409 protein-coding genes, 6 tRNA genes, 1 other RNA gene and 2 riboswitches (2 of these 418 running past the window's edge) are annotated in these 452866 nt (G+C 67.1%); of the genes, 196 read left to right on the forward strand and 220 right to left on the reverse strand.

Annotation, left to right across the window (positions count from 1 at the left end):
* A protein-coding gene (locus ACWPKK_RS05830; protein ID WP_452001690.1) for a hypothetical protein crosses the window boundary here: on the reverse strand, positions 1–465 show its 5' portion. It extends 222 nt beyond the left edge of the window; the window shows 465 of its 687 coding nt (coding positions 1–465); the start codon lies at positions 463–465; its stop codon lies beyond the left edge, outside the window.
* Positions 466–665: 200 nt separating this feature from the next.
* Here ACWPKK_RS05830 and ACWPKK_RS05835 point away from each other — a divergent pair, with 200 nt between their 5' ends.
* From ACWPKK_RS05835 to ACWPKK_RS05860, 6 genes are all read left to right on the forward strand, one after another.
* Positions 666–1403 carry an HAD family hydrolase gene (locus ACWPKK_RS05835; protein ID WP_452001693.1) on the forward strand — a complete coding sequence of 246 codons (738 nt, stop codon included), beginning with the start codon at positions 666–668 and terminating at the stop codon, positions 1401–1403.
* Positions 1404–1466: 63 nt separating this feature from the next.
* Positions 1467–1715 (forward strand): RNA chaperone Hfq, encoded by a 249-nt coding sequence (hfq, locus tag ACWPKK_RS05840; RefSeq protein WP_012974114.1) that lies wholly within the window; start codon positions 1467–1469, stop codon positions 1713–1715.
* Between the two features lie 52 nt (positions 1716–1767).
* The gene (hflX, locus tag ACWPKK_RS05845; RefSeq protein ID WP_452004724.1) at positions 1768–3036 is read left to right on the forward strand and encodes a GTPase HflX; all 1269 of its coding nucleotides are present in this window, start codon (positions 1768–1770) and stop codon (positions 3034–3036) included.
* Between the two features lie 197 nt (positions 3037–3233).
* Positions 3234–3539: a hypothetical protein gene (locus tag ACWPKK_RS05850; RefSeq protein WP_194914752.1), complete on the forward strand. Its 306-nt coding sequence runs from the start codon at positions 3234–3236 to the stop codon at positions 3537–3539.
* 84 nt (positions 3540–3623) lie between these two features.
* The gene (locus tag ACWPKK_RS05855) at positions 3624–4238 is read left to right on the forward strand and encodes a hypothetical protein (RefSeq protein WP_452001697.1); all 615 of its coding nucleotides are present in this window, start codon (positions 3624–3626) and stop codon (positions 4236–4238) included.
* A 37-nt stretch (positions 4239–4275) separates the two neighbouring features.
* Entirely contained in the window at positions 4276–5088 is an 813-nt protein-coding gene (locus tag ACWPKK_RS05860) for an inositol monophosphatase family protein (RefSeq protein ID WP_452001700.1), read from the forward strand.
* 36 nt (positions 5089–5124) lie between these two features.
* On the opposite strand, the gene ACWPKK_RS05865 is transcribed toward ACWPKK_RS05860, so the two are convergent.
* The 4 genes from ACWPKK_RS05865 to ACWPKK_RS05880 form a co-directional block, all read right to left on the reverse strand.
* On the reverse strand, positions 5125–5952 hold the full coding sequence (locus ACWPKK_RS05865; RefSeq protein ID WP_452001703.1) for a universal stress protein: 828 nt from the start codon (positions 5950–5952) through the stop codon (positions 5125–5127).
* 107 nt (positions 5953–6059) lie between these two features.
* Complete coding sequence (locus ACWPKK_RS05870; protein ID WP_452001706.1) at positions 6060–7001, reverse strand: ABC transporter substrate-binding protein; 942 nt, start codon at positions 6999–7001, stop codon at positions 6060–6062.
* Between the two features lie 15 nt (positions 7002–7016).
* Positions 7017–7784, reverse strand: coding sequence for an ABC transporter permease (locus ACWPKK_RS05875; RefSeq protein WP_452001709.1), 768 nt, complete (start codon positions 7782–7784; stop codon positions 7017–7019).
* Complete coding sequence (locus ACWPKK_RS05880; protein WP_452001712.1) at positions 7781–8521, reverse strand: ABC transporter ATP-binding protein; 741 nt, start codon at positions 8519–8521, stop codon at positions 7781–7783. Before ACWPKK_RS05880 ends, ACWPKK_RS05875 begins: the two co-directional genes overlap by 4 nt.
* Before the next feature lie 50 nt (positions 8522–8571).
* Positions 8572–8678, reverse strand: a riboswitch (TPP riboswitch).
* 80 nt (positions 8679–8758) lie between these two features.
* Between ACWPKK_RS05880 and ACWPKK_RS05885 the strand changes: the two genes are divergently transcribed.
* A complete protein-coding gene (locus ACWPKK_RS05885; RefSeq protein WP_452001715.1) occupies positions 8759–9931 on the forward strand; it encodes an acetoin utilization protein AcuC in 1173 nt (390 codons plus the stop codon).
* A gap of 149 nt (positions 9932–10080) precedes the next feature.
* Positions 10081–10728 carry a hypothetical protein gene (locus ACWPKK_RS05890; RefSeq protein WP_324871992.1) on the forward strand — a complete coding sequence of 216 codons (648 nt, stop codon included), beginning with the start codon at positions 10081–10083 and terminating at the stop codon, positions 10726–10728.
* Between the two features lie 629 nt (positions 10729–11357).
* Here the strand turns inward: ACWPKK_RS05890 and ACWPKK_RS05895 are convergent.
* Positions 11358–12950, reverse strand: a complete 1593-nt coding sequence (locus ACWPKK_RS05895) for a hypothetical protein (RefSeq protein WP_452001718.1) — start codon at positions 12948–12950, stop codon at positions 11358–11360.
* Between the two features lie 331 nt (positions 12951–13281).
* Between ACWPKK_RS05895 and ACWPKK_RS05900 the strand changes: the two genes are divergently transcribed.
* From ACWPKK_RS05900 to ACWPKK_RS05910, 3 genes are all read left to right on the forward strand, one after another.
* Positions 13282–14094 carry a hypothetical protein gene (locus tag ACWPKK_RS05900; RefSeq protein WP_452001720.1) on the forward strand — a complete coding sequence of 271 codons (813 nt, stop codon included), beginning with the start codon at positions 13282–13284 and terminating at the stop codon, positions 14092–14094.
* Between the two features lie 205 nt (positions 14095–14299).
* Positions 14300–14728 (forward strand): response regulator, encoded by a 429-nt coding sequence (locus ACWPKK_RS05905; RefSeq protein WP_452001723.1) that lies wholly within the window; start codon positions 14300–14302, stop codon positions 14726–14728.
* A gap of 304 nt (positions 14729–15032) precedes the next feature.
* Positions 15033–15536: a single-stranded DNA-binding protein gene (locus tag ACWPKK_RS05910; RefSeq protein ID WP_452001726.1), complete on the forward strand. Its 504-nt coding sequence runs from the start codon at positions 15033–15035 to the stop codon at positions 15534–15536.
* Between the two features lie 86 nt (positions 15537–15622).
* Here ACWPKK_RS05910 and ACWPKK_RS05915 read toward each other — a convergent pair whose 3' ends face one another.
* Positions 15623–16525, reverse strand: coding sequence for a LysR family transcriptional regulator (locus tag ACWPKK_RS05915; protein ID WP_452001729.1), 903 nt, complete (start codon positions 16523–16525; stop codon positions 15623–15625).
* Between the two features lie 141 nt (positions 16526–16666).
* Between ACWPKK_RS05915 and ACWPKK_RS05920 the strand changes: the two genes are divergently transcribed.
* Positions 16667–17848 carry an MFS transporter gene (locus tag ACWPKK_RS05920; protein WP_452001731.1) on the forward strand — a complete coding sequence of 394 codons (1182 nt, stop codon included), beginning with the start codon at positions 16667–16669 and terminating at the stop codon, positions 17846–17848.
* Between the two features lie 45 nt (positions 17849–17893).
* Here the strand turns inward: ACWPKK_RS05920 and ACWPKK_RS05925 are convergent.
* The 5 genes from ACWPKK_RS05925 to ACWPKK_RS05945 form a co-directional block, all read right to left on the reverse strand.
* Positions 17894–17968, reverse strand: a tRNA-Gln gene (locus ACWPKK_RS05925).
* Between the two features lie 117 nt (positions 17969–18085).
* Positions 18086–20191 (reverse strand): hypothetical protein, encoded by a 2106-nt coding sequence (locus ACWPKK_RS05930; RefSeq protein WP_452001734.1) that lies wholly within the window; start codon positions 20189–20191, stop codon positions 18086–18088.
* Positions 20191–22914, reverse strand: coding sequence for a DUF4159 domain-containing protein (locus ACWPKK_RS05935; RefSeq protein WP_452001737.1), 2724 nt, complete (start codon positions 22912–22914; stop codon positions 20191–20193). The genes ACWPKK_RS05930 and ACWPKK_RS05935 overlap by 1 nt, the downstream gene beginning before the upstream one ends.
* A gap of 95 nt (positions 22915–23009) precedes the next feature.
* On the reverse strand, positions 23010–23939 hold the full coding sequence (locus ACWPKK_RS05940; RefSeq protein WP_452001740.1) for a DUF58 domain-containing protein: 930 nt from the start codon (positions 23937–23939) through the stop codon (positions 23010–23012).
* A gap of 20 nt (positions 23940–23959) precedes the next feature.
* Complete coding sequence (locus tag ACWPKK_RS05945) at positions 23960–24925, reverse strand: AAA family ATPase (RefSeq protein ID WP_452004726.1); 966 nt, start codon at positions 24923–24925, stop codon at positions 23960–23962.
* 301 nt (positions 24926–25226) lie between these two features.
* On the opposite strand from ACWPKK_RS05945, the gene ACWPKK_RS05950 reads away from it, so the two are divergent.
* From ACWPKK_RS05950 to ACWPKK_RS05965, 4 genes are all read left to right on the forward strand, one after another.
* Positions 25227–25811 (forward strand): DUF1285 domain-containing protein, encoded by a 585-nt coding sequence (locus ACWPKK_RS05950; protein WP_452001743.1) that lies wholly within the window; start codon positions 25227–25229, stop codon positions 25809–25811.
* A gap of 32 nt (positions 25812–25843) precedes the next feature.
* Complete coding sequence (locus tag ACWPKK_RS05955; RefSeq protein WP_452001746.1) at positions 25844–26521, forward strand: CoA pyrophosphatase; 678 nt, start codon at positions 25844–25846, stop codon at positions 26519–26521.
* Between the two features lie 43 nt (positions 26522–26564).
* Positions 26565–27815: a CCA tRNA nucleotidyltransferase gene (locus tag ACWPKK_RS05960; protein WP_452001749.1), complete on the forward strand. Its 1251-nt coding sequence runs from the start codon at positions 26565–26567 to the stop codon at positions 27813–27815.
* A gap of 171 nt (positions 27816–27986) precedes the next feature.
* Positions 27987–28751 carry an SDR family oxidoreductase gene (locus tag ACWPKK_RS05965; protein WP_452001752.1) on the forward strand — a complete coding sequence of 255 codons (765 nt, stop codon included), beginning with the start codon at positions 27987–27989 and terminating at the stop codon, positions 28749–28751.
* 58 nt (positions 28752–28809) lie between these two features.
* Here ACWPKK_RS05965 and ACWPKK_RS05970 read toward each other — a convergent pair whose 3' ends face one another.
* Together ACWPKK_RS05970 and ACWPKK_RS05975 are read right to left on the reverse strand one after the other, a co-directional pair.
* On the reverse strand, positions 28810–30360 hold the full coding sequence (locus ACWPKK_RS05970) for a Ppx/GppA family phosphatase (RefSeq protein WP_452001754.1): 1551 nt from the start codon (positions 30358–30360) through the stop codon (positions 28810–28812).
* Between the two features lie 23 nt (positions 30361–30383).
* Positions 30384–32531: an RNA degradosome polyphosphate kinase gene (locus ACWPKK_RS05975; RefSeq protein WP_452001757.1), complete on the reverse strand. Its 2148-nt coding sequence runs from the start codon at positions 32529–32531 to the stop codon at positions 30384–30386.
* 190 nt (positions 32532–32721) lie between these two features.
* Between ACWPKK_RS05975 and ACWPKK_RS05980 the strand changes: the two genes are divergently transcribed.
* The 5 genes from ACWPKK_RS05980 to trmFO all read left to right on the forward strand — a co-directional run bounded on the left by ACWPKK_RS05980 (position 32722) and on the right by trmFO (position 39771).
* On the forward strand, positions 32722–33240 hold the full coding sequence (locus ACWPKK_RS05980) for a SixA phosphatase family protein (protein WP_452001760.1): 519 nt from the start codon (positions 32722–32724) through the stop codon (positions 33238–33240).
* 99 nt (positions 33241–33339) lie between these two features.
* Positions 33340–34944 (forward strand): CYTH and CHAD domain-containing protein, encoded by a 1605-nt coding sequence (locus ACWPKK_RS05985; RefSeq protein WP_452001762.1) that lies wholly within the window; start codon positions 33340–33342, stop codon positions 34942–34944.
* 169 nt (positions 34945–35113) lie between these two features.
* Positions 35114–37981 carry an excinuclease ABC subunit UvrA gene (gene uvrA / locus ACWPKK_RS05990; RefSeq protein WP_452001765.1) on the forward strand — a complete coding sequence of 956 codons (2868 nt, stop codon included), beginning with the start codon at positions 35114–35116 and terminating at the stop codon, positions 37979–37981.
* 62 nt (positions 37982–38043) lie between these two features.
* Positions 38044–38238, forward strand: coding sequence for a hypothetical protein (locus ACWPKK_RS05995; protein WP_063634422.1), 195 nt, complete (start codon positions 38044–38046; stop codon positions 38236–38238).
* 189 nt (positions 38239–38427) lie between these two features.
* On the forward strand, positions 38428–39771 hold the full coding sequence (trmFO, locus tag ACWPKK_RS06000) for a methylenetetrahydrofolate--tRNA-(uracil(54)-C(5))-methyltransferase (FADH(2)-oxidizing) TrmFO (RefSeq protein ID WP_452001768.1): 1344 nt from the start codon (positions 38428–38430) through the stop codon (positions 39769–39771).
* A gap of 22 nt (positions 39772–39793) precedes the next feature.
* Here the strand turns inward: trmFO and ACWPKK_RS06005 are convergent, their stop codons facing one another.
* Positions 39794–40648, reverse strand: coding sequence for a phytoene/squalene synthase family protein (locus ACWPKK_RS06005; protein WP_452001771.1), 855 nt, complete (start codon positions 40646–40648; stop codon positions 39794–39796).
* A 123-nt stretch (positions 40649–40771) separates the two neighbouring features.
* Between ACWPKK_RS06005 and ACWPKK_RS06010 the strand changes: the two genes are divergently transcribed.
* The 4 genes from ACWPKK_RS06010 (at position 40772) to ACWPKK_RS06025 (ending at position 44660) form a co-directional block, all read left to right on the forward strand.
* The gene (locus ACWPKK_RS06010; RefSeq protein ID WP_149223584.1) at positions 40772–41644 is read left to right on the forward strand and encodes a squalene/phytoene synthase family protein; all 873 of its coding nucleotides are present in this window, start codon (positions 40772–40774) and stop codon (positions 41642–41644) included.
* Positions 41645–41714: 70 nt separating this feature from the next.
* Positions 41715–42638 (forward strand): presqualene diphosphate synthase HpnD, encoded by a 924-nt coding sequence (gene hpnD / locus ACWPKK_RS06015; protein WP_452001775.1) that lies wholly within the window; start codon positions 41715–41717, stop codon positions 42636–42638.
* Complete coding sequence (gene hpnE, locus ACWPKK_RS06020; RefSeq protein WP_452001778.1) at positions 42639–44060, forward strand: hydroxysqualene dehydroxylase HpnE; 1422 nt, start codon at positions 42639–42641, stop codon at positions 44058–44060. It begins immediately after the preceding gene.
* A 6-nt stretch (positions 44061–44066) separates the two neighbouring features.
* Positions 44067–44660: a superoxide dismutase gene (locus tag ACWPKK_RS06025; RefSeq protein ID WP_014247715.1), complete on the forward strand. Its 594-nt coding sequence runs from the start codon at positions 44067–44069 to the stop codon at positions 44658–44660.
* Between the two features lie 75 nt (positions 44661–44735).
* On the opposite strand, the gene ACWPKK_RS06030 is transcribed toward ACWPKK_RS06025, so the two are convergent.
* The 4 genes from ACWPKK_RS06030 to yajC form a co-directional block, all read right to left on the reverse strand.
* A complete protein-coding gene (locus tag ACWPKK_RS06030; protein ID WP_452001781.1) occupies positions 44736–45113 on the reverse strand; it encodes an Mth938-like domain-containing protein in 378 nt (125 codons plus the stop codon).
* Positions 45114–45144: 31 nt separating this feature from the next.
* Positions 45145–46101, reverse strand: a complete 957-nt coding sequence (secF, locus tag ACWPKK_RS06035; RefSeq protein ID WP_452001784.1) for a protein translocase subunit SecF — start codon at positions 46099–46101, stop codon at positions 45145–45147.
* Positions 46102–46112: 11 nt separating this feature from the next.
* Positions 46113–47711, reverse strand: coding sequence for a protein translocase subunit SecD (secD, locus tag ACWPKK_RS06040; RefSeq protein WP_452001787.1), 1599 nt, complete (start codon positions 47709–47711; stop codon positions 46113–46115).
* Positions 47712–47837: 126 nt separating this feature from the next.
* On the reverse strand, positions 47838–48269 hold the full coding sequence (gene yajC, locus ACWPKK_RS06045; RefSeq protein WP_324870448.1) for a preprotein translocase subunit YajC: 432 nt from the start codon (positions 48267–48269) through the stop codon (positions 47838–47840).
* 225 nt (positions 48270–48494) lie between these two features.
* Between yajC and ACWPKK_RS06050 the strand changes: the two genes are divergently transcribed.
* On the forward strand, positions 48495–49391 hold the full coding sequence (locus ACWPKK_RS06050; protein ID WP_452001791.1) for an ATP-binding protein: 897 nt from the start codon (positions 48495–48497) through the stop codon (positions 49389–49391).
* Here the strand turns inward: ACWPKK_RS06050 and ACWPKK_RS06055 are convergent.
* From ACWPKK_RS06055 to serS, 4 genes are read right to left on the reverse strand one after another with little or no spacing between them, the layout of a single operon-like run.
* The gene (locus ACWPKK_RS06055) at positions 49348–50598 is read right to left on the reverse strand and encodes a peptidoglycan DD-metalloendopeptidase family protein (protein WP_452001794.1); all 1251 of its coding nucleotides are present in this window, start codon (positions 50596–50598) and stop codon (positions 49348–49350) included. The two genes, ACWPKK_RS06050 and ACWPKK_RS06055, sit on opposite strands and share 44 nt — an antisense overlap.
* Positions 50599–50606: 8 nt before the next feature.
* On the reverse strand, positions 50607–51260 hold the full coding sequence (locus ACWPKK_RS06060) for a protein-L-isoaspartate(D-aspartate) O-methyltransferase (protein ID WP_452001797.1): 654 nt from the start codon (positions 51258–51260) through the stop codon (positions 50607–50609).
* Entirely contained in the window at positions 51257–52039 is a 783-nt protein-coding gene (gene surE, locus ACWPKK_RS06065) for a 5'/3'-nucleotidase SurE (protein ID WP_452001800.1), read from the reverse strand. The genes ACWPKK_RS06060 and surE overlap by 4 nt, the downstream gene beginning before the upstream one ends.
* Positions 52039–53310 carry a serine--tRNA ligase gene (gene serS, locus ACWPKK_RS06070; RefSeq protein ID WP_452001803.1) on the reverse strand — a complete coding sequence of 424 codons (1272 nt, stop codon included), beginning with the start codon at positions 53308–53310 and terminating at the stop codon, positions 52039–52041. The genes surE and serS overlap by 1 nt, the downstream gene beginning before the upstream one ends.
* Before the next feature lie 218 nt (positions 53311–53528).
* Between serS and ACWPKK_RS06075 the strand changes: the two genes are divergently transcribed.
* The 6 genes from ACWPKK_RS06075 (at position 53529) to ACWPKK_RS06100 (ending at position 62102) form a co-directional block, all read left to right on the forward strand.
* Positions 53529–54749, forward strand: a complete 1221-nt coding sequence (locus ACWPKK_RS06075) for an MFS transporter (RefSeq protein WP_452001805.1) — start codon at positions 53529–53531, stop codon at positions 54747–54749.
* Between the two features lie 86 nt (positions 54750–54835).
* Positions 54836–55408: a 1,2-dihydroxy-3-keto-5-methylthiopentene dioxygenase gene (locus ACWPKK_RS06080; RefSeq protein WP_452001808.1), complete on the forward strand. Its 573-nt coding sequence runs from the start codon at positions 54836–54838 to the stop codon at positions 55406–55408.
* A 436-nt stretch (positions 55409–55844) separates the two neighbouring features.
* Positions 55845–57128: a type III PLP-dependent enzyme gene (locus ACWPKK_RS06085; protein WP_452001811.1), complete on the forward strand. Its 1284-nt coding sequence runs from the start codon at positions 55845–55847 to the stop codon at positions 57126–57128.
* 143 nt (positions 57129–57271) lie between these two features.
* Positions 57272–58693: a homospermidine synthase gene (locus tag ACWPKK_RS06090; RefSeq protein ID WP_452001814.1), complete on the forward strand. Its 1422-nt coding sequence runs from the start codon at positions 57272–57274 to the stop codon at positions 58691–58693.
* Between the two features lie 155 nt (positions 58694–58848).
* Entirely contained in the window at positions 58849–61251 is a 2403-nt protein-coding gene (locus ACWPKK_RS06095) for an LPS-assembly protein LptD (protein WP_452001817.1), read from the forward strand.
* 125 nt (positions 61252–61376) lie between these two features.
* The gene (locus tag ACWPKK_RS06100; RefSeq protein ID WP_452001819.1) at positions 61377–62102 is read left to right on the forward strand and encodes a hypothetical protein; all 726 of its coding nucleotides are present in this window, start codon (positions 61377–61379) and stop codon (positions 62100–62102) included.
* On the opposite strand, the gene ACWPKK_RS06105 is transcribed toward ACWPKK_RS06100, so the two are convergent.
* Genes ACWPKK_RS06105 through ACWPKK_RS06120 form a run of 4 tightly spaced genes read right to left on the reverse strand, consistent with a single transcriptional unit; the run spans position 62093 to position 66436 of the window.
* A complete protein-coding gene (locus tag ACWPKK_RS06105; RefSeq protein WP_452001822.1) occupies positions 62093–64114 on the reverse strand; it encodes an O-linked N-acetylglucosamine transferase, SPINDLY family protein in 2022 nt (673 codons plus the stop codon). The two genes, ACWPKK_RS06100 and ACWPKK_RS06105, sit on opposite strands and share 10 nt — an antisense overlap.
* Complete coding sequence (locus ACWPKK_RS06110; protein ID WP_452001825.1) at positions 64111–64479, reverse strand: YdbL family protein; 369 nt, start codon at positions 64477–64479, stop codon at positions 64111–64113. Before ACWPKK_RS06110 ends, ACWPKK_RS06105 begins: the two co-directional genes overlap by 4 nt.
* On the reverse strand, positions 64479–64712 hold the full coding sequence (locus ACWPKK_RS06115; protein ID WP_452001828.1) for a YnbE family lipoprotein: 234 nt from the start codon (positions 64710–64712) through the stop codon (positions 64479–64481). The genes ACWPKK_RS06110 and ACWPKK_RS06115 overlap by 1 nt, the downstream gene beginning before the upstream one ends.
* 53 nt (positions 64713–64765) lie before the next feature.
* Complete coding sequence (locus ACWPKK_RS06120; protein ID WP_452001830.1) at positions 64766–66436, reverse strand: YdbH domain-containing protein; 1671 nt, start codon at positions 66434–66436, stop codon at positions 64766–64768.
* 187 nt (positions 66437–66623) lie between these two features.
* Here ACWPKK_RS06120 and ACWPKK_RS06125 point away from each other — a divergent pair, with 187 nt between their 5' ends.
* Complete coding sequence (locus ACWPKK_RS06125) at positions 66624–67193, forward strand: peptidylprolyl isomerase (RefSeq protein ID WP_063634395.1); 570 nt, start codon at positions 66624–66626, stop codon at positions 67191–67193.
* Positions 67194–67298: 105 nt separating this feature from the next.
* Here the strand turns inward: ACWPKK_RS06125 and ACWPKK_RS06130 are convergent, their stop codons facing one another.
* Positions 67299–69968: a serine/threonine-protein kinase gene (locus ACWPKK_RS06130; RefSeq protein WP_452001833.1), complete on the reverse strand. Its 2670-nt coding sequence runs from the start codon at positions 69966–69968 to the stop codon at positions 67299–67301.
* 269 nt (positions 69969–70237) lie between these two features.
* On the opposite strand from ACWPKK_RS06130, the gene ACWPKK_RS06135 reads away from it, so the two are divergent.
* Positions 70238–71134: an aldose 1-epimerase gene (locus ACWPKK_RS06135; RefSeq protein WP_452001836.1), complete on the forward strand. Its 897-nt coding sequence runs from the start codon at positions 70238–70240 to the stop codon at positions 71132–71134.
* Here ACWPKK_RS06135 and ACWPKK_RS06140 read toward each other — a convergent pair.
* Positions 71123–72037 carry a LysR substrate-binding domain-containing protein gene (locus ACWPKK_RS06140; RefSeq protein ID WP_452001839.1) on the reverse strand — a complete coding sequence of 305 codons (915 nt, stop codon included), beginning with the start codon at positions 72035–72037 and terminating at the stop codon, positions 71123–71125. The genes ACWPKK_RS06135 and ACWPKK_RS06140 overlap by 12 nt on opposite strands.
* 106 nt (positions 72038–72143) lie before the next feature.
* Between ACWPKK_RS06140 and ACWPKK_RS06145 the strand changes: the two genes are divergently transcribed.
* On the forward strand, positions 72144–72923 hold the full coding sequence (locus ACWPKK_RS06145; protein ID WP_452001842.1) for an SDR family oxidoreductase: 780 nt from the start codon (positions 72144–72146) through the stop codon (positions 72921–72923).
* 55 nt (positions 72924–72978) lie between these two features.
* Here ACWPKK_RS06145 and ACWPKK_RS06150 read toward each other — a convergent pair whose 3' ends face one another.
* Both ACWPKK_RS06150 and ACWPKK_RS06155 read right to left on the reverse strand, forming a co-directional pair.
* Positions 72979–73830, reverse strand: coding sequence for a lysozyme inhibitor LprI family protein (locus ACWPKK_RS06150; protein ID WP_452001845.1), 852 nt, complete (start codon positions 73828–73830; stop codon positions 72979–72981).
* A gap of 34 nt (positions 73831–73864) precedes the next feature.
* Positions 73865–74752, reverse strand: a complete 888-nt coding sequence (locus ACWPKK_RS06155; RefSeq protein ID WP_452001848.1) for a hypothetical protein — start codon at positions 74750–74752, stop codon at positions 73865–73867.
* 291 nt (positions 74753–75043) lie between these two features.
* Here ACWPKK_RS06155 and ACWPKK_RS06160 point away from each other — a divergent pair, with 291 nt between their 5' ends.
* The 4 genes from ACWPKK_RS06160 (at position 75044) to ACWPKK_RS06175 (ending at position 84398) form a co-directional block, all read left to right on the forward strand.
* The gene (locus tag ACWPKK_RS06160) at positions 75044–78397 is read left to right on the forward strand and encodes a transglutaminase family protein (protein ID WP_452001851.1); all 3354 of its coding nucleotides are present in this window, start codon (positions 75044–75046) and stop codon (positions 78395–78397) included.
* Between the two features lie 184 nt (positions 78398–78581).
* The gene (locus ACWPKK_RS06165) at positions 78582–80633 is read left to right on the forward strand and encodes a di-heme-cytochrome C peroxidase (protein ID WP_452001854.1); all 2052 of its coding nucleotides are present in this window, start codon (positions 78582–78584) and stop codon (positions 80631–80633) included.
* Between the two features lie 224 nt (positions 80634–80857).
* The gene (locus tag ACWPKK_RS06170) at positions 80858–83467 is read left to right on the forward strand and encodes a circularly permuted type 2 ATP-grasp protein (protein WP_452001856.1); all 2610 of its coding nucleotides are present in this window, start codon (positions 80858–80860) and stop codon (positions 83465–83467) included.
* 4 nt (positions 83468–83471) lie between these two features.
* Positions 83472–84398 (forward strand): transglutaminase family protein, encoded by a 927-nt coding sequence (locus ACWPKK_RS06175; RefSeq protein ID WP_452001859.1) that lies wholly within the window; start codon positions 83472–83474, stop codon positions 84396–84398.
* Between the two features lie 39 nt (positions 84399–84437).
* On the opposite strand, the gene ACWPKK_RS06180 is transcribed toward ACWPKK_RS06175, so the two are convergent.
* The 5 genes from ACWPKK_RS06180 to ACWPKK_RS06200 all read right to left on the reverse strand — a co-directional run bounded on the left by ACWPKK_RS06180 (position 84438) and on the right by ACWPKK_RS06200 (position 92293).
* Complete coding sequence (locus tag ACWPKK_RS06180) at positions 84438–84818, reverse strand: response regulator (protein ID WP_149223555.1); 381 nt, start codon at positions 84816–84818, stop codon at positions 84438–84440.
* Positions 84811–86382, reverse strand: a complete 1572-nt coding sequence (locus tag ACWPKK_RS06185; protein ID WP_452001861.1) for an ATP-binding protein — start codon at positions 86380–86382, stop codon at positions 84811–84813. Before ACWPKK_RS06185 ends, ACWPKK_RS06180 begins: the two co-directional genes overlap by 8 nt.
* A 208-nt stretch (positions 86383–86590) precedes the next feature.
* On the reverse strand, positions 86591–88198 hold the full coding sequence (locus tag ACWPKK_RS06190) for a peptide chain release factor 3 (protein WP_452001864.1): 1608 nt from the start codon (positions 88196–88198) through the stop codon (positions 86591–86593).
* A 143-nt stretch (positions 88199–88341) separates the two neighbouring features.
* A complete protein-coding gene (locus tag ACWPKK_RS06195; protein ID WP_452001867.1) occupies positions 88342–89382 on the reverse strand; it encodes an aspartate-semialdehyde dehydrogenase in 1041 nt (346 codons plus the stop codon).
* 412 nt (positions 89383–89794) lie between these two features.
* The gene (locus ACWPKK_RS06200) at positions 89795–92293 is read right to left on the reverse strand and encodes a glycogen/starch/alpha-glucan phosphorylase (protein WP_452001870.1); all 2499 of its coding nucleotides are present in this window, start codon (positions 92291–92293) and stop codon (positions 89795–89797) included.
* Between the two features lie 190 nt (positions 92294–92483).
* On the opposite strand from ACWPKK_RS06200, the gene ACWPKK_RS06205 reads away from it, so the two are divergent.
* From ACWPKK_RS06205 to ACWPKK_RS06215, 3 genes are all read left to right on the forward strand, one after another.
* Positions 92484–93029, forward strand: a complete 546-nt coding sequence (locus ACWPKK_RS06205; RefSeq protein WP_452001873.1) for a GNAT family N-acetyltransferase — start codon at positions 92484–92486, stop codon at positions 93027–93029.
* Positions 93030–93507: 478 nt separating this feature from the next.
* Positions 93508–93981, forward strand: coding sequence for a sigma-70 family RNA polymerase sigma factor (locus ACWPKK_RS06210; protein WP_085089358.1), 474 nt, complete (start codon positions 93508–93510; stop codon positions 93979–93981).
* Between the two features lie 451 nt (positions 93982–94432).
* Positions 94433–96034, forward strand: coding sequence for a methyl-accepting chemotaxis protein (locus ACWPKK_RS06215; RefSeq protein WP_452001876.1), 1602 nt, complete (start codon positions 94433–94435; stop codon positions 96032–96034).
* A gap of 72 nt (positions 96035–96106) precedes the next feature.
* Here the strand turns inward: ACWPKK_RS06215 and ACWPKK_RS06220 are convergent, their stop codons facing one another.
* A complete protein-coding gene (locus ACWPKK_RS06220) occupies positions 96107–96973 on the reverse strand; it encodes an SDR family oxidoreductase (protein WP_324870419.1) in 867 nt (288 codons plus the stop codon).
* Between the two features lie 347 nt (positions 96974–97320).
* Here ACWPKK_RS06220 and ACWPKK_RS06225 point away from each other — a divergent pair, with 347 nt between their 5' ends.
* From ACWPKK_RS06225 to ACWPKK_RS06235, 3 genes are all read left to right on the forward strand, one after another.
* Positions 97321–97545: an anti-sigma factor family protein gene (locus ACWPKK_RS06225; RefSeq protein WP_149223549.1), complete on the forward strand. Its 225-nt coding sequence runs from the start codon at positions 97321–97323 to the stop codon at positions 97543–97545.
* A 95-nt stretch (positions 97546–97640) separates the two neighbouring features.
* Positions 97641–99155: a hypothetical protein gene (locus ACWPKK_RS06230; RefSeq protein ID WP_452001880.1), complete on the forward strand. Its 1515-nt coding sequence runs from the start codon at positions 97641–97643 to the stop codon at positions 99153–99155.
* A 129-nt stretch (positions 99156–99284) separates the two neighbouring features.
* Positions 99285–100460, forward strand: coding sequence for a glycosyltransferase family 4 protein (locus tag ACWPKK_RS06235; protein WP_452001882.1), 1176 nt, complete (start codon positions 99285–99287; stop codon positions 100458–100460).
* A gap of 40 nt (positions 100461–100500) precedes the next feature.
* Here the strand turns inward: ACWPKK_RS06235 and ACWPKK_RS06240 are convergent, their stop codons facing one another.
* On the reverse strand, positions 100501–101844 hold the full coding sequence (locus ACWPKK_RS06240; RefSeq protein ID WP_452001885.1) for a tetratricopeptide repeat protein: 1344 nt from the start codon (positions 101842–101844) through the stop codon (positions 100501–100503).
* A gap of 591 nt (positions 101845–102435) precedes the next feature.
* Here ACWPKK_RS06240 and ACWPKK_RS06245 point away from each other — a divergent pair.
* Together ACWPKK_RS06245 and ACWPKK_RS06250 are read left to right on the forward strand one after the other, a co-directional pair.
* Complete coding sequence (locus tag ACWPKK_RS06245; RefSeq protein WP_310113810.1) at positions 102436–103131, forward strand: transglycosylase SLT domain-containing protein; 696 nt, start codon at positions 102436–102438, stop codon at positions 103129–103131.
* Positions 103132–103200: 69 nt separating this feature from the next.
* Positions 103201–104043 (forward strand): 23S rRNA (adenine(2030)-N(6))-methyltransferase RlmJ, encoded by an 843-nt coding sequence (locus ACWPKK_RS06250; RefSeq protein ID WP_452001889.1) that lies wholly within the window; start codon positions 103201–103203, stop codon positions 104041–104043.
* Positions 104044–104159: 116 nt separating this feature from the next.
* Here ACWPKK_RS06250 and ACWPKK_RS06255 read toward each other — a convergent pair whose 3' ends face one another.
* From ACWPKK_RS06255 to ACWPKK_RS06285, 7 genes are all read right to left on the reverse strand, one after another.
* Complete coding sequence (locus tag ACWPKK_RS06255; protein WP_452001892.1) at positions 104160–104822, reverse strand: phasin family protein; 663 nt, start codon at positions 104820–104822, stop codon at positions 104160–104162.
* Between the two features lie 244 nt (positions 104823–105066).
* A complete protein-coding gene (locus tag ACWPKK_RS06260; RefSeq protein ID WP_452001895.1) occupies positions 105067–106071 on the reverse strand; it encodes a branched-chain amino acid ABC transporter permease in 1005 nt (334 codons plus the stop codon).
* A 4-nt stretch (positions 106072–106075) separates the two neighbouring features.
* The gene (locus ACWPKK_RS06265; protein WP_194914446.1) at positions 106076–106963 is read right to left on the reverse strand and encodes a branched-chain amino acid ABC transporter permease; all 888 of its coding nucleotides are present in this window, start codon (positions 106961–106963) and stop codon (positions 106076–106078) included.
* Between the two features lie 108 nt (positions 106964–107071).
* Positions 107072–108301 (reverse strand): ABC transporter substrate-binding protein, encoded by a 1230-nt coding sequence (locus tag ACWPKK_RS06270; RefSeq protein ID WP_452001898.1) that lies wholly within the window; start codon positions 108299–108301, stop codon positions 107072–107074.
* 211 nt (positions 108302–108512) lie between these two features.
* Positions 108513–109805 carry a cation:proton antiporter gene (locus ACWPKK_RS06275; protein ID WP_452001901.1) on the reverse strand — a complete coding sequence of 431 codons (1293 nt, stop codon included), beginning with the start codon at positions 109803–109805 and terminating at the stop codon, positions 108513–108515.
* A gap of 299 nt (positions 109806–110104) precedes the next feature.
* On the reverse strand, positions 110105–110578 hold the full coding sequence (locus tag ACWPKK_RS06280) for a MarR family winged helix-turn-helix transcriptional regulator (protein WP_012974024.1): 474 nt from the start codon (positions 110576–110578) through the stop codon (positions 110105–110107).
* Between the two features lie 251 nt (positions 110579–110829).
* On the reverse strand, positions 110830–111891 hold the full coding sequence (locus tag ACWPKK_RS06285; RefSeq protein ID WP_452001905.1) for an enoyl-CoA hydratase/isomerase family protein: 1062 nt from the start codon (positions 111889–111891) through the stop codon (positions 110830–110832).
* 308 nt (positions 111892–112199) lie between these two features.
* On the opposite strand from ACWPKK_RS06285, the gene ACWPKK_RS06290 reads away from it, so the two are divergent.
* The 5 genes from ACWPKK_RS06290 to ACWPKK_RS06310 all read left to right on the forward strand — a co-directional run bounded on the left by ACWPKK_RS06290 (position 112200) and on the right by ACWPKK_RS06310 (position 116686).
* Positions 112200–113093 (forward strand): diacylglycerol/lipid kinase family protein, encoded by an 894-nt coding sequence (locus ACWPKK_RS06290; protein ID WP_452001908.1) that lies wholly within the window; start codon positions 112200–112202, stop codon positions 113091–113093.
* Between the two features lie 19 nt (positions 113094–113112).
* Positions 113113–114021 carry a metallophosphoesterase family protein gene (locus tag ACWPKK_RS06295; RefSeq protein ID WP_452001911.1) on the forward strand — a complete coding sequence of 303 codons (909 nt, stop codon included), beginning with the start codon at positions 113113–113115 and terminating at the stop codon, positions 114019–114021.
* Between the two features lie 116 nt (positions 114022–114137).
* Positions 114138–115142 (forward strand): porphobilinogen synthase, encoded by a 1005-nt coding sequence (gene hemB / locus ACWPKK_RS06300; protein WP_452001914.1) that lies wholly within the window; start codon positions 114138–114140, stop codon positions 115140–115142.
* A gap of 92 nt (positions 115143–115234) precedes the next feature.
* Positions 115235–115792: a YbhB/YbcL family Raf kinase inhibitor-like protein gene (locus tag ACWPKK_RS06305; RefSeq protein WP_452001917.1), complete on the forward strand. Its 558-nt coding sequence runs from the start codon at positions 115235–115237 to the stop codon at positions 115790–115792.
* Between the two features lie 33 nt (positions 115793–115825).
* Positions 115826–116686 carry a helix-turn-helix domain-containing protein gene (locus tag ACWPKK_RS06310; RefSeq protein WP_452001920.1) on the forward strand — a complete coding sequence of 287 codons (861 nt, stop codon included), beginning with the start codon at positions 115826–115828 and terminating at the stop codon, positions 116684–116686.
* On the opposite strand, the gene ACWPKK_RS06315 is transcribed toward ACWPKK_RS06310, so the two are convergent.
* Complete coding sequence (locus ACWPKK_RS06315) at positions 116658–117278, reverse strand: TetR/AcrR family transcriptional regulator (RefSeq protein WP_247883705.1); 621 nt, start codon at positions 117276–117278, stop codon at positions 116658–116660. The two genes, ACWPKK_RS06310 and ACWPKK_RS06315, sit on opposite strands and share 29 nt — an antisense overlap.
* A 122-nt stretch (positions 117279–117400) precedes the next feature.
* Here ACWPKK_RS06315 and ACWPKK_RS06320 point away from each other — a divergent pair, with 122 nt between their 5' ends.
* The gene (locus ACWPKK_RS06320; RefSeq protein ID WP_452001924.1) at positions 117401–118384 is read left to right on the forward strand and encodes an aldo/keto reductase; all 984 of its coding nucleotides are present in this window, start codon (positions 117401–117403) and stop codon (positions 118382–118384) included.
* A gap of 144 nt (positions 118385–118528) precedes the next feature.
* On the opposite strand, the gene ACWPKK_RS06325 is transcribed toward ACWPKK_RS06320, so the two are convergent.
* The 3 genes from ACWPKK_RS06325 to dapA are packed head-to-tail and all read right to left on the reverse strand — an operon-like array spanning position 118529 to position 120935.
* Positions 118529–119551 carry a methyltransferase gene (locus ACWPKK_RS06325; protein ID WP_452001927.1) on the reverse strand — a complete coding sequence of 341 codons (1023 nt, stop codon included), beginning with the start codon at positions 119549–119551 and terminating at the stop codon, positions 118529–118531.
* 4 nt (positions 119552–119555) lie between these two features.
* The gene (gene smpB / locus ACWPKK_RS06330; RefSeq protein ID WP_295828811.1) at positions 119556–120029 is read right to left on the reverse strand and encodes an SsrA-binding protein SmpB; all 474 of its coding nucleotides are present in this window, start codon (positions 120027–120029) and stop codon (positions 119556–119558) included.
* A gap of 30 nt (positions 120030–120059) precedes the next feature.
* Positions 120060–120935 (reverse strand): 4-hydroxy-tetrahydrodipicolinate synthase, encoded by an 876-nt coding sequence (gene dapA, locus ACWPKK_RS06335; protein WP_452001931.1) that lies wholly within the window; start codon positions 120933–120935, stop codon positions 120060–120062.
* Between the two features lie 36 nt (positions 120936–120971).
* Here dapA and ACWPKK_RS06340 point away from each other — a divergent pair, with 36 nt between their 5' ends.
* The gene (locus ACWPKK_RS06340) at positions 120972–122957 is read left to right on the forward strand and encodes a lytic transglycosylase domain-containing protein (RefSeq protein ID WP_452001934.1); all 1986 of its coding nucleotides are present in this window, start codon (positions 120972–120974) and stop codon (positions 122955–122957) included.
* A 102-nt stretch (positions 122958–123059) separates the two neighbouring features.
* Here the strand turns inward: ACWPKK_RS06340 and recA are convergent, their stop codons facing one another.
* The 8 genes from recA to flgB form a co-directional block, all read right to left on the reverse strand.
* Positions 123060–124139 carry a recombinase RecA gene (gene recA / locus ACWPKK_RS06345; protein ID WP_194914146.1) on the reverse strand — a complete coding sequence of 360 codons (1080 nt, stop codon included), beginning with the start codon at positions 124137–124139 and terminating at the stop codon, positions 123060–123062.
* Positions 124140–124303: 164 nt separating this feature from the next.
* Positions 124304–126856 (reverse strand): ATP-binding protein, encoded by a 2553-nt coding sequence (locus ACWPKK_RS06350; RefSeq protein WP_452001939.1) that lies wholly within the window; start codon positions 126854–126856, stop codon positions 124304–124306.
* A 94-nt stretch (positions 126857–126950) separates the two neighbouring features.
* Positions 126951–128027: a flagellar biosynthesis protein FlhB gene (gene flhB, locus ACWPKK_RS06355; RefSeq protein ID WP_452001942.1), complete on the reverse strand. Its 1077-nt coding sequence runs from the start codon at positions 128025–128027 to the stop codon at positions 126951–126953.
* 13 nt (positions 128028–128040) lie between these two features.
* Complete coding sequence (gene fliR, locus ACWPKK_RS06360) at positions 128041–128811, reverse strand: flagellar biosynthetic protein FliR (protein WP_452001945.1); 771 nt, start codon at positions 128809–128811, stop codon at positions 128041–128043.
* Positions 128808–129167, reverse strand: a complete 360-nt coding sequence (locus ACWPKK_RS06365; RefSeq protein WP_324870396.1) for a flagellar biosynthetic protein FliQ — start codon at positions 129165–129167, stop codon at positions 128808–128810. The genes fliR and ACWPKK_RS06365 overlap by 4 nt, the downstream gene beginning before the upstream one ends.
* A 57-nt stretch (positions 129168–129224) precedes the next feature.
* Entirely contained in the window at positions 129225–129524 is a 300-nt protein-coding gene (gene fliE / locus ACWPKK_RS06370) for a flagellar hook-basal body complex protein FliE (protein WP_324870395.1), read from the reverse strand.
* A 50-nt stretch (positions 129525–129574) separates the two neighbouring features.
* The gene (gene flgC, locus ACWPKK_RS06375; RefSeq protein WP_324870394.1) at positions 129575–129985 is read right to left on the reverse strand and encodes a flagellar basal body rod protein FlgC; all 411 of its coding nucleotides are present in this window, start codon (positions 129983–129985) and stop codon (positions 129575–129577) included.
* Between the two features lie 87 nt (positions 129986–130072).
* Positions 130073–130477 (reverse strand): flagellar basal body rod protein FlgB, encoded by a 405-nt coding sequence (gene flgB, locus ACWPKK_RS06380; protein WP_324870393.1) that lies wholly within the window; start codon positions 130475–130477, stop codon positions 130073–130075.
* A gap of 298 nt (positions 130478–130775) precedes the next feature.
* On the opposite strand from flgB, the gene ACWPKK_RS06385 reads away from it, so the two are divergent.
* The 6 genes from ACWPKK_RS06385 to ACWPKK_RS06410 all read left to right on the forward strand — a co-directional run bounded on the left by ACWPKK_RS06385 (position 130776) and on the right by ACWPKK_RS06410 (position 135581).
* The gene (locus ACWPKK_RS06385; protein ID WP_452001950.1) at positions 130776–131105 is read left to right on the forward strand and encodes an EscU/YscU/HrcU family type III secretion system export apparatus switch protein; all 330 of its coding nucleotides are present in this window, start codon (positions 130776–130778) and stop codon (positions 131103–131105) included.
* A gap of 44 nt (positions 131106–131149) precedes the next feature.
* Positions 131150–131503 carry a hypothetical protein gene (locus tag ACWPKK_RS06390; protein ID WP_452001953.1) on the forward strand — a complete coding sequence of 118 codons (354 nt, stop codon included), beginning with the start codon at positions 131150–131152 and terminating at the stop codon, positions 131501–131503.
* Positions 131504–131525: 22 nt separating this feature from the next.
* A complete protein-coding gene (locus ACWPKK_RS06395; protein ID WP_324870391.1) occupies positions 131526–131879 on the forward strand; it encodes a FliO/MopB family protein in 354 nt (117 codons plus the stop codon).
* Positions 131876–132664, forward strand: coding sequence for a flagellar type III secretion system pore protein FliP (gene fliP / locus ACWPKK_RS06400; RefSeq protein ID WP_452001957.1), 789 nt, complete (start codon positions 131876–131878; stop codon positions 132662–132664). The genes ACWPKK_RS06395 and fliP overlap by 4 nt, the downstream gene beginning before the upstream one ends.
* A gap of 283 nt (positions 132665–132947) precedes the next feature.
* Positions 132948–134846, forward strand: a complete 1899-nt coding sequence (locus ACWPKK_RS06405) for a potassium transporter Kup (protein ID WP_324871930.1) — start codon at positions 132948–132950, stop codon at positions 134844–134846.
* A 189-nt stretch (positions 134847–135035) separates the two neighbouring features.
* Positions 135036–135581: a fasciclin domain-containing protein gene (locus tag ACWPKK_RS06410; RefSeq protein ID WP_452001961.1), complete on the forward strand. Its 546-nt coding sequence runs from the start codon at positions 135036–135038 to the stop codon at positions 135579–135581.
* 81 nt (positions 135582–135662) lie between these two features.
* Here the strand turns inward: ACWPKK_RS06410 and ACWPKK_RS06415 are convergent, their stop codons facing one another.
* The 5 genes from ACWPKK_RS06415 to ACWPKK_RS06435 all read right to left on the reverse strand — a co-directional run bounded on the left by ACWPKK_RS06415 (position 135663) and on the right by ACWPKK_RS06435 (position 141827).
* Positions 135663–139214 carry a tetratricopeptide repeat protein gene (locus ACWPKK_RS06415; RefSeq protein ID WP_452001964.1) on the reverse strand — a complete coding sequence of 1184 codons (3552 nt, stop codon included), beginning with the start codon at positions 139212–139214 and terminating at the stop codon, positions 135663–135665.
* 1 nt (position 139215) lies between these two features.
* Positions 139216–139923: an OmpA/MotB family protein gene (locus ACWPKK_RS06420; protein WP_452001967.1), complete on the reverse strand. Its 708-nt coding sequence runs from the start codon at positions 139921–139923 to the stop codon at positions 139216–139218.
* Positions 139920–140696: a hypothetical protein gene (locus ACWPKK_RS06425; RefSeq protein WP_452001970.1), complete on the reverse strand. Its 777-nt coding sequence runs from the start codon at positions 140694–140696 to the stop codon at positions 139920–139922. The genes ACWPKK_RS06420 and ACWPKK_RS06425 overlap by 4 nt, the downstream gene beginning before the upstream one ends.
* Positions 140697–140700: 4 nt before the next feature.
* Complete coding sequence (locus ACWPKK_RS06430; protein WP_452001972.1) at positions 140701–141408, reverse strand: protein phosphatase CheZ; 708 nt, start codon at positions 141406–141408, stop codon at positions 140701–140703.
* Between the two features lie 290 nt (positions 141409–141698).
* On the reverse strand, positions 141699–141827 hold the full coding sequence (locus ACWPKK_RS06435; RefSeq protein WP_255542855.1) for a hypothetical protein: 129 nt from the start codon (positions 141825–141827) through the stop codon (positions 141699–141701).
* 320 nt (positions 141828–142147) lie between these two features.
* On the opposite strand from ACWPKK_RS06435, the gene ACWPKK_RS06440 reads away from it, so the two are divergent.
* Both ACWPKK_RS06440 and ACWPKK_RS06445 read left to right on the forward strand, forming a co-directional pair.
* Positions 142148–143161: a patatin-like phospholipase family protein gene (locus tag ACWPKK_RS06440; RefSeq protein ID WP_452001976.1), complete on the forward strand. Its 1014-nt coding sequence runs from the start codon at positions 142148–142150 to the stop codon at positions 143159–143161.
* Between the two features lie 85 nt (positions 143162–143246).
* Positions 143247–144827 (forward strand): M10 family metallopeptidase C-terminal domain-containing protein, encoded by a 1581-nt coding sequence (locus ACWPKK_RS06445; RefSeq protein WP_452001979.1) that lies wholly within the window; start codon positions 143247–143249, stop codon positions 144825–144827.
* 10 nt (positions 144828–144837) lie between these two features.
* On the opposite strand, the gene ACWPKK_RS06450 is transcribed toward ACWPKK_RS06445, so the two are convergent.
* A complete protein-coding gene (locus tag ACWPKK_RS06450) occupies positions 144838–145824 on the reverse strand; it encodes an SAM-dependent methyltransferase (RefSeq protein ID WP_452001982.1) in 987 nt (328 codons plus the stop codon).
* Positions 145825–146032: 208 nt separating this feature from the next.
* Here ACWPKK_RS06450 and ACWPKK_RS06455 point away from each other — a divergent pair, with 208 nt between their 5' ends.
* A complete protein-coding gene (locus ACWPKK_RS06455) occupies positions 146033–146317 on the forward strand; it encodes a (2Fe-2S)-binding protein (RefSeq protein ID WP_452001985.1) in 285 nt (94 codons plus the stop codon).
* A 500-nt stretch (positions 146318–146817) separates the two neighbouring features.
* Positions 146818–147123: a hypothetical protein gene (locus ACWPKK_RS06460; protein WP_149221741.1), complete on the forward strand. Its 306-nt coding sequence runs from the start codon at positions 146818–146820 to the stop codon at positions 147121–147123.
* 76 nt (positions 147124–147199) lie between these two features.
* Here the strand turns inward: ACWPKK_RS06460 and era are convergent, their stop codons facing one another.
* From era to rpoZ, 7 genes are all read right to left on the reverse strand, one after another.
* On the reverse strand, positions 147200–148105 hold the full coding sequence (gene era, locus ACWPKK_RS06465) for a GTPase Era (RefSeq protein WP_044550586.1): 906 nt from the start codon (positions 148103–148105) through the stop codon (positions 147200–147202).
* A gap of 262 nt (positions 148106–148367) precedes the next feature.
* Complete coding sequence (gene rnc, locus ACWPKK_RS06470; RefSeq protein WP_452001988.1) at positions 148368–149153, reverse strand: ribonuclease III; 786 nt, start codon at positions 149151–149153, stop codon at positions 148368–148370.
* Positions 149154–149921: a signal peptidase I gene (gene lepB, locus ACWPKK_RS06475; RefSeq protein ID WP_310113467.1), complete on the reverse strand. Its 768-nt coding sequence runs from the start codon at positions 149919–149921 to the stop codon at positions 149154–149156. It lies immediately after the preceding gene.
* Complete coding sequence (gene acpS / locus ACWPKK_RS06480) at positions 149918–150403, reverse strand: holo-ACP synthase (protein WP_324871942.1); 486 nt, start codon at positions 150401–150403, stop codon at positions 149918–149920. The genes lepB and acpS overlap by 4 nt, the downstream gene beginning before the upstream one ends.
* Positions 150400–151149 (reverse strand): pyridoxine 5'-phosphate synthase, encoded by a 750-nt coding sequence (locus ACWPKK_RS06485; protein WP_452001991.1) that lies wholly within the window; start codon positions 151147–151149, stop codon positions 150400–150402. Before ACWPKK_RS06485 ends, acpS begins: the two co-directional genes overlap by 4 nt.
* A 141-nt stretch (positions 151150–151290) precedes the next feature.
* Entirely contained in the window at positions 151291–153450 is a 2160-nt protein-coding gene (locus ACWPKK_RS06490) for a RelA/SpoT family protein (protein WP_452001994.1), read from the reverse strand.
* Positions 153451–153592: 142 nt separating this feature from the next.
* Positions 153593–154027 (reverse strand): DNA-directed RNA polymerase subunit omega, encoded by a 435-nt coding sequence (gene rpoZ / locus ACWPKK_RS06495; protein ID WP_149221747.1) that lies wholly within the window; start codon positions 154025–154027, stop codon positions 153593–153595.
* A 262-nt stretch (positions 154028–154289) separates the two neighbouring features.
* On the opposite strand from rpoZ, the gene ACWPKK_RS06500 reads away from it, so the two are divergent.
* Positions 154290–154937 (forward strand): LabA-like NYN domain-containing protein, encoded by a 648-nt coding sequence (locus ACWPKK_RS06500; RefSeq protein ID WP_452004729.1) that lies wholly within the window; start codon positions 154290–154292, stop codon positions 154935–154937.
* Between the two features lie 87 nt (positions 154938–155024).
* Here ACWPKK_RS06500 and pdxA read toward each other — a convergent pair whose 3' ends face one another.
* From pdxA to lptG, 3 genes are all read right to left on the reverse strand, one after another.
* Entirely contained in the window at positions 155025–156053 is a 1029-nt protein-coding gene (gene pdxA / locus ACWPKK_RS06505; protein ID WP_452001997.1) for a 4-hydroxythreonine-4-phosphate dehydrogenase PdxA, read from the reverse strand.
* The gene (locus tag ACWPKK_RS06510) at positions 156050–157510 is read right to left on the reverse strand and encodes a peptidylprolyl isomerase (RefSeq protein ID WP_452002000.1); all 1461 of its coding nucleotides are present in this window, start codon (positions 157508–157510) and stop codon (positions 156050–156052) included. The genes pdxA and ACWPKK_RS06510 overlap by 4 nt, the downstream gene beginning before the upstream one ends.
* 185 nt (positions 157511–157695) lie before the next feature.
* Positions 157696–158790: an LPS export ABC transporter permease LptG gene (gene lptG, locus ACWPKK_RS06515; protein ID WP_452002002.1), complete on the reverse strand. Its 1095-nt coding sequence runs from the start codon at positions 158788–158790 to the stop codon at positions 157696–157698.
* Positions 158791–159062: 272 nt separating this feature from the next.
* Here lptG and ACWPKK_RS06520 point away from each other — a divergent pair, with 272 nt between their 5' ends.
* From ACWPKK_RS06520 to ACWPKK_RS06535, 4 genes are all read left to right on the forward strand, one after another.
* Positions 159063–159641 (forward strand): N-acetyltransferase family protein, encoded by a 579-nt coding sequence (locus tag ACWPKK_RS06520; protein WP_452002005.1) that lies wholly within the window; start codon positions 159063–159065, stop codon positions 159639–159641.
* Positions 159642–159678: 37 nt separating this feature from the next.
* The gene (gene guaA / locus ACWPKK_RS06525; RefSeq protein ID WP_452002007.1) at positions 159679–161247 is read left to right on the forward strand and encodes a glutamine-hydrolyzing GMP synthase; all 1569 of its coding nucleotides are present in this window, start codon (positions 159679–159681) and stop codon (positions 161245–161247) included.
* A gap of 137 nt (positions 161248–161384) precedes the next feature.
* Entirely contained in the window at positions 161385–162944 is a 1560-nt protein-coding gene (locus ACWPKK_RS06530) for a glycosyltransferase (protein ID WP_452002010.1), read from the forward strand.
* A 4-nt stretch (positions 162945–162948) separates the two neighbouring features.
* Positions 162949–164175 (forward strand): glycosyltransferase family protein, encoded by a 1227-nt coding sequence (locus ACWPKK_RS06535; RefSeq protein ID WP_452002013.1) that lies wholly within the window; start codon positions 162949–162951, stop codon positions 164173–164175.
* A gap of 428 nt (positions 164176–164603) precedes the next feature.
* Here the strand turns inward: ACWPKK_RS06535 and ACWPKK_RS06540 are convergent, their stop codons facing one another.
* Entirely contained in the window at positions 164604–165674 is a 1071-nt protein-coding gene (locus ACWPKK_RS06540) for a lytic transglycosylase domain-containing protein (protein ID WP_452002016.1), read from the reverse strand.
* 361 nt (positions 165675–166035) lie between these two features.
* Between ACWPKK_RS06540 and ACWPKK_RS06545 the strand changes: the two genes are divergently transcribed.
* Positions 166036–167262, forward strand: coding sequence for an efflux RND transporter periplasmic adaptor subunit (locus ACWPKK_RS06545; RefSeq protein ID WP_452002019.1), 1227 nt, complete (start codon positions 166036–166038; stop codon positions 167260–167262).
* A gap of 15 nt (positions 167263–167277) precedes the next feature.
* On the forward strand, positions 167278–170403 hold the full coding sequence (locus tag ACWPKK_RS06550; protein ID WP_452002022.1) for an efflux RND transporter permease subunit: 3126 nt from the start codon (positions 167278–167280) through the stop codon (positions 170401–170403).
* Positions 170404–170406: 3 nt separating this feature from the next.
* Here ACWPKK_RS06550 and ACWPKK_RS06555 read toward each other — a convergent pair whose 3' ends face one another.
* A complete protein-coding gene (locus tag ACWPKK_RS06555) occupies positions 170407–171489 on the reverse strand; it encodes a patatin-like phospholipase family protein (protein WP_452002024.1) in 1083 nt (360 codons plus the stop codon).
* 176 nt (positions 171490–171665) lie between these two features.
* On the opposite strand from ACWPKK_RS06555, the gene ACWPKK_RS06560 reads away from it, so the two are divergent.
* The 4 genes from ACWPKK_RS06560 to ACWPKK_RS06575 all read left to right on the forward strand — a co-directional run bounded on the left by ACWPKK_RS06560 (position 171666) and on the right by ACWPKK_RS06575 (position 176499).
* Positions 171666–172487 (forward strand): TrmH family RNA methyltransferase, encoded by an 822-nt coding sequence (locus ACWPKK_RS06560; RefSeq protein ID WP_452002027.1) that lies wholly within the window; start codon positions 171666–171668, stop codon positions 172485–172487.
* Positions 172484–174685 carry a helicase-related protein gene (locus ACWPKK_RS06565; RefSeq protein ID WP_452002029.1) on the forward strand — a complete coding sequence of 734 codons (2202 nt, stop codon included), beginning with the start codon at positions 172484–172486 and terminating at the stop codon, positions 174683–174685. The genes ACWPKK_RS06560 and ACWPKK_RS06565 overlap by 4 nt, the downstream gene beginning before the upstream one ends.
* Before the next feature lie 230 nt (positions 174686–174915).
* On the forward strand, positions 174916–176205 hold the full coding sequence (locus ACWPKK_RS06570) for an Nramp family divalent metal transporter (protein ID WP_452002032.1): 1290 nt from the start codon (positions 174916–174918) through the stop codon (positions 176203–176205).
* A gap of 81 nt (positions 176206–176286) precedes the next feature.
* Positions 176287–176499 (forward strand): SlyX family protein, encoded by a 213-nt coding sequence (locus ACWPKK_RS06575; protein WP_085089623.1) that lies wholly within the window; start codon positions 176287–176289, stop codon positions 176497–176499.
* Positions 176500–176707: 208 nt separating this feature from the next.
* On the opposite strand, the gene ACWPKK_RS06580 is transcribed toward ACWPKK_RS06575, so the two are convergent.
* Together ACWPKK_RS06580 and ACWPKK_RS06585 are read right to left on the reverse strand one after the other, a co-directional pair.
* A complete protein-coding gene (locus ACWPKK_RS06580) occupies positions 176708–178270 on the reverse strand; it encodes a multicopper oxidase family protein (protein ID WP_452002036.1) in 1563 nt (520 codons plus the stop codon).
* 81 nt (positions 178271–178351) lie between these two features.
* A complete protein-coding gene (locus ACWPKK_RS06585) occupies positions 178352–178771 on the reverse strand; it encodes a hypothetical protein (protein WP_452002039.1) in 420 nt (139 codons plus the stop codon).
* A gap of 183 nt (positions 178772–178954) precedes the next feature.
* On the opposite strand from ACWPKK_RS06585, the gene ACWPKK_RS06590 reads away from it, so the two are divergent.
* Positions 178955–179164 carry a hypothetical protein gene (locus ACWPKK_RS06590; protein ID WP_324871978.1) on the forward strand — a complete coding sequence of 70 codons (210 nt, stop codon included), beginning with the start codon at positions 178955–178957 and terminating at the stop codon, positions 179162–179164.
* A 3-nt stretch (positions 179165–179167) separates the two neighbouring features.
* On the opposite strand, the gene pbpC is transcribed toward ACWPKK_RS06590, so the two are convergent.
* From pbpC to cutA, 5 genes are all read right to left on the reverse strand, one after another.
* Entirely contained in the window at positions 179168–181222 is a 2055-nt protein-coding gene (gene pbpC / locus ACWPKK_RS06595; protein WP_452002042.1) for a penicillin-binding protein 1C, read from the reverse strand.
* Between the two features lie 213 nt (positions 181223–181435).
* Positions 181436–186652, reverse strand: a complete 5217-nt coding sequence (locus ACWPKK_RS06600; protein WP_452002045.1) for an MG2 domain-containing protein — start codon at positions 186650–186652, stop codon at positions 181436–181438.
* 192 nt (positions 186653–186844) lie between these two features.
* Complete coding sequence (locus ACWPKK_RS06605; RefSeq protein ID WP_452002047.1) at positions 186845–187756, reverse strand: LysR substrate-binding domain-containing protein; 912 nt, start codon at positions 187754–187756, stop codon at positions 186845–186847.
* Positions 187753–188991: a molybdopterin molybdotransferase MoeA gene (locus ACWPKK_RS06610; protein WP_452002050.1), complete on the reverse strand. Its 1239-nt coding sequence runs from the start codon at positions 188989–188991 to the stop codon at positions 187753–187755. The genes ACWPKK_RS06605 and ACWPKK_RS06610 overlap by 4 nt, the downstream gene beginning before the upstream one ends.
* A gap of 181 nt (positions 188992–189172) precedes the next feature.
* Positions 189173–189505 (reverse strand): divalent-cation tolerance protein CutA, encoded by a 333-nt coding sequence (gene cutA / locus ACWPKK_RS06615; RefSeq protein WP_452002053.1) that lies wholly within the window; start codon positions 189503–189505, stop codon positions 189173–189175.
* A gap of 126 nt (positions 189506–189631) precedes the next feature.
* Between cutA and ACWPKK_RS06620 the strand changes: the two genes are divergently transcribed.
* Positions 189632–189949, forward strand: coding sequence for a hypothetical protein (locus ACWPKK_RS06620; protein WP_452002056.1), 318 nt, complete (start codon positions 189632–189634; stop codon positions 189947–189949).
* Between the two features lie 70 nt (positions 189950–190019).
* Here the strand turns inward: ACWPKK_RS06620 and ACWPKK_RS06625 are convergent, their stop codons facing one another.
* The 5 genes from ACWPKK_RS06625 to ACWPKK_RS06645 form a co-directional block, all read right to left on the reverse strand.
* Positions 190020–191219 (reverse strand): ATP-binding protein, encoded by a 1200-nt coding sequence (locus ACWPKK_RS06625; RefSeq protein ID WP_452002059.1) that lies wholly within the window; start codon positions 191217–191219, stop codon positions 190020–190022.
* Positions 191220–191498: 279 nt separating this feature from the next.
* A complete protein-coding gene (locus ACWPKK_RS06630; protein WP_452002062.1) occupies positions 191499–191711 on the reverse strand; it encodes a DUF1127 domain-containing protein in 213 nt (70 codons plus the stop codon).
* 218 nt (positions 191712–191929) lie between these two features.
* Entirely contained in the window at positions 191930–192931 is a 1002-nt protein-coding gene (gene glpX / locus ACWPKK_RS06635; protein WP_310113416.1) for a class II fructose-bisphosphatase, read from the reverse strand.
* Positions 192932–192997: 66 nt separating this feature from the next.
* Positions 192998–194302: a homoserine dehydrogenase gene (locus tag ACWPKK_RS06640; protein WP_324871969.1), complete on the reverse strand. Its 1305-nt coding sequence runs from the start codon at positions 194300–194302 to the stop codon at positions 192998–193000.
* Entirely contained in the window at positions 194302–195576 is a 1275-nt protein-coding gene (locus tag ACWPKK_RS06645; protein WP_452002065.1) for an LL-diaminopimelate aminotransferase, read from the reverse strand. The genes ACWPKK_RS06640 and ACWPKK_RS06645 overlap by 1 nt, the downstream gene beginning before the upstream one ends.
* A gap of 324 nt (positions 195577–195900) precedes the next feature.
* Here ACWPKK_RS06645 and ACWPKK_RS06650 point away from each other — a divergent pair, with 324 nt between their 5' ends.
* Positions 195901–197973, forward strand: a complete 2073-nt coding sequence (locus ACWPKK_RS06650; protein ID WP_452002068.1) for a methyl-accepting chemotaxis protein — start codon at positions 195901–195903, stop codon at positions 197971–197973.
* Positions 197974–198027: 54 nt separating this feature from the next.
* Here the strand turns inward: ACWPKK_RS06650 and ACWPKK_RS06655 are convergent, their stop codons facing one another.
* Positions 198028–199101 carry a response regulator gene (locus tag ACWPKK_RS06655; RefSeq protein WP_452002070.1) on the reverse strand — a complete coding sequence of 358 codons (1074 nt, stop codon included), beginning with the start codon at positions 199099–199101 and terminating at the stop codon, positions 198028–198030.
* A gap of 209 nt (positions 199102–199310) precedes the next feature.
* On the opposite strand from ACWPKK_RS06655, the gene ACWPKK_RS06660 reads away from it, so the two are divergent.
* The 5 genes from ACWPKK_RS06660 (at position 199311) to ACWPKK_RS06680 (ending at position 204998) form a co-directional block, all read left to right on the forward strand.
* On the forward strand, positions 199311–199883 hold the full coding sequence (locus ACWPKK_RS06660; protein WP_452002072.1) for a peroxidase-related enzyme: 573 nt from the start codon (positions 199311–199313) through the stop codon (positions 199881–199883).
* A gap of 57 nt (positions 199884–199940) precedes the next feature.
* Complete coding sequence (sppA, locus tag ACWPKK_RS06665; protein ID WP_452002074.1) at positions 199941–201692, forward strand: signal peptide peptidase SppA; 1752 nt, start codon at positions 199941–199943, stop codon at positions 201690–201692.
* A 69-nt stretch (positions 201693–201761) separates the two neighbouring features.
* Positions 201762–203657 carry an ABC-F family ATP-binding cassette domain-containing protein gene (locus tag ACWPKK_RS06670; protein WP_452002076.1) on the forward strand — a complete coding sequence of 632 codons (1896 nt, stop codon included), beginning with the start codon at positions 201762–201764 and terminating at the stop codon, positions 203655–203657.
* The gene (locus ACWPKK_RS06675) at positions 203654–204373 is read left to right on the forward strand and encodes an exopolysaccharide biosynthesis protein (protein ID WP_452002078.1); all 720 of its coding nucleotides are present in this window, start codon (positions 203654–203656) and stop codon (positions 204371–204373) included. The genes ACWPKK_RS06670 and ACWPKK_RS06675 overlap by 4 nt, the downstream gene beginning before the upstream one ends.
* A 43-nt stretch (positions 204374–204416) precedes the next feature.
* Positions 204417–204998 (forward strand): class I SAM-dependent methyltransferase, encoded by a 582-nt coding sequence (locus ACWPKK_RS06680; protein ID WP_452002081.1) that lies wholly within the window; start codon positions 204417–204419, stop codon positions 204996–204998.
* A 13-nt stretch (positions 204999–205011) separates the two neighbouring features.
* Here ACWPKK_RS06680 and ACWPKK_RS06685 read toward each other — a convergent pair whose 3' ends face one another.
* Positions 205012–205518 (reverse strand): hypothetical protein, encoded by a 507-nt coding sequence (locus tag ACWPKK_RS06685; RefSeq protein WP_452002083.1) that lies wholly within the window; start codon positions 205516–205518, stop codon positions 205012–205014.
* A gap of 242 nt (positions 205519–205760) precedes the next feature.
* Between ACWPKK_RS06685 and mutS the strand changes: the two genes are divergently transcribed.
* A complete protein-coding gene (gene mutS / locus ACWPKK_RS06690; RefSeq protein ID WP_452002086.1) occupies positions 205761–208454 on the forward strand; it encodes a DNA mismatch repair protein MutS in 2694 nt (897 codons plus the stop codon).
* A gap of 102 nt (positions 208455–208556) precedes the next feature.
* On the opposite strand, the gene ACWPKK_RS06695 is transcribed toward mutS, so the two are convergent.
* From ACWPKK_RS06695 to ACWPKK_RS06715, 5 genes are all read right to left on the reverse strand, one after another.
* Entirely contained in the window at positions 208557–211205 is a 2649-nt protein-coding gene (locus ACWPKK_RS06695) for a valine--tRNA ligase (protein WP_452002089.1), read from the reverse strand.
* A 67-nt stretch (positions 211206–211272) separates the two neighbouring features.
* Positions 211273–211959, reverse strand: a complete 687-nt coding sequence (locus ACWPKK_RS06700; protein ID WP_452002092.1) for a DUF2497 domain-containing protein — start codon at positions 211957–211959, stop codon at positions 211273–211275.
* Positions 211960–212055: 96 nt separating this feature from the next.
* Positions 212056–213459 (reverse strand): TolC family outer membrane protein, encoded by a 1404-nt coding sequence (locus tag ACWPKK_RS06705; protein WP_324871542.1) that lies wholly within the window; start codon positions 213457–213459, stop codon positions 212056–212058.
* Between the two features lie 2 nt (positions 213460–213461).
* Positions 213462–213788: a rhodanese-like domain-containing protein gene (locus ACWPKK_RS06710; protein WP_149221780.1), complete on the reverse strand. Its 327-nt coding sequence runs from the start codon at positions 213786–213788 to the stop codon at positions 213462–213464.
* Between the two features lie 102 nt (positions 213789–213890).
* Entirely contained in the window at positions 213891–214547 is a 657-nt protein-coding gene (locus ACWPKK_RS06715) for a protein-L-isoaspartate O-methyltransferase family protein (RefSeq protein ID WP_452002096.1), read from the reverse strand.
* Positions 214548–214874: 327 nt separating this feature from the next.
* On the opposite strand from ACWPKK_RS06715, the gene ACWPKK_RS06720 reads away from it, so the two are divergent.
* A tRNA-Cys gene (locus ACWPKK_RS06720) sits at positions 214875–214948 on the forward strand.
* A gap of 557 nt (positions 214949–215505) precedes the next feature.
* On the opposite strand, the gene ACWPKK_RS06725 is transcribed toward ACWPKK_RS06720, so the two are convergent.
* On the reverse strand, positions 215506–216054 hold the full coding sequence (locus tag ACWPKK_RS06725) for a recombinase family protein (RefSeq protein WP_452002098.1): 549 nt from the start codon (positions 216052–216054) through the stop codon (positions 215506–215508).
* A gap of 372 nt (positions 216055–216426) precedes the next feature.
* Here ACWPKK_RS06725 and ACWPKK_RS06730 point away from each other — a divergent pair, with 372 nt between their 5' ends.
* The gene (locus ACWPKK_RS06730) at positions 216427–216975 is read left to right on the forward strand and encodes a hypothetical protein (RefSeq protein ID WP_452002101.1); all 549 of its coding nucleotides are present in this window, start codon (positions 216427–216429) and stop codon (positions 216973–216975) included.
* A 394-nt stretch (positions 216976–217369) separates the two neighbouring features.
* Positions 217370–217879, forward strand: a complete 510-nt coding sequence (locus tag ACWPKK_RS06735) for a hypothetical protein (protein ID WP_452002104.1) — start codon at positions 217370–217372, stop codon at positions 217877–217879.
* 124 nt (positions 217880–218003) lie between these two features.
* Here the strand turns inward: ACWPKK_RS06735 and ACWPKK_RS06740 are convergent, their stop codons facing one another.
* The 4 genes from ACWPKK_RS06740 to ACWPKK_RS06755 all read right to left on the reverse strand — a co-directional run bounded on the left by ACWPKK_RS06740 (position 218004) and on the right by ACWPKK_RS06755 (position 221594).
* On the reverse strand, positions 218004–218321 hold the full coding sequence (locus tag ACWPKK_RS06740; RefSeq protein ID WP_452002106.1) for a hypothetical protein: 318 nt from the start codon (positions 218319–218321) through the stop codon (positions 218004–218006).
* A 292-nt stretch (positions 218322–218613) separates the two neighbouring features.
* Entirely contained in the window at positions 218614–219102 is a 489-nt protein-coding gene (locus tag ACWPKK_RS06745) for a hypothetical protein (protein WP_452002109.1), read from the reverse strand.
* A 102-nt stretch (positions 219103–219204) separates the two neighbouring features.
* Entirely contained in the window at positions 219205–220278 is a 1074-nt protein-coding gene (locus tag ACWPKK_RS06750; protein ID WP_452002112.1) for a hypothetical protein, read from the reverse strand.
* 191 nt (positions 220279–220469) lie between these two features.
* Positions 220470–221594 (reverse strand): tyrosine-type recombinase/integrase, encoded by a 1125-nt coding sequence (locus ACWPKK_RS06755; protein WP_452002114.1) that lies wholly within the window; start codon positions 221592–221594, stop codon positions 220470–220472.
* 385 nt (positions 221595–221979) lie between these two features.
* Between ACWPKK_RS06755 and ACWPKK_RS06760 the strand changes: the two genes are divergently transcribed.
* Together ACWPKK_RS06760 and ACWPKK_RS06765 are read left to right on the forward strand one after the other, a co-directional pair.
* A tRNA-Asn gene (locus ACWPKK_RS06760) sits at positions 221980–222055 on the forward strand.
* Positions 222056–222319: 264 nt separating this feature from the next.
* A complete protein-coding gene (locus ACWPKK_RS06765) occupies positions 222320–222574 on the forward strand; it encodes a hypothetical protein (RefSeq protein WP_310113378.1) in 255 nt (84 codons plus the stop codon).
* 8 nt (positions 222575–222582) lie between these two features.
* Here ACWPKK_RS06765 and ACWPKK_RS06770 read toward each other — a convergent pair whose 3' ends face one another.
* Positions 222583–222822, reverse strand: a complete 240-nt coding sequence (locus tag ACWPKK_RS06770; protein ID WP_310113376.1) for a hypothetical protein — start codon at positions 222820–222822, stop codon at positions 222583–222585.
* A gap of 81 nt (positions 222823–222903) precedes the next feature.
* Positions 222904–223083 (reverse strand): hypothetical protein, encoded by a 180-nt coding sequence (locus ACWPKK_RS06775; RefSeq protein ID WP_324868051.1) that lies wholly within the window; start codon positions 223081–223083, stop codon positions 222904–222906.
* A gap of 216 nt (positions 223084–223299) precedes the next feature.
* On the opposite strand from ACWPKK_RS06775, the gene ACWPKK_RS06780 reads away from it, so the two are divergent.
* The 8 genes from ACWPKK_RS06780 (at position 223300) to ACWPKK_RS06815 (ending at position 229247) form a co-directional block, all read left to right on the forward strand.
* Positions 223300–224316: a S1C family serine protease gene (locus ACWPKK_RS06780; protein WP_324868049.1), complete on the forward strand. Its 1017-nt coding sequence runs from the start codon at positions 223300–223302 to the stop codon at positions 224314–224316.
* An 85-nt stretch (positions 224317–224401) separates the two neighbouring features.
* Positions 224402–225010, forward strand: a complete 609-nt coding sequence (locus tag ACWPKK_RS06785) for an NUDIX domain-containing protein (RefSeq protein WP_324868047.1) — start codon at positions 224402–224404, stop codon at positions 225008–225010.
* Positions 225011–225135: 125 nt separating this feature from the next.
* On the forward strand, positions 225136–226137 hold the full coding sequence (locus ACWPKK_RS06790) for a cysteine synthase A (protein ID WP_452002118.1): 1002 nt from the start codon (positions 225136–225138) through the stop codon (positions 226135–226137).
* Positions 226138–226165: 28 nt separating this feature from the next.
* A complete protein-coding gene (locus tag ACWPKK_RS06795; RefSeq protein ID WP_452002121.1) occupies positions 226166–226873 on the forward strand; it encodes an alanyl-tRNA editing protein in 708 nt (235 codons plus the stop codon).
* 52 nt (positions 226874–226925) lie between these two features.
* Complete coding sequence (locus tag ACWPKK_RS06800) at positions 226926–227828, forward strand: sulfurtransferase (RefSeq protein ID WP_452002124.1); 903 nt, start codon at positions 226926–226928, stop codon at positions 227826–227828.
* Positions 227825–228259, forward strand: a complete 435-nt coding sequence (locus tag ACWPKK_RS06805) for a GNAT family acetyltransferase (RefSeq protein WP_452002126.1) — start codon at positions 227825–227827, stop codon at positions 228257–228259. The genes ACWPKK_RS06800 and ACWPKK_RS06805 overlap by 4 nt, the downstream gene beginning before the upstream one ends.
* The gene (locus tag ACWPKK_RS06810) at positions 228235–228852 is read left to right on the forward strand and encodes a GNAT family N-acetyltransferase (RefSeq protein WP_452002129.1); all 618 of its coding nucleotides are present in this window, start codon (positions 228235–228237) and stop codon (positions 228850–228852) included. The genes ACWPKK_RS06805 and ACWPKK_RS06810 overlap by 25 nt, the downstream gene beginning before the upstream one ends.
* Before the next feature lie 149 nt (positions 228853–229001).
* Complete coding sequence (locus ACWPKK_RS06815; RefSeq protein WP_324868035.1) at positions 229002–229247, forward strand: hypothetical protein; 246 nt, start codon at positions 229002–229004, stop codon at positions 229245–229247.
* Positions 229248–229566: 319 nt separating this feature from the next.
* Here ACWPKK_RS06815 and ACWPKK_RS06820 read toward each other — a convergent pair whose 3' ends face one another.
* From ACWPKK_RS06820 to ACWPKK_RS06840, 5 genes are all read right to left on the reverse strand, one after another.
* Positions 229567–230652: a pyridoxal phosphate-dependent aminotransferase gene (locus ACWPKK_RS06820; protein WP_452002132.1), complete on the reverse strand. Its 1086-nt coding sequence runs from the start codon at positions 230650–230652 to the stop codon at positions 229567–229569.
* A 162-nt stretch (positions 230653–230814) separates the two neighbouring features.
* The gene (locus tag ACWPKK_RS06825) at positions 230815–231603 is read right to left on the reverse strand and encodes an amino acid ABC transporter ATP-binding protein (protein WP_324868031.1); all 789 of its coding nucleotides are present in this window, start codon (positions 231601–231603) and stop codon (positions 230815–230817) included.
* Positions 231604–231632: 29 nt separating this feature from the next.
* The gene (locus tag ACWPKK_RS06830; protein ID WP_452002136.1) at positions 231633–232739 is read right to left on the reverse strand and encodes an amino acid ABC transporter permease; all 1107 of its coding nucleotides are present in this window, start codon (positions 232737–232739) and stop codon (positions 231633–231635) included.
* Positions 232740–232744: 5 nt separating this feature from the next.
* A complete protein-coding gene (locus ACWPKK_RS06835; protein ID WP_324868027.1) occupies positions 232745–233944 on the reverse strand; it encodes an amino acid ABC transporter permease in 1200 nt (399 codons plus the stop codon).
* A 216-nt stretch (positions 233945–234160) separates the two neighbouring features.
* Positions 234161–235180, reverse strand: coding sequence for an amino acid ABC transporter substrate-binding protein (locus ACWPKK_RS06840; RefSeq protein WP_324868025.1), 1020 nt, complete (start codon positions 235178–235180; stop codon positions 234161–234163).
* 362 nt (positions 235181–235542) lie between these two features.
* Between ACWPKK_RS06840 and metC the strand changes: the two genes are divergently transcribed.
* The 4 genes from metC to ACWPKK_RS06860 all read left to right on the forward strand — a co-directional run bounded on the left by metC (position 235543) and on the right by ACWPKK_RS06860 (position 239083).
* Positions 235543–236721, forward strand: coding sequence for a cystathionine beta-lyase (metC, locus tag ACWPKK_RS06845; RefSeq protein WP_452002141.1), 1179 nt, complete (start codon positions 235543–235545; stop codon positions 236719–236721).
* A gap of 28 nt (positions 236722–236749) precedes the next feature.
* Positions 236750–237184 (forward strand): phosphoribosyl-AMP cyclohydrolase, encoded by a 435-nt coding sequence (gene hisI / locus ACWPKK_RS06850; RefSeq protein ID WP_324868022.1) that lies wholly within the window; start codon positions 236750–236752, stop codon positions 237182–237184.
* A 572-nt stretch (positions 237185–237756) separates the two neighbouring features.
* Complete coding sequence (locus tag ACWPKK_RS06855) at positions 237757–238437, forward strand: calcium-binding protein (protein ID WP_452002144.1); 681 nt, start codon at positions 237757–237759, stop codon at positions 238435–238437.
* A 247-nt stretch (positions 238438–238684) separates the two neighbouring features.
* On the forward strand, positions 238685–239083 hold the full coding sequence (locus ACWPKK_RS06860; protein ID WP_452002147.1) for a PRC-barrel domain-containing protein: 399 nt from the start codon (positions 238685–238687) through the stop codon (positions 239081–239083).
* A 102-nt stretch (positions 239084–239185) separates the two neighbouring features.
* Here ACWPKK_RS06860 and ACWPKK_RS06865 read toward each other — a convergent pair whose 3' ends face one another.
* The 6 genes from ACWPKK_RS06865 to ACWPKK_RS06890 all read right to left on the reverse strand — a co-directional run bounded on the left by ACWPKK_RS06865 (position 239186) and on the right by ACWPKK_RS06890 (position 246119).
* Positions 239186–240697: a TRAP transporter large permease gene (locus ACWPKK_RS06865; protein ID WP_452002149.1), complete on the reverse strand. Its 1512-nt coding sequence runs from the start codon at positions 240695–240697 to the stop codon at positions 239186–239188.
* Between the two features lie 18 nt (positions 240698–240715).
* Positions 240716–241255 carry a TRAP transporter small permease subunit gene (locus ACWPKK_RS06870; protein WP_324868014.1) on the reverse strand — a complete coding sequence of 180 codons (540 nt, stop codon included), beginning with the start codon at positions 241253–241255 and terminating at the stop codon, positions 240716–240718.
* 236 nt (positions 241256–241491) lie between these two features.
* Positions 241492–242232: an arginyltransferase gene (locus ACWPKK_RS06875; RefSeq protein ID WP_452002152.1), complete on the reverse strand. Its 741-nt coding sequence runs from the start codon at positions 242230–242232 to the stop codon at positions 241492–241494.
* A 72-nt stretch (positions 242233–242304) separates the two neighbouring features.
* Positions 242305–243282 (reverse strand): alpha-E domain-containing protein, encoded by a 978-nt coding sequence (locus tag ACWPKK_RS06880; RefSeq protein WP_452002154.1) that lies wholly within the window; start codon positions 243280–243282, stop codon positions 242305–242307.
* Positions 243279–244661 carry a circularly permuted type 2 ATP-grasp protein gene (locus ACWPKK_RS06885; RefSeq protein ID WP_452004732.1) on the reverse strand — a complete coding sequence of 461 codons (1383 nt, stop codon included), beginning with the start codon at positions 244659–244661 and terminating at the stop codon, positions 243279–243281. The genes ACWPKK_RS06880 and ACWPKK_RS06885 overlap by 4 nt, the downstream gene beginning before the upstream one ends.
* 288 nt (positions 244662–244949) lie before the next feature.
* Entirely contained in the window at positions 244950–246119 is a 1170-nt protein-coding gene (locus ACWPKK_RS06890; protein WP_310113331.1) for a flagellar motor protein MotB, read from the reverse strand.
* A gap of 280 nt (positions 246120–246399) precedes the next feature.
* Here ACWPKK_RS06890 and ACWPKK_RS06895 point away from each other — a divergent pair, with 280 nt between their 5' ends.
* Positions 246400–246891 (forward strand): flavin reductase family protein, encoded by a 492-nt coding sequence (locus ACWPKK_RS06895; protein ID WP_324868004.1) that lies wholly within the window; start codon positions 246400–246402, stop codon positions 246889–246891.
* 11 nt (positions 246892–246902) lie between these two features.
* On the opposite strand, the gene ACWPKK_RS06900 is transcribed toward ACWPKK_RS06895, so the two are convergent.
* From ACWPKK_RS06900 to ACWPKK_RS06910, 3 genes are read right to left on the reverse strand one after another with little or no spacing between them, the layout of a single operon-like run.
* Positions 246903–247187 carry a DUF1488 domain-containing protein gene (locus ACWPKK_RS06900; protein WP_452002157.1) on the reverse strand — a complete coding sequence of 95 codons (285 nt, stop codon included), beginning with the start codon at positions 247185–247187 and terminating at the stop codon, positions 246903–246905.
* A gap of 21 nt (positions 247188–247208) precedes the next feature.
* Positions 247209–247880, reverse strand: coding sequence for a DUF6134 family protein (locus ACWPKK_RS06905; RefSeq protein WP_452002160.1), 672 nt, complete (start codon positions 247878–247880; stop codon positions 247209–247211).
* Positions 247881–247926: 46 nt separating this feature from the next.
* On the reverse strand, positions 247927–248229 hold the full coding sequence (locus tag ACWPKK_RS06910; RefSeq protein ID WP_200198226.1) for an SCP2 sterol-binding domain-containing protein: 303 nt from the start codon (positions 248227–248229) through the stop codon (positions 247927–247929).
* 158 nt (positions 248230–248387) lie between these two features.
* Here ACWPKK_RS06910 and ACWPKK_RS06915 point away from each other — a divergent pair, with 158 nt between their 5' ends.
* The 7 genes from ACWPKK_RS06915 to ACWPKK_RS06945 all read left to right on the forward strand — a co-directional run bounded on the left by ACWPKK_RS06915 (position 248388) and on the right by ACWPKK_RS06945 (position 256267).
* Complete coding sequence (locus ACWPKK_RS06915) at positions 248388–250136, forward strand: long-chain-fatty-acid--CoA ligase (protein ID WP_452002163.1); 1749 nt, start codon at positions 248388–248390, stop codon at positions 250134–250136.
* Positions 250137–250250: 114 nt separating this feature from the next.
* Positions 250251–250643, forward strand: a complete 393-nt coding sequence (locus tag ACWPKK_RS06920) for a MerR family transcriptional regulator (protein ID WP_111066436.1) — start codon at positions 250251–250253, stop codon at positions 250641–250643.
* Positions 250644–250758: 115 nt separating this feature from the next.
* Positions 250759–251286 (forward strand): thioesterase family protein, encoded by a 528-nt coding sequence (locus ACWPKK_RS06925; protein WP_452002167.1) that lies wholly within the window; start codon positions 250759–250761, stop codon positions 251284–251286.
* A 39-nt stretch (positions 251287–251325) separates the two neighbouring features.
* Positions 251326–252075 carry an electron transfer flavoprotein subunit beta/FixA family protein gene (locus ACWPKK_RS06930; RefSeq protein WP_452002169.1) on the forward strand — a complete coding sequence of 250 codons (750 nt, stop codon included), beginning with the start codon at positions 251326–251328 and terminating at the stop codon, positions 252073–252075.
* A 189-nt stretch (positions 252076–252264) separates the two neighbouring features.
* Positions 252265–253191 carry an electron transfer flavoprotein subunit alpha/FixB family protein gene (locus tag ACWPKK_RS06935; protein ID WP_452002171.1) on the forward strand — a complete coding sequence of 309 codons (927 nt, stop codon included), beginning with the start codon at positions 252265–252267 and terminating at the stop codon, positions 253189–253191.
* Between the two features lie 107 nt (positions 253192–253298).
* Positions 253299–254186, forward strand: a complete 888-nt coding sequence (locus tag ACWPKK_RS06940) for a VOC family protein (RefSeq protein ID WP_452002174.1) — start codon at positions 253299–253301, stop codon at positions 254184–254186.
* Between the two features lie 215 nt (positions 254187–254401).
* Entirely contained in the window at positions 254402–256267 is a 1866-nt protein-coding gene (locus ACWPKK_RS06945) for a PAS domain-containing sensor histidine kinase (RefSeq protein ID WP_452002175.1), read from the forward strand.
* Between the two features lie 15 nt (positions 256268–256282).
* On the opposite strand, the gene ACWPKK_RS06950 is transcribed toward ACWPKK_RS06945, so the two are convergent.
* A complete protein-coding gene (locus tag ACWPKK_RS06950) occupies positions 256283–258757 on the reverse strand; it encodes a hybrid sensor histidine kinase/response regulator (protein ID WP_452002178.1) in 2475 nt (824 codons plus the stop codon).
* Between the two features lie 277 nt (positions 258758–259034).
* Between ACWPKK_RS06950 and murJ the strand changes: the two genes are divergently transcribed.
* Positions 259035–260609, forward strand: coding sequence for a murein biosynthesis integral membrane protein MurJ (murJ, locus tag ACWPKK_RS06955; RefSeq protein ID WP_452002181.1), 1575 nt, complete (start codon positions 259035–259037; stop codon positions 260607–260609).
* 64 nt (positions 260610–260673) lie between these two features.
* Here murJ and ACWPKK_RS06960 read toward each other — a convergent pair whose 3' ends face one another.
* A complete protein-coding gene (locus ACWPKK_RS06960) occupies positions 260674–261495 on the reverse strand; it encodes an AraC family transcriptional regulator (RefSeq protein WP_452002184.1) in 822 nt (273 codons plus the stop codon).
* 209 nt (positions 261496–261704) lie between these two features.
* Positions 261705–261784: riboswitch (SAM riboswitch) on the forward strand.
* A gap of 79 nt (positions 261785–261863) precedes the next feature.
* Between ACWPKK_RS06960 and metZ the strand changes: the two genes are divergently transcribed.
* On the forward strand, positions 261864–263072 hold the full coding sequence (metZ, locus tag ACWPKK_RS06965) for an O-succinylhomoserine sulfhydrylase (RefSeq protein ID WP_452002187.1): 1209 nt from the start codon (positions 261864–261866) through the stop codon (positions 263070–263072).
* Between the two features lie 85 nt (positions 263073–263157).
* Positions 263158–263673 (forward strand): phasin family protein, encoded by a 516-nt coding sequence (locus tag ACWPKK_RS06970; protein ID WP_452002189.1) that lies wholly within the window; start codon positions 263158–263160, stop codon positions 263671–263673.
* An 18-nt stretch (positions 263674–263691) separates the two neighbouring features.
* Here the strand turns inward: ACWPKK_RS06970 and ACWPKK_RS06975 are convergent, their stop codons facing one another.
* Positions 263692–264648 carry a cation diffusion facilitator family transporter gene (locus ACWPKK_RS06975; RefSeq protein WP_452002191.1) on the reverse strand — a complete coding sequence of 319 codons (957 nt, stop codon included), beginning with the start codon at positions 264646–264648 and terminating at the stop codon, positions 263692–263694.
* Positions 264649–264815: 167 nt separating this feature from the next.
* Here ACWPKK_RS06975 and ACWPKK_RS06980 point away from each other — a divergent pair, with 167 nt between their 5' ends.
* Entirely contained in the window at positions 264816–265235 is a 420-nt protein-coding gene (locus ACWPKK_RS06980) for an OsmC family protein (protein ID WP_014247921.1), read from the forward strand.
* Positions 265236–265333: 98 nt separating this feature from the next.
* Positions 265334–267412 carry a YjbH domain-containing protein gene (locus ACWPKK_RS06985; RefSeq protein WP_452002193.1) on the forward strand — a complete coding sequence of 693 codons (2079 nt, stop codon included), beginning with the start codon at positions 265334–265336 and terminating at the stop codon, positions 267410–267412.
* Positions 267413–267414: 2 nt separating this feature from the next.
* Here ACWPKK_RS06985 and ACWPKK_RS06990 read toward each other — a convergent pair whose 3' ends face one another.
* Complete coding sequence (locus ACWPKK_RS06990) at positions 267415–267792, reverse strand: hypothetical protein (RefSeq protein WP_452002196.1); 378 nt, start codon at positions 267790–267792, stop codon at positions 267415–267417.
* 363 nt (positions 267793–268155) lie between these two features.
* On the opposite strand from ACWPKK_RS06990, the gene ACWPKK_RS06995 reads away from it, so the two are divergent.
* Positions 268156–268320, forward strand: a complete 165-nt coding sequence (locus ACWPKK_RS06995) for a DUF1328 domain-containing protein (RefSeq protein ID WP_014247924.1) — start codon at positions 268156–268158, stop codon at positions 268318–268320.
* Between the two features lie 299 nt (positions 268321–268619).
* On the opposite strand, the gene ACWPKK_RS07000 is transcribed toward ACWPKK_RS06995, so the two are convergent.
* Positions 268620–269474, reverse strand: coding sequence for an RNA polymerase sigma factor (locus ACWPKK_RS07000; protein WP_324868698.1), 855 nt, complete (start codon positions 269472–269474; stop codon positions 268620–268622).
* Between the two features lie 572 nt (positions 269475–270046).
* Between ACWPKK_RS07000 and ACWPKK_RS07005 the strand changes: the two genes are divergently transcribed.
* The 4 genes from ACWPKK_RS07005 (at position 270047) to ACWPKK_RS07020 (ending at position 272902) form a co-directional block, all read left to right on the forward strand.
* The gene (locus tag ACWPKK_RS07005; RefSeq protein WP_452002200.1) at positions 270047–271069 is read left to right on the forward strand and encodes a lytic transglycosylase domain-containing protein; all 1023 of its coding nucleotides are present in this window, start codon (positions 270047–270049) and stop codon (positions 271067–271069) included.
* 204 nt (positions 271070–271273) lie between these two features.
* Positions 271274–271609 carry a hypothetical protein gene (locus ACWPKK_RS07010; protein ID WP_452002203.1) on the forward strand — a complete coding sequence of 112 codons (336 nt, stop codon included), beginning with the start codon at positions 271274–271276 and terminating at the stop codon, positions 271607–271609.
* Positions 271610–271748: 139 nt separating this feature from the next.
* Entirely contained in the window at positions 271749–272060 is a 312-nt protein-coding gene (locus ACWPKK_RS07015) for a hypothetical protein (protein ID WP_014247928.1), read from the forward strand.
* A complete protein-coding gene (locus ACWPKK_RS07020) occupies positions 272057–272902 on the forward strand; it encodes a class I SAM-dependent methyltransferase (protein ID WP_452002206.1) in 846 nt (281 codons plus the stop codon). Before ACWPKK_RS07015 ends, ACWPKK_RS07020 begins: the two co-directional genes overlap by 4 nt.
* Before the next feature lie 80 nt (positions 272903–272982).
* Here the strand turns inward: ACWPKK_RS07020 and ACWPKK_RS07025 are convergent, their stop codons facing one another.
* Together ACWPKK_RS07025 and ACWPKK_RS07030 are read right to left on the reverse strand one after the other, a co-directional pair.
* Complete coding sequence (locus ACWPKK_RS07025) at positions 272983–273225, reverse strand: Lrp/AsnC ligand binding domain-containing protein (protein WP_045580201.1); 243 nt, start codon at positions 273223–273225, stop codon at positions 272983–272985.
* A 4-nt stretch (positions 273226–273229) separates the two neighbouring features.
* Positions 273230–274816 carry a DEAD/DEAH box helicase gene (locus ACWPKK_RS07030; protein ID WP_452002209.1) on the reverse strand — a complete coding sequence of 529 codons (1587 nt, stop codon included), beginning with the start codon at positions 274814–274816 and terminating at the stop codon, positions 273230–273232.
* 257 nt (positions 274817–275073) lie between these two features.
* Here ACWPKK_RS07030 and ACWPKK_RS07035 point away from each other — a divergent pair, with 257 nt between their 5' ends.
* Both ACWPKK_RS07035 and ACWPKK_RS07040 read left to right on the forward strand, forming a co-directional pair.
* The gene (locus tag ACWPKK_RS07035) at positions 275074–275619 is read left to right on the forward strand and encodes a hydrolase (RefSeq protein WP_452002212.1); all 546 of its coding nucleotides are present in this window, start codon (positions 275074–275076) and stop codon (positions 275617–275619) included.
* Between the two features lie 16 nt (positions 275620–275635).
* Positions 275636–276355: an alpha/beta fold hydrolase gene (locus tag ACWPKK_RS07040; protein WP_452002215.1), complete on the forward strand. Its 720-nt coding sequence runs from the start codon at positions 275636–275638 to the stop codon at positions 276353–276355.
* Positions 276356–276385: 30 nt separating this feature from the next.
* Here the strand turns inward: ACWPKK_RS07040 and ACWPKK_RS07045 are convergent, their stop codons facing one another.
* From ACWPKK_RS07045 to parE, 5 genes are all read right to left on the reverse strand, one after another.
* Positions 276386–276940, reverse strand: a complete 555-nt coding sequence (locus tag ACWPKK_RS07045) for a hypothetical protein (RefSeq protein ID WP_324868715.1) — start codon at positions 276938–276940, stop codon at positions 276386–276388.
* Positions 276941–277029: 89 nt separating this feature from the next.
* Positions 277030–277836 carry a hypothetical protein gene (locus tag ACWPKK_RS07050; RefSeq protein WP_452002217.1) on the reverse strand — a complete coding sequence of 269 codons (807 nt, stop codon included), beginning with the start codon at positions 277834–277836 and terminating at the stop codon, positions 277030–277032.
* Between the two features lie 124 nt (positions 277837–277960).
* Positions 277961–278449 carry a hypothetical protein gene (locus tag ACWPKK_RS07055; protein ID WP_452002220.1) on the reverse strand — a complete coding sequence of 163 codons (489 nt, stop codon included), beginning with the start codon at positions 278447–278449 and terminating at the stop codon, positions 277961–277963.
* A complete protein-coding gene (locus ACWPKK_RS07060; protein WP_452002223.1) occupies positions 278391–279029 on the reverse strand; it encodes a hypothetical protein in 639 nt (212 codons plus the stop codon). The genes ACWPKK_RS07055 and ACWPKK_RS07060 overlap by 59 nt, the downstream gene beginning before the upstream one ends.
* 49 nt (positions 279030–279078) lie before the next feature.
* Entirely contained in the window at positions 279079–281067 is a 1989-nt protein-coding gene (parE, locus tag ACWPKK_RS07065) for a DNA topoisomerase IV subunit B (RefSeq protein ID WP_324868723.1), read from the reverse strand.
* Positions 281068–281175: 108 nt separating this feature from the next.
* Here parE and ACWPKK_RS07070 point away from each other — a divergent pair, with 108 nt between their 5' ends.
* Positions 281176–281571 carry an acyl-CoA thioesterase gene (locus ACWPKK_RS07070; RefSeq protein WP_149221828.1) on the forward strand — a complete coding sequence of 132 codons (396 nt, stop codon included), beginning with the start codon at positions 281176–281178 and terminating at the stop codon, positions 281569–281571.
* Between the two features lie 6 nt (positions 281572–281577).
* Here ACWPKK_RS07070 and ACWPKK_RS07075 read toward each other — a convergent pair whose 3' ends face one another.
* The 4 genes from ACWPKK_RS07075 to ACWPKK_RS07090 form a co-directional block, all read right to left on the reverse strand.
* A complete protein-coding gene (locus ACWPKK_RS07075; RefSeq protein WP_452002226.1) occupies positions 281578–282012 on the reverse strand; it encodes an ArsC/Spx/MgsR family protein in 435 nt (144 codons plus the stop codon).
* A 151-nt stretch (positions 282013–282163) separates the two neighbouring features.
* A complete protein-coding gene (locus tag ACWPKK_RS07080) occupies positions 282164–283192 on the reverse strand; it encodes an ABC transporter substrate-binding protein (protein ID WP_452002229.1) in 1029 nt (342 codons plus the stop codon).
* Positions 283193–283228: 36 nt separating this feature from the next.
* On the reverse strand, positions 283229–284029 hold the full coding sequence (locus ACWPKK_RS07085; protein WP_452002232.1) for an ABC transporter permease: 801 nt from the start codon (positions 284027–284029) through the stop codon (positions 283229–283231).
* Between the two features lie 7 nt (positions 284030–284036).
* On the reverse strand, positions 284037–284858 hold the full coding sequence (locus ACWPKK_RS07090; RefSeq protein ID WP_452002235.1) for an ABC transporter ATP-binding protein: 822 nt from the start codon (positions 284856–284858) through the stop codon (positions 284037–284039).
* 239 nt (positions 284859–285097) lie between these two features.
* Between ACWPKK_RS07090 and ftsH the strand changes: the two genes are divergently transcribed.
* The 4 genes from ftsH (at position 285098) to ACWPKK_RS07110 (ending at position 290365) form a co-directional block, all read left to right on the forward strand.
* Complete coding sequence (gene ftsH / locus ACWPKK_RS07095; RefSeq protein WP_452002238.1) at positions 285098–286879, forward strand: ATP-dependent zinc metalloprotease FtsH; 1782 nt, start codon at positions 285098–285100, stop codon at positions 286877–286879.
* Between the two features lie 153 nt (positions 286880–287032).
* Positions 287033–287833, forward strand: coding sequence for a substrate-binding periplasmic protein (locus ACWPKK_RS07100; protein WP_452002241.1), 801 nt, complete (start codon positions 287033–287035; stop codon positions 287831–287833).
* Positions 287830–289401 carry a SpoIIE family protein phosphatase gene (locus tag ACWPKK_RS07105; protein ID WP_452002244.1) on the forward strand — a complete coding sequence of 524 codons (1572 nt, stop codon included), beginning with the start codon at positions 287830–287832 and terminating at the stop codon, positions 289399–289401. Before ACWPKK_RS07100 ends, ACWPKK_RS07105 begins: the two co-directional genes overlap by 4 nt.
* A 202-nt stretch (positions 289402–289603) precedes the next feature.
* Complete coding sequence (locus ACWPKK_RS07110) at positions 289604–290365, forward strand: response regulator transcription factor (RefSeq protein WP_324865769.1); 762 nt, start codon at positions 289604–289606, stop codon at positions 290363–290365.
* Position 290366: 1 nt separating this feature from the next.
* Here the strand turns inward: ACWPKK_RS07110 and ACWPKK_RS07115 are convergent, their stop codons facing one another.
* From ACWPKK_RS07115 to ACWPKK_RS07130, 4 genes are read right to left on the reverse strand one after another with little or no spacing between them, the layout of a single operon-like run.
* Complete coding sequence (locus tag ACWPKK_RS07115; protein WP_452002247.1) at positions 290367–291392, reverse strand: sensor histidine kinase; 1026 nt, start codon at positions 291390–291392, stop codon at positions 290367–290369.
* Positions 291389–291787, reverse strand: a complete 399-nt coding sequence (locus ACWPKK_RS07120) for a DUF1987 domain-containing protein (protein WP_324865765.1) — start codon at positions 291785–291787, stop codon at positions 291389–291391. Before ACWPKK_RS07120 ends, ACWPKK_RS07115 begins: the two co-directional genes overlap by 4 nt.
* 23 nt (positions 291788–291810) lie before the next feature.
* A complete protein-coding gene (locus ACWPKK_RS07125; RefSeq protein WP_452002251.1) occupies positions 291811–292455 on the reverse strand; it encodes a SiaB family protein kinase in 645 nt (214 codons plus the stop codon).
* A gap of 9 nt (positions 292456–292464) precedes the next feature.
* Positions 292465–294234, reverse strand: a complete 1770-nt coding sequence (locus tag ACWPKK_RS07130; protein ID WP_452002253.1) for an ATP-binding response regulator — start codon at positions 294232–294234, stop codon at positions 292465–292467.
* A gap of 572 nt (positions 294235–294806) precedes the next feature.
* On the opposite strand from ACWPKK_RS07130, the gene ACWPKK_RS07135 reads away from it, so the two are divergent.
* A complete protein-coding gene (locus ACWPKK_RS07135) occupies positions 294807–296441 on the forward strand; it encodes a sensor histidine kinase (RefSeq protein WP_452002256.1) in 1635 nt (544 codons plus the stop codon).
* A 9-nt stretch (positions 296442–296450) separates the two neighbouring features.
* Here ACWPKK_RS07135 and hisE read toward each other — a convergent pair whose 3' ends face one another.
* A complete protein-coding gene (gene hisE / locus ACWPKK_RS07140) occupies positions 296451–296840 on the reverse strand; it encodes a phosphoribosyl-ATP diphosphatase (RefSeq protein ID WP_452002258.1) in 390 nt (129 codons plus the stop codon).
* 262 nt (positions 296841–297102) lie between these two features.
* Between hisE and ACWPKK_RS07145 the strand changes: the two genes are divergently transcribed.
* A complete protein-coding gene (locus tag ACWPKK_RS07145) occupies positions 297103–297297 on the forward strand; it encodes a hypothetical protein (RefSeq protein ID WP_149221842.1) in 195 nt (64 codons plus the stop codon).
* Positions 297298–297338: 41 nt separating this feature from the next.
* Entirely contained in the window at positions 297339–297536 is a 198-nt protein-coding gene (locus tag ACWPKK_RS07150; protein WP_324865754.1) for a hypothetical protein, read from the forward strand.
* Positions 297537–297675: 139 nt separating this feature from the next.
* On the opposite strand, the gene ACWPKK_RS07155 is transcribed toward ACWPKK_RS07150, so the two are convergent.
* Positions 297676–298380, reverse strand: a complete 705-nt coding sequence (locus ACWPKK_RS07155; RefSeq protein WP_452002261.1) for a Crp/Fnr family transcriptional regulator — start codon at positions 298378–298380, stop codon at positions 297676–297678.
* A 221-nt stretch (positions 298381–298601) separates the two neighbouring features.
* Between ACWPKK_RS07155 and ACWPKK_RS07160 the strand changes: the two genes are divergently transcribed.
* A complete protein-coding gene (locus ACWPKK_RS07160) occupies positions 298602–299003 on the forward strand; it encodes a hypothetical protein (protein WP_014247954.1) in 402 nt (133 codons plus the stop codon).
* Between the two features lie 82 nt (positions 299004–299085).
* On the forward strand, positions 299086–299901 hold the full coding sequence (locus tag ACWPKK_RS07165; RefSeq protein WP_452002263.1) for a DUF502 domain-containing protein: 816 nt from the start codon (positions 299086–299088) through the stop codon (positions 299899–299901).
* Here the strand turns inward: ACWPKK_RS07165 and recG are convergent.
* The 8 genes from recG to ACWPKK_RS07205 all read right to left on the reverse strand — a co-directional run bounded on the left by recG (position 299853) and on the right by ACWPKK_RS07205 (position 310458).
* Positions 299853–301934: an ATP-dependent DNA helicase RecG gene (recG, locus tag ACWPKK_RS07170; RefSeq protein ID WP_452002266.1), complete on the reverse strand. Its 2082-nt coding sequence runs from the start codon at positions 301932–301934 to the stop codon at positions 299853–299855. The two genes, ACWPKK_RS07165 and recG, sit on opposite strands and share 49 nt — an antisense overlap.
* 401 nt (positions 301935–302335) lie before the next feature.
* On the reverse strand, positions 302336–305320 hold the full coding sequence (locus ACWPKK_RS07175; RefSeq protein ID WP_452002269.1) for an ATP-binding protein: 2985 nt from the start codon (positions 305318–305320) through the stop codon (positions 302336–302338).
* 63 nt (positions 305321–305383) lie between these two features.
* Positions 305384–305803, reverse strand: a complete 420-nt coding sequence (locus tag ACWPKK_RS07180) for a response regulator (protein ID WP_452002272.1) — start codon at positions 305801–305803, stop codon at positions 305384–305386.
* 56 nt (positions 305804–305859) lie between these two features.
* Positions 305860–306939 (reverse strand): chemotaxis-specific protein-glutamate methyltransferase CheB, encoded by a 1080-nt coding sequence (cheB, locus tag ACWPKK_RS07185; RefSeq protein WP_452002274.1) that lies wholly within the window; start codon positions 306937–306939, stop codon positions 305860–305862.
* Complete coding sequence (locus ACWPKK_RS07190; protein ID WP_452002276.1) at positions 306936–308354, reverse strand: chemotaxis protein CheW; 1419 nt, start codon at positions 308352–308354, stop codon at positions 306936–306938. The genes cheB and ACWPKK_RS07190 overlap by 4 nt, the downstream gene beginning before the upstream one ends.
* Positions 308351–309091 carry a CheR family methyltransferase gene (locus ACWPKK_RS07195; protein WP_452002279.1) on the reverse strand — a complete coding sequence of 247 codons (741 nt, stop codon included), beginning with the start codon at positions 309089–309091 and terminating at the stop codon, positions 308351–308353. The genes ACWPKK_RS07190 and ACWPKK_RS07195 overlap by 4 nt, the downstream gene beginning before the upstream one ends.
* Positions 309092–309094: 3 nt before the next feature.
* Positions 309095–309250, reverse strand: a complete 156-nt coding sequence (locus ACWPKK_RS07200) for a hypothetical protein (RefSeq protein ID WP_452002282.1) — start codon at positions 309248–309250, stop codon at positions 309095–309097.
* On the reverse strand, positions 309247–310458 hold the full coding sequence (locus tag ACWPKK_RS07205) for a methyl-accepting chemotaxis protein (RefSeq protein WP_452002285.1): 1212 nt from the start codon (positions 310456–310458) through the stop codon (positions 309247–309249). The genes ACWPKK_RS07200 and ACWPKK_RS07205 overlap by 4 nt, the downstream gene beginning before the upstream one ends.
* Positions 310459–310673: 215 nt before the next feature.
* Here ACWPKK_RS07205 and ACWPKK_RS07210 point away from each other — a divergent pair, with 215 nt between their 5' ends.
* Both ACWPKK_RS07210 and ACWPKK_RS07215 read left to right on the forward strand, forming a co-directional pair.
* Positions 310674–312668 carry a methyl-accepting chemotaxis protein gene (locus ACWPKK_RS07210; protein WP_452002288.1) on the forward strand — a complete coding sequence of 665 codons (1995 nt, stop codon included), beginning with the start codon at positions 310674–310676 and terminating at the stop codon, positions 312666–312668.
* Positions 312669–312912: 244 nt separating this feature from the next.
* Positions 312913–313152 (forward strand): hypothetical protein, encoded by a 240-nt coding sequence (locus tag ACWPKK_RS07215; RefSeq protein ID WP_324865732.1) that lies wholly within the window; start codon positions 312913–312915, stop codon positions 313150–313152.
* 23 nt (positions 313153–313175) lie between these two features.
* Here ACWPKK_RS07215 and ACWPKK_RS07220 read toward each other — a convergent pair whose 3' ends face one another.
* From ACWPKK_RS07220 to ACWPKK_RS07250, 7 genes are all read right to left on the reverse strand, one after another.
* Positions 313176–313478 carry a DUF2934 domain-containing protein gene (locus ACWPKK_RS07220; protein WP_452002292.1) on the reverse strand — a complete coding sequence of 101 codons (303 nt, stop codon included), beginning with the start codon at positions 313476–313478 and terminating at the stop codon, positions 313176–313178.
* A gap of 114 nt (positions 313479–313592) precedes the next feature.
* Complete coding sequence (mltG, locus tag ACWPKK_RS07225; RefSeq protein WP_452002295.1) at positions 313593–314600, reverse strand: endolytic transglycosylase MltG; 1008 nt, start codon at positions 314598–314600, stop codon at positions 313593–313595.
* A 48-nt stretch (positions 314601–314648) separates the two neighbouring features.
* Positions 314649–315911 carry a beta-ketoacyl-ACP synthase II gene (gene fabF / locus ACWPKK_RS07230; protein ID WP_324865726.1) on the reverse strand — a complete coding sequence of 421 codons (1263 nt, stop codon included), beginning with the start codon at positions 315909–315911 and terminating at the stop codon, positions 314649–314651.
* Between the two features lie 127 nt (positions 315912–316038).
* On the reverse strand, positions 316039–316278 hold the full coding sequence (locus ACWPKK_RS07235; protein ID WP_014247969.1) for an acyl carrier protein: 240 nt from the start codon (positions 316276–316278) through the stop codon (positions 316039–316041).
* Positions 316279–316466: 188 nt separating this feature from the next.
* Complete coding sequence (fabG, locus tag ACWPKK_RS07240) at positions 316467–317204, reverse strand: 3-oxoacyl-[acyl-carrier-protein] reductase (protein ID WP_324865724.1); 738 nt, start codon at positions 317202–317204, stop codon at positions 316467–316469.
* Positions 317205–317243: 39 nt separating this feature from the next.
* Complete coding sequence (gene fabD, locus ACWPKK_RS07245; RefSeq protein ID WP_014247972.1) at positions 317244–318185, reverse strand: ACP S-malonyltransferase; 942 nt, start codon at positions 318183–318185, stop codon at positions 317244–317246.
* A gap of 291 nt (positions 318186–318476) precedes the next feature.
* Entirely contained in the window at positions 318477–319463 is a 987-nt protein-coding gene (locus ACWPKK_RS07250) for an acyltransferase family protein (RefSeq protein ID WP_452002300.1), read from the reverse strand.
* A 416-nt stretch (positions 319464–319879) separates the two neighbouring features.
* Between ACWPKK_RS07250 and rpsF the strand changes: the two genes are divergently transcribed.
* The 9 genes from rpsF to ACWPKK_RS07295 all read left to right on the forward strand — a co-directional run bounded on the left by rpsF (position 319880) and on the right by ACWPKK_RS07295 (position 327290).
* Positions 319880–320320 carry a 30S ribosomal protein S6 gene (gene rpsF / locus ACWPKK_RS07255; RefSeq protein ID WP_085089177.1) on the forward strand — a complete coding sequence of 147 codons (441 nt, stop codon included), beginning with the start codon at positions 319880–319882 and terminating at the stop codon, positions 320318–320320.
* Positions 320321–320590, forward strand: coding sequence for a 30S ribosomal protein S18 (gene rpsR / locus ACWPKK_RS07260; protein WP_012974291.1), 270 nt, complete (start codon positions 320321–320323; stop codon positions 320588–320590).
* 49 nt (positions 320591–320639) lie between these two features.
* Positions 320640–321599: a DUF2232 domain-containing protein gene (locus tag ACWPKK_RS07265; protein WP_452002303.1), complete on the forward strand. Its 960-nt coding sequence runs from the start codon at positions 320640–320642 to the stop codon at positions 321597–321599.
* Positions 321599–322162 carry a 50S ribosomal protein L9 gene (gene rplI, locus ACWPKK_RS07270; RefSeq protein ID WP_174469753.1) on the forward strand — a complete coding sequence of 188 codons (564 nt, stop codon included), beginning with the start codon at positions 321599–321601 and terminating at the stop codon, positions 322160–322162. The genes ACWPKK_RS07265 and rplI overlap by 1 nt, the downstream gene beginning before the upstream one ends.
* A gap of 261 nt (positions 322163–322423) precedes the next feature.
* Entirely contained in the window at positions 322424–323710 is a 1287-nt protein-coding gene (locus ACWPKK_RS07275) for a class I SAM-dependent methyltransferase (protein ID WP_452002306.1), read from the forward strand.
* A gap of 325 nt (positions 323711–324035) precedes the next feature.
* On the forward strand, positions 324036–325259 hold the full coding sequence (locus ACWPKK_RS07280; protein ID WP_310113161.1) for an NADP-dependent isocitrate dehydrogenase: 1224 nt from the start codon (positions 324036–324038) through the stop codon (positions 325257–325259).
* 131 nt (positions 325260–325390) lie between these two features.
* Positions 325391–325771 (forward strand): oxidoreductase, encoded by a 381-nt coding sequence (locus ACWPKK_RS07285; RefSeq protein WP_452002309.1) that lies wholly within the window; start codon positions 325391–325393, stop codon positions 325769–325771.
* A 102-nt stretch (positions 325772–325873) separates the two neighbouring features.
* Positions 325874–326830 carry an SPFH domain-containing protein gene (locus ACWPKK_RS07290; RefSeq protein ID WP_452002311.1) on the forward strand — a complete coding sequence of 319 codons (957 nt, stop codon included), beginning with the start codon at positions 325874–325876 and terminating at the stop codon, positions 326828–326830.
* 4 nt (positions 326831–326834) lie between these two features.
* Entirely contained in the window at positions 326835–327290 is a 456-nt protein-coding gene (locus ACWPKK_RS07295; RefSeq protein WP_452002314.1) for an NfeD family protein, read from the forward strand.
* A gap of 66 nt (positions 327291–327356) precedes the next feature.
* Here the strand turns inward: ACWPKK_RS07295 and ACWPKK_RS07300 are convergent, their stop codons facing one another.
* From ACWPKK_RS07300 to ACWPKK_RS07320, 5 genes are all read right to left on the reverse strand, one after another.
* Complete coding sequence (locus ACWPKK_RS07300; RefSeq protein WP_324865698.1) at positions 327357–327725, reverse strand: GcrA family cell cycle regulator; 369 nt, start codon at positions 327723–327725, stop codon at positions 327357–327359.
* A gap of 174 nt (positions 327726–327899) precedes the next feature.
* Complete coding sequence (locus ACWPKK_RS07305) at positions 327900–328715, reverse strand: anti-sigma factor family protein (protein WP_452002317.1); 816 nt, start codon at positions 328713–328715, stop codon at positions 327900–327902.
* Positions 328715–329233: an RNA polymerase sigma factor gene (locus ACWPKK_RS07310; protein WP_324865693.1), complete on the reverse strand. Its 519-nt coding sequence runs from the start codon at positions 329231–329233 to the stop codon at positions 328715–328717. Before ACWPKK_RS07310 ends, ACWPKK_RS07305 begins: the two co-directional genes overlap by 1 nt.
* Before the next feature lie 75 nt (positions 329234–329308).
* Entirely contained in the window at positions 329309–330754 is a 1446-nt protein-coding gene (locus ACWPKK_RS07315) for an NADP-dependent isocitrate dehydrogenase (protein ID WP_452002320.1), read from the reverse strand.
* 144 nt (positions 330755–330898) lie between these two features.
* On the reverse strand, positions 330899–333025 hold the full coding sequence (locus ACWPKK_RS07320) for a multicopper oxidase family protein (protein ID WP_452002323.1): 2127 nt from the start codon (positions 333023–333025) through the stop codon (positions 330899–330901).
* A 273-nt stretch (positions 333026–333298) separates the two neighbouring features.
* Between ACWPKK_RS07320 and ACWPKK_RS07325 the strand changes: the two genes are divergently transcribed.
* Positions 333299–335512, forward strand: a complete 2214-nt coding sequence (locus ACWPKK_RS07325) for an SLC26A/SulP transporter family protein (RefSeq protein ID WP_452002326.1) — start codon at positions 333299–333301, stop codon at positions 335510–335512.
* A 92-nt stretch (positions 335513–335604) separates the two neighbouring features.
* On the opposite strand, the gene ACWPKK_RS07330 is transcribed toward ACWPKK_RS07325, so the two are convergent.
* The gene (locus tag ACWPKK_RS07330; RefSeq protein WP_452002329.1) at positions 335605–336333 is read right to left on the reverse strand and encodes a hypothetical protein; all 729 of its coding nucleotides are present in this window, start codon (positions 336331–336333) and stop codon (positions 335605–335607) included.
* 272 nt (positions 336334–336605) lie between these two features.
* Here ACWPKK_RS07330 and ACWPKK_RS07335 point away from each other — a divergent pair, with 272 nt between their 5' ends.
* Together ACWPKK_RS07335 and ACWPKK_RS07340 are read left to right on the forward strand one after the other, a co-directional pair.
* Positions 336606–337187 carry a hypothetical protein gene (locus tag ACWPKK_RS07335; RefSeq protein WP_452002332.1) on the forward strand — a complete coding sequence of 194 codons (582 nt, stop codon included), beginning with the start codon at positions 336606–336608 and terminating at the stop codon, positions 337185–337187.
* 523 nt (positions 337188–337710) lie between these two features.
* Positions 337711–338709 carry a reverse transcriptase family protein gene (locus tag ACWPKK_RS07340; RefSeq protein ID WP_452002334.1) on the forward strand — a complete coding sequence of 333 codons (999 nt, stop codon included), beginning with the start codon at positions 337711–337713 and terminating at the stop codon, positions 338707–338709.
* A gap of 29 nt (positions 338710–338738) precedes the next feature.
* Here ACWPKK_RS07340 and ACWPKK_RS07345 read toward each other — a convergent pair whose 3' ends face one another.
* Positions 338739–339929 (reverse strand): vWA domain-containing protein, encoded by a 1191-nt coding sequence (locus ACWPKK_RS07345; protein WP_452002337.1) that lies wholly within the window; start codon positions 339927–339929, stop codon positions 338739–338741.
* A gap of 61 nt (positions 339930–339990) precedes the next feature.
* Between ACWPKK_RS07345 and ACWPKK_RS07350 the strand changes: the two genes are divergently transcribed.
* From ACWPKK_RS07350 to ACWPKK_RS07360, 3 genes are all read left to right on the forward strand, one after another.
* Positions 339991–340569, forward strand: coding sequence for an HD domain-containing protein (locus ACWPKK_RS07350; protein WP_324867423.1), 579 nt, complete (start codon positions 339991–339993; stop codon positions 340567–340569).
* Positions 340570–340706: 137 nt separating this feature from the next.
* A complete protein-coding gene (gene ccoG, locus ACWPKK_RS07355) occupies positions 340707–342224 on the forward strand; it encodes a cytochrome c oxidase accessory protein CcoG (RefSeq protein ID WP_452002340.1) in 1518 nt (505 codons plus the stop codon).
* 165 nt (positions 342225–342389) lie between these two features.
* The gene (locus ACWPKK_RS07360) at positions 342390–343091 is read left to right on the forward strand and encodes a hypothetical protein (RefSeq protein ID WP_310113132.1); all 702 of its coding nucleotides are present in this window, start codon (positions 342390–342392) and stop codon (positions 343089–343091) included.
* Between the two features lie 24 nt (positions 343092–343115).
* Here the strand turns inward: ACWPKK_RS07360 and ACWPKK_RS07365 are convergent, their stop codons facing one another.
* On the reverse strand, positions 343116–345962 hold the full coding sequence (locus ACWPKK_RS07365) for a [protein-PII] uridylyltransferase (protein ID WP_452002343.1): 2847 nt from the start codon (positions 345960–345962) through the stop codon (positions 343116–343118).
* Between the two features lie 205 nt (positions 345963–346167).
* Here ACWPKK_RS07365 and ACWPKK_RS07370 point away from each other — a divergent pair, with 205 nt between their 5' ends.
* The 9 genes from ACWPKK_RS07370 to ACWPKK_RS07410 all read left to right on the forward strand — a co-directional run bounded on the left by ACWPKK_RS07370 (position 346168) and on the right by ACWPKK_RS07410 (position 355062).
* Complete coding sequence (locus ACWPKK_RS07370; RefSeq protein WP_452002346.1) at positions 346168–346515, forward strand: hypothetical protein; 348 nt, start codon at positions 346168–346170, stop codon at positions 346513–346515.
* 364 nt (positions 346516–346879) lie between these two features.
* On the forward strand, positions 346880–347674 hold the full coding sequence (locus ACWPKK_RS07375) for a YdcF family protein (protein ID WP_452002349.1): 795 nt from the start codon (positions 346880–346882) through the stop codon (positions 347672–347674).
* Positions 347675–347806: 132 nt separating this feature from the next.
* On the forward strand, positions 347807–348769 hold the full coding sequence (locus ACWPKK_RS07380) for a septal ring lytic transglycosylase RlpA family protein (protein ID WP_452002352.1): 963 nt from the start codon (positions 347807–347809) through the stop codon (positions 348767–348769).
* Positions 348770–348852: 83 nt separating this feature from the next.
* Positions 348853–350055, forward strand: coding sequence for a D-alanyl-D-alanine carboxypeptidase family protein (locus tag ACWPKK_RS07385; protein ID WP_452002355.1), 1203 nt, complete (start codon positions 348853–348855; stop codon positions 350053–350055).
* 11 nt (positions 350056–350066) lie between these two features.
* A complete protein-coding gene (gene tmk / locus ACWPKK_RS07390) occupies positions 350067–350738 on the forward strand; it encodes a dTMP kinase (protein ID WP_452004735.1) in 672 nt (223 codons plus the stop codon).
* Entirely contained in the window at positions 350735–351853 is a 1119-nt protein-coding gene (locus ACWPKK_RS07395; RefSeq protein WP_452002358.1) for a DNA polymerase III subunit delta', read from the forward strand. Before tmk ends, ACWPKK_RS07395 begins: the two co-directional genes overlap by 4 nt.
* A gap of 51 nt (positions 351854–351904) precedes the next feature.
* Positions 351905–353455, forward strand: coding sequence for a methionine--tRNA ligase (metG, locus tag ACWPKK_RS07400; protein WP_452002360.1), 1551 nt, complete (start codon positions 351905–351907; stop codon positions 353453–353455).
* Between the two features lie 9 nt (positions 353456–353464).
* A complete protein-coding gene (locus ACWPKK_RS07405; protein WP_452002363.1) occupies positions 353465–354244 on the forward strand; it encodes a TatD family hydrolase in 780 nt (259 codons plus the stop codon).
* On the forward strand, positions 354241–355062 hold the full coding sequence (locus tag ACWPKK_RS07410) for an MBL fold metallo-hydrolase (RefSeq protein WP_452002366.1): 822 nt from the start codon (positions 354241–354243) through the stop codon (positions 355060–355062). Before ACWPKK_RS07405 ends, ACWPKK_RS07410 begins: the two co-directional genes overlap by 4 nt.
* Positions 355063–355211: 149 nt before the next feature.
* On the opposite strand, the gene ACWPKK_RS07415 is transcribed toward ACWPKK_RS07410, so the two are convergent.
* The gene (locus ACWPKK_RS07415; protein WP_149221889.1) at positions 355212–356309 is read right to left on the reverse strand and encodes a TRAP transporter substrate-binding protein; all 1098 of its coding nucleotides are present in this window, start codon (positions 356307–356309) and stop codon (positions 355212–355214) included.
* A gap of 626 nt (positions 356310–356935) precedes the next feature.
* Here ACWPKK_RS07415 and ACWPKK_RS07420 point away from each other — a divergent pair.
* From ACWPKK_RS07420 to ACWPKK_RS07430, 3 genes are read left to right on the forward strand one after another with little or no spacing between them, the layout of a single operon-like run.
* On the forward strand, positions 356936–358111 hold the full coding sequence (locus ACWPKK_RS07420; RefSeq protein ID WP_452002369.1) for an OpgC family protein: 1176 nt from the start codon (positions 356936–356938) through the stop codon (positions 358109–358111).
* Between the two features lie 20 nt (positions 358112–358131).
* On the forward strand, positions 358132–358926 hold the full coding sequence (locus ACWPKK_RS07425) for a hypothetical protein (protein WP_452002372.1): 795 nt from the start codon (positions 358132–358134) through the stop codon (positions 358924–358926).
* A complete protein-coding gene (locus ACWPKK_RS07430; RefSeq protein ID WP_452002374.1) occupies positions 358923–359711 on the forward strand; it encodes an SGNH/GDSL hydrolase family protein in 789 nt (262 codons plus the stop codon). The genes ACWPKK_RS07425 and ACWPKK_RS07430 overlap by 4 nt, the downstream gene beginning before the upstream one ends.
* A gap of 427 nt (positions 359712–360138) precedes the next feature.
* Here the strand turns inward: ACWPKK_RS07430 and ACWPKK_RS07435 are convergent, their stop codons facing one another.
* Together ACWPKK_RS07435 and ACWPKK_RS07440 are read right to left on the reverse strand one after the other, a co-directional pair.
* Positions 360139–360522 carry a hypothetical protein gene (locus tag ACWPKK_RS07435; protein WP_109096859.1) on the reverse strand — a complete coding sequence of 128 codons (384 nt, stop codon included), beginning with the start codon at positions 360520–360522 and terminating at the stop codon, positions 360139–360141.
* Between the two features lie 34 nt (positions 360523–360556).
* Entirely contained in the window at positions 360557–362710 is a 2154-nt protein-coding gene (locus ACWPKK_RS07440; RefSeq protein ID WP_452002378.1) for a sensor domain-containing protein, read from the reverse strand.
* Positions 362711–362917: 207 nt separating this feature from the next.
* Between ACWPKK_RS07440 and recO the strand changes: the two genes are divergently transcribed.
* Together recO and parC are read left to right on the forward strand one after the other, a co-directional pair.
* Positions 362918–363640, forward strand: coding sequence for a DNA repair protein RecO (gene recO / locus ACWPKK_RS07445; protein WP_324867390.1), 723 nt, complete (start codon positions 362918–362920; stop codon positions 363638–363640).
* Positions 363641–363660: 20 nt separating this feature from the next.
* A complete protein-coding gene (gene parC / locus ACWPKK_RS07450) occupies positions 363661–365886 on the forward strand; it encodes a DNA topoisomerase IV subunit A (protein ID WP_452002382.1) in 2226 nt (741 codons plus the stop codon).
* Between the two features lie 159 nt (positions 365887–366045).
* Here the strand turns inward: parC and ACWPKK_RS07455 are convergent, their stop codons facing one another.
* From ACWPKK_RS07455 to ACWPKK_RS07470, 4 genes are read right to left on the reverse strand one after another with little or no spacing between them, the layout of a single operon-like run.
* Positions 366046–367059 (reverse strand): MotE family protein, encoded by a 1014-nt coding sequence (locus ACWPKK_RS07455; RefSeq protein WP_452002385.1) that lies wholly within the window; start codon positions 367057–367059, stop codon positions 366046–366048.
* On the reverse strand, positions 367056–367742 hold the full coding sequence (locus tag ACWPKK_RS07460; RefSeq protein WP_452002388.1) for a DUF6468 domain-containing protein: 687 nt from the start codon (positions 367740–367742) through the stop codon (positions 367056–367058). The genes ACWPKK_RS07455 and ACWPKK_RS07460 overlap by 4 nt, the downstream gene beginning before the upstream one ends.
* Positions 367739–368812 (reverse strand): flagellar motor switch protein FliM, encoded by a 1074-nt coding sequence (gene fliM, locus ACWPKK_RS07465; RefSeq protein WP_085089732.1) that lies wholly within the window; start codon positions 368810–368812, stop codon positions 367739–367741. Before fliM ends, ACWPKK_RS07460 begins: the two co-directional genes overlap by 4 nt.
* Positions 368813–368840: 28 nt before the next feature.
* Positions 368841–369392, reverse strand: a complete 552-nt coding sequence (locus tag ACWPKK_RS07470; protein WP_452002391.1) for a flagellar basal body-associated FliL family protein — start codon at positions 369390–369392, stop codon at positions 368841–368843.
* A 529-nt stretch (positions 369393–369921) separates the two neighbouring features.
* Here ACWPKK_RS07470 and flgF point away from each other — a divergent pair.
* From flgF to flgH, 4 genes are read left to right on the forward strand one after another with little or no spacing between them, the layout of a single operon-like run.
* A complete protein-coding gene (flgF, locus tag ACWPKK_RS07475) occupies positions 369922–370644 on the forward strand; it encodes a flagellar basal-body rod protein FlgF (protein WP_324866391.1) in 723 nt (240 codons plus the stop codon).
* Positions 370645–370675: 31 nt separating this feature from the next.
* Positions 370676–371461, forward strand: a complete 786-nt coding sequence (flgG, locus tag ACWPKK_RS07480) for a flagellar basal-body rod protein FlgG (protein WP_452002394.1) — start codon at positions 370676–370678, stop codon at positions 371459–371461.
* A 51-nt stretch (positions 371462–371512) separates the two neighbouring features.
* The gene (flgA, locus tag ACWPKK_RS07485) at positions 371513–372280 is read left to right on the forward strand and encodes a flagellar basal body P-ring formation chaperone FlgA (protein WP_452002397.1); all 768 of its coding nucleotides are present in this window, start codon (positions 371513–371515) and stop codon (positions 372278–372280) included.
* A 13-nt stretch (positions 372281–372293) separates the two neighbouring features.
* A complete protein-coding gene (gene flgH, locus ACWPKK_RS07490; protein ID WP_452002400.1) occupies positions 372294–373058 on the forward strand; it encodes a flagellar basal body L-ring protein FlgH in 765 nt (254 codons plus the stop codon).
* Positions 373059–373227: 169 nt separating this feature from the next.
* Here the strand turns inward: flgH and ACWPKK_RS07495 are convergent, their stop codons facing one another.
* From ACWPKK_RS07495 to ACWPKK_RS07505, 3 genes are all read right to left on the reverse strand, one after another.
* Positions 373228–373428 (reverse strand): hypothetical protein, encoded by a 201-nt coding sequence (locus ACWPKK_RS07495; RefSeq protein ID WP_452002403.1) that lies wholly within the window; start codon positions 373426–373428, stop codon positions 373228–373230.
* A 265-nt stretch (positions 373429–373693) separates the two neighbouring features.
* Positions 373694–373873 carry a hypothetical protein gene (locus tag ACWPKK_RS07500; protein WP_452002406.1) on the reverse strand — a complete coding sequence of 60 codons (180 nt, stop codon included), beginning with the start codon at positions 373871–373873 and terminating at the stop codon, positions 373694–373696.
* A gap of 109 nt (positions 373874–373982) precedes the next feature.
* Positions 373983–374123, reverse strand: a complete 141-nt coding sequence (locus ACWPKK_RS07505) for a DUF1289 domain-containing protein (RefSeq protein WP_324866380.1) — start codon at positions 374121–374123, stop codon at positions 373983–373985.
* Positions 374124–374327: 204 nt separating this feature from the next.
* On the opposite strand from ACWPKK_RS07505, the gene ACWPKK_RS07510 reads away from it, so the two are divergent.
* Positions 374328–375473, forward strand: a complete 1146-nt coding sequence (locus ACWPKK_RS07510; RefSeq protein WP_452002409.1) for an ATP-grasp domain-containing protein — start codon at positions 374328–374330, stop codon at positions 375471–375473.
* 4 nt (positions 375474–375477) lie between these two features.
* Here ACWPKK_RS07510 and ACWPKK_RS07515 read toward each other — a convergent pair whose 3' ends face one another.
* The 3 genes from ACWPKK_RS07515 to ACWPKK_RS07525 all read right to left on the reverse strand — a co-directional run bounded on the left by ACWPKK_RS07515 (position 375478) and on the right by ACWPKK_RS07525 (position 376958).
* A complete protein-coding gene (locus ACWPKK_RS07515; protein ID WP_452002412.1) occupies positions 375478–375696 on the reverse strand; it encodes a DUF6494 family protein in 219 nt (72 codons plus the stop codon).
* 227 nt (positions 375697–375923) lie between these two features.
* Positions 375924–376343, reverse strand: a complete 420-nt coding sequence (gene dksA, locus ACWPKK_RS07520) for an RNA polymerase-binding protein DksA (protein WP_012974451.1) — start codon at positions 376341–376343, stop codon at positions 375924–375926.
* Positions 376344–376532: 189 nt separating this feature from the next.
* Positions 376533–376958 carry a flagellar assembly protein FliX gene (locus ACWPKK_RS07525; protein WP_452002415.1) on the reverse strand — a complete coding sequence of 142 codons (426 nt, stop codon included), beginning with the start codon at positions 376956–376958 and terminating at the stop codon, positions 376533–376535.
* A gap of 230 nt (positions 376959–377188) precedes the next feature.
* Between ACWPKK_RS07525 and ACWPKK_RS07530 the strand changes: the two genes are divergently transcribed.
* The 6 genes from ACWPKK_RS07530 to sciP all read left to right on the forward strand — a co-directional run bounded on the left by ACWPKK_RS07530 (position 377189) and on the right by sciP (position 382722).
* Complete coding sequence (locus ACWPKK_RS07530) at positions 377189–378331, forward strand: flagellar basal body P-ring protein FlgI (RefSeq protein WP_324866371.1); 1143 nt, start codon at positions 377189–377191, stop codon at positions 378329–378331.
* 5 nt (positions 378332–378336) lie between these two features.
* Positions 378337–378660 (forward strand): rod-binding protein, encoded by a 324-nt coding sequence (locus ACWPKK_RS07535; protein WP_149221908.1) that lies wholly within the window; start codon positions 378337–378339, stop codon positions 378658–378660.
* A complete protein-coding gene (locus ACWPKK_RS07540; protein ID WP_452002420.1) occupies positions 378653–379162 on the forward strand; it encodes a flagellar basal-body protein in 510 nt (169 codons plus the stop codon). The genes ACWPKK_RS07535 and ACWPKK_RS07540 overlap by 8 nt, the downstream gene beginning before the upstream one ends.
* Before the next feature lie 297 nt (positions 379163–379459).
* Positions 379460–381382: a flagellar hook-length control protein FliK gene (locus tag ACWPKK_RS07545; protein WP_452002422.1), complete on the forward strand. Its 1923-nt coding sequence runs from the start codon at positions 379460–379462 to the stop codon at positions 381380–381382.
* Positions 381383–381444: 62 nt separating this feature from the next.
* Complete coding sequence (locus tag ACWPKK_RS07550) at positions 381445–382194, forward strand: flagellar hook assembly protein FlgD (RefSeq protein ID WP_324866364.1); 750 nt, start codon at positions 381445–381447, stop codon at positions 382192–382194.
* Positions 382195–382395: 201 nt separating this feature from the next.
* Entirely contained in the window at positions 382396–382722 is a 327-nt protein-coding gene (gene sciP / locus ACWPKK_RS07555; RefSeq protein ID WP_324866362.1) for a CtrA inhibitor SciP, read from the forward strand.
* Positions 382723–382825: 103 nt separating this feature from the next.
* Here the strand turns inward: sciP and ACWPKK_RS07560 are convergent, their stop codons facing one another.
* Entirely contained in the window at positions 382826–383524 is a 699-nt protein-coding gene (locus ACWPKK_RS07560) for a TetR/AcrR family transcriptional regulator (RefSeq protein ID WP_452002427.1), read from the reverse strand.
* 148 nt (positions 383525–383672) lie between these two features.
* Between ACWPKK_RS07560 and ACWPKK_RS07565 the strand changes: the two genes are divergently transcribed.
* Positions 383673–384116 (forward strand): MaoC family dehydratase, encoded by a 444-nt coding sequence (locus ACWPKK_RS07565; RefSeq protein WP_452002429.1) that lies wholly within the window; start codon positions 383673–383675, stop codon positions 384114–384116.
* Between the two features lie 69 nt (positions 384117–384185).
* Here ACWPKK_RS07565 and ACWPKK_RS07570 read toward each other — a convergent pair whose 3' ends face one another.
* From ACWPKK_RS07570 to ACWPKK_RS07580, 3 genes are all read right to left on the reverse strand, one after another.
* Positions 384186–385274, reverse strand: a complete 1089-nt coding sequence (locus ACWPKK_RS07570; RefSeq protein ID WP_324866356.1) for a TRAP transporter substrate-binding protein — start codon at positions 385272–385274, stop codon at positions 384186–384188.
* 744 nt (positions 385275–386018) lie between these two features.
* The gene (locus ACWPKK_RS07575; RefSeq protein WP_452002431.1) at positions 386019–386894 is read right to left on the reverse strand and encodes an S-methyl-5'-thioadenosine phosphorylase; all 876 of its coding nucleotides are present in this window, start codon (positions 386892–386894) and stop codon (positions 386019–386021) included.
* Between the two features lie 99 nt (positions 386895–386993).
* Positions 386994–387698 (reverse strand): rhomboid family intramembrane serine protease, encoded by a 705-nt coding sequence (locus ACWPKK_RS07580; protein WP_452002434.1) that lies wholly within the window; start codon positions 387696–387698, stop codon positions 386994–386996.
* A 234-nt stretch (positions 387699–387932) separates the two neighbouring features.
* Here ACWPKK_RS07580 and ACWPKK_RS07585 point away from each other — a divergent pair, with 234 nt between their 5' ends.
* Positions 387933–388730 carry an oxepin-CoA hydrolase, alternative type gene (locus tag ACWPKK_RS07585; protein WP_452002437.1) on the forward strand — a complete coding sequence of 266 codons (798 nt, stop codon included), beginning with the start codon at positions 387933–387935 and terminating at the stop codon, positions 388728–388730.
* A gap of 52 nt (positions 388731–388782) precedes the next feature.
* Here ACWPKK_RS07585 and ACWPKK_RS07590 read toward each other — a convergent pair whose 3' ends face one another.
* On the reverse strand, positions 388783–390261 hold the full coding sequence (locus tag ACWPKK_RS07590) for a methyl-accepting chemotaxis protein (RefSeq protein ID WP_452002440.1): 1479 nt from the start codon (positions 390259–390261) through the stop codon (positions 388783–388785).
* 505 nt (positions 390262–390766) lie between these two features.
* On the opposite strand from ACWPKK_RS07590, the gene dprA reads away from it, so the two are divergent.
* The 6 genes from dprA to ACWPKK_RS07620 all read left to right on the forward strand — a co-directional run bounded on the left by dprA (position 390767) and on the right by ACWPKK_RS07620 (position 399472).
* A complete protein-coding gene (gene dprA, locus ACWPKK_RS07595) occupies positions 390767–391903 on the forward strand; it encodes a DNA-processing protein DprA (protein WP_452002443.1) in 1137 nt (378 codons plus the stop codon).
* Positions 391904–391949: 46 nt separating this feature from the next.
* The gene (gene topA, locus ACWPKK_RS07600; RefSeq protein ID WP_452002446.1) at positions 391950–394739 is read left to right on the forward strand and encodes a type I DNA topoisomerase; all 2790 of its coding nucleotides are present in this window, start codon (positions 391950–391952) and stop codon (positions 394737–394739) included.
* A gap of 35 nt (positions 394740–394774) precedes the next feature.
* Complete coding sequence (locus ACWPKK_RS07605; RefSeq protein WP_452002448.1) at positions 394775–396589, forward strand: tetratricopeptide repeat protein; 1815 nt, start codon at positions 394775–394777, stop codon at positions 396587–396589.
* A 226-nt stretch (positions 396590–396815) separates the two neighbouring features.
* Entirely contained in the window at positions 396816–397622 is an 807-nt protein-coding gene (locus ACWPKK_RS07610; protein ID WP_452002451.1) for an enoyl-CoA hydratase, read from the forward strand.
* Complete coding sequence (locus tag ACWPKK_RS07615) at positions 397619–398155, forward strand: CoA-binding protein (RefSeq protein ID WP_452002454.1); 537 nt, start codon at positions 397619–397621, stop codon at positions 398153–398155. Before ACWPKK_RS07610 ends, ACWPKK_RS07615 begins: the two co-directional genes overlap by 4 nt.
* A 21-nt stretch (positions 398156–398176) precedes the next feature.
* The gene (locus ACWPKK_RS07620) at positions 398177–399472 is read left to right on the forward strand and encodes an O-acetylhomoserine aminocarboxypropyltransferase (protein WP_452002457.1); all 1296 of its coding nucleotides are present in this window, start codon (positions 398177–398179) and stop codon (positions 399470–399472) included.
* Between the two features lie 22 nt (positions 399473–399494).
* On the opposite strand, the gene ACWPKK_RS07625 is transcribed toward ACWPKK_RS07620, so the two are convergent.
* Positions 399495–400736: an MFS transporter gene (locus tag ACWPKK_RS07625; protein WP_452002458.1), complete on the reverse strand. Its 1242-nt coding sequence runs from the start codon at positions 400734–400736 to the stop codon at positions 399495–399497.
* 229 nt (positions 400737–400965) lie between these two features.
* Between ACWPKK_RS07625 and ACWPKK_RS07630 the strand changes: the two genes are divergently transcribed.
* Positions 400966–401259, forward strand: a complete 294-nt coding sequence (locus ACWPKK_RS07630; protein ID WP_452002460.1) for a toxin-antitoxin system TumE family protein — start codon at positions 400966–400968, stop codon at positions 401257–401259.
* On the forward strand, positions 401256–401600 hold the full coding sequence (locus ACWPKK_RS07635) for an HVO_A0114 family putative DNA-binding protein (RefSeq protein WP_324866330.1): 345 nt from the start codon (positions 401256–401258) through the stop codon (positions 401598–401600). Before ACWPKK_RS07630 ends, ACWPKK_RS07635 begins: the two co-directional genes overlap by 4 nt.
* 11 nt (positions 401601–401611) lie before the next feature.
* On the opposite strand, the gene arfB is transcribed toward ACWPKK_RS07635, so the two are convergent.
* The 6 genes from arfB to ACWPKK_RS07665 all read right to left on the reverse strand — a co-directional run bounded on the left by arfB (position 401612) and on the right by ACWPKK_RS07665 (position 406734).
* Positions 401612–402031: an alternative ribosome rescue aminoacyl-tRNA hydrolase ArfB gene (arfB, locus tag ACWPKK_RS07640; RefSeq protein ID WP_310112965.1), complete on the reverse strand. Its 420-nt coding sequence runs from the start codon at positions 402029–402031 to the stop codon at positions 401612–401614.
* Positions 402028–402933, reverse strand: a complete 906-nt coding sequence (rsmA, locus tag ACWPKK_RS07645; RefSeq protein WP_452002463.1) for a 16S rRNA (adenine(1518)-N(6)/adenine(1519)-N(6))-dimethyltransferase RsmA — start codon at positions 402931–402933, stop codon at positions 402028–402030. The genes arfB and rsmA overlap by 4 nt, the downstream gene beginning before the upstream one ends.
* 229 nt (positions 402934–403162) lie before the next feature.
* Complete coding sequence (locus ACWPKK_RS07650) at positions 403163–403471, reverse strand: AzlD family protein (RefSeq protein ID WP_324866324.1); 309 nt, start codon at positions 403469–403471, stop codon at positions 403163–403165.
* Positions 403464–404198, reverse strand: a complete 735-nt coding sequence (locus tag ACWPKK_RS07655) for an AzlC family ABC transporter permease (protein ID WP_452002465.1) — start codon at positions 404196–404198, stop codon at positions 403464–403466. The genes ACWPKK_RS07650 and ACWPKK_RS07655 overlap by 8 nt, the downstream gene beginning before the upstream one ends.
* A gap of 33 nt (positions 404199–404231) precedes the next feature.
* A complete protein-coding gene (locus tag ACWPKK_RS07660; RefSeq protein WP_452002467.1) occupies positions 404232–405116 on the reverse strand; it encodes an AraC family ligand binding domain-containing protein in 885 nt (294 codons plus the stop codon).
* Between the two features lie 64 nt (positions 405117–405180).
* A complete protein-coding gene (locus ACWPKK_RS07665; protein ID WP_452002470.1) occupies positions 405181–406734 on the reverse strand; it encodes a tetratricopeptide repeat protein in 1554 nt (517 codons plus the stop codon).
* A 237-nt stretch (positions 406735–406971) separates the two neighbouring features.
* Between ACWPKK_RS07665 and ACWPKK_RS07670 the strand changes: the two genes are divergently transcribed.
* Positions 406972–407418, forward strand: a complete 447-nt coding sequence (locus ACWPKK_RS07670; RefSeq protein WP_452002472.1) for a DUF4405 domain-containing protein — start codon at positions 406972–406974, stop codon at positions 407416–407418.
* Between the two features lie 6 nt (positions 407419–407424).
* Here the strand turns inward: ACWPKK_RS07670 and ACWPKK_RS07675 are convergent, their stop codons facing one another.
* From ACWPKK_RS07675 to ACWPKK_RS07700, 6 genes are all read right to left on the reverse strand, one after another.
* Positions 407425–410964: a DEAD/DEAH box helicase gene (locus ACWPKK_RS07675; protein WP_452002475.1), complete on the reverse strand. Its 3540-nt coding sequence runs from the start codon at positions 410962–410964 to the stop codon at positions 407425–407427.
* Between the two features lie 188 nt (positions 410965–411152).
* Positions 411153–411818 carry a phosphatase PAP2 family protein gene (locus tag ACWPKK_RS07680; protein ID WP_452002478.1) on the reverse strand — a complete coding sequence of 222 codons (666 nt, stop codon included), beginning with the start codon at positions 411816–411818 and terminating at the stop codon, positions 411153–411155.
* A gap of 102 nt (positions 411819–411920) precedes the next feature.
* Positions 411921–413315, reverse strand: a complete 1395-nt coding sequence (locus tag ACWPKK_RS07685) for a PleD family two-component system response regulator (RefSeq protein ID WP_324866310.1) — start codon at positions 413313–413315, stop codon at positions 411921–411923.
* A 42-nt stretch (positions 413316–413357) separates the two neighbouring features.
* Complete coding sequence (locus ACWPKK_RS07690) at positions 413358–413765, reverse strand: response regulator (protein WP_324866309.1); 408 nt, start codon at positions 413763–413765, stop codon at positions 413358–413360.
* 266 nt (positions 413766–414031) lie between these two features.
* On the reverse strand, positions 414032–414766 hold the full coding sequence (locus ACWPKK_RS07695) for a GGDEF domain-containing protein (protein WP_452002483.1): 735 nt from the start codon (positions 414764–414766) through the stop codon (positions 414032–414034).
* A 240-nt stretch (positions 414767–415006) separates the two neighbouring features.
* Positions 415007–416008: a 2-hydroxyacid dehydrogenase gene (locus ACWPKK_RS07700; RefSeq protein ID WP_452002486.1), complete on the reverse strand. Its 1002-nt coding sequence runs from the start codon at positions 416006–416008 to the stop codon at positions 415007–415009.
* Positions 416009–416117: 109 nt separating this feature from the next.
* On the opposite strand from ACWPKK_RS07700, the gene ACWPKK_RS07705 reads away from it, so the two are divergent.
* Positions 416118–416975, forward strand: a complete 858-nt coding sequence (locus ACWPKK_RS07705) for a cell envelope integrity EipB family protein (protein ID WP_452002489.1) — start codon at positions 416118–416120, stop codon at positions 416973–416975.
* A gap of 173 nt (positions 416976–417148) precedes the next feature.
* The gene (locus tag ACWPKK_RS07710) at positions 417149–417376 is read left to right on the forward strand and encodes a hypothetical protein (RefSeq protein ID WP_310112945.1); all 228 of its coding nucleotides are present in this window, start codon (positions 417149–417151) and stop codon (positions 417374–417376) included.
* A 159-nt stretch (positions 417377–417535) separates the two neighbouring features.
* Here the strand turns inward: ACWPKK_RS07710 and ACWPKK_RS07715 are convergent, their stop codons facing one another.
* Together ACWPKK_RS07715 and ACWPKK_RS07720 are read right to left on the reverse strand one after the other, a co-directional pair.
* Entirely contained in the window at positions 417536–418855 is a 1320-nt protein-coding gene (locus ACWPKK_RS07715; RefSeq protein WP_452002492.1) for a replication-associated recombination protein A, read from the reverse strand.
* Between the two features lie 10 nt (positions 418856–418865).
* Entirely contained in the window at positions 418866–419243 is a 378-nt protein-coding gene (locus ACWPKK_RS07720; protein ID WP_452002495.1) for a hypothetical protein, read from the reverse strand.
* A 124-nt stretch (positions 419244–419367) separates the two neighbouring features.
* Here ACWPKK_RS07720 and ACWPKK_RS07725 point away from each other — a divergent pair, with 124 nt between their 5' ends.
* The gene (locus ACWPKK_RS07725; RefSeq protein WP_149221945.1) at positions 419368–419640 is read left to right on the forward strand and encodes a hypothetical protein; all 273 of its coding nucleotides are present in this window, start codon (positions 419368–419370) and stop codon (positions 419638–419640) included.
* 56 nt (positions 419641–419696) lie between these two features.
* Here the strand turns inward: ACWPKK_RS07725 and ACWPKK_RS07730 are convergent, their stop codons facing one another.
* The 10 genes from ACWPKK_RS07730 to ACWPKK_RS07775 all read right to left on the reverse strand — a co-directional run bounded on the left by ACWPKK_RS07730 (position 419697) and on the right by ACWPKK_RS07775 (position 429089).
* Positions 419697–420275: a YqaA family protein gene (locus tag ACWPKK_RS07730; protein WP_149221946.1), complete on the reverse strand. Its 579-nt coding sequence runs from the start codon at positions 420273–420275 to the stop codon at positions 419697–419699.
* A 155-nt stretch (positions 420276–420430) separates the two neighbouring features.
* Positions 420431–420859, reverse strand: coding sequence for a 50S ribosomal protein L17 (gene rplQ / locus ACWPKK_RS07735; RefSeq protein ID WP_109049822.1), 429 nt, complete (start codon positions 420857–420859; stop codon positions 420431–420433).
* A gap of 159 nt (positions 420860–421018) precedes the next feature.
* The gene (locus ACWPKK_RS07740; protein WP_085089782.1) at positions 421019–422035 is read right to left on the reverse strand and encodes a DNA-directed RNA polymerase subunit alpha; all 1017 of its coding nucleotides are present in this window, start codon (positions 422033–422035) and stop codon (positions 421019–421021) included.
* 135 nt (positions 422036–422170) lie between these two features.
* The gene (rpsK, locus tag ACWPKK_RS07745) at positions 422171–422569 is read right to left on the reverse strand and encodes a 30S ribosomal protein S11 (RefSeq protein WP_012974490.1); all 399 of its coding nucleotides are present in this window, start codon (positions 422567–422569) and stop codon (positions 422171–422173) included.
* Between the two features lie 15 nt (positions 422570–422584).
* A complete protein-coding gene (rpsM, locus tag ACWPKK_RS07750) occupies positions 422585–422953 on the reverse strand; it encodes a 30S ribosomal protein S13 (protein WP_012974491.1) in 369 nt (122 codons plus the stop codon).
* Between the two features lie 171 nt (positions 422954–423124).
* Positions 423125–424516: a hypothetical protein gene (locus ACWPKK_RS07755; protein WP_452002500.1), complete on the reverse strand. Its 1392-nt coding sequence runs from the start codon at positions 424514–424516 to the stop codon at positions 423125–423127.
* Between the two features lie 160 nt (positions 424517–424676).
* On the reverse strand, positions 424677–425204 hold the full coding sequence (locus ACWPKK_RS07760) for a tetratricopeptide repeat protein (RefSeq protein ID WP_452004738.1): 528 nt from the start codon (positions 425202–425204) through the stop codon (positions 424677–424679).
* 309 nt (positions 425205–425513) lie between these two features.
* Positions 425514–427655: an elongation factor G gene (gene fusA / locus ACWPKK_RS07765; protein WP_452002503.1), complete on the reverse strand. Its 2142-nt coding sequence runs from the start codon at positions 427653–427655 to the stop codon at positions 425514–425516.
* Between the two features lie 228 nt (positions 427656–427883).
* Positions 427884–428231 (reverse strand): RidA family protein, encoded by a 348-nt coding sequence (locus ACWPKK_RS07770; RefSeq protein WP_452002506.1) that lies wholly within the window; start codon positions 428229–428231, stop codon positions 427884–427886.
* A gap of 96 nt (positions 428232–428327) precedes the next feature.
* The gene (locus ACWPKK_RS07775) at positions 428328–429089 is read right to left on the reverse strand and encodes a trypsin-like serine peptidase (RefSeq protein WP_452002509.1); all 762 of its coding nucleotides are present in this window, start codon (positions 429087–429089) and stop codon (positions 428328–428330) included.
* 75 nt (positions 429090–429164) lie between these two features.
* Between ACWPKK_RS07775 and ACWPKK_RS07780 the strand changes: the two genes are divergently transcribed.
* Together ACWPKK_RS07780 and ACWPKK_RS07785 are read left to right on the forward strand one after the other, a co-directional pair.
* On the forward strand, positions 429165–431408 hold the full coding sequence (locus ACWPKK_RS07780; RefSeq protein WP_452002513.1) for a DNA topoisomerase: 2244 nt from the start codon (positions 429165–429167) through the stop codon (positions 431406–431408).
* A 159-nt stretch (positions 431409–431567) separates the two neighbouring features.
* Complete coding sequence (locus tag ACWPKK_RS07785) at positions 431568–432740, forward strand: hypothetical protein (protein WP_452002516.1); 1173 nt, start codon at positions 431568–431570, stop codon at positions 432738–432740.
* Between the two features lie 91 nt (positions 432741–432831).
* Here ACWPKK_RS07785 and ACWPKK_RS07790 read toward each other — a convergent pair.
* The 10 genes from ACWPKK_RS07790 to ACWPKK_RS07835 all read right to left on the reverse strand — a co-directional run bounded on the left by ACWPKK_RS07790 (position 432832) and on the right by ACWPKK_RS07835 (position 443609).
* A tRNA-Val gene (locus ACWPKK_RS07790) sits at positions 432832–432906 on the reverse strand.
* A 108-nt stretch (positions 432907–433014) separates the two neighbouring features.
* Positions 433015–433287, reverse strand: coding sequence for an HU family DNA-binding protein (locus ACWPKK_RS07795; RefSeq protein ID WP_012974523.1), 273 nt, complete (start codon positions 433285–433287; stop codon positions 433015–433017).
* Positions 433288–433484: 197 nt separating this feature from the next.
* Complete coding sequence (gene lon, locus ACWPKK_RS07800) at positions 433485–435899, reverse strand: endopeptidase La (RefSeq protein ID WP_324871903.1); 2415 nt, start codon at positions 435897–435899, stop codon at positions 433485–433487.
* Between the two features lie 458 nt (positions 435900–436357).
* Positions 436358–437620: an ATP-dependent Clp protease ATP-binding subunit ClpX gene (gene clpX / locus ACWPKK_RS07805; RefSeq protein WP_149198333.1), complete on the reverse strand. Its 1263-nt coding sequence runs from the start codon at positions 437618–437620 to the stop codon at positions 436358–436360.
* 256 nt (positions 437621–437876) lie between these two features.
* Entirely contained in the window at positions 437877–438503 is a 627-nt protein-coding gene (gene clpP, locus ACWPKK_RS07810) for an ATP-dependent Clp endopeptidase proteolytic subunit ClpP (RefSeq protein WP_042688570.1), read from the reverse strand.
* Positions 438504–438615: 112 nt separating this feature from the next.
* Positions 438616–439947: a trigger factor gene (gene tig, locus ACWPKK_RS07815; RefSeq protein WP_452002521.1), complete on the reverse strand. Its 1332-nt coding sequence runs from the start codon at positions 439945–439947 to the stop codon at positions 438616–438618.
* Between the two features lie 91 nt (positions 439948–440038).
* Positions 440039–440123, reverse strand: a tRNA-Leu gene (locus tag ACWPKK_RS07820).
* 137 nt (positions 440124–440260) lie between these two features.
* Complete coding sequence (locus tag ACWPKK_RS07825) at positions 440261–441790, reverse strand: malonyl-CoA decarboxylase (protein WP_452002524.1); 1530 nt, start codon at positions 441788–441790, stop codon at positions 440261–440263.
* Between the two features lie 102 nt (positions 441791–441892).
* Entirely contained in the window at positions 441893–443356 is a 1464-nt protein-coding gene (locus tag ACWPKK_RS07830) for an NAD(P)H-hydrate dehydratase (protein ID WP_452002527.1), read from the reverse strand.
* 177 nt (positions 443357–443533) lie between these two features.
* A tRNA-His gene (locus ACWPKK_RS07835) sits at positions 443534–443609 on the reverse strand.
* Positions 443610–443977: 368 nt separating this feature from the next.
* On the opposite strand from ACWPKK_RS07835, the gene ACWPKK_RS07840 reads away from it, so the two are divergent.
* Together ACWPKK_RS07840 and glnA are read left to right on the forward strand one after the other, a co-directional pair.
* A complete protein-coding gene (locus ACWPKK_RS07840) occupies positions 443978–444316 on the forward strand; it encodes a P-II family nitrogen regulator (protein ID WP_012974531.1) in 339 nt (112 codons plus the stop codon).
* Between the two features lie 294 nt (positions 444317–444610).
* Positions 444611–446020, forward strand: a complete 1410-nt coding sequence (gene glnA / locus ACWPKK_RS07845) for a type I glutamate--ammonia ligase (RefSeq protein ID WP_324866581.1) — start codon at positions 444611–444613, stop codon at positions 446018–446020.
* 46 nt (positions 446021–446066) lie between these two features.
* On the opposite strand, the gene ACWPKK_RS07850 is transcribed toward glnA, so the two are convergent.
* Complete coding sequence (locus tag ACWPKK_RS07850; RefSeq protein WP_452002530.1) at positions 446067–446360, reverse strand: hypothetical protein; 294 nt, start codon at positions 446358–446360, stop codon at positions 446067–446069.
* Positions 446361–446535: 175 nt separating this feature from the next.
* Between ACWPKK_RS07850 and ACWPKK_RS07855 the strand changes: the two genes are divergently transcribed.
* Positions 446536–446730 (forward strand): hypothetical protein, encoded by a 195-nt coding sequence (locus ACWPKK_RS07855; RefSeq protein WP_324866597.1) that lies wholly within the window; start codon positions 446536–446538, stop codon positions 446728–446730.
* Positions 446731–446804: 74 nt separating this feature from the next.
* Entirely contained in the window at positions 446805–447005 is a 201-nt protein-coding gene (locus ACWPKK_RS07860) for a hypothetical protein (protein ID WP_324866599.1), read from the forward strand.
* Between the two features lie 189 nt (positions 447006–447194).
* On the opposite strand, the gene gatA is transcribed toward ACWPKK_RS07860, so the two are convergent.
* The 4 genes from gatA to ACWPKK_RS07880 all read right to left on the reverse strand — a co-directional run bounded on the left by gatA (position 447195) and on the right by ACWPKK_RS07880 (position 449994).
* Positions 447195–448676: an Asp-tRNA(Asn)/Glu-tRNA(Gln) amidotransferase subunit GatA gene (gatA, locus tag ACWPKK_RS07865; protein ID WP_452002534.1), complete on the reverse strand. Its 1482-nt coding sequence runs from the start codon at positions 448674–448676 to the stop codon at positions 447195–447197.
* Complete coding sequence (gene gatC / locus ACWPKK_RS07870) at positions 448676–448963, reverse strand: Asp-tRNA(Asn)/Glu-tRNA(Gln) amidotransferase subunit GatC (RefSeq protein WP_014248134.1); 288 nt, start codon at positions 448961–448963, stop codon at positions 448676–448678. The genes gatA and gatC overlap by 1 nt, the downstream gene beginning before the upstream one ends.
* A gap of 87 nt (positions 448964–449050) precedes the next feature.
* The gene (locus ACWPKK_RS07875; RefSeq protein ID WP_452002536.1) at positions 449051–449368 is read right to left on the reverse strand and encodes a hypothetical protein; all 318 of its coding nucleotides are present in this window, start codon (positions 449366–449368) and stop codon (positions 449051–449053) included.
* A gap of 83 nt (positions 449369–449451) precedes the next feature.
* Positions 449452–449994, reverse strand: a complete 543-nt coding sequence (locus tag ACWPKK_RS07880) for a GNAT family N-acetyltransferase (RefSeq protein WP_452002539.1) — start codon at positions 449992–449994, stop codon at positions 449452–449454.
* A 73-nt stretch (positions 449995–450067) separates the two neighbouring features.
* On the opposite strand from ACWPKK_RS07880, the gene ruvX reads away from it, so the two are divergent.
* Positions 450068–450613, forward strand: coding sequence for a Holliday junction resolvase RuvX (gene ruvX, locus ACWPKK_RS07885; RefSeq protein ID WP_452004741.1), 546 nt, complete (start codon positions 450068–450070; stop codon positions 450611–450613).
* A gap of 19 nt (positions 450614–450632) precedes the next feature.
* Here the strand turns inward: ruvX and ACWPKK_RS07890 are convergent, their stop codons facing one another.
* Both ACWPKK_RS07890 and thyX read right to left on the reverse strand, forming a co-directional pair.
* Positions 450633–451073 (reverse strand): hypothetical protein, encoded by a 441-nt coding sequence (locus ACWPKK_RS07890; protein WP_452002542.1) that lies wholly within the window; start codon positions 451071–451073, stop codon positions 450633–450635.
* 10 nt (positions 451074–451083) lie between these two features.
* Complete coding sequence (gene thyX, locus ACWPKK_RS07895; protein WP_452002545.1) at positions 451084–452025, reverse strand: FAD-dependent thymidylate synthase; 942 nt, start codon at positions 452023–452025, stop codon at positions 451084–451086.
* 114 nt (positions 452026–452139) lie between these two features.
* Between thyX and ssrA the strand changes: the two genes are divergently transcribed.
* Positions 452140–452500, forward strand: a transfer-messenger RNA (tmRNA) gene (ssrA, locus tag ACWPKK_RS07900).
* A 78-nt stretch (positions 452501–452578) separates the two neighbouring features.
* Positions 452579–452866: the 5' portion of an SspB family protein gene (locus ACWPKK_RS07905; RefSeq protein WP_452002548.1), read on the forward strand. It continues 210 nt past the right edge of the window; only the first 288 of its 498 coding nucleotides appear in the window; the start codon lies at positions 452579–452581; its stop codon lies beyond the right edge, outside the window.

A 452866-nucleotide genomic window follows, 5' to 3' on the forward strand; every position in this document is an offset into this window, starting at 1 on the left:
AGCGTGTATACCAGCAATGAATGAGAAATACATAAATCCAACAATCATCATCCAAATTACTGGCAACCGATATCCTAGAATAATTTTGTTGTAGTTTGCCATCCCGTATATAAAAGAACCGTAGAGAAAGAGCGTAAAACCAGCAAACTTAAATATACTGAAATTACCCACTCCATTAAAGAATCCAATTTTTATAAATTGAAATGCCATATAAATGCCGGCGGCGTAGGATATATATATCAGAGGAAAATCACCAAACAACGCAATCGTATCTTTTGGCGATATGAACCATTGCTCGATAAATACATTTCTATCTATTGTCGTTGTGTAAATGGCCGGAATGAAGAATATGATAATGTTCTTCTTGATATCTTTCCGCTTCTTTCCGTTGTATGTGGCTTCTTGAATTATTCCAGCGACAATCGCATAGGGCAATGCGATCAGAACAAAAAGCAATGCAAGCATTTGGCGCTCCTATCGACATCATTGAATGCTTTTGGATGTTTGGCGATCACGAACACCAATCGAGAGTAACCGAGCAAATAAATTGATTAAATTAAAACTTACACAATTTTTCCGTTAAGCGAACGGCGTGCCTGACGGCTCCGCTGTCGTGAGCTATATACGGGTGCCCGAGAGTCGTGAGTTGCGTAAAGGAAATTGGATTGTCCGCCTGTCCAGCCCCCATCACCCTGCCGCGCGCCGTCATCTATGACTGGGACAACACCCTGGTCAGCAATTGGGACACCGTGCGCGAGGCGTTGAACCATGCGCTGGTGTCCTTCGGCCTCGCCCCCTGGAGTGCGGAGGAGGCGCGCGAGCGGATCAAGGCGTCGCTGCGCGACAGCTTTCCGAGAATCTTCGGCGACAGCTGGACCGAGGCGCGCGACCTCTTCTACGGCTATTTCGCAGCACATCACCTGGACGGGCTGAAGCCGTTGCCCGGCGCGGAGACCCTTCTGCGCCATTTCCACGAGCAGGGCGTCTATCAGGCTGTCGTCTCCAACAAGAACGGCAAGTTCCTGCGGGCGGAAGCCGATGCGCTGGGCTGGACCCGCTATTTCGGCAAGCTTGTCGGCGCCCAGGACGCGGAGTTCGACAAGCCGCACCTCGCCCCGGTGCGGATGGCGCTGGAGCCGGCGGGGATCGAACCCGGGCCCGACGTCTGGTTTCTCGGCGATGCCGACATCGACATGGAATGCGCCCATGGCGCCGGTCTCGTTCCGGTGCTAATAGGGCTCGGCGAGGGGAGCGGCTTCGACCGTTTTCCTCCCGCCCATCGCCACACCGACTGCACGGCGCTGCAGAGCGTCCTGTGTGGCTTGGTGGATGGCAATGGTGATACCATATCCCTCCATACGGCTGTCGAGACGGTACCTGCGCGCACCAAACCTACACCGTGAAACGGGGAGCGGACCGCCTTTAGACAAGGGGTCCCAAGAACATTGAAGAAGGGGGCATGAAAAATGTCTGAAAAAAGCCAGAACGTGCAGGATGTGTTTCTGAACCACGTCCGCAAGAACAAGACTCCCGTAACCGTCTTTCTCGTGAACGGCGTGAAACTCCAGGGCATCATTACTTGGTTCGACAACTTCTCGGTACTGCTGCGGCGCGACGCGCACTCCCAGCTCGTTTACAAGCACGCAATCTCGACGGTCATGCCGGCCCATCCCATTCAACTTTTCGAGCCGCCCAAGGAAGGTGAAAGCGTCTGATCCCTTGACCAATGGTAACGGCGCGGCCCCGGAAGGCGCCGCGCGGGCCATCGTGGTCCACCCCGTCCTCCGCAACGAGGCGGACGGGGACTTGCGCCCTCCCGAATCACGGCTTGAGGAGGCGATCGGTCTTGCCCAGGCGATTCAGCTGGAAGTGATCCATGCCGAATGCGCCAAGGTGAACCGGCCGCAGCCATCGACCCTGCTCGGCTCCGGCACGGTGGAGCATCTGGCACAGGTCGTGGAGGAGAACGAGGCGACGCTGGTCATCCTCGACCATGCCCTGTCGCCGGTGCAGCAGCGCAACCTCGAACGGGCATTGAAGGCCAAGGTCATCGACCGGACCGGCCTGATCCTGGAGATCTTCGGCGCCCGCGCCCGCACGCGGGAAGGCATGCTGCAGGTCGAGTTGGCTTCGCTGACCTACCAGAAGTCGCGGCTCGTCCGGTCCTGGACCCACCTGGAACGGCAGCGCGGCGGCTTCGGCTTCCTCGGCGGTCCCGGTGAATCCCAGCTCGAACTTGACCGCCGCCTGATCGGCGACCGGATCATCAAGATCAAGAAGGAACTGGAGGAGGTGCGGCGTACCCGCGGCCTGCACCGCAAGGCGCGCGCCAAGGTGCCGTACCCGGTGGTGGCGCTGGTCGGCTATACCAACGCCGGCAAATCGACGCTGTTCAACCGGCTGGCGAATGCCGACGTCTTCGCCCAGAACCTGCTGTTCGCCACGCTCGATCCCACCATGCGGCAGGTGACTCTGCCGTCCGGGCGCAAGGTGATCCTGTCGGACACCGTCGGCTTCATCTCCGACCTGCCGCACGGCCTTGTCGCCGCCTTCCGCGCCACGCTGGAGGAGGTGGATGCCGCCGACATCATCCTGCATGTCCGCGACATCGCCCACATCGACAGCGACGCCCAGAAGGCCGACGTCCATGAGGTGCTGTCCGACATGGACATCGATCCGGAAACGGACGACCGGGTGATCGAGGTGCTGAACAAGATCGACGCGCTGGACGGCGAAAGCCGCGCGGCGATTCTGGCCCAGACCGGCCGCAACCCGCGCGCGGTTGCGGTTTCCGCCTTGTCCGGCGAGGGCATCGACGACCTCGACCGCCTGCTGGACCAGCGGATGAACGTCAACCGGCAGGTGGTCGACCTGTCGGTCGAGTTGGGCGACGGTGCGGCGCTCGCCTGGCTCTATGCCAAGGGCGAGGTGCTGGAACGCCGGGACGACGAGGAGCGGGCGCATCTGCACGTTTCCCTCGACCCGGCTGACCTCGCACGGTTCGAGAAGCGGTTCCAGCCGCACTCCCAAGCCTGACGGTACGGTATGGCCTATGCGGCTGGGGCAACCTTAAGCGGTGCCTCACCGCACTGGCCAAACGGAATGGGTGCAACGATCGGCTATGACCTGTTGCACCCTACTCCGGTCTTACGACGAATGCGGCGTGGTCATTTCCCCGTTGGGGTCCGATTATGGGAACGGAGCAACGCGCTCCCCCAGGAGGAGGACTGCCAATGCGGTTGCAAACCGATCCGTCGTGTTTTTCGATCACGGCTTTCCTCGCCGATCAGGTGGCTCTCGTGGCCCGTGAGGAGAAATTGCCGCCGGGTGCGGCGCTGCTGCGGTTGCAGGAGTTGTCGCGCACCCCCGAAGGACGTGCCAAGCTGATCCGCCTGATCGACGCTGCCGCGCAGCGGGAGCCGAATGCCGACGAGGCTGCGAAGATCGCCGCGATCTGCCGCGAACTGTCGGCCTGGGGCTATGGCGAGGGGCGGCGGTCCGCCGGCTTCCCCGAAGGGAACCACCGCGCCGCCGCATGATGGTGATTTGACACACGCTTGATGGATGACTGCGCGGGTGATGGCGGGCCATAATGGGCCGTTCGCCATCGCCGCGGTCTTGTCGTGCTCCGTTGCTCCCCCCGTTCCGTCCTGACCGGTGCCGGTCGCCTGCTGCCGGTCTTGCCGGTGCTTCTGGCGCTCGCCCTGCCGTCTGCGGCGCCGTATGCGGCGGAGCCCTTGCGCCCCGGAACGCCCCTTCCGCCCGGCTATGTCGAAGAGCCGGAGGTCCCGCCGGAAGACCCGCTTCCGCCCCCGCCGCAACCACTTCCCCTCGCCCCCGACGTACCGCTGGTCATCGCACCGGATGCCGTCGAATTGCTGAAGGAGTGCAAGCAGCCGGCCTTCACCGACTGTTTCCGCCTCTGGCAGCCGCCGCCTCCACCGCCGGAGCCCGAGAAGGAAACCGCCGGCCCCCCGCCAACTCCGCCACCGCCACCGCGGATCGACCCCAATGCGCCGCGACAACCGGCACAGGGCGGTCCGGTGCCGCCGCCGCCGCCGCCCGATCAGGCCAAGGAAGCCGCGGCAGCGGCGGCCGACCGCGCCACGCTCGACGCACTGTCGAAGGCGCTGAAGGACAGCGGGCTGGACGGCAAGGTGCTGCTGACCAACCCCGGCGGCGGCGATCCGACATTGAAGCTGGACAGCCATCCGGCCAAGCCGGCGGCAAAGCCGTGACGGCCCAACACCACGAATGCAGTGAGAGCGTCCAACCATGACGGATTTCCCGCTTCCCGACCTCGACCGCGTGTCCGACCTGATCCGTTCCGTCGCCCGGACGGAGATCATGCCTTACTTCCAGAATCTGGACGCCTCCGGCATCCGGCAGAAGACCGGGCCGACCGACCTCGTCACCCTGGCGGATGAAGCGGCGGAACGCGCGCTGACCCCCGCGCTGTCGGCCCTGCTGCCCGGCAGCCGCGTGATCGGCGAGGAGGCGGCGTCGGAGGACGAGCGCGTGCTCGACCGCATCCATGGCGACGATCCGGTCTGGATCATCGATCCGGTCGACGGCACCATCAACTTCGCCCAGGGCCGGCCGATGTTCGCGGTGATCGTGGCGCTCGCCTGCAAGGGCGAGACGGTCGCCGGCTGGATCCACGACCCGGTGGATGGGCGGATGGCGACGGCGGTGAAAGGGCAGGGGGCATGGCTCGACGGACGCCAAGTCCACGTCGCGCCGGCGGTGCCGCTGCCGCAGATGGTCGGCGCGCTGTCCACCCGTTTCTGCCCCGAAGAGATGAGCCGGCAGTTGGAGGAGCGGAGCGCGGGCCTCGGCGAGCGCGCCTGCCTGTCGAGCGCCGCGCAGGAGTATCTCCGCCTGTTGGAGGGGCGGGCGCATTATTCGCTCTACCACCGCCTGATGCCGTGGGACCACGCCGCCGGTGTGCTGCTGCACGCCGAGGCCGGCGGCTATTCGGCGTTGATCGACGGCACGCCTTATCGGCCGGGGCTGCTGCGGGGAAGCATCCTGCTGGCGCCCGACCGGGCCAGCTGGCAGGCGCTGCATGGGCAGCTGTTCGGGTGAGTGGGGAGTGGGGGCAAACGCCGCCCCCAACAACCCTCAATGCGTCATCAAAGCCGGCAGCGTCAGCTCTTCCAGCACCGTGCGGGTGGCGCCGCCCAGGACCAGTTCGCGGAGGCGGGAGTGGCCGTAGGCGCCCATCACCAGCAGGTCGGCGCCCTGGTCGGTACAGCAGGACAGGATCATCTCGCCGACCTCGCCGCCGGACGCGATGACCGATTGCGGGCGGGCGGCGATGCCGTGGCGGTGCAGCCAGTCGACCAGCGCGGCCGCCTCGTCGCTCCGTTGGCCGGGCGGCTCCACCGTCAGGACGGTGACGGATTGCGCCGTCTCCAGAAAGGGCATGGCGGCGCGGACGGCGCGGGCCGATTCGCGGCTGTTCTTCCAGGCGACCAGCACATGCCGGCCGATGGCGGCGGTCGCCGGCTGGCCCGGCGGCAGGACCAGCACCGGGGTGGCGGTCTCCAGGGGCAGGCGGTCGGGGATGTTGTGAAGGGACACGCGCTCCCCCGCCCGGACTGCCGCCGATTGCGCCACCACGACCAGATCGGCGTAGGAAGCCCGTTCGGCCAGCAATTCGACGTGATCGCCTTCCTCGACCGTCCAGTCAAACGACAGGCCGTTCAGCGCCTGCTGCACCTCCCGCTCGATCCGCTCGGCATTCTCATGGGCGATGGCGGTGGCTTCCGCCATGAAGACGTATGAAGCAGCCCGGCCGGTGGCGCCCGCCGGCATCGACACCGGGGTGGCGACGTAGAGCGCTTGGATATGGGCGGAGAATTGCTTGGCCAGCGCTGCGGCAACGGCCATCCGGCCGGCGTGGGCGTCGTCGTTGGCCATGTGCAGCAGGATGGTCTTGATCGGCATACCCTTGCATCTCCCGATTTATGCTGTCGCCGATCATTGGGCGGCGGAGCGGTTTTCCTCTAGGTAACGCGCCGCCGGCCCGGAAGGCAATCTCGTCAAGCCGCGGATTACTTCACCACCACCGCATACTGGTCGACCGGCGCCACCTCCTTGATCAGGCCGCGCTCCTTCAGGAACTCGGCGAAGCGTGTGTAGCGTTCGGCATCCAGGGCGGCCGGGCTGTGGGAGAAGCGCGGCAGCGTGTCGGCCCAGGCGCGGCGGTTCAGTTCGTCGTTCAACTCCGGCCGACCCTTGACGAAGGCGGCCTGCGATTCCTCCGGATGGTTCAGGATGTAGAGCGTCGCGCGCTCCACCGCCGCCAGGAAGCGCTTGAAGCGCGGATCGTTGGCCTTGGCCTTGTGGGCGACCAGGATCAGCTCGTCATAGGGCGGCACCCCTTCCTCCTCCGGATAGAAGGCGCGGCCGGGATGCTTCTCGATGTCCAGCTGGTTCAGTTCGAAGTTCCGGAAGGCGCCGACCACCGCATCGACCTGACCAGACAGCAGCGACGGCGACAGCGAGAAGTTGACGTTCACCAGTTCCACGTCCTTCAGGCTCAGCCCGTGCTTTTCCAGCATGGCGCCCAGCAGCGCATCCTCGAAGCCCGCGATGGAGAAGCCGATCTTGCGGCCCTTGAGGTCCTTCAGCGTCTTCACCGGCCCGTCGCGCAGCACGACGACGGAGTTCAGCGGAGTCGAGACCAGGGTGCCGACACGGACCAGCGGCAGCCCTTCGGCCACCTGCAGGATCAGCTGCGGCTGGTAGGATACGGCAAGGTCGGTGCCGCCGGCGGCGACCAGTTTCGGCGGGTCGTTGGGATCGGCCGGAGCGGTCAGCGTCACCTCAAGACCGGCATCCTTGAAGAAGCCCTTCTCCTGCGCCACCACCAGTGGGGCGTGGTCCGGGTTGACGAACCAGTCCAGCATCACGGACAGCTTGTCCTGGGCCAGTGCAGGAAGCGCGGTCATCAGGCCGGCCGCCATCAGGCCGGCGGCGAACAGGTGCTTCATCGGGTTTTCTCCCCTTCAAGGATTGGCGTCTTCGGCCGGTTGGGTATCGGGTTGCCAGGGCAGGGCACGGCGGGCCAGCGCGTCGACGGCGGCATAGAGCGTCACTGCGAACAGCCCCAGTACCAGCACCGCGGCGAATAGGAGGTCGATCTGCATGCGGGCGTTGGCGTGCAGCATCAGGTAGCCGAGGCCGGAGGATGAACCGACCCACTCGCCGATCACCGCGCCGATGGGCGCCACCGCCGCGGCTACCCGCACGCCGGACCAGAAGGCGGGCAGGGCGGCCGGCAGGCGGATGTTCCACAGGATCGCGGCGGGCGAGGCGCCCATGGTGCGGGCAAGGTCGAGCCAGCCGGGATCGGTGCGGCGCAGCCCGTCGAACAGCGCGGTCGTCACCGGGAAATAGATGACCAGCACGGCCATGGCGATCTTGGACGCCATGCCGTAGCCCAGCCAAAGCACCAGCAGCGGCGCCAACGCAAAAACCGGGATCGCCTGGCTGACCAGCAGCAGCGGCATCAGCCAGCGCTGGGCGGTACGGAACCGCGCCAGCAGCAGCGCGCTGACGCCGCCCAGGGCCACCCCGGCCACCAGCCCGATCAGGATCTCGGACAGGGTGGTCAGCCCATGGCTCCACAGCAGGGGTGCCTGCCGCCGCATTGCATCGGCCACGGCCAACGGACCGGGCAGCAGGTAGCGCGGCAGGCCGGTGGCCCAGACCAGCACCTGCCAGCCGGCGACCAGCACGGCGAGCGTGACCAAGGCGCGCAGCAGCGCCCTCATTCCGCCAGCCTCCGCAGCAGCTCCGCCTGTAGCGCCAGCAATCCGGGATCGTCGACCCGGCGCGGCACCTTGCCGGACGGCTCCAGCGCCGGCCCCATGACGGCGGGACGCCCGGTCATCACATGCAGGCGGTCGCCGATGCGCAGCGCCTCCAGCGGATCGTGGGTGACCATCAGGACGGTGCGGCCGGTCAGCGTTTCCGCCGCCGTCTCCTGCAGCCGAAGCCGCGTGATGGCGTCGAGTGCGGAGAAGGGCTCGTCCATCAGGACCAGCGGCTTGTCCTCCATCAGCGTGCGGGCCAGCGCCACCCGCTGGCGCTGCCCGCCGGACAGCGCGGCCGGACGGTCGCGCTCCCGCCCCGCCAGACCGACGCGGTGGAGCAGCGAGCGGGCACGCTCCACCCGCACGGAATCGGGACGGCGGTGGCGCAGCCGGTCGCCCAGCAGGACATTGTCCAGAACCGTCAGCCAGGGCAGCAGCAGGTCCTGCTGCGCCATGTAGGCGATGCGGCCGGCCAGGGGTTGCCCGTCGCCGGTGGCGACGCAGGTCGGCGGCTCCGGCTCCGCCAGCCCGGCGAGGATGCGCAGAAGCGTGGTCTTGCCGACGCCGCTCGGTCCCAACAGGCAGGTGGTCCGCCCCGCCGGCAGATCCAGCGTCAGGTCGGAGAACAGCAGCATGCCGCCATAGGTCAGCCGCGCCTGCGACACGGTCACCGAAAGCGGCGGAATCGCCGGCATCGGGGCCGTCATAGCGGCAAGCATGGCGGGAGGGCGGAGAGGGTGCGCGTACGGTCTGGCATCACTGATCCCTACGCCGGCATGAACCGGATCAGGTTCCAGGGGTCGTTCCGCAACGGAACCTCTCAGCCGCCCATCGGCTCCCCCCAGTGAAGGCGGCGACTATAGGCGCGGACGATCCGCGACCGCAAGCATTGCCGCAGGCCCTTCCAGAGCGCGGAAGCGGCGGGGTGCCGCTTGACCGGCGCACGGCTCCGCCTAGTTTGTGGCGGGACCGATGGAGATCATCCCCTGACCACGCCTCTCCGCACCCCTCTGTTCATCGGCGGCGACATCTATCGCGGCTCGACCTATGGCCCGAAGCATCCGCTGGCGATCCCACGCGTATCGACCGCCATCGATCTCAGCCGCGCCATGGGGTGGCTGCCCGACAAGGTCTATCTCGACACCCATGTGGCGAGCGAACGCGAACTGGCCCGCTTCCACACGGCGGACTATATCGCCGCGCTGAAGCGGGCGGAGGCGGAGCAGCGGGTGGACGAGGCGACGGCGGCCCGCCACAATCTCGGCAAGCTGGAGAATCCCGTCTTCGCCGAGATGTACCGGCGGCCGGCCCACAGCAGCGGGTCGGCCCTGCAGGCGGCGCGCATCCTGGGCGACCGTCCGGCCGGGCTGGTCTATGCGCCGGCGGCCGGCACGCACCATGCGCGCCGCGACCGGGCCAGCGGCTTCTGCTATTTCAACGCGCCGGTGCTGGGCATCCTGGAACTGCTCGACCATGGGCTGGAGCGGGTTCTCTATGTCGACCTCGACGCCCACCATGGCGACGGGGTGGAGGAGGCCTTCGCCGACGACGACCGGGTGCTGACCATCTCCATCCACGAGGACGGGCGCTGGCCCTACACCGGCAAGGCGGAGGATCGGGCCGGCGGCATGGCCCGCAACCTGCCGGTTCCGCCAGGCTTCAACGACAGCGAGATGGAGCATGTGATGGAGGCGGCGGTGCTGCCGTTGGCCCGCGCCTTCCGTCCGCAGGCTATGGTGATCCAGACCGGTGCCGACGCCCTGGCCGAAGATCCCCTGAGCCGGCTGGAACTGTCCAACAATGCGCTGTGGGAGGCGGTGGCGGCCCTGCTGCCGCTGGCGCCACGGGTGCTGGTGGTCGGCGGCGGCGGCTATAATCCCTGGTCGGTCGGACGCTGCTGGGCCGGCATCTGGGCGGTGATGAACGGGATCGACCCTGCCGTGCCGCCGACGGCGGAGGCGGAAGCGGTGCTGCGCGCCCTAACCTGGAACCGCGCCGCCGGTCGCAACCCGCCGGAGCACTGGTTCACCACCCTGGCGGACGAACGCCGGCCGGGGCCGGTGCGTGACGCGGTGAAGCGGGTGGCGGAGATGGCGGCATCCTGACACATTTCCGACGAATTTGGAGCGAAGCCGAGACGATTCGTTGACGGGGTTGGATTGTTCGTTGATCCTCGAAGCTCCGCACCGGTGCCGATCGTGCCGATTCCGGCAGATCGCATGGTGCGGGTTTCGGGAGGAGAACGGGCGGGCGGATGTCGAACACGACGCTGTTCCTGATCGCCATCGTCATCATCATGCTGGCCGCCGTCCCGGTCGCCATGATGCTGAAGGATTTCCTGCCGAACATCCTGGAAAAGAGCAGCGGTCTGGAGCAGATCGAGAACCGCGTCTACGTGCTGCATGCCGAGGCGCACGAGCTTCAGAACCGCGTCAATCAACTGGTCCAGCGCCGCAACAGCCAGTCTTCCGAACGCCACCGGCTGGAAACCGACATCCGCAAGGCGGAAAAGCAGATCAGGGATCTGGCGGAACAGCCGCCGCTGTTCGTGCATGAGGTCGGCGATCCGCAGGCCGGCCTGATGAAGTTCGTCGCGACCGTCACGCAGGAGAAGGCATCGGCCGCCGCGCGGGCCGCCGGTGACCGCGGGCCGGTCAACCCCATCTGGCGCTGCGCCAATGTGGCGGAGGTGTGGGCGTCCAGCTTCGACGAGGCCAAGCAGATGGTCGACGTCGCCTTTCCCTTCAAGCTGGGCTTCCAGAAGTCGTTCATGCGCGGCGACGCGCGGACCGGCGGCGGTAAGGGGGGTGCGAAGGGCGGCGCACCCCAGCCCCCGGCAACGGCGCGGGCCAAGGCCGCTTCCGCCATATCCGGCGCCGTCACATCCGGCGCCGCCACATGATGATCAACTTCATCATCGTTCTGGGGATCATCGCCATCGGCGCATGGCTCGGCAACGTGCTGCTGTCGGTCGAACAGCGGGTGTCGCAGGCCCGGCAGCGCGTCCGCGGCGTCCGCGGCACGCTGGACAAGCTGGACGCGACGATCCACCGCCTGCACCGGGAGGAGGAGAACCTCCATGGCGAGATCGAAGAGTTGGTCCGCGACATGGTGGAACTGCGCAAGAAGCAGGTCGAGGTGCATCAGCGCCTGACCGAGGCGCAGAACCGCCGCCGTCCGCAAATCCTGATCCTGACCGACCGCCGCAACCCCGGCGACAAGGAATGGCTGGTCACCATGGTGAACCAGCAGATCGGCGAGATCGACGCCGCCCACCCGCTGGCTGTCGAATGGGCGCGCGGACGCGATTATCTGGTTTGGGCGGAATCGGAACGCGAGGCCGCCGAACGCGCCACCCGCCGCTTCAGCGCAAGGCCGGGCTATCAGGTGAAATCGGTGACGGCGGTGAAGGAAGACCTCTACAGCGCAAGCGCCGCCCGCAACGCTGCGGCCTTGACCGGCAAAGAGAAAGCCCTTCTCCCGAGAGGAAAGAAGGGCTTTGAAGAGCGGACCGGTGGGTCGTTAAGCGCCTCAGCGTGCCTTGGCGGTCGCCGGGGTCTGGCGGAAGGCGTCGTGCAGGTAGGGCGACAGAGCCTGACGCATGTTGCGCAGCCATTCATGGATGATGATCAGCGAGCGGGAGGCGACGGGCGGGGTCATGCCCAGCTTCACCAGATCCTCGCGGGTCATCGTCGCCACCTGATCCAGCCGGTGGCCGGTCAGGCGGGCCCAGGCGGGGGCGGCGCAGGGCGACATGGAGATGACCTGCAGCCCCTCGCGCTCCACCATCTCCGCCTTGCGGCGGGCATACTGGCTGTCCTCGAGCTGCGAGAAGGGGCCGGAGAAGCCGTTCTCCACCAGGACGCGCTTCGCCTTCGGCGCGATGGTCGCCACCCGCTCCAGCGTGGTCATGCCGGTGGACAGCGAGGCGAGATCGACGGTCACCGGCACCATGAAGGTCAGCCGCTCGCCGTCACCGACGTAATAGTCGAAGCCCGACACCTCGGCCCAGTTGAAGAACCACTGCGAGATGTTGCCGCCGAAATCATACAGGCGGCCGCCGCGCTGCAGCTCCGGCCCGATCAGGTCCCAGAATTCGTAGAAGCCGTCGCCCGACCCCATCATGTTCATGAAATCCTGGGTGATGCGGCGGTGTTCGACCACGTCCGGGCCGAACAGGCGGGCGAGTCGCTCGTTCACCTCGTACTCGACGACCTTCAGCTGCAGGCCTTCCAGCATGGCGGTCGCCATCAGGTGATGGGACAGCAGCGTCTTGCCGACGCCGCCGCGGTCATTGAGGACGAAGATCGTGCCCAGCATGCGATCGCCTTTCCAGTGTACGTTTGTTGAGTCGTCTTGGAGCATCGGGGGGGACATCAAGGAGCCGGTGTTCTGCGCGGCCGCCGTGGACGTCGGTTGGGGAGCCGGCCGCGGGGCCGGCTCGGGTGTCGGTTCAGGTACAGGTTCGGGGGCCGGTGCCTCTGCCGCTTCGCTCTCTACAGCGGATTTCGGTTCCGGGGCACTGGTTTCCGCGCCCGTTTCACCGTCCGCCGCCGGTTGATCCTCGGCGTCCTTCGCCGCCGGAGCCAGCAGGCTCGGGGCAGGGGAGGCGGGTTCGGGCTCGGGTTCGGGGACGGAGTCAGCCGATTCCATGTCGGCTTCAGGGTCGGCTTCAGGCGTCTTCGCCGGCGGCGGGACGGGAGCAGCGTCGACGGACGCTGCGGCGGCCTCGTCGGCATGATCGGGGCCAGCGATCGGGGCGGTCTCCGGGGTCTCTTCGTCCTCGCCCATCAGCCCGGCCGACAGCGCAGCCTCGTGGACGGCGGCAAGCGTTTCCGCCGGCATTGCCGCGGCGGCACCGCCATGGTCGCCGACCGCCTCACCACGTCCCTCGTTCCCGACCAGGAAGAAGGCGGAGCGCAGGGTGACCGGCGAGATCGGTTGGCTGTCGCGGGCGGTGATGCCCAGCTTCGCCAGCAGATCGGAGATTTCGGCCCAGGACAGACCGCGTTCGCGCATCAGTCCGATATCGGCATAGCTTTCGCGCACCGCCTGCATGGCGCTGCGGTTGCCAGCCGGGCGATCGGCAAGGAGCCGTTCAAGTTCCGAGCGGTCGATCGACACCGTATGGGATTCCGGCAAGATGAAATGGCGGCGGGGAGGCGCCGGGACGTTGGATCACAAGGAATCCTTTCCCCTGGGGCCGAAAAAATAGTACAAGCGGCCATCACGCGCAAACGGTTTCCAAACGACTTCAACGGCGCTAAACATCGCTCTCCGATTGGGGGCGCCGGCCGTGACGTGCGGCAACTTCGCCGACGCTCCGGCTGACCGCGCCATGACGTCGGCTTTTGGAACCGCTGTCCGGTTGCGCGGTTTGCAGTACGCACGTCCGGCTGTATTCGTCGCGACGTCTGTTTTCACTGGGCTGGGCTTGGAACCGGGGTTGGGCAGGATGCCTCACGATTTTGGTTCGTCACGGGACCGGCGATCCGCATCCGCACCGGGAGCGGGAATCGGTTTCCACGAGTTGCGGCAGGCCTGCGAGATCTCTGCGCTGCGCGAGGATCTGGAACGGCTCGCCCACGAGGCCGGCGCGTTGCGTGACGGTGTGGAACAGGCAGTGGAGGATGTCCGCGACCGATTCGCCGCCCTGAGTGCGGAGGAAATGGCCGATCCCATGGTCCTGGCCCCACTGCTGCAACTCGCGGTAACCACCTTGCTGGAGATTCGCGAGCAGGCGCGGCAGCTCAACACCAGCACCGGCCCGCTGGCCGACGACGAGCGTCCCTCCTGGATGGGGGCCGCGGAGGCGCCACGCCTGCGCCCCTCTGCGCCGCCGCCTGCCTGGGGCGATGCATGGGATGAGGAAACGCCGCCGTCCCGGCCCCACCCCGTGGCCCACGTTCCGCCATCCGACCAGCCGACCGCATCACCGGGCGACCTGCCGGCAGATCTGCCGGCCCGGCCGGCGCAAAAGGCATTGGCGGCACCGACCGCGCAGGCTCCGGTGGCCGAGCCGTTCCGTCCGGCAGCGGGCTCATCCACGCCGACCACCGCCGAACCGGTCTCGCCTTTTTCACCTGCCCAGACGCCGGCAGCTTTGCCCGCAGCCCCCACCCCGCCTGCCGATGCCCAGGCCGCCTGGCTCTCCGGCGAGCCTGTTCCGCCGCCGCCGCCGTCAAGGGCGGCGACGGCGCGCAGCAATGGAACCGGCAGACCACGCCCGCCCGGCGGCATCGACTGGCTCGGCCCGGCAGGACGCTGACCATCTTTCCGGCATTGCTGCTGCCATCCGAGGCTATCCGACTCGAGGTGATGTGTTTCTGCACCGATCGGCGAAAAAGGTCAGATCCTGAACGATTGATCTTGCAAATTCGGGGTGGTGTAGTACAAACGGCGTAGCATTAAGCGCAATTTTGCCAAAATTCGTCGCTTGTCGCTCAACGCCATGTTTCCCGGAGGTCGGTCGCATGCTCAGGATCGACGCCATCGCCAAACCGCAGTCAACCTACCGCACCCGCGCACCTGGCCAACCGTTGCGCGTGATGGTCGTGGAGCATGACGAGACAGCCGCCGATGCCCTGGCGGTGGTGGTCAGCGACCTTGGCCATACCGTCTGCGGTGTCGCCCGAACCGAGGCGGAAGCAGCGGATTTCGCTCTGCGCGAACGGCCGGATCTGGCGCTGCTTGATGTCCGGCTCGGCGGCGGTGACGGCATCGCGGTGGCCCGGCGGCTGAACCTGGACCATGGCCTGCGCTGCATCTTCCTGTCCGGCAACAGCGACCACGGCACCATGGCCCGCATCACCGAGACCTATCCGCTCGGCGTCGTCCACAGGCCTTTCTCCCATGCCCAGCTGAAAGTGGCCCTGGATCTGGCGGCGCGGCGTCTGCGCTGACCGGATACCGGCGCTACTTCGAAGGAAACGGTTTTCCGACGCCTGCTGCTCTGCTATATTTGTTCATGGAGTGTTCTGGTCCGGAACGGCAGGGCGAGTGCGCCGGTCCGGGGATCGCCAGTGCATTTCCGACGGCGGTTGACCGGCGTCGGTCCCTCGTGCTTCGTTGCGCGGGACCGGGGGGATGGTCGCCATTGAACAGCCGGCCCTGCGAATGGGAACCCTCGGCATCTGGGTGCCTCCGCCGGGCATCCTGACGGGTCGGCATGGATGCTGGGACACTCGCGCTTAGGAGCAACGAGCGATGAATGTTTGGACGTTTACGGGACGCCTGGGCGCGGACGGCGAATTGCGCACGACCCAGAGCGGCGAGAAGGTGCTGGGTTTCCGCGTCGCCAATGACGTCGGTTTCGGCGATCGCAAGACGACCCAGTGGGTCGATTGCTCCATCTGGGGCCGCCGCGCCGAGTCGCTCGCTCCGCACCTGACCAAGGGCAAGAGCGTCGTCGTGTCGGGCGAGGTGACCCTGCGCGAATACGAGAAGCGCGATGGCACCCGCGGCGCCGGCCTGTCGGTCCGCGTGGCCGAGATCGACTTCACCGGCGGCGCCCGTGAAGAGGGCGGCGGCGGCAGCTTCGGCGGCGGTGGCGGCGGCTACGAATCGCGTGGCGGTGGAAGCGGCGGTGGAAGCGGCGGCTATGGTGGTGGCAGCGGCGGCGGCAACTATGGCGGCGGTTCGTCGGGCGGCCGCAGCGGCGGCGGCGCTCCGCCCCGTCACGAGGACCTCGACGACGAAATCCCGTTCTGAGGCTGAACGCCCCAACGGTACGCCCCATCGGCCGGATGCCCGTCATCCGGCCGATGTCGTTTTCGGGAACGGGAACTGTTCCGCGGTCACTCCGCCAAGCGCGACCGCAGGCGCGGTGCCATGTGGTCCAGGAAGGCGCGGACACGGCGCGGAGCGCGGTCGCGGCCGGTGTACACGGCGTGGATTTCCTCCATGTCCACCAGCACATCGTCCAGCACCGCCACCAGCCGCCCGTCGCGCAGATCGTCGCGCACATGATAGTCGGCCAGCCGCGCCAGCCCCAGGCCCAGCAGCGCCATGTGCCGGACCGTCTCGCCATTGTTCGCCAGGATGCGTGTCGGCACTTCCCGGTCGACCAGCCGCCCTCCGGACTTCAGCGGCCAGACCGCGGCTGCACGGCGGAAGTTGAAGCCCAGGCAGTCGTGCGCCTCGAGGTCGGCCGCGGTCAGCGGCACGCCCAGCCGCTCCAGATAGGCGGGAGAGGCGACGATCCGTCGGCGCACCACGCCAAGCCTCTGGACCAGCAGCGCCGAATCGCTCAAAGGACCGGCGCGGAAGGCGACGTCCACCCGGGCGGCATAGAGGTCCACCACCTCGTCCGTCATCGTCACGTCCATCGTGATGCCGGGATGGTCGCGCAGAAATTCCGGCAACAGCGGCAGCAGGCAATGCTGGCCGAAAGGGACTGAGGCGTTCACACGGATCAGTCCGGTCGGCGTACGCGCGCCACCGCCGATCTCGGCGTCAAGCGCGTCCATCTCCCCCAGCAGAGCCTCGGCCCGCTCGCGGTAAAGCTCACCTTCCGCGGTCAGGCGCAGCTTCCGGGTCGACCGCTCCACCAGCCGAACGCCCAGTCGCTCCTCCAGCCGGGTGATCAGTTTGGCGGTGGAGGAGGGCGTCATGCCGACATCGCGACCGGCCGCGCTGAAACTGCCATGGGCGGCCACCTGAAGGAACACCCGCATTTCCCAGGCACGAGGATCGCTCATCGAACCATCTTTCACCAACCTTGTCACTGGACGACAAGATCATGGGAACACAGCGGGCATTCCCGTTCCAGACCTTATGACGCACATGGTCTCCCCAGAGCAGTCCCTGCCGGGACAGTCCTTCGAATGGAGACCTTTGAAATGCCTCTCGCACTGCTGGCGCTGGCGATCAGCGCCTATGCGATCGGGACGACCGAGTTCGTCGTCGTCGGCCTTCTGCCCACCGTTGCGAACGATCTGGGAGTTAGCCTGCCGCTGGCGGGGATGGTGGTCAGCGTCTATGCCCTGGGCGTCACCTTCGGCGCGCCGGTCCTGACCGCCCTCACCGGCAGGTTCCGGCGCAAGCCGCTGCTGCTAGGGCTGATGGGCGTCTTCGTCGCCGGCAACCTGCTGGCCGGCGTCAGTCCGAATTACGAGACCCTGCTGGTGGCGCGGGTGCTGAGCGCCTTCGCCCATGGCGTCTTCTTCTCCGTCGGGTCGACCATCGCGGCCGATCTTGTGCCGGAGGACAAGCGCGCCTCCGCCATTGCCATGATGTTCTCCGGCTTGACCATCGCCATCGTCACCGGCGTGCCGCTGGGCACCTGGATCGGCCAGACCTTCGGCTGGCGCGCCACTTTCCTCGCGGTTTCGGCACTGGGCGTCATCGGTGGCCTGGGTGTCGCGGCCCTGGTTCCCGCCCGCCTCAGCCAGCCGCCGGCCGCCGGGCTGGGTGCGCAGGTGGCGGTTCTGGCGAAGCCGCGGCTTCTGCTGGCCTTCGCCATCACCGCGCTGGGCTATGGCGGCACCTTCGTCGCCTTCACCTTCCTGGCGCCGATCCTGGAGACGATCACCGGCTTCTCCAGCGCCACCGTCAGCCTCGTGCTGGTTCTGTATGGTGCCGCCATTGCCGTCGGCAACGTCATTGGCGGCAGGCTCGCCAACCGCCGGCCGGTGAGGGCGCTGGCCTGGCTGTTCGCCCTGCAGGCGCTGGTGCTGATCGTCTTCACCTTCACCGCCGACGCCAAGATCCCGGCGCTGATCACGCTCGCTGGCATGGGCGCGCTGGCCTTCGCCAACGTCCCTGGGCTTCAGCTCTATGTCGTGCAGTTGGCGCAGCGCCATGCGCCGGGCGCCGTGGACGTGGCATCCGCGCTCAACATCGCTGCCTTCAACCTGGGCATTGCCGCGGGGGCCTTCTTCGGCGGGCAGGTGGTGTCGTCGCCGCTCGGCCTCGGCGCCACGCCCTGGATCGGCGGACTGTTCGTGCTGGGCGGGCTCGTCCTGACGCTGGCCAGCGGCGCGCTCGACCGGCGTGAACGGGCCGAGCCGGCTGTCGGCTGATAGCGCAGGCCGGCAGTCACGATTTTGAAAATCCGGAGGGAAAGTTGGCTGGGGCGCCAGGATTCGAACCTGGGAATGGCGGTACCAAAAACCGCTGCCTTACCACTTGGCGACGCCCCAACCGGCGCGGCGATCAACTCTTATCGCCGGAAGGAGCGGCACCATAATCGGAAGCCCGGCCGAACGCAACAGGCTGTTTTCGGAAAATTTTCGCCGCGAAAACAGCCTCCCGACCGATCAGCGTCCCTCCCGGCGCCACGCCATCAACAGGCCGCCCAGCACCAGGGCCAGAACCGCACCCACCGGCAGCAGCGGCACTTCGGTGACACCGGTCACCGTATAGTCGCCGTTGGCCCGCAGGCCGATCCAGCCGGAACCGCTCTGGCTGCGGTCGGCCTGGGTGCGGCGCACGTCGATGCCGGGGTTGGGTCCGCTGTCGGTGTCGGTGATCCAGTGGATGCCGCCGCCGGTCGCCTCGGCCACCGGCTGCATCCGGTCACCGGTGGAGCGCACGTCGGCCAGTTCGGGCGTGTTGACCGCGCCCACCACGGCCAGCGTCGTCCGCTCCCCGTCTGATATGCGGTAGATGCCGGGCGCGCTGGCCGTCACCGTGGCGATGGCGCGGCCGGTCTTGTCGTCGGCCAACTGCAGTGTGCTTGTTTGGTCGGACGGATCGGTGAGGGTGACGGAGCGCGGATCCGGGGTGAGGGAGCGGCGTTCCACCGTGATGCGGTTGCCGTCCACGCGGGCGCGCAGGTCGTTCTCCTCCAACTCCGGTTCCTTCATCAGCCAGTGGGCGAGACGGCGCAACAGCTCCGCCTGCGGACCGCCGCCTTCGAAGCCGCGGCTCCACAGCCAGATCTGGTCGGAGGCAAGCTGCGCCACCCGGCCCTTGCCGACGCGGTCCAGCAGCAGAAGCGGGCGGTTGTCGGCCCCCTGCATGACCACGGTGCCGCCATTTGGGGCGACATCGACCTGATGGAACCAGCGGCCCCAGGTCGGCGGGGCATCGATGCGGTCGCCTGGCAGTCCGGCGGTCACCGGATGGCGGCGGCCGACATCGGTGACGGTCGGCAAGAAGGGGCGGTCCACCGTCTGCCCATTGGGGGCGGCGGGAAGGATGGCGCCCAGGGGCGTGCGGTAGAGCGACAGCGGCGAGGCATAGCCCTGTCCCGAGGCCTCCAGCAGGGCGCCGCCCTTGCGGACATAGTCGGCGATGTTCTCCAGATACATCTGGGGCAACACGCCGCGGCGGCGGTAGCGGTCGAAGATGATCAGGTCGAACTCGTCGAGCTTCACCTCGAACAGCTCGCGGATCGGAAAGGCGATCAGCGACAACTCGCGGATCGGCGTGCCGTCCTGCTTCTCGGGCGGGCGCAGGATGGTGAAATGGACCAGATCGACCGCCGGGTCCGCCTTCAGCAGGTTGCGCCAAGTGCGCTCGCCGGCATGGGGCTCGCCGGAGACCAGCAGAACGCGCAGCCGGTCGCGGACGCCGTTCACCACCACCGCTGCGCGGTTGTTGGCGAGCGTCAGCTCCTGCTTCGCCGCCTCCACCTCCAGTTCCAGAACATTCTGCCCGCCATGGGTGACCGGCAGGTCGATCCGTACGTCTTGTCCCACCGGAACGCGGATGGTGCCGGGCGCGCCGCCGTCCTGGCGCAGGGTCACCGCGGCGTCGGGGGACTGTCGTCCGGGCATGTCGTCGACGCGGATGGTCAATTCCACCGACTTGCCGACAAGGCCGTAGTTGGGCGCCTGCACGATGGCGATGCGGCGGTCGCCCTCGTTGCGGTCGCCGGTCAGCAGGGTGTGGACCGGGCCGATGTCGGCCAGCTTGCCCGGCACCTGCGGAACGTCGTGCACCTGGCCGTCGGTGATGAAGACGGCGCCGGCCATGCGGCGGCGCGGAACGTCGGCCATCGCGCGGTTCAGCGCGTCGAACAGATGCGTCTCGTTGATCGTGCCGCCGGTCTCGGCTCCTTCGCCGGTGCGCGCCACGCGCACCTCCAAGTCGTCGAAGCGCTTCAGCCGTTCGGTCAGTTGTTCCACCGCCCGGTCGGTGCGGGCGCGGCGGTCGCCAATGGCCTGGCTGGGCGAATCATCGACCACGACCACCGCGACATCCTTGATCGGGTCACGCCTCTCCTGCACCAGCGACGGGTTGATCAGGGCCAGCGCCAGCACGATGACGGCCAGCAGGCGAAGCAGCGTGCCGCGCGCCCGGCGCAAGGCGGCGACCAGCACCACCAGCAGGGCGAAGCCGACCAGGGCGCCCAGCACCGGCCAGGGCAGCAGCGGCGCCAGAGCCACCGAAAGTCCGGAGAGCAGATCGACGGGCATTACTGGCCGAACCTTTCCAGGATGGCGGGCACATGGACCTGATCGGCCTTGTAGTTGCCGGTCAGGGCGTACATCACGACATTCACGCCGAAGCGATAGGCTATCTCGCGCTGGCGCTCGCCGCCGGGGATGACCGCGTACATCGGCTGGCCGTTGCGGCTGACCGCCCAGGCGGAGGCCCAGTCGTTGCCGCCGATCACGACGGAGGAGACGCCGTCATTCGCCGGCCCCTCGCGCGCCTCGATCCACAGCTGGCCGCCGGCCTGCCGTCCGGGGAAGTCGGTCAGCAGATAGAAGGACTTGCGCAGCACATGGTCCTGCGGCACCGGCGCCAGCGGCGGGATGTCCAGCCCCTGGACCAGACGCTGCAGAATGCCGGAACCACCGCCCGGCGCCTGGTCGCGGGTGTCGAACAGGATGGTGCCGCCGCTGCGCATGTATTCGTTCACCCGCTGGCGCGCCTGATCCGACAGCGGCCTCTGCCGGTCAGAGACGGGCCAGTAGAGCAGAGGATAGAAGGCGAGCTCGTCCCGCTCCGGATCGACGCCGACCGCTCCCGCCGCCTCCACCGCCGTGCGCAGGCCGAGAACGCTGACCAGCCCCTCCAGCCCGGCGCGGGAGGTGTCGTCGACGCCGCTGTCGCCGGTCTGGACATAGGCGAGATAGGTCTCCGCCGTCACCTTCACCGCATTGTCCTGGTCCTGCGCCCGGACCGGCTGAGGTGCGGCGGTTAGTGCGGCCGCCAGCAGCAGCGCGGCCGCCGCGCCGCCGGCCCCGCGGCGGAGGCGGGGGGCACGCAGCAGGCCGCGAAGCGCCAGCGCGATCAGCAGGTCGATGGACAGCAGGGCGAGCGCCGCCGCCAGCAGCGACGGCTTCAACGGCACCTCGCCGCGGCCACCATAGCCGTCGCGCCCGACGCCGGCCGGCAGGGGCGGCAGCGGGTCGATCGTGGTGACGGCGGAGGACAGGTTCAGGGCGCGGCGGGCATCATCGGTCCCGTAGAAGCCCGGCGGATGTCGCGGTCCGATCACGTCGGCGCCGGCATTGCCGGGAATCGGGAAGGCGGTGGGCGGCGGCGGCACCAGCCGTCCGGTGCCGTCCAGCACCTCGACCGGGTCGAGCGAGGTGGTCGCCGCGGTGCCCGTCACGCCGCCGCTGAGCGCCACCAGCCGGCGCAGCATGTCGACATACAGGCCAGACAGCGGCAGGTTCGACCAGTCCGGATTGGCCGTGGTGTGGACCAGCACGATCCAGCCGTCGCCGCGCTTCTGCGAGGTCACCAGCGGCGTGCCGTCGGCCAGACGCGCCCAGGTGCGGTCGGCCAGATCCAGCGCCGGTTCGGCCAGAACCTGACGGTTGACCTGAACGTCGGCGGGGATCGTCAGTCCTTCGAAGGGCGACTTGGCCGGGAAGGGCTGCAGCCGCGCCGGCTCCGACCAGGACAGGGCGCCGCCCAGGGCACGGTCGCCGATGCGCAGGCGGACCGGCACCAGCGTGTCGGCATGCTGGGCCAGACGCGGGCCGGCGAAGCGCAGCAGAACGCCGCCCTTCTTCACCCAATCCTCGATGTCCTGCACCTCGCTGCCGGTCAGGGCGCCGATGTCGGACAGGATCAGCACGGCAAGATCGCGCTTCAGCAGGTCCAGCGTGTCGCCGCGCCGCACCTCGTTGTAGGGCGACAGGGCGCGTTCAAGATAATAGAGGTCCGACAGCAGCGGCTGGCTTTCCCCTTCCGACCGGCCGGAAACCAGCCCGACCGGACGGCGGCGCCAACGCTCGTCCAGCAGCACGGTGGCGCCGGCGGTGGTGTCGCCCTCCACCCGCAGGGCGGCGGCGTCGTTGCGCAGTTCGGTGGGCACGTCCAGCCGCACCTCCCGCATCTTCTGGCCAGGCTCGAAGGCAACGGTCTGCCGGGTCAGCAGGCGGCCATCGGCGGCGGTGAGGCGGACGGTCACCGGCTCCGGCCGGGACGGGTCGGCGCGGAGGATGCGGGCGGTCAGCACCGTCCCCTCGCTCGACGGCGGAAGCAGCAGGTGAGGGGGGCGCTCGGCCGAATCGTCGAGCACGTCGGCGGAGCCCAGCCGCTGCAGCCCGGCGGCCAGCGCCGCGGCGCGCCCGTCGCCGACACCGTCGCTGAGCCAGACCGCATGGATGGAGCCGCTGCCGTTCGTCTGGGCGGCGACCGCCTTCAGTGCCTCCAGCGCCGCGGCGCGGTCGGTCGGCCAGGGCAGGGGAGCCAGCGCCTGGGCCAGACGGCGGGCCTCGGTGGCGGGTAGGACGGCGCTGGCATGGATCGGCTGGCCATCGGCCGGCGGGGCGGTCGGCAGCAGGATGACCGGGCGTTGTTGGCGCTCGGCCTGGGCGATCATCTCGTCCATCGTGCGCTTGCGCGTCGGCCAGTCGCGGCCGGCGGCCCAGCCATTGTCGACGACCAGCAACAGCGGTCCGCCGCCCGGCAGCGCCGCACGCGGGTTCAGCAGCGGCCCGGCCAGCGCCAGTATGATCAGCGCCGCCACGATCAGCCGCAGAAGCAGGAGCCACCAGGGCGTGCGGGCCGGCGTCTCCTCCTGCGCGGTCAGGTCGCGCAGCAGGCGGATGGCGGGAAACTGGACGGCGCGCGGCGCCGGCGGCGTGACGCGCAACAGCCACCACAGGACCGGCAAGGCGGCCAGTGCGGTCAAGACCCAGGGGGCGGCGAAGGCGATCGGTCCGAGACCCAGCATTGGCGCGTCTTCAAGAGGGGGAGGGGCGGAAATCGGTCATCCGCGCCTGCGCGGAGATGACGACCGTTCATGAGTATGGGACTCCGACCGCCGCTTCACACCGCCTCCATCGCCATCGCACCCCAGAGGGTGAGCAGCGCCGATTGCGGGGAACGGTCGGTGCGGTGAACGGCGAAGCTCCATCCTGCGGTGCGGGCCAACGCGGCCAGACCGTCCTGCTGCGCCTTCAGGCGTTCGCGGTAGGCCTCGCGTACCGCCTCCACCCGTGGGACCAGCAGGTTCTGTTCGCCCTCCAAGCCGTGGAAATCGACGCGGCCGTCATAGGGCAGCGTCTCTTCCGCAGGGTCGAGGATCTGGACCAGATGGCCGCGCAGACCGCGGCCGGTCAGGCCGGCGACGGCGGCATGAATTTCTTGCAGGGGGGACAGCAGGTCGCCGAACAGCACGGTCTGGGCATGGCGGGGCAGGGGCTCCACCCGCGGCAGGGGATCCGGCGACGCAACGGCGCGCGGGTCGGTCATCAGCCGGGCGATGCGGTCGATGGCGGTCTTGCCATGGTCGGGACGCACGCCGCTGTTCAGCAGCGCCACCCGTTCGCCGCCGCGCGCCAGCAGGACGGCGGTGGCGAGCGTCAGCAGGTCGGCCCGCTCGCGCTTGGTCGGCAGGCCGGGGGCGGAGCGGAAATCCATGGAAGGCGAGCGGTCGCGCCACAGCCAGACGCTCTGCGCCGCCTCCCATTCATTCTCGCGCACATAGACCGGCTGGGTCTTGGCCGACTGGCGCCAGTCGATCATCGACGGCGCGTCGCCGGGCTGGTAGCGGCGGAACTGCCAGAAGGTCTCGCCCAGCCCGACGCGGCGCCGGCCGTGCACGCCCTGGGCGACGGTGGCGGCCACCCGCTCCGCCGCGACCAGAAGCGGGGGGAGGGCCGAGGCCAGCTCCTCCGCGCGATGGCGGGCGAGCAGCGTCGTTGCCACCGGGGTCTTGGCCGGGGTCTTCGGCTGTGGGGCTGGGCTGCGCGGCATCGCGGCTCCGCTCTGAGGGGTCACATCAGGGGGGTACAGAGGCGGTCGATGACGTCGTCCAGCGTCACCCCGTCAGCCCGCGCGGCGAAGTTCAGAGCCATGCGGTGCTTCAGGATCGGCTTGGCGAGCGCCACCACGTCGTCCAGCGAGGGCGACAGCCGGCCATCCAGAACCGCACGGGCACGGGCGGCGAGCATCAGCGACTGGCTGGCGCGCGGGCCAGGCCCCCAGGCGACGTGCTGGCGCACCTCCATCAGCTCCGACATTTCCGGCCGGCCGCGGCGCACGAGGTCGAGGATGCCGTCGACCACCCCTTCGCCCACCGGAACGCGGCGGACGAGGCGCTGCGCCGCCTGCAGGTCGGCGGCGGACAGCACCGTCACCGCGCGCTCGTCGACGGAACCCGTGGTGGCGATCATCATCCGGCGTTCCGCCTCGCGGTCCGGGTATTCGACGTCGATCTGCATCAGGAAGCGGTCGAGCTGGGCTTCCGGCAGCGGGTAGGTGCCTTCCTGCTCCAGCGGATTCTGGGTGGCCAGGACGTGGAAGGGCTGGGGCAGGGGATGGTACTGGCCGGCGACCGACACGCGATGCTCCTGCATCGCCTGCAGCAGGGCCGACTGGGTACGCGGGCTGGCGCGGTTGATCTCGTCCGCCATCAGCAACTGGCTGAACACCGGGCCGGGCAGGAAGCGGAAGGACCGGCGGCCGTTGTCACCCTCCTCCAGCACTTCGGAGCCGAGGATGTCGGCGGGCATCAGGTCGGGCGTGCACTGGATGCGCTTTTCGGCGAGACCCAGCACGATGCCAAGCGTTTCCACCAGCCGCGTCTTGGCAAGGCCGGGAACACCGATCAGCAGCACATGGCCGCCAGCCAGCAATGTGACTAGCGTGCGGTCGATCACCTCCTGCTGGCCGAAGATCACGCGGCCGATGCGGTCGCGGACGGACGCCAGACGATCGCCCAGCGCCTCGATCTCCTCCATCAGCCGTTGCGGGTCCTCCGGCACGGGAGGCTGCCCCCTCAGGATGTCCTGTGCGCTCAAGGTCTGCTGCTCCCCCGATGATGGGCTGGCCCCGAGATGGGCCGGTTCGGCGTGGCAGTCGCGGTCTTCCGCGACGGGAAACACGGGATCCGCATGGTTGGCCCTGTTCCTGCGCGTTGTCGACACCCATTTTCCGGATCCTGCTGCCGGACCGGGTAGGGCCGACGGACCATTGGAGTGGACCTAACGGTCGAGTGTGGCGAAAATACGCATGTTCGGGGACAAAACGGTTCCCAATCCCATGAAGGTCGGTAACGCGATGGCGAAAGACAAGCGCGCAGATGGACCAACTGCTTCGGAAACACCGCCGGATTTGCCGGCGGCGCTGGGTCGGACGCCCACGCTGGAACAGTACGACATCCGCATTGCGCGTGACGGCACCTGGTTCCACAATGGCGATCCGATCCGCCGGATCGAACTGGCGAAGCTGTTCTCCACCGTTCTGCAGCGCGATGACGAGGGCGATTACTGGCTGATCACGCCGGTCGAACGCGGCCGGATCGTGGTGGAGGATGCACCCTTCGTCGCCGTGGAGATGACGGTGGCGGGCAGCGGGCCCGATCAGGTCCTGTCATTCCGCACCAACCTCGACCATTGGGTGGAAGCCGGCCCCGACCATCCGATCCGTGTGGCCGTAAACCCTGAAACCGGGGAGCCGGCACCCTACATCCAGATCAGAAGCCGGCTGGAGGCACGAATCCTGCGGCCCGTGTTTTACGACATGGTGGAGCGTAGCGAGGCGCGCCGCACCGAAACCGGCGAGTCCGAGGTGGGTCTATGGAGCAACAAGGTCTTCTTCGCGCTGGGCAGGCTGCCTGGCGACTGAGCCTGGAGGAGGTCCGCCGGCGCTTTCCGGCGATGAGCCCCGATGAGACGCCCGTTGAGGCGATTGATGCGGCGGTGGAGAACGCGGTCCGGTCGAACCGGATGGCGCCGAAACACGCATCCAAAATCCGCGGCGATCACGATCTGAACCCGGAGATGGGACCGCCGGATACTTTGCGCGAGGCGGCGGTGCTGGTCCCCCTGGTCGACCGGCCGGAGGAACTGACCGTCATCTTCACCCAGCGCACCGCGACGCTGAGCTCCCATGCCGGCCAAATCAGCTTTCCCGGCGGCCGGATGGAGCCGGAGGATGACGGCCCCGAGGATACCGCGCTGCGCGAAACGGCGGAGGAAATCGGGCTGGAGCGCGGCCGGATCGAGATCGTCGGCCGGCTGGACACCTATGTCACGCGCACCGGTTTCCGGGTCACGCCGGTGGTGGGGGTGGTGACTCCGCCCTTCATCCTGACGCCCGACCCGACCGAGGTGGCGGAGGTGTTCGAGGTGCCGCTGTCCTTCATCCTCGACCCGTCCAACCCACAGCGCCACAGCCGCGAATTCCTGGGCAAGCCGCGCTGGTTCTACGCCTTTCCCTATCCGCAGCGCTACATCTGGGGCGCGACCGCCGGCATGCTGGTGAACCTGCGCGACGTGCTGGGTGCCGCCGCGCGCGAAGCCGGGGAGGGCGGGGCATCCTCCGGCCCGCTCTGACGGCGGTGGAACGGCCATCGGGAATCAGATAGCGTCGCGCACCATGACCGTTGCCGCACGCCTGTCGCCCCAGCCCTGGATGACCGCGCCCGAAAGCCGGGCGGTATTCGCCGCCCTCGACGCGGGCGGCGCCGATGCGCGTTTCGTCGGTGGCTGCGTGCGGGACGCGTGGCTTGGCCGGCCGGTGAAGGACATCGACATCGCCACCCACGCGCCGCCGGAACGGGTGATGGAACTGCTGGAGGCCGCCGGGATCCGCGTCATCCCGACCGGCATCGCCCATGGCACCGTCACCGCGCTGTGCGGCGGCAAGCCCTACGAGATCACCACGCTGCGGCGCGATGTTGAGACGGATGGCCGCCATGCCCGCGTAGAGTTCACGGACGATTGGGTGGAGGACGCCGCCCGCCGTGACCTGACGATGAACGCCCTGAGCTGCACGCCGGACGGCGCGATGTTCGACCCGTTCGGCGGTCTGGCCGATCTTGCCGCCGGCCGCGTCCGCTTCGTCGGCGAGGCGCGGCGGCGGATCGAGGAGGATGTGCTGCGCCTGCTGCGCTTCTTCCGCTTCCACGCCCATTACGGCCGCGGCGAACCTGATGCCGAGGCGTTGGCCGCCTGCCGCGAGCTGGCGCCGCGCCTGCCGACGCTGTCCGGCGAACGGGTGCGGGGAGAGCTGTTCCGCCTGCTGACGGCAGCTTGCGCGGCGGCGGTCTGGCGGCTGATGATGGGGCAGGGGATCATGGTCCACCTGCTGCCGGAGGCGATGGACACCGACCGACTGGATCGGCTGATCGCGGTGGAGCGCGACTTGGGCATCATGCCCGATCCGACCCGCCGGCTGGCCGCGGTGTTGGACAGTGACCGACCGGGAGCGTTGCGCGCGGCGGAAGCGCTCCGGCTGTCCAACCATGAGCGCGACCGGATGCTGGCGCTTGTCGAACCGCCGGTGGTCCTGATGCCGTCCGACGACCGCAAGGCGCTGCGCCAGGGGCTTTACCGCATCGGCGATGGCGAACTGTTCTGCGACCTGCTCCTGGTTGCCGCCGCCGTCCATGACGGCCCGCTCGACCTCACCGCGTTGCGCGCGGCGATGTCCGTGGCCGGCGACCTGCCGAACCTTCGCCTGCCGATTGCCGGCCGCGACCTGCTGGACCTCGGCATCCCGCGCGGCCCGGCCGTCGGCGAGATGCTGAAACGTGTTGAGGGCTGGTGGATCGCCGAGGATTTCCAGCCTGGCCGGGAAGTTTGCCTGGAGATGGCACGCGGTCTGACTGGCGAGCAGCAAACTTGAGCTTGGCCGGAAGGAGCGGAAAAAGCACATAAGCAAGATTATGGAAATTACGTGGGCGATCGGTGCGGAGCAGGGCGGCTCCAGCCTTGCGAATTCGAAAGCAAGAACCGGATAGCCGGCCATGGTCTGTGTTCGCGATTTTCGGGCCGTTCATCGCAATGGAGAATGGTCATGGCACAGCTCGATGGAAAGATTGCAATCGTCACGGGCGCCAGTTCCGGAATCGGACGCGAGACGGCGCTGCTGTTCGCGGAGCACGGAGCCAAGCTCGTGGTCGTGGCACGACGGCTCGGCGAGTTGGAACGGCTGGCGGAGGAAATCCGGGACAGAGGTGCAGAGGCAGCCCCAGTGGCCGGCGACGTCAAGGATGCCGATGCCGCTCGCCAAGCGGTTCAGGTCGCCATCCGAAAATTCGGCGGGCTGGATATCGCCTTCAACAATGCCGGCACCACCGGAGCCCAGACCTCGATACCCGACATGACGGCGGAGAATTGGCAGGATGTGGTCGACACCAACCTGACCAGCGCCTTTCATGCCGCCAAACACCAGGTTCCGGCGATGCTCGCCCGTGGAGGAGGATCGCTGATCTTCACCTCGACCTTTGTCGGCCATACCGTCGGCTTTCCCGGAATGGGTGCCTATGCGGCGAGCAAGGCCGGACTGATCGGGTTGATGCGGGTGATCGCCGCCGAATATGGACCTCATGGAATCCGTGCCAACGCATTGCTGCCGGGCGGCACCGACACGCCGATGGGGCGGGCGGTGTCGAACACGCCGGAGGCCTTGGCCTTCGTCCAGGGGCTTCATGCGCTGAAGCGCCTCGCCACACCACGCGAGATCGCCCAGTCGGCGCTCTATCTGGCGTCCGATGCTTCCAGCTTCACGACCGGTACCGCGATGCTGGTCGACGGCGGGGTTTCCATCACCAGAACCTGATGCGGTCGGGCCGCCCGCCATCGATCGGCGGGTGGCCCGATTGCCCTACTCCGCCGCCCTACTCCGCCGCTTGGGGCCGCAGCGGCTGAACCACATCGCCTTTCACGTTCATCGCCTTGGCGAGCGCGTCAATGCGGCGTTGCACCGCTTCGCCGGACGGCACGCTGCCATCGTCGGGAAGGGTCAGCACGATGCGCCCGTCGCCCACCTTCAGGCTGGTCCGCTCCAGCAGCGCCGTGGCGCCGCCCGACAGCGTGTGGGCAAGGCGGAGTGCCAGGCCCAGCACCAGCGCCTTCATCCCCTGCCCTTCCGTCACCAGGGTCCGCACCGGCGCCGTCAACGGCACGTCGATGGTTCCCGAATAGCGGGCATGGGCGGCAAGCGCCAGGAAGGCCCGCTCGTCATGGTCGAGCGCCGGGAACGGATAGCGCAGCACGCGCAGGAAGGCATGCTCGGCCCGGTAGTCGGGATGGTCGGCCCAGCCGACATCGCTCAGCAGGCAGGCGGCATGGCGCAGGCGGATGGCGTTGTCGTCCTCGCCGGCGAACAGGCCGGCGGTCCAGGACATCAGCAGCGCCGGGTCGCCCATCCGCACGAAGCGCCGCGCCCAGTCGGCGGCCGAGGCCATCAGCGGGTCCTCGCGCTGGCCTTCTGGCGACAGCAGCGAATAGAGGTGGCCTTCCCGCAGGCCGTAGGCGGAAAACACCAGCTTCGACGGCTGGGCGATGCGCAGCAGCCGCTCCAGCACCAAGCCGGCGAAGGGCAGCGTGTCGAGCCGGCGGCGCGAGCCCGCCATCTTTTCCAGCGACGAGCGGCTCTGCCGGCCGATCAGGGCCGTGAACTCCCGCGCGTCGGCGGAGGGAATCGTGTAGTGGTGGATGATGTGCAGCGGATGGCCGGACTGCTCCATATGCAGCTTGGCGATGGCGCGCCAGCTTCCGCCGACCGGATAGAAGGGCCGGCCCTTCATCGCCGGCAGCCAGGGCAGCGATTCCAGATGCTGGTCGATCAGCTTGGCCGGCCCGCCCTTGGAAGAGCCGACCTCCATCAGCCGCAAGGGCCCGAGCGGCAGCGTCACCTGCTTGCCGATCACGCCGCGGTCGAGCGTCACCAGTTCAAGGCTTCCGCCGCCGAGGTCGCCGACGAGGCCGTCGGCGCCGGGGGTGCCGGACAGCACGCCCATGGCGGACAGCCGCGCTTCCTCCTCCCCGCTGATGACGCGGACGGTCAGGCCGGCGCGGCGGCGGATGGCGTCGACGAAGGCGGCGCCGTCGCGGGCGTCGCGCATTGCGGCGGTGGCGATCACGTCCAGCCGGCCGACGCGCATACCCTGGGCCAGCGTGGCGAAGCGTTCCAGCGCGACAAGCCCCTGTGCCACGCCGTCGGGGTTCAGCAGGCCGGACTTCTCCACTCCGCGGCCCAACCCGCACAGCACCTTCTCGTTGAACAGGGCGAGCGGCGAACGGGTCAGCCCGTCATAGACGACGAGTCGGATCGAGTTGGACCCGATGTCGATCACGCCGACGCGCTCCGCCGCACCACCGGCCGACGCATTCCAGATGGCGGAAACGTCGCCCGCAAAGGCGGCCGCGCGATTGTCCTTGCTCATACTCAGACTCCCGTCACCCGTCCTTAGGACACCGCGTGCAGCATGAGCCGCGGCGGCGTGCGCTTGCTGCTGAGCGCGCTGCCCCGGCCCGACAGGCTGGGGTTGGTCATGAAGTAATTATGGGCGCTGAACGCGTCAGGGCCAGCTTTGATCCGATGGTACACGCCATCGGGGCCGAGCTTCCAGGTGCTTGCGTCGTCCTTCATGTTGGCGACCATGATCTGGTCGAGCACCTGTTCGTGCACCGTCGGGTTTTCGATGGGCACCAGGGTTTCGATGCGGCGGTCCAGGTTGCGGGTCATCCAGTCGGCCGAGGAGATGAAGATCTTGGCCTGGTTGCTGGGCATGGGATGGCCGTTGCCGAAGCAGATGACGCGGCCATGCTCCAGGAAGCGGCCGACGATGCTGCGCACCCGGATGTTCTCCGACAGCCCCTTCACCCCTGGCCGCAGGCAGCAGATGCCGCGGATGATCATGTCGATCTGCACCCCGGCCTGCGAAGCCTTGTACAGCTTGTCGATGATGACCGGATCGACCAGGGAGTTCAGCTTCACCCAGATCGAGGCCGGACGGCCGGCGGCGGCATGGGCGATCTCCCCCTCGATCAGGTCCGACAGGCGCTGGCGCAGGGTGATCGGCGCGATGGCGATCTTCTCCAGAACCTTGGGCGTGGCGTAGCCGGTCATGAAGTTGAACATGACGGCGGCGTCGTGGCACAGCGCCGGGTCGCAGGTGAAGAAGGACAGGTCGGTGTAGACCTTCGCGGTGATCGGGTGATAGTTGCCGGTTCCGAAATGGACGTAGCTGCGCAGCGCCTTCTTCTCGCGCCGCACGACCAGCGACACCTTCGCGTGCGTCTTCAGATCGACGAAGCCGTAGACCACCTGGGCGCCGGCGCGTTCGAGATCGCGCGCCCAGCGGATGTTGGCCTCCTCGTCGAAGCGGGCCTTCAGTTCCACCAGCGCGGTCACCGACTTGCCGGCCTCCGCCGCCTCGATCAGCGCGGCGACGATCGGGCTGTCCTTGCTGGTGCGGTACAGCGTCTGCTTGATCGCCACTACCTGGGGGTCGCGCGCCGCCTGCCGGATGAACTGCACCACCACGTCGAAGGATTCGTAGGGGTGGTGGACGACGATGTCCTTGTGGCGGATCGCCGCGAAGCAATCGCCGCCGAAATCGCGAATCCGCTCGGGGAAGCGGGCGTTGAAGGGGCGGAAGACAAGGTCCGGCCGCTCGTCCACGATCAGCAGCTTGGTGTCGGTCAGGCCGATCAGCCCGTCCAGGATGAACACGTCGTCCGACGCCACGTTCAGCTCATGGCGCAGGAATTCGCGCAGGTCGGCGGCCATGCCGCTGTCGGTCGCCAGCCGGATGACGCTGCCGCGGCGGCGGCGCTTCAGCGCGCTTTCGAAGGTGCGGACCAGATCCTCCGCCTCTTCCTCGATCTCGATCTCGCTGTCGCGCAGCACACGGAAGACGCCGTGCGCCTTGACCTGGAACGGAGGGAACAGGCGGTCGATGAACTGCATCACCACCTTTTCCAGCTGGATGAAGCGGATGTCCGATCCCGGCAGCCGCATGAATCGTTCCAGCTGCGTGGGCAGCGGCACCAGCGCGTCGATGTGCCGGCCCTTGACCGGATCGTGCAACTGCAGCGCCAGCGAAAAGCCCAGATTCGGCAGGAACGGGAAGGGGTGGGCCGGATCGACCGCGATGGGCGTCAGAATCGGGAAGATGTCGTCGAGGAACTTGGCTTCCAGCCAATCCAGTTCGCCTTCGCTGAGGTCGCCGGGATCGACGACGGAGATCCCGGCCTCGCGCAGCTCGCCCTTCAGGGTGCGCCACATCGTCTGCTGGCTGTCCATCAGCGCGGCGATGCGCTGCTTGACTGCCGTCAACTGCTGGGCAGGCGTGAGATTCTCCGGGCTGGGGGCCTTGACCCCGGCGGCCACCTGCCCTTTCAGGCCGGCGACGCGGACCATGTAGAATTCGTCGAGGTTGCTGGCTGAAATCGACAGGAAGCGCAGCCGTTCCAGAAGGGGGTGGTTCGGATTGGCGGCCTCGTCCAGGACGCGCTGGTTGAAAGCCAGCCACGACAGCTCCCGATTGATGAAGCGTTCCGGAGCGTTGGGCTCGATGCCGACCGACTCGAGTTCCTGGAGATGCGTCACGTCAACCTCTGAAATCTTGGGACCCCGTCTGCCCCGGGCCGCGGTGCGGCGCCTTGGGCAACCGTTATATGGTGGGCAGACAGAGTATCCCATATGCGTTACGGTTTCAGGACTCCCATTTGGCGATGTTCCAAGCCATCTCCCACCCCTCCCCCGCCTTACGGCCAGTCCAATCCGACCGAATCCCGCCATGAAGACGCTGTTCCTGCTGCGCCACGCCAAATCCTCCTGGGACGATCCGTCGCTGGATGACCACGACCGGCCCCTGAACGCCCGCGGCGAAAAGGCGGCGTCGCTGGTCGGCGGCTACCTCGCCAAGCATCATGCCCACATCGACCTCGTCCTATGCTCGACCGCGGTTCGCGCGGTGGAAACGCGCAAGCGGGTGATGACGGCGATGGGCGCGCCCTACCCGCCGGTGGAGCATGAACGCGGCCTGTATCTGTGCGGCGCCCGCACGTTGCTGGAGCGGCTGCGCGACGTACCTGATTCGGCGACCGGCGTGATGCTGGTGGCCCACAATCCGGATTTGCACGAGTTGGCGAACGCGTTGACCGGCAGCGGCGACCATCACCTGCGCCATGATCTGGCCGACAAGTTTCCGACCGGCGCCTGCGCCGTCCTGGTCTTCGAGACCCTGCATTGGGCGGACCTGGAGCTTGGCGCCGGCCGGCTGGCGGATTTTGTGCAGCCGCGTAAACTCTCTTAACCTGCGGCGACGGTTGGAGTATCCACGGATCCACCTGTTCAATTCCAGGCCACTCTGGCCGTCAGGCCGTTTCGGCCGGATTCGGGAGGACGCCGACCCTTGCCACCCGCCATTCCGCCCGCCGGCCCGTCCGCCGCCCACGATGCGCAGCCCTCCGCCCCCGCCTTCCGCGAGGTGGAGCTGAAACTCCATGCGGCCTCGGCGGATCTGGCGCGGGTCGCCTCGCTGCCGGCCCTGCTGGCGCTGGCCGATGGGCCTGCGGAGACACAGCGCCTGCGAACCGCCTATTTCGACACGCCGAACCTGAAGCTGGCGGCCAATGGCGTGGCGTTGCGCGTGCGGCAGGAGGGCGACCGCTTCGTCCAGACGCTGAAGACGGTCAACAGCGCCAGCCCCGGCGATTCCGCCGCGGTCGCGGTGCGGCGGGAGTGGGACTGGACCGTGGCGGGTGAGGCGGTGGACCGCGGCGTGCTGACCGACCCCGGCGTCGCCGGTCTGGTGCCGGCGTCGGCGCTCGACGATCTGGACTGCCTGTTCATCACCGATTTCCGCCGCACCACCCTGCTGCTCCGTCCCGATCCGCTGACGGCGGTGGAGATGGCGGTCGATGACGGGCGGGTCTATGCCGGCGGCAACTCCCTGCCCATCAGCGAGGTGGAACTGGAGTTGAAGTCGGGAAAGGTCGCCAGCCTGTTCGATCTGGCGCTGACCCTGCAGGCCGCCATCCCCATGCGCATCGGCAACGAGAGCAAGGCGGAGGCCGGGCTTCGGCTGGTCACCGGCAAGGCGCCCGGCCCGGTGGAGGCCGAACCGCTGGGCCTCTCCCCCCTGACCACGGTGGCCGAGGCCTATCGCCACATCCTGCGCCAGGCGCTGCGCCAGTTCCTCGCCAACGAGGCCTGCGCACTCGGCGGCAGCGATGTGGAGGGACTGCACCGGATGCGCATCGCGTTGCGCCGGCTGCGCATCGCCCACCGCCTCTTCGCGCCGCTGATCGCCTCCCCCGAAGCCGACCGTCTGGTGGAGGAAAGCCGGGCGCTGGCCAAACGGCTGGGCCCGGCGCGGGGCTGGGACGTGCTGATGTCCGGCGTCATCGACCCGCTGCTCGCCGCCCCCACCGCGCGGACGGGCATCGACCGCGCGGCGCTGGATCGGCTGGCCGTCCTTGCCCGCTCCGCCGGGGCAGGCCCCGCGCGGGAGGCGATGGCGGCGATCCTGGCGCCCGGCTGCACCACCATGGTCCTGGGACTGGGGGCATGGCTGGAGCATGGCCGCTGGATGTCGGAGGCCGAGGGCGACCGCCGTGCCATGTTGTCGGCGCCGGTCGCCACGCTGGCCGGCGGCTGGCTGTCCGCCCGCTTGGCGAAGCTCGGCAAGGCGGCCAAGCCGCCGGAGGATGCCAAGGGCCGCGACAAGCTGCGCCGCCGGCTGCGCAGCCTGCGCTACACCGCCGATTTCTTCCGCGGCCTTTATCCGGAGGCCGCCGCCCTGCCCTTCTTCGCGGCGCTGGAGCCGCTGCAGGCGGCGCTGGATGCCGAACAGGACGCCGTCACCGGCGCACGCATGCTGGGCGAACTGAAGGGGGCGGACCCGAAGACCGCCGCCACGGTCGCCGCCTGGATCGAGCGCCAGTCGGACAAGCGGCGCAAGGCCCTGCCCGATCTGTGGAAGCGTTTCCGCGCGGTGCCGCCCTTCTGGTCATGACCGACCCGCGCCGGGCGCCGGTGGCAATGCGAGCCTGAGCGCATATATCGTCAGCCGGCCGGCGTCCGGCGGTCCCGTAAGAGACTCAGCGGGGCGGTCCGATTTTCGTCATGCGGCGCGGCTGCTTGCCACTTTCCATCCGGATGGGCTTCGGGTAAAAGAACACTCCATGAACAAATACATCAGCGTCCGCGGCGCGCGGGAACATAACCTGAAGAACGTCGATGTGGATCTGCCGCGCGACGAGCTGATCGTCATCACCGGCCTGTCGGGATCGGGCAAGTCGTCGCTCGCCTTCGACACGATCTATGCCGAGGGGCAGCGGCGGTACGTGGAAAGCCTGTCGGCCTACGCGCGCCAGTTCCTGGAGCTGATGCAGAAGCCGGATGTCGATTCGATCGAGGGGCTGTCGCCGGCCATCTCCATCGAACAGAAGACGACCTCGAAGAATCCGCGCTCCACCGTCGGCACGGTGACGGAGATCTACGACTACATGCGCTTGCTATGGGCGCGCGTCGGCATCCCCTATTCGCCCGCCACCGGCCTGCCCATCGAAAGCCAGACGGTCAGCCAGATGGTCGACCGCATCACGGCCATGCCGGAGGGCACGCGCCTGCTTCTGCTGGCCCCCTTCGTCCGCGGCCGCAAGGGCGAGTACAAGAAGGAAATCCAGGACCTGCGCAAGCGCGGCTTCCAGCGCGTGCGGGTCGACGGCACCATGTACGAGATCGACGAGGTGCCGGCGCTCAACAAGAAGCTGAAGCACGACATCGAGGTGGTGGTCGACCGCATCGTGGTGCGCGAGGGGCTGGGCAACCGTCTGGCCGATTCGCTGGAAACCGCGCTGGGGCTGGCCGACGGCATCGTCTGGGTCGAGAATGCCGAGACCAACGAGCTGACGGTCTTTTCGCAGAAATTCGCCTGTCCGGTCAGCGGCTTCACCATTCCGGAGATCGAGCCGCGGCTGTTCTCCTTCAACAATCCGTTCGGCGCCTGCCCGGCCTGCGACGGCTTGGGCAGCAAGATCTATTTCGACCCGATGCTGGTGGTGCCGGACGAGCGGCTGTCGCTGGCGAAGGGCGCCATCGCGCCGTGGGCCGGCTCGACCTCGAAATACTACGACCAGACGCTGGAAAGCATAGCTGAGCATTTCGGCGCGTCGATGACCACCCCCTGGCAGGACCTGCCGGAGAAGGTGCGCCAGACCATCCTGTTCGGCTCGGACGGGTCGGCGATCACCATGACCTATGACGACGGCCTGCGGCGCTATCAGACCAACAAGGCGTTCGAGGGCATCGTCAACAACCTGGAACGGCGTTTCCGCGAGACGGACAGCGCCTGGACCCGCGACGAGCTGTCCAAATACCAGTCCTCCCAGCCCTGCGAGGTCTGCAAGGGCGCTCGTCTGAAGCCGGAGGCGCTGGCGGTCAAGATCCGCGGCCGCAACATCTCCGAGGCGGCGGAGCTGTCCATCGCCGGCGCCGGCGCGTGGTTCAGCGAGCTGAACGAGCATCTGCGCCCGAAGGACCGCGAGATCGCCTACCGAATCCTGAAGGAGATCAACGAGCGGCTCGGCTTCCTCAACGCCGTTGGCCTCGAATACCTGACGCTCAGCCGCGGGTCCGGCACGCTGTCCGGCGGCGAGAGCCAGCGGATCCGGCTGGCGTCGCAGATCGGCTCCGGGCTGACCGGCGTGCTCTATGTGCTGGACGAGCCCTCGATCGGCCTGCACCAGCGCGACAACGACCGGCTGCTGGAAACGCTGAAGCGCCTGCGCGACATCGGCAACACGGTCATCGTCGTCGAGCATGACGAGGACGCCATCCGCAGCGCCGACTATCTGGTCGACATGGGTCCCGGCGCCGGCCAGCACGGCGGCACCGTCATCGCACAGGGCCGGCCGGAGGAGGTTCAGAAGAATCCCGACAGCATCACCGCCCAATACCTGAACGGCACCCGCTTCGTTCCGGTCCCCGACACCCGCCGGCCCGGCCATCCCGGCCAGTTCCTGGAGGTTCATGGCGCCCGCGCCAACAACCTGCAGAACGTCTCGACGAAGATTCCGCTCGGCACCTTCACCTGCGTGACCGGCGTGTCGGGCGGCGGAAAGTCGACGCTGATCATCGAGACGCTGTACAAGGCGGTGGCGCGCAAGCTGATGGGTGCGCGCGAGCATCCGGCCGACCATGACGCGGTGCTGGGGCTGGAGCATCTGGACAAGGTCATCGACATCGACCAGTCGCCGATCGGCCGCACCCCGCGTTCCAACCCCGCGACCTACACCGGTGCCTTCACCCCGATCCGCGACTGGTTCGCAGGTCTGCCGGAATCGAAGGCGCGCGGCTACGGCCCCGGCCGATTCTCGTTCAACGTCAAGGGCGGGCGTTGCGAGGCCTGCCAGGGCGACGGCGTCATCAAGATCGAGATGCACTTCCTGCCGGACGTCTACGTCACCTGCGACGTCTGCCACGGCAAGCGCTACAACCGCGAGACGCTCGAGGTCACCTACCGCGACAAGACCATCGCCGACGTGCTGGACATGACGGTCGAGGAGGGCAAGGAGTTCTTCAAGGCGGTGCCCGGCATCCGCGACAAGATGGACACGCTGGAACGGGTCGGCCTCGGCTACATCCACATCGGGCAGGCGGCGACCACCCTGTCGGGCGGCGAGGCGCAGCGCGTCAAGCTGTCCAAGGAACTGAGCCGCCGCGCCACCGGACGCACGCTGTACATCCTGGACGAGCCGACCACCGGCCTGCATTTCGCCGATGTCGAAAAGCTGATGGAGGTGCTGCACGCGCTGGTCGACCAGGGCAACACGGTGCTGGTGATCGAACACAATCTGGAGGTCATCAAGACCGCCGACTGGATCATCGACCTGGGGCCGGAGGGCGGCACCGGCGGCGGCGAGATCGTCGCCGAGGGCACCCCGGAGGATGTCGCGAAGGTGGAGCGCAGCTACACCGGCCGTTACCTCGCCCCCTACCTGAAGGCGAAGCCGGCAGTGCGGAAATCGGCAACCCGAAAGAGGGCGTGAACAAACGCAAGCTGCGCCGTGTTCTCCCATGCAGAGTTCGCACTGCATGGGAGAAGAGGCGCATGAAGACGATTCTGACCGGTGTGGGCACCGCCCTGGGGGCCGCGCTGCTGCTGGCCGCCTGCGGCTCCGACGGCTCCACCACCAGCACGACGACCACCACGACCACCACGCCGAGCTACGGTTCGACCACCGTGACCCCGGCCCCGTCGGGCGCCACCACCATCGAACGCAGCACGACGACCAAGAGCGAGTGAGCCTCCGCTCGACGTCACGGTTCTGGCAAGATGTTCTGACTGACTCCTGATCGACTTGCGGCCGGCCTTCCTTGTGGAGGCCGGCCGATCTGTGTTGGCGTGCCGCCGTTTGAGGACTGTCGTTTTGGGAGCAGACAGCCTAGATTGCCCGCGAATCATCCGCAGTCTTTTGTCTGGAATATCGTCTCAATGACCGACACCCTTCGCCCCGTCCACGTCATCGGCGGCGGTCTCGCCGGATCGGAAGCTGCCTGGCAGCTCGCCTCGCGCGGCGTGCCCGTCGTGCTGCACGAGATGCGCCCGGTCCGCAAGACCGAGGCCCACGATACCGACAAGCTGGCGGAGTTGGTCTGCTCCAACTCCTTCCGGTCGGACGATGCCGAATACAACGCGGTGGGTCTGCTGCATGAGGAGATGCGGCGCTGCGGCTCGCTGATCCTGCGCTGTGCCGACGCGCACAAGGTGCCGGCCGGCGGCGCGCTGGCCATGGACCGTGACGGCTTCGCCGATGCCGTGACGGAGGCCATCGGCTCGCATCCGCTGATCACCCTCCAGCGCGAGGAGGTCGCCGGCCTGCCGCCCGAGGAGTGGGACAGCGTCATCGTTGCCACCGGCCCCCTCACCTCGCCTGCCTTGGCCGAGGCCGTGCGCGACCACACGGGCGAGGAATCGCTGGCCTTCTTCGATGCCATCGCCCCGATCGTCTATCTGGAGAGCATCGACCTGTCCAAGGCGTGGTTCCAGTCGCGCTACGACAAGCCCGGCCCCGGCGGCACCGGCAAGGACTACATCAACTGCGCCTTCGAGAAGGACGACTACCGCGCCTTCATCGCCGCCCTGATCGAGGGCGAGAAGCTCGACTTCAAGGAGTGGGAGAAGAACACCCCCTACTTCGAGGGCTGCCTGCCGATCGAGGTGATGGCGGAGCGGGGCGTCGACACCCTGCGCTACGGCCCGATGAAGCCGGTCGGCCTGACCAACCCGCACAAGCCGGAACGCCGCCCCTATGCCGTGGTCCAGCTGCGCCAGGATAATGCGCTGGGCACGCTCTACAACCTCGTCGGTTTCCAGACCAAGCTGCGCCACGCCGAACAGGCGCGCATCTTCCGCATGATCCCCGGCCTGGAGAATGCCGAGTTCGCCCGGCTGGGCGGCATGCACCGCAACACCTTCCTCAACAGCCCGCGCCTGCTCGACGGCGCCCTGCGGCTGAAGTCGCTGCCACGCCTGCGCTTCGCCGGGCAGGTCACGGGCTGTGAAGGCTATGTGGAGAGCGCGGCCGTCGGCCTGCTCGCCGGGCGTTTCGCCGCGGCGGAACGTCTGGGCCAGGAGATCACGAATCCGCCGGTCACCACGGCGCTCGGCGCCATCCTCGGCCACATCACCGGCGGGGCGGAGGCCGAGACCTACCAGCCGATGAACGTGAATTTCGGCCTGTTCCCGCCGGTGGACGACAAGATCCGCGGCCGCGACCGCAAGCTTGCCTACACCCGCAGGGCGCTGGCCGACCTCGACGGCTGGCTAAAGGGCTGACCGGCGTGATGACGCGCGGGCGTCAGTAGCGCCCGCGCATCGCCGCCCAGCCCAGCTTCATCTGCCGGAACGGGTTGGGCAGCAGCACGCGCGGGGCGAACACGTCGTTGCCCTCCCGCGCGATCACGCCCAGATGCAGGTCGGCCAGCGTGGCCGGCAGCAGCGCCGGTACCGCCGCCTTCGGCACCTGACGGCGCAGGGCGCGCGCCTCGGCCAGATGCCTGCGCGCAACGTCGGCGATCTCACCCACCACCGCCCGCAGTTCCGCGGTGGACCGGCCGGCGAACAGATCCTCGCTCCTGGCGCCATGGCGCTGCATCAGGTCTTCCGGCAGCCGCTGGCGATGCTGGCGGGCCAGGAAGGGGGCCGCGCGCAGGATGCCGGCAAGGGCATAGGCGATGCCGACATGGCGCCCGGCCGTCATCGCCGCCTCGTCCCGCACACCCAGGATCTCGAGCGCCAGTTGGACCAGCGGTGCGCCCGTCACCTCGGCATAGTTGACGAGGCAGGTCAGGTCGGCCGGCGGCGTGTCGTCCAGGTCGGCCTCCCGCGCGTCGACCAGCCGGTCGAACAGGGCACGGCTCAGCCCCAGCCCACGGGCGGCCTCGGCCAGCGGGTCCATCACGCCATGCCGGGGTACGGGTCCATCCTCATAGACGGCCTCGATGCCGTCGCGCCAGAATTGAAGCCTCATCTGGCCCAGGATCGGTTCGCTGACGACCTCGCGGGTCTTTGCGATCTCCAGGTTGAAGGCATAGAGTGCGAACATCGCCTCGCGCCTGTCGGCGGGAACGAACAGACCTGCCAGAAAGTGGTCGTTGTCATATTTCCGAACCTCCCGTCCGCAATAGGACAGGTCGGTCGCAGCCTTCACCATGGGATGCCTGATTGGAAAAAGAGGGGAGGATCAGAGGAAGGACGGGCCAAAGCCTGTTGCCACGCCTATATGAAGCACACAAGGTCGCATCGCCAGCCCCGACGCGCAGCAGGCAGGGATCCCATGACGGATTTCAACATCGCCCCGACGAAGCCCCGCAAGACCGGCCCGGTCGCCCGCAAGGACGAGACCGGCGAGAATTTCCCGGTCGCCTCCCGCCTGATTCCGAAACATCTGCGCCCGCATGTGATCGCCTTCTACCGCTTCGTGCGGCTGGCCGACGACATCGCCGACGATCCCGATCTCGAACCGGAGACCAAGCTGGCCTATCTGGAGGCGCTTGAACGGGCGCTGACCTCCGGCCAAGCCAAGCATGCCTACCTGAAGCCGGCGACCGAACTGCGCGAGAGCCTGCAGAAGACCGGCGTCAGCGACCGCCATGCCCGGCAGGTGCTGCGCGCCTTCCGCCGCGACGCGGTCGGCGCCCGCTGCCACAGCTGGAGCGACCTGCTGCTGTATTGCCGCTTTTCCGCCAACCCGGTCGGCCGCTACCTGCTGGAGCTGCATGGCGAAGGGGTGGCCGCGGGGCCGGCCTCCGACGCGCTCTGCTCCGCATTGCAGGTGCTGAACCACCTGCAGGACGCGCGGGAGGACTGGACCCAGCTCGGCCGCTGCTACATTCCGCTGGTCTGGTTCGACGACGCCGGCATCAGCGTCGAGCGTCTGGTCGAGTGCGAGAGCGACGTCCGCATGCGCGCCATCTTCGATCAGGCGCTGGAGCATACCGACCGGCTGCTGGAGCGGGCCGCGGCCCTGCCCGGCCTGATCCAGCACCGCGGCCTGCGGATGGAGGCTGCGGTGATTCTGAGCCTCGCCGAATCGCTGTCGCGGCGGCTGAAGGCGCGCGATCCGATGAAGGCGAAGGTCACGCTCGGCGCGCACCACAAGCTGGCGGCGGTGGCGCGGGGACTGGCGCGGAGCTTCTCCGCCGCATAAACTCCCGGGCCACACGTCACGACGTGCACCGCCAAGCACGTCACCACGTGCAATGCCCAGGATGCGACAGATGACCCCTCCGCCGCTGGAGACGGCCCCGCTGGAACCGGTATCCACGACGTTGCCGGACAAAAAGACACCCGATACGGCTTCGGCCGTCACAGCCAAGTCGGGCAGCACCTTTTATTGGCCGATGCGTCTGCTGCCCGCATCCAAGCGGGCGGCGATGTTCGCCATCTATGCCTTCTGCCGCCGCATCGACGACATCGCCGACGAACCGGGCGAGCCTGCCGCCAAGCGCGCGGCGCTCGACGTCTGGCGCCGGGACATCCGCGACCTTTATGTCGGCGGCGCCCCCAGCGGCCCGCTCACCGCCGCGCTGAAGGGCGCCATCGAGCGCTACGGCCTGCCGCGGGCGGAGTTCGAGGCGCTGATCGACGGCATGGCGATGGATGTCGCGGGTGAGGAATCCGGCGGCATGCGCGCCCCCGACCTCGACACCCTGCGCCTCTATTGCCGCCGCGTCGCCGGTGCGGTCGGCATGCTGGCCATCCGTGTCTTCGACCGTGCCGATTCCTCCACCGAGCGATTCGCCCTGGCGCTGGGCGAAGCCCTGCAGCTGACCAACATCCTGCGCGATCTGGCCGAGGATGCCGAACTCGACCGGCTCTACCTGCCGCGCGAGCTTCTGCTGGCCGCCGGCATCACCGGCGACCGGCCGGAGGAGGTGTTGGCACACCCCGCCCTGCCGCAGGTCTGCGAGGCAGTGGCGGAACTCGCCGAGGCCCGCTTCGCCGAGGCCAGGGCGGCGCTCGGCGGACAGGCGCGGGGCTCGCTGTGGGCGGCCACGGCGATGATGGTGCTGTATCACCGGCTGCTGCGGCGCCTGCGGGCGGCCGGCTGGCGCGATCTGAACGCCCGTGTGCGGGTCGGGCGGCGGGAGAGCGCCTGGGTGGCGGTGCGCTGCATGCTCGGCCTTCCTCCGGCCACCTGAATGACGCCGACATCGACCGTCGAGATCGGGGCCGTCCACGAGAGCGGAACCGTCCATGTGATCGGCGCCGGTCTGGCCGGTCTGGCCGCCGCCGTCCGCCTGGTGGAGGCCGGCAGGCGGGTTGCGGTCTACGAGCAGGCTCCGCAGGCCGGGGGACGCTGCCGCAGTTTCCACGATGCCACGCTCGGCCGCTCCATCGACAATGGCAGCCATATGGTGCTCAGCGGCAATCGGGATCTCCTCGACTATGCCCGACGCACCGGCGGTGCCGATGCCCTGGAGGAGGTCCGTCCGGCCGCCTTCCCCTTCCTGGACCTGCGCGACGGCGCCGCGTGGACCTTGCGGCCCGGCGGGCTGTGGCTGTTCGATCCGGCGCGGCGGGTTCCTGGCAGCCGGCCCCTCGACTATCTCGCCGCCCTGCGCACCTTGACCGCCCGCAGGGATCACTCCGTCGCCGACCGGCTGCGGCCCGATGGCCGGCTGTTCGAGCCGCTGTGGCGCCCGCTGGCGGTCTCCGCCCTCAACGGGCCGGTGGAGCGCGTCTCCGCCCGCCTGTTCGGCGCGGTGTTGCGCGAGACGCTGTTGCGCGGCGAGGCGGCCTGCCGCCCGGTGCTGGCGCCGCGCGGCCTGTCCGCCGCCTTCGTCGATCCGGCGCTTGCCCGCCTGCATGAGGCCGGAGCGGCCGTGCATCTCGGCACGCGGGTGGAGGGGCTGAGCTTCGACGGTGATCGCGTGACCGGCTTTTCTGCGGGCGGCAGCGCCATGGCGCTGGGCCCGGCGGACGAGGTGATCGTAGCCGCCCCGGCCTGGGCGGCGGAACGGCTGGTGCCCGGCCTGACGGTGCCGCCGCCGGGTGCGGCCATCGTCAACCTGCACGTCCGGCTGGATGGCCCGGTGCGGCTGCCCGGCGGCCTGCCCTTCCTTGGGCTGGTCGGCGGAACGGCGGAATGGCTGTTCGCCCGCGGCGACCTGCTGTCCGTCACCGTCAGCGACGCAGACGCGCTGGCCGAGCTTCCGGCCGATGTGGCCGCAGCCACGCTGTGGGCGGAGATCGCCCCGCAGCTTGGTCTGGACCAGCGACTCGGACCCCCGATTCGCCCCTTTCGGGTGGTGAAGGAGCGGCGGGCGACGCCGGATCAGTCACCCGAAGCGGTCGCATGCCGGCCGGGACCGCGAACCCGCTGGCGCAACCTGACGCTGGCCGGAGACTGGACGGAAACGGGACTTCCAGCCACGTTGGAGGCTGCCGTACGCTCGGGCAACCGGGCGGCGGAGGCTGCTTTGGCGAATGGAAATAACCCTATACGACGTTCAGGACTGTTTCCGGCCTTCACAAGCTTCCGTCATGGGCCTATTTGGTCGGACGGAGGTGCCGTGCTCGCAAGGCCCGGCCCGGAAGGACAATCAAAGAAGAGAGGGTGAATTAAAATGGCGTTCGAACTTCCGCCGCTTCCGTATGCGTACGATGCTCTGGCTCCGTACATCTCGTCGGAGACGCTGCACCTGCACCACGACAAGCACCACCAGACCTATGTCACCAACCTGAACAACCTGACCAAGGACACCCCGCTGGCCGACGCCAGCCTGGAGGAGGTCATCAAGGCTTCGGTCGGCGACGCTTCCAAGGTCGGCATCTTCAACAACGCCGCCCAGGTGTGGAACCACACCTTCTTCTGGCAGTGCCTGAAGAAGGACGGCGGCAAGATGCCGGCGGCCCTGGAGCAGCGCATCGTCGCCGACTTCGGCAGCGTCGAAAAGTTCAAGGAAGAGCTCACCCAGGCCGCCTTGACGCAGTTCGGTTCCGGCTGGGCCTGGCTGTACCTGGACGGCGACAAGCTGAAGATCGGCAAGACCGGCAACGCCGACACCCCGCTGGCGCACGGCCACAAGCCGCTGTTCACCATCGACGTGTGGGAGCATGCCTACTACGTCGACTTCCAGAACCGCCGCGCCGACTTCGTGAAGGCCGTCATCGACAACCTCGCCAACTGGGACTTCGCCGCCGAGCAGATGGCTGCGTAACCCTTCCCGTCGAGGGTTGAAAACACAAAGGCGCCCGAAAGGGCGCCTTTGTTGTTTCCGGAGCAGGAGCCAGTCTTACACCGGCAGCATCGCCGCCGCCACCCGCCGGCCTTCGGCCAGCAGGACATTGTAGGTCCGGCACACCGCCCGGCTGTCCATCGGCTCCACCACCACGCCCTGCTCGCGCAGGCTCTGGCGAAGCGCCTTCGGGATCATCTTCATGGTCGGGCCGGTGCCGAGCAGCAGGATCTCCACCTTCGGCTCGGCCGTCAGCACCACGGCGAAATCTTCCAGGATCAGGGAGGCGGCATCGGTCGCCTCCCAGGCCTGGGTGCGGTCGGGCAGCACGACGACCGCGCCGACGCGCCATTGGCCGGACACGCAGAACTGTCCCGGACCATAGCCGTCGATGACCTGACGGTCCGACGGGATCATCGGCATGATGTCGGCCATGCTGCCCTCTCCCTACTGTTGTCGCCCGGCTTTACGGGGTGGTCGCCGGGGTGTTGCCCGCAGCGGCATCGGTCGGGGTGCCGCGCCGCAGGCGATTCTCGCCGAGGAACAGCAAGATGGGCGCCGCGATGAACACGGACGAGCTGGTCGCAAGGATAACGCCGAAGATCAGCACGATGCCGAAGTCCTGCAGCGCCTCGCCGCCGAACAGCGCCAACGGGATGATCGACAGCAGCGTACAGACCGAGGTGCCGACGGTGCGGTTCAGCGTTTCGTTGATCGACAGGTCGATCAGGTCGCGCAGCGGCATCTTCTTGTAGATACGCAGATTCTCGCGCATGCGGTCATAGACCACGACTTTGTCGTTCACCGAATAGCCCATGATCGTCAGGATCGCCGCCACCGCCGTCAGATTGAACTGCATGTCGGTGATGGCGTAGAAGCCGATGATCTTGGTGATGTCCAGCAGCAGCGTCACCACCGCGCCGAAGCCGAACTGCCATTCGAAGCGGAACCAGATGTAGACCAGCATCGCCACCATGGCGAGGCCAAGCGCCAGCATGCCGTTGGCGAACAGCTCGCCGCTGACCGACGCGCCGACGGCCTCGACGCGGCGCACCTGCGTGCCGGGGACGGCTTCGGCCAGCGTGCCGCGCACCTTGTCGGCGGCGACCTGCTGGGCGGCATCGTCGCCGGGCTGGCGTTCCAGGCGGATCAGCACGTCCTGGGGCGACCCGAACTCCTGCAGAGCCACCTGCCCCATGCCGAGGCCGGACAGCGTGTGACGGAGCGAGGCGAAGTCGGCGGCCTGCGGCGTCCGCGCTTCGATGACGATGCCGCCGCGGAAGTCGATGCCGTAGTTCAGGCCGGGGTGGAAGAACAGGATGACCGACGCGATGGACAGGATCGCCGACACGACGAGGCCGGCGATGCGGCCGTTCATGAAGGGGATCTTGGTGTTGTCGGGGACGAGGCGGAGATGGAACATCGGAAGACCTCTCAGACCGGCAACACGGCCGGACGCGTCCGGCGCAGCCACGTCACCATCATCAGGCGCACCAGCACCGTGGCGGTGAACATGGAGATGAGGATGCCGAAGGTGATGGTGACGGCGAAGCCCTTGATGGCGCCGGTGCCGAAGATGAACAGCAGCGCCATCTTGATGGCCGTCGTCAGGTTGGAGTCGACGATCGTGCTGTAGGCGCGGCTGAAGCCGGCCTCCATCGACGCGAAGACGCCGCGGCCCTTCTTCGTCTCCTCGCGGATGCGCTCGTTGATCAGGATGTTGGCGTCGACCGCCAGGCCCAGCGACAGCAGGATGCCGGCGATGCCCGGCAGCGTCAGCGTGGCCTGCAGCAGCGACAGCGCCGCCAGCGTCAGCACGATGTTGACGAACAGCGCGAAGCAGGCGAAGGCTCCGAACAGCCCGTAGCTGGCGATCATATAGACGCAGACCATGGCGAAGCCGACGGCGACGGAGGTCAGGCCGGCGCGGATCGAATCGGCACCCAGGTCGGGGCCGACGGTCCGCTCCTCGATCACCTTCAGCGGAGCCGGCAGGGCGCCGGCGCGCAGCAGGACGGCAAGGTCGTTGGCATTGGCGGCGTTGAAGTTGCCGCTGATCTGGCCGCGTCCGCCGGTGATCGGCTCGCGGATGACGGGCGCGCTGATCACCTTGTTGTCGAGCACGATGGCGAAGGGCCGGCCGACATTCTGCTTGGTCACTTCGGCAAAGCGGTTGGCGCCCGCCGTGTTGAATTCAAAGTTCACCACCCATTCGCCGGTCTGCGGGTTGGTGCCGGCCGACGCGTTCTGCAGCGTGGCGCCGTCGACCTCGACCTTCTTGCGGATGACGTATTTCGACTGGTAGCGGTCGCCTTCGGTGGACGGCAGGATCTCCGATCCCGGAGGGGCGCGGCCGCTGTTGGGGTCGGCGTTCACGTCGACAAGCCGGAAGGTCATCTTGGCCGTGGTGCCGAGCAGGCGCTTGATCCGGTCGGGATCCTCCACGCCGGGCAGCTGGACCAGGATGCGGTCGTTGCCCTGGCGGGCGATCGTCGGCTCGTTCACGCCGGTCTCGTCGATGCGGCGGCGGACGATTTCGATCGACTGCTCGATGGCCTGGGTGGCGCGGTCGCGCAGCGCGACCTCGCTCAGCGCCACGGTCACCGTGGCACCGTCGATCGAGACGGTCAGGTCCGGCTGCCCGCCGCCCAGCGCCGTGGCGCCCACCGGGCTGGCCAGCTGGCGGAGCGCCTTCACCGCGTCCTCGGCCTGTGCCGGGTCGCGCAGCTGAACGGTCACGGCGCGGTCGCCCGCGTTCAGCGCGGTGTAGCCGACATTGGCGGTGCGCAGCTGCTGCCGGGCGCCGTCGACCAGCCCTTCCACCCGGTCACGGATGACGGTGGCCATGTCGACCTCGAGCAACAGATGCGATCCGCCGCGCAGGTCGAGGCCCAGCGACACCTTGCTATTCGCGTACCAGGACGGCAGCGCCGCCAGCGTATCGCGGCCCAGGAAGTTGGGCAGCATCATGACGAAGCCGGCGATGCAGGTCGCCAGGATCAGGTAAATCTTCCAGCGCGAAAAATAGAGCATGCGTCACTCGAATCCGATCAGACACCCAAACCGGTGCGACCGGTCCGCCGCGGGTAAGCGGCGGCCGGCCTGTCCGGACGGGAAGCGCCTTCGGGCTGGCCCGCGTGAGAGGAACCCGGCTGCGGCTTACTTGCGGCCGAACAGCTTGCCGATGCCGCCGGCGGCGGGGGCGTCGGCCGGCTTGGCCTCGCCTTCCGGGGTGGCGGCGGGGGTGGCGTCGCCGCCGGACTTGCCGGCCGGCTCGGTCTTGGCGAGCACCAGATTCACGGTGGAGCGCAGGCAGCGCACGCGCACGTTCTCGGCGATTTCGACGGTCAGTTCGTCGTCGGACCCGACCTTGGTGACGATGCCGATGATGCCGCCGCCGGTCACGACGCGGTCACCGCGGCGGATGGCCGACAGCATGGCCTTATGCTCTTTCATCTTCTTCTGCTGCGGACGGATCAGCAGGAAGTAGAAGACGACGAAGATCAGGATCAGCGGCAGAAACTGGACGAGCATGTCACCGCCGCCGCCAGCCGGCGCCGCCGTCTGTGCATAAGCCGTCGAAACGAACATCTGGAAGCTCCTTACAGGTTTGGTCTCGGCACCGGATCGGCGTTCCGCCGGGACGCCGCGACTATAAACGCCCATGACCGGGATGCAATGGTGATGCGCCACAATCCGCAGGCGCCCCACGGCTTGTGCGCTTGCCCTGCTGTGTTACGGTGCGAAGGCGTCGGAAAGATGGCTGCGCAGGCGCCCACTTTCCATGGAACATCCAGAAAAAATATCCGGAGAATTATGTCGCAATCCATCACTGGCTCCGGTGCTGGGCCCTCCGGTGCCGATCAGGCCCTGATTCCGCTGCTGACCCGCATCGCAGAGGCGCTGGATCGGCTGGCCCCGCCGCCGGACCGCCCGCTGGACTTCACCGCGGCCGACGCCTTCGTCTGGCATCCCGATCCCGACCGGTTGGAGCCGGTTCCGGTGGTCAACCGCGTCGACATCATGCTTCTGCAGGGCATCGAACGGCAGCGGGAGATCCTGCTGGACAACACGCGGCGTTTCGCCGCCGGCCTGCCCGCCAACAACGCCCTTCTGTGGGGCGCGCGCGGCACCGGCAAAAGCTCGCTGGTCAAGGCGGCCCACGCCGCCATCTGCAGCGAGCGGCCGGGCGAACTGGCACTGGTGGAAATCCACCGCGAGGACATCCCCACCCTGCCCAGCCTGCTGGCCCGGCTGAAGGGCGAGCCGCGCCGCTTCATCCTGTTCTGCGACGATCTGTCCTTCGACCATGACGACGCGCACTACAAGTCGCTGAAGGCGGTGCTGGACGGCGGAATCGAGGGGCGGCCGGACAATGTGGTGTTCTACGCCACTTCCAACCGCCGCCACCTGATGCCGCGCGACATGATCGAGAACGAACGGTCGACGGCCATCAACCCGGCGGAGGCGGTGGAGGAGAAGGTGTCGCTGTCCGACCGGTTCGGGCTGTGGCTGGGCTTCCACAACTGCGACCAGGACACCTATTTCGCCATGATCGAGGGCTATGTGCGCCATTTCGGCCTGGACATCCCGGCCGACCGGCTGCGCGCGGAGGCCGTGGAATGGTCGGTCACGCGCGGAAGCCGGTCGGGCCGGGTGGCCTGGCAGTTCATCCAGGACCTGGCCGGTCGCCTCGGGCAGCCCCTTCGCTGACCTTGCGGTCCATCTGATCGCTCGGGTCGACGGCCTGGCTGCCCTTGCGCAGCTCGAAATGGAGCTGGGGCGAGGAAACGCCGCCGGTCTGGCCGACCCGGGCGATCACCTGCCCCCGCTTCACCGTGGCGCCGCGCTCCACCTCGATCTTGTCGAGATGGGCGTAGGCGGTGATCCAGCCATCGGAATGCTTCAGCAGCAGCAGGTTGCCGAAGCCGCGCAGTTCGTTGCCGGCATAGGCGACCACGCCGTTGTCGGCGGCGACCACCGCGGTGCCCTTCGGCGCCGCGATGTTCAGCCCATCATTGTGCAGCCCGTCCGGCTTGGGACCGAATCCGGAAAGCAGCTTGCCTTTCACCGGCCACAGGAAACGGCCTCCGCCGCGCGGCGGGGGCGCGGCCTCCGCCTTCGGTTCCGGCTTGGGCGGCGGTGCGGCTGCGACCTCCTGCTGCGGGGCGGGCGCAGGCGCGGCGGAGGGCGCCGGGATCGGCGTCGGTGTCGGCTTCGCTCCGGGCGGGCGCAGCATGGTCGGCGCCTGTCCCGGCTGATAGGCCGTGTCGCCCGCGGGGGCCTGCGCCGTTGGCACCGGCGCCGGTTCGGCAGCACTGCCCGGCTTCGACGGCGGCAGCGGCGTGGCGGAAATGCCGCCGGAAGAGGATGCGCCCGGCGGCGGCAGTTCCGACGTCTGGACGGAGCCGCGCCCGGCAGGCGAGCCCTGCGGCGCTCCCAACGGCGCCCCTTGCGGCGTCAGCGGCACGGCCCCGCCGGAGGCCATCATGGTGCCGCTGCCGTCATTCGCACCCGGCAGGCGCAGGGGCTGGCCGGCCTGAACCGCGTAGGGCGGGGTCAGGTTGTTCAGCCGCGTCAGCTCGCTGACATCGACGTTGTGCATGCGCGAGATGCTGTAGAGGCTGTCGCCCTTCTGCACGATGTACTGGCGCGACGTCGGCAGGACCAGCCTCTGCCCGACCTCCAGACGGTAGGGCGGAGCCAGCTTGTTCGCCTCGATCAGGTCGCGCAGCGGCACATTGTAGCGGCGGGACAGGCTGTAGGCGCTGTCCCCCTTCTGCACGGTGACCGCCCCGCCGGCCGAGTCCGGCGCCTCGGAGACATGGGTGAAGGGGGCCAGCCCACCCACCCGTTCGCAGGCACCGAGTGCCAGAACGGCGGTGGACAGGACCAGGGCCGGCAAAAGGCGAGCGGACATGACGGGTCTCATGCGGAACGGACCGGTTGTGGCGGGTCGGACAGCAGCGGAACGAAACGGACGGGCCACAGGTCCTCCCGGATAAGGCCAGCTTCGGAACGCCGGAAACGCACGACCCTTTGGTCGCGGTGATCGGTTCCCAGCGGAATGACCATGACACCACCAACGGCGAGTTGATCCGTCAAGTCTTTTGGCGGCTCGGGCCCACCGGCGGCTGTGACCAGTATGCGGGCGAAGGGCGCCACCTCCGGCCAGCCGCGCGTCCCGTCGCCGAGCCGCGTGGTGATGTTGCCGATGTCCAGCGCCTTGAACCGGGCCTCCGCCTCGTGCAGCAGGGGCTTCAGCCGCTCGATGGTGAAGACCCGGCGGCAAAGCCGCGACAGCACCGCCGCCTGATAGCCGGACCCGGTGCCGACCTCCAGCACGAGGTGCCGCGGGTGCAGGTCCAGCGCCTGGGTCATCTGCCCGACCACCAGCGGCTGGCTGATGGTTTGGCCCAGATCGATCGGCAGCGCCACATCCTCCCATGCCCGGTCCTGGAAGGCGTCCGGAACGAACAGTTCCCGCGGTATCCGCTCGATGGCCGCCAACACGCGGGTGTCGGTGACGCCGGCCCCGCGAAGGGCCATCAGCAAGCGGATCTTGCGCGGGTTGTAGGTCACACGAAGGCCTGCCTCAACGTCTGCAGCGTCGGCGTGTGGGTCAGGTCGAGGTAGATCGGCGTCACCGAGATGCCGCCGTTGAACACGACATGGATGTCGGTGTCGTCGGACACGTCGGCTTCGCCGCGCAACGTGCCGATCCAGATATAGGGCTTGCCGCGCGGGTCGACGCGTTCGAACAGCTCGTCGCCGATCTTGCGCTTGCCGTGGCGCACCACCTGGATGCCCGTCACCTCTTCGGCCGGGCGGGCCGGGAAGTTGACGTTCAGCAGCACGTTCTTCGGCCAGGCCACCGTCACCGCCTTGCGCACCACCGCCGCCCCATGGGCGGCGGCGGCGGACCAGTCGATCGGCTGGCCCGGCTCGTAATGCTGGCTCATGGCGATGGCCGGCACGTTCAGCAGCGTCGCCTCCATCGCCGCGGCGATGGTGCCGGAGTAGGTCACGTCCTCGCCGATGTTGGAGCCCTGGTTGACGCCGGACAGCACCAGCGTCGGACGTGAGTCCCTCATCACATGGTTGACCGCCAGCAGAACGCAGTCGGTCGGCGTGCCGTCCACGGTGTAGCGGCGCTCGTCCAGCTTGCGCAGGCGCAGCGGCCGGTTGATGGTCAGCGAATGGCTGGCCGCCGACTGCTCCATCTCCGGCGCCACCACCCAGACGTCGTCGGACAGTTCGCGCGCGATGGCTTCCAGGACCTTCAATCCCTGCGCATGGATACCGTCGTCGTTGGTGACGAGGATGCGCGTCTGGGACAGGTCGAGCGGCAAGTTGAACATCAGATCGAAATCCTCTCCACTCCGCGCATATAAGGACGGAGCGCTTCCGGGATCAGAATGGAACCGTCGGGCTGCTGGTAATTCTCCAGCACCGCGATCAGGCAGCGCCCGACCGCCACACCCGATCCGTTGAGGGTGTGCACGAATTGAGTTTGCTTCTCGCCCTTGGCCCTGCAACGGGCCTTCATCCGCCGCGCCTGGAAATCTCCGCAATTGGACACGCTGGAGATCTCGCGGTAGGCGTTCTGGCCCGGCAGCCACACCTCGACGTCATAGGTCTTGCGCGAGGAGAAGCCCATGTCCCCGGTGCACAGCACGATGGTGCGGTAGGGCAGGCCCAGCCGCTCCAAAATAGTCTCCGCGCAGCGGGTCATGCGCTGGTGCTCGTCCTCCGACTGCTCCGGCGTGGTGATGGCGACCATCTCCACCTTCCAGAACTGGTGCTGGCGGATCATGCCGCGGGTGTCGCGCCCGGCCGACCCGGCTTCCGCCCGGAAGCAGGGGGTCAGCGCGGTGTAGCGCAGCGGCAGCTCCTCCGCCGCCACGATCTGGTCGTTGACCAGGTTGGTCAGCGGCACCTCGCTGGTCGGGATCAGGTAATGGTCGCTGGAGGTGGTCTTGAACAGATCCTCCTCGAACTTCGGCAGCTGGCCGGTGCCGAACAGGGCGTTGTCGCGCACCATCAGCGGCGGGGCGATCTCGGTGAAGCCATGCTCCGACGTGTGGATGTCCAGCATGAAGTCGGCGAGAGCGCGCTCCAGCCGGGCAAGCCCGCCCTTCAGAACGGTGAAGCGGGCGCCGGACATGCGGGCCGCCGCCTCGAAATCCATCAGGCCCAGCGCCTCGCCCAACTCGTAATGCTGCTTGGGGTTGGCGATGTCGGCCGGGGTGCCCCAGCGGCGGACCTCGACGTTGGCGGTCTCGTCCGGCCCCTCCGGCACGTCGTCGGCCGGGATGTTGGGCAGGCCGGCCAGCAGGGCGTCCAGCTCGGCGCCGAGCGCGCGTTCCTCCTCCTCCACCTGGGGCAGGCGGTCCTTCAGGGCCGCCATCTCGTCCAAGATCGGCTGGGCGTCGCGGCCCTCGCGCTTGGCGAGGCCGACTTCCTTCGCCGCCTCGTTCCGGCGGGCCTGCATCTCCTGCATCTGGGTCTGCGCGGCGCGGCGGCGGCCGTCGAGGTCGAGCACGGAGGACGACATCGGCGCCAGTCCCCGGCGGCCAAGGCCACGGTCGAAGGCTTCGGGATTCTCACGGATGGCGCGAAGGTCGTGCATGGCTCGAACAATCAACGAATTGTGTGGGGGATTGGTTATACGGCGCGCCCCGGCGAAGGTCCAGTACAAGGCCGTGGCGGCACCACTCCTGATAGGGACCTGCACGAACGGCATGGCCGCTGCGCCGCGGCGGATGTTGGAACGGAGGGCCGCCACAGGGCAATGTCGCCGGTGCGCTGCAGCAACCGGCGCGAAAACCAGAGCATGGAGCCCATCGCGTGCGCGACGAGATCGAGACCGGTGCCCAGGCCGATGCAGAAACCGCCTATCTGCAGGCCGGCACCCCCGCCTATCGCCGCGCCAGCCGCATCCTGTTCGTCGCCGGCTTCTCCACCTTCGCGACACTCTACTGCGTCCAGCCGCTGCTGCCCGACTTCGTGCGGGAGTTCGGGGTGACGCCGGCGGAATCCAGCTTGTCGCTGTCGCTCACCACCGGCGTGCTGGCCGGTGCGCTTCTGGTGGCGGGCGCCATCTCCGACGGGATCGGGCGCAAGCCGGTGATGGTGGCGGCCCTGCTCGCCGCCGGCCTGCTGGGCATCGTCGGCGCGCTGATGCCGGACTGGCATGGCTTCCTGGCGGTGCGGGCGCTGGAAGGGCTGGCGCTGAGCGGCCTGCCCGCCGTCGCCATGGCCTATGTCTCCGAAGAGGTCGATCCGAAATCGGCGGGCGTCGCCATGGGGCTCTACATCGGCGGGACGGCCATCGGCGGCATGTCCGGCCGCGTGCTGACGGCTGTCGTCACCGATCTCGGCACCTGGAGGCTGGCGGTCGGGGTGGTGGGCGCGCTGGCGGTGGCCGCCGCGGTCACCGTCTGGTTCGCCCTGCCGCCCTCGCGCCATTTCGTCCGCCGCGCCGCCGGGATGAAGGCGCTGGTGCGGGCTTGGCGCGGGCTGCTGACCGATCCGGCCCTGCTCGGGCTGTTCTCGCTGGGCTTCCTGCTGATGGGCGGCTTCGTCACCGTCTTCAACTACATCGGCTTCCGCCTCAGCGAGCCGCCGTTCGATCTGCGGCCGGCGGTCGTCGGCGCTGTGTTCCTGGTCTACAGCTTCGGCGTCGTCAGCTCGCCGCTGTTCGGCGGCTGGTCGGGACGCTTCGGGTCGAACCGCACCCTGGCGACGGCGGTGGCGCTGATGGTGGGCGGGCTGGTCCTGATGGAACTCGACAGCCTGTTCGCCATCGCCCCCGGCATCGCCCTGTTCACCTTCGCCTTCTTCGGCGCCCATTCCATCGTGTCCGCCTGGATCGGCCGCCGGGCCACGGCGGCGCGCGGGCAGGCCTCGTCCATCTACCTGTTCTGCTACTATCTGGGCTCCACGCTGGCCGGGACGCTGGGCGGGCTGTTCTGGCATGACTACGGATGGACGGGGGTGGCGGCCTTCGTCGGGCTGCTGCTGGTGATTGCGGTCGCCGTGACCGTGGGGCTCCAGCGCAGCCGCTGATCGCGCGACGAACGGTCGCGCTTGCAATGCCGCTTATTGCGTCGCGAACAGCATCACTTCAGGGTGTGTACATTGGTTCGGCAGGAGTGAGCGCATTGAGTCACCTGACCGTTTATCTGGAGAACGACGCCCTCCGGCCGGAATTGAGCACGGCCGATCCCGCTTTGATGGCCGGGCACCTAGCCCATGGCGGCATCCTGTTCGAACGCTGGACCGCCGGCACCCCCCTGCCCGCCTCCGCCGACGGCGATGCGGTGCTGGCGGCCTACGCCGCACCGGTCGAGGCATTGAAGGAGGCGCGCCGTTTCCGCTCCGTCGACGTGGTGCGCGTCACTCCGGCAACGGAGGGCATCGCAGCCCTGCGCGCCAAATTCCTGGACGAGCACACCCATGACGAGGACGAGGCGCGCTTCTTCGTTGAAGGAACCGGCGCCTTCTACATCCATCTCGACCGCCGGGTGTTCCGCGTGGTGTGCGAGGCCGGCGACCTGCTGAGCATTCCCGCCGGCACGCCGCATTGGTTCGACATGGGGCCGCGGCCCCGCTTCACCGCCATCCGCTTCTTCACGCGACCGGACGGCTGGATCGCCAGCCCGACCGGCGACACCATCGCCGCGCGGTTCTCGCCGTTCGAACCCGGGACGGTGGAGGCGGCCTGACTCCGCCTTATTCGCGCCCCAAAAATTTCACTTGAATCACGGACGGAATAGCGTAAATCAATCGGCACGACGCACCCGCACGTGCCTATGGCCCTCTGTGGTTATGCTACGACGTACCGCGTCCTTTTTGGCAGAACCGGCCATTCCAGTGGGCCGGTCCCGAGAGGGAGGTCAGTATGTACGCTGCCCACGGTGGGGCTGTGAGACGGTAGCCCTTTAGCCGGTAAACGACGCGCTGTTGCCTGGAGCTTCACAGCCCGGGGCCGCTGCTCGCACCGGCTTTTTCCGTCTCCCCCCTTCCCAAATCCGATCATCGCCGATTCCGCTGCACCTCCCGTGCCACAGCCTTGTGCTGGCCGGTTCAAGGCGCGGCCGGGGATCGCCGTCTGCTCACCGGGCCGGTTTGCACGCCGCCGTCCGGGGATAGGAGTGCGCCATGGGTTTCCTGCGTTCCCGTTCCGCCGTCACCCCGCTGCGCCGCGTCGGCCTGAACGACAGCAGCGTCGTTTCGCTGTCCAGCGGCCGCCGTTCGACGGTGGCGCAGGCCGTCGCCCTGCACCGTCCGGAAGAGCCGATGCACTGCATCCGCCCCGGCGTGCTGGCCGACACAGCCGGCAGCTTCCTGGCTGCCTTCGCCGAGGCGACGGATGCCGTCGCCCGCGGCGGCGACGTGCTCTATGCCGTGAAGTGCAACCCGGAACCCGCGGTGCTGCGCGCCTTGTGGGCCGGCGGCGTGCGCCATTTCGACGTCGCCTCCCCCGGTGAGATCCGCCTGATCCGCCAGATGTTCCCGGACGCCGTCCTGCATTACATGCATCCGGTCAAGGGCCGTCAGGCGATCCGCAACGCCTATCACCAGTATGGCGTCCGCGACTTCGTCCTCGACAGCCGCGAGGAACTGGACAAGATCCTGGAGGAGACCGACGACGCCGCCGACCTCGGCCTCGTCGTGCGCCTGGCGCTGCCGAAGGGCAATGCGGTCTACGACCTGTCCGGCAAGTTCGGCGCCGCCATGGCCGATGCGGTGGAACTGCTGCGCGCCGCCCGCGCCGCGGCGCCCAAGGTCGGGCTGTCCTTCCATGTCGGTTCGCAGATGCTCGACCCGTCGGCCTACGAGCGCGCCATCGCACTGGCCGGCCGCGTCATCGCCGAGAGCGGCGTCGCCATCGACGTGCTGGACGTCGGCGGCGGTTTCCCGGTGTCCTATCCGGGCGTCACTCCGCCGCCGCTCGGCGACTTCATGGCCGCCATCGCCCGCGGCGTTGCCGCCCTTGACCTGCCGGCGCACTGCCGCCTGTGGTGCGAGCCGGGCCGCGCCCTGGTCGCCCCCGGCGTCTCGCTGGTGGTGCAGGTGGTGAAGCGGCGCGGCAGCGAATTGTTCATCAACGACGGCGTCTATGGCGCCCTGTCGGACGCCGGCGTGCCGGGTTTCCGCTTCCCGGCACGGCTGATTCGCCCGTTCGAGGCGATGACCGACGCCGAGGATGCTGCCTTCAGCTTCTACGGCCCGACCTGCGACAGCGCCGACAAGATGAACGGCCCCTTCCACCTGCCGGCCGACGTCAAGGCCGGGGACTGGATCGAACTCGGTCAGCTGGGCGCCTACGGCTCCTGCCTGCGTACGGCCTTCAACGGTTTCGACCAGGCGCGCGTCGTGGAAGTGTCGGACGCGCCGCTGCTTGCCACCCCCGGCTATCGATTGCGCTCCTGCGCAGCCTGATTGCGCCGCCGGAATCTGTGGATAAAGCGTAAAGACACCCGTAACATTCACCGGTCCGGCGCGTTCCGTTCCCACTTCTCCGAAGTGGGCGGAAGCGCCGGCTCATGTCGTTGGCCTAAACTACCTCGGGGAGACAAAAAATCATGGCCCTGGACACGAAGCTCTGCACGTTCACAGGCCGCATGGTCATCGTTGGATTCGGTTCGATCGGCCAGGGTGTCTTGCCTCTGCTTCTGCGTCACATCGGCGGACTTACCGCCGACCGAATCACCATCGTCACCGCCGAGGAGCGAGGGCGCGAGGAGGCGGAGCATTACGGCGTCGCCTTCCACAACAACCCGCTCGACAACGACAATTTCTTCCAGGTCCTGAAGCCGCTGATCGACAAGGGCGATTTCCTCGTCAACCTGTCGGTCGACGTCTCGTCGGTCGCGCTGATCGAATTCTGCCAGCGGGTCGGCGCCTTCTACACCGACACCTGCACCGAACCGTGGGCGGGCGGCTACACCGATTCCACCCTGTCGCCGTCGCTACGCTCCAACTATGCGCTGCGCGAAACGGCGCTGGCACTGCGCAGCCGCTTCGAAGGCGGCCCGACCGCCCTGATCACCCACGGGGCGAATCCGGGGCTGGTGTCGCATTTCGTCAAGCAGGCGCTGCTGAACATCGCCGCCGACACCGGTGTCGAGACCGACGTTCCCACCGACCGCGACGGCTGGGGCCGGCTGGCGCAGAAGCTGGGCATCAAGACCATCCATGTGGCGGAGCGCGACACCCAGGTGTCGAACCAGCCCAAGCAGATCGGCGAGTTCGTCAACACCTGGTCGATCGACGGCTTCGTCAGCGAGGGCTGCCAGCCGGCCGAACTCGGCTGGGGCACGCATGAGAAGGCGCTGCCGCCCGACGGGCGCCGGCACGAGTTCGGCTGCGATTCCGCCATCTATCTGATGCGGCCGGGCGCCGCCACCCGCGTGCGCACCTGGACCCCGCTGGAGGGGCCGTTCCACGGCTTCCTCATCACCCACAGCGAGGCGATCTCGATCTCCGACTATTTCACGGTGCGCGAGGGCGGCAAGGTGGTTTACCGGCCAACCTGCCACTATGCCTATCATCCCTGCGACGACGCCGTGATGTCGCTGCACGAACTGGTCGGCAAGAACTACAACATGCAAGCCGAACAGCGCCTGATGATGCACGAGATCACCGGCGGCATGGACGAGTTGGGCGTGCTTCTGATGGGCCACCCCAAGGGCGCCTACTGGTACGGCTCGCGGCTCGACATCGACACCGCGCGGTCGCTGGCCCCCTACAACAACGCCACCTCGATGCAGGTGACGTCCACCGTTCTGGGCGGGATCGTCTGGACGCTGGAGAACCCGAATCGGGGTGTGGTGGAACCGGACGAGGTCGACTTCCGCCGGGTCCTGGACATCGCCTCCCCCTATCTGGGCGAGGTGGTCGGTGCCTATGGCGACTGGACTCCTCTGCAGGACCGCAACACCCTGTTCCCGGAGGACATCGACGAGGACGATCCCTGGCAGTTCAAGAACTTCCGGGTCGTTTGAAACAGGTTGGATGAAGTCCCGCAGCTCCTGCCGCCGCTCCGGCGGCGGGGGCTGCGGCGTTGCTGCCACAGGGCGGACGGCGACACGGTGACATTGCCCGCGGCAGGGTCTTGAAACCGTTGACTTGGGCTTTCGCTTCCCCCAATCGTTCCGCCATGCCCAAGCACGTCTCCCGGCGCGCCCGCGCCAAAGCTCCGACCGCCGCCAATCCCATCCTTCGCTCCGGCATCGTCGGGCTGATGGTGGCGTGCGGGGTCGCCGCCGTGGATCTGGCCCTCACCGACATGGCGCAGGCCCAGTCGCCGGCCACCCCGGTTCCCGGAACGAAGCCGGCCGCCGCCCAGGCCGCTACCCGGGCCACCACCGGGCAGGGAGCCGGCAATGGAGCGGCCGGCGGAACGGCGAGCCCGACGGCGCAAAAGCAGGACCCTGTGCTGCTCACCGCCGACCAGGTGACCTTCGACGAGGTGAACAGCCTCGTCACCGCCAGCGGCAACGTCGAACTGGCGCAGGGCAAGCGCAGCGTCCGCGCCGACAAGATCACCTACAACCAGAAGACCAAGGTCGTCACCGCCACCGGCAAGATCCGGCTGGTGGAGCCGTCGGGCGACATCATCTTCGCCGATTACGCCGAGTTGACCGACGACCTGAAGGACGTGTTCATCGAGAACATCCGCGTCCTGATGACCGACAACGGCCGGGTGGCCGGTACCGAGGGCGAGCGGCGCGAGGGCCGTCTGACGCGCGTCAACCGCGGCGTCTACAGCCCCTGCGACCTCTGCAAGGAAGACCCGACCCGTCCGCCGCTGTGGCAGATCCGTGCCGTGCGCATCGTGCACGACAATGAGGAGCACGAGGTCCGCTATCGCGACGCAACGATGGAGATCTTCGGGATCCCGGTCGCCTACACGCCCTACCTGTCGCACCCCGATCCCTCAGTCGACCGCAAGAGCGGCTTCCTGACGCCGTCCGCCGGCAACAGCTCCAACCTGGGCGCGATCCTCAAGACCCATTACTACTGGGACATCGGGCCGGACCAGGATGCGACCTTCGACCTGCATTACTATTCGCAGCAGGGGCCGCTGCTGGGCGGCCAGTACCGCAAGCGCTTCGAGAACGGCCGGCTGGAGTTGGAAGGCGCCATCACCCGCGGCGACGGCGGCAACAGCACCACGGCGCCCAAGGAGACGCGCAACCGCGGCTACATCGCCGCGCGCGGCCTGTTCGACATCGACGAGACCTGGCGCGCTGGCTTCGACATCAAGCGCGCGAGCGACCCGACTTTCCTGCGGCGCTATTACGATTTCCGCGAGGACTATCTGACCAGCAAGGCCTTCGTTGAGGGCTTCCGCGGCCGGAATTATGCGGCGATCACCGGCTACAGCTTCCAGGACATGCGTTACGGGAACCCGATTCCCGAGCCGGTCGCCCTGCCCGATGCGCGATACAATGCGCTGGGCGAGCCGGGAAGCCTGTTCGGCGGCCGCTGGTCGCTGGACACCAGCCTGCTGGGCGTCTCGCGCCTCCAGAATGCCGGACCTGATACCCAGCGCGTCGTCGTGCAGCCGGGATGGGAGCGCAACATCGTCTCCAACGCCGGCTTCGTCACCACCCTGTCGGGCAGCGTCCTGGTCGCCGGCTACACGGCGCAGCAGTTCAACAACAACGACCCGACGGTCCGCGGCGACGACAACATCAGCCGTTTCCGCTTCTTCCCGCAGGGGCAGGCGACCGTCCGCTATCCTTTCGTCCGCTATGGCGAAACCTCCTCCCAGCTGATCGAGCCGATCGGCCAGCTGACCTTCGCGCCGAAGCTGCCGAACGGCCGGTTGTTCCCGAACGAGGACAGCCAGGACATCGAGTTCGACGAGGTGAACCTGCTGCAGCCCAATCGCTTCACCGGTATCGACCGGCTGGACGACGGAATGCGCTTCACCTACGGCTTGCGCACCGCGATCTACGGCAACACCCAGGGGTCGGCCAGCCTGTTCCTGGGCCAGAGCCGCCGCCTGACCGAAACCGGCGCAGGCTTCACCGGCGGCTCGGGCCTGGAGGATAGCGTGTCCGACTATGTCGGCCGTTTGGACCTGCAGCCCGCCGAGTGGCTGGACGTGAATTACGGCTTCCGCATCGACCATGAGTCGCTCCGGCCGCGCCGCCACTCGCTGAACGCCTCGGCCGGCGTGCCTCTCCTGCGGCTGTCCACCTCCTATACCTATGTCGACCAGACCAGGTCGCGCACCGCGGTCACCCGCGACCGGGTGGAACAGGCATCGTTCGGCGTGTCGTCCCAGTTCACCGACCGTTGGAGCATCGGCGTCAGCCACACCCAGGCGATGGAACCGCAGCCCGGTCCGCGGTCCAGCCTGGCGGTCCTGTCCTATGCGGATGAATGCCTGGTTTTCCAGACCATCGCGCGCCGCGACTACACGGTCAGCACCACCGGCGAGCAGGACGGCAACACCATCTTCTTCCGTCTGGTCTTCAAGAATGTCGGCGAGTTCAAGAGCCCCGGCCTGAACGCCGGCTTCCTCGGCGGCAGCTCGGCCAACCAGTAGAATCGGCGCGCCCATAGCCGGGAGCGACAAGCCATCACGGCTAAACGGACGGCCAAGGGGTTGCATCCCTTGGCCGTTGCCGTTAGCCATATCGCCCGACGAGACAGCCCGCCGCGACCGATATCATGACCCTGGGACGTTACGACTACGAACGACGGTACCGCCGGCGCATGCGGGCCGGCGTGATCAAGTTCCTGCTGCTTGCCGCACTGGTTCTCGGCGTCGGGCTCTTCTCCTACCAGATGGGGATCGAGCAGCTGAAGGGCCGCGACGTGACCCTGCGGGAGGAGATCGCCACCCTGTCGCGCCAGAAGGCGGAACTGGAACTGCTGGCCACACAGATGCAGCATGCCGCCCGCACGGCGGAGGCGCGTTCCGCCGAGCTGGAAGGCCGCCTGCAGCGGGAGGTGCCGACCGGCGACCTCGCCAAGCTGACACAGCTGGTGTCGGAACGTCTGAAGAGCGGGCTGGACGCCAACCGCCTGTCCTTCGTCATCTCCCAGGCTCAGGTTCAGCGCAACTGCCAGCCCGCCGAAACCAAGCGCTTCACGCTGAGCACTCCGCTGTTGAAAGGGGGGGCGCGCGGCGCGACCTTCGGCAACGGCACCGTGACCATCACGGGCGAAGGCCAGTCCGCCCACAACACGCAGGGCAATGCCGAAAGCTGGTTCGATCCGGGCCAGCCGGTGACCATCCGCATCACCGGCATCGGCGGCAAGACCGCGACGGTCGCCGGCGTGCTGCCGCTGCACCAGTCGCTGGTGGTCGACAACAGCGAATACCGCTTCACCTTCGCCGCCTCCCAGCGCTCCTTCGTGGAGGTCACGGCGGACCGCTGCGCCTATCCCTGAAGCGGAACCGTGAACCCGCGCGGCGGTCCGCCCGCCGCGTGGACATCCCACATGGCGAGGTAGGCAGCCTCGATCGAGCGGGCGAAGCGGTCGGTGTCGAACAGCGGGGCGGTCGCACGCGATTCCTCCAGCCGACGTTTCAGCGCGGCCAGTTCCATCGGCGTTTCGGCCAGACGCTGCGCCGTCGTCTCATAGGCGTCCCAATCCGGCACCGCCAGTTCCGGCAGACCGACGGCCCACAGCAGGCTGGCGGCGACCCGCCCGGCGAAAGAGCGGCCCGGCACCGTCAGCACCGGCAGCCCGGCCCACAATGCATCGCTCGCAGTGGTGTGGGCGCCGACCGGGCTCGAATCGAGGAAAAGGTCGGCCAGCCGATGCCGCGCCAGATGGGCGGCGCCGGGCAGGCGGGGGGCGAAGACCAGCCGCTCCGCCGCGATTCCTCGGTCGGCCGCGGCGCGGCGCAGATTGACAGTGACCTCCGCCGGTCCTTCCAGCAGCCACAGGACCGATCCCGGCACCCGTTGCAGAATGCGGCACCAGCGGTCGAACAGTTCCGGCCCGATCTTGTAGGGCGCGTTGAAGGCGCAGAAGACCACTCCCTCCGCCGGCAGGCCGCAGTCGGCACGGCTGGGCACCGGCCCGATCGCACGCTTGCGGTCGTTCGGCTGGTAGCTGTCGGGCAGATGGACGATTCGCTCGCTGTAGAAGCTCTGATGATCGGCCGGCGCCACCACCGGATCGGCGATGACGTAGTCGATGGCCGGACTGCCCGTCGTTCCCGGATAGCCCAGCCATTGCGCCTGCACCGGCGCCGGCCGGCGGGCGGCGATGCCGGGCCGGGCGCCCTGGGTATGCCCCTTCAGGTCCACCAGTATGTCGATTTCCGCCCGATGGATCGTATGCGCCGCCGCGTCGTCCGTCATTGCGGACAGGTCGAGGAAGCGGTCGAACCCCGTGGTCAGCCGCCGGCGCAACGTCCCGCCATCGTCGGGACCGTAGGAGCAGCCGACGATCTCGAACCGCCCGCGGTCGTGCCGCTCGACCAGTTCGGCGATCAGCACCGCGGTGGCGTGCTCGTGAAAGTCGGCGGAAAGATAACCGATGCGCAGCTTTGCGCCGCGGGCGGTGCGAATCGGGAAGGCCGGTTCGAAACCGCGGGTCTTCCAGGCGGCATAGCGCTCGGCGCAGACCCGTTCCAACGCCGGCCCCGCCCCTTCGCCAAGGAAGATCCAGGGATGGACCTGCTGGGTCCGCCCCTCCCGCACCAGCCCGACAAGCTTGGCGGACAGCACCTCCAGCCCATCCCAGCGGCAGAGATGCCGGCGCTGTTGCACCAGCTGCGCCAGCACCCCGCCGGGGTCGGGCAGGCCGATGCGCAGAGCGCGCTCGAATCCCGTTAGACTGGCGGCATCGTCTTTCGCTCCGCCTCGCTGCCCCCGCTCCTTCAAGGTCAGGGCGAGGTTCGCCTGCCCCTCCGCCAGATCGGGCCGCAGGCACAGGCAGGCGCGGAATCCCGCGACCGCACGGTCCAGGTCGCCGCGGTCGCGGTGCAGCGCCGCCAGGGCAAGCCGCGCCGGAACCAGCATCGGGTCGAGCGCCATCGCGCGACGCAAGGCAGCCTCGGACTCGTCCAGCCGGCCAAGCTCGCGCAGCAGGACACCCTGGTTGCAGGGCGCCGGGGCAAAGCGCGGCATCAGGCGCGCGGCCTCGCCATAGGCCGACGCGGCCTCCGCCGGGCGGCCCAACGCCTGCAGGGTCACGCCCCAATTGAAATGATTGCCGCCGAAGTCCGGCAGCCACGCCAGCGCCTTGCGGTGATGGGCCTCCGCCTCTGCCAGCCGGCCCTGGCGGCGCAGCGCCTCGCCGAAGTTGGAGCGGGCGACCGCCTCCTCCGGCGTGCCAGCCTGCCTTGCCGCATCGAGCGCTGCGAACAGAGCGGCCAGCAGCGCGCCGTCGCCCGGCTTGGTAGCCAGACGGCGGCGCAGGTCGGCGACGGTGGCCGCGTCGGTCACTTCCGTTGCCACTGGCCGGCGGCGGTCATCACGAATTGGCCGGCGGGGGTGCGCTCGATCAGTTGCTGGCCGGCGACGGCCTGAACCTTGTCGAGCGCCGTGCCGTTGCCCTTGGCGATCTCCCGGTAGCGGGCGAGCCGCTGGGCGTTCACCTGCTCGGCCAGCGCCTGGGCGGAGGCGGGCGCGCCGGGAACGGCGCCGACCAGCCCGTCCGGACGCTCGCCGATCTGGCCGGCGGCCTTGGCGGCGGCCAGCGCATCCTGCGCGAAGGCGAGCGACGGTAGGGCGGAGGCCAACAGCCCGGCTGCCACGGCGGACAGCGCCAGCCGGTTGAAGCGGCGGCGGGTGATGGGAAGGGTCGTCATCACTGTTTCCCCTTGGCAGGATAGGTCACGGAGTCCGCGGGCAGGCCGAACAGGGCGGGGTCGTTGCGGATGGCGTCGTCGACGTCGCGTTCCAGCTTGACCCGCACCTCCTGCTCGATGCGGACGTTCAGGTTGATCTCGATAGGCTTGTCGGGCGCTTCGATCTTGACCGTGGGGGCACAGGCTGCCGCCGCGACGGACAACAGCAGGGCGGCCATCAGGCGCGCGGCCATAGGATGGGCGGCCATAGGATGGGCAGATGGGAATTTGGTTACCATGGTGGCGATCAGGGGTCCTTCTGGTCGAAGCCGGTCATGCGGTCCCGCAGCGTGTCGGGGATCCGATAGACGTCGAGGTTCTGGCGCAGAATCCGGTCGAGCGCGCCGGACAGCTTAAGGTTAAGCGCAACCGGATAGCCATCGTAGAATGACGGGTTGGCGCCGCGCAGCGACAGGCCGGCGCTGAGTTCGCCGCCGGCCTGCCCGTCGATGGTGATCCGCAGGCTGTCGTATCGGAAGTCGGTCAGCGCACCCATCAGCATGGCGGTGGGGCTTCCCTCCTCCCCCTTCAGCGCGGCGGGCGGGTTGGCGGGATCGTAGCGCAGGGTGCCGGGCGCGGCGGATTCCAGCACGCCGCCGTTCAGCGTCACCGTATCGTCGGCGAAGACCACCGGCAGGGTGCCGGCCAACTTGCCGCTCGCCTCCAGCCCGTCGACGGCGATCAGCTCCAGCAGCTTGGCCGCATCGATTCCGTCGGCATGCAGGGTGACGGTTCCCTTGGGCGCGGCGGGCGCCAGCTTGAACGGATCGGCGCGCAGCGTCCCGCCGGCCCAGCGCCACTCCGCCCGCCCAACGTCCAGCCGCCCATCGCGCCCATAGCCGAACTGCAGGGTGCCGTCGGTCAGCGGAACGCCGACGTCGAGCAGTCCGATGGACAGCTTCTGTCCGGCCGGGATCACCGGGGGCGACAGGCTGGACAGGGCAACCGTCCCCGCCACACCGGCGACGGTCACCGGCCCCGCGACGCCGGCCAGTCCCTTCACCGTCGCCTGCCCCGCCGTGGTCAGGCCCTTGGCGTCCCAGGCGACCGTGGCCTTGCCCGACAGGGTGCCGGACGCCTTCTGAAGAAATGTCGCCGCCAGCGGCGAAATGGCGGCCAATCCCGGCCCGTCCGGAGCCAGTGCGACCGGCTTCGCCACCGCCTCCACCCGGCCGGCGCCGGCGGTCTGGTCATGGCTGCCGGCCAGCGTGACGGACAGCAGGCCCTGTGCATCCTTGGCGCTGCCGGCGATGGACCAAGGCTGCTCCCCCTCCTGGACGGCGCGGATGGTGACGGCAAGCGGCACGACTGGCGCCGGCTTGGCAGTGTTGGTCAGCTTGGCGACGATGGCATCCGCCTGCCGCCCGTTCCCGTCCTGCCCCAGCCGCAGCACCAGCTGGTCGGCCCGCAGGCCGCTGGCCGGCACGTCGAGCCGCGACGCCTGCACCTCCGCAGCAACGGTCATCACCGACGGCGACCAGCGCAGCAGCGGTGCATCCGGCACGGCGCAGACCGTCGCCTCCTGCGGGAAGACCAAAGTCTGGCCGCTGACCGTCAGTTTCTCCACAATAGCCGGCAGGCAGCCGTCGGGGCTGACGGTCAGCGTCCCACCGTCCATCCCCACCCGCAGCGCACCGGACAGCGTGACGCGGCCGGCCATCGGCAATTCCAGCGTCGGGGCCGCGGCCTCCAGTGGTCCGCTGCCGGCGGTGAACTCCAGCCGCAGCCCATCCCAGCCATCGGCGATCCGCAATCCGGTGACGGTGACCTCCGCCCCGGCGAAGCCGGAGTCGCGCAGCAGTTCGGTCGCCAGCCCGCCGATCAGGGCGGGACCGGCCAGGATGGCACCGCCAAGGCCGACGACGCCCAGCGTCACCGCAACCGCCGCCGTTCCCGCTATCGCCCGTCCCAGCCTCACCCGCCGTCCCCTTCCCGCTCCTGCGATCCGAATGGCTTGCCATGTCCTTGGCACGATGAACACCCGGACAAGCGTCCGTCATCCGTGACTTTTGGCGGATCGCCACCCCCCGCCAGCGCGGCTTTGCATTCCCCCGCTTTTCCCCTATGGTCCGGGGCGCGGATTTCGGCTCATCGGAGTGTTTCGCATGAAGCGGTGGACCCGCGCGTTGCTGGCGGCCTTGTTCGCCACAATCTTCACTGTCTCGTTCTTTACAGTCTCGCAAGGGGAGGCGAAGGCCTTGGATCCGGAAAACACCATTTACCTCGACCTCAAGGACGGTCGCGTGGTGATCGAACTGCGGCCCGACCTGGCGCCGAACCACGTCGCCCGCATCAAGGAACTGACCCGCCAGGGCTTCTACGACGGCGTCGTCTTCCACCGCGTCATCGACGGCTTCATGGCCCAGACCGGCGACCCGACCGGCACCGGCATGGGCGGCTCCGGCAAGAAGCTGAAGGCCGAGTTCTCCAGCGCCCCGCACATCCGCGGCACCCTGTCGATGGCCCGCGCCCAGGATCCGGACAGCGCCGACAGCCAGTTCTTCATCTGCTTCGCGCCCTCCAACTTCCTGGATCGCCAGTACACGGTCTGGGGCCGTGTGGTCGAGGGCATGGAGTTCGTGGACATGATCAAGAAGGGCAGCCAGTCCCGCAACGGTCAGGTCACCGATCCGGACAAGATCATCAAGATGCAGGTCGCTGCCGACGCCAAGTAACGGCATCGCTCCAGCGGACCAGGAAAGGGGGACCGGTGCGCCGGTCCCCTTTTTCATGCCCAGGTCAAGCCATTGTCAGTCACGTCACTGTCAGTCACGTCACCGTCAGCCGCCGGCCAACGCCGCGGTCATCGCGCGCAGCAGATCCTTCATCGACTGCGGCCGATCCTGCCAGCGCATCGCCAGCCCGGACATCAGCACCTTCTCGAAACCCGGCGGCAACGCCACCCCGAGTTCGGACGGTCTCGGCACCTTGTCGTTCATGAAGCGGGCGGTGGCGTCCGGCGGGGTGCGGCCGGTCAGCGCCAGATAGATCGTGGCGCACAGCGCATACACGTCCGACCAGGCGCCCTGACGCCCTTCGTTCGAATATTGCTCCGGCGGGGCATAGCCCGGCTTCAGGATGACCGTCATCCCGGCCCCCGGGCGGGCCGTCTGCCGGGCCGCGCCGAAATCCAGCAACTTGCGGTCGCCGCCGTTGGTCAGGAAGATGTTGTCCGGGCTGACGTCTCGGTGGATCAGCCCTTGCTCGTGAATGGCCTGCAGCGCCTTGGCGATGGGCGTCACCACCGACAGCGTCCGCCTCACGTCGATCCGGCCGCCGCAATCGGCCAGATACTTCTTCATGGTGCGGCCTTCCAGCAGCTCCATCACCAGATAGGCGGTGCCGTTCTCTTCGAAGAAGTCCTGGACGCCGACGATCTCGCGCACATCGCGCAGGCGGGCCAGCGTCCTCGCCTCCTCCAGGAATTTGGTGAGGCCGGCGGCGAACGTCTCCGCATGCTCGTCGGAGAAGGGGGAGACGGCGCCGCCGTTGGGAAGCCGCGCGATCAGGTTGGCGGGGTAATATTCCTTGATCGCCACCTTCACCCGCAGCCGGTCGTCCCAGCCCAGGTAGGTCGCGCCGAACCCGCCCTGCCCCAGCACCCGCCCGGCGCGGTAACGGCCATGCAGAAGCGTGCCGGGCGCCAGATGCACCCCCGGCCGGTTGTCCGACTTCGCCGGGAATCCGCAGCCGGTGCAGGGAGCGCTCGGTCCGCGGGCCGATCCGCGGGCCGAGTAGCAGCTCGGGCAGAGCTCTTCCGTGGCCGTCACCGGGGTCGTGGCAGCCGGCGCGCCAACCAGAACCGTATCCGCCGGCGCCCGGCCTGCGGCAGGCATGGCGGCAATGGCGGCGGCCGGATTGCAGACGGTATCGGCGCTGCGCGGACCCGGCTGATGCGGACCCGGCACCGGCATCGCCACCGGCGGCGGAGCGGGCGCGGTGGCCATCTGGCGCAGACGGTCGAGCAGATGCAGCAGCCGGCGCACCTCGGCCTGGGCGACGTCGCTGTCGGGTTGGGCGATCTCGGCCTGGAACTGCGGCTGGCGGACGATTTCCAGGATGTGCTGCCGCACCAGCGGCAGGGCGCCGTCCTCGCGGATCAGTCCGGAGCAGGCGACCTCCGCCAGCCGGATGGTGCGGCGGCGCAGCACCGGCTCCACCTGCTTCAGCCGGGCGGCAAGCTGTCCGGTCTTCACATACTCGTCGACGGAGCGTTCGGCACGGGCGGCGATCCGCTCGCACGCATCGGCCGGCAGCGGGGCGGAGCGGACGGCCGCCAGCGCGCGGGCGAAGTCGCGCTCCAGCAGCGCCGTGTCCGGCGTCTGCACCAGCATGTTCTCGATCAGCAGCTCATTGCCGACCGCGGCGTCCAGCGAGGCGAGGATTTCGTCCGCATGGCGCTCCCCGGCGGGAGTGGCGGCGACGCGGGTGAGATAGTGGATTCGGCAGATCAGATCCGGCTGCCCTTCGCTGAGGCCGATGATGGAGCGGCGATAGGCGCTCGCCCCGCCCTGCTCCAGCCGGCGCGAATAGCGCACGGTCAACGCATCGGCCATCGCCGCCCCGCCGATCAGCCCGTCGCGGGTCAGCAGATGCGCGGTCAGCGTCTTCAGCAATTCCGCCTCCTGGTCGAAGGCGCCGCGGCCCAGCGGCTGGGGCGCCTTCAACTGCCGGCGGATGCGGTCCAGCACGGCGGCCTTCGCCATCGGCAGCTTGCCCTGCCGGAACAGGGCGTTCAGCACGCCGATGCGATTCGGCCCCATGGCCTCCATGCCGATCCGGCCGAACAGCATGTCGCACAGGGTGGACAGCAGGGTTCCGGGCAGCAGGTTGGCACCGAACAGTTCCGCTCCCGCGGCGGCGGAGGCCAGAATATCGCCGATCACCCCGTCGACTGCGGCGGCCAGCCGTTCGTCCCGGTCCCACTGGTGCAGTTCCAGCAGCCGGTCCAGCTTGGCGCCCCAGCTCTTGATCTCGACGAGTTCCAGGGCGACCGCCACCCGCAGGTCGTATTCAGCGTCGCCGGTCGGCGTAGCGGTTCCCTGGGACAGCAGCCAGTCCACCGGCCGGCGCCCGCGCGGCATGGCGGCAAAAGCGGCCTGTGCGGTGCGCGCCCTGGCCCAGCTTTCGTCCACCGCACTGCGGATGGCCTGACGGCGCCTCAGCTGCTCCTGCCCCGGTGCACGGGCCTGCACGGCGGCGACCCTGGTGATGGCGGACTCCACCAGTGCCCCCTGGTCCAGGCAGGATTTCAGCGGCTTGGCGAGATGGATCAGTTCGGTGGTCGTCAGGCACAGCGGGTCCAGGTACGGACGCAGCACGACGCCGATCACCATCCGCGCAGGCAGCGCATGGTAATCCGCCAGGGCGCCGCACAGTTCCACCTCGTCGAGCGAGCCCGTGGCGGCCTGCGGTGGCAGCATCGCGCGGCTGAGCGGTGAACTGGACACTCCCGACCTTTCCTGCAGATGCCCCCCGGAGCCTGAGGACACGAAGCGATCTGCAACAACGGGGTGTTCCCCGCGTTGACATCCGCGGCTGCACGCACCCCGGTTTGCGCCCCATCGTCGCCGGTGGAGGGTAAAGGAGGGGTGTACGATACCCACATTTTTCGTCAAACACATAGAAACTGTGTCAGCGTTGCGCCACCGGCGGCGGCCGTTCCTTTCGGTCTTCGCATGTGCGATAAAAATCGGGACGCTGACGATGGGAGAAGCGCATGATCCGGACCAGCACCATCATCGCGTTGCGGCACGGAGCCATGACGCTCACCGCGACTCCGCATATCGGCGGTTCGTTGGCGAGTTGGAGCCTGTCGACCTCCGATGGTCCGGTCGATCTGTTCCGCCCCGCCCCGGACCGCGCGCTGGCCGGCAGCTTCGCCCCGGATATGGCATGTTTCCCGCTGGTCCCCTTTTCCAACCGCATCGGCGGCGGCCGGTTCGTCTTCCAGGGGCGGGAGGTCGTGCTCGCCACCGATCCAGGATCGCCGCACCGGATCCACGGCCATGGTTGGTCAACCCCCTGGACCGTGGAGGCCTTGGCCGACGACGCGCTCCGCATGGGCTTCAGCCACCGCGCCGACGACTGGCCCTGGAGCTACCGCGCGACGCAGACCGTGGCGCTCGACGGCGAGGGGCTGACCGTCACCCTCGACCTGATCAACGAGTCCGGCAGCGACATGCCGGCCGGGCTGGGGCTGCATCCCTATTTCGCCAAGTCGTCAGGCAGCATCGTCACCGCCGATGTCCGGGCCGTCTGGGACAATGACGACACCATCCTGCCGTCCCGCCGCCGCCCCCTGCCGGCCGCCTGGGACTTTCGCCACGGCGTGGTCATGGACCATGCAGTACTGGACAACGGCTTCACGGGATGGTCGGGCACCGCAACGCTGGACCGTCCGCGGGAACGGCTGCGCCTGACCATGCTCGCCGACGGGCCGGTCGGCCATCTGATCGTCTATGCCCCGCCCGGCGAGCCCTATCTGTGCCTGGAGCCGGTCACCCACATGACCGACGCGCTGAACCGCCCGCAGGAGGCGGATGCCGGCGTCATCGCCCTGCCGGCGGGAGAGCGGCTGTCGATGACGGTGCGTTTCCTCGTATCAAGAAGCTAGGGAACCTCCGTTTGCACCGAGTTCGCGGGCCAAGCCGATGAAGGCCCTGAAAGCGGCGGAGGGATTACGCCGTCCGGAATAGTAGAGGCAGAGCCCGGAACGCGGCGGTGTCCAGTCGTCGAGCACGCGAACGAGACGACCCTCCTCAATGTCGGCCCGCACGTCCGCTTCCATGAAGAAGCCCAATCCAACGCCGTTTAGGGCAGCGATCCGTGCCAAGCTCGCTTCGTCCAAGGTGATCGGGCCGTCCACATCGATCCGTGCCGATTGCCCGTCCTTCTCGAACTGCCACCGAAAAAGGGCTCCGTTCGGCAGGCGGACACGGATGCACGAATGATTGAGGAGGTCGGGCGGAACCCGCGGCCTGCCACGCTTCGCGAAATATGCCGGCGATCCAACCACGGCATATCGCTGCGGACGACCCAATGAAATCGCGATCATGTCGCTGGGAACGAGGTCGGCCACCCGTACTCCGAGATCGAAGCCCTCGGCGACGATATCCACCAGTCGCCCTTCGGTGACAAGGTCGACATGTACCTGCGGATAGCGGCGCAGGAACTCCAGCACCAGAGGCAAGAGGATCTCGCGCGCTGCCGTGGCGAAGGCATTGATGCGCAGCGTGCCTGACGGAGTTGTCTGCTGCGACCGCACGGCTTCCAGGGCACCGTGAACATCCTGCAACGCCGGACCGACCTGCTCGACAAACACCCGTCCGGCATCGGTGAGCGATACGCTCCGCGTCGTTCGATTGAACAGACGGACACCGAGCCCAGCTTCGAGTTTTCCGACGGCGTTGCTGAGCGCGGTCGTCGACATACCCAGGTCGAGCGCCGCGGCGCGAAACGAACCCCTTCGCGCGATGGCGATGACCGCATCCAGGTCGTTCAGGTCAGCCCGGTGCATTGTCCCGCTTCTCGATATTCCACATCCTATTTTATCCTGATTATCGGAACACGCGTCCAGGCTTACCTTTGCGGGACAGAACAATCCCAATCAGGAAGAGCAATCCATGACCCCGTTCATCAGTCTCGAAGGAAAGCGAACGCTCATCACCTCAGGCACGCGCGGCGCGGGTGCGGCCACCGTCGCGCTGTTTCGCGAGCTCGGCGCTCGTGTGCTGACCGCCGCCCGGTCCCGGCCGGACACGCCGGACAAGGAGATGTTCGTCTCCGCCGACCTGACGACCCCGGAGGGGTGCGCCGCGCTCGCCGCAGCGGTGCGCGAACGCCTGGGAGGAGTCGACGTCATCGTTCACATGCTGGGTGGCTCCTCCGCTCCGGCAGGCGGATTCGCGGCGCTGAGCGAAGCGGAATGGCGCAAGGAGCTTGATCTCAATCTGATGCCCGCCATCCGACTCGACCGCGAACTTGTACCGGCGATGGTGGCGCAGGGTCATGGAGTGGTCATCCACGTGACCTCCATCCAGCGCGCGCTGCCGTTGCCGGAGTCGACGACGGCCTATGCCGCTGCGAAGGCTGCACTCTCGACCTACAGCAAGAGCCTCTCAAAGGAAGTCTCGCCCAAGGGCGTGCGTGTGGTGCGCGTTTCGCCCGGCTGGATCGAAACCGAGGCGTCGGTCCGGTTTGCCGAGCGGCTCGCGAAGGACGCCGGCACCGATTATGAAGGCGGCAAGCGGATCATCATGGACTCGCTCGGCGGCATCCCTATCGGCAGGCCTTCCAAGCCGGAAGATGTCGCCGACCTGATCGCTTTTCTCGCTTCCGATCGTGCCGGCACCATAACCGGCACCGAATACGTCATCGACGGCGGTACCATTCCCACCGTGTGAACGGCAAGTCAGCCGGGGTTGCCGGCACGAGCGTTTCCGCTCGTACCGACACACGTCAACGGCAGCGGACGAATTCCGCAGCGAAAGTGGCGGGCGCGCCCATGCGCAGGATCAGACGGTCGAAACGCGCCGAATCGGCTGGCAGCAGACGCAGGGTGGCCAGCGGCGCGGGTGCCGCCTCCGCCGCCCCTTCGGCGGGCTGCAGGGGCTGCACAGACACCTCCTGTACCGGGTCGCCCTCGGCCGGCAGGCGGCCGGTCAGCGGAAACTGGGGCACCCGCGCATCGACGGCGGTCAGGGTCCGGTCGGCGCCGATCTCCAGATAGGACGTGCGGCAATCGTCGATGGCGGTGCGGTCGTTCGGATCGGCCTTGGCCCAGCGCCCGGACAGAGCCGCCAGCGTCGCCTTGCGGTTGATCGGCGGGACCGTCGCCTGCGGCGCCACGAACCGCGGCGCAGCCGCTCCGGTGACGGCAAGAGGCAGATCGGCGACGGGGCGCGACCGCGCCTGACGTTCAGCCTCCAGCGCCGCGGTACGCTGGCGGGTGACGCGCAGCAGGCAATCGGTGCGGGACTTGGCCGCCTTGGCATCGGCAAGGTCGGCGGCGGTCACCGGACAGGCATCGTTGCGTCGCGCCCGCCAGACGGTCTGGCCGGCCTCGATCGCCGCCCGTCCGGTGGCGTCGGTGGTTGCGCCCAGCGCCGCCAGCGCCACCTCCATCGCCTCGCCCGCCGCCACCAATCCGGCGTCGCGGCACAGCAACTGCGCCGACGGCGTCTCCGCCACATCGCAGGTCGCCGCCGCGGCATCCGGGGCGGGCGTTTCAGCCAGGGCCGGAGCCGCCGCCAGAACCGCGAGCATGGAGCCGGCGGCCAGAAGACCGCTCACCAGGGACAGCACAGGCATGGCAGGAAACCTTGGGTAATGATGAAGCAGGACGTCACGAAGCAGGGAAGGCTTCCAGCACGGCCTTGACCTGACGCTGGAAATCCTGGTCGGTGCGATAGCGCGTCACGACCGACTTGTCACGCTCCACGAAAAACAGCATGTCGTCGCGGCTGGGCAGCGCGCGCGGGTTCGGCTTCTCCAACAGCTCGCCGTTCCAATCGATCCGCGCCATGAAATAGACAGCGCGGGCGAACAGCATGAACAGCTTGTTGTCCGGCGCCAGCTTCTCCCGCCTCAGCAACGCGAAGTAATAATAGTTCCGGCCATGAAAGTAGTTCGTATGAATCGCCTGCAGCGCGGCGAACCGTTCGTCCGGGCTTTTGACCTTCTTGATCTGCTTTTCCAGCTTGAAGCCCGCGAAGAAGTATTCCCGCGCCTCATGCTCGAAGGAAAATGCGCTGCCTTTCATCATGGCCATCTGCTCGCCATACCGCTTCATTGCGCGGGTCATCAGCAGTTCGATGAAATGCCGTTCCGCCGCCAGACTGTCGGGGATGTTCGGCAGCAACTCGAACACATGGCGCAGGTGATACGGATGGCGCACGACGACGACCGGGACCGACAGCTTCTTCCGCTTCACCGGCGCCCGCTTTTCCGCCACCAGCGTCACGGCGGGCGACAGCGAGGCCATGGTCGCCTGGATGGTGTCGTACAGCTTCCAGCGCAGCCGGGTTTCCGCCGATTGGCTGCCCAGGTTCATCCGGGCGAGGAAGCGCTTCACCCGGCTGCCGAACGTCTCCTTGGGCAGCTTGTGCGTCGGCAGGTTGGGCACGACCAGCGGGTTGCCCAGTATGTCCGCCGGCGGAGGCAGCGGCTTGAAATTGAAGTATTTCCCGGTGACGACGCCCCGTCCGGCGCCGCCGTTGCCTGCGTCGCCCATGCCACCTGCCCCACGGTTGCCGCCCAATATCGAAGAAGCCGCCACCGACACCATCCAGACGCGAGACCCCGCCGCAGCGATACCCCATTCGCTCAAGATATAAAGGGTAACGCGAACGGAAGAAAGCCGCAGCGCACGTCATCGGCAACTTCGTGACTTTTTCGCAACTGCGGTAGGATCGGGGCCGGGCCGCCCTGTCGGGCCGGATTTATCGGTGTTACCGTTGCAACGGCGACCCCGGACCAAACCGCGGCGCGAACATCATCGAACAGGCATGAGGCGGGGTTTTCCATGGCGATCCACGTCGCGCTGAATCACAAGACGATCTATCGCTACGACCGGCCGGTGTCCCTTGGGCCGCAGATCATACGCCTGCGCCCGGCGCCCCATTGCCGGACGCCGATCCTCAGCTATTCGCTGAAGGTCACGCCGAAGCAGCATTTCCTGAACTGGCAGCAGGACCCGCAGTCCAACTTCCAGGCGCGCTTCGTGTTCCCGGAAAAGACGCGCGAGTTCATCGTCGAGGTCGATCTGGTCGCCGAAATCGCCGCGATCAATCCGTTCGATTTCTTCCTGGAGGAGAAGGCGAGCCACATTCCCTTCACCTACGAAGACTGGCTGCAGCGCGAGCTGCGCCCCTATCTGGAGACGGAGGAGCCGGGGCCGGAACTGGCCGCCTACCTCAAGAACATCCCGCGGGACAAGACGCCGACCATCAATTTCCTGGTCGCGGTGAACCAGCAGCTTCAGCAGGACATCGGCTACGTCATCCGGATGGAGCCGGGCATCCAGACCTGCGCGGAGACGCTGACCAAGCGCACCGGGTCCTGCCGCGATTCGGCCTGGCTGCTGGTGCAGATCCTGCGCAACCTCGGCCTCGCCGCCCGGTTCGTCTCCGGATACCTGATCCAGCTGACCGCCGACCAGAAGGCGCTGGACGGTCCGTCCGGTCCGGAAAGCGACTTCACCGACCTGCATGCCTGGACCGAGGTGTTCCTGCCCGGCGCCGGCTGGGTCGGGCTGGACCCCACCTCCGGCCTGCTGGCGGGCGAGGGGCACATCCCGCTGGCCTGCACGCCCGACGCCTCTTCCGCCGCCCCCATCTCGGGCCTCGTCGACGAGGCGGAGGTGGAGTTCGGCCACGAGATGTCGGTCACCCGCATCTACGAGGCGCCGCGCGTCACCAAGCCCTACACCCCGCAGCAATGGGCGTCGATCGAGGCGCTGGGCCACCGGGTGGACGAGGATCTGAAGGCCGAGGACGTCCGCCTGACCATGGGCGGCGAGCCGACCTTCGTCTCCATCGACGACATGGACGGCGCGGAATGGAACACCACCGCGCTTGGTCCGCAGAAGCGGAAGATGGCAGCCGACCTGATCCACCGGCTGATGGCCCGCTTCGCCCCCGGCGGGCTGCTGCATTTCGGCCAGGGCAAATGGTATCCCGGCGAATCGCTGCCGCGCTGGGCGATGACGCTCTACTGGCGCCGCGACGGCGAGGCGCTGTGGGCCAACAGCGACCTGCTGGCGCGCGAGGACACCGATTACGGCCACACCGCCCAGGATGCCGGCGTGTTCCTGATGGCGCTGGCAAAAAGGCTGGGCCTCGACCCGAACCTCGTGCTCGGCGCCTATGAGGACCCCTGGCACTACCTGCGCAAGGAATCGCAGCTTCCGATCAACGTCGATCCGCTGAACAGCAGGCTCGACGACAAGGAAGAGCGCGAGCGGCTGACCCGCGTCTTCACCCGCGGTCTGGCGGAGCCGGTGGGCTTCGTCATGCCGATCAACCGCCGCATGACCCAACAGGGGCCGGTCTGGCTGTCCAGCACATGGCCGCTGCGCCAAGAGAAGCTGCTGCTGATCCCCGGCGACAGCCCGGTCGGCTACCGCCTTCCGCTGGGTTCCCTGCCCTGGGTGTCGAAGTCCGACTATCCCTATGCCTGGGAAACCGATCCCTTCGAGGATCGCGGCCCGCTGCCCCCGCATCCGGTCCAGCGCCGGCAGGAGATCCGCGGTGCCGTCCAGGAATCCGACCGCGGTGTCCACACCGACAAGCGGATCGCCCAGCGCCAGCGCATCATGGCGGAGATCCGCGACGAACTGCCCGAACAGGGCAAGTCGGCCTGGTGGGTGGTGCGCACCGCCCTGAGCTGCGAGGCGCGCAACGGGCGCCTGCACCTGTTCATGCCGCCGATGAGCACGCTGGAAGATTATCTGGCGATGCTGGCGGAGATCGAGGCGACGGCGGTCGAGCTTGAGATGCCGGTGGTCATCGAAGGCTACCAGCCGCCGAAGGACCCGCGCCTGAACTCCATGGCCGTCACCCCCGACCCCGGCGTGATCGAGGTGAACATCCACCCGGCCCACAACTGGGACGATCTGGTGCGCAACACCATCGCCCTGTACGAGGATGCGCGCCAAAGCCGCCTGGGGGCGGAAAAGTTCATGATCGACGGGCGCCATTGCGGCACCGGCGGCGGCAACCATGTCGTGATGGGCGGCGCCACCGCGGCCGACAGCCCCTTCCTGCGCCGGCCCGACCTGCTGCGCAGCCTCATCACCTACTGGCAGAACCACCCTGCCCTGTCCTACGTCTTCTCCGGCCTGTTCATCGGCCCGACCAGTCAGGCCCCGCGCGTCGACGAGGCGCGCGACGATCAGCTCTATGAGCTGGAGATCGCCTTCAACCAGATCGACCAGGCGGCGGCGAGCGGAAATTGCCCGCCCTGGCTGGTCGACCGGGTGCTGCGCAACTTGCTGGTCGACGTGCAGGGCAACACCCACCGGGCGGAGTTCTGCATCGACAAGCTCTACTCGCCGGACAGTTCCACTGGCCGCCTCGGCCTTGTCGAGTTCCGCGCCTTCGAGATGCCGCCGCATGCGGAGATGAGCCTGACCCAGCAGCTTCTGATGCGGGCGCTGGTCGCGCGCTTCTGGAAGCACCCCTACAAGGGCCGGCTGGTGCGCTGGGGCACCGACCTGCACGACCGCTTCATGCTGCCGCACTTCGTCCAGCAGGACATGGCCGACGTGCTGCAGGACCTGCGCGATCACGGCTATCCGCTGGAGGACAGCTGGTTCGCGCCGCACTTCAACTTCCGCTTCCCGGTCTACGGTCATGTCAGCCAGCGCGGCATCACCATGGAGTTGCGCATGGCGCTGGAACCCTGGCACGTCCTGGGCGAGGAGCCGGGCGGCGGCGGCACGGTGCGCTATGTCGACAGTTCGGTGGAGCGGGTGCAGGTGCGTGTCACCGGCCTGATCGACGCCCGCCACGTCATCACCTGCAACGGCCGGCGCGTTCCGCTGATCCCGACCGGGGTGGAGGGCGAGTTCGTCGGCGGCGTGCGCTATCGCGCGTGGCAGCCGCCATCCTGCCTGCATCCGACGATTCCCGTCCACACCCCGCTGATCTTCGACATCCTCGACAGCTGGGCCGGCCGGTCGATCGGCGGCTGCACCTATCACGTCATGCATCCGGGCGGCCGCAACTACGAGACCTTCCCGGTCAACGCCAACGAGGCGGAGGGGCGGCGACTGGCCCGCTTCTTCCCCTTCGGCCACACCCCCGGCCCGATGGACGCCCCGGCGGAGGAGCGGAATCCGCAATTCCCGATGACGCTGGATCTGCGGCGGGGGTAAGTCTCCTACCCCATCCCATGCAACCGTTCCCCTCCTCCGCGGTGAGAGGGAACGGTTGCATGACCATCGCGACATCAACTTTTCAGCGTCATAACGCGATAGCATTTCGCGCGCATATGTTATCGGTATTACCCTCTTCGGTCGAAGGCCCATGCGCCAAGCCACCGATAAGGGAACAATGGGGATGAAGACTCCCGTTTACGCGACCCTGGCCGCCACCGCGCTGCTGCTCGCCTCCTGCGCCGAGCCGCCCAAGCCGCCCCGCCCCGTGCCCGTCAAGCCGCCGAGCGAGGTCAACGGCCTGTGGTACCTGGACCAGGGCTGGTCTCAGGAAGCCCGCCAGTGGTACTACACCACCACCCAGGGCTCGCAGATCATGCGCTATGACTGGTTCATGGCGCTGGAGGATCCGCAGACCAAGCAGCCCTTCGTCAAGAGCATCACCCGCTACGGCTATCCCGCCAACACGTCCGCCGACTGGAACCCCGATCTGCTGCCGGTCGGCTTCGTCAAGGACGTCGATCCCGACAAGACCGAATGGTTCGGCATGACCTGCGCCGCCTGCCACACCGGCGACGTGACGGTGAACGGCAAGACCATGCGCATCGACGGCGCGGTCACCACCGGCGACCTCTATGGCTTCATCAGCGGGCTGAGCAACGCGGTCCACACCACCGTGACCAGCGACGCCGCCTTCCAGCCCTTCGCCACGCGCGTGCTGGGCGCCAACGCCACCGACCAGCAGAAGCTGGCGCTGTACAACGCGCTGAAGGATTTCGACCGCTCCTTCGCCGAGTTCGTCGCGGCCAGCACCCCCGACACGCCCTGGGGGCCGATGCGCACCGACGCCTTCGGCATGATCTTCAACCGCGTGTCGGCGATCGACCTGAACCTGCCGAAGAACAACCGCGCGCCCAATGCCCCGGTCAGCTATCCCTACCTGTGGGATGCGCCGCACCAGCCGCGGGTGCAGTGGAACGGCCTGCTGCCGAACGCCACCGCCTTCGACGCGCTGGGCCGCAATGCCGGCGAGGTGCTGGGCGTGTTCGGCAAGGTGACGCTGAAGCCGCCGGCCGACGCCGCCCATTACTATTACAAGTCCACGGTCCGCGGCCGCAATCTGATCGACATGGAAAACCAGCTGCGCAAGCTGCGCTCGCCGGTGTGGCCGGACAGCCTCGCCGGCAACGTCGACATCGTGAAGGCCGCGGCCGGCGAGTCGATCTACAAGGAAAACTGCGAGAGCTGCCACGCCATCCTGCCGCGCGGCGAGACCTATACCACGGCCCCCATCCAGATGGTGCCGCTGTTCAACTGGGCGCAGCCGGACAATGCCAAGGCGGTGATCGCCGCGTTCGGCACCATCTGCACCAAGGGCGTCGATGCCGCCGTCGCCGCCAAGATGATCACCGTCAACTACGCCGCCGATCCGAGGATGGCGGTCGATGCGCTATGCCGTCAGGTCGACACCGGCGCCATCGCCAACGTCGCCATGCCGCCGCAACTCCTCGGTGGCAAGCCGCTGAAGAATCCGGACCTCGCCGCCAACCTGCTGTCCAACGCGGTGATCGGCGCCATCCTCGGCGATCTGGTGCGCGAACCGGGCCTGCTGCTCGACCTGATGAAGGGCGACGATGCCCCGGCGCCGTGGCTGACCGCCGCCGCTCCCGCCGGCTGGTCGCCGGAATCGCAGGCGAAGGGCGGCACGCTCGACACCACGCCCTTCGTGAAGCCGGGCGCCAAGCAGACGGCCGACCACCAGAAGGTGATCGCCGCCCTGACCGGCCGCGGCCAGACCAAGCCGACCGTTGGCGCGGTTCCGGCCGGCGGCAGCGCGGCGAAGGCGCAGGCGAAGGCCGCCGCCGCTCCGTCGGCAGCCGCCACGTCCGGCAGCGCCACCTCCGACGAGGAAGCGCTGGCCGGCACCATCAAGCAGCTGCTGGCCTACAAGGCCCGCCCGCTGGACGGCGTGTGGGCGACGGCGCCCTACATGCACAACGGATCGGTCCCCAGCCTGTATGAGATGCTGTTGCCAGCGTCCCAACGGTCGGCGACCTTCCGCATGGGCAGCACCTCCATCGACCCGGTCAAGGTCGGCGTGGATTCCTCGGCGGCGGGCGCCAGCTTCGTCTATGACACGGCGAAGCCCGGCAACCGCAACACCGGCCACGAGTTCGGCGCCGGCCTGACCGACGCGCAGCGCTGGCAGCTGCTGGAATACCTGAAGACGCTCTGACCCCCGGCGGCTTTCCGCAACATCCGGCAAGCCGGAGCGTCGCTTCACGCGGCGCTCCGGCTTTTCTTTTTCGGAAAGGGGCTGTCCGATCGACCCGCCCACAGATGGATCGTTGCGAACTCTTTTCCGCTTTCGGATTGGTTCGCCGGCCGCCAGCCTTGCATCGCAGCACGCGGACGTTCAGACTGTTGCTCCGTTCATAGGCAAAAAGCATCAGTCAGACCTTGTCCCAGCCCGATCAGCCTTTCCGCGCGCCGGCGTCCGTGGTCCCGTCGGGGATGCCGCCGGTTCCCTTCACACAGGGATCGCTGTTCGGCGAGGCTGATGCCATCGGCTATGGCTCCGGCCAAGTCTATGACGAGATGGTGACCGGCCAGGGCCGGCTGCGGCCGCACTGGCAGACCTTCATGAGCACGCTGGGGCCGCTCGACGCCGTACAGATGGCCGAACGGTGGGAAGAGGCGCGGCGGCTGCTGCACCAGAACGGCGTCACCTACAACATCTACGGCGATCCCAACGGGATGGAACGCCCTTGGCCGCTCGACATGATGCCGCTTCTGCTGCCGGCGCATGAATGGAAGGCTGTCGAATCGGGGCTGATCCAGCGCGCCTCGCTGCTGAACGCCATCCTGACCGACCTCTACGGGCCGCAGACCCTGACCCGCTACGGCCGGCTGCCGCCGTCGGTGATCCATGCCGACCCCGGATTCCGCCGCGCCGTCCACGGCATCCGCGTGCCCAACGACGTCCACCTGCATTTCTACGCCGTCGACCTCGCCCGCGCGCCGGACGGGCGCTGGTGGGTGCTGTCCGACCGCACCCAGGCACCGAGCGGCAGCGGCTATGCGCTGGAAAACCGTGCGGTGATCGCCAAGGTGCTGCCCGACAGCTTCCGCCATTGCCAGGTGGAACGGCTGACCGGCTTCTTCGACACCTTCAAGGAAACGCTGCTGTCGCTCGCCCCCAGGGGCAACGGCGCCCGCGGCCTGCCGCGCGTGGTCCTGCTGACCCCGGGTCCCTACAACGAGACCTATTTCGAACATGTCTATCTCGCCCGTTACCTCGGCCTGACGCTGGTGGAAGGCGCGGATCTGACGGTGCGCGACCGGACCGTGTACCTGAAGACCCTGTCCGGGCTGGAGCAGGTGGACGTGATCCTGCGCCGGCTCGACGCCGACTTCGCCGACCCGCTGGAACTGCGCGCCGACAGTTCGCTGGGCGTGGCCGGGCTGATCGAGGCGGTGCGCGCCGGCAACGTGGTGATGGCGAACGCGCTGGGCTCCGGCCTGATGGAATCGATGGCCATGAAGTCGTCGCTGCCGACGCTGTGCCGCCATCTGCTGGGCGAGGAGCTGCGGCTACCCGGCGTCGCCAGCTGGTGGTGCGGCAACGACGCGGAGCGCGCCTACGTCATCGACCATCTCGACGGGCTGGTGGTCAAGCCAGCCTTCCCCTCGCTGTCCTTCGAGCCGATCTTCGGCGCCCAATTGTCGGCCGCCGAACGGTCGGCCCTGATCGAGCGGATCAAGCGCCGCCCCTGGTATTTCGTGGCGCAGGAACAGATGGCGCTGTCCACCGCCCCGGTCTGGCAGGATGGCCGGCTGCAACCGCGCCCGCTGGTCCTGCGCGTCTTCCTCTGCGCCACCCCCAGCGGCGGCTATGCCGTCATGCCCGGCGGGCTGACCCGCGTGTCCAGCGAATCCGGCCGGCTGGTGGTGTCGATGCAGAGCGGCGGCGGCAGCAAGGACACCTGGATCCTGGCGCCGCGGCGCGCCGACGTCGCCTCCACCCAGCCGCGCCCGGCCCCGGCGACGGAGCCGACGGCCAGCGGCGCCCGGCCGTCCGCCAACGACCTGCCCAGCCGCGTCGCCGACGGCCTCTACTGGCTCGGCCGCTATGCGGAACGTGCGGAGGGGGCGTTGCGCCTGCTGCGCGCGACGCAGAGCCGGCTGATCGACAGCAACATGCCCGGCGCCACCCTGCAGCTCCGCCCTCTGCTCGACCTGCTCTGCTCTCTCGGGATGATCCCGGCCGACATGGCGCAGGTGACAGAAAGCGGAGCCAACCGTGGCCTGCGCGAGGCGCTGCACGCGGCGGTGAACGACCCGGACCATCCCAACAGCCTGCGCGCCCAGGTTCTGCGCCTGCACCGCACCGCCTATTCCGTGCGCGACCGCCTGTCGATGGACATGTGGCGGGTGGTGTCGGCCATCGACCGCCAGACCCTGCCGCCGAAGGGACGGATGGACGCGGCATCCCTCCTGCTGCGGCTCGACGACGTGATGATCACGCTGGCCGCCTTCTCCGGCCTGGAACAGGAGAGCATGACCCGCGGCGCCGGCTGGCGCTTCCTCGACATCGGGCGGCGCATCGAACGGTCGTTGCACATGATCGCGCTGATGCGCGGCGTCCATGTCGCCGACCTGGACCGCCTGGACGAGCCGATGCAGGCGGCCACCCTGGCGGTCCTGCTGGAACTGGGCGAGAGCGTGATGACCTACCGCGCCCGCCACCTGACCAGCGTCCAGCGCAGTTCCGTGCTCGACCTGCTGCTGGGGGAGGAGGCTAATCCCCGCGCGCTGGCCTTCCAGCTGGCGGCACTGGACCGGCACTTGCGGGCGCTGCCCAGCCAGGGCGTCGGAACCGGCACCGATCCGACCGGCGGTGCGCTGGCCATCGTCGCGGCCGCGCGCAACGGGCTGGAGCGGACCGACGCACTGGCCTCCGGCGATGCGTTGCGGGCGCTGCTGGACACGCTGGCGATGTCGCTGCCGGACGTGTCGAATTTCCTGGCGCATGCCTATTTCAGCCATGCCTTCGCACGATCGGCCTGACCCGATGACCCCTCCCACTCCGCTTCCCGGCAGCAGCGGTTCCGCCACCCGCTACCGCGTGCGCCACGCCACCGCCTACGACTATGGCGAGGATGTGCCGATCTCCCACCATCTGCTGCACCTGACCGCCCGGCCGCACCCGCGCCAGCGCATCCGGCGCAGTCTGCTGACCATCGATCCGGTCCCGGCGGTGCGATCGGACCGGGTGGATTACTTCGGGAACACCGTCACCTATGTCGCCGTGCAGGAGCCGCACCGGACCTTCTCGGTCATCGCGGAAAGCGAGGTCGAGGTGTTCGAGCCGCCGGCATCGGCGCCCGACGACTCAGCCCCGTGGGAGCATGTGCGCGACAGCTTGCGTGGCCTGTCCGGCCCGGATGACGGCGCGGAGATCACGCAATACTGCTTCGACAGCGCTCTGGTCGCCTCCAGCCCGGAGCTGCTGGACTATGCGCGGGGCAGCTACATCCCCGGCCGTCCGGCGGTCGCGGCGGCCATCGACCTGATGAACCGCATCAATCGGGAGTTCGCCTTCGACCCCGCCGCGACGACGGTTGCCACGCCGCTGGCGGCGGTGATGCGCAACCGCCGCGGCGTCTGTCAGGATTTCGCCCATATCGCCGTCGGCTGTGTCCGTGCCATGGGCCTGCCGGCCCGCTATGTGTCGGGATATCTGCGCACCCTGCCCCCGCCGGGCCGGCCGCGGCTGGTGGGTGCGGACGTCAGCCATGCCTGGGCATCGGTCTGGTGCGGGGCCGCCGCCGGCTGGCTGGACATCTGCCCGACCAACGCCTGCGTCGCCAACCGCGACTTCATCACCATCGCCTGGGGCCGCGATTACGACGATGTCAGCCCGGCCCGCGGCGTTCTGGTCGGCGGAGCCGGCCACGGCCTGACCGTCAGCGTCGACGTCGAACCGCTGGAAGACTGAGCCGCGCCGCCAGTCGCCGCCTATTGCCGCCGTCCTGCCTCAAGCCTCCAGCGGCAGGCCGAGCATGCGGTGCAGCGTTTCGCAGATGATGCGCGGGTTAACCGGCTTGCTGAGAATCTCCAGCGGCTTCCAGCGCTCATGCTTCAGGTCGCTGTCCTCCGTCAGATAGCCGGTCATCACCACCACCGGCAATGCAGCATCCCGATCGCGGATTTCGCGGATCAGGGTCTGGCCGTCCATGCGCGGCATGCGCAGGTCGGTCACCAGCGCATGCACCTGCTCACGGCCGTAGCGTTCCAGCGCCTCCGCCCCATTGGCGGCGACGGTTACGCGGAAGCCCTTGAGCGACAGGAAATCCTCCAGCGCCATCGCCGCGAGGACTTCGTCCTCCGCGATCAGGATGTGCAACGGATCAGGCATGCGACAGCTCCCTGTCGGAGGAGGATACCGGCTGGCTGGGCAAGGTTATGATAAACCGGACGCCACGGCGCCCTCCCTCCAGATCGACGTTGCGGGCATCGATGCGGCCGCCCATGCCGTCGATGATGCCGTAGCCGATCGACAGGCCGAGTCCAGACCCCTTGCCGACCTCCTTGGTCGTGAAGAAGGGGTCGAAGATCTGGGGCAGAACCGAAGGGTCGATGCCGCCGCCGTCGTCGGTCACCTGTATGGCGACGTTTTGACCATCGGGGTCGTCGCTGACCGCCACCATGATGCGTCCCGCCTCCCGGCCCGTTGCACGAAGCGCGATGATAGCATCGCGCGCGTTCGAGAAAAGGTTGAGAATCACCTGCTCCAATTCAAGTGGGCGCCCGGTCACCGGGAGTTGCGCCGATGTGGCACTCTCTATGATCTCGATGTCCTCCAACGCATACTGGTGGCGCACCATCTCCACCGCGGTCTGGACGCAGTGGGCGGGGGTGAAGGCCCGCATGCCGCCGCCGTCCCGACGGCCGAAGGTGCGGACATGGTCGATCAGCTTGGCCATGCGGTCGGTCTGCTCGATCACCAGGGTCAGCGACCGTTCGGCCCGCTGGGGCTCCAGCAGATTGTCGCGCAGGCGGGTCAGCATGTTCTCCGTCCACAGACGGATGACGTTCAGCGGCTGGCTCATCTCATGCGCCATGCCCGCGGCCAGCGTGCCCAAGGTCGCCAGCTTGGAGGTCTGGACCACCTCCGCCTGCAGGCGCTTGCGCTCGGTCACGTCGCGGCCGCTGCCCAGGATCTGGACGACACGGCCAGCGGCGTCCTTCACCGGAACCAGCATGGTGTGGAAGACGCGCTGACCGACCGGCAGGTCCAGGGTCTCTTCGTAGTCGATGCTCTCGCCGCCATCCCGGCAGGCCACGTAGCGGGAGATGACCGAAGCCGCGGCCTCCGGCGCCAGCGCGTCGCGGACGCGGCGGTCGCGCAGCCGCTCCGGATCCAGGCCGGTGGCCCGTGCCAGCGCCGGGTTGATCGCCTCATAGGCGAAATCGCCGTCGGGCAAGACCTGGACGATGAACAGCGACTCGGCCAGATTGTTGAAGAAGCTGGAATAGCGCATCTCCATCTGGCGGCGGATGGCGATCTCCTGCTCCAGCGCCCGGTTGGTCGCCTCCAGCTGCTTGGGGCTCGGCAGGGTGAGAAGGCGCGGCATCAGCCACCACAACGCCGCCGCGGTCCCCAGCGACGCCAGGGCGGTGACCGCCTTGACCAGCCCCTCCAGCACGTAATCGGGATTCCAGAGGGTCCATACCATCAGGAAATGGGTGCTCCCGCAGGCGATGATGAACAGGGCGAACAAGATCGCCATCCAGCCGAATTCGACGTCACGCCGACGCATGACGAAATAGGTCAGCGCCACCGGGATGGAGAAATAGGACAGGCCGATCAGCACGTCCGAAGCGACATGCAGCGCCAGAATGTCGGGCCGCCACAGCAGGCAGACGCCATGCGGCACCAGGCCGCTGGTGTCCAGGAGTTCGTCTAATCCCAACGCCATGACCGCCTCATTTCCGACCCTGTCCGTCCGACGGAGGCCATTGATTACGTGTCGAAACTGTTAAGCGCACTTGCACACGTTCCGACACCGGACCGACGTCGTCAAGCGGTCCGTCCAGCTGGGAAGTCCGGTACGTATTTCAGTGGGTAAAAGGGAGCCCGCCCCAGGGTTCAGCCAGGGGCGGGCGACAGGAAGAGCGTGCTGTCCGTCAGGCCGCGGTATGGACCTTGCGGTTCTGTTCGCGCGTCTTCAGGAACCGCAGCGCCGGGAAATCCTCCTGCGCACGGTTCAGGTGCCAGGCGTTGCGGGCCAGGAACACCAGGGCGCCGTCATGATCCTCCGCCAGCGCCGAGCGGTTCAGCTCGATAAACTTCTCCAACTGGGCCTTGTCGTCGGTCTCGACCCAGCGGGCGGCGTCCAGACCGGCCCCTTCGAAGCGGGCGGCGATGCCGTATTCCGCCTCGATGCGCGAGGCCAGCACCTCGAACTGCAGCTGGCCGACGACACCGACAACCCAGTCGGCGCCGGTCAGCGGCTTGAACACCTGGGAGGCGCCCTCTTCGGCGAAATGCTCCAGCGCCTTGCGCAGGTGCTTCACCCGCATCGGATCGTCCGGGCGGACGCGCTGCAGCAGTTCCGGCGCGAAGCTTGGCACGCCGGTGAAGCGCAGATCCTCGCCCTCCGTCAGCGTATCGCCGATGCGAAGGCTGCCGTGGTTGGGGATGCCCATGATGTCGCCCGGCCACGCCTCTTCCGCCACCTCGCGGTCGCGGGCCAGGAACAGCACGGCGTTGTTCACCGCCATCAGCTTGCCGGAGCGGATGTGCTTCAGCTTGGCGCCACGCTTGTAGCGGCCGGAGCAGAGGCGGACGAAGGCGATGCGGTCGCGGTGGTTCGGGTCCATGTTGGCCTGGACCTTGAACACGAAGCCGGTGACCTTCTCCTCGTCCGGCTGGACGGTGCGCGGATCGGCCGGCTGCGGACGCGGCGGCGGGGCGTTCTCCGCCAGACCGGACAGCAGCTCCCGCACGCCGAAATTGTTGATTGCGGAGCCGAAATAGATCGGCGTCAGATGGCCGGCGCGATAGGCATCCAGGTCGAAGGCCGGCATCAGGCCGCGCGCCATCTCAACCTCCTCGCGGAGCTTGGCGACGGCGTGGGCGGGCAGCAGCTCGTCCAGACGGGGATCGTCCAGGCCGTTGCACTCGATGCCCTCGTCGATCTCGTCGCCCTTGCTGCGGTCCATCAGGATCAGCCGGTCGCGGATGAGGTCGTAGCAGCCGAGAAAGTCGCGGCCCATGCCGATCGGCCAGCTGGCCGGCGTGACCTCCAGCGCCAGCGCGCTCTCGATCTCCGAAATCAGGTCGAAGGGATCGCGCGCCTCGCGGTCCATCTTGTTGCAGAAGGTCATGATCGGCACGTCGCGCAGACGGCAGACCTCGAACAGCTTCAGCGTCTGCGCCTCGATGCCCTTGGCGCCGTCGATCACCATCACCGCGCTGTCGACCGCGGTCAGCGTGCGGTAGGTGTCCTCCGAGAAGTCCTCGTGGCCCGGCGTGTCGAGCAGGTTGAAGGTCCGCCCGTCGAAATCGAAGGTCATGACGGAGGCGGTCACCGAGATGCCGCGCTCGCGCTCCACCTTCATCCAGTCCGACTTGGCGCGCCGCTGCTCGCCGCGCGCCTTGACGGCGCCGGCCATCTGGATGGCGCCGCCGAACAGCAGCAGCTTTTCCGTGAGCGTGGTCTTACCGGCGTCGGGGTGCGCGATGATGGCGAAGGTCCGACGGCGGGAGACGGCGTCCTGAAGTTCGGACATGCGCGGGTCCCGTGACAAGAGAAGGTGATCGTGAGAACGGCGAAAGGGCCGACAGGCGAAACACGCCCATCGGCCCCCGTCGCATTACATAGCAGTGCCGGCCCTTGGATTCCAGATCCTTGGGTCCCGCCTTGCCCCGGACCTCAGAGAGCCAGCTCTGCGATCTGCACCGCGTTCAGGGCGGCGCCCTTCAGCAGCTGGTCGCCGCAGACGAACAGGTCGAGGCCATGGTCGCCGAACACCAAGTTGCTGCGGATGCGGCCGACCTCGACGTCGTACTGGCCGGTGGCGTTCAGCGGCATCGGATAGGCGCCGGCGGCCGGATCATCCACCACCTTCACACCGGCGGCATCGGCCAGGACGGCGCGGGCGGCGTCCGGCGTGACCGGCTGGATCGTCTCCAGCGTGATGGCTTCGGAGTGGGCGCGGTAGGTCGGGATGCGGACGGCGGTGCAGCTGACCAGCAGGTCCGGGACCTCCATGATCTTCCGCGTCTCCCACGTCACCTTCATCTCTTCCTTCGTGTAGCCGTTCTCCTGGAAGGCGTCGATCTGGGGGATCAGGTTGAAGGGGATCGGGTGGCGGAACACGCTGTTGGTGACGGGCTTGCCGTCCAGCTGGTTGCGCGTCTGCTCCTCCAGCTCGGCCATGCCCTCGGCGCCGGCGCCGCTGGTGGCCTGATAGGTGGAGACGATGGCGCGCTTGATGCCGAAGGCCTTGTGCAGCGGTCCGAGCGCCACGACGGCGATGGCGGTCGTGCAGTTCGGGTTGGCGATCAGGCGGGAGCCGTTCGCATACGCCTCGCGGAAGACGTGGGCGTTGATTTCCGGAACGATGAGCGGGATGTCGGCGTCGTAGCGGAAGGCGGAGCTGTTGTCGATCACCAGCGCGCCGGCCGAAGCCAGATCCTTGGCATGCGCCTTGGCGAAGTCGCCTGAAACGGCCAGCAGGACAACGTCATAACCCTTCACCACTGCGGCGTCGAAGGCCTTCAGGGTCAGGGCGCCGTAGGGGGTCTCCTGCACCTTGCCGGCGGAGCGTTCGGAGGCGAACAGGCCGAGTTCGGCGACCGGGAAGTTGCGGTCGTGCAGGACCTTGACCATCTCGCGGCCGACGGCGCCGGTGGCGCCGACCACGGCGACGCGGAGGGACTTGGAGGAAGCGGAGGCGTTGTTGCTGCTCATGTCGGGGTTCCGTCCTGTCTATCGCACTGTTGATCGGACCGGCCTATCGGTCGTTCGGACAGCGGACCCCGGATACGACGAGGCCCCGTCCGTTGTCCGGCGGGGCCTGCCTCGTGGAAGAAACGCTGGTCGATCCGATCAGCACACACCACGACGCTGCCCGCCGAAGCGAGTCGCTTTTTTGGTCGTAGTGGTGGTGATGGCCGTGCGGTTCATGGTGGATGTCATAGCCCAATGGAGGGGGGCTTGTAAAGCGCCGGTTGCGGTTGCCCCCACCCCATCCCTCCCCCGCCTTCGGCGGGAGAGGGGGTAGGATGCTTGTCAGCTAAACTAAATCGCGAAGTGGCGGCAGTCCCCTCTCCCGCGAAGCGGGGGAGGGCGAGGGAGGGGGCAACGCTGAAGCACCCGCCCCTTACCGGAACCCCTCGCCGTCATGGTTGGGGTGCACCGGGTGTACGTCCCAGATCTCCCCGGCGTACTCGTTGACCGTACGGTCGGACGAGAACCAGCCCATGTTGGCGGTGTTCAGGATGGCCTTGCGGGTCCATTCCTCCGGATCGCGGTACAGCTGCATCGCAGCGTCCTGGGCCCGGCAATAGTCGGCGAAGTCGGCCGTCACCAGGAAATGGTCGCCGCCGTCGGTCAGTGCCTGGACGATCGGATGGTAGCGGTTGCGGTCATCCGGCGAGAAGGCGCCGGTGGAGATCATGTCGAGCGCCCGCTTGAGGCTGGGGTTCGACGCGATCACCTCGCGCGGGTTGAAGCCGCCGCTGGCGCGCAGGTCGTTCACCTCGTCCGCGGTCATGCCGAAGATGAAGATGTTGTCCGGCCCGACATGCTCGCGGATCTCGACGTTGGCACCGTCCAGAGTGCCGATGGTGAGCGCGCCGTTCAGCGCCAGCTTCATGTTGCCGGTGCCCGATGCCTCCATGCCGGCCGTGGAGATCTGCTCCGACAGGTCGGCGGCCGGGATGATGATCTCAGCCGCGGTGACGTTGTAGTTCGGCAGCAGCACGACCTTCAGGTTGTCGTGCACCGACGGGTCGTGGTTCACCACCTTGGCGACGTCGTTGATCAGTTTGATGATCAGCTTGGCCATGTGGTAGGACGGCGCCGCCTTGCCGGCGAACACCTTGGTCACCGGGACCCAGCTGACCGTCGGGTTGTCGCGCATCTCGTTGTAGAGCGCGATTGTGTGCAGCACGTTCAGCAGCTGGCGCTTGTACTCGTGCATGCGCTTGACCTGCACGTCGAAGATGCTGTCGACCAGCACCTCCTCGCCGGTCTGGCGGGCGATGTAGGCGGCGAGGCGCTTCTTGTTCTTGCGCTTGGCCCGGCGGAACTCCTCGCGGAACACCACGTCGTCGGCCTTCTCGCGCAACGCCGCGATCTGCGACAGGTCGGAGATCCAGCCCTCGCCGATGCGGGTGGTGATCAGCTCCGACAGGGCTGGGTTGGCCTGCTTCAGCCAGCGGCGCGGGGTGATGCCGTTGGTCTTGTTGTTGATGCGGTCCGGGAATTCCTCGTGGAAGTCGGCGAACACCGTCTGCTTCATCAGCTCGGTGTGCAGGGCCGACACGCCGTTGACCTTGTGCGAGCCGAGGAAGGCCAGGTTGCCCATGCGCACGCGGCGCTCGCCGCGCTCGTCGATCAGCGACAGGCGCGACAGCTTGGCATTATCCCCGTCCGCCCGCGCCTTGGTGCGGTTCAGGAACTTGGCATTGATCTCGTAGATGATCTGCATGTGGCGCGGCAGCACCCGCTCGATCATCCGCACCGGCCAGGCTTCCAGCGCCTCGGGCAGCAGGGTGTGGTTGGTGTAGGCGAAGGTGGCGCGCGTGATCTCCCACGCGTCGTCCCAGCGCAGGGCGTGCTGGTCGACCAACAGCCGCATCAGCTCGGCGATGCCGATCGCCGGATGGGTATCGTTCAGCTGGATCGCCGCCTTGTTGGGCAGGTTCTCGAAGCTGGAATGATGCTGCAGATAGCGGCGCAGGATGTCCTGCAGCGAGGCGGAGGTGAAGAAATACTCCTGCTTCAGCCGCAGTTCCTTGCCGGTCTCCGTCGCGTCGTTGGGGTAGAGGACGCGGCTGAGATTCTCCGACAGGATCTTCTGCTCGACGGCCTTCATATAGGCGCCGTCGTTGAAGTGGCCGAAGTTGAAGTCGCGGGTGGCGCGGGCAGACCACAGGCGCAGCGTGTTGATCGTCTCGCCGCCGAAGCCGACGACCGGCGTGTCATAGGCCATCGCCAGCACGCGGTCGGCGTCGACCCAGCGATAGGCGCGCTCGCCGACGCTGTCGCGGAACTCCTCGACGCGGCCATAGAACTGGACCGGGTACAGCACCTCCGGACGAGCGAATTCCCACGGATTGCCGAACTGCAGCCACTGCTCCGGATACTCGACCTGCCAGCCGTTCTCGAATCGCTGCTCGAACAGGCCGAACTCGTAGCGGATGCCGTAGCCGTAGCCGGGCAGCGCCTGCGAGGCCATGCTGTCCAGGAAGCAGGCGGCCAGACGGCCGAGGCCGCCGTTGCCCAGCGCCGCGTCCGGCTCCGCATCGACCACGTCCTCCATCGACAGGCCAAGGCGGTCGAGAGCCTGACGGCATTCGTCCATGATGCCCAGGTTCGACAGGCTGTTGGTCAGCAGGCGCCCGATCAGGAACTCCAGGGACAGGTAATAAACGCGCTTGGCGTCTTCCTGGTAGTAGCTGCGCGTAGTGTCCATCCAGCGGTCGACGACGCGGTCGCGCACGGCCAGCGCCACGGTGTGGAACCAGTCGCGGCGGGTGGCGGCGCGGGCATCCTTGCCGACCGAATAGACAAGCCATTCCAGGAACGACCGTTTCAGGCCGTCGACATCCAGGCTGCGGCGTTCGATGTCGCGAGATTTAAACCGAGCGTCCATGTCCTGACTTTCTGCTTGAAAGGCCAATAGGAGCGGGCGGCTGGAAGGACAGCGCTCCAACAGCGGGCCAACATGGGGTGGAGTGTCGGCGCTGTTGGTTAAACAAAGCTTTCCCCACGCGGACCATACCGTCGTTTCACTGTGGTAAAAGGGAGTAGAGTGGCACTCCCTCCCCTTTTTCCCGTCAACGATGCGTCACGAAATCGATCCTGTCCACTGCGATGCAGCATGCATCGTCATCCGCCGTGCCATAGCGGCCGACATTCCCGCGTTGCTGGCGATCGAGGAGCAGAGCTTCGCGACCGACCGGATGACGCGGCGCAACTTCCGCTATGCGATCCTGAAAGCAAAAGGTGTGGTCCTTGTGGCCGACTGCCAAGTGGGCAGCCGGTCGGACGACTGCCCGTCCGGCATGGGGAGCCGGCCGGTGGCCTACGGCGTGCTGGGCTTCCATGCGGGAACGCCGCTCGCCCGCCTCACCTCCTTCGCCGTGGAACCGGGCAAGCGGGGCCGGGGCATCGCCCGCCGCCTGCTGTCGGCGCTGGAGGATGCCGCGGCGGCCCATGGCTGTGCCGGGCTGCGGCTGGAAGTCCGGGCGGACAACGCGGCGGCGATCGCTCTCTACACCGCCGCCGGCTACCGCCGCTTCGCCGTCTATCCCGCCTATTACGAGGACGACATGGCGGCGCTGCGCCTTGAAAAACCGCTCGCGGCGCGCTCCCCGGCCACCTCCTGACTGTTGCGTTCCGGCACCGCAAGGCGCGTTCGGTGGTGGTAAGCCCGGCAAGCGGAACCGCGACCGGAATCTCCGCGATCTGCCACCGATGTCACTCTTTCCGAATCCGGCGGTGGAACATCCTCGGCAGACGGCGCGTTTAGCTCCCGACACGATCAACGACGGGCAACAACGGGACCGCCTCAATGACGCCACCGCCGACCGGATCGTTCCGCGATATCCCGCCGGGATCGCCCCAGGGTATGTCCAAGAGAGTGCCGGCCAGAGTCGAATGACGGGCCGGCAGATGGCATCCCACCGGGCAGCCTGACGCCGCAGGACCAAGACAGCTTCGATCCTCAGCCTTTCGAACCGGCAGCGCCCCGCTCGCGCGCCGGAACACCAAACGCCGTCCCTGCTTTGCGCCCCGCCGCCGATAGAAGGGCGCCGCCGCTCTACCGGCCGGCCGGGACGAACAGACCGTGGAGGAAGAATGACCATGGCGTACTCGTTCGAAAACGAACTGATCCGCTGCATGCCGAACCTGCAGCGCTATGCCTGCAAACTGACCCGCGACGCCAACGCCGCAGAGGACCTGCTGCAGGACTGCCTGGCCCGAGCCCTGTCTCGCCAGCATCGTTTCGAACCCGGCACGAATATGCAGGCGTGGTTGACCACCATGCTGAAGAACCTGCATTTCAACAACCTGCAGCGCGACCGCCATGTGACGAAGGTGGAGCTGTGGGACGGCGCCATGTCCGTCGATGCGGCGCAGATGTCACGTCTGGTCTTCCGCGACGTCGATCGCGCCTTCTCCTCCCTCACCCCGAGCCAGCGCAAGGTGGTAAAGCTGGTCGCCATCGAAGGCCGTCCCTATCAGGAAGCCGCGGAAACGCTGAACGTCTCCATCGGCACCATCCGCTCCCGCCTGTGTCGCGCGCGGGAAAGGCTGAACAACCTGATGACCGCCTGATCCCGTTTCCTCTACGGCCGGTCCTGTCCGGCAGCACCATGCACCCTCCGCAACCTGTTGCGGGGGGTGCATGCGTTCGTGCATAGCGTCACACGTTCAGATGAGAAATGGCTGCCATGCGTTTTCGCAAAGGTTGATCCAGATCACTGCCCCCTGACGGACAAAGTAATATTTTGGTAAAATTGGCAAATTATTTTAGATGCGCAAGAAATCTGAGTAATCTGCGGCGCATCCCATAAACGCGGCAGCGTTAATCCATTGTTCATATGACGATGGCCTATACTTGCGCTGACTGAGAGTCGATCGGTGCTTGCATCGATCACATCCAGAACATCAGTTCGCTTAAGTGTGGGTGAAAACCATGAATCCGTTGTCGCGAGTCGGGATCGGTCCGAAGATCTATTTTGTCGTATTTCTTCTCAGCGTGGTCGCAGCCGGCTTGGCCGCCTTCATGGCCAACACGTTGAATCGCGTGGATGGGAACTATTCCGATCTGATCACCACCGACATCGAATTCGCCCAAAAACTTGAACGGATGCGTGGCGACGTCGCGAACCTGGGCCGCGAGATGAACAACGTCCTGCTTCTCCAGGATCCGGCCGGCCTTCCCGCGCTCGCCAAGTCCGTTACCGAGATCCAGGCTGCGATCGCGGCGTCCAATACGGTCGTCACCCGCCTCGCCAAGCCGGAAACGACAGCGACCGTCGGCCGGATGACCGACATGATGGCCACGATCAAGCGCGCCCTGCCCGCGGTGATGGCGCTGAAGGAAAAGGGCGACCACGCCGGCGCCGCTGCCCTCTACGCCAAGGAATGCCGTCCTCTCGTGGTGGACACCTACAACACGGCCGCCAAGCTGGCGGACGAGGTCAATGCCGGGGTGCAACGCTCCTCCGACCGGTTGAGCGACGATACCGACGCCGCCATCAGGTGGGCCATCAGCGGAATGATCGTCGCCATTCTCCTTGCCGCCGCCACCTCGGTCGTCATCGCCGTCTTCGGCATCCGCCGCCCGATCACCGCGCTGAACGACGTGATGGAGCAGCTGGCCAAGGGCGATGCGACGGTGACGGTCACCGGAGCCGATCGCGGGGACGAGGTGGGGTCGATGGCCCGCACGGTGGAGGTCTTCAAGCAGAACCTCATCAACAACCGCCGCATGGAGCAGGAGGCCAAGGACGCCGAAGCCCGCGCCGCGGCGGAAAAGACCCGGACGATGAACGCCCTGGCCGACAGCTTCGAAGCGAGCGTCCAGGGGGTGGTCGGTGCGGTGTCCTCCGCAGCCACCCAGCTGCAGAGCAACGCGGAGAGCATGTCCTCCACCGCGGAGGAGACGACCCGTCAGGCCTCCTCCGTCGCCGCGGCCAGCGACCAGACCCTCAGCAACGTGCAGACGGTGGCCTCAGCCGCCGAGGAGCTGGCGAGCTCCATCAGCGAGATCGCCCGCCAACTCGAATCCGCCACCCGCATGAGCCGGTCCGCGGTGGACGAGGCGCAGCGGACCAATGCCACCGTGGAAAGCCTGGCCCAGGCGGCGGAGCGGATCGGCAGCGTCGTGCAGCTGATCCAGGAGATCGCCAGCCAGACCAATCTCTTGGCGCTGAACGCCACCATCGAGGCGGCGCGCGCCGGTGAGGCCGGCAAGGGCTTCGCCGTCGTCGCCAGCGAGGTGAAGAGCCTCGCCAACCAGACCGCGCGGGCAACCGAGGAAATCTCCGGCCAGATCCAGGCGATCCAGAAGGAAACCCACGGAGCCGTGGGCGCCATCCGCGGCATCGCCGATACGGTCCAGCAGGTCAACCAGATCGCCACCTCCATCGCCTCCGCGGTGGAGGAGCAGACCGCCGCCACCGGCGAGATCTCCCGCAATGTCCAGCAGGCGGCCCAGGGCACGGCTGAGGTGTCGCGCAGCATCATGGGCGTCAACGACGCCTCGCAGGAGGCAGGCCGGTCGGCGGCCGAAGTGCTTCAGGCCGCCGGCAGCCTCGGCAACCAGGCCCAGAACCTGCGGGAATCGGTCAACGCCTTCGTCGCCCGCATCCGCGCAGCCTGACGGCATCGTTCCAAGAAAGCCCCGTTGCGCCGGAATGGACGCAGCGGGGCTTTTCCGCATGACCGGCGGGCGTCAGCCGTTGACCACCGTTCCGCCGTTCGGATGCAGGACCTGACCCGACATATAGGAAGAGTCGTCCGACGCCAGGAAGACGAAGGACGGCGCCACCTCGTCCGGCTGACCGGCCCGCTTCATCGGCACGTTGCCGCCGAAATTCTCCACCTTCTCCTCGTCGAAGGTCGAGGGGATCAGCGGGGTCCAGATCGGCCCCGGCGCCACAGCGTTGACGCGGATGCCGCGATCGGCCAGCGCCATGGACAGCGACCGGGTGAAGGCGACGATGGCGCCCTTCGTCGCCGAATAGTCCAGCAGTTCCGGACTGCCCTTATAGGCGGTGACCGAGGTGGTGTTGATGATGCAGGCGCCCTCGTGCATGTGCGGCAGGGCGGCCTTCACCATGAAGAACTGGCCGAAGATGTTGGTGCGGAATGTCCGCTCCAGCTGTTCGGCGGTGATGTCCTCGATCGACTTCTGCGGGTGCTGTTCGGCAGCGTTGTTGATCAGGATGTCGATGCGCCCATGCTCGCCGATCATGCTTTCCACCGCCTTGCGGCAGGTTTCCTCCTGACCGACGTCGCCGCTCAGGATTTTGCAGGGCTGGCCCTCCGCCTCGACCAGCCGGCGGGTCTCGCGGGCATCCTCATCCTCGTTCAGGTACAGGATGCCGACCTTGGCGCCCTCGCGGGCGTACAGCACGGCGATGGCGCGGCCGATGCCGCTGTCTCCGCCGGTGATCAGCGCCACCTTGTCGCGCAGCTTGCCGCTGCCGCGATAGCCGGGCCGGGTCTCAGAAGGCTGGGGATCCATCGGCGCCTGATGGCCGGGCCGGCTGTCCTGGTGCTGCGGCGGCTGCCTGCTCTCCTGCTGAGCCACGGGCATTTCTCCTTTCACAGTACCCCTGACGGGGCGCGGACGGGATGCGTTGCACAATCACAACAGCCCCGATTGCGTCGCGTTCCGCCCCGTCTCCGTCTGGAACAATCAGCGATACCGTCCTGTTACTTGGCCGGGCGACGCGAAAGAGGATGGCGGTGCCGGATTGCTCGCCTCGAAAGGGAGCAGTGATCGCGCCGTTTGTCGGACTGGTATGGCCGAGGATCATGCCCATAAGATTGGGTAGGCGTCCTTTCGGCCGATCTTTCCGGAAACGGCGGAGCCACCGGACGTGTCACGGTTGATCGTGTCCCAGGGGAGAAACCCCGGCGACCCATCCGGGAACGACAGAGATGAAGCGTGTGACGATGACCGATATCAACGCCTATCTGGACGGCGCCCTCGACGAACGGGAGCGCGCGGCATTCGAGAGCGTGGTCGAGAGCGATCCCGACGCAAAGGCGCTGCTCGCCCAGCATCGCCAGCATGTGGAGGAACTTCATCGCCTGTATGACCCGGTCCTGAACGAACAGGTCCCGCCCCGCATGCTGGAGCTGCTGCGCAAGCGGAAAGGCTGAGCCCTCGCGATTTTCCTCTCCGTTCCGCGGCGCCATGCGCTATGGGATGCGGTGATGCCCCCTTTTTCGGGGGAGCCGGTTCGGACGGATGAGGCATGGCGCGCAGACGAGCGGAGCCGAGCATCCTGCTCGGCCCCATCCTGTATTTCCGTGGTGAGCAGCGCGACCGTTGGTGGCTGTCGGCGCTGTTCGTTCTGGACGGGGAGGTCGAACCCGACGACCTGCGGGTGGACGGCGTCACCCTGCCGGTTCCCCCGCGCCACCTTACGGTCTGGCGCCGCCGCCATGTCTGGCGCTTCGACTTCGCTGTTCCCCGCGGCATGCGCGACACCACTGTCGCCTATGGCTTCCCCGACGGACCCAGCTGGACGGTAGTCGTTCCGGGGCGTCAATCATTCCCACGCATGGCTATTCTGTACGGAAGCGGAATGACCGGCGCGACGAATGGCGCAGAGCCTTCGGGTGGGGGTGCGCCGCCGTCATCCCCCGCACTCTGGCGCGATCTTCTCGCCGGGCATTCCACCGACCGCTATCACCTGCTGATCCAGGCCGGCGGACAGGTCGATGGCGATGCCGTGCTAGCCGCCGCCCCGCAGGCCGCCTCTCTGCTTGGCGACGCCTCCCGCCGGCTCGGTCCGCCCCTGCCCGGTGTGGCGGAGGAACTGATGTCCGCCGGGTTCGACCGGATGCTGCGCGGCTGGAGCGGTGCCGCGGCTGCGGCCGTGCTGGCCTCGATCCCGTCGGTGATGATGTGGGACGGTTCGGACCTCGGCCGGCTGCTGGCAGGCGCCTGGGGCGGCCGGGAGGACGGCGATGCCGCTTCGCGCAGCCTGCGCCCGCTTCTGGCGGCGACGCGCCGGCAGGCACAGCTGTTCCAAACCGGCTCCGTCGCCGATTCTCCGCCCGATTGCCTGTGGGGGACTGCCTGCGGAACCCTGGCACAGGGCTTCGTCATGGGAGAAGCCGGGTTACTGGCGCTCGACCTGTGGACCGACCGCAATGCCCGCCGCATCCTGTCGGAGCGCGACTGGAGCCTGTTGCCGGACTGGCTCGATCGATTCGCCGCTTGCCGGCACCTGATCCTGGTCAGCGGTGCTCCGCTGCTGGTTCCCGCCGCCGCCGCGCTCGACCGGCTGGGTGCGGTGCTGCCAGGTCCCCTTCAGCGCCGGTTGGCGCGGGGGCTGGGCGATCACTGGACCGCACCGGGTCGCCATGCCGAGTGGGAACGGATGCTCCGCACCCTCGCCGACTTCTCAAGGCGGACCGGCTGCCGCATCACCGTCGCGTCGCGCGGCCTGTCGGGTGCCGCCGGCCGGGGGGTGCTGCGCGGCGGCGGGCTGGAGATGTGGCAGCTCTATGCCCCCCGTTTTGCCGTGTCTTCTTCTGCCGGCGCCCGGCCGGGCTGGCGTTCCCGGCTGGCGGAGCCGCTGGCGAGCCGGCCGGATCACCCCCTGCCCGCTCACAGGTTCGAGCTGCCGCCCTTCACGAACGGTGGCCGACGGCTGTTGCACGGTTCCGGATGGATCGCCTGCAGCTTCGACGGCAAGGGCCAGCTTCATGCCCGCTGGTGCCTGCCAAACGACGCCGGCCCCTACGCCCAGGCCATCTGACGCGGGACGGCAACGCAACCAGTCGGGACTGTTTGTCGCCCATTGTCCACGCGTGACGTGCATATCCTGTTGAAAACCCTGGCTGCGCGCGTCTAGGCTGCCGCCCCCACCTCTTTGCCGCAGGCCGCCATGAACCGCCGTTTCGCCCTGACCTGGCCGCTGTCCGAGATCCATGGATGGGGGCTGGTCGGCGTCCATACCGCTCTGTACCTGACTGCACAGGGCATGCGCCCGCTTCTGCTCGACGCCCCCATGATGGACAGCCTGCGGCCGCAGAACAGGACGGCTCTGCAGCCCCTGGAGGACGAGCATCGCCGCTATATGGAGGCGGCCGCCCCCTATGGAGACAGCACCATCGTCATCCCGGATGCCGACGTCCTCCATGCGCTGGGCAACCGGTTCGTGGTCGGCGAGCCTTCCCGCCGCTTCCGCGGCAATCGCAACATCGGGGTCATCGCCTTCGAGGACACGCGCTTCGATGCAGAGGTGTTGGCCCGCGCCCGCGCCTTCGACCGCATCGTGGTGCATTCCACGTACAATCGCGACCTTCTGCTGGAACAGGGCTTCGACGCTGTCGGCCTCGCCTTCCAGGGCGTCGACCCGACGGAGATGCGGCCGCTGCCGCCCTCCGGGCGCTTCGGCGACCGGTTCGTGGTGTTTTCGGGTGGGAAGCTGGAATACCGCAAGGGGCAGGACATCGTGCTGATGGCCTTCCGCGCCTTCCAGCAGCGCCATCCGGAGGCCCTGCTCGTCACTGCCTGGCAAAGCCCCTGGCCGGAGGTCGCCTTCAGCATCACCGAATCGCAGCTGACCGGCACTCCGCCGGATATCGGGCCGGACGGGCGGCTTCAGGTGGTGGAGTGGGCTGTCCGTTACGGCCTGCCCGCCGGGTCGGTGGTCGACCTCGGTCTCGTCGGCCGCGCCGACATTGCAGCCATCATGGCCGATTGCCATGCCGCGGTCTTCCCCAACCGCTGCGAGGGAGCGACCAACCTCGTCGCCATGGAGGCGATGGGCTGCGGCGTGCCGGTGGTGCTGTCTGCCAACACCGGTCACCTCGACCTGATCGGCCCGGCCGAGGAGCCGCGCTGCTGGCCGCTGTCGAAGCAGACCCAGCTGTTCCACAAGGGCGACCGCAAGGGCTGGAAGGAATCCTCGGTCAACGAGCTGGTCGCCCATCTGGAAGCGATCCATGCCGACCGGGAGGAGGCGAAGCGCCGTGCCGACCGCGCCCTCGCCTTCATCCAGGGCGAACGGACCTGGACGCATTTTGCCAAGTCGTTCATTGACGCCTGCGGCGCCTGACGGCGCCATCCCCTCATTGGCGCCTGAAGGCGCCATTCCGTCACCGGGAGGCGCGTTCCACCACGAACAGCAGCCCGGCGACCGGCACGCCCTTTTCCCGCCGCGGCGCGCAGGGCTCCATCAGGCGCACGGCGAAGCCGGCGTCCTCCGCGGTGCGGCGGACATAGGCTTCGGCGTGGGCATAGCGGCGGGTCGCGCCGAGGGCGAACTCCTGTGCCGACTCGACAGGCAGGCGCTCCACGGTCGCGGCGAAATGGCCACCCGGCGGCAGGGCGTGTGCCGCAGCCGCAAAGACCGGAACAAGGTCGCCGATATAGACCAACACGTCGGCAGCGACCAGAAGATCCCAGCCGCCGGGGGATCGCTCCATCGCCTCCACCACATCGCCGACGCCGAGTTCATCGTAAAGGCCGCGCTGCCGCGCCTTTTCCACCATGCGCGGCGACAGGTCGACGCCGGCCAGACGCGCCGCCAGCGGCTTGAAGGTGACGCCGGCCAGCCCGGTGCCGCAGCCGAGATCGAGAATCCGCAGGCCCGTCGCCGCTGGAATCACACGGTCCACCGCCGCCCGCAGCAGGTCGGGCGCCGCATAGCCGAGCTTGCCGACGAGATCCTGGTCGAAACGGTCGGCATAGCGGTCGAACAGGGCGCGGACATAGGCGGCCGACAGGTCGGCGCCCTCCCCGGCCTCCAGCGCCGCGATCAGCCGTTCCATCGGCGCGGCCTCGTCCCCCTCGGCGACATCGCGCGCATGGCGGAGCGCGGACAGCGCCTTCGCCGGTTCGCGCAGAGCCAGCCAGCAGCGACCCAGCGCATGGTGGACCTCCGCATCATCCTCGTACCGACGGCCGAGCGGTTGCAGCAGTTCCACCGCCGCCAGTGCGTCACCGGCCATGGTCAGCGCCTCGGCCAGCGCCAGCACGGCGCCGCGGTCGTTCGGGCGCAGGGCCACGGCCTCACGGAACTCCTCCAGCGCCTCGTCACGCCGGTCCAGCGCGGACAGGCAATGGGCGAGCCCGAGTCGCACCGCGGCCGAATCGCTCCGTTCGCCTGCCAGCACCCTATATAGAGCATGCGCAGCATCGATTTCGCCGCACTGCCGAAGTGCGTCGGCCAGCATCAGCCGCCATGTCCAATTGGCTGGATCCAGCATCACGGCGCACCGGTAGCAGGCCGCCGTCCGCTCGGTCAGACCGGCCCCGCCGCAGGCGTCGGCCAGCGCCGCCCAGGCTTCGCCATTCGCGGGATCGGCGGCGGCAGCCATCCGGAATCCACGGACCGCTCCGGTAAAATCCCCGGCATAGAGCCGGTCGTAACCGAAGCGGAACAGTTGATCGAGATCGGGAGCGGGCGACGCTCCGCCGAAGGACGGATCCGCGGACAAGGGGCTGGATTCCTCTGAGGTCGGGCCTGCACGAACGGGATGCCGCCGGCCCGCAGGGCTCCGTGTCCGCCTGCCGCCGTCATGGTCGATCGGACCGAACGCGGCATCTTCGAACCCGGTCCCCCGAGTCCAGGCAAACAAGGCGGCGGAGTTTACTGCCTCAACATGCTGCGCCGCGCAAGGGGGTCGCAAAAATCATCTGGAAGTGTGATTCCGGCGACACGCGGTCGCAGTAGCCCCTTTTTCATCCCCTGTACGGAAGGCAGATCAGGACCATCGGAACACCCCTTTCGATATCGCCGGCAAATGTGGCGATTCAAAGGCTTATGCCCGCAATCGAAGGGCCTAGGCCGTCGGTCCGGCGCCTCTGCGTGACATCTGACGGACGAAAGCTGTGGTATTACCAGGGTGCAAGGCGGTTGACGATGGATCAAATTTTTGGAAGTGTGGCCGCGGCGCCCGATTGGGAGGCGTCGAACATCTGGGTAGGAGGCGGTCGCCGTAAGCGACTCGGTGACCGGAACAACGGCCCCGCGCGGGGGGTCAAACAGCCGCCGTAGAACACGGGGCGACATCAGAAGGAGGTTTGGGATGCGGGGACGAAATCAGCGCGTATGCGCCACAGCGGGTGGACGCTTCGCACTGGCTGCGGGACTGCTGACGGCCCCCCTGGTGGCGCTGACGATGGCAACTCCCGCCCAGGCCCAGACCGCGACCCCGTCGCTCGCCAAGGAAAGCTGCGTCACCCACGCGGTGGAAGCCGAACAGAAGCTCGGCATTCCCTCGGGCATGCTGGTGGCGATCGCGCTGGTCGAAAGCGGTCAGGACGGTGCGCCGCATCCCTTCGCGATGAGCGTCCAGGGCCGTCCCTACTACGCTCGCAACGTCAACGATGCCGCCCGGCACCTGCGCGACCATCGCGGGCAGCTTCGCTCCAACACCTATGTCGGCTGCATGCAGCTGTCCGTCGCCTCGCACCGCGGCGAATTCCAGCCGCTGGAAAAGATCGTGGAGCCGCGCGACAACGTGTTCTACGCCGGCCAGCTTCTGGTCCGCTTCCATGGCGAGGAAGGCAACTGGAAGACCGCGCTGGCCCGCTACAACGGCGGTTCGGGCCGCCGCGCCCAGGCCTATGTCTGCAAGATTTGGCAGAGCCTGTCCGAACTGGATGCGCAGAGCGCGAAGCTGCTCGCCTCGTCCCGTTGTGAAGACACCGATCCGGTCAGCGTTGCCCCCGGCACCCGCCGCAGCTTCCGCAACGCCCAGCAGGTCGCCGCGATCAACTGATCACCCCATCGACAGTGGCGCCGGCATGACCGCTGGCGCAAAGCGGCGTGATCGGGTAAACCCCGGCGCATGAACTATCGCCACATCTTCCACGCCGGCAACCCGGCCGACGTGATGAAGCACGCCGTCCTGGCGCTGATCCTGGATCATCTGCGCGCCAAGCCGGCGCCCTTCTGCGTGCTCGATACCCATGCCGGCATCGGCCGCTACGACCTGACCTCCGAACCGGCCCGCAAGACCGCGGAAAGCGACGAGGGCATCGGTCGCCTGTGGGGCCGGCCGGCGCTCCACCCGGGGCTGGCGCCCTATCTGGACACCGTGCAGGCGCTGAACCCGGACGGCTCCTTGCGCTGGTACCCCGGTTCTCCCCTGATCGCCCGCGCCGCCTTGCGCCCGCAGGACCGCATGGTCCTGGTGGAGCTGCACCCCGACGACGCCCACAGCCTGAAGGCGGAGTTCGCCGGCGACCGCGCCGTGTCCGTCCATCAATCGGACGCCTACACCGCACTGAAGGCCCATCTGCCCCCCAGGGAGAAGCGCGGGCTCGTCCTGATCGATCCGCCCTTCGAACAGCCGGACGAGTTCGCCCGCATGGCCGAAGGGCTGGCGTTGGCCCACCGCCGCTGGTCCACCGGCATCTTCGCCCTGTGGTATCCCATCAAGGAGCGGGCGGCGGTCTGGCGGTTCCAGGACGCCGTGGAAAAGACCGGCATCCCCAAGGTGCTGATCGCCGAGCTGACATGGCATCCCGAGGACACCCACCTGCGCCTGAACGGCTCCGGCCTGCTGATCGTCAACCCGCCCTGGAAGCTGGAAGAGACGTTGCGCGACATGCTGCCGGCCCTGCACGACGCCCTGCCCTCCACCGGCGGCGGCGCGTCGGTGAGCTGGCTGACGCCGGAGGCGTCGTAACCTCAGGCTGACGCCGGAAGTGTCGTGAAGAGCCATCCGGCGCAGAAAAAACCCCGGTCCTTGCGGGCCGGGGTTCAGGTCAGGATGGAGACCGTTCCTTCTGGATTGGTGGATGCTTAGAACCGGCGCTCCGTCTGCTGGGCCGCACCTTCGAGGCGGGCGTTCAGCTTGCCGATCGCGGTGCTGGCGGTGTTCGCCGACAGCTCGGAAATCTTGACGCTGCGGCTCAGCACCAGTTGCATGTTGTCCTTCAGCATCCGGCTCTGCGTCGCGTAGAAATCCGGGACCGTGCGGCTGCGCATCAGCGCGTTCATGCCCTCGGCATTGCGGCTGGCGACTTCCTGGGCAAGGCCCATCCATTCGCGCCAGGCGTTCTGCCAGCCGTCGGCCAGCACGCTGCCGCACTGGACCATGACGTCCATGGTCTCGCGCGTCTGGCTGGCGACCTCGCCCTGGGCTTCCTTGGACAGCCCGAGAGCGCGCTGCAACTGCTCCGACGTGCGGCCGGCGACGTCGCTGGCCGTCCCCATGACGGTGCGGGCGGTGTCGGCGGTGCGGCGGGTCATGTCGGCACCGGCGCCGATCGCCTTCTGGCCGGCTTCCGCGCCGGCATCGGCGGCATGACGACCGGTCTCGGCCGCCTCCTCGCCCATCGACCGGGCGGCGTCGGCAGCACGGCGGGTGGTGGCTTCCCCAGCGCGGGTCATCTCTTCCACCGTGCCCTTCGCACGGTTGGCGGTGTCACGCGTGGTGGTCGTGGTGTCTTTGTCCGTGGCCATGCGGGATGCTCCTCGAATACGTTCGTCCGGGTGGACGCTTCTTCCCAAAGCTCGCGTCGGTCATTTTGCTGCACCGCCGCACGCGTTGAGTCGTATAACACCCGACAAGCAGAACGTTCCAGGACGCAAAATAATAACCCCGCACCCATTATTTCGAGGTATGCGGTATCTTGAAACCGTGCTGTCTTTCTTTCGAAACAGTTCTTACATCACCTATGATCCTCGTTCGATAATCTTTTCAGACTCAGCGCTTGCTCCCAAGTCTCGCCTGGATTTCGCCGGCAATGCCGCGGCGGAAGACGAGGACGCAGACGACGAAGATGCAGCCGATCACCACCGGCACCGGAAGGCTGGTCGCCGCCAGATAATTCTCCAGCGTCACCACCAGCGCCGCACCGATCACCGGGCCGGACAGCGTGCCCATGCCGCCCAGCAGTGTCATCAGCACCACCTCGCCCGACATCTGCCACGTCACGTCGGTCAGACTGGCGAGCTGGAAGACGATGGCCTTGGTCCCGCCGGCGAGGCCCGCCAGCGTCGCCGACAGCACGAAGGCAACCAACTTGTAGCGGTCGGTGCGGTAGCCGAGCGACACCGCGCGCGGCTCATTCTCGCGGATCGCCTTCAGAACCTGTCCGAAAGGCGAATGGACCGCCCGCCAGATGATGGCGAAGCCGATCAGGAACACGGCCAGCACGGTGTAATACATCGCCATTGGGTTGTTCAGGTCGAAGATCCCGAACAGGACGCCGCGCGGCACGCCCTGGATGCCGTCCTCGCCATGGGTGAAGGGCAGCTGCAGCGCCAGGAAGAAGACCATCTGGCTCAGTGCCAGCGTGATCATGGCGAAATAGATGCCCTGGCGCCGGATGGCGATGCCGCCGAACACCAGCCCCAAAAAGGCCGAGGCCGCGGTGCCCAGCAGGATGCCGAGTTCGGGCGGCAGCCCCCAGACCTTCACCGCATGGGCGGTGACATAGGCCGCGCTGCCGAAGAAGGCTGCGTGGCCGAAGCTGAGCAGGCCGCCGAAGCCGATCAGCAGGTTGAAGGCGCAGGCGAACAGCGCGAAGCACAGCACCTTCATCAAAAAGACGGGGTAGAGCAGGAAGGGTGCCGCCAGCAGGCCGGCGAGAACCACCAGTGCGCCGATCCTCGCCGGCGTCAGGCCCCTGTCGGGGACGGACACCCGTGCGGCGGTGCGGGGAGCCTTGGCGGACGCCCGGCCGCCGCTTTGCGAATGAAGGCTCATGCGCTTACCTTTCCCGTCCGAACAGGCCGGCGGGCTTGATCATCAGCACCACCGCCATGATGACGAAGACCACGATGTTCGAGGCCTCCGGATAGAACACCTTGGTCAGCCCTTCCAACAGGCCCAGACCATAGCCGGTCAACACCGCCCCCAGGATCGACCCCATGCCACCGATGACCACCACCGCGAACACCACGATGATCAGGTTTGAGCCCATCAGCGGCGATACCTGGTAGATAGGTGCCGCCAACACGCCGGCCAGCCCGGCCAACGCAACGCCGAAGGCGTATGTCAGCGTCACCATGCGCGGCACATTGATGCCGAAGGCCTGGACCAGCACCGGGTTCTCCGTCGCCGCGCGCAGGTATGCCCCCAGCTTCGTCTTTTCGATGGCGATCCAAGTGCTGAGGCAGACGACCAGCGACGCCACCACGACCCAGCCGCGATAGTTGGGCAGGAACATGAAGCCCAGATTTTGGCCACCCTTCAGCGCGTCGGGGATGGGATAGGGCTGGCCCGACACGCCGTACTGGTGACGGAAGGCCCCTTCCACGATCAGCGCGAGGCCGAAGGTCAGCAGCAGGCCGTAGAGATGGTCCAGCTTGTACAGCCGCGACAGCAGCGTCTTTTCCAACACCACTCCGAACAGCCCGACGATCAGCGGCGCCAGCAGCAACGCCCACCAATAGCCGATGCCGAGTTGAGTCAGCAGCAGCCAGGACACGAAGGCGCCCATCATGTACAGCGCGCCATGGGCGAAGTTGATGACGTTCAGCATGCCGAAGATCACCGCCAGCCCAAGGCTGAGCAGCGCGTAAAACGACCCGTTGATCAGGCCCAGCAGAAGCTGTCCGAACAGCGCCTGGGGCGGAATGCCGAAAATCGTCCCCATCATGAGCGTCGCTCTCCCCTGCCGCCTCCGCCGCTGCGCCGGCCTGACGACCGATGCGGCGGCGGGGGTGCCATTCCGTCACGTCACGCTTTTGCTCACGTCACGCTTTTACTTGGGCAGCTTGCAGCCGCTCTCTTCGAAGGTGGCGAAAGCCTCCTTGCCGGGGATGGTGCGCAGGATTTCGTAATAGTCCCACGGCCCCTTCGATTCCGAAGGCTTCTTCACCCGCGCCAGATACATGTCGTGGACCATGCGCCCGTTGGGCAGGATGGTGCCGTTCTGGGCGAACATGTCGTTGACCGGCATTTCCTTCATCTTGGCGGCGACGGTCGGCCCGTCGTCGGTGCCGGCGGCCTCGATGGCCTTCAGGTAATGGCGGACGGCGGAATAGCTGCCGGCCTGCACCATGGTCGGCATCTTGCCGTGGCGATCGAAGAACTTCTTGGACCAGGAACGGGTCTCGTCGTTGCGATCCCAGTAGAAGCCGGTGGTCAGCACCAGATCCTGGGCGACCTGCAGCCCCAGCGCATGCACGTCGGACAGGAAGATCAGCAGGCCGGCCAGCTTCTGCTGCCCGCTCTGCGTCAGGCCGAATTCCGACGCCTGCTTGATCGAGGTGATGGTGTCGCCGCCGGCATTGGCGAGCCCGACGATCTTGGCGCCAGACGCCTGTGCCTGCAGCAGGAAGGAGGAGAAGTCGGCGGTGTTCAGCGGCGCCTTGACCGAGCCCACCACCTTGCCGCCGGCCTTCTTCACCTGGGCCGAGGTGTCCGCCTCCAGCTGGTGGCCGAAGGCATAGTCGGCGGTGATGAAGAACCAGCTGTCGCCGCCCTCCTTCACGATGGCCTGACCGGTGCCGACGGCCAGCGCACGGGTGTCATAGGGCCAGTGAAAGCCGGTGGGGGAACAGGCATCGCCGGTCAGGCGCGATGTCGCCGGACCTTCCATCAGGAAGATCGTCTTCTTTTCCCTCGTCACCTCCTGAACCGCCAGCGCGACGCCGGAGTTCGGCACGTCGACGATCACGTCGACGCCGTCCTGGTCGATCCACTGGCGGGCGAGGTTGGAACCGATGTCGGGCTTGTTCTGGTGGTCGGCGGTGATGATCTGGATCGGTTTGCCCAGGATTTTGTTGCCGAACTCCTCAGCCGCCATGCGCGCGGCGATCGCCGATCCCTCGCCGCCGAGATCGGCATAGAGGCCGGAGCGGTCGTTCAGCACACCGACTTTGACCATGTCGCCGGACAGCTTGCCCTGCTGGGCACTGGCCGGTTCCGTGGACAGGACACCGATCGTCAGGGCGGCCAGGGCGGCACCGGTCAAAAGACGTGCGATCATGCGTGAATTCCTCCCCCTCAGCGTTGCGTTGCGCGTGGTTTCGGGTGACTTGCCGGACGGGTTCGTCAGGCGGCCTCCCCGCGCGGTCGCGTCGGCCGATCCGTCCGGTTTACCGGAACCGTCTGGCCGTCCGCGCCGCCGCTTCCCAACCACTATGCAGGGGCATCGCGTTGTAAGCGAAGCGGAAATTCAGCTTCACAAACAATTTTCATCAAGGGTCGGGCGAAACACCCGCTTTTTCCATTCGGGGGTGTATGGCGGCGGCCGGCGGCGGGTCCATGCCCTGCCGGCGGCGGTCGATCCGCCGCATGATCGGCGTCACCGTCGTGCCATGGACGAGAATCGAGAGAAGCACGATCAGCCCGGTTACCGCCCACAATGCGTTCGGCACGTCGAACTCGGCGGTGTTCAGGGCGTAGGCGACGTAATAGATGCTGCCCATGCCGCGGATGCCGAAAAAGCCGATGGCCAGCTTCTCCCCCAACGGCATCGGCACGCCGGCCAGCCCGGCCACCCCCGCCACCGGTCGCACCAGCAACAGGATCACCACGGCCGCACCGACCGCGCTCCAGGACAGCGCGTCGATCAGCCCGTGGGCGAGCGTGCCGCCGAACAGGACCAGCATCAGCATCATCATCAGCCGCTCCGTCTGCTCGACGAAGTCATGCAGCCGCTCGTGATACTCGCTGTCCCGCTCGGCATCCCGCAGAGCCACGGCGGCGACGAACACGGCGAGAAAGCCATAGCCGCTGACCAGCTCGGTCAGTCCATAGGCGATCAGAGTGATGCCGAGCGATACGAAACCGTCGCCGGTCCGCGACAGGTTGGCCCGATTCGGCACCCTGAAGGTGACATAGCCGAGGAAGCGCCCGACCAGCCAGCCGACGCCGACCCCGGCGGCCAAGCGCCAAACGACGTCCAGCAACGCCCAATGCGTCAGCATGTCCCAGGGCGGGTTGTTGTTCAGCAGGGCGACGCCGATGGCGAGATGAACGAAGGGAAAGGCCAGCCCGTCGTTCAGTCCGGCTTCGGACGTCAGGCTGAACCGGATCTCGTCCTCCTCCCCCGATTGGGGTGGGCCAACCTGGATGTCGGAGGCGAGAACCGGATCGGTGGGCGCCAGCGCCGCCCCCAGCAGGATCGAGGCCGCCAGCGGGAAATCCAGCCAATACCAACCGATCAAGGCGATCATCAGGATCGACAGCGGCATGGTGATGCCCAGCAGCCGCCATGTGATGATCCAGCGCCGCCAGCCGATGCGACGGTCCAGCTTCAGCCCGGCGCCCATCAGCGAGATGATGACGATCAGTTCCGTCAGCCTTTCCGTCGCCTCCGGGAAGGCCAACGGCTCCGGATTGTCCAGCCGCAGAAGGCTGAAGACCGCGAATCCCAGCGCCACGCAGATGATCGGCAGCGACAGCGGCAGTTCCTTCAGCACCATGGGCAGCCAAGCCACCAACAGGATCAGGAAACCGAGCCCAACCATGAGGACGATGTAGGACATGCGCCGCCCGTTCCAGTAAATGCCCCCGACGCGGTCTGCTGTCTGGACATCGTCCGGGCGCGCAGGAACCGAATCCCGTCAACGCGAAAAGACGCGGAAGGGTTCAGCGACAAAAGTGGAACACTGCGGAAAGATTGCGAAGATGCCGGCTCGTTCGGCTTTGCTTCCCTGCCCCGTCCCCTCGGTCTTCAGCGGGAAACGCTCAATTCCACACAAAGGGGTGCGAAGGGATGGGAAGCGTGCCTGGATGCCACCCGCGGGAGCCGGAACCGCGGGGGCCGTAGCAAACCGGGCCTTTTTCAGGCCGCAGACGTCATCGGAAAGCCGCTGTAGTCGAGCGAGGCCGACCAGAAGCGTTCCAGCTTGCGCAGGGTCTCGTTCGCCTTGGTCAGTTCCTCGTCGCTGAAACCGGCCTTTTCAAGGGCGGCCAGATGACGTTCGAACATGACGCTGATCTTCTCGCGCAGGTCCAGGCCCTTTTCCGACAGGCGGACGCGGACGGACCGGCGGTCGTGCGGAGAGCGTTCCTGTCCGAGATAGCCGTTCTCGACCATCTTCTTGACGTTGTAGGAGACGTTGGAACCCAGGTAATAGCCGCGCGCGGTCAGTTCGCCGACCGTCATCTCGTCTTCACCGATATTGTAGAGGATCAGGCTCTGGACGTTGTTGATGTCCTGTATCCCAAGCCGGTCGAGTTCGGTCTTGAGCACTTCGAGAAAGTGGCGGTGAAGCCGCTCGATCAACAGAATGCTCTCATAATAAGGTTTGCGCACCGCGGTCTCCTTTGGCTCTAACCGGCCGTTCCCCGCGCAAGGACGATACCGGGACCTTAAAGCGAGATTAACCGATCATTCGTCGGCAATCATCCTAATAATTCCGGAAAAAGTCTGGCACAACCCGTCTGTACAGGCCCCTTTCGCCGGGTGCCCTCATCCGAATGTTTTCGACCGGGTGGAGGCCCCGGCATAACCGGAACGGAGTGGCCCCGAAGACCGCGCCGGGGCCGCCTCCCACAGCTATTGCGTCAGTCGCGGAACACCAGATCGCCGCCCGCGGGTTCGGCGAAATGACGCTCCACGTCGGACGGTCCGACATCGACCAGATCGGCCGGCTTCCATTTCGGATTCTTGTCCTTGTCGACCAGGACTGCCCGGATGCCTTCGTAGAAATCGTCCCCGGCAAGGCAGGCGAGGCTGAGGCGGAGTTCCTGCACCATGCAGGCTTCGAAATCCAGCTTCGCCCCGCGGCGCAGGGCCGCCAGCGTCACCTTCAGGCTGGTCGGCGAAACGCGGCGCAGCGTGGCGACCTGCCCGGCCGCCCACTCGGTCCCTTCGGCCTCCAGCGCCTTGACGATCGCCTCGACGCTGTCGAAGCCGTAGCAGCGGTCGACCGCCGTGCGGATGGCCGTCACCGACGCCTCTCCGGCCTCGCCGCGATGGGTCGCCACCGCCTCGTCCGCCGGAACGCCGGCCGCCAGATCATCGATCAGCGCGTCGATCTTTCCGCTCGGCACGAAGGCGTCGGCGGCGCCGATCGCCAGCATGTCGGCGGCCTTCAGCCGGTCGCCGGTCAACCCCAGCCAGATGCCGACCTGCCCCGGCAGCCGCGGCAGGAAATAGGTGCCGCCGACGTCGGGATAGAGGCCGATGCCTGTCTCCGGCATGGCGAACAGGGTGCGTTCGGTGACGATGCGGTGGCTGCCATGCACCGACAGGCCGACGCCGCCGCCCATGGAGATGCCGTCGATCAGCGCGACATAGGGCTTGGACAGCCGCTTTATCAGCCGGTTCAGCACATATTCCTCGCTGAAGAAGGCGCGGACCGGCGCGGTGTCGCCGCGCCCCTCCTTCGCGGCCTTGCCGGCCTCGTACAGGCTGACGACGTCGCCGCCGGCGCAGAAGGCCTTCTCGCCCGCGCCGCGGATCACGACGGCCTTGACCTCCGGGTCGGCATTCCAGGCCCGCAGCTGCGGATCGAACAGCCTGATCATGCCCAGCGTCAGGGCGTTCAGGGCCTTCGGCCGGTTGAGCGTGACGAGGCCGATGGCGCCCCGACGTTCGAACAGAATCTCAGCAGCGTCGCTCATCGTCTTGTATTTTCTCGATTATCGTTAAAAATCGGGCGGTGGCGGGCCACCTGCTCCGTCCCCCCCTGATGCATCCCCTGATACAACGGGCGAAGCTTGCGGCCGCCGCAGATGATACGGGAGCCTGCGCCTCTGTCAAACCGGCCATACGGTGCCGGATGTTCGCAAGCGCCGCCGCACAACCGAATAAGGAACTTCACCCCCCCTTGGACCGTTGCGCTCACGCTCTCATCTGTTCTGCACAGCCCCGAGACGCAGATCCACAGAAGGTTCGACGCCATGCCGCTTCACAATTCGGCCGGTCAGCCATGAAGGTCGGTATCATCCTGAACCAGCAGGCCGGCTCGCTGGTCGACCGCCCCTTGGACGGGGCCAAGCAGGCGATCCGCGCCGCCTTCGAACGGCGTGGCGCCGAGGTGGACCTGCACACCGTCGATGGCGCCCAATGCACGGAGACGATCCAGCGTATGCTGGAGTCGGACGCCGAGATTGTCGTGATCGGCGGCGGCGACGGCACGCTGCACAGCGCGGTGAAGCTGGCGCTGCCCACAGGCAAGACGCTGGGGGTGATTCCACTAGGCAGTCTCAACCTCTTGGCACGCGATCTTCACATGCCGCTTGAGCTGGAAGCGGCGGCAGAGGCGCTGGCCGCCGGCCGGGTTCGCGTCATCGACATCGCCGAGGTGAATGGCGAGCCCTACACCAACAGCTCCATTCTCGGCTTCTATCCCCAGGTGGTGCAGGAGCGCGAACGCCAGCGCAAGCAGCACCGCCTGCTGAAATGGCCGGGTGCCGCGCTGGCCCTGGCGAAGACGCTGTACAAGCTGCCGCTGCTGGACGTCCGCCTGGATTGGGGCGAAGGTCCGAAGCGCATGCGCACGCCCATCCTGGTCGTCTCCAACAATGTCTACGATGACGGCTTCGGTCTGGTCCTGACGCGCCAGTCGCTGGATGCCGGGAAACTTGGGGTCTACGTGGCCCGCGAACGGAACGCCTTCGCGATGCTTCGGTTGATGGGACGGCTGGTCGCCGGATCCTGGAAGCAGGACGAGGCGCTCGACACCTATGCGGTCACCAGCCTGACGGTCCACAGCCGGCGCCATCGCCTGAAGATGGTCAACGACGGCGAGATCCGGAAGCTGCACGCGCCGCTTCACTACCGGATTCGCCCAGGAGCCCTGAAGGTTCTGGCCCCCGGCTGAGAGAAAGGATGAAGCTGGCGTGAAACGGCTCGCTCACATTTCCGACCTGCATTTCGGGCGAATCGACGCCCGTGTGGTCGACGGCCTGCTGGCCGATCTGACGGCCCAGGCACCCGACCTGATCGTCATCTCCGGCGATTTCGTGCAGCGGGCGAAAGCACGCCATTTCGAGGAAGCGCGAGCCTTCCTGCAGAAACTACCCTTTCCCTACATGGCTGTACCGGGAAATCATGACATCCCGGTTTATAATGTGTTCAAGCGATTCACCGATCCGTTCGGCCATTACCGGCGCTATATCACCAGCGATTTCAGCCCGCTGCATATCGACAACGAGATTGCCGTGCTGGGGATCAACACCGCCCGTCCGGTCATCATGGATTTTTCCGAAGGGCGGATGAACAGGAGGCAGATCGCCCGCGTGCGCGAGGTGTTCTGCGGCATGCCCGATACCGTGTTCAAGGTGCTGTTCACACACCATCCCTTCCTGCCGCCGCCGGACTTGCCGAAGACCCAGCTGGTCGGACGCCACAAGCTGGCCCTGCCGGCGCTGGAGAGCTGCGGCGTCGACCTGCTGCTGGCCGGCCATCTGCACAAGGCCTATTCCGGCGACATCATGAGCTTCCACACCCAGATCGCCCGCTCGATCTTGGTGGCCCAGGCCTCCACCGCGACCTCCACCCGGCTGCGGAACGAGACCAACGCCTACAACCTGATCACCGTCGAACACCCGACCGTCACCTTCGAAGTGCGGTCGTGGGAGGGCGCGGCCTTCACCGGCGGGCTGGTATCCACCTATCGCAAGCAGGGACACCGCTGGACCTTGGAAGCACAGGACACCGGATTCCGTCCCGTGACCGGCGACCCGGTCGCCGCCGCTTGGGAAACGGCCGACCGCCTTTCAAGGGGGCACGAACGGGACAGGGCATGAGACATGTGCAAGGCTGCCGGCCCGTCCCAAAGGACCGTGGGCGCCCCCATGGCTTGAGTTCACTATGCGGGAAGGCGTAGGATCGCCGCACTCGTTCTAAGTGCATGGTCTTCCCGATGCCGATCTCCCTCCCCGCCGCCTTCCCGCGCACCCGTCTGCGCCGCAACCGCGCCGACGCCTGGACCCGCCGTCTGGTCGCCGAGAACACGCTGACCGTCGACGACCTGATCTGGCCGGTCTTCGTGATCGAAGGCGAGAATCGTCGGGAGCCCGTCGCCTCCATGCCCCGCGTGGAGCGCCTGACCATCGACCTGCTGTGCGAAGCGGTGGCGTCCGCCGGCTCGCTCGGCATCCCCTGCATCGCCCTGTTCCCCGTCGTCGGCTCGGATGGCAAGTCGGAAGACGCGGCGGAGGCCTATAACCCGGAAAACCTGATGAACCGCGCCATACGCGCGGTCAAGGCGGCGGCGCCGGAGGTCGGCATCCTGGGCGACGTGGCGCTCGACCCCTACACCAGCCACGGCCATGACGGCCTCCTGCGCGACGGCTATATCCAGAATGACGAGACCGTCGAGGTCCTGATCCGCCAAGCCCTTTCGCAGGCGGAGGCCGGCGTCGACATCGTCGCCCCGTCCGACATGATGGACGGCCGCATCGGCGCCATCCGTGATGCGCTCGACAAGGATGGCTACCATCTCACCCGCGTCTGCTCCTATGCCGCGAAATATGCCTCAGCCTTCTACGGTCCGTTCCGCGACGCGGTGAACTCCGGCGGCTTCCTGAAGGGCGACAAGACCACCTACCAGATGAACCCCGCCAACACCGACGAGGCCCTGCGCGAGGTCGCCTGCGACCTGCAGGAAGGGGCGGACATGGTAATGGTGAAGCCGGGCTTGCCCTATCTCGACATCATCCGCCGGGTGAAGGACCAGTTCGCGGTTCCGACCTTCGCCTATCACGTGTCGGGCGAATACGCGATGCTGCGCGCCGCCTCGACCAATGGCTGGCTGAACTACGACAAGGCCCTGCTGGAGACCCTGATGGGTTTCAAGCGCGCCGGCTGCGACGCCATCCTGACCTATGGCGCGGTGGACGCCGCGAAGCTGCTCAAGCAAGGCTGAGCAGTTCGGGGCCATCTTTGAGCCGTCCGGGGCCGCGGAGCGATCCGCGGCCCTTTATCGTCGGGGGCATCCCACCCAGCGGAGACGCCCCGATGACCCCCACATGTTTCGCCCGCCCGGCCATGCTGGCCGCCCTGCTGCTGGCCGCCGCTCCCGCAGCCGCCTTCGAGCTGCGCAGCCCGGACTTCACCGAAGCATCGCCGATTCCGGAACGCAACGTCTTCGCGGGATTCGGCTGCAGCGGCGGCAACCGGTCGCCGGCCTTGAGCTGGACCGAGCCGCCGGCCGGCACCCGCAGCCTCGCCGTCACCATCTATGACCCCGATGCCCCGACCGGCAGCGGCTGGTGGCACTGGGTTCTGTTCAACCTGCCGGCCGACACCCGCGACCTGCCCGCCAGCGCCGGCGATCCGGCCAAGCCGATGCTACCCATGGGCGCCGTGCAAAGCCGCACCGACTTCGGCACTTTCGGCTATGGCGGCCCCTGCCCGCCGCAGGGCGACACGCCGCACCGCTACATCGTCACCGTCCATGCGCTGAAGGTCGACGGTCTCCCCCTGCCGGCCGATGCGTCGGGGGCCATGGTCGGCTTCAACCTGAACGCCGCCACACTGGCGAAGGCGACGCTGACCGCTCGCTACGGCCGTTGATCGACCGCCAGCCATCGCCATAGGATGGTGCCCATGGGTCCAAGCCTCCTCGCCCGCCTGTCCCGCTTCGCCGCCCGTGACCAACGTCCCGGAGCGGGCGACCGTCCGCACCGGCCGGAGCTGTGGGCCTTCGTCGCCCATGACTGCGAACGGTTGGCGGAGGTGCGGATCGAGCGCACCGCCCTGATCGCCGTGCTGGAGGGGGTCAAGGAACTGACCGACGCCGCCAGCACGACCCGCCGCTTCCCCGCCGGCACGGCCATGCTGCTGCCGCCGGGCTGGAGCGGGTCGGTGGTGAACGAACCCGGCACCGCCGGCCGCTACCGCGCCCTGGTGCTGGAGTTCCCGGCGGAGATGGTGCGGCGCCTGCTGCGCGCCCATGGCACCGAAGGGCTCTCTCCGCGCGCCCGGCCGGGCGACTGGCATGTCACCCTCACGCCGGCCCTGACCGACGCCATCCACCATGCCGCCACCGGACTGACCGCCGATCCGCCGCTGCCGCCCAAGCTGGCCGAGCATCGCTGCATGGAGGTGCTTCTGGCTCTGCTGGAAGACGGCGTCTGGTGGCTGGGCCCTGTCGCGCCGACCGGCACCGCCGATGCGGTGCGCCAGCTGCTGCGGACCCGGCCCGACGCCGCCTGGACGGCGGATGGCGTCGCCGACGCGCTCAACCTCAGCACCGGCACGCTGCGCCGCCGTCTGTCCGAGGAGGGCTGCTCGGTCCGCAGCATCCTGGTCGAGGAACGCGTCGCCCATGCCCGCGATCTTCTGGAACGCGAAGGGTTGAGCGTGCAGGAGGCGGCGGAGGCCTGCGGCTACACCAACCGGTCCCATTTCGCCCGGCGCATCCGCGCGGCCGTCGGCGTCAACCCGTCGGACCTTCGCGACCGCTGACCGGCGCCGTGCCGTATGCCCGCACCAGCGCCGCGACCGACTCGGCGATCACCCGCTCCGGATCTGCGGTAACCGGCAGGCCCAGCATGGTCGGCCAGAACAGCACCTCCTTCAGGCCACCCATCAACTGGGTCGCAGCCACATGCGGGTCGGGGGCGTTCAGGCGTCCGCGCGCATGCTGGGCGGCGATATAGTCGTCGAGCAGCGCATAGGCCTGCCCCTTCCCACCTTCCAGATAAATCTGCGACAGCTCCGGAAAGCGCTGATGTTCGGCGATGACGAGGCGCAGCAGCCCGCGCACCACCGGACGGCCCATATGCACCAGCAGCGACCTGAGGAAGGCGGGAAGCGCCTGCTCCGGCGGCTGGTCATGGCGAAGGGTCTGGTCGCCATCGCTGTGGAACCCTTCATACAGGCCCGAGACGACGGCCTGGAACAGCTCCCGTTTGCCGGGGAAATGATTGTAGACGGTGCGCTTGGAGACATTGGCATCGGCGGCGATGGCGTCCATCGACGACGCCTCGTACCCGTGGGTCAGGAAGGCGCGGGTCGCCGCCTCCACCACCGCATCCCGCTTCGCCGAACCGCGCACAGCATTCCCCTCTCGAGACATTGACATTCACCGGCCACCAAGTACACTGCACCGTGTAGTGTATTTGCTGCCGCAGGCTCCCAGGGTAATCCGCCCGGCCGCGGCACGGGAGGGGTAAAGCGATGAAACAGCGCAACATCGGCAGCATTCTCTCGGTTTCCGAAATCGGCCTCGGTTGCATGGGCATGTCGGAGTTCTACGGACCGACCGACGATGCCCAGTCGCTGGCGACGCTGGAGCGGGCGTTGGAACTCGGCGTCACCCATTACGACACCGCCGACATGTACGGCGGCGGCCACAACGAGTCGCTTCTCGCCCGCTTCTTGTCCGGCAATCGCGACCGGGTGGTGATCGCCACGAAGTTCGGCATCGTTCGCCAACCCGGCGAATACGCCCGCCGCATCGACACCAGCGCCGCCTATGTGGCCCAGGCCTGCGACGCCTCGCTGAAGCGGCTGGGGGTGGAGACCATCGACCTCTATTACGCCCACCGCCTGAATCCGGACATCCCGGTGGAGGAGACGGTCGGCGCCATGGCCGATCTGGTGAGGGCCGGCAAGGTCCGCGCGCTCGGCCTGTCGGAGGTGTCGGCCGCCACCCTGCGCCGCGCACATGCCGTCCACCCCATCGCCGCGGTGCAGAGCGAATACTCTCTATGGACCCGCGACATGGAGGATGCGGTTCTGCCGGCCTGCCGGGAGTTGGGGATCTCGCTGGTCGCCTATGCGCCGCTCGGCCGCGGCATGCTGACCGGTGCCGTCAGCAGCCCCGACCAGTTCGCCGAAAACGACTTCCGCCGAATCGCACCACGATTCGCCGGGGACAACTTCGACCGCAACCTAGCTCTGGTCGAACAGGTGAAGGCGCTGGCGGCGCAGAAGGGCTGCACAGCTGGACAGGTGGCGCTGGCGTGGCTGCTGGCCCAGGGACCGGAGATCCTGCCGATTCCGGGGACCAAGCGGATCAAATATCTGGAGGAGAATGTCGGTGCCGCCGCGGTGACTCTGAGTGAGGCGGAGGTGAAGGCGCTGGGTGACGCACTGCCGCCGGGAGTGGCGGCGGGCGACCGCTATACGGCGGAGGGGATGCGGGGGGTGAATGTGTAGGTAGCGTTTCTGGCGACGTTAGACCCCCACCTAACCTCCCCCGCTGGGCGGGGGAGGGATCGGAGCTTTGTCGACGTTCGGCGGCAGTCCCTCCCCCGCCCAGCGGGGGAGGTTAGGTGGGGGCATTCGCCCGCCGACACCTAACTACTTCGGCGTCCCCGACCACACCTGGAACTGCGTGGTCTCCAGCAGCATGTCGCTGTGTCCGAAGGCGGTCTTGAACAGCTTGCCCACGCCGGCCGTTCGCTGGGTCACCGCCACCAGCGTGCCGCGCAGCTTCAGATACTGCTTCGTCCCCGCCACCAGCGCGTCGAGCATGCCGAAATCCTCGTCCTTGCCGCGGTGGAGCGGCGGGTTGGACAGGATCAGGCCGAAGCGCTCGCGGGTGCCCAGCCCCGCCAGCCCGTCGCTCAGCACCAGTTCGGCATCCGGCACATTCTGGCGGGCGGCGTGCAGCGCCACCGCGTCGATGTCCAGCAGCGTCAGCGGCGCATCCGGCTGGCGTTCCCGCACCGCCCGCGCGATCACCCCGGCGCCGCAGCCGAAATCCAGCACGCGGGTGCCGGCGGCAACCTCCGGCAATACCTTCAGCAGGCATTCGGTACCGGCGTCCAGATGGCCGCGGGCGAACAGGCCGGGATAGGACACCAGTTCCAGTGTCCGGTCCGGCAGTGTCAGGGTGACGGTCTGCCGCCAATCCTCCAGCGCCCCCTTGGCCGGCGCGTCGGTGCGGCGGGTCAGCAGCAGCCGGGCGCGCCGCTTGATGATGAGGGTTTCCGGCTCTTCCGCCAGCCCATCGAGATGTTTCGGCGCGCTGGTCACACCCTCGTCGTTGCCGCCGGCGATCCACAGCGGCGCACCGGGGGCGAGGCGCGAGGCCAGCGCATGCAGCGCCATCTCGAAGCCGGCCCAGCCACGCGGCAGGCGCAGCACGGCGCCGTCGAACGGCCCCTCGGCCGGCCAGGGCGTCGCAGACTGCCCGCCGACAGCGAGCCGGTTCCACACCACCACCTCCGCCCCGCCGTCGCGGAGCACCTCGGCGATGGCGCCATCGCTGTCGAAGGCGACGAGAATCCGGCCCTGCGGCCGGATTTCGGACAGGGCTTCGGCGGCCACGGCGGCGACGGTCTGATCGCGGTCCGTGGCCCGGTTGTCTAGACGTGCCACCGGATCAACCCTTGTCCCGCATCAGCCGCGCCTTGTCGCGCTGCCAGCTGCGTTCCTTCTCGTTCTGGCGCTTGTCGTGCTTCTTCTTGCCGGTGGCGAGACCGATCTCGACCTTGGCGATGCCGCGGTCGTTGAAGTAGACGGACATCGGCACCAGCGTGACGCCCTTCTGCTTGATGCCGGCCGCGAGCTTGTCCAACTCGCGGCGGCGGACCAGCAGCTTGCGCGGACGCTTCGGCTCGTGCTGATCGACGCGACCGGCCTGGAGATATTCGGGGATGTACGCGTTGAACAGGTACAGCTCCCCACTCTTCAGGCCGGCATAGGCCTCGTTCACGCTGGCGCGACCGCCCCGCAACGACTTCACCTCGGACCCGGTCAGCATGATGCCGGCCTCGAGGACGTCGTCGATGAAGAAGTCGAACCGCGCGCGGCGGTTCTGCGCCGCAAATTTTTTCGCTTCCTCGCGCGTCGCCAAGTCTCTCTCCTATTCGGCCCGTTCTGTCTCTCAGGACAACAGGCCGGCTTTGGTCATGGCTCCACGCACGGCGGCACGGGCGGTCTCCGACGCCGAAACCAGCGGCAGGCGCACCTCGTCGCTGCCGAGGCCCAGCAGGCTGGCGGCGAACTTCACCGGGGCCGGGCTGGTCTCGACGAACATCGAGTCGTGCAGCGGCGACAGCACATCGCGCAGGCGGAACGCCTCCTTCAGGTCGCCCTTCGCCCAGGCGGTCTGCATGGCGGAGCACAGCGCCGGAGCGACGTTCGCGGTGACGGAGATGCAGCCCACGCCGCCCTGCGCGTTGAAGGCCAGTGCCGTGGCATCCTCGCCCGACAGCTGGATGAAGTCGGGGCCGACCTCCTGCAGCAGGCGGGACGGGCGGGACAGATCGGCGGTCGCGTCCTTCACGCCGACGATGTTGGGCAGCTTTGCAAGCCGCGCCATCGTGGCCACAGACATATCCACGACACTGCGGCCGGGAATGTTGTAAATGAAGATCGGCAAATCCGCCGCGTCATGGATCGCCTTGAAATGCTGGTACAGACCCTCTTGAGACGGCTTGTTGTAGTAGGGCGTGACCACGAGCGCCGCCTGGGCGCCAGCCTGCTTGGCATGGCGGGTCAGCGCGATCGCCTCGTCGGTCGAATTGGAACCGGTGCCGGCCATCACCGGCACCTTGCCGCCGGCCGCCTCGATGCAAAGCTCCACGACGCGGTTGTGTTCCTCGTGGGACAGGGTCGGCGACTCGCCGGTGGTGCCGCAGGGCACCAGACCGTGCGTGCCTTGGGCGACCTGCCACTCCACGAAGGACTGGAAGGCCTTCTCGTCCACTTTCCCGCCCTTGAACGGAGTCAGAAGGGCGACGATGGAACCGTGGAACATGGCTGCCTCCTCAGTCGGCTTAGCTGGAAAAAAGAGTTGCGCACATTATCCCTCCCCGCCGCCCTCGGCAAGAGCGCCCGGACCGCTGTTTTCGCGGGTCTCCTCACCCTTCTCGCCGCGATTCCCGGCGCCCTGCCCGCCGCAGCGCTGAGCGCGCAGGACATCGCGATCTATCGCGAGGCTTTCAAGCTCGCCGATAGCGACAGGCTGGCCGAGGCGCTGGCCACGGCGTCGCGTGCCCAGGACCCGTTACCGGCGAAGGTTTTGCGCTGGATGGCGCTCGCCAACCCCGGCGGCGGCAGCTTCTCCGACATCACGGCCTTCATCCGCGAGAATCCGGACTGGCCCAACATGGCGGCCCTGCGCCGTCAGGCCGAACTGGCGATGCCGGACATCCCGCCGGCCGAGGTGGTGGAGTGGTTCCGCCAGTCCCCGCCCCAGACCAGCGACGGCTTCGTCCGCTATGCCGACGCGCTGATCGCCACCGGCAGCGTGGAACGCGCCACCGGCCTGATCCGCAAGCAGTGGGCCGACGCCACCTTCACCCCGGATGAGGAGGCCACCTTCCTCGCCCATTACACCCCCTATCTGCGCCCGCTGGACCACAAGGCGCGCATCGACCGGCTGCTCTGGGCCAGGCAGGACGCGCCGGTGCGCCGGATGCTGCCCTTCTTCGACGAGGCCTACGACACGCTGATCGAGGCGCGCATCGCGCTGGACGGCGACAGCCCCGGCGCCGACGCGGCGCTGTCCCGGGTTTCCCCCGCCCTGCGCGACGATCCCGGCCTGATGTTCGACCGCGCCCGCTATCTGCGCCGCAAGGGCGACGATGCCAGCGCGCTGGAGATCATGGCCCGGGCCGGCACCGACCTCGGCCGTCCGCAGGCCTGGTGGCCGGAGCGCCATCTGCTGGCCCGCCGGGCGATGGAGCGCGGCGACTTCAACCTTGCCTACCGCCTGGTCAGCACCCATGGCATGAGCGAGGGCAGCGCCTTCGCCGACGCGGAGTTCCTGTCTGGATTCATGGCCCTGCGCTTCCTCGACAAGCCGTCTGAGGCCTTCGCCCATTTCCACAAGCTCTACCGCTCCGTATCGGCCCCCATCAGCAAGGCGCGCGGCGCCTACTGGTGCGGCCGGGCGGCGGAGGCGCTGGGACAGACGGAGCCGGCACGCGACTGGTACGCCAAGGCCGCGACCTACCCCACCACCTTCTACGGCCAGCTGGCCTTCCGCCATGTCTCCAACGGGGCGGTGACCCTGCCGACGCCGCCATCGGTGTCGAGCGCCGACACCTCCGCCTTCAACCGGCGCGAGGTGGTGCGCGTCGCCCGCCTGCTGGCGGAGATCAGTGGCAGCACCGACGAGCGGCTGGGCAGCTTCGTCCGCCGCATCAGCCTGGATGCAAAGTCCCCCGCCGACTATGTTCTCGCCGCCCGGCTGGCGAGCGAGGTCGGCCGCCGCGATCTCGCCGTCGCCGCTGCCAAGGACGCCGCCCAGAACGAGGTGTTCCTGGTCGATGCCGGCTACCCGATGATCGACGCCCGGCCGGCGGCGCCGGAACTGGCGCTGGTCCACGGCATCATCCGGCAGGAGAGCACCTTCAACCCGAACATCGTCTCGTCGGCCGGTGCCCGCGGCCTGATGCAGCTGATGCCTGCCACGGCGCAGCTGGTGGCGGGCAAGCTGGGCCTGAAGCACACGCAAGCCCGGCTGACCACGGACCCCGGCTACAACGTCACGCTGGGCTCGGCCTATCTGTCGGAACTGATCGACCGCTTCAACGGCTCGTGGGTGCTGGCGATCGCCGGCTACAACGCGGGACCGAACCGGGTCCGCCAGTGGCTGCAGACCTATGGCGACCCGCGGACGGAAGCGGTGGACGTGGTCGACTGGATCGAACTGATCCCGATCTCCGAGACCCGCAACTATGTCCAGCGCGTTCTGGAAGCCGTTCAGGTCTATCGCACCCGCCTGAGCGGCGACCAGACGGAGCCGAATCTGGACAGGGATCTGCGTCGGTAGGGCGTCGCGGTGGCCCCCTCCCTCGCAAGCTGACATGCCTTAAACAAAAAGGCCCCGCCTCCTTTTCGGGAGGCGGGGCCTTTCATCCGACATTCGCTGTCGTCACTCCGGAGTGGAGGCTTCGCCATCGGCTTCCGGGGTGCCCATCATGGCGTCGGCGACCAGACCGGCGTTGCCGCGGATCTTGGCCTCGATCGCATCGGCCATCTCGGGGTTGTTGCGCAGGTAGGTCTTGGCATTCTCGCGGCCCTGGCCGATGCGGGTGCCGTCATAGCTGAACCACGCACCCGACTTGTCGACCACACCGGCCTGGATGCCGAGGTCGAGCAGCTCGCCGACCTTCGACACGCCCTCGCCGTACATGATGTCGAACTCGACCACGCGGAACGGCGGGGCCATCTTGTTCTTCACCACCTTGACGCGGGTCTGGTTGCCGACGACGGTGTCGCGATCCTTGATCGCGCCGATGCGGCGGATGTCGAGACGCACGGAGGCGTAGAACTTCAGCGCGTTGCCGCCGGTCGTCGTCTCCGGGTTGCCGAACATCACGCCGATCTTCAGGCGGATCTGGTTGATGAAGATCACCAGGCAGTTCGACTTGGAGATCGAGCCGGTCAGCTTGCGCAGCGCCTGGCTCATCAGGCGGGCGTGCAGGCCGACATGGCTGTCGCCCATCTCGCCTTCCAGTTCGGCGCGCGGCACCAGCGCGGCGACCGAGTCGACCACCAGCACGTCGATGGCGCCGGAGCGCACCAGCGTGTCGGCGATCTCCAGAGCCTGCTCGCCGGCATCCGGCTGGGAGATCAGCAGCTCGTCGATGTTGACGCCCAGCTTGCGGGCATAGGACGGATCGAGCGCGTGTTCGGCGTCGACGAAGGCGCAGGTACCGCCGGCCTTCTGGGCCTGGGCGATGGCGTGCAGCGCCAGCGTGGTCTTGCCCGAGCTTTCCGGCCCGTAGATTTCGATGATGCGGCCCTTCGGCAGGCCGCCGATGCCCAGCGCGATGTCGAGACCCAGGGAGCCGGTGGAAATGACCTCCGTCTCGACCAGGTTCTCACGGGCGCCGAGCTTCATGATCGAGCCCTTGCCGAACGCGCGTTCGATCTGGCTCAGGGCGGCATCGAGCGCCTTCTGCTTGTCCATGGAATCCTTCTCGACCAAACGAAGCTGTGCGGACGACATGCCCGGTACCCCTCTCTTAGAACACACGGTCGGCGCTCTTGCAACGAAGCTGAATGTACTCTCTTCGTTCTCATTTGCAAGGGCTGATGTTGCCGGTGTGTTCCTATCTTACGGGGGTGCCCAAGCGGCTCTTTAAGGCGGTTCTTGGTGGCGGTTCAGGTCTCTCACCGTGCGTCGCGGATGACCTCCTTCACCTTGGAGGCCAACTGTTTCAGCGAGAAGGGTTTGGGCAGGAAATGGGCGACTTCGACGCCGTCGATCTCGCCCAGACGGTCCTCGGCATAGCCGGAGATGAAGATCACCCGCATCTCCGGTCGCAGTTTGCGGACATGGCGGGCCAGCGTCGGGCCGTCCATCTGGGGCATCACCACGTCGGTGATCAGCAGGTCGATGGACGCGCCGTTTGTCTCTATCTGCTGCAGCGCCGCCTCTCCGTTCTTCGCCTCCAGCACCTGATAGCCCTTGTTGCGCAGGGCGCGGGCGGAGAAGACGCGCACCGCGTCCTCGTCCTCGACCAGCAGGATGGTGCCCGTGCCGGTCAGGTCGCTGCCGCGGCGCTCACGCGGCTCCGCCGTATCGACGGGGCGCAGTTCGCCTTGATGGTGGGGCAGTAGGATGGTGAAGGTCGTCCCCTCCCCCACCGCCGAATCGACCAGCACGAAGCCCCCGGTCTGCCGCACGATGCCGTAGACGGTCGACAGGCCGAGCCCCGTCCCCGACCCGACCTCCTTGGTCGTGTAGAAGGGCTCGAAGATGCGCTGCAGATTCTCCCGCGCGATGCCGCAGCCGGTGTCGATCACCTCGATGGAGACGTAGCTGCCGGGCGGCACCGTCTCGTGCTCCCGCCGTTCGGGCTGGGTCACGACGTTGTTGGTGGTGTTGATGGTCAGCTTGCCGCCGCCTGCCATGGCGTCGCGGGCATTGACCACCAGATTGATGATGACCTGCTCCAGCTGGTTTTGATCGACCTTGACCAGTCCCAGGTCGCGGCCGTGGATCATCTTCAGTTCGATGTTCTCGCCGATCAGCCGGCGCAGCAGGTTCGCCAACTCCGCCAGCACGTCGGTCACGTTGATGACGCGCGGCTGCAGGGTCTGTTGGCGCGAGAAGGCCAGAAGCTGCCGCACCAGGTTGGCGGCGCGATTGGCGTTCTGCTTGATCTGCATGATGTCGCTGAAGGACTGGTCGCCCGGCTTGTGCCGCAGCAGCAGCAGGTCGCAGAAGCCGATCATCGCCGTCAGCAGGTTGTTGAAGTCATGGGCGACGCCGCCGGCCAGCTGGCCGACCGCCTGCATCTTCTGCGACTGGGCGAACTGGGCCTCCAGGCTCTTGCGCTCGGTCATGTCGATGAAGTGCAGGATCAGGCCGACGCCCAGCCCATTCTTCTCGGCCTGCCCATTCTTCTCGGCCTCGCCGCGCCCGTCCGTGCGCACCGGGTTGGCAAGGCGCCGGGCATAGAGCTGGGCCGTCAGTTCCCGGCCGCCGGACAGCCGGACCTCCAGCGGATGGGCCGGATCGGCGCCGCCCTGGACAGACTTCAGCCGGGCGGTCACCGCCTCGCGCTCCGCCGGGACGATCAGGTCGGCCATCGGGCGATTGATGACGCTGCCGGCCTCGCTGCCGATCAGCGCCAGGAATGCCTCGTTGCATTCGGTCAGTTGCCCGGTCTCGTCCACCAGCGCGATGCCGATCGGCGCATCCTCGAAGAAGCGTTGGAACCGCTGTTCCGACAGGCGCAGAGCCTCCTGCCATTCCCGTTCGGGCGACAGATCGCGCACCACCGACCGGGTGTGGATCGTCCCGTCGTCGGCATGCACAACGCTCTGCGCCACCGCCACCTGGAACCGGCGGCCGCGCAGCCCCACCATGGTCAGTTCGCCGCGTTGCTCGCCGCCGCCATGGTCGAACAGATCGTAGGGTGCCGCGGACTGCGGCGGAGCGGCCAGAATGCCGTGAAGGCATGCCTCCCCATCGGTCAGATCGCCGGGAAAAGCCTCCAGCCATTGAGCCAGGGTTGCGTTGACGAACAGGAACTGGCCGTTCTGGTCCACGGAAAAGAAGCCGACAGGCGCATGTTCCATGAAATCGGCGAGCTTGGCCTGCTCGCGCAGCATCACATGCTCCAACTCGCGCCGGGCGGTGATGTCCTCGATCCGCCAGTGGACGGAGCCGGCGAAACCGGGCACCGGCTGGCCCTGCACCTTGCGCCATTCCGGCGGATTGTGGTCCAGCGCCGGGATCGCCAGTTCGGCGGACGCCGCGGCCCCCGCCCGCACCCGTTCGCGCAGGCGGCGAAACTCGCGCGCGCTGTCGGGATCGTCGGAGAACTGGCGTGCCAGCGCATCCAGCGGCCGTTCGCCGCGGCGCCAGCCGGCAAGCTCGCGGAAGGCGGCATTGACGAAGACCACATCATCGGCACCGTCGCAGACCAGCTGTCCCGCCGGCATGCCTTCCAGCGCCCCGCCCAGCAGTGCGCCGATTCGCGCCGACCGCCGGACGACGGCGATGCTGCGGCCGATCAGCAGGGCGACGCCCGCTGCCGCCAGCACCGCTCCCGTCCATCCGATCTCTTCCCGGTCCAGCAGAAGGCCGGCGGCCAAGACCAGCAGCCCGGCCGGCGCCAGACAGTACTGGAGCAGCATCAGGGGCCCGCCGGACGGTGCCGCGCGGTTGGCTGCGTTGCGCGAGGTGTCGGAAAGGGAAGTCGAATCGTCCACCAGATCTCCAGGCACCAGAACCCCAAGCCCCCAATGTCATTGCGCGCGAAGGTCAGTCGTTCCACCTGGTGCCGTCAACCGTTCCAGGCGCGCATCAGTTGCGCAGCGACCGCCCTTTCAGCTTGAAGACATAGGTAATGACTTCGGCGACCGCCCGATAGTGCTCGGATGGAACTTCCTCGTCGATATCGCATGCGGCATAGAGCGCACGGGCGAGAGGCGGGTTTTCTATGACCGGGACATTGTTCGATTCGGCGATCTCGCGAATCTTGAAGGCGACCTGATCGACGCCCTTCGCCAGCACCAGCGGCGCGCCCATCTGGCTGGGATCGTATTTCAGGGCCACCGCGAAGTGGGTCGGGTTGGTGACCACCACGTCGGCGTTGGGCACCGCGGCCATCATGCGCTTGCGCGCGCGTTCGAAGCGGAGTTGGCGGATGCGGCCCTTGACGACGGGATCGCCTTCCTGCTGCTTGTGCTCGTCCTTCACCTCCTGCTTCGTCATCTTCATCTTTTTGTCGAACTGGGTCTTCTGCCACAGGAAGTCTCCGGCGGCGATGAAGGTCAAGACCACGAGCACCCAGATCAGCAGGCGGTGCGCAAGGCTGTCGATCTGCAGCAGCATCGCGAACATGTCGATGCCGATGAAGGTCTCGACACCCGCGAACATCGGCTTCAGCGCCATGAAGGCCACACCGCCGACCACCGCCAGCTTGGCGATGCTCTTCAGCAGTTCCACGCCCTGACTGGCCTTGAACAGGTTCAACAGGCCGGGCAGCGGGTTCAGCTTTTCGAACTTTGGCGCGATCAGCGTCCAGGACACGTGAAAGCCGGTCTGCCCGATGGTGGACAGCACTCCGGCCACCACGAACAGCAGGATCGGCAGCCACAGGGCCCACATGGCATCGGCCATCACCCGGAACAGCAGCGCCCCGACCCCGGCGCGGTCGAACGTGAACTGATCCAGATTCTGGAAATAATAGTTCAGGCGGAAGACCATCCCCTTCATCGTGCCGGGCAGGATGGCGACCAGCACGACCAGCATCGCCGCGACCATCAACCAGTTCGCGGCCTCGCGGGTCATCGCGAACTGGCCCTGTTTGTGGGCCTCGTCGAGCTTCTTGGATGTCGGGTCCTCTGTTTTGGAGGACTCGTCCGCATCTTCCGACATCGGCGTCCTCCCTCTACAGAGGCTTCAGCAGTTCGATGAAGCTGGATTCGAACCGCGACAGCCAGAACAGCATCATGGCGCCCAGGGTCAGCCCGAACAGGAACAGCCCCATCAGCACCTGGACGGAGGTGAAGATCTGGAACACCTGCACCTGCGGCGCCAGCTTGTTGAGCAGGCCGAGCGCCAGCGCGAACAGGATGCCGGTGATCAGGAAGGGGGCCGACATCTGCACCCCAAGCAGGAAGGTCTTCGACACCAGCTGCCCGATCACGTTGGCCATGTCGTCCACCGGAATCGCCGCCCCCGGCGTGAAGGTGGCATAGCTGTCGACCACCGCCATGATCAGCAGATGGTGCAGGTCGGTCACGAACAGCAGGAGCAGCCCCAGCCAGCCCATCAGCGCGCCCGGCAGCGAGCCCGCAGTGGCCAGCGCGGGGTTGAAGATCTGGGCGTTGGCCAGGCCGCTCTGCAGGCTGATGATGGTTCCGGCGACTTCCAGCGTGCCCATCAGCAGCCGCGCGATGGTGCCGAGGAAGATGCCGATCGTCATTTCGCCCGCCGCCAGCACCAGAAGCTGAAAAGGACTGCCGGGCATCGGCGGCAACTGCGGCCGGATCACCGGCGCCACCAGCACGCTGACCGCGAGCGCGAACAGCAGACGCGTGCGGGGGGTGATGAAGGCGTCGCCGATGGTCGGCATCACGCTGAAGGCGGTGCCGACCCGCAGGAAGACCAACATCCAGACGAAGATCTGTTCGCCCAGAAGCTGCTGGAGAACGTTCATCCGCCCGCCGCGGCCGCGGTCGGCGCCGGGGCCGGCGTTATGCCGGTGCCGGGCGTGAAGGGTGCGCCGCCATTGTCGTGGGCGCCGACGCCGATGGCAACGATGCGGTCGGCGACCTCATGCTCGAAGAACTCGGTCAGCTTGCTCAGCATGAAGGGCATCAGAAGGATGCTCAGCCCGAAGACCAGCATCACCTTCGGCACCATGGCCAAGGTCTGCTCGCTGATCTGCGTGACGGCCTGGAAGATCGAGATCACGGTTCCGAGAAGCATCATGATGATGAGAATCGGCCCGCACACGATCACCAGGGTGACGATCGAGGTGCGGCAAAGCTCGATGACTTCGGTCTCGCTCATGACGATGGTTGCTTCGGTGCGGGCTGCTTCGATGCGGTTGTGAAGGACGGCCGGCCGTCACATCGGCATGCGCAGGATTTCCTGATAGGCGTTCAGGACCTTGTCGCGCACGGCGGTGACGGTCTGCAACGTCACCTCGGCGTTGGTCACGGCCTGGACCACATCGTTCAGGTCCGCCTTGCCGACGGAGGCGAGCGCCGACATGTCCTCGCTCTTCTTCAAGGTGCCGATGCTCTCCTTGGCCGCCTGTTCCAGCACATCGCCGAAAGAGGCGCCGTCGCGCGCGGCAAGGCCGGGGCCGGTCGTCTTGGCGGCGGTGGTGGCGTAGGCCGCGGCGGCGTTCAGCGGATTGATCATGGCGGCGGTTCCGGTCGGTCAGGGGAGATGGGGCGGCTGGGCGGGAGAAATCAGGTGCGCAGGATGTCGATGGTGCGGGTCAGCATCTGGCGCGCGGTGTCGATGGCGGACAGGTTCGCCTCGTAGCTGCGCTGCGCCTCGCGCATGTCCATCGCCTCGACCACCGAATTGACGTTGGGCAGCAGGACATAACCGTCGGCGTCGGCCGACGGGTGGGACGGGTCGTAGCGGCGCTGGAAGTCGCCCTTGTCGACGCCGACCTTGGCGACGCGGACCTTGTCCACGTCCATAGCCCGGTCCAGCTCGTTCTTGAAGATCACCGTCTTGCGGCGATAGGGCAGATCGCCCGGCGTTTCCGCCGTGGTGTTGGCGTTGGCCAGATTCTCCGAAATGACCTTCAGGCGCGTGCCCTGCGCCTTCAGGCCCGAGGCGGATACCGCCATCGACTTGTAGAGATCCATCGCACCGCCTCCTCAAACGCCCGCAAACCCTGCGGCCGGCAGCCACATGCCCGCCCGGCCCGAACCCGGCCCGAACCCGAAGGCCGGTCAGCCGCCGGAGCGGATCGCCGACTTGATCATCGTGACCTGCTTTTTGTACAGGTTGGTGATGGTCTGGTAATCCATCGCGTTCTGGCCCATCCGCATCATCTGGTCTTCCAGGACGACGTTGTTTCCGTCCGGCGCCGTCTCGTACGGGTCGCGCACCTTCTGTTCCTTGGCAAGACCGCCGGGACCGCGGGTGCCGGCCAGATGGGACGGATCCGTCGCCGCCGGGGTCAGCCGCCGGTTGTCGCTCAGCGCGTCGCGGAAGCTGAAGGGCTTCAGGTCGCGGCTCTTGTACTCGGGCGTGTTGGCATTGGCGATGTTCTGCGAGATGACTTCCTGACGCTGGGTCAGCCAGTCCATCTTGCGCGACATCAGCTTGAAGATGCCGAGATTTCCGAGGTCCATGGCCCTGATCCCGTCCTTGATGCCTCCGGTCACGCCGACCGACGCCAAACCTCCGGCCCAAACCTTCGGCAGAATAGCCATTGGAAGGCCGCACTCCCGATGGTCGCCCGTTTGCGTTAACGAAGGATGAATCCCGGCAATCGCGAGTCGCACCGGCAGACCGCCTTTACAGTTCGTTAAGCCTACCGGTCCAGGATGCGGGCCAGGAAGGACCCCTTGAAAAGGCCGCCTTTTGTCCGCGCAGCCCCGCTCCCCCGCATCCAAGCCGGCCGGTACGTCCCCGCACCCGTCCGGGCCCATGCCTGCGCGGCGTCCGGTCGCCGTCGCGCTGAAATACGAACTGGGGACCCAGACCCTGCCGCGGATCGTCGCCACCGGCAAGGGAACGGTAGCGGAGCAGATCCTGGAGGTCGCCTTCGCCAACGGCGTCAAGGTGCGCGAGGATGCCGATCTGGTGGAGATCCTGTCGGCGATCGAGGTCGACAGCGATATCCCGGTGGAGGCCATAGCCGCCGTGGCCGAAGTCCTTGCCTATGTCTACCGCGCGAACGGCACCCTGCCGCCGGAACCGCAACCGGAAGAGCCTGCCAAGCCCATGGCCGCCACGCATATGGAGGACACGCCGTGACCCGTCCGCCATCCCCTCCCCGCCCCCCTCGGGGTGCCTGCTCCTTGGCCGAACTCATGGAACGGGCGGCATCCCTCGGTGCGGCCCTGGAAGAGGCGCGGGCGGAGGCGGAGGCCGGCGCCCTGATCGACCTTGCCGGGCTGGAGGACAGCGTCGCCCGCCTCTGCGCCGAGGCGGAGGGGATGCCGCACGACGAGGCGCGGGCATTGCTCGGCCCGCTCGGCGACCTCGTTGCCGCCCTGGATCCTCTGGCGGCATCGCTGGCCGACCAGCAGGCCAACCGCGAGCAGTCCATCGCCGCCGCACTGGCGGGGCGCGACGATCCGCACACCGCCCGACAGCGCGCCGCCGCCGCCTATGGGCGTACCGGCCCCGCCCGCACAGACGAACTGCCCTGATTAGAGAAAGCCCGCCGCTTCCATGGATCTCGACCAGTATATCCGTTTCCTGATGGCGCTTTTCTTCGTGGTGGCGCTGATCATGGTCGTCGCCTGGGTGATGCGCCGCGTCGGCATGGCCGGCGGCACCGTGCGCGGCCGCGCACGCCAGCGCCGGCTGAGCGTGGTGGAGGCGCTGCCGATCGACGCCAAGCGGCGGCTGATCCTGATCCGCCGCGATGACCGCGAACATCTGATCCTGCTGAGCGCCAACGGCGACCTGCTGGTCGACAGCGCACCGGCCGGCGGCTTCGACAGCGCGTTGGCCAAGTCGGACGAAAAAGCCCCTGCCGCTCCGCCCGCCGCCGCAGTCGCGGCGGGGAGCCAGCCGCAATGAGGCCGCTCCTCCTCCGTCGCCTCGCGGGCTGTTGGAAGCCGCTGGCCGCCGCGCTTCTGCTGGCGCTGGCCGTCGGTGTGTTCACCGGCCTCAGCGCCGGGCCGGCGCTGGCGCAGAGCCTGACCTTCGACCTGGGCGATGCCGGCGGCACCGCCACCGGCCGCATCGTCCAGATGGTGGCGCTGATCACGGTGCTGTCGCTGGCGCCGTCGATCCTGATCATGATGACGGCCTTCACCCGCATCGTCATCGTGCTGTCCTTCCTGCGCAACGCGCTGGGCGTGCAGCAGGTGCCGCCGACCACGGTTATGATGTCGCTGGCCCTGTTCCTGACCTTCTTCGTGATGGCCCCGGTGTTCGAGCGCAGCTACACCCAGGGCATCCAGCCGCTGATCAACCAGGAAATCGACGAGATGGAGGCGTTCCGCCGCACGGTGGCGCCGCTCCGCGAGTTCATGCTGAACCACACCAGCGAGAAGGATCTGCGCCTGTTCATGGACATGGCGCGCATCCAGTCGGTGCCGGAGCCGTCCGACATGCCGCTGCACGTCCTGGTCCCAGCCTTCATGATCTCGGAGATCAAGCGCGGGTTCGAGATCGGCTTCCTGCTGTTCCTGCCCTTCCTGATCATCGACATGGTGGTGTCGTCGATCCTGATGTCGATGGGCATGATGATGCTGCCGCCGACCATGGTCGCCATCCCGTTCAAGATCATCTTCTTCGTGCTGGTCGACGGATGGTACCTGATAGCTGGGTCGCTGGCGCGCAGCTTCGGCACGCTCTGAGGAAGGATCCCGGGCGAAAGACACACGCGGAGCGAGAACTACCCTGCGCACTTCGTCGCATCCCCCGCGCTTGGGCTTCGCCGCGCAAGCGCGCGCTGGCGTCCGCCGCCGTAAACGCGTATGAGGAAGCCGGTGAGCGCAGGCGGGGGACCGGCAAGGAGGCCGGACCGCCGGATGGCTCCGACCTGTCGCGATCGCCGGACCGGGGTTCGACAGTCGGTGCCGTCACCGTCGCACCGGGCGCCATCGCAACGACGGACCAACCTCGGACCGCAACCACTGCATGACTGACACCGCTTTGAAGGCCGCGCCGCCAGACACCGGCAAGCTCGCGACGCTGACCCTGGGCGCGCTCGGGGTCGTTTTCGGCGACATCGGCACCAGCCCGCTCTACACGCTACGCGAATGCTTCGGCGGCGAGCACGGGCTGGCACTGACCCCCGACAACATCCTCGGCATCATGTCGCTGGTGTTCTGGGCCCTGGTGATGGTCGTCACCGTGAAGTATGTGGGCTTCGTCATGCGGGCCGACAACAAGGGCGAGGGCGGCATCCTGTCCCTGCTGGCGCTGGCGTCGAAGACGCGGCCGGATGCGTCGGGCCGTCTGACCCTGCTGACCGCACTGGGCCTGTTCGGAGCCGCGCTGTTCTACGGCGACGGCATGATCACCCCGGCGATGTCCGTGTTGTCCGCGGTCGAAGGCCTGGAGGTGGCGGAGCCGGCGCTGGAGTCGGTCGTGGTGCCGCTGACGGTCGCCATCCTGATTGCCCTGTTCGCCATCCAAAGCCACGGCACCTCGCGCGTCGGCGCGCTGTTCGGCCCGATCATGCTGGCGTGGTTCTCGACGCTCGGCATCCTCGGGCTGGTCGAGGTGGTCCAGCAGCCGGGCGTCCTGGTCGCCTTCAACCCGCTCTACGCTCTGTCATTCTTCGCCAACCACGGCGTGGCCGGCTTCCTGGTGCTGGGCGCCGTGGTGCTGGCGGTGACCGGCGGCGAGGCGCTCTATGCCGACATGGGCCATTTCGGCCGCCGCCCGATCCAGGTGGCCTGGCTGGCCGTGGTGCTGCCGGCGCTCCTGCTGAATTATCTCGGTCAATGCGCCCTTCTGCTGAGCGATCCGTCGGCGGTGCGCAGTCCCTTCTATCTGCTGGCGCCGGAATGGGGGCTGTATCCCCTGATCGGCCTGTCCACGGCCGCCACCGTCATCGCCAGCCAGGCTGTCATCTCCGGCGTCTTCTCCCTGACCCGGCAGGCGGTGCAGCTGGGCCTCTGCCCGCGGTTGGACATTCGCCACACCTCCAACGAGGAGGAAGGGCAGATCTACATCCCCCGTGCCAATTGGGGCCTGCTGGCCGCGGTGCTGGGGCTGGTGGTGCTGTTCCAGTCCTCCAGCCGGCTGGCGGCGGCCTATGGCATCGCGGTGACCGGCGACATGATCATCACCACCACCCTGTTCCTCGTGGTGGCGCGGCGCCGCTGGAACTGGAGCCTGCCGCTCTGCCTCGGTGTCGGGGCGGTGTTCCTGACGATCGAGATCTCCTTCTTCGCCGCCAATGCGGTGAAGATCCCCCATGGCGGCTGGGTGCCTCTGGTGATCGCCGTCCTTACGCTCGGCCTGATGGCCACCTGGCGTCGCGGCCGGGCCGTCCTGACCATGCGGCTGGCCGAGGAATCGCTGCCGCTCGACGCCTTCATCAAGCGGCAGGCGAAGTCCTCCGACATCCTTCGGGTGAAGGGCACGGCGGTCTTCATGACCTCCAGTTCCAACACCGTGCCGATCGCGCTGCTGCACAACCTGAAGCACAATCAGGTCCTGCACGAGCGCGTCGTCTTCGTCACCGTGGTGGTGGAGGACGTGCCCCGCGTTCCCGCCAAGGACCGCGTGGTGGTGGAGGGGTTGGCCGAGGGCTTCTACCGCATCACAGTGCGCTACGGCTTCTCGCAGGAACCGAACATCCCGAAGGCGCTGCGGCTGTGCAAGGCGTTCGGGCTGGAGTTCGACGTGATGGCGACCTCCTTCTTCCTCGGCCGCGAGACGCTGATCCCGCAGATGAACTCGCAGATGGCGCTGTGGCGCGAGAAGCTGTTCGTGGTGATGTCCCGCACATCGGTCAGCGCCACCGACTTCTTCAAGCTGCCGCCCAACCGCGTGGTGGAGTTGGGCACCCAGGTGCAGCTGTAGGGCCGGCAAGGCGGTCTGCCCCCTGTCCTGCTCGCTGAACAGGGGGCGACAGCAACCCGAAAGACTTACCTCTATCGACCAAAGAAAATCGACGCCCCGTCGGCAAATTCCTGTGATCTGCCCGGAAGCCTTCCCCGTAACGGTGGTGTGTCCGCGGGAAGCGGACCTTCACCAATAAGAGGGAATGCTATGAAGAAGGTTGCCACCGTGGCGATCGCCACCCTTCTTTTTGCCGGTTGCGCCAATGCCGCCATGGAGAAGATGGTCGGCGGCGCGCCGATGTACCCCAACAAGACAATCGTGGAGAACGCGTCCCAGTCGAAGGACCACACCACGCTGGTCGCTGCCGTGAAGGCCGCCGGGCTGGTCGACACGCTGAACGGCAAGGGTCCCTTCACCGTCTTCGCTCCCACCAACGAGGCCTTCGCGGCCTTGCCCGCGGGCACCGTCGACACGCTGCTGAAGCCGGAGAACAAGGGCCAGCTGACCAAGGTGCTGACCTATCACGTCGTCCCCGGCAAGCTGGACGCCAAGGACCTCGTGGCCGACATCAAGAAGGGTAACGGCAAGGCGATGCTGAAGACGGTGGAAGGCATGCCGCTGACCTTCACCCAGACCGGCGATGCCGTAATGGTCGCCGACGCCTCCGGCAACATGGCCCGCGTCACCATCGCCGATGTCCAGCAGTCGAACGGCGTGGTCCACGTCATCGACAAGGTTCTGCTGCCGAAGTAACGGCGCGGAAGGGGCGGCGGGACGGGTCCGTTCCCCCCGCAGGGTGCGTCTCGCCGCCTCAGGACCCTGTCAGGACGTCTATCAGGAGGTCGGCTTGTCCGCCGCCTGCTTGCCGCCGCGATATTCCTTCAGGAACTTCTTGAACATATCCACTTCCGCCACGCGGGAGCGGATGGTCCCCACGTCGATCAGGCCCATCGCCTGTTCGGGGCGGGTCAGGATGCGGAAGGCGTCCTCGTTCGGCCCGCCCTTCATCGACCCTTCGAAATCCTTCTTCAGCAGGTTCAACCCGTTGCCGTCGCCGGCCAGAGCCAGCGCGACCGCCCGGTTCAGCACCAGCTGCGACATGTTGGGATCCAGCGGCTTTCCGGGCGCAGGCGGCGGTCCGATCACCTTGTTCAGCGCCAGCGCCGCGGCATCCCACTTCTGGCCCTTCCAGGCGATGTCGACGCGCAGCAGGTTGGCGTTGCCGCTGTCATCCTGCGCCAGCAGTTGCATGGCTTCGTCGCCGCGATTGAGTTCCGCCAGCGCCTTGGCCTGCATCAGCCGCCGTTCGGCCGCCAAATCGGCCGGCAGACCGGCAATGTTCGACAGTTCCAGCGCCTTCAGTGCTTCTTCCGGCTTGTTGTCGAGCAGACGGACGGAGGCGAGACGCGTGCCGATCCGCGCCTTGTCCAGGCCGGACAGGCGGAATTCCACCTGATGCTGCAGCAGGTCGGCGGCCCGGTTCAGCAGGTCGATGGAGATCAGCCGCTCCGCCAACTGCCGGATGATCTCGTCGCCGGCCTCGCCCACCGGGGTCAATTCGCGGAACTGGTCGTAGAGCTGCAGCGCGTCCAGCGTCGGCAAGCGCTGTGCACCGTCCTTGAACAGGTCGGCGAAGATGCGCGACATCTCCCTGGTGATCGCCTCCGCCCGCGGCGTGTCCGCGACCAGTGCCGCCGTTTCCTTCATTGTGTTGAAGCCCTTGGCATATTCGCCGCCGGCAATCAGCACCTCGCCCATGCGCGAGCGGATCTGCATCTCCAGGTCGTCGCCGCGCCAGGTGAAGGTCAGGCCGGCCAGCTGCTCCGCCGCCGCAGTCGGCGACATCTTGCCTTCGGAAAGCTCCAGGTTGGTCAGCGCCAGCCCGGCCTTGGCGCGATAGAAGCGGTCGTAGCTATTGAAGGCGGCGGTCAGCTGCTGGCGCGCCTGATCGGTCTCGCCGGTCTGGGCATAGAGCAGGCCGCGCAGGTACTGTGTCTGCGGGTTCTCCTCCTGCTCCGGGCCGCTGTGTTCGATCACGCGGTCGAACAGCCGCTTGGCGGTGGCGGTATCGCGCGTCTCCAACGCCGCCTCCGCCGCACGCAGGCCGAGCTTGCCGATCATCGGTTCCGGATAGCCGTTCAGGATCTGACCCGACGCCTTGAAACCGGCCATCGCCTTCGGCCAGTCGCGCCGGTCGGCGGCGATGGCGGCACGCCACAGGTTGGCTTCCGGGTTGTTGGCCAGCGACGGAATCGAGAGGTCGGCCTCGCCGCCCTCCAGATCGCCGGCCAGCACGCGGGCCGCCCCGCGCAGCGCGCGGAATTCCGGCCAGCCTTCCAGGTCCGGCTGATTCTGCTGCAGAACATCCAGCAGGCCCAGCGTCTCCTGACCGAAACCGTTGGCGAAATAGAAGCGTGCGAGGTCGAGCTGCGCCTTCGCCCGCTCCGACTCCGGAGCGTTGACGACGGCGAGCTGGAGATCCTGGCGCGCCTGGGTGAAATTGTCGAGGTCGCCGTGCTTCCAGGCCGGCAGGTTGAACAGGCGGCGACCCTGCGCCTGGGCCTGTGCCTGGGCCGGCTGCGCCTTCGGCGGCTCCATGGACGACGCGCCGCCGGTCGGCGGAACGGGCTGCGGGGCGGCGGCAAGCTGCGCCGGCACCGGCTGCGGTGCCGTCTGCTGTGCCGGGGCGGGCATGGCGCCGGGTGTCGGTGCCACGGCCGGATTGCCGGCATCGGCAGCCGGCGACAGGTGCAGGCCGCCGGCGGTGGTCAGTTCCACCCCCTCCTTGATCGCGCGAACCGTCACATTGTCGGAGATCGGCCGCACCACAACGCCCTGGTAGGAGGGCATGACCTCCAGATCCGGATAGCGGTGGGGCTCGGGCAGGCCGCGCCCCGGGCTGGGCAGCGGCACCACCTGGATGCGGTCGCCGACGTCGGGATCGGCGAACTGGACGACGTTGGCGGCGTCCGGGGCGCGAACCAGCAGCCGGGCGCCCAGCAGGAAATCGGGATCGGGTTCCACCCGCAGGTCGCCGGCGCTACCGATGTTGGCGGGACGGCCGGAGGACAGGATGCGCCAGCTGGTGCCCTGCCGCTCCACCGTCGGCCAGACCATCGGACCGATCTTGGTGCGGAACACGCTGCCGCCGGTCGCCGGCACCGGCTCCACCGCGCCCATCAGCTCGGATCCGGGACCGCTGAGCTTGCCGGCGCCGATGGGCATGGGCCGGTCGAACACGACGTAGAGTTGGCCGGCCCGCGGATAGACTGCGATCGACGACGGTCCGCCGGTGTCGAAGGTCAGAACCGGCCCCTTGGGTCCGGCCGCCGGCTGCGCCTTCGCATCGGCGGGCGTCGCGGGTGCCGCCTTGGCTTCAACCGTAGGAGCCGGCTGGGCAGCAGCGGCCGGTGCGGCAGCCGGTGTCGCGGTCGCCGCATTGGCGGCAGTGGCGGAGCGGCTGGTCGTCGTCGACGCCATGATCGGTCCGTCGGTGGCCGGCGCCTGACTGCTCCCCTGGCCCCCCTGCGGCGGCATCGTCACTTGCGATCCGGCGACCGGGGGCGCGGCTTCGGTCTTCGGCAGCCCGGCACGCGATCCGGGGTTGCCGACGGACAGAATCACGGATTTGCCCTGTGCGCTGTCGCTCACCTCGGCATCCTGCGGCACGACCAGGGTGATGGCCAGCGAGCCGTCCGGCTGGCGGAAGGACTCCACGTTCTGGATGTTGCGCAGCTTCGCCTTGGCCACTGCCGACAGGTCGGCGCTGCCGCCCTTGTCGAAGGAGACGGTCACGGCCGCCCCGTCGCGCTTGACCGAATAACCGACCGGCGACGGCCAGTCGAAGGTCAGCCGGCTCTGGTCCGGCTGGTCCGCAGCCCGCACCCGAACCCGGCCGGCGGACGGCACCGGCTTGGCGGGCTCCGCCTTCGCGGGTTCCGTCGTTGCCGATGCCGTCGCAGTGGAACCTGCCGCAACGGATTGGGCCCCAGCCGGAGACAGGTCGATGGCGACGGCGTTGCCGTTGCGGAAGCTCTTCAGCGAGATCGGACGTTTCAGGTCGAAGGAGACCGTCTTGCCGTCCGGCTCCACCCGGCCGCCGGCCAGATAATCCGGCAGTGCCCGAACCAGACGATCCAGCTGCGCGTCGATCGGCTCGGTGAAGGCGACGACCAGCCGGTCGCCCTCCACCGACGCGGTGTAGTCCACCTTGCCCGGCCAGTCGAAGACCAGCCGCCCGAATTCCTTGTGGGTGCCGCCGCGCACCGGCACGGTGGCGGCATCGGACGGCAGAGGGGACAGCAGGACCGGCACGGCCAACAGCGCCACCGCGGCGGCACAGCCGCGCAGCCAGCGCTTTCTCCGATATGCCGACCGGTCAGTCACCTCAATCCGCTCCTTCTTCTCGCACCACGATATCCACCGGCAGGCGTCCGCCGCCAGCCCCTTCGGCCGGCATCATCACTGCCCGCGCCACCAGATCGCGGCGATAGCCGGTTTCCCGCAACGCGGCGGAGACGGCGACCGCCCTGGTCAGCGCCCGTTCCCAGGCCACACCACCGGCCGGATCCTCGCGCTCCGCATGGCCGACCAGCTCGATCCGGTTGCCGATGCGGCCGATGACGGCGCCCAGCAGGAACAGCACCCGCCGCCCCTCCTCGGTAAAGGCGGCGCCGGTCGGATCGAACATCCGTTCCCCCGGCAGGCGGATGACGACGCGGTCGTCCTCGCGCCGGACATCGACGACCGACAACTCGGCGTTCGACCGCAGCTGGCTGCCCAGCAGGGCCGCCAGATAATGCAGGTCGATGGCCGCGCGCTGCTCCACCGTCTGCACATTGAAGGCTGCCGACGGATCGGCCGGCCGGTCGGACGGTGCGGCGGCGGTGGACCGCGCGGCCGGGATCGATTCCGCCACGCCCTTCGCCAGACGGGTCCAGCGTTCGGCCTCCGGCTCGCTCATCGAATACATCAGAACGAAGAAGGCGAGCATCAAGGAGATCAGGTCCGTGAAGCTGATCAGCCACAGAGTCTTGCGCTGACCGCCGCGATCCTCGGCTCCCGACTTGCCGGATATGTTGGGAACGCGGATCATTTCCGCACCTCCGGCCTGCCCCTGGCCGCCCCATCCTCGTCCCAGCGCAGGGAGAACAGCAGACGCACACCACCCGGCTCGCCCCGCTCGATGCCGACGGTGACGTTGCGGGCCGGTGCGCCGTCGGCGATCAGCGCACGGGCGAAGGCCCCGGCGCGCGCGACCGGCCCCGGCGGCTGGCTGGGCGTTCCCGTCGGGCCGATGCCCAACAGCGCGTCCAGTTCCACCCGCTCGCCCTGGCGCGACTGGCGCAGCGCGTCGGCGATGCGGTCGATCAGGCCCTGGCGGTCCGGCCGAAGTATCATGGTGCCGGGGACGAACAGGTCGTCGGCGGGCAGACGCACCTCCAACAGCTGGCCGGGAGCGACCACCTCCACCTTCGCGACCGCAATCTCGGTGGCGAACAGCGTGCCGACGCCGTCTAGCCGCTGCACCGCAAAGACGGTCCCGGCGCGCGAGGCCACCGGCTCCGTCCCATCGCGCAGGCGCGGATCGATGACGAAGCTCGGGAAGGTCCGCTCCAGCGAGGCGGCGACCGCCTTCACCTTCTGCACGGTCTGCACCGAATGGGCGTTCAGCACGATGAAGAAGACCAGCAGCAGCAGGAACAGCGACAGCAGAAGCAGGATGCTGCCGTTGTTGGGATTGGCATGTTCCTCCCCGCCCCCACGGCCGGCCCGCAGCGTCAGAAGCCCGGCGCCGGCCGGACCCGGTCCGCGGCCTTGGATCGACCGGCCGCTGTTGAGCCCGCTGGTGGGTTTGCCGGCCAGCATGGCGTCAGTCGAAGCTGGCGAGCAGGCGGTCGATTTCGTCCTGGTCCATGGCGTTGCCCGGCAGCTGCGGCCCATGCAGAAGCTGCTGGTCCGCCTCCTCCGCGCTCATCGGTTCGAAATGGACGGCGGTCTCGGCGTCTTCCGCCGCCAGCTTGGCCAGACGGGGGGCGTGGTTCTGGCGCACCTCGCTGCCGAAGGCGGCGACGATCATGTCCACTTTCGATTCGATGTGCTTCAGCGTCCGCACCACCTTGCTGATGCGCTGGCCGGTGATGTCCTGGAAGTTGCAGGCCTCGTAGATCGCCGTGATCTGGTCGTTCAGCTTGGCGGCGGTTTCGGCATCCGACTGCCCCGCGATGGCGCCAATGGCGTCGCAGGCGTCGAATATGGCGAAGGTCGCCTTCTCCGTCGCGCCGATCACCGCGTCCAGTTCGTCCGTGGCGGTGCGGATATGCTCGTCGCGGATTTCCGCCGGCTGGAGCGCCGCGATCTCATGCTTGGCCGTCTCGATGTATTTGGCGAGGTCGACGACCTCCTTGTAGAGGCGCAGGTCGGTGGCGGAGATGTCGCCGTCCATGCTGCCCAGGATGGTCCGGAGGATGTCCGTCACCTCGTCCCGCGACAGGGGCTTGGCGGCCTCGGCGAAGGCGGCGTCGAGGCGCTGTCTCAGAAGCTTCTGTTCCGTCACGGCGGAATGGGCGGAGAAGGTCATCGGGCGTGTCCAGCGAGAGGGGCCAGGGCCTTGGCGGAATATGCCGGATCCTCCCCGGTCGGCGCCCTCCAGCGAGCGCCCGTCGGTGCCGCAGGGCGGAGGTGCAACGCTCCGACCGCTTGTGGCGCCCAACCGTCCCAGGAACTGTCCGAGCCGACCAAGCCTATGGCGCGAGGGTTAAGAGCCCGTAAAGACGACCCTGCCGGAGCGCAGCCGTGGCCCGTTCGCCACAGTGTGATCCACCCGTGATCGACCGGAGTGCGACCGCAGCGGGTGGGCAGAGAGGGTGATCAGAACAGGCCGGCGGCGGCCGGCGCGCCCAGCAGGGCGATCAGGACCAGGATGGTGACGGCAACCAGCCGTTCCGCCGGAGACCAGCGTTTCCAGTCCTTCCTGAAGCTTTTCAGTTCGTCGGCCATGACAGACCTTCCGGTTTCGAGAACTACACTGCAACGCAACGAAACTGCGCCGGGTCCAGTTGACGCATGGTTAACACCCAGCACAGAAGCATTCTTCCAACCGAACTGGCACAGAAATGCCACAGTCACCGCGTCCGAACCGATGATGCAGGTCAAACATCGGTCAAATTCTCGGCATTGCCCAGCACCCGCGCGGCGATGGCCGGTGCGCCGGCGGCGTGCCTCTTACGGCCGCTTCCGTAACCGGCCGGCAATGCCTAGATGATACGCTCTAGACCAAGCCGCCGGGGGCGGCCGGGCGGCACCGACAGGGGATGCGGATGGCGAAGGGAACCGACCTGAAGATCGGGCTTGCGCTGGGCAGCGGGGCCGCCCGGGGCTGGGCGCATATCGGCGTCCTGCGCGCGCTGGAGGAGATCGGGCTCGAACCGGACATCATCTGCGGCACCTCCATCGGCGCCGCCGTCGGAGCCGCCTATCTGACCGGCCAGATGGACGAGCTTCAGGCCTGGGCGCAGAAGATGGGCTGGCTCGGCATGCTGGGCATCATCGATCTCACCTTCCGGCGCGGCGGGTTGGTCGCCGCGGAAAAGGCGTTCGGCCGCTTCGACAACGAACGCAGCAACATCCTGATCGAGAATTTGCGGCTGCCTTTCGCCACGGTTGCCACCGACCTGTCGACGGGGCGCGAGATCTGGCTGCGGGACGGGCCGCTGATGTCGGCGGTAATGGCGTCGGCTGCCATGCCCGGCCTGTTCCCGGCCGTGCGGCGCGACCATCACCTGCTGGTGGACGGCGCGCTGGTCAACCCGGTGCCGGTGTCGCTCTGCCGGGCGCTCGGGGCCGACGTGGTGGTGGCGGTGAACCTGAACAGCGAACTGTCCCCGCTCGGCCGCCCGAATGGACGCGGCAGCGGGGGGCGCGTGAACGGCAAGCCCGCCGTCGCCAAGGCCCCGGCCCCTGTGCCGGAGGCGGTGGTGGCCGGCGGCGATGCCGGCTCCCCGGCGCTGTCGCATCTGACCAGCCAGATCTCCACCTGGCTCGGCCGCAAGCCCAGCAGTCGCACCCGCTTCATAGCCGACCAGATCGACGACGCCCATGCCCAGAAGCCGATGCCGAATGCTCTGGAGGTAATGGCCGGCTCCATCGACATCATGCAGGACCGCATCACCCGCTCCCGTCTGGCCGGCGAGCCGCCGGACGTTCTGATCGCGCCGAGGCTGGCCCATATCGGCATCCTGGAGTTCGACCGCGCGGCGGAGGCGGTGGAGATCGGTTATGCGGCGGCGTCCATGCTCCGCCCATCGATCGAACTGGCCCTGCGCCGCGCCTGACCGGCGCCCGGTTCCGCGCAACATCTCTGCCGACGGGGCCCTCCCCCCGTCATCCATCCCCGATCCCCGCGAGAGCCCAGCTTCCATGAGCCAGTCCGCGCTGACCGATTACATCTCCGCCCTTCTGACCAGCGGAGCGCCGCATTGGGGTTCCGGCGGAACGGTGCTGGACGGCGCCTCCGTCGGGGGTGCGGTCACCGTTTCCTATGCCTTCGCGACCAGTTCGCGTCAGGTGGCCGGCGCCGACGCCACCGGATTCGCGACGATGAACAACGAGCAGCGCGCCGTGGTCCGGCAGGCATTGGCGGCCTGGAGCGCCGTGGCCAACATCACCTTCGTCGAAACAGCCGACGTTTCCGGCGCCACGATGCTGTTCGGCACCAACCGGCAGAACGGCGTCACCGCCGCCTATGCCTACTACCCTTCCGCCGCGACGCAGGGCGGCGACGTCTTCCTTGCCAACGACAGCGCCGGCAACGTCAATCCCACGGCCGGAAGCTATGCCTACATGACGGTCATCCACGAGATCGGCCATGCGCTGGGCCTGAAACACCCCGGCAACTATGACGCCGGCAGCACCGACGGAACCGAGGGACCCTTCCTTCCGGCCACGACGGACAACTATGCGTACAGCATCATGTCCTACAACGGCAACGATGCCCTGCCATCGGGGACCTACCTGACCGGTCCGAGCCTCTACGACATCGCGGCGATCCAGTATCTCTACGGCGCCAACCTGTCCACCGGTGCCGGCGATAGCAGTTACACGCTGAACACCGGCAGTTTCACCACCTTGTGGGACCCGAACGGCCGCAACACGCTGAACGGCGGCACGCAGGCGGCGTCGCTGTCGCTGCACTTGCGCACGGGTGGGTTCAGCAGTGCAGGAGGCACGACATTCCTGGCACTGGCCTATGGCACCACGGTCCAGCTGGCGGTCGGCGGGAGCGGCGACGACATCATCACCGTCAACACGCTGGGGAATGTCCTGGACGGCGGCGGCGGCACCGACACCGTGGTGTTCAGCGGCAGCCGGTCGCGATATCGCGTCCAACAGCTTGACGCCAGCCGCTACGTCGTCAGCGGCGCCGACGGCGTCGACCTGCTGAGCAACATCGAATACCTCCGCTTCTCCGACACCGGCACCGCCCTGTCGGCCAGCGTGTCCGGCACTTTCGATCCCCTGCGCTACATCGCGTCCAACGCCGACCTGATCGCCGCCATCCGCACCGATGCCGCCGCCGCGACGCAGCATCTCACCGGTGCCGGCGTCTTTGAGGGGCGCAGCCTGACCGGGTTCAATCCCTACAATTACCTGGCAGGCTACGGCGACCTGCTGAACGCCTTCGGCAGCGATGTCGGTGCCGCGACCCGCCATTACATCGAGGTCGGCAACCGCGAGGGCCGCAGTTCCACCCTGTTCGACACGCTGTCCTATCAGGCCGGCAACCGTGACCTGATCGCCGCCTACGGCGACAACCGGGAGGCGGCGGAACTGCACTACATCGTCAATGGTCGCTTCGAGGGCCGCTCCCTCGCCGGATTCAACGCCCCCGCCTATCTGGCTGCCAACCCCGACGTCAACGCCGCCGTGGGCGGCAGCATCGCCGGCGCCAAGCAGCATTACGTCAGCTATGGCTTCACCGAGGGGCGGGCGCTGGCGTGACCGCCGGCATCTATTTCGCCGGCCAAATCCAGGTCAGCTCGTGCTTGTTGTGGTGGAGGTGGAGCACCCGACCGCCGGGAATCGCGGCGAAGGCGCGGGCGGTCTCATGGTCGGTTTCCGCCTGGAACTTCAGCGTGCAGACGAAGCGCTTGGCCAGCCCGCTGTCCATCCACTCCTTCACCAGCCGCAAGAGGCGGGTCGGATAGCAGATCACGTCACAGCACAGCCAGTCGACCGGGCCGACCGTCGCCGGCTTCAGGCCGAAAGCGCTTTCCTGGCGGATCTCCACCCGCGGCAGGGCGGCGATGGCGGGGTCGAGCGGCGCCTTGTCGACGCTGACCACCGACGCGCCCAACTCGTGCAGCACCCAGGTCCAGCCGCCGGGACAGGCGCCCAGGTCGAGGCAGCGGTCGCCCGGCCCCGGCTGTTCCCCGAACAGGGTCAGTGCTTCCCACAGCTTCAGATAGGCTCGGTTGGGGGGAGCGGTGCGGTTCTCGACGAAGGTGACCTCGCCGTTGCGGAACGGGCTGGAGCAATGTGCCGCCGCGATGATGGTGGACTCGTCGGTCAGCGTCCAGGACCCCAGCGGCGCCGTCGGCAGCGGCGACGGGAAGACCACCGGCTTGGCAGAGACGTGCGGCAGGTTTTCCTGGATCAGGGCGGCGCGGCGGTGGTTCCGCTGCGACCACAGCGCCCAGTTGCGCTGGATGCCGCGCAACGCCTTCGCCCCGCTCTTGATCGAGGCGAATTCGATGCGCACCGGATCGTACCAAATGTTCTGCGCCCAAGCGGCGGGCCTTGCAGGGCCGTCGACGAAGACCAGCCGGCCGTCGACCGATGCGACCTCCCCCAGCTCCGCCACCAGATCGTCGAGGAAGCCGTCGGCCGCCAGATACACCGTCTGGCCGAGCGGGGTCACCACCGCGCCGGGAGCGGTCTCACCGGGAGCGGGCTGCGGCAGGGAAGCGGAGGTGTCTTGGGGGGTGCTGTCGTCCATGCCCCAGGGGCTACCGCCGCCGGCCGGCGAATGCAAGCGCAAGGATGCGGCATGACACTTTCGCGGTGACGCGAAGGGGGCTGTGACAAAGCGTCTCGAACCTTCTTATATGCGACTGGTTCGCAAAGTGGGCGTTGACAACGATTCTCAGTCTCAGGTACTCCTGGGTTCAGGACAATCTTCTCACACCGCCGATCGCCGAGGGCTTATGTACGTCTGCATCTGCCACGCGTTGAACGATAAGAAGGTCAAGGCTGCGCTGGACAATGGCGCTACCAACCCGGCCTCGGTGTTCCGCCATCACAATTGCCAGGTCCAGTGCGGCAAATGCGTGCCGATGATGCGCAGCATGGCCAGCGAGCATCGCGCCGCCATGGCCCAGCAGGCCGCCACCATCGCCGCGACCGCCGTTCCGGCCCCCTGCTGCGGCTCGGCGGTGCCCGAGCCGGCCAATGCCGAAGCAGTTTCCGCCTATGCGATCGCAGCCGAATAGTTACTGTTGAGTGACTGCCACTGGGCAAACTGCGTTATCGCAAGCTCTACCACTTCCGACTTTCAGGTCGATATCGGGTCTACAACCTCGCCTTTCGGCTGCGACAGAATGTGCCCCGTCTATGATTTTTGGGCGGATTGACCCGGCACCCCCAATCCGGCACAAAAGCGTCACGAAAACAAAAGAACGTCGTCAAAATGATGGCGTATAAAAAATCGAATGGGCCGGATGAAACCGGCCCAGGAGGAAACGCAATCCAACCAGGAAGACTTCCTCGGCCACCGGGCTTGCCTTGTCCGTAAAGGATCGGGCAGCCCGGCGGGATTTGGATTCAGGACGCCGTTCCGCAACTGCTCACGTATTTCGCAATCGCATCACGGCCATCTCCCAAAGGAGCTGTACCGACTGCGCTTCCGATGCGTTTTTGCAGCATTGGTCCGGCGCTATCGTTCTGTCCGACCGGGACGTCTGAAACGGTTGAGGATCAAGGGAGGATTTTCATGAGCCGCCGCAACCGGCACGCCTTCGACACGTTGAGCCGCGATCTCGTCCTTCGTGCCACCGACCGGATGGAGACCCTCCGGTCGATGGTGGAGCGCGCGGACAGCGACCGGCGCGAGACGTGGGAGCGCACGCTCGACCGTCTCCGCGGCCTGAACAACCGCGCCATCGCCCGCATCGAGGCCGCTCATCTGGCCGATGACGACGCATGGCCCTTCGCCCGTGCCCAGGCCGATCAGGCGATGATGGACCTCATGCGCGCGCTCGACGATTTCGACGGCCATCTGCGCCTGCTGGCTGCTTGAGGCTACCGACCACACCACCGGCCGCGGCCGACCAAAAGGAAAAGGCCCTCTCCCGGTCGGGAGAGGGCCTTTTTCATTATGAAGCCCCGAAGTCCAGGCCCCAGGCCGAGTAGCGTTCCGGATCGTCGACCCAGCCCTCGCGCACCTTCACGAACAGGATCAGGTGGACGCGGCGCTCCAGCATTCCCTGCAACTCGCCGCGCGCGGCGGAGCCGAGAGCCTTGATCCGCTGGCCGCCCTTGCCCAGCACGATGGCCTTCTGGCTTTCGCGCTGCACGAAGATGACCTGCGAGATCTTGACCGATCCGTCCTCGAACTCCTCCCACACTTCGGTCTCGACCGTGGCGGAATAGGGAAGCTCCTGGTGAAGCTGCAGGAACAGCTTCTCGCGGGTGATCTCCGCCGCCAGCAGACGCATGGGCATGTCGGAGATCTGGTCCTCCGGGAAGTGCCACGGCCCTTCCGGCAGCCGGTCGGCCAGGAACTGCTTGAGGTCGGCGACGCCGTCCTCGGTGAAGGCCGACACCATGAAGATGTCGGAGAAGATCCCCTCCTGCCGGAAGGCATCGGCGATGCCCAGCAGGACGTCGCGCTTCACCAGATCGATCTTGTTCAGGATCAGGATCGCCTCGCGCCCCTGCTCCTTCAAGCGGGCGACGATGCTGCGGGTGTCCTCGTCGATCGACCGGCGCGACACGTCGTACAGCACGCCGATGACATCGGCGTCCTCCGCCCCCTGCCAGGCCGCCGCCACCATGGCGCGGTCCAGCCGGCGCTTCGGCTTGAAGATGCCGGGGGTGTCGACGAAGATCATCTGGGCGTCGCCCTGGATGGTGATGCCCAGCACACGGGTGCGCGTGGTCTGCACCTTCGGGCTGACGATCGACACCTTGCTGCCGATCATCGCGTTCAGCAGCGTGGACTTTCCGGCATTCGGCGCGCCGACCAGGGCGATGAAGCCGCAGCGCGGATGCTCCGGCATCGTCGGCAGAGGCGGCAGGACGGAGATGGGCTGCCCGCGCGGGGCATCCTCATCGTCGTCCTCGTCGTCCTCATAGTCGCCGTCCTCATACTCGTCGTCTTCGAAGTCGCCCTCTTCGGCGTCCTCACCCTCGGCGCCGCCGTCTTCATGCTCCAGCGCCTCGTCGTCCTTCACGGACTTCGGCTCCTGGGATTCCGGCTTCGGCTCCGCGGCTTCGGAACCGGGCGTCTCGATCTTCGTCTTGTCGATGTCGTCGCGACCGTCAGTCATCGACTTGCACTCCCACCTGGCGCAGCAATGTGCTGGCAGCCTTCTTTTCCGCGATGCGCTTGGACGAACCGGACCCGGAGACCGGATCCATGCCCGCCACATGCACAGCAACAACGAACAGCGGCTCGTGCGCCGGGCCGCTGCGTTCGATCAGTTCATAACGGGGCAGCGGCTTGCCGCGCCCCTGCGCCCATTCCTGCAGCGTGGTCTTGCTGTCCAGCGGCGGCGGCGTCGCCTTGTCGATCTCGCCCGCCAGGGCTTGGCGGACGAAGCGCGTCACCGGCTCCAGCCCGCCGTCGAGATACATGGCGCCCAGCACCGCCTCGCAGGCGTCGCCCAGGATGGTCCGGTTCTCCCGCCCGCCGCTCGACGCTTCCGCCGGGGACAGGCGCAGATAGGCGCCCAGCCCGATGGTGTCGGCAACCCGGCCCAGCGATTCCCGGCGCACCAGCGCGGCGTGGCGCTTGGCGAGCGCGCCCTCGCGCTCGTTGGGATAGCGTTCCAGCAGCCACTGCGCGACGACCAGCCCGACGACGCGGTCGCCCAGGAATTCCAGCCGCTCATAGGCGATGCCCGGCCCCTTGTGCGACTTGCGGCCCGCCCGCTCCAGCCCCATCAGGCTGGGGTGGGTGACCGCGTCGCGCAGAAGCGACAGGTCGGCGAAGTCATGACCCAGCGCGCGCGCCAGTTCCGCAACATCGGCGGACTGGACGGCACCATCGGTCTCGGCTTCGGAGCCGGCACCCGCATCGGCGGGCGCCTTGGTGACGGTGGACACTTACCGGACTCCGTTGAACAGGCGGCTGAAGCGCAGATCGACCGGCCAGCGCCAGATCTCGTAGAAGCGCGTGCCCTCGTCGAGCGAGAAGAACAGGAATTCGGCGCGGCCGACCATGTTCTCGATGGGAACGAACCCGACCTGCGACGGGACGCGGCTGTCCAGCGAGTTGTCGCGGTTGTCGCCCATCATGAACAGATTGCCGGCCGGCACCTTGAACACCGGCGTATTGTCGAGCGGGCCGTTGTCCGACTCCTCGATGATGCGGTGGCTGCGGCCGTTGGGCAGGGTTTCGACGAACTGCGCGGTGCGGATGCTGCGACCCAGCGAGTCCGTGGTCACATAGTCCTCGATCCGCTCGCGCTTCACCGGCTGGCCGTTGATGTGCAGGATGCCGCCGATCATCTGGATGCTGTCGCCGGGCAATCCGACGACCCGCTTGATGTAGTCGGTCTTGTTGTCGCGCGGCAGCTTGAACACCGCCACGTCGCCCCGCTCCGGCTGAGAGCCCAGGATCCGGCCCTCGAACAGCGGCAGGCCGAAGCCGACCGTGTATTTGCTGTAGCCGTAGCTGAATTTCGACACGAACAGGTAATCGCCGATCAGCAAGGTCGGGATCATCGATCCCGACGGGATGTTGAAGGGCTCGAACGCGAAAGTCCGCACGCCGAAAGCGATCAGAACCGCGAAGAACACCGTCTTCACGGTTTCGACGAACCCGGATTCCTTGTTCTTGGCGTTGGACGCCGTTTCTTTCTGAAAGGTCATTCTGGGGTCGCCGTATTGGTGGGCATTGTGGCCTCGGTGGGGGCGGACTCGATCGGTTCGGCGCTGATGACGACGAAGGCCTCGGCCATCGGGTACTCGTCCGTCAGTGTCACATGGATGCGGGCGCGCATGCCCGGCGGCGTGATCGCCTCCAGCCGGGCCAGCGCCCCGCCGGTCAGGCGCATGGTCGGCTGGCCGGACGGCAGGTTGACTACCCCCATGTCGCGCCAGAACACCCCGTCGCGGAAGCCGGTGCCGAGCGCCTTTGAGCAGGCCTCCTTGGCGGCGAAGCGCTTGGCGTAGGTCGAGGCGCGGGCGTTGTTCTTGGCGGCCGAACCGGCGCGGCGTTCGGACTTCGCCTGCTCGACCTCGGTGAAGATGCGGTCGATGAAACGCTGTCCGAAGCGCTCCAGCGACTTCTCGACCCGCCGGATGTCGATCAGGTCGTTGCCGATGCCGAGGATGGTGCCGGACATCATCATGCGGATGCCGCGGCGTTTCGCGCCGTATCCATCGCCTTGCGCATGCGGGCGATCGAGTTGGTCAGACCGACGAAGATCGCCTCGCCGACCAGGAAATGGCCGATGTTCAGCTCCACGATGGTCTGGATCGCCGCCACCGGGCCGACGGTGTCATAGCTCAGGCCATGGCCGGCATGGCATTCCAGCCCGATCGCCTCGGCATGGGCGGCGGCGCGGACGATGCGCGCCAGTTCCGCCTCGCGCTCCGCCGGAGTATGGGCGTCGCAATAGGCTCCGGTGTGCAGTTCGACCACCGGGGCACCCAGCCGCTTGGCGGCGTCCAGCTGCGCCGGCACCGGATCGATGAACAGCGAGACGCGGATGCCGGCGGAACCGAGTTCGCCCACCGGCCGCGCGAGATGGTCGTACTGGCCGATCACGTCCAGCCCGCCCTCGGTCGTCACCTCCGTGCGCTTTTCCGGGACGAGGCAGGCGGCGTGCGGCTTGTGCCGCAGCGCGATCGCCAGCATCTCGTCGGTCGCCGCCATCTCGAAGTTCAGCGGACGGTCGATCTCGGCGATCAGCCGCTCGATGTCGCGATCCACGATGTGGCGCCGGTCCTCGCGCAGGTGGGCGGTGATCCCGTCGGCCCCGGCCTCGATGGCGAGCCTTGCCGCACGCACGGGATCGGGATGCGCCCCGCCGCGTGCGTTGCGGACGGTCGCCACATGGTCGATGTTCACGCCGAGGCGCAGGAAACGGGGCATGCACGGACTCCAAAGCGTCGCCGCCCACCGGAACGGGCGGGAGCGATTCCGTCTATATAGCGGTGCTCCGGCCTTCCGTCACGCCGAACCGACCGATTCACCTGCGGATGACAGGGATTTCACCGTCGAATGACGGAGTGTTCAGCGTCCCCGTGCCCGCTCCACCGAATGGATGACGGGGGTGGCGCGCAGGGCGGCCATGATGTTGGTCAGGTGCTTGGCATCCTTCACGTCGATATCGATCAGCAGCTCGAAATAATCCGTGCTGCGATTCGTGATCTTCTGGTGGATGACGTTGCCCTGGTTCTTGCCGATCACCGTGAACAGCGTGCCGAGCGAGCCCTGTTCATTGCCGATGACGACGCTGATGCGGCCGACATGCTCCTCCGGCGAATCGGGGCCGGTTTCCCACGACACGTCGATCCAGCGTTCCGGCGATTCGTGGAAGCTTTCCAGCGTTTCGCAGTCGATGGTGTGGATCGTCACGCCCTTGCCGGTGGTGACGATGCCGACGATGCGGTCGCCGGGCAGCGGGTGGCAGCAGCGGGCGTAATGCACGGCCATGCCGGGGATCAGTCCGCGGATCGGCAGGGCCGATTCCTTGCGCCCCTTGGGCTTCGGCTTCGGTGCGCTTTCCTCCGTCTCGCGGACGACGGGGGCGGTCTGGGCCTTGTGGCCGGGGAAGACGGCGTGGAAGACCTCGCGAACGGAATGCAGGCCGGAGCCGACACCCGCCATCAGGTCGTCCACCGTCGGCTGCTGGAAGATCTTGGTGGCGGCCTCCAGAGCCTTCTCGGTGAACTCGTAGCCTTCCGCCTTGAACTGCCGCATCAGCATGCCGCGGCCCAGTTCCATGTACTGGGCGCGCTGCTGGGTGCGCAGGAACTTGCGGATGCGGGCGCGGGCCTTGCCGGTGACGACGAAGCGTTCCCAGCCCGGAACCGGCGTCTGCGCCTTTGAGGTGACGATGTCGACCTGATCGCCGTTCTGCAGCTGGGTGCGCAGCGGCAGCATGCGGCCGTTGATCTTGGCGCCGACGCAATGGTCGCCGACCTGCGAGTGGACGGCATAGGCGAAGTCGACCGGGGTCGCTCCGCGCGGCAGCGCGATCAGGTCGCCCTTCGGCGTGAAGCAGAAGACCTGGTCCTGGAACAGCTCCAGCTTGGTGTGCTCCAGGAACTCTTCCGGCTTCTGCGCATGCTCCAGGATGTCCAGAAGCTCGCGCAGCCAGCGGTACTCGCCGCCGTTCGGGCGCGGCTGGTGGTCCTGCTTGTAGGCCCAGTGGGCGGCGACACCCAGCTCCGCGATCTCGTGCATGTCCTGGGTGCGGATCTGCACCTCGATCCGATTGCGGCCGGGACCGATCACGCCGGTGTGCAGGCTGCGGTAACCGTTGGGCTTGGGCGTGGAGATGTAGTCCTTGAAGCGCCCGGGCACGACCGGATAATGCGCGTGGACGACCCCCAGCGCCTGATAGCATTCGCCGACCGAGCCGACCGTGATGCGGAAGGCCATGATGTCGGACAGCTGCTCGAAACTGACGTTCTTGCGCTGCAGCTTGCGCCAAATCGAATAGGCCGACTTCTCACGCCCTGACACCGTCGCGTCCGGCAGCCCTTCGGAGGCCAGCAACTCGCGCAGTTCGGTGATGATGGTCTGGACGCGGTTCTCGCCTTCGCTGCGCAGGCGGGCCAACTGGGCCAGGATGCTGTCGCGCGCATCCGGGTTCAGCTCCGCGAAGGCAAGGTCGTCCAGCTCGTCCTTGATCTTGTGCATGCCGATGCGCTCGGCCAAGGGCGAGTAGATTTCAATGGTTTCGCGGGCGATGCGCTTGCGCTTTTCCGGCTTTTTCAGGTGGAACAGCGTGCGCATGTTGTGAAGCCGGTCGGCCAGCTTCACCAGCAGGACACGGATGTCCTCCGACATGGCGATGACCAGCTTGCGGAAATTCTCCGCCTGCTTGGCCTGCTCGCTGTTCAACTCCAGCCGCGACAGCTTGGTGACGCCATCGACCAGCCGGGCGATTTCCTTGCCGAACACCCGCTCGATGTCATCAAGCGTGGCGACGGTGTCCTCGACCGTGTCGTGAAGCAGCGCCGTGGCGATGGTGCCGGCGTCCAGCTTCATCTGCGTCAGGATGCCGGCAACCTCCAGCGGATGGAGGAAATAGGGATCGCCCGACGCGCGCGTCTGCGATCCATGCGCCTTCATGGAATAGACGTAGGCGCGGTTGAGGAGATCCTCGTCGGCGTTGGGATCATACGCCTTGACGCGCTCGACAAGCTCGTACTGCCGGATCATGCGGCCCGACCCGGCGCGCGCGGCGCCTTAGAAGTGTTCGTGGTGGTTCTGTTCGAACCGAAGGGGAGCCGGATGCTCCCCGCCTTTCTCATCGGGGAGGGGACGTGGCGCCCCCTCCTGGTCCTGCGGTCGTTGTCCAGAATCAGAGGTCTCCGTCGGGATCCTCGGTCATGGCGAAACCGGCGCCCGGCTCGGCGTCCATGTCGGCGGCGACGTCGTCGTCCTCGCCCAACTCCTCGCCGTCGCTCTCGCTCATGCCGTCTTCATCGCCCAGCGAATTGTTGCCGCGGGCGGCCCAGTCGTTCTCGCCGGCCATCAGCTCGACGATCTCTTCCTCCGGCTCGTCCGGCTCGACATGCTTCTGATGGCCCTTGATCAGGGCGTTCTTCAGATATTCGAGCGACACCGTCTCGTCCGCGATCTCGCGGAGCGCCACGACCGGGTTCTTGTCGTTGTCGCGGTCGATCGACAGCGGAGCGCCGCTCGCGACCTCGCGGGCGCGCTGGGCAGCCATCATGACCAGCTCGAAACGGTTCGGAACCTTCAGGACGCAATCTTCAACGGTAACGCGGGCCATGCCAGACGAACTCCGGATTCATAGGAGGCTCTAGACTATATGGATGTGGCCCGATAGGTGCAAGCGCGAACGACAGCGCTGCTGCATTGCGTCAGGAGAGCAATGGTGAACCGGCCTGTCACGTCACCGATACGATCGGCAGCCACAGTCGGCAGGCGTTGCCCCCTTGTATGTTTGCGCATGATACACTAGATTTCAAAATAGGAACGCGAGCTTTTTGCGCAAGTTCCGTCAATTTTCTACAATCAGCGATGAAAGGATTATGGCATTGGAGCGCAACTCGACTTTGCCGCGTGATGTCAGCAAGTTGTTTTACAAGGAAGAGCGCCTCGCTCTTTTCATAGACGGCGCGAACCTTTATGCCGCCGCGCGATCATTGGGCTTTGACATTGATTACAAGCGGTTGCGTGACGGCTTTGCCGGGGAAGGCCGACTCGTGCGCGCCTTCTACTATACCGCTCTCGTCGAGGATCAGGAGTATTCCCCGATTCGTCCCCTGGTCGACTGGCTCGACTACAACGGCTACACCATGGTGACCAAGCCGACCAAGGAGTTCACCGACGCCTCCGGCCGGCGCAAGATCAAGGGCAACATGGACATCGAGCTGGCCATCGACGTGATGGAGATGGCCGACCATGTCGATCACATCCTGCTCTTCTCCGGCGACGGCGATTTCCGCCGGCTGGTGGAGGCGGTGCAGCGCAAGGGCGTGCGCTTCAGCGTCGTCAGCACGGTGCGCTCGCAACCTCCGATGGTGGCCGACGAACTGCGCCGTCAGGCCGACAACTTCATCGAACTGCAGGAGCTGGCGCCCTTCATCGCCCGCACCCATCATCACCGCGAGCAGGCTCCCTCGCACCACGACCACCAGGGCGGCCCGACGATGTACGATCCGGACGACCGCGGTTGATCCGCATAGCGAAGCCGGCATGAAAGAAGCCGGAATGAAAAAAGGAGCGCACCAGCGCTCCTTTTTCGTTTGCGGGATATAGTGTGCTCAGAGGGTGGCCGGCCGCCGCCGGTTCCGCGCCATTTCGTCGGCGGTCTTCAGAGCCACGATCAGGCTCGTTGCGTTCGCCGTACCGGTCCCGGCGATGTCCAGGGCCGTCCCATGGTCGGGCGAGGTGCGGACGAAGGGCAGGCCCAGCGTGATGTTCACGCCGCTGTCGAAATCCACCGTCTTCACCGGAATCAACGCCTGATCGTGGTACATGCACAGAGCGACATCATAGCCGCGGCGGGCGGCGGCGTGGAACATGGTGTCGGGCGGACGCGGACCGGACACGTCGATGCCGTCGGCACGCAACGCCGCGATGGCCGGCGCGATGACGTCGATCTCCTCGCGGCCCATCGCTCCACCCTCCCCCGCATGGGGATTGAGGCCGGCCACCGCCAGCCGCGGCCGCACGATGCCGAAATCGCGCGCAAGCGCCGCCGCGGTGATGCGGCCCGCATGGACGATAGCGTCCGTGGTCAGCAGATCGACCGCGTCGCGCACCGACACATGGATGGTGACGGGCACCACCCGCAGGTCGGCGGCGGCCAGCATCATGATCGGCTCCTCGGTCAGGCCGGCCAGATGCGCGAGATATTCGGTATGGCCGGGATGGCGGAAGCCGGCGGCATAGAGCGACGATTTCTGAATGGGGTTGGTGACCACGGCCGCCGCCTGCCCCGCCTGCACCAGGGCGACCGCGCGGTCGATGCTGGCGATCACCGCGGCGCCGTTCGCCGGGTCGGGAGTGCCGGCGACAACCGGGTTGCCGAGGCGCACCGGCAGGACCGGCAAGGCTTGATCGAACAGCGCCACCGCGTTGCCGGGGTCTGCAACCTCCCGGACCGGTACCGCCATTCCCAGCTTCGCCGCCAGCGCGCTCAGCCGGTCGGGATCGTCCAGGACGACGAAGGGCGGCACCGCTGCTTCATGGCGTGCCGCCCAGGCCTTCAGGGTGATGTCCCCGCCGACGCCTGCCGGCTCACCCATGGTGAGGGCCAGCGGCAGGCTATCCGGCAGGGCGGCCGTCACAGGCGCGTCTCGATGAAGGCGGTGCGGCGCAGATCGCGCAGGTACCGGCGCGACAGCAGTTCGGCCCGCTCGCTGATCAGGTCGCGCTCCACCTCCTCGCGGCCCGGCAGCTTGGCCTCCTGGATCGGTGTCGGCGCGGGCGGCGGCGGCGGGGCCGGCTGGGCTTCCGGCGGCGGCTGGATCATCGGCACGTCACGCTTGCAGACGATCAGGATCACCGCGGCGGCCTGGCTCATCAGGACCGGGCTGGCCTGACCCAGCGGGATGCCGAGGGCGAGGTTCTGCAGTCCGGGCGCCATGTCCTTGACGCGCATGGTGCCCATGTCGCCGGATTCCGGCATGCCGGTTTCCTTGGCGCGGGCCTGGAAATCGGCGCAGCTCTTGATCGACTTCCGCAGCTTTTCCGCCTGTTCCTTGACGGCCTTGGCCTGTTCCTTGGATTCGATCGGGATGATGATCTGCTTCATGTTGACCGTCGCCTTGGCCACGTCGGGCCGAGGCTGCGGACGGGGGGCCGCCGGCTGGGCGGCGGGCATCGGCACCTCGCCGCCGCTGCTGCCGAACGGCCGCTGGCCGCGCACCAGCAGGATGTGATAGCCGGTGGCCGTGCGGATGGGCGTCGAAAGCTGGCCGCCGCGCATGCCGGACAGCGCCTTGTCGACTTCCGGCGACAGTTCGCCGCTGCGCACCCAGCCGAGATCGCCGCCCGACGCGGCACCAGCGGACTGCGAGAACTGGCGGGCCAGCGCCGCGAAGTTGCCGCCGCGCTTCACCTCCTCCACCAGACGCTCGGCGTTGCGGCGCACCTCGTCGTCCTGGTCGGGGCTGTCCACCGCCAGGAAGATCTCGGCAACCAGGTATTCGGGCTTGCCGATGTTGGCCTTCAGCCGCTCCATCGCCGCGTCGATCTCGTCCTCGCCGACGACGACCTCCTGGCGGATGCGGCGCTGCATCACCTTCTGCCAGGCCAGCAGCGAGCGGATCTGGTCCTTCAGGGTGGAGACGGGCACGTTCTGCCGCTTCAGCATGTCCTGAAGCTGCTGGCCGTTCAGGCGGTTCTGTTCGGCGATGCGTTTGATCGCCTCGTCGATCTCGGCGGGCGAAACGGTGATGCCAAGGCGCTTGGCCTCCTGCATCTGCAGCCGCTCGTCGATCAGCAGGCGCATGACCTGCGGCGTCAGGCGCTGGATCGTGTCGGCGTTGCCGGCGGTGCCGGCATTCAGCAGGGCCATGCGGATGCGGGCATTGACGTCGGAGACCGAGACCACCTCGTCGTTCACGACCGCGGCGATGCCCTCCGCCCCCGGCGCCCGTGCCGGGCGGGCGGATTCGTCGCCCGTCCTCGGCGCCGCGGCGCCGGCGGCGGCCTTGCTGGACTGCGCCGCGGCGGGCAGGGCCAGAAGCGCGCAGGCGGTCGCCACGGCGACGGTGGTCCGGACGGCTCGCAAACTCGACATGGTGCTCAAGCTCCAAAAACGGGTCGCCCGTTATTACGGTGGGGCCGGTGCCCCATGCAAACGGAATCGGACCTCGCCCTTTCAGTGCAAAACCAACGGGGCGGAATTATGACCGACAGGGATAATCCCGCGCTTTGCGGCGAATGGACCCACCCTTCCCGGCATGGGATTCATGGACCCGCGTCTCACCCATCCTCAAGATGCAGCAGCGCGGCGGTGCCCAGCAGCAGGCTGATTCCGGCCGGACTCCAGGCAGCCATGACGATGGGGATCGTTTCCGACATGCCGAAGGTGCGCACCACGTCGGTCATCACGAACAGCACGAAGCCGGTCAGCACGCCGCCGGTGACCATCGCCATGGTGCCGCCCCGCCGCGGCAACCGCAGCGAGAAGGCGGCGGCGAACAGCACCATCGCCAGGAACAGGAAGGGCTGGGCGAGAAGCGACTGGTAATGCAGCCGGTGGCGCACGGCGGGGAAACCGGTGGTCTCCAGCGTGTGGATGAAGCGCGGCAGTTCCCAGAAGGAGATCGTCTCCGGCGGGGCGAAGCTCTCCTCGATGGTCGTCATGTCCAGTTCGGTCGGGATGGTGTAGGTGTCCAGCAGTTCCGGATCCTTCTTGGCCCGGTTCAGGATGGCATCCTGCAGCTCCCATTTGCGATCCCTCAGGACGGCGCTGGGGGCATCGATGCGGCCCAGATAGGTCTGGTCGGCGTCGAACAGGAAGACGATGACGTTCGACAGTTCGAAGGTCACCGGGTTCACCAGTTCCGAATGGATGAAGAACTGCTCCGTCTCGTTGGTCTGGCGCAGCCACAGGCCGGATCGGGAGATGTTCAGCGTGCTGGATTGAAGCTTCAGGTATCGGTCCTGCAGCTGTTCGTATTTGGCGACGAACACCGCGCCGACCGGGTTGATCAGCGTCACCTTCACCACGCCGATGGCGGCGGCGGCGAACATCACCGGCATCAGGAACTGCCAGGCCGACACGCCGACCGCGCGCGCCACCACCAGTTCGGCGCTGCGGGTCAGCCGCCAGAAGGTGAACATGCCCGCGAACAGGATGACGAAGGGAAAGATCTGCTGGCCGATCTCAGGCAGCTTCAGCAGAGCCATCTGGATCACCAGCCCGAAGGTGACGTTGGGCTTGCTGCCGGCACGGCGCAGCAGTTCGACCGTATCCAGCAGCAGCACGATGGCGAGCAGGATCACCATCAGCAGGCAGAACCAGACGATGAACTGCCGTCCGATGTAACGGGAGAGCGTAGGCGATGAATACATGCGGTGTCCGGTCTCCGGAGCCCCGCCCGGCACGCCGGCATGGCGCTTGGGACGGACTGGCGGGCCACCGCGGCCGATGGGGTCGGGCGCGGCACCCGCCGGAACAGGTTCCGGCTGTTTACCCCCGTTGCACAGCGATGACAACTGGGCGGGGGCGGCAACCACCGCAGGGCTGCATCGGCAGCGTCAAATTCCTGCCTCCTTTTCCGGCTGGACTTCCTGCAACGGCAATCCAAACTGTTGATACAGAGGCTGCACGGGAGGGTCGGTCGATGACGGACACCACGGTCGCAATCCGCCAGGCACGCGCAACGGACGCCGCCGGCATGGCCCGCGTCCATGTGCAGAGCTGGCGGTCCACTTATCCGGGCCTGATCCCGGCGCAGTTCCTGGTCAACCTGTCCGAACCGCCCGCCGCGCAGCGCTGGGCAGCCATCGCCGAAACGCGCGGCCCCGGCCAGGGCGCCTTCGTCGCGGTCGATGTCACAGGCTTGGTCGCGGCCCCCGGCACCATCATCGGCATCGCCTCCTTCGGCACGCGGCGGGTCGCGGTGCAGGGCCATGCGGGGGAGTTCCATGCGCTCTATCTTCTTGACGACGCAAAGGGTTACGGCATCGGGCGGCGGCTGATGGCGGCGATGGCGGACCGCTTCCTGGCCGCAGGTATCCGCTCCGCCGCGGTGTGGTGCCTGCGCGACAACCCGTCGCGCTGGTTCTATGAGCGGCTGGGCGGGATCAAGGTGGCGGAACGGCCGATCCGCTTCGCCGACACCGATCTGGTGGAAATCGCCTATGGCTGGCGCGACCTGACGCCGCTTGCACGCTTGTCGGCGGGGCCGGAGGTGCGGTAGTGAGGGGACTTGAGTCCCCACGCATCAGGATTCGCCGATGTCCAGCGCCGCTTCCCTTTCCGCCGAACGCGTCCTCATTCTCGATTTCGGGTCGCAGGTCACCCAGCTCATCGCCCGCCGCGTGCGCGAGAGCGGTGTCTATTGCGAGATCCATCCCTTCGGTATGAGCGACGAGCGTATCCGCGAGTATGACCCGAAGGCGATCATCCTGTCCGGCAGCCCGGCCTCCGTCACCGAGGCGAACGGCCCGCGGGCGCCGCAGGCGGTGTTCGACCTGAAGGTGCCGGTGCTCGGCATCTGCTATGGCCAGCAGACGATGTGCCACCAGCTGGGCGGCAACGTCTCCGGCTCCGACCATCGCGAGTTCGGCCGCGCCTTCATCGAGATCAAGGAGCCCTGCGCCCTGTTCGACGGCCTGTGGGAAATCGGGTCGAAGGAACAGGTGTGGATGAGCCACGGTGACCGCGTCACCGCGCTGCCCGACGGCTTCCGCGCCGTGGCGGTCAGCGACGGCGCGCCCTTCGCCGCCATCGCCGACGACCAGCGCCGCATGTACGGCGTGCAGTTCCACCCGGAGGTGGTCCACACCCCGCACGGCGCCCAGCTGCTGGCGAACTTCGTCCACCGCGTCGCCGGCATCAAGGGCGACTGGACCATGGCCGCCTTCAAGCAGCAGGCCATCGAAAAGATCCGCGCCCAGGTCGGCACCGGCAAGGTGATCTGTGGCCTGTCGGGCGGCGTCGATTCGTCGGTCGCGGCCGTGCTGATCCACGAGGCCATCGGCGACCAGCTGACCTGCATCTTCGTCGACACCGGCCTGATGCGCGCTGGCGAGTCGGAAGAGGTCGTGCGGCTGTTCCGCGACCACTACAACATCCCGCTGGTCCACCGCGAAGCGTCCGACCTGTTCCTGGGCAAGTTGGCCGGCGTCACCGACCCGGAGCAGAAGCGCAAGATCATCGGCGGCCTGTTCATCGACGTCTTCGACGAGGAGAGCGCCAAGATCGGCGGTGCGGAGTTCCTGGCACAGGGCACCCTCTATCCCGACGTGATCGAGAGCGTGTCCTTCACCGGCGGCCCGTCGGTCACCATCAAGTCGCACCACAATGTGGGCGGCCTGCCGGAGCGGATGAAGCTGAAGCTGGTGGAGCCGCTGCGCGAGCTGTTCAAGGACGAGGTGCGTGCTCTGGGCCGCGAACTCGGCCTGCCGCCTGCTTTCATCGGCCGCCACCCCTTCCCCGGCCCGGGCCTCGCCATCCGCGTCCCCGGCGAGATCACCCCGGAGAAGCTGGAGATCCTGCGCAAGGCCGACACGATCTATCTGGAGGAGATCCGCAACGCCGGCCTCTATGACGCGATCTGGCAGGCTTTCGCCGTGTTGCTGCCGGTCCGCACCGTCGGCGTGATGGGCGACGGCCGCACCTACGACCATGTGCTGGCTCTGCGCGCCGTGACCTCCACCGACGGCATGACCGCCGACTGGTACCCCTTCCCCCACGATTTCCTGGCGCGCGTGTCCAACCGCATCGTCAACGAAGTCCGTGGCGTCAACCGCGTGGTCTACGACATCACGTCGAAGCCGCCCGGCACGATCGAGTGGGAATAAGGCGGGTAAGGCACTGACACCGGCCCGGCGGATCCACCCGCCGGGCCGTCATGCTGTCCGGGCGGTGCCGCAGGTCGGCCGGTGCCATCTTCGCCCGCCAAGCCGACGCTTCGGTGCGCATGTCCAAGGAGCGCCAGATGGAAGAGTCCGGTTTACCCACCGCCATCCTGAGCGAACTGATCGCCCGCCTGCGGGGGCCGGCCGGAACCGGTGAAGCGCTGAGGGACATCTCCGAAGCCTGCGAATCCGCGCGTGCCGTCGGCCTCGGCAGCGACGTCGAGGCGATGGCGGCACTGGACCGTTCGACGGCCGATCTGGACCCCATCCTCCGTGAATCGGCGCTTGCCTATGTTTCGGGTGATTTGCGCCGATACCTGCGCATTCTCGATATGGTGGACAATGTGCTCGATCTGGCGCCGCTGGAGGGCATCAACCAGATCTACTGGAGCATGCAGCGCCAGTTGTTCCTGATGCGCATGGACATGGGGTCCGTCCCGGACTTCGTGGCCGGGCGGGTGTTGCCGTTCTACGAGCGCTTCCTGAAGCAGATTTCCCTTCGCCTGGGGCTGGCACCGGCAGCGAGACCGGCGGGCAAACCGGCGACCGGCCGGGTCGTCATGGTCACCAACCAGTTCCTGTCCGACCAGCACCAACCGTCGCGCGACCTGCTGACCCAGATGGTCCGGTTGCAGCGGGACCTGGGCCGGACGGTCCTGGCGCTGAACACCAATATGATGCCGGACCGCTATTACAGCCCCTTCATCCCGCCCTTCGCCGCCGCAGTGGAAGAGAGTCTGTCCGGCGATCGGACGATCCGGTTCGGCAACGACACCGGCCGTCTCCTGTCCTCCACCGCGCCCGGCATCACCGCCGAGAAGCTCAACGGCTTTTTCTCCGCGGTGGAGGAGTTCGACCCCGATCTGGTGATCGCCTTCGGAGGATCGGTGATCGTCGCCGATCTGCTGGCCTCCGCTCGGCCGCTGCTGTGCATTCCGACAACCACCGGCCAGACCATCTCGCTCGCCGACATCGTTCTGGACTACGGCGGCAGGACGGCTCCTCCGGGCGAGGGGCGGCTGTCCCGCTCCTGGCGGCCATTCCGGCTGGGCATGGCACTGCGACAGGAAGACGGTGCAGCGACGCGGTCGGAATTCGGTGCGGTGGACGATGCCTTCCTGTTCGTGGTCGTCGGCAACCGGCTGGACGCGGAGGTTGATGCCGCGTTCGTCGCACTGCTGGAGCGGGTGCTGGATGCGGTCCCGCAGGGCGAGGTTCTGTTCGCCGGAACAGTCGATGCGCTGCCCAGGCGTCTCGCCGCCTCGCGTCACGCGGCGCGGCTCCGTTGCCTCGGGCATGTCGAGCGCATCGGCGCGCTCCTATCTCTGTGCGACCTCTTCCTGAATCCCCGCCGCACCGGCGGTGGCGGCAGTGCGGCCCATGCGCTGGCATCCGGGCTGCCGATCCTGGCCTTCGACAGCGGCGACGTGGCAAGCATCGCCGGGCCTGGGTTCGTCGTGGGCGACAGCGACAGCTTCCTTGAACGCGCGGTTGCGCTGGCCGCCGACCCTGCCCTGCTGTCAAGAAGCCGCGAAGACGCACGCAATCGCTTCGCCACGGTGAAGCAGGAAGAGTCCGATCCGACCCAACTCCCCCTCTACATGAACGAGGCGGTCGACCTGTACCGGCTGAGGAGCTGAACCAGTGCGTTTCCTCCTGTGTGGCCACGGCACCTCCGAAGTCCTGTGGTCAACCCATGCTGCACTGATCGACCTTGGTCATGAATCGGTGCTGGCCCTGCCGGACATCTCGCAGGACATCATCGATCGTCCCATCGATGCCCTGTTCGTACTGAACCTCTTCCAGATTCCGCGCGACACCATCGAGATGCTGCTGGCGTATGTCGCAAGCTTCGGCAAGCGGCCCGCGGTGGTCCACCTCTGCCTGAACCACCCGGTCGAGGAGATCGGCGCCCAAACGGTGGAGGAGGTTAGGGAAGCCGATCAGTGGATGGATCGGCAGAACGTCTTCATGTGGTGCATGTGTCCGGCGGCGGCGCAGCAGGCGAACCGGATGGGTTTATCGCGCGTATTCTACGAGCCGCTCGGCGTCCATCGCTGGATCTACATCGCACGATCGGCGGACGGCACGTCCGATCTCTACAAGCGCTGGATGTCTCTGAACGATACGGGGCTGGTCCGCCATCCCTATGCGGCCATGAGGGGTGAGGCCGATGCCGCAGAAGGCGAGGCTCTGGTCCGGAACCGCTTTCTCTATCTGGGACAAGGCTGGCCGGACCACATCCCGACCGGACCCGAGCTCTCCGACCCGGCAATTTCCACAGCTGCCGCATCCGTTGCCGGCATCATGATGGAAAGGCCGGAGTTGAATCGGATTCAGGCGATGGATCTGTGCGGATTGGCCGCGCGGTCTGCGGATCCGGGCTGGACACTCCGCTTCAACCGGGCCTTCACCATTGCATTTGCGGTGGAGAACCGCCGCAGATTCGCCACGGCCCTCCGCCACGCCTTCGGGGAGACATTCACCCTCTGGGGCAATGGCTGGGAGCGCCTTGGTATCGATGCGGGCCCCGTGTCCTCGGCCCTGAGGAACGCTTACGGCACGGCAGCCGCCTGCCTGGATTTCGGCAGTCTCGCCTATGACACCGCGGTCTTTCCCAGAACACTGGAGATCATCAAACGGAATGGGCTGCTGGTCGGCTGGCGGCACACAGATGCCGCGCAACTTTTCGGCCCGTATGAGCAGGACCTTACCTTCACCGAAGAATCCGACGCGGTACGGGTCCTTGAAAGGCTGGCAAGCGATCCCGGCCACCGTGAGAAACTGCGCGAGGCCCATCTGAACTGGGCATACGAATCTCTGGCTCTCACCGGCATTTTGCCGAGGATCATCGCGCGCTTGCAAACCTGAACAAAATCCCGTCAGGCAGGGCCGCTTCAGAACAGCGGCTCGGCGGCCTGTGACCGGGTGCCCGGCTTCATGCCGCGCCGCCTGCCGCGGACAGGCTTTGGGCTGGCCGGAAGCAGTCCCTCCCTTTGGGCGCAGAGATCGTGCCAGACATGTCCCGGCCGCTCCGGCGTCCAGTACATGGGCTCGCCGAGCAGAACCTCTTCCCCGCAGCAGCTGCAAGGTGGATATGGGCTGGATGTGTGTTCGGACCGGTCCATCACACCGTTATGCCAGTGACGAGGCGACCCGTAAGTGATGCGGATCAAATCCGACCGCAAGAGGGCAAAAAAATGTTCCGCTCAAGGTTGAGGGCGGAATCGCATGCGCGATCCGCCCCCTCCTGACCGCAGGACGGGGCTGCACGCCCGCCTTTGCTATGTCCGTCCCCGTTACTGTGCGTCCGCCAACGCCACACATGCTCGGTCGCGGCCGGCGAGGCTGCCGCAGCCGTCTGCGCGCTGCGAGACGAAGCGCATCACCACGCGCTCCCCCTTGCCGACCGATTGCGGAGGCAGCAGGGCTTCGGCGACTTGGGTGGTGAATTGCGGGCTGACACGGTGAGTCGACGAGGCCGGGCGCGGCTCGGCACTGGCGACCTGGACCGGCATAGCGGGTGCGGCGGCCGGTTGCGGCAGCGACGCGACGACGACCGGCGCAGCCGCCGGGACCGGAGCTGCAACCGGCTCCGCAGCCTTCTGTTCGGCCGGGCGCGGTTCCATCCGGCGCGGCTCGACCGCGCGGGAGGGCGGAACCTCGGCGGATGCGACCACGACGGGCGGCGGTTCGGACAACTGCGGAGCCGGGACCACCGGCTGCCCGCCGTGCGGCTTCGGCGCGTCGTCCGGCACCACCGCGATTTCGATGGCGCCGGCGCCGGCCGCCAGCGACGGCTCACGGGGGGCGGAGCCGCGCAGCACAGGGGTCAGCGCGGCCAGATACAGCTTGGTCTCGCGCGGCAGGCGCTGCTTGCCGGCCAGATGCTGGGCATAGCAGCCCGGTCCGCAATTGTAGGCGGCAAGGAATCCCGGCGCGCCGAACAGGTCGTACATCTCGCGCAGATAAGCGGTGCCGGCCATGATGTTGTCGCGCGGATCGGACGGATCGGAACCGAGGCCATATTGCGCCCGCATCAGCTCATAGGTGCCGGGCATCACCTGCATCAGGCCGATGGCCCCGGCGGAGCTGGTCAGAACCTTGCCGTTGCGGTTGGTGGCACGGCCGTTGCTCTCCCGCATCATCACCGCGCGGATCCACTTCTCCGGCATATCGTAGCGTTGGGACGCCTCGCGGATCAGCGGGACCCAGCGCGACAGCGGGTCGTTCGGATCGGGGACGTAGGCTGCTTCGACAGGAGGTGCCGTCTGCACCTGCGGCGCTTCGGTGGCACAGCCGGCAAGGCCGAGCGCGAGGCACAGCATAGCTCCGGCGGCGTTGATCGTCGCGAGGTTCAGTTTGACCACGAGGGAGTTTCCGTGCTGTTGGCGCGGGCAGAACAAGAGATGGCTCGCTTTTCAATGTATAGCCCACGCCTGTCAAGCGACAACGCGACCGTTTTCCGAATCCTGTCCCGAAGATGCCCCAAAAAAGCCCTATTGATCCCTTGTTCTCGAGTGGGCAATTAGGATTTTCGGCAAATGTCTGTATGCCTATGTTCGCTGTCCCTTCGAGCAGGACAGTTCCGTCGCAAGCCGCGACAATGGGAACCTTGACGGAACATCGGCGCCACCCTTAATGGAGGGCGACGGCCGCGCCCTCAACCCGCTCCGATATTGCCGTCACAGACAGCAAAGACCGCGCAGGCCCGGCCGAACTGGATCGAGCATGATGACCGCCCCGCAACGGACAGTTCCCCCGCCCCCTCAGCCGCTCAAGCCGCAACGACCTTCACCGCAAGACGACGCTCCTCCCCCGCCCCGCCCGCGGCGCTTCCGCTGGCTCGGCTGGCTCGTCGTCCTGCTGGTGGCGATCGGTGGGCTGGCGCTGTGGCGGACCCAGGGGCCGGCAGCCACACCCGCCGCCCCGCCCGTGCCCGCCGGCGAGCGTCCGGTGGAGCTGTCGGCGCTGGAGGTGACGGCCGTCGCCCCGCGTGCGCTGAGCGAGACCGTCCGCCTCAGCGGCTCCGTCTCTCCGATGGAGCAGTCGGCGGTCAAGGCGGAGGTGGCGGCCAGGCTCGCCGAGGTGCCGGTGCGCGAGGGGCAGGCGGTGCGCCGCGGGGAGGTGCTGGCGCGCTTCGAGACCGTGGAACTTGCCGCCCGCCTTAACGAGAAGCAGGCCAATCTGGAGGGCGCCCGTGCCCAGCTGGTCCTGGCCGAAAAGACGCTGGCCAAGAACCGCACGCTGAACCGCAGCAACATCGTCTCCGACACCAGCCTGGATCAGGCGGAAAGCAGCTTCGGCTTCCAGCAGGCGCAGGTGAACGCCCTTGCGGCCCAGGTGGAGCTGGCGCGCAAGGCCCTGCGCGACGCGGTGGTGGTCAGCCCGATCGACGGGATGGTCGCCACCCGCTCGGTCAATCCGGGTGAAAATCTGGCGGTGAATGCCGCGATGTTCACCATCGTCGACTTGTCGCGGGTCGAGGTGGAGGCGACCATCCCGGCGGAACAGGTGGCGAGGCTCGCCGTCGGCCAGACGGCACGGCTGCGGGTGGAGGGTTTTGGAGAGCGGGAGTTCGCCGGCCGCGTCGCCCGTATCAATCCGATGACGCGGGCGGGATCGCGCGCCATCCCGGTCTATGTGACGGTCGACAACAGGGACGGTGCGCTCCGCGGCGGCATGTTCGCCAGCGGCGAGGTTCTGGTGGCGGAGGCGGCGGGCGCCATCGCGGTGCCGCCGGTCGCCATCCGCCATGACGACGAGGGAGAGTTCGTTCTGCTGATCGCCGACGGCCGCACGATGCGCCGCCCGGTCACGCGGGTTGCGCAATGGGCGCGCGGCGATCTGGTGCAGGTGGAGGGGCTGGCGCCGGGCGACCGGGTCGTCACCGGCAACCTGCCCGGCCTGACCGCCGGCCGCGCCGTCGCGGTCGCCGGCACGGCCACCGGCTCCTGATCTTCGGACACCGCCATGCCGATCACCCGCATCAGCGTCGACAACCCGGTCTTCGCCACCATGATGATGGTGGCGCTGATGGTGCTCGGCCTCTTCTCGTACAACCGGCTTGGCGTCGACCTGTTTCCGGACGTGGATTTCCCGGTGGTGGTGGTCAGCACCAGTTATCCCGGCGCCAGCCCGGAGACGGTGGAGACCGACATCACCCGCCCGGTCGAGGATGCGATCAACACCATCGCCGGCATCAAGACGCTGACTTCGCGCTCCTACGAAGGCCAGTCGGTGGTGATCGCGGAGTTCGACCTGAAGACCTCCTCGGTCCAGGCGCTGCAGGACGTGCGCGAAAAGGTCTCGGCCATCCGCGCCACCTTCCGGGACGAGGTGAAGGACCCGCAGATCACCCGCTTCAATCCGGACGACCAGCCGATCCTGTCCATCGCGGTGACGTCGGACCTGCGGTCCTTGCGCGACCTGACCACGCTGACCGACCAGATCATCCTGAAGCGCCTGCAGAATGTCCGCGGCGTCGGCAAGGCCACCATCGCCGGCGGGGTGAAGCGCCAGATCCTGGTGCGCCTGAAGCCGGAGAAGCTGGAGGCCCTGACCATCGGCGTCGACGAGGTGATCGCCACCGTCACCGGCGAAAACCAGGACGTGCCCGCCGGAACCGTCACCGGCCAGGGACGGGAGCGCGTGATCCAGGTGGAAGGGCGCGTGCGCAACCCACGCGACCTGCTGGACCTGATCGTCGCCCGCCGCGGCGACAGCCCCGTTCGCCTCGGTCAGGTCGCCGAGGTGATCGACGGGCAGGAGGAGCAGGACTCCGCCGCCATGCTGAACGGCGCCCCGGCGCTGGCGGTCGATGTGGTGAAGGTCCAGGGCGCCAACACGGTGGAGGTCGCGCGCGGCCTGCATGCGGCGATCCAGGATCTGCGGACGAACGGCTCGCTGCCGCCCGACGTGACGCTGGCCGTGGTGCGCGACAGCTCCCGCGGGATCACCAACTCGCTGAGCAACGTGCAGAAGACCCTGGTCGAGGGCGGCATCCTGACCATCCTGATCGTCATGGTGTTCCTCGGGTCCTGGCGCAGCACGGTCATCACCGCGCTGACCCTGCCGGTCGCCGTGCTGGGCACCTTCGGCATGCTGGCGGCCATGGGATTCACGCTGAACATGATGACGCTGATGGCGCTGTCGCTCGCCATCGGCATCCTGATCGACGACGCCATCGTCGTGCGCGAGAACATCATGCGCCACCTCGCCCGCGGCCAGGGCCACCGTCAGGCCGCGCTGGACGGCACGGCGGAGATCGGGCTGGCGGTTCTGGCGACCACGCTGACCATCGTCGCGGTGTTCCTGCCGGTCGCCTTCATGGGCGGCATCATCGGCCGCTTCTTCCTGCAATTCGGCATCACCGTCTCGGCCGCGGTGCTGATCTCGCTGTTCGTGTCCTTCACGCTCGATCCCATGCTGTCCAGCGTGTGGTACGACCCGGCGGCGCACGGCAAACATGGCCGCTCCATCTTCGGGCGCTTCGCGGCTTGGTTCGAACGCGGGTTCACCGCCGTCTCGCACGGCTACGGCCGGCTGCTGCGCTGGGGCCTGCGCCGCCGCTTGCTGGTGGCGATCGTGGCGCTGGCGATCTTCTTCGGCAGCTTCCTGCTGGTGCCGCGCATCGGCGTGGAGTTCGTGCCGGCCGCCGACCTCGGCGAGCAGATCGTGGAGGTGGAGACCCCCGTCGGCTCCTCGCTCGCCACCACCACGGCGAAGACCAAGCAGGTCGAGGCGGCGATTCGCGAATTCCCGGAGATCGCCTACACCTACAGCACCGTCAACACCGGCGTGTCCTTCGGCCACAACCGCGGCAGCATCTATCTGCGCTACACCCCGATCGAGCAGCGCAAGCGGTCGCCCAACGACCTCGCCCCGCTGCTGCGCGAACGGCTGTCGGCGATCCCCGGCGTCACCATCGGCATCTCCATTCCCGGCGTCGGCGGCGTGCAGAAGCAGATCCAGGTGTCGGTGCAGGGCCGCGACATCGCCGAACTGGACCGTCTGTCGCAGAAGGTCATCGGCGCCATGCGCGCCATTCCGGGCTTCGTCGATGTCGACAGCACGCTGAAGGCGGCAAAGCCGACGTTGGCCGTGCGGCTGGAGCGCGATATCGCCAGCGACCTCGGCATCGGCACCGCCAAGGTGGCCGACACCCTGCGCCCGCTGTTCGCCGGCGACACGGTGTCGAGCTGGAAGGCGCCGGACGGCGAGAGCTACGACGTGCTGGTCCGCCTGCCCGAAGGCGACCGCGCCGGCCGCGCCGACCTCGACCGCATCTATTTCTCCGGTGGGAAAGACGCCAACGGCACGCCGCGCATGATCCCGCTGTCCCAGGTGGCGGAGGTGGTGACGACGCTGGGCGCTTCGCAGATCAACCGTCGCGACCTGCAGCGCGAGGTGAATGTCCAGGCCAACGTCCAGGGCCGCGCCGCCGGCGACGCCGGGCGCGAGCTGCAGGCGGCATTGGCGAAGATCGAGCTGCCGCCCGGCTACCGCATCGTCTTCGGCGGCTCCACCAAGGACATCGCGGAGACCAGCAGCTACGCGGCGCAGGCGCTGGCGCTTGCCGTCATCCTGATCTACCTGATCCTGGCGTCGCAGTTCGGCAGCTTCCTGCAGCCGCTCGCCATCATGGCCTCGCTGCCGCTGTCGCTGGTCGGCGTGTTCCTGGGGCTTCTGGTGGCGGGATCGACGCTGAACATCTTCAGCGCCATCGGTTTCATCATGCTGATGGGGCTGGTGACCAAGAATGCCATTCTGCTGGTCGATTTCGCCAATCAGGCGCGCAGGCGCGGCGCCGACCTGCACGACGCGCTGGTGGAGGCCGGGATCATCCGCCTGCGTCCCATCGTGATGACAACCGCCGCGATGATCTTCGGCATGATCCCGCTGGCGCTCGGCATCGGCGAGGGCGCGCAGCAGCGTGCCCCGATGGCCCATGCGGTGATCGGCGGCCTGTTGTCCTCCACCATCCTGACGCTGCTGGTGGTGCCGGTGGCGCTGACCTATCTCGACGCCCTGTCGCGCCGGATGAAGCGCTGGTTCGCCCACACCGATCCCGACGCGCAGCAGCACCCGGCGGAGTGAGCGTCAGACGAGGGCCGGCGACCGGGCGGAGCTTTCCACGCCGACGCGGCCCAGATTCTGCTCCACCCAGCGGCCCGCGGCCTCGCGCCCGGCGTCGCGCAGCCAGTTCAGGAAGGTCCAGTCGGTCATCAGCTTGGAATAGACGCCCAGGTCCTGCAGGTGCTCGTCGGCATCGATCAGGTGCAGGCGCGGGGCATCGGTGCGTGCGGACAGGCCGCGCAGTTCCTGCAGCAGCGCGGCGTTGAAGGTGATCTGGTTCAGGCGGGCGGCGATTCCGGCCGGATCCTCCGGGGTGGTGGCGCAGGTGAGGGGATTGATCGCAACCACCAGCAGGTCGGCACCGGGACAGGCCTCCGCCAGCGGCGACAGCGGCGGATTGGCGAGATAGCCGCCGTCCCAGTAGTCCTGCCCGTCGATCCTGACGGCGCGGAACAGGTGCGGCAGGCAGGCCGATGCCAGCAGGTGATCGACTTCGACCTCCGTCTCGTCGAACAGGCGCAGGGCACCGCTCCGCACATTGGTGGCGCTGACGAACAGCCGCAGGCCGCTCCGCCGGATCAGCTCCGGCTCCACCATCTCGGCCAGCAACCCGCGCAGGGGGTGGAAATCCGCCGACTGCGTCTGATAGGGGGTGATCCAGCGCTTCGCCCAATCCACCAGATGCGATCCCGGCGCATGGTCGACGTTCCAGCGGCCGAGCAGCCGGTCGGTCACGCTGGGCCGGATCGGCCCCAGCCGGCCGGCGGCACTCACCCGCTCCCAGAAATTGGCCAGTTCCGCCCGCGCGCCTGCGCATCCGCCCCGCGCCCAGCCCTGCACCAGCATCGCCGCGTTCATCGCCCCGGCGCTGGCGCCGCTGACGCCGACCATCCGGATATCCTCCTCCAGCAGCCGGTCGAGCACGCCCCAAGTGAAGGCCCCATGCGCCCCGCCGCCCTGCAACGCCAGCGCCAGCGTGGGCTTCGGCGGCGGCAGGGCCAGCATCGGCCCCGGCCCCGACAGTTCCAGCGGCTCCTCCGGCCCGACCTGCCGGGCGGTCACGGGCTTGCCGCACACGCGGTTCCACAGCTTGCGGATCATGGTCATGGTCGGCACGTCCTCGCTCAGCTATGCTGCATCGCAACATGAGCAGGACCTTGAGCATCGGCAAGGGGGTATGCCCACGGAAGGGGAGGATTGGCACCGCCCTATCCGCCCCGGCATTGGAAAGCCGCCTCCATATGCACTAAGTAGGCACACGCCCCAGATGCCGAGTGCTCTCCTTGCCCGCCCCTCCGTACCAAGTCATCCCCATCACCGACCCCGAAGATCCGCGCATCGAGTCTTACCGCGATGTGCGCGAACGCGATCTCGTCGGCCGTGACGGGCTGTTCATCGCCGAAGGCGCGGTGGTGGTGCGCAGCCTTGTTCAATCCACCCGCTACCGCGCCCGCTCGCTGCTGATAGCCGACAAGCGGGTGGAAGCGCTGCAGCCGATGCTGGCGGCCCTGCCCACCGGCACGCCCGTCTATACCGCCACGCAAGCCGTGCTCGACCGCATTGCCGGCTTTCCCCTGCATCGCGGCATCCTGGCGGTGGGGGAGAAGACCGAGGTGCCAAGCGCGGCCGATCTGCTGACCGCCTGCGGCCCGGTTGCCCGCGTGGTGATGCTGTTCGGCATCGGCAACCATGACAACATGGGCGGCATCTTCCGCAATGCCGCCGCCTTCGGCGCCGACGCGGTGATCCTCGATCCCGGCTGCTGCGATCCACTCTATCGCAAGGCGATTCGCGTGTCGGTCGGGGCGACCCTGCTGGTGCCGACCGCGAAGCTCGCCGCCGAGGAGGATCCGCTCGCCCTGCTCGACCGCTTCGGCTTTGAGGCGGTGGCGCTGAGCCCCGCCGGTGCCGAGACGCTGGCCGCTCTGACGCCACCCCGCCGCGCCGCCCTGCTGTTCGGGTCGGAGGGGCCGGGCCTGCCCCCGGCATTGCTGGCCCGTGCCCGCAGCGTTCGCATTCCGATGGCCGGCAGCTTCGATTCGCTCAACGTGGCGACCACCAGCGGCATCGTGCTGCACCATATCGCCTCCGGACAGGCCCAATGACCGACGAGATTCCCGAGCTGCCGGCCGACCCGCATCTGGTCCACGACCTCGCCGTCGCCCATCCGGAGGTGACGACGCTGGGCGCCGCCGGCGTGCTGCGGATGCTTGACGCCGAGGCGCGCGGACTGGTGCCGCTTGGATTGCCGCTGCCGAAGGGAAAGCGCGATCTGCTGGTCCCGGCGGAGCGGCGCGAGGCCATCCTGCTGGAGATCACCGGCCGCATCGACCGCGCCCATCGCCGCGACGCGCTGCTGGCCCAGGGCCGCCGCGCGCTCACCGGCAGCCATACCGCATTGCTGTCCTGCGAAGACCGCACCCGTGTCCGCGCCGTGCGCGGCGACGAGCTGCCCTGGCCCGGCCTGTCCCCGGCGATCCGGCTGCAGGTGTCGCGGACCTTCGACGCGCTGGACCTGTCGGACCTGTCCGATGCCGAACTGTCGGCGCGGCTCGACCATGATCCCGCGCTGCGCGCAGCCTTGGACGATGCGCTTTCCCGCGTCGCCGCCCGCCTGCGCGATCTGGCGGAGCGGGCGGGCGACGATCCCGACTGGGGATTCGCCAGCCTCGCCGACCGGCTGGGAAAGGCCGCCCGCAAGCGCGCCGATGCCGACGAGCTTCTCGACCGCTGGGACCGCGAGTACGACCAGTGGCGCCGCGACCGGGCAGAGGCGCGCGGGCGGGCTTATGTCGACCGCCATTTCGATTTCTCCCGCTTCGAGCGGCTGTTCCCGGTGGCGCGCGGCATGAACCGCCGGCTGGTGCTGGTGATCGGTCCAACCAATTCCGGCAAGACCCACCGCGCCATCACCGCGCTCCGCGAGGCGCGTGACGGCGTCTATCTGGCCCCGCTGCGCCTGCTGGCTCTGGAGGTGATGGAGCGGCTGAACGCCGAGGGCACTCCCACCACCCTGATCACGGGCGAGGAGGAAATCCGCACCCCCGGCGCCCGCCACACCGCCTCCACGATCGAGGTGATGGACCCCGACCGGCCGGTGGAGGTCGCGGTGATCGACGAGATCCAGATGCTGGCCGACCCGGCGCGCGGCTGGGCCTGGACCGCCGCGCTGATGGGCGTCCCGGCGGAGACCGTCTATATCCTCGGCGCGCCGGAGGTCCGCCCGCTGGTGGAGCGCGCCGCCGCCCATCTCGGCGAAGCGTTGGAGGTGGTGGAACTCGACCGCAAGACCCCGCTGTCGATGCTCGACCGCCGGCTGGAGTGGGCGGAGGTGGAGCGCGGCGACGCCCTGATCGCCTTCTCACGCCGCGAGGTGCACAGCGTCCGCGACACGCTGCTGGCGCAGGGCCTGTCGGTCGCCGCCATCTATGGCGCGCTGGCCCCGGCGGTGCGGCGGCGCGAAGCGGCGCGTTTCCTGTCAGGCGAGGCCGACGTGGTGGTGGCGACGGACGCCATCGGCATGGGTCTCAACCTGCCTTGCCGCCGCGTGCTGTTCACCGCACTGGAGAAGTTCGACGGCAGCGCTGTCCGCCCTCTGACCGCGACGGAGGTGAAGCAGATCGCCGGCCGCGCCGGGCGCTTCGGCCAGTTCGAGGAGGGACATTTCGGCGTCATCGCCCGCGGCACCCCCGCCACCCTGAAACGCCTGCTGGAGGCGCCCGACCGCCGCCTGCGCGCCGACGCCCCCCTGCCGGTCCGCCCGACCCGCGCCATGCTGGCTCGTCTTGCCAGTCATATCGACAGCGACGAGACGCGCCTGCTGGTGGACTGCTTCGGCACCGCGGCAACTGCCGGTTCCCCCTTCCGGCTGGCCGATCTGTCCGCCCTGCGCCGCGCAGCGCCGATGCTGGACGCCCGGCGGCTGGCCCTGGCCGCCAAGCTGGAGTTACTGCTCGCCCCCGCCGATCTGGAGGAGCCGGAGGACGCCAAGGTGTTCGCCGCCATCCTCGACGCGGTTGAGGCGGGGGAAAGCCTGCCGCTCGCGCGCCTGATCCCGGCCCGGCTCGACGGACTGACCGCCGATGTGCTGGAAGCGGCGTCCCGGACCTGCGACCTCTATTTCTGGGCATCCCGCAAATTCCCCGATGCCCTGCCAGACCGCGACCGCGTGCGCAGCGCCCGCGACGCCATCGGGCAATGCCTGTCGGAAGCCCTCGCCTCCCGCGCCCGCCGCCGCGAACCGCCGCCCGCCGCCGGCTTCCGCGGCGCCCCGCGCAAGCGCTTCGGTCCCCGCCGACGGTGAGGACCGCGAATGGTTCCCGGCAGAATTCGTCCGCATGGCACTGCTGCGCTGCGAACGAAGTGACTTTCCCGCTGTTCTGAACTGGACCTGCTCCGGCAGTGCCCCCATATCGATAGATGCGTCCTATTGTGATGTTCGGGTACATCGATTGGACACTATCGAACCGGTCGGCCATTCTTGCATCAGCGGTCAAGTCTCTGGCCGCCAAGGACCGTTCAGGAGCAACCGGCGTGAAGACCGCATCCCCCACCATTGCCGCAGACGCCACATCCCGCATCCCCGCGACCGGACGCCGGTTCTGGACCATGCTCGGCCCCGGCTTCGTGGTGGCGGTCGGCTACATGGATCCGGGCAACTGGGCGACGGACATCGCGGCAGGGTCCAGCTTCGGATTCGCGCTGCTGTCGGCGGTGCTGATCGCCAGCCTGGCCGGCATCTTCCTGCAAGGGCTGATCGTCCGGCTGACGCTGGCGACCGGCAAGGATCTGGCCCGGCTGATCCGCGACCGCTTCCCCCGCCCGGTGGCGATGGCGGTGTGGGCCGTGTCCGAACTGGCGATGATCGCCACCGATCTGGCCGAGTTGCTGGGCAGCGCCATCGCGCTGAAGCTGCTGTTCGGCATCCCGATCATGGCCGGCGTGGTGATCTCCGCCGTGCTGACCTTCGGCATCCTGGCCCTGCCGGGTGCGAGGGGCCGTGCGCCCGAGCTGGTGGTCGGCGCGCTGATGAGCGTGGTCGTGGTCTGCTTCGCCTGGGAGCTGGTGATCGCCCGCCCCGACCCCGGCGCCCTGCTGGCCGGGCTGGTTCCGAGCATCGAACTGGCCCGAGATCCGGAGATGCTGTACCTGTCGCTGGGCATCATCGGCGCCACCGTCATGCCGCACAACCTGTTCCTGCACTCCGGACTGGTCCGCTCGCGGCTGGCCGAAGTGAAGACGGCGGAGGAGCGCCGACAGGCCGCCCGCTGGCTGACCATCGACCTGTCGACCGCGCTGGCGCTTGCCGGTTTGGTCAACGGCTCCATCCTGGCGGTTGCCGCCGTCGCGTTCCAGGGCGTCACCACCGGCAGCAGCCCCGGCATCGAGGACGCGCATGCCCTGCTGGGCAGCAGCATCGGCGGGGCCGCCGCGCTGATCTTCGCCATCGCCCTGCTGGCCGCCGGACAGAGCTCCACCACCACCGGCACCATGGCCGGCCAGATGGTGACGGAAGGCTTCCTGAACCTGCGCCTGCGCCCCGTCACCCGTGCGCTCATCACCCGCGGCGCCTCGCTGATCCCGGCGCTGGCGGTTCTGGGCAGTGCCGGCGACGGCGCGGTGGATGAACTGCTGGTCTTGAGCCAGGTGGTTCTGGCCCTGACCCTGCCCTTCATCCTGATCCCGATGCTGTTGCTGCTGCGCAACGACAAGCTGATGGGTGGGTTGGCGATGGCGCCGTCGACCCTGCGGCTGGCGAGCTTGACGGTGCTGCTGCTGACCGGCCTGTCCGGCTGGCTGGCCGGCACCACGGCGATGGCGTGAGCGGAAAGGCACCTCGACCGGAAGCGGGGAATGGTCCATCTTGCGGCCCCTCCCCGTTCCTCACTGTCTGACCGGTGCCCCATGGATCCCGCCCTCGAACAGCGCCTCGCCGACTTGGAAAGCCGCCTCGCCCACCACGAGCGCATGGCGGAGGAGATGTCCGAGGTCATCTTCGCCCAGGGCCAGACCATCGACCGCCTGACCGCACAACTGAAGCGCATGCGCGACCGGGTCGAGGCGGCCGAATACGCGATAGCCTCTCCGCAGGATGACCGGCCGCCGCCGCATTATTGAGGGGTGGAGGCATTTCCGTGCCGCGTTAGACCCCCACCTAACCTCCCCCGCTGGGCGGGGGAGGGACTGCCGCCACTTTCCCGAACAAGCATTTGGTCCCCTCCCCCGCCCAACTCTCGCACAAAGCATAGCTTTGTGCTGACGCGGCAGGCGGACCATAGGTCCGCTGAGAGCGGGGGAGGGTTAGGGTGGGGTTTAACGCAGCCGCTCACCCCACCCCCTCGACCACCACCTCCGTCATCATCCCCGTCGCCATGTGCAGCAGGTTGTGGCAGTGCAGCGGCCAGCGGCCTGGGTTGTCGGCGTCGAAGGCCACCGTCACGCTGCCCATCGTCGGCACCAGCACGGTGTCGCGCACCGCCCCCACCACCGGGCGGCCATTGATCGCCACCACCTGGAAATGATGGCCGTGCAGGTGCATCGGGTGAGCCATCATCGACGGGTTCTCGAAGGTCAGTTCCACCCGCTGGCCCTGGCGCACCATCAGCGGCGTATGAGCACCGAAGGTCCGGTCGTCCAGGCTCCAGACATAGGGCGCCATCGACCCGGTCAGCCGCACCCGCGCCGACAGATCCGCTGCGCGGGTTGGAAGAGACTGCCCGGCCACCAACCGCCGCTCCAGCGACAGGTCGAGCGCTTCGGTCGCGGCGTCTCCCCGTTCCGCCAACCGCTGCACGGCGGCGCCGGGCGTGGCGAGCACGATTCCGGTCCGCTGCACCCCGCCTTCGCGCAGGGCAAGGATCGGAAAGGCACCGCCTTCGGAGGGCAGCGTCAGCCGGATGTCGAGCCGCTGCCCCATGCTGATCCCGAAGCGGTTGCCGGCGACCGGGTGCACGGGGTTGCCGTCCGCCGCGACCACCTCCCCGGTCAGGCGCCCGAGATCGAGATGGAAAGCGGTGGAGGTGGCGCCGTTGATCACCCGCAGCCGCACCCGGCCGCTCCGCTCCACCCGCACGACCTCGGGATCCGCAAGCGTGCGGTCGTTGGCGAGATAGGCGTCATACTCGACGTCGTTGAGGTCCATCGCCATGCCGCCGGACATGGCGTGCCCCGCGGAGCCATGAGCCGCCCCGCCGTGATTCGTCCCGCCGTGATTCATGGAGCCGTGATTCATGGCCCCGTGTGAGCCATGTCCCATGGAGCCGTGGGAACCATGTCCAGTTTGGCCGTGACCGCCATGCCCCGTCCCGCCGGCCGGCCCGGTCAGCGAGGCCAGCACCTCGGCCGGATCACGGAAGGTGAAGTCGTGCAGCAGGATGGTCACCTCCTGCTCGTCGGCGCGGAGGTCGTCGGGGCTGCGGACCACCAATGGAGCCGCCATCAGCAATTGTTCCTGCAGGCCGTGGTGGGAGTGCATCCAGTGCGTGCCCGTCCGCGGCGCGAAGTCGTAACTCGCAGAGCCGCCGTCGCGGATGGTCGGGCGATTGATGTCGGCCACGCCGTCCTGGGCATAGGGCGGAGTCTGGCCATGCCAGTGGATCACTGCCTCTTCCCCCGCCCGGTTGGCGAGATCGACCAGAAACCGCCGTCCGGGATCGAGGACAAGTCCATGCGTGCCGTTGGGCTGGCGGATGCCGAACACGCTCGCCGCCTTGCCGTTCACGTCCAGCGTGCGGCGCTCGATGGTCAAACCGACGGGAGGCAGGCGGACGGGCTGATCCGCGACCGGCGCGGCGGCCAGGGTGGAGCGGGGAAAGGCGGGCAGCAGCGCGGCACAGCCGCCGGCCATGGCCGTCGACAGCAGACGGCGGCGCGAAAGCGCGAGAGTCATTGCGGACACCGGAATTTCGAATTGGGGGAAAGTGCGGAAGGCGCCGTCACGCCCTGAACGGACGCAGACGACGCGAACGCTTCATCCCAGCCGCGGTGGCGGAAGGTCCGGGCGCACTCCCTGCCCCTCGCGCAACGGTCCTGCGGGCCAACCCGGCATCGCCCTCGCCAGCACGACCGGAACGACCAACTCCTCCCCCGGCGGCGGCGCCGTCACGGCAGCGCAAGCCATGCCGCCGCAGCAGGGCTGCAGCACACCATGGTGAGCTGCTTCCTGACGGCCTGATCCTTGCGACTGGGCCGGAACCAACCGGATATGGTCGGTCTTTGCCGCCGATTGCAGGTGTTGCTGCGCCATGGCCGCGGGCGAAGGGCTGTCGCCGTCATGCGGGCATGCGGCGACGGCGGTACCTTGCCACAGCAGCAGGACGAGCATAGCCAGGGCCATCGCCCCCGCTATGCCCGTCAACCGCCGCAGCCAGTCGGTGACGCAGATCGGCACCGCAACGCTCCCGCTTGTTACCCAGCCATTTCAGATAGGCCGTCGGGCCGATGCGGTCAATCGCCGCCGGCCACCGGACAGCCCCATTACCCATTCAGTCCTAAGAGCTTTCCCGAGCATGGAACTGCAACACAGCTCCCCTATATTCGCGCTCACCCGAAACAACCCACCTTCGTCGTGACCATGTCCGCCTCCGCCCGTCCGGCCAACACCCCGCACATCGCGACCCGTCAGCTGCATTGCGCCTGCTGCGGCCGTCCATTCGTCCGTCCGTCGACGCGGGGGCCGGCACCGCTCTATTGCTCGGTGGATTGCCAGAAGCAGATGCGGGTCCGCACGCGGGTGTGGAGCCAGCGCGACGACGCTCCGTTCGGTCTGCGGCGCGCGTCCTAGGGTTCAGCGAATCTCGACGGTCGCGCTGTCGCTGCGGCCGTCGGCGTCGAGCACGGTAACGCGGACCAGCCCCGGACCGTCCGGTCGCCACACCACCTCGCGTGCGATGGGCGACTGGGCGATGCGGCGCCCGTCGATCAGCCAGGACAGCGGCCTCCGCCCGCCGGTGGCGGTCAGGGTCATCGGCTCCCCCTTCCCGTCCGGCCCCAGCGCTTCCAGCACCATGTCGCTGACCGGGAAGGTCAGGCGAAGCCGGTCGGTCTGGCGGGGACCGGCCACCTCGGCGTCGCCGGGCCGCAGGCGGCGCAGCAGTTCCGGCGGCGTCTCGTTGCGCACCGGGCCGGCGGGCCGGCCACGATCGGCCGGAAGCCGGTCGAACACCTCGAACAGCAGCGGCGCCGCCGTGTTGCGGCCGTAGTGGTCGGGACTGGGCGTACCGTCCGGGCGGCCAACCCACACGCCGACCGTATAGCGCCCGGTCACGCCGAAGGCCCAGGCGTCGCGGAAGCCATAGCTGGTGCCGGTCTTCAGCGCCACCGGCCCGCTGCCACGCAGCTCCTGCGCCTGAACCACGCCGGGCGGCGGCGGAGAGCCTTCCAGGATCGCCCGAACCTGCTGCGCCGCCGTGGCCGACAGCAGCCGGTGCTCCGCACTATGGCCATCGTCCCTGGTCGCACGCAGAGGCGCAACCAGCCCGTCGCGGGCAAGCCCGCTGTAGAGCGCCGTCATGTCCCACAGGCTGATCGACGCCCCGCCCAGGGCCACTGGCAGGCCCGGCAGCGCCGTGCCATGGGGCAGCACGAGCCGCGCGCCGGCCCGCCGCAACGCGTCGGCGAATCGCAGCGGCCCCACCCGGTCGAGCACCAAAACCGCCGGCACGTTCAGGGAGCGTTGCAGCGCCTCCATCACCGTCAGGTCTCCGGTGAAGCTGCGGTCGAAATTGCGCGGCGCCCAGTCGCCGAAGCGGGTGGAGACGTCGGCGATCTGGGTCAGCGGGTGAATGATGCCGTCGTCGAAACCCAGCCCATAAATGAAGGGCTTCAGCGCCGATCCCGGCGAGCGCACCGCCCGCACCATGTCGATGGGCCCCTGCCGCGTCTCGTCGAGCGCATTGGGACTGCCGAGATAGGCCAGGACCGAACGGTCGCGGTTGTCCACCACCAGTACCGCCAGCCCGGCCTGCGGGTTCAGCGTCTCCGCCGCCCGGCGGCCAAGGGCTTCGACCGCCTGCTGCAGCGTGCCGTCGATGGTGGTGGCGATTTCCGCCCGGCCGGGGTTGGCGCTGCGCAACCGGTCGGCCAGATGCGGGGCTGACGCGGGCAGGGGCAATCGCGCCGATGGCACCGGCAGCGACTTCGCCTCCGCCACCGCCCTGGGCGACAGGGCGCTCGCCTCCGCCACCCGGTCCAGCACCTTGTCGCGCGCCGCCTGCGCCCGCTCCGGATAACGGTCGGGCCGCAGCCAGGACGGCGATTGCGGCAGCGAGACCAGCAACGCCGCCTCCGCCGCATCCAGTTCCACCGGCGGCTTGCCGAGCAGCATCAGCGAGGCCGCCCGGATGCCTTCGATGTTGCCGCCATAGGGGGCGAGCGTCAGGTACATGCCGAGGATGTCGCGCTTGTCGTAGCGCCATTCCAACTGCGCCGCCCGCGCCGCCTCGATCAGCTTGGCCGTAAAGGTGCGCGGCCGCGGCTCCAGCAGGCGGGCGACCTGCATGGTGATGGTGGAGGCGCCGGAGACCACCCGCCCGGCCCCCAGATTCTGCGCCGCCGCGCGCAGCACTGCCAGCGGGTCGACGCCGGCATGGCTTTCGAACCGCCGGTCCTCATAGGCCAGCAGCAACTCGACGAACAATGGGGAGACGTCGTCGACCGTCGCCGGCAGACGCCACGCCCTTGCCCCGTTGGTGAAGACGCGCAACGGCTGGCCCTTGCGGTCGGTGACCGTCACCGACAGATCGGCCAGCCTATCCAGCGGCGGCGGGAACAGCCGGTCGAACGCCAGCGCCGTTCCCAGAACCGCGACGAGGGCGGCTGCCGCGATGCCCGTCCGCTGCACGAGCAAAGTTAATCTGCACAGGCGATAAAGCCTCTCTCCCCTTGCGGGAGAGGGGTTGGGGTGAGGGGTCGCAAATCCAAACTTCCACCGGCCTTGAGGCCGACCGCCCCCCTCATCCCAACCCTTCTCCCGCAAGGGGAGAAGGGCATCCGAGACAGCGGGGCGCTTGTCTGCTTTCAAGCGCAACAACCGGAACCACCTCCGCGCCAATCGTCACTCCGCCGGACGGACCGTGATCCGCCCAGTGTTCTGGCGGGCGAAGAAGCGCGGCTTGTACATGTCCTCCACCGTCGCGCCCGGCAGTTCATAGGTGCCGGGGGTGATGGCGCGGACGATGAAGGCCAGCTTGAAGGTCTGCTGATCCTCCGTCAGGTCCACCGCGGCGACATAGCGGTCGTCGCGCGCCTCGGTCGTGCGGGTGTAGCTGAGGTCGCCCAGCCACTGCATCTCCTCCGGCGTGCCGCCGCCGAGCTTGGCGTTCTCGATCTCCCAGCCGGCGGGCAGCGCATGGGTCACCATGCCCTGGTGGAACAGCTTGGTGTTCGCCTCGCCCTCCAGCACAACGACGAAGACGTCGTTCTGCTTGATGGTGTCGAGGTTCAGCACCTCGCCCTTGCGGGTGAAGAAGTTGCGCTTGATGCGCAGCCCTTCGCGCGCCGCCGGCTGCGGCGCCACCGGCACGCCGGACAGCGACACCGCCTGCCAGACCGCCGCCTTGCCGGCGTTGGCAACCGGGATGCCGGCCTTCAGCTGGGCCAAGGTCGGGGTCAAATCGACCCGCGACCCGTCGCGCCGCGTGCCGCCAAGCGTGACCTCCACCTTGGCCGGCGAACCGCGCAGCAGAGCGTCGGCCGCCAGCACCGACCATGCCTTTTCCTGCGTGTTGGTGCGGTTGGCGGCGGTGGCTGAGGCCGGAAGCCGGTCGATCAGCGCCGGGATGCGGTTGCCGGACATGTTGACCTCGGTCATCAGCGCCACCAGCGCCGCGGCGTCGCGGACGGTGGAGCCGTAATCGACGTGCCATTCCTCACGCGCCAGATGGCCAACGGCGCTGTCGAAGGCGCTGGCCGCCCGCTCCTGGTCGCCCATGCGGGCCAGGGCCGCCCCCAGCTGCCCCTTGGCGAGCGGCGTCGGCAGCTTCTCCAGCCCCGTGTCGTGCAGGTAGCGCGCCGGCCCCGGCAGCGACACGCCGGCCAGCGCCAGCGTGTGCAGGGCATAGGCGCGCACCGTCAGATCCGCCGGTTCCGTCGCGCTGGCGATGGCGCGCTGGCGCAGCCAAGTCAGAGCATCGGTCAGCGGCTTGTCCGGTACCGCCTCGCCCTTCTGCTTGGCGCGCACCAGGAACTCGGTGGCATAGGCGGTCAGCCAGCCGTCGGCCTCGTCATGGGCGCCCCACAGGCCGAAGGCGCCGTCGAAGCGCTGCTTGTCCATCGTGCGGGAGATCGCCTGCTGGACGCGGGCCTCCAGCCCATCGTCCGGCTTGCGGTCCTTGCCCAGCGCCAGCTCGACGTCGCGCACCACCAGCAGCGGCAGGGCACGGCTGACCGTCTGTTCCAGGCAGCCGAAGGGATAGCGGTCGAGCGCCCGCAGGATGCCGCCGACATCGAAGGGCGGCGCGGTGGTGAAGCTGGCCGACCAGTTGGTCGTCCCCGGCAGATAGGTTGCCAGTTCCGCCCCGTCGAAGCGGACGCTTTCGCCCGGCGCGATCTGGCGGGTGACGAACTGCGTCTCGACCGCGCGGGCCGGGCGCACGGTGATGCCGTACTCGTGGCTCAGCGCCAGATTCTCCGGCCCTTTCACCGCCACGGCGACATGGCCGATGCCGGCGGCGACGCCCTTCAGCGGCACGACCAGCGTCTTGCGCTCGCCCTTCGCCAGCGGAACCGACAGGCTGCCGCCCTCCACCGACACCGCATCCTGCGCGGTGACCGCCACCTCATAGGTGCCGGCCGCCGCCTCCACATTGTGAAGCGACAGCGTCACCCGGCTGTCGTCGCCGGGAGCGAGGAAGCGCGGCAGGATGGCATCAGCGACCAGCGGATCGCGCACCGTCACCGGCCCGGCGGCGGAACCGACCCGGCCACGGCTGTAGGCCACCGCCATGACGCGAAGCTCGCCGTTGAAGTCCGGCACGTCGAAGCCGATGCGGGCGGTGCCGTCGGCCCCGACCTTCACCGGCCCCTGGAACAGCGAGACCACGGTGAAGGGCACCACCGGCAGCCCGGCACCGCTGGAATCGCCGCCCTGGCGCATGGCGCCGTAGGGACCGTCGAGCGGATCGATCAGCCGGCCGTAATCGTCACGGATGTCCAAGCCCAGCCGGCGCTTGCCGAAATAATGCTTCTCCGGCTGCGGGCTGGCGAAGTCGGTCAGGCGAAGGATGCCCTCGTCCACCGCGGCCAGCGTGACATAGGTGTCCTCCATCGACCCGCCATCAGCGGCAGCGACCTTCACGCCGACCTCCAGCCGGCTGCGCGGACGCAGCACCTGCGGCGCGTCCAGCGTGACGGCCAGCGTGCGCACCGACGGATCGACGCCGACCCAGGCAACGCCCATGGCGCGCACCGGTTGGCGCTCCCGGCCCTTGACCGGCGGACGGTAGGCGGTGGCGGTGACATAGGCGCCGGGACCCCAGGCGGCATCGACCGGGATCTCCACCGTGGCACCCTCGGCCGGAACCGAAATGGTGCGCACGTCGAAGATGCGATCGGTCGCCACCGTCACCAGCAGTTCGCCGGCGAAGGGCGGTGCCACGCGGATGCGGGCGGTCTCACCCGGCTTGTAGGACTGCTTGTCGGTGGAGACCTCCAGCTTGTCTGGGATGTCGGCGGTCTCGTCGCCGCTCGCCCAGCCGGAATAGAAGCGGTAGGAACTGGCGACGCCCGCCGCCTTGTCCGTCACCTCCAGCCGGTAGCGGCCGAAGTCGCGCTTGCCGAGCGCCACCTGTGCCGGCTTGTCGGCGGCGACATCGACGGTGCCGGACGCCAGCGGCACGTCGCGCACGGTGGCGTTGTAGCTGTAGCGGCCATCGCGGCGGAACCAGACGAAGGAGACGCGCTCCTCCACCAGTTCCCACTTGATGCCGGGCTTGGCGATGGCGCTGCCGTCCGGCGCCACGGCGACGAGATCGAAGGCGGCCTCCGCCCCCTCGCCGATACGGCCATCGGAGAAGCGCGGGCGCAGGCCCAGCGCATGGGTCTTCGGCCGCACCGGCACGCTCACCGACTTGTGCACCGGGCGCCCGCCCGGCTCGGACAGGGTGACGCGAATGTCGGCGCGCAGCGGCTTGCTGGTGTCGGGCACCTCCGGCAGCGTCACCTCGACGCGCGACACTCCCTGATCGTCGGTGGTCGGGAACTCCAGCGGGTCGAGCCGCTCGGTCGGATTGTCCTGCACACGGCCGAAGCGATAATCCTTGAAGGTCGGATAGGGCATCGGGTCGGGCTTCAGCGCCACCTCGGCGGTGCCGTCCAGCCCGGCGGCCGGCGGGCCGTAGAGGAAGCGGCCCTGCGCCGTCACCTCGAAGGGCTGGCCCGGCACCAGGATCGGCGCGCTGGCGGTCAGGTCGAGCGCCAGCTTGATCGGCACGAAGTCCTCGACCTGGAACTCGCCGCGACCGATCGGCTCACCCTTCGGGTCGCTGTAGACCAGCACCTCCCAGCCGCCGAGCGGCGCGGTGCGGGTCAGGCTCAGCGGCAGGAAGAAGCCGCCGGCCTCCCTGCCCTTCAGGGCGCCGCTGTAATATTCCGTGCCGCTGGGGCGCATGACCTTCACGGTCAGCGGGAAGTTGTCGACCGCCTCGGTCTTGTCGTCGCGCAGCAGGATCGACAGGTTCACCGTCTCGCCCTGGCGGTAGACGCCGCGGTCCGCATAGACGAAGGCGTCCATCGGCCCCGGCGCCGGACGCCCGCCGACTCCGCGGTCGCTGAGGTCGAAGGCGGCGCCGGTCAGGTCCTGCATGGCGAAGTCGGTGCCAAGATAGGCCATCACCATTTCGGGCGCGTTGCCGCCGGTCTTCAGCAGGCCGGGCGCGAAGCGGGCGCGGCCGAACTCGTCGGTCTTGGCGCGGGCCAGTTCGGAGTTGTTGCGGGCGACCAGCGCCACATCCACCCCCGGCAGCGGCTTGGCCGAGCCGAAGGAGCGGGCGAAGACGGTCAGCCCGTCGGCCCCGCGGAAGCTGGTCAGGCCGATGTCGGACAGCAGCACCCACTGGGTCGCCAGCGCGTCCCAGCGGTCGCTATCCTCCGTGTCATGTGGACGGGCGGTGACGACATAGAGGCCGGCCTTCGGATCGTCGCCCACCGCCTGCCGGAACGGAATGGCGGCGGTGACGTCGCGGTTGCGCTCCCCCTTCACGTCCAACGTGCCGGTCCACACCAGTTCGCCATTCTCCTGGGCCAGCCGGTCGGCGGCATAGCCGGTCAGCTCGCTGAACAGGGCGGCGTCATATTTGTTGGAGACCAGCGCGCGGTCGGCGATGCGGTAGACCGACACGTCCAGCCGATCGGTGTTGACGCTGACCACCGGAATGCCGTCGGCGCCCTTGCGCGGCAGGATGTAGGCGGAGCCGCCGAACGCGGCCATCGACGGCCGGTCGGGCACGCGCACGCGCTGGGTCTCGTCGGCCTTCAGCGCCACGCCGTCCTCGCCGGGCAGGCCCTGGCGCAGGGTGACGGTGTAGCCGTTGCCGTGGGTGACGCCGCGCAGGCACAGGCTGTTCTCCCGCGCTTCGAGCGCGGTCTTGGTCGGCGGTTCCACCCGGACGTAATCGTCGAAGCGCACGCCCTGCTTGCCGCTCAGCCGGTCGGAGAACTGGAAGCAGACGCGCGGGCTGGTGCCCTCGGCGTTGACGGTGACGCCGGTCATCGCCAGTCCGGCCTTGCGGCGCATGGCGACGAGCCGCTCTTCCAGCTTCGGCGCCTGGGTGTCGAGGGTGGCCGCTTCCAGCTTCGGCGCCAGTTCGCGGATGGCCTTCAGCGCCTTCACCGCCTCGTCCGGCTTGCCGAATGCCTCGTCCATCAGCGTGGCGATGCGCCAGAGGATGGCGACGCGCTCCTCGTCCTTCGGGTTGAACTGGGTGGCCATGACGGCGCTCTGCAGCGCGCGGTCCTTGTTGGGCGGGGATGCTGCCATCCAGGCGGCACTCAGCTCCAGCCAGACCGAAGGCGATCCGCCGCCCTGGGTGATGGTCTTCTCATAGGCCTGGATGGCGCCGGCCATGTCCTTGCGGTCGCGGGCGGCGCGCGCCTGCTTCAGCAGGTCGGCGATCACCTGAGGCTTCGGCTGCGGCGGCGATTTCAGCAGCAGCCCGTTGGCATAGGCGGTGGCATCGGACAGCGCCCCCGGAGGCGTGTAGTCGGCGCGGACCGGAGTGCCTAGGAAGGCCATCACCACAAGGACCCAGAGCAGCGTCAGCAGCCGTACCATCATGTCGCCTTACAACCGGAAGCGGGAATGCCCGGTTATAGCGCCGATAATCGGGCTATGGCGATAAGCCGAAGCGCCGATGCCACTTCCCGATAGCTTGCTGGACTCTCCCTCTCCCCCCTGGGGAGAGGGTCGGGGTGAGGGGGATGCACAGGTTGGATTCTCGGGAAAGGGCCGCTACGCGTCCCCCTCACCCTAACCCTCTCCCCGGGGGGGAGAGGGAATATCCTCCACCGCCAAGCGCACGAACGCCCGCTCGGCGATGCTGCGGTAGCGGTCGCGGTGGCGCAGCAGGTGGAAGGGCCGGGCCGGCAGATCCAGCCCCTCCAGCGCCACGATCCGTCCGGTTGCCAGATCCTCCGCGACGATCAGGTCGGACAGCACGCTCGCGCCCACGCCGGCCAACAGCGCCGACCGGATCACCCCGCCACCCGGCAGCGTCATCGCGACATCCAGCCCGTCCGGCTCCACCCCCGCACCGCGCATCGCCGCCTCGAATAGCGCGCGGGTGCCGGAGCCGGGTTCGCGCAGGATCCAGCGTCCGGCGGCCATCCCCTCCCGCCCCACCCTGCGAACGCCGGCCCAGGGGTGCGTGCCGCCCACCACCAGCCGCAGGCGGTCGCCCTCGATCGGTTCGCTGACCAGCGCCGAATCGGTCACCGCCCCCTCGGCAATGCCCAGTTCGGCGCGGCCGTCGCGCACGGCCTCCGCGACCTGTTCGGTGTTGCCGATGGACAGGTCCACGCGGATGCCCGGATAGGCCTCGGCGAAGCGCAACAGGCGCGGCGGCAGCCAGTGGTTGCCGACCGTCTGGCTGGCCGCCAGCCGCAATGCGCCGCGCGACAGGCCCGACAGCTCGGCCAGCATGGTGCCGGCCTCTTCCACCTTCGCCAGGATGGCGCGGGCCTGACCGTGCAGCAGCTGACCGGCGGCGGTCAGTTCCACCCGCCGGCCGATGCGGTCGAACAGGCGCAGGCCATGCTCCGCCTCCAGCGCGGCGATGGCGGCGCTGACCGCCGGCTGCGACAGGTGCAGCACCTCCGCGGCGCGGGTGAAGTGCAGCATCTCCGCCACGGTGGCGAAGATGCGCAGTTGCTCCAGCGTCACGCGAACAGGCCGGTGAAGGGCAGGAAGTCCACCAGATCGCCCGGCCGCACCGCGGTGGCCTCCGCCGGCATGTCGACCAGCCCGTCGGCCTCCACCATGGAGGTCAGCACGCCGGAGCTGTCGCTGGGGAACTTCACGGCGACCGGACGGCCGTCCTCGCCACGCTCCAGCCGGGCGCGCAGGAACTCGCGGCGGCCGGGCTTCTTGGTGAAGGTGAAGTCGGCGACCACCAGACTGCGCGGCGTGGCGATGCTGGATGCCCCCGAAAGGCGCAGAACCAGCGGCCGGCCGACCAGCAGGAAGGTGACCATCGCCGACACCGGATTGCCGGGCAGCCCCAGGAAGGGCGTGTCGCCGACACGGCCCAACGCCAGCGGCTTGCCCGGCTTGATCGCCAGCGTCCACAGGTCAATGGAGCCCAGTGCGTTCACCGCCGCCTTGACATGGTCCTCCTCGCCCACCGACACGCCGCCGCTGGTGACGATCAGGTCGGCGGTGCCGGCGGCCTCGGCCAGCGCGGCGCGGGTCGCATCCGGCCGGTCGGGCAGGATGCCGAGGTCGCGCACCTCCACCCCCAGCGCATCGAGCTGTGCGGCCAGCGTGTAGCGGTTGGCGTCATAGATGGCATGGTCGGGCTTCGGCGCCCCCGGCTCCCGCAGTTCATCGCCGGTGGAGAACAGCACCACCGTCAGCCGCTTGCGCACCGTCAGGCTGGAACGGCCGACCGCGGCGGCGAGCCCAACCTCCTGTGCCCGCATCCGCTGGCCGGGGTGCAGAACGACGGCGCCGGCCGTCATGTCCTCTCCAGCAGAACGGATATTGGAGCCCCGCTTCAGCGAGGCCGGGACCAGAACGGCGTCGCCGTCGGTCCGGCAATCCTCCTGCATCGCCACGGTGTCGACGCCGGCCGGGACCGGCGCGCCGGTGAAGATGCGCACCGCCTGCCCCGGCCCGACGGTGCCCTCGAACTTGGAGCCCGCCGGCACCCGCCCCACGATGTCGAGGCGCCGGAACCCCTCCCCGGCATCGGCGGCATAGGCCCAGCCGTCCATGGCGGACACGTCCGCCGGCGGCACATTGACCGGAGCCACCACCTCCTCCGCCAGCACGCGGCCGAGCGCCTGGCGCAGCGGCACTTCCTCCGTCCCTGTCACGGCGCCATATCCCTGCGCGACGCGCGCGACCGCCTCGTCCAGCGACAGGGGGGTGGGGCCGTGTGCGGAGCAATCGTCCATGGTCTCGATGTCCTTGATAAGGTATCCGGCGACGCGCCGGTCGGCGTCGGCTATCGCGCTCGCCCGAAGGAGCGGTCAATTCGCGTGACCGGTACCGTCAACTGCAGCGCGCGACCTTGATCGACGTCAAGATCCTGTTTCGGCATGTGCCGGTTGCGCGCCCCTTCTGCCTCCCGGCCGGTCAGGCCGTCTCCGCCCGCAGCCAGTCCAGATAGGCGGGATTGCCGCGCCCGACCGCAAGCTCCACCACGCAAGGCGTGTCGTAGCTGTGCAGGTCGCGCACGCGGGCGGTGAGCCGGTCGAACAGCGAGGATCGGGTCTTGGCGATCAGCACCGCCTCCTCCGCTTGTTCGATGGCGTCGTTCCATCGATAGATGGAGGTCATGCCGTCCAGAATGTTAACGCAGGCGGCCAGACGCTCCTCCACCAGGGTGCGGCCGATGCGGAGCGCTTCCTCCTTGGAGCCGGCGGTGATGTAGGCGAAGACCAGCGGGTCGGTCCCGGTCTCAAGCATGGAAGGGCTCCTCCTTTTCGATGCACCTGCGATGAGCTTTCGCGTAGGATGCCCCCACTTTGCCACAGCCCCCGCCAGGGCCGGCACCCCCCTGTCCCATCCAGCTTTCGCAAGAGTCGCCCGTCCATGGCCAAGCCCCGCCGTTCCCCGTCCCGCGGCGCCCCGTCAGACGTCCAGGGGGCTTGGCTGCGCCGCGGTCTGGACCAGCCGGGCGGCAAGCTGCCGCTGTTCGACGAGCGGGGGCAGCGCGTGAAGAAGGCGACGGTCGAGGCGTGCCTGAAGGGCGGCTGGGCGGAACGCTGGTTCGACAATCCGCTGAAGCCGGACTGGCTGGTCTGCCGCCTGACCGAAGCCGGGCGCGTCGCGCTGAATGGACACGGCGGAAACGAAGAAGCCCCCGCCGATGGGGCGGAGGATGATGCGCGCCAAGGTGCGCTGATCTGAGGTCAACTCATGGCGGGACGGCAGGAACGCCTCTGCGCTTGCGGGACGCTCCGGTTACCGGGCGACCCCGTCACTGGGCGACTTGGGCGACGCCGTCGACGCGCTTGATCCGAAGCAGCCTGTCTACCTCGGCCTGCAGCTGGCGCGGGGTCACCGGCTTGTGCAGCACGGCCACACCATGGGCGGAGACGTCGGCCAGTGTATCGATGCCCGTCTCGCCGGTCAGGATCATGGCGGGGATCTCCTCCCCATAGCGTTCGCGCACGCGGCGGATCACTTCCGTGCCGACGCGCCCCTCGCGCAGCCGGTAATCGGCGATGACGATGTCCGGCGCCCGGTCCAGAGCCTCCAGCCGGTCCATCGCCCGGTCGGGGCCGTCAGCCGCGACCACGCGGAACCCCCATTCGGTCAGCACCGTCTGCAGACCCAGCAGCACCACCGCATCGTCGTCCACCAACACCGCCAGCCGTGGCCGGTCGATCACCGGCCGGCGGTCCACCCCACCCGCGCGGGTGGGGATGAGGCGGGCGGGAGCCAGCGGCACCAGCACCCGGAAGGCGGAGCCCTGTCCCTGCACCGAGCGCACCTGAACCGGATGGTCGAGCAGTTGCGACAGCCGCCGCACGATGGCAAGCCCCAGCCCGAGGCCGCGCAGCCGGTCGCGTTCCGGATTGCCGACCTGATGGAACTCCTCGAAGATGCGGTCGAGATGTTCGGGCGGAATGCCGATTCCGGTGTCCTGCACCTCGATGGCCAGCCTCTCGCCATCGACCCGGCAGCGGATGCGGATGGCGCCGGCCTCGGTATAGCGCAGGGCGTTGTCGACCAGATTGCGCAGCAGCTGCATCAGCAGCCCGCGGTCGGTCCGCAGAACGGCCTCGCAGCCCTCCACCCGCCAGACCAGCCCCTTGGCGGTGGCCTGCTCGGCATAGGCGGAATCGAGCGCGTCGGTGATCTCGCTGGCGGCAAACGTATCCAGCACCGGCGTGACCACCCCGGCCTCCAGCCGGGAAACCTCCAGCAGGCCGTCCAGCAGCCCCTTCATGGTGTCCAGCCCCTGGTCGAGCCGGGACAGCAGGTCGCGCCCATTGTGATCGCCGACATGGCGGGCCAGGGCCGCGGACAGGAAGAACAGGGCTTGAAGGGGTTGGCGGAGATCGTGGCTGGCGGCGGCGAGGAACTTCGCCTTGGCAAGGTTGGCGCGCTCGGCTTCCTCCCGGGCGGCGTCGCGCTCCGCTTCCAACGACTGAAGGCGATGTATGAGACTCATGCGACCACGGCTCTCACGGAGGATTGGGGTTCCCGAAGGCGCCCCGTTTCCATTTTAGAACAGAACCGGGGTTAATGTTAAACTGCATTAACCATAACTGTGCTGCAGCGCGCAACCCCTCCCAGGCATATGTGCCGCATGGGCAGGGTCGATGAAGAAAAGGTTAATGCATGTGCATATGCGAAAGCCCCGGGAACTTTCCGGGGCTTTCCGCATTCGGGACTCGGATGGGCCGCCGGGCGCCAGACGCTTTGGGCAAACCCTTCGATAATCCGGCTATCAAAAGCCGCGGCGAACCGCGTTGTGAATCTCGCCCCGGGTCAGACCGATGTCGGACAGTTCGGCGTCGGACATATGGTTCAGCTCACTTTCCGCGCGGCGAAGTTCAATCCGTTCGCGAACCCAATGAACGACACGTTGAAAGACAGTGCTTCCCTTTGTTCCGGCCGCAAACAATTCACCGGACGTAGATTGCATCGAAGAGTAGGCCATGATGATCTCCTGCGCTTGGCGCTCGATTACATGAGCCTATTTTGCCTTTTGCATCCGCGAAATCAATGGCAGGGCCTCTGCGGCGCGGCGGCGGCAGACCTGCGCGAATTCGATAGAACCTTCGTAGGCAAATGGAGCCAGATCAAAGCGGGCACGAAAAAACGCGCGGAGGTTTTCCCCCGCGCGTCTTCAAAAACAAAGCCCTGGTGCTGTCAGGCTTACTTGACGGCCGGCTTGCGCGACAGGTTGTGGTGCGCCTCGATGTAGCGGACCGTGCCCGACTTGGAGCGCATGATGACCGAATGGGTGTAGGCGCCGCCCGGAACCCGGCGGACACCCTTCAGCATGGCGCCGTCGGTCACGCCGGTGGCGGCGAACATGACGTTGCCGCGCGCCAGCTCGTGCAGGCTGTACTTCTTGTCCAGGTCGGTGACGCCCCACTTGGCGGCGCGGGCGCGCTCGTCGTCGTTGCGGAACAGCAGACGGCCCTGGAACTGACCGCCGATGCAACGCAGGGCCGCGGCGGCCAGCACGCCTTCCGGCGCACCGCCGGAGCCGACATACATGTCGACGCCGGTGCCGGCCTGGCTGGTGGCGATGACGCCCGACACGTCGCCGTCGTTGATCAGCATGATGCGGGCGCCGGCTTCACGGACGCGGGCGATCAGCTCGGCATGGCGCGGACGGTTCAGGATGCAGACCAGCAGCTCCTCGATCTCGGTGCCCTTGGCCTTGGCCAGAGCCTTCAGGTTATTGGCCGGCGTCTCGTCCAGGTCGACGATGTTGTCCGGCAGCCCGGCGCCGACGGCGATCTTGTCCATGTAGACGTCGGGGGCGTTCAGGAAGCCGCCCTCCTCCGCCATGGCGATCACGGCCAGCGAGTTCGGGCCACCGGTGGCGCAGATGGTGGTGCCTTCCAGCGGGTCGAGCGCGATGTCGACCTTCGGACCGGAACCGATGCCGGCACCGACCTTCTCGCCGATGTACAGCATCGGGGCCTCGTCGCGCTCACCCTCGCCGATCACGACGGTGCCGTCGATGTAGAGCGTGTTGAGCGCCTGGCGCATGGCGTCGACCGCGGCCTGGTCGGCCAGCTTCTCGTCGCCGCGACCCATCAGCAGCGAGGCCGACAGGGCGGCGGCCTCGGTCACGCGGACGGCCTCCAGCGCGAGGTTGCGGTCCATGTGGGACAGGTCGACATGCGTAGACGGCGTAGACATCGTGTGCTCCCCCCGACTCTTCGGTCGTATAAGGCTGTGTTTGGTTATTCTGGGAAACGGTCCCGATCAGAACTGCTCGATCCGGATCATCCGCGGCGGCTCCAGCACGTTGTCGCTGGCCGCGATGGTCGCAAGCGCGCGCTGCATGGCCGCCTCGTCGGTGTCATGGGTGGTGAGGACCACCGGAACGCCTTCGCCCGGCGAGCGGCCGCGCTGCAGGAACTGCTCCATGGAGACGTTCTGGTCGCGCATCGCCGCTGCGATATCCGCTATCACACCGGGGCGGTCCACCACCATCAGGCGGACGTAGTACGACCCGCGGCGCGCTTCCATCGGCGAGGGGGTTGCCGCGCCCAGCCGATCGGCCGGAACGCCGAAGGTGGGCGTAGACCGCCCGCGGGCGATGTCGATCAGGTCGGCGACCACCGCCGACGCGGTCGGCCCGGCACCGGCCCCGCGGCCGACGAACAGCACCCGGTCGGCGAAGTCCGCCTGGGCCACCACCGCGTTGAAGACGCCGTCCACCGAAGCGATCGGCGCGGTCTTCGGCACCATGCAGGGATGGACGCGCTGCTCGACGCCCGCATCGGTGCGACGTGCGATGCCCAGCAGCTTGATGCGGAAGCCCAGCTGGTCGGCATAGTCGAAATCGACCGCCGAGACCTGCCGGATGCCTTCGATGTAGACGGAGGAGAAGTCGACCGGAGTGCCGAAGGCGACTGAGGCCAGGATCGCCAGCTTGTGCGCGGCATCGACGCCGTCGATGTCGAAGCTGGGATCGGCCTCGGCATAGCCGAGAGCCTGGGCATCGGCCAGCACATCGGCGAAGTCGCGGCCGGTGGTCCGCATCTCCGTCAGGATGTAGTTGCAGGTGCCGTTCAGGATGCCGTGGATTTCAGACACGCCGTTGGCGGCAAGACCTTCGCGCAGCCCCTTGATGATCGGGATGCCGCCGGCCACCGCCGCCTCGAAAGCGACGGTCAGGCCGTTGGATTCGGCCTTCCGGGCGATCTCGGTGCCATGGACGGCCAGCAGCGCCTTGTTGGCGGTGACGACGTGCTTCCCGGTCTCCAGCGCCGTGGCGACGGTGTCGCGCGCCGGACCTTCCGAGCCGCCGATCAGCTCAACCACCAGATCGGCACCGGATTGAGCGGCCATGACGACGGGATCGTCGAACCACTGGACCCGCGACAGGTCGACGCCGCGATCCTTGCCCTTGGACCGCGCGCTGACCGCGACCACCTCGATCCGGCGGCCGCAGCGCTGTTCGATCAGCGAACCTTGCGTGTCCAGCAGCTTCAGGACACCGGCGCCGACCGTACCAAGGCCGGCGACGGCGATTTTCAGGGGGGCTTGCTGGGCGTTCGGCATCAGGCTTTCGCTTTCTCGGATTCCAAAAGGGCGGCACGGGCCACCGGGTCCTTGCTCGCCGCAACGCCGCCGGCGTTGGAGCGGAAGAACTCCTTGATGTTGCGGGTCGCCTGACGGATGCGGTGGACGTTCTCCACCATCGCCAGACGGACATGGCCATCGCCGTATTCGCCGAAGCCGATGCCGGGCGCCACCGCGACCTCCGCCTGCTGCAGCAGCAGCTTGGAGAATTCCAGCGAGCCCAGATGGGCGAACTGCGGCGGGATCGGCGCCCAGGCGAACATCGACGCCTTCGGGCTGGGAACCTCCCAGCCAGCGGCGGCCAGCCCCTCGATCATCACCTCGCGGCGCTGCTTGTACATGTCGCGGACCTGCTGCACGCAGTCCTGCGGACCGTTCAGCGCGGCGGCGGCGGCGACCTGGATCGGCGTGAAGGCGCCGTAGTCGAGATACGACTTGATGCGGGCCAGCGCGGTGATCAGCGTCTTGTTGCCGGTCGCGAAGCCGATGCGCCAGCCGGCCATCGAATAGGTCTTCGACATCGAGGTGAACTCGACCGCGATCTCGCGCGCTTCCGGGATCTCCAGGATCGAGGGCGGCGGGTCGTTGTCGAAGAAGATCTCGGCATAGGCCAGATCGGACAGGATGTAGATGCCGTGCTTGCGGCAGAACTCCACGATCGGGCGGTAGAAGTCGAGCCCGACCACCTCGGCCGTCGGGTTCGACGGGTAGTTCAGCACGAGCGCCAGCGGCTTCGGCACGCTGTGGCGCACGGCGCGCTCCAGCATGATCATGAAGCTGTCGATATCGGTCGACGCCCCGTTCTCCATGCCCACCGGCAGGTGGCGCACCGAGGCGCCGGCCAGGATGAAGCCGAACGGGTGGATCGGATAGCTGGGGTTCGGCACCAGGATGATGTCGCCCGGGCTGGTGATCGCCTGGGCGAGGTTCGCCAGCCCTTCCTTCGAGCCGATGGTGACGATGCACTCGGTCTCGGGGTCGATGTCGACGTTGAAGCGGCGCTTGTAATAGGCGGCATGGGCCTTGCGCAGGCCGGGGATGCCGCGGGAGTTCGAATAGCGGTGCGTCTTCGGATCGCGCACGGCCTCGACCAGCTTGTCGACGATGTGCTGCGGGGTCGCCTGGTCGGGATTGCCCATGCCGAGGTCGATGATGTCGGCGCCGTTGGCCCTAGCTCGCGCCTTCATCGCGTTCACTTCGGCGAAGACGTAGGGCGGCAGGCGCTTGATGCGATGGAATTCGTTGTTCGACATGGACGCTCCGGAAGACCGCTCCGGTCACGCCACGAACCCAAGAGACCTGCGGACCGGGACTGACGTTCTACCGCCCTGACGCGACGGAAGCGAGGCAAATTTCGCGGGATGCGCGGCAGGCACGGCGCTTTGGCCGCAAGCGGCCGCGAAGGCGGCGCGCAAGCGCCGGGAAGGCGACACGGCAGGGTGACCGATCAATTCCCTCAACTATGTCGTGGTTAAACCTAACTGTGCCTTAACTCATTAGCCTTCATATTACCAAAGTCGGGTGACCGCAGAGGCATCCGAATGAGTCCAGACGGTCCCGTCTGCTGGAAATGTGAGATGGTTTCGCTTTTGAAGGCCGCCGACGGCCTCCTCGGCAATATGCGCGTCATGCGGAAGCTGGCGCTCGCCCTGTCCATTCCGATGGCGGGCGTGGTCGTGACATCCTCGCTTCTGGTATGGGACCAGTTGCAGGCGAGCCGACGCGCCGACGATCTGGCGTCCGTCACCCGCCTGTCGGTCGGCATGACCAGCCTCGTGCACGAGCTGCAGAAGGAACGCGGGTCGTCGTCGGTGTTTCTCAGCGGCAAGCTGGACGAGGACCGACGGCGGATGGAGACGGTGCGGACCGCATCGGACGGCAAGCTGGTGGACCTGATGCCGCAATTCGCCGCCGCCCGCATCCGCGATCCCCATGTGGCTACGGCGATCACCAGCGCCCGCGACGCATTGTCGCAGCTGTCCGGCCTGCGCAGCGGCGTGAACGCCATGACCCAGTCGCCCTTGGAAACGGTGGCGAGCTACACCGTCATGATCCGCAAGCTGCTGGACGCCGCCGGCCAGGCCCGCAGCATGTCCGACGACAGCGACCAGCTGCGCGCCGCCGACGCCATGGTCTCCCTGTCGGAGGCGAAGGAACGCTTGGGCCAGCAGCGGGCGGTCGGCGGCGCCGCCTTCCGCAAGGACCGGTTCCCGGCGGACGCGCATGAACGCTTCATCGAACTGAACGGCGAATACAAGGCGCTGATGGCCGGCTTGAAGGCCAAGATGACGGCCGAGGAAGCCGCCTTCTTCGACAGGACCTTCACCGGCGGCGTCGTTGATGAGGTGGAGCGGATGCGCCGCATCGGCGTCGCGTCCGCCTATGGCGCCGGAAACCAGGGCGTGGATGCCGGCAAGTGGTTCGACACCATCACCGTCACCATCGACATGCTGCGCACCGTCGAAATGCGGGTGGCCGACAACCTGATCGCGCTTGCCAGCCGGGACGTCCGGGATTCGATGACCCGCCTCACCGGCGTCGTCATCGGGGTGGCCGTGCTGCTGGTGATGATGACGCTGATCGCGGTGCTGGTCGCCCGCAACATCACCCGTCCGATCGCCCGCCTGAACTCGGACATGGCGCGGATGGAAGCGGGCGAGCGCGAATTGACCATCGCCGGGGCCGAACGCGCGGACGAGCTGGGCGCCATGGCCCGCCGCCTGGACCAGTTCCGCCTCAGCCTCGCCGAGGCCGACCGGCTGGCCGCCGAACAGCAGCGGCAGCAGCAGGAGCGCCTGCGCGAGGCGGAGCGGCTGGAACGGCTGGTGGAGGAGTTCGACCGCCACATCGAATCGGTGGCCGAACGGCTGGCCGGCGCGGCCACCGGCCTGCGCGGCAATGCCGAGCAGATGAGCCGCATCGCCTCCGACACCGAAGATCACGTGCTGTCGGTCGCCCGCGCGTCCGAAGGGGCGTCCAGCAACGTCCAGGCCGTGGCCGCCGCGACGGAAGAGCTGACCGCCTCCATCGCCGAGATCGGGCGCCAGATGGCGGGTTCCACCGACATGGCGGAACGCGCGGTAACCGACGTGCGCCACACCGCCGGCGTGATCGCCGATCTCAGCGATGCCGCGCAGCAGGTTGGCGAGATCGTGCGGATGATCACCGACATCGCCAGCCAGACCAACCTTCTCGCCCTCAACGCCACCATCGAGGCCGCACGGGCCGGCGAGGCCGGCAAGGGCTTCGCCGTCGTGGCGAGCGAGGTGAAGCAACTGGCCAGCCAGACGGCCAAGGCGACGGACGACATCACCGCGAAGGTCGCCGAAATCCAGTCCGCCACCAGCCAGACCGTCCAGGCCATCGGCGGCATCGGCACCATCGTCACCCGCATCGAGGAAAACATCTCCGCCGTCGCCGCCGCGGTGGAGGAGCAGAACGCCGCAACCGCAGAAATTGGCCGCAACGTCCGTCAGGCCGCGGACGGAACCGACCAGGTCTCCCACAACGCCGCCCTGGTCAGCACAGAGGCCGGCCGCGCCGGAAGCATGGCGAAGGAGGTGCTGCAGATGGCTGACGCCCTCAAGCAGAACGCCGACAGCCTGCGCAGCGACGTGACGAACTTCATCGGGCAGATCCGGACGGCGTGAGGGAATGGGGCGGGGTGAGATGCCGTAGCCGGAATTCGTCGCTGACGGACGGCCTCACACCCGCCCCACCTCCGTCGCCTTGGCGTATTTCCGCTTCGCCACCTCCAGCGACGCCAGCAGTTGCTGCCCGGTCGCGCCGCCGTCGCCGCTGACGCGGCCGGTCATCACCGCCTTGATCGCGTCGACATGGGCCTTGAACAGCAGGTGTTCGTTGGCGGTCACCGTGGCCAGGCCGCCGCGGGTGGCCTCGTAGAGCGACTTGGCGATGTGGGTGATCAGCGGATAGCCGAAGATGCCACCCTGCCCGCGCATCTCGTGGGCGGAGCGGTTGACCTGGGCCAGCAGGCCGGACACGGCGTCCGGTTCGCGCGGCAGGCGATCAACGCGGCGGCCCATCTCCTCCACCTCCGCGCCGATCCAGACGGCATAGTCGCCGGCCCGGTTCAGGATTTCCTCCTCGGCCGCGGCAAGCACCTCCGGCGGCAGGGTGGGAACCGGGTCGCGCGGGGCGAGGCCGACCTTGGCACCCAGCCGGTTGGGCAGGTCGAAATAGATCACCGGGAAACGGTCGATCCCGCGGGCCTTGGACGCGCTGTGCACCACCAGGATTTCCGACGGCGCGGTGGCCCGGCAGTCCATGGCGACGGGCTTGTCGGCGCGGCGGCGGTCGGGGCCGAAATAGCCCTTCGCCAGGACGAAACGGCGCGGCCGGGCGATGGCGAACAGCAGCCGGCTGGCGATGGTGTGCGCCGAAAAGGGCTTGGCGATGAAGTCGGTGGCGCCGAGATCGCGGGCCTGTTCCACATACTGGCGGTCGGCGGCGCCCGACAGCATCAGGACCGGCAGGAACTTGTCGGGGCTCTTCGGGCTGTAGCGGATCCAGCGCAGCAGCATCAGCCCGTTGACCTCGGGCATCACCAGATCGGACAGGATCAGGTCGACCGGGGCGGTCCCCGGCGGCAGGGCGGCGCGCCGCTCCTCCAGCCAGCGGATGGCGTCGGCGCCGCTCGCCACCCCCTCCACCCGGCCGATGCCGATGGTGCGCAGGGTGGCGGTCAGGACCGCGCGGATGAAGCCGCTGTCCTCCACCACAAGGACGGACAGAAGATCGAGCTTCGGCTGGGTCATCGCCATCTGCTTGGCGCCATCTGATTGGTAAAGCGGGCCATATCCCCGCATTCAGTACCCCTTCTTCTTGCACAGCCACGCCGCTTTGGCGAGAGACAAGCGCACGGGACAACCCGCCGGATTCAGGCCACACGAGACAGGAGCCGCTGCCGCGGTTACCCTCCGCCGGGCAAACAGACGCACCAACCAACAACGAGAGGATTCGCCCGATGCCGCAGCCCGATCACGTCATGGCCCTGCCCCTGCCGGAAAAGCCGGACCTCGACCCCGACATGCAGGTGCTGTTCGACAAATGCGTGGAAAAGCTGGGCTTCGTTCCAAATGTGCTCCGGGCCTACAGCCTGCGGCCGAAGAAGCTGCGCAACTTCGCCATGGTCTACAACGAGCTGATGCTGGGCGAGAGCGGGCTCAGCAAACTGGAACGCGAGATGATCGCGGTCGTCGTGTCTTCGGCCAACCACTGCTATTACTGCCTCGTCGCCCATGGACAGGCGGTGCGCAAGCTGTCGGGCGACCCTGAGCTGGGCGAGATGCTGGTCGCGAACTATCGCGTCGCCCCGCTGGAACCGCGCCAGCGCGCCATGCTCGACTTCGCCTGGAAGCTGACGAAGGAACCGATGTCGGTGGGCGAGACGGACCGCGAGGCCCTGCGCGCCGTCGGATTCAGCGCGGAGGACATCTTCGACATTGCCGATACGGCCGGCTTCTACAACATGTCCAACCGTCTCGCGACCGCGGTGGACATGATCCCCAACCGCGAGTACCACAGCCAGGACCGTTGAGGCTGGATTTTCAGCGTCGGTCGTCCGGCACCACCGAGGCCACACAGGGTTGGAATCATGAGGATCGTCCGCTTCTTCGTGCGACTGTTCGCCGTCATCGGCTTCCTGCTGGTGGCTGGGGCGGTGGCGGTGGTGGTGGTGGCCGTCCGCCACGAACCCGCCCTGCCCAACGCGGTGGTGCTGGAACTCGACCTGACCAAGCCGCTGGCCGAAAGCGAAAGCGGCAAGATCGGCAGCTTCTTCGAGCACCAGACGACCCTGCGCGAGGTGCTCGACGCGCTGGACGGCGGCGGGCGCGACCCCAAGGTGAAGGGCGTGCTGGCCCGCTTCAGCGACGACAGCATCGGATTTGCCCAGACGCAGGAGCTGCGGGCAGCCATCGAGCGCTTCCGCGCTTCGGGCCGCTTCGCCGTCGCCTTCGCGGAGGAGTATGGCGGGGGCGGGCCGGGCAATCGCTCCTACCTGCTGGCCAGCGCCTTCGACGAGGTGTGGCTGCAGCCGCTGGGCACGCTGGGCATCACCGGCCTGTCGGCGGAACTGCCCTTCGCCCGCGATGCCTTCGAGCAGCTGGGCGTGCAGCCGCAATTCGCCCAGCGCGAGGAATACAAGAGCTTCGCCGACACCTTCACCAAGTCCGGCATGACCCCGGCCAACCGCGAGATGATGGAGGCGCTGGTCGCCGACCTCACCAAGCAGCTGGTCGAAGGCATCGCCACCAGCCGGCGCCTCGCCCCCGCCGCGGTGCGGACCGCCATGGACAATGCCCCGCTGCTGAGCCGCGAGGCACTGGACCAGAAGCTGGTCGACCGGCTCGGCTATGCCGACGAGGCGCGCGAGGCGGCGCTGAAGCGTGCCGGCGCCGGGGCGGAGCTGGTGGAGCCGTTCGATTACCTGTCGGTGGCCGGCGGTCCCCACGACGCCGGCCCGACCATCGCCCTGATCCACGCCGTCGGCACCATCACCGGCGGCAAGAGCGAGAAGCCGGCGCTGGGCGAGGTCGCGGCCGGGTCGGAGACCATCGTCGAAGCCATCGAGGAGGCGGCCGACGATCCGGAGGTGCGCGCCATCCTGTTCCGCATCGACAGCGGTGGCGGTTCCGTCTCGGCGTCGGAGGCGATCCGGCGGGCGCTGGTCAAGGCGCGCCAGAACGGCAAGCCGGTGATCGCCAGCATGGGCGACGCCGCCGCGTCGGGCGGCTATTGGATCGCGCTGGCGGCCGACCGCATCGTCGCCTCGCCCGCCACCGTCACCGGCTCCATCGGCGTCGTCGCCGGCAAGTTCGGCGTCGGCGGCCTGTCCGACAAGCTGGGCGTCCATTGGGACCGCGTGCAGGGCGCCCGCAACGCCGGCCTGTGGTCGCCCGTGCGTCCCTTCGACGATAGCGGGACGGAGCGGCTGAACGCCATCATCGACGACACCTATGCCAACTTCCTGCAGCGCGTTGCCGAATCCCGCCGCATGTCGCCGGAGCAGGCGCGCAACGTCGCCAAGGGGCGGGTGTGGACCGGCGCGCAGGCGCGCGAACTCGGCCTCGTCGACGAGCTGGGCGGGCAGGACCAGGCGCTGACCCTGGCCCGCACCGCAGCCGGCCTGTCCCCGGATGCCGCGGTGACGCTGACCCCCTTCCCGCCGCCGAAATCCGTCACCGACCAGCTGATGGATCTGATGTCCGGCCGCGGCGAACTGGTCGGCGCCCTGGCCGCCGTGGCGGAACTGCGACCGCTGCTGGCCCAGCTGCGCCCGCTGGTCGCCGCCGTCCAGGGCGACGGCGTCCAGGCCCGCTTGCCGGCAATGACGCTGGAGCGCTGAGGACAAAGCCGTGCCAACCGGCGGGGCCCGCTTCAAATCCGCGGGTCCCCGTGCTACATCCTCGCCGCTATGCTGCACATCAATGACCTGACCTTCCGCTTCGGCGGCCGAGTGTTGTTCGACCACGCGACCGCGGTCGTGCCCAAGGGGCACCGCGTTGCGCTGGTCGGCCGCAACGGCACCGGCAAATCAACCCTGCTGAAGCTGATCTCGGGCCAGCTGCAGACCGATGCCGGCGCTGTCACGCTGCCGGCCGGCATGCGGATGGGCATGGTGGCGCAGGAGGCCCCCAGCGGCCCGACCTTGCTGATCGACGCCGTGCTGGCCGCCGACACCGAACGCACCGCCCTGCTGGCGGAAGCGGAAACGGCGACCGACCCGATGCGCATCGGCGAAATCCATGCCCGCCTCGCCGACATCGAGGCGCATTCCGCCCCGTCGCGCGCGGCGCAGGTCCTGTCCGGCCTGGGCTTCGACGCCGAGGCGCAGCAACGGCCCTGCTCCGACTTCTCCGGCGGCTGGCGGATGCGCGTGGCGCTGGCCGGGGTGCTGTTCTCCCGCCCCGACCTGCTGCTGCTGGACGAGCCGACCAACCACCTCGACCTCGAAGCCACCATCTGGCTCGAGGGCTATCTGAAGAACTACCCGCACACCATCCTGCTGGTCAGCCATGACCGCGAGCTGCTGAACGCGGTGCCCACCACGACGATCCACATCGACCAGGGCAAGCTCGTCACCTACAGCGGCAATTACGACCAGTTCCTGGCGCAGCGCCGCGCCAACCAGGAGCGCCTCGCCTCCATGGCCGCCAAGCAGGAGGCGCGCCGCAAGCACATGATGTCCTACGTCGACCGCTTCCGCTTCAAGGCCAGCAAGGCCCGTCAGGCGCAGAGCCGCCTGAAGCTGCTGGAAAGGATGGAGTCGATCACGCTGATGGAGGACGATCCCGAGGTCGTCTTCAACTTCCCGCCGCCGGACGAGCTGGCGCCGCCGCTGATCGCGTTGGAAGGCGTCAGCATCGGCTATGGCGACAAGGTCATCCTGCGCCGCGTCAACCTGCGCATCGACATGGAGGACCGCATCGGCCTGCTGGGCGCCAACGGCAACGGCAAGTCGACGCTGGTCAAGCTGCTGGCCAACCGCTTGGCCCCGATGGCCGGCGAGATGCGGCGCTCGTCCAAGCTGCGCATCGGCTATTTCGCGCAGCATCAGGCCGAGGAACTGGACCTGTCGCTGACGCCGATCCAGCAGACCCAGCGCATCATGCCGCTGGCGCTGGAGGAGAAGGTCCGCGCCCATCTGGGCCGCTTCGGCTTCCCGCAGGCGAAGGCGGAGACCAAGATCGCCAGCCTGTCGGGCGGCGAGAAGGCCCGCCTTCTTCTTGCTCTGATGAGCCGGGAAGTCCCGCACATCCTGATGCTGGACGAGCCGACCAACCATCTGGACATCGACAGCCGCGAGGCATTGATCGAGGCGATCAACGATTTCCCCGGCGCCGTCATCATCATCAGCCACGACCCGCACCTGATCGAGATGACGGTGGATCGGCTGCTGCTGGTCGCCGAGGGCACGGTGCAAGCCTATGACGGCGACCTGGACGATTACCGCCGCTACCTGCTGGACCGCGCCAAGGCGGAACGGGCGGTGGCAAAAGGCGGCCTGGACCGCGACGCCGGCCCGAACAAGAAGGACCAGCGCCGCGCCGCGGCCGAGGCGCGCACCGCGCTCGCCCCGCTGAAGCGCAAGGCGACCGACGCGGAGGCGCTGGTGACCAAGCTGAGCGAGGAAAAGCGCAAGATCGAGGCGAAGATGGCCGACCCCACCCTCTACACCGGCCCGTCGGACAAGCTGACGAAGCTGCAGATCGATCTCGGCACGGTGGAGAAGAAGCTGGCGACCGCCGAGGAATGCTGGCTGGAGGCGCTCGAAGCCTACGAGAGCGCCGCCGCGGAGGCCGGCGTTTGAACGCCCGCCGCCACATCGACGACGCCGGCAGCGGCGCGTTTGAAAGCGAGGCGTTGGAACGCGACGCGCAGTCGGACGGCGCCATCGCCCTGCCGGCAGCCTGCGCCGAGGTGGAGGAGGAACGCACCTCCGACGTGCTGGCCCGCTTCCGCGCCAACCTGCCGGCCGGCCGGGTCACGCTGGGCGACCTGATCCGGGCACTGGGCGACCGGTCGCTCGGCACCATCCTGCTGGCGCTGGCGCTGCCCACCATCGCGCCGGTGCCGCTGGGCGTGTCCTGCCTGTTCGACCTACCCATCGTGCTCTACACCGCCCAGCTCGCCTTCGGACGGCGCGGGGCGGGACTGCCGGACTGGCTGCTGCGCCGCTCCATCGGCACGGGACTGGCCGCCCGCACGCTGGACGCCGCCATGCCGCGGCTGCTGTGGATCGAACGGATGCTGAAGCCGCGGCTTCACCGTCTCGCCCGCATCGACCAGGAACGCTGGTTCGGGCTGCTGCTGTTCATCCTGACGCTGACCTGCATCATCCCGCTGCCGCTGACCGGCTGGCTGCCGGGCTTCGCGCTGGTGCTGATTTCGCTGGGGCTGATCGAACGCGACGGCGGCGCCATCGGCGTCGGGCTGGGACTGACCGTGGCGGCGCTGGTGTTTCTGACGCTGGTGGCGAGCAGCCTGTCATACGCAGGTCACCAACTTCTGGCAGCAACGCTGTAGCAGGGCGGCCGCCGACGGGCCGTCCCGACACAGGGAGGCTCCGATGACCCAGACGGCACCCGCCCCGCTTTCCGAATCCTGGCTGTTCTTCCGCCGCTGGCTGGCCGATCCCTGGGCGATGGGCTCCATCGTCCCGTCTTCCCGGTCCCTGCGCCGCCGCATCACCCGCGAGGTCCGCTGCGCCGAGGATGAGGTGGTGGTGGAGTTCGGCGGCGGCACCGGCCCCATCACCGCCGCGATCCTCGAGTCCGGCATCCCGGCGGATCGGCTGTTCAGCTTCGAGATCGACCCGAACCTCGCCGGCCATCTGCGGCAGCGCTGCCCCGCCGTGACCGTCTTCGCCGACGACTGCCGCAAGGCGCCCGACCTGCTCGGCGAATCGCTCTGCGGCAAGGTCGGGACGGTTGTTATCGGCATCCCGATGATCACCTTCCCGCTCGCCTTCCAGCGCGAAGTTCTGGACGCGACCTTCCGCATCCTGCGGCCGGGCGGCCGCTTCCTCCTCTACAGCTTCATGCCGCATTCACCCCTGGACCGGGCGGCGCTGGGTCTGCAGGGCCGAAGGCTGGACTTCACCCTGCGCAACCTGCCGCCTGCATCCGTCTGGGGTTATTGGCGGGCCTGAAGGGGCGCCGGTATCAAGTCTCGCGCACCGACACATGGACGTTGCCGCCGCCCTCGCGGTCGAGCAGGGCCGAGGCTTCCCGTTCCTGCTCGGGCGTCGTGACGCGCACCCACAGGATGACGCCGCCGGCCTCCAGGGCGCGGGTGAACTCGTCGGGCTTCGGGTGGCTGGTCAATTCGTCCAGATAGTCCTTGATCGCGGCCCCGCCGACACCGGCGGCGACCAGGGCCGCCAGCGCCGCTTCGATCGGGCCGCCGACGATGGCGATCAGGCCGGCCGTGGTCAGGGGAAAGGCGTATTTCAGTTCGCCCACCAGACCGGTCAGCGCCTCGTCCCGCGGCTTGCCCTTCGGATCTGCCGCATCGAGCGAGGCATGGCTGGCCAGGACCGACAGGTCGGCACGGTCGAAGCCGGCGGCCAGTACCGCGTCGACCGCCCGGTTGAAGCCGGCGCGGGTGGAAAAGAGGGCAACGACCTCCCGCACCTCGGCGGGCGCCGTGTCCTGGGTCGTTTGCGTCATGATGGCCGTCTCCCTATTTAAGGTCGGAGTTCCGTCCGATCGCGCGGGTTCCCCTCCAGCTTCCAGGCGAGGGCCCTGCCCTATTGTAGCGACCGGCGGCAAGCACTCGTCAACCGCGACGGGGTCGCAGCCCGGGTCGGTCCTGCAGATCGGATTGTCCCATCACCGGCCATCCCGCCTATCCCGTGGCTGCATATCCCGTGATAGGGTGCGCCGCTGAAGCAACACCCATCCACCGCCGCATGGTTCCCGTGTCCGACACCGCAGAAATCGTCATTCCGCCCGACGCCACCCCGATGATGGCGCAGTATCTGGAGATCAAGCAGGCGCATCCCGATTGCCTGCTGTTCTACCGGATGGGCGACTTCTACGAGATGTTCTTCGAGGATGCGGTGAATGCCGCGGCGGCGCTGGACATCGCGCTGACCAAGCGCGGCCAGCATCTGGGCGAAGACATCCCAATGTGCGGCGTGCCGGTGCACAGCCACGAGAATTACCTGCAGCGCCTGATCCGCCAGGGCTTCCGCGTCGCCATCTGCGAACAGATGGAAGACCCGGCGGAGGCGAAGAAGCGCGGCTCCAAGTCGGTCGTGAAGCGCGGCGTCATCCGCATCGTCACCCCCGGCACCCTGACCGAGGACAGCCTCCTCGATTCCCGCTCCTCCAACTGGCTGGCGGCGGTGGCCGAGGCTGCCGGCGGGCTGGGGCTGGCATGGCTGGAGATGTCGACCGGCGAACTGGTGGTGCAGCCGGTGGAGCGGACCGGGCTTGGTGCCGCGCTTGGCCGGCTCGACCCGCAGGAAGTGCTGATCTCCGAAAAGCTGTCGCAGACGCCTGAACTGTTCGAGCTTTGGGGGGAATGGAAGTCGCGGCTGACCGTGCAGCCCACCCCGCGTTTCGACAGCGAGAACGGCAAGCAGCGCCTGCTGACCCAATATGGAGTCGGCACGCTGGACGCCTTCGGCAGCTTCACCAGGGCGGAGGTCGCGGCGGCCGGTGCGCTGGTCGGCTATGTCGAGTTGACGCAGAAGGGCCGTGTGCCCCGCCTGTCGTCGCCGCGGCGCGTCGGGCCGGGTGCGGTGATGGAGATCGACGCCTCCACCGCCCGCAACCTTGAACTGACCCGGACGCTGACCGGGGAACGGCGCGGCAGCCTGCTCGCCACCATCGACCGCACCGTGACGGGAGCCGGCGCGCGCCTGCTCTGCGCCCATCTCGCAGCCCCGCTGACCGATCCCGCTGCCATCGGACGCCGGCTCGACATGGTGGAGTTCGCGCTGGCGGAGGAGCGGCTGCGCGGCGACCTGCACCAGTCCCTGCGCAGTTGCCCCGATCTGGAACGCGCGCTGTCGCGCCTGACGCTGGGCCGCGGGGGGCCCCGCGATTTGGCGGCCATCCGCGACGGGCTGCGGCAGGCGGGGCTGATCCGCGAACTGCTGGCCGGCGCCATGCCGCTGCCGGACGGGCTGGCGGCGCTCGACAAGCGGCTGGGCGCCCATTCGGAACTGGTCGACCAGCTGACCCAGGCGCTGGCGCCGGAGCTGCCGCTGCTGGCCCGCGACGGCGGCTTCATCGCCCGCGACTACAGCTATGCACTGGACGAACTGGTGACGCTGCGCGACGAGAGCCGCCGGCTGATCGCCGGGCTGCAGACGAAATACGCCGAGATCGCCGGGGTGCCGTCGCTGAAGGTCAAGCACAACAACGTGCTGGGCTATCACATCGAGGTCACCGCCGCCCATGCCGACAAGCTGATGTCGGACAAGGGCCGCGAAGTGTTCATGCACCGCCAGACCATGGCGAACGCCGTGCGGTTCGGCACGGTGGAGCTGTCGGACCTGGAACGCCGCATCTCCGAGGCCGCCGACAAAGCGCTGGCGGTGGAACTGGAGCTGTTCGCCGGGCTGGTGGAGTCGGTGGCGGCGCGGGCCGATGCCATCGCCCAGGCCGCCCATGCGCTGGCGGCGCTGGACGTCGCCACCTCGCTGGCCGAACTGGCGGAGGAGCGGCGCTACAGCCGGCCGCTGGTGGACGACAGCCTCGCCTTCGCCATCAAGGGCGGCCGGCATCCGGTGGTGGAGGCGGTGCTGGACGCCGCCCATGGCGGGCCGTTCGTCGCCAACGACTGCGACCTCGCGCCCGACAACCGGCTCTGGCTGCTGACCGGCCCGAACATGGCCGGTAAATCGACCTTCCTGCGCCAGAACGCGTTGATCGCCGTGCTGGCCCAGATGGGCAGCTTCGTCCCGGCGGAGCGGGCGCATATCGGCGTGGTCGACCGGCTCTACAGCCGCGTCGGCGCCGCCGACGACCTCGCCCGCGGGCGGTCCACCTTCATGGTGGAGATGGTGGAAACGGCGGCGATCCTGAACCAGTCCGGCGCGCGCGCCCTGGTGATCCTGGACGAGATCGGCCGCGGCACCGCGACCTTCGACGGCCTGTCCATCGCCTGGGCCTGCGTCGAGCATCTGCACGACGTCAACCGCTGCCGCGCGCTGTTCGCCACCCATTACCACGAACTGACGATGCTGGCGTCGAAGCTGCCGTCGCTGTCCTGCCACACCATGCGGATCAAGGAATGGCAGGGCGACGTCGTGTTCCTGCACGAAGTGACGGCCGGTTCTGCCGACCGGAGCTATGGCATCCATGTCGCCAAGCTGGCGGGCCTGCCGCCCGCGGTGGTCGGACGGGCCGACGAGGTGCTGAAGCTGCTGGAATCGGGCGACCAGAACGCCACGATCCACCGGCTGGCCGAAGACCTGCCGCTGTTCAGCGCCGCATTGAAGCGGCCGGTGCCCAAGGCGGAGGTGCTGGCGGAAGCACCGGCCGGACCGTCGCCGGTCGAGGAAGCCTTGGCTGGAATCGACCCGGACAGCCTGACGCCGCGGCAGGCGCTGGACGAACTCTATCGTCTGCGGGGGCTGCTGCGGGGCTGAACCAAAGCTCCTGCCCCGCTCTCCGGCACCGGACGCCGAAAACGAAAAGCCCCTCCCCCGCTGCTGCGAGGGAGGGGCTTTTCCGTTGCCAATGGCAGTCGATCAGCCGGCCAGCATCTCCAGCGCCTTCTGCAGCTTGTCGCGGGTCTGGTCGGCGGCCTCGCGGCGGTCGCGCTGCTCCTCGATCACCTCTTCCGGAGCCTTGGCGACGAACTGCTCGTTCGACAGCTTGGCATCGATCTTCTTGATCTCGCCCGCCAGCTTGTCGATCTCCTTGGACAGGCGCGCCTTCTCCTTGTCGAGATCGACGATGCCTTCCAGCGGCAGCACCAGCGTGGTCTCGTCCAGCACCGCCTGCACGCTGCTCTTCGGCACGTCGCCCTGGAGCGGTTCCACGTTGGACAGGCGGGCCATGCGCAGGATCAGGTCGCGGTGGGTGTCCAGCCGCTTCAGGCTGACCGCGTTCGGGTCCTTCAGCTTCAGCTCGATCTGCGCCGCCGGCGGGACGTTCATCTCCGACCGCATGGAACGGACCGAGGTGATCAGCCGCACCACCCAATCCATCTCGTCGCGCGCGGCCGGATCGACCATGTCGGCGGCGAACTCCGGCCATTCCGCCGAGATCAGGCGGTTGGCGCGGGCCGGCGACAGCTGCTCCCACAGCTCCTCGGTGATGAAGGGCATCAGCGGGTGCAGGATGTGCAGGATCTGGTCGAGCACCCAGGCGGTGGTTGCCCGAGTCTCCGCCTTCGCCGCCTCGTCCGTGCCGGCGAGGATCGGCTTGGTGAACTCCATGTACCAGTCGCAGAAGGTGCCCCAGGTGAACTGGTAGGCGGCGCCCGCGGCCTCGTTGAACTTGTATGCGTCGATCGACTCGGCGACCTTCTTCGTCGCATCGGCCAGCGCGCCGACGATCCAGCGGTTCACCGTCTGGGTCAGCCCGACCGGCTTGTAGCCGGCGACCGGCTCGCAGCCGTTCATCTGGCAATAGCGGGCGGCGTTCCACAGCTTGGTGGCGAAGTTGCGGTAGCCTTCGACCCGGTTCACCGCCAGCTTGATGTCGCGGCCCTGCGCCGCCATCGCCGACAGGGTAAAGCGCAGCGCGTCGGTGCCGTACTGGTCGATGATCTCCAGCGGATCGATGACGTTGCCCTTCGACTTCGACATCTTCTGCCCCTTCTCGTCGCGGACGAGGGCATGGATGTAGACGGTGCGGAAGGGCACATCCTTCATGAAGTGCAGGCCCATCATCATCATCCGGGCAACCCAGAAGAAGATGATGTCGAAGCCGGTCACCAGCACGTCGGTCGGGTAATAGCGGTCAAGCTCCGGCGTCTGGTCGGGCCAGCCCAGCGTGGAGAATGGCCACAGCGCCGACGAGAACCAAGTGTCGAGCACGTCGGCGTCGCGCGTCAGTTCGACGTCCTTGCCGTAATGCTTGGTCGCGACGGCGCGCGCCTCCTCCTCCGTCTCCTCGACGAAGAAGGTGCCGTCCGGGCCGTACCAGGCGGGAATCTGATGGCCCCACCAGATCTGGCGGCTGATGCACCAGGGCTGGATGTTGCGCATCCATTCGAAATAGGTGTTCTCCCACTGCTTGGGCACGAACACCGTCTTGCCGGTCTCCACCGCCTCGATCGCCGGCTTGGCCAGCGTCGCGGCGTCGACATACCACTGGTCGGTCAGCCACGGCTCGATGGCCACGCCGGAGCGGTCGCCGTGCGGGACCATGTGGGTGTGCGGCTCGATCTTCTCCAGAAGCTCCAGCGCTTCCAGCTCGGCGACGATCCGCTTGCGCGCCTCGTAGCGGTCAAGCCCGCGATAAGCCTCGGGAACGTTGTCGTTCAGCCGGGCGTCCCGATCCATGATGTTGATCTGTTCGAGCCCGCAACGCTTGCCGACCTCGAAGTCGTTGAAGTCGTGCGCCGGGGTGATCTTCACCGCGCCCGACCCGGTTTCCGGATCGGCATATTCGTCGCCGACGATCGGGATCAGGCGGCCGACCAGCGGCAGGCGGACCATCTTGCCGATCAGGTCCTTGTACCGCTCGTCCTCCGGGTGCACCGCGACGCCGGTATCGCCCAGCATGGTTTCCGGACGGGTGGTAGCGACCACGATGTAGCGCCCCTCCTCCCCGTCGATGGGGTAGCGGAAGTGCCAGAGGTTGCCCTTGATCTCCTTCTGCTCGACCTCGAGGTCGGAGATGGCGGTGTGCAGCTTCGGGTCCCAGTTGACCAGCCGCTTGTCCTTGTAGATCAGGCCCTGGCGGTGCAGCTCGACGAACACCTTGCGGACGGCGCGACTCAGCCCCTCGTCCATGGTGAAGCGTTCGCGCGGCCAATCCGGCGAGGCGCCCAGGCGGCGCAGCTGGCGGGTGATGGTGCCGCCCGATTCGGCCTTCCATTCCCACACCTTGTCGATGAAGGCGTCGCGGCCGAAATCGTGGCGGGTCTTGCCGTCCTTCGCCAGATTGCGCTCCACCACCATCTGGGTGGCGATGCCGGCATGGTCGGTCCCCGGCTGCCACAGGGCATCGCGGCCGCGCATGCGGTTGTAACGGGTCAGCACGTCCTGGATGGTGAAGGTCAGCGCATGGCCCATGTGCAGGCTGCCGGTTACGTTCGGCGGCGGCATCATGATGGTGTAGGGCTTGCCGTTCCCCTGCGGCTGGGCGGCGAACGCGCCCGACTCTTCCCACAGGCGGTAGTGCTTCTCCTCGACCTCGGCGGGCCGGTACGTCTTTTCCAACATCACCACGAACTTTCGCTAGAAACGTCTCAACCGGGGATCAGAAAGGCGGAGATCAAGAAAGGCAGGATCAGAATTTCTGCGACCGCCGGATCATCCGGTCGATCTCCTGCTGTACGAGGCGTTCGACCACCGTCGGCAGATTTTCGTCCAGCCACTCCTTCAACAGCGGCTTCAGCAGTTCGCGCACCACCTCCTCCACCGTGCGGATGCCGATGGGCATCGGACCGATGGACAGGTCGTCGCCCAACTCGCGCGCCAGATGGGTCAGATGGTGCGAGGCGTCCTCCGCCGTCCGGCGGGAGATCAGCCCGTCATCCACCTCGACCGGCCGGCGGCGCGGACGCGGCGGGGGCGGCGGCTCGTCATCCTCGAACTCGTCGAAGGCCGGCATCGGCCGGCGCGCCGGGCGCGGCGGCGGCATCGGTTCGGGCTCCGGCTCTTCCCAACGCGGGGGCGGAGGCGGCGGAGCCGGCGGCTCCGGAAACGCCGGCTCGTCGGGCCAGGGATCGGGGTCCGGCTGACCGAAGGCCGGGCGTTCGTCCGGCTCGTCCTCCACCATCTGGGTCAGTTCCAGGACATCGTCGTCCTCATCCACCGGCGGGGGTGGCGGAGGCGGCGGAGGGGGGGGCGGCGGAGGAGGCGGCGAAGGCGCCTGGGTTTCCGACTTGGCCGGCTCGCCGTCCTCGGAAATGATCCGCCGGATGGAGGCGAGGATTTCCTCCATCGAAGGTTCTTGCTGGCCCTTATCGCTCATCGTGGCAACCCGAGACGTCAACCTGACCCAAACCTAGGGCAGGGATGACAAAAAAGCCATAATACAAAAACGGCCCGCTTTCGCGGGCCGCTTCGTTCATTCGGTCACCGAAGTTCCGAACCACTTGCCCCGCGTCTTATCGTAATTCGCCTGCGGGTCGTATTTCTGGACCGGCAGATTGAGCCGGTCGGCGGTCAACTGTCCGCTGGCCGCCAGAACATTGAAGGCCGCGACCATCTCGTCGTGCTGGGCACGCACCAGGAAGACGCGGGCGTTCAGCAGTTCCTGTTCCTGGTTCAGCACGTCCAGAACGGTGCGCGACCCGACCTGGGCCTCCTGACGGACGCCTTCCAGGGCGATCTGCGCCGCCTTGATCTGCGCCGAGTAGGACTCGATGCTGGCGCGCGCGGTCTGCAGGGCCTGCCAGGCGCTGACCGCCGACTCGGTGACCTGGCGGCGGCTTTCCTCGATCTGCAGGCGGGCCTGGTTGGCCGTCTGCTTAGCCTCGCGGACCAGCGCTTCGGGCTGGCCGGCCTGATAGAGCGGAATGGTCACCTGGGCGGTGATCTGCGCGCTGTCGGAGCGGTTCAGCTCGACGCCGGACGTGCGGCCCGGATCATAGGTGCGGGTGCCGCTGGCCGACAGGTTCACCGAGGGCAGCAGGCGGCCGTACTGCTGATCCACCGCCTCACGCTGTGCCGCCTCGGTGTAGGAGGCCGACAGGACGTTGGGGTTGTTGGCGCGCGCCAGTTCGACCAGTTCGTCGAGGTTCTTCGGCAGGCGGAACGCCGGCTTGGGCGCCTTCAGCTCGCCGGGGGCCGATCCCACCAGACGCTCGTAGGTCGCGCGGGAGGCGCGGAGCGTGCCTTCGGCCGAGATCTTCGACGCGATGGCGGCCGACAGGCGCGACTCGGACTGGCTGACGTCGGTGCGGGTGTACTCACCAACGCGGAAGCGGTCGCGGGCGGCGTCCAGCTGTCGGCGCAGCACCTGCTCGTTGTTGGTCTGCAGCTGTAGGATGGCCTGGTTCTGGACGATGTCCAGATAGGCCTGGGCGGCGGCGAGCAGCACCGACTGTTCCGACGCGATCAGGGTGGCGCGTTGCGCCTCGACCAGCCGTTCGGCGCGGCGGACGGCCGGAGCGACGGTGGCGTCGTAGACCGGCTGGGTCGCGGTGACGCCGACGCTTTTCGCGTTGGCCTCGGACCCCGTCGAACCGCCGTCGAATTTCGATTCGCCCATCGAGCGCGTGATGCCGGCGGTGACCCGCGCCGTCGGCCGGTAGCCGGACAGCGCCTGGGGCACGCCTTCGTCGACGGCGCGCAGGCGGGCGCGCTGGGCGCCGATCGTCGGGTTGTTCGCATAGGCCTGGGCGAGGGCCTGCTCGAGGGACTGCGCCTGGGCCGTACCACCGCCGGTCACTGCTGTGCCCATGGTGGCGGTCAGGGTCAGGGCCGTCGCCAGCAGCCAGCGGCGCGCAAAACGGCTTCGCACGGTCATGTTCAGTAGACCTTCATGTTCGGGTCGATTCGGCGCGCCCAGGCATCGACGCCGCCATCGAGGTTGATGGCACGGTCGAAACCCTTGGAACGCAGCCACATGGTGACCTGCGCGCTGCGCCCACCGTGATGGCACACGACGACGACGTCGCGGTCCGTCGGCAGCTCGTCCACCCGGCCGGGAAGCCCGTTCATCGGGATGTGCAGGCTGCCGTCGATGGCGCACAGCGCAAACTCCCACGGTTCGCGCACGTCGAGGACGACCATTGCGTCGCCGGCCTTCCGGCGACGGTCCAGCTCTTCCACCTCGATCTCAAACGGTGCGGCCATGAATGTTCACTTTCGTGCAAGGATGGCGGCGACGGTAGCGCAGAACCGCGCAGAGGTAAACTGCACGGTTCAGTTCAAGACCTCTCCAACCGGCAAAACCGGTCAGAACACGAAAGACGCCTTCTTTTCGAAGCCCGGCAGCGCGTGCGGCTTGGCTTCGAACAGGATGCGGCTGGACACGACGCCGGAGATGCGCTGGAACAGGCGGACCTCCCCGACGCTGCCGCTGCCCTGGACCACCGCGACGAGGCGCCCGCCTTCGGCCAACTGTTCGGTCAGCGCCGCCGGCACCTCCGGCACGGTACCTTCGACGACGATGACATCGTAAGGGGCGTTTTGGGCGTACCCCTCCGCCAGCGGACCGGTGACGGCCTTGGCATTGGTGAGGCCCTGCCCGGCCAGCGCCGCGGTCGCGGCGGCGGTCAGTTCCTCGTCGCAGTCGAGGCCGATCACGGAGGCGGCCAAGCGGGCCAGCACCGCGGTGGAATAGCCGCCGGCCGCGCCGACGTCGAGCACCCGGTCGGTCTCCTGCACGGCGACCGCCTGCAGCATGCGGGCGAACACCATCGGCTCCAGCAGGAAGCGGCCCTTGCCGATGGGAAGATCGTCGTCGACATAAGCGACGCCGCGCGCCGACTCAGGTACGAAGGCTTCGCGCGGAAGCTCCGACAGGACATCGACGAGACGATGATCGGTCACCTTGTTGGGGCGGATCTGTCCCTCGACCATGAAATAGCGTGCGGCGGCGAAATCGGTCATGGCGGTCGCTTATTGATGTGTTGTGACGACACCGGCACCAAGCCGAACAGCGGACGGCTTCCTGCCATGGCGGTATATAGCCGCAAAGGCCGGGTGAACACAACGCCACAGGGATCCGGGCCACGGCTGTGGAGGGGCTTTGCCGGGGATCGGAAAAACGGCCCCCGCGCGACCGCATCGGATGGGGCCGGCGGACGGGTCCGCACAGGACGTTCAGCGATGTTCAAAAATCGTCACCATTCGCCTTGACCGCTCCGTTCCGTGCCGCTATACCACCGCTCCACACCGAGGGCGCACCGGAAACGGCGCGCCGGTGCCGGTCAGGATGGCGCGGTGGCAGAGTGGTGATGCAGCGGACTGCAAATCCGTGTACGTGGGTTCGATTCCCGCCCGTGCCTCCATACCTGACCCTCTGGAAACCTTAGGGTTTTCAGCCTTTAGCCCTGAGGCCTAGTTGGCGCAGGGCACCCAATTTGCTCCCATCTTGCTCCCAATTGCACCCAAGGCTTCGGCCTGCTGTGGGCGTTTTGCTCCCACGGCTGATCCATTGCCCGACGAATGCCCCCTATCTGCCTCAGCGACTCGCCGCAGTCCAGCCCCTTCCCTTCAGGCATCGCAGGGAAGCCTTTTGTGCTGTGGGAGCAGAATGGGAGCAAAGGCGCCACTGGCCTACAGTTTGAACGAGGCAGTTAAAATCCAGGCGCCGCGCCTCCCCCCGGTGGGGCCGATTTACGGAACGGTGCCCCCCTCTCGGGGAATTGAAGATCGAAGGGGGGCGGGGGGTGCCCGGAGTCCCTTCGGAAAATCTGGCGGGCTTCCCTACCATGAAGGGCCGGAACAACAACTAATCAACAGCGGTTTAGCCCCGATCTACGAACCACGGTTTTCAGGGGGCCGGGGGAGGGCAGACAGTATCTTCCGGTCCCTTGGGACTCCTACCACCCCCCTGCCCCGCCGTTCATGCGTCAGAACCAAGGATGCGGTAGACGCTGGCACGGCCGATGCCGAGTCGCTTGGCAATCTCCGTTGCGCCCAGCCCTTCCGCCTTCAGGGCCATTAGCTCGGCGGTATTGATGGACGGCTTACGGCCCTTGTAGACGCCGTCAGCCTTGGCCTTGGCGATGCCCTCTAGCTGCCGCTCTTTGCGAATGTTCGTCTCGAACTCCGCGAACACGCCCAGCATATCGAGGAAGGCTTTGCCGGCCGCGGTGCTGGTGTCGATAGGCTGTTCAGTTGCCTTCAGCGCCGCGCCCTTGGCCTTCAGTTCCCGCACAATGTCCTGAAGGTCAGCGATGGACCGGGCAAGGCGGTCAACGCGCGTGACCATGAGCGTATCGCCAGGGCGGAGGAACTGAAGAAGAGTTTCCAGTTCGGCCCGTCCGTTGCGGGTGGTGCCGCTAACCTTCTCCGTGCGGATCACGTCACAGCCGGCGGCCCGAAGCGCCTCTTCCTGAACGGTAAGGTTCTGATCGGTGGTGCTGACCCGTGCGTAGCCGTAAACCGCCATGATGCCTCGCCCCTGTCTCATTTGCCTCTAGACCCTGCTTTGATGCACCGTCTTGCAATTCCCGTCAACCCAAATAAGACACAGGAAGCCTAGGCTTGGGTGTCTCGCCTGAACGCCTTGCTTGGGTTTACCCTGCAGAGACGTCTAGCGCGATAAATCTGTGGCAAGTTCGTAAGGTGAGTACACTGCGCTAAACGGGGCCGGAGAGGGCAACAACTGGCAGAATACCTGACGGGTCTCACTTTGAACCATTCAGGTAAGACCTAGCCGGTTAGCATCCGATCAGGTCTGTAGACCACCATCGAAAATTGACGAAAAATAAGTACAAGCTTATCCTGTCAGACGAATCATGTAGGTGTAGGGAGGTGCTTGATGAGCAAACAGATTTTCGCGGGCTTAGCTATAGCAATCGCCTCTACAATGCCTGCGCAGGCTGACGAATGGAAGACTTGGGCAAATGTAGCAACTTGGAAGGTGGAATACAGTGCAAATGTATGCCTGACTTTTGACAAATACAAAAACGGAACGACGCTAGGCTTCGGCATAACGAGAGGAAATGTATTTTTGATCTCCTTTACAAGGCCTGAATGGAATATCCCAGAAGGAAACTACCAAGTCGGATTTGAGCTTGACGGTGCTGACGTGGGAACTTTTAACGCGCATGGAGATGGCCACTTGGTTCGGATGACATTTGAGCTTAACGCGAATAATGTTCAAAAAATTAGGCAAGCAAAAACGCTTCACGCAAGATTTGGAAAGCAAAGGTATGGGTTTAATCTTGTTGGAACAAGCGAAATGCTTCCCGAGCTAATCAGATGCTCTGCAGCTCTTAGAGGATCACCTGCCAATCCTTTTGATGGGTCTGCTGGTAGTTCCTACAATAGCGACCGCGTGATCCCTTCACCAAACCCATTTGATTAAATGCGCAATTTGCGTCAAAGCCTCATTACTGATGCAAAACATATCCAAATGGAATTGATGTCTTTGTGAATAGTAGGTCACTTAAGACCCTAGGCTTCCCTACACTCCCCTCCCTTCTCCCTGAGGGCGGGGAGTTTGATTTGTAGCCAAAAACACGCCATTTGTCTATTTATGGTGTGCAGGAAGATTATTACATACCATGGATTGAGCATTCATTCAAAAAGGGTCTTCAGGTCTTATTCCCCCTCAGTCACACCAACGCCTAATTCCCCCACCCTTTGAGAACCCGCAATTCACCCACCCCTAGGAGGAAGGCCCTCTGCCGCCTCTCAGGACCAGGGCACCGGATAAGCCGGTAAGCGGGTCAACCCATTCTCAAAGGTCGAACAACGATATGCACATTCCGAAGATTTCCACCCTCCGCCGGGAACCCCTCTGGCGGGACAAGCAAGGCGTTACGGTGGCCGCTATGGCGGAACGCTGGGGTATAGCCGACTCCACCCTCAGGGCGCTCTTGGATCACCACGGGTTCCTTGAGACGGTGCCCTATGGCGGACAACAGCGAAGGGCACTGGTGCCGGACAATGTGTTCCATGCTGAGTACGGTCATAATGTCATCCCCGGTAAAGGTTCTGGGGTGTTCCAGGGAGATAAATCAACAATTATCTTCCCCGTCTTCTATGAAGAGGTGTTGGATAATATCTGGTGGTGTCTGGACTATGCAGGGATCACTGAAATGGTTTCCAACATTGATAATAAGAAATGGCGATTGAACTATCTCCTTAGCGACCATGGATACCTACCGAATACCGAAATAGCTTTGCTGTCTGGTTATACGGTTAATGGTGTGTCCGTAGCGAGGCTTCGGAGACAGGGGGAGCAAAGGGAGATGTTGGCAGCCTGAGGCCTATATAACTTACGAACCAACTTTTCCCCTCAGTCACGTCAGCACCACCAAGGCCGCATCGTCCGCAGCAAGCCGCAGGGCTTCCGCGAAGGTCTGGGGAACCCGGAACGCCGGGGGGGGCCTACACCAGATCACCGCGGCGGTATGCGGCGAACACCCGGACCAAGGTTGCCCGAACCTCCTTCGCCTTTTCCGTCCGGGAGAACATGGCGACCAAAAGGGCCTGTTCTTCGTTCAGGTAATAGGCGGTCGAGGGGCGGCCACCAGTTTGGAGGCGTTCACTCCAAAGAGGTCCAAAGCCTTCAAGCTCGGCCCGGTTCGCTGCGATAATGTCCGTGCGGATTTTGCGCGGGTTCAGCATACCAAGGGCCGCCGCAAGCTCCGTGTCCAGAACACGGGGTTCACCTTCAACGGCGGTAACGCAAATCAGGTCGTTCATGGTCGCGGGTGTCCTTCAGGAAGCCCGTGGATGACTCGCTGAAGGCCCTTGGCGTGAGCGTGGCTACATGGGTAGCGGTCAATGGTGGGGACGCTGTAGCGAGTCCCTGAGGGCGCCTGTGGGCATCTCCACATCTTCCACCTTCCTCCACATACCGGCGATATAGGCGCCACCATCGGTGGAACGAAATTCCCCTATCAGCGTTTGCCTTTTCGTCTAACGGGAGGATTCATTATGCACTTTGAGTTGCAAACATTAGCGTACTGCCCCAAGGGCGATGATGCAATCTGTGCTAAAATTCTCGAAGATGCTGCGAAGGACGTTGAGGAAAAGCTAAAATCTGCCGGCCTTGGCTATGTGTTAGAGGTTCGCGATATTCGCCGAGGAACACGCTTGTTCCGCAGTATGGCGGGCGGACCAATCGGCAAAGAAAATCCTTGAATATTGCCTGTTTTAACGCAGGAACGGCCTGGGAAGCTGAGTCGCTATCCGCCATGCGATAGAACTTCATGGCTTTGACGGCGGTTTCTTCGTCCAGGGCGGTAGCCTTGCGGTAGGCTTTGCGAACCGTGGTCGGGTCGTTTGCTGTGTCCTGGGTTTGACCCAGAACAGCGGCGACCTTTTCCCACTCTTCGGCAAGCCACACGGCGTTGGTCCGGGTAGTGGTGTTGATCGAACCAAAGCCGTTGGACTGGCACCATTCCCCGAACCGCTTGTTGTTCAGCTTCCCGGTTTTCTCGGACAGGCATTCAGCACGGCCGATCAACAGGGCCTCACCCACCAAGCGCCAATCCTCGCGTACCGTGGCGTTATGGTTCACTTAAAACATCAACTGGCCTCACTTTAATGAGTTGAAGGGTAGATACCCCTCTTACAGTTACCGTTAAAAAAGAAGGCTACTAATCCCATTAGCAAGAACAGCCGTGAAAATCGAAAATAGATACAATGTGACGGAGAGAACCCAGCCGTCATTGTAGCTCCGCAGTTTAATTTCTCTATCCTCAAGGGACTTTCGCGTTAACTTAACAAAACTTGGCTCTGGATCATCAAAAAGAAACATGATGAACGCCATCCAGAACATACATATCACTGTGCCAAAGATCAAATATGCCATCGAAGCACCAATGAAGAATGATTGGTCCGGGCCAAACATAAACTTCACGGAATAAGAAAGCATACCCCGTACAACCTCTATAGGATCAGAAACTCCGGCAATGCTTTTAACCAAGCCATCCTCGAATGTCGAAAGATACTTTTTCGATATATAGTAACCCGCAGTTATCATTATAGACATACTCAGTATTAGTCCCACCATATACACGGAGATGGTCCAATTTTTTGCAAACTTTCTCAGCCTACTGTCCCTGCTTTTAAATAGCCCCTTGATATGGTCCTTCAGAATGTTCTCAATATCGCTCCCCCAAGTTCGAGCAGTATGAGAAACCCTAAAAGATATATACCCCGTATTCTCATGGAAACTATTGCCATTCAAAGAAAATTTGTTATAGTCCTTGAATTTATTAAGAGATTTTACAAAATCCTCGTTGCTAGAATGGATATCTATTTCGATCTGCTGTCTCTCTGGGAAATCCTTTCCTTTAAATTGTATAAGATAAACAAACGTTATGGTAACACCCGCAGAAACCACCGGCTTAACCTCGGAATACTTCCTAAGATCATCAAGAGATGGTATCTCAACGGAAGTTCCATCATTGAACTTCACAAGCGCAGAGAACTGAACCAGCTGCGCTGAATTTTGTTCTGAAATCCTCTGCTGCAACAGATGATAAAAGTTCTCCACGTCTTCTAAAGATATATCAAAGGTGCCACTATATGCGCCGCGTATTACGTGGGGCTTTCCAAGCAGCCCCGCAATGAACTCCCCGAATTTTTCTTGAGAACAAGGGACCATTACGGCAAACTGCTGATCTCTTTCAGGCGATAGATTCAAGGTCATAAAATTTCCTTCCTAAAATCGCGACTCGTTCTCCCCTGCGCCCGCAATCTAGCATTCTCGACATTTGATTAAAACGGCGAAGTACGTGCTTCAGGTATCGCTATAGGCACGAAGAAGCTAAGAACGAGCCTTGGTATCTCAGCAAATAACATTGCAAATCACGGTGAGGGGACAAAGCCCCCCGCCGGTTCTTAACCCAGCTTAGACGCAAGTTCCGAAGCGTCGGGATTATAATATCTCTTCAATACCTGAATGCTGCGGTGCCCTGTTACAGCCGACAATTCAAGAACATTGGAAAGCCGCTTACTTAGGTCGGTTGCTGCGATATGACGAAGATCGTGAAATGTGATGTGCGGGAAGCTAGGGTTCCTTTTGCGGATTGCCCTAATGACCTTCTGGTAAGAGCGAACAACGGTGCCGGGGCGCATCACGTCGGGGAACAGAGGGCCAGTGGTCGGCCTACCTTGCTCAACCCACCATTCCCGCAGAACCTTCACGGCCTCCGTGGAAAGGGGAACGTCCCGGCTGTCGCCGTTCTTCGTGTCCGTCAGGTGAATTACGTTCGCCTTATCCCAGCACTCCCAACGTGCAATCTGCCAAAGCTCCCCCTGTCGCATTGCTGTTAGCGCCGCAAGGCGAGCGATATAATACAGGTAGGGTTTGCGGATTGGGTTGCGAAGCTCCTTCCACAGTTCCTCACGCTGGATTGTCGTAAGACGGACATCACGCCCTTTCCGGTTCTTCGGGAGTTTCACACCACGGACGGGGTTCTGAAGATCGGGCATCGCCCATTCGCTACGGGCATGTTGGTAGATAGCGGACAAGATTGCCAGCTTATTACGGATTGTTGACGGGGAAATCGGAAGCCCTCTACAGCCCTTCCGCTGTTCTTCCGCCTGTCGCCATTCCACAAGCTCCACCGTTGTTATATCCACCATGCGCTTATCGGCCAGGGGAAGGGCCAGCCAAGAGCCAATCCGCCCCCTTTCCTGTTCGTGGCCCTTCTTCTTCGGACTTTCTTCGGTGAGATAGCGGGTAAGGACCTCCCTGAGCGTCAGGGGATAGCCTGTGGTGCTGGCCGGTAGGTCTGCTGCCGGTTTCGGTTCGGGCGCATCCTGAAGCGTCCTACGAGGCGCCACAGACTCACGCTTGCGTCCCCTGCCCCTCCCCACGACTCCAAGGGCGGCTTCCTGTTCCTCGCCCCACTTCCGGGCTTCCTCGACGGCTTCCAGGGGGAAAGTCCGTTGGGCCTCGACCTTGCCTCGGACCCGCACAACCACCCGCAGGCTCTGCCCACGTTTCTCGACGTAAGCCATTTTGCTCCCATCTTGCTCCCATGGAGCGAGGGGGCTATTGGGTTGCTTAGGCCGTTGATTTCCTTAGGAAAACGCGGTGGCAGAGTGGTGATGCAGCGGACTGCAAATCCGTGTACGTGGGTTCGATTCCCGCCCGTGCCTCCATACCTGACGGTTTGACGATACAATGACGGACGACAGCCAAAGCCCCAGGCAATGGCCAGACCACAGCCCCGCTCCGGCGGGGTTTTTTGCGTTTGTGCCTTGTTTTCGCTGATGAAATGCCTGCTCGCCCCCTTCCGAAAATAAATTCGTTTTTCTGTCGGAATTGGCTTGGCAGGGCCGAATGGTTCGGCTATACACCCGCCACGCCAACAACGGCGCCCGCCGAAAGGCCGGTCACCGATCCCGGTTAGCTCAGTTGGTAGAGCAGCGGACTGTTAATCCGCTTGTCGCTGGTTCGAGTCCAGCACCGGGAGCCAGATTGAAAAGGCCGGATGCCCATCGCATCCGGCCTTTTCTCTTTTCCGGCTATTGCCGCTTGACTGTGGCGCTTCAGTACCCGAATTCGGTTTAAAGCGGCCGGGCTAGGTCCGACGGCTGCCCGCTCTACTCAGAACTAGACCCAAAAGACGATCCAGACTTGCCGGAAGCGAAATGCCACGCGAAGCCGCATGGCGTTAGACTTGATAACAATTCCGGACCTAAGTCGTGGGCCGGGCGTCTCCAGACGATGGAGGTTCGCCGTGCTTCTGCCATTCCAGTCCGAACGCTTCCGCACCGCCCCCCCGGTCGACGGCCCCGGCCATCGTCGATCGCCAGACAACGGCGAACAACCGGTCCGGACCATCGACTGCGTCACGGCCATCCTGCTGTTCTTCGCGGCCGTGCTGTTGGCCCTGCTGGCCTTCAGCGCCGATTGGGACGGGACGGCGACCGACAGCAGGCCGCAGGCCTACGAGAACACGCCGGTCCTGGTAATCCCGCCCCATCCGCGCTGACGCCCGGTCTATTCGACCAGATCGTCGTAGATGGTCCCGTCCGGGTCGGAGGGATCGGCGCCGGCCGCGACGGCGACCCTTTTCCACTCCCCGCACCAGTCGGTGGACAGGGTGATGGGGAAATCGCCTTCGGGGCTGCGCGGGGTCACCACCGGCGGATAGCGCCGGCAGGTCCCCTTGGGCCCGCGCTGGCGGAGCCCCTGCCCCTCCCAGAATCGGCAGGTGTAGCAGGTGTCGAGTCGCTTCATCGCGGACCGGTCTCCTTCTGATGGCAGGCCTCATTGCCGGCCGCCCCGCCCGGTTTGCCGCGGTTGCCGCGATCCCTCCCCTCAACCCGTGGAGGGCGGTTTCCCCGGCCGGAGCGTGTTGGCGCACTGGGCGTAATACGCCTTGATGTCCGCGTCCAGAACGCTGCGGCGGCGTCCCTCCTCCGACTCTTCCGGCGCGTCGCTCAGGCGCTGGAACTCCTGGACCGCCCGTTCCAGGTCCTGATCGCTGTTGATGGGCATGATATCGCCTTTCCATATGACTCTTGGGTCGCACAGGACAACAGCGGGCGGCCCCGGTATGTTTCCGTGCCTCCTGCCGGGCTCAAGACGAATGACGGCTTGATGCGCGGCGACTCGCACGCAATGTCATGACTCTGTCACCCGAGTCGCGACGGACAGGGCCGCGCGGCGGCGGGGGTGCCCTCTGGCCCTGCCATTGCGCGGGAGTGCGGTGTCATGCGGGTCGTCTCAACACCGGTCGCGCCGCGCTGGGCGGCCGGCATTCTGTTCCTTGCCTTCGCTCTGGCCTTCGGACCGGCCCCGGCGGCCGAACCGGAGCAACTGGATCCGGAGCGCGTCGTCCGCTCCATCGTCGGCATCCGCGCCGTCGTGCCGCCCGACAGCCAGAGCGCCCGCAGCCTGGGAACGGAGCGCGAGGGCAGCGGCGTCGTCATCGACGGCTCCGGCCTGATCCTGACCATCGGCTACACGGTGATGGAGGCCTCGCAGATCCAGGTCACCGCCGCCGACGGGCGCAGCTATCCCGCCAACATGATCGCCTACGATCCCGTCAGCGGGTTCGGCCTGCTGCGGGCGGAATTGGGATTCCAGGCGCCCTGGCTGCGGCTGGCCGATTCGGCGGCGGTGAAGGAAGGCGACACGCTGCTGGCGCTGAGCGGCGGCGACGGCCGCGGTGCCACCGCCGTCAAGGTGGTCAGCAAGCGGGAGTTCGCCGGCTATTGGGAGTATCTGCTGGACGAGGCGCTGTTCACCTTCCCGCCGATCCGCGCCTTCAACGGCGCCGCCCTGGTGAACCGCGAAGGCCGGCTGGTCGGCATCGGATCGCTTCTGGTGATGGAGGCGATGGAGGGCCGCGGCCTTCCCGGCAACATGTTCGTCCCCGTCTCCGCCCTGGAACCGATCCTGGCCGACCTGCTCGCCTACGGGCAGCGGCAGGAGCCGGCGCGTCCCTGGCTTGGCGTCACCCTGCGGGAGGAGATGGGCCAGTTGACGGTGGAGAAGGTATCGCCGCGCAGCCCGGCCGAATCGGCAGGATTGCGTCCCGGCGACCGGATCGTCGGCGTCGGCGGGCAACGCTTCACCGGACTGGCCGATTTCTACCGCAAGCTCTGGGGCCTTGGGCCGGCGGGGGTGGTCGTCCCGCTGGAGGTGATGCGCGGCGCCACCCTGACCCCGGTACCCATACCATCGGCCGACCGCGTACGATTCCTGCGGCTGAATCCTACCCTTTGACCGCACCACCCGGCCGCGTGCTTGTCGGCTCTGTCCCGGCGGTGCACCCTGCCGGCAACAGCCATCCCGTGGGACCGCGCCGACCATGAACCATCCCGACATCGAGATCCTCGACAAGAAGACCCCCTACAAGGGCTTCCTCACCATCGACGTCTACCGCCTGCGCCACAAGAAGTTCGACGGGACCTGGACCGACGTTCTGCCTCCGCGCGAGGTCTGCGACCGCGGCGAGGCCGTGGGCGTCCTGCTGTACGATCCTGACCGCGACACCGTGGTGATGATCGAACAATTCCGCGTCGGCTCCGCCGCGGCGGGCGGCCCCGCCTGGATGACCGAGATCGTCGCCGGCATGGTCGGTGAAGGCGAGACGCCGGAAGACGTGGCGCGTCGCGAATCGCTGGAGGAGGCCGGCTGCGAAATCCGGGAGATCGAGCAAATCTGCGATTATTACGTCAGCCCCGGCGCCTTCACCGAACTGGTCACCGTCTTCTGCGGCCGGGTCGACAGCCGCAACCTCGCCACCACCGGCGGGCTGGAGGAAGAGCACGAGGATATCCGCATCATGGCCCTGCCGGCGGATGAGGTGATCCGCATGATGGACGAGAACCGCCTGCGCAACTCCGTCGCCATCATCGCCATCGGCTGGCTCGCCCGCCACCGCGAGTCCTTGCGCAAGCGCTGGCTCCAGTCCTGAACACGTCCGCCTTTTCACACGACCAAGACGTTCAATGCAGCATTTCACACCCCTGCCTTGAAACCGCCGACCCCAGACCTGATAGTATCGGCAGCAATCCACATCAGACCTTGGGAGTACCCGCCTTGGACATCCGCAACGGCTTCATCGGCGCCATCGGCAACACGCCGCTGATTCGCCTGGAAGGGCCTTCGAAGGCGACGGGCTGCGAGATCCTGGGCAAGGCGGAGTTCCTGAACCCGGGCGGGTCGGTGAAGGACCGCGCCGCGCTCGCCATCGTCCGCGACGCGGAACAGCGCGGGCTGCTGCGTCCCGGCGGCACCATCGTCGAGGGCACCGCAGGCAACACCGGCATCGGGCTGGCCCTTGTCGGCAATGCGCTGGGCTATCGCACCGTCATCGTCATGCCGGAGACGCAGAGCCAGGAAAAGAAGGACATGCTGCGCCTGATCGGCGCCGACCTGCGCCTCGTCCCGGCGGTTCCCTATTCCAACCCCGACAATTACGTCCGCTATTCCGGCCGGCTGGCCGAGGAACTGGCGAAGACGGAGCCGAACGGCGTCGTCTGGGCCAACCAGTTCGACAACACCGCCAATCGCGAAGGCCACCGCACCACCACCGGCCCGGAAATCTGGGAGCAGACCGGCGGCAAGGTGGACGCCTTCACTTGCGCGGTGGGCAGCGGCGGCACGCTGGCCGGCATCGCGCTGGCGCTGAAGGAGCGGAACCCGAACATCCGCATCACGCTGGCCGACCCGATGGGCGCCGCCCTTTTCAGCTACTACACGAAGGGGGAGCTGAAGTCGGAAGGCAGCTCCATCACCGAAGGCATCGGCCAGGGCCGCATCACCGCCAACCTGGAAGACGCACCGATCGACGACGCGCTGCAGATCCCCGATGAGGAGGCGCTGCCGATCGTCTTCGACCTGATCAAGACGCAGGGATTGGTTCTGGGAGGCTCGTCGGGCATCAACATCGCCGCGGCGATACGGGTGGCGCGCGACCTCGGCCCCGGCCACACGGTGGTGACCATCCTGTGCGATGGGGGGCAGCGTTACCAATCGAAGCTCTTCAATCCTGACTTCCTCCGTGAGAAGAATCTTCCCGTGCCAGACTGGCTGGCCTGATTCCTTCCAAGGGAGCCCCAGGGGAGACATGGACGCGCTTTTCCGCGAGGACGCCTACGCCCGCAGCTGTATCGCCACCGTCACCGCGGTGGACGAGCGCGGCATCAGGCTCGACCGCACCGTCTTCTATCCGACCGGCGGCGGCCAGCCGGGCGACAGCGGGGTCCTGCGCTTCGACGGGCTGGAAGTCCGCATCAAGGACACGGTGAAGGGCGACGGCGGTCCCGACGACGTCATCCATGTGCCGGAGGATGGACAGGACCTGCCCGCCCCCGGCACGGCGGTGGAGGCGGTGATCGATTGGGAGCGCCGCCACCGCCACATGCGGATGCACACCGCCCTGCACCTGCTGTGCGCAGTGGTTCCGGGATCGGTCACCGGCGGACAGATCGGCGCGGACAAGAGCCGGCTCGACTTCAACGTCCCGGCCGAATCGCTGGACAAGGATGCCATCGCTGAGGCGGTGAACAGGCTGATCGCCGCCGACACACCCGTCGGCACCCAGTGGATCACCGACGAGGACATGGCGGCGAAGCCGGAACTTGTGCGAACCATGTCGGTGAAGCCGCCGACCGGCAGCGGCCGGGTGCGCCTGTTGAGCGTGGAGGGTGTCGATCTGCAGCCCTGCGGGGGCACCCATGTCGCCCGCACCGGCGAAATCGGCGGAATCGAGGTGACGAAGATCGAAAACAAGGGCAAGCAGAACCGGCGCGTCGTCATCGCGCTGAAGGACTGACTGCTTACCCGGCGATTCTCTGCCCGAATGATCCAATTCAAGGACGCGCAGCATGAGCGACAGCACCGTTGAACCGCTGACCGGCCCCGTCGTCTCCACCGACTGGCTCGCCCGCAACCTCGGCCGGCCGGGGCTGAAGCTGCTCGACGGATCCTGGCATATGCCGGCCCTGAAGCGCGACATCCGGGCGGAGTTCGCGGCCAGCCATATCCCCGGCGCCCGCCTGTGCGACGTCGATGAGGTGGCGGCGCCAGACACCCAACCGCTGCCGCACATGGCCCCGGACGAGGCGACCTTCGCCGCGAAGATCGGCGCACTGGGCATCGGCGACGGTGACACGGTGGTGGTCTATGATACCGCCGGCATGGCGACCGCGGCGGCGCGCGTCTGGTGGCTGTTCCGCCTGTTCGGCTTCGACCGCGTGGCGGTTCTGGACGGCGGCATGCCGAAATGGGTGGCGGAAGGGCGCCCGACCGAATCGGGCGAGCCGGCCCCGGTGCAGCCGGCTAACTTCACCGCGCGCAAGCGGCCGGAACTGATCCGCAGCGCCGATCAGGTGCTCGCCAACATCGATGCGAAAGCCGACCAGATCACCGACGCCCGCGCCCAGCCGCGATTCGAAGGCGCGGTGGCGGAGCCCTGGCCCGGCCGGCGCAGCGGCCGGATTCCCGGCAGCTTCAATCTTCCCCATACCGATCTGATCGACCCGGACGCCAAGACCCTGCTGGCGCCGGACGCCATCGCCGCCAAGGCGCGAGCCGCCGGGCTGGACCTCGACCGGCCGGTGGTCGCTTCCTGCGGCAGCGGCATCACCGCCTGCGTCATCGCGCTTGGCCTCGCCACTGTCGGCAAGCCGGACGTGGCCATCTATGACGGCTCCTGGGCCGAATGGGGCCTGCGGGAGGATCTGCCGCTGGAAACCGGACCCCGGGAATCGGAAGCGCGGCAGCCGTGACCGATCCCGTCACCGTCCGGCCCTGCAGCGCGGATGACCGCGACGCCGTCGTGGCACTGTGGACCGCCTGCGGACTGGTGGTGCCCTGGAACGATCCGGCGGCCGACTTCGCACTGGCGCTGTCGAAGTCCAGTTCGACGGTGCTTGCCGCGGTCGAAGGCGGCAGGATCGTCGCCACCGCCATGGTCGGGCAGGACGGGCATCGCGGCTGGATCTATTACGTCGCCGTCGACCCGGCCCGGCAAGGCCATGGCCTCGGACGCCGCATGGTGGCGGAGGCGGAAGGCTGGCTGGTTGCCGCCGGCATGCCCAAGGTCCAACTCCTCGTCCGTGAGACCAACCAACGGGTTCTGGCCTTCTACGAATGTCTCGGCTATGCCAGATCGCCCGTCACGATGATGCAAAAATGGCTGACCAACCCTTCTCCCTGAACCGCCCCGACGTTCCCGCCGCCAGCCGGCCGGGTCATCTGCCGGTGATCGTCACCTATCTGCAGATGACCGCGCCGCCGGTCCACGAACCGGTGCGCCATCCGAAGGGCAACCTGTCGCTGGTGCGGGCGAATCCGCCGACCTGGTCCTTCTACCGCTATCTCTACGACACGGTGGGAGAGCCCTGGCTGTGGCACGAACGCCGCCGCATGCCGCGCAAGGAGCTGGAGCGCTCGATCCTCGACCCACTGGTGGAGGTCTGGGTGCTTTATGTCGACGGCACGCCCGCCGGCTTCGCCGAACTGGACCGGCGGACCAGCGAGACCGATCTGGCCTATTTCGGCCTGATCCCCGACTTCATCGGCCACAAGCTCGGCCCCTGGCTGCTCGACACGGTCATCCGCAAGGCGTGGGAGGGCGGTGCGTCCAAACTGGTCGTCAACACCTGCACCTTCGACCACCCGAAGGCGCTGCCGCTATACCAGAGCATGGGCTTCGTCCCCACCCGCCACGTCGCCCGCGAAGTCCGCGACCCGCGGCTCGACGGCGTTCTGCCGCGCAGCGCGGGGGAGCATATTCCGCTCGCCGGGTGAGGCTGGGGCGGCGTCAGCCGACGCCCCTCCCCCTTGACCACCCCGTCCACCCCGCCCCATCTACCGCGGGATGCCGGAACCCATTTGCGGGCCGGCGCGTTCCTTCGGGCGAGGCGGAAGCTCCGCCGTGACGATCGGGAGATGGGGCCTTGGTAGGCTGGATCATTCGGACGCTGGTGTTGTGCTTCGTCGTCGGCTTCGTGCTGTCGTTTCTGAACATCAACCCGGCCAGCATCCTGACCAACAGCTGGCAAACGGTGCAGGACATCGCTGCGCTGTTGGTCGAAGCCGGCGGCTGGGCCTTGCCCTATATCCTGATCGGCGCCGTGGTGGTGGTGCCGCTGTCGCTGCTCGGGCTGATCCTGCGCTGGAACCGCTCTCGTCCGCCGTCTTGAACCGAGCCCGATTGCGGACAAAAAAACAGGAGGCACCGGAACCGGGGCCTCCTGTGAAACAGGGAGGGTTAGAGACAGTCATAGGTCTACGCCCTCGCCCGGCCTGCCGCGTTGATGCATGTCAACGGAACGGCGCTTTTCACCTGTGGCCCTGCACGCAAAGAAAAACCGGAGACATCCATGCGGATGCTCCGGTTCAGTGATACAGGGAGGGTTAGAGACGAGATGGACCTTATCCGGAAACGGATATGCCCTTCGTTGATCTGCATCAAAAGAAGCGAAAATCCCTGCCGGCTGTTCGCCTCGAAATCCTCTGCCTTCAGCCGAGAATTTCGGCCAGCGCCACGACCAGCGCCTTGTTCTCCTCCTCGCGGCCGACGGTGATGCGCAGGCAGTCGGGCAGGCCATAGTCGGCGACCGGCTTCACCAGGATGCCGCGCCGGGCCAGATGGTCGATCACCGCCTGGGTTCCCAGCGACGGATCGGTCGGCACGCGGGCCAGTACGAAGTTGCAGACGCTGGGATAGACGCGCAGCCCCACCCGCTCCAACTCGCGCGACAGCCAGGGCAGCCACTGCGCATTGTGGGCGAAGGTCGCCTCCTCATGCTCTGCGTCGCTCAGCGCGGCGGCGGCGGTCAGTTGGGCGGGCAGCGAGACGTTGAAGGCGCCGCGGATTGCGTTCACCGCTTCGATCACCGTGGAGGGGCCGTACCCCCACCCCACCCGCAGGCCGGCCAGCCCGTGCATCTTGGAGAAGGTGCGGATCAGCAGGACATTGTCGGAATTTTCGACGATCTCCGTCCCGTCGCTGTAATCCGGCATCCTGCAATAGTCGGCATAGGCCGAATCCAGAACCAGCAACGTGTGCGGCGGCAGGCCGGCGCGCAGCCTCTGCACGGCTTCCGCCGGGATGTAGGTGCCGGTCGGGTTGTTCGGGTTGGCGAGGAAGCAGATACGCGTGCGCTCCGTCGCGCGGTCGATCATCGCCTCCACGTCCACCACCATGTCGCGCTCCGCCGCGACGACGGCGGTGGCGCCGGTGGCGCGGATCGCCTTGACGAAGCCGCGATAGCCGCGCTCATGGCACAGCACCTCGTCACCGGGACCGGCGAAGGCCTGCGCGACCAGATGGATCAGCTCTTCCGATCCGGCGGTGCAGACGATGTGGTCGGCGTCGATGGCATGGCGGCGCGCAATGGCGTGGCGCAGCGGGTCCTGGTCCCAGTCGGGATAGCAGTGGATCCGGGCCGCCGCCTCGCAATAGGCATCCAGGGCCAGCGGGCTGGGTCCAAGCGGATTGTGGGTCAGGGACAGGTCGATCCACCGGCGGCCGTCGCGGGGCGGGCGAACGGGACGGTACGGCTTGATCTGGCCAACGCTGGGACGGGGGCTGAGCAGGTCCATAACCTCGGTCTCCGTGAGCGATTCGGTCGAACAGCACGTCAGGCGACCGATTGAACCGCAAACCGGTGCGCAGCGCTACAGGACATTGCGCCGCGCACCACATTCCGAGGTGTTTTGTTTCCGAATGACGGACCGGACGTAACCGCCGGTCCGCAGCCGGGATCAGTGGTTTAGAATTTGGCTGAGGAAGAGGCGCGTGCGGTCGGACTTCGGATTCGAGAAGAAATTGTCCGGCGTGTCCTGCTCGACGATCTCGCCGCGGTCCATGAAGATCACGCGGTCGGCGACCGACTTGGCGAAGCCCATTTCGTGCGTCACGCACAGCATGGTCATGCCGTCCTCGGCCAGGCCGATCATGACGTCCAGCACCTCCTTGACCATTTCGGGGTCGAGCGCCGAGGTCGGTTCGTCGAACAGCATCACTTTCGGGCTCATGCACAGCGACCGCGCGATGGCGACGCGCTGCTGCTGGCCGCCGGACAGCTGGCCGGGATACTTGTGGGCCTGCTCGGCGATGCGCACCCGCTTCAGGTAGCTCATCGCGATCTCCTCCGCTTCCGCCTTCGGCTTCTTGCGGACCCAGATCGGGGCGAGCGTGCAGTTCTCCAGCACGGTCAGGTGCGGGAACAGGTTGAAGTGCTGGAACACCATGCCGACTTCGCGCCGGACCAGCTCGATGTTCTTCAGATTGTTGGTCAGCTCGATCCCATCGATGACGATGGTGCCCTTCTGATGCTCCTCAAGCCGGTTCAGGCAACGGATCATCGTCGATTTGCCGGAGCCCGAGGGGCCGCAGACGACGATTCGCTCGCCCTTCTGGACGTTGAGGTCGATGTTCTTCAGGACGTGGAATTCGCCGTACCATTTGTTGACGCCCGTGCAGCGGATGATTTCCTCGCCGCTGAGGATGTGCTTGGCCTTGGCGGTGCCCTGGGACATGGCCTGGGACATTGGTCGTGGTCTCCCTTGACGGCGTGGATCTAGCGACGGTGGCCGCGATTGAGATCGCGTTCCAGCTTCTGGCTGTACTTGGACATGCTGTAGCAGAAGACCCAGTAGATCACGCCGATGAACAGATAGGCCTCGCGGTAGAAACCGCGCCAGGACGGATCGGACAGCGCGGCCTTCGCGGTGCCGAGCAGGTCGTACAGGCCGATGATGATGACCAGCGAGGTGTCCTTGAAGAAGCTGATGAAGGTGTTCACCAGCGGCGGAATGGCGATGGCCAGCGCCTGCGGCAGGATGATCTTGCGCATCTTCTGCCAGTAGGACAGCCCCAGCCCGTCCGCGGCCTCGTACTGGCCCTTGGGGATCGCCTGAAGGCCGCCCCGGATGGCTTCGGCCATATAGGCGGCGGCGAACATGATGAAGGCGATCTGGGCGCGCAGCAGCTTGTCGATCGACACGCCGTTGGGCAGGAACAGCGGCAGCATCACCGACGCCATGAACAGCAGGCTGATCAGCGGCACGCCGCGGATCAGCTCGATGTAGGTGACGCACAGCACCTTGACCGCGGGCATGTTGGACCGGCGGCCCAGCGCCAGCAGGATCGCCACCGGGAAGGCCACGGCCAGACCGATCACCGACAGGATGAGGGTCAGCGGCAGGCCGCCCCACAGCGTGTTCTCGACATAGGTGAGGCCGAGGACGCCGCCCCACATCAGCACGGCGACCAGCGCCAGTCCGGCCGCCCAGACCAGCCCCAGCCACGGCTTCCAGAAGCGGCGGTCGCAGCTGACGACCAGCAGCGCGATGATGACGCAGATCGTCACCAGCGGGCGCCACTGCTCATCCCACGGGAACATCCCGAACATGATGAACCGCAGCTTCTCGCTGATGAAGCCCCAGCAGGCGCCGCCGGCGTCCTGCCGGCAGACGGTGGAGGAGGCATCGAACCCATGGGCGCGGATCAGCAGCCAGTTGACGAAGGGCGGGATCGCCGACGCCAGAAGCGCCAGCACCAGCACCGTCAGGATGGCGTTGTACCAGGTGTTGAACAGGTTGCTCCGCAGCCACGCGAGCGGGCCGACGGTGTTGGCCGGCGGACGCTCGTCCGGCAGGCCGACGCTTTGCACGTTGTCGGTCATGGCCGTTACCGCTCCACCAGCGCGATGCGCTTGTTGTACCAGTTCATGAAGATCGAGATGCTGAGGCTGATGACCAGATAGGTGCCCATGATCATCGTCACGCCTTCGATCGCCTGGCCGGTCTGGTTCAGCGTCGTATTGGCGATCGACACCAGATCGGGATAGCCGATGGCCAGCGCCAGCGAGCTGTTCTTGGTCAGGTTCAGATACTGGCTGGTCAGCGGCGGCACGATCACCCGCAGCGCCTGCGGCAGGATGACGAGGCGCAGCGTCGGGCCGCTGGGCAGGCCGAGCGCACGCGCCGCCTCCGTCTGGCCCCAGTTGACCGCGATGATGCCGCTGCGCACCACCTCGGCGATGAAGGCCGCGGTGTAGATGGTCAGGCCGGTCAGGATGGCGAAGAACTCGGGCGAGATGGCCGCGCCGCCTGAGAAGTTGAAGCCGGCCAGCTTCGGCACGTCCATCGCCACCGGCGCGCCGCCGGCGATCCAGGTCAGCAGCGGCAGGCCTATGATCAGGCCGAGCCCGGTCCAGCCAGCCGGGAAGGGTTGCCCGGTCCGAGCCTGCCGCGCCCTGGCCCAGCGCGACACGCCCCAGGCGGCGATGATGCCGACCAGCAGGGCGATGCCGATGTTGGCCCAGACGGGATCGGCGGCGGGGACCGGCACGCGCAGGCCGCGCTGGGACAGGAAGACGCCCGGCAGCGGGTTCAGGGCCTGGCGCACGGGCGGCAGGCTTTCCGACACCAGCGCGTACCAGAAGAACAGCTGCAGCAGCGGCGGGATGTTGCGCACCACCTCGACATAGGTCGAGGCGAGCTTGGCGATCAGCCAGTTGCTGGACAGGCGGGCGACGCCGATGATCGTGCCGATGATCGTCGCCAGGATGACGCCGATGATCGACACCTTCAGCGTGTTCAGCACGCCGACCAGGAAGGCACGGCCATAGCTGTCCTTCGGCGAATAGTCGATCAGCGATTCGCCGATGCCGAAGGCAGCCTCACGCTCCAGGAAATCGTAACCGGTCGCGATCGAGCGCCGCGCGAGGTTGTCGAGCGTGTTGGAAATCAGGAACCAGCCGACCAGGACGACCGCGCCGACCACCAGGATCTGGTAGACGACGGCGCGGAACGTCGGGTCGCTGAGGGAAAACGATACGCCACCCGGCGGCGGAGCGCCTTGGGTGGTCCGGGTCTCGGTCGCCACGGACTACTCTCCCCCAACCATCGCGTCCCATGCGGTGCCCACGCGGTCCCGGACGTTCTTCCGGGCATTTCCCACACCGTAGGGGATGCGACATGTCTCCCAATGCGGTCCCCTGCGCGGGCGCTTCACCGGCACCCTTCGCGACCGCTCCTCAAAGAACCTGAAGGCCGCCCCCGGCAACGGGCCTGCGGGCGGCGCTTCAAGCGGTGCCGTGCCTTACCGGAACGGCTGGGCGTACATCAGGCCGCCCTTGGTCCACAGCGCGTTCAGGCCGCGCTCCAGCTTCAGCGGGGTGCCCGGGCCGACGTTGCGGTCGAAGATCTCGCCGTAGTTGCCGACCTTCTTCACGACGTTGTAGGCCCACTTCTCGTCCAGGCCCAGAGCCTTGCCCATGCCCGGCGTGGTGCCGAGATAGCGCTGGACGTCCGGGTTCTTGGAGTTGGTGAACTCGTCGATGTTCTTGGAGGTGATGCCGAATTCCTCGGCCTGGATGGTCGCGAAGATCGTCCACTTCACGATGTCGGACCACTGGTCGTCACCGTGGCGCACGGCCGGGGCCAGCGGCTCCTTGGAGATGATTTCCGGCAGGATGACGTGGTCGTCCGGAACCGGGGCGACGCCGGCGCGGGTACCGGCCAGACCGGACACGTCGGTGGTCAGGACGTCGCAGCGGCCGGCGAAGTAGGCGGCGTTCACCTCGTCGTTCGACTCGATGACGACGGGGTTGTAGGTCATGTTGTTGGCGCGGAAATAGTCCGCCAGGTTCAGTTCGGTCGTGGTGCCGGACTGCACGCAGACGGTGGCGCCGTTCAGCTCCTTGGCGCTCTTCACGCCCAGCTTCTTCGGAACCATGAAGCCCTGGCCGTCATAATAGGTGACGGGGGCGAAGTTCAGGCCGACGGAGGTGTCGCGGGTCAGCGTGGCGGTCGTGTTGCGCGACAGCAGGTCGACTTCGCCGGACTGGATGGCCGGGAAGCGCTGCTGGGCCGACAGCGGGGTGAACTTGACCTTGTTCGGGTCGTTGAAGATGGCGACGGCGACGGCACGGCAATAGTCGACATCGAGGCCGGTCCAGTTGCCGGCGCTGTCGGGGTTGCCGAAGCCCGGCAGACCGGCGTTCACGCCGCACTGAACGAAGCCGCGCTGCTTGACGGTGTCGAGCGTAGCCGCACCGGCGGCGACACTGGCGGAAACGACCACGGCCGCTGCGGCGGCGGCCAGGAACCCTGACTTCATATTATGAACTCCACCCTGTTCTTGCGTTCTTCGCATTTGAGCGGTCTGACGACGCGCCTGACGACGCCGGCCGTTTGCTCCCGACAAGCCGGCCAGATGCCAACCCTGTGGGTATCGCGACGCAGCCATGCGCGTGGATCAAGAGTGCATCAACTTGATCCGACTTGTCGAATCCTCTGTGCATTGGTGGTGTTACCAGAAGATCCCGACGGCCGCCGGCCTCTCTGACACAATCGGCGATGGCCGGGGGGCTTCCGGGATGACACAATGTTCGGCCGTGCCGCCATTGCCCCGGCGAGGCAACCTCACCGATGGGCGACTCAAAGCGGGACGGGTTACCGCTCCAGCCAAACGGACAGTCGATGAAGGACGTCACGCAGGACACGATTCTCGTTCACGCCGGCCGCGATCCGCGGAACAACCACGGCATCGTCAATCCGCCGGTCTATCACTGTTCGACCGTGCTGTTCCCGACCCTCGACGCGCTGGAGGAAAGCGACCGCAACACGCTGGAAGGCGTGCATTACGGCCGCATGGGCACGCCCACGACCTTCGCCTTCGAAGAGGCGGCGGCGGCGCTGGAAGGCGGATTCAAGGCGGTGAACACCGGTTCCGGGCTTGCCGCCATCGCGGTCGCCCTGTCGGCCTTCACCAAGGCCGGCGACCATGTGCTGATCACCGACAGCGCCTATGGCCCGACCCGGCGCTTCGCCAAGGAGACGCTGGCGCCCTACGGCGTCGAGGTGGAGTTCTACGATCCCTGCCTCGGCGCCGGCATCGACGCGCTGCTGCGGCCGAACACCAGCGTGGTCTTCCTCGAATCGCCGGGATCGCTGACCTTCGAGGTGCAGGACGTTCCGGCCATCGCCGCGGCGGCGAAGAAGGTCGGCGCCACGGTGATGATCGACAACACCTGGGCCACCCCGCTGTTCTTCCGCCCGTTCGACCATGGCGTCGACCTGTCGATCCATGCCGCCACCAAATATATGGTGGGCCATGCCGACGCGATGCTGGGCGTCGTCACCTGCCGCGACGAGGCGACCTGGACCGCGGTGAAGAAGGTGGCCACCCGCTTCGGCATCTGCGGCGGACCGGACGACCTCTATCTCGGCCTGCGCGGACTGCGGACCCTGTCGGTGCGCATGCGCCAGCATCAGGAAAGCGCGCTGGCGCTCGCCGACTGGCTGGCGGCGCGGCCGGAGGTGACTCGCGTGCTGCACCCCGCCCGCCCCGACTTCCCCGGCCATGCCCTGTGGAAGCGCGACTTCACCGGGTCGAGCGGCCTGTTCTCCATCGTCATCAACCAGGTCCCGCGCAAGGCGCTGGCGGCGATGCTCGACGGGATGGAGCTGTTCGGCATGGGCTACAGCTGGGGCGGCTTCGAAAGCCTGATCCTGCCGACCCGGCCGGCCGCCGTGCGCTCTGCCACCCGCTGGACCGATCCGGGACAGGTCCTCCGCCTGCATGCCGGGCTGGAAAGTGCCGACGACCTGATCCGCGACCTGGACGCCGGCTTCCGCCGGATGGCCGCCGCCCTGTAAGCGCCGGACCTGTGAGGAGTGATTTGCCATGACGGACACACCGTCTCTTGATGCGGCACCGTTCGAAGAGGTTCTGGCCGCCATCCGCTTCACCGCCGACGGGCTGGTGCCCGCCATCGCCCAGGCGGACGGCACTGGCGAGATCCTGATGATGGCCTGGATGAACCGCGATGCGGTGGTCGAGACTCTGGCGACCGGCCGGGTCTGCTACTGGTCACGCTCGCGCGGCGGGCTGTGGCGCAAGGGAGAGACCTCCGGCCAGGTGCAGCGGCTGAAGGATTTCCGGGTGGACTGCGACGGCGACACCCTGCTGCTGATCGTGGAGCAGGACGGCGTCGCCTGCCACACCGGGCGGCGCAGTTGCTTCTATCGCGCCTGGCGCGACGGGCGGCTGGAGACCATCCAGGAGGTCGAGACCGATCCGGCCATCCTCTACGGCGGGCACTCGCACAGCCACGGCTGAGAGGGCCGGACGGGGAGACGAGTCGCCGCCACCACGGTGACGGTTCGTGATCGATCGTTGATCCACATCAACGCCGCACCCCCGCCGAAGGGTATAGAAACCTTCTTGTCTCTAACCCTCCCTGTATATGACTGCGCCGGGCGTTCCTATGAACGCCCGGTTATTTTTTGCCCGGCTGCCGGCTTCGCAATCTCGGTCGGCGGATGGCGCGTTTGCGCCGCCGAACCTCTTTCGGACGATCCGCTCCGTCACTGTCGTCCGACCGGGGCGTAGGGCCTTCCTTTGCGCAACGTGCCCTTCCGCCCTGCAACAGGTGTCCTTTTGCAAGCCGAAGCCTGTCCATATGGGAGAGAAAACCCGCTTTCTGTCTCAACAACAACCCGCAGCCAGTCATAAATACATCGAAACAAGAAACATAATGGATCGATGATTTAATCAATGTATGAACATCTGTGTCATTTCCTCAAATCCCCTTTGTATTGCTCCTTTATCGCTTTTCGACCGCCCCGGACCCATGGTTAACATCTGGTTAATCGTTAACAGCACGTTAACGGCACTGATGGAGAGACGCCATGCGCCAGTTCTGGGGGACTTCGAACAACGACACCATGACCGGCACCGCCACTGACGACCGTCTCGACGGTCTGGACGGGGACGACCGTATCAACGGCGCCGGCGGGAACGATCTGCTGTATGGCGAACGCGGAAACGACTCGCTGATCGGCGGGCTGGGCAACGACAAGTTCTATGGCGGCGACGGCAACGATTGGCTCGGCGATCCCTATGGGAACGAGGCCGGGAATGACTCGATGTGGGGCGATGCCGGCAACGACCAGTTGTTCGGCGGCGAGGGCAACGACCTGCTGAATGGCGGCACCGGCGACGACATCGTCAAGGGCATGCGCGGCAACGACACCATGATCGGCGGCAGCGGCAACGACATGCTGTACGACAGCTACCGTGACGGCGGCGCCGACCTGTTCCAGCCGGGCACCGGCAACGACAGCATGGTCAGCTACACCGACGGTCTGGTCGACCGCTTCCTGATCGAACAGGCGACCGGCGGCTTCGGCACCGACACGATCAATTACTTCGAAAAGGGCATCGACCAGATCGAGTTCCACGGCTATCGCGCCTGGGAGATGGGGATGACCAGCAGCGGTTCGGCCACGACCTTCGCCTTCACCGACGGCTCGTCGCTGACGGTCGATCAGATCGGGCTCAGCGCCGGCCAGGACTTCATCTTCACCTGACCTGTCCGGACGGAGGGCTCCCGCGGGCGATGGGGTCACCCCGTCGGCGCGCGGGACCTCCGGCACGGCTTGCGCTGTTGCATGGGCGGGACATACCCGCGCCCTTTGAAAGGCGCGCCGCCAGAAGAAGGGCCAAGAACCGATGGACCAACGCCGCCAATCCCTCCGACCGCGTCTCCTCCTGTCGGTGCCCCTCCTGTCGGCATTGGCGCTGGGTGCCTGCGCCGGTTCCTCGGACATGGGGGGCGTGCCCTCGGCCGAGGTGGCGACCAGACCGCCGATCGAACTGGTCGGCCTGACGGTGCAGACTGCGGACGGACGGCGCATCCTGGGCAACGTGTCCGATCTGGTGATCGGGCCGACCAACCGGGTGGAGCAGGCGATCGTCACCGTCGGAGCCCCCCGCTACCCGACCGAGCACAAGGTGACGGTCAACAGCGAAAACCTGCGCTATGCCCACAACCGTCAGGCCGTGATCCTCACCGGCATGACGGTGGAGCAGTTCGCGGCCCTGCCGCCCACCGGCGTCAGCGACCGCATGATGTCGCTTGGCGGCGGTCTCGGCGGTGGCCCAGGCAGCGGGTCTCCGCTCGCGGCCAGCGGCACGACGCCGACCAACTGGGCCGGGGCCACCCAACCCCGCTGATCTTTCTCGCTGACCCTTTCCCGCTGGAAACCTACGCATAAAAAAGGGGGCCGGACGAACCGGCCCCCATTTTCGTTCAGGTTTCCGTTCAGGCGATCGCCGTCACTTGCCCTGAAGCTGCTTCATGATGTCGTCGGCCTGATTGTTCTCCGGCTCGGCAGGAGCGCCGAAGGGCGGAGCGACGTCCTGGTTGTCGAAGGCCGGAATCTCGATCCTCACGTCGTCCAGGTTGATCGCCGGGCCCTTGTCGCGGCCGGCATCGACCATCTGCGGGAAGGCGATGACGAGGGCGACCATGATGAGCTGGATGACCACGAAGGGCACCGCACCCCAATAGATCTGGCCGGTGGTGATCCTCGCGATCTTCTGTCCGGTTATCTTGTCGATGTAGTCCGTCTTCGGCGCCACCGACCGCAGGAAGAACAGGGCGAAGCCGAAGGGCGGGTGCATGAAGCTGGTCTGCATGTTGACGCCCAGCAGCACGCCGAACCAGATCAGGTCGATGCCCAGCTTGTCCGCCACCGGCCCCAGCAGGGGGACGATGATGAAGGCCAACTCGAAGAAATCGAGGAAGAAGGCCAGGACGAAGATCAGGATGTTGCAGACGATCAGGAAGCCCAGCTGGCCGCCCGGCAGGCTGGTCATCAGATGTTCGACCCAGAGGTCGCCGTTGACGGCGCGGAAGACCAGACCGAACACGGTCGAACCGATCAGGATGAACACCACGAAGGACGACAGCTTGGCGGTCGAGTCCATCGCCTGACGCATCAGGCTCCAGCTGAGCTGGCGCTTGGCCATCGCCAGCAGGATGGCGCCGGCAGCACCCATGGCGCCACCCTCCGTCGGCGTCGCGATGCCGAGGAAGATGGTGCCCAGAACCAGGAAGATCAGCACCAGCGGCGGCACCAGCGAGGTGATGACGCGCAGCAGCAGCTTGGCGCCGCGCAGCGTGCGGGCCTCCAGCGGCAGGGCCGGCACCGCGGACGGGCGGAGGATGCTGGTGAGCAGGATGTAACCGGTGTAGAGGCCGGTCAGCACGAGCCCAGGGATCAGCGCGCCGGCATACATGTCGCCGACCGAGCGGCCGAGCTGGTCGGCCAGCACGATCAGAACCAGCGACGGCGGGATGATCTGGGCCAGCGTGCCCGACGCCGCGATGACGCCGGACGCGATGCGGCGGTCATAGCCGTAGCGCAGCATGATCGGCAGCGAGATCAGGCCCATGGAGATCACCGACGCGGCGACGACGCCGGTGGTCGCCGCCAGCAGCGCGCCGACGAAGATCACCGCATAGGCCAGGCCGCCGCGGATCGGACCGAAAAGCTGCCCGATGGTGTCGAGCAGATCCTCGGCCATGCCGGACCGCTCCAGGATCAGGCCCATGAAGGTGAAGAAGGGAATGGCCAGCAGCGTGTCGTTGCGCATGATGCCGAACACGCGTTCCGGCAGCGCCTGCATCAGTGCCGGGGTCAGCAGACCCAGCTCGATGCCGATCAGACCGAACACGAGGCCGTTGGCGGCGAGCGCGAAGGCGACCGGGAAACCCATCAACAGGAAAAGCACCAGCGCGCTGAACATCAGCGGCGCCATATTGGCGGTAACGAACTCGACCATCAGGGGCGCTCCCGGTCCTTAGGAATGGCTGTGCATCTTCTCGCCCGGCTCGTCGCGGTGGCCGGTGAGATAGGCGATGCGCTTGATCAGCTCCGACACACCCTGTGCGGTGAGCAGGAAGAAACCGACCGGGACCAGAATCTTCGCGGGCCAGCGGATCAGGCCGCCGGCATCGCTCGACATCTCGTGGGTGAGGTAGCTGTCCAGGAACATCGGCCAGGACAGCACCATGATCAGGATCGTCATCGGGAACATGAAGACCAGGATCCCGAAGATGTCGACCCAGGCCTGCACCCGCTTGGAGAAGCGACCGATCACGATGTCGATGCGGATGTGCTCGTTGCGCAGGAACGTATAGCCGGCGCACAGCAGGAACACGGCCGAGAACAAATACCACTGCAGCTCCAGCCAGGCGTTGGAGCTGGTGTTCAACCCGTAACGGATGACCGCGTTGGCCGAACTGACGACGACGGCGACCAGCACGAGCCAGTATGCCAGCTTGCCGATGCCCTCGTTCACGGCATCGATCAGCCCGCTAAGTTTAAGCAGACCTCTCAAAGGAGAAACCTCCCTGTTGCAGGGGGCGCGGCCTTGGCCGTCCCCTTTTGCTTTTGTTGCAGCCGCATAGGCGCGGCAGGTCGCAACCCTCTCTCGGACGGAGGGTATACCAAAAGATAGGATTGGACGGGACTATTCCTTTCCGGGCATTCACCGGCAAGGGCTACGTTGGAGCTACGTAGAAACCCGTAGATCCGATTGCGGTGCGGACCGGATGCCCCGGCTCCGGAGCCGTGTCACTCGTCCGTCGGGATGTCCGCAGTGCGCCAGCCGTCCTCGCCCAGGCATTCCAACGGGTGGAACTTCGCCTTATAGGCCATCTTGCGGCTGTGGGCGATCCAGTAGCCGAGATAGACGTAGGGCATGCCGGCCAGCCGCGCCCGTTCGATCAGCCCGAGGATCATGAAGGTGCCGAGGCTGCGGCGGTCCTGCGCCGCATCGTAGAAGCTGTAGACCGCCGAATAGCCGTCGGACAGCCGGTCGGTCAGCATGCAGCCCACCAGTTGGCCGCGGTCGTCGCGGGCCTCCAGCAGGCTGGTGTCGGCCCTGCCCTCGTCCACCATGGCGGCGAAATCGCCCATCGCCATGCGGGCCATGTCGGAATCGCCGTGGCGGGAGTTCTGGTAGAGCGAGAAAAGCCGGTACTGCTCGGACGTGGCGTAGGCCGGCCGCTCGGCCAGCGTCACCCCGGCATTCAGCTTCAGCACCCGCCGCTGCGACCGCGACGGCACGAACTCAGCAACCGGCACGCGAACCGGCACGCAGGCCTGGCAGTTGGGGCAGACCGGGCGATAGACGATGTCGTGGCTGCGGCGGAAGCCGGCCCGCGACAGGGTGGAGTTCACCTCGGTCGCGTAGGGACCGATCAGGCGCGTGAACAGCTTGCGTTCCACACGCCCCGGCAGGTAGGGACAGGGCATGGGCCCCGACCGGAAGAATTGCTGCAGGGGACGCTGCGGCGGCTGGATGACCGACATTCTGACCGACAACCACCACGACAGTGAGGACGATACGGAGGAGCGTCGCCGCCCCTCCGCCGGACCCGCAGCTTACTGCGACTGGCTCTGAACCGCCAGAGGCGGCTGAACGCCGAAGAAGGCCTGGGCGATCTCGGTGGTGATGACGCTCAATTGCAGTTGGATCCAGTCGAGATACTCGTGCAGGCCGTCGCGCAGCACCGCATCGATCGGCCGGGACAGCAGGGCCCCCAGCAGCTCGTCCACCCGCTCCATCGCCGCCGACCCGCCGCGCAGGTCATAGCGCGAGCGCATCCGCGTCAGCACCCCGTCGATCTGCCGCACGCACATCACCACCGACCGCGGGAACCCCTCGTTGAACAGCATGAAGCCGGCGACGGTGGTCGGCGACATGCCGCGGGGATAGACGCGGCGGAAGGCATGGTAGCCGGCGGTGCAGCGCAGGACCGTCGTCCATTGGCTGACGTCCAGCGTGGACCCGACCTCGACCGGCGACGGCAGCAGGGTGTGGTACTTGATGTCGAGAAGGCGCGTGGTCTGGTCCGCCCGCTCGATATACTTGCCCATCTGGTAGAAGTACCAGCCCTGGTCGCGGTAGAAGGTGCCCTCGGTGATGCCGGTGTGGGTCTGGCATTCCTCCTTGATCCAGGTGCAGACCTTGGACAGGTTCTGCGTCGCCACGTCCTTGACCGACATCTCCAGCAGCTTGTTGTGGAACACGTTGATCTGCGTCCACATCTCCGTCGAGATCCAGGGGCGCAGGGTCCGCGCGTTCTCCCGCGCCATCCGCAGCATCGACAGCAGCGAATTCTGGTTCTGCGCGTCGAACATGTAATAGTGGATCACCGCCTCCGCCGTCGGGCGGTCGTGGCGGCTGAAGAAGTCCTTCTCGTCGGCGTTCAGCTGGACGATGGAGAACCAGTTGGTGGCCCCGCGGGTGTCGCGCGCGAAGGTCTCGTGCACGTCCAGGATGCGGGCCAGATTTTCGGCCCGCTCCATGTAGCGGGCCATCCAGAAAATGCACTCGGCGTAACGGGACAGCAGGTTCATGCCGCACCACCTTCCAGAACCCAGGTGTCCTTGGAGCCGCCGCCCTGGGACGAGTTGACGATCAGCGTGCCCTTCTTCAGCGCCACGCGCGACAGGCCACCGGGCAGGACCCAGGTGCTCTTGCCGGTGATGGCGAAGGGGCGCAGATCGACGTGGCGCGGCTCGATGGCGTCGTCGCAGACGGTCGGGCAGACCGACAGGTCGACGACCGGCTGGCTGATGTAGTTGGACGGATCGGCCAGCAGCTTGGTCCGGCAATCCTCCAGTTCCGCCTTGCTGGCGCGCGGACCGATGGTGATGCCGTAGCCGCCGGCCTCGCCCACCGGCTTCACCACCAGATCGGCCAGATTGTCCAGCGTGTACTGCAGGGCGTCCGGCTCGCGGCAGATGCGGGTGTCGACGTTGGGGATGATCGGGTCCTGGTCCAGGTAGTATTTGATCATCCGCGGGACGTAGCAGTAGACCGCCTTGTCGTCGGCCACACCGGTGCCGATGGCGTTCGCCAGCGCGACATTGCCTTTGCGATAGGCCTCCAGGATGCCGGGCACGCCCAGCAGGCTGTCGGGGTTGAAGGCCTTGGGATCGAGGAAGGCGTCGTCCAGCCGGCGGTAGATCGAGTGGACCGGGGCCAGACCGTTGGTGGTCTTCATGAAGACGCGGTCGTTGTCCACCACCAGATCGCGCCCCTCCACCAGCGGCACGCCCATCTCGCGCGCCAGGAAGATGTGCTCGAAATAGGCGGAATTGTAGGTGCCCGGCGACAGCAGCACCACCTGCGGGTCGTCGACCGGCGCGATCTCCACCATCGCATCCAGCAGCTTGTGGCCGTAATTGTCCACCGGGCGGATGCCGATGTCCTGCATCAGGTCGGGGAAGACCCGCTGCATCATGTGGCGGTTTTCAACGACGTAGGAGACGCCCGACGGCACGCGCCCATTGTCCTCCAGCACCCGGAAGGTGCCATGGCGGTCGCGCACCAGATCGGTGCCCATGATGTGGATGTAGGTGTTGAAGGGAACGTCCAGCCCGATCATCTGCGGGCGGAAATTATGGTTCCCTTCGACCAGATCCCGCGGGATCACGCCGTCCTTCAGGATCTTCTGGTCGTGATAGATGTCGTGCAGGAACAGGTTCAGCGCGGCGACCCGCTGCGTGACGCCCGCCTCCAGATGCGACCATTCCGGCGCGGAGATCACGCGCGGGATGACGTCGAACGGCAGGATGCGGTCGACGGCGTCCTTGTCGGAATAGACGATGAAGGTGATGCCGAGATTGTAAAGCTCCCGCTCCGCATCCTGCGCGCGTCGGCGCAGTTCATCGAAGGCGAGTGCGGCCAGCCTTTGGCGGATCAGCGCCGTATGTTCGGCCGGCAAATCCATGGCTCCGAACAACTCGTCGAAGTACAGGCCCGGATTGTAGGATGACAAAAGGTCGGACGGTTTGCCCTCGGGTACGCTCACAGACTCCCCCGCGCTTGTATCTGACCGATCATCGCGGGCCGGGCGGCATCGCCCCGGCCATGTCGCATTGTGCAGGAAGTATGACCCATCGCCGCGCGCTTTGAACAGGGCAAACGCGTGCGCCGTTGTGCGACGCAATGACAAAGCAAGAATTCGGACGCGGAGGCTTCCGGAAATTAGCGCCAAAGTACCAATAGCGCGAAAGTGTTATCGTGCTTTGGTCGCGCCCGCCGCAGCATTGGGAGCGGCGGCATTGCCGGACTGGCCGCCGGCGGCCGGTGCCGCCTGGGTATCGCGCAGCAGAACCATGGTGATGCGCCGGTTGCGCGGGCTGTTGGGCTGGTCGGCGACGAGAGGGTCGCGGTCGGCCTTGCCGACGACGTCCTGGATTCGCGCCGGATCGATGCCGCCGGACAGCAGGGCGCGGCGGGTGGCGTTCGCCCGCTCCGTCGACAGATCCCAGTTGTCGCGGCCGGACCCCGCCGGGAATGGCGTGGAGTCGGTATGGCCGCTGATCGACAGCCTGTTGGGCAGCTTGGACAGGGCCTTGGCCACCTGCTGCACCAGTTGGCGGGTCTGCGGATACATCTGGCCGGAACCGCCGGGGAACATGGACACCCGGTCCTGATCGACGATCTGGATGCGCAGGCCTTCCGGCGTCTGGTCGATCATCAGGTTCTGGGCCAGCGGCTCCAGCTCCGGCACCGACTGGATGGCCTGACGGATCTCGGTCGCGGCCTGCTGGAACTGGCGGGCCTCCTTGGCCGCACCCTGCAGGCTCTCCATCGCCTCCTTCACCCGCTCCCCGAAGTCGGACAGCTTCTCGCCGGGCTTCTGGCCGGGGATGCCCAGCTGTCTGGCGAGTTCCTCCATCCGCTTCTGGAATTCGGCGCGGGTCTCGTTCGGCTTCTGGTCGGCGACATCCGCATCCGCCGCGGCGCCGTTGGCTGCAGCCTCCGTGCCCGACTGGCCGGGTCCGGTGCCCTGGCCGGGGCCGGTCGCGGATTCGGTCGGGTCGTCGGCGTCCTCGGTCTGCTGCGAGGAATAGCCGGGCGGTCCCGAAACCGGCACGTCGGCGGACATGGGCGAGCTGGGAGAGATCTGCGCGCCCGGCACCGTGATGGTCTTGCCGCCCAGCATGCCGCCGGAGCCCGACTGTTCCCGGCTGACCGAGACGGGCGAGAAATAGTCGGCGATGCCCTTGCGCTGGTCCGACGTGGTGACGTTCAGCAGCCACAGCAGCAGGAAGAAGGCCATCATCGCGGTCACGAAGTCGGCATAGGCGACCTTCCACGCGCCGCCATGGTGGCCGCCGTGCCCGCCCTTCTTCTTCTTGATGATGATCGGCCGCTCGTTGCCGCCGGAATTCCCGCTCATGCCCTGGCCGTGGCGAATGGTTCGCGGCCCGAAGGCCGAATTTCGCGCGTGGCGCCGCGGTGGAAGCGGCGGCCGTCCGCCGTGGCAAAACCCTGACGGGGTTTCATTAAGATCCGTTTAACGACGTTACGCACGGCCGAGATGCGGCTTGCGCCGGGTGGCGCGCTGGACTAATTCCCGGTATTTCCTACTTTGAGTGTCATCTTCGGCGGCTCCAAGGCCGTCGGCGGTTGCCCTGCCCTGTCCGTCCCCTCCACCTTGGCCCGCATCACAGGACGTCATGACCACCGAACAGCCGATCGATCCGCTTGCGTTCCGCTCCGCCCTCGGCTGCTTCGCCACCGGGATCGCCGTCATCACCACCATCGCCCCCGACGGGTTGCCGCTGGGAGTCACGGTGAATTCCTTCTCCTCGGTGTCGCTCGATCCGCCGCTGGTGCAGTTCTGCCTGGGCCGGGCGGCGATGTCCTTCGAGGCCTTCAACATCGCGCCGCATTTCGCGGTGAACATCCTGGCCGCCGACCAGGAGGAGCTTTCGAACCGCTTCTCCCGCCGCGACCTGCAGGAGCGCTGGTCCGGTCTGGAGACCACCACCGGCCGCGGCGGCGTGCGCCTGCTGACCGGCTGCCTCGCAACCCTGGAATGCGACCGCGAGCATCTGCTGGACGGCGGCGACCACGTCATCGTGCTGGGTCGGGTGCGCAAGCTGACCTCGCGGGAGGACGGCGACCCGCTGCTGTATTTCCGCGGCCGTTACGCCCGCCTGGGCTGAGCGGCAAGCCTCTAACCGGCCGCGCGATGAAGGTCGCGGCCGGTCAGGTGGATGTTGGCGTCAGGATCGAGCGCGCGCGCCATGATGCGCTGTTCGGTCGCCCGTTCGAACAGGGAGCGGTTCATGCACACCTGCTGAACCGCCTCGTCCGGCTTCGGCGTGTGGCCGACGATGCCCTGCAAGGTGCGGCGGGTGACGAAGACCCGGCCCAGATATTCCCCGACCTGCACCGGAAACTCCACGGCGTCGGCCTCCTCGTTCCAGAAGGGCTCGTCGGGAAACAGGAAAATGGGCATCGGGTCCTCAATGGGCGGCGATCACTTCAGGACATAGGTGATATCATAGCCGCTGCGTTTGAAGCGCGTCTTCAGCAGCGTGCCGTCCGCCGCGAACCACAGGTCGCGTTCGACATCGCCCTCGATGCGGTGGTGGGCGGCCTCCACCGCCTTGCCACCGGCCTCAACCGGCTCGGCCCCGAGCTTGCGCGCCGCGACCTTGTAGGGGGCGCCGTCGATGACCGACAGAAGCTGCGTGTGCTTCAACACCTGCGGAGTCCACAGGGTCAACGGCAGGGTGCCGGCGGGCGCCTGCTGGGCCTTGCCGTCCACCGTCAGGCGATAGCCGGCGGCGTCGCGCGCCATCTCGATCTTGTGCGGCGTGCCGTCGTCGTCGGTGGTGGCGGTCATCGACTCCAGAACGCCGCCCTTCCACAGCTCCTCCCGCTTGTGGTCGTAGCGGAAGTTGATGAACAGCACCTTCACCCGCGTGGTGGCGGTGACGGTAACCTTGGTGCGGTCGCCCTGCGGTTCGATCTTCACCTGCTCGCTGCCTATCGGGTCCTCGCCCATCAGGATCTGGTAGGTCAGCGTCCGTGCTGCAGTCCCTTGGGCGCCGCCCTGTGCAGCGGCGGTGCCCGTCAGGCCGGTCAGCAGCGAGGCCGCCATCAGGGCAGCGGACAGGGTGGCGCATTTGGTGCGCGTCGTCGTCATGTGTGTTTCCTCCCGGTTCAGTGCGGTCGGCGGCTCTTGCGGCCGCTCAGTCGTCCAGCAGCTGCGCCAGCTTCATCGCGACGCCCATCGATCCCTCGACCTTCAGCTTGCCCATGGTGAAGGCCAGCATCGGGTTAAGCTTGCCGTTGATCAGCTTCTGCAGGTTTTCCGGCGTGATGCGAATGGTGCAGTCGGCTTCGGCATCCTCGCGGCTGATGCTGATCGGATTGGCGCGGCCATCGACCCGGATCACCTCGCCCTCCTTGCCCAGCAGGAAACGGACCGAGGCATTGAGCGAGCGCAGATCGCCGCTGCGGCTGCGCAGTTCCTGCAGAATGTCGTCGACCATGAAAGCGTGCCCTCAGGATTGTTCGTAGGACTGGCCTTGACAGTAGGCGCGCATTACGTTTACGTCAACGTCATAACGAAAGCGTTTCAGACGCCCGCCGCCTTTCGATCCCGGCTGTCAGGTGATCCGGAACGCGCCACCGCCGAGGGGAGCGAAACATGCCCGAGCCGCTTGCGCAGAGCGCCCACCCGACCACCACCGCCGCCGCATCCGACACCGCTACCGACTCCGCCAAGCCCTGGCTGGCGCATTATCCAAAGGGAATCGCCTGGGACCAGGACTTCGCGCCGATGCCGCTGCACATGCTGTTCGAGCAAGCGGCCGGACGCTATGCCGACCGCCCATGCCTCGACTTCCTGGGCCGCCGCTACACCTACGCCGAGGTGCTGGATCTGGTGAACCGCGCCGCCCGCGGCTTCCAGGATCTGGGCGTCGGGCCGGGGGTGCGGGTGGGTCTGTGCCTGCCCAACTGCCCGACCTACGTCATCTCCTACTTCGCGGTGATGAAGGCCGGCGGCACCGTGGTCAACTACAACCCGCTCTATGTCGAGCGCGAGTTGGAGCACCAGATCACCGACTCGCAGACCGAGATCATGGTGACGCTGGACCTCAAGCAGATCTATCCGCGGGTCGCGGCGATGCTGGGCCGCACGCCGCTGAAGCGGATCGTCGTCTGCCGCATGCCCACCATCCTGCCGGCGGTGAAAAGCGCGCTGTTCCGCGTGCTGAAGCGCAGCGAGATCGCCGCGGTGCCGCGCGACGACCGCCACCTCGATTTCGACAGCCTGCTGGTCAATGACGGCACGCTGCGCCCGGTGCGCATCGACGGGCTGCGCGACGTCGCCGTGCTGCAATACACCGGCGGCACCACAGGCGTGCCCAAGGGTGCGATGCTGACCCACCACAACCTGCTGTCGAACGCCCGGCAGGTGCAGGCATGGTTCCCCACGGTGGCGCTGGGACAGGAGCGCATGCTTGCGGTGCTGCCCTTCTTCCATGTCTTCGCGATGACCGTGGTGCTGAACATGGGCTTGGCCTGCGGGGCCGAGTTGATCATGCTGCCGCGCTTCGAGACGGAGCAGGTGCTGAAGACCATCGCGAAGCGCAAGCCGACCCTCGTCCCCGGGGTGCCCACCATGTACAAGGCGCTGCTGGGCCACCCGCAGGTCGCCCGCTATCCGATGACCTCGATCCGCTACTGCATCTCCGGCGGCGCGCCGCTGCCGATGGAGTTGAAGCGCCAGTTCGAGACGGCGACCGGCTGCGTCCTGATCGAGGGCTACGGGCTGTCGGAAGCCTCCCCCGTCTGCGCAGCCAACCCGCTGAACGGCGTCAACAAGGAGGGCTCGATCGGCCTGCCACTGCCCGGCATCACCATCGAGATCCGCGACCTCGAAGACCCGGCCCGCAAGCTCGGCATCGGCGAGAAGGGGCAGGTGGCGATCGCCGGGCCCAACGTCATGGCCGGATACTGGGGCCGGGCGGAGGAAAGCGACCGCACCGTGGTCGACGGCTTCCTGCTGACCGGCGACGTCGGGACGATGGACGAGGACGGATACGTCTTCCTGCTCGACCGGCTGAAGGATCTCATCATCTGCAGCGGCTACAACGTCTATCCGCGCATGATCGAGGAGGCGATCTACCAGCATCCCGACGTGGTCGCCGCCTGCGTCATCGGCCTGCCCGACGATTACCGCGGCCAGACGCCGAAGGCCTTCGTGCAGTTGAAGCCGGGTGCCACCCTGACCGCGGAGGCCCTGCGCGACTTCCTGCGCGACAAGATCTCCCGCATCGAGATGCCGACCGCCATCGAGTTCCGCGAGGAGCTGCCCAAGACCGCCGTCGGCAAGCTGTCGAAGAAGGAACTGATCGCCGAGGCGCAGCAGGCTCTATCGAACAGAGGATGACCCGAAGTCACCATCCTGACCCGGACGTAAAGGGAAGCCTTATCACGCGACGGCAGCTGTGCTACCAAACGGCAGGCGCATTGTGCCGGACACGAACAAAAGGTCTTCCCAGGGATGGAACAGCTCTACACGGTCAACCAGCTTGCGGAAGAGCTGGGCATCACGCCGCGGGCTCTGCGCTTCTACGAGGTCAAGGGATTGCTGGCGCCCAACCGTGTCGGCAACAACCGGGTCTATACGAAGCGCGACCGCGCCCGGCTGAAGCTGATCCTGCGCGGCAAGCGCCTGGGCTTCTCGCTGGCGGAGATCCGCGAATATCTCGACCTCTACAACGTCAATGGCGGGGTGGAGCAGCAGAAGAACCTGTTGAAGCGCGTGCAGAAGCGGCTGAAGGACCTCGCCCAGCAGCGCGAGGATCTGGAGGCCACCGTGCAGGAGCTGCACGACATCGAGGTGCAGGTCACCAACACCCTGGCGGAGCTGAAGGCCGCCGCGAAGGACAGCTGACCAGCCGGGCGCCCGACGCGCTCCGGTCGGCCCTGACGAGGGATCGGAGCATGAAGGGACAAGCTCGGCCACAGGCGGCAGTCGCCCCCCACCCGGGTGATGCGGGAGAGCGGTCATGAACCTGATCTTCCGACTGCTGGCGGTTGCCGCCGCCGCCATCCTTGCCGCTTGGCGCGGTCGCCGCGCCGGGCTGTTGGAGCCGTCGACGCTGCGGTTCCGGGTCTGGCCGACCGACCTGGACATAAATCTGCACATGACCAACGCGCGCTATTTCAGCGTGATGGATCTGGGGCGGACCGATCTGATGATCCGCGTCGGGTTGGGACCGGCGATCCTGCGCAACCGTTGGCAGCCGGTGCTGGGCGGGGCCACCATCCGCTACCGCCGCTCGCTGCGGCCGTTCCAGCGCTTCACGCTGGTCAGCCGGGTGCTGTGCTGGGACGACAAGTACATCTTCATCGAACACCGCATGGAAACGCGGGGCGGGCTGGCCGCGCTGGCCGTCGTCCAGGGTGCCTTCGTCGGTGCCGGGAGCGTCATTCCGCCGGCGAAGGTGCTGGCGGAACTGGGCACCACCGCCGCCTCCCCGCCGGTCCCCGATGCGGTCGCCGCCTTGCGCGGACAGAGCCTGTCCGCCGCCTGAGTCGAAACAAGAACACCATCCGAGAGGAGACACGCCATCATGAAGGTGCTGGTGCCCGTGAAGCGGGTCGTCGACTACAACGTGAAGGTCCGCGTCAAGGCGGATGGCAGCGGCGTCGAGACCGCCAACGTGAAGATGAGCATGAACCCCTTCGACGAGATCGCCGTCGAAGAGGCGGTGCGCCTGAAGGAAGCCGGCAAGGCGACCGAGATCGTCGTCGTCTCCATCGGCCCGACCCAGGCGCAGGAAACGCTGCGCACTGCTCTCGCCATGGGTGCCGACCGCGCCATCCTAGTGCAGACCGACGTGACGACCGAACCGCTGGCCGTCGCCAAGGTCCTCAAGGCGCTGGTCGAGAAGGAGGCGCCGGGGATGGTGATCCTCGGCAAGCAGGCGATCGACGACGACTGCAACCAGACCGGCCAGATGCTCGCCGCCCTGCTCGGCTGGGGCCAGGGCACCTTCGCCTCGAAGGTCGTGGCCGGTGACGGCACGGTCGCGGTCACCCGCGAGATCGACGGCGGTTTGGAGACGGTGGAGCTGAAGCTGCCGGCGGTGGTCACGGCCGACCTGCGCCTCAACGAACCGCGCTATGCCAGCCTGCCGAACATCATGAAGGCGAAGAAGAAGCCGCTGGAGACGGTCACCCCGGACGCCCTAGGTGTCGATGTGACGCCGCGGCTGAAGACGGTGAATGTTGCCGAGCCGGCCAAGCGTCAGGCCGGCATCAAGGTGCCGGACGTCGCCGCACTGGTCGAAAAGCTGAAGAACGAGGCGCGGGTGATCTGAGCGCCTGTCCGGTGCCCCCACCCTAACCCTCCCCCGCTCCGCGGGAGAGGGAACTCCGCCGCTTCGCGATTCGGTTCACGCCGACGAGCATCCTACCCCCTCTCCCGCGAAGCGGGGGAAGGGATGGGGAGGGGGCAATCCGCAGTCCGCAGCCGACACCTCACCACCCGCCAACCAAGGACCCGCCCTATGCCCATCCTGATCCTCGCCGACCACGACAACGCCAGCCTCAAGCCTGCCACCGCCCATGCGGTGACCGCCGCTGCCAAGCTCGGCGGCGACATCCACCTCCTGGTCGCCGGCCGCAACGCCGCCCCCGCCGCGGAGCAGGCCGCGAAGCTGGCCGGCGTCGCCAAGGTGCTGCTCGCCGACGATGCCGCTTACGAGCACGCGCTGGCCGAGCCGGTCGCGGCGCTGCTGGTCTCGCTCGCCCCGGCCTACAGCCACGTCCTCGCCGCCGCCACCTCGGTGGGCAAGAACGTGCTGCCGCGCGTCGCGGCATTGCTCGACGTGGCGATGATCTCCGACGTCACCGCCGTGGTCTCTTCGGATACGTTCGAGCGGCCGATCTATGCCGGCAACGCCATCGCCACCGTGCAGTCGGCCGATGCGGTGAAGGTCGTCACCGTCCGCACCACCGCCTTCGAGGCCGCCGCCGCCACCGGCAGCGCTACGGTCGAGAGCGTCGCTACCGTGGCAGACCCCGCCCTGTCGAGCTTCGTCTCGGCCGAGCTGTCGAAGTCGGAACGTCCGGAGCTGACCTCGGCCCGCATCGTGATCTCCGGCGGGCGCGGCATGCAGTCGGGCGACAACTTCCACCTGCTGGAGGCGATCGCCGACAAGCTGGGTGCCGCGGTGGGCGCCAGCCGGGCCGCGGTCGATGCCGGCTTCGTGCCCAACGACTATCAGGTCGGCCAGACCGGCAAGATCGTGGCGCCGGATCTCTATGTCGCCGTCGGCATCTCCGGTGCGATCCAGCATCTGGCCGGCATGAAGGACAGCAAGGTGATCGTCGCCATCAACAAGGACGAGGAGGCGCCGATCTTCCAGGTCGCCGACTACGGCCTCGTCGCCGACCTGTTCAAGGCCCTGCCGGAACTGCAGCAGGCGCTGTGACCTCCACCCTCTCCCGCCTCCGCAGCGGGAGAGGGCAATCCTGCTTGCCGCGGCGTGCCGGCTGTTCTATCGCTGGCGGCACAACAACCCGACAGCGGCAGGACGCCATGAGCATCGACGGCATCACCGGACTGGACCATCTGGTCATCGCAACCCGCGACCTCGACGCCGCGCGCGATGCGTACAGCCGGCTCGGCTTCACGGTGACGCCGCGCGGGCACCACACGCAGCTGAAATCCGCCAACCACACCATCCTGTTCCCGACCGGCACCTATCTGGAACTTCTGGGCATCGAGGAACAGCGTCCCGCCAACGCCCATTACGCCGCCTTCCTGCGCCAGCGCGAGGGCATCGCCGCCATTGCGCTGAAGACTCCGGATGCCCGCGCCGCCGCCAGACCGCTGGCCGCTGCCGGCTTCCCCGCACCGGAGTCCGTCGATTTCAGCCGGCCCGTGGAGCTGCCGGAGGGCACGCGCGACGCCAGCTTCACCATCACCCAGATCGATCCCGCAGCCACGCCGGCCGGCCGTGTCTTCCTGTGCCAGCATCACACGCCGGACCTCGTCTGGCGCCCCGACCAGCTTGAGCATGCCAACAGCGCCATCGGACTGGAAGCGCTGGTCATCGCCGCCGCCGATCCCGACGCGGTGGCCACGACCTATGCCAGGCTGCTGGGGGGCACCGTCACCGACCGCGGGGCGGCCCGCGTGGTGGAACCCGGCCAACCCGGCGACGGGCAGGTCCCGGTGATGGTCGCCACGCCGGACCGGCTGCATTGGGCCTGGACGGCCGATCCTGCCTTCGCCACTCCCCTTCCCTTCTTCGCCGGATTCGTCGTGCGCGTCGCCGACCCGGTCAAAACCCAGCAGGCCTTGCAGAAGAGCAAGGTGCCGACCGTGGTTGGCGGTGGCGTGATGCGGGTGAACTCGCCCGGCGCCTGCGGTGCGATGATCGCATTCGCGCAGGATTTCGACCTCGACGCCCTGATTCCCTGAGTTCCCGAACCTGGGGTCGCTCCATCCGGTCCATATCGATACCGATATCGGCTAGCGACAATTCGCGTCGAATTGGTCATAGGACTGGCAAAATTGCTTGTGTAGTGTCCGGCGACAGTGGCGCCCACGGACGGGCGCCAGCTGTGGAGATGGACATGATGGCAGGGGGCGGGACCAGGGATGCGGCGGGGGCTCCGGGGGCGGAGAACCACCCGATGCCGAATCCTCTGTTCGACGTCCTGCCCGTTCCCGCCCTGATGCGCGGCGACGATGGCCAGCTGTGCGGCAACCGCTGTTTCCTTGCCCGCTACGGAAGCGCGGACGCCATGCCGGCCGATCTGGCCGATGCCCGCCCCGGTACTGTGCAGGAGGTTTCCACCGGCATCGGTTCGGGCGAGCCGCGCGACCTGCTGATCCGCGTCGGCGGCCCTCCCTGGATCGCGACGGTGGAGGACGTTACCGACCAGCGCCGTACCGCCCGCAGCCTGGATTTGGCGACCGAAAAGCTCGAAGAGGCGTATCACACCGCCAAACTCGGCTATTGGGAATACGGCATCCGATCGGGCGAGCTGATGCTGACCGACGCCGCCCTTGCCGTTCTGGGCCATGGCCGCGACCGCTTCGACCAAGGCTTCGATGCCCTGCTGGGAATCCTGCATCCGGACGACCGGCCACGCTTCGGCAACATGCTGGAAAGCGTCGTCGACAACCCCAAGCGGGTCTATGTCGAGTATCGCGTCCATGACGGCGACGGGCGGGTCCGCTACGTCTCCTCCTCCTGCGCGCCGCGGCTGGATACGGATGGGCGGCTGACCCACGTCTTCGGCGTGATGATGGACAGCACCGAACGGGCCGAGGCGGCGGCACAGCTGGAGGCCGCGAAACAGCGGCTGGAGGAGGCATACCGCACCGGCCATCTCGGCTACTGGGAGTACGGCATTCACAGCGGCACGCTGGTCTGGAACCGCGAGGCCTTCGGCATCTATGGCCAGGACCCGGAACGGTTCGAGCCGACCTTCGACCGCCTGCTGGATATCCTCCACCCCGACGACCGCCTGTCCTTCGGCAACATGCTGGAGAGCGTGATCGGCAACTCCAAGCGCGTCTATGTCGAATACCGCGTGATCGATCCGGCGGGAGAGGTTCGCTACGTCTCCTCCTCCTGTGCGCCCCGCTTCGACCTGGATGGACGTCTGACCCACCTGTTCGGCGTGATGCTCGACACCACGGAACGGGCACGCGCCGCGGATGCGCTGCGCGCCGCCAAGGACCGGGTGGAACAGGCTTATCGTGACTTGCAGGACGCCCAGGACAGCCTGGTGCAGACCGAGAAGATGGCCTCACTCGGCCAGCTGGTCGCCGGGGTGGCGCATGAGGTGAATGGGCCGGTCGGCGTGGCGCTGACCACCGCCTCGCACCTGCTGAGCCGGGCGGAGGACGTGAAACGCCAGTTCGCCGCCAACGCGCTGACCCGCTCGGCCCTGGCCGGATTCCTGGAAGTGGCGCAGGAGGCGGGGCAATTGCTGGTCGGCAACACCGAGCGGATCGCATCGCTGGTCCACATGTTCAAGCAGGTGGCCGCCGACCAGACCGGCGACGAGCGCCGCACCTTCTACCTGCGCGAATACACCGAGGATGTGCTGCTGAGCCTGCACACGCAGATCGGTTCGTCCGGCCACCGGGTGGAGCTGATCTGTCCCGAAGCGCTGCAGTTGGAGAGTTTCCCAGGCGCCTTCGCCCGCGTGCTGACCCATCTGGTGCGCAACGCGCTGATGCATGCCTTCCGACCGGAACAGAGCGGCCGAATCGTCATCGACATCCACGCCGACGGCGACGGCGACGACTGGATCGAGGTGGTGCACAGCGACGACGGACAGGGCATCCTCGAGGCCGACCTGCCGCGGATCTTCGACCCCTTCTTCACCACTGCACGCCATGCCGGCTGCGTCGGGCTGGGGTTGCACATTGCCTACAATCTGGCGACCCAGACGCTGGGGGGGCAGTTGAGTGCCGGGAACACGGCCAATGGAGGCGCCGTCTTCATCCTGCGGGTGCCGCGGCGGGCGCCGGACCTCGTTTGAGAGATCAAGCTTCGCCTACGCCACCGTCTGGCGTTCGCGCAGCAGCGGCTCCAGCGCCTCGGCGACGGCACGGCGCAGGTCGGCGGCGATCACCGGCTTGTGCATGACGCGGAAATTGCCGGCCTCCGCCTCCTGGGCGCGGGCGGGCGCGGTATCGCCGGTGACCAGGATGCCCGGCAGGATGCGGCCGAGGGCAAGCCGCACCTCGCGGATCGCTTCGGTCCCGGTGCGGCCGTCGCGCAGGCGGTAATCGGCGACGATCAGGTCGGGGGGCGGTCCGCGATGGGCGAGATCCAGCGCCTCGGCGCAGGATTCGGCCGCCAGCACCGTGTAGCCCCATTCGGCCAGCATGGCGCGCAGTCCCTCGCGCACGATTCCGTCATCCTCGATCACCAGCACCGTGGTCGCAAAGGCCGGACGCGGCGCCGAAGCTGGGGAAAGCGCCTTGGCGGGGAGCGGCGCGGCCAGCGGCACTTCGACCGAGAAGACGGAGCCCTGGCCGGGCATGGAGCGGACCGTCACCGAATGGCCGAGCATGACCGACAGCCGCCGCACCACCGCCAGCCCGAGGCCGAGACCCTGGTCGCGGTTGCGGCTGGCATTGCCGACCTGCACGAACTCCTGGAAGATGTCGTCCTGCTGGTCGACCGGGATGCCGATGCCGGTGTCCCACACCTCGATCCGCAAGTTCCCGCCGCGGCGGCGGCAGCCGATCAGGATGCGCCCCCTGTCGGTGTAGCGCAGCGCGTTCTCCACCAGGTTCTGCAGGATGCGCCCCAGCAGCATCGGGTCGCTGCGCACATGGGCGCGGCAGGGCACGATGTGCAGGATCAGCCCCTTTTGGACGGCGACGGACCGGCTGTTGGCGGCCACACGGTCCATCACCTCGGACAGGGCGAACACCTCCACCTCCGGCACCACGGCGCCGGCCTCCAGCCGGGAAACGTCGAGCAGACCGTCCAGCAGCATCTTCAGCGCGCCGAGCGCCCGCTCCATGGTGCCCAGAACGTTGCGCGTCATCCCATCGGTGACGCGGCCGGACAGCACCTCCATCAGCAGCATCAGCGACTGAACGGGCTGGCGCAGGTCGTGGCTGGCGGCGGCGAGGAATTTCGACTTGGCGACATTGGCGCGATCGGCCTCCCGACGGGCATCGGCCATCGCCGCCTGGGCGCGCTTGTGCTCGGAGATGTCGCGGACGGTCGCGATCAGGCTGACCAGCCGGTTGTCGTGGTCGCGCACCGGCGAGGCGCTCAATTCCAGGCAGCGGGGATCCTCCGGACCGTCGCCTGCCCGCGCCAGTTCCACCCGCGCGTCGCGGCCGACGACGATGGCGTCGCGCAACGGCTGCAGAGCCGCCCGGTCGTTCGTGGCCCGCTCCAGCGCCGTGAGGGCGCCGCTGCCCATCAGGCCCGACATCGGCGTGCCAAGCAGCTTTTCCAGCGCCGGGTTGACATAGACGATCGGCATGCCGGGCTGGGTCGCGTCGGCGATCATGATGCCGTCGTTGCTCCAGGCCAGCGCACGGTTGCGGACGCGCAGGGCCCGGTCGGTGTGGCGCCGCCATTGCAGTTCGACGATGAAGGCGATGATGAACAGCAGGATCACCACCGTGGTGGCGACCGCCCAGCCGATATAAAGGCGGGCATTGTCACGCCAGGGACCGAAAACCGTTTCCACCGATTCGCCGACGATCGCGATGACCGGATAGTCCGGGGCCGACCGGAAGGCCAGGATGCGCTCCACCCCGTCGACCGGGCTGACCATGCGAAGGTGGCCGATGGGGTTCTGTTTCACCGCCTGCCAGAGTTCGGAGCTGGCGGTGCCGCGGCCGGACATGGAATTGGAACTGACATTGCGGGCGATGATGACGCCGTCCGTGCGCAGCAGCGCCGCTGCGCCATCAGGGGGAAGCCCCAGCACCCGATAGTAGCGGACGAAGGATTCGACCGGAATGTCGGCCACCGCAATGCCGGCGAAGGTGCCGTCGCCATTCTCCAACCGGCGCGAAACGGGGATCAGGACATCCTGCGTTTCCGACGACGCATAGGGCATGCCGATCACCAGCCCGCGCGGCGCGCTGTCGCGGGCGATGCGGAATTCGTCACGGTCGGCGACGCTGCCCTGGAAGGTCGCCCGTCCGCCGCCCATGGTCAGCAACCCGGCCGAATCATAGACGCGCACACCCACCACCAGCCCTTCCTCGAAGGCGCGGCGGGTGTCCAGGCGCATGGCCCGGTTGCGTTCCGTATTGGCGATCAGATCCAGCAGAAGGTCGTCGACCCGGCGGAAGGTGGAGATCGCATGCTCCTCCACCAGCCGGGCGACGACGGCGGTCTTTTCATGGACCGTCAGGTCCAGCAGCCGCTCCTCCCGCTCCAGCCGGTCGAGCAGAATCCACCACAGGGCGGCGATCGCCAGCACGACCGCCAAGGCGGGCAGGACCAATCGCCCGCCGAAACCGGAGAAAAGCCAGAGCGCCCGCTTCACGTATACCCCGAACGCAGTGGATCGTCCGCCGGCCGCGTCCATCGGCGAAAGGCGGACGGCGGCGGCAGGCGGACGCAAGCATGCCGCAACGCAGGTGTGGACGCAACGGCGTTACCGGGAAGGTGGCAGCGCAACGAAGTTGCTCCACCCATGCGACCCGGCCGTGACGACGGCTCACCTCGAACGCTCCGGCTATGCACCCCAGCGCACCGGCCCGTCGGTCACCCCGCCGAAATGCCGGCTTTGCGACGCTCCGGCCGACCGCTATACCGCTTGAATGAGCTTTGCCCGTGCTATCGCCACCGTCGGCGGACTGACCCTGCTGAGCCGGCTGGCCGGCTTCGCACGCGACATTTTGACCGCTGCCGTCCTGGGCGCCGGCCCGGTGGCCGACGCCTTCTTCGTCGCGCTGAAACTGCCCAACCTGTTCCGCCGCCTGTTCGCGGAAGGCGCCTTCGGCGTCGCCTTCATCCCGCTGTTCGCCGCGGAACTGCAGACCCGCGGCCGGGCCGCCGCCGTGCGCTTCGCGGAAGAATCGCTGGCGATGCTGCTGGCGGTGCTGCTGCCGTTCACCCTGGCGGCCGTCGTCGCGATGCCCTGGCTGATGCATGGCCTAGCCCCCGGCTTCTCCGACGAGCCCGCCAAGTTCGCCCTGGCGGTGGACATGGCGCGGCTGACCTTTCCCTATCTGGCGCTGATCTCGCTGGTGGCGCTGCTGGGCGGCGTGCTGAACGCGCTGGACCGCTTCGGTCCCTTCGCCGCCGCACCCATCGCCTTCAACCTGACCCTGGTCGCGGCCCTGCTGGTCGCCCCGCAGCTGGGGTTGGAGCCGGGCATTGCCATGGCGGGGGCGGTCACCCTGTCCGGAGCGGTGCAGATCGGATGGATGGCCTGGGCCTGCCGCAATGCCGGCGTGACGCTTCGCCTGCGGCGGCCCCGGATGACCGACGGCATGCGGCGGCTGTTCCGGCTGATCGGGCCGGGGGCCATCGGGGCCGGCGTCATGCAGATCAACCTGTTCCTGAACATCGTGCTCGCCTCGCTGCTGCCCTCGGGCGCCGTGTCGTTCCTTTACTATGCCGACCGGCTGAACCAGATGCCGCTGGGCGTCATCGGCATCGCCATCGGCACCGCCCTTCTCCCGGTGCTGGCACGCCATGTCGCGGCCGGGAACGAGCGGATGGTCCGCCATTACCTGAGCCGTGCGCTGGAATTCAGCCTGCTGCTCGGCCTTCCCGCCGCGGTCGCGCTCGGCGTGGCGGGGGCGCCGATGGTGTCCGTCCTGTTCCAGCGCGGCGCCTTCGGCCCGGACGAGGCCCAGGCCACCGCCATGGCGCTCGCCGCCTATGCCATCGGCATCCCGGCCTATGTGATCGTCAAGTCGCTGAACGCCGCCTTCTTCGCCCGCCACGACACGGTGACGCCGGTGCGCGTCGCCGTCATCGTGACCGTTGCGACCGCCCTGCTGGCACTGCTGCTGATGCCGTGGCTGGGCCATGTCGGCATCGCGCTGTCCACCGGGCTGACGGCCTGGCTGGATGTCGGGTTGCTGGTGGTGGCGATGCGCAAGGGCGGGCTGTTCGACCTGGATGACCGGTTGAAGCGCCGCGCGCCCCGAATCGCCATGGCCGCCGCCGGCATGGGGGCGGCGCTGCTGGTGGGCGGGCGTGTGCTGGACCCCTGGCTGGCGGCACCCTCCACCGCCTTACGGTTCACCGCACTGGCATTGCTGGTATCCTGCGGTGCCGCCGCCTTCGGAGCACTGGCGGTTCTGCTGGGCGGGGCCAAAGTGGCTGATGTGAAGGGAATGCTGTCGAAAACGGCGCAACCAGCCGCAGAGCAGATCGGGTGAGACAGCAATTGACGGAAGCAACGCCACTTCCGTTCCTCGCTGGCCGATCCCGGATGCGCGTTCTTTACTTCAGCGGCAGGTAGACGTCGGTCAGCAGATCATGCTCCGGCGTTTCTCCGGCGAAATTCAGGTAGTGGAAGTAGACCGGGAAGTCGCGAAGCTCTTCGCCGCTTTCCGGAAGCCAATGGACATAGAGGAACCTCACGACCTCGCCGATCTGTTCGTGCGCTCCCCGGTGCCTGACGACGGCGCAGCGGCCACCGGGGATGTGCTTCTTCACCACTCCCTGCGGATTTTCCGGCACCTCTCCATCAATCTCCCCGCAGATGTCGAACCGGAACTCGGCCGGTACGGTCGTTTCGGGATTGTCGAACGCAACGCCGAAGGTCCGGCACCGCTCGCGTGGCGACAGTCCACTGGCCTTGCGCCAGTCGATGAAGATGCGAGCCGAGTCATTCACGTCTTCGATCGGGCCACGATGACGGTAGGCAGCCACCACGACGGGCGAGAACTCGACGACGGAGACATCCATGGTCCTGGTCCCCTTCCTTTTGATGTGACGATAGCGGTCGTGCCACTGCCGCCATTCCGGAGTTTTCCTGAACTCGGACGGCGTCTGGCCGAACGCATTCCTGAAGGCGCGAGAGAAGGATTCCGGCGTTTCGAACCCGGCGTCCAAAGCGATGTCGATGACCTTGTCGGCCGGATAGAAGGCCAGCCGGAACGACGCCCGCTTCAACCGTGCCAGTTGGATGTACTTCCCGACGCTGATCTCGAAATGAGCCGAGAAAAGACGATGGAAGTGAAATTTCGAGAGACAGGCAACATCGCTCAACCTGTCGAGCGAAAGGTCGCCTCCCAGATTCCGATCGATGTAGTCGAACAATCGGGAAAACCTCTGGTCATACTCTTGCCTGCTCATCGTCGGTCCGGCTTGCACAGCTGTTGGCGGGAACCATAAGCCGGGGGACCCGCAGCCGTCCTGGCACATCTTGCTGAATATCGACCGACAATTCGGGTCGACGGAATGGATGGATTCTGATGTCGAGAATGCGGCGCTCCCCCACTTGACGGCGGTCATAGGCGGTCGTACAAGCGAACCTACGTGGTGATTTGGTCGACCGGCTTGCGGGCCACGTAAAACAACCCGCTAAAAAGGTCCGAGCCGCGTCCGCGCCTCGACCCGATCGGTCGGGGCTTTTTTGTTTGCGGCCGGCTTCGCCCCACCGGCGATCATCAGGGGAGAGTGGCGGAATGTCGCGCACCGATCATCGCAATCCGAACGTTTCGGGCCTGCGCCCGCGGTCCAAGCTGGTCCACGGCGGCATCCGCCGCTCGCAGTTCGACGAGACCTGCGAGGCGCTGTACCAGACCTCCGGCTTCGTCTACGGCTCGGCCGAGGAGGCGGAGAACGCCTTCGCCAACGATGGCTCGCGCCACGTCTATTCGCGCTTCCGCAACCCGACCTCGGCGATGTTCGAGGACCGGCTGGCCGAATATGAGGGGGCGGAGTGGGCCTATGCCACGTCCAGCGGCATGGCGGCGGTGCATGGCGCGCTGATGAGCGGGCTGCGGACGGGTGACCGGGTGGTGGCGCCGCGGGCGCTCTTCATTTCCTGCTATTGGGTCCTCAAGGAGCTGTGCAGCCGCTTCGGCATCGAAACGGTGTTCGTCGACGGCACCAATCTGGCGGAGTGGGAAGAGGCGCTGTCCAAGCCGACCAAGGCGGTCTTCCTGGAAACCCCGTCGAACCCCGGCCTGGAGGTCGTCGACCTGGAGGCGGTCTGCAAACTGGCCCACAAGGCCGGCGCGGTGGTCGTCGCCGACAACGCCTTCGCGACGCCGGTGCTGCAGCGCCCGTTCGACTTCGGCGCCGATGTCGTCATCTATTCGGCGACCAAGCACATCGACGGCCAGGGCCGCTGCCTGGGCGGCGTCATCCTGGCCAAGGACGGGAAATACGCATCGGAAGTGATCCACCCCTTCCTGCGAAACACCGGCCCGACCATTTCCCCTTTCAATTCCTGGCTGCTGCTGAAGGGCATGGAGACGCTGGAGCTGCGTGTGCACGCCCAGTCGGCGGCGGCGCTGCAGGTGGCGGAGTTCATGGAAAGCCACCCGAAGGTCGCCCAGGTGCTCTATCCGCTGCTGCCCAGCCACCCGCAATATGATCTGGTGCGCAAGCAGATGACCGGCGGCGGCAACATGCTGTCGGTCTTCCTGAAGGGCGGCAAGACCGAGGCGTTCAATGCCCTGAACGGCCTGCGGATGGTGATGATCTCCAACAATCTCGGCGATTCGAAGAGCCTGATCACCCACCCCGCCACCACCACCCATTCCAAGTTGACCGACGAGGAAAAGGTCGCCGCCCGGATCGAACCCGGCCTGCTGCGCCTGTCCGTTGGTCTCGAAGACCCGCAGGACATCATCGAAGATCTCGACCGCGCGCTCGCCGAGGCGTAAAGATCGTGCCGGAACTTATGCTGCAGTGCAGCGTTGAAGCCGCAGTCAGGTTCCGGCAACGATTTTTTTGAGAGAGGCGACGCCCATGGCACGAGAAAACGCCGGCAACGGCCATCCCACCGACCGACTCATGGCGGTGGCGGGCCAGCTGACCAAGACCGGCCTTCGCAGCAGTGAAATGGGCGTTGCGGCTGCGCAGACCATCGGCTACCGAACGGCCATGATGGCGGCGGCAATGTCGAACCCCATCGACTTCGCCAATCCGGAATTCATCCGCATGGGCTCCGAAAAGGTCGAGGCGGCGGTGGAGGCTTTCCACGCCGTCGCCACCGGCATCAGCGAGTTCGGGCAAGCCTGGTTCACCATGGTGACGAAGCAGACCCAGGCGGCTGCCGTCACCATCGGCGGCCTTGCCGCGTGCAAGAATCCGGTTGAGATCGTCGACGTCCAGCAGCGCCTGCTGGCGGACGCGGTCGATGCCGGCATCCATGCCAACCTGCGCCTGATCGAGGCGACGGCCGCGCTGGCCGCCGCAGGCATGAACCCCGCCTATCGCAAGGTGCGGGCGAACGCCCGCCGCCTCGCCCGGGAGCAGGCCTGAGCGAGCCGGCTTCCGGGATCAGACCACATCCACCGGAGCAAGGCGGCAGCAGCTGCCGTCATGTTCCACCTGGATGGTGGCGTGGCCGATGCCGAAGCGGTCCTTCAGCACCGACGAGATTTCCAGCAGCAGCGCGTCGTCCTGGTTCATGCCGGGACGGACGAGATGGGCGGTCAGCGCGGTTTCCGTCGTGCTGATCGGCCAGATATGCAGGTCATGCACCGCGGCAACGCCCGGCAGCGCGGCCAGATAGCGCTCAACCTCCGCATGGTCGATGCCGTCGGGCACCGCATTCATCGCCAGCCGCACCGAATCGCGCAGCAATCCCCAGGTGCCGGCGACGATCACCAGCGCGATCACGATGCTGGTCACCGGGTCCAGCCAGAACCAGCCGGTGAAGCGGATGGCCAGCGCCGCCAGCACCACGCCGACGGACACCGCCGCATCCGCCACCATGTGGAGGTAGGCGCCGCGCAGGTTGATGTCCTGCTTCTGTCCACCCATGAACAGCCAGGCGGTCCAGCCGTTGATGACGATGCCGACCACCGCCACCACCATCACCGTGGTCTCCGCCACTGCTTCCGGCTGCACCAGCCGGGTCGCCGCCTCCAGCAGGATGGCGCCGACGGCGATCAGCAAGATCATCGCGTTCAGCAGCGACGCCAGGATCGAGGCGTTCCCGAAGCCGTAGGTGTAGCGCCCCTTCGGCAGCCGTCGCCCCAGCCACGCCGCCCCCCAGGCCAGCAACAGCCCCATCACGTCGCTGAGGTTATGTCCGGCATCGGCCAGCAGCGCGGTGGAGTTGGCGAGCAGGCCATAGACCGCCTCCACCACCACGAAGCCGATGTTCAGCAGCGCACCCAGGGCGAAGGAGCGGTCGTAGCGGGCAGGACCGTGATGATGGTCGGCATGGGTATGACTGCCGTGAGCATGACCGCCATGGGAATGGCCGCCGTGGGTGTGTCCATGCGGCATGATGGAAAGCCTCGTCGTTAGGTGCATTGCAGCACACGCAACCATGGGCCCACCGTCTCGGGAGGGCAAGAGCCGCGCACCGATGGTCCGCCCCCTCTTGCGCCGATCCGCCGCGGCGCCTAGCTTCGCGCGGTCACTCACACCAACCGTGAACGAAGGAACTGGTCATGAAGGCGCGCGTCACCTGGGTGGACGGCAAGATGTTCGTCGGCGAATCCGGCAGCGGCCATGCCGTGGTGATGGATGGTGCGCCCGAATCCGGCGGGCGCAACGCCGGCATCCGCCCGATGGAAATGCTGCTGATCGGCATGGGCGGCTGCACCTGTTTCGATATCGTGATGATCCTGGAGAAGGGCCGCCAGCAGATCACCGACTGCGTCGCCGCCATCGAGGCCGAGCGGGCGGAGACCGACCCGAAGGTCTTCACCAAGATCCACGTCCACTTCACGGTGACCGGGCGCAAGCTGGATCCTGCCAAGGTGGAGCGCGCCATCGCGCTGTCGGCGGAAAAATACTGCTCCGCCTCGATCATGCTGGGCCAGACCGCGACCATCACCCACGACTTCGAGGTGGTCGAGGCGCCGTAAGGACGCTCTGCGGCGGCCACAGAAGCCTTTTTCAGTTGCATCCATACGCATGAACAGCGAAGGATCGGGCGACACCTCCGCCCCTTCGCGATCATCGCGTGCGCATCTTCGCCATCTTCATCCTTGCTGCGGCCTTCCCTGCCCTTGCCGACGACACGCGATCCAGCCTGTCCGACTGGGGCGGGGTCGGGCTTTTGCAGATGCCGACCGCGCGGATGGCGCCCGACGGGTCGTTGAGCGGCGGGCTTACGGCACTCGGCGACCTGCACCGTCACTATGCCATCTCTGCGCAGCCGCTGCCCTGGCTGGAGGTCACGGCGCGCAACAGCGCCTATCCCGGCTATTACGGCCTCAGCGAACCCGGCCTCGACCTCAAGCTTCGCCTGCGGCGGGAGGACGAGCGCGGGCCGGCGCTGGTCGTCGGTGGGCGGGACGTCACCGGGTCCGGGCTCGACCTGCCGGGCAAGGGGCGCTTTGCCGGCGAGTACATCGCCCTGTCGCGCCGCTGGTGGGATGTGGACCTCACGGTCGGTATGGGATGGGGAACGCTGGGCGAGGCCGGGCACCTGCGCAATCCACTGCGCTTCCTGGGCGGCCGGTTCCGCCGCGACCGCGACCCGTCGGCATGGCCGACCAGCCGTGGACCGGGGGCATGGTTCAGCGGTGAGCGGGTGGCTCTGTTCGGCGGAGCGGAATGGCACATGCCGGCCGTGGGGCCGCTAGAGGGGCTGAGCCTGAAGCTGGAGTCGTCCGGCGATCGCTTCCGGGCGCAGCGGCAGGACGAGCCCGGCTTCGATCCCGGCAGCCGCTACAGCCTCGGCCTGTCCTGGCGCCCGGCATCCTGGGCCGATCTGGGTGCCGCCTACGAGCAAGGACGGCGGCTGATGCTGCGCCTGTCCGTCCGCTTCGACCCGGCGGTGGATGCCGACCGCTTCGAACGCCCTCCTCCGGCGGTCGGGCCACGGCCATCGGAAGGGGCTGGGCTGTCGGCGGAGGCCATCGCGCTGGTCGCCCGCAGCCGCGGCCTGCCCGCCCGATCGGTCCACATCGACGGCGAGGTGGCGACCCTCTGGCTCGACCCGGCCGGCGGCGGGCGGCTGCCGCTGGCCCGCGAGGTGGGTGACGCCGCACGGCTGCTCGCCGACCTTGCCCCGCCACAGGTTGAGAGGCTGCGCGTGGTCACCGGTGCGGCCGGACTGGCGTCCGCCGCCACGACCCTGCTGCGCCGCGATCTGGAGCGGGCGGCCGGTCACCGCGGCAGTCCCGAGGAGATTTGGCGCACGACCGTCATAGAGCCGTCCGCCGGCCCATCGCCCGACTGGCGCCCGCGGCTCGACCTGTCGACCCGTCTGGTCGCGACCTTCGATCTGGCGGAGCTCGGCACCACGCTCGCCCAGCGCACCCACACCGATGTGATGCTGCGCGGCGAGCCCGCACGCGGGCTGGTGCTGGGCGGTAGCCTGCGCATCGACGCCGGCAGTAACCTCGACCTGCTGGACACCAACGCCCTGCCGGCGGCCCATCCCGTGCGCAGCGACCTGCCGCGCTATGTGGAGCGCCCGCTGTCGCTCGACCATGCCTATGCGGCGTGGCTCGCCAACCCGGTGGACGGGCTGACCACCCGGCTGTCGCTGGGCCATTTGGAAGAGATGTATGGCGGCATCGGGGCGGAGGCGCTGTACCAGCCGCTGGCCGCCCGCTGGGCCATCGGCTTCGACCTCAACCAGGTCTGGAAGCGGCGGCCGGACAGCCTGTTCGGCATCGACCGCGGCGATGCGCGCGGCACCGGCCATGCCAGCCTGTACTGGGAGGCGAGTGGGGCGGGCACCACCACGGCGTTGCGGCTTGGGCGCTATCTGGGCGGCGACTGGGGCGGAACGGTGGAGGTAATGCGCCGCTTCGACGGCGGCATCGGCGTGACCGCCCACGCCACTTGGACCGAGGGGCCGGACGGCGCCCAGAGCCGCTTCGGCGGACGGATGGACTGGGGGCTGGCCTTGGTGGTGCCGATCGGGGCATCGGGCTGGATGCCGGTCGGCGGCACCGTCGAGACGGCGGTGCGCACACTCGGGCGCGATGCGGGACAGCGCCTGCAGCAGCCGCTGCCGCTCTACGACCTGCGGGTGCCGGGAGGCTACGGCCGCCTCGCCGGCACATGGTCCCGCCTGTTGAACTGAGGTCAGCGGACAGACGCACCGGTGGGCGTCGTGGTCGCGGCATGCGGGTCGAGGACCACGGTCGTCCATTGACCCTGCCGGTCCATCGCGCTGGCGACGTAGCGGTCGCCGTCCTTGCGGAAATCACGCACCGATACATAGCCGGCGGCGCTGAGCTGGTTCAGCAGCGTGGTCTGCTGCAACTCGACCGGCTTCTGGCCGGGAACACGGCGGGCAGCCATGTCGGACGACGCCCCGCCGGAGCCTCCCAGCCCGGTCGACATCGAGCGGTCGGCGCCCGTGCTGCCGGAATAGGTGCTTGAATAGGTATATTGCGCCATCGCGGCCGGAGCCGCCGCGAGCGTGACGGCGAAGGCCGCCAGCCAGAGCTTGGTCTTCATCTTTCCCTCTCCTGCGGATGGTCGCCGCGACCGGACCGCGGCGTCGCCGGAGGTCGAACCGCCGGCCGTCAGGGAAAGGAAACGCCGGAGATCGCCGGTTGTTGCATAAATGCCAGACCTCCATGGTCCGAGCATGCGCGGATACTCCGGCCGATACAGGGGCCGGGAACATCGCGCCCACGGCATTGTTCTGTTCTTCGAATGCCGCCGCACCGGCTGTGCTTACCGTCACCTTGGCCCGTCTTCCCGGACAGGAAGACATCGGGGTGCGGAGACGACGGGACGGCGGATGCGGCCACGACTTGTCTCATGCGCGACGCCCGAAGTCCTTTGCAGATCTTCGGCCAAGCGAGGGAGGGTATGATGCTCTATTGGGCTCTTGTTTTCTTCGTAATCGCGCTGATCGCCGGCGCGCTCGGGTTCGGTGGGATCGCGTCGGCAAGCTCCGGCGTCGCGCAGATCCTGTTCTTCCTGTTCCTGGTGCTGTTCGCCATCAGCCTGATCATGGGTCTGGTCCGGCGACGGTAGCGCCAGGGCAACCACCGGGCGATCCGCTCATGGCTTTTCCCTTACGGGATGGAACCATCGGCGGACCGCCCGGTTGATTGCGGCATCTCCTGAGGCTGCAACACACTCTCTCCCCCCAAGAGGTGACGTCAGGGCTGGCGAGCCAGGGCGGCGCTTCGATTGTCCCCGCCTTCGGCGGCGTCTCCCCCGGACGCCGCCGTTTTTTTGCCCGCCGTCAAAGACGGAGACGGAGCCCGGACATGGGAACGGGGCGCCCGGCGACCGGACACCCCGTGCTTCACGATGCTCGCCACTGCGGATCAGGCGTCCGCGTCCTCCCCAGGATCGCGGCCTTCCATCAGCAGGCGGAGCGCGCGGCGGCCGCGTGACAGGCGCGACTTCACCGTCCCGATCGAAATTCCGAGAATATCGGCTGCCTCATTGTAGGAAATCCCTTCCAGGCCGATCAGCAGCACGACTTCCCGCTGTTCGTTCGGCAGCAGGGCGAGCGCGCGACGCAGGTCGCGAAGCTCCATCCGCACGAACTGCGACCCCGGTGCCGCGCCGATGGCGGCCTGCGCTTCGGCGTCGATGTCGACCACCGGCTGGCGGCGGCGGACGCCGTTGATGTGCAGGTTGCGCAGGATGGTGAACAGCCAGGCGCGCAGGTTGGTGCCGGGACGCCACAGATGCAGGCGGGACAGCGCACGTTCAAGGCATTCCTGGACCAGATCGTCGGCCAGCGTGGCATCGCGCACCATGGCGCGGGCGAAACGGCGCAGGCGCGGAATTTCCTCTTCGATCTGCCGGATCACCGCCGGATCCGGCGGTGCATTGGGATCGGGACGGAATTCGTCGTCGGTGGGAGTACCGTCTGCTGGGTCGATGTGGGCCGCGTCCATCTCGGTTGCGTCGTTCTTGGCCGCATCGCTTCCGGCTTCGGCCTCGATGGCCTCGGCATGAACGTTCAAATGGGTCTCCGTCTGAGCCGGGGCATTCTGCGCGCCATTGGCGGCGGCACGGCCGTTGCGGGCATCGGTGGGGTTCTGGTCAGTGTACGTCGGCGCGCGGTCCGAACGGGTCCGGCCGACGGCCTCGGCGCCGAAGGCTACAGGCTCGACCGGGGCCGGGCCGCGCATTCGGTGGCTCAAGGTGGTCGCGACGTGGTTCGCCATCGGTGAAACGATGCCTCCTTCAATGCCGTTCGCCACGGCTGCACCGACCACTTTCGCGGTTCTCCGGCACTGCCGGGGCCTCCGGCGCGACGGCCCCGGACTAAGGTGTGCATCCTTCGTCCGGGGCCGCCGAATTTGCAGCCGATTATCTGGCCCGATCCCTACGTAATGAGCGTACAAAGGGGCTGCCAGTTGGGAAAAAGGCTAGTGGGTCATACAATCGGGCCAGATTACCCCTAGAGTACCCCGTGTATCCCAGGGCGATCACCGTTCGGGCATTGGCTTTAAATTTGGTCTTTCGTTATCTCTCCAACACGATTGGAGGACGCATGACCAACTTGAAAAGAAAAAGACCGACCGAAACACGTCGATCGGTCTATGGATTTTTTATTGGTGGCGCCACATCAAGCAGTACTAGTGACGTAGTGACAGGCAGCCAGCCTTCCGTTTCGCATTATGCCGCCAACTCTGCCGGTCGGTGCAGCAGACGCAACGGCGTCCTCCCTGTGAGTTCTGACCTCGACCTTTCGATGGTCTCAAACGGCTTCAAGAAAATCATACAGGGGGGTCCGGTGGAACACCACACGAACCTTTGCGGTACGCCGTCCGCGTCGCGCGCTTCTGCAACCCTGCAGCGCACCCGCCGGCAGGTCTCCAGCCGCGCGCGCATCGGCGCGCTGGCCGCCGCCTTGATTCTGCCGGGCATGCTGGCTGCCGTGCCAGCCAAGGCCGGCGTCGCGGAGAAGACCGTCGCAGCGCTGGAGGCCCTCGCCAACAAGGGCAGCGTCCGTGCCCAGTATGAATTGGCTCAGCATTACGAACGGGCCGACGGGGTAAAGGCCGACCCGCGGCTGGCCTTATCGCTCTACTGCCGTGCGGCCCGTCAGGATTATGCCGACGCTGCATTGATGGCCGGGCGCATGCACATGGCCGGCGTGGGCGGCGTCAACAAGGACGCAGAGCTCGGCCGCGCCTGGTTGCGGAAGGCCGCTGCGCTGGGAAGCGAACAGGCGGAGCGGCTGGTCGGCAGCGCCGGCAGCAACGTGAAGACCCCGGACCGCTGCGAACCGCCCAACCTGCGCTGGGGCATCATCCGCAAACCGCCGGCCGAAATCCGCGCCATGGTACAGAAGATGGCGCCGACCTACGGCCTCGACCCCGATCTCGTCCTGGCGGTCATCGCGGTGGAGTCCGGCTATCGCATCGACGTGGTGTCGAACAAGAACGCCCAGGGCCTGATGCAGCTGATCCCGGAGACGGCGGAACGCTTCGGCGTCACCAACCCGTTCGACGCGGAACAGAACCTGCGCGGCGGCATGAAGTACCTGCGCTGGCTGCTGGCCTATTTCGACGGCAACGTCACCCATGCGCTGGCGGGCTACAATGCCGGGGAGGGGGCGGTCCTGCAGTACAAGGGCATCCCGCCCTACCGCGAGACCCAAGATTACGTCGTCAAGATCCGCAGCATCTACGCGCAGACCTATCACCCCTTCAACCGCGGAATCGTGCAGTCCGCTGGTCTGGTCAGCACCGCGCGAGAAGAGGTTGCCGAGCTGTCGCTTTCGACCAGGGCGCGCAGCAGCGGAAAACGCTAAGAACGTAGGATTGCGAATCGGAAAAATGCGACTCGGGCGACTCGGGACGCGTTTGGTTAACACTTTGGTTATAAAGTGACGATTACCCTCGGGGAACGACGGATTTCGCAGGTGCTGGCGTCTTGGACAAGGATGCCTTCCCGCGTCACCCGCCAGCGTCTCACCCGCAACGTTTCATCCGAACGTTTCCCGAGGACCTGCCCGATGCCCATGGCCGCCGACGTCGACACCATCGAACGTACCTCCATCGTCGCCTACACGCTGCTGAACGAGCTTCATGAAGTCCTGGCCCTGCCCAAGGCTCCGGACGACGTCACGCTGGGCATTCTGATGGGCATGGCCATGTTCCTCGACGACAAGGTCGGCCCGATGCGCGCCAAGCGCCTGATGAGCGAGGCGCCGTCCATCGTGCTGAAGACGGATGCCCACGTCACCACCGACCAGACCCAGCGCATCATGCCGGTCCTGCGCGCCTTCGGCGACCACCTGAAGGAACTGCGCATGAAGGCCGAGCGTCCGGTGAGCGGCACCGTCGGCTGACCCCCGCCGTCCTTCAAACGGACCTTCGACCGGACGAACCCGGCGCCTGAACCTGCGCCGGGTTTTCGGCATTTGCGTGAAGGTCACGGATTGTCAGGCAGCTTGACCAATTGGTGAAATGGGCGGAAGCTTGCCGCCCATGGACTGGTTCACCGGGATCAGCATCGTCGCCATTGCGGCCGGCGTGACCATCAGCCTTGTCGTGCTGGTGGCCGTCGGGTCGATCCGCCGCAGCCTGAACGAGGCGTCGGCGCGCCAGTCCCAGCAAATCCGCAAGCTGACGGAGACGGTGGCGACCCTGTCTGCGCAGCATCAGGCGGCGCAGACCCGCATCCAGCAACTGACCGACGCCAACCGCAAGATGTCCGACGAGCTGACGGCTCTCGGCGAGCGGCTGAGCGATGCCGACACGGTCCAGCGCGTGGCCGGCACGGCGAGGCTTCTTCATTGACCGCAACACTGCTTTCCGACGCCGCCAGTCCCGAAGCCGCCCGCGAGCGCGACCGCTGGGCCGCCAGTGCCGACGCCTGGGACCGGTGGGCCGACCCGATGGCCGATCTGGCCGACAAGCTGAACCGCCCGCTGCTGGACGCCGCCGGACTGGCAGAGGGCGAACGTCTGCTCGATCTCGCGTCCGGTGCGGGGGAGCCGGCGCTGAGCGCCGCGCGCCGGGTCGGGTCGGGCGGGCTGGTGGTCGGCAGCGATCTCGTACCCGGCATGATGGCCGGCGCGGTGCGCCGTGCCCGCGGCGTCGACGGACCGGCGCCCGCCTTCACCGCGGCGGACATGACCGCCCTGCCCTTCGCCGATGCCGCCTTCGACCGGGTGACCTGCCGCTTCGGGATCATGTTCGTGCCGGCGGTGGAAGCCGCCCTGCGTGAGGTTCGTCGCGTGCTGCGTCCCGGCGGCAAGGCCGCCTTCATGGTGTGGGGACCGCGCGCCGGCAATGGCCTGTTCACCGGGATCGGCGACGTCGTGGCCGCCCATCTTGGCGAGGATGGCAGCCTGGACCCGCTGTTCCGCTTTGCCGAACCTGGACTGCTCGCCGATGCGATGCGGGCCGCGGGCTTCCGTGAGACAGCGGAGACCGACCTGACCCCGGTCCGCAAGGCACCGGCCGGCCAGCCCTTCTGGCGCGCCGCCCTGGACATGAGCTTCGGCCATCGGTTGGGCGGCCTGGACGCGGCACGGCGCGGCGCACTGGAGGCTGACATCGCACGGCGGTTCGACGCACAGGCGGTGGACGGGATCGTGCCGGTGCCCTCGCATGCGCGGATCGTGGTGGGCTGGTAAGGCCAGCTTCAGCCGATGGTCCCTGAAAAGCAGAAAGGCCGGGCGAACGCCCGGCCTTTCCAATTCCGCACCACTTCTATTCAGGCGAAGGCCTTGTACGCGATCAGGGTGAAGGTGTCGCGCACCCCCGGCAAGGTCTGAACATGCTCGGTCACGAAGCGGCCGATGTCGTCGTCCTGCTTCAGATAGCACTTCATCAGCAGATCATACTGGCCGGAGATGGAATGCACCTCCGACACCTGTTCGATCAGCTGCACGGCCTGATCGGCGACCTCATAGGCTTTGCCGAGATCGCATTTGACCATGACGAAGATGGTCTGCACGGGCTCAGCCCTCCTGCGACGAGTCGGTCGAGGTTTCGGCAGACGGACGCGGACGGGCGGAGCGCAACATGAAGGCCGGCATATGGTCGCCGAAACCGATCACCGGCACGTCGTCATCGTCGTCGTCACGACGGCGGCGGCGGTCGCGATCACGATCACGGCGCGGATCGTTGCTGCGGCGCGCCTCGGCGGCGGCCAGCGATTCGCGGGGCTGACGCTCCTCGCGAACCGGACGGTCGTCGCGGGCGGCGCGCTCCTCACGGACTGGCCGTTCCTCGCGAACAGGCCGCTCCTCGCGTACCGGCCGATCCTCGCGGGCGGCGCGCTCTTCGCGGGGTGCACGCTCCTCACGCGGGGCGCGCTCTTCACGGCCGCCACGGGGCGGACGGGCCTCCGACTTGGCAGCGCGGCCGCCACGGCCACGGCCACGGCCGCGGGAGCTGCTGTCTTCCTCGCCGAACTCGGCCGTCTCCAGGCCGTCGATGGCGATCATGGGGATCTCCCGCTTGATGAGGCGCGCAATGGCGCCGACCAGTTTCGTGTCGTCGGGCGTGGCCAGCATGAAGGCGCGGCCCTGCTTGCCCGCGCGGCCGGTACGGCCGATGCGGTGGACGTAGTCGTCCGGCGTCAGTGGCACGTCGAAATTGAAGACGTGGCTGAGGCCCTGCACATCGATGCCGCGGGCGGCGACGTCGGAGCAGACCAGCAGGGTGATTTCACCCTGCTTGAAGCGCTCCAGCGTCTCGGTCCGCTTGGACTGAACCATGTCGCCATGCAGCGCGCCGACGTTGAAGCCGTGGCGTTCCAGCGACTTCTGCAGCACGGCGATGTCGCGCTTGCGGTTGCAGAAGATGAAGGCGTTCTTCACGTCCTCGGTCTGCAGCAGATGGCGCAGCGCCTTGCGCTTGTCCATCTCGTGCACCAGGACCATCGCCTGCGTCACCGTTTCCGCCGGCGAGGCGGGCGGCGCGACGCTGATCTCCATCGGATCGCTGAGGAAGGCATCGGCCAGGCGGCGGATTTCCGGCGGCATGGTCGCGGAGAAGAACAGGGTCTGGCGGTTCTTCGGCAGCTTGCTGACGATACGCTCGATATCGGGGATGAAGCCCATGTCGAGCATACGGTCGGCCTCGTCGATGACGAAGACCTTGATGTCGTTCAGCATGATGTTGCCGCGCTCGAACAGGTCGATCAGACGACCCGGAGTCGCAATCAGCACATCCACGCCGCGGTCGAGCTTCTTCACCTGTTCGGTGAAGGTCTCGCCGCCGATCAGCAGCGCCATGCTGAGCTTGTGGTGCTTGCCGTAGGTCTCGAAGCTTTCCGACACCTGGGCAGCCAGCTCGCGCGTCGGCTCCAGGATCAGAGACCGCGGCATCCGCGCCCGGGCTCGGCCCGACGCCAGGATGTCGATCATGGGCAAGGTGAAGCTCGCCGTCTTGCCGGTGCCCGTCTGCGCGCAGCCCAGCACGTCGCGGCGTTGCAGGACACAGGGAATTGCCTGTTCCTGAATGGGCGTCGGTTGGGTGTAACCCTTGTCCTCGATGGCGCGCAGGACGTCAGGGCCAAGCCCAAGTTCCGAAAAAAGCATCCAACCTGTTTCTGTTCTGGAGTGCGCAAATCGAGCGATCATCGCCCGATGCCTGGATGAGGCCGAAGAATAGGTAGACAAAGCGCCATGTCAATAGATCCGATGTTCCGAAGCCGAAAATAGGCGCGAAAACACGCCGCGTTGGCGAAATCGATCCCCTGCGCTAGGCTGTCCGACGGCGTCGCTGCGAGTCGCGGCCATTGCCGGTGCCCTGAACAAGGGCGCCAAGCCCCAAATGGAACGGTCGAGTGCATTTGATGATTCTTCGTGCCCAGGAATCGGTGCTGGTGGTGGTCGATGTCCAGGAACGCCTGCTGCCGGCCATTCACGAATCCGAACGCGTCGTCCGGCATGTCGGGATGCTGTTGAAGGCCGCGTCCGCCCTGTCCGTGCCGGTGCTGGTGACGGAGCAGTATCCCCGCGGCCTCGGGCCGACGGTGGAGGCCGTGCGCGCCCACCTGCCGCCCGGGACCCCGGTGATCGAGAAGATCACCTTCGGCTGCACCGGCGAACCCGCCTTCAACGCCGCGGTGGAGGACCTGAAGCGCCCGCAGATCGTGCTTTGCGGGACGGAGGCGCATGTCTGCGTGATGCAGACGGCGCTGGGGCTGCGCCAGCAGGGCCATGCGGTCTATCTGGTCGCCGACGCGGTGTCCTCGCGCACCCCCGCCAACCACGCCGCGGCGCTGGAGCGGATGCGTGCCGCCGGCGTCACCATCGTCACCACCGAGATGGTGTTGTTCGAGTGGATGGAACGGGCCGGCACGCCGGTCTTCAAGGTCGTCAGTGCCCTGGTCAAGTGAGCGCAGGAGAAGCCCGATGCCGAACAGCCGCCCGTCCGGCCGCCCTGCCCTGATCCTGCTCCCCGGCATGCCGCTGGATGCGGCGCTGTGGGACCATCAGGTCCGCCACCTCGCCGACGTCGCCGATCCGCAGGTGGTCGAACTGGCGGAATGCGGATCCATCGCGGCCATGGCCGACAAGGTGCTGGCGACGGCGCCAGACCGGTTCGCCGTCGCCGGCCTGTCGATGGGCGGCTATGTCGCCCTGGAGATCCTCCGCCGCTCGCCGGAGCGGGTGGACAGGCTGGCGCTGCTCGACACCAATGCCCGTGCCGACACGGCGGAGGCGACCGCCACCCGGCGCGAGGCGGTGGCGCTCGCCCGCCAGGGCCGCTACGGACAGGTGATCCGCGCCGCCCTGCCCCGCCTGATCCACCCCGGCCGCATGGCCGACGACGCCTTCGTCCGGTCGGTGCTGGACCAGATGGAGCGGGTGGGGGTCGACGCCTATGCCCGCGAGCAGGAGGCGATCATCAACCGACCCGACAGCCGGCCCGGCCTCGCCGCCATCCGCTGCCCCACGCTTGTGGTCTGCGGACGCCAGGATGCGCTGACCCCGCCCGCCCTGCACGAAGAGATGGCGGACGCCATCCCCGGCGCGAGGCTGGTGCTGGTCGAGGACTGCGGGCACCTGTCTGCCATGGAACAGCCGCAGGCGGTGACCGCGCTGATGCGCGACTGGCTGCTGCGGGATTGACGGCCCGCGACTGCCGGCCCGGGACTGCCGTCAGCAGTCGATGGCGCCGCAGAACAGGTCGGCCCGCCGGCTGGGGAACAGGGTGAAGGTCATGTCGCTGATCAGGCTGCGGAAATCGGGATCGTCCGGCCCCTGCGGCCGGTCGAGCCAGCCGGTGGCCGAGGTCAGCGCCCCGCCGGAGCGGCAGAACGCCCCCTGCACGACGATGGGTCCGCCCGGCGGCGATGTCGGGATCGGCCCGTCCGTGCAGAGCGACGAGTTCAGCATGTTCTCCGCGACGTTGAAGGCCAGCACCACCTTGTAATCCCGCCGTGCCGTCTCGTTCGGCGTGGTGGTGAGGTTGGTCTTCACCCCGGACACGCGGTTCTGCATGTGGGGCAGAACCTTTTCCGCGAAGCGTTCCGGCGGCAGGCCGAAGGGGTCGCCATGCAGGACCACCCGCAGGTCGCGGTTCCCCGCCGCATAGGAGACCTCGCTGCGCGTGTAGGCGGGGGCCGGTTCGCTCGCCACCACCCTCTCGTTGGAGCAGGCGGCGAGGACCGAGGCACCCAGCAGAAGGGCGGCGAGCGGCGGGAGCATGCGCATGATCGGATCGTCCGTTGGTATCGCTGGGCGGGATATGGGGAGCGGTTGCCGGATGGGCGAGTGCTCCCCTACCCCGTGGCCCGGATCCGTTACATGTCCCGCAGCCATTTGTCCGCAGCGCGGGCGATCAGGCCCGGATAGTCGGGACGCTCCGGCCCGATCAGGGGAAGGCCGAACTCCGCGACGATGCGTGCGACCGTCGCGTCGGTCACCTCCACCCCCAGCATCCGGGCGCGGCGGGCGATTGCCAGCTCCTGGCCCCAGACATAGACGCGCCGCGCGCCGGTGTTGCGCGCCATGACCCGGGACTGCTCCATCCGCTCGTCGCCGTTGATCGGCAGCCAGATGTCGGTCATCAGCGTGTCGGCCGGTTCCTCGGTGCGGAATTCCAGCGCATCGGCATTGACGAGGACGATCTTCGCCACGGCCTCTGCCGGAAGCTGGTCGAACAGGCCGATGCGCCGGTTGACCTCGATCACGTCGGGGTCGAGTTCGACCACGGTGACCCGCGTCACTTCCGGCCGCAGCGCCGCATTCACCGCCGCCCAGCCCATGCCCATGCCCATCACCACCGTATGACCGGTGGCGGCGCGGACGCCGATCTCCTGGCTCTCGATCTCCATCGGCGTCATCGACATCCAGCAGCGGGGATCGCCATCCGCCTCGCGCCGGAACAGGGCGGCGGTGCCGGTCGTCATCAGCGCCGGGCTCCAATAGCCGGAGCTCACCAGCATCGGCGCCACCCGCAACTGCCAGCGCCCGACCTCGCAAGGCTGGTAGCGCGGCACGAACAGGTCGGTGGCGAATGGAGTGAGCGACGACAGCGCTGCGGCGAGCATCTCGGGCGGGATGGCGTCATCCGGAATCTGCGCTCCGGGGAAGGCTAAGGGGTGCATGCGTCTCCTGCGGGGTCGGGCCATTGTCCGCGAGAGGTTCTCGGGAGCGGCAGCTTCCGGAATGATAGACCAGGGACGGCATTCCCCATAACCGTGAATTTTCCACGGGAACTTCCACCCGAAGCTAGCTCGGGTCGGGGCCTCCCGCGTCATCGTCCGGACTAAGGCCCGTACGAAGGTACTCGTACGCGCGCCATCGCTCGTCATGAGGCATCCGTGCCCGCCGCAAAGGCTCGGCTTCGACGAACAGCATCCGGCGCCGGAATGCCATCGGGCTTTCGACCAGCAGAATCGGCTTCTCCGCCTGCGCGCCCGGCGGGAACCAGGGGCGCCGAAGGAAGCGGCAGGGCTCGTCGGTCCAATCCGGAGGCGGGCCGAGGTGCCAGCGGCGCACCAGATGTTCGCCGACCGCGCCGGCATAGGCGTCGAATACACCGTCGCCGAGCTGTTCCGGCGGCTCCTGGACACGGGCGTATCGGCTGCCCGCATCGTGATCCATGTAGAATTCGTCGAGGAACTCGCCCAACGCCACCGAGAATGCCTGCCGTCCGGACCTATAGCGTCGGATGGCCTCGGCCAGCGTTCCAGGACGGCGGTTCAGGTCGTCGGTCATCTTCGCACTCCCGGACGGCATAACCTTGAACGATGTCCTCGATCTTTGCAGCGATTCGCGCATTAATTCCGGGAACTTGCGGATAGCAGAGCGTGACGAGTTCGGCCAGTTGCTCATTCGCCACCAAGCCGGTCACCTCCATCAGGAAGTAGAGGTCCCGCCTGTCCCGCGCCACTCCTTCAGGATCGTCAAGCCGGTTGGCAAGCAACTTCATCGCCAGCATGTATTCCGGTGTGGGCAGGTAAACGCGAAGTCCGATCTGTCCTTTTTTGGGATATTCGCCGAACGGCAGCAGGTTCGACTGAGGATTGCCCTTCGGCCGAGCGACGCTCTTCACCGCCTGATTGAGCCAGTCGTCGGGAAGACCGAGACGGCGTCCAACGGCATCTGCCAATTCGTAACCGCGGCTGCGCTCTCTGAGGAACACCGCGTCGACATCTCGTGTCACGTCGCGGATGTTGCCGGCCAGCAGAAGGCATGACCCACCATAGACGGCGATGTCGATGACCTTGCCGTCCAGTGCGGCAAGGTCACCCATCATTTCAAACGCCTGTTCCAGCAGGTCCCTCGACAGCTCCACGAAGCCTCCGCTGATCCCGCATCCCGGTACGGCGGGAGCGTTCCCGCCATCACACGTCGATGTCGTCCGCCTTCACGAACTTCGCGTTGTCCTGGATGAAGCGGAAGCGAAGCTCGGCTTTCTTGCCCATCAGTTCCTCGACGAGGGAGCGGGTGCGCTCGAATTCCGGCTTTTCTTCCGGATCGGCGGCATTGGGCACCACCACGCGCAGCAGCGAGCGCTTGGAGGGGTCCATCGTCGTGTCGCGCAGCTGGGCCGGCATCATCTCGCCCAGGCCCTTGAAGCGGCTGATGTCGGGCTTCTTGCCCTTGAACATCTTCGACAGCAGCTCGTCCTTGTGGGCGTCGTCGCGGGCGTAGACCTGCTTGTTGCCATGGCTGAGGCGGTAGAGCGGCGGCAGGGCGAGATACAGGTGGCCTTCCTGGATCAGGCCCGGCATCTCGCGGTAAAAGAACGTCATCAGCAGCGAGGCGATGTGGGCGCCGTCCACGTCGGCGTCCGTCATGATGATGACCCGCTCGTAACGCAGCTTGTCGGTCGAGAAGTCCTTGCCGATACCGCAGCCTAGCGCCTGGGTCAGGTCGTTCAACTCCTGGTTGGCCTTCATCTTGTCGACGGACGCGCTGGCGACGTTCAGGATTTTGCCGCGCAGCGGCAGGATGGCCTGGGTCTCGCGCTGCCGCGCCTGCTTGGCGGAGCCGCCGGCCGAGTCGCCCTCCACCAGGAACAGTTCGGTGCCCTCCGGGGAGTTGCGCGAGCAGTCCGCCAGCTTGCCGGGCAGGCGCAGGCGGCGAGTGGCCGACTTGCGCGTCATCTCCTTGGACTGCTTGCGGCGCGCCCGCTCTTCCGCCTTTTCGATCAGGCGCTCCAGCAGGGCGTTGGCGCTCTGCGGATCGCCGGACAGCCAATGGTCGAAATGGTCCTTCACCGCGGTCTCGACGAGGCGCTGGGCCTCCGCCGTCACCAGCTTCTCCTTGGTCTGGCCCTGGAAATGCGGTTCGCGGATGAAGACCGACAGCAGGATGCAGGCGTCGCCCATCACGTCGTCGGCGGTCACCTGCCCGGCGCGCTTGTTGTTCGTCAGCTCGCCATAGGCCTTCAGGCCGCGGGTCAGCGCGGTGCGCAAGCCGGCCTCATGCGTGCCGCCCTGGGGGGTCGGCACGGTGTTGCAGTAGGTGTGCGAAAAGCCTTCATCGTCATCCGGCCACGCCACCGCCCATTCCACCCGGCCCTGGCCGTTGGGGAAGTCGAGCGCACCGGCGAAGGGCGCCCGCGTCAGCGTCTTGCGGTCCTTCAGCGCGGCGGTCAGGTAATCCTGCAGGCCGCCCGGGAAATGCAGGGTCTCCGATGCCGGCGTGGTGGCGTCGACCGACAGCAGCGCCGGATCGCAGCTCCACCGGATCTCGACCCCACGGAAGAGATAGGCCTTGGAGCGCGCCAGCCGGTACAGCCGATGCGGTTCGAAATGAGCGGTCTCGCCGAAGATCTCCGCATCCGCATGGAAGCGGATGGTGGTTCCGCGCCGGTTGACGTTGCCGCGGTGGGCCAGCGGCCCCTGCGGCAGGCCGCGGCTGTACTCCTGAACGTAGAGCTGCTTTTCGCGGGCGATCTCGACGGTCAGCCGGTCCGACAGGGCGTTCACCACCGACAAGCCGACGCCGTGCAGGCCGCCCGAGGTCTGGTAGACCTTGTTGGAGAATTTGCCGCCGGAGTGCAGCGTGGTCATGATGACCTCCAACGCCGACTTGCCCGGATATTTCGGGTGGTCGTCGATGGGGATGCCGCGCCCGTTGTCGCGCACCATCACCGTGCCGTCGGCCGCCAACTCCAGGTCGATGCGGCTGGCGTGTCCAGCCACCGCCTCGTCCATGGCGTTGTCCAGGACCTCCGCCACCAGATGGTGCAGCGCACGGTCGTCGGTGCCGCCGATATACATGCCCGGCCGGCGCCGGACGGGCTCCAGCCCTTCCAGAACCTCGATATCCTGGGCGGAGTAGCTGTCGGCCTTGGGGGCCGTGTTCTCGAAAAGATCGCTCATGACGGGATGATAGGAATTTCGTCAGGGGTGCGCAAGCGCATCCTGTGCCGTTTATAGTGCGATGCCACAAGCTTTTGTGCAGGAAATTTTCGTGACGCCGGAGGAAGCATGAGCGCAGCGCACGCATACGACTTCGACAATGGCCCCGCCCTGCGGGCCATCGCGATGCCGGCGGACACCAATCCGAACGGCGACATCTTCGGCGGCTGGCTGCTGGCGCAGATGGATCTGGCCGGCGGCACGGTGGCGGTGCGGCGCAGCCATGGCCGCGTCGCCACCGTCGGGATCGAGGCGATGACCTTCCACAAGCCGGTCTTCGTCGGCGACGAGGTCAGTTGCTTCGCCCGGATCGAGAAGGTCGGCCGCACCTCGCTGCGCGTCCGCATCGAGACCTGGGTGCGGCGCGAACGCTCCGGCTCCGACCCCATCAAGGTTACGGAAGGCGTGTTCACCTACGTCGCCATCGGCGAGGACCGCAAGCCGCGCGAAGTGCCGCCGGAGTGAGGCCCGTCAGGCCGTCGGCGCCTTGACGAAATGCTGGTGGCCGTGATCGCACTGGCCGCGGGCGTGCTTGTCGTCGCAGCTTTCGCCGGAGGTCAGGCCGATCCAGCCATGCAGTGTGGTGGGGTCAAAGCCGGCCTCGCGGCGGTCGCCGACCTGGATCAGCGGGCGGCGGATCAGGTCGCGGTCGGCCAGCATCGCGGACAGTGCGGCGGTCTCGTCGAGAGCATCGGGCTTGACGGCGCCTGACTTCACTGCGGCGGCGCGGCGGTTGAACCACGCATCGACCTCCTTGTCGCCGAAGAAGGCGCGGAGGTCGTCAGCCGTCAACTCGGCGGTGGCAAGGTCACGTTCGACCAGCGTGTGGCCGGCGGCAGTCAGTTGCTGCTTCTGCTTGGCGTTCGCCGGGCAAGCGGCCATTCCGTAGAAAATCACCTCGGCCATGGGGCACTCCGCTGTTGGATGGAGGGTCCTGATCCGGGGAGCAATCAGGACCGATTTCGTCCAGTCTAACGGCAGTGCAACATAAAAATGGGCGCGACGGAATGCCGCGCCCACATTTTTTGTATGGGTATTCCAAACCGGCCCGCGAGGCTCACTTCTGCAGGCGCTTCAGGGAGTCCTCGACATACTGGTTGGTGTAGGTCCGGGACAGGTCGATGTTGGTCGACGCGACCGCCGGATCGAAGGCCTTCAGCACCTTCAGCGCGGCATCGGCGCCAGCCTGGGTAAAGCGGCCGTCGGGCGAATAGGTCGGCTTCGAATGCTCGAAGGCCTGGGCATAGAGCGACTTGTTGCCCAGGAAATACTCCTCCGGCAGCACCTTCAGCACATCGTCTGTGCTGGCCTTGTTCAGCCACAGCATGGTGCGGACGAACACGTCGGTCAGCGCCTGAGTGGTCTTCGGGTTTTCCTTGATAAAGTCCGGCTTCATGTAGAGCACCGCGGCGGGATAGGGACCGCCGTAGACGTCCAGGGTGCCCTTTTCCGTCCGGGTGTCGAGCAGGACGGTGATGTCGCCGTCGGCCTGCGCCTGGCTGATCACCGGGTCCAGATTGACGATGGCGTCGATTTCCCCGCGCTTGATCGCGGCGATGGCGCTGGGACCGCCGCCGACGCCGATGACCGACGCATCCTCCGGCTTCATGCCCATGGAGGTCAGAACATGGTTCAGCATGAAGTTGGTGGAGGAGCCGGGGGCGGTCACGCCGACCTTCTTGCCCTTCAGATCCTTGACCGACTTGATGGTGCCGGCCTTGTTGACGGCGGCCAGCACGATGCCTGGATAACGGCCGAGCTGGGCCACCGCCACGATGGGCTGGCTCTTGGCCTGCATCTGGATGGTATGGTCGTAGGCGCCGGTCACCACGTCGGCCGATCCGCCGATCAGGGCCTGCAGGCTCTTGGCACCGCCGCCGAAGTCGCTGATCTCGACGTTCAGACCGGCTTCCTTGAAGTAGCCCAGCCGTTCGGCGAGCGTCAGCGGCAGGTAATAGAGCAGCGGCTTGCCGCCGACGGCGATCTTGATGTCGGCCTTCTCAAGCTTGTCCTGCGCCGCGGCCAGTCCGGCCGTTCCCAACGTCATGACGATCGCGGCGGCCGCGATCAGCGATTTGAACGTCATTGGTTTCCTCCCCCAGTTGGATTTCCTTAAAGGAACTCAGTGCTGCCCGCCGCTGGTATCCTGCGGGCGCCAGTGCAGAAGCCGCTTCTCGATCATGGTGACGGCGGCATCGATCAGGACGACGAAGATCGTCAGCACCAGCATGCCGGAGAAGACGCCGACGGTGTCGAACACGCCTTCCGCCTGATGGATGCGGTAACCGAGCCCGGCGGCGGAGCCCAGATACTCGCCCACCACCGCACCGACCATGGCGAAGCCGACGGCGGTGTGCAGCGAGGAGAAGACCCAGGACAGGGCCGAAGGCAGATAGACATGCCGGAACAGGTCGCGGGAGCTGGCACCCAGCATGCGGGCATTGGCCAGCACGACCGGGCTGACCTCCTTCACGCCCTGGTAGACGTTGAAGAAGACGATGAAGAAGACCAGCGTCACCCCCAGCGCCACCTTCGACCAGATGCCGAGCCCGAGCCACAGCGCGAAGATCGGCGCGAGGACCACGCGGGGCAGCGCGTTGATCGCCTTGATGTAGGGGTCGAAGACGAGGGACACCAACGGCGCGCGGGCGAACCAGAAGCCGAAGGCGATGCCGGCAACGGTCCCGATGACGAAGGCCAGCGCCGTCTCCAGCAGCGTGATGCCCAAGTGATACCAGATGACGCCCGAGGCGAAATCCGCCCAGGTGCGGGCCAGCACCGCCCCCGGCGTGCCGAAGAAGAACGGGCTGAGGATCTTGGTGTCGGTCAGCACGTGCCAGATCAGGAAGAAAGCGATCAGGACGCCCAGCTGAAGCAGCAGGATGACCGGGCGGCTGGGCAGGCGTTTGGCATGGGATCTCATGATGTCGTCACCGCAGCTTGGTCTGGGCGTAGCCCTTCAGAACTTCGTCGCGCAGCTGGCCCCAGATTTCCTTGTGAAGGGCCAGGAACTGCGGCGTCATGCGGATTTCCGCCACGTCGCGCGGTCGGTCCAGGTCGATGCGGTATTCGCCGATCAGCCGGGCGCCGGGACCGGCGGACAGCACCAACACCCGGTCGGACATGGCGATCGCCTCCTCCAGGTCGTGGGTGATGAAGACCACCGACTTGCGGTCCGCCGCCCACAGGTCGAGCAGTTCGTTCTCCATCATCTGGCGGGTTTGGACGTCGAGTGCCGAGAAGGGCTCGTCCATCAGGATGATCTTGGGATCGACGATCAGCGTCTGGGCCAGCGCCACGCGCTTGCGCATGCCGCCCGACAGCTGGTGCGGGAAGCGGTCGCCGAACCCCTCCAGCCCGACACGGGACAGCCAGGGCAGCGCGCGCTCCCGCGCCTCCGGCTTGGAGACGCCGCGGAACTCCAGCCCGGCGGCGACATTGTCGAGCGCGGATTTCCAGGGCATCAGCGCCTCGGCCTGGAACATGTAGCCGGCCTTGGGATTGATGCCTGTCACCGGCTGCCCGAAGGACAGCGCGCGGCCCTCGCTGGGCTTCAGCAGGCCGGCGGCGACGTTCAGCATCGTCGACTTGCCGCTGCCGGTCGGGCCGACGATCGACACGAACTCCCCGTCCGCGACGGTGAAGCTGGCTCCCTGTACGGCGGTATAGGAACGTCCCCGGCCGTCGGGTGAGGGAAAGGTGCAGGTCACGCCGTCCAGCTGGAGGGCGGGCGCCGCGGCGGCCTCGGCCATATCGGTGTGGTCCTTATCGTTCGGGCGGATCACTTTGGTTGGGAAGCCATACTGTCCGAACTTCCTGCTATCGGCAACCGATTGAGATCACCGTCAAATCCCAAGGGAGCCATTCCGCAAACGCACCGCTTACGGTGTCAAAGAAGGGACCGGGGGCGTTAACGGTTGCCGCGGCGGCGGCATGTCCCGCATCAATGTCATAGACCGAAAGCCAGTCCCTATCTTTTCGCGGAGCCGAGATGCCCACGCTGCCGAAACGCCCGATGATTGCGCTTGCCGTCCTGGCCGCCCTGCTGGCCGCGTGGCTCGGATTCGCGGCGTGGTACGATCACAGCCGGCGGGCGGACGAACAGCCGGCAACCTACAGCGCGCTGATCGAACGGGCCGGCCGTGGCGAGATCGAGTCCGTCACCTTCTCCAGCGGCACGGGCCATGCGATCGCCACCGACGGCAGCCGATATCGCATCGTGATGCCGGTGACCGACGACCTGCTGAAGGAGATGCGCAGCCACAAGGTCGCCATCGCCTTCGACGAGGGGCCGGACGGGCTGATGGCGCAGACGGTCCGCGTGCTCGACCGCGCGGCTCCCTTCCTGGTGGTGGCCTTGCTGGTCGGCGGGCTGCTGCTCAGCGGCGGTCAGTTCTTCGGCATGGGACGCGCCACCCGTGTGCGCCCGGAGGACACCAACACCGTGTTCGCCGACGTGGCAGGCGTGGACGAGGCGAAGGAGGAGCTGCGCGAAACGGTGCAGTTCCTGAAGGACCCGCGCCGCTTCGCCATGGCAGGCGCCCGCGTGCCCAAGGGCATCCTGCTGGTCGGCCCGCCCGGCACCGGAAAGACCATGCTGGCCAAGGCCGCGGCGGGCGAGGCCGGCGTGCCCTTCTTCGCCGCATCGGGTTCCGATTTCGTCGAGATGTTCGTCGGATTGGGCGCGGCGCGCGTCCGCAACCTGTTCAAGACCGCCCGCGCCAGCGCGCCCTGCATCCTGTTCATCGACGAGATCGACGCGCTGGCCGGCAAGCGCGGCGAATCGAACAGCCATTCGGAACGCGAGCAGACGCTGAACCAGCTGCTGGTCGAGATGGACGGCATCGTGGAGGGCGGCGACGTGGTGGTGATCGCCGCCACCAACCGGTCGGAGATGCTGGACGCCGCGGTGTTGCGCCCCGGCCGCTTCGACCGTCACATCCATGTCAGCCTGCCCGACGTGGCCGGGCGCGAGGCCATCCTGGGCGTCCATGCGGGGAGGCTGACGCTGGCCCCCGACGTCTGCGCCCGCACCGTGGCGCGCGGCACCCCCGGCTTCTCCGGCGCCGAACTCGCCAACCTGACCAACGAGGCCGCCCTGTCGGCGGCGCGTCAGGGCCGGGTCGTCGTCACGATGTCGGATTACGAAGCTGCCAAGGATCGCGTGCTGATGGGCACCGAGCGCCGCAGCCTCGTCCTGTCGGCGCACGAACGGCGGCTGATCGCGGTCCATGAGGCCGGCCATGCGCTGGTGTCCCTGCGCTGCCCGCAGGCCGACCCGATCCACAAGGCCACCATCATCCCGCGCGGCGGCGCGCTGGGCATGGTGGTGCGGCTGCCGGAGGGCGACCGCGTGTCGGTGTCCCGCGCCAAGCTGATGGCGGACATCGCCGTCGCCATGGCGGGTCGGGCGGCGGAGGAAATCGTCTTCGGCCACGATCACGTCACCACCGGTGCGGAGGCCGACTTCCGCGCCGCCACTGACCTTGCCCGCCGCATGGTCACGGCCTGGGGGATGAGCGAGGAGATCGGCTATGTCGCCCATGCCGCCGCCGAGCCGGGCGCCCGGTCCGAGCGTACCGCATGGCGCATCGACGAGGAGGTCCGCCGCATCACCGACGAAGGCATGGAGCATGCCCGCCGCCTGCTGCGCACCGACCGCGCCGCGCTCGACGGCATCGCCAAGGCCCTGTTGGAGCGCGAGACCCTGAGCGGAAGCGAGATCACCGAACTCGCCGACAGCCAGCAGGAGCGTGCGACGGAAGCGGCCTGAGATCACGGTACTTGGGAATGGCACGGCCGACAGCTTCGGCCCGTCCGTTTACCGACACCCGTCCAGCGACAGGAAATGTCCCGCATTGCGGCATGGGAGCATACCGGGGTAGATTAATCCGGATCGGAATGGGGTAGCACGAGGGGGGACGCGATGACGGGACCGCTATCCCGCCGCACGGTTCTGCGGACCGCGCTGCCCCTCCTCGCCTCCCTGCCCCTGCTGGCTGGCCGCACTGCCGCGGCGCATACGGTGCCCGGCGATGCTTTGGGCGTCGTCAGGGTCGGCGCCTACGAATTTCCCCCTTACGTCGACGAGACGGGCGGCGGCGTTACCCGCGACCTGCTGGACCTGTTCAACGCCGCCCAGTCTGAACTCCGGTTCGAAATGGTCCACACCGCGCCGCAGCGGCGGTACGACGACCTGGAACAAGGGCGGTTCGACATGATCGCCTTCGAATGCCGCAATTGGGGCTGGCAAGGCCGGCCGGTCGAGGCCAGCCGGCCCTTCCTGAGCGACGCCGAGGTGTTCATCGCCCGTGCAGCCCCCGGAATCGACCAGCGCTATTTCGATGACCTGTCCGGCAAGTCGATTCTCGGACGGCTGGGGTTCCACTACGCCTTCGCCGGGTTCGAGGCCGACCCGAAGATCCTCGAACAGCGCTTCCGCACCCGTGTGACGGTGACGCATGAGGGCAACGTCCGCAGCGTCGTTGCCGGCCGTGCCGATCTCGCCATCGTCACCCGCTCCTTCCTGACCCGCTTCTTGCAGCGCGAGCCCGAACTGGCGCGGCAGCTGGTGGTGTCGGAGCGCACCGACCAGATCTACGAGCACACCATCCTGACGCGCCGGGGCGCAGCCGTCGCGACCGCCTGGCTCGATTCGCTGCTCGACCGGCTTGCCGCGGACGGGCGCCTGGAGATGCTGTGGCGGCGGAGCGGGATCCTGTCGTGAGGCGCCGCTCCTCCCTGCTGGCACGGGTGACCGGAGCCATCCTGCTGACGACCGCGACCATCGGATCGGCGGCCGTGCTGCTGTCGGAGTGGATCGTGGAGGGTCAGCGCCACCAGGACCTGCTGCGCCGGGCCGAACTGGTCGCGGCGACCCAGGCCGACGCGCTGAGCGGCCCGGTGTGGGAACTGGACAACCGCAGCGCCCAGCGGATGATCGAAGCACTGACCGGGCGCGATTCCGCCATCCGCTCCATCACGGTTTTCGAGACCGACCGCGACGTGCCGCTGGCCGGGATCGGCGTCGGCGGCGAGGACGACGCCGAACGCATCACCGTCGAACGGCCGATCGTCCTGCACGGGCGCGAGGGACGGGTCCAGACGGTGGGAACCCTGCGGATCGCCTATTCGACGGCGGAGGTCCGGCAGGCAACCTTGGATGCGCTGGTGCCGGTAGTCGGGCTGCTGGTGCTGTCGCTGCTGGGGGCGATGGCGGTGCTGGGCCTGACGCTGAACCGCATGGTGCTGCGCCCGCTGCGCCTGCTGACCCAATTGGCCAGCGCCATGGCGCGCGGCGACTATGGCGCCCGCATGGATACCGGCCGCACCGATGAGATCGGCGTGCTGGCGGAAGGCTTCAACCGCATGGCGGCCACCGTGCAGGACCACACCAGCACGCTGGAAAGCCGGGTCCGCGAACGGACCGAGGCACTGGCCGCCACCAACCGCGCCATCATGGACAGCATCAACTATGCGCAACTGATCCAGTCCGCCATCCTGCCGTCCAACGACGCGCTGTCGGCCGGCCTCACCGAGCATTTCGTCCTGTGGCGCCCGCGCGACGTGGTCAGCGGCGATTTCTATGTCTGCCGGGAGGTGCCGGACGGATACGTCGTCGCGGTCGCCGACTGCACGGGGCACGGCGTGCCCGGCGCCTTCATGACGATGACCGCCAGCGCGATGCTGAACAACGCACTGGACCTTCTGGGCGCGTCCGACCCGGCAGCGGTGCTAGCCGCCGTCGACCGCAAGGTCCGCGCCGCCCTGCACCAGGAGGGAGAAGCCCGCAACGGAGCCGAGTGCTTCGACAACGGCCTTGATCTCGCGCTCTGCCATATCCGGCCCGCCGAAGGGAGGCTGGTTTATGCCGGCGCGCGCATTCCCCTGCTGATCGTCACCGACGACGGGGTGGTGGAGCTGCGCGGCGACCGGCGCAGCCTGGGCTACCGTCCGGCCTGGCAGTCCGCCGGGCGGTGTGGAGCCGAGTCGTCCTTCACGAATCACGGCATTCTCCTGCGACCGGGCCAGACCTTCATCCTGGGGACCGACGGACTGGCCGATCAGAGCGGCGGCGAACGCGGACGCAGCTTCGGCAGAGCCCGCCTGCGGGACATGCTCCGGCAGGGTGGCACCGGCCCGCTGGAACGGCTGAAATCGGAGTTGGAATCCTCCCTCGACCGCTTTCAGTCGGGCCGCGAACAGCGCGACGACATCACATTGTTCGGGTTCCGCGTGCGGCTGACCGACGCAGCGGCCGTTCCCCAACCGGGATCCGGCCGTCGGGCCGCATGAAAGGCCTGGACCGTTTGCGCGAATCTGTTACAGAGATGTCACCTTTTGTGACAGGTTGTGACGCGCCATCTGCGATAGGTCAGGAACAGGTTCACAGGTCGCTTTCGAGGCCCATCAACTTTGTTTTAAAATTTAGGCATCCTAGGGTATGTTCCACCCGTTGGAGTGGTGTGCATAGGCGTGGCAGCAGGGAGAGCACGGCATGGCAGGTCCGACGATCGTCGTGGTCGAAGATGAGAGTTCGCTCCGGTCCGACATGGTGGAATACCTGACGGGCTGCGGATTTCATGCGATCGGCGCACGCGACGGTGCGGAACTCGACCGTCTGCTCCAGAGCAACAACGCGTCCATCGTGGTCCTGGATGTGAACCTGCCGGACGAGGACGGATTCAAGATCGCGGCACGTCTGCGCGACGGCCATGGCGCCGGCATCATCATGGTCACCGCCCGCAGCTCCACCGTCGACCGCGTGGTCGGGCTGGAGATCGGCGCCGACGCCTATCTGGTGAAGCCGGTCGAATTGCGCGAACTCGAAGCGCAGGTAAAGTCGCTGCTGCGCCGACTGAGCGAGCGTGCCGCCGAGTCGGCGGTCCAGGCCGCCGGTGCCGCCGCACCAGCCGACTCCGTCCATGACGGCGCCGACGAAGCGCGCTGGTCGCTCGACCCCACGGAATGGAGCCTGACCAACCCGGCCGGCATCCGCATCAGCCTGACCAGCATGGAAATGAAGCTGACCAGCCTGTTGGCCACCCAGGCGCGCAAGCCGGCGACTCGCGACCAGATCTCCCAGGCTCTGTACAATCGCCGCTGGAACCCGGAAGACCGTTCCATCGACACCGTCGTCGGCCGCCTGCGCCACAAGGTGGAGGGCGCCATCGGCGGCCCTGCCCCGCTGAAGTCGGTGCATGGCGTCGGCTATGTCTTCTCCGCTCCGATCCGGGTGGTGGGTGCGGCACAGGGATAAGTCAGTCCTGACCCGGCGTCCGGCGCGGGAACAGCAGCGTGAAGCTGGTGCCGCGGTCCGGCACGCTGTCCACCGTGATCGATCCCTTCAGAACGCCGACCACCAGATTGTGGACGATGTGCAGCCCCAGCCCGCTGCCACCGCGCCCGCGCCGGGTGGTAAAGAATGGCTCGAACACCCGGGCGCGGTGCTCTTCGCTCATGCCGCGGCCATTGTCGGTGAAGCACAGTCGGACGGTATCCAGAGTCGGAAGATCCACCGTGATCGCCATGTCGCCCGGCCGGCCATCGGCAAAGGCATGGGTCAGGGCGTTCATCACCAGGTTCGACAGGATCTGCGACAGCACGCCCGGATAGCTGTCCAATTCAAGGTCGCCGGGGCAGCTCACCGCCACCGCATGGCCGGACGGCCGAAGCTTCGGCTGCAGGCTGACCAGCGTATCCTGGATATAGGCGGCAAGATTGACGCCGCGCCTCTCCGCGCTGGCCCGGTCGACCGCAACCTGCTTGAAGCCGGCGATCAACTGCGACGCCCGTTCGCAATTGCCCAGGATGAGGTCGGTGGTGTCGATTGCGGTGGTGAGATAGCGGGCGAACTCCGCCTTTCCCAATTCCCCTTCCTCCGCCCGGCGGCGCAAGGCCTGGGTCGCATCGGCAAGATGGGACGCGCAGGAAACGGCGATCCCGACCGGCGTGTTGATCTCGTGCGCGACCCCGGCGACCAGTGCCCCGAGGGAAGCCAGCTTTTCCGACTGGACCATCGCCTCCTGCGCCTCGCGAAGGCTTTCCAGCGCGGCTTCAGCCTCGCTGCGCCGGCGTTCCAGTTCGTGGTTGGCGTCGCTCAACTGGGCCTGCAGGCGGTCGCTGACCCGCACCAGCCGCTGCTGCTCCCGCGTGCTGAGTTCGAAGGCGGCGACGAGTTCGCGGTAATCGGACAGGCACTGCGGTGCCAGCGCCTCCAGCCTCTTCTCAAGCGCGCGGGCCTTGGCGAGCGCCTCCTCCTCAGCAGCGAAGAGGTTGAAGCTCATGGGCTGCCCCCGGCGGGGATCTCCCGCATCCGGAAGACGACATGCCGCAGATCCTCGGCAAAATCCTCGCCCAGTTCGCGCATGGACTCGTCGTTTTCCTCCACGCACCAGGTCAACGTCACCGGCCGGCCGGCCTTCGCCACGGTCTCCAGCATCTGGAAGATGTTCATCAACGCTTTGGCGCTGGAACTGTTGAAATACAGCAATTCCATGTCGAAACGGATCGGACCGCCATCGGGGCGGGCCAGATAGCCACGCAGCGCGTCGAACACCGGGCCGAAGAATCCGGCGACGTCGTCGGGATATGATTCGCCGGTCATTCGTAAATGGCCGCCGGCGAAGTCGAAGGAGACGCCCGGCGTGCGTCCGGTGGCGGGGATGGTCAGGCTGTCCATGGCTCGTCGCTCGGTTCGGCCGCTCAGACGCGGACCTTGAGGCAGAAGAAGCTGCGGTCCGCGTCCATCGCGTTGAAATCATAGTCGATGGGATCGCTGGCCCGCCGGGCGATCTCGATCAGTCCCAGGGTCGCGCCGCGACTGCCGTCGTCCGGTTCCTCCCGAAGCTGTTCACGGTAGTAGCTCTTGATGCCGTTGCGGTCGAGGCTCTTCAGATGGTCCAGCCGCTGCTTCAGGCGCGGAACGTCGCCATTCCGCACGGTGTTGCCGCAGACGATGAAGACCTTGCCGTCCTCCACCCCGATGGTCACCATTCCGGCGCTGAGTTCGACCGCGCGGCCGGCGCTGCCCGACATCTTTTCCGCCGAATAGCGGATGATGTTCTGCATCTGCTCGACAAAGACGGAGAAGACCCGACGGATGGTGGGACCGTCTGCCTCTTCCAGAGCCATCTTTTCCCGCAACGCCTCACCCAGGGAGTAAAGTATCCCTTCCGACAAGTATCCGCTGAAGGAAAACAGAATACCTTTGTCATCCAGATCGCGTTTTATCGCCGCATACTGCTGTGCAAGCATGGGAGCCGCCGGATTTTCCGTCAGTGCCGGACATGTGCCGACTATCTCATTCCTTATGCCAAAGGGCCATACCCTTTCGAACAGGCGCGTCATCGGGTACCATCACACCGGCAATACGACCCGGAAGGTCGATCCCTTGCCGAGTTCGCTGTCCACCGCCACCGCACCGCCATGAAGCAGGACGATCTGCTGCACCGTGTGCAGTCCGATGCCGGTCCCCGGAATGCCCGAGGCGCCGGAGCCGCGGAAGAAGCGGTCGAACAGGCGGGGTATCTCCGGATCCGGGATGCCCCGGCCATGGTCGGTCACCTCGATCACGGCCATGGCGCCGTCCGTATCGCCATGCAGCAGGATCGGGCCGCCCGGTCCGGAATATTTGACCGCGTTGTTGATCAGATTGGTCAGAACCAGCCCGATAAGATGGGCATCGATTTCCACGCGACGCGGCAACCCATCCAGTTCCATCCGGAATTCACGGTCCGGATAGGCAACCCGGAAGGGACGCACGACGCTGCGGATCAGATCGGGAAGATCGACCTCCGCGCGTTCGAGCACCAGCGCGTTGCCCTGCAGCCGTTCGTCGGTCAGATGGGCGTCGATCAGGCCGGTCAGGCGCTGGACGCTGCCACGGATCACCGCCAGCCTTTCCAGCATCTCCGGCTCCACCTGTTCCGCCTTCATGGCAAGCAGTTGGGCTGCACTGTCGATGATGGCGAGCGGGGTGCGGAACTCGTGGCTGACCATGCCCAGGAACTGGCGCTGGCGGTCGCGCGCCAGCAATTCGCACTCCAGCGCACGCTCCACCCGTTCCTTGGCCAGGATCAGCGCCTTCTGGTTGGCGGCCAGTTCGTTGGTGCGCTCCTCCACGCGCCGCTCGAGCGAGCGGTTCAGCGCCACAAGCTCCTCATACAGGCAGACATTGTCGAAGCCGATCGCGACACGGTTGCAGAACAGCTCCAGCAACCGGTGCTCGTCGGGGGTGTAGGGCTCCGCCCGCTCCAGCCGGAAGACGGTCACGCCATGCTCGCGCGTGCGGAAAACCAGAACACAACGGTCGTCCCGGTACAGGTTGCGCTGGCTCCCCAACGCATCCTCGACCTCCGCCGCCGCGTCGGCCGGAAGAACGTCGGCAACGGGCATCCCGATGCTGCGGGCGAACTCCCCGAGTCCGGCCACCAGCGCGACCGACCGGCTGCCGTCACCGCGCTCCAGCGGCCGGCAGGCAAGCACGGAGGGTGTACCGCCCGGGTCGACGAGGCGGGCAATCTGCTCCACCAGCTGTTCGACGAAGGCGCGCATCGACCGCATTTCGAACAGGGAGGCCGATGCACTGAGGATCCGCTCCAGCCCCTGCCTGTTGCGTTCGATCGTCACAATGTCGCGCCACGCCCGCAGCGCGCTGACCAGCGTGGTGAACAGGCGCTGCGCCGTCAGCTCGCTCTTGGCCTTATAGTCGTTGATGTCATAACCGACGATGACGTCGCGCTCCGGCGCCTGCCCGGGCTGGCCGGTACGCAGGATGATGCGCATGCGCTGGTTTCCCAGCTCCTCCCGAATGTGGCGGACCAGCCTGAGACCGGCGTCCTCCGTCTCCATCACCACGTCCAGCAGGGCGACGGGAAGGTCCGGCCGCAGCGCCAGCACCGCCTTCGCCTCTTCCGCCGACAGGGCGCTGACCACCTCGAAGGGACGGCCGTCGAAGTCGAAATCGCGCAGGAGCACCGCGGTCATGGCATGAACCTGCGGGTCGTCGTCCACCACCAGGATGGGCCAGGGCAAGCCGGACTGCCGTTGAGGACGAACCGCCATGACGGTCCCGTCCTCCGGACCGAACAGCAACTCGTCGTCCGGTCCGCCATCCATCCCCATCATGCCCCCACCTCCCCGTAACCCGCGCAGGTTGGCCCCGGCCCTCCCGCCTGGCCTGCCTGTAGGACGTTCAGGTGCAATGGAAGCATTGTACGTTGCCGCTTCCAAGTCCGATTCGGCTCCTTCGCTAGCATTCGTTTCAATTTGTCGCATATGACCGAAGATTGTCGCCGGGCGTTGACAATCTTCGGGAAGAAGATGCCGCCAGGGACAGCGACGGAAGCTTCCGTAGGGAAAGGTTTAGGGTATTTACGACCACCGGGTTGCCACCCAGCAACGTCGCGCCTCTGCGCATCTTTTTCCCATGGGCCCGGATGGTTTCCTTCCGCGCCCCCTGCCCCTGCGCGCCGTACGGTGATGTCCCCACTCCACGGCCCGACCATAGCGGGATAACCATCCCACCTAAATCCCTACATGGTTGTAGGATGACGGGAGTGGGAGGTTGCGCTATGCTTGAACGTAACCATCGCCCTCCATCAACGGAACGCCACGACCAGATGACCCCTGCCGGCTTCGAACAGGATGCACGCGCCGCCGGGACTCCGATACCCGTGCAAGGGCCGGATGCGGTTCGAATGGAACGCAAGGCCGCCTCGCCGGCAGTCCTGGCGCTGCTGGCGGTCGCCCTTGCCCTGGCGGTCGCGATGCTGGCGATTGCCGCCCACCAGTACCGCAGTCAGGTGATGGCGGAGGCGGAGAGCCGCAGCACCGCGATCGCCCGCGTGCTGGAAGAACATGCGGCGAAGACTCTCGGCATCCATGCCATGACGCTGTCCCATCTGGAATGGATGGTCGACGATCTGGGATGGGAGCGGATAGACGGTTCCCCCCTGCTGCACGAACGGCTGAAGACGCTGGCGTCGCAAACGCCGGAGGTTCAGTCCTACTGGATTACCGACGAGACGGGACGTGTCCGCGCCAGCAGTTTCGAATGGCCGATGCGCGTGCTGAGCGCCGCCGACCGCGAGTATTTCCGCGCCCATCTCGGTGCCGGCGACGCCATCCATATCGGCCCGCGGCTGAGCGGCAAGATCAACTCGGAAATCTTCTTCACTCTCAGCCGCCGGATGGAATTGCCCGGCAACCGGTTCCAGGGCGTGGTGCAGATTTCTCTTCTGCCGGGCTATTTCGCCGATTTCTACCGGTCGGTCCTGCATGATCCGCGCGACGTCATCCTGCTTCTGCGCGAAGATGGCCGGGCGATCGTCCGGGAACCCCTGGGCAGTGCCCCGGACCGCGCCGACATCGGCCAGTTTCCGGAACTGGTCACCACGCCTGACGCGAACGGCACCTTCCGCGCCGTGACCTCCTTCGACGGGGTGGAACGGGTGCTGGCCCGCCGCAAGGTGCCGAATCTCCCGGTGTATGTGGTCTATGGCACCGATATCGCCTCCATCGAAGCGGCATGGCGCAACCGGGTCGAGCCTTATGCCCTGTTCGCCGTTCCATCAATCGGACTGCTCGGACTGCTTGGCGTCATCGCGCTACGCCGGTCGCGGCAGGCCGCAGACGCGCAGGAAGCGTTGCGCCGCTCCAACGAAGCGCTGGAGAGCCGCATCGCCGAGCGCACCCACCACCTGGACCAGGCGCTGGCGGACAAGGAGGTGCTGCTGCGCGACATCCATCACCGGGTGAAGAACAATCTTCAGGTCATTCTCAGCCTGTTGGAATTGCAGGCCCAGCGCTCGCCGGAACTGGAGGCGCCGTTCAGCGAAGCGCTGAGCCGTATCAACACCATGGGACTGATCCATGAGCAGATCTACCGCTCGACCGGGGTGTCCTCGGTCCGGCTCGACAATTTCATCGAGGCGTTGATCGGCCATCTCGGCAGTTTCCACAGGCGTCCGGGTCGGGAGATCGCCATTCATCACGACGTGGAACCGGTTGCCGTCGATTTGAACAGGGTGGTTCCCTTCGCCCTGATCCTGAACGAGGTGCTGTCGAACGCCTTCAAGCATGCCTTTGCGGATCGCTGTTCCGGCACCATCACCATCACCGTCACGGCGGAAGACGGCATGCTGCACCTGGCGGTGGCGGACGACGGCACAGGCACCCCCGAACCGGAGCCGGCGGCTGAGCCGGGACGGCGCTCCATGGGTATGGATCTGATCCGCGCCTTCGCCCGGCAGATTCGCGGCGAGTACCGCTTCACCCGCACCGACGGCACGCGCTTCGATCTCGTCTTCCCGCAGGAGGACGAGACGTCCTGACGGCGCGGCTCAGCGCTTGCCGCGTTTGGCCGCTGCGGCTCCCACCCCGTTGATCGGATCGTCGGACTTCGGCAGTTTTTCCGCGATCCCGAAGGCCAGTTCCCGCCGGCGCAGTTCCGCCAGGATTTCGTCGGGCGCGATGTCCAAGTCTGCCAGCAGGACGACGAGGTTGTAGAGAAGGTCGGCTCCCTCCATCACCAGCGCGTCGCGGTCGCCGCGCATGGCCTCGATCGCCACTTCGATCGCTTCCTCCCCCACCTTGCGCGCCATGCGGGCACGCCCCTGCGCCAGCAGCTTGGCCGTGCGAGAGGCTTCGGGAGCGGCGGAAGGTTCGCGCCGCAGGGTTTGCACGGCATCGTACAAGCTGCGAAGCGGATCGGGACCGATGTATTGAACCATGGACTTGAAGTCGTTTTTTCAGCCTGGACTGTCAAGACGTTGGTTGATCGTTCAAACATTTCAGCCGCGCTGTGGGAGCACCCCCGACGGGCCGATCGGCCGCATAAGGTTTGTGTAACTGATTAATTGGTGCGCCAATGATCTGATCAAGAAAATCTCGGTGCAGCTGTAATTTTTGCAGCAGCCAGCAATGCAGAGGAAGCGTATTTGGCATTGGGTATACCAGTATATAGTCTCCTCACCAGCTTGATGGAGACCGATCATGACCACCACCACTTTCCAGCCCGGCACCGACAACCACGCTTCGACCGATGCCCTGCACGCCGTCGCCGAATTCCCGGTGGCCTGGTTCGAAGCCACCCCTGCTTATCTGGTCCTGCGCCCGGTCGCGGCCTTCCTGCGCGAATGGGTCGCCGCCACCCCGGCCGGCATCGTCCTCGGCCTGCTGAAGCACTGATCCCACCGCCGACCTTCCCGCCTTCTTCAACGGAGACCATCATGAGCAGCCTCAGCCTTCATCGCGGTGATCAAGACATCCATGGCGACGGCCTGTCGCTGCATCCGGTCCGCGATTTCATCGCCGACTGGTTGGAAGCCACCCCGGCGGCCATCGTGATGCGTCCGGTCGGCATCTTCCTGGCGGACTGGGTGCAGGCAACCCCCATGGCGATCCTGTTCCGCTCGCTGCAGCGCTGACCTCGGCGCAGCACATCGACCGGAACCGAAAGGCGACCGCGGCACTGCCCGTTCTTACGGGCGGCCGCGGCCTTTTCATTTTTGGGCCGGTCCATTTTCAGAGTTGGGTTGCAACAGGCTGAGCCCCGATTTCGGCGCGTCACACGCCGCCGCGGACATCCTCGACCAGCAGTTCCAGCTTCGGCAGATCGCGCACCACCAGTGCATCGGAGCGCCGTTCCAGAACACCGTCGCGGGTCAGATCGCTCAGCACGCGGGCAACGGTCTCACGGGTCGTGCTGACGCGGGCGGCGATGTCGGAATGAACCGGAATGGGGGCGATGATCGCCGAGGCCCCCCGCCGCGTGCCCCGTTTGGCAAGGCGCAGAAGCTCGGCATGGATGCGGTTGTTGGCACCCAGCGTCGACAGTTCCATGATGCGGTCGGTAGCGCTGCGCAGCTTGTCGCACAGCCGCAGCATCATCGCCATCGCCAGTTCGGGATGGGCAGCCACCAGCTGCTGGAAGGGCCGGGCCGGCAGGAAGGCGATCAAGGCTCCCTCCCCCAGCGCCACGACCGAGGCGGAGCGCGGCCGGCCGTCCAGCGCCGACATCTCCCCGACCAATTCCCCGCTTTCGATGTCGCTGAAGCTCACCTCGCGCCCGCCGGCGGAGTGGCTGACCACACGCACGCGCCCGTCCACAATGAAGGCCACGTCACGGGTTTCCGCCCAATGGTCGATCAACTGCTCGTCCGGGGCGAAGCGGCGCCAGCGGCATTGGCGCGCCACGTCCGACCGCTGCTCCGCGGTCAGCGGATGCAGCAGCGCGATGCGGTCCAGCCCGGCATGCGTCGCTTCGGGCACGGCCTCCAGGTTCGGCAACTCGGCTTTTGACACGGGACTGTTTCGGCCTCCGGCCCGGATTGCTTGTTGCGCGAAAGGATAGCTCGACCTGCACAAAGGGGGAAGGCGTTGTGACCAATGGCCGGTGTCAACCCTCCGTTAACGCTGAACGGGCAGAAGGAACTCAGATCCCGCCAATCAGTCCCCCCTCCGCCCTCTCACCTGCTGCCGGAGCGTCGATCATGCCTAGCCTGTTCCCCGTGCCCACCGCCCGCCGCGTCGATTCCCAGCGCCTGCTGTCGGTCGCCCTGATCCCCCTTGCCGCTTCCATCGCCATGGCCAGCACGGTCGCCGCCACCGGCTTCACTGCCAGCCCGCTGGGCGAATCGACCAGCACGCTCGGCTTCCTTCTGGACTTCACCACATTCTGCTACCTGGCCGTCGCCATGGCTCACCTGTCTGGCGCGATCGCCGACCGCACCTGCGGCGGGATGGCCGCCGGCCTGTCGATGGACGAGTTCGACGCGCCGGAGCCGATCTCCGGCGAAGAGTTCTGGCAGGCCTTCCCCAACCATGTCGATGGCGCCGCCATCGCCGGGGCCGTCACCCTGCTGTGCGTGATCGCCGGATCGCTTGTCGGCTGACCCGTCCGCTCCACACGGCAGTTGAGAGCGGCGCGCGCTTGCCCCACTATGGCGCGGGCAGACGACAGGCGGATGGACAGGCGTGAGCGGAGATCAGAAGGACCTGAAGGCACAGGAAAAAGCCCAGCCGGCGGAGCCGGCGCGGCACCGCCGCGAGGGCATCGGCTTCATGGGGCGCCTGCGCGCCTATTTCCTGGCCGGCATCCTGGTCACCGCCCCCATCGCCATCACCGCCTATATCGCCTGCTGGTTCGTTTCGTTGATCGACGGCCATATCCGACCGCTGATCCCCAGCGCCTACAACCCTGAAAACTACCTGCCCTTCTCGATCCCCGGCCTTGGGCTGCTGGTGGTGATCGTCGTCGTCACGTTGATCGGCGCCTTCGCCGCCGGCTATGTCGGCCGGCTGGTTCTGGGCCTCGGCGAAGGGGTGGTCGGGCGCATGCCGGTCGTCCGCTCCGTCTATGGCGCGGTGAAGCAGATCTTCGAGACCGTGCTGGCCAAGAAATCCAACGCCTTCCGCGAAGTGGTGGTGATCCAGTATCCGCGCCCCGGCGTGTGGTCGCTGGGCTTCATCACCGGCAGCGCCCATCCGGAGGTGCAGTTGCAGTTGGCCGGACAGGCAGAGGACATGGTCAACGTCTTCATCCCCTGCGCGCCGCCCACCGCCGGCTATCTGGCGATGGTGCCGCGGCGCGAGGTGACCGCGCTGAACATGTCGGTCGAAGACGGCCTGAAGCTGGTGATGTCCGGCGGCATCGTCGTTCCGCCCGACCGCCGCCCCACCCTGGTGGAGCCGCCGGCCGGCCATGAACGGGATCAGGACCAGGATCAGGACGACGACCGGGATCAGCCCGACCGCAAGGTCTTGGCCGCCGCGTCGCGTTCGAAGAGGTAGAGCAGGGTCCGCAACGCCTGCCCGCGCGGGCTGGCGAGGTCGGGATCACGCTCCACCACCAGCCGGGCGTCGTCGCGCGCCACTGCCAGCAGATCACCGTGCACCGCCAGATCGGCCAGCCGGAATCCGGGCAGGCCGGACTGACGCGTCCCCAGCACCTCGCCGGCACCGCGCAGGCGCAAATCCTCTTCGGCGATGACGAAGCCGTCCTCGGTGTCTCGCAGCGTCTTCAGCCGCGCCCGCGCCGTCTCGGTCAGGTTCGACTCGAACAGCAGGAGGCAGCTCGACGGCTTCTCGCCGCGCCCGACCCGGCCGCGCAGCTGATGGAGCTGGGCGAGGCCGAAGCGCTCGGCATGCTCGATCACCATCACTGTCGCTTCCGGAACATTCACGCCCACCTCGATTACGGTGGTGGCGACCAGAACGTCGAGGTTGCCGGCGGCGAAAGCGGCCATCACCGCGTCCTTGTCCGGCCCGCGCATCTTGCCATGCACCAGCCCGACCCGGTCGCCGAAGGTGGCGCGCAGGAAAGCGTGGCGTTCGGTGGCGGCGGCGAGATCGCTCTGTTCCGATTCGTCGACCAGCGGGCAGACCCAATAGACCCTGGCGCCCTCCGCCACCTTGCGCTGGATGCCGTTGACCACCTCCTCCAGCCGGTCGAGAGCGATGGTGACGGTCTGCACCGGCTTGCGGCCGGCCGGCTTCTCGGTCAGGCGCGACACGTCCATGTCGCCGTAGGCGGTCAGCGTCAGGGTGCGCGGGATCGGCGTCGCGGTCATCACCAGCACGTCGACCGCCCGCCCCTTGGCCGAAAGCTGCAGGCGCTGATGGACGCCGAACCGGTGCTGTTCGTCGATCACCGCCAGCGCCAGATCCTTGAATGCGACATCCTCTTGGAACAGGGCATGGGTCCCGACCAGCAGCGGCAGTTCGCCCGACGCCAGCCGGTCGAGCACCGCCTGACGAGCCTTGCCCTTGTCGCGCCCGGTCAGCAGCCCGATCTCCACCCCCGCCGCCTTGCACAGGGGCGCGAGGCTCTCGGCATGCTGGCGGGCGAGGATCTCGGTCGGCGCCATCAGGGCGGCCTGGGCGCCGGCCTCCACCGCGTTCAGCATCGCCATCAGCGCGACGACGGTCTTGCCGCTGCCGACATCGCCCTGCAGCAGCCGCAGCATGCGCCGCTCGGCCGCCATGTCGGCGTAGATGTCCTCCAGCGATGCCGCCTGCGATCCGGTCAGCGAGAAGGGCAGCGCCGCCAGCGCGGCACGGCGCAGGCTGCCGTCGCCCTGCGTCACCCGCCCGGCCAGCCGTCGCTGGCTGGCCCGCACCAGCATCAGCGCCAGCTGGTTCGCCAGCAGCTCGTCATAGGCGAGGCGGCAGCGGATGGGCGCGGTGGCGGCAAGGTCGCCTTCGTCCTCCGGCGTGTGGGCGCGGGTCAGCGCCTCGGCCCAGGTCGGCCATTGCCGGCGGGCGAGCCAAGCCGGGTCCTGCCATTCGTCGAGCCGGGGGATATCGCCGAGTGCGGCGCGCACCGCCTTGCGCAGGGTCTTGGCCGGCAGGCCGGCGGTCATGGGATAGACCGGCTCCACCAGTTCCAGATCTTCCTTCGAATCGACCGGAACCACGGCATCGGGGTGGGTGATCTGGGCGGTGTCGTTGAACCACTCCACCTTGCCCGAGACCACCATGGTGGTCCCCGCCGGGATCTGCTTCGACAGCCAGTCGCCACGGATGTGGAAATACACCAGCTCCAAGACGCCGGTCTCGTCGGTGCAGCGGATCTTGTAGGGGTGGCGCGGGTTCACCGGCGGCGCGTGCGAATCGATGCGCACCGTCAGGGTGGCGATGCGGCCGTGCGGCGCCTGCGCGATCTTCGGCGAGAAGCGGCGGTCGACCACCCCGCAGGGCAGATGCCAGAGCAGATCGACCACATGGGCGCCGGCCAGCTTCTCCACCAGCTTGCCCAGACGGGGGCCGAGGCCGGGGAGTGCCGTGACCGGTTTGAACAGCGGAAACAGGATGGCGGGACGCACGGGCGGGACGCTATCGGGAAAGCCTTTGACGGCCTTCAGAAAGCCGGTTGGACGGGGCGGCGTCAAGGCCGCTGGACGCAACCGGAGAAAAGGGGGATCGGGGAAGGAAGGAACGGCGGAGCACACCCAGGGCCGGGGCCTGCGGTGGGGGGCAACGTCGGCCGCGAAATGGCCTTGGACGCGCTCCGCCGATAGGTACCGTCCGGAGGCAAACGGGAGAACCGGACGGTCATGTCCGATGGCAGGGGACCATCGGGAAGAGACACCAGATGAGAAGACGCTCTGGATGACTGGCCGGTGTTTCAGGGGGGCTGGCCCGACCGCGTCACAAGAAGGACTTTAGCCCGGCCGCCCTGTCCCGAACCTGACCCGACCATGAAATCCGCGTCATGAACCGGCGTTCATGCCGGGGTGGAGGGGCCGGGGTGGAGCGCCGGGGCGGCGGCCTCCCGCCGCTGGGCCGCGGCAGCCAGCCGGTACAGTTCGTCGCCGTCCAGGATGATGACGATGCGGCCGTCGTTCAGCAGGGAGACGCCGCCGACTCCGGGCACCTCGGCAAGGCCGGGATGGCTTTCGCGGACGAACAGGTCGCCCCGTCGCAGCAGCCGGTCGATCTCGAGCCCGATGCGGCGGCTCCCATGACGGAGCACGACGATGAGGCGCTGGCCGGGACCGGCCGGCGGCCATTCCCCTTCGGCGGGGAAACCCAGGGCGTCAGCCAGCCGGACCACCGGCAGCACCCGCTTGCGGCGCATCACGGTCCAACAGCCGGACACAAGGTGGAATTCGTCGGCGGTGAAGCCGCAGACCTCCTCCACGAAGCGGTCGGGGATCGCCAGCACCTGATCGTCCACCTGGACCAGCAAGGTGCGCAGGATCGCGGCCGACAGCGGCAGGTCGATGGCGAAGGCTGTGCCAGCCCCCTCCCGCGTGCGGATGACGATGCTGCCGCCAAGCCGCGTGATGGCGTTGCGCACCACGTCCATGCCGACGCCACGGCCCGACGTTTCGGTCACCATGTCGGCGGTGGAGAAGCCGGGCGCGAAGATGAACTCGCGCACGGCCTCGGGCGAGAGCTGCAGGCTGTCTTCCTCGCCGATCATACCCTGGCGAACCGCCTTGGCTCGCACCGCCTCCGCGGCGATGCCGCGTCCGTCGTCGGCGATCTCCACCACCACGCGGCTGTTGCGCTGGATGGCGCGCAGGCAGAGCGTCGCCTGCGGCGGCTTGCCCGCGGCCTCGCGGTCGGCCGGCGTCTCGATGCCGTGGTCGATGGCGTTGCGGACCATGTGCATCAGCGGGTCGTAGAGCGTCTCCACCATGCTCTTGTCGATGCGCACCTCGCCGCCCTCCATGACGAAGCGCACCGACTTGCCCTGGAGCCGCGCCAGTTCGCGCACGACGCGGGGGAATTGGTTGAACAGGGTTTCGATGGGCACGACGCGCAGGTCGAGCGCCGCCTCCCGCAACCGGTCGACGGAGCGGCTGAGCTGGGTGTCGAGGTCGAGCAGATCGCGGCGCTGATGCTCCACCGCCTCCTGCAGGGCGCGGAGGTCGGGATCGCCGGCGCCCAGCCTCTCGGCCAGCGACGCGAGCGCCTTCTCCATCCGCAAGTCGTTGGCGGTGGCGTTCAGGTCGCCGGACAGCAGGACCATGCCGTCGATGCGCGCCATGAAGCGGTCGACCACCTCCCCCGGCACACGCAGCACGCCGCCGCCGGGGGCCGCGGCGGGACGCACCGGGGAGGCGGGCGTGGCCGGCGGAAAGCTGGACGCAAGGACCGGCGTCGTCGCGGCGGCGGCGGGAGCGACCACCGGCAATGCGGGGCCTGCCGGTTCCTCGATCATTCCGTTGGTGAGTGCCGCCTCGTCATCCGCGGACGGTTCGGACGGGGTGCAGGAACGGATGCGCAGGAACCCGCCGCCGGGATCGATGCCGGCCAGCGCGTCGGCCAGCGCTGGAAGCTCCTGCGGCGAGGCGATCAGCACGCGCAGCCAGGTCTTGCCGTCGATGAATTCCGGCCAGTTGGTGATCGCCCGCACCTTGCTGCCCATCCACTGGACGAAGCCGGAGGCCACCTCCGCCGATGTCTCCAGGAAGGCGGTGACCTCATAGAGCCGGACGGACGGGTCGGCGATGGCGGCGCGCAGGTCGGCGGTGCTGTCCGGCGACAGGAAGCGCAGCAGGCCGGGATCGAGCCCGAGACCGGACAACTCGTCCGCGCTCAGCGGGCGGCGCGCTTCCCCGGCCTCCCTCTCGGCGGAAACGGCATCGACGAAGGCACGCAGGCGCCCTTCCAGCGCCGCAGCGCCATCGACCTCCAAATCCTCGGCCGGGTCGCGGGAGGCCCATGCCGCCAGATCGGCCAGCGCGCAGCGGGCGTCGTCCAGCAGGACGGGCCAGTCGGCATGACCGGCGGCGGGCGCCCGGCGCATCACATCCGCCAGAACCCGCAACAGGGCGGAGCCGCGCGGCAACCGGACGATGTCCAGCGTCGACGCCATGCGGTCGAGCAGGCCCGCAAGTTCACCGGCCACGGTCCCGTCGGCCAGGGCCGCCGGATCGGACAGCAGCGCATCGGCGCGGGCGCTGCCCTGGGCCAGAAGCTGGGCATTGTGGTCGGCAAGCAGGGTCGCCAGGATCGCCGCCCCGGCGTCCTTGCCGGTCAGCCGGCCGATGCGGGCGCTGGCGGTGGCGACGCCCTGAAGCTCGCGCAGGATGCCGTCCGCATCGCGGGCCGTCAGCGCTTCGCGGAAGCGGCGCAGCGTGTCGGCGAAGGGCAGGAAGTTCAGCCGCTCGCAGGCCAGTTCCAGCCGGTCGGCGGTGTCGTCGACGGTGCGGATCCCCTCCTCATCCAGGCTGTCGAGGTCGAGCGCACGGGTCAGCGTCGCCATGCCGTCATGCAGCAGCCCGACGAAAAGACCGAGCATCCGCTCGTTTTCGTGCAGCCGCGCCGGCGGGGGCGGCGGCGATGCTGGATCCGTTTTGACGGCCGGGGTCTCACCGCCCAGTGCGTCGAGCCGCGCCAGGAGTTCGGCCGGCGCCTGCCCGTCGCGGCGGTCGCGCATGCCGGCCTCCGCCAGTCCACGCAACGCATCCAGCGCGTCCAGCAGCGGGGCGGCGACCTCCTCCGTCAGGGGCAGTGCGCCGGTGCGCACGCGGCCGAGAATCGTTTCCGCCCGGTGGGCCACCGCCTCCATCGCGAAGAGGTCCATGGCGCGGGCCGCCCCCTTCAGCGAGTGGAAGGAGCGGAACAGGGCGGCGATACGCTCCGCGTCCGTCATGTTCCCAGGGGTGGCCGACAGCAGTTTTTCCAGCAGGTCGAAATGCTCGCCGGCCTCGACGCCGAACTGCCGCCACAGGGTCTCGATCAGTTCGCTGCTCATGGGTCACCGCTCATGGGGTCACCGCTCATGGGGTCACCGCTCAAGGGGCCGTCAAGCCGGGGATCAGGGCTTCACGGGCGGAAGGCCGGCGGCGCGGCGTATGGCGGCGACGATGTCGTGGCCCTTCTTATGGGCGAGGTCGAGGCTCATGGTGCCGGACGGCTTGGCGATGATTTCCACCGCTCCCAAGGCACGGGCCTCGGTCGCTTCGGGCGAGCCGACCTGGGCGACGGACGAGATGATGATCACCTTCGCGCGTGACATCAGCGACAGATGCTCCATCACCTCCAGCCCCGACATCTCCGGCATTTCGATGTCGAGCAGGACGATGTCCGGCTTGAGGCTCTTGACCATCTCCAGGGCCACCTTGCCGTTTTCGGCCGCACCGACGAGGGACAGCTCGTCGTCCGCGCGCACGATGTCGCCGATGATCGTGCGCATCAGCACCGAGTCATCGACCAGCAGGATCGTCGGCTTCGCCATGGGTGACAGTTTCCTATGCTTGCAGTGCCAAACGGCGTTCGGATCGGGTGTGGTGGTCAGGCGGGTGAGAAGAGGGCGTTCAGCTTGCGGGCGATTCCCGCGACCGGCAACACCTCCGTGGCCACCCCGGCGCGGATCGCCGCCTTCGGCATCCCATCGACCGCGCAGGTGGCCGGATCCTGGACCAGGACGGTAAAACGCCGCTCGGCGAAAGCGGCGGCCCCTGTGCTGCCGTCTTCGCCCATTCCGGTCAGCACGACGGCGACAGGCGACTCCGCCGCCTCCGCGGCGCTACGGAACAGCCGGTCGGCGGAGGGATGGTAGATGGTCTCCGCTGGATCGGCGGCATGCAGGGAAAACCGGCCGGAAGCCGTACGGCGCACGATCCAGTCGCCGCCGCCGCGCAGGATGGTCACCGCGGCAGGGTCGAGTGCCGCACCGTCGCCACCTTCCACCACCGGACGGCCGAGCGACCGGGTGAGCGACGCGGCGAAGCCCGCGGTGAAGCTGGCCGGCATATGCTGGGCCACCACCAGCGGACAGGGCAGCGGCGCCAGCGCGCCCAGCAGTTCCGCCAGCGCAACCGGCCCGCCGGTGGAGACTCCCACCACGACCAGGTCGGGGCGATGCACGCGGATGCCGCCGCGGATGGCAGGGTGCGATGGGGCCGGCGGTTCCACCACGGGCGTGGGCGTCGGGGCGCTGGCCGCCTCCCCGGTCAGCTCCATGCGCCAGCGGCCCCAGTGGCGCACCTTCTCGGTCAGCTGGCGTTCGATGGACGCCATGTCGAAGGTGATGAAGGAGCTGTTCTTGCAGACGAAATCCACCGCCCCGGTCTCCAGCGCCCGGATGGTGGCCGCCGCCCCGTCGGACGTTTCGTTGGAGACCATGATGCAGGGCGGACCCTTTTCCGCCGCAATGGCCTGCACCGCTTCGATGCCGTCCATGACCGGCATGTTCAGGTCCATGGCGACGACATGCGGCTTCAGCTTGCGCGACAGGCGCAGCGCCTCGGCCCCATTGCGCGCCTCGCCGACGATCTCGATGTCGGAGGCCGGCTCCAGCATCTTGCGGAGCGCGATGCGGACGAAGTTGCTGTCGTCGACGACCAGCAGGCGGATGCGCGGATCGGTCATGGCGCGGCGGTCCCGGCCGGAAGGGCTTTGGCTGCGGTGGAGACGGCGGAAGAGGCGGCGGTCAGCCCCTCCGGCCGCAGCACCGGGATCAGCGCATGGTCCAGACGGATGACGGCGGCGGTCAGGCGGTCAGACAGCGGATCGACGTCCTCCGCGGCGATCTTGCGGATGCGCTGGATCTCGTCGGCGATCACCGCCACGGTGCCGCCGTCGATCTCCACCAGGATGGCGATCCCGGGCGTGGCGGGTGCGGCACCGACCGGCCCCTGCGACAACAGCCGGCGCAGATCGAGCACCGGCAGGATGCGGCCGTCCACGTCGGTCAATCCGTCAAAGCTCTCCGCCCCCTGCGGCAGACGCATGCGGTCGGAGGACTCCACGACGCGGCGCACCTTTTCGAACTCCAGGGCATAGACCCGCGCCTCGACCGCGAAGGTCAGGAAGCGGCGGTAGAAGCGGCGCGGCAGGCGGCTTTCGGCCAGATCGTCGTCCGGATCGCCTCCCTCGGGGATGAAGCCGCCGATGTCGTCGAGATGATCGCCCAGCATGCGTGCCCCGCTCCTCACGTCGAGCCAAGTTCCATCGTAATCCACCACCTGGGCCGGCGCACCGGCCTCCCCGGCGCGCATGCGGTCCAGCGGCACGCGCACCACCCCGCGCACGCCGTCCACCCGTACGCCAACGGGGCCACGGCGTGTTCGCAGCACGACGGTATAGCCGCCGGGACGGTCGCCGAACCCCAGCGGATCGGTGACCAGAACGGACCGCTTCGGCACCGACGCCACCCCGCGGACGATGGCCGGCGCGTTGGGCAGAGGGCGCAGGTCGGCGAGCGGGAAGACCAACAGCAGATCGGCTGTTTCCAATGCCTGCGGCCGCCCGGCGACCTCCACCATCAGCAGGCGGACGCCGGCCCGCTCGCGCGACGGGTCCGGCGGCTCGGCGGCGGCACCGGTCAGCGCGTCGGCATCGAAAATCCCGGCATGGACGGCCCCCCGCCCCAGTTCCATCCGGTCCGGGTCGAGCAGGCGCAGCAAGCGGTCGCAATGGCGCAGGCGGCCGGCGACCGGCGTCCCGCAATCCTCCGGCTCCGCCCCGGCGAGCGTCACCCGCTCCGCCGGCAGGGTGCCGCCGATCCGGCCGGCGCGCAGGGCCAGCAGCCCGGCACCGGCACGCAGGACGATCAGCAGCCCGCCCCGCCGTCCGCCCGCCCAAGCCAACCCGAGCGACCGATAGCCGGTGACGTCCAGAACCGGCAGGATGCGACCGCCGACGGTCGCCAGTCCCTCCACCTGCGGCGGGGCGAAGGGCAGCCGGGTGGTACGGGTCGATTCGGCGACCTCCTCCACCCGGTCGGCGGGAACGGCGAAGGGAGTGCCGGCGATGTCGAAGGTCAGGAAGCCGTCGGCCGTCATGGCGCGATCTCCCGCCGCCGGTAGGCGAGCGCGCGGTCGCCGCGGTGACGCTCGAACCGGCAATCTTCTCCCAACCGGTCTGTGGTGCCCAGCACCAGCCAGCCGCCCGGCGCCACCGCGGCGGTCAACAGGGCCAGCGCCCGGTCGCGGCTGTCGTCGTCGAAATAGATCATGACGTTGCGGCAGGACACGAGGTCGAAGCCCCCCTCCGGCGCACTGTCCGGCGGGCCCGCATCCATGAGATTGTGACGGACGAAGCTGACGATGCGGCGGGCATCGGCACGCACCCGGCGGTGCAGCGGCGCCTCGCTCCCCAGCGGGACGAACCAGCTCTCATAGCCGTCCGGCATCTCGCGGAACGGCCCAAGCCCCTCCCCGCCATAGCAGGCGTTGGCAGCCTGCCGCACGGCGATGCGGCTGAGATCGGTTCCCAGCACCTGCACGTCCCAATCGGTTTCCAGGCCATGTCCGGTCCGGTGCGCCTCCCCGACGTCGGCCAGCGCCTCCAGCGTCACGATGGCGAGGCTGTAGGCCTCCTCCCCGGTGGCGCAGCCGGCGCTCCACAGCCGCAGGGTCCGCGCTGCGCGGCGGTCGGCGATCAGCCGGGGGAGCAGATGGCCACGCAAATGGGCGTGGTGCGGCAGGTCGCGGAAGAAATAGGTCTCGTGGATCGTCAGGTTCTCGATCAGGCTGAGCCAATCCGGGCTGTCGGCCGGCGCCCGTTCGATCTGCGCCACCCACTACTCCAGCACCGGCAGGGGCATCGCTGCGAGGATGCGCGCCAGCTTGCGTTCCAGCGGACGGTCGTGGCGGATGCCCGCCTTGCGCCGGACATCGTCCAGCAGCCGCCGCGCCAGGGCGTCGAGCGGGCCAAGGGGAGCGCCACCCTCGCTCACGATGCCCGAAAGCGCTCAGCCAGCCGCCGCGTGTCGTCGGCCAGCCGGGAGAGGTGGACCATGGTCGCGGTGATCTCCTCGGACGCGGCGGCGTTCTTCGACGCGACGGTGCGGATGTTGCCGACGTTCGATTCGATCTCGACGATGTGGTCCTGCTGATCGGCCATGGCCGCGGCGACGGATTGGACCATGCGGTCGATCTGGGTCACGCGTTCGGCGATGCCGTCCATCATCTGAACCACCTCCGCGGTGGCGGCCATCCCCTCCTCCGCCATCGCCGCGGCGGCCTCGACGATCTCGGCGATCTGGCGGGCGCTTTCCACGGCATTGTCGGCAAGCTTGCCGACCTCTTCGGCGACGACCTCGAAGCCCTTGCCCTGCTCGCCGGCGCGGGCGGCCTCGATGGAGGCGTTGACCGACAGGATGTTGGTCTTCACCGCGATCTGGGTGATCGCCTCGGTGATGCGGCCGATGCGGCGGCTGTTGTCGCCGATGGTCTGCGACACCCGGACGAGCCGCGCCATCTCCGCCTTGCCCTTGTCGGCGAAGCCGGCGGTGACGCGCACCATGTCGGACGCGGCGCGCGTGCTGTCGGTCACCTCCGCGATGGCGCGGACGGATCGGCCGACGGCGTTCGCCACCCGGTCCAGATCCTCGGTCTGGATGGAGGCGCCGTCGGCGACCTGGGACACTGCCGTGCTGGCTTGGCCCGCAGCGACGGCGACCTGGGCTGCCTGCTGGCCGATGCGCAGGAAGGAGTTGCGGGCATCCTCCACCAGCGCCGCCATCTCGGCATAGCGGCCGGGCAGCGCCGGCAGCGGATGCTGGCCTTCATCCGGTTCGCGGGTCAGGCGGCGAAGCGCGGCGTGCAGTGCGTTCTGAACCGACAAGGTGCGGGCCAGGGAGGCAGCGACCGCCCCGGCTTCATCCCCGCGGAGCGGTGCTGCGGGAGCATCGTCCACGGCACCCTCGGCAAGTCGGTTGGCGGCATCCTGCAGCCGGGCCATCGCGTCCGAGAGGTCGAGCGCCAACACCAGCGCGATCACCAGCGCCAGGGCCAGCGCACCGCCCGTCGCCAGCCACAAGGATTGCGGCGCGATGCCCGGGACCAGGCCGGGCAGCAACAGGGGCAGAAAGGCCGCGGCGGAAGGCAACAGGACGGCGATGCCGAACCGGGGAAGAACTCGCAGGCTGGCCGGAAAGGACATTGCGGTAACGGCTCCTCACGATCGACCAAGGGCGCCCCGCGACAACCCGCGGACGACGCACGCCACCCTTATGACTTGCCGGATGCACCCCAACCGAAGCAAGGTGATTCCAGTGGGTGGTGTCGGATGCCGCATGCCTCGGTTCCGGTCGCCCATCCTCTCCCCCGCTCAACCCGGCTCCGCCGCCACGCGGCCCTGAATGGACCTCCACCGGCATGTCGATCGCCACACGCATCGCCCTGGGTTTCGCCACCGTCCTGCTGCTGACCCTTGCCGTCGCCGTCGCCGGATGGAGCGGCCTGAACACCTACGCCACGCAGGTGGAGATCGCAGCCCGCACCTCCCGCCTCGACACGCTGCTGCTCAGCGCCCGGCAGGAGGAGGCACGCTATCTGATCGACGTCGATCCCTCCGCCAGCCGGCGGGTACGCCAACTGACCGAGCAGTTGAAGACCGAAGCCGAGGCCCTGCTGGCTCTGCCCGGCCATGCCGTCGCCCCCGACGCGCTGCAGGACGTACTGGCGAAGCTGGCGGCCTACCGGAGGTCGTTCGACGAGGTGGTCCAGCTGGAGGTCGAGCGCTTCGCCAGTCTGGCGAAGCTCCGCAAGCAGACTGCAGCCCTCCTGGTGGTGGCGCAGACGCTGACGCAGGAGCAGTCGGCCCGCTATGCCGACGCGCTGGCGCGGCTGAAGGCCGATCCCGGCGATGGGGACGCTCTGAGGACACTGGAGTCCTCCGCCCTGCTGACCACCATCGCCGGGCGGCTGATCCAGGAAACCCGCAGCGCCTTGCTCGACGTGCAGCAGTATCTGATCGAACAGGGCGGGTCCGGCCGCAATTCGCCCAACGCAGCCATCGACCGGCTGTTGTCCATCATCGGAGATGTCCAGAGAGCCTCCAATGGTCCCGAAATCCTGCGGGAGACGGAGAAGCTGACCGCCGCCGTGATGGGCGTGGAAACGGAATTCCTGCTGGTCGCCGACATCGTGGTCCGGCGCAGCGCTGCCCGCGTGGCGATGCGCGATGCCGCCGCAACCGTCAGCGATCAGGTCGCGCAGCTGGTCCACGCCCAAACCGCGGAACGGGAAGCAGGCCGGTCGCGCGCCGTGCTGCTCCTGTGGAGCGGCGCATTGGGAGCGCTGGCGGCCGGAGCGGTGCTGTCGATGCTGATCGCCCGCAGTCTGACCGGCCCGATCGCCGCCACGACGGCCGCCGTCCAGCGACTTTCGGAAGGCGACCTGACGGTCGCGGTGCCCAACACCGGCCGGCGCGACGAGTTGGGCTCCATCGGCCGCGCCGTCGCCACCGTCATCCAGGTGCTGCACGGGCTGCATGGGGAAATGCACCGGCTTTCCGGCAAGCCGGTGAATGATGCCGCAACGGGGAACACTCCGGCTTTCCAGGGCGCCTATGGCGAGATGGTGGCGCTGCTGCAGGAGACCGGCACCGCCTTCCGCGCCATCGGGGAACAGGCGACCCAGGTGGCCGTCGCGGCGGGTCAGGCCAGCACGGCCATCGCCCATGTCTCCGACGGCGCATCGGAGCAGACCGACGATCTCGACCATGTGGCTACAGCGGTCGGTCAGTCGGCCCGCGCCATCGCCCATGTCACCGACAGCACGCGCGATGCCTCCGACATGGTGAAGGACGCCGCCGATTTCGCCGACCGCGGTCGGGAGGACATGGCGCGCCTGCTGCGCGTGTCGCAGACCATCGCGGAGAACAGCCGCCGCATCGGCCGCATCACCGAGGCGATCACCCAGATCGCGGTAAAGACCAACATCCTGTCGGTCAACGCCTCCATCGAGGCCGCCCGCGCCGGCGAGCAGGGCAAGGGCTTCGAAGTCGTCGCCGAAGAGGTCGGCAAGCTCGCCGACAATGCCGTGGAAAGCGCCCGCCAGATCGCCGAGATCATCGAAGCCGCGGCGGCTTTGGCTGAGGAAGGCAAGGCCGTCACCGAGCAGGCGCGACGCCGCATGGATGGGCTTGCCGAGCGGGTGGACCGCATCGACGGCGCCTTCCAGTCGGTCGCCGTGGCCATGGAGGAGCAGCAGGCTTCGGTCCGCGAGATCGAACGGTCGGTGGAAAGCGTTCGAACCGTCGCCTCCAAGAACGCCGCCGCATCGGAGGAGATCGCCGCGACCATGGTCCATCTCTCCCGCTTGGCGGATGAGACGCGGCGTCAGGTGTCGCGCTTTCAGGCCGGCTGAACCCCGGCCTTTGCCACGGTTGCTTCACGTCGCACAGACGTGGTGGCCGATTGTCGGGCCAAGTGGCCGGATACGCGCAGCTGCCCAAATATCCGAAGTGGTAATTCTTAATCCCCAAGCGGAGATATCCGGCATTTAAAGTTCTTTTAACCCTATTCCGCGCCTAATCGACACGCGGGAACGCATGATCCCGAGAAGACACTCACCCGAACATTAGACCCACACGATACCAAGGGAGCTACCCATGCCCGCACAGATGGTCGCCGATGAAGTCCGCAAGGCCAGCCGCATCCACGCGCGCCTTCTGGACGCCTTCATCGACTTGACGGAGCGGGAACTGGCCGGACTGGCCCCCGGCTTCGCCGAAGAAAGCCTGATGGAGGCACTGGAAGCGCTGCGCGCCGCCCGCAAGTCCTATGGTTCGACCGCGGGGGTCATGGTCGTCTCGAACCTGCAACTGCCGCAGGCCTCCAACGCCGCCTGACGTGCTACGGCGGCGGCGGCCGATCAGGCCGTCAGCGTCTTGCGGGTCCGTGGCTTGCGCGCCTTGGGGGGCTCGACCGCCGCGGCTTCCGGCTCGACGCCGGTCTGATCGATGGTCTTGACCGCCCTTGGCTTGGCGTTCGTCGTCTTGCGCGGCGCCTTCACGACCGCGACGACCGGAGAGCGGTCAGGAATGGCTGCCGTTTCCGCCAGGATCGCACGCTCGGCCTGAAACCAGTGCTCGGCATCGCGCCCTTCCGGACATCCCTCGTCCAGCCAGATCGCATAGGCGCGGTCACGGATGCGCTGCTCGACATCCACGGTCATCACATCTCCCCAGGGAATGGTGGTCAGGTCTGCTGCGATGCAAAGACTGCCGAAATTGAGGGGAAGGTGCAACCAAGCGGATGGTTATCGGCCCTCCGCCCCAGTCATCGGCCGTCATTCCGATGACGTTTCGCCGGGCTCGGGCTGCCTGTTCTGCTGGATCTCGCGCCATTTGGCGACATTGCGGTTGTGATCCGGCAACGACTTGGCAAAGACATGGCCGCCGGTCCCGTCGGCAACGAAATACAGGAATTCGTGCCGTTCCGGCTTCATTACCGCCTGGAGCGAGGCCTTGCCCGGATTGGCGATCGGGCCCGGCGGCAGGCCGCTGATCTGATAGGTGTTATAGGGCGACTCGAGCTTCCAGTCGTTGCGGGTCAGTGCCCGCCCCAGTTCACCGCTGCCATCGGTCAAGGCATAGATCACGGTGGGATCGGACTGCAGCTTCATGCCGGATTCCAGCCGGTTGACGAAAACGCCCGCCACCTTGGGGCGTTCCGCCGCAACGCCGGTCTCCTTTTCGACGATGGATGCCAGCGTCAGTGCCTGCTGCGGAGTCTCATAGGGAAGGTTTGGATCCCGGTTCTTCCACGCTTCCGCCAAAGCCTGCGTCATCGCAGCCTGCATGCGCTCGACCAATGCAGGGCGGCTGTCGCCATAGGCGAAGTGGTAGGTCTCCGGCAGGAGGGAACCTTCCTTCGGCGGCTTGGCGATCTCGCCGGTCAACACCGTCTCGCGTTGCAGAAGCGCCACCACCTGGGCGGAGGTCAGGCCTTCCGGCACGGTGATGCGGCGCACCACGGTGCGGCCCTGGCGCATCTGCTCCAATACGCCTTCGATGCTGATTCCAGCGGGGAACTGGTACTCGCCGGCCTTCAACTCGCGGAAGGTTCCGGTCAACTTGGCCGCAGCGGCAAACACCAGAGGCGACCCGATCACACCGGACTCGCCCAGTGTGATGGCAATGGCCTCCAACCCGCTGCCGCGGGGGATGACGACTGTCTCGGCCTGCTCAAGCGGGCCGGCGGCCGTGTAGCGCTGGAACCCCCAGACGCCCACTCCACCCGCCGCAGCGGCCGCGAGGGCCAGCGTCCCCGCGAATATTCGGAGACCCCAGCCCATCGCTCACCTCATGAAGGCAGTAAATCGCAACGCCGGTGCGGGCTTCGCTTACGCGAATTCCTTGAACACCAGCGAGGCGTTGGTGCCGCCGAACCCGAAGGAGTTCGACAGGGCGGCACGGACGCGGCGTTCCTGCGCCACCTTCGGCACCAGATTCACGCCCAGGCAGCTTTCCGAGGGATTCTCGAGATTCAGCGTGGGCGGAACGATGCCGTGGTTGATCGCCTTGATCGAGTAGATCGCCTCGACCGCACCGGCGGCGCCCAGCAGGTGGCCGATGGCCGACTTGGTGGATGACATCGCCAGATTGTCCATGGCATCGCCGAACAGACGCTTCACAGCGCCCAGTTCGATCTCGTCGCCGAGCGGCGTCGAAGTGCCATGGGCGTTCACGTAATCGATGTCGGACGGGTTCATCCCAGCCCGCTTCAGCGCGGCCTTCATGGCGCGGAAACCGCCGTTGCCGTCTTCCGCCGGAGCCGAGATGTGGTGGGCATCGCCCGACATGCCGTAGCCGACGACCTCGGCATAGATGGTGGCGCCGCGCTTCTTCGCGTGCTCCAGTTCCTCCAGCACCACGACACCGGCACCCTCGCCGATGACGAAGCCGTCACGATCCTTGTCGTAGGGACGCGAAGCCTTTTCGGGGGTGTCGTTGAAGCTGGTGGACAGGGCACGCATGGCGGCGAAGCCGCCGACGCCGAGACGGCTGACCGCAGCCTCCGTACCGCCGGCGACCATGACGTCGGCATCGTCCCACATGATCAGACGGGCAGCGTCGCCAATGGCGTGCGCGCCGGTCGAGCAGGCGGTGACGACCGCATGGTTGGGACCCTTGAAGCCGTGCTGGATCGAAATATGGCCGGAGGCCAGATTGATCAGGCAGGCCGGGATGAAGAAGGGCGACAGCCGGCGCGGACCCTTTTCGTTCAGGGTCACGGCGCCGTCGGCGATGCCCGGAAGGCCGCCGATGCCGGAGCCGACCATGACGCCGGTCCGTTCGCGCTCTTCATCGGTCTGGGGTGCCCAACCGGAATCCTTGATTGCTTCCTGCGCCGCGGCAATCGCAAAGATGATGAAGTCATCCATCTTGCGCTGATCCTTCGGCGGAACGAAGGCGTCGGCGTTGAACTCGCCCTCACCCGTTCCGCGCGGGAGCTGCCCGGCGACCCTGGAGGCCAGGTCCGAAGCGTCGAACCCCGTGATGCCGCGGATTCCCGACTGTCCGGAAATCAGCCGCTCCCAGTTCAGCGTGTGGCCGACGCCGAGCGGCGTGACCATACCGAGGCCGGTGACGACGACACGTCTCATGAGGCTGTTCCTTGACCTTTCCTCGAAAATAATGTCGACGATCAAGTCGTCGACGGCCAGGCCCCGCGTTGCGGATGAAGCAGGTGCGGTTTGCCTGGCCCTCGGGGGCTCAATGCCCGCGGCCCGATCAGGCGGCGGCGTTGGCCTTGATGAAGTCGATGGCGTCCTTCACCGACAGGATCTTCTCCGCGGCGTCGTCCGGGATCTCGACACCGAACTCTTCCTCGAAGGCCATGACCAGCTCGACGGTGTCGAGGCTGTCGGCGCCCAGATCGTCGATGAAGGAGGCGTTCTCCACCACCTTCGACTCCTCGACACCCAGGTGGTCCACAACGATCTTCTTCACGCGCTCGGCGATGTCGCTCATCTTTTAAGACCTTCCAATCCTTGAAACCGCTCGGGATAATCCGGTCGGAGCAACACGCGAAGAACGTGCCGTCCTGCCGCGAAAAGCCCCGTCCGATAACACATTTCAGCAGCCTTGACCAGCACCCGCGAGGGAGCCGGGTTGGCGCCGTTCTTCACACGTGGCGATGCCGCCTCGTCCGATCCTCATCAGATCATGGCCATGCCGCCGTTGATGTGCAGCGTCTGGCCGGTGACGTAGGCGGCCTCCTCGCTCGCGAGGTACACGACCCCGGCGGCGATCTCTTCCGGCTGGCCCATGCGGCCGGCCGGAATGGCGGGGAGCAGCTTCTGCTTCTGCTCGTCGTTCAGGGCGTCGGTCATGGCCGTGGCGATGAAGCCCGGCGCGACGCAGTTGACGGTGATGTTGCGCGAGGCCAGCTCGGCCGCCAGCGACTTCGACATGCCGATCAGGCCGGCCTTCGACGCGGCATAGTTGGCTTGGCCCGGATTGCCGGTGACGCCGACGACCGACGTGATGTTGACGATGCGGCCCCAGCGGCGCTTCATCATGCCGCGCATGGCGGCCCGCGACAGGCGGAAGGCCGCCGTCAGGTTCACGTCGATCACCGACTGCCAGTCTTCGTCCTTCATCCGCATGGCGATCTGATCGCGGGTCAGGCCGGCATTGTTGACGAGAATGTCGATCTTGCCCAGCGCCGCCTCGGCGTCCTTGAACAGCTGCTCGGTCGCCGCGGCCTCAGAAAGGTTACCGGGCACGACGAAGGCGCGCTCGCCAAGCTCGGCGGCCAGCGCTTCCAGCGGGGCGACACGGGTGCCGGACAGGGCGACGACGGCGCCCTGGGCGTGCAGGGCCCGGGCGATCGACGCGCCGATGCCGCCGGACGCGCCGGTGACGAGGGCCGACTTGCCGGTCAGGTCAAACATGGATGGCCTCACGAGGCTGATGTATCGGGGAACTGACGGTCACAGGGTCTTCAGGAACGACTCGACATCGGCCGGCGTGCCGACCGACACCGCCGCCAGATCCTTGTCGATCCGCTTGGTCAGTCCGGCCAGCACCTTGCCCGACCCGACTTCGACAAGCCGTTCGACGCCCTGCTCCTTCATGGAAAGAACGCACTCGCGCCAGCGGACCATGCCGGTCACCTGTTCCACCAGCAGGCGGCGGATGGCGTTGGGGTCCGACACGGCCGACGCCGTAACGTTGGCGATGACCGGAACGACCGGAGCCGAAATGGTGACGTTCGCCAGAGCCTCCGCCATCGCGTCGGCGGCAGGCTGCATCAGCGAGCAATGGAAGGGAGCCGACACCGGCAGCCGGACCGAGCGCTTCAGCCCACGTTCGGCCGCCAGCACGATGGCACGGTCGATCGCCTCGGCACTGCCGGAGATCACCACCTGCCCGACCGAATTGTCGTTGGCGATGCTGCACACCTCGCCTTGTGCGGCGTCGGCGGCGATCGCCTGCGCCTGCTCCAGATCGGCGCCCAGCAGGGCAGCCATGGCACCCTTGCCGACCGGCACCGCCTTCTGCATCGCCTGACCGCGCAGCTTCAGCAGGCGCGCGGTGTCGGCCAGCGTGAAGGCGCCGGCGGCGCAGAGCGCGGAATATTCGCCCAGCGAGTGGCCTGCGACGAAGGCGGCATGCTTGGACAGGTCGACCCCGCCCTCGCTCGCCAGGACCCGCATCACCGCGACGCTGACCGCCATCAGGGCCGGCTGCGCGTTCTCGGTCAAGGTCAGGTCGGCCTCGGGGCCTTCGGCCATCAGGCGCGACAGCCGTTGGTTCAGCGCATCGTCCACCTCTTCAAAGGTGAGACGAGCGACTTCGAACGCCTCGGCGAGCTCGCGACCCATGCCGACGGCCTGGCTGCCTTGCCCCGGAAAGACGAACGCCCTGGTCATGCTTCGGTGAAACCCTGGATGAAAGCGCCCCGCCCCTGCGGCGGCACCATGGATTGGGCGACAGTCATACCCTCACTTTTTAGCAAGTCAAGCGACGCGCGATGACCAAAGCGCCAATGGCACGATAAAACGCCACGTAATAAGACAGAACGCCCACGAAAAACCGCCTGGTGGATGGGGTTGTTCGTGGGCGTTGCCCGCCGGGTCTTGCGCTGTTTCCTGCGCTGCAAACAAAGCGCACAAATCAAGGGCGGATCACGGGGAGATCAGGCGCGGACCGGGGACGGACGATCAGGCTTTGCCGACCAGCGCCACCCGGGTCCAGGGCCTCACCTGCGCCAGCGCCTCCAACACCATCGGCCCGACCAGCCCGGAGATCAGCGCAACGCAGAAGATCACCCCATCCCCGGCATCCATGCGGTGCAGCAGCACGCGGGCCCCGGCGGCGAACATCGCGTGATGCAGATAGATTGCGTAGGACGACGCCCCCACCGTGCGGAAGACCCGGCTGGACGGCATTGCATGGAGAAGGGTCACCGCTCCGCCCATGCCGCACAGCAGGGCAACGCTGCTGTTCCAGCCGAAATGGGGCAAATACCCCCAGAGCGAGGCCTGGTGCAGGGCGACCCCCGAACCCAGCGCCAGCCCGGCGGCACCCAGCAGAACGTTGCGCGGCACCATCGCGCGGAAGCGGGTCACCCCGACGCCCAGAAGGAAATGAGGCAACAGGAAGAAGGCCTCGTTCACCGACAGGATATTCGAGTCGAAATGCACGGTCAGGCAGGCGATCACCGCCAGCGCCAGCGCCAGCGCGAATCTGCCCGGCCGGTCCATCAGGTTCGCCGCATCGAGCAGCGCCACAACGGAGAAGATCAGGAACAGTGCCTGCAGGTACCAGAAATGGGCATAGGGGAAGACGTAGATCCGCCACATCGAATCGGGGACGAAGGTCCCGTTGGCACCGGGTGCGTGGGTCTGCAGGAAATAGAAGAGAGCGGACACCACCAGGAACGGGAAGCCGAGCCGGCGCAACTTCTTGAGGAAGAAGGTCGTCAGCCGCTCGACCCGGGCCGGGTTCAGGGCATAGACCAGCCCAGAGATGAAGGTGAAGAGCGGCATGCGGATCAGCTCGAAGCTGTCGGTGGCGTATCGATAGATCGATCCGTCCGCCACCTGCATGCCAGCCCCGGGAATGCCGACCACATGGTAGGCGACCAGCAGGATGCAGGCCAGCCCCCTCAACTCCACCACATGATACGGTAACAGGTTCTTGCGCATGGCTACTCCGGGCACCGGGCTGTCGTCGCCGACGGCGGGCCGGGCCGGATGGACCGAACCGCAAGCTCCGCCTTGAACGGCTTGCGGAACATGGCGCCTGCGCAGGTCGATTGCACTTCGGTCAAATGCGCTGAAGCTATCCCGCGCGATATCCACCGTTGCACCCGGCCTACCCAGCGCACCGGCCAAGCGGCGCGCCCGGGCTGACCCAGCCGGTTTCCTAGAAAGAGGGTAGATTTTTCGAAGGTGGCAGCGCAGGCGGCCGGATTTTCGCTTGCTACCACCGTCGGCCTGTGCATACTGCGCCGCTTCATAACTCCTTGCCGGCGGTCCGCCGTCGGCTAGGCCCGGGCGGCTGATCCGATCCATGAGGGATGCGGCGCAGCGCCGGACCATGAACAGCCATGGGGAGTGCAATGGCACTTTACGAGTGCGTGCTGATCGCGCGCCAGGACATTTCGGCCGCCCAGGCCGAGCAGCTCTCTGAGCAGTTCGCCCAGATCGTCCGCGACAACGGCGGCACGATCGCCAAGAGCGAATACTGGGGTCTGAAAACCCTCACCTACAAGATCAAGAAGAACCGCAAGGGTCACTACACCCTCTTCAACATCGACGCGCCGGCCGCCGCCGTCGCCGAGATGGAGCGGAACATGAGCATCAGCGAAGACGTGCTGCGCTTCATGACCGTGCGTGTCGACGCCCTCGATGCCAACCCGTCGGCGATGATGCAGAGCCGCAACGAGCGTGGTGAGCGCGGCGACCGTGGCGACCGTGGTCCGCGTCGCTTCGACGACCGTGGCCCGCGTCCGCCGCGCCGCCAGGAAAACGTTGCCGCCGCCGAAGGGGAGACCGCGTAAATGTCCGACAAGCAGACCACGGGCGCTCCCGCCCGCACCGGCGGCGCCCGCCGCCCGTTCTTCCGCCGCCGCAAGACCTGCCCGTTCTCGGGCGCGAACGCTCCGGCGATCGACTACAAGGACGTCAAGCTGCTGTCCCGCTTCATCTCCGAGCGCGGGAAGATCGTCCCGAGCCGCATCACTGCGGTCTCGACGAAGAAGCAGCGTGAACTGGCCCGCGCCATCAAGCGCGCCCGTTTCCTAGCCCTTCTCCCCTACGTGGTGAAGTAAGCCCGGCAAAGGGCCGAGGGGTTTCGGTGAAGGCAGTCAAGGGGTTTCCATGGCCTTGGGTCCGGCCGGTCCGCTGGTGGTCGCCGTCGGCGGCGGTCTGATAAGCGCGTTCTTCTACCTGTCCGTGATGTTCGGCGGGATGGGAGCGCTGATCCTGGGCTATCTGGCCCCCCTGCCCCTGTTCCTCACGGGACTGTGGTTGGGGGCGCCCGCGGTGACGGTGGCCGGCCTGGCCGGCGCCGCCGCGGTGTTGCTGGGCACCTCCGGCAGCATGCTGGTGTCGCTGTCCTACCTGGTGACCGGGGCCGCCCCGGCGATCCTGGTGGTGAGACAGTCGCTTCTGGCGCGCTCCCGAGAGGATGGAACCCTGGAATGGTATCCGCCCGGCCGGGTCCTGATGGGCCTGACCGGGATGGGCGTGGCGGCGCTGCTCGCCGCGGTGATCCTGACGCTCGGAGAGCCCGGTGGGCTCGAAGGGTTGATGCGGCAGACCCTGGCTCGAGTCGTCGAGCCGGCGTTTCGCATGCAGGGCCAGCAGGCCCCGGATCCCGAGGCATTCTGGGTGGCGGCCGTCCTGCCGGGACTGGTTGCGGTGTCATGGCTTGTCATGACGATCGTCAACGCGGTGCTGGCGCAGGGGGCGCTGATGCGGTTCGGCCGCAACCGGCGCCCTGCCATGCGTCTGGCCGAGCTGGAGTTGCCCAACTGGCTGGCGCCGCTGTTCGCGGTGTCGGTCGCGGCGGCTTCGGTAGTGCCGGGAACCGTTGGGTTCCTGGCGGTCAATCTGGCGCTGATCCTGGCGGTTCCTTTCGCCTTCGCCGGGCTTTCGGTGGTTCATGTATTCGCCAGCAGCCGATCGGCGCGCACGCTGATCCTGGTTGGCTTCTACATGATGCTGTTTCTCTTCGGGTGGCCGATCCTGCTTTTGGTCGGCCTGGGCATGATCGAGCAATGGATCGGGCTGCGCCGCCGGTTTTCCCCCGCGGCCCCCGGTCAGGAGGACGAGTGATGGAAGTTATTCTGCTGGAGCGGGTCGAGAAGCTCGGCCAGATGGGCCAGGTCGTCAATGTGCGTCCCGGCTTCGCCCGCAACTATCTGCTGCCGCAGCGGAAGGCCATGCGCGCCACCAAGGCGAACCTGGCCGTCTTCGAGAAGCAGAAGGCCCACCTTGAGGCCGTGAACCTCGAGCGCCGCAAGGACGCCGAGCATGTCGCGACCAAGATGGACAACGTGACGGTCGTCGTGATCCGTCAGGCTGCCGAGACCGGCGTCCTGTACGGCTCCGTGACCACCCGCGACGTCTCCGACGCGCTGACCGCCGCCGGCTACAAGACCGACCGCAAGCAGGTCCAGATCGACACCCCGATCAAGACCCTGGGTCTGTTCAAGCTGCGCGTCGTCCTGCACCCGGAAGTGTCGATCACGGTCACGGTCAACGTCGCCCGTTCGGCCGAAGAGGCCGAGCTGCAGGCCCAGCGCGGCGGCATGATCACCGCCGCCGACCTGCGCGATGACGAAGACGAGGAAGAGACCTTCGTCGAAGAGACCGCGACCGAGGAAGAGGAGGGCTGATAGCCCTTCTGCCGCCGACGGACCGGACCAAGGTCTGGAGCCGCTGCGGCACCGTCGCACCGCTCGTCCGGAAGCCGCCCGCCCCAACAGGGGCCGGGCGGCTTTCCGCATTCTGGAGCGACCTTGCCACTGAAGCGATATTCCGGCCGGCACGCATACATCTGCAATGCCCGATTTGGGTAGCAGTCCTGACCGATTGACGGATTGCCGCCCCCCTGCCCCGGCGCCATGCTGATTTTGGCACCGCGGAAGGAGTTCGGCATGCTGCTGGTTCGTCTGCTTGCCGCCGCCATGGGCGACGGAACCCTGGATCTCGTCACTGTCGATGGGAAACACCATCGGATCGGCTCCGGCCTACCGAAACTGACGTTGCGGCTCCACGACCGCGCTGTGGAGCGGGACCTGCTGATCAATCCGCGCCTGCGTTTCGGCGAAGCCTATATGGACGGCCGCCTGTCGGTCGAGGGCGGGACCATCTACGACCTGCTGTCGATGCTGATGAGCGGCAGCGAGGTGCAGGGGGCGCTCGGCCGCGCCGTCGAGACGCTGTCGCCGCTTCTGCGCCGTGCGCAGCAATACAATCCGATGCGGCGCTCGCGGCAGAACGTCGAGCATCATTACAACCTGTCGCGCCAGTTCTATGAACTCTTCCTGGACCGCGACATGCAGTATTCCTGCGCTTATTTTCCAGAGCCGGGCATGTCTCTGGACGATGCGCAGGAGGCCAAGAAGCGCCACATCGCGGCGAAGCTGCTGCTGGTGCCGGGAATGCGGGTGCTAGACATCGGCTGCGGCTGGGGTGGCATGGCGCTTTATCTCGCCCGGCACTCAGGCGCGCGGGTGACCGGCATCACGCTGTCCTCCGAACAGTTCGAGGTTGCGAAGCGGCGGGCCGAGGAGGCGGGACTGGCCGACCGCGTCAGCTTCGAACTGCGCGATTACCGCGAATTCGCCACCGCCCATCCGGCCGCCTTCGACCGCATCGTCTCGGTCGGCATGTTCGAGCATGTCGGCGTCCCGCATTACCGCGACTATTTCGACGCCGTTCGCGGCATGCTGAACGACGACGGCGTGGCGTTGATCCACGCCATCGGCCGGCTGGAGGGACCGGGAGCCACCAATCCGTGGATCCGGAAATACATTTTCCCCGGCGGCTACTCCCCCGCCTTGTCGGAGGTGCTGCCGGTCATCGAGCGATCCGGACTGTTCACGACCGACCTGGAGGTGTTGCGCATGCATTACGCGGAGACCCTGCGCCATTGGCGCAGCCGGTTCGACGCGCGGCGGGACGAAGCGAAGGCGCTGTATGACGAACGCTTCTGCAGGATGTGGGAATTCTACCTGGCGGGTGTGGAACTGGCGTTCCGGCTGCAGGGACACATGGTGTTCCAGGTGCAGGTCGCACGCACCCTGGGTGCGGTGCCGCTGACCCGCGACTACATGGTGAATGCGGAACGCCATCTGGCCGACGCGTCGGCAGGCATCGATGCAACCGCCGGCAAGGCGCCTAAGTTCCGGCCTGCACATACCCCGGAGTCGGCGACCTGACCTGTGGATGGAGTTGATCAGCGCCTTTCGATCGGCTCCCGGCCGCTGGAAAGCCGCAATCCGGCCAACCGGTAATACCAATTGACCATCATGGCCGGCTGCAGTGCCCCGTTGCAAGCGGAATCGTGCGACATCGACGCCTAAGCCGCCGCCGTACCTTCCTTTCCGTCACTGGGCGATGCTATATAACCGCGATTGATTTCCGCCCGGGGTACCGGGGAGCCACCCATGCGGCATGCTCCCTGGCAACAAGCGCCCGCTGGACGACGCGCCCGGCTCCCAAGGAATGACAACGCCCTTACCCGTTCGGGGAGATCTCGCACCCATGACCAAGATCAAGGTAGCCAATCCGGTCGTCGAACTCGACGGCGACGAGATGACGCGCATCATCTGGCAGTTCATCAAAGACAAGCTGATCCTGCCCTACCTCGACATCGACCTGAAGTACTACGACCTCGGCATCGAGAACCGCGACAAGACCGACGACAAGGTCACCGTCGAGTCGGCGAACGCCATCAAGCAGTATGGCGTCGGCGTGAAGTGCGCGACCATCACCCCGGACGAAGCTCGGGTGAAGGAGTTCAACCTCAAGAAGATGTGGAAGTCGCCGAACGGCACGATCCGCAACATCCTGGGCGGCACCGTCTTCCGCGAGCCGATCGTCTGCTCGAACGTTCCGCGCTACGTCCCGGGCTGGACCAAGCCGATCATCATCGGCCGCCATGCCTTCGGCGACCAGTACAAGGCCACCGACTTCGTCGTTCCCGGCCCGGGCAAGCTGACCATCAAGTGGGAAGCGGCCGAGGGCGGCGAGAAGATCGAGCATGAAGTCTACGACTTCCCCGGCGCCGGCGTGGCGATGGGCATGTACAACCTCGACGAGTCGATCGAGGGCTTCGCCCACTCCAGCCTCATGTACGGCCTGGAGCGCGGCTACTCGGTCTATCTGTCGACCAAGAACACGATCCTGAAGGCCTACGACGGCCGCTTCAAGGACATCTTCCAGAAGATCTTCGACGAGTCCTACGCCGACCAGTTCAAGGCCAAGGGTCTGGTCTACGAGCACCGCCTGATCGACGACATGGTCGCTTCAGCCCTGAAGTGGGAAGGCGGCTTCGTCTGGGCCTGTAAGAACTACGACGGCGACGTGGAATCGGACGTCGTGGCGCAGGGCTTCGGTTCGCTGGGTCTGATGACCTCGGTGCTGGTCACGCCGGACGGCAAGACCGTGGAGGCCGAGGCCGCCCACGGCACGGTGACCCGCCACTACCGCGAGCACCAGAAGGGCAAGGAAACCTCGACCAACCCGATCGCCTCGATCTATGCCTGGACCCAGGGCCTGGCCTATCGCGGCAAGTTCGACAACACCCCGGACGTCGTCAAGTTCGCCCAGACGCTGGAGCGCGTCTGCGTCGAGACCGTCGAGTCCGGCTACATGACCAAGGATCTCGCCATCCTGATCGGCCCGCAGCAGCCGTGGATGACCACCAAGCAGTTCCTGGACAAGCTGTCGGACAATCTGGAAAAGAAGATGGCCGCCTGGTCGTAAGGCCGGCACTCTCTTTCTCAGGGTGCGACGCCGCGTCCGGGTCAAACCGGACCGCGGCTCGGCTAGGGTTCCGGCGGGGAGTTTCGGCTCCCCGCCTTTTTCTTGTCCAGTTCAGGAAAGGACCGAACCCGATGCCCAACGATCTGTTCCGTGTCGCCGTCGTCGGCGCCGGCGAGACTGGAACGCCCCTGCTGCGCAAGCTGCTGGCCGCCCCGTTCGTCGAACTTCTGGGTGTGGCCGACCTCGATGCAGAGGCGCCGGGCATGCGCCTCGCCAGCCACCGCGGCGTCAAGACCACCACCGACTTCCGGGAACTGGCTCGGTTGGGCGAGCAACTGGACGTGCTGATCGACGTCACCGGCGTGCCGGCAGTCCGCGAATCCCTGCGCAAGGCGATGCAGGAGACCGGCAACCATCACACGGTGATCGTCCACGAGATGGTCGTGCAATTGATGCTGTCGCTCCTGAATGGCGAATTGGTGCGGTTGAAGCACGACACGCAGGACTATTGAGGCGGCGGCATTTGCAGGCTCCGCGAATTGCCCCATGATGGGCGGAGGGTGTCCACTGCGGCGTCCGCCCATGTCAGGAGCCCATCTCAGGAGCGGCCATTGATGGAACTCGGCATTCTGGTCATTGCGGCATTCGTTCTGGTCGTCATCTTGGCGATCACCAGCGTCCGCATCGTACCCCAGGGGTTCAACTTCATCGTCGAGCGGCTGGGCCGCTATCAGGAAACGCTGCTGCCGGGCTTCAACGTCATCTTTCCGGTCATCAGCTCCGTCCGCGCGAAGGTCGACATGCGCGAGACCGTGGTGGACGTGCCGTCGCAGAGCGTCATCACCAAGGACAACGCCGCGGTGACCGCCGATGGCGTGCTGTATTTCCAGGTGCTTGATCCGATGAAGGCGACCTACGAGGTCAACGACCTGCAGCGGGCGATCCAGACGCTGGCGATGACCACCACCCGCACAGTGATGGGTTCCATGGACCTGGACGAGTTGCTGAGCCAGCGCGAAGCGATCAACGCCAGCCTGCTCCGCGCGGTGGACGAGGCAACCGCCTCCTGGGGTGTGCGGGTGACCCGCATCGAACTGCGCGACATCACCCCGCCCGAGGACATCGTGCAGGCGATGGGCCGCCAATTGAAGGCGGAGCGCCTCCGCCGTGCCCAGATCCTGGAGGCCGACGCCGAGAAGGAGAGCCAGATCCGCATCGCCCAGGGCAAGCTTGAAGCCGCCAAGCTGGAGGCCGAAGCACGGGAGCGGCTGGCCGAGGCGGAGGCCAAGGCGACCCGTCTGGTCTCGGAGGCGGTGGCGCAGGGATCGAACCAGGCGCTGGGCTATTTCCTTGGTCAAAAATACATGGAGGCGCTGAAGGCCTTCGCCGCCTCCCCCAACCAGAAGACCATGATCCTGCCGGTGGAATTGGCCGGCGTCGCCGGTGCCCTGGCCGGCTTGGGCGAGTTGGTGCGCGATGCCACCCCGCCCCGTACGCCTGCCACGCCGCCGCCCGCTCCGCGCAATCCATGGTCCGTACCACCGACCACATCCTCCGCGGACGGGGAGTAAGCGGATGTCGCCACTGCTGTGGGGAGCACTGGGCGCCTTGCTGATCGCGGCGGAACTGGTGCTGCCAGGGATCTTCCTGATCTGGTTCGGCGGGGCGGCTTTGCTGACCGGCCTCGTCACCGCGCTCTGGCATGACTGGGGGCTGGTCAACGAAGCCGGCTTCTTCACCATCGCCGCAGGCGCTGCGGTGGGCATCGCCATCGCCCATGCACGGCGGCGCAACGCATCGTCGGAAGGCGACGCCGCACGGATCAACGATCGGGCGGGACAGTTGGTCGGCAGGGCTGTGACGTTAACGGAGCCGATTGCCAACGGTCACGGGCGCGTGTTCGTCGGCGACACGCTGTGGGCGGTCGAGGGGCCCGACCGTCCGGCGGGAGCCGCCATGGTCATTGCCGGAAACCGCGGCATGGTGCTCGTACTGCGCGATGCGGTTGAACTGCGGCAGGGTGCGCAATAACGGCACCCAACAAAAAAGCCCGTCTCTCCCCCGAGAGCGGGCTTTCTTGAACAAGCGGTCAGCGGCTCAGGCAGCGCCGACGTTGCGGTCTTCGTCACGCTTCTTGCTGCCCGAAGCCGGCTGGTAGGCCAAGGCCGCGTGTTCGGCGCAATAGGGCATGCCGGGCAAGGCGTTCTTGCCGCAGAAATGGAAATCCTGGTGCTTGGGATCGCCGACCGGCCATTTGCACATCCGCTCCGTCAGAGCAAGGATGGTGGCACCGCGCGTCGGCTTCTTCTTGATGGGCGACGGCCGGCCAGACAAACCCAGACGGTGGGCCTTGCCGATGACCGCGTTGCGGGTGATGTCTCCCAGAATGTCGGCGATCTCGCTCGCGCTCAACCCCTGGGACCAGAGATCCTTGAGCTGTTGAATCCGCTCGTCCGTCCAACTCATCCCCGAGTACTCCCGATCCGGTGTCCGGTTATGCTGTGGCAAACAGGTCACGGTCTAGTGCCGTTTTCCATAAGCCGCAACATTTTGTGCCAGCCGGTGAGGAAGCTACCAGATGACGGCCGCCGACGATAGGGGGGCGCGGCAACATTCCTGTTGATAAGTCCGTGGGTAGACTCATGAATTCAGAGCGCCATACACCTCCTCCGCGACGCCGGACAGAGTGTCCCGATCGAGCTCTCCGGTGACGGCCAGCGCTAAGCCATTGTCTTGCCAATACAAAGCACGAACCCCGCCATCCTGGGCGAAGCGGAATGCCGAACCTGAGGTGTTAGGAGCGGGGCGGATATACAACGTGATGCGGCGCCCAGCCGCATCCTCGTACATGTACAAGGCCACAGGTCCAACGGAATCGGCCAAAAGACGCCCGCCGATCAGCTGGTAGCCCCCTCGTGTGACTTTTGGGCAACGCATATTCTTGCCCAGCCGCTTGGACAGCCAGTTCACGAGATGAGCCTCCTCCTCCACGCCGATCTCGACCGGATGGCGAACCTCGACGGAGAAGACGCGGTGGGCGGCGACTGCATCGGCGATGAAGGCGGCGGTCGGCGGCTCACCCGCCCCGGTCATCCGGTCGCGCAGTACCCAGCCGCTGGTTGCGCCGGCAACGAAGACCAGGAGAGAGGCGGCCACCGCGGTACCCCACAGCGCTCCCCTGCCCCAGCGTGAGACGTTCCAGCGGCTGGGCGCAGGGTCCGGATGCTCGCGCGCGGTAAAGGGCGGGGTCAGGCGGTCGGGCAGCGGCTGGTCGATCAGCGGACCGAAACACTGTCCCAGCATGGCACGCTGAGCGCGGTAGCGTTCGAAGCGTTGGGCGATCTCGGGGTGGTCGGCGAGGTGGCGCTCGACATCGGCCAGACGCTCCTCCGGCAATTCGCCGTCCAGCCAAGCGTGAAGCTCGGCCTCGGTCACGGGATTGTGGGTGCCGCTCATCACTTGATCCTCCTGACCACCTGCTGGGTTCCGCCGTCGAGCAAGACCCTCAGCTTTTCGCGCGCCCGGGCCAGCCGCGACATCACCGTTCCGATCGGCAGTTCAAGAACCTCCGCCACCTCGCGGTAGGACAGCCCCTCCATTCCCGTCAGCAGCAGGATGGTGCGGTGTTCGTCGCTCAACTGGGCGAAGGCGCGAGCGAAGTCGCGCACCGCCCCGCGGTCGGCCGGCGGCGCGCTGAGCGCCAGATCGTCGGCCAGATCCTCCACCGGCACCTCCGCGCCGCGCCGCCGCCGGCCGCGCTGGCTGGAGACGTGCAGGTTGTGCAGGATGGTCATCAGCCAGCCGCCGAGCTTCGACGGGTCGCGCAACGCATGGCGGTTGGCCAGCGCCTTCTCCACGCAATCCTGCACCAGATCGTCTGCATCGGAACGGTTGCCCACCAGGGCGGTGGCATAGCGCCGAAGCCGCGGCACATGGTCGGCGATGGCGCGGTCATCGATGTCGGGCGGGCTCATCAAAGGTCCGGAAAGGGCGTCGTCACCGCTCATGACGCCCTGCCCCGCCGTTTTATTCCAGCCGCCCCCATGGATTCACAGCCCCGGCGAGGAGAAGCCGGCCTTGCCGTCGAAATTGCAGAGATTCTCGGTCTGGGTGAAGTCGATCCCGGCCTCCGCCAGCCGCCCCAGCAGTTCGACGATGGCCCCGTGCTGCACCGGCCCGCCATGCGCCAGGAACCTGCAGCGCCAATGGTCGGTGCAGAAGACGTCTGCGTTGCCGTCAGGCCAGACCCGTTGCGAACGGTTGGAGATGCTGGCGAGCGTCAGCGCCTCGGTCGACAGCGGCAGCACCAGCTCCGCCAGATCGTCGGGCAGGCCGCCGGACCATTGCAGGAAAACGTCGACCCCCACCAGTTCCTTGAGCGCGCGGACGCGCGGCGCCAGACGGTTCAATCCGTCATAGGCCGGCCGCATGGTGGAATAGCCGACCGGCGGCATGGTGACGGGGGTCTGCCCAAGCCGCTCCACCACCGCCTCGGCGAAGGCGCCGGTGCCCGCACGCACCCGGCCCAATCCGCGGGCGTAGATGTCGGCGGTGTGGATGCCGTCCTCGATCGTCTTCAGCCACGCATTGTGGATGCGCGCGGCGATGTCGCCCTGGCCGATATGGACCAGCATCATCACCGCGGCCATCAGCAGGCCGGACGGGTTGGCGATCCCCTGCCCGGCGATCATCGGGGCGGAGCCGTGGATCGCCTCGAACATGGCGCAGGTCTCGCCGATGTTGGCCGAGCCGGCCAGCCCGACCGAGCCGGTCAGCTGGGCCGCGATGTCCGACACGATGTCGCCGTAGAGGTTCAGGGTGACGATGACGTCGAAGCGCTCCGGCTGGTCGGCAAGCCGGGCGGCGCCGATGTCGACGATCATGTGGTCGGCCTTGATCTCCGGATAATCGGCGGCGATCTCGTAGAAGATTTTCAGGAACAGCCCGTCCGTCATCTTCATGACGTTGTCCTTGACGAAGGCCGTCACCTTTTGCCGGTGGTTGGAGCGGGCGAAGTCGAAGGCGTAGCGGACGATGCGTTCCGAGCCCGGGCGCGAGATCAGCTTCACCGACTGGATCACGTCGTCGGTCTGCCGGTGCTCGATGCCGGCGTAGAGGTCTTCCTCGTTCTCGCGGATGATCACCACGTCCATGCGCGGATGCCGGGTCCGCACATAGGGATGGTAGGACACGCAGGGACGGACGTTGGCGAACAGGCCCAGCGTGGTGCGGGCGACGACGTTGAGCGACTTGTTGCCGTATCCCTGGGGCATGGTGATCGGCCCCTTCAGGAAGACGCGCGTGCGGCGGATCGACCCCCAGCCGGCGGCATCCAGCCCGCCGGGATGGCCGCGCTTGTAGACCGCCTCGCCCGCCGGAACCTCTTCCACCTTCAGCCGCGCGCCGGCGGCAGTCATCACATGAAGCACCGCGTCCGTGATCTCTGGGCCGATGCCGTCGCCGCGGGCGACCGTGACGGGGGTGATATCGCGCATGCACTCACTCCAAGGGGACGCGCGACCGTAGACGGAAACCGGGGGATTTTTCAATGGTTGGAGGCAGCGACGGATCGCAGCAACCGGCCGGCAGCGGAAGGGGCCCCCTCTTCCCGCCTTTGGGGGAAGAGGGGGTCGCACCGGTCAGTGATGAGCCCCGGCAAGGCCGCCGTGGCCGTCCGGCACGCCGATGCTGACATTCTGCATCATGCCCTGGTCCTCGTGGTCGAGGATGTGGCAGTGCAGGACATATTCACCGATGAAGCGCTCGTACCGGGTGCGGACGGTCACCTTGTAGGTGCCCTTCGGCGGCTCGGTGGAGCTGAGCGGCTTGGTGATGTCGCTCTTCACCCAGATGGTGTCCTTCCACACGCCCTTCATGCCGGCATAGTCGGGGTCGCCGGAGCCGGCTTCGCTGACGTCGCGCCCGTCGGGACCGATGATAGACACGACCTGGAACGGGTTGACGTGGATGTGGAAGGGATGGCTGACGAAGTAGGACTGCAGTTCCCACTGCTGGGCGGTGCCCAGCACCACGGGCCGGTCGACCACGCTCGGCTGGTAGGCGGACGCCCCCTTGGGGCCATAGGTGCCGTCGGGGTTCTGCACCACCTCGAAGCTGTTGGAGACCTGGAACAGCGGGTTGGTCCGCGTCGCATCCTTGGGCGGGACGTTGATGTAGAAGACCAGTTCCTGCTTGGGCTGGTGCACCACCTCATGCTCGGTGATCGGCGGGTGGGCGGTGAAGCGGGTGAAGCGCGGGCAATAGGGGGTATCGACCATCGTCTTCCCGAAGCAGCGGGCGTTCAGGTCGCCGATCACCTCCTTGGCGACGGCCGGCGCGTATTTCGTCGCGTTGGCCGACAGCTGGCGGATGATCTCCTTCACCGGGTCCTTGACCACGCGGTCGCCGCGCACGCGGACGAAGCCGAGCACGCCGGTGGAGGTCGCGGTCTGGTCCGGGCTGGCGTTGGCCGCCGACGGCTTGTTGACGACGCAATAGATGCCGGGCTCGGGGAAGTTGACGAGCAGGTCGTCGCGATAGCCGGGCTGCATCGGCACGCTGGTGCGCACCTGCCCCTCGTTCAGGGTCAGGCCGTCCGCGGCGGCCAGGATGTAGGGGACCGGTTGTCCGGTGCAGCGTTCCTTGGCGAAGCGGTCCTGGTCGGCGGCCGACAGGGTCTTCTCGCGCTGGAAGAAGTCGGTGACGTCGAGCTTGCGGAACTCCACCGTGATGGGGGAACGCACGCCGCCATGGATCAGGCGCCAACGCTCGGTCTCGCCGGTCTTCGCGTTCGCAAAGATCGGGCGCACGCGGCCGTTGACGGTGGTGAAGCGCCCGGACTGTTCCCAGGTGTTCGGCCCGAACTGATCGTAGGACACGATCTCGCCCACCTCGCCCGGTGCGCAGCTCCAGTCGACGGTCTTCTTCACCGGATCGATGTACTTCAGCTTGCCGTCCTTGGTGCAGGCGTAGGGGATCTGCTCGAACAGCAGGACCCGCTCGGTCATCGCCACGCCCTTGGGGCTCTTCAGCAGGGTGTCGAGATCGCCGTTGGCGTCCTTGGTCGGCGGACGGTCGCCGCGGATGATCAGCGCACCGGCCATGCCGCTGCCGACCTGCAGCGCGGTGGAGCCGTGGCGGTGCGGGTGGTACCAGAAGGTGCCCGCCGGATGGTCGGCCGGGATGTTGTATTCATATTCGAAGGTGACGCCGGGATTGATCGACACCAGGACATTGTCGCTGTTGCCGGTCGGGCTGACCCAGACGCCGTGGCTGTGCAGGTTGGTGCCGTTGAAGCAGTGCGGGTTGTTGATGTCCGCCTGCGCCTGGTTGTTGCAGTCGGGATCGGGCGGCAGCTGGTTCTGCAGCTTGATACGGACGGTATCGCCCGGCGTCGCTTCGATGGTGGGGGCGACATAGGGGTGGTTGGGGTCGACGTCGGTGCCGCGGTAGCTGCGCAGCCGCACCGGATCGGGCCGCCCCTGCGCCGGGTTGCGGATGTAGCCGTCGGTGAAGGCCACGAACAGGTCGTAATTGCGCACTTGGCCGGTATGCGGCCGGGGAGCCGTCTGCGGCTGGCGCAGCAGGAGCGAACCGGCGCGCGGCGAGGCCGAATTGTTCAGCACCGGCGGATTGCCGAAGGATTCGCCGGCCGGCTCGGCGCTGCCCTTCGCGGGAGCGGTTGCCGCCATGGCGGCCGGCGCCACTCCCAGCGTCAGGGGCAGCGCCAGGGGCAGCAGCACGCCCAATAAGTATGCATTCTTCATGAAATGCTCCATCTGATACGGATGGTGGAGGGTATGATGCGTCTCAAAAATTGTTAATTGTAACATTGTCACACGTTGAATCATGCGGCGCCCGTTGATGGGCGACTGCGCAATGCTGGGTGGAGGAACACAATTCATCACCGCATACAGCTTGCCTGAGGCCGGGAAAATCTGCTCACTGTCGCGCCTGCGCCGATGTCCGGCGCCGTAGAAATCAGGCTCCCCGCAGCAGTGGCCGAAGCTGGCCAGAGAAACCGGACCCCACCCGAAATCATGAGCGACGCGCTTCCGCAGAACAGACAGACCGGACGCGGCAAAACCCTGGTCGCTTCGGTGATGATCGGGCTGATCGCCGGCATCGACAATTTGGGTAACGGGCTGGCGATCGCGGCACTTCTGTTCACCGGCCCGCTGGCGACCGGGCTGGGCGCCGGGGTTGGCGTGGTTCTGTTGAGCGCCGCGATCCTGGCCCTGCTGGTCGCCTTGCGCAGCACGCAGCCGAACTCCGTCGCCCTGGTGCAAGAGACGGGGGTCGCCATCCTCGCCTCCACCGTCGCGACCATGGCGGCGGGGCTGCAGGACGCGCCGGACGGGGTGAAGGTCGCCACCGCCTTTGCGATCCTGGGCGGCAGCACGCTAGTGACCGGGCTGCTGTTCTGGATGGTGGGGCGGCTGCGGCTGGGCCGGCTGGTGCGCTTCTTCCCGTATCCGGTGGTGGCCGGCTTCCTCGCCGGGTCGGGCTGGCTGCTTGTGGAGGGCACACTGGCGATGGTCAGCGGGCGGCATGGGCTGGCGGCCGGCATCGCCGAATTGGCGAGCCCGGCCATTGCCTTCACCGCGACGGCGGCGGCCGGGCTGGCGGCACTGCTGGTCGCGGTGATGCGGCGCAGCGACAGCCCCTTCGCCATGCCGCTGGCGCTGCTGGCGGCTGCGCTGGCCTTCCATGCCGCCCTGCCCCTGCTGGGGTTGACGGCGGAGCAGGTGCGCGGCTGGGGCTGGCTGCCGGGCATAGTAGGGGATGCGGGGTTCAGCCTGCCGGTGCCGACCGAGATCCTGGCCCTTGCCGACTGGGGCCGGGTGGCGGAGGCGGTGCCGGCGATGGTGTCGGTCGCCGTGCTGGGCATGCTGGGCCTTCTGTTGAATGTCAGCGGGATCGAACTGGCGCAGGGCCGCGACATCGACGCGGATGCGGAGCTGCGGTCCACCGGTGCCGCCAACCTGATGGCCGGGGCGCTGGGCGGGCCGTCGGGATATGTCGGGCTGGGAATGACGCTGCTGGCCGGGCGGATGGGCGCCACCGGGCGCGGGGCCGGGCTGGCGACCGCGGCGGTGATCCTGGGCGGGTTGTTCGTTGCTGGATGGCTGGTGTCGGTGACGCCGGTGTTCTTGACCGCCGGGCTGATCCTGTTCCTGGGGGTCGAGCTGCTGATGGAGTGGCTGGTCGAGGCCCGCCACCGCCTGCCGCGGACGGAGTGGCTGATCGTGCTGGCCGTGGTGCTGGCGATCGCCGGCATCGGCTTCATGGAAGGGCTGGCGCTGGGGCTGGCGGTGTCGCTGGCCATGTTCGTCTACAGCTATTCCCGGCTGCCGGTGATCCGCGGCCGTCACAGCGGAGCCGAACTGCGCAGCCGCGTCGACCGCAGCCCGGCGGCGAGCCTGCATCTGACCGGCGCCGGCGCGGCCATCGAGGCGATGCAGTTGCAGGGATACCTGTTCTTCGGCACCGCCGAGCAGATCGTCGCCCCGGTCCGCCGCCGGCTGGAGCAGGCGGGCGGGCAGCCCTTGCGCTTCCTGGTCATCGATTTCCGCCACATCAAGGGCATGGATTCGGCGGCGGCCGGGGTGTTCCGCCGCATCCGCAACCTGATGGAGGCGGCCGGCGCCACGCTGGTGCTGAGCGCCCTGCCCGCCGCCGTCGATGAGGCCTTCCGCAACAGCGGCCTGGACCCCGACGGCGACCCGGTGCTGCGCCGCGCCCCCGACCTGGACCATGCGCTGGAATCCTGCGAGGAGGCGCTGCTGGCCGAAACCGGGCGGGACGGCAGTGACGCCCCGCTGCTGCGCCATCTGGAGGGGATGACCGGGCCGCACCCGCGGCTGGGCGATGCGGTGGCGGCGCTCGACACCCTGCATCTGCAGCCGGACGAGCTGCTGATCCGCGCCGGCGAGGCGGCGAGCGACATCTTCATCATCGGCAGCGGCCGGGTGAAGGTGCAGATCACCTTGCCCGACGGCCGGCCGCTGCGCCTGCGCAGCATGACCGCCGGGGCGGTGGTGGGGGAGATCGCCCTTCTGCTGGGCCAGACCCGCGGCGCCGACGTGGTGGTGGAGGCTCCCTCCACCATCCACCGCCTGACCGCCGCGACCCTGGCACGGCTGGAGCGCGAGGACCCGGAACTGGCGCTGGTCCTGCACCGCATCCTGGCGACCACGCTGGCCCAGAAGGTGACTCTGGCGAACCGGGTGATCGAGCAGGCTGCGGGCTGAGGCGGTCGGTTGGCGGTGAATGGAACGTTTGAAACGCCGTGAACCGTTTTCGCGGCAGCGTTCAACCGTTCCATCCGTTCATTGGGGGCCGCTCACCGGCGGCGGGTGTACGGCCCCTCCCCACCCTGCCGTTCCAGCGCCGAGCCGAGATTCGGATACGGATCGCTGGGATTGTAGGTCCAAGGATAGACGCCCTTCGGCCCCTCGGCCTCCGGCCGGGCGAGGATGGCGGCGATGTTGTCCGGATCGGGCTGCCGGCGCTCGCGGATCGCGCCGGGGACGCTGTCTTCGTCGAAATCGGGGACCGACGTGGCCGGCGCTTCGGCGGGCGGGTTTTCCGGAGTGGCCGGAGCGGCGGCGCGGGTGCCGGGGGCGGTCGGGGCGGCGTCCGTCCGGTCGGCGCCGAACTCCTTGAGCAGGCCGAGCTTCTCGGCCAGCCAGCGCACGGTGCCGGGATCGCCGATGGAGACCAGCCGCTCGATCTGCTCCGTCACCAGGGCGCGGAGCGAGGACAGGCGAAGCTCCGCCTCCCGGTTCAGCGCCTGCCTTTCCCACCAGACCCGATGGCGGAAGTGCTGCGAGCCGTAATAGGCCCGCCACAGCGTGGTGCGGCTGCAGCCCATGGCACGGGCGACCTGCTGAAAGGAGGCGCCGCGCGCCAGCATGCCGGCGGCCATGATCCACTGTTCCTCGTGAAAGCGCGATCCGGGAACGAGGGAGCCGTCCGGCGGGACCGGCGGCTCTTCGGCCCAGCAGGGGAAGCGGTCGGCGGGACGGGCGGCGGAGGAGGCGGCTTCGGCGGGGTTCAGACAATCGGGCATGGGGCGTCTCCGGGGCTGGGTGGGTGGACGCTCCTATTTCAGCAGAAGCTAAGACGAATTTATAGGAATAAAATCGTATGTCGCCATTATCCCTGCTTCGCGTAATCGCATACTCTTTGACGAAGATCCACTTGAGCGATAAAGTGTTACTAAGTTCGGTATGATCGGGTTCCGACTATGCATTTCATTACCGATTCGTTCACAATTTCTAATTGTTAAATTAGAAATAATAGTAATATAGTGAGAATATTGGCGCTGGATGATATGCAAAAATGAATCACAGACAGTACATATCGAAACAATTTGAACTCGCCTCTACGAGGTATAGAGAAGAAATCAATATATTTCTTGCAGGTCCATTTATTAAACCTAGCGAACCGATGCCAGAAGGAGAGGGCATAACACCAGCCCACAAGGCACGTTATAGCTTGTTCCACCGTATTAATAGGGACGAGGGGATAAGTCCAAGCCTTGGAGAGCATAAAGATCTTCTGGAAGTTGGAACTAGCGCGTTCAAAGCCCTAAGTAACGCTCATGTTGCAGAGTTGCTAATCGCAAAAGATCATTGCGACGCGATAATTATACTACCATCGAGCCCAGGCTCTTTTTGCGAAATTGGGCTTTTTGCCAACTACGAAGAGATTTGCCGGAAAATGCTAATTATAGTTGATGAGAGGTTTAAAGATGCTGAGTCCTACTTTTCACTGGGACCTCTCAAAGAGGCGGGCTCTAACTATTCCGAGATCGAATTTTGTGATTACGAAAATATTGATAAAATGTGGGAAATATCATCAACGTTTATCGAGAAAATACGCAATAAGAAAATGATCGCTCGGATGAAAGCCGCAAGATGAAACAGGAAAGCGACGAAACAGAAAACATTACACATCTTAAAAATTCTGAACTCATATATTTGTTTTCTTTATCAATTTCTCAACCGGCAAGGATTCAGGAAATTGTAAAGAAGTCAAACATATATTTTGAGAGCCATTCGAGCATATCTTATTTCAACGAGAATTATGAAATCATTCATCGGTCGATGCGCGGTCGAGAACTAGTGATACCGGTACGCCGTGGCGTGTATTTTCTAAGCACTTTAGGACGACTTTTGCTCCGTAATCTGGGTCTACACAAAGCGTCAGCAAACGAGCGACTTTTTTTGATGAAAAGAGAACGCAAACGCGCTAGAAAGAGGTAGGCGGGATGGACGATGTGTCCCTTTGGGTGCTGTTTCGGCATCCAGAGTATATGGTTCTGGATATACGGGGCCACGGATTGAAGGCCGGCACCACGACGTTGGAGCCGGCCAACGTCGTGGCGCCGGCCTTCAATCCGTGACTACAATGCAGTTCAAGTAACTGGCAGTTGAGGGACCTGATGCCATCCCGCTCATATTATAAGCCTACCGACTTCAGCCACATCGAACTTCTGCTACTCGACCTTCATGGGGAGAGCTACGAAGACTATCTATCGGTACCGAATAGAGAATTGCACTGCCCTCTTATAAACGAAGATTCCTTAGCCGCAGCTCTTGGCATAGACCTTAAAATCTTAAAAAACATCGCCCACCGGGCCTCAAAACACTACCGAAACTTCAAAATCACTCAAAAGAACAACAAAATTCGGTCTATATCGGCACCAAGAACCTACTTGAAGGTAATACAATGGTGGATACTCGATAATTTACTAGCTCAATCACATTGGCCTGAATGCGTTCAAGGTTTTATAGCCGGCCGAAGCGCTCTTACAAATGCTAGATTTCACTCAGGAGCAAAGCATATTGTAAACATAGATGTTAAAGATTTTTTTCCTTCTATCTCTGACACAAAAGTGAATTTGGTCTTCGAAGAACTAGGATATCGAAATACTTTATCGAGAATATTAACAAAACTATGCACACTCCATGGAGCCCTACCTCAAGGCGCACCAACCAGCCCTGCTCTTGCAAATCTTGCAAGTAGAGAAATGGATATTGACTTTATACGACTAGGGGAGAGTCTAAATTGCAAATATACTCGATATGCAGATGATATAACCTTTTCGTCTGAAAAAAGGATCGACGCGGATATAGTTTCATATTCAAGCGAGATATTATCGAAATACGGGCTTCGCGCCAACCACTCAAAAACCAGAGTTACGGGCAAAGGGGGAAGACTTGAGGTTACAGGATTTGTAATTAATGATACTCCGCAACTCCCTAGGGCTTGGAGGAAACGGGTCAGAGCAATACTCCACCAAGCATCATTATCTCCGAACAGTTTCTCCGAAAGGAAAAAAGAGGTTTCTGGCTATATCTCTATGTACAGTTCATTTTCTGATAATAAATTAATGATAGAATCATACAAAAAGATTCTAAACGCGATACCAGATAAATAGGTGGGAGAATATTTGTTTAGAACGCCCCCTCACCTCCCCAACTCCCGCATAGCCCCGTCCAGCCCCTCCAGCGTCAGTGGGAACATCCGGCCTCCCATCAGGCGCTGGAGCAGGCGGGTGCTTTCGGTGTAGTCCCAGTACTGCGGCGGGGTCGGGTTCAACCAGACGGCCTTGCCGTAGACCGACAACAGGCGCTGCATCCACACCTGCCCGGCTTCCTCGTTCCAGTGCTCGACGCTGCCGCCGGGGTAGACGATCTCGTAGGGGCTCATGGCGGCGTCGCCGACGAAGACCAGCTTGTAGTCGGCGGGATAGGTGTGCAGCACGTCCCAGGTGGAGATGCGCTCGGTATTGCGCCGCGCGTTGTCGCGCCAGACGCCCTCGTAGACGCAGTTGTGGAAGTAGAAGTGCTCCAGGTGCTTGAATTCGCTGCGCGCGGCGGAGAACAGCTCCTCCACCAGACGGATGTGGTCGTCCATCGAGCCGCCGATGTCGAGGAACAGCAGGACCTTGATCGTGTTGTGCCGCTCCGGAACCATCTTCAGGTCGAGCCAGCCGGCATTGGCGGCGGTGGCGCGGATGGTGCCGGGCAAGTCCAGTTCGCTGGCCGCGCCGCTGCGGGCGAATTTGCGCAGGCGGCGCAGGGCCACCTTGATGTTGCGGGTGCCGATCTCCACCCGGTCGTCGAGGTTCTTGAACTCGCGGCGATCCCACACCTTGACGGCGCGGCGGTGGCGGCTCTCGTGCTGGCCGATGCGCACGCCCTCCGGGTTGTAGCCGTAGGCGCCGAAGGGCGAGGTGCCGGCGGTGCCGATCCATTTCGATCCGCCCTGGTGCCGGCCCTTCTGCTCGGCCAGACGCTGGGCCAGCGTCTCCATCAGCTTGCCCCAGCCGCCGAGCGCCTGGACCTGCGCCTTTTCCTCTTCGGTCAGGAAGCGCTCGGCCAGCTTGCGCAGCCAGTCCTCCGGTAGGTCGGTGACGGGAACCTCCTCGCCGGCGGGAGTGTCGTCGGTCAGGCCCTTGAAGGTGGCGCCGAAGACGCGGTCGAAGCGGTCGAGATTGCGCTCATCCTTAACCAAGCATGCACGACTGAGGTAATAGAAGTCCTCGACGCGGAAGGACGCGGTGCCCTGCTTCATGGCCTCCATGAGCGTCAGGTACTCCGTCAGCGAGACGGGGACGCCGGCCTTGCGCAGATCGAAGAAGAAACTCGTGAACATGAGCGCGGTCCTTCGCACGGTCCTACCAAGCGGAGAGTAATGCCCCAGCCGAGAGAACACCATGAGCCTGCAGAACGCTTCATTGCCGAACGCCCCCCTCCTCGATTTCGCCCGCGCGCTGGATTTCGCCGCGCACAAGCACATCGACCAGCGCCGCAAGGGCGTGCGCGCCGAGCCTTACGTCAACCACCTGTCGGAAGTGGCCCTGCTGGTGGCGGAGGCGACGGCGGGCAAGGACCCGGTCGTGGTGATCGCGGCGCTGCTGCACGACACGCTGGAGGACACCGACGCCAGCTATGAGGAGATCGAGCAGCTGTTCGGTGCCGAGGTGGTGCAGGTCGTCGCCGAGACCACCGACGACAAGCGCATGTCGAAGGCCGAGCGCAAGCAGCACCAGATCGACGCCGCCCCCCATGCCTCGACGCGGGCGAAGCTGGTGAAGCTGGCCGACAAGGTGTCGAACCTGCGCTCCATGGCGCACAGCCCGCCCGCCGACTGGCCGCTGTCGCGCAAGGTCGAGTATTTCGAATGGGCGCATGCGGTGGTCGCCGGCCTGCGCGGCACCGACGCCCGGCTGGAGGCGCTGTTCGACCGCGCCTATCACGACGGGCTGGCGGAGCTGCGCGGTCAGACCGTGTGAGAGGGCCGGCAGGAGCGGGCCGGGCGACGAAAACGGGGCCGGATTGACATCGCGCAATGCGGCTTCATGACGGAAGTCTTATGGAGAAGCGACGAAGCTGACGCCACCCGTGCCGCTGACGGCCGAGGAACCACGCCATGTCCCTTCCGCAAGAAGACTCCACCCTCACCCGTCGCCCTGCCCAGGCCGCCAAGCCGGCCGCAGCGTCCCACGCCGAACAGCATGAGGAGCCGGGCCGGCACTGGTTCATCAACCGGCCGAAGGTCTATGCCGCAGACGTGAAGGGACGCTTCCGCCAGCTGAAATGGGCGGCCCTGATCGTGCTGCTGGCGATCTACTACATCACGCCGTGGATTCGCTGGGAACGCGGGGCGGGCATCCCGGACCAGGCGGTGCTGATCGACATGGTCGGGCGCCGCGCCTATTTCCTGTGGATCGAGATCTGGCCGCAGGAGGTCTATTACCTGACCGGCCTGCTGATCCTGGGCACCTTCGGCATCTTCTTCGCCACCACGCTGGCCGGGCGAATCTGGTGCGGCTACGCCTGCCCACAGACGGTGTGGACCGACCTGTTCATGTGGGTGGAGCGCAAGATCGAAGGGCCGCGCACCGCCCGCATCCGGCTGGACAAGGCGCCGATGACCGGGGCCAAGCTGGCGCGCAAGGGGGCCAAGCATGCGGCGTGGGTGGCGATCTCGGTGCTGACCGGCGGGGCGTGGGTCTTCTATTTCAACGATGCGCCGACGCTGATGAACGAGCTGCTGCACGGGCAGATCACCAGCGGCGTCGCCACCTTCATCGCGCTGTTCAGCTTCACCACCTATTTCTTTGCCGGCTGGGCGCGCGAGCAGATCTGCATCTATGTCTGCCCGTGGCGCAGCTTCCAGTCGGCGATGGTCGACGAGGACACCTTCCTCGTCACCTATGAGGACTGGCGCGGCGAGGGCCGCGCGCCGCTGCGCAAGTCGCAGAGCTGGGACGACCGCAAGGCGGCGGGGCTGGGCGACTGCATCGACTGCAAGCAGTGCGTCCATGTCTGCCCCACCGGCACCGACATCCGCGAGGGACAGCAGATCTCCTGCATCGGCTGCGGCCTGTGCGTGGATGCCTGCAACGACGTGATGAAGCAGATCGGCCGGCCCATCGACCTGGTGCGCTTCGACACCCAGTCGAACCAGATCGCCAAGATCGACGGCAAGCCGGAACGGGTGAAGCTGGTGCGTGCCCGCACCGTCATCTATTCGCTGATCATGCTGGTCGTGGCCTGCGCCATGGCGATCGCGCTGGTGCTGCGCCCGACGCTGGACGTCAGCGTGCTGCGCGACCGGGCGCCGCTGTTCGTGACGCTGTCGGACGGGTCGGTGCAGAACGCCTACACCATCAAGGTGCTGAACAAGACGCACATCGCCCGCAGCTATACGGTGACGGTCGAGGGGCTGCGCGACGGGCATCTGTCGGTGGCCGGCAATGACGAGGCCGGCAGCGGCGGCAGCCTGACGCTGCGGGCCGAGGCCGACTCGGTGGCGACCTACCGCGTGTTCGTGAAGGTGCCGGCGGCGGCGGTGAAGTCGGGGTCGACGGATGTGGCGGTAATCGCCAAGGACCAGACGAGCGGCGAAGTCGGCAAGCACGCCAGCGTGTTCATGGCGCCGTAACGCCGGAGGCCGGACCGGGCGGACAGCGCAGCGTGCATCCCGAAAACGGAACGGACAGGAGGGAAATGAAATTGGGGGTGGGCAGCCGGCATATGCCCCCCTCCGGACGATGCACGGCGATGCCGAAAGCGCTTGCGCGATCGTGGTTACACTGACCTTTTTTGTTTGGTCTCGAATCTGTTTGCGCGATCATCGGGACCGGGCAATGGGCGGCGGCCGCGTGCAGGACCGTGCAGCCGACAAGGGGGGCATGATTTGAAGAATTACGCCAAAACGATTGCGCTCGCTCCGGACGACGTGCGGCGGGCGATCGTCTATGCCGCCATCAGCCCCACGCCGTCGGTAAGGCTTGATCCCGCGATGCCCAGCCTGGACCGCATCAACTTCATGGTCGATCCGGTGAAAAGCGCGAAGAACCGGCTGAAGATGGTGCTGTTCCCCTGGATGGTCGACGAATTCCGGGGGAAACCGACCAAGACCAAGGCGATATGCATCTTCGACATGTTCCTCGCCGACGGCAAGCAGAAGGACGAGAATTTCAGCCGCCTGAGCGGGCGGATGGACACGATCCGGCAGGATTCCGAACTGGCCAAGAGCATGAGCTGGTTCAAGCGGGTCGCGACGTCGAGCAGCCGCAAGGTCGATGCCAACATCTTCGACGACATGTACCGCATCCACATGCTCGGCAAATCCAACGACTCGCTGTTCATAGCCGCTCATCAGGACTTGTTCCGCCAAATCCTCAGCACGCCGCCGACGACGAGCCTCAGCAGCGAGATCTCAGCCGCCGTGCGGGAAATCCGGCAGGCGTGCGAAACCGCCGGATTTCCGCTCAAGAAACTTGGGCTGACCGACAGCTTCGCCTGAACCGGCGGGCTCCGTACAGCCGGTTCAGGCGCCCGTCACCTTCGTCCTTGTCCGCTTCACCGTCGCGGGCGGGGGAGCGTCGCCGGTGGGGTCGTCCAGCGCGCTCAGCAGGCGTTCCTTGATCTTCGCCAGCTTGCCCTCATGGGTCACCTTCAGGCCGAAGACGTCCTTCACATAGAAGACGTCGATGGCCTTCTCGCCGAAGGTGGAGACCTTGGCCGAGCTGATCTGCAGGGTCAGGTTCGACAGCGCGCGGGTCAGGTCATAGAGCAGGCCGGGACGGTCGCGACCGTTCACCTCGATCACCGTGTGGGTGGTGGAGGCGTTGTTGTCGATCAGCACGCGCGGCGGCACATGGAAGACGCGGGTGCGGCTGGCCTGGGTGGTGCGGCGGGTGGACAGGTCGTTCAGCGGCTTCAACTGGCCCGACAGCACCTTCTCGATCATCACCGACAGCTTGGCGAGCTTGTCGCCGCTCTCAAAGGCGCCGCCGCCGGCGGCGTCCTGCACCGAGAAGACGTCGAGCGCCATGCCGTTGGTCATGGTGAAGATGCGGGCATCGACGATGTCGGCGCCGCAGGCGGCCAGCGCCCCGGCGAGGCGCGAGAACAGGCCGCTGTGGTCGGTGGCGTAGATCGTCACCTCCGTCACCGCGCGGCCGCGGTCGACGCGGGTTTCCACCGTCAGGGGACGCTGCTCCCGCTCGGCATCGCGGACAATGCGGGCCTGATGGGCCAGCGTGTCGGTGTCGAAGGCCAGCCAGTAGCCGGGATAGCCCAGGCCCTTGTGATGCTCGAAGGCGACATCGTCGAAGTCTGTCAGCTCGGCGCGCAAGCTCGACTGGGCGGCCTGGATGCGCCGTCCCCTGCCCTCCACCGTCATGCCGCCGGACATCACCTCTTCGGAGCGGTTGTAGAGTTCGCGGAGAAGCGTGGCCTTCCAGTTGTTCCAGCGTTGCGGACCCACCGCGCGGATGTCCGCCACCGTCAGCACCAGCAGCAGGCGCAGGCGTTCCGGCGACTGGACGAGAGCCACGAAATCGCGGACGGTCTTGTCGTCCTCCAGGTCGCGCTTGAAGGCGGTGTGCGACATGGCAAGGTGCCAGCGCACCAGCCACGCCACGGTTTCCGTCTCCTCCGCCGTCAGGCCGAGGCGCGGGCAGAGCTTCTCGGCGACGCGGGCGCCCAGCACGGAATGGTCGCCGCCGCGGCCCTTGGCGATGTCGTGCAGCAGCACGGCGACGTAGAGCGCGCGCTTCGACACCACCTTGTGGATCACCTCGGTGGACAGCGGCAGCTCGTCTGCATGCTCGCGGGACGCGATCTTGTGCAGGATGCCGAGGGCGAACAGCGTGTGCTCGTCCACCGTGTAGACATGGTACATGTCATACTGCATCTGCGCGACGACCCGGCCGAAGTCGGGGATGAAGCGGGCCATCACCCCGGCCTCGTTCATGCGGCGCAGCGTGATCTCCGGATCCTTGGGACCGGTGAGGATGTCGAGGAAGAGGCGATTGGCCTCCGGATCGTTGCGCAGCTTCGGCCCGATGGCCGACAGCGACCGGGTGATGGAGCGCAGCGCCGCCGGGTGGATGTCGATGTCGTGGATCTGGGCGGTGTGGAACAGGCGGATCATGTCGATCGGCTGTTCCTTGAACTGCTTGTCGCTGCGGGCGTTCAGCCGCTCGCCGTCGACGATGAAGCCGTCCACGTCCTTGCGCCGGGCGACCGAGGCCAGCCGCAGCAGGTTGAACTTGGGCGGGCGCTTCGATTCGGCCTCCAGCGCCGCGCAGAAGATGCGCGTCAGGTCGCCGACGTCCTTGGCGACCAGGAAATAGTGCTTCATGAAGCGTTCGACGCCCTTGGTGCCGGCATGGTCGGTGTAGCCCATGGCGGCGCCGATGCTGGTCTGGACGTCGAAGGTCAGGCGGTCTTCCAGCCGGCCGGTCAGGTAATGCAGGTGGCAGCGCGCGGTCCACAGGAAGTTCTGCGCCTTGGCGAAGCGCTGCGCCTCCTCCGGCGTCAGCACCTTCTTGCCGACCAGCTCGTCCACGCCCTCGACGCGGTAGAGGTATTTGGCGATCCAGAACAGGGTCTGCAGGTCGCGCAGGCCGCCCTTGCCGTCCTTCAGGTTGGGTTCCAGCACATAGCGGCTGTCGCCCATCTTCAGGTGGCGGTTGTCGCGCTCCGCCAGCTTGGCCTCGACGAATTCGGGGCCGGAGCCGGCGACGACCTCCTTGTCGTAGCGCTTGCGCAGCTCGGCGAACAGCTTGCCGGGACCCCAGAGATAGCGCGATTCGAGGATGGCGGTGCGGATGGTGACGTCTGCCTTGGACTGGCGGATGCAGTCGTCGACGCTGCGCACGGCATGGCCGACCTTCAGCCCCAGGTCCCACAGGATGTAGAGCATGTATTCGACCACCTGCTCCACACGCGGCGTGCGCTTGTAGGGCAGCAGGAACAGGAGGTCGATGTCGGAAAAGGGCGCCAGCTCGCCACGGCCGTAGCCGCCGGTGGCCGCCACGTCGAACACCTCGCCGGAGGTCGGGTTGGCGGTGGGGAAGATGAAGCGGACGGTGAAGTCGGCCAGTGTGCCCACCACCCGGTCGGCGAGGTAGCAGTTCTCCCGCACGCACTGCTCGCCCGACCCGCCATCGTCGAAGCGGCGCCGCACCTCCGCCCGCCCCTCGGCCAGCGCCTTGCGCAGGCAGGCGATCAGCGCCGGGCGCAGCTTGTCGCCGGTGCCGTGTTCAGCGACCAGATCCTCCAACTCCCCCGACAGCTTGCGGCGGGAGATGATGGCGCGCTTGTTGGGGATGGCCGGCGCGGGGGTTTCGGGCGGCGTCGGCGTCTTGGAGCGGGCGGACAGCATCGGTCGGGGAAAACCTCGGCATTCTGGCGGCTTTCGGGCGATCCGGACTGGCCGCGGCGGTCGCACTATAGCGGTAAAGCCTTCAGGTAGCACGTCCGCACTGGAAAACCAGCCCCGCCGCCATGGGGGAGTGACGGCCGTCACAGCGATGCCGGGATTGCCGGGACAGACTGTCCCGCATGGATCGCAATGCGGGAGACGGACCATGACCGTCGGGAAGAGCACGGGTCGCGCGGCGGGCGAAGCCTCGGTGAAGGCGCGGCGGGAACTGGCGGCGCTGAACGATGCGCTGACGCTGGCCGAACGGGGGCTGGGCCGCCAGTCGACGGCGGCGCTGATGGCGCGGCTGCTGAGGGTGGCGGCGATGTATCCGCGGTCGGTGGACGACACGCTGATGTGGCAGGTCACCGACCTCGTCACCGGCGACGACGTGTCAGACGCCGTCAAGCTGACGCTGATCCGCATGGGCTGGGCCTCCATCGTCCAGGCGCAGTACCGGGCGCACGGCCTGCGGATGGTGGAGCGGCGGGTGGCGGTGAGGGCGGCGGCGTAAGGTGACGACAGCCCTCTCCCGGGGCGGGTGGGGCAATCGCATATGGGAATTTCGAACGACGACGTCGCGCTTCGGATGCCCTTCTCCCCTTGCGGGGCGGGATCGGCCAAACGCCAACGGCGTTTTGCCGACCCGCGGGTTGGGATGAGGGGTGCGGCGGCCGCAAGGCCGTAGGGAATTATTGGATTTGCCACCCCTCACCCCAACCCCTCTCCCACAAGGGGAGAGGGGCTTTGCGTGCGAACATCCCCTGATGCGATTGCCCTATCCTGGGGGAGAGGGGGATTTGGGCGGGTGAGCCCGGTTGCCCGCGGGCGACCGCCGCGCTTATGCTGGCCTCCCCTCCACGGCCATGGACCGTCCGGTGCTGTCCTTCATCCTGTCGAAGCTGCTTTGGGGCGTGGTGGCGCCGGGCAATGCACTGGTTCTGACGGTGGCGCTGGGGGCGCTGCTGCTGCGGACGCGGCGCTGGCAGCGGGCGGGCAAGCGGATGGTCACGCTGGCGGCGGTCCTGCTGCTGCTGGTCACCTACACCGGGCTGGGCGCGCTGGTGGCGCTGCCGCTGGAGAACCGCTTTCCAAAGGCAGAGCCGGAGGGGCGCATCGACGGCATCATCATGCTTGGCGGCGCCCTCAACCCGCCGATCACCGCCGACCGCGGCGATCCCTCCCTGAACGACGCGGCGGAGCGGATCCTGGGCTTCGCCGACCTCGTCCGCCGCCATCCCGATGCCAAGGCCGTCTTCACCGGCGGGTCGGGCCGCCTGCTGGGGCAGGAATACAAGGAGGACGTGACCGCCCGCGCCGCGCTGGCCCAGGCCGGCATCCCGGACGACCGCGTGATCTACGAGGCGCAATCCCGCAACACCTGGGAAAACGCCGTTTTCAGCAAGGACATGGTGAAGCCGGCGCCGGGGGAGCGCTGGGTGCTCGTCACTTCCGCCATGCACATGCCGCGGTCGGTCGGCATCTTCCGCGCGGTTGGCTGGGAGGTGATCCCCTACCCCGTCGACTACCGCACACGCATCGGCGCCAAGCCCTATCTGCGCTTCGAGTTCGGCCAGAATCTGGTGATCCTGGACGATGCGGTGCGGGAATGGATCGGCTTGACCGCCTATTGGCTGATGGGCCGCACCGAGGCGCTGTTTCCGGCGCCCTGATCTCCGGGATCATATCTCGGCTGTGTCATCGTGTTTCCCGGCGTTTCCGGGCATTGGCGCGGCCGTGCCACTCCGCTAGAGTGCCGCCGCCTTGGCGGTTCGAGGCGACCGGGAGATCGAGGGGTTTGGCGGATGCGTCGCTGGCGCGGGGTGGGCAGGATCGTCGTGCTGGTCGGCGTGGCAACGCTTGCCGCCTGTGCGCAGAAACCGGCCGGCACCGGCTCTGGCCTGCCGACCAGCGGCATCTACAAGGTGGGCAAGCCCTATCAGATCGCCGGCGTCTGGTATTATCCCAAGGAAGACTACACCTATGACGAGACGGGCATCGCGTCCTGGTACGGGCCCGGCTTCCATGAGAAGAATACGGCCAACGGCGAGATCTACGACCAGGACGAGCTGACCGCCGCGCACAGGACCCTGCCGATGCCGAGCCTGGTGCGCGTCACCAATCTGGACAACGGCCGGGCCATCGTGGTGCGGGTGAACGACCGCGGCCCCTATGCCAATGGCCGGATCATCGACATGTCGCGCCGCGGCGCCCAGCTGCTGGGCTTCGACGGTCCCGGCACGGCGAAGGTCCGCGTGCAGATTCTGGCGGAGGAGAGCCGGGCCATCGCCGCCGCCGCGCGCCAGGGAACCCCGGCGCCGCTGCTGGCGGAGATCGACGGCCCGCCTCCGAAAGCCGCTCCGCGCGGCCGGATCGAGGTGAGCGGGCCGGTTACCATGGTGTCGGCCTCGACGGGTGCGCCGCGCCCGGCGGTGGTCGGCGCCCCGGTGCCGCCGCCCGCCACCGTCGCCGGCAGCATGTCGGACGGCCGGTTCGTGCCGGCACCGGTGGTGGCGCAGATGCCGGTGAAGCCGCGGGAGTCGATCTATGTGCAGGTCGGCGCCTACGGCAGCGAAGAGAATGTGGCAAAGGCCCGCGCCCGGCTGTCCGCCATGGGCCAGCGCGCCAGCGTAAGCCTGACGCGGTCGGGCGGCATGTCCCTGCATCGCGTCAGGGTCGGGCCGCTGGACAGCGTCGATCGTGCCGACACCCTGCTCAACCAGATCATACAGGCCGGCCTTACGGAGGCCAAAATCGTGGTGGATTGAACCGGCCAGCCGATATCCACTGTGATCGCCCCCGACCGCTCTGCCGAGCGCCTGTGACCGAGTGCCCTTGGAGGATTGTTGCCATGAACGCTGTTGTCGTCCGCCTGTGCGCCGTTTTCGGCCGTTCCGTTGCCCTTTCGGTTGGAATGGCGGCCGGGATCGCGATGGCCGGGGCCACGATAGGCGCCGGCATGACCGCGGCCTCCGTCCATGCCGCGACCATCGACACCATCGCCAAGCAGGCGATCCTGGTCGATCTGACCTCCAACACCGTGCTGTTCGAGAAGAACGCCGACGAGCGCATGGCGCCCTCGTCGATGAGCAAGATCATGACCGCCTACCTGACCTTCGAGGCGATCAAGGCCGGCCGCCTGACGCTGGAGAGCACGCTGCCGGTCAGCGAGCGGGCGTGGCGGATGCAGGGCTCCAAGATGTTCGTGGAGCTTCACAACAACATCAAGGTCGACGACCTGATCAAGGGCATGATCGTCCAGTCCGGCAACGACGCCTGCATCGTGCTGGCCGAGGGGCTGGCCGGGTCGGAAGGCTCCTTCGCCGAGCAGGCGAACCGCAAGGGGCGCGAGCTTGGGCTGAAGGGCAGCAACTTCGTCAACTCGACCGGCTGGCCCGACCCCAACCACTACATGACCGCCCGCGATCTCGCGATCCTGGCCGAGCACCTGATCAAGGACTACCCGGAATATTACCACTATTATTCGATCCGGGAGTTCAAGTACCACGGCATCAACCAGGGCAACCGCAACCCGCTGCTGTATCGCGGCATGGACGTGGACGGCATGAAGACCGGCCACACCGATGCCGGCGGCTACGGCCTGACCGCGTCGGGCGAGCGCGAGGGGCGCCGCTTGCTGCTGGTGGTCAACGGCCTGCCCAGCATGCAGGCGCGCGCCGACGAATCGGCCCGCCTGATCGAATGGGGCTTCCGCGAATTCGCCTCCTACACGCTCTACAAGGGTGGCGAGACGATCGAGCAGGTGCCGGTCTGGCTGGGCGAGCAGGAAACCGTTCCCGTCACCGTGCCGCAGAACCTGAGCGTCACCATGGGCCGCGCCGACCGCCCCGGCATGAAGGTGTCGCTGGTCAGCAACGCCCCCGTCGCGGCGCCGATCAAGAAGGGCGACACGGTGGGCAAGCTGGTGATCTCCGCCCCCGGCTTCCCGGGCAAGGAGGTGCCGGTGGTGGCCGCCCAGGACGTGCCGAAGGCCGGCATCTTCGGCCGCGCCTTCGCCGCCGCCAAGTATCTCGTCTTCGGCAGCAGCCTGTGACCGTGACGACCATGCCGACCTCCTCTCATCGCGGCCGCTTCATCACGCTGGAAGGCGGTGAAGGGGCCGGCAAGTCGACGCAGCTGCGCCGGCTGGCCGACACCCTGCGGGAGGCCCTGCGCGCCCGCGGCGCCGAACTGGTGACGACGCGCGAGCCGGGTGGATCGCCGGGGGCCGAGGAGATCCGCGGCCTGCTGGTGACCGGCGAGACCGGCCGCTGGAGCCCGGTGACGGAGGCGCTGCTGCACACCGCCGCCCGCCGCGACCATCTGGAGCGCAGGGTGTGGCCGGCACTGGAAGCCGGGAATTGGGTGCTGTGCGACCGCTTCTTCGACAGCACCATGGCCTATCAGGGCTACGGGCTGGGGCTGGGGCGCGATCTGGTGGAGACCCTGCAGACTGCGGCGCTGGGCGGCTTCCGCCCCGACCTGACCCTGATCCTCGACATCGACGTGGAGACGGGGCTGCGCCGCGCGGTGGCGCGCCATGGCGGCGAGGACCGCTATGAGCGGATGGACATCGGCTTTCACCAGCGGCTGCGCGACGGCTTCCTCGACATCGCGCGGCGGGAGCCGGAGCGCTGCGCCGTGGTGGATGCCGACGCCGATTTCGACACCGTGCAGGCCCGCATCTGGGACGCGGTGTCCGGGCGGCTGGGGCTCAATCTGGAGCCGGCGCCGTGAGCAAGGCGCGCACATCGGCATCCGCCGCCCCGGCCGCGGAGGAGGCGCTCGCCCCCCGGCGCAATCCCGACCTCGTCGGGCATGAGGACGCGGAACGGCTGCTGCTGGAGGCGTGGAACTCCGGCCGGCTGCCGCATGCCTGGCTGATCGGCGGGACGCCCGGCATCGGCAAGGCGACGCTGGCCTTCCGCTTCGCCCGCTTCGTCCTGGCGCAGGAGCCGCCGGGCGACAGCCTGTTCGGTGGGAATGCTCCGGTCACGTCCCTGCACATCGGGCCGGAGCATCCGGTGTTCCGGCGGGTGGCGTCGGGCGGCCATGCCGACCTGCTGACCGTCGAGCGCCAGCGCGACGAGAAGAAGGACCGGCTGAAGCGCGACATCGCGGTGGACGACGTGCGCAAGATCGGCCCCTTCCTGCGCCGCACCTCGGCGGAAGGCGGCTGGCGCGTCGCGGTGATCGACGGCGCCGACCGCATGAACCTGAGCGGCCTGAACGCCATCCTGAAGATCCTGGAGGAACCGCCGCCCGGCGCCCTGCTGCTGCTGGTCAGCGACAATCCCGGCGGCATGCTGCCGACCATCCGCTCGCGCTGCCGCAAGCTGACGCTGAAGCCGCTGCCGGAAGAGACGGTGATCGACCTGTTGGGCCAGCACCGGCCGGACATCGCCGCCGACGACCGCCCGGCGCTGGCCCGTTTGTCGGAGGGCAGCGTCGGCCGCGCCATCGATCTGGCCGATGCGGGTGGGTTGGCGCTCTACCGCGAGATGATCGGGCTGCTGTCCGACCTGCCGCGCATCGACATCGTCGCGGCGCACGCCTTCGGCGACAAGCTGACCCGCAAGCAGGACGACGGGATGTTCGAGACGGCGACCGAACTGCTGGTCTGGTGGCTGGCCCGCTTCGCCCGCTCGCTCGCCCGCGGGTCCTGGCCGGCGGAGGTGGTGCCGGGCGAAGCCGCCCTGATGACCCGGCTGGCCAACGCCCGCGGTCTTGAACGTTGGGTGGAGGTGTGGGAAAAGGTTCAGCGTCTTTTCGCGCGCGCGGAATCCGCAAACCTGGACCGCAAGCAGGTGGTCCTGAACGCCCTGTCGGCGCTGGAAACGGCAGCCGCCTAGGGTTATTTCAGAACCTGCCGGTTGAACCTGACTTGAAAGAAAGTGCCGCAAATGGCCGGGCCGAAGACCTTCTACCTGACGACGCCGATCTATTACGTGAACGACGTGCCGCACATCGGCCACGCCTACACGACGCTTGCCTGCGACGTCCTCGCCCGGTTCATGCGCCTCGACGGCTATGACGTGAAGTTCCTGACCGGCACCGACGAGCACGGCCAGAAGGTGGAGAAGTCGGCGGAGAAGGCCGGCATCCCGCCGCAGGACTTCACCGACCGGGTGTCGCAGAACTTCCGCGATCTCGTGTCGCTGATGAATTATTCCAACGACGACTTCATCCGCACCACCGAGCCGCGCCACGTCAAGTCGGTGCAGGCGCTGTGGACGGTGCTGAAGGAGAAGGGCGAGATTTACCTCGGGTCCTACGCCGGCTGGTATTCGGTTCGCGACGAGGCCTTCTACGGCGAGGATGAGCTGACCACCAATGCCGAGGGCAAGAAGATCGCCCCCACCGGCGCCGAATGCGAATGGGTGGAGGAGCCGTCCTACTTCTTCAAGCTCTCGGCCTGGCAGGACCGGCTGATCGAGTTCTACGAGCAGAACCCGGACTTCATCGCACCGGCCGGCAAGCGCAACGAGGTGATGTCCTTCGTCCAGTCGGGGCTGAAGGACCTGTCGGTCAGCCGCACCACCTTCAAGTGGGGCATCCCGGTACCGGGCGACGACGCCCACATCATGTATGTCTGGCTCGACGCGCTGGCGAACTACATCACCGCCGTCGGCTATCCCGACACGACGGGCGAGTATGCCAAGTACTGGCCGGCCGACCTGCACATGGTCGGCAAGGACATCCTCCGCTTCCACGCCGTCTATTGGCCGGCCTTCCTGATGGCCGCCGGCCTGCAGCCGCCCAAGCGGGTTTTCGCCCATGGCTGGTGGACGATCGAAGGCCAGAAGATGTCGAAGTCTCTGGGCAACGTCATCGCGCCGGACGCGCTGGTCAACACCTACGGCCTGGACCAGACCCGCTATTTCCTGCTGCGCGAAGTGCCGTTCGGCAATGACGGCGACTTCTCGCACAAGCAGATGGTCAACCGGATCAACGGCAACCTCGCCAACGATTACGGCAATCTGGTGCAGCGTGTCCTGTCGATGATCGGCAAGAACTGCGGCGCCGCCGTGCCGACGCCGGGCGAGTTCACGGAAGCGGACAACGCGCTGCTGGGCTCCGCCTACGGTATCCTCGACATCGTCCGGGCGGAGATCAAGGCGCAGGCCTTCCACAAGGCGCTGGATGCCATCTGGGCCGTGGTCGGCGATGCCAACCGCTATGTCGACGAACAGGCCCCCTGGGCACTGAAGAAGACCGATCCGGCGCGCATGGCCACCGTGCTGTATGTGCTGGCCGAGACGATCCGCCATCTCGCCATCCTGACCCAGCCGGTGATGCCGGACAGCTCCGCCAAGATCCTCGACCTGCTGGCGCTGGGGCCGGACGCGCGCGGCTTCGGCACGCTGGGTCCGTCGGGGGCGCTGGCCGCCGGCACGCCGTTGCCGACGCCGCAGGGCGTCTTCCCGCGCTATGTCGAAGAACCGAAGGCCTGAGTTTCCCTTATGCTCGTCGACAGCCATTGCCATCTCGACTTTCCCGATTTCGCCGAAGAGCTGGACGCGGTCGTCGACCGCGCCCGGCAGGCCGGCATCGGGCGGATGGTCACCATCTGCACCTACATCAGCCGGTTCGACCGCATCCTGGCGGTCGCGGAACGCTATGACGACATCCTCTGCTCTGTCGGGGTCCATCCCCACCAGGCGGCGGAGGAGTTCGCCATCACCACCGTCGACAAGCTGGTGGAGCTGTCGCGCCATCCCAAGGTGATCGGGCTGGGCGAGACCGGGCTCGACTATTTCTACGACAAGAGCCCGCGTGACCAGCAGCAGGAGTGCTTCCGCCGGCACATCCGCGCCAGCCTGGAAACCGGCCTGCCGCTGATCATCCACACCCGCGACGCCGACGACGACACCATGCGCATCGTCAAGGAGGAAGCGGCCGGACAAAAGGTGAAGGGGCTGCTGCACTGCTTCAGCTCCGGCCGCGCGTTGGCGGAGGAGGCGGTGGAGTACGGCTTCAGCCTGTCGCTGTCGGGGATCGTCACCTTCAAGAAGTCGGAAGACCTGCGCGCCATCGTGAAGGACGTGCCGATCGACCGCATCCTGGTGGAGACGGACGCGCCCTACCTTGCGCCGATCCCCTTCCGCGGCAAGCGCAACGAGCCGGCCTATGTTGCCCACACCGCGGCCTGCGTGGCCGAGGTGAAGGGCGTCTCGGCCGAGGAACTGGCGCGCGTCACCACCGACAACTTCTTCCGCCTGTTCGACAAGGCCGCTGCATGACGGTGGACGGCGCATCAACCGGCGTTTCACCGGGCGCGATGCGCGTGACCGTCCTTGGCTGCGGCGGGTCGCGCGGCGTTCCGGTAATCGCCGGGGTGCCGGGCGGCCAGTGGGGCCGCTGCGATCCCACCAATCCAAAGAACCGCCGCATGCGCCCGTCGGTACTGGTCGAGCGGGATGACGTGTCGGTTCTGGTCGACACCTCCCCCGACCTGCGGCAGCAGCTGCTGGACAGCGGCTGTGCGCGCTTGGACGCCGTGCTGTGGACCCACCAGCATGCGGACCATTGCCACGGCATCGACGAGTTGCGCGAGATCTGCCGGCAGATGCATGCGCCGATCGACGCCTATGGCTGGGACGAGCATCTTCGCGACATTGAAATCCGCTTCCCTTACTGCTTCGATCCGCTGCCCGACGGCTATCCCTTCTATCGCCCGGTGCTGAGGTCGCACCGCATCGACGGGCCCTTCAGCGTGAAGGGGCTGGAGGTGGCGCCGTTCGAGCAGGACCACGGCTATATGCGGACGGTGGGCTACCGGTTCGGCGGCTTCGCCTATTCGACCGACGTGGTGCGACTGGACGAGCGGGCCTTCGCGGCGCTGGCGGGGGTGGACACCTGGGTGGTCGATTGCGGCCGGATCGAGCCGCCCCACCCGGTGCACGCGCATCTGGCGCTGACGCTGGAGTGGATCGAACGGGTGCAGCCGCGGCGGGCCTATCTGACCCATATGGACAACACGATGGACTACGACAGCCTGCGGCGGATTCTGCCGGAGGGGGTCGAGCCGGCGTATGATGGGATGGTGGTCGAGGTTTAGGTGTCGGCTGACGAATGCCCCCACCCCTGCCCTCCCCCGCTGGGCAGGGGAGGGAGAACGTCGCAGAGCGGCGGAAGTCCCCTCCCCTGCGAAGCGGGGGAGGGTTAGGGTGGGGGCAACCGAAGACGACTCCCCCACCCAAAAACTCCTTACTTCTTCTTCTCAAGCGGCGGGGCCGCGTAGACGAAGCGGTCGAAGCTGTATTCGGCGACGCGGAACCACAGATACTCCTCCTCGCGGAACTTCTTCCACGCGTCGTAGATCTTGCGGAACTTCTCGTTCTTCGCGGCCTCTTCCTCGTACACCTCGATGGCGGCCTGATAGCAAGCCTGCATCACCTCGTTGGGGAAGGGACGCAGCTGGGTGCCGGCGGCGACCAGACGCTTCAGCGCGGTCATGTTCTGGACGTCGTACTTGCCCAGCATGTCCAGCGTCGCGTCGGAGCAGGCCGCGTGCAGCGCCGCCTTGTAGGCCGGCGGCAGCGATTCGAACTTCTCCTTGCCGAACATCATGGAGACCTGCGGGCCGCCTTCCCACCAGCCGGGATAGTAGTAGTACTTGGCGACCTTGTTGAAGCCGAGCTTCTCGTCGTCATAGGGACCGACGAACTCGGCGCCGTCGATGGTGCCCTTTTCCAGCGCCGGATAGATGTCGCCGCCGCCGATCTGCTGCGGCACGACGCCCAGGCGGGCCATGATGGTGCCGGCATAGCCGCCGATGCGGAACTTCAGGCCCTTCAGGTCTTCGACCGACTTGATTTCCTTGCGGAACCAGCCGCCCATCTGGGTGCCGGTGTTGCCGGCGCCGATGGCGACGAGGTTGTGGCCGGCGAAGAACTCCGCCATCAGCTCCTTGCCGCCGCCATGGGTCATCCAGGCGTTCTGCTGGCGCGCGTTCAGGCCGAACGGCATCGCCGCGTCGAAGGCGAAGGTCGGATCCTTGCCGACGTAATAGTAGGAGACGGTGTGGCCGCACTCGATCGTGCCGTCCTTGACCGCGTCCAGAACCTGGAGCGCCGGGACGATTTCACCGGCCGCGAAGACGCGGATCTGGAACTTGCCGTCGGTCAGCTCGGCCACGCGCTTGGACACGAACTCCGCACCGCCGTAGATGGTGTCGAGGCTCTTCGGGAAGCTGGAGGCGCAACGCCACTTGATCTCGGGCGAGGACTGCGCAATGGCGGGGGCGGCAAGCGTGCTGGCGGCGACGCCCACACCGGCCGAGGTCAGAAATGCACGACGTTTCATCCAGAAGCTCCCTTTGTCCGTTCTCTGTTATGCGTTCTTGTTGCCGGACCGGGGTCAGCCGGCCCGCAACCGGACAAACCGGACCCTCGACGGGCCCGGACGGCACCGGTTGAGCGGGAAAAGCGGGAGTGGTGGGATGCAGCCCGGCCGGATGCACGCTTGACCAGATGCATGCTCGGCCGGCCCGGACGGCGCATCGGGGACACCGTGAAAGCCCACGCGCCTGCACATTGGCGGCACGACCGTTCCCGGTCTCTGCTTGCGCTCCCTCCCATCCATCCGGGTTTGCGGCCGGCCTGTCGGCCGATCCGTCCCAGCTTTCTTTCGCTGATCGGATTATGCAGGAAGCGAATGGTCGGGATCAAGCGTGAAGCGGAATTGACGTCCATATTTCAGAGGTTTAACGCTGCGGCGCGAAGCCGCGGGTTCCATTCAACCACCACGGCCGGACGGTGTCGGCCGTGGGTCCGGCGGCATTGCTTCTCGACTCCGCCGCCGCTGCCCCCATCTGTTGCAGGCACGGCCGAGGACCCGGAGGAATGATCCCTGGAAAGGATGGGCGGCGGAGCTTAAGACCGTGCCGGCGTGTTGTTGGGGGGGAGCGGGACCTTGCGGGTTGGACGGCCATGAGAGACGTGACTGTGGCGGAGCGTGGGGCGGAGACTGCCGCGGCGCGTGACCTGCGGCTGGACTTCTTCCGCGGGCTGGCCCTGTGGTTCATCTTCGTGAACCATATCCCGGCCAACCAGATTTCCTGGCTGACGCCGCGGAATTTCGGCCTGAGCGACGCCACGGAGATCTTCGTCTTCATCTCCGGCTACACTGCGGCGCTGGTCTATGGCCGGACGCTGGACCGGCAGGGCATGCCGATGGCGGCGGCACAGGTGCTGCACCGCTGCTGGACGCTCTACGCCACCTACATCATCCTGTTCTTCGCCTTCACCGCCCAGATCGCTTACACCGCCCGCGCCTTCGACAGCCCGCTGTTCGCCGAGGAGATGGGCATCGCCGGCTATTTCCAGGATCCCGTCACCGCCCTGACGCAGGCCCTGCTGCTGAAGTTCAGGCCGGCGAACCTGGATGTCCTGCCGCTCTACATCTTGCTTCTGCTGGCCTTTCCCCTGCTGCTGCCGGCGCTGCGCCGCCGGCCGCTGGCGGTCCTGGCCGGCTCCGCCGCGGTCTATCTGGCGGCCCGGCATTGGGGATGGAACCTGCCCACCCACCCGGACGGCGGCGTCTGGTACTTCAACCCCTTCACCTGGCAGCTGCTGTTCGTGGCGGGTGCGGCGTTGCAGTTCCGGCCGGACTTGCGCGCCCTGCTGACCCGCTTCCGCCTGCCGGTGATGGTCACCGCGGGGGCGATCCTGCTGGCCGGCCTGTACCTGACCCTGTCCTGGAAATTCGCCCCGCTGCACGCCCTGATCCCCGATGCGGTGACGGAGATCCTCTACCCCATCAGCAAGACCGACCTCGACCCGCTGCGCCTGCTGCATTTCTTCGCGCTGGCCTATGTCGTGCTCCGGCTGGTGCCGGCCGGGGCGTCCTGGCTGAACGGATCGCTGGCCGCACCGGTGCTCGACTGCGGGCGGCAGTCGCTGCAGGTGTTCTGCCTGGGCGTGCTGCTGTCCTTCGCCGGGCAGACCGTTCTGGTCCATGTCAGCGGCTCGCTTTCCGCGCAGTTCCTTGTTACCGTGCTGGGCATCGCCACGATGGTGCTGCTGGCCCGCTTCCTCGGTTGGTACCAGTCGGCCGAACGGGCACGTCGCCACAGGGTCGCGGCCAACAGGAATGTGGGTGCATGAGAGGACGGGGGTTGAGACGGTTGCTGACGGCCACGGCCATCGCGCTGGCGGCTCTTGCCCTTCCCATTCCGGGTCATGCGTCGTCCGTGGCCGTGGATCCCGCCTGTTCCGTGCCGGATACCGTGCTTGCTCCCGGTGAAGGGCTTCCGCGGGTGTCGGCGCAGCTGGCCGCCGGCCAACCTCTGTCGGTGCTGATCGTCCATTCCGCCAAGCAGGCGTCCAAGCCCGGCATCGTCGGCTACCCCGCCCGGCTGGAGGAGGAGTTGAAGCTCCGCCTGTCCGGCCGCGCCCAGCGGACCACCGTCCGGACCACCGTGCTGAGCCTGCCCGGCGAGCCCGCGCCCGCCATGGTGGCGCCGCTGGCCCAGGCGGTTGACGACCAGCGCCCGGCGCTGGTGGTCTGGCAGACCGGCACGGTCGACGCCATGCGCAACCTGGATCCGGAAGGTTTCGGCACGGCGCTGCAGGCCGGCATCGCCGAGGTCCAACGCCGCGGCGCCGACATCGTCATCATGGACATGCAGTACAGCATGCACACGGCGCAGTTGATCGACTTCGCGCCCTACGTGTCCTACATGTCCTGGCTGGCCCAGAGTTCCGACATCTTCCACTTCCCCCGCTACGACATCATGCGGCATTGGGTGGAGGATGGCCGGGTCGATTTCGCCGACGAGGGGGACGAGGCGAAGCGGCGGTCTTATGATTTCGTTCACCGTTGCATCGGACAATTGCTGGCGGAAAGCATCGCCACGATGATCGCCCCCTCGGCGGCCATCCCTCCGGCAATAGCGCGAAGCAACGGAACGAGCCCTTGAACAAGCCCTTCAGCCTGCATCACGCCGCCCGCCTGCTGACGCTGATCGCCACCATCGCCATATCCGCTCCCGCACTGGCCGCCGCTCCCGCGGCCTCGGCACAGTGCCAGCTGCCGCGCGGAGAGACTGCCCTTTCGACGCCCCTGCCGCAGTTGTCCCGGCGCATCGCCACCGGCGCCCCGATCCGGATCGTCGCCATCGGCTCCTCCTCCACCGCCGGGGCGGGGGCGAGCGCGCCCGACAAAGCCTATCCGGCCCGCCTTGCCCACCATCTGGCCGAGCGGTTCCGCAACGCGGACATCGCGGTGCTGAACCGCGGCATCAACGGCGAGACCGACGACCAGACCGAAAGGCGGATCGACGCCGACGCGCTGGCCCCCAGGCCCGATCTGGTGATCTGGCAGGTCGGCGCCAACACGGTGCTGCGCGACGGCGACCAGGGTTTGAGCGAGCGTTCGGTCCGCCAGGGGGTGGAGCGGCTGCGCGCCGCCGGGGTGGACGTGGTGCTGATGGACCTGCAATACGCGCCGAGGATGCTGGAAAAGACCGGCGTCGCCCCGATGTTGTCCCGCATCGCCGGGATCGCCGCCGACCAGCGTGTCGGCCTGTTCCACCGGTTCGACGTGATGCGGTCGCTGGTGGAGACGCGGGGCATGGCCGTCACCGACCTGATCGGGCCGGACGGAGTCCACCAGACCGACGTCGGCTACGACTGTGTCGCCCGCATGCTGGCTATGGGGATCGAGGACGCGGTGCGCGTCCATGAGAGCGGGGTGAAGCGGTAGAGTGGAAGCAGCGGTAAAGCGCCCCCTCAGTCGGCCGTCATTCCCGCGAAGGCGGTAATCCAGACTCTGCAAGCTCCCGCATTGGAAACTATGGATCCCCGCCTTCGCGCTACGGCGTGCACATATCTCGCATCTGCGAAAGAACAGCAGCCTTTGGTAGCGAATAGCCCTTCTCCCCTTGCGGGAGAAGGGTTGGGATGAGGGGTGCTGCCGGCCGCAAGGCCGGAGGAAACCAGATCTGCGCCCCTCACCCCAACTCCTCTCCCGCAAGGGGAGAGGGGCTTTCCTTAATGCCAAGCTCCACACTTTTCCGCAGATGCGAGATGTATGCATCCCGTAGCGCCTTCGCGGGGATGACGGCCGAAGGAAATTTTTCAACCCTGATGCTTGGAGAGGCCCTGTCAGTGGCTGCCAAAGCCCCGCCCGATCACCGCTGCATCATCGCGCTTTCCTTGCCGCAGAGGAAAAACACCTTCGAATAGACCTTCAGCAGCGCGTCGGTCAGCGCCTGGACCTCCGGGCTGCCCATCGCGCGCGGCTTGGCGGGGTCGACATGCAGGACGCAGCTGTCCTTCACGTCGTTGAACGCGGCCAGCGCGTGGATGCGGTCGGGGCGGAACTCGTCGGGGAAATTCTCGTCCATCAGCCAGAAGCATTGGAAGTTCCGGCAGGATTGCGGCCGCTCCTCGTAGATCGAGCAGCCCTTGCCCTGGTCGCAGGACGCGCACCATTTGGCCGAAGGCTTCTTCAGCTCCGGCACCCCCATCAGCTTGCAGCAGAGGGTGCATTCACCGCAGGTGCGGTCCGACATCACGCAAACTCCAAATCAGCGGCTCGCAGCGGCCTTAGGCCGGTGCTGGCAGGGCGATGTGCTCGTCTTCGGCGGCCAGCAGCCGCTCCACCGCCTCCGGCGGGGCCGGGCGGGCGAAGTGATAGCCTTGGGCGTACTTGCACAGACCGCGCAGATACACCGCTTCGTCCGCCGTTTCCACCCCTTCCGCCACGGCGTCGAGCCGCAAAATGGTGGCAAGCCCGGCAATGACCTGGACGATGGCGGCGTTTCCCTCCCCCGTCGACAGCGCGCGGACGAAGCTGCGGTCGATCTTCAGCACATCCACCGGCAGCTTGTGCAGGTAGGCCAGCGAGGAATAGCCGGTGCCGAAATCGTCGATCGACAGCCGGACGTCCATGTCGCGGATGCTCTGCATCAGCATCCGGCATTCGTCCGGGTCCTGCATCAGCAGGCTTTCGGTCAGTTCCAGCTTCAGGCTGGACGGCGGGATCGGCACCGCGTCCAGCAGGTCGCGAACCGCCCCGACCAGATCGTCGTCGCGGAACTGGCGGGTGGAGACGTTGACGCTCATGAACAGCGGCACGGGCCGCGGAAAGCGCGCCTGCCAGAGCGCCAGTTGCCGCACCGCCTCGCCCAGCGCCCAGCGGCCCATCGGCGCGATCAGGCCGGTCTCCTCGGCCAGCGGGATGAACTCCGCCGGCGGGACCAGGCCGCGGTCGGGGTGGTTCCAACGCATCAGCGCCTCGAACCCGGCGATGGCCCCGGACTCCAGCAGGACGATGGGCTGGTAGTGCAGGCAGAGCTGGCCCTGCTCCAGGGCGGCGCGCAGGTCGGCCTCCATCCGCATGGCGGCCATCGCCTGCCGGCGGAGGTTGGCATCGAAGACGTCGATGCGCGCCCGCCCGCCGCTCTTGGCGCGGTACATCGACAGGCTGGCGTCGCGCAGCATGTCCTCCGCCCGGTCGTAGCCGGTCTGGCTCAACGCCACGCCGATGGAGGCGGTCAGCACGAGGTCGCGCCCCTCCTCCAGCGTGATCGGGCGGGAAATGGCGCGCGCCATGCGCTCCGCCGCCTCCAGCGCGTCGCCGGCGTCGTTCAGTTCGTCCACCAGCACGGCGAACTCGTCGGCGGACAGGCGGGCCAGCGTGTCGCCGACGCGGCGGCTGGTGTCGAGCCGCTTGGCGATGATGCGCAGCACGCGGTCGCCGGCGCTGCTGCCCAGCGCGTCGTTGATCGCCTTGAAGCGGTCCAGGTCGATGATGATCGCGGCGAAGGGCCGGGCGCCGGCCCGCCGATTGCGGTCAAGCGCCTGCCCGATGCGGTCGAGCAGAAGCGTGCGGTTGGGCAGCCCGGTCATGGCGTCGTGGACGGCATCGAACAGGATCTGCTGTTCGGCCCTCTTGCGCGCGGTGATGTCGGTCATCGAACCGGCCATGCGGACGGCGCCGCCCTTTTCGATGCGCGCCTTTTCATCGCGCACCGCCAGCCCGCGCACCAGCATCCACATCTCCTGCCCGGCTTTGTCGCGGATGCGGAATTCGTGCTGAAGGTGCGGTCGCTCGCCGGTCAGGTGCAGGTTGATCGCGGTCTGCAGCCCGTCCAGGTCGCCGGGCAGGACGCGCCGGAACCACTCGTCGATTGTGTCGCCGATCTCGGCGTCCTCATAGCCCAGCATCGCCTTCCAACGCGGGGAGTAATAGACCTCGCCGCTGTCGATGTGCCAGTCCCACAGCCCGTCGGCTGCCCCGGCGGCGGCAAGCGCATAGCGCTCCTCGCTCTGGCGCAGGCGCTGTTCGGCGAGCTTGCGGTCGGTGATGTCGGCGACGGAGCCGACCAGCCGGATCGGATCCCCGGTATCGTCCATCACCGCCATGCCGCGGCAGACAAGCCAGCGCCATTGCGGTTTGTCGGTCGAATCGATGGCCGCATCGGCGCGGCGGACGCGGTGTTCGATCTGGAAGGGGACCGTCAGGCCGACCATCTGCGCCTCGAACGAGGCGTGCAGCCAGTCGATGTCCTCGGGGTGGACCAGCGACAGCCAGTCGTTCGGCCGGTTGGTCTCGCGGCTGGGGTCGCCCGGAGGCAGACCGAGGAAGTCCTTGAAGCGGGGGGAGAGGTACAGCGTGTCGCTGCGCAGGTCCCAATCCCAGACGCCTTCGGAGCCGGCCTTTTCCGCCAGCAGATATCGGTCGATGTTGGTGTTCAAGACCCCTCGTCGGACCCGTTGGCGGCCTGCGATTGGTGGGGCCTCCCACCGTTGAGGTCACGATTGTAGGGGTGGTTTGGTGAAGAATCGGTGAATGCCCTCGATGCCGGCGGTTCCATTCGTCATGACCGGTTCCCTTGGGGAGATTTTTTCCTATATTAGGATAGCTCGCCGTCTACCCTGCCACCTCATCTGCGAACGGCACCGATGGATTGGTCCGATCAGGGAATCGTTCTGTCCGCCCGCCCCCAGGGGGAAGGATCCGCCGTCGCGACCCTGCTGACGCGTGAGCACGGCCGCCATGCCGGCATGGTGATGGGCGGCCGGTCGGCGCGCCAGCGCGGCACGCTGGAGCCGGGGACCCTGGTCCATGTCCGCTGGCGCGGGCGTCTGCCGGAGCATCTCGGCCATTTCACGCTGGAGCCGGTGAAGGGCTATGCCGCCAACTTCTTCGACGACGCCCAGGCGCTGGCCGCCCTCATCAGCGCCTGCGCGCTGGTCGAAGCGGCATTGCCGGAGCGGGAGGCCCACCCTGCCCTGTTCGACGGGCTGCTCGCCCTGTTCGACCTGCTGGAAAGCCCGGCCTGGGCGGAGAGCTATGTGCGCTGGGAGATCGGGCTGCTGGCGGAGCTTGGATTCGGCCTCGACCTCGACCGCTGTGCTGTGTCGGGGGCCAACGACTATCTCGCCTATGTCAGCCCGCGCACCGGCCGCGCGGTGACCGCATCGGTGGGCGAGCCTTACCGTGACCGGCTGCTTCCCCTGCCCGATTTCCTGGCCGGGCGCGGCGGCGGCGGGCCGGCTTCGGTGTCCGACGGGCTGCGGCTGACCGCGCATTTCCTGGAACGCCACGTGCTGAACGGGCCGCTGCCGCCCGCGCGCGAACGGTTGAGAGAACGTTACGCGAACGCGGTAGCGCGCTCATCCTGAAACTGCTAGACCACATCATCATGAAGCCGCAAAACCCCGCCTCCGAAATCCTGGAAAAGCCGCTGGCCGACGCGCTCGGCGAGCGGTATCTCAGCTACGCGCTGTCCACCATCATGTCCCGCTCGCTGCCCGACGTGCGCGACGGGCTGAAGCCGGTACACCGACGCCTGCTGTTCGCCATGAGCCAGCTCCGGCTGGAGCCGACGACCCCGCCCAAGAAGTCGGCGCGCGTCGTCGGCGACGTGATCGGCAAGTTCCACCCGCACGGCGACAGCAGCGTCTACGACGCGCTGGTGCGTCTGGCGCAGGATTTCTCCGTCCGCTATCCGCTGGTCGACGGCCAGGGCAATTTCGGCAACATCGACGGCGATAATGCCGCGGCGATGCGCTACACCGAAGCCCGCCTGACCGAGGTCGCCAAGGCCCTGCTGGAGGGCATCGACGAGGACGCGGTCGATTTCCGCCCGACCTATGACGGCGACGGCGACGAGCCGGCGGTCCTGCCCTCCAACTTCCCGAATCTGCTGGCCAACGGGTCGAGCGGCATCGCGGTCGGCATGGCGACCAACATCCCGCCGCACAATGTCGGCGAGATCTGCGACGCGTTGCGCCACCTGATCAAGCACCGCGACGCGTCGATCGAGACGCTGGTCAACTTCATGCCCGGCCCCGATTTCCCCACCGGCGGCGTGCTGGTCGAGTCGCGGGAGAATGTGATCGAGGCCTACCGCACCGGCCGCGGCGCCTTCCGCCTGCGCGCCCGCTGGGAGGTGGAGAAGCTCGGTCAGGGCACCTGGCAGATCGTCGTCACCGAGGTGCCGTATCAGGTGCAGAAGGCCCGGCTGGTCGAGAAGATCGCCGAGCTGCTGCTGGCCAAGAAGCTGATCCTGCTGGAGGACGTCCGCGACGAGTCGGCGGAGGATGTCCGCCTCGTCCTGGTGCCGAAGAGCCGGAACGTGGATCCCGAGGTGCTGATGGCCTCGCTGTTCCAGGCGACCGACCTGGAAATCCGCTTCTCGATGAACATGAACGTGCTGGGGGCCGACCATGTGCCGCGGGTGATGAACCTGCGCGAGGTCCTGCAGGCCTTCCTCGACCACCGGCACGAGGTGCTGGTCCGCCGGTCCAACCACCGGCTGAAGCAGATCGACCACCGGCTGGAGGTTCTCGGCGGCTATCTCGCCGCCTACCTGAACCTGGACGAGGTCATCCGCATCATCCGCGAGGAGGACGAGCCGAAGCAGGAGCTGATCCGCGCCTTCACCCTGACAGACGTGCAGGCCGACGCCATCCTCAACATGCGGCTGCGCAACCTGCGCAAGCTGGAGGAGATGGAGATCCGGCGCGAGCACGACACGCTGACCAAGGAAAAGAACGGCCTGCTGGAGCTGCTGGGCGACGAGAGCCTGCGCTGGAAGCGGATCGCCGAGAGCGTGGCCGAGATCAAGAAGAAGTTCGGCGGCGGCGTGCTGGGCAAGCGCCGCACCGACGTGGCCGACGCGCCGGCGGTGATCGAGGTGCCGCTGGACGCGCTGGTGGAGCGCGAGCCGGTCACCGTCATCTGCTCCGCCAAGGGCTGGATCCGCACGGTGCGCGGCCACCTGACCGACGCGGAAGCGGAGGACGTGAAGTACAAGGACGGCGACGCCCGCGGCTTCATCGAGCGGTGCGAGACGACCGACAAGCTTCTGGTCTTCGCCAGCAACGGCAAATTCTTCACCATCGGCGTCGACAAGCTGCCGCGCGGCCGCGGCTTCGGCGAGCCGGTGCGTCTGATGATCGACCTCGGCAACGACGTCGACATCGTCGACCTGTTCCGCCACCAGCCCGGCCGCACCCTGATGGTGGTGTCGGAGGATGGCCGCGGCTTCCGCGTCGACGAGACCGAAGTGCTGGCCCAGACCCGCGCCGGCAAGCAGGTCCTGAACCTGGAGGACGGCAAGTCCGCCCGCATCTGCCATCCGGTGACCGGCGACACCGTCGCCATCATCGGCAACAACCGCAAGATGCTGGTCTTCCCGCTGGAGCAGGTGCCGGTGATGACCCGCGGCAAGGGCGTCCAGCTTCAGAAATACAAGGACGCCAGCGTCGCCGACGTGAAGACCTTCACATTGGCCGAGGGCCTGAGCTGGAGGAACGGCGAGCGCAACTTCGTCGTCACCGACCTGACCGGCTGGATGGGCGACCGCGCCGGCCAGGGCAAGATGCCGCCGAACGGGTTCCCGAAGAACAACCGGTTCATGTGAGGGCTTGGTCGTTGAGTGGGGAAGTTAGCCCCCACCCTAACCCTCCCCCGCTGGGCGGGGGAGGGAACAGGTGCTGATGCGGGAGCGGGGCGACAGTCCCTCCCCCGCCCAGCGGGGGAGGTTAGGTGGGGGTCTAACTTCGCCGTATAACCGCTCCCCCTACTTCGGCGCCGTGATCGTCGCCGACAGCGGCACGCGCCGCTCCACCAATGCCGAGGTGACCTCCTTGGCCTTCACCGGGTCCATGGCGGCCAGGATCGGGGCGGTCTTCTGCTCCTTCATCTTCTGGATGACGCCCAGCAGAACCGGCATGTCGAGTTCCTCGAAGATGCGGGCCGCTTCCTTCGGCTTCATCGTCTCGTAGATCTTCACAAGGCTTTCCAGCTGGGCCGACTGCTTCTCGTCGCCCTGGGCCATCAGCTTCTGGATGTCGGCGCGGGTCTTCTCCATCTCCGCGACCTTCTGGTCGATCCGCTTCTCGGCGGCGGCGAGCAGGGCTTCGCGCTGCTCCATCTCCTTGGTGCGGCGCTCGATCTCGGCGCGGCGGTCGGCGAAATGCTGAAGCAGTTCCTGGTTGTTGATGGGACCGAGCGGGGCCGGAGGGGCGTTGGCAGCCGGAGCATTGGCCGGGCCGCTCGACCCGCCGGGAGCCGGCGGCGCTTCCTTGCCGGGCTGGCTGCCGCCGGCGCCGGCGACCGGCTTCGTGGTGGCGGCAGGAGCCTGGCCCGGCGGAACTTGAGCAGGCGGAATGGCCGGGGTGGAGCTTTGCGGTCCCTGGGCGAGGCTGACCGGAAAGTCCGGCAGGCGGGCATCATGGGTGGCGAGGCGCCACAAATCGCCGACCCGGACCCCCAGCATCATCACCGCGACGAAGATGGTCAGCGGCAGAAGGCGGAAACGGAGGCCGCGCAGCCGTGCCCGCAGCCGCTCGGTCAGCGGCACGCGCGGCGTCGCCGGCTTACGTGGCTTGGCCTTCGCCTTGCCCTTCTTCGCCGGCACCTTGCCCGCGGCGGGACGCACCGCCGGCAGTTGCGCCTGCTGGGCCTGTTGGGCCGCCAGGGTGGAAGAGGTGCGGACGCCGGTCGGCGCGGCACCGGCCGGGCGGATCACGACCTTCTGTTCCTGGGAAGCACCCGCCGCAGCGGGCCTGCCGTCACTGGTGCGCATGGTCATCCGAGCCCCTTACCGGCATTCTCGATCGCCTGCAGAAGTTCGCGTTCGGCCCGGGACAGGCTCTCGCCGTCTCGCGTGATAGGGTCGCGGGTCATCGGATCACGAGCCTCGGCCTGCGGTTCGGCGCGGGCGGCGGCGCGCCGCGGCGGCGCGTCCAGCCGGGCCGGCGGCGGGGCATGGTCGTCATGGTCGTGATCATGGTCATGGTCGTGATCATCCACGACCGGCAGGCTGCGCAGGGCCGGGCGCGGAGCGACCAGCGGCGTCTTGGCCGGGATGCGCGAGGCGAGCGCCGGGGCCACGGCGTTGGACCGCCCGCCATCACGTCCGCTGTCGCGCCGGCCGCCATCGCGTCCGCCGTCACGCTCGCCGACACCGCCCAGCCGGTTGGCCAGCGCGTCGGCCGCCTCGATCATGAACTCCAACTCGTCGCGCAGGGTCTGCGCCTTGTTCACCGTGCGCTGAAGATCCTCGCCGGTGTCACTCGCCGCCTTCTTCAGCGTGCGCACGCCGGTCTCCGCCCGCGCCATCGCGTCGTTCAAACCCTGGATCAGTTCGGCCATCTCGCCGCGGCTCTCGCGCAGCGCGATGATCTGCCGGTTCAGGATGATCGCATAGGCGATGGTCGCGGCCAGCAGGCCGACCATCACGACATCGATGATGATGGAGATCAGCGGACTCATAACCTCATGACCTCCTGCTTGGGCAGTTCCTTTTCCAGGCGGACGGCGATGTGCCCGCCCTTGCGCCCCATCCGCCCCTGGAACATCGACACGTCGCCACAGCGCAGCTCGATCGCGCCGTCGGGGGTGGCGTTCAGCAGGATACGGGTGCCGACCCGCCAGTTCAGCACGTCGTGCAGGGTCATCGTCACCTCGTCCAGCACGGCCGACAGGTCGACGTCCGTCACCATCAGTTCCGAAGCCAGGTGGGTTTCCCAGATCGAGTCACGGCCGAACTTTTCGCCCATGAACATCTGGAGCAGCAGCTCACGCACCGGCTCCAGCGTCGCATAGGGGATCATCAGTTCCAGCCGGCCGCCGCGATCCTCCATGTCGATGCGCAGCTTGACCAGCACGGCCGCGTTGGCGGGCCGCGCGATGGTGGCGAAGCGCGGGTTGGTCTCCAGCCGGTCGAAGCGGAAGGTGACGGGCGACAGCGGATCGAAGGCGGCGGACAGGTCGGACAGCACCACATGGACCATGCGTTCCACGAGGTTGCGTTCGATGGTGGTGTAGGGACGGCCTTCGATGCGCATCGCCGCCGTGCCGCGCCGGCCGCCCAGCAGAACGTCGACGATGGAATAGATCAGCGCGGAGTCGACGACCATCAGGCCGTAATTGTCCCACTCCTCCGCCTTGAAGACCGACAGCATCGCCGGCAGCGGAATGGAGTTCAGGTAGTCGCCGAAACGGACCGAGGAGATCTGGTCGAGGCTGACCTCGACATTGTCGGAGGTGAAGTTGCGGAGCGAGGTGGACATCATGCGGACGAGGCGGTCGAAGACCACCTCCAGCATGGGCAGGCGTTCGTAATTGACCAGCGCCGAGTTGACCAGCGCCATGATGCCGGAGTTGTCGCCGTCGCCGGCGCCGCCCTGGTCGAAGCCCAGCAGGCTGTCGATCTCGTCCTGGTTCAGGACGCGGGTCGACCCGCCGCCGCCCATGTCGCCGACATCGCCGCTGTCCTCGGCCAATGCGGCCCATTCGGCGGCAAGCCGTTCTTCCTCGCTCAGTTCACCGGTGTCGCTCATCGGTCCACATCCCCACCTGACCGGGCCCTCACTGGACCAGCATTTCCTTGAACAGCACGTCCTTCACCTTCACCGGATAGGCGGCGGCGGTGATGCGCAGAAGCAGTTCCTGGCGCAGCCGGTACATGCCGGCCGACCCGCGCAAATCCTCCAGCCGCAATTCGCGCAGATAGACCTGGAAATTGTCGATGATGCGCGGCAGCACATGTTCCACCGCACCGACATCCTCCGGCTTCGACAGCTGGATGGAGATCTTGATCTTCAGGAAGGCCGGACGCTTGTTGCCGGTGTTCAGGTTCACCAGCATGTCCGGCAGGTCGTAGAAGACGGGAGCCGCATGCGGATCCGGCTTGCCGGGCTCGGCCTTGTGCTCGCCCTCCGCCGCGGCATGCTCGCCCTCTGTCGCCTGTTCCTCCTTGCCCAGCAGGCCGTCGAGCAGGCCGGAGAAATAGACGCCGGCACCGGCGCCGATCAGCAGGACCAGGGGAAGGACGACGAACAGGACCAGCTTCTTGCCGCTGAATTTCTTCCGCGGCAGGCCGTCGGTCGAAAGTTCGCCGGCGTCGGTTTCGGCAGCCATGACATCCTGGATCGTTCGAGGTGCGCAACAGGTGCAGGCATCCGCCGCCCGCCCTACCGTCTGTCCATGCCAAAGCTACTTTTGGGATAGTTAATAACTCCTTTCGAGTGGCTGATGGGACACCCCGGACGAGCAGGTTTCACCCTGTTGTGGCCGTTTCGGCACGGTTCTTGATTGGGCCTGCCCGGCAGTCCGCCACCGCCCGGCCGTACCAGGCACGGCCACGTCCGGACTTGCCCCCGTTGCGGCCAGCCGTCCGTTCGGACCGGCCGGGCCGCCGCCCATCGCCCCGCCGCCGCTCCCCTGCGGCGGGAACGGGAGAATCTTGCCCGGTGGAACCCGGCAAGCTTCGCCCCCGTCCCGGCAGATTCTGCCCGGCATCCCCTGCCCCATGCGGCGGGATCGCCCCCGGCTGGCCGGGACTCAGCGTCTTTCCAGGCTTCGTTGGAGTTGGCACGGCATCTGCAATACCCCTCTCGCCGGTCGGACGCAGTCGCCCGATCCGTTCGCAAGGTGAAGAGGCCGCAAGATGGAAAATTCGATCTACGTCGCCCTGTCGCACCAGATGGCCCTGCGGCGCCAGCTGGACGTGACGTCGAACAACATCGCGAACGTGAACACGACCGGCTACAAGAACCAGCGGATGCTGTTCACCGAATTCCTGGAAAAGCCCGGCCTGCACGAGAAGGTCAGCTTCGTCCAGGACCGCGCGGTGGTGCGCGACCTGTCCAACGGCGCCATGACCCAGACCGGCAATCCGCTGGATCTGGCGCTGACCGGCCAGGGTTACTTCACCGTCGATACCGCCAGCGGCCCCCGTTACACCCGCGCCGGCAATTTCCGCCTGAACGACCAGCGCCAGCTGGTGGATGCCGGCGGCCTGCCGGTCCTGGCCAACAACGGCCAGCCGATCACCATCCCGGCCGGCACCGGCGACGTGAAGGTCAGCGGCGACGGCACCGTCGCCACCGAGCTGGGCCCGGTGGGCAAGCTGAACATCGTCACCTTCAAGAACGAGCAGCTGATGACCGAAGTCGGCAGCGGCCTGTATGTCAGCGACGAGCAGCCCGAGCCGGCCCCGGTCGAGACCAAAGTGGCACAGGGATTGCTAGAAGGTTCCAACGTGAAGCCAGTGGTCGAGATGACGCAGATGATCGAGCTCCAGCGCCAGTACATGTCGGCTCAGAAGATGATCGACAACGAACACGAGCGCATCCGCACGATGCTTCAGCGGCTGGGCCGCAGCGTCTGAACCAGACCGACGACGAGAGGAGAACACCACCATGCGCAGCCTCGCCATCGGCGCCACCGGCATGATCGCCCAGCAGCTCAACGTCGAGACGATCTCCAACAACATCGCCAACTCGACCACCACCGGCTACAAGAAGCAGCGGGCCGAGTTCCAGGACCTGCTGTACCAGAATTTCCGCCGCATCGGCTCGACCTCGTCGGATGCCGGCACCATCGTGCCGACCGGCGTCCAGGTGGGTGCCGGCGTGCGCGTCGCCGCGGTGGCCCGCGTGCTGGAACAGGGCAACCTGAACATCACCGACAACAAGCTGGACGTGGCGATCAACGGGTCGGGTTACTTCCAGGTGACGCTGCCCAGCGGCGACACCGCCTACACCCGCGCCGGCAACTTCAAGCTGTCGCCCGAGGGCATGATCGTCACCGCCGACGGCTATCCGATCCAGCCTAACATCACCGTCCCGACCAACGCGGTGGACATCTCCATCAACTCGTCGGGCGAGGTGCTGATCAAGCTGGACGGCCAGACCGCCACGCAGAACGTCGGGCAGCTCCAGCTCGCCACCTTCGCCAACGCCGCCGGCCTGGAAGCCACCGGCGACAACCTGTTCATGGAATCCGGCGCCTCCGGCCAGGCCGTGACCGGCAATCCCGGCGCCCCCGGCTTCGGCCGCGTCACCCAGGGTGCCCTGGAGAACTCCAACGTCAACGTCGTGCAGGAGATCACCACCCTGATCACCGCGCAGCGCGCGTACGAGATGAACTCCAAGGTCATCAAGACCACCGACGAGATGATGCAGCAGGCCAGCCAGATGAGGTAACGGCGGCACCGCCGGCGCCTCGCCTCAGCCTCGAAATCGGGAACCACCGCCATGATCCGCCACCTCGCCACCCGCCGCCTGCCCGCCCTGATCCTCGGCGCCGCCCTGCTGACCGCCCCGGTCGCGGCGATGGCCGCCACGGCTCCGGCCGCGGGTGCGACGGCGCCGGTTCCGGACGTCGTCTACGGCATGCCGCATGTCGAGGCTGTGCTGTCGGACGCCCTGTCGCGGGTGGTCACGGTCGGCCGGCTCCAGATGGAACTGGACAGCCGCGCGGTGGAGCTGCGGGCGCCCCAGGGCGCCGGCGGGCTGGCGGTGGAGAACCTCTATTACAGCCCGGTCCAGGGCCGCTTCGCCGCCGAGATCGTGGTGACGGGCAGCCAGATCCGCCTGCCGGTGTCGGGCCGCGCCTTCGGCGTGGTGCAGATCCCGGTGCTGTCGCGCCGCGTCATCCCCGGCGACATCATCGGCCCGGGCGACATCGACTGGCAGGACGTGCGCGCCGACCAGACCACCAGCGACACCGCCGCCACCGACGCCCAGCTGATCGGCATGACGCCCCGGCGCGGCGTGTCCACCAACCAGCCCGTCCGCCTGCGCGACCTGCAATCGCCGCGCATGATCGACAAGGGATCCCTGGTCACCATCACCCTGTCGACGCCGTCCATGACGCTGACCACCCAGGGCAAGGCCCTGCAGGACGGCGGCAAGGGCGAGGTCATCCGCGTCGTGAACACCCAATCCAACCGCATCGTCGAAGCGACGGTCGCAGGCCCAAACGTCGTCGCCGTGGCAAAGCCCGGCACCATCGCGCAGTGAGGAGAAAGCTCCAATGTCCGCCACCAAGACCGCCCGCCTGATCCGCTTCGCGATGATCGCCGCCGCCGCCACCTCGCTGACCGCCTGCGGTGCCGCCTCGCGCATCGCCGACATCGGCAAGGCGCCGGAGCTGTCCAACATCCAGGACCCGCAGGCCAAGCCCGGCTACCAGCCGGTCAGCCTGCCGATGCCGACCCCGCTGCCGACGGAGCGCAACCCGAACTCGCTGTGGCGGAACGGTTCGAAGGCCTTCTTCAAGGACCAGCGCGCCAACAAGGTGGGCGACATCCTGACCATCAACATCTCGATCGACGACAGCGCCAAGGTCGCCAACTCCAGCAAGCGGTCGCGCGCCAATTCCGAGGATGCCGGCATGCCGAGCCTGTTCGGGCTGGAAGCCGGTACGCTGAGCCGCGTCCTGCCGGCCGGCGCATCGGCCGCCAACCTGGTGGACCTGACCAGCAACAGCTCGAACGACGGCAAGGGCTCGGTCGACCGCAACGAGCAGATCGACCTGAAGGTCGCGGCGCTGGTGACGCAGTCCCTGCCCAACGGCAACCTCGTCATCCAGGGCCGCCAGGAAGTCCGGGTGAATTTCGAAGTCCGCGACCTGCAGATCCACGGCGTGATCCGTCCCGAGGACATCACCGCCCAGAACACCATCAGCTACGAGAAGATCGCGGAGGCCCGCATCTCCTACGGCGGCCGCGGCCAGATCAGCGACGTCCAGCAGCCGCGCTATGGCCAGCAGCTGTACGACATCATCATGCCGTTCTGAGGATTGTCCGCGGAGTGATGGCGGGGATGGGGCGTGGGCGCTTTGCTCGTGCGCATCCCTGCCGGATGGGAAGATCCTACCGCCCGGCGGGTTGTGCCGGGGCGATGTTGCCGGGACGCGGCCTCAGCTCAAGATGCGCCGGAGCTTCATCCCCCTACCGCCCGGCCCCCTACCGCCCGGCCAGCACATAGCGACTGGCGCGGCCGAGCAGCCACGGCACGACCGCCATCAGCGCGATGGACAGCGCGTTCCACTTCTGCCCGCTCTCGAGCTCGGTTGCCATGGCCGCAGCGAAGAGAAGAATCAGGACGGCGATCCCACAGCCCGTCCAGTAGAGGACGTTGCCGAGGCGGGCCAGAATGCCGGTCATTGTTCCCCATAGCCGTAGCAAGCCACCCGCTGGGTGGTCGGAGCCTGCGGATAGGCAGGAGCGGCAGAGAAACTGGCCGTGAGCATGCCACCGGTATGAGGGTTCACATTCCCCTGCATCGAATAGGTGTCGAACAACGCCGTCCCTTCGGCGCAACCGGATTTTGGCAGAGGGGCTGACGACTGTCCAGGCGGCGCCGATGGGCGACAGGCGAACGGGGTCGTCCCGCAGGGGTGCCCCCGTTCGTCAGCCGCGTTTGTGCCGCTTACTGGTAGCCGCCTTCGCGGGCGCGGTCCTTTGCGGCTTCCTCCTGGGCCTTCTCGGTGCGGCTGTCGATCTTGCCGCCTTCGGTCTTGCCGGCGTCGCCTGCCGGTTTCTGCCGGTCGTCGCGCCGGGCGTCGGTTTGCTGCTTGTCGGGTTGCTGCTTGTCGGGTTGATCAGCCATGTTGATGCTCCTCGGTCGCGTATGGCTTGGCGATGATGAGGAAACAGCACAGGCACCGGATCGTCGCGACCATTCGGTAAGGCGGCCGGAGGGGCGGCCGGTGGCGAATTCAGCCGGTCGGCGGATCGGTCTCGCGGTCGGTGTCGGCACGGTCCAGGGCTGCATTGATCTGGTCAAGCGTGCGGCCGCAGCCGGTGCAGACGTCGCCGTCGATGGCGCACATGCCCAGGCAATCGGGATCGTCGCTCATGCGGTCAGGCCTTTCCGGTTGGTGGTAAAGCGGTTCCATCCCTAGACGAAAGCCACTCGCTCCTCAAGATGTGCGCCAACTTGGAGTGCCGTGAGGCGACCTATCCCGGTATGCATAGCTGCCCTTCGGCGGGGTGCCTCGGATTGCGGCACTAGGACCATGGCGCTAAACCTTCAGCGTAGCCTACCGATTACGAAGGTATTCATGCCGACGGCGCTGCTGGTGTCCTGCGCGATGTATCGTCACGGAGCGGCACGAATGCCGGCGGCCCTGAAGGCTGCGGGTTTTCGCGTGTTTGCCATATGTCCGCAAAACTCCCTGCTGGAGTTCAGCGACAGCATCGACGGCAGGCACTGCTTTCCCGCCGGCTTCGGTCCCGACGACCTGACCGTGATCACCGCAAGGGCCGCGGCACAGCTTCGCGCCGATATCGTGATCGCCTGCGAGGAAAAGGCCGTCAGAGTGTTGAGCTCCGCCAGCCGGCTGCTGGAGCAGGTGCCGGTCGACAGTGCCGATGCGCGGTGTCTTCGCATGGTCGGGGCGTGGTACGCAGGCCAATGCTGGGAGACGGTGCGATCGCAGTGCGTGCAGCAGGCCGCCGCCGCCGGGATCCGCACGCCACGGCAGATCGTCGTCAATCCCGGTGAGACCAGCGTCGCCGAACTGGCCGGACTTGGCACGCCGCTGCTGTTGAAGTGGGACTACAGCTCGGCCGGATGCGGGATTCGACTGGCCCGCTGCCCCCGCGAGGCGCTGGAGCTTGTGGCGCAGGCCGCGACCGGCCGACGGGAAAACGACTCCGCGATGCCCGCCGACGGAAAAATTGTCGCGCAGGAGTTCATCCGGGGACCGGCGGCGTCGGTATCGTTCAGCGCGCTGCACGGCCGGATGCTGGAGGGATTCGCCTACACCACGCTTCACCATCAGCCGGAGCCCTTCGGTCCGGCGTCCGTGATCGAGGTGGGAGACCATCCCGCATTGATCGACATCGCGCGCCGTGTGGTGGAGATGACCGGCTATTCCGGCTTCGGCGGCATCGACGCGATCCTGCCGGAGGATGGCAGCCCGCCGGTCTTCCTGGAATTCAACGCCCGTCCCACCCAGACCAGCCATCTCGGCGGTCTGGTGGGAGCCGACCTGTGCCGGGCAATGGCCTGTGCCCTGGAAGGCCGCCCCTATGACTGCAACGTCGGGCGGAGCGTGGCCATGCCGATCGCCCTGTTTCCGGCGGAATGGGTCCGCGATCCCAACAGCCGCTATCTCAAGTCGGCCCACCACGACGTGCCGTGGAACGAACGCCGGATGACCGCGGCGATCCTCAGCATCACCCCGCAACTCCACCCCGCCTGACGGCTCACTCCGGCGTTCGTTCCAGAGACAGGTCGCCGGTGACCTCGTGGGTCAGGCCGATGCCGTCGACGGTCAGGACCACGCGGACGGGCAGCGACGTCACCCCGTCCAACCGGCCGTCCGCCAGTGCGCGGCCGACGGCGAGTTCGATTTCCCGCTGGGAGGTTACGCCGACCTGCTTCAGGAACTTGCGCAGGTCGAGGTTGAAGGTCTCGTTGTCCATGGATCGTCCCCCGGAGTCGGAACCGCTGTATACCGTGCCGTTCCGAACCCCGGAGGGCTGGCTTTGGTTCCGCCCGCCCAATCGCCCGACCGCCGCACACATGCCAAAGGCACCGGTCGGGATGACCGATGCCTTTGCCAGAACGGCGTGACGGCGGCAGCGATAACACAGGGATGAGCCGCCGGCGACCGGGACCGGCGACGACAGTCCCTTGCGGCCGCGCGGCGTCAGTCGTCGCGCTGGGTCCGTTCCATCCGCTCGTGCCGTTCCTGGGCTTCCAGGCTCAGCGTCGCGATCGGGCGGGCATCCAGCCGGCGGACGGAGATGGGGTCGCCAGTCTCCTCGCAATAGCCGTAGCTGCCATCGACGAGGCGCTCCAGCGCCGCGTCGATCTTGGAGATCAGCTTGCGTTCGCGGTCACGGGTGCGCAGTTCCAGCGCGCGGTCGGTCTCCGCCGAGGCGCGGTCAGCGATATCCGGTTCCTGGATACCGCCTTCCTGGAGGCTGTTCAGCGTGCCGGTGGATTCCGCGAGCAGTTCCGCGCGCCAGCGCAGCAGCTTCTGGCGGAAATACTCCCGCATGATCGGGTTCATGAACTCCTCGTCTTCCGACGGGGAATAGTTCTGGGGCAGAAGCGGCGACGTCATCCGAAAGCATCCAGCGAAAAAGGGGTGATCCGGGCGGCGCGGAGTATAGGCACGCCACGTCAGGACCGCAACCCTATGGTTCGCCCCCGCAACGACCAAACAAGCCCTTGGAATAAAAAAGATTTGTGACCGTGGCGAATCCGCCGCCCCAACTGGGGCGCGTGAGGCGGCCGGATGGCCGCCGGCAGGTCAGGAGGTGAGCTTCGCCAGTTCCACCTGCGCGCGCAGGTCGATCTCGTCGAGAATCTCGGCCAGGCCGGGATCGTCTACCTGGGCGCGGCGCGATTGGACCACCTTGGCGAGATCCACCAGCTTCTGGACCGACAGGGTGCCCGACAGCAGGCCGTGCTGGATTTCCTCCAGCCGGTCAAGCATCTCTTCGGCCCGCATCTTGCCGCGCGACGCACGCGCGGTGGCGTCGTCGGTCGCGTCGACCTCCTGCAGGGCCAGCACGCCCGCGATCCCGGCCGTGGCGGCGGTGCCGCTGACCCCGTGGGCGGAGCCGGCCTCTCCCACCAGCTGCTTGGAGAACGCGGCGCCGGACGAGCCTTCGGCCTTCCCGGTGCGGCGAACCGAACCGCTGCCGCGTATGTTTCCGGTGCCTTCGACTTTCATGATCCGTGCAACCGTTTGCAGTAAAGGATGCGTAAACGCGCGCACTGTAGATGGATCAACCTTAACATCCGGTCAAGGCTTGCCGCAATCGGGCAAAAATTGCCGGGCGGCTGTGACCGAAACGCGTCATCTTCCGGGCGTTTTTCAGGGCCATGACCGAAAGCCGCCGTCCGCCGCATCTGGCACGGCGTTTGTATAGGACCGGGCACGAGTTCAGGAGTGTCCGCGTCATGATCCCCACCACCCTTCGCCTTCTGCGCCGCCGCACCGTCATGGTCGTGCTGACCGCCCTGCTGGCGCTCGGTGTCCAGGCGGCACCGGCAATCGCCGCGTCCGCCCGTATCAAGGACATCGTCGATGTGGAGGGTGTGCGCGACAACATGCTGATCGGCTACGGGCTGGTGGTTGGCCTGAACGGCACCGGCGACAGCCTGAACAACTCGCCCTTCACCGAACAGAGCCTGACCGGCATGCTGGAGCGGATGGGCGTCAACACCCGCGGCACCAACCTGCGCACCAAGAACGTGGCGGCGGTGATGGTGACGGCGACGCTGGGCGCCTACTCGGCCCAAGGCACGCGCATCGACGTCACCGTGTCGGCGATGGGCGACGCCAAGAGCCTGCTGGGCGGCACCCTGCTGGTCACCCCGATGATCGGCGCCGACGGCGAGGTCTATGCCGTGGCGCAGGGGCCGATCGCGGTATCGGGCTTCTCCGCCCAGGGCCAGGGGGCCAGCGTGACGCGGGGCGTGCCGACCTCCGGCCGCATCTCCTCCGGCGCCATCGTGGAGCGGGAAATCCAGTTCTCGCTGGCGGAGCTGCCGGTCCTGCGCCTCAGCTTGCGCAATCCCGACTTCACCACCGCCCAGCGCGTGGCGACCGCCATCAACATCCAACTGCGCGGCAACCGTGCCCAGGCGACCGACCCGTCCTCCGTCCTGATCAACGTGCCGGAGACGCGGCGCGGCGACGTGGTCGGGCTGGTGACGGAGATCGAACAGCTGCGCATCACCCCCGACCAGGTCGCCCGCGTGGTGGTGGACGAGAAGTCCGGCGTGATCGTGATGGGCGAGAATGTCCGCATCTCCACCGTCGCCATTGCCCAGGGCAACCTGACCATCCGCATCACCGAAACCCCGCAGGTCAGCCAACCCGGCCCCTTCAGCCAGGGCCAGACCGCGGTGGTGCCGCGCACCGACATCCAGGTCGACGACCAGTCCAACAACCGCCTCGCCGTGATGAATGCCGGGGTGACGCTGCAGGAGTTGGTACAGTCCTTGAATGCGCTTGGCGTAGGACCGCGTGACATGATCGCCATTCTCCAGTCGATCAAGGCCGCCGGAGCCCTGCAAGCCGAGATCGAGGTGATCTGATGTCCATGAGCTCCGCCCTTTCCGCCGGTTTCGGCGTGCGCACCCAGGCAAGGATTTCCGATCTGGAGGCAAAGGCCGACCCGGCAAAGCTTGCCCAGCTGCGCAAGTCCGCCAACGAGTTCGAGAGCCAGTTCATTTCGCAGATGCTGGGCCCGATGTTCGAGGGGATCGGCACCGACGAGACCTTCGGCGGCGGGCGCGGCGAGGAGATGTTCCGCCCGATGCTGATCGAGCAGTTCGGCAAGCAGATCACCCAGCGCGGCGGCTTCGGCATCGCCAATCAGGTTTACGGAGAGCTTCTTCGCGCCCAGGAGGCCAGCCATGGATAAGGTCGACGTCCGTTTCCCCCAGCAGTCCAAGCCGGCCGCCAACCTGCCGAAGAACGCGCAGGAGCGCGCGGTGGCCCTGGTCGAGCTGATGGGCCGCCTGACCGCCCTGCTGGAGCGCGAGGCCGCCGCCGTCCGCGCCCGCCGACCGGCGAAGGAACTGGCCCAGATCGTCAGGGACAAGCAGCCGATGACCCTGGTCTACGAGGAGATCAGCCGCCTGCTGCGCGTCGACCGCGAGGGGCTGATCGGCTTGGCGCCGGAGATGAAGTCGGCGCTGAAGGATGCGACCGCCAAACTCTATGCCGCCACCGCCGACAACGCCGAGGCCCTGCGCATCGGCGGCGAGGCCCAGAAGGTGATGGTCGATACCGTGGTTACCGTGATCACCCGCCAGCAGAAGGCACCCGCGACCGCCTATGCCGCGCATATGGGCGGCGGCCGCGGCTATTCCCCGCCGCCGAGCGGCCCGCGCACCTCGGCGGCGCTCAACACCCGGCTTTGAGCGACGCTCGCCGACAGCCTTCATCCGTGACTGCCGAGTTGTTTCGGACGGCCGCCTCCCGATCGGAGGCGGCCTTTTTCTTTGCGGGGATCGGCGAGCCGGCATCGGCAAGGCGCCGCGGCAAGAAAGACCCCACAGGGGGACGATTTTGCCGGTCGCGGCCATGCCATGGGGCCGGAACTGCCGCCCTGCCCCTCTCCGGCACCCCGGCGGAGCCCGTCCGGCGTTTGGCCCGCCCGTTGCATTGATCTTGCCGCATCGCCGTCGGTGCGCTCCGCCGTCCTGAGAGGCCGTTCCATGGATATCCAATCGAACAACATCGCCGCATCCTTGTTCGACGGTCTCGGCCAGTCCCAACAGGCGCAGGGGACGGCGGCGAAGAACGACCTGTTCTCCAAGATGATGGACCGCATGCTGGCCGACGCCGCCGCGCGCAAGCGCGAGCAGGCCGCGGACGCCGCCCGCGACTCCGCCAACGAGGCGAAGGAAGCCCGCGACGCCCGCGCGGCCGACGCGCAGCGCAAGGCTCCGGTCCGGGCGGAGCCTAAGCCCGAACTCGGCCGCGACACCCGCGCCCAGGCCGCGCGCCGGAGCGATGCGGATGCCGAGCCCGCCCGGACCCAGGAACCGAAGGCCGCCAAGGCGGACGGTGACCGCGAGGTCCAGGCCGGTCAGGACGACCGCAAGCAGGTCGGGAGCGACAAGCCGAAGGATGCCGCCAAGGCCGATGGCTCCAAGTCCGACACCGCCAAGGCCAATACCTCCAAGTCCGATGCGGCGAAGTCAGATACGGCAAAGTCCGATACGGCAAAGATCGGCACGGAGACCGCCGGCGCCGATCAGGCGCAGGCGAGCGATCAGGCGGATGCGGCGGTTGCGGATGTCGGGGCAGCACAGGCGGACATCGACGCCGCGATGGCCGAGGGGGGCGGAACCGGCGACGCGCCCGCCGAGGATGCCGGAGCGGAAGAGCAGACTGCCGACCAGCCCCTGACCGCCACCGCGGAACCGGCGTTGCCGCCGCCGGTCCCGCAGCCGAGTGACCTGATCCTCGCCGGATTGACGGCGCCCGGCCAGTCCGCCGCCGATACGGCCGGCGATGAAGGCCAGGGCGGCGATGCGGCGGTTGCGGCGGCTGGCGCGGTCGCCGGTGGCGCAACGGCCGGTGCCGTCGACCCTGCCGCCCAGCTGGCCGCCCAGTTGGCCCAGGCTCAGGCCACGGCCGGCACCCCGGGTGCGGCGCAGGCCGGTGCGGATGCCGCGGCAAAGAGCGCTGCCGATGCACAGCCCGTGAACGGAGACGGCACCCGGCAGGCCCAGGCTGCAGCCTTGACCGGGGTTGATGGCGCCACCCGAAACGGCGAGGAAGCGGCGGAGGCTCTGCCGGACGACGACACCGCCCTGCCCGATCGCTTCGCCGACCTGCTCGCCGCCGCGAAGACGAAGTCCGGCGAGGCCAAGCAGGGCGGCAAGCAGACCGGCGCCGATGGCGGCAGCCGGAACGATGCCCAATCCCAGGCCATGCCGCAGCCGGCCGCCGTCGCTCCGGCGGTTCCTCCGGTCGCGGAAACGGTTGCCGCGTCGGCCGCCGCCAAGGCCACCGGCGCGCTGGAGGGGCTCGAGGGCGCAGGTGCCGTCGCGGGCTCGGCCCATGCCGCTGCCGGCGTCCACACCCATCCGGCGCTGGCCGCCATGGAAGGGATGCATGGCAGCATTCCCGGCGGCATTCCCGGCATCGACCAGCCGCAGGCGACCGCGACGCTGCGCCCGTCGCGCGGCAGCGCCGGCATGCCGATGGGCGTCCATGACCAGATCGCCGTCCATATCAAGAAGCAGGTCGGCGACGAGGTCGACCAGTTCACCATCAACCTGCACCCGGCCGAACTGGGGCGGATCGACATCAAGCTGGACATCGGCATCGACGGCCGGGTCAGCGCGATGGTCGCGGTGGAAAGAGCTCAGACTCTCGAACTTCTGCAGCGTGACAGCCGCGGTCTGGAACGCGCCTTGCAGGAGGCTGGACTGCAGACGGACTCCAACAGCCTGAACTTCAGCCTGCGCGGCGAAGGCAACCCCTTCGGCAATGACGGGCGGGGCGACGGCAAGGGGAACGGAGCGGGCCGGCGCGGCCGCAGCCTCGACGGAAGCGGCGAGGACGCGTCCGAAACCGCCGCCTATACCGCGACGCTCGGCAATGGGCGTCTCGACATCCGCGCCTGACCCCGGCAGCACGCCCGCCGCACTCAAGACACCGGCCGCAAGAGCCACGAAGGACGACCGCCATGACCACGACCAACGCCACCACCACCCCGACCGTGAACAAGTACGGCACCTATTCGGGCGGCTTGTCGACCGGGTCGAAGACGGCGACCGAGACGGCCAAGACCCCCCAGACCGATGCCGACAAGACGGCGTCGGCCACCAAGGGCCTGGGCGACAATTTCCAGACGTTCCTCACCATGCTGACCACGCAGATGAAGAACCAGGACCCGCTGAAGCCGCTCGACACCAACGACATGACCAAGCAGTTGGTCGATTTCGCCAACGTCGAGCAGAACATCGGCACCAACAGCCGCCTGGACAAGCTGGTGCAGTTGCAGTCCGCCGGCACCGCCTCCACCAACCTGGCCTATCTCGGCCGCATGGTCGCCTTCGAGGGCGACGGCTTCCAGTACACCCAGGGCATGACCCAGGCCCCGCTGGGCTACGAGCTGGCGACCTCCGCCAAGTCGGTCCGCGTCGACATCCTGGACGACAAGGGCAACATCATCCGCTCCATGAAGGGTGAAACCGGCGCCGGGACCAAGCATGCGGTCAACTGGGACTTCAAGGACAACAACGGCCGCGCCGTGCAGCCGGGCGCCTACAGGATGAACGTCGCACCGGTGGCCGAGAACAAGGACGATATCATCAAGACGACCACCTACACCTTCGGCACCGTCGCCGGCATCGGCAACAGCAAGGACGGCGAAACCGTGCTGAACATCGGCGCCCGTGAAGTCCCCCTGTCCAAATTGACCACGGTTTACTGACAGGCGTTACTGCCGGGCATTTCTCATGGGGCGGCCGGCCATCTCCGGCCGCCGGACGAGCGCGTCGCCCCGACTGTCCGTTCGGGTTAAGGGATAACCCGCGATAAAAAGTTAACCCTATCGTTTAGGCATTTGTTAAGTGCCGGCGCCTAAAGTACCCCGAAATCGTGGAATCCACAGTTTGGGTTGGAGCGTCCGCGCATGGCACTCATAGAACTCGACACCGCCGACGACTCTGCGGCCGGTGCATCGGTCATTGGTCCTGAGGGGCGTCCCATGACCGAAAACGACCTTCCCCCGCCCGACACCAAGCGTTGGGTGATGCGCCGCAAGGCGGAAGTGGTCGCCGGCGTCCGATCGGGCCTGATCAGCCTGGAGGAGGCATGTCGCCGCTATACCCTGTCGGTGGAGGAGTTCCTGTCCTGGCAGCGGCTGATCGACAGCCACGGCATGCGTGGCCTGCGCGCCACCCGCCTGCAGGAGTACCGTCCCGGCCAGCCCGTCCGCGACCGCATCGGCGCCGACTGACGCAACCGGCAGAATTGAAGAAGCGCCGCAGGTCTGGCCTGCGGCGCTTTTTTGCGTTCGAGGTGGTGGTGTTTGGGAAGGCATCGGCTGACGATGCCCCCACCTAACCTCCCCCGCTGGGCGGGGGAGGGACTGCCGCCAGTCTCCCGCATAAGCGCTCGTCCCCTCCCCCGCCCAGCAGGGGAGTGTTAGGGTGGGGGCATCCGTCGGCCGAGGGCTCTCCACCACAAGCCCCGTCGATCAGCGCCGCCGCCGCACTCGCCACCGCCCCGTTGCCCGGACCCAGATCCAGCGCGCGGCCGGCGGCGTAGGCGCCTTCCATCAGCAATTGCAGTTGCGCGGTCAACCGGTCCGGATCGTCCGCGCCGGCGGCGGTGGCCAACACGCGCAGGCGGTCGCGGACCATGCGCTTGTGGGCCAGCGCCAGCGCGTGGGCGCGGTTGGCCGGGTCGCGCAGTTCGGCAGCGGCGGTGGTGAAGGGACAGCCCTGGAATTTGGGGTGGTCGATCCAGTGGCCGAGCGCGACGAACAGCGCCTTCATCTGCGCCCGCGGGTCGCCGGGATGGCGGGCGGTCACCCGGTCCCACCACGCGGCATGCTGGGCAATGTTGCGCTCCAGATAGGCGCAGACCAGGTCGTCCTTGGACGCGAAGTTGCGGTACAGGCTCATCTTCGCGACGCCGGACTTGGCGATGATCGTGTCGATGCCGACCGCGCGGATGCCCTCGCGGTAGAACAGTTCCGCCGCCGTATCGAGAATCCGCTCCCGCGCCGGCTTCCTGACCGTTGCCGCTTCTGCCATCCCACCCCACCCGTTCAGGACGGCCCCGCTGCAAGCTTGGCCGTTGACAATGATACAGACCTGTCTCTACCATCGGGCGGAAGAGACAGGTCTGTATCATAGCCGGCCGATCCGGCCCTGACCACCACAACGAACGGAGTTCCGGGGGATGCGCTATTTCGAAGATGTCACGGTGGGCGACCGCTTCACCGGCGGGCCGCTGATGGTCGAGACGGCGGAGATCGTCGCCTATGCCGAGAAGTTCGACCCCCAGCCCTTCCACCTGGACCCGGACGCGGCGAAGGACACGCTGTTCCGCGGGCTGGCGGCGAGCGGCTGGCACACCGCCGGGATGACGATGCGCATGATCGTGGGCAGCAACGCGGAGTTGGCCGGCGGCTATATCGGCATGGGCGTCGACCAGATCGGCTGGCCCCGCCCGACCCGTCCCGGCGACGTGCTGCGCATCGAGATGGAGGTGCTGGAGGCACGGCGCTCCGCCAAGCGCCCCGACCAGGGCGTGCTGCGGGTGAAGACCACCACCTTGAACCAGAATGACGAGGTGGTGCAGACCATGATCGCCAACCTGCTGGCGCCCGGCCGCCCGTGCTGAACAAGAAAAAAGCCCCCGCGACCGGGCGGGTCGCGGGGGCCGTGACTGCCGATACAGCCGATACAGCCGTCAGCGCTTCAGGCCGGCGGTGAAGGCGAAGTTGTCGAAGGAGTTCTCGGCCACCCGGAACCACAGATACTCGTCGTCGCGGAACTTCTTCCACGGCTCGTAGATCTTGGCGAACTTCGGGTTGGTCTTCGCCGTCTCGTCATACAGCTCGGTGGCGGACTTGTAGCAAGCCTCCATCACGTCGCGCGGGAAGGGGCGCAGCTGGGCGCCGCCGCCGACCAGACGCTTCAGCGCCGCCGGGTTCTCGGCATCGTACTTGGCGGCCATGGTCACGTTGGCTTCGAAGCAGGCGGCCTCCAGAACGGCCTTGTACTGCTTGGGCAGCTGTTCCCACTGCTGCTTGTTGACCAGCAGCGAGACGTTCAGCCCGCCTTCCCACCAGCCCGGATAGTAATAGTACTTGGCGACCTTGTTGAAGCCGAGCTTCTCGTCGTCGTACGGGCCGATCCACTCGGCGGCGTCGATGGTGCCCTTTTCCAGCGACGGATAGATGTCGCCGCCGGCGATCTGCTGCGGCACGACACCCAGCTTGGACAGAACCTGGCCGGCGAAGCCGCCGATGCGGAACTTCAGGCCCTTCAGATCCTCGACGGTCTTGATCTCCTTGCGGAACCAGCCGCCCATCTGCACGCCGGTGTTGCCGGCCGGGAAGTTCACGACGCCGTAGCCGTCGAAGAACTCGCGCAGCAGGGCCATGCCGCCGCCATTGTAGATCCAGGCGTTCTGCTGGCGGGCGTTCAGGCCGAACGGCACCGTCGCGTCGAAGGTGAAGGTCGGGTCCTTGCCGACATAATAGTAGCTGGCCGTGTGGCCGCATTCGACCGTGCCGTTCTGCACGGCGTCCAGCACCTGCAGGCCGGGGACGATTTCACCGGCGGCGAAGGGGCGAATGGTGAACTTGCCGTCGGTCGCCGCGGCGACGCGCGCCGCGATGGTGTCGGCGCCGCCGTAGATGGTGTCCAGGCTCTTGGGGAAGCTGGACGCGAGACGCCAATGGATTTCCGGCTGGGACTGCGCGATGGCGGGAGCCGCCAGCGTGCTGGCGGCGACGCCGACGCCGGCCGAGGTCAGGAAGGAACGGCGCTTCATGAACGTTTCCTCATCGTTATGGCCATGACGCCCATTGCGTGAAGGCGTCTTTCGCCGAACAGCAGACACTATGGTGCCTGAACAATCCTAGAAATCGCAGCGGCTTTCCGGCAATTCGTCAAAATGCATGGCTTCCATTCCCGTCCTATTCCACCGCGTGGAAAATACAGCGCGCACGCAGGACTGTACCGGCGCCGACATCCCGCCGCCGCCCCGGGAATTTTCAAAGTACTGCATCGCAGGACCAAGCGAAGACCGGCGTCTGCTCCTGGGAGCATCCATCAGCCGCATCGATCAACCGCGGAACCGTCTTGCCGTCACCCGAATGGTTGCGTGTACCGATGATATATTCGACGTCCGGAAAGGCACACACCCCTACTTTCGTTCATGGTCCAGTCAGGGTGGGGAGTCACTGTTCCATGCCGTGGGCAAGCGCTTTGTGCACGCACAAAAGCGAGCGCGCGAAATTACATACAACTTGCAGCTTCCAACCGGCAGGGACGCTTGGCATGTTTGCGCCGCGGTCGGGGCGGTGGAACGGCCACCGCCCGCGCCGCTCTGACGGAGGGCAAGAGGATGAATCAGATCCTCACTCTCCTGATCCTGCTGTTGCAGTTGCTCAAGCTGGTGCTTGAGTATCTGAACCGCTGATCGGGTCGGCGTACCGGGGATAGCAGCCTCGGTACGCCTTCCCCGAAAATAGTGCGTTTTCACGCCGCCGGCAACGGGTCAACCGGCAACGAGTCACCCCAGCGCGCGCTTCACGATCAGCGACAGCTTTTCCAGCATTGCCGGGTCGCGGTGGGAGGGGGCGGTCATGATCGCGTTGTCGAGCGCCGTGTGGCAACCCTGGGCGCAGGGGCCGTCGCGATGCGCCACCTTGGGCGCCAGGGCCGACACCAGCGAGCGCGCCTTGCCGGCATTGGCGACGACAACCTTGATCACCGCATCGACCGAGACATGGTCGTGCCCCTCGTGCCAGCAGTCGTAATCGGTGACCATGGCGACGGTCGCGTAGCACATCTCCGCCTCGCGGGCGAGTTTGGCCTCCGGCATGTTGGTCATGCCGATGACGTCGCAGCCCCAACTGCGGTAGAGGTTCGATTCGGCGACGGTGGAGAATTGCGGCCCCTCCATTACCATGTAGGTGCCGCGCCGCTGGTGGGGGATGTCCAACTCGGCCAGCGCCTGCTCGATCAGGTCGCCCAGCCGGCCGCAGACCGGATGGCCCAGCGCCACATGGGCGACCAGCCCGCTGCCGAAGAAGGTCTTGTCGCGGGCGAAGGTGCGGTCGATGAACTGGTCGATCACCACGAAGGTGCCGGGCGGCAGATGCTCCTTCAGCGAACCGACGGCGGACACCGACAGGATGTCGGTCACGCCCAACTGCTTCAGCGCATGGATGTTGGCGCGGAAATTCAGGTCCGACGGCGGAATCCGGTGGCCGCGGCCATGGCGCGGCAGGAAGACCAGCTTGCGGCCCTCGTATTCGCCGGTCAGCAGCTCGTCGGACGGGTCGCCGAAGGGTGTCGTCACCTTGACCCAGCGGGTGTTCTCCAGCCCGTCGATGTCGTAAAGGCCGCTGCCGCCGATCACGCCCAGAACCGCGTCGTTCCCCATGGTCCGCTCTCTCCCGCTGACGATGGCGCGAGTATTTCGGGCATGGGGACGGATTGCAACCGCTCTGGAGGCGCCAACGGATTCCGCTACCGGACGCCGCTACCCGACGGTTGCCGGCCGCCTCGGGCCGGCCAGACACAGCAGCAGCGCTCCCAACAGCAACCCGGCGGACAACCCGCCGGCATGGGCGCCCCATCCGACTTCCGCCAGCGGAGAGCCGGCGGCCGGCGGCATCAGCGTCATCGCCGCATTGAGCAGCGCGAAAACGACGATCGCTCCCTGCACGAGCCGCCGGGGAAGGCGCCGCGACAGCAGCCCGAAGCGCGGGCGCATCCACAGGAAGGCACCCATCAGCGCGCAGATCGCTCCGCTCGCCCCGATCAGCGGCGCCATCCGGTCTGCCGCCAGCAGCCCCTCGGTCAGCGCCGCCGCCACGGTGCCGGCGAAGAACAGCAGCAGAAAGCGCAGATGCCCGGCTTCGCGCTCCACCACGTCGCCCAGCAGCAAAAGCACCGCCATGTTGGACGTCAGGTGCGTCAGGTCGCCATGGATCAGCACATGCCCGAACAGTCCGCGCCATAAGGCGGCGGTGGGCAGCGGCCCGGCCAGTTCGACCGTCCCGAAGAAATAGGCGGGGACGAAGGCGAAGGACTCCGGCGGAAGCCGCAGCACGAAGGCGAGGACGCATACCAGGATGATGGTGCGGTTGGCGTAGGGCGGCAGTGGCGCGGCGACGACCGGCCGTTTCCCGCCACCCCTGCCCCGCCCCTGCCGATCCCCCTGCCGGTCCAGAGCCAGCGCCATTCCCCGCCTCCGCCCGTCGGTCACGCCATCCCGGCCCGCCAGGCGCTGCCGCGGCGATCGGCCTCACCCCAATGTAGGAAGGGGTATTGTGGAAGAACAGGCGTTTTCCGCGAAATCAGGCTTGTTCCTATACCGGTCGTACGGATTGGAGCGGTGCCCTCCCGCTGTCACAGTGGCTCTACCATCCGGCGAGGAACCCTCCGCCGGACAAGGACAACCGGGGAAGAAACGACCATGAACGAACGACAGGATACCGGCAGCATGACGGTGGAACGCCAGGGCCGCGTCATGGTGCTGACCATGAGCGACGCCGGCACCCGCAACGCGCTCGGCCTGCGGATGATGGCCGCCGGCCGCGATGCGCTGGACGAGGCGACGCACGATCCCAACATCGGCGCCATCGTGCTGACGGGGGCCGGCGGCGCCTTCAGCTCGGGCGGGCACCTCAACAACCTCTATCACCACGGCAGCCGCTCGCGGTCGGAGAACCGGGATGGGATCGAGCGTTTCCACGGCTGGGTCCGCGCCATGCGCGAATGCCCCAAGCCGATTGTCGCCGCGGTGGAGGGACCGGCCGCCGGCGCCGGTTTCTCGCTGGCGCTGGCCTGCGACCTGATCGTCGCGGCGGAGGACGCGCAGTTCCTGACCGCCTACGTCAAGGTCGGGTTGACGGCGGACGGCGGCGCCTCAGCCTCGCTGGCCCGCGCGCTGCCGCCGCAGCTCTATGCGGAACTGATGCTGACCGGCGGCCCGGTGGATGCCGCCCGCCTGCATGCGGCCGGCGTCGTCAACCGCGTCACGGCACCGGGACAGGCGCTGTCGGATGCGGTCGCCTGGGCAAAGACCATCGCCGAGGGCCCGAGCGGCGCCATGGGCCGCGCCAAGAAGCTGATGGAACTGGCCTATGGCAGCTTCGCCACCCAGCTCGCCCGCGAAAGCGACCTGTTCGTCGAAGCCCTGCACCATGGCGAAGCGAAGGAGGGCATCACCGCCTTCTTCGAAAAGCGCCCGCCGGTGTTCCACAAGCGCTGACAAGGAGCCGGCAGGCCGGGGCTGTCACCGGAGCAGGGGCAGCGGAGCAGGATCAGCGGACCAGGACGTGCGCCGCCTCCTTGGTCCGTTCGACCGCTCCGGCCACCTGACTGACCGCCGTGGAGATCGCCGCGATGTTGGAGGTCACCGTCGCCACGGCGGCCGACGCCGTCTGCATGTTGGCCGACATGTTCTGGGTGACGGCGCTCTGCTCCTCGACTGCCGAGGCGGTGCCGGTCACATGCTCCCGCACGACGGCCACCGCCTCGCGGATGGCGTTCAGCGCGCTGGCGACTTCGGTCGAGGTCGACTGGATGCCCTCGATCTCCGCCGAGATCTGCTCGGTCGCCTTGCCGGCCTGATTGGCGAGGTTCTTCACCTCCGACGCCACGACGGCGAAGCCCTTGCCGGCCTCTCCGGCGCGGGCCGCTTCGATGGTGGCGTTCAGCGCAAGCAGGTTGATCTGGCCGGCGATGGAGTTGATCAGCCCGACGATACCGTTCATCGCCTGGGCGGCGGCGGCCAACCGGTCGGTGCTTTCCCCCACCGCGACGGTGCGGTCGAAGGCGCCGTCCGTTGCGGCGCGGGCGCGGGTCATGCTCTGCGAAATCTCGCCGATCGAGGCGACGAGCTCCTCTGCGCTGGCGGCCACCGCCTGGACGCTGGCGGACGTCGAACCGGCGGCGGCATTGGCGGAGCCCGCCTCGCCCAGCGACAGGTGAAGCGCCTGATCGACCTCGCCGAAGTTCTTGTCGATCATCACCTTCAGATTGTTCAGGAGGGCGATCTGGGCGGTGATGTCCACCGCGAACTTCACGACCTTCGTCACCTTACCCTTATCGTCGAAGATCGGGTTGTAGGCGCCTTCGATCCACACCGGATTGCCGGACTTGCCGATGCGCTTGTATTGCGCAGCCTGGAATTCGCCGCGGCGAAGCGTATCCCAGAAGCGGGCATAGTCGGCGCTGTTGCGCTGGGCCGGTTCGACGAACATGCTGTGATGCTTGCCGATCACCTCATCCCGGCGATAGCCCATCACCTTCAGGAAATTGTCGTTGGCCTTGGTGATGGTGCCGTCCGTGGTGAACTCGATCACCGCCTGCGACCGGCTGATCGCCGCCATCTGCGCCGCATAGTCGAGATTCTCCAGCCGCTCCTTGGCGTCTGCCCATTCGACGACGAAGCCGATGCGCTGCCCGTTTTCCGTCAACGGGGTGACCAGCAGGTCGAACTGATGGCCGCCAACCTTGATGGTGGCGTTGTACGGCTTCGTTAGGGTGGCGAGCAACCGGCGCTGGTGGTCGGGATTCTTGTGGAACACGTCGATGTTGCTGCCAACCAGACGACTCACGTCCAACCGGGGCAAATCCTTGCGGAGGTCGCCCTCCGCTTCGCGCAGCAGAGAGACCACGGCGGGATTGACGTGGACGATGGTCAGATCATTGTCGGCCACCATCACCTTCGCCCGCAGAGCATCGAGCGCCGACAACTTCCGCGCCAGCGCCTGGTTGATTTTCCCCCGTCCGAACATCGCCCACCCCCCAGTCCATAATCCGTGGCCAATGATACATACCAATGGTCACGGTTCTATTGGGGAAACTCCGGCATACGTCGCTATTCCGAAATGATCACAAACCACTGATTTGACCGGATTCCATTATTGTTGATTGAGAACGCCCTTCATCGCGACACGCCTTGATGGAGGACCGTCGTCTCAAACGGGCGCCAACGGACCGAAACTTTATTACTTGCGGATAGTGTTTCATTGCCTTGAGCAGCAACGCAGCCACGCGACACCCCGCCGCAATTGATACAAGCGTAGGTTCCACATGGTGTTGCCGGGCCGGCAGGGATGTGTCCCGGCCGGCGATCCGAAAGGAGGGAAGAGTTCAAGGAGGCAGAAGGACGGCTCGGCCCTACCCGCCGGATTGTGTCAGCGGCGGCACGCACTCTTCGCAAGAGATCTTTCCGGGCATGGAGTCGCCATACGTTCGCATGTTGATGCCCCGCATGGATCGGTTGTATGATCTCCAAGCATGACACAACCGCGCCGCCCCTTGTCCGATGCCGAACGGCTCGACTGGATCCGCCTCATTCGCACCGAGAATGTGGGACCGATCACCTTTCATCGCCTGCTGGAGCAGTTCGGCAGTGCCCGTGCGGCGCTGGACGCCCTACCGGACTTGGCGCGGCGCGGCGGGCGGACCAAACCGCTGCGCGTCGCCTCCAAGGCGGAGGCGGAGCGGGAGATGCAGGCGAACCGCCGCTTCGGCGCCCGCCTGATCTGCTCTTGCGAACCCGACTACCCGGAACCGCTGGCCGCGGTCGACGACGCGCCGTCGGTGGTGTCGGTGGCGGGTCACGCCCATCTGCTGAAGCGGCGCGCGGTCGCCATCGTGGGCGCTCGCAACGCCTCGCTGAACGCCAAGAAATTCGCCGAGTCGCTGGCGCGGGAGCTTGGCGCGGCCGGACTGCTGGTCGTTTCCGGCCTTGCCCGCGGCATCGACACCGCCGCCCATGCCGGGTCGATCGCCAGCGGCACCGCCGCGGTGCTGGCGGGCGGCATCGACGTCGTCTATCCGCCTGAGAACGAGGGACTCTACCGCGACATCGTGGCACAGGGCGTGGTGGTGGCGGAAAGCGCCATCGGCACCCAGCCGCAGGCGCGTCACTTCCCCCGCCGCAACCGCCTGATCTCCGGCCTGTCGCTGGGTGTGCTGGTGGTGGAGGCGGCGTTGCGCTCCGGCTCGCTCATCACCGCGCGGATGGCGCTGGAACAGGGGCGGGAGGTGATGGCGGTCCCCGGCTCCCCGCTCGACCCGCGCTGCCACGGCGCCAACAATCTGCTGCGCCAGGGGGCGACGCTGGTGGAACGGGCCGACGACGTGCTGCGCGCCATCGAAAACCTGCGGCCGCCGACGCTGGCGGAACGGCCGCGAGACCTGTTCAGCGCCGCCGGACTGGTCCCCGGCCCCACCACGGAACCGGACGAATCCGACCTTGCAAAGGCACGCGCCCTGGTGCTGGAAAACCTCGGCCCCTCGCCCGTCACCATTGACGAACTCGTCCGCGGGTGCCAATTGTCCGCTCCGGTGGTGCTGACCGTGGTTCTGGAACTTGAGCTTGCCGGCCGAGTCCAGCGTCTTCCCGGTCATCAGGTCTCTCTCGCCTGATCGGCATCGCCGTGGTTTGGGTGGGCATACGCGAAGGGCTGGTTTCTTGCCGGGCAGCAACGTCGTCATCGTCGAATCGCCGGCCAAGGCGAAGACCATCAACAAGTATCTGGGCGACGACTATACCGTCATCGCCAGCTTCGGCCATGTCCGCGACCTTCCGGCGCGGGACGGCTCGGTGCGCCCGGATGAAGACTTCGCGATGGAATGGGAGCTGGGCGACCGCTCCAAGCGCCACATCGACGAGATCGCCAAGGCGGTGAAGTCGGCCGACCGCGTCTATCTCGCAACCGACCCGGATCGCGAGGGAGAGGCCATCGCCTGGCACCTGTCCGAACTGCTGCGCGAAAAGCACCTGACCGACAATCGCGACGTCCAGCGCATCACCTTCAACGAGATCACCAAGAGCGCGGTGCAGGCCGCCATCGCCAACCCGCGCGACGTGTCGCGCGAACTGGTCGACGCCTATCTGGCGCGCCGGGCGCTGGACTATCTGGTCGGCTTCACCCTGTCGCCGGTGCTGTGGCGCAAGTTGCCGGGCTCCAAATCGGCCGGCCGCGTGCAGTCGGTTGCACTGCGCCTGATCTGCGAGCGCGAGTCGGAGATCGAGGTCTTCAAGCCGCAGGAATATTGGTCGATCGCGGTCGGCTTCACCACGCCGGCCGGGGCCTCCTTCACCGCGTCGCTGACCCAGCTGGACGGCAAGCGGCTCGACAAGTTCGGCCTGCCCAACCGCGAGGCCGCGGAAGCCGCTGTGGCGAAGATCCGCCCGCAGGCCTTCGCCGTCTCGACGGTCGAGCGCAAGCAGAGCCGCCGCAACCCGTCGCCGCCCTTCACCACCTCCACCTTGCAGCAGGAGGCCTCGCGCAAGCTGGGCTTCGGCGCCACCCGCACCATGCGGACCGCGCAGAAGCTGTATGAGGGCGTGGACATCGGCGGCGAGACGGTCGGCCTCATCACCTATATGCGAACCGACGGCGTCAGCCTGTCGCAGGAGGCCATCGACGGCGCCCGCAGCCTGATCGGCTCCCAGTATGGCGAGCGCTACGTCCCGGCCCAGCCGCGCGTCTACAAGACCGCCGCCAAGAACGCCCAGGAGGCCCACGAGGCCATCCGGCCGACCGACCTGCAGCGCCGTCCCGATTCGGTTGCCGGCTATCTGGAACAGGATGAACTGCGCCTCTATGAGCTGATCTGGAAGCGCACGCTGGCCAGCCAGATGGAAAGCGCCGTGCTGGACCAGGTTGCGGTGGACATCGCCGGCCCCTCGAAGGACGTGGTGCTGCGTGCCACCGGCTCCATCGTCGTGTTCGACGGCTTCCTGAAGGTCTATCAGGAGGACCGCGACGACGCGGCCGAGGACGACCAGCAGGAACGCCGCCTGCCCGCCATGGACCAGGGCGACGCCCTGGCCCGCGGCGACATCAATCCGGAACAGCATTTCACCCAGCCGCCGCCGCGCTATTCCGAAGCCAGCCTCGTCAAGAAGCTGGAGGAGCTGGGGATCGGCCGGCCGTCGACCTATGCCTCGATCCTCCAGGTTCTGCAGGACCGCAACTACGTCCGGCTGGACAAGCGGCGCTTCATCCCGGAAGACCGCGGCCGGCTGGTCACCGCCTTCCTGGAGAATTTCTTCCACCGCTATGTGGAGTACAACTTCACGGCGGAGCTGGAGAACCAGCTGGACGAGATCTCCGACGGCAAGATCGATTGGAAGACCGTCCTGCGCGACTTCTGGACCGCCTTCGACGTGGCGGTGAACGGCACCAAGGATCTGACGATCACCCAGGTGCTGACCACGCTCGACAACGAACTCGGCGCGCACTTCTTCCCCGCCGCCACCGAGGACGGTCATGATCCGCGCGTCTGCCCGGTCTGCCGCGAGGGCCGGCTGGGGCTGAAACTGGGCAAGATGGGCGCCTTCATCGGCTGCTCGCGCTATCCGGAATGCCGCTACACCCGGCCGCTGGCCGTCGCCAACGACGAGAACGGCGAGGCGCAGGAAGGACCGCGCGAGCTGGGCAACGATCCTGAGACCGGCCTGCCGGTGACGGTGCGCCGCGGCCCCTACGGCGCCTACATCCAGCTGGGCCCGGCGCCCACCGCGGCGGTCGCTCCGCCGGAAGAGCCGGCTGCCGAAGAGCCCGCTGCCGACGGCAAGAAGCCGAAGGCGAAGAAAAAGAAGAAGGACGAGGCGCCGAAGCCCAAGCGGGTGTCGCTGCCCAAGGGCATGGCTGCGGCGGACGTCGATCTCGACACCGCGCTGAAGCTTCTGGCCCTGCCGCGCACCATCGGCAACCACCCGGAGACGGGCGAGGAGATCAGCGCCGGCATCGGCCGTTTCGGTCCCTACCTGAAGCATGGCAGCGTCTACAAGTCGCTGACGCCCGATGACGACGTTCTGACCATCGGCATCAACCGCGCCGTCGATCTGCTGGCCGGTGCGGCCAAGAAGGCGTCGGCGCCGGCCAAGACGTTGGGCGATCACCCGAAGACCGGCAAGCCGATCACCATGGGCTCCGGCCGGTTCGGCCCCTATGTGAAGCACGCCAGCGTCTATGCCTCGATCCCGAAGGGGACCGAGCCGGACAGCGTCACGCTGGAACAGGCGCTGGAACTGATCGACGCCAAGGTCGCCAAGGACGCCGCCAAGAAGGGCAAGGCCCCGAAGGAAGCCGAACCGGCCAAGGCCGAAGGCACAGACGCGGAAAAGCCCGCCAAGGCGAAGGCGCCTGCGAAGAAGCCCGCCGCCAAGAAGGCGACCAAGGCCAAGGCCGCCAAGGACGCACCGGCGGAAGCCGCCGCACCGAAGAAGAAGACCGCCAAGGCATCCTGACCGAACGAACGGCGGCGTATGGCGGGGACTGAGCAATGGCGACCATCCGTGAAGCCCTGCTTGCCGCCCTCGACCATCACGGCTCCGGTCGGCTGGATGCCGCGGCGACGCTTTACAGCCGCATCATCGAGGCGGATCACGGCCAAGCGGATGCCCATCATCTGCTCGGCGTCGCGCTGACGCAGATGGGGCGCGCAACGGATGCCGTCGCGTCCTTCCGGACGGCGATCCGTCTCGCGCCGGAGCAGGCCACCTACCGGTCGAACGCCGGGAATGCCCTGAAGGCGCTCGGGCGGAACGACGAAGCCCAGGTTTGCTACCGCATGGCCCTTGCCCTGGAACCCGATCATCCGGATGCACTGGGCAATCTCGCCGCCATGATCGCCGACCCGGCCGGGGCGCTGGTCATCGCCCGCCGCAGCGGCCGTCTCGATCCGTTTAAGGAGGAGACGCTGTTCAACTGCGGCGTTCTCCAGCGCCGGCTTGGACGCGAGGGCGAGGCGCTGGACAGCTTTCGCGCCTGCCTACTGCTTTCGCCGGCGCATGCCGCAACCCTTCATGCGGCAGCCGAACTGCTGGAAGCGGATCGGCCGGCCGAGGCGGCCGCCCTGTTCCTGCGGGTCGCCCGTCTGGTTCCGGACTCCTTCGGGTCGATCCTTCGCGCCGCGGCGGCTCTCTCGCGATCCGGCGCGGTGGACGGCGCCATCGCCCTCCTCGACAGGTTGGTCCGCAAGGTTCCGGATCTGGCGGAAGCCCACTTCAACCGCGCCAGCCTTCATCACGAATCGGGCAGCCTGGAGGCTGCGTCCGCAGGCTACCGCCAGGCCCTCGCGCTGACGCCGGGCGATGCCGAGGCATGGTACAGCCTCGCGTCCGTCGAGAAGGACCGGCACCGGATGGATACGGCAACCGCGGGATACCGCCGGGCGCTGGCCGTCGAGCCTTCCTTCCAGGCAGCCCAACTCGATCTGCGCCTTGTGCTTGGCAGGCAATTTCCCGCCTGGCATTTCACCATGCTGGCGGATCAGGCACGCAATGCCGCCTATCAGCGGGCGATCGACTCAGCTGTGAAGCCCGGCATGATCGTCCTGGAGATCGGCACCGGTGCGGGCCTGCTCGCCCTGATGGCTGCCCGGGCCGGCGCCGCCCATGTCTACAGCTGCGAACTGTCGCGACCGCTGGCGGAGCTTGCGAGGGGAATCGTGTCCGACAACGGCTTGTCGGACCGGATCACCATCATCAACAAGCGATCGTCGGAACTGCGCGTCGGAATCGATCTTCCCGAACCGGCCGATCTGCTGATCTCCGAAATCCTCGACGCCGGACTGCTGGGCGAGGGTGCCGCGGCAAGCGTGGCCAAGGCCGCACGCGCGCTGGTGAAGCCCAATGCCGTAATCCTGCCGCGAGGCGCGGTCATCAAGGCGATGCCGATCGAATGCCCCGGCTTGCGAAGCGCAAACCCGGTCGGCACCATCGCCGGATTCGACCTGTCGCGGCTGGAGGCGTATCGCAACCCCTCCTACATGGTGCTGGCGTTGAACGATCTGCCGCACCGGCCGCTGGGGCCGCCGACCGATGTCTGCTGGATCGATCTGCGCAATCCACCCGCGCATGGTCCGGTCGGGTCCGTCCGCCTGCCGATCGCCGCCGACGGTGCCTTGCACGCCATCGCCTTCTGGTTCGAACTGCACATCGACGACCACACGATGCTGTCCACCGCTCCCGGTTCGGAGTCGCGCCATTGGCAGCAGGCTTTGCAATTCTTGACGATCGACCGGCGGTTCCGGGCTGGCGACATGGTCGAGGCCCGCCTGAGCTACATCGCCGGACGGCTTCACTTCTCGGTCTGACCATCCCTGCCGCATAGGCCGGACGTCTGTCCGCACCGTGTCGCTCGAAGATATTCCCTATTAATACAGTAGTTTTTTGAGCGGTTATAGCAAAATTACCCGTTGAATTCCTTCTCCACCTGTCGTCTCATTGTCCCTGCCCTGCAGGTTACCCGTGTCGCCCGCAGGCCCGGCGCGTTAAGCTGCCGGCGGTGCGCAACCAAAGGAATACGGGAGGACAACGACCATGAGCGCCGCGGTTTCCACACACGATCCCCATGCCCCTCTGGTCCTGCGCGAGGACCGTGATGGGGTCGCCACGCTGACGCTGAACCGGCCGAAGGCGCGCAACGCCCTGTCGGTGGGGCTGATGGCGGCGTTGCAGGACGCGCTGGATGCCATTCATGAGGACCGCTCCGTGCGCGCCGTGGTTCTGGCCGGGGCCGGCGGCGCCTTCTGCGCCGGGCATGACCTGAAGGAGATGCGCGCCGCCCCGTCGCGCGAGCTGTACGAGGCGCTGTTCACCCAGTGCTCCCGCCTGATGCTGACGATCAACCGCGTCCGCCAGCCGGTGATCGCCAAGGTCCGCGGGGTGGCAACCGCCGCCGGCTGCCAGCTGGTGGCCACCTGCGACCTCGCCTATTGCGAGGAGGAGGCGCGCTTCGCCACGCCGGGCGTGAATATCGGGCTGTTCTGCTCGACGCCGATGGTGGCGCTGACCCGCGCGGTCGGACGCAAGGCGGCAATGGAGATGCTGCTGCTGGGCGACCTGATCGACGCGGAAGAGGCGGAGCGCATCGGCCTCGTCAACCGCGCGGTGCCGACCGACCAGCTGGACGAGATGGTGGACAGCGTCGCGGCGAAGATCGCGTCCAAATCGCCGCTGACCCTCGCCACCGGCAAGGAGGCCTTCTACCGCCAGATTGATCTGGATGCGGAGGGCGCCTACGCCTATGCGGCCAAGGTGATGACCGAGAACATGATGGCGCAGGATGCCGCCGAGGGCATCGACGCCTTCCTGGGCAAGCGCACGCCGGTCTGGTGCGGCCGATGACCGATCCCAAGACGGGCGGGCAAAAGATCACGGAGCCCGCCGACTACACCGACGCCTTCCTGCGCGGCATCCTGGACAGCGCCAAGAGCATCGCCGTGGTGGGCGCCAGCGCCGACTCGGTGAAGGCCAGCTTCTTCGTGATGAAGTACCTGCGCGACAAGGGCTATCAGGTCATCCCGGTCAACCCGAAGATGGCGGGCCAGACCATTCTCGGCCTGCCCGTCAACGCCAGCCTTCAGGATCTGCCGGAGCCGCCGGACATGGTCGACGTCTTCCGCAACTCCGCCGCCGCCGGCGGGGTGACGGACGAGGCGATCGCCGCCGGGGCCAAGGTGGTTTGGATGCAGCTGGGCGTCCGCAACGACGAGGCGGCGGCGCGGGCACAGGCCGCCGGACTGACCGTGGTGATGGACCGCTGCCCGAAGATGGAAATCCAGCGCCTGTACGGCGAGATCGGCCGGATCGGGGTCAATTCCAACGTGCTGGTGACGCGCCGCATGGCGCCGACGAAATCGTTCAAAAAGCTGATCTGAAAATTTGGGGGAATCACGCAGATGACTGAGCAGAAGAGCTTCGGCTTCGAGACCCGCGCCATCCATGCCGGCGCCGCTCCCGACCCGGCGACGGGCGCGCGGCAGACGCCGATCTACCAGACCACCAGCTTCGTCTTCGAGAATGTCGACGACGCCGCCTCGCTGTTCAACCTGCAGAAGGTCGGCTTCATCTATTCCCGCCTGACCAACCCGACGGTTGCGGTCCTGGAAGAGCGGCTGGCGAACCTGGAAGGCGGCGCCGGCGCCACCGCGACCTCGTCCGGCCATGCGGCGCAGCTGCTGGCGCTGTTCCCGCTGATGGCGCCCGGCGACCACATCGTCGCGTCGAAGAAGCTCTATGGCGGTTCGCTGAACCAGCTCGGCATCAGCTTCCCGCGCGCCTTCGGCTGGCAGCCGAGCTTCGTCGACACCGACACCGTCGACACCGTCAAGGCGGCGCTGACCGAAAAGACCAAGGCGATCTTCGTCGAAAGCCTCGCCAACCCCGGCGGCGTGGTGACGGACATCGAGGCCATCGCGAAGATCGCCGACGAGGCCGGCATCCCGCTGATCGTCGACAACACGCTGGCCACCCCCTACCTGATCAACCCGATCCAGTGGGGCGCCACGCTGGTGGTGCATTCCACCACCAAGTTCCTGTCCGGCAACGGCACCTCGGTCGGCGGCGTGGTGGTGGACAGCGGCAAGTTCGACTGGAGCAAGTCCGGCAAGTTCCCGGCGCTGAGCGAACCCGACCCCGGCTATCACGGCCTGCGCTTCCACGAGACCTTTGGCCATCTGGCCTTCACCATTCACGGCCATGCCGTCGGCCTGCGTGACCTGGGGCCGAGCCAGGCGCCGATGAACGCCTTCCTGACGCTGAACGGCATCGAGACCCTGCCCTTGCGCATGCAGCGCCATGCCGACAGCGCGCTGAAGGTGGCGCAGTTCCTGGAAAGCCACCCGGCGGTGGGCTGGGTCAGCTATGCCGGGCTGGAATCGTCGAAGTATCGCCCCCTGGCGCAGAAGTACCTGCCGCGCGGCGCCGGTGCGGTGCTGACCTTCGGCGTCAAGGGCGGCTTCGAGGCCGGCGTGAAGGTGGTGGAGAGCGTGGAGCTGTTCAGCCACCTCGCCAACATCGGCGATGCCCGGTCGCTGATCATCCACCCGTCCTCGACCACCCACCGCCAGCTGTCGGCGGAGGCCCAGGCCTCGGCCGGCGCCGGCCCCGACGTGCTCCGCCTGTCCATTGGGCTGGAGACGCCGGAGGACATCATCGCCGACCTCGACCAGGCGCTGAACAAGACGCTGGGGTAAGGCCCCTCAATCCGGCGGCGGATCACTCCGCCGCCGGCAGCGGCTCCGCCACCGGTTCGGCCTTGCGACGGTCGTCGGGCAACAGCAGGGCGGCGGCGAAGGCCAGGGCGGCCAGCGCCGACAGGGTCAGGTAGAGCATGGTGAACTCGCCTGTGCGCTCGTAGACCCAGGCGACCAGTTGAACCGCCAGCGGGCCCGCGCCGAAGGACAGGATGTATTTGGCGCCGAAGGCCAGCCCGCGGTGCTTGTCCGGGGTGTAGCGGGCCAGCAGCATGTTCTCCGCCGGGATCTGCGTCTGCGAGGCGATGACCACGAAAGCGGCGGCGGCCACCAGCGGCAGGTCTGCCAGGACGGACACCGCGGCCATCATCGGAATCTGGACCAGCAGGCAGAGCATATAGACCCGCTTCAGCGAATGGCGGTCGGCCAGCACGCCGCCGATCATCTGCGGCAGGGCCGCGATCAGATAGACCGCCGTCACCAGCCCGCCGACCCCAAGCGTTCCGCTGCCGAGCCAGCCGCCCAGCCGCGCCTCGAACAGCTTGGGCAGCACGACCTGCATGGCGTTGAAGATCAGCCCGGCGCAGACCATGGTCAGCGACAGCACGAAGAAGGCGCGCACCACGTCGCCGCGCGATGGCTTGGGCTGCGGCTTCACGTCGGCGTGACGGTCCTGGACGATGCCGCTCATGATCAGCAGGGCCAGGGCGGCACCCATCACGAGGCAGATGGCGCCGGGGATGATGAAGGCCATGCGCCAGTTCAGCCATTCCGTCAGGCTGCCGGCGACGATGGCGGCGGTGGCGACCCCGAAGGTGCCGAACAGGCCGAGCCAGCCCATCGCCTTGCCGCGATTCTCGGCATTCGCCATCATCCAGGCCATGCCGACGGGGTGGTAGATCGACGCCCCCAGCCCCAGCAGGGCCAGCGACCACATCAGCATCTCCGGACCGTCCGACAGCCCGGCCATCACCGCCCCGCCTCCGGTCATCAGGTAGAAGACCGCCATCATGCCGGCCGAACTCCAGCGGTCGCCCAGCCAGCCGGCCAGCGGCGCCCCCAGCCCGATCATGAAGGCGCCCAGCGTCCACAGCCGGATCAGTTCGTCATAGGAGAGCTTCCATTCGGTTTCCAGCGCCAGCACGATGGTGAGGAACAGGGCCGACACGATGTGCATCAGCGTATGCCCGACCCAGGCGAAGCCGACCGACAGACGGGCCGAGGTCGGCGACGGCAGGGCGGCGCTGGCGGATGGATGACTCATCGAACGTCTCCGGCCCCGGATTTGTCCTCGCGGGGGAATGTTTCACGGGCAAGCGAAGAGCAAAGCTGGCACGGGATGGTTGAACCGTCCAATGCACCCGCCTCATGGCGGGCATGCTGCCTGATTTCGAGCGCTGGTTTCGTCCGGCGACTGCAGGCGGCGAATAGCCCGATGTGCTAACTTGCCATATGTGGCTTCACCACATCGCAGGGACGACCTATATTGAAGCATGCACAAAGCCGCGCTCCTCGTATCCCGCAAGACCGTCTACGACGACGGAAGCATTGTCCAGGTGCGGGTCTGGTCGGTCGCGGTTCCGGTGCCGCCCTCGGAACACCGGTACAAATACAGCCTGTTCTACGGCAAGGACGGCGAGCGGATCGTCGGATACGACAATGAGAAAGGCAACGGCGACCACAAACACATCCGGGACCGGGAACTTCCGGTTCGGTTCGAAACCATCGAGCAGTTAATCGACCAGTTCTTCACCGACGTTGCCGCGGTTAGAGAGGGAAGATCATGACCACGCTTCAGATCCACATCGGTGTCGATCTCCAGGCCGAAGCGGCTGCGATCAAGGATGCGCTCCGCCGTCATGAGGCCGGAGAGACCATTAGGGAACACCACATCACCTTCGAGTCTTTCGAGGGAATGGCCAGGATCCTGACGCCGAAACGGCTCGAAATCCTCCGTTACCTGCACCGTACGCCGACCGCCAGCATCCGGGCGCTGGCCGGGGCGCTGGGCCGCGATTACCGCAACGTCCATATGGACGTGACCGCATTGGTCGAGGCCGGTCTGATCGACGACCAAGACGGATTGCGGGTCGACTATGACGATGTCGAGATGAAAATGGCTCTCTAGATCGGGACCGCTCAGTCGTTAACGTTCCCGCGCATCTTCTTCACTTCCGACCGCTTGGCCTTCCCTTCCAGGCGCCGCTCCTTGGAGCCCTTGGTCGGCTTGGTCGGGCGGCGGGGCGGCGGCGGCGGGGCGGCGGCGTCGCGGATCAGGTCAATCAGGCGCTCGCGGGCGTCCTCGCGGTTGCGGATTTGCGAGCGGTGGCGGTCGGCCACCAGGATCAGTACGCCGTCCTGGGTCAGGCGGGACCCAGCGAGCCGCTCCAACCGATAGCGCACCGGGTCGGGCAGGTTCGGCGAGCGTCGCACGTCGAAGCGAAGCTGGACCGCCGTCTCCGTCTTGTTGACGTGCTGGCCGCCGGGGCCGGAGGCGCGGACGAATTCCTCCTGCAGTTCGTTTTCGTCCAGGCTGATGCGGGGGGTGACCCTGATCATTCAGTCCTCTCCGACGGTGGCTCCAGCGGATGGCGGGCACGGAAGGCGCGGGCGAGTGCGGCAAAGCCGGCGACGTCGATCTCCTCCGCCCGCGCGGTCGGGGCGAGGCCGGTCTCCTCCAGCAGGGCTTCGGCGTTGCCCAGCGACTTCAGGCTCTGGCGCAGCATCTTGCGGCGCTGGCCGAAGGCGGCGGCGGTGACCTGCTCCAGCGCGCGCCAGTCCGCCGGCTCCGGGTTGGCGCGCGGGGTCAGGTGGACGACCGTCGATTCGACCTTCGGCGGCGGGGTGAAGGCGCGCGGCGGCAGGTTGAACAGCACGCGGGCGTCGGAGCGCCATTGCGTGATGACCGACAGCCGGCCATAGGCCTTGCTGCCGGGCTTCGCCACCAGCCGGTCTGCGACCTCCTTCTGGAACATCAGGGTCAGGCTGACATAGGCCTCGATCCGCGCCAGCCAGCCCAGCAGAAGCGGTGTCGCCACGTTGTAAGGCAGGTTGGCGACGATGGCGCGCGGGGCGGGGGCGAGATCCTCAGGGTCCACCGTAAGGGCGTCGGCCTCGACGATGGACAGCCGGCCCTGGGACGCCTCGATCACGTCCTGCAGCGCCTCGATGAAACGGCGGTCGCGTTCGATGGCGATGACCTTCACCGCGTTGGTCGCCAGGAGCGCGCGGGTCAGGCCGCCGGGACCGGGACCGACCTCGATGGCGGTGGTGCCGGCCGGCAGGTTGGCCGAGCGGGCGATCCGCCCCGTCAGGTTCAGGTCGAGCAGAAAATTCTGACCCAGCGACTTGCGCGCCTCCAGCCCGAAGCGCGCGATCACGTCGCGCAGCGGCGGCAGGGCGTGCGGGTCGAAGGCGGCGGGCGCGGCGGCGGCGGCAGGGGCGGAGGTCGGGTCGGTCATTCCCGACTTATAGGCATCCCCCGCGCGCTTCACCAGACGGCAGTTTGCCCCGATCGCTGACTTCGTATTTCAGGTGCTTGCAGCAACATTGCATATAGAAAGCCCTTCTCCCCTTGCGGGAGAAGGGTTGGGATGAGGGGAAACCGGCCGTAGGCCGCTGGATTCTCTAAATTCGCAACCCCTCACCCCAACCCCTCTCCCACAAGGGGAGAGGGGCTTTCAACAGTTGCTACAGCAGGCGGCGCAGCAGCACGACGGCGACCACGCCGGCCGCCACCGCCACCACCATCGGCACACGGCGGGCGATCAGGCAGACGAAGGCGGCGGCCAGCGCATCGGACGGGCGCGACAGGGCGGCGGGCGCCACCAGCGCCACCAGCACCGCACCCGGCGTGGCTTCCAGCGCCGCATTGGCCACCGGGCCGAGGCGCACCCGCGCGATCAGCCACGGCCCGCCGATCCGGGTCATCCAGGTGACCAGCGCCCCGCCCAGCACGATGGCGAGGAGGCTCCAGTCCAGATGCAGCGACTCAAGCATCGCTCGCCCTCCCCTGCCACTTGGCTTGAACGGCAGCGACGGCGCCGCCGGCCAACGCGCCGGCGATGATGTGCCAGGTGCCGCCGGGCGACAGGGCATGGACGGCCAGGGCGGCGGCGGCGCTCGCCAGCCAGGGCGGCAGCGAGCCGACGCCTCGCCAGAATCCGGCGAGCAGGCAGAGGAAGACGGCGATGAAGGTGAAATCCAACCCCCAGGCGTTCGGGTCGGCGATCAGCGCCCCGGCCAGCGTGCCGGACACCGTGCTGGCGAGCCATGCCAGATAGAGAGTCGCCGCCACCCCGTACCAGTAGGCCAGCGTCAGCTCCGGCCCGCGGCGCAGCGCCAGCGCCCATTGCTCGTCGGTCATGAAGAACAGCGCCAGACCGGCCCGTGCCCGCGGAATGCCGCGGAAACGCGGTTCCAGCGTCGCCCCCATCAACAGGTGGCGCAGGTTGACCAGCAGGATGGCCCCGACCACCGCCAGCCCGGCGCTGCCCCCGCTCCCATTCTTGTCCAGCAGTTCGACCGCGACGAACTGGGAGCTGCCGGCGAAGACCAGCGCGCTCATCAGCCCCATGTCCAATGCCGACAGCCCGGCCTTGGCGGCGAGGCTGCCCAGCAGGAAGCCGAAGGGAACGGCGCCCGCCACGATGGGCAGGGAATGGACGACACCCGCCGCGAACTCCTGTCGCGGGGATGCCGGGATGGTGATGCTGTCCGTGCTCATAAGTGTGCCATATGCTTGCTCATGGGCGGCAAGCTAGGCGGCCGAGGCGCGCACGTCTTGGACGGGATTGCTGCCGCGCCGGTATTGACCGGGAGAGACGCCGACCCGCCCCTTGAACACCCGGTTGAAATGCGCCTGATCGCAGAAGCCGCAGGCCAGCGCCACGTCGGCGAGCGGCAGCGGCCCGGCGAGCAGCCGCTTGGCCTGCGCGACCCGCCGGTCGGTCAGATAGCCATGCGGGGTCGTCCCCACCGCCGCCCGGAAGACGCGCAGCAGGTGGAACCGGCTAAGCCCGGCCGCCTCCGCCAGATCGGCCAGTTCGACCGGGCTGTCGAGATGGGCGTCCAAGAATTCCCGCGCACGGCGTACCGCCGCCGGCTCCCGCCCCGCCTCGCGCGGGCGCGCACTCAGGTCGCCGTGGCGCAGGGCCAGCGCGGTGAAGGCGCGCAGCGCGTCGGTATCGGTGCGCAAGGGGTCTCGATTCGGCCCCTCCAGCCCATGGTGCAGGCCGCGCAGGGCCTGGAACAGTTCCGGGTCGTCCAGTTCGGTGGCGGCGAAATGCGGCGCGACCGGCCGGCCGAGCGCGTCGGCCATCGCCTGTTCGAACAGGGCCACCGACGGGTAGAACATGCGGTAGGCATAGCCGTCCGCGGCCGGCCGCCCGTCATGCAGAACCTCCGGGTCGAGCACCACCACCTGCCCGGCCCGCGCCACCCGCTCGCTGCCACGGCAGCGGTACAGCTCGGTTCCGGCGGTGATGACGCCGACCACATAGGTCTCGTGCGTGTGCGGCGCGTAGCTGTGGCGCTGGAAGCGGGCGTTCAGGCATTCCATGCCGTCGAAGCGCGCTTCCCGCCACAGCCGGGCGAAGTCGCCGCCGGCGGCCGGCGTCTCGAAGAGTGCGGATTGCTGGTCCATGCCGCAGTCTAACAGGCGGGCGCGGCGGTCGTCTTGGACAGGATTGTTGCGGCGGGACCGCAGACTACCCCATCACGCGCCGGCCGACGGCATGCTCCGCCGGGTCGCCGGGATGCTCGGGGAACGAAACCCCATGGGACGGCTGGTGGCTGTCATGGACAAGACACGCATCGGCGATCAGCGGCCACAGGTGGGAGCGGAGGAAGCGCTGGTCCTGCCAGCGGTCGGCCTCCGCCGCAGCGAAGCGTTCGATCAGCGGTTCCAGCGGCGGCAAAAGGCCCGCGGTCCCGCCCCACATGCCCGCCAGCATCAGTTCGCTGTGCAGCGGGTGGTCGCGCATGACGTGGAAGGGCTTGCCCGAGGCGATCCACGCCTCCACCGCCGCCCGCTCGCGCGGACCGACGCGCGAATCGCAATCGCGGCAGACGAAACGGCGGACGTTCGGATCGTCGGAGGCCAGGAACCGCCAGTAGAGGCCAATGACCGGGCCGCTGCCGGGCGGCATCACCACCCGTTCCGCGCCCAGTTCGTCCAGCTCCGCCAGAATCTCCGGCGGCACGCTGTCGTCGTGGTAGATCCGGCAGGTCCAGCCGGGATAGACCGACCGCACCAGCCGGGCATTCTCCACCGCACCACGGCGGTAGATGTCGGCCGTTCCCCACAGGCTGAAGGCCACCACGTCGCGGATGCGCCGCTCCGGAGCGGCCGGGCGGTCCCGAAGCGGCGGCAAAGCCAGCGCCGCGCCCTCCTGCACCGCGATCCGCTTTTTCATCGTCAGGAGCCTGTCGCCCTCGGCCAAAGCCTCCGCCTCCCGATAGGACTGGAAGAGAAGGATGGCGAGGTTTTCACGCGCGTCGAGAAAATCGGGCGCCAGCGCCACCGCCCTGCCCAGGATGGGCGCCGCCTGTTCCAGCGCCGCCAGATCCAGTCCGCCCGCTTGCCGGGTCAGGACGCCGAGGTTGAAGACAGCCCCGACATGGTCGGGCTGCAGAACCAGTGCCTGCCGGTAGCGGGACTGCGCATCGTCCGCCCGTCCGGCGCGGGAGAGGGCGTTGCCGAGTTGGAACATCCGCTCCGCCGTCGGCGGTTCCACGTCGATCAAGCGCGACAGGTCGGCGACCGCCAGTTCCGCCCGCCGCCCTTCCAGATGGTCGAGGCCGCGCAATTCCAGAAGCAGGGACAGGCGCTGCCGGGTCTCGCCGTCCTGCGGGTCGAGCGTCAACGCCCGGCCCAGCGCGTCGATGGCGGCGCCGGTGGCGCCCGTCATCTGCGCCGTCACGCCGAGAAGAGCCAGGACCGCCGCATCGTCGGGCTGCAGGACGGCGGCGCGGCGGTGGCTGACCATGGCTTCCGCCGGTTGTCCGAGCGCCTGATGGACCTTGCCGAGATCGCGGTGGTAATCGGCCACCTCCGGCCTGCCCCGCACCGCATCGGCGATATGCGGCGCCGCTTGCTCCAGCCGGCCGGTCTGGGCCAGCAGCATGCCCAGCAGATGGGATGCGGCATGGGTTTCGGGGGCGGCGTCGAGGATGCGGCCATAAAGGATTTCCGCCTCCCGCAGCCGCCCGGCCCCGTGATGGTCGACGGCGACCCGCAAGGCTTCCTGAATCGAGGCCATGACACTCCCCAAACACATCGCGGACAATGACGGGCGACACGGCCGATAACATGCCGGCCGGCGCGTTACACACTGTTACACAGCCGCACCCTGCTGGATATTGTCCAGTTACAGTCGCGCGCGATCATGGTCGCTCACCAAGAACAACAATGTTTCAGGGGCGACTGCCATGACGATGTCAACCTCCAAGACCATGACCCGCGACGTTGTGACCCCCGTCACATCGTCACCTTCGTCGTGTCCACCGTGACCGGCATCATGCTGCTTCTGCATTGGAACGCCGGGCTGGTGCGCTTCTCCCACGAATGGCTGAGCGTGGTGTTTTCCGCCATCGCGCTCTGGCATCTGGTGAAGAACTGGCGCGCCTTCATGGGATATCTCAAGCGCCATGCGGCGCAGGCGGCCTTCGTCACCAGCATCATCGTATCGGTGGTCTTCACCGGCATGACCGGCACCACCGGCGGCGGCGGGGTCAATCCGGGCGCGGTGTTCGGCGCGCTGTCCGCCGCCCGGCTGGAAGCGGCGGCGCCGGCCCTGGGCATGACGCCGGACAAGGCGGTGGAAGTGCTGAAGGCCGCGAACATCGAGGCCGCGCCGGGCGAGACACTGACCGCCATCGGCGAGCGCGCCGGCAGGACCGGGGCGTCGGTCGCCAGCATGCTGGCCGCCCAGCGGCCGCGCTGACGCCTATTATTCCTCCTCCTCCCCGTCGCCGAGCAGATAGTCGATGTCGCCGCCGTCGAGCGCGCTGACCAGCCCCTTGCCCTCGATGGTGGCGGCGGACAGGCTGCCCTTGCGGCGCTGGAGATCGAGGATGCGCTCCTCCACCGTGTTGGCGGCGATCAGCTTGTAGACGAAGACCGGCTTGTCCTGGCCGATGCGATAGGCGCGGTCGGTCGCCTGATCCTCGGCCGCCGGGTTCCACCAGGGATCGTAATGGATCACCGTGTCGGCGGCGGTCAGGTTCAGGCCGCGGCCGCCGGCCTTCAGGCTGATCAGGAAGACCGGGACCTCGCGGTTCTGGAAGCGGTTCACCGGCAGGGCGCGGTCCAGCGTGCGGCCGGTCAGCTCGACATAGGGGATGGCGGCCTTCTCCAACTCCAGCTTGATCAGGTCGAGCATGGTGGTGAACTGCGAGAAGATCAGGATGCGCCGGCCTTCCGGCACCATCTCCTTCACCATCTCGGTCAGGGCGTCGAGCTTGGCGCTCGACCGCGCCTTGCCGCCCAGCGCGGCGATGGATTTCAGCAGGCGCGGGTCGCAGCAGACCTGACGCAGCTTCAACAGCGCGTCGATCACCGCGATGGCGTTCTGGCCCAGCCCCTTGCCGCTGGCGGCCAGCGCCGCGCGCACCGTCTCGTTCACCGACAGGCGGATGGTCTCGTACAGGTCGCGCTGGTCGCGGTCGAGGTCGATGCGCACCACCACCTCGGTCTTCGGCGGAAGCTCCTTCGCCACCGCCTCCTTGGTGCGGCGGAGCAGGAAGGGGCGGATGCGGCGCATCAGCAGGTTGGCGCGGGTGTTGTCGCCACGCTTTTCGATGGGGACGCGATAACGCTTGCCGAAATCCTTGCGGTCGCCCAGCAGCCCCGGCATCAGGAAGGCGAACTGGCTCCACAGCTCGCCCAGATTGTTCTCCACCGGCGTGCCGGACAGGCAGAGCCGGTGCCGCGCCGGCAGCGCCGCCACCGCGCGGGTCGCCTTGCCGTCGGGGTTCTTGATCGCCTGCGCCTCGTCCAGAACGATCATGTGCCAGGTCAGCCGCTTCAGCAGGTCGATGTCGCGCGCCACCACGCCATAGGTGGTCACGACGATGTGGGCGCGGTCGATGTCGGCCAGCTTGCCGTGACGGTCGACGCCATGCAGCACCACCACCCGCAGATGCGGGGTGAAGCGTTCCGATTCCGCCACCCAGTTGGGTACGAGGCTGGTCGGCACCACCACCATGCAAGGCTCGGTCAGCCGCCCCTCGTGCTCCTCCATCGCGATATGGGCCAGCGTCTGGGCGGTCTTGCCCAGCCCCATGTCATCGGCCAGGATGCCGGCGACGTTGTTGGCGCGCAGGCTCTGCATCCAGGCGAGGCCGGCGCGCTGGTAGTCGCGCAGCTCGCCCTTGAAGCCCGGCGGCGGCGTCATGTCGCCGGGCATCTCGTCGGCGCGCAGGCGCTGGAGATAGCCGTCGATCTGCGCCGTCTCGTCGCCGCGCCGGGCGATCAGGTCGTCGATGTCCAGCAGGGAGTCCGCCTCGGCCAGCGGCACCTTCAGCCGGTCGCCGCTGCTGCGCCCGCTGTCCAGCATCGCTTCGAGAACGCTGAGCAGCCGCTCGATCCGCTCGGCCGGCAGGGCCAGGACGTTGCCGTCGTCCAGCACGATATGGGCGCGGCCGTCGATGATGCGGGTGGTCGACAGGCCGCCCTTCTCCACCAGCCGGGCCAGGATGGGCAGAAGCGGCTGGCGTTCGCCGTCGATCTCGACGCCGACATCCAGGTCGAACCAGCCGTCGCCGGCGTCGCGCACCGCGACCTCCACCTCGGCCCCCGGCTCGATCACCTTGGTGCCGAAATCGGCGCCGACCTCCATGACCCAGCCGGCCTTGGTCAGGGCCGGGACCTCGGTGGTGAGGAAATGCTGCCAGCGCTCCTCCACGTCGCGGCCGGTCAGCCAGTGGACGCGCGAGCCGCGGGCGTTCAGCGCACCCTTCGGCGGCTCGATCCGCGCCTGGGCGAAGCCGAGGCCGGACAGACGGTCCAGCGCCGCCTGCTCGTCGGCCTTGTCGCGGCGGACGAAGGTGACGTCGCCGAAATCATCCTCGTAGCGGGCGAACTGGCGCTGGTCGTCGGGCTCGATCTCCACCGGGCGGCCGGGTTCGCCATAGTCGAAGGACAGGCGCAGCACGTCGACCAGCCCGTCGGCCGGCGTCACCACGCGGCCCAGCCGCGCGATGATGCGCGGCGACCGCTCGACGATGGCCGCGGCATCGGCGGCTCCGCTGCGCACGCCGGGAATGCCGGTGTCGCGGAAACTGGAACCCGGCATCGACGGCGGCGGGGTGATGCGCGGCATCGACGCCGCCCCCGGTTTCGAGGGACCGCCGCGCGACGGGCCGAACAGGCGGGACGGCGTCGCTTTGGACGGAACCGGCGGCGGGACGGGAGCGGGCGGCACCGGCTTGGCCTTCGGCACCTCGACCACCTGGAGATCGACGGGGAAGACGGTGCCGGTGGCGCTGTCGACGCACCAATAGGTCTGGCCCTTCACCAGAACACTGCGTTCGGGCAGGCCGGTCGGGCGCAACTTGCGGGTGGCGGGGTCACGGAAGGTCCGGACGGTGCGGCCCGGCGCCTCGGCCAGCGGGGTGCCATCACGCCAGCGCAGCCGCCCGGTGGAGAGCAGGCGGCGCAGCAGGCGGTCCACCGCCTCCCCCCGGCTCTTGGCGACGGGCGTGCGCTCGGTCCCGCCGCCGCCGAGCAGGCGGGCGATGGCACGGTCGGCGTCGCCGTCGAGCGAGCGCGGCGCCTTCGCCAGCACGTCGCGCGGGGTGGCGGGGCTGCTGTCGGCCGATCCCTCCGCCACGAACTCCGCCAGGATGTAGCAGGCGACATCGCCCTGCCCCGGCTCCAGGGTCCAGCGCAGGCTGCGCACCGGCTCCGGCTTCGGCGGGGCCGGCGGAGGCGGAGGAGGCGCGATGGTGCGGATCGGCGGCGGAACCGGCGGGCGGACCAGCGACAGCGGGGTCTTCGGTGCTGGGGGCGCAGGCGGCGCGGGCGTAGCCGCGGGCGGCTTCGGCTGGGGAGCCGGCGAAAGGCTTGCCGGCGCGGTCGCCGGGGATGGGATCGGGGGCGGTGGCGGGGGCGGCGCGATCGGCGCCTTCAGGTCGGCGACGTCGAACAGGGAGGCGCGGCGCCATTCCGGGCGGCTTTCCAGCGCCAGCATCGCCGCCGCGGCCATATGGGCGCAGGCGTTGCGTCCGCAGCTGCAGGTCCGCTCCAGCACGACGCTGCGCTTGCCCTGCACCGGGGTCACCGTCACCGACAGGCGGCGGCCGAGATCGCTGACCTCCGCCTCGATCCGGTCGCCGCCGGCAGGTCCCAGCGTCGCCGCACCGGTCATCATCAGCGTGCGGCCGCGCTGCAGCGTCTTGGCATCGAAGACGCGCGTCAGGTCCTCCTGGGCGAAGGGGACGGCGGCGCCACCCGAAGGGCCACGCGGCAGGGCATCGAATAGCGACATGCGGTGCGGAAGTGACCTGGCCGGAACGGAACGGAAACGGGGCGTCGGTATAGGACCTTGCGCCGCGGGACGCAAGCCCCTGGCTCAAGCTTGCAGGGGTGTCAGGCTTCCGGGGGCTCGAACCTCCGGGTCACGCGCGACCGCCCGTCATACCACAGGACGCCGCCGGCTTCATCCCGATTGGTGGTTTATCCGCGGGCACCGGGGAAGACCCGGCCGGCGAGTTCGCACAGTCCGGCGCCGCTGCCGAAATGGTAGGCCACGCGGCGGATGGTCCCCTCGACGAAGGACGGGTCGCCGGCATGGACCAGCAGGGCGAGCCCGAGCGCGAGAGCCCCCAACAGCCAGGGCGAGACGCGCAGGCGCGGCGCGCCGTCCTTCCGGCTGGTCCACAGGAACAGCAGGACCGACAGGCCGCCGATCAGCAGCCCGGCCACCACCTCCGCCCCCGAATGGGCCGATACCGCGACACGGGACGCGCCGATGGCCAGCACCAGCGCCACCGCCGCCAGCGGCAGGCCGATCCTGAGCCAGACGGATCGGGCGTCGCGCGCAGCCAGTGCAGCCACGGAACCGTAGAAGACGGTGGCGAAGGCGGCGTGCCCGCTGGGGCTGACGAAACGGTCGCCGGCGAACAGCGAGGGGAACAGCGGAAAGTCCGGCAGGCCGCAGCCATGCCCCACCAGCTTCAGCACCACCATGATACCGAGGCAGAGCGACAGCGCCAGCAGCCAGCGCAGCGCCAGCGGCGCCGAATGGTGCCGCCAGAGGGCGGTGGCGTAGAGGGCGGAAAGCGGGACGAGAAGGCTGCTGCTGCCCAGATGGGTGATGGCGCCGCTGGCGGTGGCGAACATCGGGACCCCGTGCATGGTGGTGGAGGCGGCGGAGGAAGGAACGGCTTTGCCAGATGGTGCGGCGCAGCACGAACGACAAGGGCCGGGAAATTCCGCCCCGCCCTACCCCTCCACCTGATCGGCGCGCGCGTCGGCGATGACGCAGTTGCGGCCGGACCGCTTCGCCTCGTACAGCGCCTCGTCGGCGCGGCGGATGAGGCCCTCGGCCGTGTCGCCCAGCCGGCCGCCGATGGAGATGCCGATGGAGACGGTCACGTTGATCTCGCCGCGGTCGGCCGACACGGCGAAGGGGGTGTCGGCGATGCGCGAGCGCAGGCGTTCGGCGACGATCAGCGCAGCTTCCCCGTCGGTGTCCGGCAGGATGACGACGAACTCCTCACCGCCCAGCCGGGCGACGAGGTCGAAGGTGCGCAGGTTGCGGCTGGCGCGCGCCGACACCTCGCGCAGCACCTCGTCGCCGATGGCGTGGCCGTAGGTGTCGTTGACGACCTTGAAGTGGTCGATGTCGAACATCAGCACCGACACCGGCTTGTGGCTGTCGATGGCGCGTTCCAGCAGTCGCGGCAGATGGGCGTTGACATAGCGGCGGTTGAAGACGCCGGTCAGGCTGTCGGTCAGCGCCATCGACAGGCTCTGCTCGTAATTGGAGCGCAGCCGTTCCTGATAGCGCTTGCGCCGGATCTGGGTGCGGGCGCGGGCCAGCAGTTCGTTCCGGTCGACCGGCTTGACGACGTAGTCGTTGGCGCCGAGTTCCAGCCCCTTGGCCACTTGCCCCAGGTCGCCCTCGTCCACCATCAGCAGGATCGGCACCTGCCGCGTCCGCTCGTGCGAGCGCAGCTGCGAACAGAGCCGCAGCCCGTCCTCGTTCAGCAGGGTCAGGCTGACCACCACGAGGTCCAGTTCGCTTCCCAGCGCGCGTTCCAACGCCTTGGCGCAGGTGTCGGCCGACATCACCGTGTTGTGGTCGCGCCGCAGGGTCTCCGTCACCTTCTCCAGGTCGAGCATGGAATCCTCCAGCACCAGCACGGTGGCGTGCTCGAAGGATTCGCTCAGCATGGTGCCGCTGCGCTCGATGACGCCGAACTGGCCGGACGTGCTTTCGCGCAGCCGCCATTCGTCCATCATCATCTTCAGGCGGACCAGCGAGCGCACGCGCGCGAACAGCGCGATGTCGTTCACCGGCTTGGTCAGGAAATCGTCGGCCCCGGCCTCCAGCCCGCGCACCCGGTCGGCGATGTCGGACAGCGCCGTCACCATCACGACGGGGATGTGCATCGTGGCGGGGTCGGAGCGGATCTTCTCGCACACCTCGAACCCGTCCATGCCCGGCATCATCACGTCCAGCAGGACGATGTCCGGCGATTCCCGCCGCACCATCTCCAGCGCGTCCGGCCCGTTGTACGCCGTCAGCACATTGAAGTACTCGCGCGTCAGCTTCGCCGCGAGCAGCTTCACATTGGGCAGAACATCATCGACGACAAGGACACGCGCGGACATCGAAAGGCAAATTCCTGCAGAATTGCTACAGAGAAAACCGACTTACCCGAGAAACTTCTTGACGGTTTCGAGGAACTTCACGACCGAAATGGGCTTCGCCACATAATCCTCGCAGCCACCCTGGCGAATCTTTTCCTCGTCGCCCTTCATCGCGAAGGCGGTGACGGCCACGACAGGGATCGATTTCAGATCGGGATCGTCCTTGATCCAGCGGGTGACCTCCAGCCCCGACACCTCGGGCAGTTGGATGTCCATCAGGATCAGGTCGGGATGGTGCTGGCGGGCCAGCCGCATCGCATCCATGCCGTCGCGGGTCTGCAGCGTGTCGTAGCCGTGCGCTTCGAGCAGGTCATGAAAGAGCTTCATGTTCAGCTCGTTGTCCTCGACGATGAGGACGGTCTTCGTCGGCTTACCACCGGCCAAGGTTGGACCGCCCGGCTCCGCTGACATGCATCCTCCCCTGGGTCAGGCCCCCGCCTTCACGCCATCCGATACCCGGTTGCGCCCGCCATTCGACCATCGGGCGGCGGGTACCCGTGCGGCATCGCACTCCGGTATACCCCCTTTCTGAATAGGTCGCGACGGTTAAATAGTCGTTACCCGACCAATGGACGGCACCCCTGACACCGTTCATTGCCCTGTCCGGACAGGAAAAAAGCCGCCCGCGTCGGGCGCGGACGTCTTTGTTCGAGCAGGTGCGTGGCGGGTGCCCCGTCTCAGGCGGCCTGCCTGGTCTTCCGCCTGATGTCGCACTTGCGCTTGGCGTCGCGGCGGCGGGCGCCCTTGGCGCCGTACATCATGGCGTCGGCACGGCGCATCACCTCGTCCTCGCTGTCGTCGGCGCCATAGGGCTGGGTGCCGACGGAGAAGCGGACCGGCAGGCTGTGCCCGCCCCATTCCACATGGGTGGCGTCGGCGATGGCCGCCAACTGCCGGGCGCGGGCGAGGCCGCTGGCGGTGTCGGTGTTGGTCAGCAGCACGGCGAACTCGTCGCCGCCCAGCCGGGCGACCACATCCTCCTGGCGGACATTGCCGACGATCATGCGCGCGACCTGCCGCAGATAGGCGTCGCCGGCGACATGGCCGTGGGTGTCGTTGATCGCCTTGAACCCGTCCAGGTCGATCATGACCAGCAGGCCGCCGGCGGACCCGTTGCGGCGGGCGGACGCCAATTCGCGGCGGAAGTGGCTGTAGAAACCGCGCCGGTTCAGCAGCCCGGTCAACTCGTCCGTCATCGTCAGGCTTTCGAGGTAGGCGATGCGCTCCTGCAACTCGGCGATCGTCTCCTTTGCCTCGGCGAGCAGTTCGATCGTCTCGTCCAGCGTCTGGCGCTCGGTCCCCCGCAGAAGCCCGACGCGCGAAGCCAGCGCGACCGGCGACCAGCCCACCGGCACGTCGAAACGGTCGGAGGCATGATGCTTCAGGTCCAGGGCGGCGACGATGGCGTTCATGGGGTCGGCTCCTCTGATGAAGGTCGGAACACTTCGACCTCATCCAAGCAACCACCGTGCCAACCCGACGGACCCCGCAGATGCCAGGCATTTTATCGATCGGCGGCGAATTGTGCCTGCCGATCACCGGCCGGGCATGGAGCGTCTTTCCCACCCGGCCGGCATCTTCTGCCCACCGCCGCTCTTTGGTGGCAGGAAATCCCTGCCGGGCAGCGGTCACACCCGCCTCAAGGCGGCGGTTCACACCACCCGGTCGGGCGCCGGACGGCCGGCCATCACCGCGTCGATGTTGTCCAGGGCCTTGAAGCCCATGGCGTTGCGGGTCTCCACCGTGGCGCTGCCCAGATGCGGAAGCAGGAAGGCGTTGGGCAGGTCGCGATAGCCGGGATGCAGGTTGGGTTCGTTCTCGAACACGTCGAGCCCGGCCGCTGCCAGCCGTCCCCTCTTCAGCGCATCGATCACGGCGGCGTCGTCCACCACGCTGCCGCGCGCGGTGTTGACCAGGATGGCTCCCGGCGGCAACCGCTCGATCCGCTGGGCGTTCAGCCAATGGCGGGTCTCCGCCGTGGCGGGGAAGTGGAGCGACAGGACATCGCAGACCGCCAGCATCTCCTCCGGGTCGGCATGGTGGGTGGCGCCCAGTTCCAGTTCCGGGGTCAGGCGGCGGCGATTGCTGTAGTGGATCGCCATGCCGAAGGCGCGGGCGCGGGCCGCCACCGCCTGGCCGATGCGGCCCATGCCGACGATGCCCAGCCGCTTGCCGCCGACATGGGTGCCCATCAGCTGGGTCGGGGTCCAGCCGGGCCAGGCATTCGCCCGGATCATCCGCTCCCCCTCGGACGCACGGCGCGCGGCACCCAGCAGGAGAAGCAGAGCGATGTCGGCGGTGGCGTCGGTCAGCACGTCGGGCGTGTTGGTGACGGTCAGGCCGCGGGCGCGCGCCGCCTCCAGGTCGATGTGGTCGGTCCCGACGGAGAAGGTCGCCAGCACCCGCACCCGCTGCGGCAGGGCGGCGATGGCGGCGGCGTCGAGCCGGTCGCCGGCGCAGCACAGGACGGCATCGGCCCCCGCCTCCGCGGCGCGGGCGGCGATCTCCGCCCCGCCGAAGGCCCGGTCTTCGGGGTTGAGGATCGCCCGGTAATCGCGCGACGCCCGCGCCTCCACCGCATCGGGAAGGCGGCGGGTCAGCAGCACCACCGGACGGGTGGCGGCGTCCAGCGGGGTCTCGGCAGGGCTTGTCATTCGGGCTGTTCCCTTCCATTGATTAGGAATCAAGGGTGGCGGCTCTTTCGGACCGCGGCAAAAACACCCATACTTCACCCAGAGCCGTCAATCACCTGTGGATCCCGTCTTGCTCGACCGTCTCTCTGCCCTGCCGGCGACCGTCGGCACGGTCCTCGCCGCCACCGTCACCGCCGGTGCGCTCCTCGCGGCCACTCCCGTCCTGGCACAGCCGGCCGCCACCTCCATGGCGGCGGTCGCGGCCAAGATCCAGCCGCACCGGGCGATCTACGCCATGTCGCTGGGATCGGCGCGCAACGGGTCGAAGGTCAGCGACGTCCGCGGCCGCATGATGTTCGAATGGGCCGACGCCTGCGACGGCTGGACGACGGAGCAGCGTTTCCAGCTGCGCTTCGTCTACAGCGAGGGCGATGACATGGCGATGAACACCAACTACACGACGTGGGAGGCGAAGAACGGCATGCGCTACCGCTTCAACGTCCGCAAGCTGGTGAACGGCGAGCTGGACGAGGAGGTGCGCGGCGAGGCGAACCTGCAGGCCGACGGCGCCGGCACCGCCCAGTTCACCAAGCCGGAACCGCAGGAGATGGAGCTGCCGGCCGGCACCATGTTCCCCACCGCCCACACGCTGGCGATCCTCGACCATGCCGAGCGGAACGAGCCCTTCTTCACCCGCACCATCTTCGACGGATCGGATGCGGAGGGACCGACCGAGGTGTCGACCGTCGCCGGCAAGCCGGGCGCGCCGAAGGAAGCCGGCAAGGATCCGCTGCTGAAGGTGGGCAAATCCTGGCCGGTCCGCATGGCCTTCTTCCCGCTGCAGAGCGATTCGGCGCAGCCGGAATATGAGATGAGCCTGCGCCTGCTGGAGAACGGCATCGCCGAGTCCATGCAGATCGACTATGGCGATTTCACCGTCAACGCCGTGCTGGAGAAGATCGAGGCGCTGCCGAAATCGGGCTGCTGACGGTTGGCCGCCCCGTGACAATCATGCCTGCATCATCGCATCAGGTGGAAGAACGGCTGTTTCCCTGTTGATCGCGACTCGTTGCTGCGTTTAACTGTGGGTTGAGTTTTGCGCAACAGGCCGACTCGGCCCCATCAAGGGGGTGCGGGCGGCCGTCGAAGGGTTTGTCCGTCATGAGCAAGAAGCATGTCCAGATCGGGCAGGTTTTCCAACCGGTCGGCACCGCCGGCGTCCGCGGTTGGCGGGTGACGGCGACGGTCAACCTGCTGGGTATCCCCCACGCCCGCGTCGTCAGCACCGAAGACGACGGCGTGTCGAAGACCCTGAGCTGCTCGGTCCTGGCCGACACCAGCCACTACCGCCTGATCGCGGCGGCACCGTCGGGTGGGATGGCGGCGTAAATAGAGACTTGAAAGGCGTCAGCCGGCTCCCCCCACCCTAACCCTCCCCCGCTGGGCGGGGGAGGGGACCGGTGCTGAAGCGGGAGAGTGGCGGCAGTTCCTCCCCCACCCAGTGGGGGAGGTTAGGTGGGGGTCTAACGCGACAAGACGCCGAGCCCCCTACTCCTCCCCCCGCCGCTCGCGCAGCTTGGCCCAATAGTCCAGCCGCTTGCGCAGGTCGCGCTCGAATCCCCGTTCCACCGGCTGGTAGAACTCGCGCCGAGCCATGCCTTCGGGGAAGTAGTTCTGGCCGGAGAAACCCTCCGCCGTATCGTGGTCGTATTCGTAGCCCTTGCCGTAGCCGATGGTCTTCATCAGCTTGGTCGGCGCGTTCAGGATATGCTTGGGCGGCATCAGCGAGCCCGTCTCCTTCGCCGCGCGCACCGATGCCTTGTAGGCGGTATAGCCGGCGTTCGACTTCGGCGCCGTCCCCAGATAGATGACCAGCTGCGCCAGCGCCAGCTCGCCCTCGGGGCTGCCGAGCCGCTCATAGGCCTCCCACGCCGCGATGGCCTGGGTCAGGGCGTTGGGATCGGCCAGCCCGACATCCTCCACGGCAAAACGGGTCAGGCGCCGGGCGATGTAGCGCGGGTCCTCCCCGCCGTCCAGCATGCGGCTGTACCAGTAGAGCGCCGCGTCGGTGTCGGACCCGCGCAGCGATTTGTGCAGGGCGCTGATGAGGTTGTAATGCCCCTCCTGCGCCTTGTCGTACAGCGGGGCGCGGCGCTGGATGGTGGCGGCGAGCGCGTTGGTGTCCAGCACCGTCTCGCCGGGCAGTGCGAACAGCTCCTCGCACAGGTTCAGGCAGAATCGGCCGTCGCCGTCGGCCATCGCCTTCACCGCGGCGCGCGCATCGGCATCCAGCGGCAGGGGCCGGCCCATCTCCGCCTCCGCCCGCGACAGCAGCTTTTCCAGCGCCGTGTCGTCCAGCCGGTTCAGCACGAACACCTGGGCTCGCGACAGCAAGGCGGCGTTCAGTTCGAAGGACGGATTCTCGGTGGTGGCGCCCACCAGCGTGACGGTGCCATCCTCGACGAAGGGCAGGAAGCCATCCTGCTGCGAGCGGTTGAAACGGTGGATCTCGTCGATGAACAGCAGGGTGCCCTGCCCCGCCACCCGCCGGGCACGCGCAGCGTCGAAGATCTTGCGCAGGTCGGCGACGCCGGAGAAGACCGCCGAAAGCGGTTCGAAATGCAGGTCGGTGCTGTGGGCCAGCAGGCGGGCGATGGTGGTCTTGCCGCAGCCGGGCGGCCCCCACAGGATCATGGAGGCCAGCCGCCGCGCCGCGACCATGCGGCCGAGCGGCCCGTCCGGTTTCAGCAGATGGTCCTGGCCGACCACCTCGTCCAGCGTGCGCGGGCGCAGCCGGTCGGCGAGCGGGCGGGGAGCCGCCGACTCGAACAGCCCGGCATCCCCGCCCGACTCGCCGCGTTTCGCCATGGCCGCTGCCTCAGCGCGCCGCGCCGCAGCGCTGGTAGCACTGCTTCAGTTGGAAGCTGCAGTTGTCGGTCGGGCTGAAGGGAGTCGAATCGGCGCGGTCGATGCCGCCCTGGTTGCGCGCGGCCACCGAATCCATGCACACATTGTGGCTGCGCTCGCACTGGGCCTGGCAGGAGGCGCCGACATCGGCGCCGGTGCCATTATCCAGGCGCAGGGACTGGTCGTCGGCGCCGCCGCGCGGGGTCGAGGGGCCGGGCACGACGGTGACGGTGGGCGCCGGGCCCGAAGCGGCCGGACGGTCGGACGGACGGTCGGCGCAGGCCGACAGGCCGAGCAAGGCGACGGCCACCAGCGGGGCGATGAGACGGACCGGACGGAACATAGCCACGACGGCTCCTATTCTTCTTGTTGTGAGGACGGTCGCGGGCATGGCGGAATGCCACACCCCTCTGGACCATCCCCCGTTCGGTCCCCACTATGCCGACAACCGCATCAAGAAGGGAATGACTGAAATGACACCGGAATCGGACGGCAGATCAACACGCAACCCGCCGCGCCACCGCTCTCTGCGGCTGCTGCTGGCGCTGCTGGTCCTTGGTCTGGTCATGCTGGCCTCGCGCGCGCTGGCCCTGCCCAACATCGGCATGGGCGAGATGATCATCCCGATGTTGGGCGGGCTGTTCGTGGCGGTCGCCATCGTCATGATCGTGCGCCGCGACCGTGCCGACCGCGACGCCCTGCCCCCGTCCCGGCGCAACCGCCAGGACCAGGGCATGCCGGACTGATCCGAGGTTTCCCGTGTGATCACGCTTCAAGCGGCTTCGCTTGAAGCGACCACACTCTAGACGAACTTGAAGCTGAGCAGGCCGCCGACCACCACGACCAGAAGGACGGTGGCCACCAGCATCAGGCGCTTTTCGATGATCTGCTGAACCTGCGGCCCGTAGAAGTGCAGCAGGATGGCGATCATGTAGAATCGGGAAAAGCGCGCGACGATCGAACAGAGGATGAAGACCGTCAGGTCCAGATGGGCGAATCCGGCGGTGATCGTCAGCAGCTTGTAGGGGATCGGCGTCACCCCCTTCAGGATCAGGAACCAGGGGCCGAACTCGGCGAACATCTCCTGGAAATGCTGGAACGACTCCTGCGCATTGTAGAAGTCGATGATCATCCGTCCGACGCTCTCGAACAGATAAAAGCCCAGCGCATAGCCCAGCAGCCCGCCCAGCAGCGACGCCAGCGCGCAGATGTTGGTGTAGAACCACAGCTTCTTGGGCTTCTCCAGGCACATCGGCACCAGCATCACGTCCGGCGGCAACGGGAAGAAGGAGCTTTCGGCGAAGGAGATCGCCGACATCCACCAAACGGCATCGTCGCGGGCGGAGAGGCGCTGGAGGCGCGTGTAAAGGGAACGCAACATTCGACCGGCCACATAAGAGAAAACCCTTCCTCCGGGGGGTGGCCCGAAGGAAGGGTCTAATATATCACCGATATCGGCGGTTCCGTCCTGCACAACACGGGGTCCTGGGACCCGATGCCGCACGGGGCGAGAAACCGGCGCGATGCCCGGTCATGTTACTCGGCGGTCTCGCCTTCGGCCTCGGCGACATCCTGCGTCGGGCCGGAGTTCTGGCCCTTGGCGGAGACATCGCGCTCGACCAGCTCGAACACGGCCATGTCGGCGGCATCGCCATAGCGGAAGCCGGCCTTCAGGACGCGGCTGTAGCCACCCTGACGGTCCTTGTAGCGGTCCGCCAGAACGGTGAACAGCTTGGTGACCGTCTCGTTGTCGCGCAGCTGGGCGAAAGCCAGGCGACGGTTGGCCAGGCCACCCTTCTTGCCGAGCGTGATCAGCTTGTCGACGATCGGACGCAGGTCCTTCGCCTTCGGCAGGGTGGTGGTGATCTGCTCGTGCTTGATCACCGCGTTCGCCATGTTCGAGAACATGGCCTTGCGGTGGCTGCTGGTCTTGCTGAACTTACGTCCCGAAACGCCGTGACGCATGGCGGTCCTCCTTCATGGCTTGGCCCCCCTCGGGGAGCCGATCGTGAACCCCGCCGCCCAGTCGAAATGCTGGTACGGCTGTGGGGTCGGGCCGTGGCGGCCCTGGGAAACGCGCCCTTCCCGCCTGACGACGGAAAGGGCGCGGAAAACGCGAGATGCTTAGTACGGCTCTTCCAGACGCTTGGCCAGCTCTTCGATGTTCTCCGGCGGCCAGTTCGGGATTTCCATACCGAGGTGCAGGCCCATCTGGGACAGCACTTCCTTGATCTCGTTCAGCGACTTGCGGCCGAAGTTCGGGGTGCGGAGCATTTCCGCCTCCGTCTTCTGCACCAAGTCGCCGATGTAGACGATGTTGTCGTTCTTGAGGCAGTTGGCCGAACGGACCGACAGCTCCAGCTCGTCCACCTTGCGGAGCAGGTTCTTGTTGAACGGAACCTCCTCGTGCTTCTCCTCGGAGACGGCGTGCGTCGGCTCCTCGAAGTTGATGAACAGCTGCAGCTGGTCCTGCAGGATGCGGGCGGCCAGAGCCACCGCGTCGTCCGGCTTGACCGAACCGTTGGTCTCCACCGTCATCGACAGGCGGTCATAGTCGGTGACCTGCCCGACGCGGGCATTGTCGACCTTGTAGGACACCTTGCGCACGGGCGAGAACAGGGCGTCGATCGGGATCAGGCCGATGGGCGCGTCTTCCGGACGGTTCTGGCTGGCCGGGACATAGCCCTTGCCGGTCTCGACCGTCAGTTCCATGTTCAGGCGCGCGCCGTTGTCCAGCGTGCAGATCACCAGTTCCGGATCCATGACCTGGATGTCGGGACCGGTCTCGATCATGCCGGCCTTGACCTCGCCCGGGCCTTCGGCGCGCAGACGCATGCGCTTCGGGCCGTCGCCGCCCATGCGCAGACCCATCGTCTTGATGTTCAGGACGATGTCGGTCACGTCCTCGCGGACGCCGGGAATGGACGAGAACTCGTGCAGCACGCCGTCGATGTGGATCGAGGTGACGGCGGCACCCTGCAGCGAGGAGAGCAGGATGCGGCGCAGCGCGTTGCCGAGGGTCAGACCGAAGCCGCGTTCCAGCGGCTCGGCGACCACGGTCGCGAAGCGGTCGGCGTCGTCACCGGGCTGGATGTCCAGCTTGCTCGGCTTAATCAGTTCCTGCCAGTTCTTCTGAAGCACGGATCGACCTCAAGATGCCATCGGGTGGACACGAACCCGCGGGGCCCGAACCATTCCCATGCTGAGGGGGCCGCGATGGCAGCGGCCCCCTGTCCCGGAACGGTCGGTCCCCGCGGGTGCGGAAACGGTACTGGATCAGACGCGACGCTTCTTCGGCGGGCGAACGCCGTTGTGCGGGATCGGCGTGACGTCGCGGATCGAGGTGATCTGGAAGCCGATCGACTGCAGGGCGCGCAGGGCGGACTCACGCCCCGAACCCGGACCCTTCACTTCGACTTCCAGGGTCTTCATGCCGTGTTCCTGGGCCTTGCGGCCGGCGTCCTCGGCAGCGACCTGGGCGGCGTAGGGCGTCGACTTGCGCGAACCCTTGAAGCCCATGGTGCCCGACGACGACCAGGCAATGGTGTTGCCCTGCGCGTCGGTGATGGTGATCATCGTGTTGTTGAACGAGGCGTTCACGTGAGCGACGCCGGCGGTGATGTTCTTGCGCTCGCGACGACGCAGGCGCTGAGAAGCGGCGGAGGGCTTGGCCATTTTGCGTTCGTCCTCTTACTTCTTCTTGCCGGCGATCGGCTTGGCCGGACCCTTGCGGGTGCGGGCGTTCGTGTGGGTGCGCTGGCCGCGGACCGGCAGGCCCTTGCGGTGACGCAGGCCACGGTAGCAGCCCAGGTCCATCAGACGCTTGATGTTCATGGCGACTTCACGACGAAGATCGCCCTCGACGCGGTAGTCGGCGTCGATGGTCTCGCGGATCTTCAGGACTTCGTCGTCCGTCAGCTCGTTCACGCGACGCTCGGCCGGGATTTCCAGCTTCGCGCAGATTTCCTTGGCCTTGAAGGGGCCGATGCCATGGATGTAGGTCAACCCGATCTCCACGCGCTTCTGCGCGGGGATGTTGACGCCAGCGATACGCGCCACGTTACTCTCCTCGATCTCGATATCTCAACGGCAGCCCGTCGGGCCACCTACACACCGAGCAAATCCCGTCCGGCACAAGGCCGCGACCAGGAACGCACAATGTTACCCGCCACCCGGTGGGGCGGCGAGAGGGTGGGACTATAGAAAAACCCCGGAACTTGTCAAGGCCGATTACTCGGCAGGAACCGCCGGCCGCACAAGCCCCGGCGCGGTATCGAGCGGTTCGCGGCCGGGGTCGGCGTCGTTGACCGACATATCCCTGGCCGGAACCGGGCTCCGCGGCAGCCGCCCCGCATTCAGAAGCGCGCGGTCGCGGTTCACCTGCGGCAGGTCGAGACTCAGCTTCAGCTCGATGTTGCGCCAGATCTGGCGCAGGCGCTGGACATGCAGATCCTCGCCGATGGCCTGCACCACCGAGTCCAGGTTCTCCAGCGTGATGCCGCGGTCGGCCACCAGCACCGTGCCCTTGCCGTCCGTCTTGGGGCAGTTCAGCGCCTGGACCAGCCGGGGCCGCGACTCCGGCCGCGCCATGAAACGCTCGATGTCGAAGATGGTCCGCACATTGACGACCCGCAGCGCCTCGATCTGGTCGAGGTCGAGCGCGAGAATCAGCTGGGCCTGGGCCACCCAGTCCATCGTTTCGTAGATGCCGTAGGGTGTCTCCACGAACAGCAGGATTGGATTCGCGGTGGCGAGGTTCTGCACATCCTCGATCTCGAACTCGGCCAGCCGGAATTTGATGGACGAGTCGATGCCCAGGATCATGTCGATCGGATATTCGCGGATGAAAGCCTGCGCCCGCGGGTCGATCCGCCGGACCTGCAACTGCGGCACCCGGCTGAGCAGCGTCTGCAGGCCGAGCTTGGGGAAGAATCCGATCAGGAACGCCACGATCAGCTCCGGGACCCGGTCGCCGACCGCCCCTTCCGGCACCATCTGCGCCAGATCCATATAGCCGTGGTGCAGGGTGACCGCGGTAACGCAGGCCAGGATCATGTGGCCGGTCACGCGCAGGAAGGAGATCGGCGACAGGTCGTAGTTGGAGATTCGGCGAATCAGGTAATTGATCGACCAGACATAGGCGCCGAAGAAGGTGAAGGACAGCACCGCCACGGTCTGAAGCTGATAATGCACCAGATCGACCGGCGTGACCCCGTCGACTCCGTACAGCGTCATCCCGCTGAACAGTGGCTGGAAATGGTCCAGGCGATCTTTGCCCAGCAGCATGCCGCTGGAAGTCAGGAAACCGCTGAAGGACACCATGATGAAGACCAGGACGGGAAGAAAATAGGCCCGCCACTCCGACGGTTGCGTGTTGTCCGGTCCTTGCGGCAAGGCGCGGTATTTGTAGGCAGCGAACTCGAAGGACGGGATCAGCTGGTCGTGCTCGCGCCCCTCGATGCGGAAGACCGACTCCAGATCGGCGATGATCTTCTGCCTGACATTCTTGATGTTGGTACGGCCGATGAAGATCGTCAGCGGCAGAATGAAGGACAGGCCGAGCAGGCCCAGTGCGCTAAGCACCCGCAATTCGCCGATGAGATGGATGGCTTGGTCGAACATCGTACCCCCGGCATCCGGCCCAGCCGCACCGATTGCGGACGCGCAGGATTGAGACGGCGACCGCCCATTGATCGCATCACCGAAGGTTATACCTCCATCGCGCGTTTTTTAGGAGCTTATTGCTCGTGACAATCGGTAGCAGCCGATCCTGCCGGCCTGCCTAGAGGTCGGTACCGGCGGCGCGGTGCCGGAGGGCGTCGACCTGCGCCCGCACCCGGCCGAGATGCGGGTTGATCTTCAGCGCCGCGTCGAAGGCTCGCAGCGCCGGCTTCTCGTCACCCAGCGCCAGATAGACCAAACCCAGTTCCACCAGCGCCCCGAAATGGCGCGGCTCCAGCGACAAGGCGTGGCGCAGGTCCAGCATGGCCGACCGGTAGTCGCCCAGCATGTAATGGGTCGCGGCGCGCTTGTTCCAGCCTTCGGCATAGGAGGGGTCGCGGGCAACCACCGCATCGAAGGCGCGCAGAGCCGACTCGTAATCGTCGCCGTTCAGGCTGAGCACGCCGGCGCGCATGTCGCGGACCATCGCCGGGTCGGGATGGTCGAGCCAGAAGTCCCAGATATGCTCCTCCACCGATTCGGCATAGGCCGCGTCGGTGGTGCTGTGCAAGGCCTGGAAAAGGCTGTCCAGACGCAGATTCCCCTGCCCCGCCCCGGCCGGCACCCCGAGGGTCAGCAGCAAAAGCACTGTCAAGGAAAAGAAGCGCCGAATCATCATGCTCCAAATTTGGGCACGGATTCGACGCTCTGCCAACTATTTTTTGGTTGCAAATCGCTAAAGAATTGGTCAGAGGTGCTGACTCGGCGCCATAAGCCGCCGATCTATGACCCTTACGCCATCGGTGCAGTCCCCGTCGGGTGACGGAGCGGACCTGAGCCGGAAGTTCAAGATCCACCCACAACCTCTTGAAACGGCGAACGGCCGGCGGATCGCTCCGCCGGCCGTTGCTTTACCGGATGTGTCCCGACTGCCAGCCCGATGACTCGGGCCGGGCGATCAGGCGGCCTTGTTGCGGCCGGCCACGATTTCGTCGGTGACGTTGCGCGGCACCGGCTCGTAGTGGCTGAACTCCATCGTGTAGGACGCACGGCCCGAGGTCATGCCGCGCAGCTGGCCGATGTAGCCGAACATTTCGTTCAGCGGGACATTGGCCTCGACGGCGATGTTCGAACCACGCTCCAGCTGGCCCAGGACGGTGCCGCGACGACGGTTCACGTCGCCGATGACGTCGCCCAGGTAATCGTCGGGGGTGACGATCTCGACCTTCATCACCGGCTCGAGCAGGATCGGACCGGCCTTCGGCAGAGCCTCGCGGAAGCAGGCCTTGGCGGCGATTTCGAACGTCAGGGCGTTCGAGTCGACGTCGTGGTACTTGCCGTCCACCAGGCGGGCGCTGAAGTCCACAGTCGGGTAGCCGGCGAGGACGCCGTCTTCCTTCTGCATCTCCAGGCCCTTCTTGACCGACGGGACATATTCGCGCGGAACCGTGCCGCCGACGGTCTCGTCGAGGAACTCGAAGCCCTCACCCCGCTCGCGCGGCGCGAAGACGATCTTCACCTCGGCGAACTGGCCCGAACCACCGGTCTGCTTCTTGTGGGTGTAGGTGTATTCGACCGGCTTGGTGATCGTCTCGCGGTAGGCGACCTGGGGCTTGCCCATGTTGCCTTCCACGCCGAACTCCGTGCGCATACGGTCCAGCGTCACTTCCAGATGCAGCTCGCCCATGCCGCGCAGGATGGTCTGGCCGGTTTCACGGTCGGTCTCCAGGCGGAGCGACGGATCGGCGCGGACCATCTTGCCCAGAGCGATCGAGAACTTCTCCTGCTCGCCCTTGGTCTTCGGCTCGACCGAGACGCTGATGACGGGGTCGGGGAAGCGCATGCGCTCCAGGATGACCGGCGCGGAGGCGTCGCACAACGTGTCACCGGTCTCGGTCTCCTGCAGGGAGACGAGCGCGATGATGTCGCCGGCGCGGGCTTCCTCGATCGGGTTGGCGTCCTTCGCGTACATCTCGACCATGCGGCCGATCTTCTCGCGCTTGCCGCGGGTCGAGTTCAGGATCGACATGCCCTTGGTCAGCACGCCCGAATAGACGCGCACGAAGGTCATCGAGCCGTAGGTGTCGTTCAGCACCTTGAAGGCCAGCGCCGAGAAGGGCGCGTCGTCGGAGCTGAGACGCTCGCCGTTGGCGTTGCCGTCCTCGTCCACCGTCTTGATGGCCTCGACGTCGGTCGGGGCCGGCAGCAGATCGACGACCGCGTCCAGAACCTGGCAGACGCCCTTGTTCTTGTAGGACGAGCCGCAGAGCACGGGCGTGAAGGCGCTGGTGATGGTGCCCTTGCGCAGGCAGGCGCGCAGAACGTCGGGCGAGGGATCCTCACCCGAGTCCAGGTAGGCTTCCATCGCCGCCTCGTCCATTTCCAGGGCGGTGTCGACGAGCTCGGCGCGAAGGGCCGGGATGCTGGCGAGGTTGTCGAGGTCTTCCTTGACGGTCAGGTTGAGCTTCTGGGCGAGGTCGTCGGTGACCTCCCAGGTCTCCCACTTGGCGTCCTTGTCGTCGGAGAACCAGACATAGGCCTTCATCTCGACCAGGTCGACCATGCCGCGGAAGTTGTCTTCCGAGCCGAGCGGGACCTGGATGCAGACCGGACGCGCGTTCAGGCGGGTCTTGATCATGCTGACGCAGCGCTGGAAGTTGGCGCCGGAGCGGTCCATCTTGTTGACGTAGCAGATGCGCGGAACGTTGTAGTTGTCCGCCAGACGCCAGTTGGTCTCCGACTGCGGCTCCACGCCGGCGACGCCGTCGAACACCACGACCGCGCCGTCGAGCACGCGGAGCGAGCGGTTCACCTCGATGGTGAAGTCCACGTGGCCCGGGGTGTCGATGACGTTGATCTTCTTCTCGCGCCAGAAGGCCGAAACGGCGGCCGACTGGATGGTGATGCCGCGCTTCTGCTCCTGCTCCATGTAGTCGGTCGTGGTCGACGTCTTCAGATCCTTCGTCTCGTGGACGTCGATGATCGTGTGCTTGCGACCGGTGTAGTACAGAATGCGCTCGGTGGTCGTCGTCTTGCCCGCGTCGACGTGGGCGATGATGCCGATGTTCCGAATGTCAGACAGTGGCGTTTGGCGCGGCATGTTGCGGTTCCATTGCAGTAACGCGACAACCGAAGCGCGACCGTCAGGGTCGTCCGCTTCGGCGGCAGAGGTTGGTCGGGGTTTTACGGGCGATCTGTTAAGGCGTCATTAACATTCCGTAAACCGACAAGCAATTTGTCGGATTATTGAAGCGCGCGGCCCTCACAGCGTTCGGGCCACGCCGGCACACCCCAACCGAGGCTGCCGGGTCGCCCCGTTTCCGCCGCCTTATTTAGCAGCGGTGACCTGAATTTCAACGAGATACTCCGGGGCCGCCAGCTTGGTTTCCACCGTGGCGCGGGCCGGCGGATTGGCCGGATCGACCCAGGCCTCCCACGCCTTGTTCATTGCGCCGAAGCTGGCGATGTCCACCAGATAGATCGTGGCCGACAGCAGCTTGCTCTTGTCGCTGCCCGCTTCCGCCAGCAGGGCGTCGATCTGGGCCAGGATTTGGGCGGTCTGACGCTCGACGTCGGGCGTCGGCTCGTCGGCGACCTGACCGGCGAGATAGACCGTGTCCTTATGGACGACCATCTGGCTCATGCGCGGTCCGGTGTGGAAGCGCTGGATCGACATGACGAGAAGACTCCGGGTTCCGGGGGCTCGAAAAAGACGCGCGTACGTCTATGCCATTCAGAGCCTCGCGCGAAGTAAAAAATGCGCCTCCCCCGCTCAGGGCTGCTCCGCGGCGGTATCCTTCGCCAAAAGTGCGGCAAACCGGCCGGAGGGGACCGCGAAATTGCGCACGGCCGGGGCATTTCCGGCAGCGACGCCGACTCCGGCGACCGCCCAGCCGCCGCCGGCTGCGCCGTCCCGGCCCGCCGACCGCACCAGCAGCGGCCCACCGCTGGTCCCGCGCGTGGCGTCGCAATCATGCACCAGCAGTCCGGCACTCTCCCCCAGCATCCGACAGTCGCGATCGGCCATCAGGATCTGTGCCCGGTCCTGGCTGTAGCCGCCAAGCATCAGGGGCGTCCCCGCCGGCAGGGGCGCGGCGCTGACGGGGAGCGGCGGCACCGACTCCGGCGCCGCCTCGGCCAGCGTCAGCACCGCCCAGTCGGCCGAAACCACTGGATTGGGCGCGGCGGGATCATAGGCCGGATCGGTCGCGACGCGGGCCACCGTGACATGCCGGGTGAACTCCCCCCGGTCATAGCCGAACAGGACATGCAGCGAGGATGCCTGCAGGAAGCGCCGCGTCCGCGGGTTGAACAGGCAATGGGCGGCAGTCAGCACCGTGCGCGGCCCGACCAGGGCCCCGGTGCAGCGGCCGGCCAGGTTGGTCTGCACCCGGACGACGCTGCGCCACGGAGCCGCCGACGCATCCACCGGCACCCGCCGGTCCCCCGGCCCGACACCGGGCAGCAGCGGCCGCTCCGCATCGGCTCCGGGCGCACCGGCCAGGATTGCGAGCGCAAGCGCCGCTGCGACCATACGGCCAGCGCCAAGGCGGCGCCGACAGCGCGCATGTTCTTGCTCCGTTTCCCTCAATCCCGTATTCTCCCGCACATGGCGACGCTGATCATCACTGAGAAATCCAGCCAGGCGAAGGACCTGCGCGCAGCCCTGGGCGACCGTTACGGCCGCATCCTGCCGGCAGAGGGGCACCTGTTGCGGCTTGCCGAGCCGGACGAGGTCGATCCCGCCTGGAAACGCTGGTCGCCGACCCTGCTGAAGCCGGACGGGCTCTATCCCACCCGCCCCGACCAGGGCGGCAACAAGGCGGCGAAGCTGCAGGCCATCACCGCCGCGCTGCGCGCCTGCGACGAGGTGATCCTCGCCACCGACTGCGACCGCGAAGGCCAGCTGATCGGGCAGGAGATCCTGGAGCATGTCGGCTATCGCGGCAAGGTGCGGCGCGCGCTTTTCACGGCGCAGGACCCGAAGACCCTGCGCGATGCCTTCGCCGCGCTCAAGCCCAACGACAGCATGCGCCCGCTCTACGAGGCGGCGGTGGCGCGCCAGCAGGCCGACCAGATCTACAACCTGTCGCTGACACGCACCGCGACCAAGACCCTGCTGGCGCCCGGCACCCGCGGCGTCATCGGCATCGGCCGGGTGAAGACCCCGACACTCGCCATCGTCTGCCTGCGCGAGCTGGAGATCCGCAACTTCAAGCCGGAGGATTATTTCGAGGTCGTCGCGACCGCAACCGTGGCGGAGGGCAGCTTCCAGATGCGCCACGCCCCGGCGCCCAAGGACCGTATCAAGGACCGCGCTGCGGCCGAGGCCATCGCCCGCGCCGCGGACAACCACCGCGGCCCGCTGACCGTGACGGTGGAGGAGAAGCGGCAGGCGCCGCCAAAGCTGTACGACCTGCCTTCGCTGCAGAAGACCTGCGGACAACGATGGGGCTGGACCGCCGACCGCACGCTGTCGGTGGCGCAGGAGCTGTATGACGGCGACGGCAAGAAGCTGATCACCTACCCGCGCGCCGAGGCGCGGTATCTGTCGGAGAATCAAATCGCCGACGTGCCGGCCATCGTCGGCGCGCTGACCCGGCTGCGCGGCTTCGCCCATCTCGACATTGCCCGGCCGGTGATCCGCAAGGGCAAGTCCGGCCATTTCTGCGACAAGGCTCTGGAGGGCGTGTCGCACCATGCGGTGATTCCCAACGTCAATGTGCTGGACGATCTGGAATCGCGGCTGGTCCGGCTGACCGACGACGAAAAGCGGCTCTATGCGCTGATCTGCCGGTCCTACCTCGCCACGGTGATGCCCGACTACGAGTATCGCCAGACCAGCGTGACCATGCCGGTCCCGGTGCCGACGCCCGGGGGGGCCAAGCCGGTCGCCTTCCGCGCCGTCGGCCGCATCCCGCTGAAGCTGGGCTGGAAGGCGGCCTTCGGCTCCGCCGACTCCGACGGCAAACCGGAGGAGGAGGCCGAGCAGACCTTGCCGCCGCTGACCGACGGCGAGCCGGCGACGTTGAGCGACCCGAAGGTGGAGGCGAAGCGCACCCAGGCGCCGCCGCGCTACAACGAAGGCACGCTGGTGGACGCCATGCAGAACTCCTGGCGGTTCGTCGAGGACCCGGCCCTGCGCGACCGGTTGAAGGAGGCCAAGGGAATCGGCACCCCGGCCACCCGCGCCGAGGTCATTAAGGGGCTGCGCAAACAGAACCTGCTGGGGGCGGACGGCAAGTGGCTGGTCCCGACGCCGGCCGGCCTGCACCTGTTCGAGACGCTACGTGCCGCCGCCCCGACGCTGGTCGATCCCGGCACCACCGCGCTGTGGGAAATGAAGCTGGACGAGGTGGTGACCGGCCGCGCCGATTTCCGCCGCGTGATCGACGCCATCGCGACCGAGGCGGAGCGGCTGATCGGTGCGCTGGTCGGGCAGCGCGGCACGACGCTCGACCTCGGCCTGCCCGCCCCCAAGGCACGCTTCACCCGCCGCGGGGCGGGGGGCGGGCGCACCAGCTCCGCCGCCGCCGCCGCCGGTGCCGCCAAGCCGGCGCGTCGGCGGACCCGCAAAGCCGCCACGCCGGTGGAGGGAGAGGCTGCGACGCCAAAGCCGCGCCACGCCCGCAAAGCCAAGGCCGGCGCATCGGCGCCGCCGGAGAGCGTCACCCTGGACAGCGAGCCGCCCGCGGGCCCGGCGGCGGCGAATGCGCATCGCCGACGCGAGCCGACGGAACGCATGGTCGCCTTCGCCCGCAGTCTGGCGGAACGCAAGGGCATCGCCCTACCCGATCCGTGCCTGCGCGACTTCGACCAGTGCCGCAGCTTCCTGGACCAGCACGCACGCTGATCACCCGGTGGACCGCGGGGCAATGGTCGCGCCAATGGTTGTGGCTTTGCAAAGATTCGCTCTTTCTTGACAAGAATGATCACTGGACGGCACTCGCGATGCCAGCAATTCTCAAGGCATTCTCAATCAATGCTGAGTGGTGCCATGAATTTTTCCAATTTGACCACCCGTACTGTGACCGTCGCGGCGTTGAGCCTCGCTGCGGTGGCCCCCACCTTGGCGCAGAGCCTGCCCAGCTATGACGGCGCCAGCGTCACCCAATGCATTCCCTTCGCCAATTTCCAGCCGGTTTCCTTCACAGAGGCCCCCCAGCTGAATTTCAGCATCGCCGGCGACAGCACCATCCATTCCGTGACGATGGACACGGGGTCGGTCGGCATCGCCATTTCGGCCGCCAACATCCCCAACTATGACCAGTTGAAAACGGCCGCCGGCGCCACGGCGGGCACGCAATTCCTGTCCAGCAGCAAGGTGCTGTGGGTCGGCACCTGGGTGCCGATGACGGTTACCCTGTATGACCGGAACAAGCAGCCGGTGGCGACTTCGAACGTCTTCGTGCTGGGCGTGGAGCAGTCCGGCCGCTGCGACACCTACCAGACCGACCAGCAGATCTGCCCCAACCTGCCGGCGCCGCAAAAGCCCGTGCTCTACATGGGTGTCGGCTTCGGGCAGGAGGCGGATTTCCAGCCGCAGGGCACGCCGGACAAGAATGTTCTCCTGAACCTGCACAGCGTGAACGGCCAGCCCGTCGCTCCGGGAACGCTGAACAAGGGCTACATCATCGGCCGCCAGGGCATCCAGGTCGGGCTGACCGCGGCCAACACGGCGGGGTTCCGCTTCGCCAAGCTGCAGCCTTATCTGCAGTATCCCGGCGACTGGATGATGCCGAGCGGCTGCATCACGGTGAACCCGGACCAAAACCGCGATGCCAACGGCCCGATCTGCACCTCGGCGAACATCCTGGTCGATACCGGCATCCCGCAGAGCTACATGACGGTGCCGCCCACGATCCAATTCAACAAGGTGGCGCAGACGGATCTGAGCGAACCGACAAAGACGGTGAACGTTCTGGCGCCGCAAACGTCGGTTGCCGTGCAGATCCCCGACGCCGTCAACCCGATCGCCACCGACGCCTTCATCGTCGGCAGCGGCGTGCCGAACGAGCCGGCGCAGGTGATCCCCTCGAGCACCCAGCCGCCGCCTCCTGCCACCCCGAGGGCGCCTTTCATCAACACCGGCCGCCATTTCCTGCGGCAGTACCAGTTCCTGTATGACGCGAGCCAAGGCTATGTCGGCATGAAGGAACAGCCGAACCCCTGCGGCGAGCAGTGACCGGCAAAGGGGCGCCCATCCGGCGCCCCTCGCCTTCCGGGCATGAAAAAAGCCCCGGAGCGGGGCCTGACTGCGAAAGCGCGGATATGGGTGGTGGGCGATGAGGGGATCGAACCCCCGACATTCTCGGTGTAAACGAGACGCTCTACCGCTGAGCTAATCGCCCGATGCCTGAAAAGGCTTTGCTTTCAAATACAAGCCGGCCGGGTGGTTGCCCGGCCGGCCGCACTATGCCCTGAATGGGCCGGAAACTTCAAGCCCGTCCGGCTGAACCTCAGTTCAGCGCGTCCTTGAGGGTCTTGCCGGCCTTGAACTTCGGCTGCTTGGACGCCGGAATGTCAATCTTCTCACCCGTGCGCGGGTTGCGGCCCTCGGTCGCGGGACGCTCAGCCACCGCGAAGGTGCCGAAGCCGACCAGACGGACCTCATCGCCATTCTTCAAGGATTCGGCAATGCTGTCGAACACGGCGTCGACGGCCTTCGTGGCGTCGGTCTTGGACAAACCGGACGCTTCGGCAACATGCGCCACGAGATCGTTCTTGTTCACGCAATCCCCCTTCCAAATTCAGCAAATACTGAAAGACAAAAGCCGCCCCAGGACTTTTCGTCCACGACTTATTGGAAGCAAAGGATAAGCACAGCGTTTGCCGCCCGTCAATTCCCGACGGGCGGCATAGCTCATCATGTCCCAAAAGTCGCGCGTCCGGTGGCGGCCACGATCGCATCGCAACCGCCGGTCCCGGATCAGTGACGCAGGGCCTCTCCGTCAGCGCCCTTCTCCTGGGCCTTCGCCGCCGCCGGATCGACCTCCGGCTCGGTCCACTCGATGGGCTCCAGCGGACGCACCAGCGCGTTACGCAGCACCTCGTCCACCGTGGCGACGGGCATGATCTCCAGCCCGCGCTTCACGTTGTCGGGGATGTCCGCCAGATCCTTCTCGTTGTCCTTCGGGATCAGCACATGCTTGATGCCGCCGCGCAGTGCGGCCAGCAGCTTCTCCTTCAGGCCGCCGATCGGCAGGACCCGGCCACGCAGCGTGATCTCGCCGGTCATCGCCACGTCCTTGCGCACCGGAATGCCGGTCAGCACCGAGACGATGGAGGTGGCCATGGCGACACCGGCCGACGGGCCGTCCTTCGGCGTCGCGCCTTCGGGAACGTGGACGTGGATGTCCTTCTTCTCGAACAGCGTCGGCTTGATGCCGAAGGCGACGGCGCGCGACTTGACGTAGCTCTCGGCCGCCTGGACCGATTCCTTCATCACGTCGCCCAACTTGCCGGTGGTGGTGACACGGCCCTTGCCGGGCAGGCCCACGGCCTCGATCGACAGCAGCTCGCCGCCGACCTCGGTCCAGGCCAGACCGGTGGTGACGCCCACCAGATCCTCCAGCTCCGCCTCACCATAGTGGAAGCGGCGGACGCCGGCATACTTGTCGAGGTTACGGCGGGTGACCGACACCTTGGCGCCGCCGGTGCCCTTGAGCAGGATCTCCTTCACCGCCTTGCGGCAGAGGTTGGCGATCTCGCGTTCCAGGCTGCGGACGCCGGCTTCCCGCGTGTAGTAGCGGACCAGATCGCGTAGCGCGTCATCGGAGATGGTGAACTCGCCCTTCTTCAGGCCGTTCGCCTCGATCTGCTTCTCGATCAGGTGGCGCTTGGAAATCTCGACCTTTTCGTCCTCGGTGTAGCCGGCGACGCGGATGATCTCCATGCGGTCCAGCAGCGGCTGCGGCATGCGCATCGTGTTGGCCGTGCAGACGAACATCACATCGGACAGGTCGTAGTCGACCTCCAGATAATGGTCGTTGAAGGTGCCGTTCTGCTCCGGATCCAGGACCTCCAGCAGGGCGGACGACGGATCGCCGCGCCAGTCGGCGCCGAGCTTGTCGATCTCGTCGAGCAGGAAGAGCGGGTTGGAGGACTTCGCCTTCTTCATGCCCTGGATGACCTTGCCGGGCATCGAGCCGATGTAGGTGCGGCGGTGGCCGCGAACCTCGGCCTCGTCACGGACGCCGCCCAGCGACATGCGGACGAAATTGCGGCCGGTGGACTTGGCGATCGACTTGCCGAGCGAGGTCTTGCCGACGCCGGGCGGGCCGACGAGGCAGAGGATCGGACCCTTGACCTTGTTCATCCGGTTCTGAACGGCAAGATACTCAAGGATACGCTCCTTGACCTTCTCCAGACCGTAATGGTCGGCGTCCAGCACCTTCTGGGCCAGCTTCAGGTCGCGCTTCACCTTGGTGCGCTTCTTCCACGGAATGGACAGCATCCAATCCAGGTAGTTGCGGACCACGGTGGCCTCCGCGGACATCGGGCTCATCGACCGCAGCTTCTTCAACTCGGCCAGGGCCTTTTCGCGGGCTTCCTTGGAGAAGCGGGTCTTGTTGATCTTCTCTTCCAGCTCGGCCGATTCGTCGCGGCCGTCCTCGGTCTCGCCGAGCTCCTTCTGGATCGCCTTCAGCTGCTCGTTCAGATAGTACTCGCGCTGGGTCTTCTCCATCTGCCGCTTGACGCGGTTGCGGATGCGCTTTTCCACCTGAAGAACGCCGATCTCGCCTTCCATGAAGGCATAGACCCGCTCCAGCCGCTCCGACACGGTGGCGCATTCCAGAAGCTGCTGCTTCTCCGGAATCTTCAGCGCCAGATGCGAAGCGACGGTATCGGCCAGCTTGCCGGCTTCCTCGATCTGGTTGATCGAGACCAGCACTTCCGGCGGGATCTTCTTGTTGAGCTTGATGTACTGCTCGAACTGGGAGACGACGGCGCGGCTCAGGGCTTCAAGCTCCTGGTTCTCGCCGGTCTTTTCCTCGACCAGTTCGGCCTGGGCCTGGAAGAACTCCTCATTGTCGGCGAACTTGGTGATGGCGGCGCGCTGGCCGCCTTCCACCAGCACCTTGACGGTCCCGTCCGGCAGCTTGAGCAGCTGCAACACGGTGCCGACGGTGCCGACGCTGTAGATGTCGGCCGGAGTCGGATCGTCCTGCGCGGCGTTCTTCTGGGTGACGAGCAGGATCTGCTTGTCATCCTTCATCACGTCTTCCAGCGCGCGCACGGACTTCTCGCGCCCGACGAACAGCGGCACGATCATGTGGGGGAAGACCACGATGTCGCGCAGCGGCAGGACCGGGTAGAGGGCACCACGGGAGAGTTCGATCATGGGCAGGGCCTCAATGAATGGATCGCCGCCAGCCCGGAATGGGCCTGACACAGCCCCCGCCTCGGGTTGAGCGCGGGGATCGCCTACGGCACCCGACTAACGTGGCACACGGCCATGCGCCCTTCAAGGGGGCTGCGGCCCCCTTCCCGACGTTTCCACGGGGTGAGAGGGCCATTCCACCGGCCAACACCGCGCTTATTCCCCTTTCGGACGGCTTGAACGCCGGTTCGGGGTGTCTTTCCGTCCCTTCGACCGCCCCAAGGGGAAGTTTACGGCCCCGTTTGCGTCCCAACCCCAGGCCGGACCGCCGTGATCACTCCGACGAGGCGACGATTCGGGATGGAGGGTTGGCCGGCACCCGCACCGGCAGCGCCGGAACCATGCGGACATAAGAAAAGGGGCGCCGAAGCGCCCCTTTATTCGCCGCGTCGCGAGACGCGCGACAGAGTGTCACCGGGTCAGGCGCCCGGCGCCTCGCTGCGCCGTTCGGCATGGACGTAGAGCGGCTTGGCCCGCCCTTCGACCACTTCCTTGTTGACCAGGATGCTTTCGATGCCGGTCAGGCCCGGCAGGTCGAACATCGGGTCGAGCAGGATGGCTTCCATGATCGACCGCAGGCCGCGGGCGCCGGTCTTGCGGGCAATCGCCTTGTGGGCGATGGCGCGCATGGCGTCCTCGGAGAACTCCAGATGGACGTCTTCCATCTCGAATAGGCGCTGGTACTGCTTGACCAAGGCGTTCTTCGGCTTGCTGAGGATCTCGACCAGCGCGCCCTCGTCCAGGTCGGACAAGGTGGCCAGCACGGGCAGACGGCCGATGAACTCGGGGATCAGACCGAACTTCAGCAGATCCTCGGGCTCGACCTCGTGCAGGATCTCGCCGGTCGCACGCTCGTCGGCGGAGCGCACATCGGCGCCGAAGCCGATGCTGGTGCCCTTGCCGCGCTGGGCGATGATCTTGTCCAGGCCGGCGAAGGCGCCGCCGCAGATGAACAGGATGTTGCTGGTGTCGACCTGCAGGAATTCCTGCTGCGGATGCTTGCGCCCGCCCTGCGGCGGCACGGAGGCGACGGTGCCCTCCATGATCTTCAGCAGGGCCTGCTGCACGCCCTCGCCCGACACGTCGCGGGTGATCGACGGGTTGTCGGACTTGCGGCTGATCTTGTCGACCTCGTCGATGTAGACGATGCCGCGCTGCGCCCGCTCCACATTGTAGTCGGCGGCCTGCAGCAGCTTGAGGATGATGTTCTCGACGTCCTCGCCGACGTAACCGGCTTCGGTCAGCGTCGTGGCGTCGGCCATGGTGAAGGGAACGTCGATGATGCGGGCCAGGGTCTGGGCCAGCAGCGTCTTGCCGCAGCCGGTCGGGCCGATCAGCAGGATGTTCGACTTCGCCAGTTCGACGTCGTTGTGCTTCGTCCCGTGGGCGAGGCGCTTGTAATGATTGTGGACCGCCACCGACAGCACGCGCTTGGCGTAGGACTGTCCGATGACGTAATCGTCGAGCACCGCATGAATGTCGCGCGGAGTCGGAACCCCATCGCGGGACTTCACGAGGGTCGTCTTGTTCTCCTCGCGAATGATGTCCATGCACAGTTCGACGCATTCATCGCAGATGAACACCGTCGGACCGGCAATCAGCTTGCGGACCTCGTGCTGGCTCTTGCCGCAGAAGGAGCAGTAGAGCGTATTCTTCGAATCGCCGCTGCTGGACTTGCTCATCGGTACTCCGTCATCTCGCGGGAGGCGTGATCCTTGAGGACCATGCCCGTTCGCGGCGCCCCCCGACGCCGGTCCTACTCAGGTTATCGCGGACGACGCCCGCGACAAGGTCATGCGCCGATTTGGCGACGCATCACGATCCGCATATCCGGGTCCCTGCTCGGGACTCCCCCTATGACCGGATCGTGTCACTGCCATTCAACAACAGCGTCACGACCCGATCAACCCTTTGTTGGGAGGGCTCGGGAACCTCGGTTCACGAATGGTGGTCGACGCCCGGACGCTTCTCCACCACCTCGTCGATCAGGCCGAAGGCCTTCGCCTCTTCCGGCGACATGAACTTGTCGCGCTCCATGGCGGTCTCGATGGTGTCGAGATCCTGCCCGGTGTGCTTGACGTAGATGTCGTTCAGGCGCGAGCGCAGCTTCAGGATTTCCTGGGCCTGGATTTCGATGTCCGAGGCCTGGCCCTGGGCGCCGCCCGACGGCTGGTGGATCATGATGCGGCTGTTGGGCAGCGAGAAGCGCTTGCCCGGCGCGCCGGCCGCCAGCAGCAGCGAGCCCATCGACGCGGCCTGCCCCATGCACACCGTCGACACCTGCGGACGGATGTACTGCATGGTGTCGTAGATGGCGAGGCCGGCCGAGACGTAACCGCCCGGCGAATTGATGTAGAGCGCGATGTCCTTGTTCGGGTTCTCCGACTCAAGGAACAGCAGCTGCGAGCAGATCAGGCTGGCGACGGCGTCGTTCACTCCGCCGATCAGGAAGATGATCCGCTCCTTCAGCAGGCGCGAATAAATGTCGTACGCGCGCTCGCCCCGGTTGGTCTGTTCGATGACCATCGGGACCAGAGCATTCATCTTCGGCTCGAAGTCGTACATGTGTTCTTCCCTGCCCCCGCAGTTGGCTGAACCGGTGATCGTTGCCGGCACGGAACCACATATAGGAACCTTTGGGGGCGGATGGTAGTCCGCCCCCACTCCTTTTGGGGAGTTAGGCGGCCTCAGCCTCGTCCTCGTCCTTCGTCAGCTCTTCGACGCTGACGGTCTTCTCGGTCACCTTGGCCTGATCCAGGATGTGATCGACCACCTTGTCCTCGAAGATCGGGGCGCGGAGATTCTCGAGCGCCTGCTGGTTCTGCTTGAAGAACTCGAACACCTGGCGCTCCTGACCGGGGAAGCGACGGGCTTCGTTGATCAGGGCGCGGTTCACCTCGTCCTGGGTGACCTGGATGTTGTTGCGGCGGCCGACTTCCGACAGCAGCAGACCCAGGCGGACGCGGCGCTCGGCGATCGAGCGGTACTCGGCCTTCAGCTCGTCCTCGGACTTGCTGGCGTCCTCGCCGGCCGTGCCGTTCTTCAGCTCTTCCTGCAGGCGGGCCCAGATGCCCTCGAACTCGATGTCGACCATGCCGGCCGGCACCTCGAACGAATGGGCCTCGGCCAGCTTGTCGAGCAGCTGGCGCTTCACGCGCAGGCGCGACAGGCCGTCATACTCGCCCTTGATGCGGTCGCGGATGGCTTCGCGCATCTTCTCCAGGCTCTCCATGCCGAACTCCTTGGCGAGTTCGTCATTGACCTCGGCCGGGACGTTCTTGCGCAGCTCCTTCACGTCGACCTCGAAGACGGTCGCGGCACCCTTCAGGCGCTCGTGCGGGTAGTCTTCCGGGAAGGTGACGTTGACGGTGCGGTGCTCGCCGGCCTTGGCGCCGACCAGCTGCTCCTCGAAGCCCGGCACGAAGCGGCCGGCGCCCAGCTCCAGCGGGTAGTCCTTGCCGTCCATGCCCGGCAGGGCCTCGCCATCGACGGAACCGGCGAAGTCGATCACGGCAATGTCGCCGGTCTCGGCAGCGCGGTCCTCGGTGACCGGGGCCTGGGTCGAGTGGGCCGAGGCCAGACGGGCCAGCGCCTCTTCCACCGACTCGTCGGTGACCTCGGCGACCGGCTTCTCCAGCTCGATGCCGGTGAACTCGCCCGGCTCGACGTCCGGCAGCAGCTCGACCGCCATCTTGTAGGTGAGGTCGCCGCCGTCCTCGTACTTCTCGACTTCGATCTTCGGCTGCAGGGCGACGCGCAGGCCGCGCTCGCTCAGCGCCTGGCGCGAGCTGTCGGAGATGGCGTCCTCCAGCACCTCGGACAGCACGCCACCGAAATAGCGCTGCTTGATCACGGTGACCGGCACCTTGCCCGGACGGAAGCCCGGCAGCTGGACCGTGCGGCGCAGCTCTTCCAGCTTGCCGTTCACCTTCTCTTCGATGTCCTTGGCGGAAATGACGACCTGAAATTCGCGCTTGAGGCCGTCGGTGCTGGTCTCGGTGATGTTCATCGGAACGAAAGCCTATCTCGTTGTTCCGGCCCGGCGGCGCCCGTCCGGGCGGCCCGAATCCGTGTTGTCCATGCGGTCCAAGGTGTTGCCATGGTGCGGGCGAAGGGACTTGAACCCATACGACCGAAGTCACTGGAACCTAAATCCAGCGCGTCTACCAATTCCGCCACGCCCGCGTTCATGGCAAAGGCAGCCGCGACGGGTGCGCAAACACCCGCCGGACCGCCGGCGAAGTCCGGTCTATAGCACAGCGCGCCGGAAGCAAACAGGCAAAATGGCCCCGCTCAATAGAGTGAGGCCCGGTCTGTTCGCGTCAGCCGCCGGCCTTGCCCAGCGACCTTACCGCGGACGAGGTGATGATGCGCCCCTCGCCGGTATAGGCCTCGTGGTTGGCGTCGATCTCGCCCAGCCGGTAGCGGTAGTTGATCATCATCCCCAGCGACTGTTTCAGCCCCTTGGCCGAGCGGTCGGCCAGCCAGTTCAGCCGCTCCATGCGCGCGCCGTTGGTCAGATGGAAATGCGCCACCGGATCCTGCGCGCGGGCGCGTCCATGACCCTTCGCCTCCTGCACCGTCGTCAGGTAATGGGTACACATCCGCATCAACGGACCGCGCAGGCGTTTCTGCAATTCCTCGTCCGCCGTCCAGCCGGGGCGTGAGAGGGCGCGGGCGAGCAGCGGCGATTCGTCGGTGCCGACGCCGCCCTCGGTCGGCGCTTCGGCATCGTCGGACTGTTCCAGTTCGGTCAGCCGCTCGGCAATGCGCTCGGCTTCCGTGTTGGTCAGCACGGCGTCGCCGTCGCGGTCGAGCGTGCGATCGAACCAGCGGCGGAATCCGGGAATCGGCGACAGGGTGGCGTAGCACTTGATGTTGGGGAACTCGGTCGCCAGCCCGTCGACCACCCGCTTGATCAGGAAATTGCCGAAGCTGATGCCGGCCAGCCCGCTCTGGGCGTTGGAGATCGAATAGAAGATGGCGCTGTCGGCGCTCTTCGGATCGCAGACCGGTGCGGTGGGATCGAGCAGCGCCTGCACATTGTCCGACATGCCCTGGACCAGCGCGACCTCGACGAAGATCAGCGGCTCGTGCGGCATGCGCGGATGGAAGAAAGCGAAGCAGCGCCGGTCGGAATCGAGACGGTCCTTCAGATCCTGCCAGCCGCTGATCTCATGCACCGCCTCGTACTTGATCAGCTTTTCCAGCAGCGAGGCCGGGCTGTCCCAGGTGATGCGGTGCATCTCCAGGAAGCCGACGTCGAACCAGGCGCGCAGCAGGTTCTTCAGATCGTCTTCCAACGCCTGCAGCAGCGGTTCGCCGCGCGCCATCTCCATCAGTTCGGCGCGCAGGTCGACCAGGAACTTGACGCCTTCAGGCAGGGCGTTGAACTGGGTCAGCAGGCGCAGGCGCGGCGGTTCCAGCGCACGGCGGAGCGCCCGCTCGGCATGGCCGCGGGCGACCGGATCGGCCGCCGCCTGGAAGGTCGCCATCGCGTCCATCACCGCGTCGCGATCGACGTCGAAGTCGCGCGCGAGCATCAGAAGGAAGTTCCGGCGCCCCTGGGGATCGAGCGCCAGATAGGTGCGGCCGAGCTGGGCAGCGCGGGCGCGGGCCGAAACCTCGCCGCCGCGCGATTCCAGGCAGGCCTCGATCTGCTCCTTCAGCCGTTCGGCGTCCTCCCGGGGCAGATGGGTGCGCGGCGGTGCGCCGACGGCGCCGCGGGCCGAGGCCGCGACCTCGCGCCAGCGGGTGCGCAGGTTGTCCAGCGCGCGGTCGAAGAAATTGGGCTGCGCGACCTGGGATGGCGGCACAGGATCCAGCGTGGTCGTGTCGGGTGCGTCGCTCATGCCCCGGAGTCTGGCCCGCCTCGACCGGCACCGCAAGGGGGCGCGTGGACGCTGCCGTCGGGAGTACCGCCAACGTCACCCTTGGGTGACCCTTCGCGGATTTCAGGCCTGCGCCTTCAGTGCCTTCAGCACACCGGGAAGCGCACCCGCCAGATCGTCGGAGATCAGGCCGGGGCCCAGCGCGCGCCCGGCCTCGCCATGCAGCCAGACGGCGGTGCAGGCGGCCTCGAACCCGTCCATTCCCTGCGCCAGCAGGCCCAGAACGATGCCGGCCAGCACATCGCCGGTCCCGGCGGTCGCCAGATCGGGCGGCGCGTTGACGTTGACCACGGCGCGGCCGTCGGGCGCGGCGACCACTGTGTCCGCCCCCTTCAGCACCACCACGGCACCGGACCGGGCAGCGGCGGCGCGGACCCGCGACAGCTTGTCGCCGTCCATGCCGACGGAGTCGCCGAACAGCCGGGCGAACTCCCCCTCATGCGGCGTCAGGACGCAGCGCTTGTCGAGCCGGTCGAGCAGGTCGTCGGCCGCTTCGGCGAAGCTCGTCAGCGCATCGGCGTCCAGCACGCAGGCCTTTCGGGCGTCCAGTGCGGCCATCACCGCGGCGCGGGTCTGCGCCCCCCTGCCCGCCCCCGGCCCGATCAGCACCGCGTTCTTCCGCTGGTCCTGCAGCAGGCGGGCGAAGGCGCCGTCATCCACCAGCGGGTCGACGATCACGCTGGCGCATCCGGCGGCATAGATCGGGAAGGCCTCCTGCGGGCAGGCGATGGTGACCAGCCCGGCCCCGGCCCGCAGGGCCGCGACCGAGGCAAGCCGCGCCGCCCCGGTCATCCGAGCGCCGCCGAGAACCACGGCATGGCCGCGCGCATATTTGTGGCCGTCCAGCGCCGGCCAGGGAAAGCGGTGGCGCCACAGCGACGGCTCGTTGACGGCGGTCTGCGGGGCGATGCCGTCCAGCACCCGATCCGGAATGCCGATGTCGGCGACCACCACCTCGCCGCACAGGGTTCGGCCGGGCAACAGCACATGGCCGGGCTTGCGGCGGAAGAAGGTGACGGTCAGCGCCGCCTGGGGCGCGGCGCCCAGCACCCGGCCGCTGTCGCCGTGCAGGCCGCTCGGCACGTCCACCGCCACCACCGTGCGCCCGTCCATCGCTTCGACGATGGCGCGGGCGTGGCCGTCGAGCGGCCGGGAGAGGCCGGCGCCGAACAGCGCGTCGATGACCAGGGGATTGCCCTTGAGGATGTAGGGATCGGCCGCCTCGATCGGACCGGGCCAGCGGTCTGCAGCCACCGCGGCGTCGCCTGTGAGTGCCGAGCGTGTGCCGAGCAGCGCCAGCCGCACCGGCCAGCCGGCCTCCAGCAGAAGGCGGGCGATCACGAAGCCGTCGCCGCCATTGTTGCCGGGACCGCAGAGCACCGCGGTCGGGTGCGGCGCCCAGCGTTCGCACACCGCGCGGACCACGGCGGCGCCGGCGGCCTCCATCAGGGCCGGGCCGGGCACCCCGGCGGCGATGGCCAGTTGATCGGCCCGATACATCTCTGCGACGGACAGAAGCTCATCCATCCCCCACTCCCCGGCGCTGCGTTCCGTTACGGGCGAACTTGCACGCCCTCACTCTACCCCTGGGCTGCGTCTTTGCCCGCAACGGACGATGCAGACAAGCATAAACGCCCGCAAGACGGCCAGTAAGCCGTGCGGACGATAAGAAGAACGGATTTTAAGGGGAAAGGAAAGGGAAGATGGGGCGATGGATGGGACTCGAACCCACGACCACTCGGACCACAACCGAGGGCTCTACCAACTGAGCTACCACCGCCGCCGTCAGCGTTTCCGCCGTCGGGAGCCGCGTTATCCTCCACCTCGGCTTTCCGGTCAAGCGCCTTTTTCGCGAAAAGTGAAAAAACTTCTTTGGGGGTTGGAGCACACCCCTTTCGCCGCCGATTGCCGCCTTCGATGACGCGCAGGCAGCGCAGTGCTTGCGCCAATTGCACAAATATTGTTCAATCCGCTGAATCCTTCGGCAGCACCCTGCCCCATCGGACGGCACCCGACCGTCTTATGACCAGCGTCGATGCCGCCGGACCGGATCGGCCGAATGTGGCACGTTCCATGCTTACCGTCGTCGCTGTCGGCAGTGCCGTGGACGGTGCCTGCCGGCGTTGGCACCTCGTACACGAGAGACCCATGAAGAAGATCGAAGCCATCATCAAGCCGTTCAAACTCGACGAGGTGAAGGAAGCCCTTCACGAGGTCGGGATCAAGGGGATCACCGTCACCGAAGCCAAGGGCTTCGGCCGCCAGAAGGGCCACACCGAGCTTTACCGCGGCGCGGAATACGTCGTGGACTTCCTGCCGAAGGTGAAGATCGAGGTGGTGATGGAAGACTCCCTGGTGGAACGGGCGATCGAGGCGATCCAGCAGGCCGCCCATACCGGCCGCATCGGCGACGGCAAGATCTTCGTCACGCCCGTGGAGGAAGTGGTCCGCATCCGCACCGGCGAAAAGGGTGCCGACGCGATCTGATCGCGCACCGCACCTGTTCCCGCACTTCCAACCGGCTCCCTTCCGACCAGCACCCGCCAACATGCGCCGCTTTCCCCATCCCCTCGCGCCGGCCCCTGCCGCACCCTTCGCCGAACGGCCGATGGCCGCCTATGGCGAACGTGCGACTTTTTGGGTTGGCGCGTTGTACGGGGAAGAAAGGCGTGAGATAACGTCCGCCGCGAGCGCCGCCCTCCGCCGCCGAAGCCCCGAAGGGGCTGGGGCAGCGGCTTGACGCAGCGGGATCCAACCCTCTTAAAGCGTGGAAAAAGAGACATGTCCGACATCAGCAAGGTCTTCGACCTGATCAAGGAACACGACGTCAAGTACGTGGACCTGCGCTTCACCGACCCGCGCGGCAAGCTGCACCACACGGCCCAGCACGTCTCGACCATCGACGAGGATGTGTTCGAGGACGGCATCATGTTCGACGGTTCCTCGATCGCCGGCTGGAAGGGCATCGAAGAGTCGGACATGATCCTGAAGCTGGACCCGACGACGGCCGTCATGGATCCGTTCGCCGCCCAGCCGACGCTGAACATCCTCTGCGACGTGTATGATCCGGGCACCGGCGGCTCCTACGCCCGCTGCCCGCGTGGCATCGCCAAGGCCGCCGAGCGCTACACCGCCTCGGCCGGCATCGGCGACACCGTCTTCTTCGGTCCGGAAGCCGAATTCTTCGTCTTCGACAACGTGAAGTACACGGTCGAGATGAACAAGGTGTCCTACCAGTTCGATTCGGACGAAGGCACCTATTCGTCCGACAAGGACTATGAGGACGGCAACCTGGGCCACCGCCCGGGCACCAAGGGCGGTTACTTCCCGGTCGCCCCGATCGACAGCTGCAACGACCTGCGCGCCGAGATGCTGAGCGTCCTGGCCGAGATGGGCGTTCCGGTCGAGAAGCACCACCACGAGGTGGCCGCCGCCCAGCACGAGCTGGGCATCAAGTTCGACACGCTGGTCCGCACCGGCGACAACATGCAGTACTACAAGTACGTGGTGCACAACGTCGCCCACGCCTACGGCAAGTCGGCCACCTTCATGCCGAAGCCCGTGTTCGGCGACAACGGCTCGGGCATGCACTGCCACCAGTCGATCTGGAAGGACGGCCAGCCGCTGTTCGCCGGCAACCAGTACGCCGACCTGTCGGAGCTGGCGCTGTACTACATCGGCGGCATCATCAAGCACGCCAAGGCGCTGAACGCCTTCACCAATCCGTCGACCAACAGCTACAAGCGTCTGGTCCCGGGCTATGAGGCCCCGGTGCTGCTGGCCTACTCGGCCCGCAACCGTTCGGCGTCCTGCCGCATCCCGTACGTTGCCTCGCCGAAGGGCAAGCGCGTCGAGGTCCGCTTCCCGGATCCGTCGGCCAACCCGTACCTGGCCTTCGCCGCCATGCTGATGGCCGGCCTGGACGGCATCCAGAACAAGATCCATCCTGGCGACGCGATGGACAAGAACCTGTACGACCTGCCGCCGGAAGAGCTGGCCAAGGTCCCGACCGTCTGCGGCTCGCTGCGCGAAGCCCTGAACTCCCTGCGCGAGGACAACGAGTTCCTGCGCAAGGGCGACGTCTTCTCGCAGGACATGATCGACGGCTACATCGACCTCCGCACGGAAGAGATGATGGCCTTCGAGACCATGCCGCACCCGATCGAGTACAAAATGTACTACTCGGTCTGATGTTGCCTCGCGGCGTCCGGCAACGGGCGCCGCGGTCGGTCACGCATCATTCGAAAGCCGCTCCCGGTTCGCGCCGGGGGCGGTTTTCTTTTTTGGCCTGTTCGATCCAGACGCCGACATCGGGCGGCGCGCAGCCCTTGCGTTCGGCGCAGTCCGCCTTGGCGCATGTGCAGGCGGGGAACAGGCAGCCGTCGCCGTTCAGGTCGGTTGCCCGCACCGCCAAGTCGTAGCGGACGCCGCGCATGATGGCGGGGCCGGCGGTGCTGTGGCGTTCGTAATGCTCCACGACATGGCGCACGCGGGTGAGCAGTTCTCGCCGTTGATCGTTTCCCGGGTCCATGCAGTCGCCCCCAGTCGCCAGTGATTGCAGCCATGAACAGGGACGCCCGAAAGGCGCATCCTGTTCCGGCATCCAAGCGCAGTACGGCGCAAGGGGAACTCAACGCACAGGAATGATGCGGCAGCCCGGCTGTTGGCACGCCAGTGAACAACATGAGTGACCAGGATGGGAGAGCATGATGGATCGCGATCGGCTGCACCGCGTCGCCAAGGCCCTGGGCGACGTCCGCCTCTACGAGAAGCACCACACCGGTGAATTCATCACCATGCGGCTGCGCGACTCCCTGGCCGACAATCCCGGCTACGACAAGGAGGAGGTGGACAAGAAGCTGCTGGAACTGGCGCGGGTCGCACTGGAAGCGGCGGAATAAGCGCGGCGGGGGTGACGAAGCGGCGGGCGGCCTGTTGGTGGGGGTGAAGCGTCCACCAGAGGGAGAATGCCGCCATGGCCGAGGAAAAGACGTCCGATATGCCGCAGAATGATCGGGCCGGCGGTGACCGTCCCGCCACCAAGCCGATCCCGGTGAAGCCGGCGGTCGAGCCGATGAGCGACAAGGACGAAGCACCGCCGGGCACGCCGGGCACGGGCGAGAACATCGATCCGAAGACCGGCGAGAGCTATGTGCAGGGGATCGGCGGGGCTTGATGGGTAGGCGTCGGCTGGCGATGCCCCCTCCCTAACCCTCCCCCGCTCTCGGCCGGCCGAAGGCCGGTCCGATCACGGGAGAGGGGATCATCGTCCCATTGCGAACTCATTTGTTCCTGCCAAAGCTCAATCACAAACGAAAAGGGCCGGCTCCTGCGAGCCGGCCCTTTCGGATTCAACGCACCCGCGTCACGCCACGAAGGGCGGAACCGCGGTGAAGTTGGCGGCCTTCTCGACGACATGGCCGACGCGCAGCAGCGTCTCCTCGTCGAAGGGGCGGCCGATCAGCTGGAGGCCGAGCGGCAGGCCGTCGGCGCCGAGACCGGCGGGGACCGACATGGCCGGGAGACCGGCGAGGTTGATCGGAACGGTGAAGACGTCGTTCAGGTACATCTGCACCGGATCGTCCATCTTCTCGCCGATGGCGAAGGGCGTGCTGGGGGCGGTCGGCGTCAGGATCACGTCGCAGCTCTTGAACGCCTCGTCGAAGTCCCACTTGATGCGTGTGCGCACCTGACGGGCCTTGTTGTAGTAGGCGTCGTAATAGCCGGCCGACAGCACATAGGTGCCGATCAGGATGCGGCGCTGCACTTCCTTGCCGAAGCCGGCGCCGCGGGTGTTCTCGTACATTTCCTTGAGGTTGCCGCCCTCGACCCGCAGGCCGTAGCGGACGCCGTCATAGCGCGCGAGGTTTGACGATGCCTCGGCCGGCGCGATGATGTAGTAGGCGGCCAGCGCGTATTTGGTGTGCGGCAGGCTGACCTCGACCGGCTCGGCACCGGCCTCCTTCAGCCAGGCGATGCCCTGGTCCCACAGCGCGGCGATTTCCGGCGACAGGCCTTCCACCCGGTATTCCTTCGGGATGCCGACGCGCAGGCCGCGGATGTCGCCGGTCACCGCGGCGCGGAAATCCGGCACCGGCATGTCGACGGAGGTGGAGTCCTTCGGGTCGAAACCGCACATGGAGCGCAGCATGATCGCCGCATCCTCGACCGTGCGGGTCATCGGCCCGGCCTGATCCAGCGAGGAGGCATAGGCGACGATGCCCCAGCGCGAGCAGCGGCCGTAGGTCGGCTTGATGCCGACGGTGCCGGTGTAGCCGGCCGGCTGGCGGATGGAGCCGCCGGTGTCGGTGCCGGTGGCGCCCAGCGCGGCGCGCGCGGCGATCACCGCGGCGGAACCGCCCGACGAACCGCCGGCGACGATCTTCTTCTCCCAGGCGCCGGGCGCGCCGGGGCTCCACGGGCTGACCGTCTCGCCCTGATGGGCGGTGATGGTGGCGGAACCCATGGCGAACTCGTCCAGGTTCACCTTGCCCAGCATGACGGCGCCGTCGCGCCACAGCTGGGAAGTGACCGTGGATTCATACTCCGGCTTGAAGCCGTCCAGGATGTGGCTGCCGGCGGTGGTCGAAACGCCCTTGGTGCAGAACAGATCCTTCACCGCGATGGGCAGGCCGTCCATCGGCCCGGCCGAGCCCTTCGCGCGGCGCTCGTCGCTGGCCTTGGCCATCGACAGGGCGGCGTCGGGGGTCTCGGTGATGAAGATGTTGAAGGGCCGCACGGCCTCGACCGCGCGCACATGCGCCTCGGTCAGTTCGACCGCGGTGAACTCCTTCTTGGCGAGGCCGTCGAGGGCCTCCGCCATCGTCAGATGCGTGAGCGCCGTCATCACTCGACCACCTTGGGCACGACGTAGAAGCCTTCGGCCGTTTCCGGACCGTTCGACAGGACCTGCGCGGCGTAACCGCCGTCGGTGACCTCGTCCTTGCGGCGGCGCAGCTTTTGCGCGGCCACGCTGGTCATCGGCGGCACGTCCTTCGTGTCGACCTCGTTGAGCTGTTCCACGAAGGTCAGAATCTGGCTCAGTTCCCCAGCCAGGGATTCCAGTTCCTCGTCCGGCACCTTGATGCGGGCCAGATGCGCGATCTTGGCCACCGTGGCCTTGTCGAGCGACATGCCTCTACTCTCTTCCAAAACATTGGAAATCGGCCGCGAAGCTATCACCCGCGCACGCGCACCGCAACGTTTGCGGCCCGCGACCCCTCAGAAGGCGTCCGGATTGCCCGCGTTGGGGCCGGCGGCCAGCGCCAGCGGGCATCCGCAGGACCGGCAGGAGGTCTGCCGGAGCACCTGCAGCACCCGGGCGTCGGGCAACGCCAGCCCAAGCGCGCGTTCCACCGCGACGATCTGGCGCTTGTGGTCGGCGCTAGCGCCGCAGGCAACATCCAGCATGGCGCCATAGTCGGACCGCGGCTGGGCCGTGATCGCCCTCGCCCCACCGGCCGCGAAAAGGCCGGCACCGCCGGCAGCCAGCCCGGCCAGCACCGCACGCCGGTTCGCACCCGCCCCTGTCCTGCTCATCCGTCCGCTCCGTCGATGGGATGACCGACTATACGCCGCACGGGCCGGCGCGCCAGCGGCCGAATGATCAAGCAAGTGGACGCTCAGGCGGCGATGCGCGATGCCGACTGCCAGCTGGCATGGTCCATGCGCAGCTTGAACAGCGCGATCGGGTCGCCCCAGGGCGTCACCCGCGTCTCCAGCGCGATCGGCGTCAGGCCGAGCTTGGCATAGAGCAGCAGGGCCGGCGTGTTGGTGTTGAAGCAGTAGAGGGTCAGCTCGGGCAGGTGGTGGTGGTCGAAGGCGCGGCCGATCATCGTCCGCACCAGATATTCGGCGATGCCGCGGCGGCGCAGGGTCGGGTCGACGCTGACATTGCCGATGCTGGCGGTCCGGCCGTCCTCGAAAGTGGCGTAGTTGGCATAGCCGACGACCCGTTCCCGCCCGTTTTCGGACAGGGTCACGACGGTCGGGTCGCGGCGGGTGCCGAGCGTGGCCCGGACCTGCTCCGGGGTCAGCGGCCAGGCCGCGCGCGGGAACAGGAAATACAGTTCTTCCGCGCTGCGGGGGAATCCACAGATGGTCGGGATGTCGCCGTCGGCAAGCGGCCGGTGCGACAGGATGGGCGGGGTCGATGCGCAGCTCATGATTAGAAGAATAAGTATCTTGAACAACAACTCAAGCGATCTTGCGGTGACAAGGCTGCGGCCCTATGGTCGGGTGATGATCCACACCCTCTCCGAACTCGCTGCCCGCCTGGGCAAAAACCAACGTTTGCTTGGCCTTGACGTCGGCACCAAGACCGTCGGGCTGGCGGTTGCCGATCCGGGACTGATCGTCGCATCCCCGATCGGAACGCTGAAGCGAACCAAATTCACCCAGGACGCGCGTGAGCTTGGCAAGACCATCCGCGACTACGGCATCGGCGGTCTGGTGGTCGGGCTGCCGCTGAACATGGACGGGACGGAGGGGCCGCGGGCCGAATCGGTGCGCGCCTTCGCCAAGAATCTGCTGGAGCGCCCCGACCTGCTGGGCTGGGAGGCCGAGATCGCCTTCTGGGACGAGCGGCTGTCGACCTCGGCGGTGGAGCGCTTCATGATCGGCGAGGCCGACATGACCCGCAAGCGCCGCGACGAGGTGGTGGATAAGATGGCCGCCGCCTACATCCTGCAAGGCGCGCTCGACATGCTGGCCAACCAGCGCCGCCTCGCCGCGGAAGCGGAAGAAGAGGACGACCGGAACGACGATTACGACGACCGGGGCTGAAACGGGTTTCGGCGACAGTTCAATCAGAGACAGCCGGCCGAAGCAGCGCGGCGCGGCGAAGCAGCCCCGCCGGGTCAACTCCTTGTGACCACAGCAGGGCGCCGGCTTTGACCAGAGCGGCTGGCGTAGCAGGGGTGAGCGCCAGCGCCCGGCAGTAGCACCCCTCCGCCAGAGCGACATGGCCGGCGACGGCCAGCTTTTCCGCCGCCGCCAGCAGGCCATCCATTGCCATGGCGAGATCGCCGTCGAGGTTCAGCGCCCCGGCGAACGCCTGCACCGCAGCCGGCAAATCGCCTTGGCTTTCCAGCACCAGCCCGTAGGTGGCCCACCAGACGGCGACGCCGGGGCGGGCTGTGATGGCCTGGGCGATCAGTTCCTGCGCCTCGGCCCAGCGGCCGGCCTGCGCAGCGATCAGGCCTTGGCGGTAGATGCTTTCGGCCTGATCCGGCGTCATCGTCATACGTCCGTTCTTACGAGTCGCTGCGGCCGAGCTGGTCCATCAGCTCGCGCCATTCGCGCTTGGACATGCCACTGGCTTCCTGCGTCACCGGCTCGCCGGCCAACAGGCGCTTCACCACGTCCAGCCCGGTGCGCGACAGGTGGGCGCCGCCCATGCGGTATTCCGTGAACGACTCGAAGACCGCCGGGACCCAGCGCTTTACCACGTCCAGCATGGCGTCGGCATAGACGCGGATCTCGTACTGGGCGTGGGCATCGGCGCGCAGCGACAGGAAGTGCAGGAGGTTGTGGAGATCGACCTTCCAGTACCACTGCGTGTAGTAGTTCAGCGACAGGTTCATCCGCGCCAGTTCGCGCGCCAGCCCCTGGCGGGACGGGTCGATGACGGTGCCGTCCTCGCGGTGGTTCAGCATCTCTTCATAGTGGCTGTAGGCGCGCTCGGAATCCTCGCGCAGCAGCCGCATGACGTCGGCCGCCTCCTCGCCCTCCAGCACGTCGCCGCGGCCCTGGCGGTTCACCACGGCCTGGGCGCCCAGCTGTTCCGGCGCCGGCACGTAGAACTCGCGGTCGAGGATGGAATAGCGGGCCGAATATTCGTTCACGTTCGCGGTGCGGTGGCGAATCCACTGGCGGGCGACGAAGATCGGCAGCTTCACATGGAACTTGATCTCGCACATCTCGAACGGGGTCGAGTGGCGATGGCGCATCAGATACTTGATGAGGCCGGAATCCTCGCTGACCTTCTTGGTGCCCTTGCCATAGGACACGCGCGCCGCCTGCACGACCGCCGCATCGTCGCCCATATAATCGATGACGCGGACGAAGCCGTGGTCCAGCACCTCCAGCGGCTGATAGAGGATTTCCTCCAGGGCCGGGACGGTGGCGCGGCGGGTGGTGGCGGTGACGGCGCGCAGGCGATCGATTTCGTCGCGCTGCTCGGGCGTGATCGGCATGGTGACTCCGGGGTTACGGTGCCGGCTGTCTTATCAGACCGCGTGGCTATCGGGAACGGTGAACGAACGGTTCGGCCCGCGTCAACGCAACGCATTCGGCGATCATGCACACACCCCCTTCCCTTGCCGGACGGGAGTGCCTATATTCGCGTCGTCGGTTCGCCGACTATGGCGATAAACGCCTTGTGGAATAAGCGTTGTGGACCCGGGGGCGGTACCCGGCGCCTCCACCAACCATACACCGGACTCGTTGACCGGGGTCGTTGGGGGCGAAATAGGATCGACACGCGTGGTAAAGGCATGGTTTTCGCTCGGCATGGTTCCGCCGTTATCGGGCCGTTGCAATAGTTGCCAACGACAACGTTGCTCAGGCTCGCCTCGCTGCCTAACGGCGGCTGGTAGCCTAAACCTAATCCCCGAGGGTTAGCGCCTAAGGGTGGGGCCGTGGGCCGCCTAGCAACAGAAGGCCCACACCTCTTCTTCCCAGCGTCCGCAACCGGCCTTTCCGCCGGCGGGACGCCAGACCGATGCGTTATCAGGGATCCGCCCAAGCATGCCGAAAGAGCAGCTCCGCTATGACCGCATGGTCGAGACCGCGTTGCGCGGCGTTGTCCGCGACGCGCTGACCGAGGTTGCCGAGCGCGGCTTGCCGGGCAATCACCATTTCTACCTGACCTTCCGCACCGGTTTTCCCGGCGTCGATATTCCGGACTATCTGGCATCCCAGTATCCCAACGAGATGACCATCGTCCTGCAGTTCCAGTACTACGGTCTGGACGTCACGGACGATCATTTCGAAGTGACGCTGAGCTTCAACAACGTGCATGAGCGGCTGGTGATC

The sequence above is a fragment of the Azospirillum largimobile genome, from assembly GCF_977007025.2.

Excerpts from the sequence above, each read along its gene's own strand:
- hfq (WP_012974114.1), top strand. The coding sequence starts at position 1,467 with ATGTCTGAAAAAAGCCAGAACGTGCAGGATGTGTTTCTGAACCACGTC.
- ACWPKK_RS05850 (WP_194914752.1), top strand. The coding sequence starts at position 3,234 with ATGCGGTTGCAAACCGATCCGTCGTGTTTTTCGATCACGGCTTTCCTC.
- ACWPKK_RS05860 (WP_452001700.1), top strand. The coding sequence starts at position 4,276 with ATGACGGATTTCCCGCTTCCCGACCTCGACCGCGTGTCCGACCTGATC.
- ACWPKK_RS05865 (WP_452001703.1), bottom strand. The coding sequence starts at position 5,952 with ATGCCGATCAAGACCATCCTGCTGCACATGGCCAACGACGACGCCCAC.
- ACWPKK_RS05870 (WP_452001706.1), bottom strand. The coding sequence starts at position 7,001 with ATGAAGCACCTGTTCGCCGCCGGCCTGATGGCGGCCGGCCTGATGACC.
- ACWPKK_RS05875 (WP_452001709.1), bottom strand. The coding sequence starts at position 7,784 with ATGAGGGCGCTGCTGCGCGCCTTGGTCACGCTCGCCGTGCTGGTCGCC.
- ACWPKK_RS05880 (WP_452001712.1), bottom strand. The coding sequence starts at position 8,521 with ATGCCGGCGATTCCGCCGCTTTCGGTGACCGTGTCGCAGGCGCGGCTG.
- ACWPKK_RS05890 (WP_324871992.1), top strand. The coding sequence starts at position 10,081 with ATGTCGAACACGACGCTGTTCCTGATCGCCATCGTCATCATCATGCTG.
- ACWPKK_RS05900 (WP_452001720.1), top strand. The coding sequence starts at position 13,282 with ATGCCTCACGATTTTGGTTCGTCACGGGACCGGCGATCCGCATCCGCA.
- ACWPKK_RS05905 (WP_452001723.1), top strand. The coding sequence starts at position 14,300 with ATGCTCAGGATCGACGCCATCGCCAAACCGCAGTCAACCTACCGCACC.
- ACWPKK_RS05910 (WP_452001726.1), top strand. The coding sequence starts at position 15,033 with ATGAATGTTTGGACGTTTACGGGACGCCTGGGCGCGGACGGCGAATTG.
- ACWPKK_RS05915 (WP_452001729.1), bottom strand. The coding sequence starts at position 16,525 with ATGAGCGATCCTCGTGCCTGGGAAATGCGGGTGTTCCTTCAGGTGGCC.
- ACWPKK_RS05920 (WP_452001731.1), top strand. The coding sequence starts at position 16,667 with ATGCCTCTCGCACTGCTGGCGCTGGCGATCAGCGCCTATGCGATCGGG.
- ACWPKK_RS05930 (WP_452001734.1), bottom strand. The coding sequence starts at position 20,191 with ATGCCCGTCGATCTGCTCTCCGGACTTTCGGTGGCTCTGGCGCCGCTG.
- ACWPKK_RS05935 (WP_452001737.1), bottom strand. The coding sequence starts at position 22,914 with ATGCTGGGTCTCGGACCGATCGCCTTCGCCGCCCCCTGGGTCTTGACC.
- ACWPKK_RS05940 (WP_452001740.1), bottom strand. The coding sequence starts at position 23,939 with ATGCCGCGCAGCCCAGCCCCACAGCCGAAGACCCCGGCCAAGACCCCG.
- ACWPKK_RS05945 (WP_452004726.1), bottom strand. The coding sequence starts at position 24,925 with ATGGAGGAGATCGAGGCGCTGGGCGATCGTCTGGCGTCCGTCCGCGAC.
- ACWPKK_RS05950 (WP_452001743.1), top strand. The coding sequence starts at position 25,227 with ATGAAGGTCGGTAACGCGATGGCGAAAGACAAGCGCGCAGATGGACCA.
- ACWPKK_RS05955 (WP_452001746.1), top strand. The coding sequence starts at position 25,844 with ATGAGCCCCGATGAGACGCCCGTTGAGGCGATTGATGCGGCGGTGGAG.
- ACWPKK_RS05960 (WP_452001749.1), top strand. The coding sequence starts at position 26,565 with ATGACCGTTGCCGCACGCCTGTCGCCCCAGCCCTGGATGACCGCGCCC.
- ACWPKK_RS05965 (WP_452001752.1), top strand. The coding sequence starts at position 27,987 with ATGGCACAGCTCGATGGAAAGATTGCAATCGTCACGGGCGCCAGTTCC.
- ACWPKK_RS05970 (WP_452001754.1), bottom strand. The coding sequence starts at position 30,360 with ATGAGCAAGGACAATCGCGCGGCCGCCTTTGCGGGCGACGTTTCCGCC.
- ACWPKK_RS05980 (WP_452001760.1), top strand. The coding sequence starts at position 32,722 with ATGAAGACGCTGTTCCTGCTGCGCCACGCCAAATCCTCCTGGGACGAT.
- uvrA (WP_452001765.1), top strand. The coding sequence starts at position 35,114 with ATGAACAAATACATCAGCGTCCGCGGCGCGCGGGAACATAACCTGAAG.
- ACWPKK_RS05995 (WP_063634422.1), top strand. The coding sequence starts at position 38,044 with ATGAAGACGATTCTGACCGGTGTGGGCACCGCCCTGGGGGCCGCGCTG.
- trmFO (WP_452001768.1), top strand. The coding sequence starts at position 38,428 with ATGACCGACACCCTTCGCCCCGTCCACGTCATCGGCGGCGGTCTCGCC.
- ACWPKK_RS06005 (WP_452001771.1), bottom strand. The coding sequence starts at position 40,648 with ATGGTGAAGGCTGCGACCGACCTGTCCTATTGCGGACGGGAGGTTCGG.
- ACWPKK_RS06010 (WP_149223584.1), top strand. The coding sequence starts at position 40,772 with ATGACGGATTTCAACATCGCCCCGACGAAGCCCCGCAAGACCGGCCCG.
- hpnD (WP_452001775.1), top strand. The coding sequence starts at position 41,715 with ATGACCCCTCCGCCGCTGGAGACGGCCCCGCTGGAACCGGTATCCACG.
- hpnE (WP_452001778.1), top strand. The coding sequence starts at position 42,639 with ATGACGCCGACATCGACCGTCGAGATCGGGGCCGTCCACGAGAGCGGA.
- ACWPKK_RS06025 (WP_014247715.1), top strand. The coding sequence starts at position 44,067 with ATGGCGTTCGAACTTCCGCCGCTTCCGTATGCGTACGATGCTCTGGCT.
- ACWPKK_RS06030 (WP_452001781.1), bottom strand. The coding sequence starts at position 45,113 with ATGGCCGACATCATGCCGATGATCCCGTCGGACCGTCAGGTCATCGAC.
- secF (WP_452001784.1), bottom strand. The coding sequence starts at position 46,101 with ATGTTCCATCTCCGCCTCGTCCCCGACAACACCAAGATCCCCTTCATG.
- secD (WP_452001787.1), bottom strand. The coding sequence starts at position 47,711 with ATGCTCTATTTTTCGCGCTGGAAGATTTACCTGATCCTGGCGACCTGC.
- yajC (WP_324870448.1), bottom strand. The coding sequence starts at position 48,269 with ATGTTCGTTTCGACGGCTTATGCACAGACGGCGGCGCCGGCTGGCGGC.
- ACWPKK_RS06050 (WP_452001791.1), top strand. The coding sequence starts at position 48,495 with ATGTCGCAATCCATCACTGGCTCCGGTGCTGGGCCCTCCGGTGCCGAT.
- ACWPKK_RS06055 (WP_452001794.1), bottom strand. The coding sequence starts at position 50,598 with ATGTCCGCTCGCCTTTTGCCGGCCCTGGTCCTGTCCACCGCCGTTCTG.
- surE (WP_452001800.1), bottom strand. The coding sequence starts at position 52,039 with ATGTTCAACTTGCCGCTCGACCTGTCCCAGACGCGCATCCTCGTCACC.
- serS (WP_452001803.1), bottom strand. The coding sequence starts at position 53,310 with ATGCACGACCTTCGCGCCATCCGTGAGAATCCCGAAGCCTTCGACCGT.
- ACWPKK_RS06085 (WP_452001811.1), top strand. The coding sequence starts at position 55,845 with ATGGGTTTCCTGCGTTCCCGTTCCGCCGTCACCCCGCTGCGCCGCGTC.
- ACWPKK_RS06090 (WP_452001814.1), top strand. The coding sequence starts at position 57,272 with ATGGCCCTGGACACGAAGCTCTGCACGTTCACAGGCCGCATGGTCATC.
- ACWPKK_RS06095 (WP_452001817.1), top strand. The coding sequence starts at position 58,849 with ATGCCCAAGCACGTCTCCCGGCGCGCCCGCGCCAAAGCTCCGACCGCC.
- ACWPKK_RS06100 (WP_452001819.1), top strand. The coding sequence starts at position 61,377 with ATGACCCTGGGACGTTACGACTACGAACGACGGTACCGCCGGCGCATG.
- ACWPKK_RS06110 (WP_452001825.1), bottom strand. The coding sequence starts at position 64,479 with ATGACGACCCTTCCCATCACCCGCCGCCGCTTCAACCGGCTGGCGCTG.
- ACWPKK_RS06115 (WP_452001828.1), bottom strand. The coding sequence starts at position 64,712 with ATGGCCGCGCGCCTGATGGCCGCCCTGCTGTTGTCCGTCGCGGCGGCA.
- ACWPKK_RS06125 (WP_063634395.1), top strand. The coding sequence starts at position 66,624 with ATGAAGCGGTGGACCCGCGCGTTGCTGGCGGCCTTGTTCGCCACAATC.
- ACWPKK_RS06135 (WP_452001836.1), top strand. The coding sequence starts at position 70,238 with ATGATCCGGACCAGCACCATCATCGCGTTGCGGCACGGAGCCATGACG.
- ACWPKK_RS06140 (WP_452001839.1), bottom strand. The coding sequence starts at position 72,037 with ATGCACCGGGCTGACCTGAACGACCTGGATGCGGTCATCGCCATCGCG.
- ACWPKK_RS06145 (WP_452001842.1), top strand. The coding sequence starts at position 72,144 with ATGACCCCGTTCATCAGTCTCGAAGGAAAGCGAACGCTCATCACCTCA.
- ACWPKK_RS06150 (WP_452001845.1), bottom strand. The coding sequence starts at position 73,830 with ATGCCTGTGCTGTCCCTGGTGAGCGGTCTTCTGGCCGCCGGCTCCATG.
- ACWPKK_RS06155 (WP_452001848.1), bottom strand. The coding sequence starts at position 74,752 with ATGGGCGACGCAGGCAACGGCGGCGCCGGACGGGGCGTCGTCACCGGG.
- ACWPKK_RS06160 (WP_452001851.1), top strand. The coding sequence starts at position 75,044 with ATGGCGATCCACGTCGCGCTGAATCACAAGACGATCTATCGCTACGAC.
- ACWPKK_RS06165 (WP_452001854.1), top strand. The coding sequence starts at position 78,582 with ATGAAGACTCCCGTTTACGCGACCCTGGCCGCCACCGCGCTGCTGCTC.
- ACWPKK_RS06175 (WP_452001859.1), top strand. The coding sequence starts at position 83,472 with ATGACCCCTCCCACTCCGCTTCCCGGCAGCAGCGGTTCCGCCACCCGC.
- ACWPKK_RS06180 (WP_149223555.1), bottom strand. The coding sequence starts at position 84,818 with ATGCCTGATCCGTTGCACATCCTGATCGCGGAGGACGAAGTCCTCGCG.
- ACWPKK_RS06185 (WP_452001861.1), bottom strand. The coding sequence starts at position 86,382 with ATGGCGTTGGGATTAGACGAACTCCTGGACACCAGCGGCCTGGTGCCG.
- ACWPKK_RS06190 (WP_452001864.1), bottom strand. The coding sequence starts at position 88,198 with ATGTCCGAACTTCAGGACGCCGTCTCCCGCCGTCGGACCTTCGCCATC.
- ACWPKK_RS06195 (WP_452001867.1), bottom strand. The coding sequence starts at position 89,382 with ATGAGCAGCAACAACGCCTCCGCTTCCTCCAAGTCCCTCCGCGTCGCC.
- ACWPKK_RS06200 (WP_452001870.1), bottom strand. The coding sequence starts at position 92,293 with ATGGACGCTCGGTTTAAATCTCGCGACATCGAACGCCGCAGCCTGGAT.
- ACWPKK_RS06205 (WP_452001873.1), top strand. The coding sequence starts at position 92,484 with ATGCGTCACGAAATCGATCCTGTCCACTGCGATGCAGCATGCATCGTC.
- ACWPKK_RS06210 (WP_085089358.1), top strand. The coding sequence starts at position 93,508 with ATGGCGTACTCGTTCGAAAACGAACTGATCCGCTGCATGCCGAACCTG.
- ACWPKK_RS06215 (WP_452001876.1), top strand. The coding sequence starts at position 94,433 with ATGGCCAACACGTTGAATCGCGTGGATGGGAACTATTCCGATCTGATC.
- ACWPKK_RS06220 (WP_324870419.1), bottom strand. The coding sequence starts at position 96,973 with ATGCCCGTGGCTCAGCAGGAGAGCAGGCAGCCGCCGCAGCACCAGGAC.
- ACWPKK_RS06225 (WP_149223549.1), top strand. The coding sequence starts at position 97,321 with ATGAAGCGTGTGACGATGACCGATATCAACGCCTATCTGGACGGCGCC.
- ACWPKK_RS06230 (WP_452001880.1), top strand. The coding sequence starts at position 97,641 with ATGGCGCGCAGACGAGCGGAGCCGAGCATCCTGCTCGGCCCCATCCTG.
- ACWPKK_RS06235 (WP_452001882.1), top strand. The coding sequence starts at position 99,285 with ATGAACCGCCGTTTCGCCCTGACCTGGCCGCTGTCCGAGATCCATGGA.
- ACWPKK_RS06245 (WP_310113810.1), top strand. The coding sequence starts at position 102,436 with ATGCGGGGACGAAATCAGCGCGTATGCGCCACAGCGGGTGGACGCTTC.
- ACWPKK_RS06250 (WP_452001889.1), top strand. The coding sequence starts at position 103,201 with ATGAACTATCGCCACATCTTCCACGCCGGCAACCCGGCCGACGTGATG.
- ACWPKK_RS06255 (WP_452001892.1), bottom strand. The coding sequence starts at position 104,822 with ATGGCCACGGACAAAGACACCACGACCACCACGCGTGACACCGCCAAC.
- ACWPKK_RS06260 (WP_452001895.1), bottom strand. The coding sequence starts at position 106,071 with ATGAGCCTTCATTCGCAAAGCGGCGGCCGGGCGTCCGCCAAGGCTCCC.
- ACWPKK_RS06265 (WP_194914446.1), bottom strand. The coding sequence starts at position 106,963 with ATGGGGACGATTTTCGGCATTCCGCCCCAGGCGCTGTTCGGACAGCTT.
- ACWPKK_RS06270 (WP_452001898.1), bottom strand. The coding sequence starts at position 108,301 with ATGATCGCACGTCTTTTGACCGGTGCCGCCCTGGCCGCCCTGACGATC.
- ACWPKK_RS06275 (WP_452001901.1), bottom strand. The coding sequence starts at position 109,805 with ATGTCCTACATCGTCCTCATGGTTGGGCTCGGTTTCCTGATCCTGTTG.
- ACWPKK_RS06285 (WP_452001905.1), bottom strand. The coding sequence starts at position 111,891 with ATGAGCGACGCTGCTGAGATTCTGTTCGAACGTCGGGGCGCCATCGGC.
- ACWPKK_RS06290 (WP_452001908.1), top strand. The coding sequence starts at position 112,200 with ATGAAGGTCGGTATCATCCTGAACCAGCAGGCCGGCTCGCTGGTCGAC.
- hemB (WP_452001914.1), top strand. The coding sequence starts at position 114,138 with ATGCCGATCTCCCTCCCCGCCGCCTTCCCGCGCACCCGTCTGCGCCGC.
- ACWPKK_RS06305 (WP_452001917.1), top strand. The coding sequence starts at position 115,235 with ATGACCCCCACATGTTTCGCCCGCCCGGCCATGCTGGCCGCCCTGCTG.
- ACWPKK_RS06310 (WP_452001920.1), top strand. The coding sequence starts at position 115,826 with ATGGGTCCAAGCCTCCTCGCCCGCCTGTCCCGCTTCGCCGCCCGTGAC.
- ACWPKK_RS06320 (WP_452001924.1), top strand. The coding sequence starts at position 117,401 with ATGAAACAGCGCAACATCGGCAGCATTCTCTCGGTTTCCGAAATCGGC.
- dapA (WP_452001931.1), bottom strand. The coding sequence starts at position 120,935 with ATGTTCCACGGTTCCATCGTCGCCCTTCTGACTCCGTTCAAGGGCGGG.
- recA (WP_194914146.1), bottom strand. The coding sequence starts at position 124,139 with ATGTCGTCCGCACAGCTTCGTTTGGTCGAGAAGGATTCCATGGACAAG.
- flhB (WP_452001942.1), bottom strand. The coding sequence starts at position 128,027 with ATGTCGGAAGATGCGGACGAGTCCTCCAAAACAGAGGACCCGACATCC.
- fliR (WP_452001945.1), bottom strand. The coding sequence starts at position 128,811 with ATGAACGTTCTCCAGCAGCTTCTGGGCGAACAGATCTTCGTCTGGATG.
- ACWPKK_RS06365 (WP_324870396.1), bottom strand. The coding sequence starts at position 129,167 with ATGAGCGAGACCGAAGTCATCGAGCTTTGCCGCACCTCGATCGTCACC.
- fliE (WP_324870395.1), bottom strand. The coding sequence starts at position 129,524 with ATGATCAATCCGCTGAACGCCGCCGCGGCCTACGCCACCACCGCCGCC.
- flgC (WP_324870394.1), bottom strand. The coding sequence starts at position 129,985 with ATGGATCTCTACAAGTCGATGGCGGTATCCGCCTCGGGCCTGAAGGCG.
- flgB (WP_324870393.1), bottom strand. The coding sequence starts at position 130,477 with ATGGACCTCGGAAATCTCGGCATCTTCAAGCTGATGTCGCGCAAGATG.
- ACWPKK_RS06385 (WP_452001950.1), top strand. The coding sequence starts at position 130,776 with ATGCCTGCGCGGCGTCCGGTCGCCGTCGCGCTGAAATACGAACTGGGG.
- ACWPKK_RS06395 (WP_324870391.1), top strand. The coding sequence starts at position 131,526 with ATGGATCTCGACCAGTATATCCGTTTCCTGATGGCGCTTTTCTTCGTG.
- fliP (WP_452001957.1), top strand. The coding sequence starts at position 131,876 with ATGAGGCCGCTCCTCCTCCGTCGCCTCGCGGGCTGTTGGAAGCCGCTG.
- ACWPKK_RS06405 (WP_324871930.1), top strand. The coding sequence starts at position 132,948 with ATGACTGACACCGCTTTGAAGGCCGCGCCGCCAGACACCGGCAAGCTC.
- ACWPKK_RS06410 (WP_452001961.1), top strand. The coding sequence starts at position 135,036 with ATGAAGAAGGTTGCCACCGTGGCGATCGCCACCCTTCTTTTTGCCGGT.
- ACWPKK_RS06420 (WP_452001967.1), bottom strand. The coding sequence starts at position 139,923 with ATGATCCGCGTTCCCAACATATCCGGCAAGTCGGGAGCCGAGGATCGC.
- ACWPKK_RS06425 (WP_452001970.1), bottom strand. The coding sequence starts at position 140,696 with ATGCTGGCCGGCAAACCCACCAGCGGGCTCAACAGCGGCCGGTCGATC.
- ACWPKK_RS06430 (WP_452001972.1), bottom strand. The coding sequence starts at position 141,408 with ATGACCTTCTCCGCCCATTCCGCCGTGACGGAACAGAAGCTTCTGAGA.
- ACWPKK_RS06435 (WP_255542855.1), bottom strand. The coding sequence starts at position 141,827 with ATGGCCGACGAACTGAAAAGCTTCAGGAAGGACTGGAAACGCTGGTCT.
- ACWPKK_RS06440 (WP_452001976.1), top strand. The coding sequence starts at position 142,148 with ATGGCGAAGGGAACCGACCTGAAGATCGGGCTTGCGCTGGGCAGCGGG.
- ACWPKK_RS06445 (WP_452001979.1), top strand. The coding sequence starts at position 143,247 with ATGAGCCAGTCCGCGCTGACCGATTACATCTCCGCCCTTCTGACCAGC.
- ACWPKK_RS06450 (WP_452001982.1), bottom strand. The coding sequence starts at position 145,824 with ATGGACGACAGCACCCCCCAAGACACCTCCGCTTCCCTGCCGCAGCCC.
- ACWPKK_RS06455 (WP_452001985.1), top strand. The coding sequence starts at position 146,033 with ATGTACGTCTGCATCTGCCACGCGTTGAACGATAAGAAGGTCAAGGCT.
- ACWPKK_RS06460 (WP_149221741.1), top strand. The coding sequence starts at position 146,818 with ATGAGCCGCCGCAACCGGCACGCCTTCGACACGTTGAGCCGCGATCTC.
- era (WP_044550586.1), bottom strand. The coding sequence starts at position 148,105 with ATGCCGGAGCATCCGCGCTGCGGCTTCATCGCCCTGGTCGGCGCGCCG.
- lepB (WP_310113467.1), bottom strand. The coding sequence starts at position 149,921 with ATGACCTTTCAGAAAGAAACGGCGTCCAACGCCAAGAACAAGGAATCC.
- acpS (WP_324871942.1), bottom strand. The coding sequence starts at position 150,403 with ATGATGATGTCCGGCACCATCCTCGGCATCGGCAACGACCTGATCGAC.
- ACWPKK_RS06485 (WP_452001991.1), bottom strand. The coding sequence starts at position 151,149 with ATGCCCCGTTTCCTGCGCCTCGGCGTGAACATCGACCATGTGGCGACC.
- ACWPKK_RS06490 (WP_452001994.1), bottom strand. The coding sequence starts at position 153,450 with ATGATCCGGCAGTACGAGCTTGTCGAGCGCGTCAAGGCGTATGATCCC.
- rpoZ (WP_149221747.1), bottom strand. The coding sequence starts at position 154,027 with ATGGCCCGCGTTACCGTTGAAGATTGCGTCCTGAAGGTTCCGAACCGT.
- ACWPKK_RS06500 (WP_452004729.1), top strand. The coding sequence starts at position 154,290 with ATGGCATTGGAGCGCAACTCGACTTTGCCGCGTGATGTCAGCAAGTTG.
- ACWPKK_RS06510 (WP_452002000.1), bottom strand. The coding sequence starts at position 157,510 with ATGTCGAGTTTGCGAGCCGTCCGGACCACCGTCGCCGTGGCGACCGCC.
- lptG (WP_452002002.1), bottom strand. The coding sequence starts at position 158,790 with ATGTATTCATCGCCTACGCTCTCCCGTTACATCGGACGGCAGTTCATC.
- ACWPKK_RS06520 (WP_452002005.1), top strand. The coding sequence starts at position 159,063 with ATGACGGACACCACGGTCGCAATCCGCCAGGCACGCGCAACGGACGCC.
- guaA (WP_452002007.1), top strand. The coding sequence starts at position 159,679 with ATGTCCAGCGCCGCTTCCCTTTCCGCCGAACGCGTCCTCATTCTCGAT.
- ACWPKK_RS06530 (WP_452002010.1), top strand. The coding sequence starts at position 161,385 with ATGGAAGAGTCCGGTTTACCCACCGCCATCCTGAGCGAACTGATCGCC.
- ACWPKK_RS06545 (WP_452002019.1), top strand. The coding sequence starts at position 166,036 with ATGATGACCGCCCCGCAACGGACAGTTCCCCCGCCCCCTCAGCCGCTC.
- ACWPKK_RS06550 (WP_452002022.1), top strand. The coding sequence starts at position 167,278 with ATGCCGATCACCCGCATCAGCGTCGACAACCCGGTCTTCGCCACCATG.
- ACWPKK_RS06555 (WP_452002024.1), bottom strand. The coding sequence starts at position 171,489 with ATGACCATGATCCGCAAGCTGTGGAACCGCGTGTGCGGCAAGCCCGTG.
- ACWPKK_RS06565 (WP_452002029.1), top strand. The coding sequence starts at position 172,484 with ATGACCGACGAGATTCCCGAGCTGCCGGCCGACCCGCATCTGGTCCAC.
- ACWPKK_RS06575 (WP_085089623.1), top strand. The coding sequence starts at position 176,287 with ATGGATCCCGCCCTCGAACAGCGCCTCGCCGACTTGGAAAGCCGCCTC.
- ACWPKK_RS06580 (WP_452002036.1), bottom strand. The coding sequence starts at position 178,270 with ATGACTCTCGCGCTTTCGCGCCGCCGTCTGCTGTCGACGGCCATGGCC.
- ACWPKK_RS06590 (WP_324871978.1), top strand. The coding sequence starts at position 178,955 with ATGTCCGCCTCCGCCCGTCCGGCCAACACCCCGCACATCGCGACCCGT.
- ACWPKK_RS06600 (WP_452002045.1), bottom strand. The coding sequence starts at position 186,652 with ATGATGGTACGGCTGCTGACGCTGCTCTGGGTCCTTGTGGTGATGGCC.
- ACWPKK_RS06610 (WP_452002050.1), bottom strand. The coding sequence starts at position 188,991 with ATGGACGATTGCTCCGCACACGGCCCCACCCCCCTGTCGCTGGACGAG.
- cutA (WP_452002053.1), bottom strand. The coding sequence starts at position 189,505 with ATGCTTGAGACCGGGACCGACCCGCTGGTCTTCGCCTACATCACCGCC.
- ACWPKK_RS06620 (WP_452002056.1), top strand. The coding sequence starts at position 189,632 with ATGGCCAAGCCCCGCCGTTCCCCGTCCCGCGGCGCCCCGTCAGACGTC.
- ACWPKK_RS06625 (WP_452002059.1), bottom strand. The coding sequence starts at position 191,219 with ATGAGTCTCATACATCGCCTTCAGTCGTTGGAAGCGGAGCGCGACGCC.
- ACWPKK_RS06630 (WP_452002062.1), bottom strand. The coding sequence starts at position 191,711 with ATGGCCTACTCTTCGATGCAATCTACGTCCGGTGAATTGTTTGCGGCC.
- glpX (WP_310113416.1), bottom strand. The coding sequence starts at position 192,931 with ATGTCTACGCCGTCTACGCATGTCGACCTGTCCCACATGGACCGCAAC.
- ACWPKK_RS06640 (WP_324871969.1), bottom strand. The coding sequence starts at position 194,302 with ATGCCGAACGCCCAGCAAGCCCCCCTGAAAATCGCCGTCGCCGGCCTT.
- ACWPKK_RS06645 (WP_452002065.1), bottom strand. The coding sequence starts at position 195,576 with ATGTCGAACAACGAATTCCATCGCATCAAGCGCCTGCCGCCCTACGTC.
- ACWPKK_RS06650 (WP_452002068.1), top strand. The coding sequence starts at position 195,901 with ATGGTTTCGCTTTTGAAGGCCGCCGACGGCCTCCTCGGCAATATGCGC.
- ACWPKK_RS06655 (WP_452002070.1), bottom strand. The coding sequence starts at position 199,101 with ATGACCCAGCCGAAGCTCGATCTTCTGTCCGTCCTTGTGGTGGAGGAC.
- ACWPKK_RS06660 (WP_452002072.1), top strand. The coding sequence starts at position 199,311 with ATGCCGCAGCCCGATCACGTCATGGCCCTGCCCCTGCCGGAAAAGCCG.
- sppA (WP_452002074.1), top strand. The coding sequence starts at position 199,941 with ATGAGGATCGTCCGCTTCTTCGTGCGACTGTTCGCCGTCATCGGCTTC.
- ACWPKK_RS06670 (WP_452002076.1), top strand. The coding sequence starts at position 201,762 with ATGCTGCACATCAATGACCTGACCTTCCGCTTCGGCGGCCGAGTGTTG.
- ACWPKK_RS06680 (WP_452002081.1), top strand. The coding sequence starts at position 204,417 with ATGACCCAGACGGCACCCGCCCCGCTTTCCGAATCCTGGCTGTTCTTC.
- ACWPKK_RS06685 (WP_452002083.1), bottom strand. The coding sequence starts at position 205,518 with ATGACGCAAACGACCCAGGACACGGCGCCCGCCGAGGTGCGGGAGGTC.
- mutS (WP_452002086.1), top strand. The coding sequence starts at position 205,761 with ATGGTTCCCGTGTCCGACACCGCAGAAATCGTCATTCCGCCCGACGCC.
- ACWPKK_RS06695 (WP_452002089.1), bottom strand. The coding sequence starts at position 211,205 with ATGTTGGAAAAGACGTACCGGCCCGCCGAGGTCGAGGAGAAGCACTAC.
- ACWPKK_RS06700 (WP_452002092.1), bottom strand. The coding sequence starts at position 211,959 with ATGAGCGATAAGGGCCAGCAAGAACCTTCGATGGAGGAAATCCTCGCC.
- ACWPKK_RS06705 (WP_324871542.1), bottom strand. The coding sequence starts at position 213,459 with ATGACCGTGCGAAGCCGTTTTGCGCGCCGCTGGCTGCTGGCGACGGCC.
- ACWPKK_RS06710 (WP_149221780.1), bottom strand. The coding sequence starts at position 213,788 with ATGGCCGCACCGTTTGAGATCGAGGTGGAAGAGCTGGACCGTCGCCGG.
- ACWPKK_RS06715 (WP_452002096.1), bottom strand. The coding sequence starts at position 214,547 with ATGACCGATTTCGCCGCCGCACGCTATTTCATGGTCGAGGGACAGATC.
- ACWPKK_RS06725 (WP_452002098.1), bottom strand. The coding sequence starts at position 216,054 with ATGGCGGTTTACGGCTACGCACGGGTCAGCACCACCGATCAGAACCTT.
- ACWPKK_RS06730 (WP_452002101.1), top strand. The coding sequence starts at position 216,427 with ATGAGCAAACAGATTTTCGCGGGCTTAGCTATAGCAATCGCCTCTACA.
- ACWPKK_RS06735 (WP_452002104.1), top strand. The coding sequence starts at position 217,370 with ATGCACATTCCGAAGATTTCCACCCTCCGCCGGGAACCCCTCTGGCGG.
- ACWPKK_RS06740 (WP_452002106.1), bottom strand. The coding sequence starts at position 218,321 with ATGAACGACCTGATTTGCGTTACCGCCGTTGAAGGTGAACCCCGTGTT.
- ACWPKK_RS06750 (WP_452002112.1), bottom strand. The coding sequence starts at position 220,278 with ATGACCTTGAATCTATCGCCTGAAAGAGATCAGCAGTTTGCCGTAATG.
- ACWPKK_RS06755 (WP_452002114.1), bottom strand. The coding sequence starts at position 221,594 with ATGGCTTACGTCGAGAAACGTGGGCAGAGCCTGCGGGTGGTTGTGCGG.
- ACWPKK_RS06770 (WP_310113376.1), bottom strand. The coding sequence starts at position 222,822 with ATGAAGCGACTCGACACCTGCTACACCTGCCGATTCTGGGAGGGGCAG.
- ACWPKK_RS06775 (WP_324868051.1), bottom strand. The coding sequence starts at position 223,083 with ATGCCCATCAACAGCGATCAGGACCTGGAACGGGCGGTCCAGGAGTTC.
- ACWPKK_RS06780 (WP_324868049.1), top strand. The coding sequence starts at position 223,300 with ATGCGGGTCGTCTCAACACCGGTCGCGCCGCGCTGGGCGGCCGGCATT.
- ACWPKK_RS06785 (WP_324868047.1), top strand. The coding sequence starts at position 224,402 with ATGAACCATCCCGACATCGAGATCCTCGACAAGAAGACCCCCTACAAG.
- ACWPKK_RS06795 (WP_452002121.1), top strand. The coding sequence starts at position 226,166 with ATGGACGCGCTTTTCCGCGAGGACGCCTACGCCCGCAGCTGTATCGCC.
- ACWPKK_RS06800 (WP_452002124.1), top strand. The coding sequence starts at position 226,926 with ATGAGCGACAGCACCGTTGAACCGCTGACCGGCCCCGTCGTCTCCACC.
- ACWPKK_RS06810 (WP_452002129.1), top strand. The coding sequence starts at position 228,235 with ATGGCTGACCAACCCTTCTCCCTGAACCGCCCCGACGTTCCCGCCGCC.
- ACWPKK_RS06820 (WP_452002132.1), bottom strand. The coding sequence starts at position 230,652 with ATGGACCTGCTCAGCCCCCGTCCCAGCGTTGGCCAGATCAAGCCGTAC.
- ACWPKK_RS06825 (WP_324868031.1), bottom strand. The coding sequence starts at position 231,603 with ATGTCCCAGGCCATGTCCCAGGGCACCGCCAAGGCCAAGCACATCCTC.
- ACWPKK_RS06830 (WP_452002136.1), bottom strand. The coding sequence starts at position 232,739 with ATGACCGACAACGTGCAAAGCGTCGGCCTGCCGGACGAGCGTCCGCCG.
- ACWPKK_RS06840 (WP_324868025.1), bottom strand. The coding sequence starts at position 235,180 with ATGAAGTCAGGGTTCCTGGCCGCCGCCGCAGCGGCCGTGGTCGTTTCC.
- metC (WP_452002141.1), top strand. The coding sequence starts at position 235,543 with ATGAAGGACGTCACGCAGGACACGATTCTCGTTCACGCCGGCCGCGAT.
- hisI (WP_324868022.1), top strand. The coding sequence starts at position 236,750 with ATGACGGACACACCGTCTCTTGATGCGGCACCGTTCGAAGAGGTTCTG.
- ACWPKK_RS06855 (WP_452002144.1), top strand. The coding sequence starts at position 237,757 with ATGCGCCAGTTCTGGGGGACTTCGAACAACGACACCATGACCGGCACC.
- ACWPKK_RS06865 (WP_452002149.1), bottom strand. The coding sequence starts at position 240,697 with ATGGTCGAGTTCGTTACCGCCAATATGGCGCCGCTGATGTTCAGCGCG.
- ACWPKK_RS06875 (WP_452002152.1), bottom strand. The coding sequence starts at position 242,232 with ATGTCGGTCATCCAGCCGCCGCAGCGTCCCCTGCAGCAATTCTTCCGG.
- ACWPKK_RS06880 (WP_452002154.1), bottom strand. The coding sequence starts at position 243,282 with ATGAACCTGCTGTCCCGTTACGCCGAGTGCATTTTCTGGATGGCCCGC.
- ACWPKK_RS06885 (WP_452004732.1), bottom strand. The coding sequence starts at position 244,661 with ATGGATTTGCCGGCCGAACATACGGCGCTGATCCGCCAAAGGCTGGCC.
- ACWPKK_RS06890 (WP_310113331.1), bottom strand. The coding sequence starts at position 246,119 with ATGAGCGGGAATTCCGGCGGCAACGAGCGGCCGATCATCATCAAGAAG.
- ACWPKK_RS06895 (WP_324868004.1), top strand. The coding sequence starts at position 246,400 with ATGACCACCGAACAGCCGATCGATCCGCTTGCGTTCCGCTCCGCCCTC.
- ACWPKK_RS06900 (WP_452002157.1), bottom strand. The coding sequence starts at position 247,187 with ATGCCCATTTTCCTGTTTCCCGACGAGCCCTTCTGGAACGAGGAGGCC.
- ACWPKK_RS06905 (WP_452002160.1), bottom strand. The coding sequence starts at position 247,880 with ATGACGACGACGCGCACCAAATGCGCCACCCTGTCCGCTGCCCTGATG.
- ACWPKK_RS06910 (WP_200198226.1), bottom strand. The coding sequence starts at position 248,229 with ATGGTCGACGACATTCTGCAGGAACTGCGCAGCCGCAGCGGCGATCTG.
- ACWPKK_RS06915 (WP_452002163.1), top strand. The coding sequence starts at position 248,388 with ATGCCCGAGCCGCTTGCGCAGAGCGCCCACCCGACCACCACCGCCGCC.
- ACWPKK_RS06920 (WP_111066436.1), top strand. The coding sequence starts at position 250,251 with ATGGAACAGCTCTACACGGTCAACCAGCTTGCGGAAGAGCTGGGCATC.
- ACWPKK_RS06925 (WP_452002167.1), top strand. The coding sequence starts at position 250,759 with ATGAACCTGATCTTCCGACTGCTGGCGGTTGCCGCCGCCGCCATCCTT.
- ACWPKK_RS06930 (WP_452002169.1), top strand. The coding sequence starts at position 251,326 with ATGAAGGTGCTGGTGCCCGTGAAGCGGGTCGTCGACTACAACGTGAAG.
- ACWPKK_RS06935 (WP_452002171.1), top strand. The coding sequence starts at position 252,265 with ATGCCCATCCTGATCCTCGCCGACCACGACAACGCCAGCCTCAAGCCT.
- ACWPKK_RS06940 (WP_452002174.1), top strand. The coding sequence starts at position 253,299 with ATGAGCATCGACGGCATCACCGGACTGGACCATCTGGTCATCGCAACC.
- ACWPKK_RS06945 (WP_452002175.1), top strand. The coding sequence starts at position 254,402 with ATGCCGAATCCTCTGTTCGACGTCCTGCCCGTTCCCGCCCTGATGCGC.
- murJ (WP_452002181.1), top strand. The coding sequence starts at position 259,035 with ATGAGCTTTGCCCGTGCTATCGCCACCGTCGGCGGACTGACCCTGCTG.
- metZ (WP_452002187.1), top strand. The coding sequence starts at position 261,864 with ATGTCGCGCACCGATCATCGCAATCCGAACGTTTCGGGCCTGCGCCCG.
- ACWPKK_RS06970 (WP_452002189.1), top strand. The coding sequence starts at position 263,158 with ATGGCACGAGAAAACGCCGGCAACGGCCATCCCACCGACCGACTCATG.
- ACWPKK_RS06975 (WP_452002191.1), bottom strand. The coding sequence starts at position 264,648 with ATGCCGCATGGACACACCCACGGCGGCCATTCCCATGGCGGTCATGCT.
- ACWPKK_RS06980 (WP_014247921.1), top strand. The coding sequence starts at position 264,816 with ATGAAGGCGCGCGTCACCTGGGTGGACGGCAAGATGTTCGTCGGCGAA.
- ACWPKK_RS06990 (WP_452002196.1), bottom strand. The coding sequence starts at position 267,792 with ATGAAGACCAAGCTCTGGCTGGCGGCCTTCGCCGTCACGCTCGCGGCG.
- ACWPKK_RS06995 (WP_014247924.1), top strand. The coding sequence starts at position 268,156 with ATGCTCTATTGGGCTCTTGTTTTCTTCGTAATCGCGCTGATCGCCGGC.
- ACWPKK_RS07000 (WP_324868698.1), bottom strand. The coding sequence starts at position 269,474 with ATGGCGAACCACGTCGCGACCACCTTGAGCCACCGAATGCGCGGCCCG.
- ACWPKK_RS07010 (WP_452002203.1), top strand. The coding sequence starts at position 271,274 with ATGCCCATGGCCGCCGACGTCGACACCATCGAACGTACCTCCATCGTC.
- ACWPKK_RS07015 (WP_014247928.1), top strand. The coding sequence starts at position 271,749 with ATGGACTGGTTCACCGGGATCAGCATCGTCGCCATTGCGGCCGGCGTG.
- ACWPKK_RS07030 (WP_452002209.1), bottom strand. The coding sequence starts at position 274,816 with ATGCTTTTTTCGGAACTTGGGCTTGGCCCTGACGTCCTGCGCGCCATC.
- ACWPKK_RS07035 (WP_452002212.1), top strand. The coding sequence starts at position 275,074 with ATGATTCTTCGTGCCCAGGAATCGGTGCTGGTGGTGGTCGATGTCCAG.
- ACWPKK_RS07040 (WP_452002215.1), top strand. The coding sequence starts at position 275,636 with ATGCCGAACAGCCGCCCGTCCGGCCGCCCTGCCCTGATCCTGCTCCCC.
- ACWPKK_RS07045 (WP_324868715.1), bottom strand. The coding sequence starts at position 276,940 with ATGCGCATGCTCCCGCCGCTCGCCGCCCTTCTGCTGGGTGCCTCGGTC.
- ACWPKK_RS07050 (WP_452002217.1), bottom strand. The coding sequence starts at position 277,836 with ATGCACCCCTTAGCCTTCCCCGGAGCGCAGATTCCGGATGACGCCATC.
- ACWPKK_RS07055 (WP_452002220.1), bottom strand. The coding sequence starts at position 278,449 with ATGACCGACGACCTGAACCGCCGTCCTGGAACGCTGGCCGAGGCCATC.
- parE (WP_324868723.1), bottom strand. The coding sequence starts at position 281,067 with ATGAGCGATCTTTTCGAGAACACGGCCCCCAAGGCCGACAGCTACTCC.
- ACWPKK_RS07070 (WP_149221828.1), top strand. The coding sequence starts at position 281,176 with ATGAGCGCAGCGCACGCATACGACTTCGACAATGGCCCCGCCCTGCGG.
- ACWPKK_RS07075 (WP_452002226.1), bottom strand. The coding sequence starts at position 282,012 with ATGGCCGAGGTGATTTTCTACGGAATGGCCGCTTGCCCGGCGAACGCC.
- ACWPKK_RS07080 (WP_452002229.1), bottom strand. The coding sequence starts at position 283,192 with ATGACGTTCAAATCGCTGATCGCGGCCGCCGCGATCGTCATGACGTTG.
- ACWPKK_RS07085 (WP_452002232.1), bottom strand. The coding sequence starts at position 284,029 with ATGAGATCCCATGCCAAACGCCTGCCCAGCCGCCCGGTCATCCTGCTG.
- ACWPKK_RS07090 (WP_452002235.1), bottom strand. The coding sequence starts at position 284,858 with ATGGCCGAGGCCGCCGCGGCGCCCGCCCTCCAGCTGGACGGCGTGACC.
- ftsH (WP_452002238.1), top strand. The coding sequence starts at position 285,098 with ATGCCCACGCTGCCGAAACGCCCGATGATTGCGCTTGCCGTCCTGGCC.
- ACWPKK_RS07100 (WP_452002241.1), top strand. The coding sequence starts at position 287,033 with ATGACGGGACCGCTATCCCGCCGCACGGTTCTGCGGACCGCGCTGCCC.
- ACWPKK_RS07110 (WP_324865769.1), top strand. The coding sequence starts at position 289,604 with ATGGCAGGTCCGACGATCGTCGTGGTCGAAGATGAGAGTTCGCTCCGG.
- ACWPKK_RS07115 (WP_452002247.1), bottom strand. The coding sequence starts at position 291,392 with ATGAGCTTCAACCTCTTCGCTGCTGAGGAGGAGGCGCTCGCCAAGGCC.
- ACWPKK_RS07120 (WP_324865765.1), bottom strand. The coding sequence starts at position 291,787 with ATGGACAGCCTGACCATCCCCGCCACCGGACGCACGCCGGGCGTCTCC.
- ACWPKK_RS07125 (WP_452002251.1), bottom strand. The coding sequence starts at position 292,455 with ATGACGCGCCTGTTCGAAAGGGTATGGCCCTTTGGCATAAGGAATGAG.
- ACWPKK_RS07130 (WP_452002253.1), bottom strand. The coding sequence starts at position 294,234 with ATGATGGGGATGGATGGCGGACCGGACGACGAGTTGCTGTTCGGTCCG.
- ACWPKK_RS07135 (WP_452002256.1), top strand. The coding sequence starts at position 294,807 with ATGGAACGCAAGGCCGCCTCGCCGGCAGTCCTGGCGCTGCTGGCGGTC.
- hisE (WP_452002258.1), bottom strand. The coding sequence starts at position 296,840 with ATGGTTCAATACATCGGTCCCGATCCGCTTCGCAGCTTGTACGATGCC.
- ACWPKK_RS07145 (WP_149221842.1), top strand. The coding sequence starts at position 297,103 with ATGACCACCACCACTTTCCAGCCCGGCACCGACAACCACGCTTCGACC.
- ACWPKK_RS07150 (WP_324865754.1), top strand. The coding sequence starts at position 297,339 with ATGAGCAGCCTCAGCCTTCATCGCGGTGATCAAGACATCCATGGCGAC.
- ACWPKK_RS07160 (WP_014247954.1), top strand. The coding sequence starts at position 298,602 with ATGCCTAGCCTGTTCCCCGTGCCCACCGCCCGCCGCGTCGATTCCCAG.
- ACWPKK_RS07175 (WP_452002269.1), bottom strand. The coding sequence starts at position 305,320 with ATGAGCAGCGAACTGATCGAGACCCTGTGGCGGCAGTTCGGCGTCGAG.
- ACWPKK_RS07180 (WP_452002272.1), bottom strand. The coding sequence starts at position 305,803 with ATGGCGAAGCCGACGATCCTGCTGGTCGATGACTCGGTGCTGATGCGC.
- cheB (WP_452002274.1), bottom strand. The coding sequence starts at position 306,939 with ATGACCGATCCGCGCATCCGCCTGCTGGTCGTCGACGACAGCAACTTC.
- ACWPKK_RS07190 (WP_452002276.1), bottom strand. The coding sequence starts at position 308,354 with ATGACGGCCGACGGCTTCCTGACCTTCGACATCGCCGGCACTCCCTTC.
- ACWPKK_RS07205 (WP_452002285.1), bottom strand. The coding sequence starts at position 310,458 with ATGTCCTTTCCGGCCAGCCTGCGAGTTCTTCCCCGGTTCGGCATCGCC.
- ACWPKK_RS07210 (WP_452002288.1), top strand. The coding sequence starts at position 310,674 with ATGTCGATCGCCACACGCATCGCCCTGGGTTTCGCCACCGTCCTGCTG.
- ACWPKK_RS07215 (WP_324865732.1), top strand. The coding sequence starts at position 312,913 with ATGCCCGCACAGATGGTCGCCGATGAAGTCCGCAAGGCCAGCCGCATC.
- ACWPKK_RS07220 (WP_452002292.1), bottom strand. The coding sequence starts at position 313,478 with ATGACCGTGGATGTCGAGCAGCGCATCCGTGACCGCGCCTATGCGATC.
- mltG (WP_452002295.1), bottom strand. The coding sequence starts at position 314,600 with ATGGGCTGGGGTCTCCGAATATTCGCGGGGACGCTGGCCCTCGCGGCC.
- fabF (WP_324865726.1), bottom strand. The coding sequence starts at position 315,911 with ATGAGACGTGTCGTCGTCACCGGCCTCGGTATGGTCACGCCGCTCGGC.
- ACWPKK_RS07235 (WP_014247969.1), bottom strand. The coding sequence starts at position 316,278 with ATGAGCGACATCGCCGAGCGCGTGAAGAAGATCGTTGTGGACCACCTG.
- fabG (WP_324865724.1), bottom strand. The coding sequence starts at position 317,204 with ATGTTTGACCTGACCGGCAAGTCGGCCCTCGTCACCGGCGCGTCCGGC.
- fabD (WP_014247972.1), bottom strand. The coding sequence starts at position 318,185 with ATGACCAGGGCGTTCGTCTTTCCGGGGCAAGGCAGCCAGGCCGTCGGC.
- ACWPKK_RS07250 (WP_452002300.1), bottom strand. The coding sequence starts at position 319,463 with ATGCGCAAGAACCTGTTACCGTATCATGTGGTGGAGTTGAGGGGGCTG.
- rpsF (WP_085089177.1), top strand. The coding sequence starts at position 319,880 with ATGGCACTTTACGAGTGCGTGCTGATCGCGCGCCAGGACATTTCGGCC.
- rpsR (WP_012974291.1), top strand. The coding sequence starts at position 320,321 with ATGTCCGACAAGCAGACCACGGGCGCTCCCGCCCGCACCGGCGGCGCC.
- ACWPKK_RS07265 (WP_452002303.1), top strand. The coding sequence starts at position 320,640 with ATGGCCTTGGGTCCGGCCGGTCCGCTGGTGGTCGCCGTCGGCGGCGGT.
- rplI (WP_174469753.1), top strand. The coding sequence starts at position 321,599 with ATGGAAGTTATTCTGCTGGAGCGGGTCGAGAAGCTCGGCCAGATGGGC.
- ACWPKK_RS07275 (WP_452002306.1), top strand. The coding sequence starts at position 322,424 with ATGCTGCTGGTTCGTCTGCTTGCCGCCGCCATGGGCGACGGAACCCTG.
- ACWPKK_RS07280 (WP_310113161.1), top strand. The coding sequence starts at position 324,036 with ATGACCAAGATCAAGGTAGCCAATCCGGTCGTCGAACTCGACGGCGAC.
- ACWPKK_RS07285 (WP_452002309.1), top strand. The coding sequence starts at position 325,391 with ATGCCCAACGATCTGTTCCGTGTCGCCGTCGTCGGCGCCGGCGAGACT.
- ACWPKK_RS07290 (WP_452002311.1), top strand. The coding sequence starts at position 325,874 with ATGGAACTCGGCATTCTGGTCATTGCGGCATTCGTTCTGGTCGTCATC.
- ACWPKK_RS07295 (WP_452002314.1), top strand. The coding sequence starts at position 326,835 with ATGTCGCCACTGCTGTGGGGAGCACTGGGCGCCTTGCTGATCGCGGCG.
- ACWPKK_RS07300 (WP_324865698.1), bottom strand. The coding sequence starts at position 327,725 with ATGAGTTGGACGGACGAGCGGATTCAACAGCTCAAGGATCTCTGGTCC.
- ACWPKK_RS07305 (WP_452002317.1), bottom strand. The coding sequence starts at position 328,715 with ATGAGCGGCACCCACAATCCCGTGACCGAGGCCGAGCTTCACGCTTGG.
- ACWPKK_RS07310 (WP_324865693.1), bottom strand. The coding sequence starts at position 329,233 with ATGAGCCCGCCCGACATCGATGACCGCGCCATCGCCGACCATGTGCCG.
- ACWPKK_RS07315 (WP_452002320.1), bottom strand. The coding sequence starts at position 330,754 with ATGCGCGATATCACCCCCGTCACGGTCGCCCGCGGCGACGGCATCGGC.
- ACWPKK_RS07320 (WP_452002323.1), bottom strand. The coding sequence starts at position 333,025 with ATGAAGAATGCATACTTATTGGGCGTGCTGCTGCCCCTGGCGCTGCCC.
- ACWPKK_RS07325 (WP_452002326.1), top strand. The coding sequence starts at position 333,299 with ATGAGCGACGCGCTTCCGCAGAACAGACAGACCGGACGCGGCAAAACC.
- ACWPKK_RS07330 (WP_452002329.1), bottom strand. The coding sequence starts at position 336,333 with ATGCCCGATTGTCTGAACCCCGCCGAAGCCGCCTCCTCCGCCGCCCGT.
- ACWPKK_RS07335 (WP_452002332.1), top strand. The coding sequence starts at position 336,606 with ATGAATCACAGACAGTACATATCGAAACAATTTGAACTCGCCTCTACG.
- ACWPKK_RS07340 (WP_452002334.1), top strand. The coding sequence starts at position 337,711 with ATGCCATCCCGCTCATATTATAAGCCTACCGACTTCAGCCACATCGAA.
- ACWPKK_RS07345 (WP_452002337.1), bottom strand. The coding sequence starts at position 339,929 with ATGTTCACGAGTTTCTTCTTCGATCTGCGCAAGGCCGGCGTCCCCGTC.
- ACWPKK_RS07350 (WP_324867423.1), top strand. The coding sequence starts at position 339,991 with ATGAGCCTGCAGAACGCTTCATTGCCGAACGCCCCCCTCCTCGATTTC.
- ccoG (WP_452002340.1), top strand. The coding sequence starts at position 340,707 with ATGTCCCTTCCGCAAGAAGACTCCACCCTCACCCGTCGCCCTGCCCAG.
- ACWPKK_RS07365 (WP_452002343.1), bottom strand. The coding sequence starts at position 345,962 with ATGCTGTCCGCCCGCTCCAAGACGCCGACGCCGCCCGAAACCCCCGCG.
- ACWPKK_RS07370 (WP_452002346.1), top strand. The coding sequence starts at position 346,168 with ATGACCGTCGGGAAGAGCACGGGTCGCGCGGCGGGCGAAGCCTCGGTG.
- ACWPKK_RS07380 (WP_452002352.1), top strand. The coding sequence starts at position 347,807 with ATGCGTCGCTGGCGCGGGGTGGGCAGGATCGTCGTGCTGGTCGGCGTG.
- ACWPKK_RS07385 (WP_452002355.1), top strand. The coding sequence starts at position 348,853 with ATGAACGCTGTTGTCGTCCGCCTGTGCGCCGTTTTCGGCCGTTCCGTT.
- tmk (WP_452004735.1), top strand. The coding sequence starts at position 350,067 with ATGCCGACCTCCTCTCATCGCGGCCGCTTCATCACGCTGGAAGGCGGT.
- metG (WP_452002360.1), top strand. The coding sequence starts at position 351,905 with ATGGCCGGGCCGAAGACCTTCTACCTGACGACGCCGATCTATTACGTG.
- ACWPKK_RS07405 (WP_452002363.1), top strand. The coding sequence starts at position 353,465 with ATGCTCGTCGACAGCCATTGCCATCTCGACTTTCCCGATTTCGCCGAA.
- ACWPKK_RS07410 (WP_452002366.1), top strand. The coding sequence starts at position 354,241 with ATGACGGTGGACGGCGCATCAACCGGCGTTTCACCGGGCGCGATGCGC.
- ACWPKK_RS07415 (WP_149221889.1), bottom strand. The coding sequence starts at position 356,309 with ATGAAACGTCGTGCATTTCTGACCTCGGCCGGTGTGGGCGTCGCCGCC.
- ACWPKK_RS07420 (WP_452002369.1), top strand. The coding sequence starts at position 356,936 with ATGAGAGACGTGACTGTGGCGGAGCGTGGGGCGGAGACTGCCGCGGCG.
- ACWPKK_RS07435 (WP_109096859.1), bottom strand. The coding sequence starts at position 360,522 with ATGTCGGACCGCACCTGCGGTGAATGCACCCTCTGCTGCAAGCTGATG.
- recO (WP_324867390.1), top strand. The coding sequence starts at position 362,918 with ATGGATTGGTCCGATCAGGGAATCGTTCTGTCCGCCCGCCCCCAGGGG.
- parC (WP_452002382.1), top strand. The coding sequence starts at position 363,661 with ATGAAGCCGCAAAACCCCGCCTCCGAAATCCTGGAAAAGCCGCTGGCC.
- ACWPKK_RS07455 (WP_452002385.1), bottom strand. The coding sequence starts at position 367,059 with ATGACCATGCGCACCAGTGACGGCAGGCCCGCTGCGGCGGGTGCTTCC.
- ACWPKK_RS07460 (WP_452002388.1), bottom strand. The coding sequence starts at position 367,742 with ATGAGTCCGCTGATCTCCATCATCATCGATGTCGTGATGGTCGGCCTG.
- fliM (WP_085089732.1), bottom strand. The coding sequence starts at position 368,812 with ATGAGCGACACCGGTGAACTGAGCGAGGAAGAACGGCTTGCCGCCGAA.
- ACWPKK_RS07470 (WP_452002391.1), bottom strand. The coding sequence starts at position 369,392 with ATGGCTGCCGAAACCGACGCCGGCGAACTTTCGACCGACGGCCTGCCG.
- flgF (WP_324866391.1), top strand. The coding sequence starts at position 369,922 with ATGGAAAATTCGATCTACGTCGCCCTGTCGCACCAGATGGCCCTGCGG.
- flgG (WP_452002394.1), top strand. The coding sequence starts at position 370,676 with ATGCGCAGCCTCGCCATCGGCGCCACCGGCATGATCGCCCAGCAGCTC.
- flgA (WP_452002397.1), top strand. The coding sequence starts at position 371,513 with ATGATCCGCCACCTCGCCACCCGCCGCCTGCCCGCCCTGATCCTCGGC.
- flgH (WP_452002400.1), top strand. The coding sequence starts at position 372,294 with ATGTCCGCCACCAAGACCGCCCGCCTGATCCGCTTCGCGATGATCGCC.
- ACWPKK_RS07495 (WP_452002403.1), bottom strand. The coding sequence starts at position 373,428 with ATGACCGGCATTCTGGCCCGCCTCGGCAACGTCCTCTACTGGACGGGC.
- ACWPKK_RS07500 (WP_452002406.1), bottom strand. The coding sequence starts at position 373,873 with ATGGCTGATCAACCCGACAAGCAGCAACCCGACAAGCAGCAAACCGAC.
- ACWPKK_RS07505 (WP_324866380.1), bottom strand. The coding sequence starts at position 374,123 with ATGAGCGACGATCCCGATTGCCTGGGCATGTGCGCCATCGACGGCGAC.
- ACWPKK_RS07510 (WP_452002409.1), top strand. The coding sequence starts at position 374,328 with ATGCCGACGGCGCTGCTGGTGTCCTGCGCGATGTATCGTCACGGAGCG.
- ACWPKK_RS07515 (WP_452002412.1), bottom strand. The coding sequence starts at position 375,696 with ATGGACAACGAGACCTTCAACCTCGACCTGCGCAAGTTCCTGAAGCAG.
- dksA (WP_012974451.1), bottom strand. The coding sequence starts at position 376,343 with ATGACGTCGCCGCTTCTGCCCCAGAACTATTCCCCGTCGGAAGACGAG.
- ACWPKK_RS07525 (WP_452002415.1), bottom strand. The coding sequence starts at position 376,958 with ATGAAAGTCGAAGGCACCGGAAACATACGCGGCAGCGGTTCGGTTCGC.
- ACWPKK_RS07530 (WP_324866371.1), top strand. The coding sequence starts at position 377,189 with ATGATCCCCACCACCCTTCGCCTTCTGCGCCGCCGCACCGTCATGGTC.
- ACWPKK_RS07535 (WP_149221908.1), top strand. The coding sequence starts at position 378,337 with ATGAGCTCCGCCCTTTCCGCCGGTTTCGGCGTGCGCACCCAGGCAAGG.
- ACWPKK_RS07540 (WP_452002420.1), top strand. The coding sequence starts at position 378,653 with ATGGATAAGGTCGACGTCCGTTTCCCCCAGCAGTCCAAGCCGGCCGCC.
- ACWPKK_RS07545 (WP_452002422.1), top strand. The coding sequence starts at position 379,460 with ATGGATATCCAATCGAACAACATCGCCGCATCCTTGTTCGACGGTCTC.
- ACWPKK_RS07550 (WP_324866364.1), top strand. The coding sequence starts at position 381,445 with ATGACCACGACCAACGCCACCACCACCCCGACCGTGAACAAGTACGGC.
- sciP (WP_324866362.1), top strand. The coding sequence starts at position 382,396 with ATGGCACTCATAGAACTCGACACCGCCGACGACTCTGCGGCCGGTGCA.
- ACWPKK_RS07560 (WP_452002427.1), bottom strand. The coding sequence starts at position 383,524 with ATGGCAGAAGCGGCAACGGTCAGGAAGCCGGCGCGGGAGCGGATTCTC.
- ACWPKK_RS07565 (WP_452002429.1), top strand. The coding sequence starts at position 383,673 with ATGCGCTATTTCGAAGATGTCACGGTGGGCGACCGCTTCACCGGCGGG.
- ACWPKK_RS07570 (WP_324866356.1), bottom strand. The coding sequence starts at position 385,274 with ATGAAGCGCCGTTCCTTCCTGACCTCGGCCGGCGTCGGCGTCGCCGCC.
- ACWPKK_RS07575 (WP_452002431.1), bottom strand. The coding sequence starts at position 386,894 with ATGGGGAACGACGCGGTTCTGGGCGTGATCGGCGGCAGCGGCCTTTAC.
- ACWPKK_RS07580 (WP_452002434.1), bottom strand. The coding sequence starts at position 387,698 with ATGGCGCTGGCTCTGGACCGGCAGGGGGATCGGCAGGGGCGGGGCAGG.
- ACWPKK_RS07585 (WP_452002437.1), top strand. The coding sequence starts at position 387,933 with ATGAACGAACGACAGGATACCGGCAGCATGACGGTGGAACGCCAGGGC.
- ACWPKK_RS07590 (WP_452002440.1), bottom strand. The coding sequence starts at position 390,261 with ATGTTCGGACGGGGGAAAATCAACCAGGCGCTGGCGCGGAAGTTGTCG.
- dprA (WP_452002443.1), top strand. The coding sequence starts at position 390,767 with ATGACACAACCGCGCCGCCCCTTGTCCGATGCCGAACGGCTCGACTGG.
- ACWPKK_RS07605 (WP_452002448.1), top strand. The coding sequence starts at position 394,775 with ATGGCGACCATCCGTGAAGCCCTGCTTGCCGCCCTCGACCATCACGGC.
- ACWPKK_RS07610 (WP_452002451.1), top strand. The coding sequence starts at position 396,816 with ATGAGCGCCGCGGTTTCCACACACGATCCCCATGCCCCTCTGGTCCTG.
- ACWPKK_RS07615 (WP_452002454.1), top strand. The coding sequence starts at position 397,619 with ATGACCGATCCCAAGACGGGCGGGCAAAAGATCACGGAGCCCGCCGAC.
- ACWPKK_RS07620 (WP_452002457.1), top strand. The coding sequence starts at position 398,177 with ATGACTGAGCAGAAGAGCTTCGGCTTCGAGACCCGCGCCATCCATGCC.
- ACWPKK_RS07625 (WP_452002458.1), bottom strand. The coding sequence starts at position 400,736 with ATGAGTCATCCATCCGCCAGCGCCGCCCTGCCGTCGCCGACCTCGGCC.
- ACWPKK_RS07630 (WP_452002460.1), top strand. The coding sequence starts at position 400,966 with ATGCACAAAGCCGCGCTCCTCGTATCCCGCAAGACCGTCTACGACGAC.
- ACWPKK_RS07635 (WP_324866330.1), top strand. The coding sequence starts at position 401,256 with ATGACCACGCTTCAGATCCACATCGGTGTCGATCTCCAGGCCGAAGCG.
- arfB (WP_310112965.1), bottom strand. The coding sequence starts at position 402,031 with ATGATCAGGGTCACCCCCCGCATCAGCCTGGACGAAAACGAACTGCAG.
- rsmA (WP_452002463.1), bottom strand. The coding sequence starts at position 402,933 with ATGACCGACCCGACCTCCGCCCCTGCCGCCGCCGCCGCGCCCGCCGCC.
- ACWPKK_RS07650 (WP_324866324.1), bottom strand. The coding sequence starts at position 403,471 with ATGCTTGAGTCGCTGCATCTGGACTGGAGCCTCCTCGCCATCGTGCTG.
- ACWPKK_RS07655 (WP_452002465.1), bottom strand. The coding sequence starts at position 404,198 with ATGAGCACGGACAGCATCACCATCCCGGCATCCCCGCGACAGGAGTTC.
- ACWPKK_RS07660 (WP_452002467.1), bottom strand. The coding sequence starts at position 405,116 with ATGGACCAGCAATCCGCACTCTTCGAGACGCCGGCCGCCGGCGGCGAC.
- ACWPKK_RS07665 (WP_452002470.1), bottom strand. The coding sequence starts at position 406,734 with ATGGCCTCGATTCAGGAAGCCTTGCGGGTCGCCGTCGACCATCACGGG.
- ACWPKK_RS07675 (WP_452002475.1), bottom strand. The coding sequence starts at position 410,964 with ATGTCGCTATTCGATGCCCTGCCGCGTGGCCCTTCGGGTGGCGCCGCC.
- ACWPKK_RS07680 (WP_452002478.1), bottom strand. The coding sequence starts at position 411,818 with ATGTTCGCCACCGCCAGCGGCGCCATCACCCATCTGGGCAGCAGCAGC.
- ACWPKK_RS07685 (WP_324866310.1), bottom strand. The coding sequence starts at position 413,315 with ATGTCCGCGCGTGTCCTTGTCGTCGATGATGTTCTGCCCAATGTGAAG.
- ACWPKK_RS07690 (WP_324866309.1), bottom strand. The coding sequence starts at position 413,765 with ATGTCAGCGGAGCCGGGCGGTCCAACCTTGGCCGGTGGTAAGCCGACG.
- ACWPKK_RS07695 (WP_452002483.1), bottom strand. The coding sequence starts at position 414,766 with ATGAACGCCATCGTCGCCGCCCTGGACCTGAAGCATCATGCCTCCGAC.
- ACWPKK_RS07700 (WP_452002486.1), bottom strand. The coding sequence starts at position 416,008 with ATGACAAGCCCTGCCGAGACCCCGCTGGACGCCGCCACCCGTCCGGTG.
- ACWPKK_RS07710 (WP_310112945.1), top strand. The coding sequence starts at position 417,149 with ATGAGCAAGAAGCATGTCCAGATCGGGCAGGTTTTCCAACCGGTCGGC.
- ACWPKK_RS07715 (WP_452002492.1), bottom strand. The coding sequence starts at position 418,855 with ATGGCGAAACGCGGCGAGTCGGGCGGGGATGCCGGGCTGTTCGAGTCG.
- ACWPKK_RS07725 (WP_149221945.1), top strand. The coding sequence starts at position 419,368 with ATGACACCGGAATCGGACGGCAGATCAACACGCAACCCGCCGCGCCAC.
- ACWPKK_RS07730 (WP_149221946.1), bottom strand. The coding sequence starts at position 420,275 with ATGTTGCGTTCCCTTTACACGCGCCTCCAGCGCCTCTCCGCCCGCGAC.
- rplQ (WP_109049822.1), bottom strand. The coding sequence starts at position 420,859 with ATGCGTCACGGCGTTTCGGGACGTAAGTTCAGCAAGACCAGCAGCCAC.
- rpsK (WP_012974490.1), bottom strand. The coding sequence starts at position 422,569 with ATGGCCAAGCCCTCCGCCGCTTCTCAGCGCCTGCGTCGTCGCGAGCGC.
- ACWPKK_RS07755 (WP_452002500.1), bottom strand. The coding sequence starts at position 424,516 with ATGTTCGACCAAGCCATCCATCTCATCGGCGAATTGCGGGTGCTTAGC.
- fusA (WP_452002503.1), bottom strand. The coding sequence starts at position 427,655 with ATGCCGCGCCAAACGCCACTGTCTGACATTCGGAACATCGGCATCATC.
- ACWPKK_RS07770 (WP_452002506.1), bottom strand. The coding sequence starts at position 428,231 with ATGTCGATCCAGCGCTTCCACACCGGACCGCGCATGAGCCAGATGGTC.
- ACWPKK_RS07775 (WP_452002509.1), bottom strand. The coding sequence starts at position 429,089 with ATGGTCGCAGCGGCGCTTGCGCTCGCAATCCTGGCCGGTGCGCCCGGA.
- ACWPKK_RS07780 (WP_452002513.1), top strand. The coding sequence starts at position 429,165 with ATGGCGACGCTGATCATCACTGAGAAATCCAGCCAGGCGAAGGACCTG.
- lon (WP_324871903.1), bottom strand. The coding sequence starts at position 435,899 with ATGATCGAACTCTCCCGTGGTGCCCTCTACCCGGTCCTGCCGCTGCGC.
- clpX (WP_149198333.1), bottom strand. The coding sequence starts at position 437,620 with ATGAGCAAGTCCAGCAGCGGCGATTCGAAGAATACGCTCTACTGCTCC.
- clpP (WP_042688570.1), bottom strand. The coding sequence starts at position 438,503 with ATGTACGACTTCGAGCCGAAGATGAATGCTCTGGTCCCGATGGTCATC.
- tig (WP_452002521.1), bottom strand. The coding sequence starts at position 439,947 with ATGAACATCACCGAGACCAGCACCGACGGCCTCAAGCGCGAATTTCAG.
- ACWPKK_RS07825 (WP_452002524.1), bottom strand. The coding sequence starts at position 441,790 with ATGAGCGACGCACCCGACACGACCACGCTGGATCCTGTGCCGCCATCC.
- ACWPKK_RS07830 (WP_452002527.1), bottom strand. The coding sequence starts at position 443,356 with ATGGATGAGCTTCTGTCCGTCGCAGAGATGTATCGGGCCGATCAACTG.
- ACWPKK_RS07840 (WP_012974531.1), top strand. The coding sequence starts at position 443,978 with ATGAAGAAGATCGAAGCCATCATCAAGCCGTTCAAACTCGACGAGGTG.
- glnA (WP_324866581.1), top strand. The coding sequence starts at position 444,611 with ATGTCCGACATCAGCAAGGTCTTCGACCTGATCAAGGAACACGACGTC.
- ACWPKK_RS07850 (WP_452002530.1), bottom strand. The coding sequence starts at position 446,360 with ATGGACCCGGGAAACGATCAACGGCGAGAACTGCTCACCCGCGTGCGC.
- ACWPKK_RS07855 (WP_324866597.1), top strand. The coding sequence starts at position 446,536 with ATGATGGATCGCGATCGGCTGCACCGCGTCGCCAAGGCCCTGGGCGAC.
- ACWPKK_RS07860 (WP_324866599.1), top strand. The coding sequence starts at position 446,805 with ATGGCCGAGGAAAAGACGTCCGATATGCCGCAGAATGATCGGGCCGGC.
- gatA (WP_452002534.1), bottom strand. The coding sequence starts at position 448,676 with ATGACGGCGCTCACGCATCTGACGATGGCGGAGGCCCTCGACGGCCTC.
- gatC (WP_014248134.1), bottom strand. The coding sequence starts at position 448,963 with ATGTCGCTCGACAAGGCCACGGTGGCCAAGATCGCGCATCTGGCCCGC.
- ACWPKK_RS07875 (WP_452002536.1), bottom strand. The coding sequence starts at position 449,368 with ATGAGCAGGACAGGGGCGGGTGCGAACCGGCGTGCGGTGCTGGCCGGG.
- ACWPKK_RS07880 (WP_452002539.1), bottom strand. The coding sequence starts at position 449,994 with ATGAGCTGCGCATCGACCCCGCCCATCCTGTCGCACCGGCCGCTTGCC.
- ACWPKK_RS07890 (WP_452002542.1), bottom strand. The coding sequence starts at position 451,073 with ATGACGATGACGCCGGATCAGGCCGAAAGCATCTACCGCCAAGGCCTG.
- thyX (WP_452002545.1), bottom strand. The coding sequence starts at position 452,025 with ATGCCGATCACGCCCGAGCAGCGCGACGAAATCGATCGCCTGCGCGCC.